At 60.9% G+C, this 449,673-nt stretch carries 449 protein-coding genes, 6 tRNA genes and 2 riboswitches (2 of these 457 running past the window's edge); of the genes, 207 read left to right on the top strand and 248 right to left on the bottom strand.

Translation table 11 applies throughout. The annotated features are described in order from the left end of the window. A protein-coding gene (locus tag ACP15S_RS04565) for a thiamine diphosphokinase (protein ID WP_425038393.1) crosses the window boundary here: on the top strand, positions 1-197 show its end. 490 nt of this gene lie to the left of the window's left edge; 197 of the gene's 687 nt are visible here — the last part of the coding sequence; its start codon lies beyond the left edge, outside the window; the stop codon is at positions 195-197. On the opposite strand, the gene ACP15S_RS04560 is transcribed toward ACP15S_RS04565, so the two are convergent. The 3 genes from ACP15S_RS04560 to ACP15S_RS04550 all read right to left on the bottom strand — a co-directional run bounded on the left by ACP15S_RS04560 (position 151) and on the right by ACP15S_RS04550 (position 2,709). Further along, positions 151-1,056, bottom strand: a complete 906-nt coding sequence (locus tag ACP15S_RS04560; RefSeq protein ID WP_425038392.1) for a DMT family transporter — start codon at positions 1,054-1,056, stop codon at positions 151-153. The two genes, ACP15S_RS04565 and ACP15S_RS04560, sit on opposite strands and share 47 nt — an antisense overlap. 92 nt (positions 1,057-1,148) lie before the next feature. Then, positions 1,149-1,394, bottom strand: a complete 246-nt coding sequence (locus tag ACP15S_RS04555; RefSeq protein ID WP_425038391.1) for a DUF2842 domain-containing protein — start codon at positions 1,392-1,394, stop codon at positions 1,149-1,151. A gap of 19 nt (positions 1,395-1,413) precedes the next feature. Continuing rightward, positions 1,414-2,709: an adenylosuccinate synthase gene (locus tag ACP15S_RS04550; RefSeq protein ID WP_425038390.1), complete on the bottom strand. Its 1,296-nt coding sequence runs from the start codon at positions 2,707-2,709 to the stop codon at positions 1,414-1,416. A 185-nt stretch (positions 2,710-2,894) separates the two neighbouring features. On the opposite strand from ACP15S_RS04550, the gene ACP15S_RS04545 reads away from it, so the two are divergent. From ACP15S_RS04545 to ACP15S_RS04465, 17 genes are all read left to right on the top strand, one after another. After that, complete coding sequence (locus ACP15S_RS04545) at positions 2,895-3,290, top strand: DUF6524 family protein (protein ID WP_425038389.1); 396 nt, start codon at positions 2,895-2,897, stop codon at positions 3,288-3,290. After that, positions 3,287-4,525 (top strand): MFS transporter, encoded by a 1,239-nt coding sequence (locus tag ACP15S_RS04540; protein ID WP_425038388.1) that lies wholly within the window; start codon positions 3,287-3,289, stop codon positions 4,523-4,525. Before ACP15S_RS04545 ends, ACP15S_RS04540 begins: the two co-directional genes overlap by 4 nt. A 75-nt stretch (positions 4,526-4,600) precedes the next feature. Next, positions 4,601-4,963: a preprotein translocase subunit SecG gene (secG, locus tag ACP15S_RS04535; protein WP_425038387.1), complete on the top strand. Its 363-nt coding sequence runs from the start codon at positions 4,601-4,603 to the stop codon at positions 4,961-4,963. Between the two features lie 168 nt (positions 4,964-5,131). Further along, a complete protein-coding gene (locus ACP15S_RS04530) occupies positions 5,132-6,775 on the top strand; it encodes a CTP synthase (protein WP_425038386.1) in 1,644 nt (547 codons plus the stop codon). A 150-nt stretch (positions 6,776-6,925) separates the two neighbouring features. Beyond that, a complete protein-coding gene (locus tag ACP15S_RS04525) occupies positions 6,926-7,498 on the top strand; it encodes a DUF6151 family protein (protein ID WP_425038385.1) in 573 nt (190 codons plus the stop codon). Further along, positions 7,482-8,201, top strand: coding sequence for a hypothetical protein (locus tag ACP15S_RS04520; protein WP_425038384.1), 720 nt, complete (start codon positions 7,482-7,484; stop codon positions 8,199-8,201). Before ACP15S_RS04525 ends, ACP15S_RS04520 begins: the two co-directional genes overlap by 17 nt. A 5-nt stretch (positions 8,202-8,206) precedes the next feature. Further along, positions 8,207-8,668, top strand: a complete 462-nt coding sequence (locus ACP15S_RS04515; RefSeq protein ID WP_425038383.1) for a TerB family tellurite resistance protein — start codon at positions 8,207-8,209, stop codon at positions 8,666-8,668. Positions 8,669-8,706: 38 nt separating this feature from the next. Beyond that, positions 8,707-9,141 (top strand): TerB family tellurite resistance protein, encoded by a 435-nt coding sequence (locus ACP15S_RS04510; protein ID WP_425038382.1) that lies wholly within the window; start codon positions 8,707-8,709, stop codon positions 9,139-9,141. A 14-nt stretch (positions 9,142-9,155) separates the two neighbouring features. Continuing rightward, on the top strand, positions 9,156-9,899 hold the full coding sequence (locus ACP15S_RS04505) for a phosphate/phosphite/phosphonate ABC transporter substrate-binding protein (protein ID WP_425038381.1): 744 nt from the start codon (positions 9,156-9,158) through the stop codon (positions 9,897-9,899). A gap of 107 nt (positions 9,900-10,006) precedes the next feature. After that, positions 10,007-10,777 carry an ABC transporter ATP-binding protein gene (locus tag ACP15S_RS04500; RefSeq protein ID WP_425038380.1) on the top strand — a complete coding sequence of 257 codons (771 nt, stop codon included), beginning with the start codon at positions 10,007-10,009 and terminating at the stop codon, positions 10,775-10,777. Between the two features lie 21 nt (positions 10,778-10,798). Then, positions 10,799-11,527 carry a transporter substrate-binding domain-containing protein gene (locus ACP15S_RS04495; protein WP_425038379.1) on the top strand — a complete coding sequence of 243 codons (729 nt, stop codon included), beginning with the start codon at positions 10,799-10,801 and terminating at the stop codon, positions 11,525-11,527. Positions 11,528-11,621: 94 nt separating this feature from the next. Continuing rightward, on the top strand, positions 11,622-12,509 hold the full coding sequence (locus tag ACP15S_RS04490; RefSeq protein WP_425038378.1) for an ABC transporter permease: 888 nt from the start codon (positions 11,622-11,624) through the stop codon (positions 12,507-12,509). Between the two features lie 67 nt (positions 12,510-12,576). After that, positions 12,577-13,383 carry an ABC transporter permease gene (locus tag ACP15S_RS04485; RefSeq protein WP_425038377.1) on the top strand — a complete coding sequence of 269 codons (807 nt, stop codon included), beginning with the start codon at positions 12,577-12,579 and terminating at the stop codon, positions 13,381-13,383. Between the two features lie 70 nt (positions 13,384-13,453). Further along, complete coding sequence (locus tag ACP15S_RS04480) at positions 13,454-14,800, top strand: glutamine synthetase family protein (RefSeq protein ID WP_425038376.1); 1,347 nt, start codon at positions 13,454-13,456, stop codon at positions 14,798-14,800. Positions 14,801-14,836: 36 nt separating this feature from the next. Beyond that, positions 14,837-15,517: a type 1 glutamine amidotransferase gene (locus ACP15S_RS04475; protein WP_425038375.1), complete on the top strand. Its 681-nt coding sequence runs from the start codon at positions 14,837-14,839 to the stop codon at positions 15,515-15,517. Further along, positions 15,514-16,872, top strand: coding sequence for a glutamine synthetase family protein (locus tag ACP15S_RS04470; RefSeq protein ID WP_425038374.1), 1,359 nt, complete (start codon positions 15,514-15,516; stop codon positions 16,870-16,872). Before ACP15S_RS04475 ends, ACP15S_RS04470 begins: the two co-directional genes overlap by 4 nt. Before the next feature lie 33 nt (positions 16,873-16,905). Continuing rightward, positions 16,906-18,201, top strand: a complete 1,296-nt coding sequence (locus ACP15S_RS04465; RefSeq protein WP_425038373.1) for an NAD(P)/FAD-dependent oxidoreductase — start codon at positions 16,906-16,908, stop codon at positions 18,199-18,201. Here ACP15S_RS04465 and ACP15S_RS04460 read toward each other — a convergent pair. From ACP15S_RS04460 to ACP15S_RS04405, 12 genes are all read right to left on the bottom strand, one after another. Continuing rightward, the gene (locus tag ACP15S_RS04460) at positions 18,198-18,629 is read right to left on the bottom strand and encodes a secondary thiamine-phosphate synthase enzyme YjbQ (protein WP_425038372.1); all 432 of its coding nucleotides are present in this window, start codon (positions 18,627-18,629) and stop codon (positions 18,198-18,200) included. The genes ACP15S_RS04465 and ACP15S_RS04460 overlap by 4 nt on opposite strands. A gap of 42 nt (positions 18,630-18,671) precedes the next feature. After that, positions 18,672-18,908 (bottom strand): hypothetical protein, encoded by a 237-nt coding sequence (locus ACP15S_RS04455; RefSeq protein ID WP_425038371.1) that lies wholly within the window; start codon positions 18,906-18,908, stop codon positions 18,672-18,674. A gap of 144 nt (positions 18,909-19,052) precedes the next feature. Further along, complete coding sequence (locus ACP15S_RS04450) at positions 19,053-19,313, bottom strand: HlyU family transcriptional regulator (protein WP_425038370.1); 261 nt, start codon at positions 19,311-19,313, stop codon at positions 19,053-19,055. Positions 19,314-19,380: 67 nt separating this feature from the next. Continuing rightward, positions 19,381-19,668, bottom strand: coding sequence for a DUF1294 domain-containing protein (locus tag ACP15S_RS04445; RefSeq protein ID WP_425038369.1), 288 nt, complete (start codon positions 19,666-19,668; stop codon positions 19,381-19,383). Further along, the gene (rpoD, locus tag ACP15S_RS04440; protein ID WP_425038368.1) at positions 19,668-21,650 is read right to left on the bottom strand and encodes an RNA polymerase sigma factor RpoD; all 1,983 of its coding nucleotides are present in this window, start codon (positions 21,648-21,650) and stop codon (positions 19,668-19,670) included. The genes ACP15S_RS04445 and rpoD overlap by 1 nt, the downstream gene beginning before the upstream one ends. Before the next feature lie 124 nt (positions 21,651-21,774). Continuing rightward, the gene (gene dnaG, locus ACP15S_RS04435; RefSeq protein ID WP_425038367.1) at positions 21,775-23,736 is read right to left on the bottom strand and encodes a DNA primase; all 1,962 of its coding nucleotides are present in this window, start codon (positions 23,734-23,736) and stop codon (positions 21,775-21,777) included. 56 nt (positions 23,737-23,792) lie between these two features. Beyond that, entirely contained in the window at positions 23,793-24,086 is a 294-nt protein-coding gene (locus ACP15S_RS04430; protein WP_425038366.1) for a hypothetical protein, read from the bottom strand. Positions 24,087-24,138: 52 nt separating this feature from the next. After that, positions 24,139-24,690, bottom strand: coding sequence for a sarcosine oxidase subunit gamma (locus ACP15S_RS04425; RefSeq protein ID WP_425038365.1), 552 nt, complete (start codon positions 24,688-24,690; stop codon positions 24,139-24,141). After that, the gene (locus ACP15S_RS04420) at positions 24,683-27,616 is read right to left on the bottom strand and encodes a sarcosine oxidase subunit alpha family protein (protein WP_425038364.1); all 2,934 of its coding nucleotides are present in this window, start codon (positions 27,614-27,616) and stop codon (positions 24,683-24,685) included. Before ACP15S_RS04420 ends, ACP15S_RS04425 begins: the two co-directional genes overlap by 8 nt. Beyond that, a complete protein-coding gene (locus ACP15S_RS04415) occupies positions 27,613-27,870 on the bottom strand; it encodes a sarcosine oxidase subunit delta (protein ID WP_425038363.1) in 258 nt (85 codons plus the stop codon). Before ACP15S_RS04415 ends, ACP15S_RS04420 begins: the two co-directional genes overlap by 4 nt. A 60-nt stretch (positions 27,871-27,930) precedes the next feature. Then, positions 27,931-29,199 (bottom strand): sarcosine oxidase subunit beta family protein, encoded by a 1,269-nt coding sequence (locus ACP15S_RS04410; protein WP_425038362.1) that lies wholly within the window; start codon positions 29,197-29,199, stop codon positions 27,931-27,933. 174 nt (positions 29,200-29,373) lie between these two features. Further along, positions 29,374-30,804, bottom strand: a complete 1,431-nt coding sequence (locus ACP15S_RS04405) for a Glu/Leu/Phe/Val family dehydrogenase (RefSeq protein WP_425038361.1) — start codon at positions 30,802-30,804, stop codon at positions 29,374-29,376. A gap of 340 nt (positions 30,805-31,144) precedes the next feature. Here ACP15S_RS04405 and ACP15S_RS04400 point away from each other — a divergent pair, with 340 nt between their 5' ends. The 3 genes from ACP15S_RS04400 to ACP15S_RS04390 are packed head-to-tail and all read left to right on the top strand — an operon-like array spanning position 31,145 to position 33,950. Next, positions 31,145-32,824 (top strand): pilus assembly protein TadG-related protein, encoded by a 1,680-nt coding sequence (locus tag ACP15S_RS04400; RefSeq protein WP_425038360.1) that lies wholly within the window; start codon positions 31,145-31,147, stop codon positions 32,822-32,824. Positions 32,825-32,832: 8 nt separating this feature from the next. Continuing rightward, positions 32,833-33,372, top strand: a complete 540-nt coding sequence (locus ACP15S_RS04395; protein WP_425038359.1) for a TadE/TadG family type IV pilus assembly protein — start codon at positions 32,833-32,835, stop codon at positions 33,370-33,372. Between the two features lie 5 nt (positions 33,373-33,377). Then, complete coding sequence (locus ACP15S_RS04390; protein ID WP_425038358.1) at positions 33,378-33,950, top strand: TadE/TadG family type IV pilus assembly protein; 573 nt, start codon at positions 33,378-33,380, stop codon at positions 33,948-33,950. A 146-nt stretch (positions 33,951-34,096) separates the two neighbouring features. Here ACP15S_RS04390 and ACP15S_RS04385 read toward each other — a convergent pair whose 3' ends face one another. Genes ACP15S_RS04385 through ACP15S_RS04355 form a run of 7 tightly spaced genes read right to left on the bottom strand, consistent with a single transcriptional unit; the run spans position 34,097 to position 40,213 of the window. Beyond that, complete coding sequence (locus tag ACP15S_RS04385) at positions 34,097-35,356, bottom strand: ABC transporter substrate-binding protein (protein ID WP_425038357.1); 1,260 nt, start codon at positions 35,354-35,356, stop codon at positions 34,097-34,099. A gap of 31 nt (positions 35,357-35,387) precedes the next feature. Further along, the gene (locus ACP15S_RS04380) at positions 35,388-36,347 is read right to left on the bottom strand and encodes a branched-chain amino acid ABC transporter permease (RefSeq protein ID WP_425038356.1); all 960 of its coding nucleotides are present in this window, start codon (positions 36,345-36,347) and stop codon (positions 35,388-35,390) included. Then, the gene (locus ACP15S_RS04375) at positions 36,344-37,255 is read right to left on the bottom strand and encodes a branched-chain amino acid ABC transporter permease (protein ID WP_425038355.1); all 912 of its coding nucleotides are present in this window, start codon (positions 37,253-37,255) and stop codon (positions 36,344-36,346) included. The genes ACP15S_RS04380 and ACP15S_RS04375 overlap by 4 nt, the downstream gene beginning before the upstream one ends. Beyond that, the gene (locus ACP15S_RS04370; RefSeq protein ID WP_425038354.1) at positions 37,255-38,004 is read right to left on the bottom strand and encodes an ABC transporter ATP-binding protein; all 750 of its coding nucleotides are present in this window, start codon (positions 38,002-38,004) and stop codon (positions 37,255-37,257) included. The genes ACP15S_RS04375 and ACP15S_RS04370 overlap by 1 nt, the downstream gene beginning before the upstream one ends. Continuing rightward, positions 37,997-38,770, bottom strand: coding sequence for an ABC transporter ATP-binding protein (locus ACP15S_RS04365; protein ID WP_425038353.1), 774 nt, complete (start codon positions 38,768-38,770; stop codon positions 37,997-37,999). The genes ACP15S_RS04370 and ACP15S_RS04365 overlap by 8 nt, the downstream gene beginning before the upstream one ends. Beyond that, positions 38,763-39,839 (bottom strand): aldo/keto reductase, encoded by a 1,077-nt coding sequence (locus ACP15S_RS04360; protein WP_425038352.1) that lies wholly within the window; start codon positions 39,837-39,839, stop codon positions 38,763-38,765. Before ACP15S_RS04360 ends, ACP15S_RS04365 begins: the two co-directional genes overlap by 8 nt. Continuing rightward, positions 39,836-40,213: a TIGR04076 family protein gene (locus tag ACP15S_RS04355; protein WP_425038351.1), complete on the bottom strand. Its 378-nt coding sequence runs from the start codon at positions 40,211-40,213 to the stop codon at positions 39,836-39,838. The genes ACP15S_RS04360 and ACP15S_RS04355 overlap by 4 nt, the downstream gene beginning before the upstream one ends. 157 nt (positions 40,214-40,370) lie before the next feature. Here ACP15S_RS04355 and ACP15S_RS04350 point away from each other — a divergent pair, with 157 nt between their 5' ends. Together ACP15S_RS04350 and ACP15S_RS04345 are read left to right on the top strand one after the other, a co-directional pair. Then, on the top strand, positions 40,371-41,834 hold the full coding sequence (locus ACP15S_RS04350) for an aldo/keto reductase (RefSeq protein ID WP_425038350.1): 1,464 nt from the start codon (positions 40,371-40,373) through the stop codon (positions 41,832-41,834). A 103-nt stretch (positions 41,835-41,937) separates the two neighbouring features. Further along, positions 41,938-42,720 carry a DsbA family protein gene (locus tag ACP15S_RS04345; RefSeq protein ID WP_425038349.1) on the top strand — a complete coding sequence of 261 codons (783 nt, stop codon included), beginning with the start codon at positions 41,938-41,940 and terminating at the stop codon, positions 42,718-42,720. Between the two features lie 3 nt (positions 42,721-42,723). Here ACP15S_RS04345 and modC read toward each other — a convergent pair whose 3' ends face one another. The 4 genes from modC to ACP15S_RS04325 form a co-directional block, all read right to left on the bottom strand. Continuing rightward, the gene (gene modC, locus ACP15S_RS04340) at positions 42,724-43,800 is read right to left on the bottom strand and encodes a molybdenum ABC transporter ATP-binding protein (RefSeq protein ID WP_425038348.1); all 1,077 of its coding nucleotides are present in this window, start codon (positions 43,798-43,800) and stop codon (positions 42,724-42,726) included. Further along, entirely contained in the window at positions 43,797-44,486 is a 690-nt protein-coding gene (modB, locus tag ACP15S_RS04335) for a molybdate ABC transporter permease subunit (RefSeq protein WP_425038347.1), read from the bottom strand. The genes modC and modB overlap by 4 nt, the downstream gene beginning before the upstream one ends. Then, the gene (gene modA / locus ACP15S_RS04330) at positions 44,483-45,217 is read right to left on the bottom strand and encodes a molybdate ABC transporter substrate-binding protein (protein WP_425038346.1); all 735 of its coding nucleotides are present in this window, start codon (positions 45,215-45,217) and stop codon (positions 44,483-44,485) included. Before modA ends, modB begins: the two co-directional genes overlap by 4 nt. A gap of 62 nt (positions 45,218-45,279) precedes the next feature. After that, on the bottom strand, positions 45,280-46,527 hold the full coding sequence (locus ACP15S_RS04325) for a glycerate kinase type-2 family protein (RefSeq protein ID WP_425038345.1): 1,248 nt from the start codon (positions 46,525-46,527) through the stop codon (positions 45,280-45,282). Positions 46,528-46,660: 133 nt separating this feature from the next. Here ACP15S_RS04325 and ACP15S_RS04320 point away from each other — a divergent pair, with 133 nt between their 5' ends. Then, on the top strand, positions 46,661-47,554 hold the full coding sequence (locus ACP15S_RS04320) for an NAD(P)-dependent oxidoreductase (protein ID WP_425038344.1): 894 nt from the start codon (positions 46,661-46,663) through the stop codon (positions 47,552-47,554). A 476-nt stretch (positions 47,555-48,030) separates the two neighbouring features. On the opposite strand, the gene ACP15S_RS04315 is transcribed toward ACP15S_RS04320, so the two are convergent. After that, positions 48,031-50,610: an adenosylcobalamin-dependent ribonucleoside-diphosphate reductase gene (locus ACP15S_RS04315; protein ID WP_425038343.1), complete on the bottom strand. Its 2,580-nt coding sequence runs from the start codon at positions 50,608-50,610 to the stop codon at positions 48,031-48,033. 92 nt (positions 50,611-50,702) lie between these two features. Between ACP15S_RS04315 and ACP15S_RS04310 the strand changes: the two genes are divergently transcribed. Then, positions 50,703-51,146, top strand: coding sequence for a DUF1489 family protein (locus ACP15S_RS04310; RefSeq protein ID WP_425038342.1), 444 nt, complete (start codon positions 50,703-50,705; stop codon positions 51,144-51,146). Between the two features lie 96 nt (positions 51,147-51,242). Here ACP15S_RS04310 and hisG read toward each other — a convergent pair whose 3' ends face one another. The 3 genes from hisG to hisS are packed head-to-tail and all read right to left on the bottom strand — an operon-like array spanning position 51,243 to position 54,483. Next, the gene (gene hisG, locus ACP15S_RS04305; protein WP_425038341.1) at positions 51,243-51,929 is read right to left on the bottom strand and encodes an ATP phosphoribosyltransferase; all 687 of its coding nucleotides are present in this window, start codon (positions 51,927-51,929) and stop codon (positions 51,243-51,245) included. Then, entirely contained in the window at positions 51,926-53,014 is a 1,089-nt protein-coding gene (locus tag ACP15S_RS04300; RefSeq protein WP_425038340.1) for an ATP phosphoribosyltransferase regulatory subunit, read from the bottom strand. The genes hisG and ACP15S_RS04300 overlap by 4 nt, the downstream gene beginning before the upstream one ends. Next, the gene (hisS, locus tag ACP15S_RS04295) at positions 53,011-54,483 is read right to left on the bottom strand and encodes a histidine--tRNA ligase (protein WP_425039650.1); all 1,473 of its coding nucleotides are present in this window, start codon (positions 54,481-54,483) and stop codon (positions 53,011-53,013) included. The genes ACP15S_RS04300 and hisS overlap by 4 nt, the downstream gene beginning before the upstream one ends. A 164-nt stretch (positions 54,484-54,647) precedes the next feature. Between hisS and ACP15S_RS04290 the strand changes: the two genes are divergently transcribed. Then, a complete protein-coding gene (locus ACP15S_RS04290; RefSeq protein ID WP_425039649.1) occupies positions 54,648-54,842 on the top strand; it encodes a SlyX family protein in 195 nt (64 codons plus the stop codon). 18 nt (positions 54,843-54,860) lie between these two features. Here ACP15S_RS04290 and ACP15S_RS04285 read toward each other — a convergent pair whose 3' ends face one another. Further along, entirely contained in the window at positions 54,861-56,042 is a 1,182-nt protein-coding gene (locus ACP15S_RS04285) for a hypothetical protein (protein ID WP_425038339.1), read from the bottom strand. A 199-nt stretch (positions 56,043-56,241) separates the two neighbouring features. Here ACP15S_RS04285 and ACP15S_RS04280 point away from each other — a divergent pair, with 199 nt between their 5' ends. Then, complete coding sequence (locus tag ACP15S_RS04280; RefSeq protein WP_425038338.1) at positions 56,242-57,168, top strand: lipid A-modifier LpxR family protein; 927 nt, start codon at positions 56,242-56,244, stop codon at positions 57,166-57,168. A gap of 109 nt (positions 57,169-57,277) precedes the next feature. Further along, positions 57,278-58,357 (top strand): Hint domain-containing protein, encoded by a 1,080-nt coding sequence (locus ACP15S_RS04275; protein ID WP_425038337.1) that lies wholly within the window; start codon positions 57,278-57,280, stop codon positions 58,355-58,357. 343 nt (positions 58,358-58,700) lie between these two features. Here ACP15S_RS04275 and ACP15S_RS04270 read toward each other — a convergent pair whose 3' ends face one another. After that, entirely contained in the window at positions 58,701-60,392 is a 1,692-nt protein-coding gene (locus ACP15S_RS04270) for an acyl-CoA dehydrogenase family protein (protein WP_425038336.1), read from the bottom strand. Between the two features lie 211 nt (positions 60,393-60,603). Here ACP15S_RS04270 and ACP15S_RS04265 point away from each other — a divergent pair, with 211 nt between their 5' ends. Then, positions 60,604-61,311: a sulfite exporter TauE/SafE family protein gene (locus tag ACP15S_RS04265; RefSeq protein ID WP_425038335.1), complete on the top strand. Its 708-nt coding sequence runs from the start codon at positions 60,604-60,606 to the stop codon at positions 61,309-61,311. A 133-nt stretch (positions 61,312-61,444) separates the two neighbouring features. On the opposite strand, the gene ACP15S_RS04260 is transcribed toward ACP15S_RS04265, so the two are convergent. Together ACP15S_RS04260 and rlmB are read right to left on the bottom strand one after the other, a co-directional pair. Next, positions 61,445-61,768 carry a hypothetical protein gene (locus tag ACP15S_RS04260; protein ID WP_425038334.1) on the bottom strand — a complete coding sequence of 108 codons (324 nt, stop codon included), beginning with the start codon at positions 61,766-61,768 and terminating at the stop codon, positions 61,445-61,447. A 57-nt stretch (positions 61,769-61,825) separates the two neighbouring features. Further along, positions 61,826-62,599, bottom strand: coding sequence for a 23S rRNA (guanosine(2251)-2'-O)-methyltransferase RlmB (rlmB, locus tag ACP15S_RS04255; protein ID WP_425038333.1), 774 nt, complete (start codon positions 62,597-62,599; stop codon positions 61,826-61,828). A gap of 120 nt (positions 62,600-62,719) precedes the next feature. On the opposite strand from rlmB, the gene ACP15S_RS04250 reads away from it, so the two are divergent. From ACP15S_RS04250 to ACP15S_RS04240, 3 genes are all read left to right on the top strand, one after another. Then, positions 62,720-62,803, top strand: a tRNA-Tyr gene (locus ACP15S_RS04250). A 144-nt stretch (positions 62,804-62,947) separates the two neighbouring features. Beyond that, the gene (locus ACP15S_RS04245; RefSeq protein WP_425038332.1) at positions 62,948-63,940 is read left to right on the top strand and encodes a hypothetical protein; all 993 of its coding nucleotides are present in this window, start codon (positions 62,948-62,950) and stop codon (positions 63,938-63,940) included. 273 nt (positions 63,941-64,213) lie between these two features. Continuing rightward, on the top strand, positions 64,214-65,503 hold the full coding sequence (locus ACP15S_RS04240; protein ID WP_425038331.1) for an O-acetylhomoserine aminocarboxypropyltransferase/cysteine synthase family protein: 1,290 nt from the start codon (positions 64,214-64,216) through the stop codon (positions 65,501-65,503). A 63-nt stretch (positions 65,504-65,566) separates the two neighbouring features. Here ACP15S_RS04240 and ACP15S_RS04235 read toward each other — a convergent pair whose 3' ends face one another. Next, positions 65,567-66,277, bottom strand: coding sequence for an SIMPL domain-containing protein (locus ACP15S_RS04235; RefSeq protein ID WP_425038330.1), 711 nt, complete (start codon positions 66,275-66,277; stop codon positions 65,567-65,569). A 193-nt stretch (positions 66,278-66,470) separates the two neighbouring features. Between ACP15S_RS04235 and ACP15S_RS04230 the strand changes: the two genes are divergently transcribed. Then, positions 66,471-69,347, top strand: coding sequence for a hypothetical protein (locus ACP15S_RS04230; RefSeq protein ID WP_425038329.1), 2,877 nt, complete (start codon positions 66,471-66,473; stop codon positions 69,345-69,347). 117 nt (positions 69,348-69,464) lie between these two features. On the opposite strand, the gene hppD is transcribed toward ACP15S_RS04230, so the two are convergent. Beyond that, positions 69,465-70,559 carry a 4-hydroxyphenylpyruvate dioxygenase gene (gene hppD / locus ACP15S_RS04225; protein ID WP_425038328.1) on the bottom strand — a complete coding sequence of 365 codons (1,095 nt, stop codon included), beginning with the start codon at positions 70,557-70,559 and terminating at the stop codon, positions 69,465-69,467. Positions 70,560-70,704: 145 nt separating this feature from the next. Here hppD and ACP15S_RS04220 point away from each other — a divergent pair, with 145 nt between their 5' ends. The 3 genes from ACP15S_RS04220 to ACP15S_RS04210 all read left to right on the top strand — a co-directional run bounded on the left by ACP15S_RS04220 (position 70,705) and on the right by ACP15S_RS04210 (position 74,040). After that, the gene (locus tag ACP15S_RS04220) at positions 70,705-71,160 is read left to right on the top strand and encodes an Lrp/AsnC family transcriptional regulator (RefSeq protein ID WP_425038327.1); all 456 of its coding nucleotides are present in this window, start codon (positions 70,705-70,707) and stop codon (positions 71,158-71,160) included. A 15-nt stretch (positions 71,161-71,175) separates the two neighbouring features. Next, on the top strand, positions 71,176-73,056 hold the full coding sequence (locus tag ACP15S_RS04215; RefSeq protein ID WP_425038326.1) for a monovalent cation:proton antiporter-2 (CPA2) family protein: 1,881 nt from the start codon (positions 71,176-71,178) through the stop codon (positions 73,054-73,056). A 144-nt stretch (positions 73,057-73,200) separates the two neighbouring features. Further along, positions 73,201-74,040 carry a hypothetical protein gene (locus ACP15S_RS04210; protein WP_425038325.1) on the top strand — a complete coding sequence of 280 codons (840 nt, stop codon included), beginning with the start codon at positions 73,201-73,203 and terminating at the stop codon, positions 74,038-74,040. A gap of 72 nt (positions 74,041-74,112) precedes the next feature. Here the strand turns inward: ACP15S_RS04210 and ACP15S_RS04205 are convergent, their stop codons facing one another. From ACP15S_RS04205 to ACP15S_RS04185, 5 genes are all read right to left on the bottom strand, one after another. Beyond that, entirely contained in the window at positions 74,113-74,625 is a 513-nt protein-coding gene (locus tag ACP15S_RS04205; protein ID WP_425038324.1) for a CarD family transcriptional regulator, read from the bottom strand. 279 nt (positions 74,626-74,904) lie between these two features. Beyond that, entirely contained in the window at positions 74,905-75,243 is a 339-nt protein-coding gene (fdxA, locus tag ACP15S_RS04200) for a ferredoxin FdxA (RefSeq protein ID WP_425038323.1), read from the bottom strand. A gap of 52 nt (positions 75,244-75,295) precedes the next feature. Further along, positions 75,296-75,703 (bottom strand): RNA-binding S4 domain-containing protein, encoded by a 408-nt coding sequence (locus ACP15S_RS04195; protein WP_425038322.1) that lies wholly within the window; start codon positions 75,701-75,703, stop codon positions 75,296-75,298. Continuing rightward, the gene (locus ACP15S_RS04190; RefSeq protein ID WP_425038321.1) at positions 75,700-78,546 is read right to left on the bottom strand and encodes a helicase-related protein; all 2,847 of its coding nucleotides are present in this window, start codon (positions 78,544-78,546) and stop codon (positions 75,700-75,702) included. The genes ACP15S_RS04195 and ACP15S_RS04190 overlap by 4 nt, the downstream gene beginning before the upstream one ends. 130 nt (positions 78,547-78,676) lie before the next feature. Further along, positions 78,677-79,171: a tetratricopeptide repeat protein gene (locus ACP15S_RS04185; RefSeq protein ID WP_425038320.1), complete on the bottom strand. Its 495-nt coding sequence runs from the start codon at positions 79,169-79,171 to the stop codon at positions 78,677-78,679. A 122-nt stretch (positions 79,172-79,293) separates the two neighbouring features. Here ACP15S_RS04185 and ACP15S_RS04180 point away from each other — a divergent pair, with 122 nt between their 5' ends. Both ACP15S_RS04180 and ACP15S_RS04175 read left to right on the top strand, forming a co-directional pair. Continuing rightward, positions 79,294-79,584: an SCP2 sterol-binding domain-containing protein gene (locus tag ACP15S_RS04180; protein ID WP_425038319.1), complete on the top strand. Its 291-nt coding sequence runs from the start codon at positions 79,294-79,296 to the stop codon at positions 79,582-79,584. Positions 79,585-79,595: 11 nt separating this feature from the next. Beyond that, entirely contained in the window at positions 79,596-80,567 is a 972-nt protein-coding gene (locus ACP15S_RS04175) for an alpha/beta fold hydrolase (RefSeq protein ID WP_425038318.1), read from the top strand. A 2-nt stretch (positions 80,568-80,569) separates the two neighbouring features. Here the strand turns inward: ACP15S_RS04175 and ACP15S_RS04170 are convergent, their stop codons facing one another. Further along, positions 80,570-81,337: an HpcH/HpaI aldolase family protein gene (locus ACP15S_RS04170; protein WP_425038317.1), complete on the bottom strand. Its 768-nt coding sequence runs from the start codon at positions 81,335-81,337 to the stop codon at positions 80,570-80,572. A gap of 89 nt (positions 81,338-81,426) precedes the next feature. Between ACP15S_RS04170 and ACP15S_RS04165 the strand changes: the two genes are divergently transcribed. After that, positions 81,427-82,434 carry a ligase-associated DNA damage response exonuclease gene (locus tag ACP15S_RS04165; RefSeq protein WP_425038316.1) on the top strand — a complete coding sequence of 336 codons (1,008 nt, stop codon included), beginning with the start codon at positions 81,427-81,429 and terminating at the stop codon, positions 82,432-82,434. A gap of 92 nt (positions 82,435-82,526) precedes the next feature. On the opposite strand, the gene ACP15S_RS04160 is transcribed toward ACP15S_RS04165, so the two are convergent. Continuing rightward, the gene (locus ACP15S_RS04160; protein ID WP_425038315.1) at positions 82,527-83,129 is read right to left on the bottom strand and encodes a VPLPA-CTERM sorting domain-containing protein; all 603 of its coding nucleotides are present in this window, start codon (positions 83,127-83,129) and stop codon (positions 82,527-82,529) included. 251 nt (positions 83,130-83,380) lie between these two features. Here ACP15S_RS04160 and ACP15S_RS04155 point away from each other — a divergent pair, with 251 nt between their 5' ends. The 6 genes from ACP15S_RS04155 (at position 83,381) to ACP15S_RS04130 (ending at position 90,579) form a co-directional block, all read left to right on the top strand. Further along, positions 83,381-84,970, top strand: a complete 1,590-nt coding sequence (locus ACP15S_RS04155; RefSeq protein ID WP_425038314.1) for an ATP-dependent DNA ligase — start codon at positions 83,381-83,383, stop codon at positions 84,968-84,970. Between the two features lie 125 nt (positions 84,971-85,095). Next, a complete protein-coding gene (locus ACP15S_RS04150) occupies positions 85,096-85,809 on the top strand; it encodes a VPLPA-CTERM sorting domain-containing protein (RefSeq protein WP_425038313.1) in 714 nt (237 codons plus the stop codon). Positions 85,810-86,005: 196 nt separating this feature from the next. Further along, entirely contained in the window at positions 86,006-86,761 is a 756-nt protein-coding gene (locus ACP15S_RS04145; protein WP_425038312.1) for a VPLPA-CTERM sorting domain-containing protein, read from the top strand. Between the two features lie 148 nt (positions 86,762-86,909). Further along, positions 86,910-88,739 carry a M3 family oligoendopeptidase gene (locus tag ACP15S_RS04140; protein ID WP_425038311.1) on the top strand — a complete coding sequence of 610 codons (1,830 nt, stop codon included), beginning with the start codon at positions 86,910-86,912 and terminating at the stop codon, positions 88,737-88,739. A gap of 67 nt (positions 88,740-88,806) precedes the next feature. Beyond that, complete coding sequence (locus tag ACP15S_RS04135; RefSeq protein ID WP_425038310.1) at positions 88,807-89,856, top strand: hypothetical protein; 1,050 nt, start codon at positions 88,807-88,809, stop codon at positions 89,854-89,856. Positions 89,857-89,940: 84 nt separating this feature from the next. Then, the gene (locus tag ACP15S_RS04130) at positions 89,941-90,579 is read left to right on the top strand and encodes a VPLPA-CTERM sorting domain-containing protein (protein WP_425038309.1); all 639 of its coding nucleotides are present in this window, start codon (positions 89,941-89,943) and stop codon (positions 90,577-90,579) included. Positions 90,580-90,637: 58 nt separating this feature from the next. On the opposite strand, the gene phnE (ACP15S_RS04125) is transcribed toward ACP15S_RS04130, so the two are convergent. From phnE (ACP15S_RS04125) to phnD, 4 genes are all read right to left on the bottom strand, one after another. Then, entirely contained in the window at positions 90,638-91,453 is an 816-nt protein-coding gene (gene phnE, locus ACP15S_RS04125) for a phosphonate ABC transporter, permease protein PhnE (RefSeq protein WP_425038308.1), read from the bottom strand. Further along, positions 91,453-92,274, bottom strand: a complete 822-nt coding sequence (phnE, locus tag ACP15S_RS04120) for a phosphonate ABC transporter, permease protein PhnE (RefSeq protein ID WP_425038307.1) — start codon at positions 92,272-92,274, stop codon at positions 91,453-91,455. The genes phnE (ACP15S_RS04125) and phnE (ACP15S_RS04120) overlap by 1 nt, the downstream gene beginning before the upstream one ends. Beyond that, the gene (phnC, locus tag ACP15S_RS04115; RefSeq protein ID WP_425038306.1) at positions 92,271-93,065 is read right to left on the bottom strand and encodes a phosphonate ABC transporter ATP-binding protein; all 795 of its coding nucleotides are present in this window, start codon (positions 93,063-93,065) and stop codon (positions 92,271-92,273) included. The genes phnE (ACP15S_RS04120) and phnC overlap by 4 nt, the downstream gene beginning before the upstream one ends. 67 nt (positions 93,066-93,132) lie before the next feature. Further along, positions 93,133-94,107, bottom strand: coding sequence for a phosphate/phosphite/phosphonate ABC transporter substrate-binding protein (phnD, locus tag ACP15S_RS04110; protein ID WP_425038305.1), 975 nt, complete (start codon positions 94,105-94,107; stop codon positions 93,133-93,135). A gap of 391 nt (positions 94,108-94,498) precedes the next feature. Between phnD and ACP15S_RS04105 the strand changes: the two genes are divergently transcribed. The 6 genes from ACP15S_RS04105 (at position 94,499) to ACP15S_RS04080 (ending at position 100,433) form a co-directional block, all read left to right on the top strand. Next, entirely contained in the window at positions 94,499-94,981 is a 483-nt protein-coding gene (locus tag ACP15S_RS04105) for an NUDIX hydrolase (RefSeq protein ID WP_425038304.1), read from the top strand. 61 nt (positions 94,982-95,042) lie between these two features. Then, positions 95,043-96,068 (top strand): ABC transporter substrate-binding protein, encoded by a 1,026-nt coding sequence (locus ACP15S_RS04100; protein ID WP_425038303.1) that lies wholly within the window; start codon positions 95,043-95,045, stop codon positions 96,066-96,068. A gap of 13 nt (positions 96,069-96,081) precedes the next feature. Beyond that, entirely contained in the window at positions 96,082-98,295 is a 2,214-nt protein-coding gene (locus tag ACP15S_RS04095) for an ABC transporter permease (protein WP_425038302.1), read from the top strand. Between the two features lie 12 nt (positions 98,296-98,307). Continuing rightward, on the top strand, positions 98,308-99,372 hold the full coding sequence (locus tag ACP15S_RS04090; RefSeq protein WP_425038301.1) for an ABC transporter ATP-binding protein: 1,065 nt from the start codon (positions 98,308-98,310) through the stop codon (positions 99,370-99,372). Between the two features lie 3 nt (positions 99,373-99,375). Next, entirely contained in the window at positions 99,376-99,945 is a 570-nt protein-coding gene (locus ACP15S_RS04085) for a histidine phosphatase family protein (protein ID WP_425038300.1), read from the top strand. Between the two features lie 122 nt (positions 99,946-100,067). Continuing rightward, positions 100,068-100,433, top strand: coding sequence for a YigZ family protein (locus ACP15S_RS04080; RefSeq protein WP_425038299.1), 366 nt, complete (start codon positions 100,068-100,070; stop codon positions 100,431-100,433). An 81-nt stretch (positions 100,434-100,514) separates the two neighbouring features. Here the strand turns inward: ACP15S_RS04080 and ACP15S_RS04075 are convergent, their stop codons facing one another. Then, positions 100,515-101,108, bottom strand: a complete 594-nt coding sequence (locus tag ACP15S_RS04075; protein WP_425038298.1) for an outer membrane protein — start codon at positions 101,106-101,108, stop codon at positions 100,515-100,517. A gap of 104 nt (positions 101,109-101,212) precedes the next feature. Between ACP15S_RS04075 and ACP15S_RS04070 the strand changes: the two genes are divergently transcribed. Next, entirely contained in the window at positions 101,213-101,770 is a 558-nt protein-coding gene (locus tag ACP15S_RS04070) for a DUF2975 domain-containing protein (RefSeq protein WP_425038297.1), read from the top strand. A gap of 18 nt (positions 101,771-101,788) precedes the next feature. Further along, positions 101,789-102,004: a helix-turn-helix domain-containing protein gene (locus tag ACP15S_RS04065; RefSeq protein ID WP_425038296.1), complete on the top strand. Its 216-nt coding sequence runs from the start codon at positions 101,789-101,791 to the stop codon at positions 102,002-102,004. A gap of 3 nt (positions 102,005-102,007) precedes the next feature. Here ACP15S_RS04065 and ACP15S_RS04060 read toward each other — a convergent pair whose 3' ends face one another. Continuing rightward, on the bottom strand, positions 102,008-102,277 hold the full coding sequence (locus ACP15S_RS04060; protein ID WP_425038295.1) for a DksA/TraR family C4-type zinc finger protein: 270 nt from the start codon (positions 102,275-102,277) through the stop codon (positions 102,008-102,010). 109 nt (positions 102,278-102,386) lie between these two features. Here ACP15S_RS04060 and ACP15S_RS04055 point away from each other — a divergent pair, with 109 nt between their 5' ends. Next, positions 102,387-102,920 (top strand): glutathione peroxidase, encoded by a 534-nt coding sequence (locus ACP15S_RS04055; protein WP_425038294.1) that lies wholly within the window; start codon positions 102,387-102,389, stop codon positions 102,918-102,920. Here the strand turns inward: ACP15S_RS04055 and ACP15S_RS04050 are convergent. From ACP15S_RS04050 to xseA, 6 genes are all read right to left on the bottom strand, one after another. Then, entirely contained in the window at positions 102,917-103,630 is a 714-nt protein-coding gene (locus ACP15S_RS04050) for an alpha/beta fold hydrolase (protein WP_425038293.1), read from the bottom strand. The two genes, ACP15S_RS04055 and ACP15S_RS04050, sit on opposite strands and share 4 nt — an antisense overlap. 228 nt (positions 103,631-103,858) lie before the next feature. Continuing rightward, positions 103,859-104,896, bottom strand: coding sequence for an ABC transporter substrate-binding protein (locus ACP15S_RS04045; protein ID WP_425038292.1), 1,038 nt, complete (start codon positions 104,894-104,896; stop codon positions 103,859-103,861). Positions 104,897-104,899: 3 nt separating this feature from the next. Further along, positions 104,900-105,991 (bottom strand): LysM peptidoglycan-binding domain-containing protein, encoded by a 1,092-nt coding sequence (locus ACP15S_RS04040; RefSeq protein ID WP_425038291.1) that lies wholly within the window; start codon positions 105,989-105,991, stop codon positions 104,900-104,902. 167 nt (positions 105,992-106,158) lie between these two features. Further along, positions 106,159-106,767, bottom strand: coding sequence for a hypothetical protein (locus ACP15S_RS04035; protein ID WP_425039648.1), 609 nt, complete (start codon positions 106,765-106,767; stop codon positions 106,159-106,161). 10 nt (positions 106,768-106,777) lie between these two features. After that, positions 106,778-107,206, bottom strand: coding sequence for a VOC family protein (locus ACP15S_RS04030; RefSeq protein WP_425038290.1), 429 nt, complete (start codon positions 107,204-107,206; stop codon positions 106,778-106,780). A gap of 3 nt (positions 107,207-107,209) precedes the next feature. After that, complete coding sequence (gene xseA / locus ACP15S_RS04025; RefSeq protein WP_425038289.1) at positions 107,210-108,751, bottom strand: exodeoxyribonuclease VII large subunit; 1,542 nt, start codon at positions 108,749-108,751, stop codon at positions 107,210-107,212. Between the two features lie 315 nt (positions 108,752-109,066). On the opposite strand from xseA, the gene purD reads away from it, so the two are divergent. Continuing rightward, a complete protein-coding gene (gene purD / locus ACP15S_RS04020) occupies positions 109,067-110,329 on the top strand; it encodes a phosphoribosylamine--glycine ligase (protein WP_425038288.1) in 1,263 nt (420 codons plus the stop codon). Between the two features lie 6 nt (positions 110,330-110,335). Here the strand turns inward: purD and ACP15S_RS04015 are convergent, their stop codons facing one another. From ACP15S_RS04015 to ACP15S_RS03990, 6 genes are all read right to left on the bottom strand, one after another. Further along, on the bottom strand, positions 110,336-110,947 hold the full coding sequence (locus ACP15S_RS04015) for an exonuclease (protein ID WP_425038287.1): 612 nt from the start codon (positions 110,945-110,947) through the stop codon (positions 110,336-110,338). Between the two features lie 3 nt (positions 110,948-110,950). Further along, positions 110,951-111,721: a gamma-glutamyl-gamma-aminobutyrate hydrolase family protein gene (locus ACP15S_RS04010; RefSeq protein WP_425038286.1), complete on the bottom strand. Its 771-nt coding sequence runs from the start codon at positions 111,719-111,721 to the stop codon at positions 110,951-110,953. A gap of 123 nt (positions 111,722-111,844) precedes the next feature. After that, positions 111,845-113,986 (bottom strand): malate synthase G, encoded by a 2,142-nt coding sequence (locus ACP15S_RS04005; protein ID WP_425038285.1) that lies wholly within the window; start codon positions 113,984-113,986, stop codon positions 111,845-111,847. A gap of 153 nt (positions 113,987-114,139) precedes the next feature. Further along, positions 114,140-114,280, bottom strand: a complete 141-nt coding sequence (locus ACP15S_RS04000) for a DUF2256 domain-containing protein (RefSeq protein ID WP_425038284.1) — start codon at positions 114,278-114,280, stop codon at positions 114,140-114,142. 62 nt (positions 114,281-114,342) lie between these two features. Next, positions 114,343-115,854, bottom strand: coding sequence for an FAD-binding domain-containing protein (locus ACP15S_RS03995; RefSeq protein ID WP_425038283.1), 1,512 nt, complete (start codon positions 115,852-115,854; stop codon positions 114,343-114,345). A 38-nt stretch (positions 115,855-115,892) separates the two neighbouring features. Next, on the bottom strand, positions 115,893-116,528 hold the full coding sequence (locus ACP15S_RS03990; RefSeq protein WP_425038282.1) for a VPLPA-CTERM sorting domain-containing protein: 636 nt from the start codon (positions 116,526-116,528) through the stop codon (positions 115,893-115,895). A gap of 278 nt (positions 116,529-116,806) precedes the next feature. Here ACP15S_RS03990 and pepN point away from each other — a divergent pair, with 278 nt between their 5' ends. After that, the gene (gene pepN / locus ACP15S_RS03985) at positions 116,807-119,374 is read left to right on the top strand and encodes an aminopeptidase N (RefSeq protein WP_425038281.1); all 2,568 of its coding nucleotides are present in this window, start codon (positions 116,807-116,809) and stop codon (positions 119,372-119,374) included. A gap of 3 nt (positions 119,375-119,377) precedes the next feature. Further along, complete coding sequence (locus ACP15S_RS03980; RefSeq protein WP_425038280.1) at positions 119,378-119,818, top strand: hypothetical protein; 441 nt, start codon at positions 119,378-119,380, stop codon at positions 119,816-119,818. A 135-nt stretch (positions 119,819-119,953) separates the two neighbouring features. Here the strand turns inward: ACP15S_RS03980 and ACP15S_RS03975 are convergent, their stop codons facing one another. After that, positions 119,954-120,544, bottom strand: a complete 591-nt coding sequence (locus ACP15S_RS03975; protein WP_425038279.1) for a rhodanese-like domain-containing protein — start codon at positions 120,542-120,544, stop codon at positions 119,954-119,956. A gap of 472 nt (positions 120,545-121,016) precedes the next feature. Here ACP15S_RS03975 and yghU point away from each other — a divergent pair, with 472 nt between their 5' ends. Further along, the gene (gene yghU, locus ACP15S_RS03970; protein WP_425038278.1) at positions 121,017-121,901 is read left to right on the top strand and encodes a glutathione-dependent disulfide-bond oxidoreductase; all 885 of its coding nucleotides are present in this window, start codon (positions 121,017-121,019) and stop codon (positions 121,899-121,901) included. A gap of 113 nt (positions 121,902-122,014) precedes the next feature. On the opposite strand, the gene ACP15S_RS03965 is transcribed toward yghU, so the two are convergent. From ACP15S_RS03965 to ACP15S_RS03940, 6 genes are all read right to left on the bottom strand, one after another. Further along, entirely contained in the window at positions 122,015-122,677 is a 663-nt protein-coding gene (locus ACP15S_RS03965; protein WP_425038277.1) for a phosphoribosylanthranilate isomerase, read from the bottom strand. Positions 122,678-122,762: 85 nt separating this feature from the next. Continuing rightward, the gene (locus ACP15S_RS03960; RefSeq protein WP_425038276.1) at positions 122,763-123,122 is read right to left on the bottom strand and encodes a lipopolysaccharide assembly protein LapA domain-containing protein; all 360 of its coding nucleotides are present in this window, start codon (positions 123,120-123,122) and stop codon (positions 122,763-122,765) included. Positions 123,123-123,128: 6 nt separating this feature from the next. Continuing rightward, positions 123,129-123,410 (bottom strand): integration host factor subunit beta, encoded by a 282-nt coding sequence (ihfB, locus tag ACP15S_RS03955; RefSeq protein ID WP_425038275.1) that lies wholly within the window; start codon positions 123,408-123,410, stop codon positions 123,129-123,131. Between the two features lie 290 nt (positions 123,411-123,700). Further along, positions 123,701-124,093: a hypothetical protein gene (locus tag ACP15S_RS03950; RefSeq protein ID WP_425038274.1), complete on the bottom strand. Its 393-nt coding sequence runs from the start codon at positions 124,091-124,093 to the stop codon at positions 123,701-123,703. A 186-nt stretch (positions 124,094-124,279) separates the two neighbouring features. Further along, entirely contained in the window at positions 124,280-125,959 is a 1,680-nt protein-coding gene (rpsA, locus tag ACP15S_RS03945; RefSeq protein WP_425038273.1) for a 30S ribosomal protein S1, read from the bottom strand. A gap of 262 nt (positions 125,960-126,221) precedes the next feature. Next, a complete protein-coding gene (locus ACP15S_RS03940) occupies positions 126,222-126,878 on the bottom strand; it encodes a VPLPA-CTERM sorting domain-containing protein (RefSeq protein WP_425038272.1) in 657 nt (218 codons plus the stop codon). A 226-nt stretch (positions 126,879-127,104) separates the two neighbouring features. Here ACP15S_RS03940 and ACP15S_RS03935 point away from each other — a divergent pair, with 226 nt between their 5' ends. Then, positions 127,105-127,800, top strand: a complete 696-nt coding sequence (locus ACP15S_RS03935; RefSeq protein WP_425038271.1) for a phytanoyl-CoA dioxygenase family protein — start codon at positions 127,105-127,107, stop codon at positions 127,798-127,800. A gap of 92 nt (positions 127,801-127,892) precedes the next feature. Here ACP15S_RS03935 and ACP15S_RS03930 read toward each other — a convergent pair whose 3' ends face one another. After that, the gene (locus ACP15S_RS03930; protein ID WP_425038270.1) at positions 127,893-128,303 is read right to left on the bottom strand and encodes a CopD family protein; all 411 of its coding nucleotides are present in this window, start codon (positions 128,301-128,303) and stop codon (positions 127,893-127,895) included. Here ACP15S_RS03930 and ACP15S_RS03925 point away from each other — a divergent pair. Next, positions 128,302-128,442, top strand: coding sequence for a hypothetical protein (locus ACP15S_RS03925; protein WP_425038269.1), 141 nt, complete (start codon positions 128,302-128,304; stop codon positions 128,440-128,442). The genes ACP15S_RS03930 and ACP15S_RS03925 overlap by 2 nt on opposite strands. A gap of 200 nt (positions 128,443-128,642) precedes the next feature. Here the strand turns inward: ACP15S_RS03925 and ACP15S_RS03920 are convergent, their stop codons facing one another. After that, positions 128,643-128,915, bottom strand: coding sequence for a DUF2312 domain-containing protein (locus ACP15S_RS03920; protein WP_425038268.1), 273 nt, complete (start codon positions 128,913-128,915; stop codon positions 128,643-128,645). A gap of 153 nt (positions 128,916-129,068) precedes the next feature. On the opposite strand from ACP15S_RS03920, the gene ACP15S_RS03915 reads away from it, so the two are divergent. Beyond that, the gene (locus ACP15S_RS03915) at positions 129,069-129,287 is read left to right on the top strand and encodes a hypothetical protein (protein WP_425038267.1); all 219 of its coding nucleotides are present in this window, start codon (positions 129,069-129,071) and stop codon (positions 129,285-129,287) included. Here the strand turns inward: ACP15S_RS03915 and ACP15S_RS03910 are convergent. Further along, positions 129,259-131,109 carry an enoyl-CoA hydratase-related protein gene (locus ACP15S_RS03910; protein ID WP_425038266.1) on the bottom strand — a complete coding sequence of 617 codons (1,851 nt, stop codon included), beginning with the start codon at positions 131,107-131,109 and terminating at the stop codon, positions 129,259-129,261. The genes ACP15S_RS03915 and ACP15S_RS03910 overlap by 29 nt on opposite strands. A gap of 53 nt (positions 131,110-131,162) precedes the next feature. Then, on the bottom strand, positions 131,163-131,369 hold the full coding sequence (locus ACP15S_RS03905) for a hypothetical protein (protein WP_425038265.1): 207 nt from the start codon (positions 131,367-131,369) through the stop codon (positions 131,163-131,165). A gap of 209 nt (positions 131,370-131,578) precedes the next feature. On the opposite strand from ACP15S_RS03905, the gene ACP15S_RS03900 reads away from it, so the two are divergent. The 4 genes from ACP15S_RS03900 to ACP15S_RS03885 are packed head-to-tail and all read left to right on the top strand — an operon-like array spanning position 131,579 to position 133,745. Then, positions 131,579-132,442 (top strand): MBL fold metallo-hydrolase, encoded by an 864-nt coding sequence (locus ACP15S_RS03900; protein WP_425039647.1) that lies wholly within the window; start codon positions 131,579-131,581, stop codon positions 132,440-132,442. Beyond that, positions 132,442-132,861 carry a YeeE/YedE family protein gene (locus ACP15S_RS03895; RefSeq protein WP_425039646.1) on the top strand — a complete coding sequence of 140 codons (420 nt, stop codon included), beginning with the start codon at positions 132,442-132,444 and terminating at the stop codon, positions 132,859-132,861. Before ACP15S_RS03900 ends, ACP15S_RS03895 begins: the two co-directional genes overlap by 1 nt. Beyond that, complete coding sequence (locus tag ACP15S_RS03890) at positions 132,861-133,292, top strand: DUF6691 family protein (RefSeq protein WP_425038264.1); 432 nt, start codon at positions 132,861-132,863, stop codon at positions 133,290-133,292. Before ACP15S_RS03895 ends, ACP15S_RS03890 begins: the two co-directional genes overlap by 1 nt. 9 nt (positions 133,293-133,301) lie before the next feature. Beyond that, positions 133,302-133,745 carry a TIGR01244 family sulfur transferase gene (locus ACP15S_RS03885; RefSeq protein WP_425038263.1) on the top strand — a complete coding sequence of 148 codons (444 nt, stop codon included), beginning with the start codon at positions 133,302-133,304 and terminating at the stop codon, positions 133,743-133,745. An 80-nt stretch (positions 133,746-133,825) separates the two neighbouring features. Here the strand turns inward: ACP15S_RS03885 and ACP15S_RS03880 are convergent, their stop codons facing one another. The 5 genes from ACP15S_RS03880 to ACP15S_RS03860 form a co-directional block, all read right to left on the bottom strand. Further along, on the bottom strand, positions 133,826-134,968 hold the full coding sequence (locus ACP15S_RS03880; RefSeq protein WP_425038262.1) for a FliM/FliN family flagellar motor C-terminal domain-containing protein: 1,143 nt from the start codon (positions 134,966-134,968) through the stop codon (positions 133,826-133,828). An 86-nt stretch (positions 134,969-135,054) separates the two neighbouring features. After that, entirely contained in the window at positions 135,055-137,739 is a 2,685-nt protein-coding gene (locus ACP15S_RS03875) for an ATP-binding protein (protein WP_425038261.1), read from the bottom strand. Beyond that, a complete protein-coding gene (locus tag ACP15S_RS03870) occupies positions 137,736-138,050 on the bottom strand; it encodes a hypothetical protein (protein WP_425038260.1) in 315 nt (104 codons plus the stop codon). Before ACP15S_RS03870 ends, ACP15S_RS03875 begins: the two co-directional genes overlap by 4 nt. Beyond that, a complete protein-coding gene (locus tag ACP15S_RS03865) occupies positions 138,047-138,415 on the bottom strand; it encodes a response regulator transcription factor (protein ID WP_425038259.1) in 369 nt (122 codons plus the stop codon). The genes ACP15S_RS03870 and ACP15S_RS03865 overlap by 4 nt, the downstream gene beginning before the upstream one ends. A 69-nt stretch (positions 138,416-138,484) precedes the next feature. Then, positions 138,485-139,813, bottom strand: a complete 1,329-nt coding sequence (locus ACP15S_RS03860) for a helix-turn-helix domain-containing protein (protein WP_425038258.1) — start codon at positions 139,811-139,813, stop codon at positions 138,485-138,487. A 220-nt stretch (positions 139,814-140,033) separates the two neighbouring features. Here ACP15S_RS03860 and ACP15S_RS03855 point away from each other — a divergent pair, with 220 nt between their 5' ends. The 9 genes from ACP15S_RS03855 to aat all read left to right on the top strand — a co-directional run bounded on the left by ACP15S_RS03855 (position 140,034) and on the right by aat (position 148,677). Next, complete coding sequence (locus ACP15S_RS03855; protein WP_425038257.1) at positions 140,034-141,371, top strand: substrate-binding protein; 1,338 nt, start codon at positions 140,034-140,036, stop codon at positions 141,369-141,371. Between the two features lie 108 nt (positions 141,372-141,479). Then, positions 141,480-142,511 (top strand): branched-chain amino acid ABC transporter permease, encoded by a 1,032-nt coding sequence (locus tag ACP15S_RS03850; protein WP_425038256.1) that lies wholly within the window; start codon positions 141,480-141,482, stop codon positions 142,509-142,511. A gap of 3 nt (positions 142,512-142,514) precedes the next feature. Next, positions 142,515-143,759 carry a branched-chain amino acid ABC transporter permease gene (locus ACP15S_RS03845; RefSeq protein WP_425038255.1) on the top strand — a complete coding sequence of 415 codons (1,245 nt, stop codon included), beginning with the start codon at positions 142,515-142,517 and terminating at the stop codon, positions 143,757-143,759. Positions 143,760-143,771: 12 nt separating this feature from the next. After that, complete coding sequence (locus tag ACP15S_RS03840; protein ID WP_425038254.1) at positions 143,772-144,527, top strand: ABC transporter ATP-binding protein; 756 nt, start codon at positions 143,772-143,774, stop codon at positions 144,525-144,527. A 15-nt stretch (positions 144,528-144,542) separates the two neighbouring features. Then, positions 144,543-145,298 carry an ABC transporter ATP-binding protein gene (locus tag ACP15S_RS03835; RefSeq protein ID WP_425038253.1) on the top strand — a complete coding sequence of 252 codons (756 nt, stop codon included), beginning with the start codon at positions 144,543-144,545 and terminating at the stop codon, positions 145,296-145,298. A gap of 149 nt (positions 145,299-145,447) precedes the next feature. Beyond that, entirely contained in the window at positions 145,448-145,984 is a 537-nt protein-coding gene (locus ACP15S_RS03830) for a hypothetical protein (RefSeq protein ID WP_425038252.1), read from the top strand. 152 nt (positions 145,985-146,136) lie between these two features. Beyond that, positions 146,137-146,625 carry an acetyl-CoA carboxylase biotin carboxyl carrier protein gene (accB, locus tag ACP15S_RS03825; protein ID WP_425038251.1) on the top strand — a complete coding sequence of 163 codons (489 nt, stop codon included), beginning with the start codon at positions 146,137-146,139 and terminating at the stop codon, positions 146,623-146,625. Positions 146,626-146,637: 12 nt separating this feature from the next. After that, entirely contained in the window at positions 146,638-147,987 is a 1,350-nt protein-coding gene (accC, locus tag ACP15S_RS03820; RefSeq protein WP_425038250.1) for an acetyl-CoA carboxylase biotin carboxylase subunit, read from the top strand. 36 nt (positions 147,988-148,023) lie between these two features. Continuing rightward, complete coding sequence (gene aat, locus ACP15S_RS03815; RefSeq protein WP_425038249.1) at positions 148,024-148,677, top strand: leucyl/phenylalanyl-tRNA--protein transferase; 654 nt, start codon at positions 148,024-148,026, stop codon at positions 148,675-148,677. Here the strand turns inward: aat and ACP15S_RS03810 are convergent. The 6 genes from ACP15S_RS03810 to ACP15S_RS03785 form a co-directional block, all read right to left on the bottom strand. Beyond that, positions 148,641-148,997, bottom strand: a complete 357-nt coding sequence (locus tag ACP15S_RS03810) for a DUF2155 domain-containing protein (protein ID WP_425038248.1) — start codon at positions 148,995-148,997, stop codon at positions 148,641-148,643. The genes aat and ACP15S_RS03810 overlap by 37 nt on opposite strands. Next, positions 148,994-149,443 (bottom strand): outer membrane lipid asymmetry maintenance protein MlaD, encoded by a 450-nt coding sequence (gene mlaD / locus ACP15S_RS03805; RefSeq protein WP_425038247.1) that lies wholly within the window; start codon positions 149,441-149,443, stop codon positions 148,994-148,996. Before mlaD ends, ACP15S_RS03810 begins: the two co-directional genes overlap by 4 nt. Before the next feature lie 48 nt (positions 149,444-149,491). Then, positions 149,492-149,875, bottom strand: coding sequence for an NADH:ubiquinone oxidoreductase subunit NDUFA12 (locus ACP15S_RS03800; RefSeq protein WP_425038246.1), 384 nt, complete (start codon positions 149,873-149,875; stop codon positions 149,492-149,494). Positions 149,876-149,984: 109 nt separating this feature from the next. After that, complete coding sequence (locus ACP15S_RS03795) at positions 149,985-150,347, bottom strand: RidA family protein (protein ID WP_425038245.1); 363 nt, start codon at positions 150,345-150,347, stop codon at positions 149,985-149,987. Positions 150,348-150,491: 144 nt separating this feature from the next. Further along, entirely contained in the window at positions 150,492-151,757 is a 1,266-nt protein-coding gene (gene clpX / locus ACP15S_RS03790) for an ATP-dependent Clp protease ATP-binding subunit ClpX (RefSeq protein ID WP_425038244.1), read from the bottom strand. Between the two features lie 130 nt (positions 151,758-151,887). Continuing rightward, positions 151,888-152,517, bottom strand: coding sequence for an ATP-dependent Clp protease proteolytic subunit (locus ACP15S_RS03785; RefSeq protein ID WP_425038243.1), 630 nt, complete (start codon positions 152,515-152,517; stop codon positions 151,888-151,890). Positions 152,518-152,919: 402 nt separating this feature from the next. Between ACP15S_RS03785 and ACP15S_RS03780 the strand changes: the two genes are divergently transcribed. Further along, complete coding sequence (locus ACP15S_RS03780) at positions 152,920-154,137, top strand: FAD-binding domain-containing protein (protein ID WP_425038242.1); 1,218 nt, start codon at positions 152,920-152,922, stop codon at positions 154,135-154,137. Positions 154,138-154,207: 70 nt separating this feature from the next. On the opposite strand, the gene ACP15S_RS03775 is transcribed toward ACP15S_RS03780, so the two are convergent. From ACP15S_RS03775 to ACP15S_RS03765, 3 genes are read right to left on the bottom strand one after another with little or no spacing between them, the layout of a single operon-like run. Beyond that, positions 154,208-155,671, bottom strand: coding sequence for a M81 family metallopeptidase (locus ACP15S_RS03775; protein ID WP_425038241.1), 1,464 nt, complete (start codon positions 155,669-155,671; stop codon positions 154,208-154,210). 40 nt (positions 155,672-155,711) lie between these two features. Next, positions 155,712-156,437, bottom strand: a complete 726-nt coding sequence (trmB, locus tag ACP15S_RS03770) for a tRNA (guanosine(46)-N7)-methyltransferase TrmB (protein ID WP_425038240.1) — start codon at positions 156,435-156,437, stop codon at positions 155,712-155,714. Positions 156,438-156,489: 52 nt separating this feature from the next. Next, the gene (locus ACP15S_RS03765; RefSeq protein WP_425038239.1) at positions 156,490-157,080 is read right to left on the bottom strand and encodes a riboflavin synthase; all 591 of its coding nucleotides are present in this window, start codon (positions 157,078-157,080) and stop codon (positions 156,490-156,492) included. Between the two features lie 94 nt (positions 157,081-157,174). On the opposite strand from ACP15S_RS03765, the gene ACP15S_RS03760 reads away from it, so the two are divergent. From ACP15S_RS03760 to ACP15S_RS03750, 3 genes are all read left to right on the top strand, one after another. Beyond that, positions 157,175-158,467: a capsule biosynthesis protein gene (locus tag ACP15S_RS03760; protein WP_425038238.1), complete on the top strand. Its 1,293-nt coding sequence runs from the start codon at positions 157,175-157,177 to the stop codon at positions 158,465-158,467. Between the two features lie 124 nt (positions 158,468-158,591). Next, positions 158,592-159,758 carry a polysaccharide biosynthesis/export family protein gene (locus ACP15S_RS03755; protein ID WP_425038237.1) on the top strand — a complete coding sequence of 389 codons (1,167 nt, stop codon included), beginning with the start codon at positions 158,592-158,594 and terminating at the stop codon, positions 159,756-159,758. Then, positions 159,755-161,779: a capsular polysaccharide biosynthesis protein gene (locus tag ACP15S_RS03750; RefSeq protein WP_425038236.1), complete on the top strand. Its 2,025-nt coding sequence runs from the start codon at positions 159,755-159,757 to the stop codon at positions 161,777-161,779. Before ACP15S_RS03755 ends, ACP15S_RS03750 begins: the two co-directional genes overlap by 4 nt. Before the next feature lie 133 nt (positions 161,780-161,912). On the opposite strand, the gene lpdA is transcribed toward ACP15S_RS03750, so the two are convergent. From lpdA to ACP15S_RS03720, 6 genes are all read right to left on the bottom strand, one after another. Further along, positions 161,913-163,652, bottom strand: coding sequence for a dihydrolipoyl dehydrogenase (gene lpdA, locus ACP15S_RS03745; RefSeq protein ID WP_425038235.1), 1,740 nt, complete (start codon positions 163,650-163,652; stop codon positions 161,913-161,915). Positions 163,653-163,664: 12 nt separating this feature from the next. Further along, the gene (aceF, locus tag ACP15S_RS03740; protein WP_425038234.1) at positions 163,665-164,939 is read right to left on the bottom strand and encodes a dihydrolipoyllysine-residue acetyltransferase; all 1,275 of its coding nucleotides are present in this window, start codon (positions 164,937-164,939) and stop codon (positions 163,665-163,667) included. Between the two features lie 24 nt (positions 164,940-164,963). After that, positions 164,964-167,618, bottom strand: coding sequence for a pyruvate dehydrogenase (acetyl-transferring), homodimeric type (gene aceE, locus ACP15S_RS03735; RefSeq protein ID WP_425038233.1), 2,655 nt, complete (start codon positions 167,616-167,618; stop codon positions 164,964-164,966). Between the two features lie 285 nt (positions 167,619-167,903). Continuing rightward, the gene (dld, locus tag ACP15S_RS03730; RefSeq protein ID WP_425038232.1) at positions 167,904-169,586 is read right to left on the bottom strand and encodes a D-lactate dehydrogenase; all 1,683 of its coding nucleotides are present in this window, start codon (positions 169,584-169,586) and stop codon (positions 167,904-167,906) included. 63 nt (positions 169,587-169,649) lie between these two features. Next, a complete protein-coding gene (locus ACP15S_RS03725; protein WP_425038231.1) occupies positions 169,650-171,722 on the bottom strand; it encodes a TRAP transporter large permease subunit in 2,073 nt (690 codons plus the stop codon). A 201-nt stretch (positions 171,723-171,923) separates the two neighbouring features. Continuing rightward, positions 171,924-172,976 carry a TRAP transporter substrate-binding protein gene (locus ACP15S_RS03720; protein WP_425038230.1) on the bottom strand — a complete coding sequence of 351 codons (1,053 nt, stop codon included), beginning with the start codon at positions 172,974-172,976 and terminating at the stop codon, positions 171,924-171,926. Positions 172,977-173,314: 338 nt separating this feature from the next. Here ACP15S_RS03720 and ACP15S_RS03715 point away from each other — a divergent pair, with 338 nt between their 5' ends. The 3 genes from ACP15S_RS03715 to ACP15S_RS03705 all read left to right on the top strand — a co-directional run bounded on the left by ACP15S_RS03715 (position 173,315) and on the right by ACP15S_RS03705 (position 176,942). Next, a complete protein-coding gene (locus tag ACP15S_RS03715; protein ID WP_425038229.1) occupies positions 173,315-174,100 on the top strand; it encodes a FadR/GntR family transcriptional regulator in 786 nt (261 codons plus the stop codon). Positions 174,101-174,201: 101 nt separating this feature from the next. Then, positions 174,202-176,160 carry a DNA topoisomerase IV subunit B gene (gene parE, locus ACP15S_RS03710; RefSeq protein ID WP_425038228.1) on the top strand — a complete coding sequence of 653 codons (1,959 nt, stop codon included), beginning with the start codon at positions 174,202-174,204 and terminating at the stop codon, positions 176,158-176,160. Continuing rightward, positions 176,157-176,942, top strand: a complete 786-nt coding sequence (locus tag ACP15S_RS03705) for a hypothetical protein (protein ID WP_425038227.1) — start codon at positions 176,157-176,159, stop codon at positions 176,940-176,942. The genes parE and ACP15S_RS03705 overlap by 4 nt, the downstream gene beginning before the upstream one ends. Positions 176,943-177,311: 369 nt before the next feature. Here ACP15S_RS03705 and rpmB read toward each other — a convergent pair whose 3' ends face one another. Both rpmB and meaB read right to left on the bottom strand, forming a co-directional pair. Then, the gene (gene rpmB, locus ACP15S_RS03700) at positions 177,312-177,599 is read right to left on the bottom strand and encodes a 50S ribosomal protein L28 (protein WP_425038226.1); all 288 of its coding nucleotides are present in this window, start codon (positions 177,597-177,599) and stop codon (positions 177,312-177,314) included. A gap of 103 nt (positions 177,600-177,702) precedes the next feature. Then, on the bottom strand, positions 177,703-178,701 hold the full coding sequence (gene meaB, locus ACP15S_RS03695) for a methylmalonyl Co-A mutase-associated GTPase MeaB (protein WP_425038225.1): 999 nt from the start codon (positions 178,699-178,701) through the stop codon (positions 177,703-177,705). A gap of 161 nt (positions 178,702-178,862) precedes the next feature. Between meaB and ACP15S_RS03690 the strand changes: the two genes are divergently transcribed. After that, a complete protein-coding gene (locus ACP15S_RS03690; protein WP_425038224.1) occupies positions 178,863-179,558 on the top strand; it encodes a DUF3108 domain-containing protein in 696 nt (231 codons plus the stop codon). An 8-nt stretch (positions 179,559-179,566) separates the two neighbouring features. Further along, entirely contained in the window at positions 179,567-182,011 is a 2,445-nt protein-coding gene (hrpB, locus tag ACP15S_RS03685; RefSeq protein ID WP_425038223.1) for an ATP-dependent helicase HrpB, read from the top strand. Positions 182,012-182,014: 3 nt separating this feature from the next. Here the strand turns inward: hrpB and ACP15S_RS03680 are convergent, their stop codons facing one another. Further along, positions 182,015-182,395, bottom strand: coding sequence for a MerR family transcriptional regulator (locus ACP15S_RS03680; protein ID WP_425038222.1), 381 nt, complete (start codon positions 182,393-182,395; stop codon positions 182,015-182,017). 90 nt (positions 182,396-182,485) lie between these two features. Here ACP15S_RS03680 and ACP15S_RS03675 point away from each other — a divergent pair, with 90 nt between their 5' ends. The 3 genes from ACP15S_RS03675 (at position 182,486) to ACP15S_RS03665 (ending at position 184,818) form a co-directional block, all read left to right on the top strand. Next, the gene (locus ACP15S_RS03675) at positions 182,486-182,911 is read left to right on the top strand and encodes a PaaI family thioesterase (RefSeq protein ID WP_425038221.1); all 426 of its coding nucleotides are present in this window, start codon (positions 182,486-182,488) and stop codon (positions 182,909-182,911) included. Beyond that, positions 182,908-183,417: a PaaI family thioesterase gene (locus ACP15S_RS03670; RefSeq protein ID WP_425038220.1), complete on the top strand. Its 510-nt coding sequence runs from the start codon at positions 182,908-182,910 to the stop codon at positions 183,415-183,417. The genes ACP15S_RS03675 and ACP15S_RS03670 overlap by 4 nt, the downstream gene beginning before the upstream one ends. A gap of 81 nt (positions 183,418-183,498) precedes the next feature. Next, positions 183,499-184,818, top strand: a complete 1,320-nt coding sequence (locus ACP15S_RS03665; protein WP_425038219.1) for an MATE family efflux transporter — start codon at positions 183,499-183,501, stop codon at positions 184,816-184,818. On the opposite strand, the gene ACP15S_RS03660 is transcribed toward ACP15S_RS03665, so the two are convergent. The 4 genes from ACP15S_RS03660 to ACP15S_RS03645 all read right to left on the bottom strand — a co-directional run bounded on the left by ACP15S_RS03660 (position 184,815) and on the right by ACP15S_RS03645 (position 188,863). After that, positions 184,815-185,951, bottom strand: coding sequence for a glycosyltransferase (locus tag ACP15S_RS03660; RefSeq protein ID WP_425038218.1), 1,137 nt, complete (start codon positions 185,949-185,951; stop codon positions 184,815-184,817). The genes ACP15S_RS03665 and ACP15S_RS03660 overlap by 4 nt on opposite strands. 61 nt (positions 185,952-186,012) lie before the next feature. Continuing rightward, positions 186,013-187,011: a YcjF family protein gene (locus ACP15S_RS03655; protein WP_425038217.1), complete on the bottom strand. Its 999-nt coding sequence runs from the start codon at positions 187,009-187,011 to the stop codon at positions 186,013-186,015. Next, positions 187,008-187,454, bottom strand: coding sequence for an N-acetyltransferase family protein (locus tag ACP15S_RS03650; protein WP_425038216.1), 447 nt, complete (start codon positions 187,452-187,454; stop codon positions 187,008-187,010). Before ACP15S_RS03650 ends, ACP15S_RS03655 begins: the two co-directional genes overlap by 4 nt. After that, positions 187,451-188,863 carry a YcjX family protein gene (locus ACP15S_RS03645; protein ID WP_425038215.1) on the bottom strand — a complete coding sequence of 471 codons (1,413 nt, stop codon included), beginning with the start codon at positions 188,861-188,863 and terminating at the stop codon, positions 187,451-187,453. The genes ACP15S_RS03650 and ACP15S_RS03645 overlap by 4 nt, the downstream gene beginning before the upstream one ends. Before the next feature lie 109 nt (positions 188,864-188,972). On the opposite strand from ACP15S_RS03645, the gene truA reads away from it, so the two are divergent. Further along, the gene (gene truA, locus ACP15S_RS03640) at positions 188,973-189,749 is read left to right on the top strand and encodes a tRNA pseudouridine(38-40) synthase TruA (RefSeq protein ID WP_425038214.1); all 777 of its coding nucleotides are present in this window, start codon (positions 188,973-188,975) and stop codon (positions 189,747-189,749) included. Here the strand turns inward: truA and ACP15S_RS03635 are convergent. Both ACP15S_RS03635 and ACP15S_RS03630 read right to left on the bottom strand, forming a co-directional pair. Next, positions 189,746-190,126 carry a DUF3726 domain-containing protein gene (locus tag ACP15S_RS03635; RefSeq protein ID WP_425038213.1) on the bottom strand — a complete coding sequence of 127 codons (381 nt, stop codon included), beginning with the start codon at positions 190,124-190,126 and terminating at the stop codon, positions 189,746-189,748. The genes truA and ACP15S_RS03635 overlap by 4 nt on opposite strands. Beyond that, positions 190,123-191,796, bottom strand: a complete 1,674-nt coding sequence (locus tag ACP15S_RS03630) for a hypothetical protein (RefSeq protein WP_425038212.1) — start codon at positions 191,794-191,796, stop codon at positions 190,123-190,125. The genes ACP15S_RS03635 and ACP15S_RS03630 overlap by 4 nt, the downstream gene beginning before the upstream one ends. A 148-nt stretch (positions 191,797-191,944) precedes the next feature. Between ACP15S_RS03630 and ACP15S_RS03625 the strand changes: the two genes are divergently transcribed. Next, positions 191,945-192,178 (top strand): hypothetical protein, encoded by a 234-nt coding sequence (locus ACP15S_RS03625; protein ID WP_425038211.1) that lies wholly within the window; start codon positions 191,945-191,947, stop codon positions 192,176-192,178. Between the two features lie 3 nt (positions 192,179-192,181). Here the strand turns inward: ACP15S_RS03625 and ACP15S_RS03620 are convergent, their stop codons facing one another. From ACP15S_RS03620 to ACP15S_RS03610, 3 genes are all read right to left on the bottom strand, one after another. Next, positions 192,182-193,684, bottom strand: coding sequence for a winged helix-turn-helix domain-containing tetratricopeptide repeat protein (locus ACP15S_RS03620; protein WP_425038210.1), 1,503 nt, complete (start codon positions 193,682-193,684; stop codon positions 192,182-192,184). 258 nt (positions 193,685-193,942) lie between these two features. Next, positions 193,943-194,944, bottom strand: a complete 1,002-nt coding sequence (locus tag ACP15S_RS03615) for a membrane dipeptidase (RefSeq protein ID WP_425038209.1) — start codon at positions 194,942-194,944, stop codon at positions 193,943-193,945. A 39-nt stretch (positions 194,945-194,983) separates the two neighbouring features. Continuing rightward, positions 194,984-195,601, bottom strand: a complete 618-nt coding sequence (locus tag ACP15S_RS03610; protein ID WP_425038208.1) for a GNAT family N-acetyltransferase — start codon at positions 195,599-195,601, stop codon at positions 194,984-194,986. Between the two features lie 100 nt (positions 195,602-195,701). Here ACP15S_RS03610 and ACP15S_RS03605 point away from each other — a divergent pair, with 100 nt between their 5' ends. The 14 genes from ACP15S_RS03605 (at position 195,702) to ACP15S_RS03540 (ending at position 209,490) form a co-directional block, all read left to right on the top strand. After that, positions 195,702-196,583, top strand: a complete 882-nt coding sequence (locus ACP15S_RS03605; protein WP_425038207.1) for a LysR family transcriptional regulator — start codon at positions 195,702-195,704, stop codon at positions 196,581-196,583. Between the two features lie 209 nt (positions 196,584-196,792). After that, positions 196,793-197,968: an aspartate aminotransferase family protein gene (locus ACP15S_RS03600; RefSeq protein WP_425038206.1), complete on the top strand. Its 1,176-nt coding sequence runs from the start codon at positions 196,793-196,795 to the stop codon at positions 197,966-197,968. Between the two features lie 73 nt (positions 197,969-198,041). Next, positions 198,042-198,968, top strand: coding sequence for an ornithine carbamoyltransferase (gene argF / locus ACP15S_RS03595; protein WP_425038205.1), 927 nt, complete (start codon positions 198,042-198,044; stop codon positions 198,966-198,968). A 76-nt stretch (positions 198,969-199,044) separates the two neighbouring features. Next, positions 199,045-199,455 (top strand): GFA family protein, encoded by a 411-nt coding sequence (locus ACP15S_RS03590; RefSeq protein ID WP_425038204.1) that lies wholly within the window; start codon positions 199,045-199,047, stop codon positions 199,453-199,455. A gap of 293 nt (positions 199,456-199,748) precedes the next feature. Then, positions 199,749-200,153, top strand: coding sequence for a MerR family transcriptional regulator (locus ACP15S_RS03585; RefSeq protein ID WP_425039645.1), 405 nt, complete (start codon positions 199,749-199,751; stop codon positions 200,151-200,153). Between the two features lie 32 nt (positions 200,154-200,185). Next, positions 200,186-201,958, top strand: coding sequence for an acyl-CoA dehydrogenase C-terminal domain-containing protein (locus ACP15S_RS03580; RefSeq protein WP_425038203.1), 1,773 nt, complete (start codon positions 200,186-200,188; stop codon positions 201,956-201,958). A 46-nt stretch (positions 201,959-202,004) separates the two neighbouring features. Beyond that, entirely contained in the window at positions 202,005-202,217 is a 213-nt protein-coding gene (locus ACP15S_RS03575; RefSeq protein WP_425038202.1) for a hypothetical protein, read from the top strand. Positions 202,218-202,239: 22 nt separating this feature from the next. Next, positions 202,240-203,379 (top strand): acyl-CoA dehydrogenase family protein, encoded by a 1,140-nt coding sequence (locus tag ACP15S_RS03570; RefSeq protein WP_425038201.1) that lies wholly within the window; start codon positions 202,240-202,242, stop codon positions 203,377-203,379. 291 nt (positions 203,380-203,670) lie between these two features. Then, complete coding sequence (locus ACP15S_RS03565) at positions 203,671-204,309, top strand: glutathione S-transferase family protein (protein WP_425038200.1); 639 nt, start codon at positions 203,671-203,673, stop codon at positions 204,307-204,309. 12 nt (positions 204,310-204,321) lie between these two features. After that, positions 204,322-205,533 carry an acetyl-CoA C-acetyltransferase gene (locus ACP15S_RS03560; protein WP_425038199.1) on the top strand — a complete coding sequence of 404 codons (1,212 nt, stop codon included), beginning with the start codon at positions 204,322-204,324 and terminating at the stop codon, positions 205,531-205,533. Further along, positions 205,533-205,997 carry a hypothetical protein gene (locus ACP15S_RS03555; protein WP_425038198.1) on the top strand — a complete coding sequence of 155 codons (465 nt, stop codon included), beginning with the start codon at positions 205,533-205,535 and terminating at the stop codon, positions 205,995-205,997. Before ACP15S_RS03560 ends, ACP15S_RS03555 begins: the two co-directional genes overlap by 1 nt. Then, a complete protein-coding gene (locus ACP15S_RS03550; RefSeq protein ID WP_425038197.1) occupies positions 205,994-206,884 on the top strand; it encodes a hypothetical protein in 891 nt (296 codons plus the stop codon). The genes ACP15S_RS03555 and ACP15S_RS03550 overlap by 4 nt, the downstream gene beginning before the upstream one ends. Then, the gene (locus tag ACP15S_RS03545; RefSeq protein WP_425038196.1) at positions 206,877-207,308 is read left to right on the top strand and encodes a hypothetical protein; all 432 of its coding nucleotides are present in this window, start codon (positions 206,877-206,879) and stop codon (positions 207,306-207,308) included. The genes ACP15S_RS03550 and ACP15S_RS03545 overlap by 8 nt, the downstream gene beginning before the upstream one ends. Then, positions 207,301-209,490 carry a 3-hydroxyacyl-CoA dehydrogenase NAD-binding domain-containing protein gene (locus ACP15S_RS03540; RefSeq protein ID WP_425038195.1) on the top strand — a complete coding sequence of 730 codons (2,190 nt, stop codon included), beginning with the start codon at positions 207,301-207,303 and terminating at the stop codon, positions 209,488-209,490. Before ACP15S_RS03545 ends, ACP15S_RS03540 begins: the two co-directional genes overlap by 8 nt. Positions 209,491-209,627: 137 nt before the next feature. Here ACP15S_RS03540 and ACP15S_RS03535 read toward each other — a convergent pair whose 3' ends face one another. From ACP15S_RS03535 to acs, 8 genes are all read right to left on the bottom strand, one after another. Next, positions 209,628-211,685: an exonuclease domain-containing protein gene (locus ACP15S_RS03535; RefSeq protein WP_425038194.1), complete on the bottom strand. Its 2,058-nt coding sequence runs from the start codon at positions 211,683-211,685 to the stop codon at positions 209,628-209,630. Beyond that, positions 211,685-212,077 (bottom strand): response regulator transcription factor, encoded by a 393-nt coding sequence (locus ACP15S_RS03530; RefSeq protein ID WP_425038193.1) that lies wholly within the window; start codon positions 212,075-212,077, stop codon positions 211,685-211,687. Before ACP15S_RS03530 ends, ACP15S_RS03535 begins: the two co-directional genes overlap by 1 nt. A 75-nt stretch (positions 212,078-212,152) precedes the next feature. Then, positions 212,153-212,674 carry a hypothetical protein gene (locus ACP15S_RS03525; protein ID WP_425038192.1) on the bottom strand — a complete coding sequence of 174 codons (522 nt, stop codon included), beginning with the start codon at positions 212,672-212,674 and terminating at the stop codon, positions 212,153-212,155. 2 nt (positions 212,675-212,676) lie between these two features. Beyond that, positions 212,677-214,500, bottom strand: coding sequence for a DUF294 nucleotidyltransferase-like domain-containing protein (locus ACP15S_RS03520; protein ID WP_425038191.1), 1,824 nt, complete (start codon positions 214,498-214,500; stop codon positions 212,677-212,679). 146 nt (positions 214,501-214,646) lie between these two features. Then, entirely contained in the window at positions 214,647-216,434 is a 1,788-nt protein-coding gene (locus ACP15S_RS03515; RefSeq protein ID WP_425038190.1) for a sodium:solute symporter family protein, read from the bottom strand. A 17-nt stretch (positions 216,435-216,451) separates the two neighbouring features. Next, the gene (locus ACP15S_RS03510; RefSeq protein WP_425038189.1) at positions 216,452-216,712 is read right to left on the bottom strand and encodes a DUF4212 domain-containing protein; all 261 of its coding nucleotides are present in this window, start codon (positions 216,710-216,712) and stop codon (positions 216,452-216,454) included. Positions 216,713-216,827: 115 nt separating this feature from the next. Next, positions 216,828-217,508 (bottom strand): adenylate kinase, encoded by a 681-nt coding sequence (locus ACP15S_RS03505; protein ID WP_425038188.1) that lies wholly within the window; start codon positions 217,506-217,508, stop codon positions 216,828-216,830. Positions 217,509-217,514: 6 nt separating this feature from the next. Further along, positions 217,515-219,515 carry an acetate--CoA ligase gene (gene acs / locus ACP15S_RS03500; protein ID WP_425038187.1) on the bottom strand — a complete coding sequence of 667 codons (2,001 nt, stop codon included), beginning with the start codon at positions 219,513-219,515 and terminating at the stop codon, positions 217,515-217,517. A 562-nt stretch (positions 219,516-220,077) separates the two neighbouring features. On the opposite strand from acs, the gene ileS reads away from it, so the two are divergent. From ileS to ACP15S_RS03480, 4 genes are all read left to right on the top strand, one after another. Then, positions 220,078-222,999 (top strand): isoleucine--tRNA ligase, encoded by a 2,922-nt coding sequence (ileS, locus tag ACP15S_RS03495; RefSeq protein ID WP_425038186.1) that lies wholly within the window; start codon positions 220,078-220,080, stop codon positions 222,997-222,999. Positions 223,000-223,089: 90 nt separating this feature from the next. After that, positions 223,090-223,926, top strand: coding sequence for an EamA family transporter (locus ACP15S_RS03490; RefSeq protein WP_425038185.1), 837 nt, complete (start codon positions 223,090-223,092; stop codon positions 223,924-223,926). Beyond that, a complete protein-coding gene (locus tag ACP15S_RS03485) occupies positions 223,923-224,180 on the top strand; it encodes a DUF3253 domain-containing protein (RefSeq protein WP_425038184.1) in 258 nt (85 codons plus the stop codon). Before ACP15S_RS03490 ends, ACP15S_RS03485 begins: the two co-directional genes overlap by 4 nt. A 52-nt stretch (positions 224,181-224,232) precedes the next feature. Then, positions 224,233-224,685: a methylated-DNA--[protein]-cysteine S-methyltransferase gene (locus tag ACP15S_RS03480; protein WP_425038183.1), complete on the top strand. Its 453-nt coding sequence runs from the start codon at positions 224,233-224,235 to the stop codon at positions 224,683-224,685. Positions 224,686-224,821: 136 nt separating this feature from the next. Here ACP15S_RS03480 and ACP15S_RS03475 read toward each other — a convergent pair whose 3' ends face one another. After that, entirely contained in the window at positions 224,822-225,655 is an 834-nt protein-coding gene (locus ACP15S_RS03475; protein WP_425038182.1) for a prephenate dehydratase, read from the bottom strand. Positions 225,656-225,767: 112 nt separating this feature from the next. On the opposite strand from ACP15S_RS03475, the gene ACP15S_RS03470 reads away from it, so the two are divergent. Continuing rightward, entirely contained in the window at positions 225,768-226,280 is a 513-nt protein-coding gene (locus ACP15S_RS03470) for a c-type cytochrome (protein ID WP_425038181.1), read from the top strand. Between the two features lie 103 nt (positions 226,281-226,383). Here ACP15S_RS03470 and ACP15S_RS03465 read toward each other — a convergent pair whose 3' ends face one another. The 19 genes from ACP15S_RS03465 to ACP15S_RS03375 all read right to left on the bottom strand — a co-directional run bounded on the left by ACP15S_RS03465 (position 226,384) and on the right by ACP15S_RS03375 (position 245,480). Then, positions 226,384-227,154 (bottom strand): class I SAM-dependent methyltransferase, encoded by a 771-nt coding sequence (locus ACP15S_RS03465; protein ID WP_425038180.1) that lies wholly within the window; start codon positions 227,152-227,154, stop codon positions 226,384-226,386. Positions 227,155-227,220: 66 nt separating this feature from the next. Then, on the bottom strand, positions 227,221-228,339 hold the full coding sequence (locus ACP15S_RS03460; protein ID WP_425038179.1) for a cobalamin-independent methionine synthase II family protein: 1,119 nt from the start codon (positions 228,337-228,339) through the stop codon (positions 227,221-227,223). Between the two features lie 34 nt (positions 228,340-228,373). After that, a complete protein-coding gene (locus tag ACP15S_RS03455) occupies positions 228,374-229,672 on the bottom strand; it encodes a KAP family P-loop NTPase fold protein (protein WP_425038178.1) in 1,299 nt (432 codons plus the stop codon). A gap of 54 nt (positions 229,673-229,726) precedes the next feature. Beyond that, on the bottom strand, positions 229,727-230,335 hold the full coding sequence (locus tag ACP15S_RS03450) for a class I SAM-dependent DNA methyltransferase (RefSeq protein WP_425038177.1): 609 nt from the start codon (positions 230,333-230,335) through the stop codon (positions 229,727-229,729). Continuing rightward, complete coding sequence (locus ACP15S_RS03445) at positions 230,332-230,826, bottom strand: bleomycin resistance protein (RefSeq protein ID WP_425038176.1); 495 nt, start codon at positions 230,824-230,826, stop codon at positions 230,332-230,334. Before ACP15S_RS03445 ends, ACP15S_RS03450 begins: the two co-directional genes overlap by 4 nt. 3 nt (positions 230,827-230,829) lie before the next feature. Continuing rightward, a complete protein-coding gene (locus tag ACP15S_RS03440) occupies positions 230,830-231,795 on the bottom strand; it encodes a cupin domain-containing protein (protein ID WP_425038175.1) in 966 nt (321 codons plus the stop codon). A 132-nt stretch (positions 231,796-231,927) separates the two neighbouring features. Further along, positions 231,928-232,392: an SRPBCC family protein gene (locus tag ACP15S_RS03435; RefSeq protein WP_425038174.1), complete on the bottom strand. Its 465-nt coding sequence runs from the start codon at positions 232,390-232,392 to the stop codon at positions 231,928-231,930. A 3-nt stretch (positions 232,393-232,395) separates the two neighbouring features. After that, entirely contained in the window at positions 232,396-233,379 is a 984-nt protein-coding gene (locus ACP15S_RS03430) for a nuclear transport factor 2 family protein (protein ID WP_425038173.1), read from the bottom strand. Further along, positions 233,376-234,416, bottom strand: coding sequence for a LacI family DNA-binding transcriptional regulator (locus ACP15S_RS03425; RefSeq protein ID WP_425038172.1), 1,041 nt, complete (start codon positions 234,414-234,416; stop codon positions 233,376-233,378). Before ACP15S_RS03425 ends, ACP15S_RS03430 begins: the two co-directional genes overlap by 4 nt. After that, positions 234,416-235,177: an SDR family NAD(P)-dependent oxidoreductase gene (locus ACP15S_RS03420; RefSeq protein ID WP_425038171.1), complete on the bottom strand. Its 762-nt coding sequence runs from the start codon at positions 235,175-235,177 to the stop codon at positions 234,416-234,418. Before ACP15S_RS03420 ends, ACP15S_RS03425 begins: the two co-directional genes overlap by 1 nt. Continuing rightward, positions 235,174-236,199 carry an ester cyclase gene (locus tag ACP15S_RS03415; protein ID WP_425038170.1) on the bottom strand — a complete coding sequence of 342 codons (1,026 nt, stop codon included), beginning with the start codon at positions 236,197-236,199 and terminating at the stop codon, positions 235,174-235,176. Before ACP15S_RS03415 ends, ACP15S_RS03420 begins: the two co-directional genes overlap by 4 nt. Before the next feature lie 54 nt (positions 236,200-236,253). Then, positions 236,254-237,582 (bottom strand): histidinol dehydrogenase, encoded by a 1,329-nt coding sequence (gene hisD, locus ACP15S_RS03410; RefSeq protein ID WP_425038169.1) that lies wholly within the window; start codon positions 237,580-237,582, stop codon positions 236,254-236,256. A gap of 9 nt (positions 237,583-237,591) precedes the next feature. Further along, a complete protein-coding gene (locus ACP15S_RS03405; protein WP_425038168.1) occupies positions 237,592-238,605 on the bottom strand; it encodes a hypothetical protein in 1,014 nt (337 codons plus the stop codon). A gap of 190 nt (positions 238,606-238,795) precedes the next feature. Next, the gene (locus ACP15S_RS03400) at positions 238,796-239,320 is read right to left on the bottom strand and encodes an ester cyclase (RefSeq protein WP_425038167.1); all 525 of its coding nucleotides are present in this window, start codon (positions 239,318-239,320) and stop codon (positions 238,796-238,798) included. Between the two features lie 52 nt (positions 239,321-239,372). Beyond that, positions 239,373-240,863 carry a GMC family oxidoreductase gene (locus tag ACP15S_RS03395; RefSeq protein ID WP_425038166.1) on the bottom strand — a complete coding sequence of 497 codons (1,491 nt, stop codon included), beginning with the start codon at positions 240,861-240,863 and terminating at the stop codon, positions 239,373-239,375. Positions 240,864-241,119: 256 nt separating this feature from the next. Further along, positions 241,120-242,001, bottom strand: coding sequence for a carbohydrate ABC transporter permease (locus ACP15S_RS03390; RefSeq protein WP_425038165.1), 882 nt, complete (start codon positions 241,999-242,001; stop codon positions 241,120-241,122). A gap of 3 nt (positions 242,002-242,004) precedes the next feature. After that, a complete protein-coding gene (locus ACP15S_RS03385; protein ID WP_425038164.1) occupies positions 242,005-243,030 on the bottom strand; it encodes a carbohydrate ABC transporter permease in 1,026 nt (341 codons plus the stop codon). 78 nt (positions 243,031-243,108) lie between these two features. Continuing rightward, on the bottom strand, positions 243,109-244,353 hold the full coding sequence (locus ACP15S_RS03380; RefSeq protein ID WP_425038163.1) for an extracellular solute-binding protein: 1,245 nt from the start codon (positions 244,351-244,353) through the stop codon (positions 243,109-243,111). A gap of 77 nt (positions 244,354-244,430) precedes the next feature. Next, entirely contained in the window at positions 244,431-245,480 is a 1,050-nt protein-coding gene (locus ACP15S_RS03375; RefSeq protein WP_425038162.1) for an ABC transporter ATP-binding protein, read from the bottom strand. A 115-nt stretch (positions 245,481-245,595) separates the two neighbouring features. Between ACP15S_RS03375 and ACP15S_RS03370 the strand changes: the two genes are divergently transcribed. From ACP15S_RS03370 to ACP15S_RS03360, 3 genes are read left to right on the top strand one after another with little or no spacing between them, the layout of a single operon-like run. Further along, entirely contained in the window at positions 245,596-246,606 is a 1,011-nt protein-coding gene (locus tag ACP15S_RS03370) for an ester cyclase (RefSeq protein ID WP_425038161.1), read from the top strand. Further along, on the top strand, positions 246,603-247,484 hold the full coding sequence (locus tag ACP15S_RS03365) for an amidohydrolase family protein (RefSeq protein ID WP_425038160.1): 882 nt from the start codon (positions 246,603-246,605) through the stop codon (positions 247,482-247,484). The genes ACP15S_RS03370 and ACP15S_RS03365 overlap by 4 nt, the downstream gene beginning before the upstream one ends. After that, positions 247,468-247,941, top strand: a complete 474-nt coding sequence (locus ACP15S_RS03360) for a thioesterase family protein (protein ID WP_425038159.1) — start codon at positions 247,468-247,470, stop codon at positions 247,939-247,941. The genes ACP15S_RS03365 and ACP15S_RS03360 overlap by 17 nt, the downstream gene beginning before the upstream one ends. A gap of 234 nt (positions 247,942-248,175) precedes the next feature. Here the strand turns inward: ACP15S_RS03360 and ACP15S_RS03355 are convergent. Continuing rightward, a tRNA-Met gene (locus ACP15S_RS03355) sits at positions 248,176-248,252 on the bottom strand. 142 nt (positions 248,253-248,394) lie between these two features. Between ACP15S_RS03355 and ACP15S_RS03350 the strand changes: the two genes are divergently transcribed. Together ACP15S_RS03350 and ACP15S_RS03345 are read left to right on the top strand one after the other, a co-directional pair. Next, on the top strand, positions 248,395-249,702 hold the full coding sequence (locus tag ACP15S_RS03350) for a mechanosensitive ion channel domain-containing protein (RefSeq protein ID WP_425038158.1): 1,308 nt from the start codon (positions 248,395-248,397) through the stop codon (positions 249,700-249,702). 84 nt (positions 249,703-249,786) lie between these two features. Continuing rightward, positions 249,787-249,861 (top strand) — tRNA-Gln (locus tag ACP15S_RS03345). Here the strand turns inward: ACP15S_RS03345 and ACP15S_RS03340 are convergent. After that, complete coding sequence (locus tag ACP15S_RS03340; RefSeq protein ID WP_425038157.1) at positions 249,847-250,086, bottom strand: hypothetical protein; 240 nt, start codon at positions 250,084-250,086, stop codon at positions 249,847-249,849. The two genes, ACP15S_RS03345 and ACP15S_RS03340, sit on opposite strands and share 15 nt — an antisense overlap. A 337-nt stretch (positions 250,087-250,423) precedes the next feature. On the opposite strand from ACP15S_RS03340, the gene ACP15S_RS03335 reads away from it, so the two are divergent. Continuing rightward, complete coding sequence (locus tag ACP15S_RS03335; protein WP_425038156.1) at positions 250,424-251,863, top strand: aldehyde dehydrogenase family protein; 1,440 nt, start codon at positions 250,424-250,426, stop codon at positions 251,861-251,863. A 91-nt stretch (positions 251,864-251,954) separates the two neighbouring features. Further along, entirely contained in the window at positions 251,955-252,365 is a 411-nt protein-coding gene (locus ACP15S_RS03330) for a GFA family protein (RefSeq protein WP_425038155.1), read from the top strand. A gap of 258 nt (positions 252,366-252,623) precedes the next feature. On the opposite strand, the gene ACP15S_RS03325 is transcribed toward ACP15S_RS03330, so the two are convergent. The 9 genes from ACP15S_RS03325 to ACP15S_RS03285 all read right to left on the bottom strand — a co-directional run bounded on the left by ACP15S_RS03325 (position 252,624) and on the right by ACP15S_RS03285 (position 258,749). Then, positions 252,624-252,821: a CsbD family protein gene (locus ACP15S_RS03325; RefSeq protein ID WP_425038154.1), complete on the bottom strand. Its 198-nt coding sequence runs from the start codon at positions 252,819-252,821 to the stop codon at positions 252,624-252,626. Between the two features lie 61 nt (positions 252,822-252,882). Further along, a complete protein-coding gene (locus ACP15S_RS03320) occupies positions 252,883-253,128 on the bottom strand; it encodes a hypothetical protein (RefSeq protein ID WP_425038153.1) in 246 nt (81 codons plus the stop codon). A gap of 131 nt (positions 253,129-253,259) precedes the next feature. Further along, on the bottom strand, positions 253,260-253,655 hold the full coding sequence (locus ACP15S_RS03315) for a DUF4112 domain-containing protein (RefSeq protein WP_425038152.1): 396 nt from the start codon (positions 253,653-253,655) through the stop codon (positions 253,260-253,262). Then, positions 253,627-253,785: a YqaE/Pmp3 family membrane protein gene (locus tag ACP15S_RS03310; protein WP_425038151.1), complete on the bottom strand. Its 159-nt coding sequence runs from the start codon at positions 253,783-253,785 to the stop codon at positions 253,627-253,629. Before ACP15S_RS03310 ends, ACP15S_RS03315 begins: the two co-directional genes overlap by 29 nt. A gap of 37 nt (positions 253,786-253,822) precedes the next feature. Further along, positions 253,823-254,791, bottom strand: coding sequence for a YihY/virulence factor BrkB family protein (locus tag ACP15S_RS03305; RefSeq protein WP_425038150.1), 969 nt, complete (start codon positions 254,789-254,791; stop codon positions 253,823-253,825). 76 nt (positions 254,792-254,867) lie between these two features. Continuing rightward, positions 254,868-256,337 carry a phospholipase D family protein gene (locus ACP15S_RS03300; RefSeq protein ID WP_425038149.1) on the bottom strand — a complete coding sequence of 490 codons (1,470 nt, stop codon included), beginning with the start codon at positions 256,335-256,337 and terminating at the stop codon, positions 254,868-254,870. Continuing rightward, positions 256,330-258,015 carry a sensor histidine kinase gene (locus ACP15S_RS03295; RefSeq protein WP_425038148.1) on the bottom strand — a complete coding sequence of 562 codons (1,686 nt, stop codon included), beginning with the start codon at positions 258,013-258,015 and terminating at the stop codon, positions 256,330-256,332. The genes ACP15S_RS03300 and ACP15S_RS03295 overlap by 8 nt, the downstream gene beginning before the upstream one ends. A 15-nt stretch (positions 258,016-258,030) precedes the next feature. Further along, complete coding sequence (locus ACP15S_RS03290; RefSeq protein WP_425038147.1) at positions 258,031-258,582, bottom strand: RNA polymerase sigma factor; 552 nt, start codon at positions 258,580-258,582, stop codon at positions 258,031-258,033. After that, entirely contained in the window at positions 258,579-258,749 is a 171-nt protein-coding gene (locus ACP15S_RS03285; protein ID WP_425038146.1) for a NepR family anti-sigma factor, read from the bottom strand. The genes ACP15S_RS03290 and ACP15S_RS03285 overlap by 4 nt, the downstream gene beginning before the upstream one ends. A 91-nt stretch (positions 258,750-258,840) precedes the next feature. Here ACP15S_RS03285 and ACP15S_RS03280 point away from each other — a divergent pair, with 91 nt between their 5' ends. Beyond that, on the top strand, positions 258,841-259,644 hold the full coding sequence (locus ACP15S_RS03280) for a response regulator (protein ID WP_425038145.1): 804 nt from the start codon (positions 258,841-258,843) through the stop codon (positions 259,642-259,644). Between the two features lie 70 nt (positions 259,645-259,714). Here ACP15S_RS03280 and ACP15S_RS03275 read toward each other — a convergent pair whose 3' ends face one another. The 4 genes from ACP15S_RS03275 to ACP15S_RS03260 all read right to left on the bottom strand — a co-directional run bounded on the left by ACP15S_RS03275 (position 259,715) and on the right by ACP15S_RS03260 (position 263,499). Next, positions 259,715-260,212: a Dps family protein gene (locus ACP15S_RS03275; protein ID WP_425038144.1), complete on the bottom strand. Its 498-nt coding sequence runs from the start codon at positions 260,210-260,212 to the stop codon at positions 259,715-259,717. 54 nt (positions 260,213-260,266) lie between these two features. Continuing rightward, on the bottom strand, positions 260,267-261,913 hold the full coding sequence (locus ACP15S_RS03270) for an acetolactate synthase large subunit (protein WP_425038143.1): 1,647 nt from the start codon (positions 261,911-261,913) through the stop codon (positions 260,267-260,269). After that, positions 261,913-263,256 (bottom strand): NADP-specific glutamate dehydrogenase, encoded by a 1,344-nt coding sequence (gene gdhA / locus ACP15S_RS03265; RefSeq protein WP_425038142.1) that lies wholly within the window; start codon positions 263,254-263,256, stop codon positions 261,913-261,915. Before gdhA ends, ACP15S_RS03270 begins: the two co-directional genes overlap by 1 nt. A gap of 75 nt (positions 263,257-263,331) precedes the next feature. Beyond that, the gene (locus tag ACP15S_RS03260; protein WP_425038141.1) at positions 263,332-263,499 is read right to left on the bottom strand and encodes a DUF1328 domain-containing protein; all 168 of its coding nucleotides are present in this window, start codon (positions 263,497-263,499) and stop codon (positions 263,332-263,334) included. Between the two features lie 124 nt (positions 263,500-263,623). Here ACP15S_RS03260 and ACP15S_RS03255 point away from each other — a divergent pair, with 124 nt between their 5' ends. After that, complete coding sequence (locus ACP15S_RS03255) at positions 263,624-263,896, top strand: hypothetical protein (protein ID WP_425038140.1); 273 nt, start codon at positions 263,624-263,626, stop codon at positions 263,894-263,896. Positions 263,897-263,898: 2 nt separating this feature from the next. Here the strand turns inward: ACP15S_RS03255 and ACP15S_RS03250 are convergent, their stop codons facing one another. Next, entirely contained in the window at positions 263,899-264,273 is a 375-nt protein-coding gene (locus tag ACP15S_RS03250; protein ID WP_425038139.1) for a hypothetical protein, read from the bottom strand. A gap of 78 nt (positions 264,274-264,351) precedes the next feature. On the opposite strand from ACP15S_RS03250, the gene ACP15S_RS03245 reads away from it, so the two are divergent. The 7 genes from ACP15S_RS03245 (at position 264,352) to ACP15S_RS03215 (ending at position 268,688) form a co-directional block, all read left to right on the top strand. Next, entirely contained in the window at positions 264,352-265,080 is a 729-nt protein-coding gene (locus ACP15S_RS03245) for a Crp/Fnr family transcriptional regulator (protein WP_425038138.1), read from the top strand. A gap of 197 nt (positions 265,081-265,277) precedes the next feature. Beyond that, positions 265,278-265,751: a DUF2383 domain-containing protein gene (locus tag ACP15S_RS03240; RefSeq protein WP_425038137.1), complete on the top strand. Its 474-nt coding sequence runs from the start codon at positions 265,278-265,280 to the stop codon at positions 265,749-265,751. Between the two features lie 30 nt (positions 265,752-265,781). Continuing rightward, a complete protein-coding gene (locus ACP15S_RS03235; RefSeq protein ID WP_425038136.1) occupies positions 265,782-266,231 on the top strand; it encodes a hypothetical protein in 450 nt (149 codons plus the stop codon). Beyond that, positions 266,231-266,662 (top strand): phage holin family protein, encoded by a 432-nt coding sequence (locus tag ACP15S_RS03230; RefSeq protein ID WP_425038135.1) that lies wholly within the window; start codon positions 266,231-266,233, stop codon positions 266,660-266,662. Before ACP15S_RS03235 ends, ACP15S_RS03230 begins: the two co-directional genes overlap by 1 nt. Further along, positions 266,655-267,398 carry a hypothetical protein gene (locus ACP15S_RS03225; protein WP_425038134.1) on the top strand — a complete coding sequence of 248 codons (744 nt, stop codon included), beginning with the start codon at positions 266,655-266,657 and terminating at the stop codon, positions 267,396-267,398. Before ACP15S_RS03230 ends, ACP15S_RS03225 begins: the two co-directional genes overlap by 8 nt. 3 nt (positions 267,399-267,401) lie before the next feature. Continuing rightward, on the top strand, positions 267,402-268,409 hold the full coding sequence (locus ACP15S_RS03220) for an AI-2E family transporter (RefSeq protein ID WP_425038133.1): 1,008 nt from the start codon (positions 267,402-267,404) through the stop codon (positions 268,407-268,409). Positions 268,410-268,517: 108 nt separating this feature from the next. Further along, a complete protein-coding gene (locus ACP15S_RS03215; protein ID WP_425038132.1) occupies positions 268,518-268,688 on the top strand; it encodes a hypothetical protein in 171 nt (56 codons plus the stop codon). Positions 268,689-268,788: 100 nt separating this feature from the next. Here the strand turns inward: ACP15S_RS03215 and ACP15S_RS03210 are convergent, their stop codons facing one another. Then, positions 268,789-269,235: a PRC-barrel domain-containing protein gene (locus ACP15S_RS03210; protein ID WP_425038131.1), complete on the bottom strand. Its 447-nt coding sequence runs from the start codon at positions 269,233-269,235 to the stop codon at positions 268,789-268,791. 220 nt (positions 269,236-269,455) lie between these two features. Between ACP15S_RS03210 and ACP15S_RS03205 the strand changes: the two genes are divergently transcribed. Continuing rightward, positions 269,456-269,584 (top strand): hypothetical protein, encoded by a 129-nt coding sequence (locus ACP15S_RS03205; RefSeq protein WP_425038130.1) that lies wholly within the window; start codon positions 269,456-269,458, stop codon positions 269,582-269,584. Beyond that, positions 269,584-269,748, top strand: a complete 165-nt coding sequence (locus ACP15S_RS03200; RefSeq protein WP_425038129.1) for a hypothetical protein — start codon at positions 269,584-269,586, stop codon at positions 269,746-269,748. Before ACP15S_RS03205 ends, ACP15S_RS03200 begins: the two co-directional genes overlap by 1 nt. Before the next feature lie 439 nt (positions 269,749-270,187). On the opposite strand, the gene ACP15S_RS03195 is transcribed toward ACP15S_RS03200, so the two are convergent. After that, on the bottom strand, positions 270,188-271,018 hold the full coding sequence (locus tag ACP15S_RS03195) for a formate/nitrite transporter family protein (RefSeq protein WP_425038128.1): 831 nt from the start codon (positions 271,016-271,018) through the stop codon (positions 270,188-270,190). Positions 271,019-271,116: 98 nt separating this feature from the next. Between ACP15S_RS03195 and ACP15S_RS03190 the strand changes: the two genes are divergently transcribed. The 6 genes from ACP15S_RS03190 to ACP15S_RS03165 all read left to right on the top strand — a co-directional run bounded on the left by ACP15S_RS03190 (position 271,117) and on the right by ACP15S_RS03165 (position 275,057). Beyond that, entirely contained in the window at positions 271,117-272,013 is an 897-nt protein-coding gene (locus tag ACP15S_RS03190; RefSeq protein WP_425038127.1) for a mechanosensitive ion channel family protein, read from the top strand. A 1-nt stretch (position 272,014) separates the two neighbouring features. Beyond that, the gene (locus ACP15S_RS03185; RefSeq protein WP_425038126.1) at positions 272,015-273,469 is read left to right on the top strand and encodes a TrkH family potassium uptake protein; all 1,455 of its coding nucleotides are present in this window, start codon (positions 272,015-272,017) and stop codon (positions 273,467-273,469) included. Positions 273,470-273,479: 10 nt separating this feature from the next. Next, complete coding sequence (locus ACP15S_RS03180) at positions 273,480-274,136, top strand: potassium channel family protein (RefSeq protein ID WP_425038125.1); 657 nt, start codon at positions 273,480-273,482, stop codon at positions 274,134-274,136. 39 nt (positions 274,137-274,175) lie between these two features. Continuing rightward, positions 274,176-274,439 (top strand): DUF7218 family protein, encoded by a 264-nt coding sequence (locus tag ACP15S_RS03175; RefSeq protein ID WP_425038124.1) that lies wholly within the window; start codon positions 274,176-274,178, stop codon positions 274,437-274,439. Positions 274,440-274,800: 361 nt separating this feature from the next. Then, entirely contained in the window at positions 274,801-274,932 is a 132-nt protein-coding gene (locus ACP15S_RS03170) for a hypothetical protein (RefSeq protein ID WP_425038123.1), read from the top strand. After that, positions 274,878-275,057 (top strand): hypothetical protein, encoded by a 180-nt coding sequence (locus ACP15S_RS03165; RefSeq protein WP_425038122.1) that lies wholly within the window; start codon positions 274,878-274,880, stop codon positions 275,055-275,057. The genes ACP15S_RS03170 and ACP15S_RS03165 overlap by 55 nt, the downstream gene beginning before the upstream one ends. Positions 275,058-275,282: 225 nt before the next feature. Here ACP15S_RS03165 and ACP15S_RS03160 read toward each other — a convergent pair whose 3' ends face one another. Together ACP15S_RS03160 and ACP15S_RS03155 are read right to left on the bottom strand one after the other, a co-directional pair. Continuing rightward, positions 275,283-277,751 (bottom strand): GcvT family protein, encoded by a 2,469-nt coding sequence (locus ACP15S_RS03160; RefSeq protein ID WP_425038121.1) that lies wholly within the window; start codon positions 277,749-277,751, stop codon positions 275,283-275,285. A 12-nt stretch (positions 277,752-277,763) separates the two neighbouring features. Next, on the bottom strand, positions 277,764-279,284 hold the full coding sequence (locus ACP15S_RS03155; protein WP_425038120.1) for a trimethylamine methyltransferase family protein: 1,521 nt from the start codon (positions 279,282-279,284) through the stop codon (positions 277,764-277,766). A gap of 94 nt (positions 279,285-279,378) precedes the next feature. Here ACP15S_RS03155 and ACP15S_RS03150 point away from each other — a divergent pair, with 94 nt between their 5' ends. The 3 genes from ACP15S_RS03150 to ACP15S_RS03140 are packed head-to-tail and all read left to right on the top strand — an operon-like array spanning position 279,379 to position 280,769. Further along, on the top strand, positions 279,379-280,290 hold the full coding sequence (locus ACP15S_RS03150; protein ID WP_425038119.1) for a LysR substrate-binding domain-containing protein: 912 nt from the start codon (positions 279,379-279,381) through the stop codon (positions 280,288-280,290). A 56-nt stretch (positions 280,291-280,346) separates the two neighbouring features. Continuing rightward, positions 280,347-280,523 carry a DDE-type integrase/transposase/recombinase gene (locus tag ACP15S_RS03145; RefSeq protein ID WP_425039644.1) on the top strand — a complete coding sequence of 59 codons (177 nt, stop codon included), beginning with the start codon at positions 280,347-280,349 and terminating at the stop codon, positions 280,521-280,523. A 12-nt stretch (positions 280,524-280,535) separates the two neighbouring features. Beyond that, positions 280,536-280,769, top strand: coding sequence for an integrase core domain-containing protein (locus ACP15S_RS03140; protein ID WP_425039643.1), 234 nt, complete (start codon positions 280,536-280,538; stop codon positions 280,767-280,769). Between the two features lie 240 nt (positions 280,770-281,009). Here ACP15S_RS03140 and ACP15S_RS03135 read toward each other — a convergent pair whose 3' ends face one another. Continuing rightward, positions 281,010-282,092, bottom strand: a complete 1,083-nt coding sequence (locus ACP15S_RS03135) for a hypothetical protein (protein ID WP_425038118.1) — start codon at positions 282,090-282,092, stop codon at positions 281,010-281,012. After that, positions 282,089-283,345, bottom strand: a complete 1,257-nt coding sequence (locus tag ACP15S_RS03130; RefSeq protein ID WP_425038117.1) for a hypothetical protein — start codon at positions 283,343-283,345, stop codon at positions 282,089-282,091. Before ACP15S_RS03130 ends, ACP15S_RS03135 begins: the two co-directional genes overlap by 4 nt. Positions 283,346-283,426: 81 nt before the next feature. Between ACP15S_RS03130 and ACP15S_RS03125 the strand changes: the two genes are divergently transcribed. Next, positions 283,427-284,359 (top strand): LysR substrate-binding domain-containing protein, encoded by a 933-nt coding sequence (locus ACP15S_RS03125; RefSeq protein WP_425038116.1) that lies wholly within the window; start codon positions 283,427-283,429, stop codon positions 284,357-284,359. Positions 284,360-284,699: 340 nt separating this feature from the next. On the opposite strand, the gene ACP15S_RS03120 is transcribed toward ACP15S_RS03125, so the two are convergent. The 3 genes from ACP15S_RS03120 to ACP15S_RS03110 form a co-directional block, all read right to left on the bottom strand. Continuing rightward, positions 284,700-284,776 (bottom strand) — tRNA-Arg (locus ACP15S_RS03120). Positions 284,777-284,824: 48 nt separating this feature from the next. Then, positions 284,825-285,304 carry a GNAT family N-acetyltransferase gene (locus ACP15S_RS03115; RefSeq protein ID WP_425038115.1) on the bottom strand — a complete coding sequence of 160 codons (480 nt, stop codon included), beginning with the start codon at positions 285,302-285,304 and terminating at the stop codon, positions 284,825-284,827. 4 nt (positions 285,305-285,308) lie between these two features. Continuing rightward, positions 285,309-285,620: an ETC complex I subunit gene (locus ACP15S_RS03110; RefSeq protein ID WP_425038114.1), complete on the bottom strand. Its 312-nt coding sequence runs from the start codon at positions 285,618-285,620 to the stop codon at positions 285,309-285,311. Positions 285,621-286,046: 426 nt separating this feature from the next. Between ACP15S_RS03110 and uvrB the strand changes: the two genes are divergently transcribed. Together uvrB and ACP15S_RS03100 are read left to right on the top strand one after the other, a co-directional pair. Continuing rightward, positions 286,047-288,233, top strand: coding sequence for an excinuclease ABC subunit UvrB (gene uvrB, locus ACP15S_RS03105; protein WP_425038113.1), 2,187 nt, complete (start codon positions 286,047-286,049; stop codon positions 288,231-288,233). Then, entirely contained in the window at positions 288,230-288,718 is a 489-nt protein-coding gene (locus ACP15S_RS03100; RefSeq protein WP_425038112.1) for a hypothetical protein, read from the top strand. The genes uvrB and ACP15S_RS03100 overlap by 4 nt, the downstream gene beginning before the upstream one ends. A gap of 597 nt (positions 288,719-289,315) precedes the next feature. Here the strand turns inward: ACP15S_RS03100 and ACP15S_RS03095 are convergent. Both ACP15S_RS03095 and ettA read right to left on the bottom strand, forming a co-directional pair. Further along, positions 289,316-289,957, bottom strand: coding sequence for a VPLPA-CTERM sorting domain-containing protein (locus ACP15S_RS03095; protein WP_425038111.1), 642 nt, complete (start codon positions 289,955-289,957; stop codon positions 289,316-289,318). A 226-nt stretch (positions 289,958-290,183) separates the two neighbouring features. Next, entirely contained in the window at positions 290,184-291,839 is a 1,656-nt protein-coding gene (ettA, locus tag ACP15S_RS03090; protein WP_425038110.1) for an energy-dependent translational throttle protein EttA, read from the bottom strand. A 276-nt stretch (positions 291,840-292,115) separates the two neighbouring features. Here ettA and ACP15S_RS03085 point away from each other — a divergent pair, with 276 nt between their 5' ends. After that, positions 292,116-292,343, top strand: a complete 228-nt coding sequence (locus tag ACP15S_RS03085; RefSeq protein WP_425038109.1) for a hypothetical protein — start codon at positions 292,116-292,118, stop codon at positions 292,341-292,343. A 114-nt stretch (positions 292,344-292,457) separates the two neighbouring features. On the opposite strand, the gene ACP15S_RS03080 is transcribed toward ACP15S_RS03085, so the two are convergent. Together ACP15S_RS03080 and ACP15S_RS03075 are read right to left on the bottom strand one after the other, a co-directional pair. Then, positions 292,458-292,700, bottom strand: coding sequence for a CDGSH iron-sulfur domain-containing protein (locus tag ACP15S_RS03080; protein ID WP_425038108.1), 243 nt, complete (start codon positions 292,698-292,700; stop codon positions 292,458-292,460). Positions 292,701-292,814: 114 nt separating this feature from the next. Next, positions 292,815-293,552 (bottom strand): VPLPA-CTERM sorting domain-containing protein, encoded by a 738-nt coding sequence (locus ACP15S_RS03075; protein ID WP_425038107.1) that lies wholly within the window; start codon positions 293,550-293,552, stop codon positions 292,815-292,817. A 260-nt stretch (positions 293,553-293,812) separates the two neighbouring features. On the opposite strand from ACP15S_RS03075, the gene ACP15S_RS03070 reads away from it, so the two are divergent. Continuing rightward, entirely contained in the window at positions 293,813-294,397 is a 585-nt protein-coding gene (locus ACP15S_RS03070) for a nicotinate-nucleotide adenylyltransferase (protein WP_425038106.1), read from the top strand. On the opposite strand, the gene ACP15S_RS03065 is transcribed toward ACP15S_RS03070, so the two are convergent. Continuing rightward, a complete protein-coding gene (locus ACP15S_RS03065) occupies positions 294,359-295,213 on the bottom strand; it encodes a DMT family transporter (protein ID WP_425038105.1) in 855 nt (284 codons plus the stop codon). The two genes, ACP15S_RS03070 and ACP15S_RS03065, sit on opposite strands and share 39 nt — an antisense overlap. Positions 295,214-295,299: 86 nt before the next feature. Between ACP15S_RS03065 and dacB the strand changes: the two genes are divergently transcribed. Then, positions 295,300-296,796, top strand: a complete 1,497-nt coding sequence (gene dacB, locus ACP15S_RS03060) for a D-alanyl-D-alanine carboxypeptidase/D-alanyl-D-alanine endopeptidase (RefSeq protein WP_425038104.1) — start codon at positions 295,300-295,302, stop codon at positions 296,794-296,796. Between the two features lie 36 nt (positions 296,797-296,832). Here the strand turns inward: dacB and ACP15S_RS03055 are convergent, their stop codons facing one another. Then, complete coding sequence (locus ACP15S_RS03055; protein WP_425038103.1) at positions 296,833-297,879, bottom strand: rod shape-determining protein; 1,047 nt, start codon at positions 297,877-297,879, stop codon at positions 296,833-296,835. 238 nt (positions 297,880-298,117) lie between these two features. Here ACP15S_RS03055 and ACP15S_RS03050 point away from each other — a divergent pair, with 238 nt between their 5' ends. After that, complete coding sequence (locus ACP15S_RS03050; RefSeq protein WP_425038102.1) at positions 298,118-299,803, top strand: hypothetical protein; 1,686 nt, start codon at positions 298,118-298,120, stop codon at positions 299,801-299,803. 6 nt (positions 299,804-299,809) lie between these two features. On the opposite strand, the gene ACP15S_RS03045 is transcribed toward ACP15S_RS03050, so the two are convergent. From ACP15S_RS03045 to ACP15S_RS03035, 3 genes are all read right to left on the bottom strand, one after another. Continuing rightward, positions 299,810-300,457 (bottom strand): hypothetical protein, encoded by a 648-nt coding sequence (locus ACP15S_RS03045; protein WP_425038101.1) that lies wholly within the window; start codon positions 300,455-300,457, stop codon positions 299,810-299,812. Positions 300,458-300,612: 155 nt separating this feature from the next. Then, positions 300,613-300,984, bottom strand: coding sequence for a L,D-transpeptidase (locus tag ACP15S_RS03040; protein WP_425038100.1), 372 nt, complete (start codon positions 300,982-300,984; stop codon positions 300,613-300,615). Between the two features lie 170 nt (positions 300,985-301,154). Continuing rightward, positions 301,155-301,580: a tellurite resistance TerB family protein gene (locus ACP15S_RS03035; RefSeq protein ID WP_425038099.1), complete on the bottom strand. Its 426-nt coding sequence runs from the start codon at positions 301,578-301,580 to the stop codon at positions 301,155-301,157. A gap of 85 nt (positions 301,581-301,665) precedes the next feature. On the opposite strand from ACP15S_RS03035, the gene ACP15S_RS03030 reads away from it, so the two are divergent. Continuing rightward, entirely contained in the window at positions 301,666-303,312 is a 1,647-nt protein-coding gene (locus ACP15S_RS03030; RefSeq protein WP_425038098.1) for a lysine--tRNA ligase, read from the top strand. Positions 303,313-303,329: 17 nt separating this feature from the next. On the opposite strand, the gene ACP15S_RS03025 is transcribed toward ACP15S_RS03030, so the two are convergent. After that, on the bottom strand, positions 303,330-303,833 hold the full coding sequence (locus ACP15S_RS03025; RefSeq protein ID WP_425038097.1) for a hypothetical protein: 504 nt from the start codon (positions 303,831-303,833) through the stop codon (positions 303,330-303,332). Positions 303,834-303,977: 144 nt separating this feature from the next. On the opposite strand from ACP15S_RS03025, the gene ACP15S_RS03020 reads away from it, so the two are divergent. Further along, positions 303,978-304,400 (top strand): DUF4864 domain-containing protein, encoded by a 423-nt coding sequence (locus tag ACP15S_RS03020; protein ID WP_425038096.1) that lies wholly within the window; start codon positions 303,978-303,980, stop codon positions 304,398-304,400. Between the two features lie 308 nt (positions 304,401-304,708). Here ACP15S_RS03020 and ACP15S_RS03015 read toward each other — a convergent pair whose 3' ends face one another. The 3 genes from ACP15S_RS03015 to ACP15S_RS03005 form a co-directional block, all read right to left on the bottom strand. Beyond that, positions 304,709-306,166 (bottom strand): dihydrolipoyl dehydrogenase, encoded by a 1,458-nt coding sequence (locus ACP15S_RS03015; protein ID WP_425038095.1) that lies wholly within the window; start codon positions 306,164-306,166, stop codon positions 304,709-304,711. Positions 306,167-306,190: 24 nt separating this feature from the next. After that, the gene (gene grxC / locus ACP15S_RS03010; RefSeq protein ID WP_425038094.1) at positions 306,191-306,463 is read right to left on the bottom strand and encodes a glutaredoxin 3; all 273 of its coding nucleotides are present in this window, start codon (positions 306,461-306,463) and stop codon (positions 306,191-306,193) included. 65 nt (positions 306,464-306,528) lie between these two features. After that, a complete protein-coding gene (locus ACP15S_RS03005) occupies positions 306,529-307,035 on the bottom strand; it encodes a YkgB family protein (RefSeq protein WP_425038093.1) in 507 nt (168 codons plus the stop codon). Between the two features lie 137 nt (positions 307,036-307,172). Here ACP15S_RS03005 and ACP15S_RS03000 point away from each other — a divergent pair, with 137 nt between their 5' ends. After that, a complete protein-coding gene (locus tag ACP15S_RS03000; RefSeq protein WP_425038092.1) occupies positions 307,173-307,760 on the top strand; it encodes a TetR/AcrR family transcriptional regulator in 588 nt (195 codons plus the stop codon). 324 nt (positions 307,761-308,084) lie between these two features. Here the strand turns inward: ACP15S_RS03000 and ACP15S_RS02995 are convergent, their stop codons facing one another. Then, positions 308,085-308,354 carry a DnaJ family domain-containing protein gene (locus ACP15S_RS02995; RefSeq protein ID WP_425038091.1) on the bottom strand — a complete coding sequence of 90 codons (270 nt, stop codon included), beginning with the start codon at positions 308,352-308,354 and terminating at the stop codon, positions 308,085-308,087. A gap of 344 nt (positions 308,355-308,698) precedes the next feature. Between ACP15S_RS02995 and ACP15S_RS02990 the strand changes: the two genes are divergently transcribed. Together ACP15S_RS02990 and ACP15S_RS02985 are read left to right on the top strand one after the other, a co-directional pair. Beyond that, positions 308,699-310,981 (top strand): glycosyl hydrolase family 28-related protein, encoded by a 2,283-nt coding sequence (locus tag ACP15S_RS02990; RefSeq protein ID WP_425038090.1) that lies wholly within the window; start codon positions 308,699-308,701, stop codon positions 310,979-310,981. Between the two features lie 93 nt (positions 310,982-311,074). Beyond that, the gene (locus ACP15S_RS02985; RefSeq protein WP_425039642.1) at positions 311,075-311,560 is read left to right on the top strand and encodes a HugZ family protein; all 486 of its coding nucleotides are present in this window, start codon (positions 311,075-311,077) and stop codon (positions 311,558-311,560) included. On the opposite strand, the gene ACP15S_RS02980 is transcribed toward ACP15S_RS02985, so the two are convergent. Next, a complete protein-coding gene (locus ACP15S_RS02980; protein WP_425038089.1) occupies positions 311,557-312,348 on the bottom strand; it encodes a hypothetical protein in 792 nt (263 codons plus the stop codon). The two genes, ACP15S_RS02985 and ACP15S_RS02980, sit on opposite strands and share 4 nt — an antisense overlap. Positions 312,349-312,449: 101 nt before the next feature. Between ACP15S_RS02980 and parA the strand changes: the two genes are divergently transcribed. Together parA and ACP15S_RS02970 are read left to right on the top strand one after the other, a co-directional pair. Beyond that, positions 312,450-313,085, top strand: coding sequence for a ParA family partition ATPase (gene parA, locus ACP15S_RS02975; protein ID WP_425038088.1), 636 nt, complete (start codon positions 312,450-312,452; stop codon positions 313,083-313,085). A gap of 44 nt (positions 313,086-313,129) precedes the next feature. Then, positions 313,130-313,975 (top strand): DUF6206 family protein, encoded by an 846-nt coding sequence (locus ACP15S_RS02970; protein ID WP_425038087.1) that lies wholly within the window; start codon positions 313,130-313,132, stop codon positions 313,973-313,975. A gap of 136 nt (positions 313,976-314,111) precedes the next feature. Here ACP15S_RS02970 and ACP15S_RS02965 read toward each other — a convergent pair whose 3' ends face one another. Next, a complete protein-coding gene (locus ACP15S_RS02965; RefSeq protein ID WP_425038086.1) occupies positions 314,112-314,531 on the bottom strand; it encodes an excinuclease ABC subunit B in 420 nt (139 codons plus the stop codon). Between the two features lie 246 nt (positions 314,532-314,777). On the opposite strand from ACP15S_RS02965, the gene rpoH reads away from it, so the two are divergent. Then, on the top strand, positions 314,778-315,674 hold the full coding sequence (gene rpoH, locus ACP15S_RS02960; protein WP_425038085.1) for an RNA polymerase sigma factor RpoH: 897 nt from the start codon (positions 314,778-314,780) through the stop codon (positions 315,672-315,674). Positions 315,675-315,802: 128 nt separating this feature from the next. On the opposite strand, the gene ACP15S_RS02955 is transcribed toward rpoH, so the two are convergent. Beyond that, entirely contained in the window at positions 315,803-316,669 is an 867-nt protein-coding gene (locus ACP15S_RS02955) for a calcium-binding protein (protein ID WP_425038084.1), read from the bottom strand. 239 nt (positions 316,670-316,908) lie between these two features. On the opposite strand from ACP15S_RS02955, the gene ACP15S_RS02950 reads away from it, so the two are divergent. Together ACP15S_RS02950 and ACP15S_RS02945 are read left to right on the top strand one after the other, a co-directional pair. Further along, positions 316,909-317,241, top strand: a complete 333-nt coding sequence (locus ACP15S_RS02950) for a methyltransferase domain-containing protein (RefSeq protein WP_425038083.1) — start codon at positions 316,909-316,911, stop codon at positions 317,239-317,241. Beyond that, on the top strand, positions 317,196-317,609 hold the full coding sequence (locus ACP15S_RS02945) for a hypothetical protein (protein ID WP_425038082.1): 414 nt from the start codon (positions 317,196-317,198) through the stop codon (positions 317,607-317,609). The genes ACP15S_RS02950 and ACP15S_RS02945 overlap by 46 nt, the downstream gene beginning before the upstream one ends. Before the next feature lie 350 nt (positions 317,610-317,959). Here the strand turns inward: ACP15S_RS02945 and ACP15S_RS02940 are convergent, their stop codons facing one another. Further along, positions 317,960-318,562 carry a hypothetical protein gene (locus ACP15S_RS02940; RefSeq protein ID WP_425038081.1) on the bottom strand — a complete coding sequence of 201 codons (603 nt, stop codon included), beginning with the start codon at positions 318,560-318,562 and terminating at the stop codon, positions 317,960-317,962. A gap of 163 nt (positions 318,563-318,725) precedes the next feature. Between ACP15S_RS02940 and ACP15S_RS02935 the strand changes: the two genes are divergently transcribed. Continuing rightward, a complete protein-coding gene (locus ACP15S_RS02935) occupies positions 318,726-319,697 on the top strand; it encodes a Gfo/Idh/MocA family protein (RefSeq protein WP_425038080.1) in 972 nt (323 codons plus the stop codon). Positions 319,698-320,271: 574 nt separating this feature from the next. Here the strand turns inward: ACP15S_RS02935 and gcvP are convergent. The 4 genes from gcvP to ACP15S_RS02915 form a co-directional block, all read right to left on the bottom strand. Continuing rightward, the gene (gcvP, locus tag ACP15S_RS02930; RefSeq protein ID WP_425038079.1) at positions 320,272-323,121 is read right to left on the bottom strand and encodes an aminomethyl-transferring glycine dehydrogenase; all 2,850 of its coding nucleotides are present in this window, start codon (positions 323,119-323,121) and stop codon (positions 320,272-320,274) included. Positions 323,122-323,299: 178 nt separating this feature from the next. Next, complete coding sequence (gene gcvH, locus ACP15S_RS02925) at positions 323,300-323,659, bottom strand: glycine cleavage system protein GcvH (protein ID WP_425038078.1); 360 nt, start codon at positions 323,657-323,659, stop codon at positions 323,300-323,302. A gap of 8 nt (positions 323,660-323,667) precedes the next feature. Then, entirely contained in the window at positions 323,668-324,816 is a 1,149-nt protein-coding gene (gene gcvT / locus ACP15S_RS02920) for a glycine cleavage system aminomethyltransferase GcvT (RefSeq protein ID WP_425038077.1), read from the bottom strand. A gap of 160 nt (positions 324,817-324,976) precedes the next feature. Next, positions 324,977-325,067: riboswitch (glycine riboswitch) on the bottom strand. A 41-nt stretch (positions 325,068-325,108) separates the two neighbouring features. Continuing rightward, entirely contained in the window at positions 325,109-325,555 is a 447-nt protein-coding gene (locus ACP15S_RS02915) for an RrF2 family transcriptional regulator (RefSeq protein ID WP_425038076.1), read from the bottom strand. 114 nt (positions 325,556-325,669) lie between these two features. Here ACP15S_RS02915 and ACP15S_RS02910 point away from each other — a divergent pair, with 114 nt between their 5' ends. Next, complete coding sequence (locus tag ACP15S_RS02910; protein ID WP_425038075.1) at positions 325,670-326,227, top strand: gamma-glutamylcyclotransferase family protein; 558 nt, start codon at positions 325,670-325,672, stop codon at positions 326,225-326,227. Here the strand turns inward: ACP15S_RS02910 and ACP15S_RS02905 are convergent. The 3 genes from ACP15S_RS02905 to ACP15S_RS02895 all read right to left on the bottom strand — a co-directional run bounded on the left by ACP15S_RS02905 (position 326,224) and on the right by ACP15S_RS02895 (position 329,550). Beyond that, positions 326,224-327,648: an MATE family efflux transporter gene (locus ACP15S_RS02905; RefSeq protein ID WP_425038074.1), complete on the bottom strand. Its 1,425-nt coding sequence runs from the start codon at positions 327,646-327,648 to the stop codon at positions 326,224-326,226. The two genes, ACP15S_RS02910 and ACP15S_RS02905, sit on opposite strands and share 4 nt — an antisense overlap. A gap of 76 nt (positions 327,649-327,724) precedes the next feature. Then, positions 327,725-329,050 carry a glutamate--tRNA ligase gene (gene gltX, locus ACP15S_RS02900; RefSeq protein ID WP_425038073.1) on the bottom strand — a complete coding sequence of 442 codons (1,326 nt, stop codon included), beginning with the start codon at positions 329,048-329,050 and terminating at the stop codon, positions 327,725-327,727. 74 nt (positions 329,051-329,124) lie between these two features. After that, positions 329,125-329,550 (bottom strand): DUF1801 domain-containing protein, encoded by a 426-nt coding sequence (locus ACP15S_RS02895; RefSeq protein ID WP_425038072.1) that lies wholly within the window; start codon positions 329,548-329,550, stop codon positions 329,125-329,127. Between the two features lie 84 nt (positions 329,551-329,634). Between ACP15S_RS02895 and ACP15S_RS02890 the strand changes: the two genes are divergently transcribed. After that, on the top strand, positions 329,635-330,540 hold the full coding sequence (locus ACP15S_RS02890) for an MBL fold metallo-hydrolase (RefSeq protein WP_425038071.1): 906 nt from the start codon (positions 329,635-329,637) through the stop codon (positions 330,538-330,540). A gap of 50 nt (positions 330,541-330,590) precedes the next feature. Here the strand turns inward: ACP15S_RS02890 and ACP15S_RS02885 are convergent, their stop codons facing one another. Further along, entirely contained in the window at positions 330,591-331,922 is a 1,332-nt protein-coding gene (locus tag ACP15S_RS02885; protein ID WP_425038070.1) for an NAD(P)/FAD-dependent oxidoreductase, read from the bottom strand. Positions 331,923-331,996: 74 nt separating this feature from the next. On the opposite strand from ACP15S_RS02885, the gene ACP15S_RS02880 reads away from it, so the two are divergent. Beyond that, positions 331,997-332,389 carry a metallopeptidase family protein gene (locus tag ACP15S_RS02880; protein ID WP_425038069.1) on the top strand — a complete coding sequence of 131 codons (393 nt, stop codon included), beginning with the start codon at positions 331,997-331,999 and terminating at the stop codon, positions 332,387-332,389. Between the two features lie 22 nt (positions 332,390-332,411). Here ACP15S_RS02880 and ACP15S_RS02875 read toward each other — a convergent pair whose 3' ends face one another. Continuing rightward, complete coding sequence (locus tag ACP15S_RS02875) at positions 332,412-333,170, bottom strand: hypothetical protein (RefSeq protein WP_425039641.1); 759 nt, start codon at positions 333,168-333,170, stop codon at positions 332,412-332,414. A 77-nt stretch (positions 333,171-333,247) separates the two neighbouring features. After that, positions 333,248-334,906, bottom strand: a complete 1,659-nt coding sequence (locus ACP15S_RS02870; RefSeq protein ID WP_425039640.1) for an NAD+ synthase — start codon at positions 334,904-334,906, stop codon at positions 333,248-333,250. A gap of 208 nt (positions 334,907-335,114) precedes the next feature. Between ACP15S_RS02870 and ACP15S_RS02865 the strand changes: the two genes are divergently transcribed. Then, positions 335,115-336,533, top strand: a complete 1,419-nt coding sequence (locus tag ACP15S_RS02865; protein ID WP_425038068.1) for an MORN repeat-containing protein — start codon at positions 335,115-335,117, stop codon at positions 336,531-336,533. Positions 336,534-336,617: 84 nt separating this feature from the next. Here the strand turns inward: ACP15S_RS02865 and ACP15S_RS02860 are convergent, their stop codons facing one another. The 4 genes from ACP15S_RS02860 to ACP15S_RS02845 all read right to left on the bottom strand — a co-directional run bounded on the left by ACP15S_RS02860 (position 336,618) and on the right by ACP15S_RS02845 (position 340,644). After that, positions 336,618-337,271: a VPLPA-CTERM sorting domain-containing protein gene (locus ACP15S_RS02860; protein WP_425038067.1), complete on the bottom strand. Its 654-nt coding sequence runs from the start codon at positions 337,269-337,271 to the stop codon at positions 336,618-336,620. Positions 337,272-337,603: 332 nt separating this feature from the next. Then, the gene (locus ACP15S_RS02855) at positions 337,604-338,311 is read right to left on the bottom strand and encodes an SH3 domain-containing protein (protein WP_425038066.1); all 708 of its coding nucleotides are present in this window, start codon (positions 338,309-338,311) and stop codon (positions 337,604-337,606) included. A 144-nt stretch (positions 338,312-338,455) separates the two neighbouring features. Next, positions 338,456-339,982: a cryptochrome/photolyase family protein gene (locus ACP15S_RS02850; protein WP_425038065.1), complete on the bottom strand. Its 1,527-nt coding sequence runs from the start codon at positions 339,980-339,982 to the stop codon at positions 338,456-338,458. After that, positions 339,976-340,644, bottom strand: coding sequence for an SDR family NAD(P)-dependent oxidoreductase (locus tag ACP15S_RS02845; RefSeq protein WP_425038064.1), 669 nt, complete (start codon positions 340,642-340,644; stop codon positions 339,976-339,978). The genes ACP15S_RS02850 and ACP15S_RS02845 overlap by 7 nt, the downstream gene beginning before the upstream one ends. 74 nt (positions 340,645-340,718) lie before the next feature. Between ACP15S_RS02845 and pdeM the strand changes: the two genes are divergently transcribed. Then, a complete protein-coding gene (gene pdeM, locus ACP15S_RS02840; protein ID WP_425038063.1) occupies positions 340,719-341,453 on the top strand; it encodes a ligase-associated DNA damage response endonuclease PdeM in 735 nt (244 codons plus the stop codon). After that, positions 341,450-341,866: a PaaI family thioesterase gene (locus tag ACP15S_RS02835; protein WP_425038062.1), complete on the top strand. Its 417-nt coding sequence runs from the start codon at positions 341,450-341,452 to the stop codon at positions 341,864-341,866. Before pdeM ends, ACP15S_RS02835 begins: the two co-directional genes overlap by 4 nt. A 23-nt stretch (positions 341,867-341,889) precedes the next feature. Here ACP15S_RS02835 and ACP15S_RS02830 read toward each other — a convergent pair whose 3' ends face one another. After that, positions 341,890-342,516 (bottom strand): YqgE/AlgH family protein, encoded by a 627-nt coding sequence (locus tag ACP15S_RS02830; protein ID WP_425038061.1) that lies wholly within the window; start codon positions 342,514-342,516, stop codon positions 341,890-341,892. A gap of 77 nt (positions 342,517-342,593) precedes the next feature. Between ACP15S_RS02830 and ACP15S_RS02825 the strand changes: the two genes are divergently transcribed. Further along, complete coding sequence (locus ACP15S_RS02825) at positions 342,594-343,397, top strand: protein-disulfide reductase DsbD domain-containing protein (protein ID WP_425038060.1); 804 nt, start codon at positions 342,594-342,596, stop codon at positions 343,395-343,397. Here ACP15S_RS02825 and ACP15S_RS02820 read toward each other — a convergent pair. The 4 genes from ACP15S_RS02820 to ACP15S_RS02805 form a co-directional block, all read right to left on the bottom strand. After that, on the bottom strand, positions 343,376-346,780 hold the full coding sequence (locus tag ACP15S_RS02820; protein WP_425038059.1) for an efflux RND transporter permease subunit: 3,405 nt from the start codon (positions 346,778-346,780) through the stop codon (positions 343,376-343,378). The genes ACP15S_RS02825 and ACP15S_RS02820 overlap by 22 nt on opposite strands. A 3-nt stretch (positions 346,781-346,783) precedes the next feature. Then, positions 346,784-348,241, bottom strand: coding sequence for an efflux RND transporter periplasmic adaptor subunit (locus ACP15S_RS02815; protein WP_425038058.1), 1,458 nt, complete (start codon positions 348,239-348,241; stop codon positions 346,784-346,786). Between the two features lie 102 nt (positions 348,242-348,343). Then, entirely contained in the window at positions 348,344-348,886 is a 543-nt protein-coding gene (gene moaB, locus ACP15S_RS02810; RefSeq protein WP_425038057.1) for a molybdenum cofactor biosynthesis protein B, read from the bottom strand. Then, the gene (locus ACP15S_RS02805) at positions 348,883-349,659 is read right to left on the bottom strand and encodes a uracil-DNA glycosylase (RefSeq protein WP_425038056.1); all 777 of its coding nucleotides are present in this window, start codon (positions 349,657-349,659) and stop codon (positions 348,883-348,885) included. The genes moaB and ACP15S_RS02805 overlap by 4 nt, the downstream gene beginning before the upstream one ends. 148 nt (positions 349,660-349,807) lie before the next feature. On the opposite strand from ACP15S_RS02805, the gene ACP15S_RS02800 reads away from it, so the two are divergent. The 6 genes from ACP15S_RS02800 (at position 349,808) to plsY (ending at position 354,486) form a co-directional block, all read left to right on the top strand. Then, positions 349,808-350,770, top strand: a complete 963-nt coding sequence (locus tag ACP15S_RS02800; protein ID WP_425038055.1) for an aspartate carbamoyltransferase catalytic subunit — start codon at positions 349,808-349,810, stop codon at positions 350,768-350,770. Between the two features lie 261 nt (positions 350,771-351,031). Further along, positions 351,032-351,568, top strand: a complete 537-nt coding sequence (locus ACP15S_RS02795; protein ID WP_425038054.1) for a hypothetical protein — start codon at positions 351,032-351,034, stop codon at positions 351,566-351,568. Then, the gene (locus ACP15S_RS02790; RefSeq protein WP_425038053.1) at positions 351,565-351,942 is read left to right on the top strand and encodes a hypothetical protein; all 378 of its coding nucleotides are present in this window, start codon (positions 351,565-351,567) and stop codon (positions 351,940-351,942) included. Before ACP15S_RS02795 ends, ACP15S_RS02790 begins: the two co-directional genes overlap by 4 nt. Then, entirely contained in the window at positions 351,942-352,388 is a 447-nt protein-coding gene (locus tag ACP15S_RS02785; protein WP_425038052.1) for a hypothetical protein, read from the top strand. Before ACP15S_RS02790 ends, ACP15S_RS02785 begins: the two co-directional genes overlap by 1 nt. 191 nt (positions 352,389-352,579) lie before the next feature. Further along, entirely contained in the window at positions 352,580-353,884 is a 1,305-nt protein-coding gene (gene pyrC, locus ACP15S_RS02780; protein ID WP_425038051.1) for a dihydroorotase, read from the top strand. Continuing rightward, a complete protein-coding gene (gene plsY, locus ACP15S_RS02775) occupies positions 353,884-354,486 on the top strand; it encodes a glycerol-3-phosphate 1-O-acyltransferase PlsY (RefSeq protein ID WP_425039639.1) in 603 nt (200 codons plus the stop codon). Before pyrC ends, plsY begins: the two co-directional genes overlap by 1 nt. Before the next feature lie 6 nt (positions 354,487-354,492). Here plsY and ACP15S_RS02770 read toward each other — a convergent pair whose 3' ends face one another. Together ACP15S_RS02770 and ACP15S_RS02765 are read right to left on the bottom strand one after the other, a co-directional pair. Then, positions 354,493-355,305 (bottom strand): alpha/beta fold hydrolase, encoded by an 813-nt coding sequence (locus tag ACP15S_RS02770; protein WP_425038050.1) that lies wholly within the window; start codon positions 355,303-355,305, stop codon positions 354,493-354,495. After that, positions 355,306-355,905, bottom strand: coding sequence for a 2-hydroxychromene-2-carboxylate isomerase (locus ACP15S_RS02765; RefSeq protein WP_425038049.1), 600 nt, complete (start codon positions 355,903-355,905; stop codon positions 355,306-355,308). A gap of 97 nt (positions 355,906-356,002) precedes the next feature. Between ACP15S_RS02765 and ACP15S_RS02760 the strand changes: the two genes are divergently transcribed. After that, entirely contained in the window at positions 356,003-357,019 is a 1,017-nt protein-coding gene (locus ACP15S_RS02760) for a ribose-phosphate pyrophosphokinase (protein WP_425038048.1), read from the top strand. Between the two features lie 193 nt (positions 357,020-357,212). Further along, positions 357,213-358,784: a bifunctional metallophosphatase/5'-nucleotidase gene (locus ACP15S_RS02755; RefSeq protein ID WP_425038047.1), complete on the top strand. Its 1,572-nt coding sequence runs from the start codon at positions 357,213-357,215 to the stop codon at positions 358,782-358,784. Between the two features lie 83 nt (positions 358,785-358,867). On the opposite strand, the gene metK is transcribed toward ACP15S_RS02755, so the two are convergent. From metK to miaB, 8 genes are all read right to left on the bottom strand, one after another. Further along, entirely contained in the window at positions 358,868-360,046 is a 1,179-nt protein-coding gene (metK, locus tag ACP15S_RS02750; RefSeq protein ID WP_425038046.1) for a methionine adenosyltransferase, read from the bottom strand. 4 nt (positions 360,047-360,050) lie between these two features. Next, a riboswitch (SAM-SAH riboswitch) is annotated at positions 360,051-360,100 on the bottom strand. 36 nt (positions 360,101-360,136) lie between these two features. Further along, positions 360,137-361,642 (bottom strand): apolipoprotein N-acyltransferase, encoded by a 1,506-nt coding sequence (gene lnt, locus ACP15S_RS02745; RefSeq protein ID WP_425038045.1) that lies wholly within the window; start codon positions 361,640-361,642, stop codon positions 360,137-360,139. Beyond that, positions 361,635-362,570 carry a hemolysin family protein gene (locus ACP15S_RS02740; protein ID WP_425038044.1) on the bottom strand — a complete coding sequence of 312 codons (936 nt, stop codon included), beginning with the start codon at positions 362,568-362,570 and terminating at the stop codon, positions 361,635-361,637. The genes lnt and ACP15S_RS02740 overlap by 8 nt, the downstream gene beginning before the upstream one ends. A 157-nt stretch (positions 362,571-362,727) precedes the next feature. Then, entirely contained in the window at positions 362,728-363,210 is a 483-nt protein-coding gene (gene ybeY / locus ACP15S_RS02735) for an rRNA maturation RNase YbeY (RefSeq protein WP_425038043.1), read from the bottom strand. Positions 363,211-363,248: 38 nt separating this feature from the next. Beyond that, positions 363,249-364,250, bottom strand: a complete 1,002-nt coding sequence (locus ACP15S_RS02730; protein ID WP_425038042.1) for a PhoH family protein — start codon at positions 364,248-364,250, stop codon at positions 363,249-363,251. Between the two features lie 139 nt (positions 364,251-364,389). Further along, positions 364,390-364,755, bottom strand: a complete 366-nt coding sequence (locus ACP15S_RS02725) for a hypothetical protein (protein WP_425038041.1) — start codon at positions 364,753-364,755, stop codon at positions 364,390-364,392. Positions 364,756-364,766: 11 nt separating this feature from the next. Further along, on the bottom strand, positions 364,767-365,360 hold the full coding sequence (locus ACP15S_RS02720) for an OmpA family protein (protein ID WP_425038040.1): 594 nt from the start codon (positions 365,358-365,360) through the stop codon (positions 364,767-364,769). Between the two features lie 265 nt (positions 365,361-365,625). Beyond that, positions 365,626-366,939: a tRNA (N6-isopentenyl adenosine(37)-C2)-methylthiotransferase MiaB gene (gene miaB, locus ACP15S_RS02715; protein WP_425038039.1), complete on the bottom strand. Its 1,314-nt coding sequence runs from the start codon at positions 366,937-366,939 to the stop codon at positions 365,626-365,628. Between the two features lie 112 nt (positions 366,940-367,051). On the opposite strand from miaB, the gene ACP15S_RS02710 reads away from it, so the two are divergent. Further along, positions 367,052-367,924: a hypothetical protein gene (locus tag ACP15S_RS02710; protein WP_425038038.1), complete on the top strand. Its 873-nt coding sequence runs from the start codon at positions 367,052-367,054 to the stop codon at positions 367,922-367,924. Positions 367,925-368,030: 106 nt separating this feature from the next. Here the strand turns inward: ACP15S_RS02710 and ACP15S_RS02705 are convergent, their stop codons facing one another. The 5 genes from ACP15S_RS02705 to fabA all read right to left on the bottom strand — a co-directional run bounded on the left by ACP15S_RS02705 (position 368,031) and on the right by fabA (position 371,728). Then, positions 368,031-368,456, bottom strand: coding sequence for a hypothetical protein (locus ACP15S_RS02705; RefSeq protein WP_425038037.1), 426 nt, complete (start codon positions 368,454-368,456; stop codon positions 368,031-368,033). Between the two features lie 62 nt (positions 368,457-368,518). Further along, positions 368,519-369,322 carry an enoyl-ACP reductase FabI gene (locus tag ACP15S_RS02700; RefSeq protein WP_425038036.1) on the bottom strand — a complete coding sequence of 268 codons (804 nt, stop codon included), beginning with the start codon at positions 369,320-369,322 and terminating at the stop codon, positions 368,519-368,521. A 77-nt stretch (positions 369,323-369,399) separates the two neighbouring features. Then, positions 369,400-370,629, bottom strand: coding sequence for a beta-ketoacyl synthase N-terminal-like domain-containing protein (locus tag ACP15S_RS02695; RefSeq protein WP_425038035.1), 1,230 nt, complete (start codon positions 370,627-370,629; stop codon positions 369,400-369,402). Positions 370,630-370,725: 96 nt separating this feature from the next. Continuing rightward, a complete protein-coding gene (locus ACP15S_RS02690; RefSeq protein ID WP_425038034.1) occupies positions 370,726-371,217 on the bottom strand; it encodes a GNAT family N-acetyltransferase in 492 nt (163 codons plus the stop codon). 1 nt (position 371,218) lies between these two features. After that, positions 371,219-371,728 (bottom strand): bifunctional 3-hydroxydecanoyl-ACP dehydratase/trans-2-decenoyl-ACP isomerase, encoded by a 510-nt coding sequence (fabA, locus tag ACP15S_RS02685; RefSeq protein WP_425038033.1) that lies wholly within the window; start codon positions 371,726-371,728, stop codon positions 371,219-371,221. Between the two features lie 156 nt (positions 371,729-371,884). Between fabA and irrA the strand changes: the two genes are divergently transcribed. Continuing rightward, positions 371,885-372,301 carry an iron response transcriptional regulator IrrA gene (gene irrA / locus ACP15S_RS02680; protein ID WP_425038032.1) on the top strand — a complete coding sequence of 139 codons (417 nt, stop codon included), beginning with the start codon at positions 371,885-371,887 and terminating at the stop codon, positions 372,299-372,301. 137 nt (positions 372,302-372,438) lie between these two features. On the opposite strand, the gene ACP15S_RS02675 is transcribed toward irrA, so the two are convergent. From ACP15S_RS02675 to ACP15S_RS02665, 3 genes are all read right to left on the bottom strand, one after another. After that, a tRNA-Leu gene (locus ACP15S_RS02675) sits at positions 372,439-372,524 on the bottom strand. Positions 372,525-372,694: 170 nt separating this feature from the next. Further along, positions 372,695-373,246: a tetratricopeptide repeat protein gene (locus ACP15S_RS02670; RefSeq protein WP_425038031.1), complete on the bottom strand. Its 552-nt coding sequence runs from the start codon at positions 373,244-373,246 to the stop codon at positions 372,695-372,697. Positions 373,247-373,277: 31 nt separating this feature from the next. After that, positions 373,278-373,748: an Lrp/AsnC family transcriptional regulator gene (locus ACP15S_RS02665; RefSeq protein WP_425038030.1), complete on the bottom strand. Its 471-nt coding sequence runs from the start codon at positions 373,746-373,748 to the stop codon at positions 373,278-373,280. Positions 373,749-373,862: 114 nt separating this feature from the next. Between ACP15S_RS02665 and putA the strand changes: the two genes are divergently transcribed. Both putA and ACP15S_RS02655 read left to right on the top strand, forming a co-directional pair. Further along, positions 373,863-377,261, top strand: a complete 3,399-nt coding sequence (putA, locus tag ACP15S_RS02660; RefSeq protein ID WP_425038029.1) for a bifunctional proline dehydrogenase/L-glutamate gamma-semialdehyde dehydrogenase PutA — start codon at positions 373,863-373,865, stop codon at positions 377,259-377,261. A gap of 54 nt (positions 377,262-377,315) precedes the next feature. Continuing rightward, a complete protein-coding gene (locus ACP15S_RS02655) occupies positions 377,316-378,062 on the top strand; it encodes a rhomboid family intramembrane serine protease (RefSeq protein ID WP_425038028.1) in 747 nt (248 codons plus the stop codon). On the opposite strand, the gene ACP15S_RS02650 is transcribed toward ACP15S_RS02655, so the two are convergent. From ACP15S_RS02650 to ACP15S_RS02640, 3 genes are read right to left on the bottom strand one after another with little or no spacing between them, the layout of a single operon-like run. Further along, entirely contained in the window at positions 378,059-378,460 is a 402-nt protein-coding gene (locus tag ACP15S_RS02650) for a DUF2177 family protein (protein ID WP_425038027.1), read from the bottom strand. The genes ACP15S_RS02655 and ACP15S_RS02650 overlap by 4 nt on opposite strands. Before the next feature lie 18 nt (positions 378,461-378,478). Further along, entirely contained in the window at positions 378,479-379,459 is a 981-nt protein-coding gene (locus ACP15S_RS02645) for an Ldh family oxidoreductase (RefSeq protein ID WP_425038026.1), read from the bottom strand. Then, positions 379,446-380,564 (bottom strand): pyridoxal phosphate-dependent aminotransferase, encoded by a 1,119-nt coding sequence (locus ACP15S_RS02640; RefSeq protein WP_425038025.1) that lies wholly within the window; start codon positions 380,562-380,564, stop codon positions 379,446-379,448. The genes ACP15S_RS02645 and ACP15S_RS02640 overlap by 14 nt, the downstream gene beginning before the upstream one ends. An 89-nt stretch (positions 380,565-380,653) precedes the next feature. Between ACP15S_RS02640 and ACP15S_RS02635 the strand changes: the two genes are divergently transcribed. The 4 genes from ACP15S_RS02635 to ACP15S_RS02620 all read left to right on the top strand — a co-directional run bounded on the left by ACP15S_RS02635 (position 380,654) and on the right by ACP15S_RS02620 (position 383,513). After that, on the top strand, positions 380,654-380,824 hold the full coding sequence (locus tag ACP15S_RS02635; RefSeq protein WP_425038024.1) for a Tat pathway signal protein: 171 nt from the start codon (positions 380,654-380,656) through the stop codon (positions 380,822-380,824). 392 nt (positions 380,825-381,216) lie between these two features. After that, complete coding sequence (locus tag ACP15S_RS02630; RefSeq protein ID WP_425038023.1) at positions 381,217-382,506, top strand: lipoprotein-releasing ABC transporter permease subunit; 1,290 nt, start codon at positions 381,217-381,219, stop codon at positions 382,504-382,506. Then, a complete protein-coding gene (locus tag ACP15S_RS02625; RefSeq protein ID WP_425038022.1) occupies positions 382,499-383,212 on the top strand; it encodes an ABC transporter ATP-binding protein in 714 nt (237 codons plus the stop codon). The genes ACP15S_RS02630 and ACP15S_RS02625 overlap by 8 nt, the downstream gene beginning before the upstream one ends. A 37-nt stretch (positions 383,213-383,249) precedes the next feature. Beyond that, the gene (locus ACP15S_RS02620; RefSeq protein WP_425038021.1) at positions 383,250-383,513 is read left to right on the top strand and encodes a hypothetical protein; all 264 of its coding nucleotides are present in this window, start codon (positions 383,250-383,252) and stop codon (positions 383,511-383,513) included. Here the strand turns inward: ACP15S_RS02620 and ACP15S_RS02615 are convergent. Further along, complete coding sequence (locus ACP15S_RS02615; protein ID WP_425038020.1) at positions 383,449-384,654, bottom strand: pyridoxal-phosphate-dependent aminotransferase family protein; 1,206 nt, start codon at positions 384,652-384,654, stop codon at positions 383,449-383,451. The two genes, ACP15S_RS02620 and ACP15S_RS02615, sit on opposite strands and share 65 nt — an antisense overlap. Positions 384,655-384,784: 130 nt before the next feature. Here ACP15S_RS02615 and ACP15S_RS02610 point away from each other — a divergent pair, with 130 nt between their 5' ends. Continuing rightward, positions 384,785-385,513 (top strand): fused DSP-PTPase phosphatase/NAD kinase-like protein, encoded by a 729-nt coding sequence (locus ACP15S_RS02610; protein ID WP_425038019.1) that lies wholly within the window; start codon positions 384,785-384,787, stop codon positions 385,511-385,513. Then, complete coding sequence (locus ACP15S_RS02605) at positions 385,510-387,315, top strand: ABC transporter ATP-binding protein (RefSeq protein ID WP_425038018.1); 1,806 nt, start codon at positions 385,510-385,512, stop codon at positions 387,313-387,315. The genes ACP15S_RS02610 and ACP15S_RS02605 overlap by 4 nt, the downstream gene beginning before the upstream one ends. Here the strand turns inward: ACP15S_RS02605 and ACP15S_RS02600 are convergent. Further along, entirely contained in the window at positions 387,257-387,943 is a 687-nt protein-coding gene (locus tag ACP15S_RS02600) for a TIGR04283 family arsenosugar biosynthesis glycosyltransferase (RefSeq protein ID WP_425038017.1), read from the bottom strand. The genes ACP15S_RS02605 and ACP15S_RS02600 overlap by 59 nt on opposite strands. Positions 387,944-388,007: 64 nt before the next feature. Between ACP15S_RS02600 and ACP15S_RS02595 the strand changes: the two genes are divergently transcribed. Next, entirely contained in the window at positions 388,008-388,781 is a 774-nt protein-coding gene (locus ACP15S_RS02595) for a YgfZ/GcvT domain-containing protein (RefSeq protein ID WP_425038016.1), read from the top strand. 119 nt (positions 388,782-388,900) lie between these two features. After that, positions 388,901-390,202, top strand: a complete 1,302-nt coding sequence (locus ACP15S_RS02590) for a DUF3422 family protein (protein ID WP_425038015.1) — start codon at positions 388,901-388,903, stop codon at positions 390,200-390,202. Here the strand turns inward: ACP15S_RS02590 and ACP15S_RS02585 are convergent. From ACP15S_RS02585 to efp, 3 genes are all read right to left on the bottom strand, one after another. Continuing rightward, entirely contained in the window at positions 390,117-391,199 is a 1,083-nt protein-coding gene (locus tag ACP15S_RS02585) for a YeeE/YedE family protein (RefSeq protein WP_425038014.1), read from the bottom strand. The two genes, ACP15S_RS02590 and ACP15S_RS02585, sit on opposite strands and share 86 nt — an antisense overlap. 197 nt (positions 391,200-391,396) lie before the next feature. Continuing rightward, on the bottom strand, positions 391,397-391,846 hold the full coding sequence (locus tag ACP15S_RS02580; protein ID WP_425038013.1) for an N-acetyltransferase family protein: 450 nt from the start codon (positions 391,844-391,846) through the stop codon (positions 391,397-391,399). A 120-nt stretch (positions 391,847-391,966) separates the two neighbouring features. Further along, positions 391,967-392,530 (bottom strand): elongation factor P, encoded by a 564-nt coding sequence (efp, locus tag ACP15S_RS02575; protein WP_425038012.1) that lies wholly within the window; start codon positions 392,528-392,530, stop codon positions 391,967-391,969. A gap of 215 nt (positions 392,531-392,745) precedes the next feature. On the opposite strand from efp, the gene ACP15S_RS02570 reads away from it, so the two are divergent. After that, positions 392,746-393,066, top strand: a complete 321-nt coding sequence (locus ACP15S_RS02570; RefSeq protein WP_425038011.1) for a DUF6280 family protein — start codon at positions 392,746-392,748, stop codon at positions 393,064-393,066. 76 nt (positions 393,067-393,142) lie between these two features. Here ACP15S_RS02570 and ACP15S_RS02565 read toward each other — a convergent pair whose 3' ends face one another. The 4 genes from ACP15S_RS02565 to ACP15S_RS02550 form a co-directional block, all read right to left on the bottom strand. After that, positions 393,143-393,622, bottom strand: coding sequence for a cobalamin biosynthesis protein CobQ (locus ACP15S_RS02565; RefSeq protein WP_425038010.1), 480 nt, complete (start codon positions 393,620-393,622; stop codon positions 393,143-393,145). A 120-nt stretch (positions 393,623-393,742) separates the two neighbouring features. Continuing rightward, positions 393,743-394,909, bottom strand: coding sequence for a hypothetical protein (locus tag ACP15S_RS02560; protein ID WP_425038009.1), 1,167 nt, complete (start codon positions 394,907-394,909; stop codon positions 393,743-393,745). Positions 394,910-394,999: 90 nt separating this feature from the next. Beyond that, a complete protein-coding gene (locus ACP15S_RS02555; RefSeq protein WP_425038008.1) occupies positions 395,000-396,406 on the bottom strand; it encodes a TolC family outer membrane protein in 1,407 nt (468 codons plus the stop codon). A gap of 30 nt (positions 396,407-396,436) precedes the next feature. Beyond that, positions 396,437-397,090 carry a protein-L-isoaspartate O-methyltransferase family protein gene (locus tag ACP15S_RS02550; RefSeq protein WP_425038007.1) on the bottom strand — a complete coding sequence of 218 codons (654 nt, stop codon included), beginning with the start codon at positions 397,088-397,090 and terminating at the stop codon, positions 396,437-396,439. Positions 397,091-397,233: 143 nt separating this feature from the next. Here ACP15S_RS02550 and ACP15S_RS02545 point away from each other — a divergent pair. From ACP15S_RS02545 to ACP15S_RS02515, 7 genes are all read left to right on the top strand, one after another. Further along, positions 397,234-397,307, top strand: a tRNA-Cys gene (locus ACP15S_RS02545). A 512-nt stretch (positions 397,308-397,819) separates the two neighbouring features. Further along, on the top strand, positions 397,820-398,641 hold the full coding sequence (locus ACP15S_RS02540) for a transporter substrate-binding domain-containing protein (protein WP_425038006.1): 822 nt from the start codon (positions 397,820-397,822) through the stop codon (positions 398,639-398,641). 21 nt (positions 398,642-398,662) lie between these two features. Beyond that, entirely contained in the window at positions 398,663-399,469 is an 807-nt protein-coding gene (locus ACP15S_RS02535; protein WP_425038005.1) for an amino acid ABC transporter permease, read from the top strand. Positions 399,470-399,476: 7 nt separating this feature from the next. Next, on the top strand, positions 399,477-400,355 hold the full coding sequence (locus ACP15S_RS02530; protein ID WP_425038004.1) for an amino acid ABC transporter permease: 879 nt from the start codon (positions 399,477-399,479) through the stop codon (positions 400,353-400,355). Continuing rightward, complete coding sequence (locus tag ACP15S_RS02525) at positions 400,352-401,107, top strand: amino acid ABC transporter ATP-binding protein (RefSeq protein ID WP_425038003.1); 756 nt, start codon at positions 400,352-400,354, stop codon at positions 401,105-401,107. The genes ACP15S_RS02530 and ACP15S_RS02525 overlap by 4 nt, the downstream gene beginning before the upstream one ends. A 3-nt stretch (positions 401,108-401,110) precedes the next feature. Continuing rightward, entirely contained in the window at positions 401,111-402,100 is a 990-nt protein-coding gene (locus ACP15S_RS02520) for a hypothetical protein (RefSeq protein ID WP_425038002.1), read from the top strand. A gap of 102 nt (positions 402,101-402,202) precedes the next feature. Then, positions 402,203-403,363, top strand: coding sequence for a hypothetical protein (locus ACP15S_RS02515; RefSeq protein ID WP_425038001.1), 1,161 nt, complete (start codon positions 402,203-402,205; stop codon positions 403,361-403,363). Here ACP15S_RS02515 and ACP15S_RS02510 read toward each other — a convergent pair. Beyond that, positions 403,326-404,213 carry a LysR substrate-binding domain-containing protein gene (locus ACP15S_RS02510; protein ID WP_425038000.1) on the bottom strand — a complete coding sequence of 296 codons (888 nt, stop codon included), beginning with the start codon at positions 404,211-404,213 and terminating at the stop codon, positions 403,326-403,328. The genes ACP15S_RS02515 and ACP15S_RS02510 overlap by 38 nt on opposite strands. A gap of 131 nt (positions 404,214-404,344) precedes the next feature. Between ACP15S_RS02510 and ACP15S_RS02505 the strand changes: the two genes are divergently transcribed. Continuing rightward, positions 404,345-405,391: a Rieske 2Fe-2S domain-containing protein gene (locus ACP15S_RS02505; protein ID WP_425037999.1), complete on the top strand. Its 1,047-nt coding sequence runs from the start codon at positions 404,345-404,347 to the stop codon at positions 405,389-405,391. Positions 405,392-405,410: 19 nt separating this feature from the next. On the opposite strand, the gene ACP15S_RS02500 is transcribed toward ACP15S_RS02505, so the two are convergent. Together ACP15S_RS02500 and ACP15S_RS02495 are read right to left on the bottom strand one after the other, a co-directional pair. After that, positions 405,411-406,430: an amidohydrolase family protein gene (locus ACP15S_RS02500; protein WP_425037998.1), complete on the bottom strand. Its 1,020-nt coding sequence runs from the start codon at positions 406,428-406,430 to the stop codon at positions 405,411-405,413. 29 nt (positions 406,431-406,459) lie between these two features. Continuing rightward, positions 406,460-408,103 carry a sulfatase-like hydrolase/transferase gene (locus tag ACP15S_RS02495; RefSeq protein WP_425039638.1) on the bottom strand — a complete coding sequence of 548 codons (1,644 nt, stop codon included), beginning with the start codon at positions 408,101-408,103 and terminating at the stop codon, positions 406,460-406,462. 201 nt (positions 408,104-408,304) lie between these two features. Between ACP15S_RS02495 and ACP15S_RS02490 the strand changes: the two genes are divergently transcribed. From ACP15S_RS02490 to ACP15S_RS02465, 6 genes are read left to right on the top strand one after another with little or no spacing between them, the layout of a single operon-like run. Continuing rightward, positions 408,305-411,511 (top strand): reductive dehalogenase, encoded by a 3,207-nt coding sequence (locus ACP15S_RS02490; protein WP_425037997.1) that lies wholly within the window; start codon positions 408,305-408,307, stop codon positions 411,509-411,511. A gap of 16 nt (positions 411,512-411,527) precedes the next feature. Continuing rightward, positions 411,528-412,697: a 4-hydroxybenzoate 3-monooxygenase gene (pobA, locus tag ACP15S_RS02485; protein WP_425037996.1), complete on the top strand. Its 1,170-nt coding sequence runs from the start codon at positions 411,528-411,530 to the stop codon at positions 412,695-412,697. Next, positions 412,697-413,077, top strand: coding sequence for a 4-carboxymuconolactone decarboxylase (gene pcaC / locus ACP15S_RS02480; RefSeq protein WP_425037995.1), 381 nt, complete (start codon positions 412,697-412,699; stop codon positions 413,075-413,077). The genes pobA and pcaC overlap by 1 nt, the downstream gene beginning before the upstream one ends. Beyond that, positions 413,074-413,811, top strand: a complete 738-nt coding sequence (gene pcaH / locus ACP15S_RS02475) for a protocatechuate 3,4-dioxygenase subunit beta (RefSeq protein ID WP_425037994.1) — start codon at positions 413,074-413,076, stop codon at positions 413,809-413,811. Before pcaC ends, pcaH begins: the two co-directional genes overlap by 4 nt. 2 nt (positions 413,812-413,813) lie before the next feature. Beyond that, positions 413,814-414,428 carry a protocatechuate 3,4-dioxygenase subunit alpha gene (gene pcaG, locus ACP15S_RS02470; RefSeq protein ID WP_425037993.1) on the top strand — a complete coding sequence of 205 codons (615 nt, stop codon included), beginning with the start codon at positions 413,814-413,816 and terminating at the stop codon, positions 414,426-414,428. 6 nt (positions 414,429-414,434) lie between these two features. Beyond that, the gene (locus ACP15S_RS02465) at positions 414,435-415,271 is read left to right on the top strand and encodes a 3-keto-5-aminohexanoate cleavage protein (RefSeq protein ID WP_425037992.1); all 837 of its coding nucleotides are present in this window, start codon (positions 414,435-414,437) and stop codon (positions 415,269-415,271) included. A 10-nt stretch (positions 415,272-415,281) separates the two neighbouring features. On the opposite strand, the gene ACP15S_RS02460 is transcribed toward ACP15S_RS02465, so the two are convergent. From ACP15S_RS02460 to ACP15S_RS02440, 5 genes are all read right to left on the bottom strand, one after another. After that, positions 415,282-416,160 carry a LysR family transcriptional regulator gene (locus ACP15S_RS02460; protein WP_425037991.1) on the bottom strand — a complete coding sequence of 293 codons (879 nt, stop codon included), beginning with the start codon at positions 416,158-416,160 and terminating at the stop codon, positions 415,282-415,284. A gap of 59 nt (positions 416,161-416,219) precedes the next feature. Then, the gene (gene xylB / locus ACP15S_RS02455) at positions 416,220-417,668 is read right to left on the bottom strand and encodes a xylulokinase (RefSeq protein ID WP_425037990.1); all 1,449 of its coding nucleotides are present in this window, start codon (positions 417,666-417,668) and stop codon (positions 416,220-416,222) included. A 72-nt stretch (positions 417,669-417,740) separates the two neighbouring features. Further along, the gene (locus ACP15S_RS02450) at positions 417,741-418,544 is read right to left on the bottom strand and encodes a metal ABC transporter permease (protein ID WP_425037989.1); all 804 of its coding nucleotides are present in this window, start codon (positions 418,542-418,544) and stop codon (positions 417,741-417,743) included. Then, positions 418,541-419,314 carry a metal ABC transporter ATP-binding protein gene (locus ACP15S_RS02445; RefSeq protein ID WP_425037988.1) on the bottom strand — a complete coding sequence of 258 codons (774 nt, stop codon included), beginning with the start codon at positions 419,312-419,314 and terminating at the stop codon, positions 418,541-418,543. The genes ACP15S_RS02450 and ACP15S_RS02445 overlap by 4 nt, the downstream gene beginning before the upstream one ends. Next, positions 419,314-419,793, bottom strand: a complete 480-nt coding sequence (locus ACP15S_RS02440; protein WP_425037987.1) for a Fur family transcriptional regulator — start codon at positions 419,791-419,793, stop codon at positions 419,314-419,316. The genes ACP15S_RS02445 and ACP15S_RS02440 overlap by 1 nt, the downstream gene beginning before the upstream one ends. Positions 419,794-419,891: 98 nt before the next feature. On the opposite strand from ACP15S_RS02440, the gene ACP15S_RS02435 reads away from it, so the two are divergent. Then, positions 419,892-420,998 (top strand): zinc ABC transporter substrate-binding protein, encoded by a 1,107-nt coding sequence (locus ACP15S_RS02435; RefSeq protein WP_425037986.1) that lies wholly within the window; start codon positions 419,892-419,894, stop codon positions 420,996-420,998. Positions 420,999-421,000: 2 nt separating this feature from the next. Here the strand turns inward: ACP15S_RS02435 and ade are convergent, their stop codons facing one another. The 5 genes from ade to ACP15S_RS02410 all read right to left on the bottom strand — a co-directional run bounded on the left by ade (position 421,001) and on the right by ACP15S_RS02410 (position 426,076). Next, on the bottom strand, positions 421,001-422,695 hold the full coding sequence (ade, locus tag ACP15S_RS02430; protein ID WP_425037985.1) for an adenine deaminase: 1,695 nt from the start codon (positions 422,693-422,695) through the stop codon (positions 421,001-421,003). A 103-nt stretch (positions 422,696-422,798) separates the two neighbouring features. Next, a complete protein-coding gene (locus tag ACP15S_RS02425; RefSeq protein WP_425037984.1) occupies positions 422,799-423,146 on the bottom strand; it encodes a hypothetical protein in 348 nt (115 codons plus the stop codon). After that, positions 423,136-424,182 (bottom strand): hypothetical protein, encoded by a 1,047-nt coding sequence (locus ACP15S_RS02420; RefSeq protein WP_425037983.1) that lies wholly within the window; start codon positions 424,180-424,182, stop codon positions 423,136-423,138. Before ACP15S_RS02420 ends, ACP15S_RS02425 begins: the two co-directional genes overlap by 11 nt. Further along, positions 424,179-424,580, bottom strand: coding sequence for a hypothetical protein (locus tag ACP15S_RS02415; protein ID WP_425037982.1), 402 nt, complete (start codon positions 424,578-424,580; stop codon positions 424,179-424,181). The genes ACP15S_RS02420 and ACP15S_RS02415 overlap by 4 nt, the downstream gene beginning before the upstream one ends. Then, complete coding sequence (locus tag ACP15S_RS02410) at positions 424,577-426,076, bottom strand: FAD-binding oxidoreductase (RefSeq protein WP_425037981.1); 1,500 nt, start codon at positions 426,074-426,076, stop codon at positions 424,577-424,579. The genes ACP15S_RS02415 and ACP15S_RS02410 overlap by 4 nt, the downstream gene beginning before the upstream one ends. Before the next feature lie 168 nt (positions 426,077-426,244). Here ACP15S_RS02410 and prpE point away from each other — a divergent pair, with 168 nt between their 5' ends. The 3 genes from prpE (at position 426,245) to ACP15S_RS02395 (ending at position 429,127) form a co-directional block, all read left to right on the top strand. Beyond that, positions 426,245-428,134 (top strand): propionate-CoA ligase PrpE, encoded by a 1,890-nt coding sequence (gene prpE / locus ACP15S_RS02405; protein WP_425037980.1) that lies wholly within the window; start codon positions 426,245-426,247, stop codon positions 428,132-428,134. A gap of 121 nt (positions 428,135-428,255) precedes the next feature. Beyond that, positions 428,256-428,756, top strand: a complete 501-nt coding sequence (locus ACP15S_RS02400; protein ID WP_425037979.1) for a CIA30 family protein — start codon at positions 428,256-428,258, stop codon at positions 428,754-428,756. A 164-nt stretch (positions 428,757-428,920) separates the two neighbouring features. Beyond that, the gene (locus ACP15S_RS02395; protein ID WP_425037978.1) at positions 428,921-429,127 is read left to right on the top strand and encodes a cold-shock protein; all 207 of its coding nucleotides are present in this window, start codon (positions 428,921-428,923) and stop codon (positions 429,125-429,127) included. 431 nt (positions 429,128-429,558) lie between these two features. Here the strand turns inward: ACP15S_RS02395 and ACP15S_RS02390 are convergent, their stop codons facing one another. Continuing rightward, positions 429,559-430,320, bottom strand: a complete 762-nt coding sequence (locus ACP15S_RS02390; protein WP_425037977.1) for an NAD kinase — start codon at positions 430,318-430,320, stop codon at positions 429,559-429,561. A 177-nt stretch (positions 430,321-430,497) separates the two neighbouring features. Here ACP15S_RS02390 and glyA point away from each other — a divergent pair, with 177 nt between their 5' ends. Continuing rightward, on the top strand, positions 430,498-431,793 hold the full coding sequence (gene glyA, locus ACP15S_RS02385) for a serine hydroxymethyltransferase (RefSeq protein WP_425037976.1): 1,296 nt from the start codon (positions 430,498-430,500) through the stop codon (positions 431,791-431,793). A gap of 322 nt (positions 431,794-432,115) precedes the next feature. Here the strand turns inward: glyA and ACP15S_RS02380 are convergent, their stop codons facing one another. Further along, positions 432,116-432,490 carry a hypothetical protein gene (locus ACP15S_RS02380; protein WP_425037975.1) on the bottom strand — a complete coding sequence of 125 codons (375 nt, stop codon included), beginning with the start codon at positions 432,488-432,490 and terminating at the stop codon, positions 432,116-432,118. A gap of 105 nt (positions 432,491-432,595) precedes the next feature. Here ACP15S_RS02380 and ACP15S_RS02375 point away from each other — a divergent pair, with 105 nt between their 5' ends. Next, complete coding sequence (locus ACP15S_RS02375; RefSeq protein WP_425037974.1) at positions 432,596-433,360, top strand: alpha/beta fold hydrolase; 765 nt, start codon at positions 432,596-432,598, stop codon at positions 433,358-433,360. Between the two features lie 43 nt (positions 433,361-433,403). On the opposite strand, the gene ACP15S_RS02370 is transcribed toward ACP15S_RS02375, so the two are convergent. The 4 genes from ACP15S_RS02370 to ACP15S_RS02355 all read right to left on the bottom strand — a co-directional run bounded on the left by ACP15S_RS02370 (position 433,404) and on the right by ACP15S_RS02355 (position 436,578). Further along, positions 433,404-434,357, bottom strand: a complete 954-nt coding sequence (locus ACP15S_RS02370) for a LysR family transcriptional regulator (protein ID WP_425037973.1) — start codon at positions 434,355-434,357, stop codon at positions 433,404-433,406. A 94-nt stretch (positions 434,358-434,451) separates the two neighbouring features. Then, complete coding sequence (locus ACP15S_RS02365) at positions 434,452-434,763, bottom strand: hypothetical protein (protein ID WP_425037972.1); 312 nt, start codon at positions 434,761-434,763, stop codon at positions 434,452-434,454. Positions 434,764-434,863: 100 nt separating this feature from the next. Then, positions 434,864-435,613, bottom strand: coding sequence for an EcsC family protein (locus tag ACP15S_RS02360; RefSeq protein ID WP_425037971.1), 750 nt, complete (start codon positions 435,611-435,613; stop codon positions 434,864-434,866). 104 nt (positions 435,614-435,717) lie between these two features. Beyond that, positions 435,718-436,578, bottom strand: coding sequence for a LysR family transcriptional regulator (locus ACP15S_RS02355; protein ID WP_425037970.1), 861 nt, complete (start codon positions 436,576-436,578; stop codon positions 435,718-435,720). Positions 436,579-436,687: 109 nt separating this feature from the next. On the opposite strand from ACP15S_RS02355, the gene ACP15S_RS02350 reads away from it, so the two are divergent. From ACP15S_RS02350 to ACP15S_RS02335, 4 genes are all read left to right on the top strand, one after another. Continuing rightward, positions 436,688-436,891, top strand: coding sequence for a DUF1127 domain-containing protein (locus ACP15S_RS02350; protein ID WP_425037969.1), 204 nt, complete (start codon positions 436,688-436,690; stop codon positions 436,889-436,891). Between the two features lie 147 nt (positions 436,892-437,038). After that, entirely contained in the window at positions 437,039-437,782 is a 744-nt protein-coding gene (locus ACP15S_RS02345) for a Bax inhibitor-1/YccA family protein (protein ID WP_425037968.1), read from the top strand. A gap of 271 nt (positions 437,783-438,053) precedes the next feature. After that, the gene (locus ACP15S_RS02340) at positions 438,054-439,874 is read left to right on the top strand and encodes an autotransporter assembly complex protein TamA (RefSeq protein ID WP_425037967.1); all 1,821 of its coding nucleotides are present in this window, start codon (positions 438,054-438,056) and stop codon (positions 439,872-439,874) included. Continuing rightward, positions 439,874-443,584, top strand: a complete 3,711-nt coding sequence (locus ACP15S_RS02335) for a translocation/assembly module TamB domain-containing protein (protein WP_425037966.1) — start codon at positions 439,874-439,876, stop codon at positions 443,582-443,584. Before ACP15S_RS02340 ends, ACP15S_RS02335 begins: the two co-directional genes overlap by 1 nt. Here ACP15S_RS02335 and ACP15S_RS02330 read toward each other — a convergent pair. Next, a complete protein-coding gene (locus ACP15S_RS02330) occupies positions 443,578-444,429 on the bottom strand; it encodes a GNAT family N-acetyltransferase (protein WP_425037965.1) in 852 nt (283 codons plus the stop codon). The two genes, ACP15S_RS02335 and ACP15S_RS02330, sit on opposite strands and share 7 nt — an antisense overlap. 45 nt (positions 444,430-444,474) lie before the next feature. Here ACP15S_RS02330 and ACP15S_RS02325 point away from each other — a divergent pair, with 45 nt between their 5' ends. Then, complete coding sequence (locus tag ACP15S_RS02325) at positions 444,475-444,609, top strand: hypothetical protein (RefSeq protein ID WP_425037964.1); 135 nt, start codon at positions 444,475-444,477, stop codon at positions 444,607-444,609. Between the two features lie 93 nt (positions 444,610-444,702). After that, the gene (locus tag ACP15S_RS02320; RefSeq protein WP_425037963.1) at positions 444,703-445,623 is read left to right on the top strand and encodes a manganese-dependent inorganic pyrophosphatase; all 921 of its coding nucleotides are present in this window, start codon (positions 444,703-444,705) and stop codon (positions 445,621-445,623) included. A 72-nt stretch (positions 445,624-445,695) separates the two neighbouring features. On the opposite strand, the gene ACP15S_RS02315 is transcribed toward ACP15S_RS02320, so the two are convergent. From ACP15S_RS02315 to rpsD, 4 genes are all read right to left on the bottom strand, one after another. Next, positions 445,696-446,565: an extensin family protein gene (locus ACP15S_RS02315; protein WP_425037962.1), complete on the bottom strand. Its 870-nt coding sequence runs from the start codon at positions 446,563-446,565 to the stop codon at positions 445,696-445,698. 4 nt (positions 446,566-446,569) lie between these two features. Next, entirely contained in the window at positions 446,570-447,487 is a 918-nt protein-coding gene (locus ACP15S_RS02310) for a prephenate/arogenate dehydrogenase family protein (protein ID WP_425037961.1), read from the bottom strand. Next, the gene (gene hisC, locus ACP15S_RS02305) at positions 447,484-448,572 is read right to left on the bottom strand and encodes a histidinol-phosphate transaminase (RefSeq protein ID WP_425037960.1); all 1,089 of its coding nucleotides are present in this window, start codon (positions 448,570-448,572) and stop codon (positions 447,484-447,486) included. Before hisC ends, ACP15S_RS02310 begins: the two co-directional genes overlap by 4 nt. A 99-nt stretch (positions 448,573-448,671) precedes the next feature. Next, positions 448,672-449,292 carry a 30S ribosomal protein S4 gene (rpsD, locus tag ACP15S_RS02300; protein WP_425037959.1) on the bottom strand — a complete coding sequence of 207 codons (621 nt, stop codon included), beginning with the start codon at positions 449,290-449,292 and terminating at the stop codon, positions 448,672-448,674. 235 nt (positions 449,293-449,527) lie between these two features. Between rpsD and ACP15S_RS02295 the strand changes: the two genes are divergently transcribed. Continuing rightward, on the top strand, positions 449,528-449,673 hold the 5' portion of the coding sequence (locus tag ACP15S_RS02295) for an EAL domain-containing protein (RefSeq protein ID WP_425037958.1). The gene runs 670 nt beyond the window's last position; only the first 146 of its 816 coding nucleotides appear in the window; it begins with the start codon at positions 449,528-449,530; its stop codon lies off the right edge, out of view.

The raw sequence follows: 449,673 nt of genomic DNA, 5'->3' as shown, positions 1-449,673 counted from the left end.
GCACAGGTTTGAAATGGCCGATTGACGGGATTGGGATGGCGCCCGCCGCGCGTGTGGGCACATCCAATGAGGCCACCGGGCCCGTGTCCCTCGCGATGGATGCGCCTGGCATGCTTGTGATCTTGCCCCGCGCGCTTCTCTCTTTAGCTGTCAGACAGCTGCAGCGCGCCGCGCCATGGCCTGCTCCCGAACAATGATATACAGCCCTGCCGCCATCGTGATCAGGATGCCAATGGCGGCAAGGGCATTGGGCAAATCCTCAAACACCAGATAGCCGATCAATGTCGCGAAGGGGATCTCAAGGTACTGCATTGGCGCGACAGTCGCCGATGGGGCGAACTTGAGCGACCAGCTCATGAGCAAATGGGCGATGGTTCCAATAATGCCAATGCCTAACAAGAGGCTCACTTGCCACGCCCCCAGATCGCGGCCCGGCAGCATCGAGAGATCGGCCATCCAGAAGGCCCCCCCGAGCGGTATCAGCAGTGCCAGCGCCATGAAACCATTTACGGCTTGCAAGGCGATGGGATCAACATCCTTTGCGACAATGCGCGTGCTCAACATGTAAAGCGCGAAAACAAGGGCCACGACCAAAGGCAACAGCGCGGGCCATCCGACATCTTCGAACGCAGGTTGAATGACCATGAGCGTGCCGCAAAAGCCCACCGCACAGGCGGCCAGACGCCGCCAGCCGACGGCCTCGCCGAGGACAGCCCACCCGAGCAGCAACATGATAAACGGCATCACGAAGGCGATGGCGACGGCATCGGCAATGGGCAGATAGCGCAGCGCCGTAAACATGGCGCCAATGCCAATGATATGCAGCGCCGCCCGCACCCAAGCGATCCGCATGACGCGCGGCGTGAGGCGCAGGGACCGGCCAGTGAGCCAACACAACGGCAGCAACAAGACGCCTTGTACGCCAAAGCGGACCACCAGAAGCACGAAAACGGGAATGAACGCGCCCAGATACTTCGCAATGGCATCCCCAAGAGGCGCCAAAACGCAAAAACCCAGCATGAGAGCAATCCCCAGAAGGGGTCTGTCGGCGGTCATGACCTGACGCTAATCCGCGACGCCTCTGCTTTGCAACTCAAAAGCGTCCCACGGCCGATTGTTCACAAAACGCAGCTGAGGGGGGCGCTCAATCAGTAGTGATCTTCAGGCGGCGCGTCCGGATCGGCTTGGCCCACCCCTTTGAAAACAAACTTGAACGGTAGCGCCCAGACAACGCCCAGCGCCACGTAAATCACCAATTCGAGCCAAAACGGCGGGCGATCCAGCAAGTTGATGACGGTGACGCAGGCCACGATGTAGGCGGGTACGCCCAGCAGCAAAATTACCAAAGACCAGCGCCTGCGCGCTTTGTAGGATAATCCGGGGCTATCGGTCATGTGTCGCTCTTTTGGTTGCTCAATCGGCGAACGGATCTGTCACAAGGATTGTGTCGTCGCGTTCCGGTGAGGTGGAAAGTAGAGCCACAGGACACCCGATCAACTCCTCGACGCGGCGCACGTATTTGACGGCATTGCCGGGCAACTCTGCCCATGAGCGCGCGCCTTCCGTGCTTTCCGACCACCCGGGCATCTCCTCGTATACCGGCACACAGCGTGCTTGTTGGTCTGCGGCCGTGGGCAGATAGTCGAGCATCCGACCGTCCAGTTCGTAACCCGTGCAGATCTTGAGCGTCTCGAACCCATCCAGAACGTCGAGCTTTGTCAGGGAAATGCCGTTGACCCCCGAGGTGGCGCACGTCTGGCGCACGAGAGCGGCATCAAACCACCCGCAGCGCCGTTTGCGGCCTGTCGTGGTGCCAAACTCATGGCCGCGTTCGCCCAGCCGCTGGCCATCAGCATCCTCAAGCTCGGTCGGGAAAGGCCCTTCGCCCACCCGCGTGGTGTAGGCTTTCACGATCCCCAGCACGTAATCCACAGAGCCCGGCCCCATGCCAACGCCCGTGGCGGCCTGACCAGCGATCACGTTGGAAGACGTCACAAAGGGATAGGTGCCGAAATCAATATCCAGAAGCGCGCCCTGCGCGCCCTCAAACAGAATGCGTTGCCCGGCTTTGCGACGCTCATTGAGCACCTTCCAAACCGGCGCAGCGAAGGGCAGGATCTGATCTGCAATCTCGGCCAGCTGTTCGATCAAAGCGTCCCGGTCAATGGGCCCCACGCCAAGACCTTTGCGCAGCGGATCGTGGTGTTGCAACGCGCGATCGACCCGGGCCTCCAATGTGGCGCGATCGGCCAGATCGGCCACGCGCACGGCGCGGCGGCCAACCTTGTCTTCGTAAGCGGGCCCGATGCCGCGCCCTGTTGTGCCGATCTTGGTGCCCTTGGAGGCAGCTTCTTCCCGCGCGCGGTCAAGCTCGCCGTGGATCGGCAGGATGAGCGGCGTATTTTCCGCGATCATCAACGTCTCAGCTGTAATCTCAACGCCCTGTGCGCGTACGGTTTCGATCTCGTTGACCAAATGCCAGGGATCAAGCACGACCCCATTGCCAATGACAGAGAGTTTTCCACCCCGCACCACGCCCGAGGGCAGCGCGTGTAGTTTGTAGACCTTGCCGTCGATCACAAGCGTATGGCCTGCATTGTGTCCGCCCTGGAAGCGGCAAATCACATCAGCCCGCTCAGAGAGCCAATCCACGATCTTGCCTTTGCCTTCGTCGCCCCACTGGGCGCCCACGACGACCACATTTGCCATGTGACTTGTCCTCTGTCGGTGTCAAACGGGCGCTCTATAGCGGGGATGCGCGCGGGGGGAAACCGCCCATTTGTCGCGTTTGGCATCGCTGGGATCCACAACCCTTCCGCGCGATTGGGGGTTTGCTGTGGGCTATTGCGTATTTATAGCCAGAAGAAACACAAGACACTGGGAGCAGAGCAGTCATGGCGGGATTTTTGTTGAGGTGGGTTTTTGCGCTTGTTCTGGTGGCAGCGACCTTCAATCCCACGCCCTACAACTACGTGACCTGGGCTGCGGCGCCCGACACACCCGTCTCGTTCATAGCACTCGGCGGGCTAGTCCTTCTGATCGGGTATATCATCTACCTGCGTGCGACCCTGCGCTCCATTGGTGCGTTTGGCATGTTGCTCGTCCTCGCGCTGCTGGGCGCGCTCCTCTGGGTGCTGTACGATCTGGGCTGGCTGTCCCTTGAGAACCGGAATGTGAATACATGGATCGGTATTCTTGCCATGTCGCTCGTCCTTGGGATCGGTCTGAGCTGGTCCATCGTGCGGCGCCGATTGTCAGGTCAGGCGGATGTTGATGATGTCGACGCATGAGCACGCGCCTTAAAGGCAACGCAAACTACCGAAGGCTCTTCTGGTCTACCGGGATCACCAACCTTGGCGATGGGCTCTCGGCCATGGCGCTGCCCTGGCTCGCAACGCTGATCACCCGCGATCCCCTGCTTGTGGCGTTGATCGGATTTGGCCAGCGCGCGCCCTGGCTGCTTTTTTCGCTGCATGTCGGTGTCTTGACCGACCGGGCTGATCGCAAGCGGCTCATACTGATGGCCGATGGGCTGCGCTTTGCCCTGACCAGTCTGATCGTGGCCATGGCGCTCATGCTGGACACCCATGGCGTGTTGGAGAGCTACTGGATTGCGCCGCTTGCCGCATTGGCCTTTCTGCTGGGCACGGCCGAGGTCGTCCGAGACAATGCGGCGCAGACGATCCTGCCCTCCATCGTTCACAATGATGACCTGGAGGAGGCCAACGGGCGATTGTGGAGTGTTGAGCACGTCACCGCGTTGATTGGCCCCCCGCTTGCAGGCGCCCTGATCGCGCTTTGGCTGCCCCTACCCTTTTTGTTCGATGCGCTCAGCTTTCTGATGGCTCTTCTTCTGGTCCGTCTTGTCACCCTCGCCCCGCGCCCTGAACCGGCGCGCACAGCAGTTCTTCAGGAGATGGCGCAAGGCTGGCATTGGATGCGCGGACATCCGGTCATTTTACGGCTGGCGTTGATGCTCGGGTGTCTCAACTTTGCGGGTATGATGGTCATGGCCATTCTCGTCTTGTACGCGCAGGACGTGCTGGGGCTCGGGCCACTGGGCCATGGCATGTTGTTGGCCAGCGGCGCGGCAGGTGGCGTGCTTGCAGGGCTGATCGGTCCACGGATCGTTGCGCGCATAGGCGGACGTGCGGCGGTATTGGCGGCATTGGGCCTGCAGATGAGCGCTCTTTTGGCCTATGCGCTGGTGCCTTTTGCGCTGATGGCCTGCCTCGCCGAAGCAACGCTCCTTTTTGGCGGCGTCTTATGGAACATTGTGACGGTCTCGTACCGGCAACGTCTGATCCCCGACGCTTTATTGGGCCGCGTGAATGCGATCTACCGTTTCTTTGGCTGGGGCCCCCTGCCCCTTGCGGCACTGGCAGGCGGATTGCTCGTCTCGACGCTGGAGCCACTGGGGCGCGAGGTGGCGCTGCGCGCACCATTTGCGGTCTCTGCCGTGTTTGTCTGCTTGCTATTGCTCTACGCCCTACGCCGTTTGCACTTGCCAGAAAGCGCGCGCTGACGTGATTGCCCGCTTGCGCCTGCGGACGCGAGCGCCTAGATACCGCCAAGACCCGAGAGACCCAAAGGCTGACCCATGGAAAACGTTGTCCTCATTGTACACCTGCTGCTTGCGCTGTCGCTTATTGGCGTTGTGCTGATGCAACGGTCCGAGGGTGGCGGTCTGGGCATTGGCGGCGGCGGTGGCGGCGCGGTGTCTGGGCGATCAGCCGCGACGGCGCTCGGCAAGGTGACGTGGATCCTGGCCATTGCCTTTATCTGCACCTCCATGACGCTGACCATCTTTGCCGCGCAGAACGCGTCCGGGACGTCTGTGGTGGATCGGCTCGGTCCGTTGACGCCCCCCGCGGCGGAAGACGCGCCTGTTCTGCCCGACGCAGACACGCTTCTGCCTCCGGGTGAGGGTGACAACGCGCCGTTGGTGCCACGCGCGGACTAAAACACCACAATTTGCGGGACAGTTTCAGACGTTAACAGGATGTTGCGGTCGCCTTGCGCAGCATATGCGAATCCTTTATCCTGAAACCCCGTGAGTGAAGCCATTCAGACCCGGTAGATCCGGGCTCTCGGCCCCAATCAAACTGAATTCACGGGAGGTCTGCCCCTTATGGCGCGTTTTGTTTTTATTACTGGTGGCGTGGTGTCTTCCCTGGGCAAGGGTCTGGCCTCAGCGGCACTGGGTGCGCTGTTACAAGCGCGCGGCTTCTCTGTGCGCCTGCGCAAGCTTGATCCCTACCTCAATGTTGATCCGGGCACGATGTCGCCCTTTGAACATGGGGAAGTCTTTGTCACCGATGATGGGGCGGAGACCGATCTCGATCTGGGGCACTACGAGCGCTTCACCGGTGTGGCTGCGCGCAGCACCGATTCCGTCTCTTCGGGCCGCGTTTACTCGACGGTTCTGGAGAAAGAGCGCCGCGGGGATTACCTCGGCAAAACGATCCAGGTCATCCCTCACGTGACCAATGAGATCAAGGATTTCATTTCCATCGGCGAAGATGAGGTCGATTTCATGCTTTGTGAGATTGGCGGCACAGTGGGCGATATCGAGGGCCTGCCCTTCTTTGAGGCCATCCGGCAATTCAGCCAGGACAAGCCACGCGGTCAATGCCTCTTCATGCACCTGACCCTGCTGCCATGGATCAAGGCATCGGGCGAGCTAAAGACAAAACCGACACAGCACTCCGTCAAGGAGCTGCGCTCCATTGGCATCGCGCCGGATATTCTCGTCTGCCGCTCGGAAGGCCCGATCCCGGCCAAAGAACGCGAGAAGCTGGCGCTCTTTTGCAATGTGCGCCCCGATAGCGTGATTGCAGCGCAAGACCTAAAGTCCATCTACGAAGCGCCCCTGGCCTATCACCGGGAAGGCATGGATCAGGCGGTTCTGGATGCCTTCCAGATCTCCCCTGCGCCCAAGCCCGATCTCAGCCGTTGGGAAGATGTGCATGATCGCATCTTCAACGCGGAAGGCGAGGTCAAGGTGGCCATTGTCGGCAAGTACACGCAGCTCGAGGATGCCTACAAAAGCATCGCGGAAGCGCTCACCCATGGCGGAATGGCCAATCGCGTGAAGGTCAAGATCGAGTGGGTCGATGCCGAGATTTTCGACCGCGAAGACCCCTCGCCGCATCTGCAAGGCTTCCACGCCATTCTCGTCCCCGGCGGCTTCGGTGAACGCGGGACCGAAGGAAAAATTCGCGCGGCGCAATTTGCGCGCGAACACAAGGTGCCCTACCTCGGGATTTGCCTTGGCATGCAGATGGCCGTGATCGAGGCGGCGCGGAATGTGGCGGGCCTGCACACGGCGGGATCCGAGGAATTTGACCACGAGGCCGGCAAGAAGCGCTTTGAGCCCGTGGTCTATCACCTCAAGGAATGGGTGCAGGGCAATGCCAAGGTCACACGGTCGGCGTCGGACGACAAAGGCGGGACCATGCGTCTGGGCGCCTATGATGCGGTTTTGAAAGAGGGCTCCAAGGTCGCTGAAATATACAGCGGCACCGCCATTGATGAGCGTCATCGCCACCGCTACGAGGTCGACATCAAGTATCGCGAAAAGCTGGAAGAGGTCGGGCTCAAATTTACCGGCATGTCGCCCGACGGGCGTTTGCCTGAAATCGTGGAATGGGAGGAGCATCCGTGGTTTGTCGGTGTGCAGTTCCACCCCGAGCTCAAATCCAAACCCTTTGCGCCGCATCCGCTCTTTGCTGATTTCGTGCGCGCGGCCAAGGAAATGTCCCGTTTGGTCTGACCACGATCCCCCTTCGGCTGTTCACCTTCCGCGAAGGTTAACAACCGCCTTCCTTTTGCTAAAAAAATCCTGGGGAGGCGCAAACCTTGTGTTTGCGCCTCGGGCAGAGCCCCACTTGCCTGGCTGGCCAATGCTGCGTAGCATTTTGCCATGACATTGAAACTCTCCTGCCCTTGTGGACGCACTCACTGGATCGTCAGCGCCCCGCGTTCTGGGACGCGCCTGACGTGCTATTGTGCCGATTGTCAGACCGCCGCGCGTCATGTTGAGGCGGATGTTCTAGATGAAGGCGGCGGGTCCGATATCCTGCAGGTGGCGGCCCATCAACTCAGCGTGGAAGGAGCGCCGCTGGCCTTGATGCGGCTCTCTCCCAAAGGCCTCTTTCGCTGGCATACCTCGTGCTGCAACACGCCGGTCGCCAATTCGCTGCCCTTCCCGCATTTGAGTTTTGCAGGCGTGCTTCTGGCCAATGCACAATCGGGGCAGGACACCCTTCCGAAGACAGCCGCCGTGGTGAACACTGTCTACGCCAAGGGGCGGCCCGGGGTGCCTGCGAAAGACCGTGGCATGGGGAGATCCGTGATCGCCTTTTTTCGACGCAGCCTGGCCGCGCGGATGAGTGGCAAGTGGCGCGAGACGCCTTTCTTTACGGGCCCGCCCTGGACGCCCGTGGCCCCACCGCGTGTTTTGAGCAAGGAAGAGCGCAATGCGGCGCGGCCTTAGCGCATGCCTCGCAAGCGCTTTACTGGCGGGGTTTGTCGCGGGCCCGCTGGCCGCTCAAACCAGCCCTGTGGTCCCGGAGAATTACGACACTCTGGCGCGCGAATTGCCCGGTCTTGTCAGCTTTGACACGCTGCCGCCTGTGCCGGAACCCGGCCATTTGATCGACGGGCTCTATCGCGCGCCGGGTGCATTGATTGGCGAGCGCTTTATGGGCCAAACGCTTCTGACGGCCCGTGATGCGCAAAACAACAGGTTCGACGCATTTGGCGGCGACGTTTCAACACCACTTCAGCCCGTGCCCGGCGGGCCGGGCCAGAGCCTTGCCATCGCCCAGCATCGTGGCTTTGGCTCCATGGCGGCATTTCCGCTCGGCCCGCGCGGCTACCCAGATGTCGCCGCCCTTGGCGAAGGGGCTCTGGCCGTGCTGTTTGAGGCGGATCAAGCGGCACTCGGCCTGCGCCTGCACGCTGAGTATGAAGATCCTTTGGGCGCCCGTCCGTTGCCCGGCATCGCGACACTCACGTTCTACGACCGCTCTGGGCAGGTGATCGGCGTGCAGATCATTGGCCTGCACTACGGCCCGCAAGACATCGGCGTGCGTTTTCCTGACAAAAACTGCGCCGCTTTCACCCTGACGACCAAAGATCCCGGTGGTATCGCCGTGGATGACATTCTGTATTCCTTGGCCTATGCATCCAGTTAGGAGAGATGATGGAGCTGATTGACCGCCTGACGGCATGGTTGCACCGCCCGAAAGACCAGCCCGCGCCGGAGCCTTTGCCCGAACTGGATGCGAGGCTGGCCCTTGGCGCATTGCTGGTCCGGTTGGCAAAAGCGGATCATGTATATCTCTTTGAAGAGCTCGAGCAGATCGACCGCATTCTCGCGGAGCGGGAAGGTCTCGGGCCGATCGACGCGGCCAAGATGCGGGCCACCTGCGAGCGCCTCGAACATGCGATGCCTGAAACGGAACACTTCACCGCACTGATCCGCGAAGCTGTCCCTTATGACGAACGCCGCAGCATCGTGGAGGCGCTCTGGCGCGTGATCCTGGCGGATGGCATCGAACAGGATCAGGAATTGATCGTGGCGGAATTGATCGAGGATCAGCTGGGCGTCGAACGCGCGCATAGCAAATCCGCGCGTGAGGCGGCAGAGGTGATCCGCTAGTTCTTGGCCCCCAGCGCTGCACGCCATATATGTGCACCATGATAGCTGATTTTCTCAAAAGGCTGGTCCAGCCTGAGCCCGAAGAACTCTCCCCCACGGATGCGCGCCTCGCACTGGCGGCTTTGCTTGTACGCATTGCACGCTCAGATGGCTCTTATGATGCCGAAGAAGTTGCGCGCATTGATGCCATTTTGACCAAGCGCTACGGTTTGAGCCCCTTTGAGGCCAGCAAGCTGCGCGCCGATGCGGAGGCGCTTGAACAAGCCGCTCCCGATACCGTGCGCTTTACCCGCGCCATCAAGGATGCGGTCGCCTATGACGAGCGGATCGGCGTGATCGAGGCGCTGTGGGACGTGGTGCTGGCCGATGGCGTTCGGGAAGAAGAAGAAAACGCGCTATTGCGCATGGTGGCCCCGATGCTTGGGGTGTCCGACGTCGATTCCGCGATGGCCCGCAAACGGGTTGAGGGGTGATTGCATCACTGCCCATGTACTGGCGTGCGGAAAATGCGGACGCCTGGCGCGAGATGTGGGCAGATGTGCAATCAGCCGGTCATGGCTACGGGCTCGACTTACCCGATCTGACGCCTCCGGAAGAGATTGCCGGGCCTTGGACAGAGCATTGGCTGCGCGACGATCTGATCTTGTCCCAAACCTGCTCGATGCCCCTGCGCACCACACTGCGCCATCAGGTCACTTATGTCGGAACCTTCGACTTTGGCCTCGGCGGACCGCCGGGCCAGTATTGGTCGCATTTCGTGACGCGCGAGGCCGGAGCCCCGATCCAAAACCTCGCGATCAACGGATATGACAGTCAATCCGGCTACGTCGCAGGGCTGGAGCCGCTGGTCGGGCAAGCTGACACGACTGCCTTTGCCCACCATGCCTCTGACATTATGGTGACTGGCAGTCATAGAGCGTCCCTGCGCGCCGTGGCCCGCAATGACGCAGATGGCGCATACATTGATGCCGTTACGCTCAAGCTCTGTGACAGGTTTGATCCGCACCTAAGCCATGTGGAGCGCGCTGGCCGCACGCCGCCGACACCCGGGCTGCCATTGATCACGGCAAAGGGTACGGATCCCGAACCTCTGCGCGCGATTTTGCGCGCCGCTTTTGCTAAAGGCTCCTGGAGAGGCGCTCCGGAACTGGGGGGCTTACAAGACTTTGTTGTGCTCGATGCAGAAGATTACCTGTCCCTGCCGCGTCCTCCTGGACCGACACCGCACTGACCCCGAGCTAACGCAGCGGAAAGCGATACCGAAGCTCGGCCTTGTCTGGACAATCCGCACAGAATCCCTCTCAATGCGCGCCAGCTTGCAAATGTTGGGAACGACGCGTGACCACCCCTCCTGTGATCCAGATCCGCAATCTGCACAAAGCCTATGGCGCTTTGGAAGTGCTGAAGGGCGTGGATGTGATCGCGCAGAAGGGCGAAGTCATTTCGCTTATCGGCTCTTCCGGCTCGGGCAAATCCACGCTGCTGCGGTGTTGCAACCTGCTGGAGGACAGCCAGCAAGGCGACATCCTGTTCAAGGGTGAGCCAGTGACATGGGCGGGCCACGGCCATGGCCGCCGCCCCGGGGACAAGCACCAGATCCTGCGCATCCGGACCAACTTGTCGATGGTCTTTCAACAGTTCAACCTGTGGGCCCATATGACCATTTTGCAAAATGTCATGGAAGCGCCCGTGACAGTGCTGGGACGTGACCGTGCGGAGGTCGAGACTGCCGCGCGTGGCTACCTCGAGAAAGTTGGGATCGGCGACAAATGCGATGTCTATCCTGCGCAGCTTTCTGGCGGCCAGCAGCAACGCGCCGCCATTGCGCGCGGGCTCGCCATGGAGCCGGAGGCGCTGCTGTTTGACGAGCCGACGTCAGCGCTTGATCCGGAACTCGAACAGGAAGTTGTCCGCGTGATCAAGGATCTGGCCTCTGAGGGCCGCACAATGATCATCGTCACCCATGACATGAAACTGGCCCATGATGTGAGCGATCATGTGATCTTTCTCCATCAGGGTCGCATCGAAGAAGAAGGCCCGCCGGAAACACTCTTTGGCGCGCCCAAATCCGCGCGGCTGCAGCAGTTCCTGTCTGCGACCGCGTCCTAATCATCTACGGGAGTACACAAGATGAAAACACTGGTCCTGAGCACCGCTGCTCTTGCATTGACCGCAGGCCTCGCCCTGGCGGGCAGCCATTCTGTTGTCCGCATGGGCACAGAAGGCGCCTACCCCCCCTACAACTTCATCAATGATGCGGGCGAAGTCGATGGCTTCGAACGCGAGCTGGGTGACGAGCTTTGCGCGCGTGCCGAGCTGACCTGCGAGTGGGTCACCAATGAATGGGACAGCATCATTCCCAACCTCGTCTCAGGCAATTACGACACGATCATTGCCGGCATGTCGATCACAGCCGAGCGCGACGAAGTGATTGATTTCACGCAGAACTACACCCAGCCTGACCCCTCGGCCTACCTCGTTGCCGCGGGCAACGAAGGGCTCGACGTCAAAGGCGCGGTCATCGCGGCCCAGACCGGCACAATCCAGGCCGCCTTTGTCTCAGAGATGGGCGCAACGCTCGTCGAGTTTGCAACACCTGACGAAACCGTCGCCGCCGTTCGTTCGGGCGAAGCGGATGCCGTTCTGGCCGATGCTGCGTATCTTGGCCCCATCGCGGGCGAGAATGCCGATGTCGCCTTGCTGGATCAATCCGAGCTGATTGGCGGCGGAGTAGGCATTGGCGTGCGCGAGAGCGATGGCGAGCTGAAAGCCAAGTTTGATGCTGCCATCCAGTCCATGAAAGACGATGGCAGCATCAATGCGCTGATTGCCAAATGGGAAGTTGGCGAGCAGTTCTGATCTGATGCGGGGGCCGATCTCATATCTCTTGCGCAGGTTGGGCCCCCAACCCGCCTCAGGCCTTGCGCCCAGTCTGTTGCAGGTGACCTGAGCGATGTTTTCCTTTTGCACAGACCCCAGCGTTCTGCCTGATTGGCAATGGATGGCCTGCTACCTGACCACAGGCAAGCACATGGGCTTCTATTGGTCGTTCCTGACGGTGCTGACCCTTCTGGCCATCACCGCTCCGGCCTCTCTTGCCATGGGGTTTTTCGGCGCCATTTCCGCGCGGGCACGGGTCGCGCCGCTGCGCTGGTTCGGCAAGGGGTATATCTCTATTGTGCGCGGTGTGCCTGATATCGCGTTTTTCCTGTTCTTCGTGATCGCGCTGGATCAAGGCTTCGAATGGATGCGCCATCAGGTACTTTGCCCAGACTGGACGGATCCGATCCGGCAGGGCAATGATTTCCTTGTCTGTCCGGATGCGAAGCTTCCCCTTGGCAACGCGGCGCAATGGATTCACGAAGTCTACGGCTTCTCACTGGCCGTGATGACCTTTGCCATTGTCTTTGGCGCCTTTGCTGCGAACGTTCTCTTTGGCGCCATGCAGGCCGTACCGCGGGCGCAGCTGGAAACCGCAGAAGCCTACGGCATGTCGGAGCGGCAGACGTTCTGGCGCATTCTTGTGCCCCAGATGTGGGTCTATGCCCTGCCCGGTCTGGGCAACCTCTGGATGGTGCTGATCAAGGCCACGCCGCTGCTCTTTCTGCTTGGCGTTGAGGACATTGTCTATTGGGCCCGGGAATTGGGCGGCGCAAAGACCGCGCGATTTACCGACTATCCCCATGGCGATTGGCGCATGTGGTATTTCTTTGCGCTTCTCGTTTTCTATCTCGCCTTCACGCGCGTCTCGGAAATCGTGCTTGATCGGCTGATGGACAAGCTCACTCATGGCCAGGCCACATCCGGCGGCGAGGCACAACGCAAGGCGGTGGCACCATGAGGCGCGCCGCGGATTTGCGTATTTTTGGCCAGAAGAAACAGATGGGTGATCTCTCAGGGGGCAAACAGTGAGCTGCTGGGAAACGATAGCGGATTATGCGCTGCGATCCGTCGGCATTGGCGAGCGGTTGTTGCCGCGGTCGGACTACACCCTGTGTCAGCAATTTGTCTTGATCGGCTCCGGCATGATCTGGAACATCTATTTTGGCATTGTTGCGCTGATCTCCGGTTTTTTCTTTGCTGTGGCTCTGGCCATGGGCAAGGCCAGCGACAGATGGGCGCTGCGCAAACTCTCGGAATGGGTGGTCTTCGTGTTCCGTGGATCACCACTTTTCATACAGTTCTTTTTTGCCTATTTCGCGTTTCTCTCGCTCAAAAGCGTCTCGCCGCTGTTTGATCCCTTCACCTCTGCGTGGCTCGGGGCGGCGATTGTGCTGTTTTTGAATACGGCCGCATATTCAGGCGAGATCTTCTTTGGCGCGCTGCGCTCCATCCCAAAGGGAGATCTGGAGGCGGCGGACGCCTATGGCTTCTCGGGCTGGTCAAAGTTTCGCAAGATCACCTTTCCGACGATGCTGCGCCTGGCCTGGCCGGCCTACACCAACGAGGGCATTTTCCTCTTTCACGCGACGGCGCTTGTGTTTTTCTCCGGATTTCCCGCCTGGCAGCAGCGCGGCGATGCGCTCTATTACGCGAATTTCTTTGCCGACAAGACGTTCAATCCCTTCGTCCCCTACCCGATCCTCGCAGGCTATTTCATTCTTCTGACCCTGACGGTCATCTGGATCATGGGGCGGATCGGGAAACGTCTCAATCGCCACCTGCCCGCAGAGCAACGCCGCCACAAACGCGGGCGCGCACCGATGTTGCGCTAAGACGCGCGGAGCTCTTGCCAAGGCATTGATCGCGCGGCTAGATGCTTTTGATCAAATTCTTGAGGCTGAGATGTCCGCGCCCACTGCTCAATGGCTCAACGAGAGGCCGCAAATCCGGACCATTCGGGTCGCGGCCTCTGATCTGAATGGACAGGCGCGAGGAAAACGAATGCCTGTCAGCACCGGCGCCAAGGTTCTCACAGAAGGCACGCGCTTTCCCATGTCCGTCCTGAACCTCGATATTTGGGGCGAGGATATCGAGAACAGCCCCCTTGTGTTCGAAACCGGGGATTGCGACGGAGTATTGCATCCGACGGAGCGCGGTTTTGTTCCCATGCCCTGGCTGGAGGCGCCGACAGCGCTCTTGCCGATCTGGATGTATGGCACGGACGGTGCGCCTTTCGCGGGCGATCCCCGCCATGCTCTGGCCCAAATACGCGACCGATACAAGGCGCGCGGCTGGACCCCCGTTGTGGCGGTGGAGCTCGAATTCTTCCTGATCGACGACAGCGGACGGCATCTGCAAGTGCCGCCCTCCCCCCGCTCCGGCAAACGCCGCACCGCAGGCGACATTCTGTCGATCCGGGCGCTCGACGCTTTTGACGGCTTTTTCACCGAGCTCTACGAGTGCTGCGATGCGATGGACATCCCGGCGGATGCCGCAATATCAGAGGCCGGGCTCGGGCAGTTTGAGATCAATCTTCTACACCAGAGCGATCTGATGAAGGCTGCCGATGACGCATGGCTCTTCAAGATGCTGGTCAAGGGCCTCGCCCGGCGGCACGGCTTTGCCGCCTCTTTCATGGCCAAGCCCTACCCGGACGCCTCCGGCAACGGGATGCACGCGCATTTCTCTGTCCTGGACGGAGACGGCCAAAACATCTTTGACGACGGCGGACCCGCGGGCACTGACGCCCTGCAACAGGCGCTTGCGGGCTGTCTTGACGTGATGCAGGACAGCACGCTCCTCTTCGCCCCCCATGCCAATTCCTACGCCCGTCTGATCCCCGGGGCCCATGCGCCCAATGCCCTGAGCTGGGCCTATGACAATCGCACGGCCGCTTTGCGGGTCCCGGCCAGTGCGCCTGCGGCACGACGGATTGAACACCGCGTGGCGGGCGGCGATGTGAACCCCTATCTCGCCCTCGCTGCGATCCTTGGTGCGGCGCTTGATGGCATTGAACGCGGTGCCACGCCGCCGCCCCCGATCACAGGCAACGCCTATGATCAGGACCTCCCGATGCTGCCGGGTACATGGGACGAGGCCATTGACCGTTTTGAGAAAAGTGCCGCCATGCGCCGCCTGTTTAGCGACACGCTCATCGATAACTTCGTGATGTGCAAACGGCAGGAAGCGCAGGGCATGGCACAGCTTTCGGATGACGAACAAACAGCGCTCTATCTGGATACGGTATAAACCGCGAAAGATCGCATCACCTATGGACCAAGACCGATGAAGATTGGAATTCTGCAAGCCGGACATACTCCCGACGAAATGGCCGGGATCGGCGATTATGCGGCGCTGTTTCGGCGCTTGCTCGCGGATCAGGGATTTGAGTTCACGACCTACAGTGTTGTGGATGGTGAATTTCCGGAAAACACGCATGTGCAGGATGGATGGCTGATCACCGGTTCGCGCCATGGTGCCTATGATGATCTGGCCTTTATTGCGCCACTGGAGACGTTCATTCGCGAAGCGTTTGAAGCTCACAGCCCTTTGGTCGGCATCTGTTTTGGTCATCAAATCATCGCGCAGGCCCTCGGTGGCCGTGTCGAGAAGTTTTCCGGTGGTTGGTCCGTTGGGGCGCAGCGCTACGAGATGCTCGGGACGGAGATTACCCAGAATGCCTGGCATCAGGATCAAGTCGTCACGCTTCCGGAGGGCGCAGAGGTCATCGCCAAGAGCGACTTTTGTGCCCATGCCGCGCTGCTTTACAAGGATCGGGCCTTCACTGTGCAATGGCATCCTGAGTTCCAGGCAGATTTCATCGATGGGTTGATCCGGACGCGGGGGCGCGGTGTGGTTCCCGATGAATTGCTTGAAGCAGCCGCCGCCAACCTCGACGCGCCGGTCGACAATGACACTCTCGCCCGCCAGATTGGGCGCTTCTTTCATGAAAGGCGCATCGCATGAGCGATTGGATGGAGGAGCTGCCAGAGGCAGCGCGCAGCTATCTGGACGGGCGGCGCCTTGATGAGGTGGAATGTGTCATTGCGGATTTGCCCGGCATTGCCCGCGGCAAGGCTGTGCCTGCGTCCAAATTCGCGCGGCAAAGCCACTTCTACCTGCCCGATTCCATCTTTTATCAAACGATTACAGGCGATTGGGGCGAGGCCGCAGGCGACGGTGGTTTTGTCGAACGGGATATGACGCTCGTGCCCGACATGAGCACCGCCACGGCCGCGCCGTGGACCGGGGATTGGACATTGCAGGTCATCCATGATGCCCAGGAGCGCGATGGCACGCCCATCCCGTTTGCACCGCGCAATGTCCTCAAGCGCGTGGTGCAGCTCTACCGTGATTTGGGGCTGGAACCTGTTGTCGCGCCTGAGATGGAATTCTTCCTTGTGGCTCGCAATATCGATCCGGCGCAATCCATCAAGCCAATGATGGGCCGCTCGGGCCGCCCGGCGGCAGCGCGTCAGGCCTATTCCATGACCGCGGTCGATGAGTTTGGCCCGGTGATCGATGACATCTACGATTTCGCCGAAGCGCAGGGCTTTGAGATCGATGGTATCACGCAGGAAGGCGGCGCGGGCCAGTTGGAGATCAACCTGCGCCATGGCGATCCTGTCAAACTCGCAGACGAGGTCTTCTATTTCAAACGCCTGATCCGCGAAGCTGCGCTGCGCCACGATTGCTTTGCGACTTTCATGGCCAAACCCATTGAGGACGAACCTGGCTCGGCCATGCATATCCATCATTCCATGATCGATGTGGCCAGCGGACAAAACGCCTTTTCCGGCCCGCAGGGCGGTGAGACGGACATGTTCTACAATTTCATTGCCGGTTTGCAGACCTACATGCCCGCCGCGCTTGCGGTCATGGCGCCTTATGTCAACTCGTATCGTCGCTTCGTGAAGGATCACGCCGCGCCCATCAATCTGGAATGGGGCCGGGACAATCGCACGACGGGCATTCGCGTCCCGCTCTCGTCTCCAGGCAGCAGACGCGTGGAAAACCGGATCGCGGGGATGGATTGCAATCCCTATCTGGCCATTGCCGCTTCCTTGGCCTGTGGTCTTCTGGGCATGAAACACGAGCTTCGCCCCGCCCGGCAGTTCAAGGGCGACGCCTATGAAGGTGAGGGCGATATCCCGCAGGTTCTCGGTCAGGCGCTGGAGTTGTTTGATGGCGCCGATGATCTGCATGACGTGCTGGGCCGCGATTTCTGCCGCGTCTACGGCATTGTCAAACGCGCGGAATATGAGGAATTCCTGCAAGTGATCAGCCCTTGGGAGCGCGAGCACCTGTTGCTGAATGTCTGAAGCCATCCACCTGCAGCACGAGGACGGGATCCCATGGATCTTTTGACGGCCAATGACACACCGGGCCAACATGCCCGCAGTTGGTATGCCGCCACAGCCCTTGATATTGGCAGCTTTCCGGCGCTGCAGAGCGATGTGCGCGCGGATGTCTGCGTCATTGGGGCCGGGTTTACGGGCCTGTCCTGTGCGCTGCATCTGGCGGAGGCCGGACGCCGCGTCGTTGTCCTGGAAGCGTCGCGCGTGGGCAGCGGTGCGTCAGGGCGCAACGGGGGGCAGCTGGGCTCCGGTCAACGCCTGGATCAGGTGCAGCTTGAGAAGATGCTCGGGCGCGAGGACGCGGCCACGTATTGGCATCTGGGAGAGGAGGCCAAGGCCTGTGTCCGGGGTATCATCGCTCGCCACGGTATCGCGTGCTATCTGCGCCCCGGCATCGCATCGGCGGGATCAACGCCGGGCGAAGTTCAGGACCTGCATGATTACGTGGCCTTTTTGCAGGACCGATACGGCTATACCGAGATTGAGGCATTGTCCGAGGACGCTTTCGCGGCGCTTTGTCCGTCTCCGGACTACCGGGGCGGTGCGATCGATCGCGGCGCGGGTCATCTGCATCCCTTGCGTTTTGCTCAGGGCATGGGCGCGGCGGCGGTACAACACGGCGCGGAGGTGTATGAAAACACCCGTGTGACCGCGCTCACACCCGGCCATGTGCAGACGGCCCGGGGCAGCGTCAGAGCGGATCACATCGTGCTGGCTTGCAATGGCTATCTCGGCACTCTCGCGCCGCAGGTTGCCGCGCGCGTGATGCCCATCAACAATTTCGTTGCAGCGACAGAGCCGCTCGGCAGCCGTCAGGCAGACGTGCTGACGCAGGATGCGGCCGTGGCGGATGAGCGCTTTGTGGTGAATTACTTCCGATTGTCCCATGACGGGCGGCTGCTCTTTGGCGGCGGCGAAAGCTATGGCTATCGCTTTCCGAAAGACATCGCAGCCAAGGTTCGCAAGCCGATGCTGCAGATTTTCCCGCATCTCAAGGACGTCAAGATTGACTACGCTTGGGGCGGTACGTTGGCCATTACAATGAAACGCCTGCCCTACCTGACACAATTGGCCCCGGGCGTGCTGTCCGCGTCCGGATATTCCGGTCACGGCGTGGGCACGGCCACCCATGCCGGCGCGCTTATGGCACAGGCCATTCAAGGCGAAAGCGATGGGTTCGACACGATGGCCGCCCTGCCCTCTGCGCCTTTTCCGGGTGGCCCTCGCATGCGTACGCCTCTGCTTGCGCTGGCGATGACCTGGTATGCCTTGCGCGACCGGCTCGGCTGCTAGACGCGGCTCACGGCAAAATGCGCCGCAATCTCACGGCTATGCGGACGATCTCTGTGTTCGAACAGATAAATCCCCTGCCATGTGCCTAGCCGCATCACCCCAGACTGCACCGGAATGCTCAGGGAGACGGGCAATAGCGCTGCCTTGATATGCGCAGGCATATCATCGGGCCCCTCATAGGTATGGGTCAGGTAAGCCATGGAGGGATCGCTCGTGCGCGGCACGAGGCGCTGAAGAAAGGCGTTGAGATCAACTTGTACGTCCGGATCGGCGTTTTCCTGAATGAGAAGCGACGCAGAGGTGTGCCGCACCATCAGCGTCAACAAACCATCATGCCGGGGTGCCTGCGCTTTGAGCCAAGCGGCCAGCTGGGCAGTAAACTCGTAAAGACCGGGCCCGCGGGTTTGGAGGGAGAAGCTCGTTTGCATCGAGCAAATCTATACCCGCGGACCCGGCTGAGGTGAAGCTGATCAATTACCTTGCAGGGGGACAGCGCAGGCAAAAGCCTCACCTGTGGGGGCGGGATCGGTCTGCACAACAGTGATACAGTCGTGATCCGCGATTGAGCGCAGGCCCAGCCATGCGGTTTGCGTGACATGCAAACCGGCTGCTTGCTCTTGAGTGATGACAGGGCCGTAGCTCGCCAGCGCGCTGGCGGGCAGTGTGAGTGGGGCGAATGCCAAAAGGCCCACGAAAATGCGTTTCATGATCTCTCTCCTTGTGATGAGAGAGATGGGGGGCGAAGTTACTTTGTGAACACGTGCGCGCGCAGCCGTGATCCGGCGAGACCGGTGGCGTGACAGCACGTGAGAATGCGTGAACGAAGGCTTGGATCGGACCCTCGCCGCGGCTTAGAACAGCCTGTCACCCATTTGATCGATCATCTGCTTCGCCTTGGCGACAGATGCCTCAACGGCCGTATCGTGATCTGCGATCACATCGGCCCGTATCAGATCATGGCGTTTGCCGTCTTTTTCAATCAAAGCGCCGATGCGGTAGCCGCCATCCGCGCGTTGGGGCGTGGCTGTGATGGAGAACCCTTCATAGATCTCGCCTTTTGGCGCGGCTTCGGGGGATTTCCCACCGCCAAATAATTTCGAAAGCAACGACATGGTCTCCTCCTTCAGATCAGGTCAGGTCAGTCACAAAAGCACATCGTTTCTACCGATGCTCAGGTCATCACAGGAGACGATACACCGCGAACACTGCCACGAGGATATTGAAGCCGAGCGCCCAGTTCAATTGCCGCGCAAAGGGTTGTTTCCGGGTTTTGTGGCGCACCGCGAATTGCGCCGCTTTGCACCCGAGCGCGCCGCCCATGAACGCCATGGTCAGCATGCGCTCCTCGGGCACCCGCCACATCCCGCGTCGGGCGCAGAATTTGTCCCAGATCATCGTGAGATAGCCAATGACGTTGACGGCAAAAATGGCCGCTGCCCACCAAAAAGACGCGGGCAGCGTGGTCATTACTGATCGAGGAAGGACCGCAGTTTGCGCGAACGGCTTGGGTGCTTGAGCTTGCGGAGGGCTTTCGCTTCGATCTGACGGATACGCTCGCGGGTCACGCTGAATTGCTGGCCCACTTCTTCGAGCGTGTGGTCCGTATTCATCCCGATCCCGAAACGCATGCGCAGCACGCGCTCTTCCCGGGGTGTCAGCGACGAGAGAACGCGGGTCGTGGTCTCTTTCAGGTTATCCTGAATGGCGGCATCAAGGGGTAGAACCGCGTTCTTGTCCTCGATGAAATCACCAAGCTGGCTGTCTTCCTCATCACCAATCGGCGTCTCGAGCGAGATGGGCTCCTTGGCGATTTTCATCACCTTGCGGACCTTCTCCAGCGGCATCTGCAGCTTTTCGGCCAATTCCTCCGGCGTAGGTTCCCGACCAATTTCGTGCAACATCTGGCGCCCTGTGCGCACCAGCTTGTTGATCGTCTCGATCATGTGGACCGGGATCCGGATTGTACGCGCCTGATCAGCGATGGAGCGCGTAATCGCCTGACGGATCCACCACGTCGCATAGGTCGAGAATTTATAGCCGCGGCGATACTCGAATTTGTCGACTGCCTTCATCAGACCTATATTGCCTTCCTGAATAAGATCAAGGAATTGCAGGCCACGGTTCGTGTATTTCTTGGCAATCGAAATGACGAGGCGCAAGTTCGCCTCGACCATTTCCTTCTTGGCCTGACGTGCTTCTTTTTCACCCTTTTGCACCTGTTGCACGATGCGGCGGAATTCGGAGATATCGAGACCCACATATTGGCCGACCTGAGCCATCTCGGCCCGCAGTTCCTCGACTTTGCCAGTTGAGCGCTCGATGAACATCTGCCAACCACGACCTGACTTCTCGCCCATCTCGGTCAGCCAGTTGGGATCGAGCTCGCGTCCCCGGTAGGCGTCAATGAATTCGCGGCGATTGATCCGCGCCTGATCGGCCAGCTTAACCATGTTGCTGTCGATCGACATGATCCGGCGGTTGATGCCATAGAGCTGGTCAATCAGCGCCTCAATCCGATTGTTGTGCAGGTGCAACTCGTTGACGAGCTCCACGATCTCAGACCGCACGCGCTGGTATTCATCCTCGTCAGACGAAGAAAAACTGCCATCTTCATTCAGCGTGGCAGAGATCCGGCTGTCCTGAATATCCGATAGCTTGGCGTAATCCTCCGCAATGCTATCCAACATTTCGAGGACCTGCGGCTTGAGTGCCGCTTCCATGGCCGCGAGGGACATGTTGGCCTGATCATCGTCATCATCATCATCGTCTTTGACAATCGGATTGCCATCTGCATCAAGCTCGGGGCTGTCTTCCGTTTTGGCCTCGGTCTGGACACCGGATGTGTCCACGACAGGCTCTTCGACCTCTCCATCCTCGCTCATCTGGTTGCCAAAGGTGGCCTCCAGATCGATCACATCGCGCAGAAGAATGTCTTCTGACAGAAGTTCATCACGCCAGATGGTGATGGCCTGAAACGTCAACGGGCTCTCGCAGAGCCCGGCAATCATCGTATTGCGGCCCGCCTCGATGCGCTTGGCAATTGCAATCTCCCCTTCGCGGGAAAGCAATTCCACAGAGCCCATTTCGCGCAGATACATCCGCACGGGATCATCAGTCCGGTCCAGTTTCTCTGTGGTGCCCGAAGACAGCGCCACATCCTTGCCCTGTGACGCATCAACAAGTTCGGTCGAGCCTTTATTGGCCTCGTCCTCATCGGCCTCTTCATCGTCCTCGGTTACCTGAATACCCATTTCGGACAGCATCGACATCACATCTTCGATCTGGTCCGACGAGACCTGATCCGGCGGCAGGACGGTGTTGAGCTGATCATAGGTGATGTAGCCGCGCTCACGCGCCTCGGCGATCATCTTTTTGACCGCCGTCTGGCTCATATCGAGCGAAACATCGTCCGCATTGTCCGGTTTCTGCTCTTCGGTATCTTTGGCCATTCAGGGCTCCTGGGCTAAAGGGGCGTGGGCACGAATCACGTAGGGCCTGATTCGATTAATGCGAATCAATACTAAATTCCGTTGATTCGCACACCCTTTTGGATGGATATTCGTTTACAATTCGTCATTTGCCAGACCGCTTGGGCGGTTTTGCATAGGTAATGTTTTTCAGCATCGCGGCAAATGCGTCGCGTTCGTCGCGGTTGATACGTGCGCCATTGGGGCCTGTGTCGTACTCGGCCGTGTCTTTTTGCTGACCTGCCAGGGCTCTGTTATGCGCTTCGGCCGCCTGGCTGAGCCGCCAGGTCACGGCTTCATCAACAACGCCTGTCATCTCCTCCTCTGCTTCCGCGATTTCGGCCGACCGGCCTTGTCGCGTGTGCAACTTGGCCAATTCTTCCGCGAGTGTCATGCGCGCGAGTTCCACATCGCCCGGCTTGCGGATACAGGGCGTTATCGCCACATGGGGGTGACCCATCAGTCTTTCAAGGACGTCCGCGCCCACTGCATTGGTTGCCGCAGCCCAAAGCGCTTCCTGACCGTCCTCGGCATGGCGCAGGATCGTATCGCGCAACCGCTCCAGATCCGGTTCCGGGCAAGGCAAATTCTCCAGCTGGGTTTCGAATTCGAGAGCAATCGCAGAAGTGGTGAGGGCAGCGGCCAGGATCACCTGGACCCGCAAGCGCTCCGCTGCCGCATCGCCAGACGCCACAAGCGCTGAACTCTTCGTCACGGGCAGTGGCGCTTGCGGACCTTGATGCCACGCAGACCGGCCCGTTCGAGGCCCGGCCCCGCCCCGGTTTGGCCGGAACAATTGCCAGCGCAATTCCTTGATGGCATCACCGTAATGCCGGCGCACGTTGTCGTCCTTGATCGTCCGAAGTTTGTCGCGCAGCGCCTTGTCCAGCGCCGCTTTTCGCTCCGGGCTATCAAGAACAACCCCTTCCGTTTCACGCCGCCAGAGCAGATCGACCATGGGCATGGCCGCATCAAGCACCTCGCGCACGCCTTCAGGCCCCTTGGCCCGGATCAAATCATCCGGATCCATGCCCTCTGGCATCAAGGCAAACCGCAAGGACTTGCCCGCTTCCAACAGGGGCAACGCGAGATCGATCACTCTGTAGGCCGCGCGCAACCCCGCAGTGTCCCCATCCAGCGCAACAACGGGCTCATCCGTAATCCGCCACAGCAGGGCCAATTGATGCTCCGTCACCGCCGTGCCCAAAGGCGCAACGGAGGCCTCAAACCCCGCCTCGGTCAACGCGATCACATCCATATAGCCTTCGGCGACAATCAGCTTTTGGCCTTTGCCCGCCGCCTCGCGCGCCGGTCCATGATGGTACAGCGTGCGCCCCTTGTCGAAGAGCTCTGTCTCCGGGGAATTGAGGTATTTCGCATTGTCGGCCGGGTCCATCGCACGCCCGCCGAAGGCAATGGCACGCCCTCGCGCATCGCGGATCGGAAACATGATCCTGTTGCGAAACGTGTCATAAGGCGCCTTGCCTTTGTTGGAGGGTTTCGCGAGGCCCGCTCCAAGAATGAGATCGTCCGGAACTGATTTTGACTTCAGATGATCCCACAGGCCTTGCCAGCCTTCGGGCGCAAATCCGATCTCGAAACGCTCCAGAACGGGCTCTGACAAACCCCGTCTGGTCAGGTACTCCCGCGCGCCAGCGCCCGCGCCTGTGCGCAATTGCAGGCGATAGTGCTGCACCGCGAGTTCCATGACGTCGCTCAGCTGCGTGCGCCGGTCTGCCTTCTCCTTGGCTTTTGGATCACGCGCAGGCATCGGCAGCCCCGCCTCGCCCGCCAATATCTCGACCGCCTCCATGAAACCTACATTCTCGGTCTCTTTCACAAACGAGATCGCGTCACCCTTCTGGTGACAGCCAAAGCAATAGTAAAACCCCTTCCGGTCATCGACGTGAAAACTGGCGGTTTTTTCGTGATGAAACGGGCACGGGGCCCAGAGATCGCCCTTGGCCTGATTGCTCTTGCGGTTGTCCCACATGACTTTGCGGCCCACCACGTCGGCGAGGCTCACGCGGGTGCGCAATTCATCCAAAAAACCAGGGGGCAGACTCATGCGCGCATTATCTGACGCTCACGCGTCCGAGTCGAGGGGCCTTCGGTCGGGCCTGCTCACATCGCTTCGCATTGCGCTTGCCAGGCGGCGCCAACATCCGCAGACAGCTGCTCGCCGGGCAGCCCCCAAACGAATTCGACGATCGCAGGCACAGCCGCGCGAAACCTCTCGTCGTTGCCCTCAAACCCTTCCGCGATCTTGACCATCGTCGCCATCATCTCGGCATCAGCCTGACGCTCCGCCACAGCTGTTTCGGCAATCGCGCCAAAGACGGCACAATCGGGATTGGCGGCCACAGGGCTCACAAAGGCGGCAGCGCATAACGCAACGGCGAGGGGCAAACGCAACATGAAACGAACTCCGACGGATTATATGTCCGTCCAGAAATAACCCGTCTGTGGATCAGTTTCCAGCGCGCGCGGCCACATGGGTCATGGCTTGCGCCAGATCATGAACCATCGTGTGAGCCATGGAGCGGAAACCCATGATTTGAAACACATCTTCGCCCGTTAGAGAAATGCTGACATTCACGTGAGCGAGCATGGTTCGGCAGGTATGACCGCGTTTGAAGTTTTTTCCCCGCAGATCGACCGGCACCAGCCGGGAGAGCACGGCTTCTGCGCCCGCGCCACGGATTTCGCAGATCCCCCAGGCATCGGACTGATCCGTCACGGAGGCAAACTCCTCAACACCTTCAGGGGCTTGCAGGCCTATCATCATGTAATCATCCCGGCCGAACCACATGATGCGCGCACCTGCCTTGCCGACCATTCGCCCCGGTGCGGGGCAGGATACACCAAGGCGTGTCTTCAGAAGTTGATCCAGCGCGTCTCGCGTTCCGGCAAAAGGCTGCAGCAGCGTGAGGGGCCCCGCATCCAGCTCCACCAATCGGACATCTCCGATCTCTTTGGGCAACAGGCCCTCGAAGGCCGATTGAGCGATCAAGTCAACCACGCATACGCCCTCCCTCAGGATCAAGGAACACGGGATGGCAAATCTCAACCTGCCCTTCGATCCCTCTCAATCCGTCTACCATTTGCATGATCTCGCCATGACGTTCAGGTCCATTGCTAACGAAACCGAGTGCAATCTCGTGGCCCAGCGTCGGCGAGTGGCCGTTGGATGTTACATAGCCCTGATCATTGGCGCGCCTGGGTTCCGCGCCTTTTTCATACAGCCGTGCGCCGGCCGTGATCCGCAGCGTTTCGCCGACCGGTTTGAGGCCAACGAGCTGTGGCCGCGTTGCGTCCAACAACCCCGGCCGCGCTGCCATCACTTGTCCGACGCAGGCTTTCTTCGCCGACACCATCCGCCCCATACCGATGTCAAACGCCGTTATACGCCCATCGATCTCGGAATGGGTGATGAAGCCTTTCTCGATACGCAGCACGTTGAGCGCTTCCATGCCATAGGCCCCGCCGCCCATCTCTTCGGCGCGCGCCACAAGCGCCTCAAAGAGCGCGGCCCCATACCGCGCCGGCACTGCAATTTCGTAGCCCTGCTCACCGGAGAATGAGATGCGAAACAGCCGCGCCGCGATGCCTCCAATCTGAACAGGGCCGCAGGACATGAACGGCCAGTCCTGCGCACTCAAAGGTACCTCCAGCACGTTTTCAAGCAGCGCCCGCGCCTGAGGTCCCGCCACGGCAAACTGCGCCCATTGTTCTGTCACGGAGGTAAATCGCACATCCCATTCGGGCTTGAGGACCTGCGCAATGAACTCAAGGTGCCGCATCACAAGCCCTGCCGCGGCAGTGGTTGTCGTCATGACATAATGGGTCGGGCCCAACCGGGCTGTTGTCCCATCATCCATGACATGCCCATCTTCGCGCAGCATCAGCCCGTACCGCACACGTCCCTCCTTGAGGGTCGAAAACGTATTGCAATAGGCGAAATCGAGAAGCTTGGCCGCGTCAGGTCCCTGAATATCGATCTTTCCAAGCGTTGAGACATCACAAATCCCAACGCTCTGGCGCACGTAGCCAACTTCCCTGTCGCAGGATTGCTGCCAGCGCGTCTCGCCCGCCTGCGGGAAATAGCTGGGACGATACCAGAGACCAGCCTCCATCACGGGCGCACCCCGGGCGAGGCTCGCCGCATGGGAGGTGGTAAAGCGCTCCGGCGCAAAACCCTTGTCCGGTCCGCTGGCGCCCATGGCACCCAGAGGCACGGGGCTGAACGGGGGACGGAACGTCGTCGTGCCAGTCTCGGGAATGCTGCGGCCTGTCGCATCGGCAAGGACCGCCAGAGCGCCCACGTTGGAGTTCTTGCCCTGATCCGTTGCCATGCCCTGCGTTGTGTAGCGTTTCATGTGTTCGACCGATCGGAAGTTTTCCGCGCCCGCCTGTTTCACATCCTTGACCGTCACATCGTTTTGAAAATCGAGCCAGGCCCGCGACTTTCCGGGCACGGCCCAGAGCGGTTTGATCCGGTATGCCGCATCCTCTGCCTCCGGCAGCGCCACATCGACAGACTTGCGCCCCAGCTCAGAGAGCGCGGCCAAGCCAGCGCGCCGCCCGTCTTCCAGACAGCCAGCCGTCGAAAAGACCCCCGCCGCCGCGCCACAGGCCTCCAAACCCGGCACAGCCCCGGGCGCGGGCACAAAGGCCGACAATGCCTCATTCCACACAGGGCGCGCGCTCAAGTGGCAGGTCAGATGCACAGACGGGTTCCACCCCCCTGACACCGCAAGACAATCGGCGGTAATCCGGTCGGTGCGGCCATCGTCGAACGCCACAGAAATGTCTTCGAGGCCACGGCGCCCGCTGCTGTTGGTGACCACGGCCCCGCGCAGCACAGAGATGCCCTCGAGATCAGGCGCCTCGGGGCGGGCATCAATCAATGCGGTGACGTGAACACCCGCCGCGCGCAAATCACGGGCGGTGCGATGTGCGGAGTCGTTGTTGCCGAAGACCGCCACCCGAGCGCCGGGCGAGACGCCGTAGCGGTGCAAATAGCTGCGCACAGCGCTCGCCATCATGATGCCCGGGCGGTCATTATTCGCAAAAGCAATCGGACGTTCGAGTGCGCCCGCCGCAAGGATCGCGCGCGTCGTCGCGATCCGCCAGAACGCACTTTTGGGCAGGTTGGCCTGCGCAGGCAGGTGATGGCCGACACGCTCCCAAGCGCCATAGGTGCCCTGATCATAGGCCCCGGTGATGGCTGTGCGCGTCATGAGGCGGACGTTGTCCATCTCCTCGAGTTTGGCCGAAATCTCCGCGGCCCAATCCGCCCCAGCGAGGTCTCCGACGCTTTCGTCCTCGCTGAGCAAACGACCGCCCGGCCCCGTATCCTCCGTGGCGAGAATGACATCTGCCCCACCCTGCGCCGCCGTGTAGGCCGCCATCAGACCCGCGGGCCCGGCCCCGATCACCAGCACATCGCAGAAGAGGAATCCGCGCTCATAGACATCGCCATCCGGCTCACCCGACAGCGCGCCAAGACCGGCCGCGCGCCGGATAACGGGCTCATAAAGCTTTTCCCAGAAGGCACGCGGCCACATGAACGTCTTGTAATAAAACCCGGCGCTCAGAAATGGCGCGGCGAAATCATTGATGGCCAAGGCGTCAAAGCCCACGGAAGGCCAGGCATTCTGACTGCGTGCCTCAAGACCCTCGAAAAGCTCCTGCGTGGTTGCCCGCATGTTGGGATCACGCCTGTCGCCTCTGCCGATCGTGACCAAGGCATTTGGCTCCTCAGAGCCCGCCGTCAGGATGCCGCGCGGCCTGTGATATTTGAACGAGCGCGCGACCAGCCGAATGTCGTTGGCGAGGAGCGCCGAGGCCAATGTATCGCCCTGAAAGCCTTCATAGCGGATGCCGTCGAAGCTGAACGAGAGAGTCTTTGACCGATTAATGCGGCCCTTGCCGTCTACTCTCATGGCGTTGCCTCGCGCGCCAGTTCGACCTGATGAATGTGGTGTGAGACGGTATCGCGTGTCACAACCAGCCATGATCCGCAGCCAGATTCATGGGCCCAAAGATCCCGCGTTGTGCCGGCCGGATTGTCCCGCAGATGCACATAATCATGCCAGGCATCAAAGGCTGCATCCTCGGCAGGGCGCGCGAGAAACGCCCCCTGATAGTAGAATTCGCGCAGATCGCGGTCGCCACAGATGGGACAGGTTATGCGCATAGGTCATTCACTTTCGCTACGACGTGCACTGAGAGCCGGGTTGCATGTCTAAAGCTGCCTTTAATGCAAATTGTGTTGTGCACCGGTCGCCTCCTCATCCATCAAACCAACGCCGTCGCGGAAACGCTCAAGCCTGTGATGCCGCGCCACCTCATGGGGTTGGTCCGTTGCCATCAGATGAGCGAAGACATGGCCCGATCCAGGCACGGCCTTGAACCCGCCATAGCACCAGCCGCAGTTGAGATAGAGCCCCTCGATATGCGTCTTGTCGATGACGGGGGATCCATCTGCCGACATGTCCATAATGCCACCCCAGGACCGCAAGAGGCGGGCCTTGCCAATCATCGGCATGAGCGCCATTCCGGCCTCGATCACATGTTCTGCCATCGGCAGGTTGCCGCGCGCGGCATATGATGCATAGAGGTCAAGATCGCCGCCAAACACAAGCCCGCCCTTGTCAGATTGGCTAATGTAGAAATGCCCCATGCCAAAGGTCACGACCTGATCGAGACAGGGCTTGAGGCCCTCTGTGACAAAGGCTTGCAACACATGGCTCTCAATGGGCAGGCGCATGCCCGCCATGGCCGCGACCTGGCTTGAGCGACCCGCCACGACGATACCCACCTTCCGCGCGCGGATGGCACCGCGCGTCGTCTGGACACCGGTCACTTTGCCCTCGGAGACATCAATGCCGGTCACTTCGCAATTCTGTATAAGGTCCACGCCGCGCCGGTCTGCGCCGCGGGCAAATCCCCATGCGACAGCATCATGACGGGCTGTGCCGCCGCGCGGATGGTAGAGCCCGCCGTAAATCGGGAACCGCGTATTGGTGTAGTTCAGCGATGGGACAAGCGCCCGCACACCCTCGCGGTCCAGCAATTGCGCATCATCTCCCTGGCTCAGCATCATGTTGCCGCGCCGGGCATAGGCATCGCGTTGGCCGTCTGAATGGAACAGGTTTATGATGCCACGCTGGGAATGCATGACATTGTAGTTGAGTTCCTGCTCCATGGTTTCCCAGAGTTTCAGGGAATGCGAGTAGAACTGAGAATTGCCCTCCAGGCCGTAATTAGCGCGCACGATGGTCGTGTTGCGTCCGACATTTCCGCCGCCGATGTAGCCTTTTTCCAAGACAGCGACATTGGTGATGCCATGCTCTGCGGCAAGGTAATAGGCGGTTGCAAGGCCATGGCCCCCGCCGCCGATGATAATGAAGTCATAGTCGGTTTTGGGCTGTGGATCGCGCCAATGCGCCTCCCATCCCCTGTTCCCCGTCAGGCCTTCGCGCAACACGCGCCATCCCGAAAACGCCTTCCCAGCTAACCCCATGCGAACTCCTGGCTTCGTTGCTTCGAAGAGAACCAAAATCACCAAGCTCGCGCAATCGCTGTAAGCGACACGTGTCGTCGTTTTTCAAAGTTTCCGCGCGCAGCATCTGGCGCGCGGATTGTTTTAAATGGGTGGCGGAGCGCCGGGTTTTCCCGAGGCCCCTACATCGCGAGCCTAGAGGCCCTTCGCGCGGTAACTGCTGGCGACCTTGTCGATCGATACCAGATACGCCGCGGTGCGCAGGTCTTCAACATCTTCACGCTCGTGCCAGACATTGCGCATGGATTGATAGGCAATCCGCATCGTGTCATCGAGACCGGAGCGCACGAGTTCCAGCTCATCAGCGCCCTTGAGGTACTTCGCCTTGAAGTCCGGCGTCATGGACCAGGCATCTCCAAGATGCTCGGACAGACGTTCCAGCTCGCTCACAATCAACTCGTGGCGGGCCTCTTCCTGACGACGCTGCATACGACCGAAACGAATGTGGCTCAGGTTCTTGACCCACTCGAAATAGGACACAGTCACACCGCCTGCATTGGCGTACATATCGGGGATGATCACAGTCCCTTTCTGGCGCAGGATGTCATCCGCACCCGCAGTAATTGGGCCATTCGCAGCCTCGATGATCAGCGGTGCCTTGATGTTTGCGGCATTGCCCATATGGATCACACCCTCGAGCGCGGCCGGAATGAGAATATCACACTCCTGTTCCAGAACGCTGGAGCCTTCCGCGTGATGCGACGCATCGGGATAACCGGTCACACCGCCATGGCTGTCGATCCAGCTTTTGACTTTTTCGACATCCAACCCGCTTTCATTGTAAAGCGCGCCATCGCGCTCAATGATCCCAGTGATGATGCTGCCATCTTCATTCTGCAGGAATTTGGCCGCGTGATAGCCCACGTTGCCAAGGCCTTGCACGATCACGCGCTTGCCATCCAGCGAACCGCTCATACCGGCTTTTGCCATGTCGCGTGGATCGCGGAAGAATTCGCGCAGCGCATATTGCACTCCACGGCCCGTTGCCTCGACGCGGCCCGAGATGCCGCCCGCGTTCAGCGGCTTGCCCGTGACACAGGCGCGTGCGTTGATGTCGGTGGTGTTCATGCGCGCGTATTGGTCCGCGATCCAGGCCATCTCACGCTCACCCGTTCCCATATCCGGCGCTGGCACGTTCTGGCTGGGGTGGATCAGATCGCGCTTGGCCAGCTCGTAGGCAAAACGGCGGGTGATCTGTTCGAGCTCGTGCACGTCATAATCGCGCGGATCGATGCACAGCCCGCCTTTTGAGCCGCCAAACGGCGCTTCGACAAGGGCGCACTTGTACGTCATCAACGCTGCAAGCGCCTCAACTTCATCCTGGTTGACCGATGGCGCGAAGCGAATGCCGCCTTTGACGGGCTCCATATGCTCTGAATGCACAGAGCGATATCCCACAAACGTCTGGATCTGACCGCGCAAACGCACGCCAAAGCGGACAGTATAGGTGGCGTTACAAACCCGGATCTTCTCCTCCAGCCCGGGCGGCAGATCCATAAGCGCCACCGCGCGGTTGAACATGAGATCCACACTCTCACGGAAAGTCGGTTCGTTCTGGCGTTGCATTGTCCCTCTCCTCCAAAACCGGATCTTGCGCCGCGACTCACCGCGGTCTTGCCGGAATACCTGCAAGGCTATGACGGCTTCGTTAAAAAAGGCGAGGGGAATTCACATTATTCAACTTGTGCGAATGCGCCGCGAAAGAGACGTTTCGCCATCAGAACGCCCCATTGTTGCGCCATAGCGTACAATCGAATGCATGCTCGCCAACATATTGTTTTTCAGAAACAAATCCCTCGGATTTAGCCTTTTTCTGCCCCATTTTGGCCCAGATTGGAGGCGACAAGAAGCATTGACGCGTATTGCGAGTCATGGGGCATCAACCGATCACCTGGAGGGGTCGAGAATGAAATATAATGAGTTTGAAAAAGCTCCCGAACGCTGCCCTCGGCGCACCGGTCTGCTCTCGAGCACTGGCCTGACGTCCCGGATGCGGCGCTTTGTGCGTGAAGAGGATGGCAACCTCACGGTTATGTCCGTCTTCATGTTCGTGGGCATTGTATCGATCTGTGGTATTGGTGTGGATCTCATGATGAATGAGATGAAGCGCACCAATCTGCAACACACGCTGGACCGCGCGATCCTGGCCGCTGCCGACCTGGATCAGAAGCTGGAGCCAGATGCGGTTGTGCAGGATTACTTCTCGACATCCGGACTTGGGACAGCCCTGTCCTCCGTGACCGTTGATGAGGGCCTGAACTACCGGACTGTTTCGGCGACGGCCAGCACAACCAGCGACCCATTGTTCATGAAGGTCATGGGCGTGAACGAGCTCGTGGCTCCCGCTGCCGGGACCGCCGAAGAGCGCGTTGGGAATGTCGAGATTTCGCTTGTTCTCGACATCTCCGGCTCCATGGGCTGGGACGCCTCTGACGGTCGCTCCAAGATTGAAAACCTGCACGAAGCGGCGAATGAGTTTGTCGAAACCGTTATTCGCAACGACGCCGGCGGGCTGACGACAGTCTCGATTGTCCCCTACAACGCGACCGTAAATCTCGGATCCACGCTGGCGCAATACTACACGCTCAGCAACGATCATGATTATTCGCGTTGCGCGACCTTCCCGACGTCGAGCTTCACGCAGCTGGGCATTTCGCGCAACATCGAGTTGCAGCGGATCGGTCACTTTGATCCGTGGTCCACAGATTGGAACTCAACGGAGATTTCCAATTCGTGGTGCCCGACGAGCAACTACGGCTCCATTCTGGTGCACTCGGATAACGAGACCGAACTCAAGAACCACATCAACAGCCTTGGTGCAGGTGGGAACACCGCGATTGACCTTGGCATGAAGTGGGGCGTCGCGCTGCTCGATCCTTCTGCGGAAGATCTGATCGACGACATGATAGACGACGGACATGTAACACCGCTCGCCGAAGCCCGCCCTGCGGCCTACGACGACCGTGAAGCCATGAAGATCATCGTGCTCATGACCGACGGGGAAAACACGACACAGTTTGACCTGCGCCCAGAGTTGCACGGCGAGATGTCGCCTGTCTTCATTGATGATCGTGGCAACAACAATCCGTCAGACGACCGCTTCTCGGTTCTCGTGGATGACGATCCGGGCACGGCCAATGATGAGTATTACTGGCCCCGCTTCCGTCATGACGGCTGGAACGACCGTTACCGGAATTGGCCTGAGGGCGGCTCCAACGCCCGGCGTATGAGCAACCAGGAATTGTTCGCGCGCTTCGGGACACGGCCAGTTTGGGAGAAGTTCTTTCAAAAGCCAAATAACGACGGCCAAATGCCGTGGAGCCAGATCTGGCAATATGGCTACGGCTACACCGGCACAGTGGGTCCCGATAGCGCTGACGACAATCTGTCGGACATCTGTAGCGCGGCCCGCGGCGTAGGAATCACCGTGTTCGCAATCGGATTTGAAGCGCCGCAGCGCGGACTTGACGCCATGGCCGATTGCGCCTCCTCCGACTCGCATTACTTCGACGTCGAAGGTGTTGAAATCACGGATGCATTTGCTGCTATCGCCCGGACCATCAACCAGCTGAGGCTCACACAATGATCAACCGCATGACATCAAAACTCTGCCGGTTTGCCAAAGCGTTTCGCTCTGATGAATCCGGTAACGCCAACACGGTCTCCTTCGCGATCTGGACACCGGCCCTTCTTCTGACGCTGGCAACAGCCATGGAAGTCGGCGTCTACACGGCCCGCGCGACTCTGCTGGAACGTGGCATGGATATGGTGGCACGGGACATCCGTCTCGACACTGGCATCCCGCCGCAGCACAACGAGATCAAGGCGGCCATCTGTGAAAAAGCGTCCATCATTCCCGATTGTGCCGCCAACCTGCGGCTGGAGATGATCCCGCAAGACATGCGCAACTGGCAGAGCATTTCTGCCGTCGCGGATTGCACGGATCGCTCCAAGGAAGTCGCGCCCTTGCGCAGCTTCACGCCAGGCCAGGACAACGAGATGATGATCCTGCGCGCTTGCGCGAAGATCCAGCCGATTTTGCCTATGACATGGCTCGCGGGGGCGATCGAAACGGACGCAGCCGGGGATTACGCCGTCGTCGCAATCTCTGCCTTCGTGCAAGAACCGAGGTAAGACAGATGAAACACACTTCGTTCAAACTCCTGCGCGCCCGCTTCGCGGCCTTCGCCGGAGACACACGCGGCAGCGTCAATATCGAAGGCATGCTCTTCTTTCCGCTGCTGCTGATGTTCATCGCCGCAACCATCGTATTCTACGACGCATTCCGCAGGGACTCGCTGTCGCAAAAGGCGGCCTACACTGTGGGCGATATGCTCTCCCGCGAAACCGCCGCCATCAACGGCACCTATATCGACAACGCCCGCAAACTGCTGGCGCTGATGTCCGATGTGCCGGAAAGCGATGTCTCCATTCGTGTGACGCAGGTTGTCTACAACAAACGCTATGATGAGTACCGCGTGAACTGGTCCAAAGAGCGCGGGAACCACTCCACGCGCCTGCGCACCGTGGATACGCGAAACATGCACGAAGAACTGCCCAACATGGTGGGCGCGGAGCGTTTGATCATCGTGGATACGTTTGTCAACTACGAGTGGCCGATTGATCTGGGCTTTGATGACCATGTCTTCGAAAGCACCGTGTTCACACGGCCGCGCTTCGCTCCAAAACTGGTGTGGTCCAACGGAAGCTGAGCCTCCGCATCAAAAGCACAAAACCCCCCCGGTCCCGCGCCGGGGGGTTTTCCTTTGTCATGGCTCTGCCTGACGCATGAAAAAGGCCGCTCCGTTAAAAAGCGGCCCATTGTGTTTGCGCAGAACTTTGCTTTGCGTGCAGTGGGTTACTGCAATGACGCGATGAACGCGTCCACATCATTGAGCGAGAGGTACTCCACTTCCGCAGTGCCCTCGTCAGAGAAGGACCAGATCACCGCAGGGGCAGAGACATCGCCATTGCCGTCAAACTGGACATTGCCCGTGGCGCCCTGGAACATGACCGTCCCGCCGCCGGCAAGCACCTCTTTTGCCTTGGCAAAACCAGCCGTGTCCGCGCTGACAGCCATGCCGTTCGGATCAGTCACGCGCGGAATGGCTGCGGCCACGTCGGCACCGGAGGCCCCTTTGCCTGCCGCTTCCATGGCCAGCATGGCGAGCATGGCTGCGTCATAGCTGTTGGCCAGGCCCGGACCATTCGGCTCGGATGAGAAGCGCGCTTGATAGGCGGCACGGAACGCATCAGCACTCTCGGAACGAGGCGAGGCTGTATCCGTGCCCAGGGCATTCCCGAGGTATTGCAGCCCCACATTATCGCGGAATTCATCCGATTTCAGCGAGTTGGCCAGGATCATGTTCTGTGTCCCTCCCAGCGAAATCCACTCGCGGACAGCAGAGGTGCCCTCCGCCGGATAGAGCGCGAGGTAGAGCGCTTCAGGCTGTGTGCCCAAGGCCTCGGTGACTTCTGCGCGGTAGCTGGGTTGCGCATCATTGATCGCAACGCTTGCCGTGACCTCAACGCCGACGGCGGCAAAGTCCGCCGCGATCAGGCGCGCCATGTCTTGGCCCCAATCATCATTCTTGTAGAGAATGGCCACAGATTTGTAGCCTTTGTCCGCGGCAACCTTGGCGCCCACAGCAGATTGAACGCCCGTTGTCGCAAAGGTGCGGAACCACAAGCCGTTGGTTTTGCCTTCTTCTGCAAGCCCGGTGAACGCTGTCGAAGACGAGCAACACGACATCTGCATCACGCCGCTGGGCACTGTGACGGAGGTCAGGATCGGCATGGACACGCCGGAGGAAACGGCCCCCAAAAGCACGCTGATCCCTTCAAGATCGACCAGCGCCTTGGCGGCATCTACGCCCACTTTTGGATCGACTTGCGTATCGCGGAGCACCATCTCGATCTGGCATCCCGCAGCGCCACCGGCTGCATTGACCTGATCCACGGCGAATTGTGCGGTCTCGGCAATCGGGCGGCCCCAATCGACGGATGTGGGCAAGACGGCACCGATCTTGGTTGTGCAATCCTGTGCCTGCGCCCCTGTGGCCAGCGCGCTCACGCCGAGCGCCAGTGCCGCACCGGACACTTTGGTCATCTTGTTCATCTGTAGTCTCCCTTTTTGTTCCCTGTTGTCTTCAGGCTTTTGTCGCCGCACGCCCGCGTTGCGAGACGACCAGCTTTTCGGGGAAGAACCCCTGCGGTCGCCACATGAGCATGCCCACGATTACTGTGCCGATCAGTATGAATTGTACGGAGCCGGTGTAAAGCTGTACCTCAACCGGGGCGAAGCGCGAGAGCGCCCAGCCCGACGCTGTCCACGCGCCCCAGATAAGGAACGCACCAAAGATCGCGCCACGGTTGTTTCCTGCGCCGCCAACGATCAACATCGCCCAGATCTGAAACGTGAGCGTCGGCAACACGTCTTGCGGACTGACAAAGGCGTAAAAGGTGCCATAGAGCCCGCCCGAGAGCCCCAGGATGACCGAGCCAGTGATGAAGGCGGCAAGCCGCACCCGCGCAGGGTTCTTGCCCAACGAGCGCGCCGCTTCCTCATCTTCGCGGATCGCGCGCAACAGCCGCCCGTAGGGCGAGGCGACGAGGCGCTCTAGAAACACATAGGTCGCCAGCAGCAACAGCAGCACAAAGGCGAAAAACAGAAGGTTGTAGGTAAATCCGTCGCCCAAATGCGCACGCAGCGGGCGTTCGAAACCGCGAATGCCTTTGGCGCCCCCTGCCAGCCATTCAGCGTTGCGCATCAGGTTTTCAAACGCCACGGCCACGCCGAAGGTCGCAATCGCGAGATAATCGTGCCGCAATCGCAAGGTCAAAAGCCCGACGACCCAGGCCACCAACCCGGCCACAACCATGCCGCCGACAAGCGCCAGAAGATATGGCCAGCCAAACCCACCCAGATGTCCGGCCTGTTCTGTGCCGCCGAGGATCAGCGTGGCGTAAGCGCCCGCGCCGAAGAAAGCGACGATACCGCCGTTGAACAGCCCCGCATTGCCCCATTGCAGGTTGAGTGCCAGCACCGCAATCGCGAGGATCGAGGCGGTCGTGGCAAAAAAGACGAGGTACGAGATGATGCCGATCATGTCCGCTCCTCGCCAAAGAGCCCATGGGGCCGGATCATCAACACGAGCAAAATCAGCAGGAAGGGAACCGAGGGTGTATAGCCGGAGGGCAGAATCAGCAGCGACAGATTGCCGGCAATCCCAACGATAAAGCCGCCCAGCACAGCCCCGTAGACACTCCCGATCCCGCCGACGATGGTCGCTGCAAAGATCGGCAAGACCAAATCGCGCCCCATGACCGGGATGATTTGGTGGCTGATGCCATAAAAGACGCCCGCAACAGCCGCCAGCGCGCCGCCGATGAGCCAGACAGCCATGATCGTGCGTTGCAGATTGACGCCATTGACCTGCGCCAGAGAGGGGTTTTCGGCCACAGCCCGCAAGGCGTAGCCAAAGGTCGTGCGCGACAAGATCAGATGCAGCAGGAACATCAGGACCAGCGCCGCCACCAGCACAAAGACCTGATCAGGTTTGACAAGCAACAAAGGATCGCGGCTTAGGATGACCGCAAAGGCAATGTCGCGCGAATAGAGCTCAGGGCTCAAGCCGAAGACAAGGCCAATGATGTTTCGGATGATCAAGGCCATGCCAAAACTGGCAAAGACCATGGAGAGCTCCTGCCCCTTCTCGCGCACACGTTTGAAGACGAGCTTGTCAATCACGAGCGCAGAGAGCCCCGTCAGGACCATGGAAGCCACAATGGCCAGTATGAGCGATCCCGTCAGTGACAGCGGCGCCAGTTTTACCGCAAGAAACGGCGCCAACGCAGAGACAAAAGCATCACAAACAAGCGCCGCATAAGCGCCGAGAGAGAGCAATTCCGCATGGGAAAAATTGGCGAACCGCAGGATATGCATCACAAGCGTCAGGCCAATCGCGCCCAAAGAGAGGTAAGACCCTGTCAAAATGCCATCGAGCAGATTTTGCATCAGGCCGTGCCCTCCCGCCGTTTGCCAAGATAAATCTCGCCCACGATCTTGTTGTCTCGCAGATCCGCCGCTGGCCCGTCGATCTGGTTGCGCCCTTCCGCCAGAATATAGCAATGATCCGCAAGCCGGAGCGCCTGATTGACGTTCTGCTCCACGAGCAGAATGGAGACATCCCGCGCCGTCAGGCCGCGCGCATGCTCCAACACTTCTTGTGCAGCCTTGGGTGACAGCCCGGCGGAGGGCTCATCCATCAAAACAAGCTTCGGCTTGGACGCGAGCGCCATGGCAATCGCCAGAAACTGCCGTTGCCCGCCAGACAGCGTGCCCGCCTTGTCGCGCTGCTTGGCTGCAAGCGCAGGGAATTGCGCAAAGAGCTGATCCAGCCTCGCAGCCGCCTCCGCCCCGGCCTGTCGCAAGGCCAGATCAAGGTTTTGCCGGATGGTCAGACTGCGGAAGCAATTGTCCGTTTGAGGCACATAGGCAATGCCCTGCGCCTTCAACTGATCGGTGCGAATGTTGGTGATGTCGCGCCCGTCGAGCACGATCTCACCGTTGCTGACAGGCAGCAGACCCGCGATGGCTTTGATCAACGTGGATTTGCCCGCACCATTGGGCCCGATGATCAGCGTCACCTGATTGGGGCGCACATCAAGCGTCACATCGCGCAGGATCGGCAGATCGGGCACATAACCCGCTGTCACGGTTTTGGCCTGCAATACGGGCCTAGCCTGGACAACCGGATCAGCCATCGACCTGCGCTCCCAGATAGGCATCGAGCAAAGTCGGATTGGCCAAGGCCTCCTCCGGGCTGCCCTGAAAGATGACACGCCCCTCCGCCAGCGCAATCACGGGCGCACAATGATGCATGACGAAGTCCATATCATGCTCGATGATCACAAAGGTCGTTCCGCTCCGGTTAAGCTCCTTGATCTTGCCAATCAGCGTTTGTGTCAGCACCGGGTTCACGCCTGCGGCGGGCTCATCCAGCAAGATCACCTCCGGGTCTCCCATCAGGATCCGGGCAAGCTCCAGCAATTTCATTTGTCCGCCCGAGATCTGCCCCGCCGGATGATCGGCCAAGGCGCTCAGGGTGACAAAATCGAGAACCTCCAGTGCTTTATCGCGAATGGCGCGCTCTTGCGCCCGCATCCGCTTGCGGCTCAGAAAAGGCCCGGCAATGCGCTCGCCCACCTGATCCAACGGCGCCAGCATGACGTTTTCCAGAACGCTCATGCGCGCGAAAGGCTTGGGGATCTGAAAGGTCCGCCCGAGGCCTTGCGCAAAAAGCTTGTCTGGCGCGTGACCCGTCACATCCCGTCCCTGCAAGCGCACAGCTCCGCTGTCGGGCCTGAGCGTGCCGGTCAGGAGATTGAACAGGGTCGATTTGCCCGCGCCATTGGGCCCGATCAACCCTGTGATCGCGCCGCGCTCAATCTCCAGCGTCACATCGTCGACCGCCTTCAGCGCGCCAAAGGAAATAGACAGGTCCCGCGTGGCAAGGATGGGCTCAGCCACTCCCGAGCACCTTGTCGTCGGGCTTGGTATTAAGGTTATACTTCATGATCCGACCATGCCGGCCATTGCGATCCCTCTCGAGGCCAAACACCGGCCCCTGCGGCCCCGGCGCCTTCGCCAAAATCGCGTCAATCGTTGCGTAATCCTCCGGATCAAGGCGCACGTCAAAAACCTCGAGCGTCTTGGGCAAATGCCGTGCATAGCGCGCACCAACGATGCCCGCACTGACCTGCGGGCGATCCAGCACCCAACGGGTTGCCACGGAGGCCAAGGACACGGCATGTTTGTCTCCGATGGCTTTCAACGTGGCCAGCAAGGCCTGAAACGTCTCCCAGGAGCCGAACTCGTCAATGATCAGGCGATACTTTACCAAGCTTCTGTTTTCAAAAGCATATCCCGGATCGGGCGCGCCGAGCCAGGTCTCTGTCAAAAAGCCGCCCGCCAGCGTGCCGTAGCACAGAAGATGCACGTCGCGCGCCGCAGCCCAGGGCACAAGCGTTTGCTCCGCGCGGCGATCAAGCAAGGAATACTGCACCTGCGTTGAGACGACATCGAAGCCCGCATCCAGAAAGGGCTGTGTCTCCACCACATCCCAGTTTGTGACACCAAGATGCGCGATCTTGCCCTTCTCCTGACAGGCCTTGAGGGCCGCCATGCCAACGCGTGGATCGCCCAGCGACACATCCCACCAATAAAACTGCACGAGATCGAGCCGATCCACCTGCAACCGTTTGAGCGAGCGATCCACAATGGCCTCTACATCGCTTTCGCGAATGTTCTCAAGCAGGCTCAGATCGGGCACAAGCTTGGTATGAACCTTGACCTTGTCGGCCATGCTGCTCCCGCGTCTAGCGCGCACATCCGCAATGAAGGACCCGATCATCTCCTCAACGCCGACATAGATATCCGCGCAGTCGAACGTGGTAATCCCCGCCTCCAGAAAGGCCTCCATATCTGCAATCGCCGCGGCGCGATCCACCGCGCCATGATCACCGGCCAATTGCCAACCGCCCTTGATGACCCGGGAGATATGATAGCCCGGGCGCAATTCCGCTGTTTCAACTGTCATGGGCTCTCCGACTGCCAATAGGGTGTGCCACGCATGTCCGGTCGGCCCGTGGTGGCGGCATGGCTGAACCAGCGCTTCTCGCCGCGCGTGATGCGGAAGCGACCGCCGCAATGGGGATCCGGGCAGGCAATTTCCGCGTCCGTGCTCATCCAGTCATTGGGATCGGTCATGCGCTGCTTTGCAGGCAACAGGGGCAGAAGCGCGCTCAACGCATACATCGACACGCGGGCACCCGGTTCAAAAACGAGTGTTTCCCCCTCCACGCGAAAGCGGTCCCCCTCAACATGACGGCACACCGGCGTGCGTCCGTCCAGGACCGTCTCGACTTCAAGATCATAGAGCCAGAACCCGTCCCGGTCGTTGTTTGCGTTCATCCACCACTCCGCTCAAGTCCGGCACATCGCGCTGCGCACCGCCCACTGCCCCAAGACATGGTCTTGTCAGCAACAGGTTATCGGATATCGTGCGGGTCTCAAGTGCCAATCGCGCCACAACAGGCCGCACCCTCTTGAAAGATCGGACGATTTCATGATGACCCCCTTGCGCCCGGAGCGGTTCGCGCTCTCAGACAGGCTTGAGATTTCACGTGTCCTGACCGGCCTGTGGCAGGTGGCCGATATCGAGCGGCACGGCACACTCCTTGATCCCGAAACCGGCGCGGATTGGCTCGCAGACTACACCCGCCACGGCTTTGATACCTTCGACATGGCCGACCATTACGGCACGTCCGAGATCATTGCGGGCCGCCTGCTCGCGCGGGGTGGCGCACCACGCCCTCTGGCCTTCACCAAATGGTGTCCTTCGCCCGGCGAGATGAGCCGGGATGTGGTACGCGCGGGCGTTGAAGAGAGGCTGGAGCGGCTGGGCGTTAGCTGTGTCGATCTGCTGCAGTTTCATTGGTGGAGCTTTCAACACCCTGCATGGCTGGATGCGCTGCACGAACTGGCAGCGCTGCGCGACGAAGGGCTGATCGCTGAGATCGGTGTGACGAATTTCGATGCGGCCCATTTGGCGCTCGCGCTGAGCGATGGCATTCCGCTGGTCAGCAATCAGATCTCCTTTTCCCTGATCGATCGCCGTGCAGCCGGTGCCCTATCCGCGCTCTGCACGCAGGGCAATTCAAAGCTTCTGGCCTATGGCACGCTCTGCGGCGGTTTCCTCTCGGAGCGTTGGCTGAACGCGGAAGAACCCGCTGAGATCGGTGATTGGTCCAAGATGAAATACAAGCGCTTCATCGACGTCACGGGAGGCTGGGCGCCGTTTCAAGCTTTGCTGCGTGCCGCCGATGAGATCGCCCGCAAACACGCCGTGTCCATCGCCAATGTCGCAACGCGCTGGGTACTGGAGCACGCCAGCGTCGCCGGTGTGATCGTGGGCGCGCGTCTGGGAGAGCGCAACCATGCCGAGGACAATCTCAAGCTCTTTGGCTTTGCCCTTGACGCGGAGGATCATGCCCGGCTCGAGGAGGCCTTTGCGCTGACAACGCCCGTGCCCGGGGATTGCGGCGATGAGTATCGCAAACCACCGTTCCTGACCGCCTCCGGCGATCTCAGCCACCATCTCGATACCATGCCTTTGCCCCATCAGGCGCAACCGACGATCCATCGGCCCGGTGGCGAACACGTGCTCAGCGGCTCGGAATGGGAAGACGTTGCAGGCTACGCCCGCGCGCAAAAAGTAGGGCCGCGCATTCTCGTGTCCGGCACGACAGCGACCGCCGGTGTGGACCGGATCGTTGCCCCGCAGGACGCGGGCGCGCAGACGACCTATGTGATCGACAAGATCCTCGCCGCGCTTGCGGCTTTCGGGGCCAGCGCGGAAGATGTCGTGCGCACGCGGATCTACATTGTTGACGAAGCCGATGTGGAGGCCATCTCCCGCGCCCATGGACGTATCTTTGGCGAGATCAAACCCGCCAATACGCTTGTGGTCGTGGCGGGGCTCATCGGCGGGTATCGGGTCGAAATCGAGGCCGAGGCGGTATTGCGCGATTGATGCGCCGCCAAATGCGCCCTGCGTCAAAGAAACGTGACTGGACAGGCATCGCCCTGCCCGGGCACATCTGCGCTATGACCCAACGCATTACCTCCGCGCGCGCATGACGCCCAAATCACGCCGCACGATCCTGACGCTGGCAGGCCTTGGTCTGGGCTATGCCGGTCTGCGCGCAGCTGTTTTGAACTGGCCCCAGAGCCTCGTCTACGAACCCCTGGCAGCACCGGCCGGGTTTCGGCGCCTTCAAGGGGGCAGCAGCTCCGGTGCCTTTGATCCGTTGGTCGGGCTCAGCGCGCCCGACGCGCCCTCGACCCGGGCCGCGAAGGACAGGATGCGTGCAGATGTGCTCCGCGCGCCCTGCGCGGCGCTTTACGGCACGTTGACGCTGACGCCTGATCAGGTGCCCATTGCGTCTTTCTCGGATTATTTCTGTCCGTTTTGCCGCGTTCAAACGGAACAGATCGCCGATCTCGTGGCGCGCTCTCCCGACACACTGGCCGTTGCATGGCACGAGATGCCCATTTTGAGCGACATGTCCAATGGCGCGGCCAAACTGGCGCTCGCAGCGAAACGGCAAGACGCCTATGTGGCGGCCCATGCCCGGCTCATGCGGATCCGCTTTCGCGACAGCCCACAGTTTCTGGAAGACTTCAGCCGCGATCTGGGCCTCGATCACAACCGCCTCTTGCGCGACATACAAAGCCCGGGCCTCGCGCGGGAGCTCGCTGTGAGCGCTGCTGTAGCCTCCGCCCTGCGTTTTGTGGGCACACCCGCACTTGTTGTTGGCCACACCATTGTGCAGGGGCAAATCACTGAGAAGACACTCAGACGGATTATTGAAGATGTCCGGGCGTCGGACTGGCATAATGCTTGTATGGGCGGCTAGGCCTTATTGGCCCACGTCCTCCGGCGCGACAGAGACCGATTTCACCACTGCCCAAACCGCATGGCCTTCCGCGAGCCCCATGGCCTGGGCCGAGCGCGCGGTAACACGAGCGAGAAGCCGCCCTGCCGTGCTTTGCAAGCTCACCAAGGCGCCCGGCCCCTGCCCCGTGCGCAGAGACAAAACATGGGCTGGAATGACATTGAGCGCGGAGAGCCCTTCTGGCGGGCGTGAAGACAAAATCACGTCCTGCGCCGCAATCCGGACGCGCAGCTTTGCCCCGGGATTTGCCCGAACGGCGGGCAGGAACAATGCCACGCCGCCTGCCTCAAGTTCGCTCAACCCATCCGCATGGTGCCGCACCAGCCGCGCCTCGATGACAGCCCCTGCCGCCCGCGGGCCCGCGGGCGTCACCATTGGATCAGACAGAACCGCGAGCGCCGGGCCCACTTTTTGAACACGCCCCCCCTCCAGCGCCACGACGGTTGTGGCCAGACGCGCCACTTCCCCCATGGCATGGGTCACATAGAGAACCGGGATATCCACCTCGTCGCGCAGCATTTCGAAATAGGGCAGGATCTCGGCCTTGCGCGCCCCGTCAAGTGAGGCCAGCGGCTCATCGGCGAGGATCATTCGGGGCCGCGCCAGCAAGGCACGCCCGATGGCCACGCGCGCCGCTTCCCCGCCCGATAGAGCACTGGGCCGACGCTCCAAAAGCCCGCCGATCCCCAGCATATCAACCACCTTGTCCTGCGCCATCTCAGGCGCATCCTTGGGGGCATAGCGTGCGCCGAAAGCCAGGTTCTGCGCGACGTTGAGGTGCGGAAACAAGCGGTGATCCTGAAACACGTAGCCCAGTCCGCGTTTGTGCGGTGGCAAAAAACGCTGCGCATCCATCAACACGTGCTCTTGGACGCGGATTTCCCCCTGATCCGGGCGCAAGAGCCCTGCCACAGCCCGGATCACGCTGGTTTTGCCGGAGCCCGAAGGCCCGAAGAGACAGGTCACACCGGGCGGGGCGTCAAAGGCTATGTCAAGCGCGACGCTCTCAAAGCGGTGGGTAAAGCGAACCGAAAGGCTCATGCGCCCTGCCTCCGCGCCACGCGGCGTGCGAGCAGCTCCGAGATGAGCAACGCGCCCAGCGCAATGGCCACAGACAGGATGACCAGACGCAAGGCCTGCGCCTCCCCACCGGGCACCTGAAGAAAGGCGTAGATCGCCGTGGGCACCGTTTGCGTCTGTCCCGGGATATTGGCCACAAAGGTTATGGTTGCACCAAACTCGCCCATCGCTTTGGCGAAGGCGAGGATGCTTCCCGTGAGAATGCCGGGCAGCGCAAGCGGCAGGGTCACGCGTAAAAAGACACGTCCTTTGGACGCCCCCAGTGTCGCGGCGGCTTCCTCGAGGCGCGGATCAATCGCCTCGATCGAAAGCCGGATCGCGCGCACCATGAGCGGAAATGCCATGACGGCCGCCGCCAAGGCCGCGCCGGTCCAGCGAAAGGCAAAGACAATGCCAAACTCGCCAAGAAACGCCCCAATGGGCCCACGCGCCCCAAAGCCCAAGAGAAGCAAATAGCCCGTAACCACGGGCGGCAGGATGAGCGGCAAATGCACCAGCGCATTGAGGACTTGCTTGCCCGGAAAAGACCAGCGCGCCAGGGCATAGCCCGTGAAAATCCCCAACGGGAGCGAGCAGAGCGTTGCCCAGAGCGACACCCGAAGCGACAGCGCAACCGCCTGCCATTCCTCAGGGCCCAGCCAGCTCACGGCGTTGGCACCGCGAAACCATGGTCCTCAAAAACACGCCGGGCCTCGGCGCTGGACAGGTAGTCCAGAAAGCGGGCAGCCTGTTTTCCAGCCCCGTCTGTCAAAGCGGCGGGATAGACGATGGGATCATGGCTGTCGGCCTGAAATTCCGCGAGGATCATAACGCGCGGTTCAGCCTGTGCATCCGACGCGTAGACAATACCCAAAGGCACTTCTCCCAAGGCCACGAGAGCAAGGGCCGCGCGCACGTTGTCTGTCTGCACAATATCATCCCGCACGCTCTCCCAAAGGCCTAAGGACACAAGCGCCTGACGTCCATAGATGCCCGCGGGCACAGCTTCCACGAGACCCATGGCCATTCTATAGCCAGAGAACACGTCACCGCCTTTGAGAAGATCAAACGCGCGCCCGGGCGGCTCTGCGCTATTGGCCACCAGCACCAGACGATTGCCCAGGAGATCGCGCCGTGTCTCCGGCACAATCGCGTTCTGCCCGGCCAGCCAATCCATCCATGTCACATTGGCCAGCATCACCACATCCGCAGGCGCGCCCGCTGCAACCTGACGCGCCAACACCGAAGAGCCCGCAAAGGAAAACGTCACTGCGCCCTCAAAATCGGCGGCGATCTCTTCCAACGCCGTTTTCAAAGACGCCGCTGCAAAGACCGTGACACCCTCCGCGCGCAACAGGCCGGGCAAAAGACACAAGCACATGACAATTCGCAACATCATGGCGCTACACTGACCGCGCTCTGCTGCGCCTGCAAGGCCCTAGCATCCCCGGACGCCGCGCCCTAGCGCAAGACGAAAGCGCGAAAATCGTTCACATTTGTGCCTGTAGGCCCCGGCACAAAGAGATCACCCGCAGCCTCAAAAGCGCCCCAAGCATCATGGCGCGCCAAAGCTCCTGCAGGGTCGACACCCGCCGCCCGCATCCGGGCAGCACTTGTCCCGTCCGCAAAGGCGCCCGCGTTATCCTCTGAGCCATCAATCCCGTCGGTATCCGCCGCCAGCGCCGTCACCCCCGCGACGCCCTCAAGCGCCCGCGCAGCCGAAAGCAGAAACTCCGTGTTGCGCCCGCCGCGCCCGCCCTTTGCGCGCAGTGTGACTGTCGTCTCACCACCCGACAGGATCGCCACAGGTGGGGCGAAAGGCCGCCCCCGGCGCAAGGCCTCGCGCACCATGGCCGCATGCATCAGCCCAATATCGCGCGCTTCGCCCTCAATTGCATCCGAGAGGATGACCGCTGGCACACCCGCCTCCTCGAAAACCGCCGCCGCCGCCTCAAGCGATAAGCCAGCCGACGCGATAACGCGCACGTCGTTGCGCGCAAACACCGGGTCATCCGCCTGAGGTGGCTCCGCCAGTGCCGCCGCAATATGGTCGGGTACATCTATGCCGTAAGCTGTGATCAACGCCTTTGCATCCGCCAAACCGCGCGTGTCGGGCACGGTCGGCCCAGAGGCCACCTGCGCCGGATCATCTCCCGGTACATCCGAGACCACGAGCGAGACAACCTTGGCTGGATAGGCCGCACGCGCCAACCGTCCCCCCTTGATCCGGCTTGCACAATTGCGAATGGCATTCATCGCGCCAATCGGCGCGCCCGACGCCAAAAGCGCCTCGTTCAATGCTTGCTCATCTTCAAACCGGAGCCCTTCCGCAGGAGCAGGCAACAATGCAGACCCCCCACCGCAGACCAGAGCAACCACGAGATCGTCCTCGCTCAGATCAGCCACCGCTTCAAACAGGGCATCACTGGCTTTGAGCCCTGCAGCATCCGGCACAGGATGGGCCGCTTCCATCACGCGGATGTGCTTGCAGGGCGCCGCGTAGCCATAGCGCGTCACAACAACGCCCTCGAGAGGAGCATCCCACAATTCTTCAAAGGCCGCAGCCAGTTGGGCCGCTCCCTTGCCTGCGCCGATGACAATCGTGCGCCCTGCGGGTCGCGCCGGGAGATGCGGCGCCAAGGCCTGGCGGGCATCTGCCGCGCCAACCGCTGCTTCAAAGGCCCGGCGCAAGAGCGCTCTGTCGTCCATGATCGTCCCCCCGGTTTTCTTCTTGGGGGACCATCGCCGCGCTTTGGAGAAAAGGCAAGCCAAGGCCGCGCAACTATACCCTTGCGCTGCCCCCGTCCCCGCCTGCAAATGACATCCAACAGGGGAGAAAGATATGACACAGGACACAATCGGTTTTGTTGGCACCGGCCTCATGGGCGAAGGCATGGCCCGCAACATCCTAAAAGCAGGCTACAATCTGCATGTGATCACGCATAAAAACCGCGCGCCGGTCGATAGGCTCGTTGCCGAAGGCGCCAAAGAGGCGCCCTCTCTGGAGACCATGGCCAAAACCTGCAATGTCATTCACATCTGCGCCCCGGGCTCGCCTCAGGTCGAAGCCATCGTGGCCGCGCTCCTCCCTCATCTCGTGCAAGACAGCGTCATTATTGACTGCTCAACCTCGGACCCTGTGTCCACCATGACCTTGAACGACACGCTTGAGGCGCAGGGCTGTCATATGGTGGACGCGCCCCTCGGCGGAACCCCGGTCCAAGCCGAAGCCGGCGAGCTTGCCGTCATGCTGGGCGCCGGCGCCGATGTTCTGGAGCGCGCCAAGTCGATCATCTCCAGCTGGGCCGGCCCGATCGTGCACATTGGCCCGCCCGGTTCGGGCCACAAGATGAAGCTGCTCAACAACATGTTGGCCATGGGCTATGCCGCGCTCTACTCAGAAGCGCTGGCCCTCTCGGAAAAAGCAGGTATCCCGACCGCAACCTTTGACAGCGTGATCAGCGGCTCACGTATGGATTGCGGGTTTTATCAGACCTTCCGAGGCTACGCGGTCGAGGGCAATCGTGAAAGCCACAAATTCACGCTGACCAACGCGCTCAAGGACATGACCTACCTCGAAAACCTCGCCAATTCCGTGGGTCTCGACAATTCCATGGGCAACGCCATCAAACGCTCCCTGGCTCTGGCCAAGGCAAATGGCGGTGCAGGCCCGGAGGATTACGTGCCGCATTTGGTGGACTTTGTCGCAAATCGCAACGGCGTCACACGCAGCTGACCGTTTCTTTTGCCGCCAAATACCTCGGGGGAGGCCCGCAAGGGCCCGGGGGCAGAGCCCCCACCAGAACAAAGGGGGCAGAGCCCCCGTCTAAACTCTAGAGCGCGGGCGCAGCCCGCTCCTTTAAAGCACTTCGACGGACACCTGATCAACCGAGCAACATGAGAAAGCAGGTGCTTTGCAGTGTTTTCGTAATCCAGGATTTTCGCGAAAAGCTAAAGGCCACGGCCTGCAACTCAACAACGAGCACCGCTTCGCCCGAAATTGCGCCTGTCCACGCCTCAAAAGGTCCACTGGACCTTTTGCCTGACGGCGTCACGACCGGTGCCTTGCCGGGGCTCCGCCCGTTCGCACCTCAAAAGGTCCACCGGACCTTTTGCCTGACGGCGTCACGACCGGTGCCTTGCCGGGGCTCCGCCCGTTCGCACCTCAAAAGGTCCACTGGACCTTTTGCCTGACGGCGTCACGACCGGTGCTCACCCACATTTGCTGTGCCCGCAGGAAGCGCAGGTCATGCAGCCTTCCTGCATATGCATGTCGAACTGACCACAGGACGGGCACGCCTTGCCGCGTGGCGCGTCGAGGTTCACAACCGCAGCCTTGGGATCGGACTTCAGCCCCATCCCCTCGCCCTCCAAGAACCCGGTCGCCACCATATGCTGCTCGATCACCCCGCCAATGGCGGCCAGGATCGAGGGGATATATTTGCCCTGCACCCAAGCCCCGCCACGCGGATCAAACACGGCCTTGAGCTCTTCGACCACAAAGGAGACATCACCCCCGCGCCGGAACACTGCGGAGATCATCCGCGTGAGCGCGACGGTCCAGGCGAAATGCTCCATGTTCTTGGAATTGATGAAGACCTCGAAGGGCCGCCGGTGCCCGCCCACAATGATGTCGTTGATCGTGATGTAGAGCGCATGCTCGCTGTCGGGCCATTTGACCTTGTAGGTATTGCCCTCCAGCGTCTCGGGCCTGTCGAGCGGCTCAGACATATAAATGACATCGCCGTGGGGGCGCAGGGGTTCCGAGCCATCCACCGAGATGACCTCGGGAGCAGAGGACTGCCCCGGACCGCGGGTGGGGGCCATGCCCCCGCCCGGGGGGGCGGTCGGGGGCAGTCCGGCTTCGCCGGACGTTTCTCCGAATAGGAGCCAGCCAGCCGGGACCTTCAGATGGTCCGCAAATTTTGCAGCGTATTCTTTGCTAAGATCACGTTGCCCATTCAAGAAACGGCTCACGTAGGTTCGTTCAATGCCCATTTGATCCGCAAGATCAGACGGTTTTTGTATACCAGCCTTTCCGACCGCCCAAGTCAATCGCTCAGTAGCGCTGTCCAAATTCGGAAGCTCTCTCGTCTCCTCCGACACCGACAACACCGACCCCGTCACATCATTCGGCCGGTAGGTCGTGCAGCCTTTGCACCCTGTGTCATAGGCCTGCATATAGACGTCCTTGAAGGCCTCGAAGGAGATATCCTCCGGGCAGTTGATCGTCTTGGAGATGCTGGAATCGATCCATTTCTGCGCCGCCGATTGCATGCGCACATGGGCTTGGGGCTCCAGCGTCTGGGCATTGGCGAAATACTCAGGCAAAGCCGCGTCGCCTTTGAGATCGCGCCACATCTGCACGGCGTAATCAACCACCTCTTCTTCCGTGCGCGAGCCATCTTTCTGCAGCACCTTGCGGGTGTAGCTATAGGCAAAGACCGGTTCGATCCCGGACGAGACATTGCCCGCATACAGCGAAATCGTGCCCGTGGGCGCGATGGAGGTCAGCAGCGCATTGCGGATGCCATGCTCCCGGACAGCTTCGCGGACATCCTCGTCCATCGCCTGCATCATGCCGGAGGCGAGATAGGGTTCGGCGTCAAAGAGCGGGAAAGCCCCCTTCTCTTTGGCAAGCTCCACCGAGGCCAGATAAGACGCCCGCGCGATGAGCTTCATCCAACGCTCCGTCAGCGCCACCGCCTCGTCCGAACCATAGCGCACGCCGACCATCAGGAGCGCATCCGCCAGCCCGGTCACACCAAGGCCGATCCGGCGCTTGGCCTGTGCCTCAGCGGCCTGCGCCTCCAGCGGGAAACGGGAGGCATCGACCACATTGTCCATCATGCGCACGGCGGTGGCCACCAGATCCGAGAGCTTGTCCTCGTCAATCTGCGCCGCGTCCTCAAAGGGCGCCGCCACCAGCCGCGCAAGGTTGATCGAGCCCAGAAGGCATGCGCCATAGGGCGGCAGGGGTTGCTCGCCGCAGGGGTTCGTGGCCGCAATGGTCTCGGCGTAATGCAGGTTGTTGGTCGCGTTGATCCGGTCGATGAAGATCACACCGGGCTCGGCGTAATCATAGGTCGACTGCATGATCTTGTTCCACAGATCCAGCGCCTGCACGGTCTTGTAGACCTTGCCGTCAAAGACCAGATCCCACGGCGCATCGGCCTTGACGGCCTCCATGAAAGGATCGGTGACCAGCACCGAGACGTTGAACATCCGAAGCCGCGCGGGATCGGATTTGGCGGTGATGAAATCCTCGATATCCGGGTGATCGCAGCGCATCGTGGCCATCATCGCGCCGCGTCGCGAGCCTGCGGACATGATCGTGCGACACATCGCATCCCAGACATCCATGAAGCTCAGCGGGCCGGACGCATCCGCCGCCACACCTTTCACATCCGCGCCCTTGGGGCGGATGGTGGAGAAATCGTAGCCAATGCCGCCACCCTGCTGCATGGTCAGCGCGGCTTCTTTCAACATCTCGAAAATGCCGCCCATATCATCGGGTACAGTGCCCATGACGAAACAGTTGAACAGCGTGACCGAGCGGCCCGTGCCTGCCCCGGCCGTGATCCGGCCTGCGGGAAGGTATTTGAAATCAGACAAAGCCTCGTAGAAGACCTCTTCCCAATGCGCCGGATCCTGCTCGACCCGCGCCAAATCCCGCGCGATCCGTCGCCAGCTGTCTTCCACTGTTGTATCAATGGGTGTGCCATCAGCCGCCTTGAAGCGGTATTTCATATCCCAGATCTGTTCGGCGATAGGGGCGGCAAAAGCGGACATGGACAGAATCTCCAGTGGGCTTATCCACAAGCAAACTGTGGATGAAAACACAAAGCATTGAGGGTCTTGATCAGAGAGCTACAATATACGCCATGAGCGCAAAGAATCAATCTCACATGAACCTGATCAAGCTCTGCGTTGGCGCAGAGAAGGTCGAGGACCTGCTGCATTGGCAGAAACAGCCACGGGCCAAAGGGCCTGACGGGCAGCCCCGCCATGTCACGCGGATGTGGCCGAAACGGGCTGACGAGATTTTGCAGGGCGGCTCGCTCTACTGGGTTTTCAAAGGTTTGGTGCTGTGTCGTCAGAGAATCTTGCGCCTCGATGAAGTGCAAGGGGCGGATGGGATTGTCCGCTGCGGGATTGTCCTCGATACGGACGTGATCCGCGTGCAAAGCATCCAAAAGCGCCCTTTTCAAGGCTGGCGATATCTCAAACCCTCTGATGCACCCGCCGATCTGAACGCGCGCCAGCAACGCGAAGAGCCCCTGCCGCCCAAACTCAATGCGGCCCTCGCGGAAATCGGCGTTTTATAAAGGAGCGCTTGCGCGCGCAGGCTATGCGCGCCTTGTGGGGCGCACAGCTTGGAGCAACTGCCTCCAAAGCTTCGGGGTATTTCTGGCAAGAGGACGTCAGAGACGGGTTTGCAGATCAGTCAGCGTTTTGCGCTCGTCTGGTGTCAGGTCGGTGCTGCGCGAGGCGAAGAGCGTAGCTTGTGATTTCAAGATCAGACCATCTTGCAGGATCTTGAGGTGATTGGCGCTCAGGGTCTCGCCCGTCGAGGTGATGTCAGCGATGGCTTCCGCCGTAAGGTTTTTGACGGTGCCCTCGGTGGCCCCCTGGCTGTCGATCAGTTGGTAATCGGCCACACCTGCATCACGCAGGAAATCTCGCACCAAGCGGTGGTATTTCGTGGCAATGCGCAGGCGGAAGCCATGGGTTGTGCGAAAGGCAGCGGCGGCGGCGTCCAGATCGTCCAGCGTATCCACATCGACCCAGGCTGCGGGCACCGCGAGGATCAGATCGGCGAAGCCAAAGCCCAGCTCTGCGAGAGGTTCGACGCGCTGTTCCCATCCGCTGAGTTTTTCGCGGATCAGATCCGTGCCCGTCACGCCAAGCTGGATATTGCCTGCCGCCAGCTCGCGGGGAATTTCACCGGCAGACAGCAAGACCAGATCGATCCCCTCGATCCCGTCCACCCGGCCGGCATATTCCCGGTCCGTCCCCGTACGGGTCAGCGTAATGCCATGATCTGCGAACCAATCGAACGTCTTCTCCATCAAGCGGCCCTTCGAGGGCACCCCGAGTTTGAGGCTCATTGCGCACCCTCCCTCAGTTGCAGCAGCAGACCGGGGCGCAGGACACCCCCGACGGCGGGAATATTGCGCCCCTCTCCCAGCACAGCCGTGAGCGCATCATAGCGTCCGCCTGAGCCCAGCGGCGGCCACTCAGGCCGCGCCGTGGCGAACAGGCCAAAGACAAACCCATCGTAATATTCCATGGTGCTGCGCCCGTAGGATCCTTCAAAACTGATCTCATCGGGCTTCTGGCCAATCTGGTCCATCGCATCGATGCGCTCTTGCAATCTGGCGACAGCAGGCTCGATGGCGGGCATATCGCGGGCAATCCGGCTCAAGCGTTCGAGCGCTGCGGGAAGTGTGTCACGCACAGACAGGATCGCATCAATCAGGTCCACGTCCCGGGCTGCGATGGGGGCGGCTTGCGCATCTTCATGCAGCGCCGCGATGCGGTCTTCGATCTCTGAGCGGCTGCGCAGGCCGATATGCGGCGCGGCATTGGCAAACGGATCGGCGGCGGCCAGCATCGTCTGGCGCGACAAAGGTGGTTGCATCCGACCTGCGAAGCGCTCGAGCAACGCGCGGAATCGGCGCGGTCGCCAGATGTGGCGCAAGAGCGCGGCCTTGCGGCGGCTCGTGGTCTCCATGCCTTGCACAGCGGCTTTCAGGATCCCGATATCGCCTGTGACGGCGCGCAGGGACACATCGTGCAACGGTTCGGCCAAAGCCGCGAAGACTTCCGCCTCGCGGCGGACGGGATCTTGGCGGTCAAAGACTTCAAAACCAGCCTGAAAATACTCGTTCTCGCGGTGCGGATCGTCTTCCTGCTTGCGAAATACCTCACCGGCATAGGCATAGCGCGCGGGCTCCGCCCCGTGGGCCATGTGCATTTGCACAACCGGCACAGTGAAGTCCGGGCGCAACATCTGCTCGCCCCGCAAGGGATCAGACGTCACATACGCACGCGCGCGGATGTCTTCGCCATACAGATCGAGCAACGTATCGGCTGGCTGCAGGATCGGGGTCTCAATGGGCTGCGCGCCCCGCGCCTCAAACGACGCCCGAAGCGCTGCGGCCTCGGTCATGATCCTTGCGCGTTCCGTCATGCGTAAAGGCTCAGAATTTCACGAATTTTGGAAATCATATCCGCTTGCGGCACCTCGTATTGCGAGGGGCGGTCTTTCCATTCCTCAAGCGAGGCCGTTTCTGCCAGTTTGGCCCCAAGGATCAAATCCTTGATCTGGACCACCCCACGCTCTGCCTCATCGGTGCCCTGGATGATTGCAATCGGGCTCTGGCGTTTATCGGCGTATTTGAGCTGGTTGCCGAAGTTCTTCGGGTTGCCCAGATAGACCTCTGCGCGCAGGCCAGACGCGCGCAACGCGGCCACCATCCTCTGGTAATCCGCCATGCGATCGCGATCCATGACCGTGACCACAATGGGACCCTGGCTTTCTGCGCTGATCCGACCCTTGGCATGCAGCGCGGCGAGAAGCCGATCCACACCGATGGACACACCCACCGCCGGGACCGATTGGCCGGTGAACCGCTTGACCAGATCGTCATACCGACCGCCGCCAGAGACCGAGCCGAACTGCCGCGGGCGGCCTTTCTCGTCTATGATCTCGAAAGTGAGCTCTGCCTCAAAGACAGGGCCCGTGTAATAGCCAAGCCCGCGCACGACAGACGGATCAATGTCGATCCGGTCAGGTCCGTAGCCTGCAGCCTCAAACAGGGCAGACATGGTCTCGAGCTCTGCGACACCTTCCAAGCCGATATCGCTTTCACCCACAGCCTCGCGCAGATTGGCGAGCGTCTCGCGCGCATCGGCTCCTTTGGAGGTCAGAAAATCGAGCACAGGCGCCGCCTGATGATCTTCCAGACCGACCCCGTCAATAAAAGCACCAGACGCATCCAGCCGCCCTTTGCCCAACAATTCACGCACGCCGTCCGCGCCGACTTTGTCGAACTTGTCGATCGTGCGCAGAACGTCATCGCGCTGCGCCTCATCGGCAAGACCCATCTGCTCCAGCACACCGTTCAACACCTTGCGGTCATTGACCCGCACCACGTAATCCCCGCGTGGAATACCCACTTCTTCCAGGCAATCAGCCAGCATCATGCAGATTTCCGCATCTGCGGCCATGGACGCTGTCCCGACGGTATCTGCATCGCATTGATAAAACTGACGAAACCGCCCCGGCCCGGGCTTTTCATTGCGCCACACAGGGCCCATGGCAAAGCGTCGATAAGGCGTGGGCAAATCGTTGCGATGCTGGGCATAGACCCGCGCCAGCGGCGCCGTCAGATCATAGCGCAGCGCCATCCAGGTGTCATCTTCGTCCTGCCAGGCAAAGACCCCGGCATTCGGACGGTCCACATCGGGCAGGAACTTGCCCAGAGCCTCAACCGTCTCGACCGCAGAGCTCTCCAGAGCATCGAAACCATAGGCATGATAGACCCGCGCGATCTTCTCCAGCATCTCGGAGCGCCCGGCAACTTCAACGCCGAAATAATCACGAAAGCCCTTGGGCGTCTGGGCCTTGGGGCGAGGCGTCTTCTTGGGCTTGGCCATGGCTATCGGGTCCACTTGTGGAGGGATCGTGTCGTGCTTGCGCGCACCCATTACCGGGCTCGGGGGCGCGGGGCAAGTCGGCCCATGGGAGGGCGCATGCATCAAGCCGTGTTTCGGGGCTTGGCGGCGGGTCGCGCTTGGGGCAGATTGCGCCCATGGACGATATGCTCATCTTGCAGGAACGCGTGGCCCATCTGGAGAAGCTCGCTGAGGAGCTCTCCGATCAGGTGGCGCGGCAAAACAACCAGATTGACGTGCTGGAACATCGTGTTGCGATGCTCATGCGGCGCGAAGCGGAGCGCGAGGCAGAAGGGTCTGGCGGTGTTGTCATCGGAGACGAACGACCCCCGCATTACTGAACGTTCAGGGCGGGCGCCCTAGGGCATTTGCTTGATATCCGAGGCATAAAGCGCCCCGTCGTGCAGCAAAAGGTTGGACCAATTGCGATTGCCCGTGAAGCTTTGGTACATCGTCACGAAGACAGTATTGGCTTCCAGCTTGTCGATCCGCGCGCCGCAAGGCTGGTTGCGGCGCACGCCGCAGACCTTGGCTTTGAGCGTTTTGTAGGCCTCATCGGTTCGCGAGGCGGGCAAAGTATCCGCAGGCAGGCCGTAGCGCAGACGCTCGTGCATGGAGGGTGCGCCGAAAATCACGTTCGCCGCCGTGACTTGCCGGGCGCAGCCGTCTGAGAAACCTGTGATATAGAAGGCACGCGCCTCGGTGCTGCCCGGTGCGGTATCGTAGAGTGTGTAAGCGCTGCGCTTTTCGGGAAAGCGTTCGACTTCGCGGCCAAGCGCTTTGCCACGTACCTCACACACACGCCCCACGGCTCCAAAACTCAACGGCGCCCCGGGCGTCACATCGGCGGCCTCCGTTGCGCTGGAAGGATCTGATCCGCCGGATCCCGCCCCGCTGCGGCGTCCAAGTCCAAACAGCCGGAAACCGGCTTGGCGCGGCGTCGCTGTTGGTGTCTTGGTCGCGGGCGTTTCAGTGGCAGGCGCGTCCAAGGCGGCTTGTTGCATTTCGGTTGACGGCTCCGAGGGCTCTATCTCATCCGCAGCAGGCTCCGGGGCCGCCTCCGCTTGCTCGGTCTGAGCCTTCGAGGCAGGTGCCGCGGGCGCATCGAACAACCCGCCAAACAATCTGAAACGACCGCGCGGCGCCGCTGCTGCCACCTCTTGCGGAGCTGCTGTGGCTTCGTTCTCGACCTTATCTTCCGTGCTTTGGGATAGCGCTTCGGTCTCGGCTGTTTCCGCGGTGTTTTCCGGCAAGGCCGGAACCTCCTCGGGGGCCAGCGCAGATGTCACGGCCGCATCAATGGCCTCCGTCTGTTCACCTTGCGCCGCACCACCGCCGAACAGCGCGCCCAGCAGGCCCGGACGCAGGATCGGCTCGTCTGGTGATGTGGTGCCGCCCAGTTCGGCACGATCCACATCCTGGGCGAGCTCGACATCATCGAGTGTCTGCACATCCGACATCGGGTCAGCACAGCCCGCCAGAACAGCCGCGCAGACCAGCGCAGAGACCGCTACATGGGTTTTGCCTTTGGGACGGTACATCGCGACCCCCTCCTCACCTCGCCTGTGCATAACTCATGCGAGGCCCCAGTCAAAGCACTCCTGAGCGGGTCGGAAAAATCGTGCCCAGATGCCACACCTGCGCCACCACCCCCGGTTGCAGCGATTTCTCGCTGGCCCCTGTTTGATGACTTGTTTACACGTGGGCCTGCCCGGGGGGGCACAAATCGGATGACCGCTCATGTTGCGTTTGGCTTCCTCGGCTGTTGCAATCGGCCTGACCCTGTCTCTCCTGACACCCTCCGCGCAAGCCGAAGGCCGTGAACGCATCGGCTACGGCCGCCTCATTTCAAACGATCTGATTGGCGATGGCCGGGACCGCTGGCAAACAGGGTCCTATTCCTCATCCTATGTGAATTCCTCGGAAAGCTGGACGGGCCGCCTGCCAACACGGCCCGGTGTCATGCTGGAATACCGGATTGATGCGGCCGTGATGTCCCCCAACAACCTGCGCTGGCCCGATGCCGATGACAGACCGGCGGCGGGGCACTTGCGGTTGGCCCTTGGAACACAATTTGCTCTGGGGCAGTTGGAGACAGACCTTCAAGCCAGCCTGAGCTTTGTTGGCCCGGAGAATGGCCTGATCGATCTGCAAACCGGGCTGCATGATCTTTTGCCGGGCGCCACGACGCCGTCCAAAAGCGTCCGCGATGGGCAGGTTGATCTCGATCCAACCTTGGGCGCGCGCGCCGAAATCGGGCGTACGCTGTCCTATGGCCACGCGCATCTGCGCCCCTTCCTGGCAGCGGAAACCGGGGTCGAAACCCTTGCCCGCGCAGGCTTTGATCTGACTATCGGCACCTTTGGCATGGGCGGGGCCCAAGCGCGGGATATGATTACCGGCCATCGATATCGCGTTGTGGAAGGCGAGGGCCGGGGCTTGAGCTTTGTGTTGGGAGGCGACATGGCCCACGTCGCCGACAGCCAGTTGCTCAGCGATGACGACGACATGGAGTTCGAGAGCACCCGCAACCGCTTGCGCGCCGGGGTGCACTGGCAAACGGAGGGGCGCAATCTGTTTTACGGCTTGACCTATCTCAGCCCTGAATTCGAAGCGCAGGATGAAGGCCAGACCACGGGCTCCGTACGGATTGACTGGCAATTTTGACACAGCTGCGGTGCAGAAATACCTCACGCAAGAAATCCCCGATTCTCAACTTTAGCGACGGCTGTTAAGTTGCGGGTAATAATAAAAGAACCGAGGCAGGACTTTGGCGATGAACACGGGCTTTCGTGGCACGTATGTCATCTCTTGGTCGCAAACTGAGACAGACGGCTTCAAAGGGGCGCCCCCACATTCACTCAACGTGGGATCGACTTGGAGTTGGACGGGAGACACGTTGCGGGTCGATGGGCCCGCCGATGTCGTGCGACTGGAGGGATCACCGAGCGTGGATGCGCTCCGACAGCATGCCGCCCGCAAGGTGCGGCGTTTGATCGGAGCAGCTTTCGATGACCATAAAACACCCGGCCTAGGGGCGCATGCAGCGTCATTCGACGATCCTCTGCTTGAGGATTCCAGCTTTGTTGTCACCGATGGCGCACGCAGCTTCACGGTCACACTGGTGCCCGCAGGGCCGGGACGACGGCCGCTTGCGATGTTCCACAATGATATCCCCCCGCAAAACAAGGACTTCTGGGTCGTACACCACACACTAGATGTGCTGGCCCATTCCTCTGCGGACGACCTCGGCCTTGGCGGCGTGATCTGCTTTACGCCCGGCACACGGATCGCCACGCCCAAGGGGAGCGCGCTTGTGGAAGACCTGCGTGAAGGCGATCTTGTTCAGACCAAAGACAATGGTGCGCAGGAGATTCTCTGGCGCGGGAGCCGCCGCATGACAGGCGCACGCCTCTTTGCCCTGCCCCATCTGCGCCCTGTGCGCATTCAGGCCAGTGCCTTTGGCATTGATCAGCCGGACGAGACGTTTCTCGTCTCGCCCGATCACAAGTTGATCATGCGCGGCGCGGCCGCACAGGAGCTGTTCAACACATCCGAAGTCTTGGTCTCCGCCAAACATCTCATCAATGCGCAGAGCATTGTGACGGATCTGCGGGTCAAGGAGGTGATGTATATTCATCTGCTGCTCCCGCAGCATGAAATCATGTTTGCCAATGGCGTCGAGAGTGAGAGCTTTCATCCCGCGCAAACATCGCTCTCGACCCTATCAGACGAAGACCGCGCGCGCCTGCTGGCAGGCATGCCCGCGCTGTCCAGCGACCCTCATGTCTATGGGGCCAGTGCGCGCAGAACGCTATCGGCCAGCGAAGCCGCGCTGTTGCGCCACGCCGCGTGACAGGCATTTGTCACGGGCGGCAGTCTTGGGGGCCAGCCCCCACACCACCGGGATGTTTTTAGCAAGAGGAAGGCCACACAAGCGGATGGAGAAGCGCGCATTTGGCGCATCCCCGAGGCCCATGTCACGGTCCGAAACGCTCCACTGGAGCGTTTCGCATGTGGGTCAGCCCAGCAAACGGCGCGCAATGACCTGGGCCCGGATCTCCGCGTGCTGCGGCCCGAAACGCTCCACTGGAGCGTTTCGCATTTGGATTAGCCCAGCAAACGGCGCGCAATGACCTGGGCCTGGATCTCCGCGTGCTGCGGCCCGAAACGCTCCACTGGAGCGTTTCGCATGTGGGTCAGCCCAGCAAGCGGCGCGCGATGACCTGGGCCTGGATCTCCGCAGCACCCTCAAAGATGTTGAGGATGCGGGCATCACATAGGATACGGCTGATCTTGTATTCCAGCGCGAACCCGTTGCCGCCATGCACTTGCAGGCCGTTGTCGGCCGCGGCCCAGGCCACGCGTGCGCCCAAGAGCTTGGCCATGCCTGCCTCGAGATCACAACGGCGGCCTTCGTCTTTCTCGCGCGCAGAGAAATACGTCAGCTGACGCGCGATCATGATCTCGACGGCCATCATGGCAAGTTTGCCGGAGACACGCGGGAATTCGATCAGAGACTTGCCGAATTGCTTGCGATCCTCGGCATATTTCATCGCCTCATCAAGCGCCGATTGCGCCACACCGATCGCACGGGCAGCCGTCTGGATGCGCGCGCTTTCGAACGTCTCCATGAGCTGTTTGAAGCCCTTGCCCTCTTCGCCGCCCAGAAGGTTCTCGCCCTTCACTTTGAAGTCGTCAAAGTTGAGCGTGTATTCCTTCATGCCACGATAGCCGAGCACTTCGATCTCACCGCCGGAAATGCCGGGATCCTGCCAAGGCGCTTCATCGGTGCCGGGCGTTTTTTCCGCCAGAAACATCGACAGGCCTTTGTAATTGTCCGTATCCGGGATCGTGCGGGCCAGAACGGTCATGACATGGGTCCGCGCGGCGTGGGTAATCCAGGTTTTGTTGCCGTTGAGCACCCAATCGCCATTGTCATCCTTGACGGCTTTGGTGCGCAGGCTGCCGAGGTCAGACCCTGTGTTTGGCTCGGTGAAAACAGCCGTGGGAAGGATCTCACCGGAGGCGAGGCCCGGGAGCCATTTCTCTTTCTGCGCATCGGTCCCGCCCGCGATGATCAGCTCTGCGGCGATCTCGGAGCGCGTGCCCAAGCTGCCTACGCCGATGTAGCCGCGCGAGAGCTCTTCAGAGACGACGCACATCGACGCCTTGGACAGGCCAAACCCGCCATGCTCCTCCGGGATCGTCAGACCAAAGACACCCATTTCGGCCAACTCATCGATAATCTCCATCGGGATCAGCTCGTCCTTCAGGTGCCACTCGTGGGCATAAGGCTCAACCTTATCAAGGCTGTAGCGACGGAACTGCTCGCGGATCATCTCGAGCTCTTCATCAAGGCCGGAGGCGCCAAACATCGTGGCCGCCTGCCCCTGCTCGCGCATCAACTCGACCAGCCGCGTGCGCGCCGCCTGCGTGTTGCCCTGCTGCGTCAAAGTCATGACGGCGGGCGCCATGAGCGGCGCCATATCCTGCTGGCTCAGGCCAATGTCCTGCAAACGCAGGATCTCGCCCTGGTTCATCGGGATGCCGCCATAGACTTGCCAGAGGTATTCCCCGAACGCGATCTGATGGATCAACTGCTCCATCTCGCCAAAACGGCCTTCACGCTCCAGCGCTTCCGCCCAGCTCTGCATCTGGGCAAGACTGTCAGTATAAGTCGCGAGCCAGGCCAGACCGTGGGCCGCCGTTTGCTCCGCCTCAATGCGCGACGCAGAGATGCGACCATCCACCGTTACCATCTCGCGCAGATTTTCCCGCGCGATTTCAAATATTTGCCGAACCGGGCCAACAGCATCCCCTGTCAGCTTCAGAAGGTCCGGCAGCACAATCGGCGCATCCAGCATGAGGTCTTGTCCGTCGTGGGCCATGGCTCTCTCCGTATAGCTTTCCGCAACTGCATAGTATCTTCGCAGGTGCAGCGCAACATAAATACCCCCAAGCGCAATCTTTTGTTCGAAAATTGCGCGTTGCCTTTTGGCAATGCAGCGCTAACGCCCTCCTGATAAGACGCAATCTGTGGAGAATATACTTGTAGAATTGACGTTGGCCCAGTGGTCGCTTTGTCTCGCTGTCGCCTTTTTGGGCGGAGCTGTCAAAGGCGTCGTGGGCTTTGCCATGCCGACGATCCTGATTTCCCTTCTGGGCGCGTTTTTGCCCCCACAGATCGCCTTGGCGGGGATGATGCTCCCCACGCTCATTACAAACGCCATGCAAAGCCTGCGCGGCGGGCGCGCGGCGGCGATTAAGGCCCTGCGACAGTTCAAGGTTTTCATGATCGCTGGTGCCTGCACGCTCGTCCTTGCGGCGCAGCTCTATGCCTTTTTGCCGCAATGGGTTTTGCTGGCCTCCATCGGCGGGCCCGTGGTTTTGTTCTGCGTCTTGCAGATCATAGGCTGGCGCACGGAAATCCGCGAACAACGCCGCGCCATCGAAGCCGGGTTTGGCGGCGTCGCGGGGTTCATCGGCGGATTGTCGGGCGTCTGGGGCCCGCCCACCGTGGCTTATCTCACGGCGCTCAACACCGACAAGGCCCTGCAAGTGCGCACACAGGGGATCGCGTTTGGGCTGGGCACCTTGCTGCTGATGGCCGCGCACGGGCCCTCAGGCGTTGTGCGCGCAGATACGATGACCTTCTCTGCCGCCCTTTGCATTCCCGGCGTTCTGGGCATGTGGGTGGGGCTGGCGGTGCAGGACCGGATCAATCAACAAACCTTCCGGCGGGTCACGCTCTGGGTGCTGCTTGTGGCGGGGGTCAATTTGTTGCGCAGGGCCTGGCTCGTCTATTGAGCCGCCGCGCAGACCCAGCCGGACAGCAGGGGATCGCGGTTATAGCGCTTTGCGAAAAACATGGATCACGATGACACTGCCAAGCAATTGCTTGCTCGTGATGCTCGATGGATCGGGTGTCCGTCGAAGTGCTTTAATCAAAGATGTCTTCCAGCACGTCAAACGCTTCTGAGAAAATCCTGCGCGCGAAGCTCTTTTTGGACTTCTTCTTTTTCTTGCCGCGTTTGAGTTCGCGCTCCCATAGTGCATTGGGCGTGACACCCTTGCTGCGTTTCTTGGGCTTGGGGTTGCGCTCGATCGGGTGTGATTTCGTGGCCTGCGTGCGCAGCATCTTCATGTCATGGAGCGGGGCGCCACAGGCCGCACAGCTCAGCTCATGCCGCTCAGAGCCTTTGAGAACAAGGGCGGCGCGCGTCCCGCAATAACAACATGTGGCAATCTTTGTATGGTGCGGCATCCGGGCCCTCCTCGATTGCCAAGAGATAGGTGCGCCGAGGCCGCTCTGCCAGAGGCTTCAGGGTCTGGCGGCGTAGAGCGCAACAGCGGCGGCGTTGGAGACATTGAGCGACCCAAAGCCCCCCGCGAAGTCGATCCGCACCAGCCCGTCACAGACCTCGCGCGTGCGTTGCCGCAGCCCCGGGCCTTCCGCGCCAAGCACGAGGGCCACAGCCCGATCCCGTCGCCCTTCCAGCGCGGCCTCGATTGTTTCTTCCGCCTCGCCTGCGAGCCCAAGCACAATCCAACCCATGGCCTGCAACTCGGCAATCGCATCAGCGAGGTTGCGCACGCGCAAGTAGGGCTGTCGCTCCAGCGCGCCGGAGGCTGTTTTCGCCAATGCGCCCGTCTCTGGCGCGGAATGATGGCGCGGGCCGATGACGGCGCGCGCGCCAAAAACTTCGGCAGAGCGCAGGATCGCACCCACATTATGGGGATCCGTGACCCGGTCCAGCAAGACCAGACGTGGCGCACCCTCCCCCAGCGCCACATCGGTCAGACTGCCCCAATCGAGCGGCTTGACCTCGAGCGCGGCGCCCTGATGCACGGAACCTTTGTCCAACGGGGCGTTGAATTTCCGTGGATCGACAAGCTCAGGCTCCAGACCGCCCGCGGCAATGGCATCGGCCAGTTTATCTGCGGCGTTCTTCGTCACGATCAGGCGCAGTTTCTCGCGGCGCGGATTGGACAGGGCATCCCGCACGGCATGCAATCCAAACAGCCAGAGGGTTTCGGCTGCCGCTGCGCGTTTGTCGCGTTCCTTGGCCACGACCCATGTCGGTTTTTTCGCCACGTTTCCGCCTCCAGATGTGATCCCTTCCCTTGCACGTCGCAGATCGCGCTTGGCAAGCGCAAATTCAGGCTAAATCGCTCTTGACCCCTTGGGGTGTGCAGAGTAATCCCACGCCTCAGTGGGCGACAGGCCGCAAGGTGTGGCAGGGGACTGTAACTCCCTCGCGGAGACGCACGCTAGGTTCGATTCCTAGGTCGCCCACCACTTTCCTGACATCGGTTGGTACGAGTCATACGGCTTACGAAGCACCGATAGCGCGCGTCTTGCCGTTTTGGATCAAGAGCGGCTGGAACGCGCCGGGCAGACAAGCTAGTCTTTCCGCAAGATCACCATCACAGGGGCCCGCCCGTGGCGCAGGAGCAGATATTCAACATCGCCTTCGTCGGTCAGGCCGGACGGTTGCAATACGAGGCCCTGATCCTTGCGGCATCCATCAAGGCGAGCATGCCGCGCTTCAAAGGCCAGGTCTTCTGCCTTGAGCCGCAGCCCGGACCATTGTGGGGCCGTGATCCGCGCATCACGGATGAGCCTGTGCGCAATATGCTGATCGAACTCGGCGTAACGTTTCTGCCCTTTGACAACAAGATATTTGGCGACAGCTACGTGCAGGGCAACAAAATCGAAGGGCTCCGCGCGCTGCCCGAGGGCGAGCCGTTTTTGTTTTTGGACACGGATACGCTGATCCTGAGGGACCTGCGCGAGGTTGGGTTTGATTTCGCGCGCCCTTCTGCGTCATTGCGGCGCGAAAACACCTGGCCCAAGACAGAGCTTTATGGGCCCGGATATGGAGCCATATGGAAATCGCTCTACGACAAGTTTGACCTCGATTTCGAAAGTTCGCTCGATCTCAGCCAACCCGATGAATTCTGGCGCCGGTATCTGTATTTCAACGCAGGTTTTTTCTTCGGCAGCTGCCCTCGCGTCTTCGGCGCCCTGTTTGAGGAATATGCAACAGCCATTCGCGATGATCCGCCGCGCGAATTGGTCTGTCAGGTCATGGATCCCTGGCTCGATCAGGTGGCACTTCCCTTGGTGATCCACGCTTTGGGAGGCAGCCGCGACAGCGCACAACATGGCATGATGGATGGTTCGCATCATTGTCACTACCGCACACTGCCCCTGCTCTACGCCCGCGAAAGCGATGCCGCTGTCGCCCAGCTGGAGAGCGTCGTGGCGCCGAACCGGATCAAGAAATTGCTGAAAGCCTATGAGCCGGCGTTGCGCATGATCTATCAAGGCCGCGGGGCCAAGGCGCGCGATCTGTTTGACCGCGATGTCCTGCCCCGCAAGGAACAAGCGATCCGCAACCGCCTCAAACGCGAAGGCTACTGGATGCGCTGACAAACAGGCTTTTTTCAGCGCTTGTTTAGCTTGATTTTAAGGCGCGCGCCACGGGCGCGCTCTCGATGCGCCCCTGTCGGGGCAGATGGGGGCGCTGCCCCCGGCCCTGTGGGCCTCCCCCGAGGTATTTGACGGCAAAAGAAGACTTGGAACGTTTGTTTTGGTTTGCCCATGCAAAATGGGGCGTGTGTTCTGAAATCTGCGCAATCTGGGTCTCGCACCCGATGCGTCTTCCCGGTAGGGTCTGGCTCAAATTCAGACGGAGGAATTCAAATGACCGATGGTCCCACCTACGGTTTCGATACGTTGCAAATTCATGCCGGTGCGCGGCCTGATCCGGCCACTGGCGCACGGCAAACGCCGATTTATCAGACGACGGCTTATGTTTTTCGCGATGCAGAGCACGCGGCCGCCCTCTTCAATCTGCAGGAGGTGGGCTATATCTACTCCCGCCTGACCAATCCCACGATTGCTGTCTTGCAGGAACGCGTTGCAACGCTTGAGGGCGGTGTTGGGGCCGTGGCCTGCTCATCTGGCCATGCGGCGCAGATCATGGCGTTGTTCCCTTTGATGCAGCCGGGCATGAACGTTGTGGTTTCCACGCGGCTATATGGCGGCACGGTCACGCAATTCAGCCAGACGATCAAGCGGTTTGGTTGGGAAGCCAAGTTTGTTGATTTTGACGATATGGACGCGGTCAAAGCTGCCATTGACGACAATACACGCGCGCTTTTTTGCGAATCCGTGGCAAATCCCGGCGGCTATATCACCGATCTGCGTGCTGCGGCTGACGTAGCGGACGGCGCGGGCATTCCGCTCATTGTCGACAACACCTCGGCCACGCCGTATCTGTGCCGCCCGATTGAACATGGCGCGACGCTGGTTGTGCATTCGCTGACGAAGTACCTGACCGGTAATGGCACGGTCACGGGCGGGATCGTCGTCGATTCGGGCAAGTTCGACTGGTCGGCTTCCGACAAGTTTCCCTCGCTCTCGGAGCCCGAGCCGGCCTATCACGGGCTACGCTTCGCGGAGACTTTCGGCCCTCTTGCCTTCACCTTCCACGGCATCGCCATTGGTCTGCGTGATTTGGGGATGACGCTGAACCCGCAGGCTGCGCATTACACCCTGATGGGAATCGAGACGCTATCGCTGCGGATGGAGCGGCATGTCGAGAATGCAGAGAAGATCGCGGCCTGGCTCGAAGGGCACGATGCCATCGACTACGTGACCTATGCAGGATTGCCCTCCTCGCCCTATTATGCGCGCAAATCGGAGATTTGCCCGAAAGGAGCGGGCGCGCTTTTCACCATTGCGTTGAAAGGCGGCTACGAATCTTGCGTGAAGTTCGTGGATAGTCTTGAGGTATTCAGCCATGTGGCCAATCTGGGCGACACGCGGAGCCTCGTTATTCACTCCGCCTCCACAACGCACCGCCAGCTGACGCCGGAGCAACAGGAAGCTGCAGGCGCCGCGCCCAATGTCGTGCGACTTTCAATCGGGATCGAGGATGCGGAGGACCTGATGCACGATTTGGATCAGGCTTTGAAAGCTGCATCCTGACATGGACCTGTGAACCTGACACGAGAGGTCGCCCTTGGGCGGCCTCTTTTTTTGCGCCGGAAGCTAGTTGCCCAATGCGTAGGTGATCGTCACCTGCGCGCGCAAATTGAGCTCCCCTCCCGCGACGGGCATGGCGCTGTCCATCGCCATACGCGCCTCTGCCATCATGGCAGGCCTCGGGGCAGCGGCCCCCGTTTCGACGATCCGCAAGACCTCTCCCAGAGAAACACCTGCGGCCTCGGCGTATAGCTCGGCTTTGGCGCGGGCATCGCGAACGGCTTCACGACGCGCCTCTGCTTGCGCAGGTCCCGGATCGGCCAAAGTGAAGCGAATCGCGGAAAACCGATTGGCGCCTTTGTCCAGCAGGGTTTGCAACGTCCGGCCCAGGGCGCTCATGTCACGCAGGCGGACCGTTACCTGATTGGTCGCCACAAATCCCCGGATTTCGGGAGGCCCCTGCTGATCGCGCAGCCGCTGCTCCCATCGCGGATCAAGGCGCAGAGACGTCGTTTGAATATCGCGCGCGGCGATACCCTCATCGACCATGGCCTCAAACAACGCGCGCACATCCCGCGACACGGCATCCATTGCGGCTTGCGCACGCGGCGCTTGATGGGTCACGCCAAATTGCACCTCGGCCATATCCGGCACAGCCAGGGCACGCCCCTCACCTGTCACAACGATGTGGCGGACCGTCTCTTGCGCCGCGCCAAAAGCGGGCCACATCGCCAAAAACAGAGCCGCCATGGCAAAAGACAAAAAGCGCTGTTTCATGGTGTTCTCCTGCTCAAACGCCTGCGCAGTGTGGCGGTTGGATCCGCGCCCGACAAGGCTGCTCCCTTTTTTCTCGGCAGGATACTGCTATAAAAGAAGAAAGCCCGTGGGCATGGTGTGCGGTTTTGCGTAGAGCTATAGCCCATAGTCTATGCGCTTTCGGGCGCGACCAGGTAGTTTGCAAAGGCCTCGCATGACGCCAGATTTCGCTCTTTCGCTGTCCTATAGCGGCATTGCCCTGCTGCAGCGCGCCGCCTCTTCAGGTGGCCCGGCACAGGGCTGGTACAGTTTGGGCGAAGTTGCGCTTGACGTCGAGGACCTGTCGGGCGCGCTCGCGGTGCTGCGCGAAGAGGCAGTGCCGAATGCCGATATCGACGGGCCCGAGGTCAAGCTGATCCTGCCCAATGAGCAGGTGAAGTACATCAACGTCCCGTTCGAGGGCGGTGATCCGATCGTGGCGGTGGAAAAGGCACTGGTGGGTGCCACGCCTTACCCCGTGTCGGAGCTGGTCTTCGACTGGCGGGTGTCTGACGGACAGTTGCAGATTGCGGCGGTCGCGCAAGAGACGCTGGATGAAGCAGAAGCCTTCGCCAACGACAATCGCTTCCTCCCGCTGGGTTTTGCCGCCATTCCAGATGGCACTGCCTTCGAGGGCGAGCCGTTCTTTGGACCCGCACAAGCCGCAATGACGCATCTTGCGCCGGGTGTGACCGTCGAGGGAGACGCGACAGCCATTTCCGTTCTGACAGGGCCCGCACCGGGCGCTGACACGATTGTGGCCGTTGAAGCGCCGGAGGAACCATCCGAACCCGACGCGGACAGACCAACTCCGGAGATCGATGGCAGCGCAGTGCCGACGGCTGCGGAGTCGCAAGTTGTCCCTGCGGAGGACGACGTCTCAGAGCCAGAGGCACCTGCGGAATTGGCGGCGCCCCAGGCAGATATCCTCGCCGATGGGATTGCCAACGTCGAGGAGGAAGCCGCAACGGTGGCAGACGCTGCGCCACCAGATGACGCAACACCAGAAGACACGCCCAGAACGCCAGACCTTAGCGCGCCCACGGATGTCCCGGACCCCGTGAAGCCGCTGGGCGAACCCATGGCAGAGGCGGAGCCGCCGGTGTCCTTTGCAAGCTTGCGCGCCGAACACGCGGGCGGCGAAGCGGAGATACCAGCGGTTGCAGCGCCAGATCCCAATGCCGAAGGCAAAACGCCCGGCCTGAGCGCGACACGGTCGGCCTCAGCCGAGGACGCTCCCGCAAAGGCCGCCGGTGCACAGGGCAGCATAGCGGCACGTCTTCAGGCTCAGGCGACCGCCAGTTTGCAACAGGACGATCTTGAGCCCGCAACCACCCAGCCAGATGGCGCCTCATCGGATGATACGGGCTCGTCCAGCGTCACAAGTGTGCTGGCGCGCGCGCAATCCGGCCTGGGCCGGGGGATTGGCTTTGTCAGCCGCCGGACAGCCGAGCTGCGCGCTTCTCGCAATGATCCCGGTGAAGCCCCCACCCCGCCGCAAAAACGCGGCGGCGCCGCCGCTGCACTGGCGGGTGGCAACCGGATGGACGAAGCGCAGCGCATGACGATGTTCGGCGCACGCCGGGATGCCAAGAAGGTGGAGGTTGGTGGCAAGCCGCGTTTCCTCGGGCTGATGCTGACGGCGGCACTGCTGGTGGTCTTGCTGGGGGTCGCGGCCTGGGCCTCGATCTTTGTGGACGAAGGGCTGGCGCGTTTCTTCCCCGGACGCAATGCAGAGCAACCTGCGACCGAAACGGCATTGAGCCAGCCTGTCGCCCCCGCCATTGAAGAGACCGCACCTGAGGCCACACCGGACACGCCGACCCTTGCCTTACCGCAGGCGCCCGAGGCAAACCCGGACGATGTTTCGGTGGCCAGCCTGACCCCGGGCCTGCCCGCGCCAGCGCAAGACAGTGAGTTGGGCAATGACACCCTCGGGCTCACCCGACCTCTGGGCTACGAGGCGCTCACGCCGGAAGAGGCCGAGGCGCGCTATGCGGCCACGGGCATTTGGCAGCGCGCTCCAATCCCGCCTGCTGACCTCCGGCCCGGTATTCTGGAAGACTTCTACATTGCCTCCATCGATCCAAACGTGACGCAGCAGGACGCGGTCGCCTTGCCGCCGGCGTCCGACCTCCTCGCGGATCAGGGGATCTCTCCCCAGGAACTGCCCCCGACGGCGGATCAACGGTATGACTTCGACGAACGAGGATTGATCGTTCCAACACCGGAAGGGTTGGAAGCGCCGGGTGGTTATCAATTGTTCAGTGGGCGGCCCAGCATCGAGCCGCCATTGCGTCCGCAGACGCGTCCTGTGGATCCAGAAAGCCCTGTGGTGACGATTGAGCCGCCACAGCTTGTGGCCCCCGATGGCCCGGTTGTCGTTGATCCAAGCCTGCGTGGTCTGCGGCCTGCGGCCCGCCCGGATGATTTGGCTGAGCTGAATGAACGGGCGGTTCTGGGCGGGGTCAGCCTTGCGGAGCTGTCGCGTATGCGGCCCAGGATCCGGCCACTGGTGGTTGAACGACAGGCTGCTCAGCAGCTTGAGCAGGCGGAAGCGGAACGCGTGGCCGCCGCTGTGGCCGCTGCGGTTGCCGCCGAAGAAGTGGCTGCCGCGGAACAGGCGCAACAGGAGGCCGAACAGGCCGCGCTGCCTGCCAGCCGTTTGGCCGTTATCAACTCTGCCGCACCGCGCACACGCCCCAATTCCATTGCCCGGATTGTCCGCCAGGCGGAACGGGATGCCGCCCGCGCAGAAACGCGCGTCGCCTCGATTGCGCCGCGCACAGTGCAACCTCCCGCCCCGTCGCGCTCCAGCGTGGCGCAAGCCGCAACCCAGCGCAACGCCATCAACCTGCGGCGCGTGAACCTGATTGGTGTCTACGGCAAACCCTCTGACCGCCGGGCTCTGGTGCGTCTGAAGAACGGACGGTTCAAGAAGGTCAAGGTCGGCGACCGGGTTGATGGCGGTCGTGTTCTTGCGATTTCCGACACACAGCTGCGCTACCAAAAGGGCGGTCGCAACGTGACGCTCGATCTGCCACAGAGCTAGCCGTTTTTTTCAACGCGCGGGCCCATGGGCCCGCACTGTATCCGTAAATGCGAGAGGGCTCTGCCCTCTTGGCCTATCGGCCAATTCACCCGAGGTATTTGAAGACAAAAGAAGGCATTAGCTTGCTTTGAGTTCGCCATTGGCGATTTGCTCGCGTTCGATGCTTTCGAACAAGGCCTGAAAGTTCCCCTCGCCGAAGCCGTCGTCGCCTTTGCGTTCGATGAACTCGAAGAAGATCGGGCCAATGACGGTTTTCGAGAAGATTTGCAGCAGGATCCGTGTCTCCCCGCCGTCAACGACGCCTTCCCCGTCAATCAGGATGCCATGTTTCATCATCCGGTCGAGGGGCTCGCTATGGCCCACCACACGATCCTTGCTCAGCGCATAATAGGTCTCTGGCGGTGATGGCATGAATTTGAGACCATTGTCGGCGATAGCATCGGTTGCGTCATAGATATCGCGTGCGCCGACGGCGATATGTTGGATGCCTTCGCCCTTGTATTTCTTGAGGTAGCTGACGATCTGGCCCGTTTCGCCGCGATCTTCATTGATCGGGATGCGGATACGCCCGCAGGGCGAGGTCAGCGCACGAGAATAGAGGCCGGAGAATTTGCCTTCGATGTCAAAGAAACGGATTTCGCGGAAATTGAAGAGATCGCCATAGAAGCGGAACCAGACATCCATGTTGCCTTTGAAGACATTGTGGGTCAGGTGATCGAGATAGTAGAAGCCGACCCCTGCGGGTTTGGATTGCGCGATCCATTCGAATTCATCGTTGTAAGGCGAGGTATCCCAGTATTGGTCTGTGAAGTAGATCAGGCTGCCGCCGATGCCTTTGATCGCGGGCCAATCGACGGTTTTGTCTGCTCCGGTGTAGGGCTCTGCGCCTTTTGAGATGGCGTGCTCATACGCCTGTTGCGCATCGCGCACCCGCCACGCCATGGATGGCGCACAGGGCCCGTGTTCCTCAACGAAGCGGGCGGCAAAGCTGTCTGCCTGAGCATTGAGGACGTAGGTGATATCACCTTGTTGCCAGAGCTCGATCTGTTTGGATTTGTGGTTGGCCACATGGGCATAGCCCATACGCGCGAAGAGCGTCCGCAATTCCTGTGGGTCGGGGTGGGCGAATTCGACAAACTCGAACCCATCTGTCCCGGCGGGGTTTTCGGCGGTGATGTCAGAGCGGGGTGCATCGTGTGGGAAGGGGCCCATGGCGCATGTCCTTTTGTCAGGCGTGGTGGAATTATGGGCATCTTACGTGCATCTTTCGGCATAATTCTCGCAAAAGCGCTCAAGTCACGCCGATTATTCACAGAGTTTGTGCATCTATTCGTATTTTCATGCGAGTATTGCGCATATGAATGATTCGACTGATATACGGCTTCTCGAGCTGTTGCAGAAAGACGCGACATTGACTTCGCAGGAATTGGGCGAGGTGTTGGGGCTCAGCCCGTCCCAGGCCGGGCGGCGACGGCAGCGTCTTGAGGCCGCGGGTCTGATCCGGACCTACACAGCGCGGCTCGATCCCGAAGCCCTGGGCCTCGCAGTTCAGGCCTTTGTGCAGGTTCAGCTTGGAGAACATGGCGAAAAGAATGCGCGCGCCTTTGCGAGACTGGTCGCAACGCGACCGGAAATCGTCTCCGCGTTCACCCTGACAGGCGATGCCGATTACCTGTTGAGGGTTTATTGTGCAGATCTCAGCGCATTGAACACCCTGATTCACGAGGTTTTGCTTGCCGAGCCTTGCGTTGCGCGCGTGACCAGTCAGATTGTCATGGATCAGGTCAAAGCCGACGCCCCCCTACCCCTCTGACTGCGGAGCCCATTGATGGAAACCTTCCTGTACCAAGCCTCCATATTTCTGGCTGCAGCAGTCATTGCTGTTCCGATTGCCGCGCGGCTTGGGCTTGGGTCTGTTCTGGGCTATCTCGCGGCGGGTATCGTCATCGGGCCAGTTCTTGGTCTGGTGGGCGGGCATGATGCGGAAGAAATCCTGCATTTTGCGGAGTTTGGCGTCGTTATGATGCTCTTCCTGATAGGTCTGGAGCTGGAGCCGCGGGCGTTGTGGGATATGCGCCACAAGCTCATCGGGTTGGGCGGATTGCAGATCAGTCTGACCATGGGGCTGATCGCAGGCGGGGCGGTCTTGTTGGGGCAAAGCCTGTCTGTTGCCATCGCAATCGGCATGATCTTCGCCCTCTCCTCAACCGCTATTGTGCTGCAAACGCTCTCGGAAAAGGGACTGATGCAAACGGCGGGCGGGCGGTCCACGTTCTCCGTTCTGCTCACACAGGATATTGCCGTGATCCCGATGCTTGTGGTCCTGCCATTGCTGGCTGTGGTCCCCATGGCGGAGTTGACGGCGGATGGCTCCATCCAAAGGGTCAGTGATGCGGCAGAGCACGGCCACGGCGGCATGTCGCTGGTGGAAGGGTTGCCGGGCTGGGGCGTGGCCATGGTCACGCTGGGGGCCATTGCCGCCATTGTCCTGACAGGGATTTACGCCACGCGCCCCGTCTTCCGCTTCATCCATTCCGCGCACCTGCGCGAGATGTATACCGCGCTGGCGCTGCTGATCGTTGTGGGCATTGCGTTTTTGATGAAACTTGTCGGCCTCTCGCCCGCGCTTGGCGCGTTTCTGGCGGGTGTGGTTCTCGCAAACTCGGAGTTTCGACACGAACTTGAGGGCGATATCGAACCCTTCAAAGGCCTTTTGCTGGGCCTCTTTTTCATCACTGTGGGGGCCGGGATCAACTTTGCGCTCCTTTTTGCCGAGCCCCTTCTGATCCTCGCGCTGACGCTCGCTGTCATGCTGGTCAAAGGGCTGGTGCTCTACGGCTTGGCCATCATCTTTGACCTCAAGGGGCGCAATCGTTGGCTCTTTACGCTCGGGCTGGCGCAGGCGGGGGAATTTGGCTTTGTGCTGATTTCCTTCTCGATCCAGCAACGCGTCCTTGATGGGACGCTGGCGCAGAAGCTTCTGCTGATCGTGGCGCTCTCCATGTTGATCACACCCCTGCTGTTTTTGTTCTACGATCAACTGGCCCGACGCCTCGAAGATCTCGTTGAGGCACCGGCGCCCGACGAGATTGATGAGCAAGGCACCGTGATTATCGCGGGCATCGGACGCTTTGGGCAAATCGTGAACCGTCTGGTGCAATCGGTGGGGCACAAAACGGTCGTGATGGATCACGATCTGCAAACCATTGAATTGATGCGCCGTTTTGGATTCAAAGGGTTCTTTGGCGATCCGACACGCCCGGAGTTGCTGCATGCGGCGGGCTTGGGTCAGGCGGATGTTTTGGTGGTGGCCCTTGATGACAAGGCCTCCGCCACGCGGCTTGTGACCTATGCCCGACGTGAACGACCGGACATCCATATCGTGGCGCGGGCGCGTGACAGAACCCATGTTTATGAGCTCTATCAGGCAGGGGCCAATGATATCGTGCGCGAGCTGTTTGACAGTTCGCTGCGCGCAGGGCGCTATGTTCTGGAAAACATTGGCCTCACGGATTACGAGGCGGCTGAGGCGGAGCGGACATTCTATCAGCATGACAGATACGCGGTGCGTGAGCTGGCTGAGGTCTGGAGACCCAATGTGCGCTCAGCGGACAACCCCGATTACGTGGCCCGGGCCAAGGAGTTGGAGAAGGAGCTGGAAGCCTCACTGCTGGCCAATCTGGAGAACCGGGACAATACCGCTGCGTGAGCCAAATCTCGCCAAAACACGCATAGCGCGAAAAACAGCCTTGATCCGACCGACGACTGTCGTACGATCATTGGCATTTCAAACCTGCGCTGGCTGCCATCGCATTGCTTCGAATGAGCCCGCGCTCATTTAGAGAGAGATGTTATGGCCTTCTTTTCGCGAAGCTTTGTCCTCCCCCTGTCGCCGGAAAACTTTGTCGGATCAATCGGCGTTACCGATACACTGGACTACACTGGCCCTTCGACGCGCAACCTCAGCATTGATCTGTCGACCGGATCCTCGCGGATCTTTGACAACGAGGATTCCGTCACCACGATCACCGGAACCACAATCTGGCGGTTACTGGTTGAGGATCAACACAGCTCGATCGAGCAAGTGCTTTGCGCGGGCGGCGGCGACAAGATCGTCGGCAATGCCTCGGGAAACTTGCTCCTTGGTGGCGGCGCGACGGACGATCGGTCTGTCGGCGTGGGCGTTGTGCGCGACGGGAGCCCGAATTTTCAACGCATCGAGGCGGGGCTCAACTCGCTGGCACTGTCACACAACGAAATCCATGGCGGCGGCGGCCGCGACATGATCATCGGGGATTTGAACGTGCAGGAGATTGTGCCCGAGGATGCTGTAGGCACGCAGGGTTTTTTCCGGGATTTCTGGATTGATCAGTTCGGCGCGGCATTTGATCGGCTTTTCGGCGATTCCGGCGAGGACACATTGGCGCCTGGCGCAGGTCTCAATGATGAGCTGACCGGCGGGAGCGGCAGCGATCTGTTTGTTTTTGACCGCTCCAATGGCACCTACAACATCATGGATTTCGAGGATGGCTGGGATGTCATTGTCATCGCGGATGAGAGCGCAGACGCGTTCAGCGCGCTGACAATTAATCAGGACGGCGACGATGCGGTGGTGACATTTGGTGATACGGAGATCACCTTCCATGACACAGAGAGCGCCCTTCTGGGCGCGGGCGATTTTGCCTTCGTCTGACCTGACAAATACAAAAAGCCGCGCGCCCTTGCCGGGCGGCGCGGCTTTCCAAGATTTGCCAGGGCTGCGCGATCAGGCGGCAGCGCGCGAGATCAAAACGTCGCCAATCTCCTTGGCCGCGGCAACCTCATCGCCCCCTGCCACCGCAGCGACCTCGCGCGTCAAACGCTCCAGAGCCGCTTCATAAAGCTGACGTTCCGAGTAGCTTTGCTCACGTTGATCGTCGCTGCGATGCAGATCACGGACCACTTCGGCAATCGCAATCAGATCGCCGGAATTGATCTTTTGCTCATATTCCTGCGCCCGACGGGACCACATGGCCCGCTTGACCTTGGCCTTGCCCCGGAGCGTCGTCATCGCCTTGGAGATCACATCCGGGCTCGACAACGAGCGCATGCCAATCTCCGTCGCCTTGTGGGTCGGAACCCGCAACGTCATCTTGTCCTTCTCAAATGAGATGACAAACAATTCCAGCGCAATGCCCGCGATTTCCTGCTTCTCGATCGACACGATCTGGCCCACACCATGGGCGGGATACACAACAAATTCATTCGGACGGAAATCGAGTTTTTTGGCTTTCGACATGTGCGATAGGCCCTTTCTACTGGACGTTAACTATTTTCGGCTGGCGACAAGAAATCCGGACGGGGATGAGGCATCTCCGTATCCGATCAAGGTCGTTTTATCGAAACTCGTGTATTTTCCTGAGCTTGTCTGCTCTCGCTAAGCCGTGATTTCGATGATTATAGCAGAAAAATGGCCCCAGTGCCAGCGAACGTTGGGTCAGCACGCTAGAAGGCCTTAAAAGTCAGAGCTTTAGCGCGCATCCTTGACCTATTCACAGCCCAGAGCGCGACGAATCGCTTATCCGCCTTCGCCAGCCGCTTCGGAGAAATGCGTCTCAAGTTTGCCCGCTTGACCATCCAGCGCCTCTGCGTCGGGCAGAGGGTCTTTCTTGGTGATGATGACAGGCCACATCTCGGAATACTTGCGGTTGAACTCGACCCATTTCTCCATATCCGGCTCGGTATCGGGCCGAATGGCATCTGCCGGACATTCAGGCTCGCACACCCCGCAATCGATGCATTCGTCGGGATGAATGACGAGCATGTTTTCACCTTCGTAAAAACAATCCACCGGGCAGACTTCTACGCAATCGGTGTATTTGCAGGCGATGCAATTGTCAGTGACGATGTAGGTCATGGGAGGCCGTCTTTAGATGTCAACTTAAGCTGACGTATCCTCTGGAGCAGGATCATTCAAGCCCACGGGCCCGCAACTCTGACAAGGTGCGACGATCTCGCTTGGTTGGCCGCCCTCCGCCGTCAAAGCGCGGCGCGGATGCTGCCTGTTTTTCAGGCACCGGGGGGGACATATCTTCGTAGAGCGCTTGGGCTTCCGGGGCTGGTCCCCGGCGCGTCCCGCAGGCTAGGAGCTTCACGATCCGGACGCGGCGCCCTGCTGTGAAGGTCAGTACATCGCCCGGCGCGATGGTGCGCGCGGCCTTGGTGGTCCGTGTGCTGTTGACGCGGACGCCTTCATTGACGGCTTTGGCCGCCAGTGCGCGCGACTTGAAAAACCGTGCTTGCCAAAGCCATTTGTCCAGCCGGATTTTCTCTGGCCCGGCTGGACCCGACGGCTTCTCTTCAGAAGAGCCCGTCACTTATCCTTGAGCGCCGCGAGGGCTGCGAAGGGATTGTCGGGATCGATGGCTTTTTCCCTTTTGGGCTTGGCCGAGAACGTGCGCGGGCCATCGTTGCGGGGCTTGCCTTTGCCGCCCTTTTGCGGGCCTTTGCCGCGCGGTTTGCCTTTACCCTGCCCCTGACGTTGCTGGCCCTGACGACGTTCGCCTTGCGGGCGCTGCCCACGCGGGCGACCCCAGCGGAACGTGTAGAAGACTTCCATCTCAGGACCCGTCTCACCCGCAGCCTCTGTCGCCGCCTCGGTCGCGGTTTCCGGCGTTTGGGCAGCCTCAGGGGTTTCCGTGGCTTCGGAAGCGGGCGCGGCATCGGCTTCGGTCATATCTGCTGGCGCGGCGGTGTCGGCTGCGGCGGCGTCTTCGACCGGCGCAGCCTTTGGTGCGTCCGCCTCGGCAGCAGGTTGGGTGTCGGGCTGAGTGTCGGGCACAACCGCCCGGACTTTTTCGCGCTCGCCGCGCTCTGCCTGATACCCCAAGCCGCCCATGAGGTCGGCAAATTGTTCCAGCGTCATGCCTGTAATCGAGAGCATGTCAGCCGAGGCCTCAAAGCCGGCCCGTGTGTCCTGCGCCCGGATCAAGTCAGCCAAGCGCTCCAGCATATCGATGCGGATCGCGCGCGCTCCCGCCGTGCGATACCCCGCCATCGTATCCGCGCCATGCTCCATATCCGGCACACTGGGAACCGTCACCAGACCGGGCGGCGGCGCTTCGGGAAAGGTATCGAGCCCCTTTGAGAGCGACCAGAGCACCAGGCGCAACCGGGTCGGCGCGGGCTTGAGCAGGAGCGGCATGAAAATCGTGAACTGACCAAAGCGCACACCATGTTTGCGCAGCGCGCCGCGGGCATCCTGATCCAGTGCCTTGACGTCATCGGCCACATCGGCCCGCGGCAGGACGCCAAAGTTCTCGACCAGACGGAAGGCAAAGCCCTTGGCCAATCCCGAAAGCGTCTCATCGCGGCCCATGGCAATCATCGGCTCGAAGAGCGCGGCCACTTTGCGGTCGATGAAATGGGTCAAACGCCGTTTGACCTTCTCGGCTACATCCGTGCCGGCCTCCTCATCCACGAAAACCTTGATCTCGGGCTTGAAGGGCTCGGAGCCGGGCGCCAGCCGCCCGACGGCTTCGCTGCCCCACATCAACCCACCTTGCTCGGTGAAATCGATCTCGGTATCGGGCGCGTTGTAAAACCGATCCGCGCGCAGGTGGAAATGCGGGGTCAGGGCCTGCATCGCCGCCTGCTGGATCGTCTTGGCCTCTTGGCCGCTCGCGTCTTTGTCTGAGCGGAAACGGAACCCTTCGAGACGGCCGACGAATTCGCCCTCAACCGTCACTTCACCTTTGTCATTCACTTCGGCCAAGAGGGCCTCCTTTTGCTTGAGCCGGCGCAACAGCACTGAGGTGCGCCGGTCCACGAATCGTTGGGTCAGGCGCTCATGCAGCGCATCTGACAGCCTGTCTTCTACAGCGCGCGTCTCTCCGCGCCAATGCCCGGTATCGCTAACCCAGTTTTCCCGCTGAGCGACATAGGTCCAGGTGCGAATAAAGGCGAGACGTTTCGAGAGTGTGTCAATATCGCCATCCACCCGGTCAATCCGCCGGATTTGGCGGGCCAGAAAATCATCGGGCACCTGCGCGCCTTCGTGTAGATAGGCGAAAATCTGCATCAAGAGGTTGGCGTGTTCGGCATGGCTGATCCCGCGGAAATCCGGAATCCGGCAAACCGACCACAGAAGCTTGACCGCCTGCGGCGAGGAGGCCCGCGCGAAGGTCTCGTCATCCTGTGCCAGCATCTTGAGCGCGCGCAGATCGTCGGCCTCGCGCGCTTTTAGCAACCGCTCATCGCCTGACGGGGCCTCCAGCGCGGCAATCAGGCGGTCCACTGTGCCGAATTCCAGCCGCGCATTGCGCCACTGGAGTTTGGAGAGCGGCGTGAAGCGATGATCACAGATGGCGCGCGCCACCTCGTCATGCAATGGCGGCGCTTCGCCCGTGACCCCGAACGTCCCGTCACGCATGCCCCGCCCCGCCCGGCCCGCGATCTGGGCCAGCTCATTGGGCGCCAAAGGCCGCATCCGGCGCCCGTCAAACTTCGTGAGCGAGGAAAACGCCACGTGATGCACGTCGAGATTGAGCCCCATGCCGATGGCATCAGTGGCCACGAGATAATCCACATCGCCATTTTGGTAGAGATCGACCTGCGCATTGCGCGTGCGCGGCGAGAGCGCACCCATGACGACAGCCGCCCCGCCCTTTTGGCGCCTCAGAAGCTCGGCAATGGCATAGACGTTTTCCACGGAGAAGCCGACGATGGCGGAGCGCGGTTGCAGGCGCGAGATCTTCTTGGAGCCAGAATAGGCCAGCTGGCTCATCCGCTCGCGGCCAATAAACTCTACGTCGTCAATGAGTTCCGCAATGGGCCCGCGCATGGTGGCCGCGCCTAGAAAGAGGGTCTCATGGGTGCCGCGCATGCGTAAAAGACGGTCGGTAAAGACATGGCCGCGTTCAGGATCGGCGCAGAGCTGAATTTCATCGACCGCCACAAAGTCCGCGCCCATGCCCTCGGGCATCGCTTCTACAGTGCAAACCCAATATTGCGTGCGCGGCGGAACAATCCGCTCCTCGCCCGTGACCAGTGCCACAACGGACGGGCCACGGATCTCCACGATGCGATCGTAGACCTCGCGGGCAAGCAGCCGTAACGGCAGGCCGATGACGCCGGATTTGTAGCCCAGCATGCGCTCAATCGCATAGGTCGTCTTGCCTGTATTGGTGGGGCCCAGAACCGCTATGGTTCTTCCCTGCATCTGACGTGGCCCCCCGCCGGTCTTCCCGGGCACGCTGGGTGATGTTTGCTGCATCACAGCACATGCGCGCGCCCTGAGGTCTTCTCTGGTCTCGGACCAAGCGCCGGCTGGCCGCCGCTGGCCCCTCGTCTTACAGCTCGCGCCCGAACGCTTCGCCTTCGGTACGTTCCAAGCCTTTTTGAGCCTCTTCGTCATGCGGATGCAAGCGCAGCACCATCTCGTAGGCCTGATGTGCGCGTTTTGCATCACCCAAACCCTCGAAAATGGTCGCCAATCCGCGCATGGCGCCAAAATGGTTGGGGTTCAACGCCAAGGCCTGCTCCAGATCACCCAGCGCAGGCCCTATGAGATCGGCGCGAAAATAAGCGATGGCGCGGGTGTGGTAGGCTTCGGCGAAATCAGGCGCGTGATCGGCCAGCGCCGTGAGGTGCTCTATGGCCAACCCCCAATCCTGCACATCGATGGCATCGCGCCCGCGTTTGAGCAGGAAATCCATCGAGGCTGATCCGGATTTTGACCAAAGGTTAACGATTTCCCGTTCGATCCGCGCGACGGCCTCGGGCTCTGCTTCTTGCAAAGATTGCAAAAGCTCCGCCTCTCCCGCGCTCAAAGGTAAGGAAAACATGACTGTGGCGCAAAGTGCCGCCACGCTACATTTGAGTTGATGCTTAATCGTGCCCATAGTCATGAGCGTAGCGCATCACGCAAGAAATGCCAGATGCGACGGATCAAAGGAGCGTAACAAACATGACAGATATCGTGGCAAGCGCCGTAGCGGCCTTGAACGAAAAAATGGGCGGTGCAGGTTTTGATGGCCTGGCCAAGTTCGAAATCATCGGCGAAGGCGCCGTGATGATCGACGAAGACGGCGCGCGCGCAGGCGATGAAGAGGCCGACGTGACCTTGTCCGCCGATGCGGAGACCTTCCAGGGCATTCTTGAAGGTGATGTTAACCCAACAGGTGCATTCATGACAGGCAAGCTCAAGGTCGATGGCGACATGGGGCTTGCAATGAAACTGGGCACTGTACTGAGCTGATCGAGATGAACATGACCCCTGCTCCCTATTTTGAAGGCATGGCCGATGCGCCTGCGGGCGGCGCCTGTCATTGGCTGGAGACGTCTGATGGCGTGCGCATCCGCGCAGGACATTGGCGCAAGGATGGGGCGCGGGGGAGTGTTCTGATCTTCCCGGGTCGGACGGAATATGTCGAGAAATATGGCCCGATCGCGCGCATGCTGCATGGGATCGGGCTGTCCGCCATGGCGGTGGACTGGCGTGGCCAAGGGATCGCAGCACGTCTGCATGCCGATCCGCGCGCCGGTCACGTGGAGCATTTTTCCGATTATCAGAAGGACGTCGCAGCTTATGTGGCACATGCCCGGGATCTGGGCATGCCCGAGCCCTTCTACCTTCTGGGCCATTCCATGGGCGGCTGCATCGGTCTGCGTGCGCTGCATGAGGGCCTGCCCGTGGCGTCTGCCGCCTTTACCGCGCCCATGTGGGGCATTGGCCTCTCGCCGATTTTGCGCCCGACCGCCTGGGCCGTCAGCTGGGCCACCGAGAAAGTGGGGCTCTCCCATCTATATACACCTTCGACCGGGGCGGCCTCTTATGTGGCCACTGCCGACTTTGACGACAATACGCTCACAACCTGCCCCGACATGTTCGACTTCATGAAGAGGCAGGTGCTCGAGCAAAGTGATTTGCAGCTGGGCGGGCCGTCAATTCGGTGGTTGCGCGAGGCGCTGATCGAATGCCGGACCCTGGCCGCCATGGCGTCACCGGCGACGCGCTGCGTGACGTTTCTGGGCTCCAACGAACGCATCGTGGATCCCCAACGCATCCATGACCGTATGGCCGCCTGGCCCAATGGCGAGCTGGTTGTGATGGACGGGGCAGAGCATGAAGTGCTCATGGAGCGCGCAGACCGCCGCGACGCGATCATTGCGCGCCTCGACGCCCATTTTCAGCCGGAGCACCAAGACGCGTCCAATGGAAGCCATTGCGCGGGCGTGTGAGGCTAGCCTTTGATCGCGTGCACATCCGCCGCATCGGCATTGGCGCCTGCCCGCGCCCAGCCATGCTCGGAACCCACCATGAACCCTGTGACCCCGTATTGCGCCGCGCGCGATTGCGCCTGTGCGCCATTGGCGACAAAGGTCATGTAGTGCTTGCCATGGGCGCGACAGGCCGCGCCGACGCTGGCAAAGGCCCGGGCCAGATCGTCCGATGTCTGATCGCGGTGCCCATAACCCACCGAGAGATCCGCCGGCCCCAGAAAGAGCCCGTCGATCCCTTCCACGGCAGCAATTGCGTCCGCCGCCTCAACGCCCGCAGGCTCCTCGATCTGGGCCAGAACAATTGTCTCGGCGCTGGCATCCAGCAGATCGGGCATCGCGCGCGTGGCGTAATCAGCCCAACGGGTGGACCCGGCATACCCCCGTCCGTGCAGGCCAAAGCGCGCAGAACGGGCCAGCGCCTCGGCCTTCTCGACCGTATCGATATGCGGCGCGATGATCCCCGCCGCACCATAGTCGAGAGCCTGCAAGACCTCGCGGGGTGACCCATCACCGGGCCGCACGAGGATCGGGAAGTCCAACGCCCGACCAATGGCGATACACGCGTCGAGCGCCGCACGATCAAAAGGCGCATGTTCAGCATCCAGACACAGGCAATCCAGATCGGATTGCGCGAGCACTTCCACCAGCTGATAGGCGGGCGTCTTCAAAAACGTGCCCGCAATCGGCGCGCCGGACAACATCTTGCTGCGAAATTCCCTGATTGACATGGCGTCCTCCCGTGATGTCCGATGCCCGTCCCTGCCTGCCATGCCCCCGCGCCATGGACAAGCCCGCTGCGACCGCTACCCTGATTTTCATGGCACTCGAATTTACAGAACGCGGCATCTATTGCCCCGCCGGAGATTTCTACATCGACCCGTGGCGCCCGGTGGACCGGGCATTGATCACCCATGGTCACGCCGATCACGCGCGGCCGGGCCATGGCCGATACCTCTGCACCGCAGCCGCCGCCCCGGTAATCCGCCACAGACTGGGCGAGATCGTTCTGGAGACCATCGCCTATGATGAGGTGCTCCGGATCGGCCGCGCAAATGTCAGCTTTCATCCGGCCGGGCATGTGCCGGGCTCGGCACAAATTCGGGTTGAGGTCAGTGGCGAGGTTTGGGTTGTCTCCGGCGATTACAAGTTGCAGGACGATGGCCTGTCTGAACCGTTCGAGCCCGTGCGCTGCCATCATTTCGTGACGGAATGCACCTTTGGTTTGCCGGTCTTCAAATGGGCGCCGCAAGCGGAGGTCATGCAGGACATCAACGCGTGGTGGGCGCGCAATGCCGCCGCCGGACGCGTCGCAATGATCGGGGCCTATGGTCTGGGCAAGGCGCAACGGGTGCTGGCCAATCTCGACACAGACATTGGCCCGATCCTGACCCATGGCGCCGTTGAGGGCACAAACGCGGTTCTGCGCGCGCAGGGCTACACGCTTCCGGAAACGGTGCATGTCACGGCAGAGACGAACCGCAAGGAATATCCCGGCGCGTTGGTCATCGCGCCGCCATCGGCCCTTGGCTCGGCATGGGCACGCAAGTTTGGGCCTCACGAGACGGGCTTTGCCTCTGGATGGATGCGCATGCGCGGCGTGCGACGCAGGCGCGCGATGGACCGGGGTTTTGTCATGTCAGACCATGTCGACTGGCCCGACCTACTCCGTGCTGTCAAAGAGACCGGCGCAGAAAACATATATCCGACGCATGGTTACACCGATATCTTCGCGCGATACCTCAATGATCAGGGATACAATGCACGCGTTGTGCCAACGGAATTTGGCACCGAGGCCGACCCTGATGAACCCTCCGATGCGGCGTGAACGGGAGCGGCCCCCCATCCAACACCAGGCGAGTATCACCAGACAGGGTCAGAAACATGGCAGCCCGCGCAGGGCGAGCTGCCGTAGCAAGTTCAGGCTTTAGACTTACGACGCGTGAGCGCGACGGCACCCAGCCCTGTCAGGAGCAACATCCCTCCCGCCGGAAGCGGTACAGGCGCAGTCACAGCCATCGTGTTAATGTTGTCCAGCTCAAAGCCAACCTCGCCAAAGGCGCCAGAGGTGGCGGTTGAAAATGTCAGACTCGACAGGCCCACGAAGCCGCTCAGCGTGAAATTCTGATGCGCATTGGTCACCGCCAAATCATCCATGATGGATCCGCCAAGGGCGAAAGCGCCGGACACGTTCAGGATATCCGCCGTGCCACCCGTGCTCTCAGCCGCGGAAAGGGCAGAAACATCAAAAGCACCGCCGTCGATGCGGGTCATTGTCACGGAAACCGGCGAGCCGCCAGACGCGTAGAGCACATTGGTGCCATTGCCCACCTCACCCGGTGTGAGGCCGTCGTCAAGATCGCCTATGAGCCAACCAGAGGCTGTGAAATCAAAACGAAAGTCTCCAACGTCGATCGGGTCCCCGAAGTCGGTCGGCGTGACACCTTCAAAATCAATTATTCCGGCATGTGCACCGCCAGCGGCAAGACCCAGCGCAACGCTTAAAACGATAGGTAGTTTCATGGTATCATCCTTCACAATATACAAATGCAGGCTAGCCATGACATTTGTGCGGGTCAACGAAGTGTTAACCATTACATCCTCGACGGCAAACAATACCCGCCGGTTGTCCTGATTGTATCGACTAAAGACACAACAGCGGGGGCGTGCTTGCGGTCGCGCGGGGTAGGCTTGAGGAAGAAGTGATCTACTTTTCCATGGAGTGTTAACGATCGCCATAAACGTGGGCCAAGAGACCTTGGAGGGGTTGCACCATGAAAGACTTCGCTGCCCTCTTCACTGCGGTCGATCAGACCACCAAAACCACGCGCAAGGTCGATGCTCTGACGCAGTACCTCACGAATGCCCCTGAGCAGGACAGGCTCTGGTGCATCGCACTCTTCACGGGGCGGCGGCCCAAACGGGCCGTCACGACGACCCAATTGCGCGCATGGGCGGCGGAGCGCGCGGGCATCCCGCTGTGGCTCTTTGAGGAGGCCTACCCGATCGTGGGGGATCTGGCGGAAACAATTGCGCTCGTGCTGCCAGAGAACAGCCGCGAGACGGATCTCGGGCTCACCCATTGGATCGAAACCTTGCGGGCGCTGGCGCCACAGGACATTGATGCACGGCGCGCTGTCATCGAGGATGCCTGGGATCAGCTGGGGCCGGTGGAGAGGTTTTTGTTCAACAAGCTGATCACCGGCGGTTTTCGCATCGGGATCAGCCAGAAACTCATGACCCGCGCCCTCGCTCGCGCCCTTGAGCGCGAGGAGGCGGAAATGGCCCATCGTCTGATGGGCCAATGGTCGCCCGAGACCCATAGCTGGCACGATCTGACCGAGGCCGAAACGGGCGCAGACCTGTCGCGCCCCTACCCGTTCTACCTCGCCTATCAGCTCGATGACGCGCCGGAAGACCTCGGCCCTCCCAGTGATTGGCGCGCTGAATGGAAGTGGGACGGCATTCGCGGGCAAGTCATCCTGCGCGGCGGCAAACATTTCGTCTGGTCCCGCGGCGAAGAGCTGATGACGGACCGCTTTCCCGAGCTTGCCCGTCTGACCGATTTCCTGCCCTCGGGCACCGTGCTCGATGGCGAAATCCTGGCCTGGAATGCCGACGGCCCCATGCCCTTCAACGCGCTGCAAAAGCGGATCGGGCGCAAGACCGTTCCCAAGAAACTGCTCGCCGAGGCCCCTGTCGCGCTGGCCGCCTATGATCTTCTGGAACACGACGGGCAAGACCTGCGCGAGACGACTTTCTCCGAGAGGCGCGCGAAACTTGAAACGCTGGTCTCGGGGTTGCCACCCGACGCGCCCATTCATCTGCCCGCCCAGCTGAACTTTGAGACATGGGACGCCCTGCGCGAGACCCGCGCCACAGCCCGCGATCACATGGCCGAAGGTGTGATGCTCAAACGCGCGGACAGCCCCTATCTTTCGGGCCGCAAAAAGGGCGATTGGTGGAAGTGGAAGCTCGATCCGCTGACCATCGACGCGGTGATGATCTACGCGCAGCAAGGCCACGGGCGGCGCGCCAATCTCTTCACCGATTTCACCTTCGCCGTGCGCAAAGGCAATGAATTGGTGCCCTTCACCAAGGCCTACAGTGGGTTAACCGACAAGGAGTTCCGCGAGATCACGGCTTGGGTGAAGAAGAACACGCTGCAACGGTTTGGCCCGGTCCGGCAGGTCACGCCGCACCATGTGTTCGAGATTGCCTTCGAGGGCATCCACGCCTCGCCGCGCCACAAATCCGGCGTCGCCCTGCGCTTTCCCCGCATGTCGCGCTGGCGGCATGACAAGCCGATGGATCAAGCGAATACCTATGAGGATTTGCTGGCGATGCTGGAGACCTATGGGTGAAGTCCCTAAAAGCATGGACCAAACAACTTTCCCGAAGAGCCTTCACTCAAACATGAAAAAAACGTGGGCTCGCGCTATTCATCAAGGAGTTTACGATGACCTGTTCAAAAATCCTATATACTGCCATGTTCATCGTGGCAGGTTCATTTGCGTCCGCTTCGACGCTCATTGTTTCGGGCGATGCCAATATCGCAGATCCGGTCGACGCAGGAATTGCAGCCTTCAACGCAGACAACCAGACGTTTTTAACCAACATCCTCGGCAGTGGCACCAACGTCGCTATCAACGACGAATATACCTTTTTGGGTGCGGGTCGACTGAACGACTTTTACAATGGCCTCGGGGGCGTGACCTCATCCTTAACCGCGAATGCCACAATCGATGCAGGATTGCTGAGCGGACTTGACGTATTCGTTCAAACCGGCGCGAGCAATTCATTTGCGGCTTCTGAAGTCGCAGCACTGAGCACGTTTCTCGACGATGGCGGTACCGTCTTTCTCATGGGCGACAACGACGTTTGCTGTGCTTCTGATAACACGTTCCTCAATGGTCTGCTGACAGGTCTGGGTAGTTCTATCAGCATCGGCAGTGGGTCACTGGATACTGGATATACTGTAACCACGAACATTTCAGCGAATCCGCTGACGGCAGGCATGTCGAGCTTCACCTTGGGCGCGACAGCGAACGTCACCGGTGGTACGGCACTGATCGCGACCACAAACGGCACGACGTTTATCGCCAGTGAAGTGGTCACGGCCCCCGTGCCGCTGCCCGCATCGGCGCTGCTGCTGATTGGTGGCTTGGCCGGTCTGGGCGCAATGCGGCGCAAGCGCGGCTAAGCCAGACCTCCGAAGTTGTGCAAAACGCCCTGCCTCGTGCGGGGCGTTTTTTTATGATCTACCGGTTTGAAAGATCGAGTGGCGGGCTTTGAACGCGGCAATGGTTGCGCACAGAACTGTTCGGAGCCGCGAGTTACTCCTTCACAGTAAAGTTAACTAAGGGTAACCTCAGACAGAGACACGAAAGGATTATCTCATGAAACTCATTAATACTTTATGCGCAGCGGCGCTTTTGGCCGCAGGGTCAATGGCCTCCGCGTCAACGCTTGTCGTCGTCGGCGATACGAATATCGCCAATGCCACGGGTATCGGAGACGCGAACGAAAACGTTGGCAACCAAACGTTTTTTTCAAATCTGCTGGGGGCAGGCACAAATGTTGCCATCATTGGCGACAGTCCAGCCACCACTGGGGCGAGCGCCCTCGACGGTTTTTTTGACTCGCTGGGCGGTGTGACGTCGACGCTGTATTCAAGCGGTACGGCAATCACCGGCGCTCTGCTTGATTCTGTTGATCTCTTCGTCCAGATTTATGCAACCGATGCCTTTGCTGCATCCGAAGCAGCCGCTCTGGAAAGCTACCTTGATGGTGGCGGCACTGCGCTTCTTGCCGGGGAGTTCACGGATTTCAACACCGCCAATATCAACATCAATGGCCTGCTCGGCCAGATCGGCTCGTCATTGTCGATTGATGTCGATACCATCGACACAGGCTACAACACCACGACGAACATCTCGGCCGACCCTTTGATGGCTGGCGTCAGTAGCTTCACCTACGCGGCAACTTCGCGCGTCAGTGGCGGTACGGGCCTTGCCGGCACGGTGACGGGCAACCAGACGTTTATGGCGGTCGAGCGTGGCGTTGTTGTGGCCCCTGTGCCGCTGCCTGCTTCTGCGGTTCTGCTTTTGGCGGGTCTTGCCGGTCTCGGCGCGATGCGGCGCAAGCGCGGCTGATCCAGACATCAGACTGTCTGCAAAACGCCCTGCCTCGCGCGGGGCGTTTTCTTTTGTGCGAGGCCGGTCGCGTTGATTTACCCCATATGGGGGTTGAGGCCCACGGGCCTGCGCCTTACCTCTTGGCACAAGCAACACAGGACATCTCATGCTCAACCTGCCCTTCCCTGCCACTTCCCGCACTTTTGATGCACATGCCGGATCCGGTTCTGACAATCTCGGCGATTTGCCGGAATGGGATCTGACCGATCTCTACACAGGCGAGGATGCGCCCGAGCTCAAGCGCGATCTCGATTGGCTGGAAGAGGCCTGCGCCTCTTTTGCCAGCGACTACGAGGGCAAGCTGGGCGATCTGGATGCGGCAGGCCTGCTGGAATGTGTGCAGCGCAATGAGCGGATCAGCTCGATTGCCGGGCGGATCATGTCTTTCGCGGGTCTGCGCTACTACCAACTGACGACCGATGGCGAGCGGGCCAAGTTCATGTCGGACATGCAGGAGGCGATCACGAATTTCACCACGCCCTTGGTGTTCTTCACGTTGGAGCTCAACCGGCTGGAAGATGATCATCTCGATGGTTTGCTGAACCAGAACGCCGATCTCGCGCGTTACAAGCCCGTGTTTGACCGCATTCGCGCGATGAAGCCCTACCAGCTTTCTGACGAGTTGGAGAAGTTCCTGCACGATCTGGGCGTGGTGGGCGATGCCTGGGAGCGGCTCTTTGACGAGACCATCGCGGGCCTGAGCTTCACCGTCGCGGGCGAGGAGCGCAATATCGAAGGCACGCTGAACCTGCTCACCGAACAGGATCGTGAGACCCGCGAGGCCGCGACGCGCGAACTGGCCCGCGTCTTTGGCGAGAACATCAAGACCTTTGCGCGGGTGCACAATACGCAGGCCAAGGAAAAGGAAATTCTCGATCGCTGGCGCGGCATGCCGACCCCGCAATCGGGGCGGCACCTGTCGAACCATGTGGAACCCGAAGTCGTCGAGGCGCTGCGCAATGCGGTGGTCGAGGCCTATCCGCGCCTGTCGCACCGCTATTACGAGCTCAAGCGCAAGTGGCTGGGGCTCGAGCGCATGCAGGTCTGGGATCGCAACGCGCCCCTGCCCATGGAGGACACCCGCGTCGTCTCCTGGGATGATGCGCAAAAGACAGTGATGGAGGCCTATGCCGGGTTTGACCCCGAGATGGCGCGCATCGCCGAGCCGTTTTTCACCAAGGGCTGGATTGACGCGGGCGTGAAGCCCGGCAAGGCGCCCGGCGCTTTTGCCCATCCCACCGTCACGGATGTGCACCCCTATGTGATGCTCAACTACCTCGGCAAACCGCGCGATGTGATGACGCTGGCCCATGAGCTGGGCCACGGCGTGCACCAGGTGCTGGCCGCCGGCCAGGGCGAGATGCTGTCCTCGACGCCGCTCACGCTGGCCGAAACGGCCTCGGTCTTCGGCGAGATGCTGACCTTCCGCAAGATGCTGGAAGGCGCCAAGGATCAGGCCCAACGCAAGGTCATGCTCGCAGGCAAGGTCGAGGACATGATCAACACGGTCGTACGCCAGATCGCCTTCTATGATTTCGAGTGTAAGCTGCATGACGCCCGCCGGGGTGGCGAGCTCACGCCCGAGGATATCAACGCGCTGTGGATGTCCGTTCAGGCCGAGAGCCTCGGGCCGGCGTTTGACTTTGTGGAAGGATACGAGACCTTCTGGGCCTATATCCCGCATTTCGTGCATTCGCCGTTCTACGTCTATGCCTATGCCTTTGGCGACGGGCTCGTGAACGCGCTTTACGCGGTCTATGAGGAGAACCCCGAGGGCTTTCAGGAGAAGTATTTCGACATGCTCAAGGCGGGCGGATCGAAGCACCACAAGGACCTGCTCGCGCCCTTCGGTCTTGATGCCTCCGACCCGACCTTCTGGCACAAGGGTCTGGCGATGATCGAAGGCTTTATCGACGAATTGGAAGCGATGGACTAATCCCCGCTCCCCCGGCTGCGCGATCTCAGGACTTCGCGCAGCCCGGATATGCGTATAGGCTGGCGTCATGACATTGACGCAAAACACCTTTCCCCCTCGATCACAGCACCATGTGGCGCCGCGCTACTTCCTGATTGTGCTGGTTACCATCGCCATTTTTGCCCTTGAGGCGCTGATCTCTGGCCAGATGATGGACCGGGCGCTTGACGTGCCAGCCGATCTGTTGCGCCCGGGCGATGATTGGCTGGAAGCCGTCGGGCGGATGCGGTTTCTTGCGGCGTTCATGGTCTTTGGCTGCATCACGCTACTAGCCTCTTGCCTTCTCGTGATCCGCCTTGCGCGGCCCATGGCCTCGGCCACACGGCGCTGCGCGATTGCGGTCTGGCTGTTGGTCATCACGCTGGCCTTGATCCCAACCTTGACCAGCGGGCCGCAGGGCACGGGCGCGCTGGCCTATGGCAAGCTTGGTGCGCCACTCTTTGAGGCAGTGCTGGCGCGGGGCGGCGTGACGGGCTGCGTAACGGCCGCTGACAGCTTTCTCCTTGGCGCTTGCGGGGCCAATCCCGGCGTGGCGCTCTTTGGCGGGGTGATGGACATCGTGAACCTTCTTGCGGGGCTTTCCGTGGGCGCGCTGGTGGTGGGCATGATCCTCTGCCTCGATGCGCGCCGGTCTGACACGCCTGACGCCGCCGCGCGGAGGCTGGCGGGGAACCTGCGCGACATGCGTCACCAGCTTTACCTCTCAAGCCTCGTTCTGACCTTTGGGATGTTCTACGCGACCGCTTGGATGAATTGGCCCATGCCTTTGATCGCGGAGGCCGCGCAGGGCGCGTATGGATCGCTTGTGCGTGCCTCTGCGCTCTTCACAGGCGTCTATTTTACCCTGCTGATCCTCAGCTTCTACCTGCCCGTGGCGCTGATCCTGAACCTCCGCGTGCGACGCCTCGCAGAAGGCGCGCGCGGCCAGGACGCGCAGCCAGACGCCTTTGATCCTGAGGCCTGGATGGCGTCGCACAGCCTCAAGGAGGGCATGGGTGATCACCTGCGCGCGGGCTTTGCGCTCATCGCCCCGATCCTGACAGCCTTCGCGGGCGGGATCGTGCCCTTCCCGTTCTAGAACAGGTGCCGGCGGCGCCAGACATTGACACGAATCAGTTAATTGACCCACGATTGGGTGCCTTTTTGGTATGAGGATTGCATTATGAAATTCACAGCGTTGGGCATCTTGCCCCTCCTTTTGGCATCACCCGTCGCTGCCGCGACAGTCGATCTTGTCACGGACGGTGGCTTCGAAAGCGGCACAAGCGACAATTTCGACAGCGACTTTACCGAAGTTGCAAACTCACCTGGCCTTGCACAATTTGCCGTGACAACAGGTGCGTTTGGCGTGACGCCGCGCTCTGGCGATTACTTCATGGTCATCAACGGTGACAACAACCCCAACGTTGATTCAATCGCTTGGGAACAAGAGGTCACCGTTGCCTCCGGGACGGAGTACACGCTCGGTTTTTCAATTGCGGATTGGAGCGGCACATTCCCGGACGCCAATTTGTCCATTCGCATCGGCGGCGTAGAACTGCTTGACTACACAGTTGTTGCTCCTTCGGATACGTGGGTCGATGTCTCAACGACGTGGACGAGCACGTTGAGCGGTGTCTTGGACTTCCAATTCGTTGAGCTTTCTTCCGGCTTCGGCGGCAATGACTATACGTTGGATGATATTTCACTCACCTACGAGACAGACGTGACCGCCCCTATCCCGCTGCCCGCATCCGCCTTGCTTCTTTTCGCAGGGGCCCTCGGCCTGGCGGGATTAAAGAGACGCAGCCTCCGGTCATAAGTGTCACGGACAGCACGTCCGTCTGACAGAGACGAACGCAACCTGAGCGCGGCACGGTTTAGATAATCGCGCCGCGCACTTTTGCGGAGACCCATTCGCTCAGCACGACAGCGGCGAGGATCACGAGCAGGATCAGGCTCACCTGCGGCCAAGCCAAGACGTTGAGCGAGGCGGAGAGCTGCAAGCCAATCCCGCCTGCCCCCACGAGGCCCAATACGGTGCTCTCGCGGATGTTGATATCCCACCGGAAGACGGCAACACCGGCGAAAGCGGGCATGATCTGCGGCACGATCCCGTAGGCCATGACCTGCCACCGGCTGGCGCCCGTCGCTGTGATCGCTTCGACCTGCGTGGTGTCGATCTCCTCAATGGCCTCGTAAAGCAGCTTGGCGCAGAACCCGATGGAGCGGATCGCAATGGCGATGACCCCCGCAAAGACGCCCGGACCGATGATTGCGATGAGCAGCAGCGCCCAGATCAGCGAGTTGATCGAACGTGTCGAGACGATGATCAGAAGCGCGATGGGGCGCACGAACAGCGCAGAGGGCGTCGTGTTACGCGCCGCGAGAAACGCGACAGGTACCGCAAAGAACAACGCGATGATCGTGCCCAGCGTCGCGATGTTGAGCGTGTCCCAGATCGGGCGGCCCAGCTGCGTGATATATTCCCAGCGCGGCGGCGTGGCGCGGGTCCAGATGTCCTCCGCGATGCGCGGCGCGTCCCAGACGAAGAACCATGTGGTCGCGTCCGAGATGCGCTGCCAGCAAAACAGGAAGACCGCGACGCCCAGAAGCCAGCCGAACCAACGCACGAGGCTTTCGCGCGGGGTACGACGGCGCCATTCCTTTGCGCCATTTTGCTCAAGAACCGGCATTATTGAACCCTCGCCCGAATGATGCCCGAGAGATATTCCAGCGCCATGACGATCCCGATAATGAGAATCAAGATGGCCGCAGCGGTATCGTATTCGTAGCGGTCAAAAGCGGTATTGAGCGTGGCCCCAATGCCGCCCGCGCCCACGAGGCCGAGGATGGCGCTCTCGCGAAAATTGATGTCGATCCGGTACATGGACAGGCCCACCAGACGCGGCATGACCTGCGGCTGCACACCGTAGTTGATCCATTGCATCCAGCGCGCTCCAGAGGCCTTGATGGCCTCCGCTTGCACTTTATCCATCGCCTCAATATCTTCCGCCAAGAGCTTGGAAAGAAATCCAATTGTTGCGAAAGACAGCGTCAGGAATCCGGCCAGCGGGCCGAAGCCGAAGATCGCCACAAGCAGGATCGCAACGATGATTTCCTGCAACGCCCGGCTGATCGCGACGATGCCCCGACATACATAATAGACCGGCAGCGGCGCAATGTTGCGCGCCGCACCGAGGCCAATGGGGATCGAGATCAGGATGCCCACAACCGAGGCTGCGACGGTCATGACGATGCTTTCCCAAAGCCCGGCCCAGATATCGCTCGCGCGGGAGGTGAAATCCGGGCTGGTGAACGCCAGCACAAAGGCCGCGCCCCGCTCCAACCCGATATAGACCCGCGCCCAATCAACCTCGATCGTGCTCACGGCAGCGATCAGATAGGCGATGGAGCCAATGATCAGCGCCAGCCGCAGAGAGGCGTTCTTGATGAAAGGAGGCTTGCGCCAGGGCTTGCCCAGCCTGTCTTCGAGACGGATGTCGATGTCGCTCATTCTGCGGCCTCGATCTCTTCTTCGTCATCCACCTTTTCAATCGTGGCTTCCCAATCCTCCTCGCCGTAGATCTCGGTCAGCTTGTCAGGCGTGAGGCCGTTGGGACCGCCATCATAGACGATCTCGCCAAAGCGCAACCCGACGACGCGCGGGACAAACATCTGCGCCAGAGCGACGTCATGGATGTTGATGATCGCGGCCAGGCCACGCTCCTGACAGAGCTCGGTAATCAGGCGCATGATCTGGCGGGAGGTCTTGGGATCGAGCGAGGCTGTGGGCTCATCGACCAAGAGCAGCTTGGGGTTTTGAATAAGCGCGCGGCAGATGCCCACACGTTGGCGCTGGCCACCCGATAGCTCATCGGCGCGCTTGTCCGCCATATGCACGAGCCCCACGCGGTCCAGCAGGCGGAAGGCCTCATCCACATCCGATTGCGGATAGCGGCGCAGGAAAGACCGCCAGAAGCCCACATAACCCAAGCGACCCGAAAGGACGTTTTCCATCACGCTCAGGCGCTCAACAAGGGCGTATTCCTGAAAGATCATCCCCATCTCGCGGCGCGCGCGGCGCAGGGCGCCAGAGCCCAGCGTTGTCAGGTCTGTGTCACCCAGAACCACTGCCCCGCTGGTGGGTTCCACCAGACGGTTGATGCAGCGGATCATCGTGGACTTGCCCGCCCCCGAGGGCCCGATCAGTGCCAGAACCTGGCCTTTGGGCACCTCCAGATCAATCGCCTTGAGGGCTTGATCACCGGTTTTGTAGGTTTTGGTAAGCTTTTGAAGGCGCAGCATGAATAGCCCCTAATACGGCAAAACGGCAGGCCCGGTCCGGGCCTGCCTCAGGTTCAATGGAACAGCTTTATTCGCAGGCGTAGCTGACGCCGTTGGCCGCATCGATCTGACGGATCACAGCCCAGAACTCCTTGTAGTTCATCGGCAGGAACTGGCCCTCGTTGGATTTGGAGAATTCCTCTTCCAGCGATGTGCCTTCCCATGGGAAGTTGATGAACGCGTCCTTGATCTGCGCTTGCAGCTCCGGGGTCAGATTGTGCGCCGTGCCATAGCCCGTGGTCGGGAAGGTTTGCGACTTGTAGATCGAGATGACCTGATCTTCCGAGACCACATCGCGCGATGTCATCCGGTGCAGGACCGAGTTGGCGATGGCGGCGGCCGGATAGTCTTTATTGGCCACGCCCAGGATCGAGTTGTCATGCTTGCCGGAGAAGACGGGCTCGAAGTCCCGCTCGGCTTCCATGCCGTATTCTGCCTTCAGGATCGCGGAGGGCGCCTTGAAGCCGGAGTTGGACGTGGGCGAGGTGAAGGCCATCTGGCCGCCTTTGATGTCCTCGACGCTCTCGATGCCGGAGCCGGGATGGGTGATGATTTCCATCTCATAGCCAAAGCTGCCATCGGTCGCGGCCATCAGCGCGAAGGGGCGGAAGCCCGCGCAGTTCACGGCCAGCGGGTTGGAACCCGTGTTGAAGCCCGCAACATGCAGACGACCCGAGCGCATGGCTTCGATCTGGGCGGCATTGCTCTGGACGGGGAAGAAGACCACATCCTTGCCGGTTTTCTCGGACAAATGATCAATAAAGTCCGACCACGCCGCCGCGTAAACGGCAGGATCTTCCACAGGTGTGTAAGCAAAGATCAGCGTGTCGGGGTCCACCAACTCGCTGGGATCGGTGGGAATATCAGCCACGAGATCGCCATCGGCATCGCAGAAGCGCGCATCGAGATCGCCGCGCGGGCAATCCTCGGCGACCACGCTCGTGCCCACGGACATCATGGCAATAGCGGAGGCTCCGAAAAGCAGTTTGAGTTCGAGTTTCATTCTGGTCTCCCTGACGTTTCGCCCGTTTTCGGGCCGATGTTTTGGTGCATACGTGTGTCGTATGACGTTTTTTTAAAGCTGCGCATCATGCGCCGGGCGGTTGTGGCCAAGGCACAGACGCTGGTCGTTATGTCCCCGGATGATCTCCCACCACCTGAGTCGCTCCCAGCGTCAGGCTGTGGGCTTTCACCGGAAAAGACAATTATTTTGTTGCATAAAATTTCAAGCGGTGTGAGCCTCCGGATCACAGGCCAAGCCTTTGAGGTTTGCATGGAATTTCAACGGGACCGCAGTATTTGACCGCGCAGACATGCTTCAGGACCAAAGTGATTTGCCCTTATCAGCAAGGGTGCGGCACGGGTGTCGCCCTCCAAGCGTGCGAGGGGGCCGCATGAGCAAATCGGACGCGCAAGCCCAGCAGATTGCGGCCCTTCCTGTGCGCTGGGACAAGAAAGGGCGGCTGCGGGTCCTGATGGTGACTTCGCGCGACACGGGCCGCTGGGTCATGCCAAAGGGCTGGCTCATGGATGGCAAGAAGCCATGGCATGCCGCCAAGATCGAAGCGCTGGAAGAAGCCGGCGCCGTGGGGTTTGTCTCTGACCAGCCCATCGGAACCTATCATTACAAGAAACGGCTCAGTGACGGCAGCAAGCTGCGCTGCGAAGTGACCGTTTACCCCATGATCGTCGAAAAGCTCAAAAAACGCTGGAAAGAGCGCAAGCAGCGCAGGCGGCACTGGTTTTCCTTCAGCAAAGCGGCCAAGCTCGTCAATGAACGCGACTTGACAGACCTGCTCACCAAACTTGCCAAGAAGCCGGAAAAGCTCACGGTGTTCGAGGACGACACGCAGACCACATTCAGCCGCGCCTCATGAAGGCCGGACATCACAAGCCCGGACAAACCGGGTTCTTTTTTCAGTATCCAGGGAGGACAATATGAAAAAACTCACAATGACCGCCGCAGGCTCGATGATTGCCTTTGCCGCGTCCATGGGCGCTGCGCAGGCCGACAAGCTGACGTTTTACTGCTCGGCGCAGGAAGACTGGTGCCAGCTCATGGCGCGCAGCTTTGAGGACGCCACAGGCATCGACGTCAACATGACACGCAAATCCTCGGGCGAGACCTTCGCCCAGATCCGCGCCGAGAGCGCCAACCCCAAGGGCGATGTCTGGTGGGGCGGCACGGGCGATCCCCATCTGCAGGCAGCGGAAGAAGGCCTGACGATGGAATATCTCTCGCCCATGCGCGACCAGCTCCATGACTGGGCGATCAGCCAGGCGGAAAGCGCGGGCAACCGCACCATCGGCATCTATTCCGGCGCTTTGGGCTATGGCTACAACACTGAGCTTCTGGCGGCCAATAACCTGCCCGAGCCCAGCTGCTGGAAAGATCTGACGAAGCCCGAATACAAAGGCCACGTCCAGATGGCGAACCCCAATTCTTCGGGCACAGCCTACACCACGCTGGCCTCCATGGTGCAGATCTTTGGCGAGGATGACGGCTTTCAGTTCATGAAAGATCTGCACGCCAACATAAACCAATACACCAAGTCGGGCTCGGCCCCCATCAAGGCGGCGGGTCGTGGCGAGAACACGATCGGCATCGTCTTCATGCATGACGCGGTGAAACAGGCGGTCTCGGGCTTCCCCGTCAAGGTCGTGGCGCCTTGCGAAGGCACAGGCTACGAGATCGGGTCGATGTCGATCATCGATGGCGCGCGCAATGAAGAGGAAGCCAAGAAGTTCTACGATTGGGCCCTGTCCACGGAAGCGCAAAACCTTGCTCTGCAAGTCAACGCCTTCCAGGTGCCCTCCAACAAAGCGGCGGAAACATCGCCCTCTGCGCCTGACATGAGCACGATCAAGCTGATTGATTATGACTTCAAGAAGTACGGCTCCTCGGATGAGCGCAAGCGTCTGCTCCAGAAATGGGACGAAGACGTCTCGGTCCTGCCGCAGTAAGCGCCGCACGTAAGTGAACGATACAACATCAAAAAAGACCCCTCCGGTTTTGATCTTCTGGATCATTGCCGGGTGGGTCGGCTATGCCCTTCTGCCGTGGTATATGGTGGAGGATGGGCTGTGGTCCTTCGAATGGCTGTTTGACGGCTATCCCTTTGACGAAGACTACGCCCCTGCCCTCTTCCTTATCGCACAGGCTGAAAAGCTCTGGCTTGCGCCGCTCCTTGTGCCGCTGGTCTTGCCGCTTCTGGCGCTCAGGCGGCCGAAATCCGATCCGCTCTATGCGCGCCTCCTGATCCTATCGGGCGCGCTTGGCTTTGGCTGGCTCATGGCGCAGGGCTTTGGCATCGGCATTCGAGGCTACAATTTCGAGTGGCTGGAGGCGCTCTTCGGCGATCTGGGCGATCGGCAGTTTGGCATGGGCTACGGCGGGATGATCTGCGCCTCGGCCTTCCTGTTCCTGCTGACCCAAGGGATCGCTGCGCGCGGGGCGATCAATGGCGATATCTTTGTGGTCAGCGCCATCGGCGGGGTCATCGCGATCGTGACGATCTTCGTTTTCTTCCCCATCGCCAAGATGCTCTTTGCCGCCTTCGTCACCGAGGATGGCGCTTATTCGCTCTCCGTCTTTGCCTCGAAGTTTTTCGATGACAGGCTCTGGGGCCTGGGCTGTTTGTGGGGCGCGCGCTGTGGTGCGGCGTGGAATTCGCTGTTCCTCGCAGTGCTCGTGGGCCTGATCACAACTGTGCTGGGCTTGTGTTTCGCCCTCGTCGTGACCCGCTCCGGCTTTCGCTACAAACGCGCGATGCGCGCTCTCACGGTCCTGCCGATCATCACGCCGCCTTTCGTGATTGGCCTCGCGCTGATCCTGCTTTTCGGCCTCTCGGGCTCCGTCACGGTCTTTTTCGCCGAGCTCTTCGGCGTCCAGCCAACGCGCTGGCTCTACGGCATGCCCGGCGTGCTCATCGCGCAGACTCTGGCCTTTACCCCCATCGCCTTCCTCGTGCTCATTGGCGTGGTCGAAGGCGTCTCGCCCTCCATGGAGGAAGCCGCGCAAACCCTGCGCGCCAACAGGTGGCAGACCTTCCGCACGGTCTCCCTGCCGCTGATGCGCCCGGGTCTGGCCAATGCCTTCCTGCTGGGCTTCATCGAGAGCATGGCCGATTTCGGCAATCCGCTCGTGCTGGGCGGGAATTTCGACGTGCTCTCAACGGAGATCTTCTTCGCCATCGTCGGCGCGCAATATGACCAGAGCCGCGCGGCAGTGCTGGCCATGGTGCTGCTGTTTTTCACGCTGTCTGCGTTTTATGCCCAGCGCGCCTGGCTCGGCAAAAAGAGCTACACCACCGTCTCGGGCAAAGGCGATGCGGGCGTGCATCCGCTGATGCCCAACGGGCTGGCGATCCCGGTCCTCGCCATTGCCATCGCATGGGCGATTTTCACCGCCGTGGTTTATGGCATGATCATCTACGGCTCCATGGTCGAGCTCTGGGGCGTCAACAATTCGCTGACCTTCAAGCATTACATCACCGCCTTTTCTGTGCGTTTCGAGGAGGAAGGTATCCGTTGGACGGGTGCTGCATGGGATAGTTTCTGGACCACGATCACCATCGCCGCCATCGCCGCCCCGCTGACCGCCGCCGTGGGCCTCGTGACGGCCTATCTGCTGACGCGTCAGAGCTTTGCGGGTAAGAATTCCTTCGAATTTGGCACGATGCTGTCTTTCGCCATCCCCGGCACGGTCATCGGCGTGAGCTACATCCTCGCCTTCAACGTGCCGCCCATCGAGATCACCGGGACCGGCGCAATCCTTGTGGTGAGCTTTATCTTCCGCAACATGCCCGTAGGCGTGCGCGCGGGCATTGCCTCCATGAGCCAGCTCGACAAATCGCTGGACGAGTCCTCGCTGACGCTGGGCGCAAACTCATGGCAGACCTTCCGGCGCATCATCCTGCCGCTGCTGCGCCCGGCCATCCTCGCCGCTCTGGTCTACAGCTTCGTGCGCGCCATGACGGCGATCTCTGCGGTGATCTTCCTCGTCTCCGCCGAGTACGACATGGCCACGAGCTACATCATCGGACGCGTCGAGAATAACGACTATGGCCTCGCCATCGCTTATTCCACCACGCTGATCTTCGTCATGCTGGCCGTTGTGGGCGCCATGCAGCTTCTGGTCGGGCGCACGAAGATCGGCCGTCGCATGACGCAATCGCGCACCAATGTTTGAGGTAAGCCCAAGATGAGCATCCAATCCAAAGCCGCCCCGGTGCGCTTCGAGCAGGTCTCCAAACGCTTCGGCAAGGATGTCGTGGCAGTGGACACGATTGACCTGCACGTCGAGGCGGGCAAACTCGTGACGCTGCTGGGCCCCTCGGGCTGCGGCAAGACCACGACGCTGCGCATGATTGCCGGGCTGGAGATGGCCACTTCTGGCCGCATCCTGATCGGCGAGCGTGACGTGACCACCCTGCCCGCGACGGATCGTGACGTTTCAATGGTCTTCCAATCCTACGCGCTCTTTCCGCATATGAGCGTTCTGGAAAACGTGATGTATGGGCTGACCTTTTCGGGCTTTGGCAAGGACGAGGCCCGCGCGCGGGCGCTGCAGGGGCTCGATCTCGTGGGTCTCAAAGGATTCGACGCCCGCCTGCCCTCCGAGCTCTCAGGAGGGCAACAGCAACGCGTCGCCGTGGCCCGCGCGCTTGTGCTGGAGCCGCAGGTGTTGCTCTTTGACGAGCCTCTGTCGAACCTCGATGCCAAGCTGCGCCGTCAGGTGCGCGAGGATATCCGCGCCATCCAGCAGGACCTCGGCCTGACCGTTGTCTATGTGACCCACGATCAGGAAGAAGCGCTGGCCGTCTCCGACGAGATCGTCGTGATGCGCAACGCCGCCATCGCCCAGATCGGCACGCCGCGCCAACTCTATGACGCACCGATTGACCGCTTTGTGGCGGATTTCATCGGCGAGGCGAACCTCATCGATTGCCAGATCACGCAAGTCGACGGCGAGACGGCCACCATCGACATAGAAGGCCACACACACCAACTCCCCGCCCGCGATCTGCCCCCCGGGCCGGCGACGCTGGCCGTGCGCCCCTCGCGCGTTCTGATCGGTCAGGAGAGAGGCATTGATGCCGAGATTGCCAAGGCCACCTATGTGGGCGTGCGCATGGAATACACGCTCAAAGGCGCGTTCGGGCAGGTCTTTGCGGTGCAGGATGACGTGGACAATCCGCTGGAGCCGGGCACTGCCGTCAAGATGTCCTTCACTGAGCGCGGCCCGGTGCTCCTGCCCGGCGGCTAGGCCATGGCGTTCCTGATCGTCGTCTCGCATCCCGAGGTAATCGTCGATGCGGGCCTGCCCATCCCGGAGTGGGACCTGCGCCCCGAAGGCCGCGCCCGCGCCGCGCGCTTTGCCGAGAGCCCGGTGATGGCTGACGCGCGCCAGATCTGGTCCAGCGCGGAGCGCAAGGCTCTGACCACTGCCAAGATCCTCGCCGCGCGCCAAGGGCTCGACGTCGCCGTAGATCCGCGTCTCAGCGAGAATGACCGCAGCGCGACGGGCTTTCTTCCGCCTCCCGAGTTCGAAGCCGCTGCCGATCAATTCTTTGCCCGGCCCACCGAGAGCTTGCGCGGCTGGGAAACGGCTGTGGCCGCCCAGTCCCGCATTGTCAGCGCGCTGCACGACATTTTGGCGAGCCACAAAAGCACGGGCGATCTGGTGCTCTCAACCCATGGGGCCGTGGGCACGCTCTTGTGGTGCCACCTCTCAGACAGCCCGATTGACCGCTGCCACGATCAGCCCTCACAGGGCCATTACTGGCGCGCTGACCTCGAAACGCTGCGTCCGGAAAGCGGTTGGCGCAAAATGGCCTGATGCCTTGGAAGAGGCACCGAAGTGATCGCGCGGCAGTGGGTTCCAGGTCCCGGCGGCATACCCCCCGCGCGCGGCACAGCTTGGGTTTGCACCCGCGACCTCGCATGCGTTAAAGCAGAGCCATGGCCCTGCATATCATCGATCATGTGCTGACCGACCGCGGCTCGAAATACGCGGTCTCCGGCGCTCCCTGCGCGTCGGAAGCAGATGCCAAGACGCTTCTCAAGGCGCTCAAACGCAATAAGAAATTCGCCAAGGCCACCCATAACACATGGGGTCTCTTGTTGCCTTCGGGCGGGGTGAAGGCGGATGATGGCGAAAGCGGCGCAGGCAATGTGATTTTGCGCATGCTGGAGCGCGAAGGCGCCCAAAACCATCTCGTCGTCGTGACGCGGTGGTACGGTGGCAAGCATCTGGGCGGAGACCGCTTTCGCCACGTGCAAAGCTGCGTGCGCGCCTATCTCGATGCCGTGCAGCAGGGCGACTGACCCAGAAAAAAGGGGCGCACGTCCGAAAACATGCGCCCTGAGTGGCCAAGCTCCGTGAGGGGGATTGGCGAGGGTAAAGGGTCAGAATTTCCGGGAAATGCCGAAGCTGATCACATCCACATGCGCATCGACACGTTCCTTGCCGGCGCCAAAATCATAGCGCGGCCCGCTGAAGTTGTGTCGCGTCGCATCCAGCCGTACGGACCAATCCTCCGTCACGGCGAATTCAGCACCGAGCCCGATCATCGGCGAAATCGTGATATTGGTGTCGTCCTTGTCATCCATGAGCCCGCCATTGGTCGCCGACAGGCCCAAAGTGCCAAAGACGAAGAGCTGCTCGGTGGCATACCCCAGTCGGCCCTTGGCGCTCAGGATCCCACCGCTTTCATGATCACCACGCTCCCGGCCATCACGTAGCGTGCCTTCACCGGAAAAGCCCGTCAGCCCAAGCTCTGCGCCCCAGGCAAACCCGCCCGGTTGGACCCGTGTCAGACCACCGTAAATCCCCAGTGTGCTGCTGCGCTGCTCCGCATCCAGCCCGCCCGCCTCAGCGGTTGCGCGGGCCGCATTCAACGAGAGCCCGGCGTAATACCCGTCAAATCTTTCCTGCGCCTCACCCCGCGAGACAAATCCCACGGCAATGGCCAAGGCCAAAAGTCCCAATCTGTATTGCATTTTGCATTCCACTTATCGTTTAGTTGCGAAGGGTTGCCCTTACACTTGCATGAGTTATTGTTTTACGATAATTTTTGCAAGAGGTATTATGATTGGAGCTGCACATGCCTGAATCACATGATCATAACCGTCTGGCGCGGATCGCTCGCTGGGGCCGCATCTGCGTCATTGGTGCGCTTTTGATTCTCGTTGGCGTCCTGAGCTACGCCGTGATCTCGCTGGTGGCGCAGCCTGATGCGAGCTGGGCCTACCTCGGAGAGGAATATGAGGTCAGTGACGTGCTGGGGCCGCGCAACAGCGCCAAACTCTGGATCATCGCGGGCATTCACTCCCTGACCGATATCCTGGGCGGCGTGATCTTATGGACGGCGCTGGGGCTTTTTGCCCTGTTCGGGCGAGGCCAGGTTTTCACCGAAGAGACCGTCTCCCGACTGCGGCGCATTGGCTGGTGTCTCTTTGCGATGGCGCCCGTCTCGATCCTGGGCCAAACCATCGCAGTGGCGATTTTCACCTTTGCGAACGAGGCCGGAGCGCGCCGTGTGTCCGTGGGCTTCAGCGATACAGATGCCTATGCGATTGTGGTCGGTTTGATCATCGTGGCGGCGTCTCTGGCCATGGCGGAGGCCTTGCGTCTGGCGCGCGAGAATGAGAGTTTTGTCTGACCCGGAGTCTGAGGCCCCATGCCCATCATAGTTACACTCGATGTCATGCTGGCCCGGCGCAAGATGCGCTCGAAAGAGCTTGCGCAGATCGTCGGCATTACCGAACAGAATGTCTCCCTGCTCAAATCGGGCAAGGTCCGGGGGGTGCGCTTCGAGACGCTGGAGAAAATCTGCGAAGCATTGGACTGCCAGCCGGGTGATATTCTCGAATTTGTGCCCGATGAGACGGGATGACGGCTATTTGAGCTGGCTGTCTTTCGAGCCACGCCGGTTGATGCCGCCGCGCGCCTTGTAGGCCCCGTCGCGTTCCTGCTGACACTCGATGCAGAGCTTCACGCCGGGGATCGCTGTCCGCCGCCGCTCGGGGATTGGCTCCTCGCATTCCGCGCAATGGCTCAGGCTCTCGCCCACCGGCGCGCGCCGCGCTTTCAGCCGTGCCAACTCGTCATTGACCGAGGCCTCGATCTGTTCGTTCACCGCGCCGTCGCGGGCCCATCCTCCGGCCATGGGTATCCTCCTGTGCTCGGTTCAAGCCTAACCCGCCGCGCGCGGCGCGCCAACTGGTCAGATGCAACGGCGGCTCTATCTGACCTCCAAACGCTTATGGAGTTTTGCAATGAAACGGCTCGTAGCCCTTCTGACCCTCATCGCGCTGCCCCTTTGGGCGAGCCCGCCCGCCCCGCTTGAGCGCTTTCAGTTCGACAATATCGATGGCGGCGAGATCGTGCTCAGCGATTATGCAGGCCAGCCGATCTTGATCGTGAACACAGCCTCGCGTTGCGGGTTCACCGGGCAATATGAGGGGTTGCAGGCGCTGTCTGATCGCTATGACGCGCAAGGGCTCGTTGTGCTGACGGTGCCCTCTGACGATTTCAATCAGGAGCTGGCATCAGACGCGGAGGTCAAGGAATTCTGCGAGGTGAATTTCGGCCTCGATCTGCCGATGACGGGGATCACGCCCGTGCTTGGCCGGGAGGCTCATCCCCTCTACGCCTGGCTGCGCGAAACCCATGGCTTCGCCCCGCGCTGGAATTTCAACAAGGTTCTGATTGGCCGCGACGGCACCCTTCTGGCCACCTATGGCTCTGGCACGCGCCCGCTTTCCCGGACCCTGACCCGCGCGGTCGAGAGCGCGCTCGCAGGCTCCTAGCGCAGCACCAGAGGCTGTGATTGCCAGCGCCGCAGCATGGTAATAACGGCCTCGGGCTGTTCCAGCGGCGCCAGATGTCCGGCGCCTTCGATCACCTCAAGCTCCGCATAGGGGATCAGCTCCGCCATGGATTGGTGCCGTTTCACGGGATAGCGCAGATTGCCGCTCCCGCAAGCCACCATGACCGGGCACTTGATCCGGCGCAGTGTCGCCTGTTGGTCTTTGCGGCGCATCAGGCAGCGCATTTGCCGCGCGTAGCAATCCGGCCCGATGTGATCGACCATATCGAGCGCCAAGGCCATAACTTCGGCGGCTTGCGGCACAGGTGCCAGACCCGCCGCGCGCAGCTCTCCCTCGAAACTGGGCATCAGCTGGCCTGTCTTGACCTTGATCACAAGCGCTTCACGATCCGCCGCCTCATCGGGTGTGCCGGCATGGGGCGAGGTGTCCAGCAAGGCCAGCCGCGAGACGCGCTCGGGCGCGCGCCGCATGACTTCCATCGCAACCATCCCGCCAAGACCGGCACCGCAAAGCGCAAATTTCGGCGGCGCAGACGTCACGATCTCGGATGCCATTTCTTCAATCCGGTCGCCCAGATGGACCGGCGCAACCATGACCATACGCTCCATGCCAAGCCCCGTCATCGCAGGGGCCCAGAACCGCGCATCCGCGCCTTCCGGCGGCAGCAATAGCAAAGGATCAAGCGCCATCAGGCTGTCTCTCGATTGGTGGCGTCAGTCCGGTTCACTCAACATTCCTCGATACAACTCATCTCGCCGGTTGCCCAACGCCCACGCGCCATGGGTGCCACGCCAGAGCTGGTCCAGACATGACACGATCCTCTTTGCTTTAGTCATTCGCTCCAGGGGCTGCAAATGCAAAGCCCTTGGATCGGCGAAATGTCCCACTGGAGAAGCGCTGCGCGGCGGCGCACAGGCTTAATTCGTGCGGATCTGATCCCAGAAAATACCCAGATGCCGCGCCACGATCTCATCATAGCGTGCCGAGGCGCGCAGCGCGCGCAGGCCTGCGTTGATGCGGAACAAATGCGTCGTGCCGCGCCAATGGGACTTGGAGATGATGACGTGCAGACCCTCGGACGATACCGGCCGCTCAAGCGGTACAATCTCGCCCCTCAGCCCCAGTTCTTCGATCACCTTGGCGCCCGTGAACACGTTCACACTTGCCGCATCCGCCTCGCCCCGCTGGACCATCTCGAAACAGGCATGCGGGCTTTCCGCGCGGAGCAAAGTGATTTTGCCCTGCGACAACCACTCGCGACCTTTGCGGTCCAGATCATGCGTGAAAAAGCCCGTCGGGCGGCAAATGCGTTTGCCGAAAATGTCAGAATCCTGATCAAAGCGCATATCGCCATCCGCCCGCACGAACAGCATGATCAGCACATCCACAAGCGGGTCGGAGAAGTGAAACTGTGAACAGCGATAATTCTCCGGCGTCTTCTCGCAATCAGGTTTGGCCCAGGGAAAGCCCATATCCGCCTGTTTTCCGTCCAAGATCGGCGTCAGGTGCTGCGCCCAGTCGTTCTCCCACGCAATCGCATAGGGCACCGGACTGGGGCTCATCTCCAACACCGCGTTCACAAGCTCGGTGAACATGCCCTGACCGGGCCAGTCCAGATCCGTGAAGGGCGCGAAGTTGGACCCTGTGACAAGCGTGAGCTCGGCATCCACCTGTTGCAAGGGCGTGGCCTCTGCGGCCACCGGTTCCTGCCCCGGCGCACAGGGAATGACAAGCGTCATGCCGGGCGCCAGACGAAACCCCGATGCGTCCAGCGCGTCCTGATTGGCGTAGTAGATGAGCGCCCATTGTTCCGCATCGCCATAAGCCTCCGTGGCCAGCGAGAGCAAAGTATCGCCCGCGTCCACGCGCTGGGGCTGGCCGCATTGGGCCAATGCCGCGCCGGACGATGCCACGAGGGCGCAGAGCATCAGACAAAAGGACACCAATCCGCGCATGGATCAGAACCCCGACCAGATCGATGTCAGATGCGTGTCCATGACCTGCGCATATTCACCGGAGCGCCGCATCGTCTCCAGACCGTCATTGAAGGCGGCGATGATGCTGTCGGCGCGCGGATTGTCCACATGTGCCACAACATGGAGCGTTTCGATGGAAAGTGGACGCGTCACGATGATTTCCACCTGATCACGCAGCCCCATGTCGGTCAGCGTCAGCCTGCCCGTAAACTCGTTCATGGCGACAAAATCCGTCTCGCCTCTGACAAGCCGCGCAAAGCATTCCTGCACTGTGCGGGGTTGCATCAGCGTCAGACGGTTGTTGCGCAAAAGCTCAGCACTGGCCGAGTTGAGCGCCGACAATTGCAGCCCCAGCGGGCGGCACAGGCGCTTGCCCTCCAGATCGGTGATGGCGTTGAACTGATGGGGGGAAGATTTCGACTTGAAGAGCAGGATGAGCGTTTCGAAAATCGGGTCAGAATAGACAAATTCCGTGCATTCCGCCGCTGTATCCTCCGCCCCGCAATCGGGTTTCACCCACGGGAAAGACACATCCGCCATGCCCTGCGCCAGGATCGGGTCCAGATGTGCCGCGCGGTCATTGATCCAGTGAAATTCGTGGGCCGGTGCATCCGCCGAATTCACGAAGGAGCGGTTGACGACATCCGAGATAATACCGCTGGACAGATGCAAGCGGTCCGCGAAGGGCTGCATGCCGTCGCTGGCCACGATCTTGATCGGCGCGCCGCGCGCCGGGACCTGCCGCCGGGCGGGCGCAGTGGATTGCACCACACGGGGCGCCGCGCTTTGGGTCGATGTCGCGACAACAGTGCCGCCCTCCAGACCCACCGGCAACCCGTCGATGCAGGCCATGTTCAACCTCTGGCCGACGCGGATCTGATCGGCACGGCTGCCGATCGCGCGCGCATTGTTTTGGAAGATCGCGGTCCATTTGCCCGCGTCATCATACAACCTGTTGGCAATTCCGGAGAGCGTATCTCCGCGCTGCACCACGTAGGTGCCCCCGCAGGTTTGCTGTGCTGATGCGGTGCCCGTCAGGCCCACGCATACGGTCGCAGCGAGTGCCGCTGCCATAGATGCAGTTTTAAATGCCATAGTTTCCCCCAGATATAGGTTTAAGAACCATAATTTGAGGCATTGGGTCAACGGCTCACCACCGCGTCTGGCAACCCCTTGTCAATCAGCGATTTTTCGCCCGGCGGTTGCACAGCAGGACCACCACCATGCACTTATCCACAGAATCAAGACGTAAGGGAAAGCCCTCGAAACGCGGGAAAATCCGCATAGCGCGCGGCGCGCCCGGGCTCCGGAGCGCGGCCGTCACGCACCAATGTGCCGCGCGGCACAATGTAGCTGTCAATCCGGCGCTGCGCGGGCGCATCCGGCCGCCACGCGATGTTGAACGCGCAGAGCTTTGGAAAAAACCAGGCCTCGGCAAAAGGCAAATGATCGTAGAGCCACCACGCCAGATCGCGCCAATCCCGACCCGCCTCGAATTGATCCGCAAACCACGGGATCACAATGGACGCACCGGCCACAGGCGTGTCCGGAAGGTCCCAGATATGGCATTCCAGCGGGTAATCATTGCGCGCGCAATTCAACCTGTTGGCATTGCCAAAGGCATTCAATTCCGGCGCGCGATAGCCGGAGCGCACGGCCACCCGGCCAAAGGTCTCCTCCAGCGGATCCAGCAGCGTTTCGCAAAAGGCACGGCCGCGCGCAATGGCCAGATCTGGGTCCTCCGGGATGTTGGGAATGCGGTGAAAACTGCCGATCTCGGAATAGAGAAATTCCCGCATGTAGAAGTATTTCGACAGCCGTATCCGCCCCAGCGTCTCAAGGCTCCACATGCTTTGGGGTTTACGCATACCCGTTCCAGCGAAACGCGCCATCAGGCCCAAGCGGCGAGAAGGGGTTATGGGCGATCTCCCAGAGATGGCCCTCGGGATCGGCGAAATAGCCGTGATACCCGCCCCAAAAGACCTCCTGCGCCTCTTTCACAATCTCCGCCCCCGCGGCCCGGGCCCGCGCCATGACATCGTCAACCCCGCTGCGATCCTGCGCATTGTAGCCCAAGGTCATCGCCCCGCGGCCCAGCCGCTCCACCGGCAGGCCAAGGTCCTCCGCCAATTTCTCCAGCGGGTAAAGGCCCAGGGTCTGGCCGATGAGATCAAAGGCCACCACGCCGTCTTCCGTCTCAACATTCTGCCAGCCCAAGGCGCGGTAAAACGCAGCAGCGCGATCCACATCGCGCATGCCCAGTGTGATCAGAGAAATTCTCTGCTGCATGATCTAAAACAAGCTCCCCTGTTCGGGTGGTTTCGATTTGGACGATTTGCTGCCAGGCTTGCCACCGCCCAGTTTGACGCGGCCATCGGTGAACTCGATCTCAAGGCCGGAGGCGCTCTCGGCGGCCTGTTTCGTGGTCACAACACCGCCCGCCCCATCACGGACAACAGCATAGCCACGCTCCAGCGTCGCCTTGTAGCTCAAGGTCTCCCGCAGCCGGTCCACCGCGTCCAACCTGTCGCGCAGAACACGCATCTGCCGATCCCCGGCCTCGGCAAAGCGCTGCGAGAGCCGTTGCAGATCGCGCCGCTGCCGCGCCGTTTCCTGTGCGAGAGGCCGCGCGCTGAGGCGCAGGCTCGCCAACTTCTGGCGCTTGGTGTCGACAGCCCGCGTCAAAGCGGGTGCCAACCGTGCCGACAAGCTGTCAAGCGCGCGGCTTTCTTGTTGGACGCGTTGCTTCAGCGTCGAGATCTGCGCCCGGCCCGCCTGCCGTTCCAGCACCACGCGCCTGTGGGCCACGCCCGCTTGCAACGCGGCGGGCAAACGATCCGCGACCCGGTCAAGCCGCTGGCGTGGGCTTTCCAGAAGCGCCTCGATCCGTGGCAAGGCGCGCGACAGATCGCGCAGGCGCTCGCCCCGCCGGGAGAGACCCTGCGTGAGCGCCGTCGTCAGACGCGCGCCCTGGCCATCGACCCATCCCAGAAGATCCAGCCGCACAGGCACAGCCATTTCCGCCGCCGCCGTAGGCGTGGGCGCGCGCCTGTCGGAGACAAAATCGATCAGCGTCGTGTCCGTTTCATGCCCCACAGCCGAAATCAGCGGGATCTCGGAGGCCGCCGCCGCCCGCGCGACGCTTTCCTCATTGAACCCCCACAGGTCTTCAATAGAGCCGCCCCCCCGCGCCACGATCAGCAGATCCGGCCGGGGCAGCGCGCCGCCCGGGGTCAGGGCATTGAACCCCGCAATCGCGCGCGTGACCTCCGGCGCACAGGCGCTGCCCTGCACAGCCACAGGCCAGACCAGAACCTTGCGCGGAAAGCGGTCGCGCAGCCGGTGCAAAATATCGCGGATAACAGCGCCCTGAAGCGAGGTCACAACGCCGATAACCTCTGGCAGGTAAGGCAAAGGCTGCTTGCGCGCATCGTCAAAAAGCCCCTCAGCCGCCAGCGCCTTCTTGCGCTTCTCCAGCATTGCCATGAGCGCGCCCTCGCCCGCAACGCGCACGCGCACGGCATTGAGCGAGAACTTGGACTGAAAGCCGCTGGCCGTCATCTTGCCCTCGGCGATGACCTCCATGCCTTCCTCTGGAATGACATCGAGCCCCGCAACCTGCCCCTTCCAGGTCATGGCAGAGAGGACATTGCGTTCATCCTTGAGGTCAAAATACAGATGGCCCGAGCGCGCGCGCACCACACGGCCCACTTCGCCGCGCACCCGGACATAGCCCAACTCGCCTTCAATCAGCCGCTTGACGACCCCCGCAATCTCACCCACCGAAAATTCAGGCACATTGCGGCCCGGGCTGTCCTCATCGAGAATGTCCATCGCTTGGTCTCCTCCGCCCCTGCGCGCACCTGCGGCGCAAACCAATGCGCGCGTTGGGTCCTATAGAACACGCCTCCCCGAGCACCCACAAGCCGTGACGCAACAATCATGGCCAACAGCATCAAGACGCTCCCCTGCATTGTCCGAAGCCCGCCGCCCGCATCGCTTGAACGATTGCGCCAGCCCGCTTGCTCTCACAGCTCCCAAAGCCTAAACCGCGCACAACATGAGCGATACCACGCTTCTTCATCTTGCCAGAAAAACTCCGGGGGTCCGGGGGCAGCGCCCCCGGCCGCCTGCCACAGGAGACAGATCATGAATATTCTCATCTTGGGCAGCGGTGGGCGCGAACACAGCCTCGCCTGGGCCGTGCATCAGAACCCGAAATGCGACAAGCTGATCGTGGCGCCCGGCAATGCGGGGATGACCGCGATCGCGGAATGCGCCGCCATTGACCCCGACAGCAGCGGCGCCGTGCTGCGTCTTTGCGAGGAAGAAGCCATTGATTTCGTGATCATCGGCCCCGAAGCGCCCCTCGCCGCAGGCGTGGCAGATGCGCTGCGCGACACAGGCATCTCCGTCTTTGGTCCCTCGGCTGCCGCAGCGGAGCTCGAAGCCTCCAAGCGCTTCACAAAGGAGATCTGCGACGCCGCAGGCGCGCCCACCGCCGCCTATGCCCATTTTTCTGATGCCCATGCCGCCAGGGCCTATGTCGAAGCGCAGGGCGCGCCCATCGTGATCAAGGCCGATGGTCTGGCAGCGGGCAAAGGCGTGATCGTGGCCATGGATGAGGCGACGGCCCTGGCTGCCATTGACGACATGTTCGGCGGCACCTTTGGCACGGCGGGCGCAGAGGTTGTCATCGAGGAATTCATGTCGGGCGAAGAAGCCTCCTTCTTCGTTCTGTGCGACGGCGAAGAGGCCCTGCCCATGGGCACCGCACAAGACCACAAGCGCGTCGGCGAAGGTGATAGTGGCCCCAACACGGGCGGCATGGGCGCCTATTCCCCCGCGCCCATCCTGACGCAGGCGCTGCAGGATCAGGTCATGGCGGAGATCATTCGCCCGACGCTCGCAGAGATGGCACGGCGCGGCACGCCTTATCAGGGCGTTCTCTACGCGGGGCTCATGATCGAGAACGGCCGCGCGCGGCTGGTTGAGTACAATGTCCGCTTCGGAGATCCCGAATGTCAGGTGCTGATGATGCGGCTCGGCGCGCAGGTCCTCGATGCGCTGCAAGCCGCCGCAGAGGGGCGTCTGGCGGAACACCGGATCTCCTGGGCCGACGATCACGCCATGACCGTTGTCATGGCCGCCAAGGGCTACCCGGGGTCTTACGAAAAAGGCAGTGTGATCAATGGGCTGGACGCGCTCACCGCTGACAGCTTCCATCAGGTGTTTCACGCGGGCACGGGCACCAAAGACGGCAAGGTCATTGCCACTGGTGGCCGCGTTCTCAACGTCACAGCGCGCGGCGCGAGCCTTGCGGATGCCAAGCAGCGATGTGAGGCGATGCTGAGCGAGATCGATTGGCCGGAGGGGTTCTACCGCCGTGACATAGGCTGGCGCGCGCTCTGATGTTGGCTAGTGCAGATCAACCGGCTCCAGCAGGCCTTCTCGCAACAAATGCTGCACAGGCACCGCGACACTGAGCGCATCGCTGACCGCGTCATGGGCGCGGGCACCCTCGACACTCAGACCAAAGAGCTCCGGCAAGGCATTGCTGCGCGTTTTATGAATGACGTCAATCGGTTGCCCCGCCTTTTGCACGAGCGCCGCGGCATTGCCAAACCGCTCCGGCCGCATCGGCGCCGCCACATCCGCCAGCCAACAGGTGATGGCCATGAGGTTCAACTCATCCTTGCCCCATGACCAGACACGGGCGCCTTGGCAAAACGTCTCAAACTGTCTCAAGGCCTCCGCCAAAGGCAATCCGGCGCGCAGATCCGCGTCGCTCAACCCCGTCAGCTGCGTGAATATCGGCTCAGGCGGCACGAATTGGCCTGCCCGATCATGCGGCCTGATGCGCAGATCCAAGCGCTCCCCGATCTCAAAGGGCGGTTCCAGCGAGAGCGCAACGGCCCCGATTTGCACCACCTGTGGATCAGGATCCTCCGGGCCACACCAGAACCGCTGCGGCGCACCGGGGCTGACCAGAAACTCGCAATCGAAGAAAATGGCCTGACGCGCGCTCATGGCTCAGGCGCTCTTTTGCAACGCGGGGCGCGCCGCCCATTGTCGGACCGCATCCCCAAAGGCCGTAAAGAGCGGGCGCGACACCGGGTCATTGGCCGCATTCCACTCCGGGTGCCATTGCACCGAGAGCGTGAACCCCGGCGCATCTGCGATGTAGATCGCCTCCGGCGTACCATCGGGCGCCCACCCGTCGATCTGCACGCGGGTGCCCGGCGTCTTGATGCCCTGCCCGTGCAAGGTGTTGGTCAGGACCTCTTGTGCGCCCATCAACTCATGAAACACGCCGCCCTGCGTGAAGGACACGGTATGGCGCAGCTCAAACTTCTCTTCCAAAGTGCCATCGGGGGGCATGCGGTGGTTCATGCGTCCCGGCAGATCCCGGATTTCGGGATGCAAGGTGCTGCCGAAGGCCACGGCGACCTCCTGAAACCCGCGACACACGCCGAGAAACGGCTGACCCCGCTCAACAAGCGCGCGGATCAGCGGCAGGGTAATCGCATCGCGGGCCCGGTCAAACTCGCCATGGGCCTCGGTTGCATCCTCACCGTATTCCTCCGGGTGCACATTGGGCCGCCCTCCAGTGAACAAAAAGCCATCGCAGGTCTCCAGAAGCTCTTCTACCGAAACAAACCGGGGATCGGAGGGGATCAACAAGGGCATCGCGCCCGAGACCTCGGCCACGGCTTCGGAATTCATCGTCCCGCCCGCATGGGCGGGATATTGGTCATTGATCAGATATGCATTGCCGATAATGCCAACAATCGGGCGCGCCATGGTGCTCTCCTTTGCTTCAGAGATAATCCCATGGCGCCCTAAAGAAAAGCCAAAGGCGAGAAGACCTCTGGTTTCCACATGACCAAAGGGCGGGGTATCCCCCGCCCTCGCCAGCGATGTGGCTTAGCCAGCCGCTTTCAGCTCCAGGCGCCGCGCGTGCAGAACAGGTTCGGTATAGCCCGACGGCTGCTCGGCACCTTTGAAGACCAGATCACACGCGGCCTGATAGGCAATGCCATCAAACCCGGGCGCCATGGGGCGATAGAGCGGATCGCCCGCATTCTGCGCGTCCACGACCTTCGCCATTTTCTCCATCGCGCCGCGCACCTCGTCCGCGCTGACCACCCCGTGATGCAGCCAATTGGCGATATGCTGCGCCGAGATGCGGCAGGTCGCACGGTCTTCCATCAGGCCCACATCATTGATGTCGGGCACTTTGGAACAGCCGACCCCCTGATCGATCCAGCGCACCACATAGCCCAGAATGCCCTGCGCATTGTTCTCGACTTCGCGCAGGACCTGATCCTTTGACCACATCTGATAGGAGGCCAGCGGGATATCGAGCAGCGTCTCCACATGGGCGCGGCGCCCGCCCGCGCGCATCTTTTCCTGCACCGAGATCACATCGACCTTGTGGTAATGCAGGGCGTGCAGCGTTGCCGCCGTCGGGCTGGGCACCCAGGCGCAGTTGGCGCCCGCCTTGGGATGTTCGATCTTTTGCTCCAGCATCGCGGCCATGGCATCGGGCATGGCCCACATGCCTTTGCCAATCTGGGCACGCCCCATCAGGCCGCATTCGAGGCCGATATCGACATTGCGGTTCTCATAGCCGCCGATCCAGGCCTTGCGCTTGATGAAATCCTTGCGGCTGAACGGCCCGGCCTCCATGGAGGTATGAATTTCATCGCCCGTCCGATCCAGAAAGCCTGTGTTGATGAAGGCCACGCGCGATTTGGCGGCGCGGATGCATTCCTTGAGATTGACCGAAGTGCGCCGTTCCTCGTCCATGATGCCAAGCTTGACGGTATTGGCAGGCAGGCCCAGAAAGCCCTCGATCCGGCTGAAACAGGCATCGGTAAAGGCCACTTCGTCGGGCCCGTGCATCTTGGGCTTCACCACATAGACCGAGCCGCGCTCCGAATTGCCGCCCTGAGCTTTCAGATCATGCATCGCAATCAACGTGGTGATGGCGCCGTCCATCAGCCCCTCAAAGACCTCGTTGCCGTCCCGGTCGAGAATGGCGGGATTTGTCATCAAGTGGCCCACATTGCGCACCCACAAAAGCGCGCGGCCCTTTCGCGTGATCTCGGAGCCATCAGGCGCTGTATAGACCCGATCAGGGTTCAGCGCGCGGGTGAGCGTCTGGCCGCCTTTCTCGAATTGCGTGTTCAGATCGCCCTTCATCAGCCCCAGCCAATTGCTGTAGGCCAGCACCTTGTCCTCGGCATCGACGCAGGCGACGCTGTCTTCGCAATCCATGATCGCGGTCAGTGCGCTTTCCATGAAGACATCGGCGAGCCCCGCCTGATCGCGCGCGCCAATCGGATGTGTCCGGTCAAAGACCAGCTCGACATGCAGACCGTTGTTGACCAGAAGCACCGCCTCGGGCGCTTTGGGATGGCCCCGGTAGCCCACGAATTTCGCCGGATCCGCGAGGGGCTGATCATCGATCAGGAGCGCGCCTTCATGCACGTAGTAGCGCTGCGCATCGGCATGGGAGGTGCCGGTGATGGGGAAGGCCTCATCGAGGAAGACCCGCGCACGGGCCACGACCCGCGCCCCATGGCCCCGATCATAGCCGCCTTTGGGCGGGCGCACGCCCATGGCATCGGTGCCGTAGAACGCATCATAGAGCGAGCCCCAGCGCGCGTTTGCGGCGTTGAGCGCGAAGCGGGCATTTGTGATAGGCACAACCAGCTGCGGCCCGGGCACATGGGCGATTTCGGGATCGACATTGGACGTCTCGATCTCAAACGCGTCGCCTTCGGGCAGAAGGTAGCCGATCTCTTCGAGGAAGGATTTGTAGGCCTTGGCATCATGGGGCTGATTGGCGCGGGACTTGTGCCACTGCGCGATCTGGCTTTGCAGCGCGGCGCGATGTTCGAGCAAGGCGGCGTTGCGGGGCCCTTCTTCGTGGATCAGGCCCGAGAAACCCTCCCAGAAGGTTTTGGCCTCAACGCCGGTGCCCGGCAACGCCTGCGTTTCGATGAACTCCGCCAGTTCCTGAGCGACCTGCAGGCCTGCCCTTTCAACGCGTTCGGTCATGGTTTTGTGTCCCCGCTTTGCATACAGTCGTATGCATGTAGCGCGGGAGTTTCCTATCGGCAACAGGCTTGGTTTGAAGATTTGACCAATCAGACAGATGTCTGTTTCAAATTATTCAGAAGAACCGGCAGGGCCTGTCCGGGCGCGGGCCACTCAGCGCGCGCGGCGGCAGCGCTCGGAGCAATAGCGCACCTCGTCCCAGACCTTCGCCCACTTCTTGCGCCAGGTGAACGGCTTGCCACAGGTGGCGCAGGTCTTTTGCGGCAGGTTCTGTTTCTTGATGCCTTTGGGCATGGGGCAGATCGACCCTCCGGGGGGAGTTTATCGGGCAAGATGAAGAGGAATATTCGAGACCTTCAAAGGTCCAGCTTGAGTTGGCGGTCATCGGGCTTTTTGCGCGCCGAGCTCGTGCGTTTGGGCAAGGGATCGCGGACAAACCGGCGGGCGCGGTCCTTGCGGGAGGCGTGTTTTTCAACGATGTGTTCGGCTGTTTCCCGGAAATCCGGTCCCCGGCGCACGCCAAAGATCATCTCGCGTGCGCGCTTCCCAGCCGTTGGCACATCCACGATGGGCGCGGGATAGCGCAGCGTGGCGGCCTGCCCCCAGCTCCAGGGTTCTTGCAGATGGGCATTGGGCACGGCGGCCAATTCAGGCAGCCAGGCCCGCGTGAAGGCGCCGGTGGGGTCCTGATCATGGCCTTGCTTGATCGGATTGTAGATGCGGGGCGTGTTGATCCCCGTTGTATTGGATTGCATCTGGACCTGTGACCAATGGATGCCCGGCTCGTAATCGGTAAACATGCGGGCCAGATGCGGCCCGGTGGCGCGCCAATCCAGCCAAAGGTGATAGGAAGCAAAGGACATCAGCATCGAACGCATGCGAAAGTTGAGCCATCCCGTCGCGATAAGCGAGCGCATGCAGGCATCGATGAACGGTAGCCCCGTTTCGCCGCGCTCCCAGGCCCTGCGTTTGGTGGGGTCATCCTGACGGATATCCTCATAGGCGGGATGCAGGCAATGGGTTTCGATGCGGGGGGCATCTTCGAGCTTTTGCATAAAGTGGTCGCGCCACGCGAGGCGGGATTGGAAGCTCTTGAGGGAGCCTGTCCAGCCATCGCGCGTTCCCTTGACCTCCTGCTGTCGGGCCGCACAGGCTTGCACGGCTTCACGCACCGAGAGCGTGCCGTAGGCCAAATGGGGCGAGAGGCGGGAACAGGCGGAGGCGCCTTGCAGCGGCGAGGACATATCCTTGCGATAGGTCCGACCGCGTGCGCTCAGGAAACCGCCAAGCGTGCTCAGCGCGGCGCGCCGCCCGCCCGGTTGCACGTCTTGCAACCCATCGGGCGCAAGGCCCAGCTCGGCCGCCTCGGGGAGCGGATCACTTGGGGCGCTCAGAGGTGTGAACGTCGGCACCGGAGATAGAGGCTGGCGCATGAAGCCATCCCGGGTGGCCGCCCACCGATCACGCGTAGGCAAGCGCCGCACGACGCCGCATTGAGGCAATTCGCGCCATGTGACCCCTTGCCCCCGCGCCCAGGCCGCGACGCGGCGATCACGGGCAAAGGTCCACAGGTTGCCGGTCTCTTCATGGCTGACCAATTGCGTCACACCAAGCGCGCATCTGAGATCCTCCAAAACCTGCACAGCATCTCCCGTCCGAAAGATCAGACGGCTTTGGAGATCATTGTTCAGGTCTTGAAGGGAGGCCCGCAGAAACAGCCAGTGGCGTGCGGACATGTCGGGCTGCGCCCAAAGCTCGGGTTCGGTGATGTAGACACAGGCAACAGGGCCGCCCAATGCCAGAGCATGGGTCAGGGCCGGATTGTCCGCCAGCCTGAGATCACGTTTGAACCATAGAAGCGTTGCCATGGCGCAGAGCTAATCGGCCCTGCGCCAAGGTCAAAGATTTAGCCTTTACGGCGACGCGCGACGGCCATGCCGCCCAGCGCTGTCAGCAGCAGCATACCGCCCGCAGGCAGCGGAACCGGCGCTGTTGTCGAACCATCAAACGTGACTTCGCTCAGGAAGATCCAGGACGAGCGGCGGAAAATCTCGACAACCAGCTGATCTGTCGGCGCGATGGCATCGAGCATCACTGTAACAGCGAAAGGATCTGTCGTCAGGGGATCGGCAATCGCAAAATCAACACCGTTGATATTCAGGCCAGTCGGCGAATCCACACCGCCGACTTCAGAATCATCGAAGTGGAAGGTGGCCGAGGTGAAATCAACGTCGGAGGCGAAATTGAACGTGATGATCGGATCGATCGTCCAGCCAACATAGGGACCATTCGGACCGAGCGGGCCTTCGACGCTGTTCCAGTTGGCATCCGCGATGATGCCGTCTGTCAGATCGCCGGTCCCACCGGAGAGCAGCGCATTGTCGGTCGTGTTGTCGCCTGTGCCGTCATAGGTGTCATCCCAGTAGTTGAACGAGCCAGTGGTCCCGTTCACCATGTCATAGGTTTCGACACTGACAGGCGCGGCAAGCGCGGCGGAAGACATAAGGGCCAGCGCGGCGGCGGCGCCAAAAAAGGTTTTCATCGGTAACTCCACAGTTAATTCTGTGTGAACATAGCGCATGTTTGCTGCGGTTGCATAGTCACGCCAGCCCAATGCCACAGTATTGCCTTGATACAGAGTATTTCCCCGCTGGCGACAATCACAGGGGAAAATCTCGCAACCCGCCGCATGGCGCCATGCCCCCTGCGCTGCGGCCCTTTGCAGCCGCGCCCCTTGTTCCTGCCGCGCAATGCCGTAACTCTAGGTCAAATCGCCGGGCGCGCGCTGTGCGCTGCGGTGCCACCAGTCAGGAGACCGCCATGGCCCTCGCCCTCAAGGATGCCACCCCCGCCGCCCCGGAGACGATTTATCTCAAGGACTACACGCCCTTCCCCTTCACGGTTGAGAGCGTGCATCTGACATTCCGTCTGGAGCCGCGCGCCACCCGCGTCATCTCCCGCATCGCTTTTGCGCCCAAGGGCCACGGCGCGACGCTGGAGCTGCATGGCGAAGAGCTGGATCTCAAATGGGCCAGGATTGATGGGCAGGAGGTGACGCCTGATGTCACCGACAAGGGCCTGAGCGTCGCCGCCCCCGATCAGCCCTTCATCTGGGAGGCCGAGGTTGAGATCAGCCCCGAAACCAACACCGCGCTGGAGGGGCTCTACATGTCCAACGGCATGTATTGCACGCAATGCGAGGCCGAGGGCTTTCGCAAGATCACCTTTTACCCCGATCGACCGGATGTCATGTCCGTCTTTACCGTGCGCATTGAGAGCGACCTGCCGGTGCTCCTGTCAAACGGCAACAAGGGAGAAGTCGCTGCTGGCTTTGCCGAATGGCATGACCCCTGGCCCAAGCCCGCGTATCTCTTCGCGCTGGTCGCCGGGGAGCTGGTCAACCACCCCGACCGCTTCACAACCGCCTCGGGCCGCGATGTCGAACTCAACATCTGGGTGCGCGACGGCGATCTGCACAAATGCGGTTTTGGCATGGAGGCGCTCAAGGCCTCGATGCGCTGGGATGAGGAGGTCTACGGGCGCGAATACGATCTCGACATCTTCAACATCGTGGCCGTTGATGATTTCAACATGGGCGCGATGGAGAACAAGGGGCTCAATATCTTCAACTCCTCTTGCGTGCTGGCCTCGCCCGATACCTCGACAGACGCCAATTACGAGCGGATCGAGGCGATCATCGCCCATGAATATTTCCACAACTGGACGGGCAACCGGATCACCTGTCGCGACTGGTTCCAGCTGTGTCTGAAGGAGGGGCTCACCGTCTTTCGTGATGCGCAGTTCACCTCTGATATGCGCTCGGCGGCCGTCAAAAGGATCGACGATGCGATGGAGCTGCGTGGGCGGCAATTCCCCGAGGACAACGGCCCGCTGTCGCATCCCGTGCGGCCCGAGAGCTTTCAGGAGATCAACAACTTCTACACTGCCACCGTCTATGAGAAAGGCGCGGAAGTCATTGCCATGCTCAAGCGGCTGGTGGGGGATGCGGCCTATTACAAGGCGCTGGAGCTCTACTTCACACGCCATGACGGGCAGGCCTGCACCATCGAAGACTGGATTGCCGTCTTTGAGGAGAGCACGGGCCGTGATCTCAGCCAATTCAAGCTCTGGTATTCCCAAAGCGGAACGCCCCGCCTCAGTGTCGCCGAGACATTTGCAGAGGGCACCTACACGCTGACCTTCACGCAAGAGACCAAGCCAACGCCCGGGCAGGACAAAAAGGATCCCAAGGTCATTCCCATCGCGGTGGGGCTCTTGTCCCCCAATGGGGATGAGGTCGTGCCCACAACGCTTCTGGAGATGACCGAGGCCACCCAGAGCTTCACCTTTGAGGGGTTGGGGGCCAAACCGGTCCCCTCGATCTTGCGGGATTTCTCAGCGCCTGTGATCCTTGAGCGCGACGTCAGCCCAGCGGAGAACGCCTTCCTTCTGGCCCATGACACAGATCCCTTCGCCCGCTGGGACGCGGGCCGCAGCCTGATGCGCGATGTCTTGATGTCCATGGCACGCGGGGAAAGCACGGAGGATGGCCCGCTGATCGAGGGCATTGTGACGGTGCTCACAGATCGCAGCCTTGATCCAAGCTTTCGCGTGCAGGTCATGTCCCTGCCCGGGGAAAGCGAGCTGGCGGCGGCGCTCTTTGAAGCCGGGCACACGCCTGATCCCGACGCGATCCACGGCGCGTGCGAAACCTTGCGTCAGCGCCTCGCCGAACGGATGCAGGACGAATTGCCACGACTTTACGCGGAAAATCAGGTCTCCGGCCCCTTCTCGCCCGATGCGAAATCCGCGGGCAAACGCGAGATGGCCAATGCGGCGTTGGGGCTGACAACCCGGTTGGATGGCGGCGCCCTCGCGGCCCGGCAATTCGCGGATGCCGACAACATGACACTGCAAATCGCGGCCCTGTCTCGGCTTGTGCAAATTGGCAAGGGCGAGGCGCAGCTGGCGGCGTTTTATGAGCAATGGCAGGATGATCGTCTGGTCATCGACAAATGGTTTGGCCTGCAGGTGGGCATGGCCGCGCCGGAGCGGGCCGTGGATGTGGCCCGGGCGCTCACGGCCCATAAGGACTTCACCATGACCAACCCCAACCGGTTCCGCGCCACGCTGGGCACATTCGGGGGCCACCATGCCGGGTTCCACCGGGCCGATGGCTCAGGCTATCACTTCCTCGCGGATTGGCTCATTCAGCTGGACGCGAAGAACCCACAGACCACCGCCCGGATGTGCACGCTCTTTCAGACATGGCGGCGCTATGATGCGACGCGCCAAGGCGAGGCCCGCGCGGCTCTGGAGCGGATCGCGGGCACCTCTGGCCTCTCGCGCGACACCAATGAGATGGTCACGCGCATTCTGGGCGACTGATCCATGGGCGCGGACAAACCATGGCGTTTTGAGGCCTCCGCGCGGGGCCCGCGCGCCTTTCTGGTGTTGGGTCTGTGGTGGGGGCTTGTGCTTCTGGGGCTCTGGGCCATTGAGCTGAATATCTGGATTGCGCTGGCCTTGCTGACGTTTTCGCTGCCTGCCATCTGGGAGCTTGTGCGCGGCGCCACGGCCTATCTCGAGATCGACAAGACCCATGTGCGCTGGGGGTCTGGGCGACGCAGCGGAGAGGTGGCGCGCAACGAGATTGGCAAGGTGCGCCTCGACACACGGCTCGATTTCTCGCTGCGCATGTCGATTGTTCTGCACAACGGGCGCAAGATCCGCCTGCCCTATGAATGCCTGCCCCGCGCCGCACGCCTGAAGGCTGCGCTGGATCAGGCGGGGCTCGCCCATGAGCATCATCACTTTTCGCTTTTGTCTTAGACAATCGCGAGGCGCGCGCTGCGGATCACGGCAAGGTCGCGCTGCACACTGCGCGGCCCAGTCCGGCAACGCCAGACCGCCCCCACGGGGCGGCACTTGCCAATGCTCCGTCAGTGATACGTAACCTTGACAGTCTTACTCCACGCCAACCGGCACAGGCTCGGCAGGCTCAAGCGTCCAGCCTGCATCCAGCCAGCCGCTGATCCCTTCGCGAAACCAATAGACCGCGCCATAGCCCATCGCGGCGATCCTCTGCGCGGCGTTCCAGCTCATCCAGCAATCCGCGACACAAAAGACGATCACCCCACGCCCGTCGCTCAGATGCGCCTCAAGGTTGCGCGCGAGATAGGCCTGCATCTCCTCCGTCAACCGCCCGCGGCCCACTTCGGGCAGCCACAGCGCGCCGGGCAGGCTCTCGTGAACTTTGGACACGAGCCATGTCCCGTCCAGCTCATCATAGCGCGCGCTTTGTGCGCCAAACACATCGAGCAACAGCGCGCCCTGCCCCTGCAGCGCCACGACCTCATCAATCATGATGCGGGTCACAGGGGCGGGAATGTCCTGCGGTGTCGGCGCGCGTTGCCGTGCGATCCGGTAGCCTGTTTCGGTATCAAAGAGATCCGGGCGGCGTTCCTGCATGGAGACGTAACTCTCCGCTCCCGCGCGCTCTGGCGACGCGAGCAGCGCGACGAGGGTGCAGAGACAAAGGAGGCGCATAGCGAACATGGGGTCAGTCTCTCCCGCTCCAGCGCATGCTGACAACCCATCCAAACGTCACAACCTCGTGCATGCCCCCGGGCTCTCGCTATTGACGGCCTGCTGTGCGATGTCACACCAGTGCCTCACGCGCTTTTTGGGAGGACAGAACACAACAGACATGGCGATGGTTTGGGCCCGATGACAGCATTCCCCGAGCGATATTCGTCAGGCCGGTGCCGACCGGATCGTCACGGCACTCTACCATATCTCGCCGGGCCTGCCTTGGCGGACGACACCATCGCAGCAGGGCTGCGCAAGCCCGCGTGCATGATCTCATACGGGCAGACCACGCGCATCTGACCCGCAATGACGGGATCGATGCCGAGGGGCTGCGGGGCGTGTTGGCTGCGCTCACAACCCGGCGATAATCACCTGTGCTTGCTTGCATCCGGCCCGGCATGCGCCAAATTGCACCAGAGTAAAACACGAAGGACAGAAAATGAGCGACGACACCTTGCCGAACCAGCCTGCGGATTACACGCCGCCCAAGATCTGGACATGGGACGCCGAAAGCGGGGGGCGGTGGTCCAAGATCAACCGCCCGATCTCCGGCGCGACCCATGAGGCAGACTTGCCCCGCGGCACGCATCCGCTGCAGCTTTATTCGCTGGCCACGCCCAACGGGCAGAAGGTCACGATCCTCCTTGAAGAGCTCTTGGAGCTGGGCGAGAGCGGCGCGGAATATGACGCGTGGTTGATCCGGATTGGCGAGGGCGCGCAGTTTTCATCGGGGTTCGTGGAGGTCAATCCCAATTCGAAAATCCCTGCATTGTATGACGCAGACCGCGGTGTCAGGGTTTTTGAGAGCGGCGCGATCCTGCTCTATCTCGCAGAAAAATTCGGGCATTTTTTGCCAACGGAGATCAAACACCGCACCGAGGTGCTCAATTGGCTCTTCTGGCTGCAAGGCTCTGCGCCCTATCTCGGCGGTGGGTTCGGGCATTTTTATGCCTATGCGCCCTTCAAGATGGAATACCCCATCGACCGTTTTGCGATGGAGACCAAGCGCCAGCTCGATGTGCTGGACCGCGAGCTTGCCAACAATCGGTTCCTCGGTGGCGACAGCTACACCATTGCCGATATGGTGACCTGGCCCTGGTACGGCAATCTGGTGCGCGGGACGCAATATGATGCGGGCGAGTTCTTGCAGGTCGAGAGCTACAAGAACGTCTGTCGCTGGTCAGATGAGATCTGGGCGCGTCCTGCGGTGCAGCGAGGGCGGATCGTCAACCGCGTGGCAGGGCCGGACAACGAGCAGTTACACGAGCGCCATGATGCCTCGGATTTTGATCTGCGCACGCAGGATAAGCTGACCAAAGGCTGAAGCGGCGGGTTTGAGCTCGGGGGCTCTGCCCCCGCGCGCGTGCCGCGCGCTCCCCCGAGGTATTTTCAGACAAAAGAAGACATTGGCTGCGATCAAGAGCAGCTGTTGCGCCGCTAGATGCGCGGTACGGCCGGGGCTTTGGTGGCGCGCAGGAAGGCGTGGATTTTCTCGGGATCTTTCACGCCCGGTGCGCTTTCCACGCCGGAACTCACGTCGAGCTGTCTGGCACCGGTGCGTTGGATGGCCTCTGCCACGTTGTCAGGCACCAGACCGCCGGCCAGCATCCACGGGCGCTGCCAATATTTGCGGCGCGCAAGCAGTTGCCAGTCAAAAGCCAGTCCATTACCGCCGGGCAGATCGCCGCCTTTGGGCGGCTTGGCATCGATCAGAAGCTGATCGGCCACCGGCGCGTAGGCATCAATGGTTTGCAGATCTGCCTCTTCGGCGATCCCAATGGCCTTCATGACCGGCAGGCCGTAGCGCGCACGCACCTGTGCGACGCGATCCGGTGTCTCACTGCCGTGGAGTTGCAACATATCGAGCGGGACCTGGGCGGTCAGGTCATCCAGAAAGACGTCATCGGCATTGACCGTGAGCGCGACCTTGGCCACGCCCAACGGCACTTCGATGGCCAGCGCGCGGGCCTGATCAAGGCTCACGTTGCGGGGAGATTTGGGAAAGAAGACAAACCCCGCATAGGCCGCGCCCGCCTCAGCGGTTGCCGCCACATCCTGCAACGTGCTCAGCCCGCAGATTTTCGTCCGTATCTCTGTCATGTTGATGCTCTTAAGTTCAAAACGCCCCACGCGTCTCCGCCGGGGCGCTTTTGCCGGGGCCGTGGGGCCTTCGGTTTCTCAGAGGTCAGCTGGCTTCGTCGAGAATCGCCAGAACCTCATCCTGACCTTCGGAATTCTTCCGCTTCAGGCGGCGCAGTTCGCGCTCCATGGATTTGACCTCAGCCGTTTTACGCGCGGCTTCCGTACGGTGCTTGGCCTCCCGGATCCATTCCCAGACGAAGCCGATGAGCAAGCCCGCGACAACGCCGCCGAGAATGACAAGGAACAGCGGCAATTCCACAGCAACGGCGAAGGGCCCAAGACCGGGCACCCCGGCCAGACCGTCGGGCAGCGAATTCAGCGTCACGGTATTGCGGTTGGCGAGCGCCAGGGTCACCAGAACAATCGCGACGGACGCGAGAAAGGCATATTTGATGTAACGCATAACGTCCTACTTTCCGTTCAGCCGATCCCGCAAGAGCTTGCCTGTCTTGAAGAATGGCACGTGTTTTTCAGAGACATCCACGGTCTCTCCCGTGCGGGGGTTGCGCCCGGTGCGCGCATCGCGCTTCTTGACGGAAAATGCGCCAAAGCCGCGCAATTCCACCCGGTCGCCGCGCGACATCGCGGCGGTGATCTCGTCAAAAATGGTATTCACGATCCGCTCGACATCGCGCTGATACAGATGAGGGTTCTCATCGGCCAGTTTTTGAATCAATTCCGATCGGATCATCGGTTGTCCCCCCTTTTGTGGCCCCGTCGCGCCACTTTCATATCGGGAGACTATAGAAACTCTGAGCCCCGACGGGAATAACCCAACGACTGCCAATTGCCACAGAGCGCCGGAAAAGGCCGTAATTTTGGCGATGTGGATCGGGAAAAAGGCAAATCGAGCGCGCTTGATGTGTGATCACGGCCCCGTGAGCACCTTTGCCGCTCTGCAGCGAAGACGTTGATTCGGAATGGAAAAGGCGCGCATGGCACGCCTTGCCCCCTATCAGGATCAAATCAGGTGCGCAGCCCTCACGCGGCGGCGGCCCCGCTCGGCGTCTTGGCGAAAACGGATCTGAACAGGAAAAACAGGCAATAGAGCGTGAACACGATCTGCGTCAGAAGAGCCAACCCAATGCCGACCATGAACAGGCTTGGCACACCGGAGCCCACGGGGTTGCCCATTTGAATATCCATCAAAAGGACACATGCCATGATTGCCAGCGCTGCGCTCCAGGCCTTGGCAGCATGGCCGAACGTGCGCAACTGATGGCTATGCTCCGCAGCGGCCTCGGCATCACCGTTAGCCCTTGCCCCTCGCCGCCAGAAAAAGGCCAGCGCAGCCCCGATAAAGGGCGTCAGAACAGCCGCAATCCCTGCGGAATAAAGCGCCCAGACGAGCACTGGCTTGGTGTTTGATGACATGGCGGATCTCCGAGGTGTGTCGCTTCGATTAACCCTGAGTGCCACTTGAGCTCGTCAGGATTGCGACGGGAATTGGGCCATGTCTTGCCCCGGGTCATGACCGGGCGCTCGATGCTGGGGTCCAAAATGCAAAACGCCCCGCAGATGTCTCTGCGGGGCGCTTCTCATTGCATTCGGAAGGGAAGATCAGTCGTCGCCGGTCTTCAGAGCCGCGCCGAGGATATCGCCCAGCGATGCGCCGGAATCAGACGAGCCATACTGCTCGACCGCTTCCTTCTCTTCCGCGATCTCACGCGCCTTGATCGACAGGCCCAGACGGCGGGTCTTGCTATCGACATTGGTCACGCGCACATCGATCTTGTCACCGACGTTGAAGCGCTCGGGGCGTTGCTCGGCACGGTCACGGGACAGATCGGAGCGGCGGATGAAGGACTTCATGCCCTCGTATTCCACCTCGATGCCGCCATCCTCGATCGCTGTCACTTCGACGGTGATCACGGAGCCACGCTTCGTGCCACCCACGGCTTCGGCGAACTTGTCACCACCCAGCGCCTTGATGGAGAGCGAGATGCGCTCCTTCTCGACGTCCACTTCGGAGACAACGGCCTGAACCACGTCACCTTTGCGGTATTCCTGAATGGCTTCCTCGCCGCGCTGATCCCAGCTGAGATCGGAGAGGTGCACCATGCCGTCGATCTCGCCCTCGAGACCGATGAACAGGCCGAACTCGGTGATGTTCTTGACTTCGCCTTCGACAGGCGTGCCCTCGGGATGGGTCTCTGCAAAGACTTCCCACGGGTTGCGCTGTGTCTGCTTGAGGCCAAGGGAGACGCGGCGCTTCGCACCGTCGATCTCCAGCACCATGACGTCCACTTCCTGAGAGGTGGAGACGATCTTGCCGGGATGCACGTTTTTCTTCGTCCAGGACATCTCGGAGACGTGAACCAGACCTTCAACACCGGCTTCGAGCTCAACAAAGGCACCGTAATCGGTGATGTTGGTGACGCGGCCCTGGTGCACGGAGCCCAGCGGATATTTCGCGCCAACCAGATCCCAGGGATCTTCCTGCAGCTGCTTCATGCCGAGCGAGATGCGGTGCGTTTCTTTGTTGATCTTGATGACCTGAACCTTGACCGTCTCGCCAATCGTGAGGATCTCGGAGGGGTGGTTCACACGGCGCCAGGCCATGTCTGTCACGTGCAGCAGGCCGTCTACGCCACCAAGGTCCACGAATGCACCATATTCGGTGATGTTCTTGACCACACCATCGACCGCTTGGCCCTCGGCGAGATTGCCGATGACCTCGGCGCGCTGCTCGGCGCGGCTCTCTTCGAGGATCGCACGACGAGAGACAACGATATTGCCCCGGCGACGGTCCATCTTGAGGATCTGGAACGGCTGCTTGAGACCCATGAGCGGGCCTGCGTCGCGCACGGGGCGCACATCGACCTGCGAGCCGGGCAGGAAGGCCACTGCGCCGCCGAGATCGACAGTAAAGCCACCTTTGACGCGGCCGAAGATCGCGCCTTCAACGCGCGCATCATCGCCATATGCTTTCTCGAGACGATCCCACGCTTCTTCGCGGCGGGCCATCTCGCGGGAAATCACGGCTTCGCCACGGGCGTTCTCTGCCGCGCGCAGATAAACCTCAACCTCATCGCCAACAGCGATTTCGGGGGCTTCACCGGGATTTGCGAATTCTTTGAGCTCGACACGGCCTTCCATCTTGTAGCCGACGTCGATGATGGCCTGGCCCGCTTCAATCGCGATGACCTTGCCTTTGACAACTGACCCCTCTTCGGGTGTGTCCATTTCGAAGCTTTCATTCAGGAGGGCTTCGAATTCCTCCATGGTTGCGTTCGCCATGTAGCGTTTAAATCCTATTCATCTGGTTTTGCTGGCCGTGCGGTTGTCTCCGCCGGTCTGATGGGTTGGTCGGTCAGGTGATCCGAGTGTCGGTCCGCAAAACAAAGAGGGCCGGATGACCGACCCTGCTCGCTCCTCGTCTGCGGTGTTTACACCTTGATGACCCGCGCGCTTTAGCGGGTTTGGCCCCGCGCATCAAGTCCCTTAGCGCAACCGGCTCGGTTTGGGCCAGTTGCTGTTTATAAGCTGACGCGCCCCGGCACTAGGCCTTGCGGCGGCGCGCGATGGCAATACCACCCAGTGCCGTAAGCAACAGCATCCCACCCGCCGGAAGCGGCACAGGTGCGGTCACATCCTTGGGCGTGAGCGCAATGCCATCAATCGACAAATAGGAATTCGCCGCATCCGTGAGACCAAAGCTCAGCACATGAGAGGTGCTTGTCGCCATGAAGGTGATGGATTGAGCATACCAGTTTTCATCGAGGCTAAGGACGTCCGACATCCCGACCATCGTTCCATCCAGAGATGCGGTCACGGCATTATCAGCGAGATAGCCGGGGCCGGTTTCCGCGCCAAAATTGCCCGCGAAGAAGGTCAGGTCATAGGATTGCCCAATCACGAAATCATTGATCGTTTGACCAAAGATCTCCTGAAATGCGCCTGTCCCGCTTGCAATACCAACCCAGGTACCGCCGTCATCGGACGGGCCGACAGGGGCCACACCAAAGGGGGTCCCGGCACCAACGTTGTTGTTCTCATCCATGGTATCGGGTGAACCGCCCAAGGTCGTCCACCCGACCGGGACGCCGCCGTTGGAGATTGGTCCCGTCAGCGATCCGTTCACAAGCGTCGCAGCGGAGGCAGCAGCCCCCATGGAGACAGCTGCGACAGCGGCCGCAACAAAAATACGAAATGTCATGTTATATGCCTTTCAAACAAATGTAACACCTCGAGAACTCTGATTTGCAATGCCCATTTCGCAAGTTTTGCAGCACACCAGCGCGCATACCCCGGACCAAAAACTTTCCGGGAGCGTATCGCGCTCGCACAGTTTGGTAAGCACATCCGCGCGCCCGCGCCCCGTGTCGCAATCCGGCCAGCACGCCTCGTTGATGTGCGGAAAGATAAACGCAAAGGAGCTCGCGATGCCCATATCTCCCCTGCCCGACCCCGCTGCCTTCCGGAACACAGGATGGGCGCTGGCAGGCCGAATTCAGGCAACCACTTTGGACAGACTGCGCAACGTATGTGACCGCCTGTTGCACACGCCCCCGGAGGCCGGTCGCAGCCTGTCGCTGGGCGACAATCGCCGCTTTCTCGCCCATGCCCACCTGCACGATGAGGACTTGCGCACCGTGGTGCTTGGGCCCGAACTCAAAGCAGTGGCCACGCATTTTCTGGGCGCCGCCCCCTACCTCTTCAATGAGCAATTCGTGGTGAAAGGCCCAAAGACAGGCGCGCCGTTCGCCTGGCACCAGGACAGCGGCTATGTGGGCTTTGAGCACAAGCCCTATCTCTCCGTCTGGATCGCACTGGATGACACCACGCTGGAGAATGGCCCCATCTATCTCCTGCCCCGCGATCTGGATCGCGAAACCCATGTCGAGCCCCATGTCTGGGATGAGGCCGCAAAGGAACGGGTGGGATACACCGGAGCAGAGCCAGGCCAGCCCGCGCTCATGTCCGCCGGTGGAATCGTGGTCTTCTCCTCACTCACGCTGCACCGCTCCTCGGCCAATACCTCCGATGCCCCGCGCCGCGCCTATCTCGCACAATACTCGACTGAGCCGATCCTTGATCCAACAACCGGCAGACCAAAGAGCTTTGCCACCCCGCTGTGAAAGGCCCCGCTTCTTTTGTCTCAAAATACCTCGGGGGAGACGCACCGCTCAGGTGCGGCGGGGGCTGGCCCCCAAACCCCGCCTGCCAAGTCTCAAAACGGTTTCACGACCACCAACCACAGAATGGCAATCGCGCCAAACACGCTGACTTCATTGAACACGCGCAGCCAACGATCCGAATAGGGGAACTCTCCCCGTTGCGCCGCGCGCACGAGGCGTCCGGTAAAGAGATAATGGGCCAGAAGTGCCAAAACCGCCGCCAGCTTGACCAGAACCCAGACCGGAAAGCCCCAATCCCATGCGAGCCATAGCCCCGTCAAAAAGGCAATAACCGATAATCCCGCCGAGAACCTATAGAGCCGGAAGGTCAGATCTCCCAGCGGTCCGTTCTCGCCCAACCGCTCGTATTCGCGGCGCCAGAAGATGATGGCGCGGGGCACGGCGAAGATCGAGGTCATCCAGCCCATGACGCACAGAATGTGTATGATTTTGATCCAGTCCATGATGCGCACCCTGCGCGGCCCGCATCCGGGATGCAAGACCACGCAGCTGTGGCCGGTCACCGCAGGCGGCACCGGCTTTCACACTCTGGCAGATCTTCAAAAAAGGATGACGGCGCCGTCATTCTGGCAATGGAAGTGACATATGACCCGAGCCGCGCACCCCCGGGAGGTGGGGGCCGCCTGGATGTCAGCCACGCAGGTTGTTCGCGTGGTCCCGTGTGCCGTTGCTTAAGCCTGCGTACCTTAGCAAAAGATGTCTTAACGGTGCGGAACCAGAGCGTGCGCCCGCTGCGCAACGGGCTTTGCTCGGGTACGCTAAGGGGATGAGGTCCTTGGCCCTCAAGACATGCCCAGCGCTTCTTTATACATATCGAGGACCGCTTCTTCCTCGGCGATGTCATCCGGCTCGCGTTTGCGCAGCGCAATCACCTTGCGCATGACCTTCGTGTCATAGCCACGGGCCTTGGCCTCGGCCATGACCTCTTTTTGTTGCTCGGCAATGTCTTTCTTCTCCGCCTCCAGACGTTCGAACCGCTCGATGAACTGGCGCAGCTCATCGGCTGTCACACGGTAGCTGTCGGGCTTGGAATCTTCGAGGTCTGTCACGTCCATGGCGGGGCTCCTTGCGTTGGACCCTCCGCTTAGCTTTTCGCGTCAGAGCCCGCAAGAGGGCCTGGAGCGGTTGCGCGCCTGTGCAAGCCCGGGGTTGCGGGCCGGCGCATGACTTGATAGCGCCACCGCATCACATCAGGGAGAGAGACACAGATGGAGATCATGATCTGGGCTGGCGCCATGCTGTCGCTTCTGGGGCTGTTGGGTCTTGTCTGGTGCATCGTGGCCGTGGCGCGGGCGAAACGCGCAAAACTGCCCGATGATGAGCTGCGCGCTGTGTTGCAACGGGTCATGCCGCGTAACCTGGCGGCGCTCTTTTTGTCTGTCATCGGGCTGATGCTGGTCATCCTTGGTATCTTTTTGGGCGGCTAAGCAGCGCCTCAAATCCGCGCCAACCGGCGCCAGACGTGGCCAGAGCGCTGAGCGCGGGATCCGCAGGAAACAATCCCTCATAAGTCTGGCCAAACCGGGCGATGTCACGCTCCAGCGCAACAAATCCCGCAGCCTCGCTCATATGCATTGGCCCGCCCGACCAGCGCGCATATCCCAAGGCCTGCACCGCCAGCACATCGAGATCCGACGCCCGCGCCAAAACACCCTTGCGCAAAAGCGCCATGCCTTGCGCCGCCATGCCCGACCGCATGGCCCGCAAGATGTCTTCCTCCGGCATCGGCCCTGCGAGCGATGCACTGGCCTCCGGCAGGGCCCATCCCATGCCCGTTTGCTCCACAATCCGGTTGAGCTGGGCCTTGGTGGCTCCCGCGCTCAGCAGGGCCCCGGCCAGGGCATGCTGATAGGCCTTCAGGCGCGGCGCGACCGGGGTCACATCCCGCACGGCCACGCCCACACGCCCCAGCTTTCGCATCAGGGCCATCAATGTGGCGACCCCCTCGGGCGCAGAGGCCTCGGACCACAGAATTTCCGCCAGATCATGCTCTGGCTCCAGATGCAGCCCCACCAGCGGGCTGTCATCCACGAGCGAATGCAAACCCGTGGTCACAAGATAGGTCTGCGCCCCGGCGTAGGGGCCTGCATCAGACAGCATCCGCGCCTCTTCCGGGCCGCAGCCGATGATGATCTCACAGCCCGACAGGACCTCGCCGCGCTTGGACGGGACAAAGCGCGCCAAGCGCGCATCCCGGGCTTTTGGGGACAATCGCCCGGCCTCCACGGCCCGGTCCAGGGCTGTCACCAGAGCATCATTCAAGGTGGCCGCGCTCACGGCACTGGGCGCAAAACAGGCTACAGCCAGCCCCGCCTCGAGCGCAGCCGCCGTGAGCGCCATGGCATGAATGCCGCTTCCCGCGATACCCAGTTGCACAACGGTGCTGCCCGCACCAACCGGCGCCTTGGCGGCGCGGCGATCCGCGAAGAACATATGCTGAAGCGCGCGCGCCTCACGGGTGGTGTTGCACGCTTCAAAAGCTGCGGTCTCGTAGTCCAGCCCCGCCTCCAACGGCAACAAGAGCGCCGCTTCCACAGCATTGACGATTTCCCGCCGTGCGCGCACCGGCGCATCCGCCACCGCCTCTTTTTGACGCGCGATTTCGGCCATGAATTTGCCCGGCTGCGCCAGCCCCACCGTCGCCTCGGCCGTGGGCCGTGGCTTTGCTCCTGCGCGCAGCAGATCTTGCGCGAAATGAATGGCCGCCTGATCCACATCCTGCGCGACCACCAGATCGACGTAGGGTTTGGCCAAAGCGCTCTCCACGGCAATGGATTCGCCGCTTTGCATGAGCGCCAGCGCATTGCCTGCGCCGGCCAGACGGGGCGCGCGCTGCGTGCCCCCGGCCCCCGGCAGAATGCCCAGCTTGATTTCGGGAAAGCCCAACCGCGTCCCACTTTGCGCCACCCGGTAATGCGCGCCCAATGCCAATTCGAACCCGCCGCCCAGAACGGTCCCGTGCAGGGCCGCAACGACGGGTTTGGCGCATTGCTCGAGCCGTGTGCACAAGGCGCTCAATCCAGGCTCCTTGGGGGATTGCGTGAATTCGGAAATATCTGCGCCCGCAGGGAAGGTGCGCCCCTGCGCTGTCAGGACCACTGCCTCGACATGGGGATCGGCATCCGCCGCCTCAATGGCTTGCCAAAGCGCCGCCCGCACCTCCTGCGACAGCGCATTGACCGGCGGATTGGAAATACAGAGGACGACGACCGCCCCCTCACGTCTCAATGAAAGTCTTTTGTCCGACATCGCCCTCGCCCTTCACCGCAACTAGAGCGCAGGGCACGCGGGCGTGCAAGATGTCAGACGGGCATATTGTCGAACTGGTCCTCAATCGCATCATCCGCGAGAGGTGTGACCGGTTTTTGCCTGCGCGCCGTCGCCCCGCGCGATGCCGTGATCAAGACCTGATCCAGTCGTGCGAAAAGCGCCGCGCGCTCGGACTCAGATGCTTGCACCAATCGATCACGCAATACGTTGATCCGCTGTTCTTCGTGGTCCCGTAACATCCCATGATCCTCCCGCTTGATCACATCACACCCATGTTGATGATGTGGGAGTGTAACAGGTTTTTTGCAACCTGTCGTTGCATAGCGACCCAAAATGTCGCATCCGCCAAAAAAAGCGCCAAATTAATATATTCAGATATCTTGCAACGTTTGCCGCGGCCCATGATATTTGCGCCCAACTGGCGCAGGAGACGAAGATGACAGACACGATCAGCCCCAAGATCAAGGCATTCTTTGATACAGCCACGAATACGGTCAGCTATGTCGTGCAGGACCCCGAAGGCCGCGCCGCTGCGATCATCGATTCCGTTCTGGATTTCGACTACGCCTCCGGGCGCACCGACACGGCATCGGCTGATGAGATCATCGCCTATGTGCGAGAAAATGAACTGCGCGTTGCGTGGATTTTGGAGACCCATGTCCATGCCGATCACCTCTCCGCCGCGCCCTATCTGCAAGAGCAGCTTGGCGGCAAGATCGGCATCGGCGATCAGATCACCGTGGTTCAGGACACCTTTGGCAAGGTCTTCAACGAAGGCACAGCATTTCAGCGCGATGGCTCTCAATTCGATCAGCTCTTTGTGGAGGGTGACCAGATTTACGTGGGCCAGATGCGGGTCGATGTATTGCACACGCCTGGGCATACGCCTGCGTGCATGACCTATGTGATCGGGGATGCCGCCTTCGTGGGGGATACGCTCTTCATGCCGGATTTCGGCACTGCACGCTGCGATTTTCCGGGGGGATCCTCGAAAGATCTCTACAACTCGATCCAGAAAATCCTCGATCTGCCAGATGAAACCCGGATTTTCGTGGGCCATGATTACAAGGCACCGGGACGGGAAGACTTTGCGTGGGAGAGCACCGTCGGCGCGCAGAAGGCGGCCAATGTCCATATCGGCGGCGGGCGTGCCGCAGAGGACTTCATCGCGATGCGCGACGCCAGAGATGCGACGCTTGGCATGCCCCGGCTGATTGTGCCATCGCTTCAGGTCAACATGCGCGCGGGTCACATGCCTGAACCCGATGCGGAAGGGGACGTCTTTCTGAAAGTTCCGGTGAACAAGTTATGATCGAAACGGATTGGATCTATGGTCTCGCGGGCGGATTGATGATCGGGCTCGCAGGCGCAATCTACCTTCTGGGCAACGGGCGGATCATGGGCGCATCGGGCCTGCTCGGCGGCATCGTCGATGGGACCGACAGGCGCGGCGAACGCTGGGCATTTCTGGGAGGTCTGATCGGCGTGCCAGCCCTCTGGGCACTAACGCTGGGCCCGTTTGACAGCCATGTGACCACGGCGCCGGGTCTGCTGATTGCCGCCGGGCTGCTCGTGGGGTTTGGGACACGTATCGCCAATGGCTGCACGTCCGGGCACGGGGTGTGCGGGATATCACGGCTGTCCGTACGGGGCATTGTGGCCACGTTGTTCTATCTTGGTGCAGGCTTCATGACGATGTACGCCGCGCGCCATCTCTGGGGATTGATCTGATGCGGTTGATGATTGCGCTGCTTGCAGGCGGCCTTTTCGGCACGGGCCTGCTTGTCTCCGGCATGACAGATACGCGCAAGGTTCAGGGCTGGCTTGATTTCTTTGGCAATTGGGACCCGACGCTCGCCTTTGTTCTGGGCGGCGCCATCCTTCCCATGGTGCTGGCCTGGCGGCTCACGCGTGGCCGCACACCGCTGACCTCAGACGCTTTCCCCGCGCCTGCGCCCGCGCAAATCGACGGGCATCTGGCTCTGGGATCGGTGTCCTTTGGCATGGGCTGGGCGCTGGTCGGGCTTTGCCCCGGCCCGGCTTTGGCTGTTCTGCTGTGGGGCGGTGCGCCGGTTTGGCTCTTTTTTGTGGCCATGGTTGGTGGCATGATCGCAGCACATGCCGTGACGCGCGGGCCTCTCGCACGCCGCATGGCCCAATAGGAGTTTTTCATGACGCCCCGCCATATCGCTGATGCCTATCACGTCTCGCCCCAGATTAGTCTCGATGATGTGGCCCGCGCGCGCGACGCCGGGTTTCGGACGATCATTTGCAACCGGCCGGACGAGGAAATACCGGCCGATCTGCATGCGGACGCCATGCAGGCAGCGGTTGAGGCAGAAGGCATGACGTTTCACCGTTTGCCGTTCAACCATATGACGCTGGACCGTGAGACCGTTGCGGCGCAACGCACTCTCGTCGAGACCTCAGAAGGACCGATCCTGGCCTATTGCGCTTCGGGCAACAGGTGCACCATCGTTTGGGCGTTGGGGCAGGCAGAAACCGGGGCGCGCAGCCCGTCTGAGCTTTTGGCGCTTGCGCGCACGGCGGGCTATGATCTCAGCGGCATGGCGGCGACTTTGGAGGCCCTGTCGGCACAAGCGAGCTCTCAGTAACCCTTGGTCATTGATTAGCATAGAGCTACGCGCGTATCGCTGATGGGAATGACGTTCAGGTAACGGCCACCCACAACTGTCTATTCGAAACTGGCATTCCCCAGATCATCGGGACTGGCCACTTCAAGGCTGGCACCGGGTTGCGCGGCATCGGCGGGCTCAGGCGTCGCAGCCATGGCCTCGTCGAAATCCAGTGGCGGAAGATCGGGCAAATCGGGCACATCAAGGGGCGCGGCGCTGTTCCCGCCCTCTTGCAGCTTCTCGATAACATTGGGCAGAACAGGGACGAATTCATCGTCTCCCCCTCTGGCAGAGGCCATATCGGGCTGAGCGCCACGGGCCTGAATACGCACAGCGCGCGCACCAGAGACCTGTCCCAAACGGCAATGCGCCAACACACGCCCGTCGCCGCTGCGCAGCTCCACTTTAAAGAGGCTTTGTGTGTCCAGCGGGATCGTATCCCCATCTTTCAGGGCGGTAATCTGGGCCACCGACATCTTGATGCGCGGCATGCAGGCCGTGAGATTTGCGCTGACCAGGGCGAGCGAATCCGCATGCGCGCCCGGTGTTGTATTTTTCTCTTCCGGTTCAGGCTTGGGCGCGGGAACGATGTCGGGCATGCACAGGCTCAAAGTGCCCCGCCGCAGACCGGCCGCAACATCAATGTCGAAGATGAGGAAGTGAAACTCCTGCCCCTCCAGCGCCAGAGCCAACGTGCGCCTGTTCTCGACCATCGCGCCAAATCGGTACCCCATCAGCCACGCCGTTGATGTATCGTCATGGGCGGCCACATCGCCAGAGGAGCCGGACAAGGTCAGGTCAAGACGCTCCATCATCATATCGATCAAGGGCGCAAACAAGGCCGCATCCGTGGGCGTCACCGCGCGGGCCGGTGGCTCACGATCCGTGACCTTTCCGATGGTTTGAACTTCCGTCACAGAGGTCCGCAAGGCTCGATCGGCGCTCGCGGCGCTCAACGCACCATCGGGCCCGTCAAGGAGCATCAACATGTCCTCATCAGCAAACCGATCCCGAATGTCCTCGTAGGTGATAATTTCATGGCGGATGGAATTGACCGTCAGCGGCAATTCCCACAAATCCCCTGCAGCGCGCGCCATCGCCAGACGCAACGCCCGCGTCGGAGAGAGACCCTCGGCTTCCCGCGCGCGGTGGCCCACATGGGCTTTCCGGCGCAGCGCATTCTTCTCAGCAGGCTCTCCCATAGGCGCGTTAAAATCCCCTCAATGAAACGTGATACCGGCAGTTATCGGAGGATTTGGTTACCAAGCCCTTTATGGCGGTCAGGAATTCACGCCGCCAGCGCCTGACGCGGCAGGATCAACCGGAAATGCGCGCCGCCATCGCTGGGAATATAAGTGATTTCACCGCCCAGACGCATCATGATCTGCTTGCAGATCGAAAGACCCAGACCGGCCCCGCCTGCGCGTTGCGTATTCATGCGGGCGAACTTCTCGAAAATCAGATCGTGCGCCTCGGGCGCAATGCCGCCACCATTGTCAATGAAGTCGAGGGTGAGCCCTTGGGCGGTGTCTTTAACCTTGATTGTGAGCTCTGGCGTCTCGGCATCACAATATTTGCGCGCATTGGTCACCAGATTGATAAAGACCTGCCCGAGCCGGTCGAAATCCGTGCGCAATCCAATGGCTTCGGAGGCTTCATCGCGGTGCACGATAATGCCCCGCCCGTCCTCACCGGCTGCAGCGGTGGTCACGGCCTGGGTGATCGCCTCCGACAAAAGACCGTCGCGGATATTGAGATTGACCTGACCATTCTCCAGCACGCTGAGATCCAGCAGATCATCGAGCAGCCGTGTGAGCCGGATGGATTCGTCGTGAATGATGGAGGCATATTTCGCCGTGGCCTCGACCCCCAGTTCACCGCCATCGCGCAAGATCTCGGCAAAGGCGCGAATTGAGGTCATCGGCGTGCGCAATTCGTGGCTGATCTGGCTCAGGAAGGCATCTTTTTGCACCGACAACTTCGTCAACTTGGAGTTTGCGCGACGCAGTTCGGCGGCCGTAGCCTCAAGTTCCTGCGATTGTGCCGCCAAACGATCAGAATACTCGATAATTTGCGCCGTTTCATCGGCCACAGCCATCAAATCGCCAACCGAAATGGCCGAGCCGCCGACGATCTGGCCGATCATCGCATGGGCGGTGGCCGCGCCCACAGAGCCGGACAATTCCCGTTCCAAACGATCGAGAAACTCGGGCGTGGGCTCAGGCAGCGCGCCGGGCGCGGCGGGCCTGCCGCTTTGTGCGGCGGCTTCATCGCGAAAGAGCTGAATGGCCTCATTGGGCCCCAGAATACGCTGCGCCATGATCATCAGATCCTCGCTTTGCGCAGTCCCTGCGGACCAAGGCCGGGGGCCTGCCGAATGCTCGAACACATTGACGAATTGTGCGCCTTGCAGCCGCTCCAGCGGCGTCGGGATCGTCACAAGCGAGCCCAGAACGAAGGCCGCCGTATTCAGCAACATCGACCACATGACCGCATGCACCAGTGGATCCAGCCCGGTGATCCCGAAGAGCGCCTGCGGGCGCAGCATCGCGATGCCAAATGGCCCCTCGGCCATCATCTTGGCGGAAAAGACCAGATCGGTTCCCAGGCTTGGCAGAAAGAACGTGTAGCCCCAGATCGCGAACCCCACCGTCAGGCCCAGAAATGCGCCATTGCGGTTGGCGGCGCGCCAGAAGAGGCCGCCAATGAGAACGGGCAAGACCTGCGCGATCCCGGCAAAGGAGACCAGCCCGATCGCCGCCAGCGCCGTGCCGCCTTCGGAGAGCGCGTAGTAGAGATAACCCAGCATCACCACCGCCGCGACAGAGAAGCGCCGCGCCATCAGCACGACATCGCGCACATCTCCTGAGACCGACGGGCCCGAGCCCGTGGCGCGTAGCCAGATGGGCATGACGATGTGGTTGGACACCATGGTAGAGAGTGCGAGCGAGGCAACGATGACCATGGATGTGGCAGACGAAAACCCTCCCAGAAAGGACAAGATCGCCAGACCGTCCTGTCCCTGGCTGAGGGGGAGCGTGAGGACGAAGAGATCGGGGTTGGCCCCGTCCGGCATGATGTCGAGCCCGACCACCGCGATGGGCACGACAAAGAGCGAGATCAGCAGAAGGTAGGCGGGAAAGGCCCAGGAAGCCGTGCGCAGATGCTGCTCATCGGCATTCTCGACGACCATGACCTGAAACATGCGCGGCAGGCAGATAAACGCAGCTGCAGACAGGAAAATCAGCGCAGACCAGCGCCCCCCTTCGACCTCCCATGTTGCGAGTCGCGAGGCATCGATGCGCTCCAGCACATGCCCCACCCCGTGAGACAGCCCCCAAACCACGAACGCACCAACGGCCAGAAGCGCCAACAGTTTGACCACGGCCTCCAGCGCAATCGCGATGACGACACCGTGGTGGCGCTCATTCACATCGAGATTGCGTGTGCCGAACAGGATCGTGAAGACGGCCAGACCGCAGGCGACCCAAAAGGCAGAGGCGCGTCCGCTTTGCGCATCTTGCGCGAGCGTAAAGGCCTCAAAGGACAAGGTCACCGACTGCAATTGCAGCGCGATATACGGCGTTGTGCCGACCACGGCGAGGATCGTGACCCCTACCGCGAGAATGTTGGACTTTCCAAAACGCGCAGAGATCAGATCGGCAATGGAGGTGATGCGCTGCGTGCGCCCGATGCGCACCAGTTTGCGCAAGGTCCACCACCAGCCGACCATGACAAGCGTCGGGCCGAGGTAAATCGTGAGATATTCGAGGCCGGACCGCGCCGCGTATCCCACGGCGCCATAAAAGGTCCAGGCGGTGCAGTAGATCGAGAGCGAGAGCGTGTAGATAAACGAAGAACGCATCCAGCGTTGCTGACCCCGCCGGGCGGCACGTTCTGCGGCAAAGGCCACGCCGAACAGGAAAAGCGCATAGGCCATGCAGGCCAGCACCAGAAGGTTGAGCGCACTCACCTGTCGGTCTCGCTATCTCGCTCCGCACTGGGTCGAAGCGGTGGCCGCGTGTCAGACAGGCGCGTCTCCCGCAACCCGCGGGACAGGCCGAAGGTGATCGCAACCAAGAGCCCCCAGACGCCGAAGATATAGAGCCCGACGCGAGAGGTGCGCGGCGCGGCCTCCGCGGCGCCATCGCCCCCGTTCAGCGTCAAAAGCAGAGGAATGAGCAACAGGATCAACCCGGCCAGAGGCATCAGCCGCGCAGCATCGCCCATCCGGCGACGTCGGTAATTGGCGCGATGCAAAAAACGGTTGGGCAAGGTGCTCATGGCGCGGCAAGCTCGCGCACCGCCTCCAGAATTTCGGCGTTGGAAAACGGTTTGGTCATGAATTTGCTGGCCCCGGCCGCCTCCGCTTCCGCCCGGTCACGGGAATGACCCCGCGCGGTCAGCATCAGGACAGGCAGGTTTTCCCAGCGCGCATCAGAGCGCAGATCGCGCAGGATCTCGACACCGGAGCGCCCCGGCAGCATCAGATCGAGGATCAGCAGATCAGGGTTGCGATGTGTCACCGCATCGAGCGCGTCATGACCGTTGGAATGGGTGAAAACTTCCCAACCATCGCGCGACAGGAAGAAGCTGACGGCTTCAATGATATTCGGCTCGTCTTCGACGACGAGAACGCGCTTCGCCATGTCGTCCCTCCCGGCCCGGCTGGTTTGCTCTTGGCCCTGCCTACGTTATCGGCAAAAGCCTGTCCTTTGTCAAAAGGTTGCCGCGAGAATCGACGGCTCGCGCCGCGCCGCGCAGGCGCCACGGGCACAGATCCGGCACGAGACGCCGATGGGCCTGAGATCCTGCGCTTTCTCAGACGCGATCGGGCGGATCAGCATGGCGGCTTCAAACCGGGGCATGGGCCCCATGTCCACAGGTTCGGCGATGGAGATCGTCTCGAAGCCGCGGGCCTCGCGCGCCGATTGCTCCACGTTGAGAAAAATCGGCTGCGCCGGACGAGAGAGGGCTGCAAAAAGCGGCCACAGCGGACAGGCCGCGCCAAAGCGGGGCAGCGGGAAATGATCGGTCGGACGCCGGAAGAGCAAGGTGCCCGAGGCATCTGAAATCACCAGCCCCACCTGCTCGGCCTTGCTGGCCGCGGGAAGCGTGGCCAGCCGCAGCATGGCATGGGACAACGAGGTGTTGAAGGCTCGGGCCAGCGCGATGACATCGCCTCCATGTGCCGCGATATGCTCGAGCACCGGGGTCAGAGGCAGGCTCTGCGCCATGAGGTCGTACCGCCGCATCTGCGCGCGCGCCATGTCTTGCGCGGATTGGGAGACCAGAAGGGCAGAGTTGGCGATGATGTCGTCAAACACCGCCTCAGCCACAGCGGGCTCGGCATCAGGCCTTGCGGTCCCGGCGCGCTCTTCCAAAGCAGCCAAATGATAGCCCTGAGCAGACAGGAAGCTCTCCACCTCTTCTTGCGGCGTGCCCGGGGCGGCCAGCGTGTCATCGGCCTCCAGATAGCGGACAAGAGAGGTCGAACTATCAGCCAGCCGCGCGGCATCCTCGTTGATATTTCGATGAAACCGGGCGCGCCACTCTGCCTCAATGTCCGGCGATTCCGCGAGGATCCCGGCGGTGGAGCGGATCGCCGTGACCATCGAGAGCATCTCGTGCAGCGAGGTTGCCAGATGCGGATCATGGGTGAGCCGGTCATTCAGGCTCTCAACGGTTTGCTCCAGTGACAAAAGTTGCCCCTGCAACCCCGCCACAACGGCAGCCCAGCCGGGGAAGCGGCCCGCAAATTCGTCAATCCGGTCCAACTCGATCTCGAGATCAGGCATGCGCGCCGCCGCCTCACGCAGAGCGGCAATCAGCGAGCTTTCAGCGCCTTCGGTGAGCAGGGCAGGCTCGACATCCAGCACGCGCGCAATGGAGAGCAAAAGTTTGCCGCCGATTCTGCGGCGGTTGTGCTCGATCAGATTGAGGTAGGAGGCAGAAATACCGGCCCGCTCCGCCAAATCGGATTGCTTCATGTCGCGCGCCGTGCGCCGTTCGCGAATACGCGTGCCTGTCAGAATGTCGCGCCCCAAGCGTTAATCCTTTGCTCATTCAAGGCGATGCCGCATTGCGGCGAGAACTTTTTTACAAATGCCACAAATGCACTGTCTATTTGTTTACAAAATAAGTGAGCAAATCAAGGCGTTTGTTGAATGCTTTTCATATCCTCCGATAATTGACCTGCACCATTGCGTGCAGTGCATAGCCGGTTTGAGGAGACCGCTATCACGTTTCACTTTCGGGAGGTAATCCATGACAAAATCCAACTTCACCCGCCGTGGTGTGCTCAAGACGGGCGCTGTTGCCGGCGCAGGTCTTGCAGTGCCGACATATCTGTCCGCGGCAGGCCATTCCGGCTTCACCAATGCGCCGCAGGGCAGCACGGTCACGCTGGGCTTCAACGTCCCCCAGACCGGCGCTTACGCGGACGAAGGTGCGGACGAGCTGCGCGCCTATGAGCTCGCGGTCGAGCACCTCAACGGTGGTGGCGATGGCGGGATGATGAACACATTCTCGTCCAAGGCGCTCCAGGGGAACGGTATCCTCGGCAAAAAAGTCGAATACGTCACAGGCGACACGCAGACGAAATCGGATGCGGCGCGCGCCTCGGCGAAATCCATGATCGAAAAAGACGGCGCCGTGATGATCACGGGCGGCTCGTCCTCCGGCGTGGCTGTTGCTGTGCAAGCGCTCTGCCAAGAGGCTGGCGTCATCTTCATGGCGGGTCTGACCCACTCCAACGACACCACAGGCAAGGACAAGAAGGCCAACGGTTTCCGTCACTTCTTCAACTCCTACATGACAGGTGCCGCGCTGGCGCCGGTGCTGGCCAACAACTACGGCAAGGACCGCAAGGCCTACCACCTGACAGCGGATTACAACTGGGGTTACACCACAGAAGAAGCCGTGCGGACCTCCACAGAAGCCATGGGCTGGGAAACTGTCGGCACAGTTCTGACGCCGCTGACGCAAACGGACTTCTCGTCCTACATCGCGCCGGTTCTGCAATCGGATGCGGACGTGCTTGTGCTCAACCACTACGGCGGCAACATGGTCAACTCGCTGACCAACGCCGTTCAATTCGGCCTGCGCGACCGTGTCGCCAATGGCAAGAACTTCGAGATCGTTGTTCCGCTCTACTCCCGCCTGATGGCGAAGGGTGCGGGTGCCAACGTGAAGGGCATCTTCGGCTCCACGAACTGGCACTGGTCGCTGCAGGATGAGGGCTCCAAGGCCTTCGTGAAATCCTTCGGCACCAAGTACGGCTTCCCGCCGTCGCAGGCCGCGCACACGTGCTACGTGCAGGCCCTGCTCTATGCCGATGCCGTGGAACGTGCCGGCTCGTTCAACCCCTGTGCGGTTGGCGAAGCGCTCAAGGACTTCCAATTCGACGGCATGGGCAACGGCCCAACGCTCTATCGCGGCGAAGACCACCAGTGCTTCAAGGACGTGCTCGTCGTGAAGGGTAAAGAGAACCCGACATCCGAGTTCGACCTTCTCGAGATCGTTGAAGTGACGCCTGTTGAGCAGGTGACATATGACGCCTCCATCTTCGGTGGCGATCTGGGTGCCTGTAACCCCGGCGCATAAGTTACGCGCGTAGGGCGGGATCTCCCGCCCTACACCTCTCCCCCCCACAGTCCTGAGCCGCGTTGCGCCTTTGCTGCGCCGCTGGCCCATTTTTCCAAAGGTGGCATCATGGAAGCCATTATCCTGCAGATTCTGAATGGTCTCGACAAAGGCTCGGCTTATGCGCTCATCGCGCTTGGCCTGACGCTGATCTTCGGGACATTGGGCGTTGTGAACTTTGCGCATGGTGCGCTGTTCATGATCGGCGCCTTTTGCGCGGTCACGCTGAGCCGTATCCTGACGTGGAGCTACACGTTCGTTGACGATACGCAAAAAGACTTTCTGGGCAATCCGCTCAAGGTCGATGTGCCCTATGTCTACGATATATTCGGCGAGGCGACGGGGGCTGCGATCATCGACTGGTCAGTCCCTCTGGCGATCTTGTTCTCGATCCCGATCATGATTGGCATCGGCTGGATCATGGAGCGCGGGCTGATCAAGCACTTCTACAAACGCCCCCACTCGGACCAGATCCTCGTGACCTTTGGCCTGGCGATCGTCCTGCAGGAGATCATCAAGTATTTCTACGGCGCCAACCCGATTCCGACGCCTGCGCCTGAGGCCTTCATCGGCTCATTCGACTTTGGCGCGCTGATCGGCATGGAAGCCGGGCAGATCATCTACCCCTACTGGCGCATCGTCTACTTCATGTTTGCCGCTCTCATCATCGGGGGGGTCTTTGCCTTCCTGCAATTCACAACCTTCGGCATGGTTGTCCGCGCCGGCATGGCTGACCGCGAGACGGTGGGCCTTTTGGGGATCAATATCGACAAGCGCTTCACCATCATGTTCGGTGTCGCGGCTGCTGTGGCGGGGCTTGCGGGCGTGATGTATGCGCCGATTACCTCGCCAAATTACCACATGGGCATGGACTTTCTTGTCCTGAGCTTCGTCGTGGTCGTTGTGGGCGGCATGGGCTCGCTGCCCGGCGCGATCCTCGCGGGGTTCCTGTTGGGCATTCTGGAGAGCTTCGCATCCATGCGTGAAGTGCTCGAGATCGTGCCCGGTCTGAACCAAATCATCATCTATCTTGTAGCCATCCTCATCCTGCTGACCCGTCCGCGGGGGCTGATGGGCCGCAAAGGCGTAATGGAGGACTAATCGATGTTCGGACTGGACGCCAAAGACACCCGCATTCTCCTGCTGGTCTTCGTACTCACGATGGCCGCTCCCTTCATCCTCAACCCCTTCCCCGAAGGCTCTGCCATGGCGCAATTCAATGCGGGCTATCCCGACTTGATGCAGCGTTTCGTAATCTTCGGGATCTTCGCCATCGGGTTCAACATCCTGTTCGGCCTGACCGGATACCTCTCCTTTGGCCACGCGGCCTTCCTGGGCGTGGGCTCCTATGCGGCGATGTGGATGTTCAAACTTCTGGGTATGAACGTCCTTCCCGCACTGGCGCTCTCGATTGTCATGTCCGGCCTCTTTGCCGTCGTGATCGGCTATGTGAGCCTCAGGCGCTCAGGCATCTACTTCTCGATCCTGACGCTCGCCTTTGCCATGATGTCCTACTCGCTGGCCTATTCCGTGCTCGCCACGGATATGGACGGACCTGACCAACAGGGCCTGTTGCAAAAGGGCCTGACAGGGGGTGAGACGGGCCTTCAGCTGACGCTGGATGACCCGCGCATCATGGGCGCTCAAGCCACCGCGGAAGGCAACATTCCGGTGCCCTCGCTCTTTGGCATGGAAATGCGCAGCGCGACGGATCTGAACGTGGGCGATTGGGTCTTTACCTTCTCCGCAGGCTATTACTTCTGCGCCTTCATCATGCTGATCGCGTTCTACCTGTCGATCCGCATCTTCCGCTCACCCTTCGGGATGATGCTCCGGGCGGTCAAATCCAACCAGCAGCGGCTGACCTATACGGGCCTCAACCCCCGCCCCTACACATTGGCCGCGTTTGTGATCTCGGGCATGTATGCCGGTCTGGCCGGTGGCCTGATGGTGGCGATGGATCCGCTGGCTGGTCCTGAGCGGATGTTCTGGACGGCTTCTGGTGAGGTGGTGCTCATGACCATCCTCGGCGGTGTCGGGACGCTCATCGGCCCAGTGCTGGGCGCCGGCGCGATCAAATACATGGAAAACATCCTTTCCAAGATCAACTCCGACATCCTGCACAGCTGGTTTGCCTTCCTGCCCGACGGGCTCGAGGACCTCGTGGTCACGATGATCTATCCCTTCATCGGCAAGGGCTGGCACTTGACGCTGGGCATTATCTTCATGCTTGTCGTGATCTTCCTGCCCGGTGGGCTTGTGGAAGGCGGCCAACGCATCCGCGCCATGTTCAAAGGCAAGAAGGCGGCTGAAAAACCGTCTGACGCTGCCAAGACACCAGCAGAATAAGGAGCGAGAACGATGGGAATTCTTGAAGTCAAAGACATCGGCAAACGCTTCGGCGGCCTGCAGGCGCTCTCGGATGTGAACCTCTCCGTCAAGGAGAACACATGTCACGCGATCATCGGCCCCAACGGGGCGGGCAAATCCACGCTGCTCAATTGCTTTGTGGGCAAGCTCATCCCCGACACAGGCTCGGTCATGTTCGACGGGCAATCGGTTCTGGGACGCCAGCCACACCAGATCAACCAGATGGGCATCTCACGCGTCTTTCAGACCCCCGAGATCTTCGGCGATCTGTCGGTGTTGGAAAACATGCTGATCCCGATCTTCGCCAAGCGCGACGGGGATTTTGAGCTCAATGCCATTGGCTCCGTGCCCTCCAACACCGATGTGATGGAGAAAGCCGAGCAGATGCTGGAAGACATGAACATGGCCGACAAGCGCCACATGCATGCAGCCTCCATGTCGCGCGGCGACAAGCGACGGCTGGAGATCGGCATGTGTCTGAGCCAGGATCCGCGCCTGCTGCTGCTGGATGAGCCGACAGCGGGCATGGCCCGCGCGGATACGAACAACACGATCGATCTTCTCAAGGAGATCAAGGAGCAGCGTGATATCACCATCGCGATTATCGAACACGACATGCATGTTGTCTTCTCGCTCGCGGATCGGATCACGGTGCTTGCGCAAGGAACGCCGCTCGTCGAAGACGCGCCGGAAAACATCAAGGGCAACCCCAAGGTGCGCGAAGCGTATCTCGGCGAGTCGGCCTAAGGGAGGTCTCGACCCATGAACGTCAAACCCGATTTCAGCAAAAACGCCAATATGGCGACCACCGCCCCGGCCTTTCTCTCGGTCTGGGACATGCACGCCTATTATGGCGAGAGCTATATCGTGCAGGGCATTTCCTTCAACGTGCATGAAGGTGAGATCCTCGCCCTTCTGGGCCGCAACGGCGCGGGCAAGACCACGACCTTGCGCTCGATTGCCCGCCTCGATGATCCCGAAGTGCGTCACGGCGAGATCTGGCTGGATCACAAGCCGCTGCACAAGATGACTTCTTATGAGGCGGCTTCCGTTGGCTTGGGCCTAGTGCCGGAAGATCGGCGGATCATCCCCGGCCTGACGGTCGAGGAAAACCTGCAACTGGCGCAGATTGCCCCGCCCATCGGCTGGTCCATCGAGCGGATCTACGACCTCTTCCCGCGTCTGGGCGAGCGTCGCAAGCAAGAGGGTGTGACACTGTCGGGCGGCGAGCAGCAGATGCTCTCCATCGCCCGCGCGCTGGCGCGGGACATCAAGGTCTTGTTGCTGGATGAGCCCTACGAGGGCCTGGCCCCGGTGATTGTGGACGAGATCGAAAAGACCCTCATCCACATCAAGGAACAGGGCATGACGACCGTGATCGTGGAGCAAAATGCGGTCCGTGCCCTGGAACTGGCCGACCGCGCCGTGATCCTCGACACAGGCGGCATCGTCTTTGACGGCACCGCCGCCGAAGTGCTCGACAACAAGGAATTGCGTGAGGAATATCTGGCGATCTGATGCGGCCGACGCCTTACCAGATCCTTAAAATCTTCGCGGATTTCCGCTGAAAACATCGCTTTGAACGCCGCCTGTTAAGGTGGCGTTCATTTGTTTGAGGATATTCTTAACAGCGGTGGGGGCTTCGTTTCATCCGTCGGAGCCAGACAATGACACTTATAGGACCGCCTTCCGCGATTGCCCCGTTGACATCGGGCCATCCGCTGGGCCTGCCGCAAACCGACACGGCCCGGTCAAGCGACTTCCGTATTGCCTCCGTTTCCAAAAGCGCGGGCAGCCCCAACACGGGTACTCAAAACCTACCTCAGGAACGCCAGCAACAACGGCGCAATACGCCCAATGATGCAGAACCCAAGACCACACCGCCGACCATCCTGCAACTCAAGATCAACGAGATGCTTGAAGAGCAGGCCGAGGCGCTCAAGGATATCCTGTCGCCTCCCAAGGACCCTGATGCGGAACCGATCCGGGAGGATGAGGGCGTGAGCAAGGTCGAGACCACTGACGCAGCTCAAGAGTCTGAGCGACCAGACGGCCCCATGCCTCAGATGCCCGCCGCGGAGCGTATGATCCCTGCTGACCCGCCCTTTGCGGCCCCGGCCCCGGGTGACACGGGTGAGGCGCCACAAACGCCTCCGGCGGCGACAGAGGCCACAGAACCTCAACTGCCACGCGCCGCCTCGTGAGCCGTACTTTCGGCGCATGAGGTTGAGTTGTCCGGAAATCTGGCGCAGCAGGCTGGTCGTTGACACGATCAGCCTTGTCTTCCCCCTTTCCCTCAGGCGTATTGGGTGCGTATAAGCGCCCAACACGACGCAGGGGAAAGGACCGAGGATCGATGACCGAAAAATCGCATGATGCAGATGTGGCTTTTATCTCTGAATTGGCCCGCCTTTTGCGCGAGAATGATCTGACGGAATTGCAGGTCAAACGGGAATACGGCGAGGACAACGCGCTCAACGTCCGCGTCAGCCGCCAGCAGATGGTGGCTCCCGCGCCCGTGGCTGCCGTTGCGGCCCCTGCCGCTGCCGCACCCGTTGCCGCAGCGCCCACCGCTGCCGCACCTGAGGCCAGCAATGATCCCGCCGATCACCCGGGCGCCGTAAGCTCGCCCATGGTCGGCACGGTCTACATGCAGCCTGAACCCGGCGCGCCTTCCTTCATTTCAGTTGGCGATCAGGTCAGCGAAGGGCAAACGCTGCTCATCGTGGAAGCCATGAAAACCATGAACCACATCCCTGCCCCGCGCGCGGGCAAGGTCGCTCGGATCCTCGTCGAGGATGGCGCGGCTGTGGAATTTGGCTCCCCCCTCGTGATCCTCGAGTAAGGGGGCCGGGCCATGTTTGACAAAATCCTCATCGCCAACCGGGGCGAGATCGCCCTGCGTGTGATCCGGGCCTGTCGCGAAATGGGCATTGCCTCTGTCGCCGTGCACTCCACGGCGGATGCCGATGCCATGCATGTGCGCATGGCCGACGAGTCGATCTGCATTGGCCCACCGCCTTCCTCGGAGAGCTACCTCTCCATTCCTGCCATCATCGCGGCCTGCGAAGTCACCGGGGCGCAGGCCATCCATCCGGGCTATGGCTTTCTGTCTGAGAATGCGGGCTTTGTGCAGGTGATCGAAGATCACGGGCTGACCTTCATCGGCCCCACTGCGGAACATATCCGCATCATGGGCGACAAGATCACCGCCAAAGAAACCATGATCGATCTCGGCGTGCCCTGTGTGCCCGGCTCCGAGGGCGGTGTGCCTGATCTCGCGACCGCGCAAAAGCTGGGCGAGGAGATGGGCTATCCGGTCATTATCAAGGCGACCGCCGGCGGCGGCGGGCGTGGCATGAAGGTCGCGCAGACGGCCGCTGATATGGAAAGCGCCTTCATGACCGCGCGGGCCGAGGGCAAGGCCGCCTTCGGCAATGACGAAGTCTATATCGAGAAATACCTCCAGCGCCCGCGCCATATCGAGATCCAGGTTTTTGGCGATGGCAAAGGCAATGCCGTGCATCTGGGCGAGCGGGATTGCTCCTTGCAACGGCGTCACCAGAAAGTCTTCGAAGAAGCGCCGGGCCCGGCCATCAGCGCGGAGGAACGCGCCGAGATCGGCCGCGTCTGTGCGGATGCCGTCGCGCGGATCAACTACATCGGCGCGGGCACGATCGAATTTCTCTACGAGGACGGGCAGTTTTATTTCATCGAGATGAACACGCGCCTGCAGGTCGAGCATCCCGTGACGGAGGCCATTTTTGGGGTCGACCTCGTGCGCGAGCAAATTCGTGTGGCCTCTGGTCTGCCCATGTCCTTTGCTCAGGACGATCTGGAGATCAACGGCCATGCCATCGAAGTGCGCATCAACGCCGAAACCTTCCCCGGCTTTGCGCCGCACCCCGGCAAGATCACGGCCTACCACGCGCCGGGCGGTCTTGGCGTCCGCATGGATAGCGCGCTCTATCAGGGGTATTCGATCCCGCCCTATTACGACAGTTTGATTGGTAAACTCATCGTCCATGGCCGCGATCGCCGTGAGGCCTTGGCGCGCCTGCATCGCTCGTTGGGTGAGTTGATCGTGGATGGTGTCGAGACGACTGTCCCGCTCTTTCACGCGCTGATGGCGGAGAAGGATATTCACACCGGTGAGTACAACATTCACTGGCTTGAGCGCTGGCTTGAACGGGAATTCGAAAGCTGACTTGGCAATTGCGCTGCACATCTTCACCATGCCCGCATGAATGAGTGGGATGACGAGGCGCGCCTGACGCCCGATCTTGTTTTGCACGCCTATCGATCCGGCATTTTTCCAATGGCGGAGCACAGGGACGATCCGTCTGTCTTCTGGGTCGATCCGCGCAAACGCGGCATCCTGCCGCTTGATGGGTTTCACATGTCGCGCTCTCTGGTCAAACGCCTGCGCAGCCTTCCCCATGACGTAACCATCAACACGGATTTCATCGGTGTTCTGGAGGCGTGCGCGGACAGGGACGAAACGTGGATCAACACTGAGATCAAACGCCTGTTTGTGGAGTTGCATTACCTCGGCAAAGCGCATTCGCTGGAGGTCTGGTCACGCGGGCAGTTGATCGGCGGGGTTTACGGCCTGGCCCTTGGCGCGGCGTTTTGTGGGGAGAGCATGTTCTCTCGGGCTGTCGATGGCTCCAAAATTGCCTTGGCCTATCTGGTGGATCGTTTGCGGCAAGGTGGCTTCACGCTTTTCGACACGCAATTCATCACGCCGCATCTGTCTTCGTTGGGGGCGATTGAAATTCCGCGGGGCGCCTATCACAGGGCGCTGCAAGCTGCGCTGGACATGGACGCGGACTTTGCAGGCCCGCCCCTGATCGATGCTCAGGAATTGCTACAGCGCAGAACCCAGACATCGTAACGCGGGTGGTCCATCGCGTTGAGCGCAGGGCTGGAGGCGATCATCCACCCTGAAAACACGCGGTTGCGATCCGGCTCCAACACGTCGATCCAGGCGTATGCCTCGCCTTGCAAATTGCCGGGCGGATAGCGGCACTCGCCAAGCGCCACGGTCAATCTGCCGACCTGCGTCGCGCCCCCATTGGGGACCGTCAGATCCGTCACCTTGCCAGACACCTTGTCCAGCGTGCGCAGCACCGCACCTGTGCCTTTGGTCGTGGGTGTCTGCGCCGCCGCCGCTGTTGCCAGCAAACCGGCACAGATCAGAGCGCAGAGCCTCATTCGTCCCCTCCGCCAGCGACGAATTTCAGCAGAAGCGAAATGAGCGAGACGGCCCCTTGTGTATCGATGATTTCGTCGCCCCCCTCGAAATAGAAGGGTGATCCACCGGGGAGAACTTCCACGAAATTACCGCCGAGCAAGCCTTCAGAGGAGATCACAATCGCGCTGTCGTCCGGGATTTCAACCGCATCGCGGATTGAGAAGGATGTATCAGCGCGGTAGGTTTCCGGGTTCAGCGTCACTTCCGTTACGGTACCGATTTTCACGCCTGCCAAACGCACATCCGTGCCAACCTGCACCCCCTCCAGAGAGCGGAAGGACGCGCTGAGTTCATAACCTGTGGAGCTCTGGCCAAGACCTGTCGCCTGACCTGCATAGATCACAAAGGCCACCGCTGCCGCGAGGACAGCGCCGCCCACCAGAACTTCTGTTGTATTTTCAGACATCGCGCCCCACGCTCCGGTTGTCTGGTCAGGTCCGCTTGTGCGGGTCCGTTATTCGGGGCTCCAGGCCTCGTAATCCGCACGCGGCTCAGGATCCTTGCGGCGCAGCGAACCTGCCGGAGCATAGGCGAGCGCCGTGCCCGTCACATTCTCCAGATGCGGCTTCTCCCACGACTTGCGCGGCAGTGGCGCATCTGTTGGTGCGTCCTGATACGTGTGGTGCAACCAGCCATGCCAGGCTGCGCCGATCCGGCTTGCCTCGGCTTCCCCGTTGTAGATCACCCAACGGCGTTTCCCGTCGCGCGACTGATAGAACATGTTGCCCTGTTCATCCTCGCCCACTTTTTCGCCCTTGCGCCAGGTGTAGAGCTGAGTCCCCAACGTGGAGCCATTCCACCAGGTTACCGCGCGCAGAACTGTGTTGAGAATACCCATGGAGGCCTCCTGATCTCTTACTCTCGATATGCCGTATCGCGGCGCAAAGGTCCAGTGACACCAGCGCGCAGGCTGGCAGACGGGCGTAAAGATGCTCTGAAGATTTGACTCAGCCGCCTGCCAGCGCGGTGATTTCAATTTCGATGCGGTATTTCGGATCGATCAGGCCGCATTCGATCATGGTCGCGGCGGGCGGATGGTCGCCAAAGGTCTCAGCAAGGATGGGAAAGCAGGGTGCGAACTCATGGCGATCAGGCAAGTAGTAGGTCACGCGCACAACATTTTCCCAGGAACTGCCCGCCTTGGCGAGGGCATCGCCAATAATGGAGAGCGCGCTGCGGCATTGCTCAACGACGGTATCGCCCTGCCCGACCGTGCCTGCGATGTGGACAAAGCCGCCTGCCACTACGGCCCGGCAATAGCCAACCTTGGCCTCGAACTCGCCGCCGGAAGAAATACGCTGAATTGTCATGATCTGTCCTTCATAGGGTAAATCGGGAATTTCACGCCGGGCCAAAGGCCTGGGTCGCGTTTCGATAAAAGCAAAAGGCCGTTAAACGACGAAATGGGGCAAGCTGCCCCACTTTCATGCCGTAGCTGATTGTCGCTGACACCGTCAGGCAGACACTTCTTCAGGCTTTTTTGCATCGCCATGGATCATCAATGGCTGCGCCTCGGTCGTCACGGCTTCCTCGTTCACGACAACCTCATCGACGGTATCCATGCCTGGAAGATCAAACATCGTATCGAGCAGGATATCTTCAAGGATTGACCGCAACCCGCGTGCGCCTGTCTTGCGTTCGATGGCGCGTTTGGCAATGGCGGAGAGCGCCTCATCCGTGAAGCTGAGCTTGGTGTCCTCAAGCTCAAACAGACGCTGATATTGCTTGATCAATGCGTTTTTGGGCTGCGTCAGGATCGTGACAAGGGCGTCTTCGTCGAGGTCTTCCAGCGTCGCCAGAACGGGCAAACGCCCCACGAATTCTGGAATCAAACCGAATTTCAGCAGGTCTTCCGGCTCCAGATCCGTGAAAATCTCACCAATGCCGCGCGCATCTTCGTCACGCACATCCGCACCAAAGCCCATGGCCGAGCCTTTGCCGCGTTGCGCGATGATCCGATCAAGCCCCGCGAAGGCTCCACCGCAGATAAAGAGGATGTTGGTCGTATCGACTTGCAGAAACTCCTGCTGCGGATGCTTGCGCCCGCCCTGCGGCGGTACAGAGGCGACGGTGCCTTCCATGAGCTTCAGCAAAGCCTGTTGCACGCCCTCGCCCGACACGTCGCGGGTGATGGAGGGGTTTTCAGACTTGCGGGTAATCTTGTCGACCTCGTCGATATAGACGATGCCGCGCTGTGCCCGCTCGACATTGTATTCCGAGGCCTGCAGCAGCTTCAGAATGATATTCTCCACGTCTTCACCGACATAGCCGGCCTCGGTCAGCGTGGTCGCATCCGCCATAGTAAACGGCACATCGAGGATCCGCGCCAGCGTTTGCGCAAGCAAAGTCTTGCCGCAGCCCGTGGGCCCGATCAGCAGGATATTGGACTTCTGAAGTTCAATCTCGCCGGTCTTGCCGGAATTGTTCAGACGTTTGTAATGGTTGTGCACCGCAACGGAGAGCACCCGCTTCGCGACGGCCTGCCCGATCACATAATCATCCAGCACGCCACAAATTTCCTTGGGCGTGGGAACACCGTCAGAGCTCTTGAGGCCTGCGCCTTTCGTCTCTTCGCGGATAATGTCCATGCACAGCTCGACACATTCATCACAGATAAACACCGTCGGCCCGGCGATCAGCTTGCGCACCTCGTGCTGACTCTTGCCGCAGAAGCTGCAGTACAGAGTGTTTTTGCTGTCGCCGCTGGAATTGCTAGCCATCACGTACCTTTCAGGGGCGCATCAGGTCGCTTGCTCCCCACGACGCCCCTAAGGCCGTGGGGGGGATTTCTCAAGCTTAGGCGAGCGGGCCGGGGTCCACAATCGCAAAATGGACGCGGCCCGCTCACGTTTAATTTTCGTCGTCGCCTTTGGCGCGATTTTCAACGATCTCGTCGATCAGGCCCCAGGACTTGGCTTCTTCGGGATCCATGAAATTGTCGCGCTCCAGCGCGGCTTCCACGTCCTTGAGCTTGTTGCCGGTATGTTTGACGTAGATCTCGTTGAGGCGCTTTTTGAGTTTCAGAGTTTCTTCAGCGTGGATCATGATATCCGTCGCCTGGCCCTGATAGCCGCCTGAGGGCTGGTGCACCATGATGCGGCTGTTGGGCAGCGAGAAGCGCATGCCCGCCTCGCCTGCCGTCAACAACAGCGAGCCCATGGAGGCCGCCTGGCCTATAACGAGCGTAGACACCTTGGGCTTGATGTATTGCATCGTGTCATAGATCGACAGACCGCTCGTCACCACACCGCCAGGCGAGTTGATGTACATCGAGATGTCTTTGGAGGGGTTTTCCGCCTCAAGGTGCAAAAGCTGCGCCACGATCAGGCTCGACATGCCATCATGCACGGGCCCGTTGAGGAAAATGATGCGCTCTTTGAGTAGGCGCGAGAAGATGTCATAGGCTCTCTCGCCGCGGGAGGTCTGTTCGACCACCATCGGCACGAGGGTGTTCATGTAGGTTTCCATGGGATCGCGCATTGCTCGCCTGCCTTATCTGTCAGTGATTTCGGTCTTAGCCCGGACGGGGTTAATAGAGTCTTAGTGTTGGCCCCGGGGGGCTGCAAGGGCAGCAAGCGGAATGACCTGTGTCGCGCGGCTCAAAATGCGCTCAAAGCATGCATCATAAACCTGCGGGACAAATTGTTCTCGGGGCTTCTCGTGCTGGAAACCTGCCTGATGAAGCCATTTCACGCGTTGCTCACAAACGCCGCCGCTGTGATGCGCGTGTTTGGAAAGCTGTCCCGTTGACCAACCCCCTGTCAAACGGCGACTTGCTTTCTGCAAGACTCTCTGGGTGATCCCAGTGACCCGCCCCACACTTTGTATGACCAAGCGCAAGACGATGCTTGATCCCGCACCAAGCCACGTTACCTCCCGGCCATGGACCAATTTGCCCCCTCTCGCACCGCCGCACTCGAGCGGCTGTCTCAGTTCCTGCCAAAGGCGGGAAAGACCTACACCGCCGGGCGAAACTACGATTATGGCCCCGGGCGCCACGACACGGCTGTGTCAACGCTGTCGCCCTACCTGCGTCACAGGTTGATGACGGAGGAAGAGGTTCTGGACGCAGTGCTTGGCAAACACGCGCTCTCCTCGGCCGAAAAATTCGTTCAGGAAGTCTTCTGGCGCACCTACTGGAAAGGGTGGCTTCAGATGCGACCCTCGATCTGGCACGGATATCGGGCCGATCTCAAAGCCCGACTGGATGATGTAGCGACACAAGGCGGGCTGCGGAGAGAATGGGAATCAGCCTGCACGGGCGAGACAGGGATCGATGCCTTTGATCACTGGGCCCATGAGCTTGTGGATACGGGCTACCTGCACAACCACGCGCGCATGTGGTTCGCCTCGATCTGGATTTTCACACTCCGCCTGCCCTGGGAGTTGGGCGCGGATTTCTTCCTCCGCCATCTTCTCGACGGAGACCCTGCCTCCAATACGCTCAGCTGGCGCTGGGTCGCGGGCTTACAGACAAAGGGCAAAACCTATCTGGCCCGGCCTGACAACATTGCCAAATACACCGAAAGACGTTTTCGCCCGCGCGATCTCTCCTCCGTGGCGGTGCCACTACGCGGCCCAGATCACCCGCCCCGCTTACCCGCGCCCGCCTTCCAACCCTGGGACGCCAACCGCCCATCAGCCTTATTGCTCAGCACCGAGGATCTTTCCCCCGGCTGGCTCTTTGAGGCTGGTCTGCGCGTGGCGCACACGGCGCTCTGGTCTGACGCGGATCACCTGTCCCCCTTGCAAACAGCACCGCGGGTTGCTGCATTCAAACGAGGCGCTCTGGAGGATGCCAGCGGCCGCTGGCGAGACCGCTTGGGCACCTGCACCTCCGTTGACAATCTGGATGCCATGGTCGCCTGGGCGGCTCAAACGGGCGCAGATCAGATCGTGACACCCTTCGCGCCGGTCGGTCCAACGGCGAACCTTCTGGACACTTTGGCGGACCGATTGCACGCGCAAGACCAACAGCTGGTCACGCCCCTGCGCAGCTATGACGCCATGTGCTGGCCCCACGCGACCCACGGCTTCTTCCGCTTCAAGGAAAAGATCCCCAAGATGGTGGCCGAGCTCAAAGGCTTGAAAGCCGCATAACCCCTTCATCTTGCCCCTAAACTCCGGGGAGCGCGAGGGGCTGGCCCCTCGCTCCGACGTCTGCAAAAGCTCACATGTCGAATGGATTGTCGACGCGCGGCCAATAGCGCCCGTCGCGCCGCGTATAGCGCAGCGCCTGCATATCCGGGCTGACCCGACCGGGCGTTGCGCAGAAAATCACCTCTGAGGCCAAGGCTGCAAAAGGCGTGAAAAAGTGGAAGGTGGATTTCACCACGACGAGCCGCTTGCGCGCCAGATCGATGCCCAAATGCGTAAAGGCTTCAGGATGATAGACCTGCACCCTGAGATTGTTGAGCACCACATCCACGTTGCCCGCCAGACGCAGCCAGACCGCGGTGCCCATGGGCTCAAGCCCAGGGCCCAAATGCTGGCCGCAGCCCTCTCGGATCGCCATGATACGGCCCTGCACGTCAAGGGGAGCGCCCGAAGCGGGTTCCGTCTTGCCCCCAAGGCGCAACGACAGCGACACGCCCTCGCCCGCATCCCGACAGATCGCAACAGCCATCGGATCGAAATAGAGCCCACTGGCCACATCCGTCAGACCGCGATCCAGTATCTCGCGCAGCACAAACGTGGAATCCCCCGGCGCGCCAGCGCCTGAATTGTCGGACATATCCGCCAGCACAATCGGTTTGCCGGGCGCATCCGTCCCAATGCCGTCGAGCGCCTGGGCCATGTCGGGATAGCGCCGGGTGACGTCGTGGCGCAGCTCAAAAAACGCCCGTCCCAGGCTTTCTGCCTTGGACGCCGCCAATTCTGCATCATCATCCGTGACAACAAGCATCCGCGCGCCCACATCCGCAACATCCGCCCAGACAAATCCATGGCTGAGCGAGACGGACAAGACGCCGCCCCGCCCCTCCTCGGCCTGCATCCGCGCGACAAACGCCGCCATGGCCGGGGTTTTCGTGAGGTAAATCCCGATCATGCGACACTCAAAAAGCGCCATCCGTGGCGTGATCTCGCCCCGATATGTGCGCAGCGCCAGATCCCAGAGTTCGGCGGCGCGCGGCGTCGCGTCATCGTGAGGGTATTCCTTGAACGTGATCACCAGATCTGATGCATCGAGCAAGGCCTGCGTCAGATGACAATGAAGATCGAGCGAAACACCGATTATGGCTTCGGGGCAAAGCTCACGCACAGCCTGCGTCAGGTCGCCTTCGCAATCCTCGACCCCTTCGGCCACCATCGCCCCGTGCAGCGACAGCAAAATGACATCCGCGCCACCTGCCTTGCGCAGATCATTCAGGATGTCCTCCTTGAAGGCGGCGTAGGTCGCCGCAGTGGTCAGACCGGCAGGCTCCGCAATCGCCGTCAGGCTTTCGATCACTTCCCAGCCCAAGGCCTCCGCTTGCACGCGCCACAAGTGCAGGCTCTCTGTCATGAGGTTGGCAGGCTCTTGCGTGGCGGTGCCGTGGCGCAGGAAATAGGCCTCATATCCCGTGCGCCCGGTGGGGATCGGCGAGAAGGTATTCGTCTCGGTCGACAGACAGGCCATGAACAATCGCGTCATGGCGCGACCCTGCGGCGCGTTCTTGCCACGCGTCAAGCGCTCAGGTCTTGCGGAACGTCAAATAATGGGCCGTCCGACCCTCGCGAAACGCTTTTTGTTCATAGCGCGTGGACAGCCAATCGTCCCATGGCGCGCGCCAGTCTTGCGGGCCTTCCGCGCACCATTCGAACCCGTGCCGCGGCACCTGCTCCAACGTCTGGCGCACGTAATCGGGGATATCTGTCGCCACGCGAAACTCCGCACCCGATTTAAGCGCCCGCGCCAGAGGATCCAGATGCTCAGGCGTGACGAACCGCCTCCGGTGATGGCGTTTCTTAGGCCATGGATCAGGATACAGCAGAAACGCCTTCGAGATTGAAGCTTCCGGCAGCACATCCATCAAATCCCGCGCATCGCCGGGATAGATGCGCAGATTGTCCACCCCCGCTTCGCGCACTTTGCCCAAAAGCATCGCGACGCCGTTGATGTAGGGCTCCGCGCCAATGATCCCCACGTCCGGGTTGTTTGCCGCTTGATGCACGAGGTGCTCGCCGCCGCCAAAGCCAATTTCGAGCCAGACATCGCGCGCGCCAAAGAGCGCGTCCAGATCGAGCGGCCTGCGATCGGGGTTCTCTTCCCAGCCCACGGGACCGGGAGAAAACGCGGCCAGATCCTCATCCAGATAGGCCTCCTGGGACTTGCGCAGCCCTTTGCCTTTGAACCGGCCATAAAAATTGCGCCACGGCGCGCCGGAGGGATGGGTCGTTGGAGGGGTCTTGTCACTCATGGGCGCGGCATAATCCGATGGCTGCGCGCGTGCAAGGCGCGGCTGTGATGCCTCAGGCCCAATCCTGCAACCGCGCCACGTAGCGCGCGAGCGTGTCGATCTCGAGATTGACCGGATCGCCCACCTGCGCCTGACCCCAAGTGGTGACAGCTTTGGTGTGCGGGATGAAATTGATCCCGAAATCCGCCCCCTCCACTTCGTTGACGGTCAGTGACGTCCCGTTGAGCGCAACTGAGCCTTTGGGCGCGATGAAACGCGCCAAGCCTTCGGGAGCGCGCAGCGTCACGCGCGTACTGTCGCCCTCATCGCACATCGCTTTGATCTCGGCCACGCCGTCCACGTGACCGGAAACGATATGCCCGCTCAACTCGTCCCCGACCTTGAGCGCGCGTTCCAGATTGATCCGCCGCCCCTCTTGCCAGAGCGCGCCGATATTGGTCTTGGACAAAGTCTCGGCGGAAATCTGCATATCGAACCAATCCGCGCCCAAATCGACAACCGTGAGGCACACCCCATCGCAGGCGATGGAGGCCCCCATATCGATGCGGCTTGTGTCATAGGCGGTTTGAATACGCGCCCGCATGTCGGCCTCGCGGTGAATCTCTTTGATCACACCTATATCGGTAATTATGCCTGTAAACATCGCACTCCCCTGACTTAGCGCCACAATCCCGGCATAGTACTGCCCAGAAGTTCCGGTAACCAATTGTAAGGGACATATGAGGTATTCGCGCCAAATGGGCAACGCTACAGGAGACGCCCGGGTCTTTCTGTTCTTGCAGGGACCGCATGGGCCGTTCTTCCACCGTCTGGGCAAGATGCTCAGGATGACGGGGGCGGAGGTTTGGCGCGTGGGCTTCAACGCGGGCGATCGCGCCTTCTGGTTCCACCCGGGCTCATATCTTCCGTTCACAGGCGCCTTGGACGCCTGGCCAAACCATCTGGAAGAGCTCATCACCGAAAAAGGCGTGACCGACATCGTATTGTATGGCGACACGCGCCCGGTTCACGCCAAGGCTGTCGCAGTTGCGCAAGCGCGAGGTCTGCGTGTTCATGTCTTCGAGGAAGGCTACATGCGGCCCTATTGGGTCACCTATGAGCGCGGCGGTTCCAACGGGCACTCGCGTCTGATGGAGATGACCGTCGAAGACATGCAAAAGGCGCTCGCGCTTTGCGATCCGGAAGCGCCATTGCCGCCAGCCCATTGGGGCGATACGCGCCAGCATGTGTTTTATGGCGCACTCTATCACTGGTTCGTCCTGTTCCGAAACGGCGCATACCGTCAGGTCAATGGGCACCGTGAATTGCCTGTGAGCAAGGAGTTTCAACTCTATCTGCGACGCTTGCTGCTGATGCCATTCCACGCCGTGGAACGACGCGTGGCCACATGGCGCATCCGCCATGGCGGGTTTCCCTATCATCTTTGCCTGCTGCAGCTCGAACATGACAGCTCATTTCAGGAGCACTCCCCCTTCTCGCGCATTTCGGAATTTCTCGAAGTGGTCGTGCGAGGGTTTGCCGAAGGGGCGCCCGGTCATCACCACCTCGTCTTTAAAGCGCATCCGCTGGAAAATGGCCGGACCAACATCCGCCGTGAGCTCAAGCGGTTGGCCCAGCAATACAACGTCGGCAACCGCGTACACTATGCGCGTGGCGGCAAACTGGCCCAACTCCTGAATGACGCGCGCACCGCGGTGACCGTGAATTCGACCGCAGGCCAGCAGGTGCTCTGGCGCGGTATACCTATCAAGACGTTCGGCGCTGCGGTCTACGCCAAACCCGAGTTCGTCTCGACCCAAGCCTTGCCCGACTTTTTCGCCAAACCCGCCCGTCCAGACAACCGCGCCTACAAGGATTACCGCCGTTTCCTGCTCGAAACGAGCCAGATCCCCGGCGGCTATTATTCCTCCCGTGGGCGGCGCAGCTTGCTGCGCCACGTGGTCGATCTCATGCTCATTGATGAAGATCCCTACGACGCGCTCACCGCAGGCACCGCGGCCCCGCGGCAACAGTTGCGCGTCGTGACCTGATATCCACAAGCCGGGGGGCTTGGTTTTTTCGACCGATTCCGATAGTTTGCAGCATAAAGCTGAGGTCATCTCAAAGAATGGCCCGGACTTTGAGGCAGAAAATCAGGTCGAGGAGACCCGTGCAGTGAACTCCAAACCAACCCGCTGGGCCCGGTCCGTGGCCCTAGTGCTGGCCGTGTCGCTCGTGGCGTCGTGCGGCTTGCCGCGCCTTGGCCCGACGAAACGCGAGATCTTCGCAGGCTCCGTGCAGGAACAGGGCGACGCCTTCATCGTGGCCGTGAATGAACGTGTGACAGCCGCGACTTCCGTGGTCCCGGCCCTGGGCTTTGCCCAAGCATTCCAAAACGCCAGCGTTCTGGGCTCGGACACGATCCAGCCGGGCGACACATTGGGCCTGCGCATCTGGGAAAACGTAGATGATCCCCTGCTGGGCACCGCGACCTCTGCGGCCACGGCGCTCGAAGAGGTCCAGGTCGACGGACGCGGTTTCATTTTCGTGCCTTACGCCGGGCGCATCAAAGCCTCCGGCAACTCGCCTGAAGCCGTGCGCCGGATCATCACACAACGCCTCGAAGTGCAAACGCCTGATCCGCAGGTCGAAGTGCGCCGCTTGGCAGGCGACGGTTCAACCGTCAGTCTCGTTGGTGCGGTTGGCGGACAGGGCGTCTATGCAATCGAGCGCCCCACCCGCACGCTCTCAGCGATGTTGGCGCGGGCCGGTGGCCTGACGATTGAGCCGGAAATCGCCCAGATCACAGTTCTGCGCGGCACGCATCGCGGCAAGATCTGGTTTGAGGATCTCTATGAGAACCCTGATTTCGATATCGCCCTGCGCGGCGGGGATCGTATTCTGGTGGAGGAAGATACACGGGCCTTCACTGTTCTGGGCTACGCCGGAACACAAGCGCGCGTTCCCTTTGAAAGTCAGACCCTGTCGGCCGTGGAGGCCATTGCCGCTGTTGGTGGTCTGAGCACCTCCGAGGCAGATCCCACCGGCTTCTTCATATTCCGCAACGAGGTCGAGGAAATTTCAGAGCAGGTGCTGGGCCGTGACGATCTCACCGGCGCGCAGCGGATGGTTTACGTGCTGGATCTGACGCGCCCCAACGGGCTCTTCCTCGCGCGGGATTTCATCATCCGTGACGATGACCTCGTCTACATCACCGAAGCGCCGTTCTCGCAATGGAACAAAACCATCGCCGCGCTGACTGGCTCGCTGGGCGCCGTGACCTCTGTCACCGGATCGCTGGAAAGCATAGCAGCCACAGGCGCGGGCGCAGGCGGCGGGTGAGCGCTTCGCCCACGGGAGACAAACAAAACGCCGGTGCTGAAACGCGCCGGCGTCTTTATGTGTATAACGGCGGCTTTTTGTGGAAAGACAAACAGATACGTCGCATCCTGCACCTCGCAGGTTATGACATTTCGCTGGGCCTTCCCTCCGAGGATGATCTCGTCGGCGTCTGGGGCGCATCGCCAACTTCCCATCGCGGCCAGAATATTTCCCAAACGCGGGGCGCAGGCCTCATACGGGTCGAGGATGCCTTTCTGCGCTCGCTGCACCCGGGCCGCGCCGGGGAGCCGCCGCTGGGCCTGCTCATCGATCCTGACGGCCTGCACTTCGATCCCACAGTCCCCTCGTATCTGGAAAAACTGCTGGCCACTCATCCCCTCGACGACACGGCCCTCCTCCAACGCGCGCGCGATGGCATCGCGCGCATCAAGGCCGCGCACCTGACCAAGTATAGCGCGGTCGACCCATATCAGCCTCCTCCAGCGCCCGGCTATGTTCTGGTGATCGACCAAACCAAGGGCGACGCCTCCGTGACAGCGTCCGGCGGGAGCCGCGCAGACTTCCTCGAAATGCTGGTCTTTGCGCAAGAGGAACACCCCGGCTGCCGCGTTATCATAAAGACCCATCCCGAAAGCCGCGCCGGATTTCGAGAGGGTTACTTTACCGACAGTGACACCAACGACCGCATCTCCTTTCTGAGCGACGACATCTCGCCATGGGCGCTGTTCGAAGGCGCCGTTGGCGTCTACAGCTATTCCTCCCAGATGGGGTTTGAGGCCATCTTCGCAGGCCACAAACCCCGCATCTTTGGCCAGCCCTTTTATGCCGGTTGGGGCCTGACGCAGGATGAGCGCCCCGTTCCCCGCCGCACCCGCCGCCTGACACAGGCGCAACTCTTTGCCGCCGCCATGATTTTAGCACCCACCTGGTACGATCCCTACCGCGACAGGCTCTGCCCCCTGGAGGACGTCCTCAGCGCGTTGGAGGCACGCACACGCGCCTGGCGCGAAGACAGGGCCGGCTGGGTCGCCTCCGGCATGCGATTGTGGAAGCGCAAGGCTTTACAGGATTTCTTCGGACAGCAAGTGCCCATCCAGTTCGCGGACGCCTCCCACCCCCCGCGCCGCCACATGATCTGGGCCAGCAAGGCGACGCCACCGGCCCCGGCTGGAACTTTCCATGTTGAAGACGGGTTCCTGCGCTCCAAAGGTCTGGGCGCTGCGCTCACGCCGCCGCTGTCCCTCGTGCTGGATGATCTGGGGATCTACTATGATCCCCGACACCCCTCCCGCCTTGAAGCCCTGTTGAACAAGGCGGCCTCATTGCCGCCGCACGCGATCCGGCGCGCAGAGGCTTTGCGCCGCAAAATCCTTTATCACGGCCTGTCGAAGTACAACCTGACAGGCACCCGGCCTGATCTGCCCGAAGGGCATCGCGTCCTCGTTGTCGGACAAGTGGAAGACGATGCCTCCATCCTCACCGGCACGCGCCAACAAGGGACGCACACGAACCTCGGATTGCTGCAAGCAGCGCGCAACGCCCATCCCGATGCCATTTTGATCTACAAGCCCCATCCAGATGTCGAGGCCGGCCTGCGCAAGGGCCTCGTACCCCAAGCCCGGTCCCTCGCCGATATCATTGCCGATCAATCCAACGCCGTCGCCCTTCTGAACGACGTAGACGAAGTCTGGACCATGACGTCACTGCTTGGCTTCGAGGCCGTCCTGCGGGGGATCCCGGTCACTACGCTAGGTGTACCATTCTATGCGGGATGGGGCCTCACACATGACCTGGACGCCCCGCCAGAGCGCAGGCGGCAAACACTGACGCTTGATCAATTGGTCCATGCCGCCCTCATTGAATACCCGCGCTACCATGATCCCTTGACCAACACAGCCTGCCCCCCCGAAGTGATCGTCGACAGGCTGGCCAATGATCGCTTGCCCAAACCCGGCTGGGGCAAGCGCAGCCTCTCGAAAATTCAGGGTCTTCTGGCCAGCTATGCACATATGTGGCGCTAATCTGGCCTTCATCTTGCCAGAAAAACTCTGGGGAGGTCCAAACAGCGTTTGGACCGGGGCAAAGCCCCGCACAAAAAAAGAGCGCGAGGGCCCGAAGGCCCTCGCACATCAAAAAATCGCTACAGATCCGGGATCAGTGCTTTTTCTTTTTGGGCGGCATGAGGTCGGTGATTGTGCCTTCAAACATCTCCGCCGCGAAGTTCACGGTTTCCGACAAGGTCGGATGCGCGTGGATCGTATGGCCGAGGTCAATCGCATCAGCGCCCATCTCAATTGCGAGGCAGGCTTCCGCGAGCAGATCGCCTGCATTGGTGCCAACGATACAAGCACCGATCACGCGCTGATCTTCGGGATCAAAGAGCAGCTTCGTAATGCCTTCCGAACGTCCGTTTGACAGCGCCTTGCCGGACGCGGCCCAAGGAAAGACCCCCTTCTCAAACTTGATACCTTTGGCTTTGGCTTCCGTCTCCGTCACGCCGCACCACGCCACTTCCGGGTCGGTATAGGCAACCGAGGGGATCAGACGCGCATCAAAATGGCGGTTCTCACCGGCGCACACCTCTGCGGCGACCTTGCCTTCGTGCACGGCCTTGTGGGCGAGCATCGGCTGACCCACAACATCACCAATAGCGAAGACATGGGGAACACCCGTGCGCTGCTGGCTATCCACCGCGATGAAGCCGCGCTCATCTACAGCCACGCCCGCAGCCTCGGCATTGATCAGCTTGCCATTGGGCTTGCGGCCTACAGCCACGAGGATCTTGTCGAAGGTATCCGTGGTCTGCTCGCCCTTGTCGTCCTCAAAGGTCACCTTGAGACCTTTCTTCTGCGCCTCAACGGCGGTGACTTTTGTCTTCAGAAGAATGTTCTCGTAGCGACCCTTGATGCGGGTGTGCAGCGGTTTGACGATGTCCTTGTCCGCGCCTGGGATGATCTGATCCATCAGCTCAACCACGGTGATGTTGGAGCCAAGCGCATCATAGACGCAGGCCATCTCGAGCCCGATGATGCCACCGCCAAGAATGAGCATCCGTTTCGGAATGTCCTTGAGCTCAAGCGCACCTGTTGAGTCGATGATCCGGTCGTCTTCGGGAATGAACGGCAGGTTCACCGGCTCGGAGCCCGCAGCGATAATGCACTGATCAAACGACACAGTGGTCTTCTTGCCGTCGGCATCGGTCACGTCGATCATGTTGGGGCCGGAGAAGGTTCCCATCCCGCGCACGACCTTGACCTTGCGGCCTTTGGAAAGCCCGTCCAGACCGCCCGTGAGTTGCCCCACAACGCTGTCCTTGAAGCTGCGCAGCTCATCAAGATCGATCTTGGGCTTGCCGAAAGAGACGCCATGGGCACCCATTTCCTCGGCTTCCGTGATGACCTTGGCCACGTGCAGAAGCGCCTTGGAGGGGATACAGCCGACGTTCAGACACACCCCGCCGAGCGTCGGGTTCTTCTCAATGAGGATCACCTTTTTGCCAAGATCCGCCGCACGGAACGCAGCCGTATAGCCCCCCGGGCCGGAGCCCAGTACAACCACTTCGGCATGCTCGTCACCGGCACCAGAGGCGGTGCCCGTGGCAGCCACCGCAGAGGGAGCCGCAGCTTGAGGCGCCTCTGCTGGCGCTGCGGGTGCGTCTGCCGCCCCGGCCCCTTCCAGGACAAGGATCAGCGAGCCTTCGGAGACCTTGTCGCCTTCGGCAACCTTGATCTCCGCCACTTTGCCCGCGGCAGGAGAAGGCACTTCCATCGTGGCCTTGTCGCTCTCCAGCTCGATCAACGGGTCTTCTTCGCTGACCTCATCGCCGACAGAGACAAGGATGGAGACAACGGGGACTTCATCGAAATCGCCAATATCAGGTACTTTAACGTCCATCGATCTGTCTCCTTACCACATCAACTTGCGCATATCGCCCAAGAGCGTCTTGAGCGTCACGGTAAAGCGCGCAGCCAAGGCGCCATCGACGGCACGGTGATCATAGCTGAGCGAGAGCGGCTGCATCAGGCGCGGCACAAACTCTTCGCCGTTCCAGACCGGCGCCATTTTCGAGCGTGTCAGCCCGAGGATGGCCACTTCCGGCGCATTCACGATGGGCGTGAACGAGGTCCCGCCAATGCCGCCCAGCGACGAGATCGTAAAGGTTGCACCCTGCATGTCCTTGGACTTCAGCTCGCCTTCGCGCGCGGCTTTGGAAAGCGTCATGAGTTCCTTGGAAATCTCCACGAGGCCCTTGCGGTCCGCATCCTTGATCACCGGCACCATCAGGCCATTGGGCGTGTCTGCCGCAAAGCCGATGTTGTAGAAATCCTTCTTGATCAGCTTGTCGCCATCGGGATGGATCGAGGAGTTGAATTCCCAATGCTGCTTGAGCGCGGAGACAGAGGCCTTGATCACAAAGCTGAGCAATGTGACGCGGTAGCCCTCTTCCTTGGCCTGGGTGTCCATCTCCTTGCGGTACTTGTCGAGCTCGGTGATGTCCGCCTCGTCATTATGGGTGACGTGGGGGATATTGAGCCAGGAGCGGTGCAGCGCGGGGCCGGAGATCTTCTTGATGCGGGGCATCTCGACATCTTCGACCGGGCCGAACTTGGAGAAATCCACGACCGGGATTGGCGGGATGCCCATGCCACCCGAGGCCGCGCTACCGGAGGCCGCCGCAGGTGCTGTAGTCGCCTTGAGGAAGGCGGTCACGTCTTCGCGCAGGATGCGGCCCTTGCGGCCCGATCCGTTGACTTTGGAGAGGTCAATCTCGAGTTGACGCGCAAAGGCACGCACGGAGGGCGAGGCATGGGCCTTGCCAAATCCCGCATCCGTGACGGGCGCCGGTGCGGCGGCTGGTGCGGCGGCAGCGGGGGCCGGCGCGCTGGCCGGTGCACTGGCCGGTGCGGCTGCGGGAGCGTTTGCTTCGGCAGGGGCGTCTGCTGCGCCATCTGCCTCCAGCATCAAGATCAGCGAACCTTCGGAGACATTGTCCCCTTCAGCCACCTTGATCTCAGCCACCTTGCCTGCCGCGGGGCTGGGCACTTCCATGGTTGCTTTGTCGGACTCCAGCTCAATGAGCGGATCTTCTTCGGCGACCGTATCACCTACGGCGACGAGGATCGACACAACGGGGACATTGTCAAAATCGCCAATGTCAGGAACGGTTACTTCAATTGCCATTGTATTATTCTCCTGTCCCTACGTTCACACGAGACGCGGGTTCGGCTTTTCGCCGTCGATGTCGTATTTGCTGAGCGCTTTTTCGAGCTGCGCCTTGGTGATTGCCCCTTCGCGGAAGAGATCGACCATGGCGGCGGCTGCGATGTGATTGGCATCCACCTCGAAGAACCGGCGCAGGTTCACACGGCTGTCGGAGCGGCCAAAGCCGTCGGTCCCCAGCACGGTGTAGCGGCCAGGCACGCAAGGCCGGATCTGTTCTGCGAAGTTCTTCATGTAATCGGTCGCGGCAATGATCGGGCCTTTCACGCCCTTGAATTGCTGCGACACGAAGCTCACTTTCGGATCGTCCAGCGGATTGAGGCGGTTGTGGCGCGCCACATCCTGACAATCCCGGCCCAGCTCGTTGAAGGACGTGGCCGACCAGATATCCGCACTCACACCGAAATCTTCCTCCAGCATCTCCGCCGCCTTCATCGCCTGGATCAGGATCGTGCCGGAGCCCATGAGATTGACGTGCTTCTTGCCGGGTTTGGCGACCTTCTTGAGGCGGTAGAGCCCTTTGATGATGTCCTCCTCGACGCCCATGGGCATGTCGGGGTGGCTGTAGTTCTCGTTCATCAGCGTGAGATAGAAGAACACGTCTTCGTTCTGCTCATACATCCGCTTGAGCCCGTGATGCACGATCACGGCGACCTCGTGTTGGAAGGTCGGGTCATAGGTGATGCAATTGGGGATGGTGCTGGCCAGGATATGGCTGTGGCCGTCCTCGTGTTGCAGACCTTCGCCGTTGAGCGTCGTGCGCCCGGCAGTGCCGCCCAGCATGAAGCCCCGTGCGCGGCTGTCGCCTGCGGCCCAGGCGAGATCGCCGATCCGCTGGAAGCCGAACATCGAATAGTAGATGAAGAACGGGATCATCCCCACGCCGTGGTTGGAATAGGCCGTTGCGGCAGCAATCCAATCGGCCATGGCGCCGGCCTCGTTGATGCCTTCCTGGAGCACCTGACCGGTCTCGCTCTCCTTGTAATAGGACATCTGATCACGGTCTTCGGGCGTGTATTGCTGGCCCTTGGGATTGTAGATCCCCACCGACCGGAAGAGACCTTCCATCCCGAAGGTGCGGCTTTCATCGGGCACAATCGGCACAATGTTCTTGCCGATTTTCTTGTCGCGCAGAAGCGTCGTCAGGATTCGGACGAAGGCCATTGTGGTGGAAATCTCACGCTCGCCCGTTCCGGTCAGCTGACCTTTGAAGGTCTCGAGCGGCGGGATTTCCAGCGCGGGATAGTCAGAGGTCCGTTTCGGGAATTCTCCCCCCAGCGCCTTGCGACGGTCGGCCAGATAAGCCTTTTGCGCATTGTTGAGCGCGACGAAGGGCGCGTTTGGCAGGTCCTCGTCAGAAACGGGGATCTGGAACCGGTCACGCATGGCGCGCAGCTGGTCTTCGGCCATCTTCTTTTGCTGGTGGGTGGTGTTTTGTCCCTCACCGGCGGTGCCCATGCCATAGCCTTTGACGGTTTTGACCAACAGACAGGTCGGCTGATCCTTGGTCTCCGTAGCCTTCTTGAAGGCCGTGTAGACTTTTTGAGGATCATGGCCACCGCGCCGCAGCGCCCAGATCTGCTCATCACTCCAGTCTTCGACCAGAGCCGCTGTCTCGGGATATTTGCCGAAGAAGTGCTCGCGGATGTAGGCGCCATCTTTCGACTTGAACGTCTGGTAATCGCCGTCGACGGTTTCTTCCATGAGCTGACGCAGCTTGCCGGAGGTGTCTTTCTCCAGCAGATCATCCCAGCCACGGCCCCAGAGCAGCTTGATCACATTCCAGCCCGCGCCGCGGAAGCCGCCTTCGAGCTCTTGCACGATCTTGCCGTTGCCGCGCACCGGACCATCGAGACGCTGGAGGTTGCAGTTGATCACGAAGATCAGGTTGTCGAGGCCTTCGCGCGCTGCAAGATCAATCGCGCCGCGGCTCTCGGGTTCGTCCATCTCGCCATCGCCCAAGAAAACCCAGACCTTGCGGTCCGCCATGTCGATATGGCCGCGGTTGTGCATGTATTTCATGAACCGCGCCTGATAGATCGCCATGAGGGGACCAAGACCCATCGAGACGGTCGGGAATTGCCAGTAGTCCGGCATCAACCAGGGGTGCGGATAGGAGGACAACCCGCCGCCATTCACCTCGGAGCGGAAATTCTCCAGCTGCTCTTCGCTTATGCGGCCTTCCATGAAGGAGCGCGCATAGATGCCGGGGATCACGTGGCCCTGGAAGAACACCAGATCTCCGCCATGGATGGCGGATTTGGAGCGCCAGAAGTGGTTGAGGCCAATGTCATACATCGCGGCTGACGAGGCGAAGGAGGCAATGTGGCCACCGTACTCAGAACTCACTTTGTTACGCCGCACCACGGTGGCCATGGCGTTCCAACGGTTGATCGTGCGGATGCGCCATTCCATCTCCAGATCGCCCGGAAACTCATATTGGTCATCCACGGGGATCGTATTCTGATAGGGCGTCGTTGCCGAAAATGGCAATGTTGCGCCCGCAGCGCGTGCCTTTTGAACCGCCTTGTCGAGCAGGTAATGGGCCCGGTTTGCACCGTCGCGCGCGATCACATCTTCGATCGCGTCTTGCCATTCCTGGGATTCGACAGGGTCGATGTCTTGGAGATGGTCTGTCATCTGTCCTCTTCCCTTCCAGTCCGGAGCCTTGCCACTCCGTAGTCGTTCATTGCTAAACTAGTTATTCCGTGCTCGCTCAACCCGGTGAATTGACGCAGGAGCACTTACCTTGTTTATGGTGCTATCAGCTTCCCTGCCCCTGCGTTAGCCCCGGTTCGGAATACCCCCCATGCAACAGATGCATGCGTTCGTTTAAAGGTGAACTATATAGATACATGGGTTCAAAAACAAAAAAGAGAGAAGAACTAATCCTCTCTCTTTCAGTGCCTTAACCAAATTCACAGATCACGCGTAATGCTTACAGCGCGATGTTTTACCGAGACCTGGGTTAAATGAATTCGTCGGATCGCAGGATTTGTAGTGCTCCACGAGATCCGGTTTGGCCGGATAGAGATGGCCCACGTTGTGCTCGGCGGGATATTCCGCGCCACGCTCATCCAGCAAGGCCAACATGGCCGCTTTCAGAGCCTTGGGATCGGACCCTTTCTTCACGATGTAATCCTGATGCAGAACGTGGCAGAAGAAATGCCCGTAGTAGAGCTTATAAGCGATCTGGTCGTCGATCTCAGGCGGCAGAACTTCCAGCCAGCTCTCCTCATTGCGCTTTAGCGCGATATCGAGGGCCAGAATATCTTCCACTTCAGACGTGTGAATATTCTGATACCTGATGGCCGCGCCTGCGGCGGCAAAACGGTTCAGCCCTGCCAGCTTGGCCTCGCGGCCGTCACATTCAAAGAAATCCCCCGATGTCTTGGCGAAAAAGTCCGACAGGTAACGGCGCGCTTCATCAATGCCGCCATCGCGCATCTTGAGAATGAGATGATGTTCATAGGCATCGCGATAGGCGCGCAGCCGTTTGGGTAGATGATTGGGCATCACCTTGGCGAAGAGCTGCATGACCTTATCCGTCAGCCCACGGGTCAGCCCAAATTTGTTGAGCCGCGCATCCACAGCGCCCTTCATGGCGAAGAACATCGGCAACTTGTCGGTGCCCAGCCAGTCGATCATCAGCACGGTATCTTTGCCGTAGCGATCGGAGATATCAAAGCAATCGCGCTGCATATACTCGCCAGAGACGGGCACGTGATCAAAGTTCTTCAGGATGTGGCGGCGCAGGGCGGTCAGCTCTCCGGGATCATTGGTCCCGATATAGAAGGTCGCCTCGCTGTCATTTATCGGGTAGGTGTCCAGGCGGACCGCAAAGACGGCCAGTTTGCCCGCACATCCCGCGGCTTCATAGAGACGGCGCTTGTCGGCGTTGAAGCGCGCCGGGCTGTCGGCATCCACATCGCGCACGCGCGTCTCGTATTCCGTATCCGACGCACGCTTGTTCGTTGCCTCCAGATCTGCGTCCGTGAAACGGCCTTCCTGCACCCGTGTCAGGATCTCTTCGGGCGTCTCACCAAGGTTGATGCCGAGGTGGTTGACCAGTTCCAGTTGGCCTGCATCATTGATGCGCGCATGCAAGGAAAGCTCGGTATAGGAAGGGCCGCGCTCGATGAGCGAGCCCCCTGAATTGTTGCAGACACCCCCCACGATAGAGGCGCCAATGCAGGAGGACCCGATGACCGAATGCGGTTGACGCCCGAGCGGTTTGAGCCGTTTTTCCAGCGCGAAAAGCGTGGCACCCGGCAAGGAAATGACCTGCTCGCCGCCTTTGATCGTGTGCAGCGCATCCATGCGGCGCGTGTTGATCAAAACGACATCGCGGTCATAGGTGCCTTTGGGGGTAGAGCCTTCGGTGAGCCCAGTATTGGCGGCCTGCATAATGACAATCTTGTCGGCGGCAACACAGGCCTGCAAAACCTTCCACTGCTCGAGAACCGTGGCAGGCTGCACCACACACAGCGCCTCTCCTTCCCCTGAGCGAAAGCCCTTGCGGAAGCGCTCGGTGCGTTTTTCGCCCACGAGACAATGGCGTTTGCCGACGATGCCTCCAAGCTCTGCGATCAAAGCGTCATTGGTCATGGGTCTTGCTCCTCCGTAAAAGATGCCCGGCGCGCATATCGCGCCGGACCGTAGCGATGGGCGCTAGTAGGCGACCGAGGGCAGCCAGGTGGCCAGCGCCGGGATCAGGAAGACCAGGGCCAGACCTGTCAGCTGCAGGATCACAAAGGGGATCACGCCTTTGTAGATATGCATCAGCGAGATTTCCTTCGGCGCCACACCCTTGAGGTAGAAGAGCGCGAAGCCCACAGGCGGCGTCAGGAACGAGGTCTGTAGCGTCACCGCGACCAAGATCACGAACCACAACAGCGCAGGCTCATCGATCGCCCCGAAGCCGGGGATATCCATGCCCAGCCCATTCACGATGGGGCGCATCAGGGGCAGAACGATCAGCGTGATCTCGATCCAGTCGAGCACGAAGCCCAGAAGGAAGACGATGAAGAGGATCACGAGGATCGTACCTGTCGGGCCAAAGCCAGTGGACAGGATCATCTCTTCGATCAGCGCGTCGCCGCCCAGTTCCCGCAGGACATAGGAGAAGACCGTCGCCCCCAGGAAGATCGCAAAGATGTAGGCGGTCGTGTTGAAGGTCGACACGCAGACATTGAAGAGCTTCTTGAGCGAGAGCTTGCGATAGCCGACCGCCAGCGCTGTCGCACCCAGAGCCCCAATACCGGAGGCTTCCGTCGGCGTACAGATGCCCGCAAAGATCGAGCCCAGCACGGCGAAGATCAGGCCCAGTGTGGGCAAAATCGCCAGCATCACTTCCTTGACCACAGCCCAATCGGGGCGCTGCGCGCCTTCGGGTGCAGGCGCCATATCGCGCTTCAGGTAGGAGATCACGAAGATGTAGGTCAGATACAAAACGCCGATCAGGATGCCCGGGAAGAGCGCCGCCATGAACAGATCACCCACAGAGAGGGCCATCTGGTCGGCCATGATCACAAGCATGATCGAGGGCGGGATCAGAATACCCAGGGTTCCGCTCGCGGAGACCACACCGGTCGCGAGCGTCTTGGAATAGTTCTGCTTCATCATCGCGGGCAGCGACAACACACCCAGCAGGACAACGGACGCGCCGATGATGCCGGTGGAGGCGGCGAGGATGATGCCGATCATGGTCACAGTGATGGCAAGACCACCGCGTGTGCGCCCGAAGAGCTTCTGCATGGACGTCATCAAACGCTCGGCCACACCGGATTCGTCCAGCATCAGCCCCATGAAGATAAACATCGGCAGCGCCACGAGGACGGCATTGGACATGGTGGCGTAGACCCGGTTCACGGTCGCGCCCAGTGTCAGATAATCAAGGCCCGTCAGTGTCTCTTCGAGACCGGTCCAGTTCATCATGCCATTGTCGAACAGGAACGCCAGGCCACAGAAGGCCACGCCCACGCCCGCCAGCGTCCAGGCCACGGGATAGCCCGTGAAGAGCAGCGCCACGAAGGTCATGAACATCGCGATCACGAGCTTTTCTTCGGTGGTGTGCACGGTGAAGGTCAACGCTGTCGCAACGACCGCAAAACCGACCAGCGCCCAAAGGATCAGGCGGATGGACTTGCCTTCCCGCTCGGAGGCAGGGCCCGCAAGCAGAGCGTGTCCGTCATGGATCAGGCGCGCCAACGCAGCAAGGGCCAGAAGGATGAAAGACAACGGGATCAGCGCCTTGAAGGCCCAACGTGCCGGCAGGCCTGTCGGGCTGTCAGAGCGTTCATTCACGCGAAAGCTTTCGTAGAAGTAGTCATAGCCCTGGTCCACCATCAGGTAGATGAAGGGAGAGAGCAGCGCGAGAATACCAATGACTTCGATGATCCGCTGCGCCCGCCGGGATACCTGACCATGCAGAATGTCCACACGCACGTGGCTATCTGTCACCAGCGCATAGGAAATCCCGATCATGGTCACCATGCCGTAGAAGTGCCACTGCAACTCGTCGAGCTTGGGATAGTTGATGTTGAACGCATAGCGCATCGAGACCTGCACGACGATGGCCGCAATCAGCAGCACATTCGCCCACATGACCACATGGCCCACGGATTTGACGAATTTGTCGAGGCCAACGGCCACCGCCTGATTATCCGTATCCTCATGTTCGAGGATATGCTCGTAGACGTCGATGGGATCGTCCGTCAGAGCGTTGTCTACTTGATTTGCCATGAATAATTCCCCTCCTCGGAACGGTCTCAATGCCTTGGCGAAAAACCGAAATACCGGCTCTTGGCAAAAGCGTAATCAGGTGGGGCAAAGGCGGGCAGATGAATTGGGAGGTAAAATCTGCCCGACCGATGCGATGGAGATGGAGACCACCCCCACCATCAAAGAGAGAGGCCGGATCGCTCCGGCCTCAAAGCGCTGCGATTACTTGCGCGGCAGGAAGGCGTTTTCCTTCCAGATCGCGTAGCCGTCGCGGAACTCGTTCATGTTGGTCAGGACCTTGGCAAAGAAGGGGTCATTGGCCGCTTCTTCCGCTGCAACGTCTTCCCAGGTCTGACGGAAGGTGGCGAGCATCTCGTCATTCCAGGTTTTGATCTGGACGCCGTTGTTCTCGACATTGTCGATCAGAGCCGCGTGCTGGATGGCTTCGCCTTCGGCAAAGCTGTCCGCCATGGAGGCTTTACAGGCGTTGGTGATGATCGCCTGATGCTGCTCGGAGGCCTCATTCCAGACGTCTTTGTTGATCATCAGCTCAAACACGGTCGCCTGCTGGTGCCAGCCGGGGAAGTAATTGAATTTCACGAGCTTGTGGAAGCCAAGACGGGCATCAATCGCAGGCATGGAGAATTCGGTCGCGTCAATCGCGCCTTTTTCCAGAGCCGGGAAGATCTCACCACCGGGCAGGAGCGATGTGGCCACGCCGAGTTTCTGCATGACTTTGCCGCCCAGACCGAAGAAGCGCATCTTCAGACCCGAGAGGTCTTCAGGTGTGTTGATCTCGGAGGCGAACCAGCCCGATGTTTCTGGCGCGATGACGGCGCAGGGCATGACATGCACGTTATAGCCGGCCTGGTCATACATCTCTTGATACAGATCGAGACCGCCACCGTAGTAGAGCCACGCCATGTATTCACCGGCTTCGGGGCCGAAAGGCACAGCGGAGAAGAGCGGCGCTGCGGGGATTTTGCCTGCCCAGTAGCCTGCTGTCGTGTAGCCGGAATTGATCTTGCCCGAGGAGACCGCATCGAGGATCTCAAACGGGGGAACCAGCTTGCCGGGCTCATAGACTTTCATGCGCAGCGTGCCGCCGGACATCAGGTCCAGTTGCTCTGCAACGCGCGGGATGGGTGATCCCAGACCAGGAAGGGCTGTCGAGAACGCAATCGGCGTTTTCAGCAGGAGTTTGTCCGCCGCCATGGCGGCCGGTGCGGTCAAGATGGCGGCCGCAGCGGCCATGCTCACGAGGGTCTTCTTCATTGGGGGTATCCTCCACAAAATTCCTTGGGCACTGGCCCGGCGTGTCCTCCCTTAGGTCACGCTTGGTAGAGGTTTATTAAGTTGACCTCTGTTACTGGTCAAGTCTCTGAACCTCTTGTCGCATCCTTACCTAACTCCAGAAAACATAATTTGATCTGTGTCAGTTTTGCGCTGAGCGCATAGCGGATATGCGGATTATACTTTTGAAAAATATGTATAATTGACCTTTTGCCGCAGATTATCATTTCCCAAAGAATCGCTTGCTCTTGACGCCGCCGGTGGAGCATTTAATTTACCACTGAGGACCTTTTTGCGACAATCGACCACAGGGACCAGGGATGAAACAGAGTGCCAGCGCCGCTTTTGACCGTGTCGGAAACGAGGGAATCGCCCACACGATTGCGCATCAGATCGAAGAAATGATCGTGACCGGGGCGCTGCGCGAGGGCACACGCCTGCCGCCTGAGCGGGAATTGGCGGCCTCCATGGGGGTTTCCCGGCCCAAAGTACGCGAAGCGCTCAAACAGCTGGAAGACGATGGGCTGATCCATATCCGCCATGGCGAGGGCACCTTTGTCGCCGATCTCATCGGAGCGGCTATGTCGCCCGCGCTGGTCAGCCTCTACTCGAAACACCAAACCGCCTTCCGCGATTATCTCGAGTTTCGTCGCGAACAGGAAAGCTTTGCCGCAGCGCTGGCCGCCGAGCGCGCCACAGCCGAAGACAAAGAGACCATTCGCGAGGCCATCGCGACGCTGGAAGCCACGCAATCCAGCATTGATCGGGCCGCCTCCATGGAAGCGGATGTGCACTTTCATCAGGCCATTGTGGACGCCAGCCACAATTCTCTCATGGTCCACACGATGCGCTCGATCTACGCGCTCATGCGCAGTCACGTGTTCTACAACCGCGATTTCCTGCGCTCCATCGATGGCACCGGCGAAGCCCTTCTCGATCAGCATCGCGCCATTGCAGAGGCCGTGCTCGAGGGCAAACCCGAAGCGGCTGCCGACGCGGCCGCTGAACATATCGAATATGTCGCCGAGAGCTTCGCCGTGCATGCCCTCCGACGCCGGCGCGAAATCGTGGCCCAACGGCGGCGCCAATTGCTGGGTTTGAACTGATCCGGAGAGGCCAGCTGCGCCAGTGATCTGACGGATATCCCCTTCCCCGCCCCCGCGCGCTCTGGCATATTGGCCGCAATCAACAAAGATGAGCAGCTGCCATGGCCAACGATCTTCTCTCTGGCGCGTCAGAGACCAATTATGACGCATCCTCCATCGAAGTGCTGGAAGGGCTGGAGCCTGTCCGCAAGCGCCCCGGCATGTATATCGGCGGCACCGATGAGCGCGCGCTGCATCATATGGTGGCCGAGGTGCTCGACAATTCGATGGACGAGGCCGTCGCAGGCCATGCCAATCGCATCGAAGTTGAGCTGCACGACGATTACGCCATCACAATCCGCGACAATGGCCGCGGCATCCCCATCGATCCGCATCCCAAGTTTCCAGACAAATCTGCGCTGGAGGTGATCCTCTGCACGCTGCACGCAGGCGGCAAGTTTTCCGGTGAGGCCTATGAGACCTCAGGCGGCTTGCACGGCGTTGGCGCATCGGTCGTCAACGCGCTCTCCGACAGCATGGTCGTGCAGGTCGCGCGCAACAAGGAAGTGTTTGAGCAACGCTTTTCGCGTGGCATCCCACTTGGGCCGGTCGAAAAGATCGGCATGGCGCCCAACCGGCGCGGCACGACCGTGACCTTTCACGCCGATGAGGAGATTTTCGGCAAGCACCGCTTCAAGCCCGCGCGCTTGCTCAAGATGGTGCGCTCCAAGGCCTATCTCTTCTCCGGCGTCGAAATCCGCTGGAAGAGTGCGATCTCGGACGGCGAGACACCGCAGGAAGCCACCTTTCACTTCCCCGGCGGTCTCAGCGATTACCTGACCGAGACCCTGGGCAGCGCCTCCACCTATGCCGACAAACCCTTCGCCGGGATCGTGGATTTCAAGGAGAAGTTCAACGTGCCCGGCAAGGTCGAGTGGGCGATCAACTGGACGCCCTCGCGCGATGGTTTCATCCAGAGCTATTGTAACACCGTGCCCACGCCTGAGGGCGGCACCCATGAGGCGGGCTTCTGGGCTGCGATCCTCAAGGGCATCCGCGCCTATGGCGAGCTCACGAATAACAAGAAAGCCGCCCAGGTCACCCGCGATGATCTCATCACCGGGGGCTGCGCGCTGGTTTCCTGCTTTATTCGTGAGCCGGAATTCGTGGGCCAGACCAAGGACCGTCTGGCGACCACGGAGGCGCAGCGGCTCGTCGAAGGCGCCGTGCGCGATCACTTCGACAACTGGCTCGCCGCCGATACCAAAAGCGCGGGCGCGATCCTCGATTTCCTCATCCTGCGCGCCGAAGAACGCCTCCGCCGGAGGCAGGAGAAAGAGACCGCCCGCAAAACCGCAACGAAGAAACTGCGCCTGCCCGGCAAGCTCGTGGATTGCTCGGCCACGAACCGCGAGGGCACGGAGCTCTTCATCGTCGAGGGCGACAGCGCGGGCGGCTCCGCCAAGATGGCGCGGGACCGCAAGACCCAGGCCCTCCTGCCCCTGCGCGGGAAAATCCTCAACGTTCTGGGTGCGGCCAGCTCCAAGCTGGGCTCAAACGCCGAGATCAACGATCTCACCCAAGCGCTCGGCGTCGGTCTGGGCACAAAGTTCAACGTCGACGATCTGCGCTACGACAAGATCATTATCATGACCGATGCGGATGTGGACGGCGCCCACATCGCAGCACTCCTGATGACGTTCTTCTTCACGCAAATGCGCCCGATGATCGATCAGGGTCACCTCTACCTCGCCTGCCCGCCGCTGTTTCGCCTGACCCAAGGGGCCAACCGGGTCTATTGCCTCGATGAGACGGAGCGCGACGACTGGCTCGAAAAAGGCCTCGGCGGCAAAGGCAAGATCGACGTCTCGCGCTTCAAGGGCCTGGGCGAAATGGACGCGAAGGATCTCAAAGACACGACGATGAACCCCGAGACCAGGAAGCTGATCCGTGTGTCCATCGACGAGGACGAGCCCGGCGAGACCGGCGATCTGGTGGAGCGCTTGATGGGCAAGAAACCCGAGAAGCGGTTTGAGTATATTCAGGCGAATGCGAAATTTGTTGAGGAGTTGGATGTTTGAGCAATCATCATCTGTGCATTTCTCTGCGAAGATTTAAGGTCGCGGAATTAAGGCGATCACTTCGGCGCTCGTATGATTTAGTTGATGATTGGGATGAGGTTTATTTGTTACTGGGCAAGCTTGAGCGATTGTCTCGGCTTGCTTTCATAAAGTCTTTTGGGTCTGCACTCACAGCATTGCTTGTTTTTATTAATTTTGAAAACGGGCGTGAAGTGTCGGTTCAGCTTGGCGAATTCGAAGTGTCGATAAGGGCTTCATTCTTACTGACGTTTTCGAGCTTGTGCTTCTTTGTCGGCGCAATGCAGCTCAATAATTGGAGTATTTTTTTTGCGACAAAGAACAGCTATTTTCCGCGCCCGTGGCAGAGAGACTTTTCGTCAAATGCCTTTTCTGCACTGCAAGAAGAAGATGTTATGGGAATGACAGCGCCCATGGTGTTGTCTAGTTTTTGGAAACCGAATCATCCTATCTTCTCTCTCGCGTCCATTGCTGTGACGTTAACAGTTCTGTCTCTTACTCTACCTCCAATCGCGGCCACCATTTGGATGGTAATGCAACACGCTGCAGGAATAAGCATTGGAAGTACGCTGAGCTCTCTCGATATGATAGCGCATGGAATAGGCTTACTGGCATTGTTCACGACTTACCTTCTGATCCTCGCATTTCACTTTCCACTTCCAATTAAGAAAGACAGGCAGGGAATTCGCTGGGGCGTTTTGGCCCCTTTGGCTAAGGACGCTGGCCATCCGATGAAAAAGAAATGGCTCCGCGAGGAAGAATGACCGCTTAAACCCACGGGATGGCGCTGCAGCCTCGGCTTTATCCCCTGTATTCTTTCCAAACCCGTTCTTAAAATCGATAACCCAACCAAAGCACCGGTCTGCAGGCAATGGCTGCTCAAAAAAATCTCACCTCTGCACCCTGAACCATTGTCCCGCGCGACGCCCAGCGTCGTGCCGCGCCGAACTACCCCCCACGGGGCAGCGCTCTCAAACGGCCCGTTTACTGACCATGGGAAGCGTGCCGGTCTCAGACAGGGAACGTCCGACGCAAACACCGAGGCTCAACCCGCATAATTCCTGAGTGCTCAAAAAGAAAAACCCCACCGATTGGCGGGGTTTTCAAACATCGGCTCGTGGCACTATCGCCAATCAGGCTGCGGCTTGTGCTTTGGCGATCTCTTTCTTGACCTTCAGCGCATTGGCGGACAGCTCGCTGTCTTTCGCCTTGGCGAGGTACTTGTCCAGACCACCGCGGTGATCAACAGAGCGCAGCGCGGCCGCGGAGATGCGGAACTTGATGCCGCGACCCAGAACTTCAGACTGCAGCGTCACGTCGTTCAGGTTGGGCAGGAAGCGGCGCTTCGTCTTGTTGTTGGCGTGGCTCACATTGTTGCCCGTCATGGGGCCCTTGCCGGTCAGTTCGCATACGCGGGACATCGGTCTTACCTCTTCATCAGGGCCGCCAGCGCGCTTGGCTGACAGGGCCGCTCCAAATACAAAGGCACCGCTGCGCGGCGCCCGGAATCTCGTCTGCAGGCTATTACGCAGTGCCCGGGGAATCGTCAAGTCCCCGTTCCAATCTGCGCAGCATCTCTTGTGCCGCAACCGACACTGCCCGCCGCCCTGACGCTACGTCTTGGGCCAATGCGGCCATCTGCGCGCGCGCCTCGGGGCGACCCAGCTGCGCCAAAAGCCCCTGCCGGACCTCCTCGACAAACCAGTATTCGGCCTGCGCCGCCCGGCGTGTCGCGAAATGGCCCGCCGCGCGGCGCCACTCCGTCAAGGTGGACATGTCCTGCCAGGCCTGCGCCAGCCCGTCTTCTTCGAGCGCCGAAACCGTAAGCGCTTTTGGGAAGCCATCGGGATCCTGCTCGCGCTTGCGCAAGAGCCGAAGCGCGCCTGCGTAATCGGCGCAGGTGCGCATGGCCGCCGGTTTGAGATCACCGTCCGCTTTGTTGACGAGGATCAGATCCGCCATCTCCATGATACCCCGTTTCACACCTTGCAGCTCGTCGCCCCCCGCAGGGGCCAGAAGCAGGATGAAGAGATCGGACATCTCCGCGACAACGGTCTCCGATTGCCCGACGCCCACGGTTTCGATGAGCACAACATCAAAGCCCGCAGCCTCGCAGAGTGCGACGGCTTCGCGGGTCCGCCGCGCCACGCCGCCCAGATGCGTTTGGGAGGGAGAGGGTCGGATAAAAGCATTGGGATCGCGCGACAGGCGGTCCATTCGGGTCTTGTCGCCCAGAATCGACCCCCCGGAGCGCGCAGAGGAGGGATCGACGGCCAGCACAGCGACACGCAGCCCCTGTCCTGTGAGCATCATCCCGAAGCTCTCGATGAAGGTCGATTTGCCGACACCGGGCGTTCCGGACAGGCCAATGCGCAAGGCCTCGCCCGAACCGCGCACGGCATCAAGAAGGGCCACGGCATCAGCCCTGTGATCCTCGCGGCCACTCTCAATCAGCGTTATCGCGCGCGCCAAGGCGCGGCGCTCTCCTGATCTGACCCGTTCTGCCAGCGCTTTTGTGTCCATTCCCGGCACCTTTCCGCCCATTCCGCCCAATTCATCGGCGGCGCTTCGCACGCGGCCTGCGCGGCGCGTGTGATATTTCGCCTTTCCTGCCCCGAGCATGGCAAAGAAGTCCAGAGAGAGCACGCTTCGCAAACGAAGCAAATAAGCACGGAGGCCGCAGAATGCGCATGAAGTTACGTGTTTTGGGTATTTTGGCGTGTCTGGGTGGACCTGTTGCTGCGGAGACAGCGACCTTTGATGTCTATTTGCTCGGGCTGAAAGCCGGGCAGGTGACTTTGTCGATGAAAGAAGACGGCACGCGCTATGCAGCCAGCGGGCGCGTGCGCACGTCAGGCGTCGTGGGCGCGGTCTCCGATTTCAAGATGGAAGCCGAGGTTGTCGGACGACTGGCCCAAAACGACCGCATTCCGCTGCGCTATGGGGAGCGGACGCATACCGGGCGCAAGACCATCCAGAAATCGCTGACCTATCCAGGCGGTGTGCCACGCTTCGAGACGACGGAACGCGAAAAGCGGTATTGGTTGGACCCCTCGGAGCAAACCGGAGCGCTCGATCCGATGACAACAATCTGGGAACTTCTGCGCAACCGCAGCGCAGCCGAGCTCTGCGATATCGACGTGACCTTCTTTGACGGCGCGCGTCGGGGCCGTGTCACGACAATTCAGGGCGGGCAACGCGGCACACAACAGACCTGCACAGGCACCTACGAACGGCTGGGCGGCTTTTCTCGCAAAGAGCTCAGATCAGGAACGGAATTTCCCTTCACGCTGGTCTATGAACCGGTGCCGAGCGGGTGGAAACTTGCGCGGATGGACCTGCAATCAACCCGTGGACGTGCGCAACTCATTCGGCGATAAGCCGGGATGTGACAGAGCATCTTCCCATCGAGGCGGCGCTGCCGGAGCTTCTGGCGGCGCTCAAGGCCCACAATCGCGCGGTTTTGCAAGCCCCGCCCGGCGCAGGCAAGACAACCCGCGTGCCCTTGGCGATGCTGGAAGCCGGGCTGACATCGGGTAAAATCCTGATGTTGGAGCCGCGCCGCCTGGCCGCGCGCGCCGCCGCAGCGCGCATGGCCGAGACACTGGGCGAGCCTTTGGGCAAGCGCGTGGGGTTCCGCATCCGCGGCGAGGCAAAGGTTTCAAAACAGACACGCATTGAGGTGGTCACGGAAGGCATCCTGACCCGCATGATCCAATCGGATCCTGAGCTGCCGGGCATTGGCGCTGTGATCTTTGACGAATTTCACGAGCGGTCGCTGACCGCCGATCTCGGTCTGGCGCTGTGTCTCGAGGTGGCCGGTGCGCTGCGCGATGATCTGATGCTGCTGGCCATGTCTGCCACGTTGGATGCAGGCCCCGTGGCGCGCCTGATGGGGGACGCACCGCTAGTCACGTCTGCCGGGCGCAGCTTCCCGGTCGACATCTTTTGGAGGGACGCGCCACTTGGGCCGAAAGCGCGTCTGGAAGAAGCCGTCGCTCAAACGGTGAAGAGCGCTCTTGAGGCCCGGACGGGCGGCATATTGGTCTTTCTGCCGGGAGAGCCGGAAATCCGCCGCGTCGCCGCGGCACTTGCGGGCAAATTGCCTGCGGATGTGCACCTGCGCCCCTTGTTTGGCGCGATGCCATTTGCGGAACAGCAAAGAGCCATCCGGCCGGAAAGCACGGGGCGGAAAGTGGTGCTGGCCACGGCAATCGCCGAAACATCGCTCACAATTGAGGATATCCGGGTTGTGGTCGATGCCGGGCGCGCGCGTCGGGCGCGGTTCGATCCAGGTTCGGGCATGTCACGCCTGTTGACAGAACCGGCTTCCCGGGCAGAGAGCACCCAGCGCGCCGGACGCGCGGGCCGGGTTGCGCCCGGCGTGGCCTACAGGCTCTGGACCCGTGGGGAGGACGGCACACGCCCGGCCTATCCCCCCGCTGAGATCGAGGCAGCCGATCTTGCAGGTCTTGCGCTTGAAGTCGCGCTCTGGGGCGCGCCTGTCGCCGAGCTGCCGCTTCTGACGCAGCCGCCCTTTGGACCATGGTCCGAGGCGCAAGCGCTCCTGAAGATGCTCGGTGCGCTGGACCCGGAAGGCCGCATGACCTCCCATGGCCGCGCCTTGGCGGCGCTGCCGCTGCACCCGCGTTTGGCGCATATGTTGGTAACAGCAGGCCCCGATGCCGCACCACTGGCCGCGCTTTTGTCAGATCGCGATCCCCTGCGCGGCGCGCCTGCTGACCTGAGCCTGCGGCTTGAAGCCTTGAAAGACCTCGCGACGTTCCGCGCGCGCAGACCGTATGACGTGCACCGCCCCGCCATTGAGCGGCTCAAGCAAGAGGACAAACGTCTGCGCCAACAAAATCCCGGAGCGACATCCGGGCTCTCTGCCGCCCAGCAAGCCGCACTGGCCTATCCTGATCGCATCGGCCTGCGCCGCCCCGGTGAGGCCCCGCGCTATCTGCTCTCGGGCGGCAAAGGCGCTTTCCTGCGCGAGGACGATCCGCTCTCAGGCGCGCGGCTTCTTGTCGTGACAGATACCGATGGAAATCCCCGCGACGCGCGCATTCGGCAAGCCATTGCGATCAGCGAGACGGAGCTGCGGGCCATATTTGGCGACCAGATCACATGGGTGAACAGCTGCGCCTGGTCGCGGCGTGACAATCGCGTTGTCGCACGTCAACAGGAGAAGCTCGGCGCAATTGCGCTTGATGATCGCATCTGGAAGACCGCTCCCGAAGGAGACGTCGCACAAGCGATGCTTGATGGCGTGCGCCAGCTGGGCCTGCGCCTCTCTGACGCCGCACAGCGCTTTGTCGCGCGTGTCACGACGGCGCGCATGGGCGGGCTCGATCTGCCGGATATGTCTGAGGGCGTCTTGATGGAGACGCTCGATGATTGGCTTCTGCCTTTTCTCAGTGGCGTGCGCAGCGAGGCGGACTGGCGCCGTTTCGACCTCTTGCCCGCGTTGCGCGCGCGGCTGAACTGGGATGAGACACAACAGCTCGACCGGGACGTCCCGGGCGCATTCACGACCCCACTGGGGCGCAAAATCCCGATTGATTACAGCGGCGCGCATCCGGAAATTTCGCTGCGCCTCCAAGAAATGTTTGGCCAAACAACACACCCGACTGTGGCCGGCCAGCCCTTGCGCGTGACGCTGCTCTCTCCCGCAGGGCGGCCCGTGCAGACGACGATGGATATTCCGCGCTTTTGGGACACCAGCTATGCCGATGTGCGTCGGGATATGCGCGGGCGCTATCCCAAACATCCCTGGCCCGAAAACCCGCGGGATGCAGACCCAACGCTGCGGGCCAAACGGCGCGACTAGCTTTTATCCACGCACAGCGCCCAGCTCCTCGGCTGTGATATTGCGCAGATCGCGGAGCTCACGGAGCGCAGCATCCAGCTGATCGCGCTGCTCTTGCAGCGACGCCATCTGCCGGTCGGCCATCTCGAGAAAAGCCTCCATCTGCGCCTGCGTGCCCTCATGGTCATAAATGAGCAGCCATTGACGCGCTTCCTCCAGCGAGAAGCCGAACCGTCGCGCCCGCAGGATCAACTCCATACGCGCCACTTCCCGCGCACCGTAAAACCGCGAACGACCCTCGCGCTCCGGCGCAAGCAGCTCGATGTATTCGTAATACCGCAAGGTGCGTGGCGTCACGTCAAACCGCGCGCACATCTCTTTGAAAGTGAGGCGTATTTCGCTCATGCTCATCTCTCCCCAGCCTATATGCTAAGGCGCGCAAGCGAGCGGCGCAACAGGCTTGCAGGCCCAGCACCACAGGCCCATAACGGAACCATGACAGCAGACAAGATCAAAATCGCCCGTCAGTTCATCGAGGCCATTCCCCATTCCCGCGCTCTGGGCATGGAAATGCTCGATATGACCGAAGGTGTCGCCATCATGCGCTTGCCCTATGACGAACGCTGGGTGGGGGATCCAAAGACAGGTGTGATCCACGGCGGCGCCGTTTCTGCCCTGATGGATACCTGCTGCGGCGCTTCTGTCGTGGCCCATCCCGACAATCCCGGCGCGACAGCCACAATAGATTTGCGCATCGATTACATGCGCCCCGCCACACCCGGTCAGGCGATCACCACGCGCGCAGAATGCCATCACGTGACCCGCTCAGTGGCCTTTGTCCGCGCAACCGCCTGGGACGAAGACACCGAGCGCCCCGTGGCGTCGGCCTCCGGCACCTTCACGGTGGAGGCGCGCCCATGAGCCGCCCCGCGCCCGACCCGGTCCAGATCGTCAAACAACGTCGCGATGCAGCCCTGCATGCGCTGGTCTCCGGCGTTCCTTACGTCCAGTTTCTGGGCATTTCCTTCGAGCGGCGCGGCGACGAACTCACAGCCCTGCTGCCCTACGCGGAGAAGCTGATTGGCAACCCGCTCCTGCCTGCGCTGCATGGCGGCGTCACGGCCGCGTTTCTCGAAACCGCCGGCATCATCGGGCTGAGCTGGTCGCTTCTGTGGGAAGACATTGAGAGCGGCGCCATCGATCCCGAAACGCTGACGCCACAAACCCTGCCCCGCCTGCCCAAGACGGTCAGCTTCACAGTGGATTACCTGCGCTCGGGCCTGCCGCGCGATGCCTATGCCCGCGCCCATATCACCCGCTCCGGGCGGCGCTACGCCAGCGTCGATGTCGAAGCCTGGCAAGACAATCGCGCCCGCCCCATCGCACAGGCCAAAGCGCATTTTGTCATGCCCACGGCCCGGGGATGAGTACGCCCTGCCCCTTCTTCTGGCGCAAAATACGCTGGGGTGAGCCCGGAACGGGCGAGGGGCAACGCCCCTTGTGGTGCCATGGCTGACGCCTTGACCCATGGCCGGGTGCTCAGGATTGCCCTGCCAATCCTGCTGGCCAATGTGACGATCCCAATCCTTGGCGCGGTGGATACAGCCGTGGTCGGCCAGATCCCGCAGGCTGAGCCCATTGCCGCGGTGGGGGTTGGCGCGATTGTGCTCTCAGCGGTCTACTGGATCTTCGGCTTTTTGCGCATGGGCACAACGGGGCTGACCGCACAAGCCGCGGGAGCCAAGCGGAGCGGCGAAGTCGCCGCGCTTTTGACGCGCTCGCTGATGATCGGGCTGGCCGGTGGCGTGGCGCTGATCTTGTTGCACCCGCTGATCTTCTGGGGAGCCTTTCATCTCTCGCCTGCCTCCCATGAGGTCGAAGAACTCGCGCGCGAGTATATGGCGATCCGGATCTGGTCGGCCCCGGCGGCGGTGGCGACCTTCGGCCTCTCCGGCTGGCTCATTGGGCAGGAGCGCTCGGGCGCCGTGATGGCGCAGCAGCTTTGTATCAACGGCGTCAATGTTGCGCTGTCGCTTATCTTTGTGCTGGGCATGGGCTTTGGCGTGGCGGGTGTGGCCTGGGCCACTTTCATTGCCGATTGGCTCGGTCTGGGTTTCGGCCTCTGGCTTTGCCGCGCCGCCTTCTCTCAACCCAGCTGGCGCGATTGGCCACGCATCTTTGATGGCCCCGCGCTGCGCAATATGGCTGTGATCAATACTGACATCCTGCTGCGCTCGCTCATGTTGCAGGTTATCTTCGTGTCCTTTCTGCTGATCGGCGGGCAATTTGGCGATGCGACGCTGGCAGCCAATCAGGTACTGCTGCAGTTTCTGTATTTCACGGGCTATGCCATGGACGGGTTTGCCTTCGCGGCGGAGAGCCTCGTGGGCAAAGCTTTCGGAGCGCGCCGCGCACAGGATTTGCGGCGCTCTGTGGTTTTGACGACGATTTGGTCCACCGCGACGGCGCTTGTCATGTCGCTGGCCTTTTGGCTCCTGGGGCCGTGGATGATCCGCGTGATGAGCAAGGCGCCAGACGTGCAGGACGCAGCCCTGACGTATCTGCCCTGGATGATTGCGGCCCCGCCGATGCAAGTGGGGCTTGTGATGATGGACGGTATTTTCATCGGCGCCACTCGCTCGGGCGATATGCGCAACATGATGGCGCTCTCAGCCGTCATCTATGGCATCGCCCTTTGGCTTTTGCTGCCTTGGGGCAACCATGGTTTGTGGCTTGCCTTGCATGTCTCGTTTCTGGCGCGGGGGCTGACGCTCCTGGCGCGCTATCCTGCTCTGGAACGCGCCATCAAGCTGCCCACAACCGCCTAACGGCCGCACGCTGCGCGGATCTCGTCTTCCAGCTTTTTGAGCAACGCCGCATTGTCAAATCGCGTCTCTGCCACGGCGCGGGCGCGCAGCGCCATATCAGAACGGTTCTCAGCCTGCATCGCCCGCGCAATGGCCGCCTCAAATCCTGCCGCGTCATGTTCATCCACAAGCCAGCCCGTCTCGCCCTCGTCAATGGCTTCGGGAATACCTGCGTGGCGGGTTGAGATGGTCAGACATCCTGCCGCCATGGCTTCCTGAATGGCCGTGGGCAGCCCCTCGGTATTGCCGTTTTTGGCGGTGATGGAATGCTGCAGGAAGAACTCCGTGTCCTGTAATTTGCGGCGCACGAAATCATGCGGCTGCGCGCCATGAAAGCTCACTTGCGCCGTCGCCCCCGCCTTGTCCACGAGCGCGCGCGCAGGCTCCAGCAAAGGCCCGTCACCAACGAAATCGAGATGCGCCCCTGGCTGGTCTCGCGTCGCGCCCAGAAAAGCCTGCAACGTGACCAGCGGCGCTTTTTTCTCCACCATGCGCCCCACCGCAAGACAGGAGAGCGGACGCTTCTCGCCCGGCGTGAAACGGCGCACATCGACACCGGAGGGAATGACATGGGCGTTGGGATGGCGCACGTCATGGGCCGCCAGATTGTCGAGCAGGAACTGGCTGACCGAGAAGACACCGGCCAGATGGGGCATCATGCGCCGATACGCCTCTGGAATATTCTTCTGCCCCAGCGCTTTGGAGGCATCTGTCCCCCGGAAATACGTGAAACACGGCAGACCCATCTCCCGGGCCAACGGGGCGACGGCCAGCGCCTGCGTGCCAAATTCCGCCAGAATGGCCTCGACCCGCTGCGCCTCCAGAAAATCGCGCAAGGCCCGCTTGGCACGCCCATAAGGCAAACGGCCCGTGCCATACCGCATCCGGTTCAGCGGCATCATCACAAGGCCTTGCAGCATGTCCATGGCCCCTTCGCCACCGCGCCGCGCAAACACCGGCACGCCATAGGGATTGTCGCCGTGATCGCGCCCGCAAACCACTGCCGCCGCACCGCCGAAAATATGCTGGATATGGCGATTTATGAACGTCTCGCCGGGCAGATGGTATTCGCCGGTGGCAATGGCAATGCGCATGATAGCTCTCCTTGGCGCTTGCCTTAAAGGAAGAGCGCGCGGGAAAACAAGGGGCCTGACCCTAGCGCTCTCGGCTCACCAGCCCCGTCAGCGCGGATTGCACAATCGAGCGCACCCGCGGCCGCTTGCCTTCCGCGAAGGGCAAAGGCCGGCACACTTCCATGGCAGCAACGCCCACGCGCGCGGTCAGCGCTCCGTTGACCATGCCTTCGCCAAAGCGCCGCGAGAGTTTGCCCAGAAGCGATCCACCGAGGAGCGGCTCCAGCATGTCATCGCCCACGGCCACAGCACCCGTGGCCACCAGATGCGCCATGACCGCACGGGTCAGACGCCAGCTTCCCAAAGCCCCTGACCGCCCGCCGTAAATCTCGGCAATGCGACGGATCATGCGCAAATTGGCCGTCAGGGCCGCGACAACATCGGCAAGTGCGAGTGGCACAAGCGCGGTCACGGTCGCGACTTGCCGGGCCGCAGCTTCAACTTCGCGTTGTGCTGCCTTGTCCAGTGGCCTCACCAGTTCATGATCCGCCAGAGCCAGCACAGCATCGGCGTCAAACAGATCGCCCATGCGCTCGCCCATGGCCTCCCGGCCCCAACGGGTCTCCTCGCGCCCTTTGTAAAAACGGATCAGATCAGACGAGAGCGCCCGCGCGGCCTCCAGATTGCCAGAGGCCAGCGCCTCGTCCGCCTCGCGCTGAAACCGGTCTATGCGCGACAGCCGCCCGAAGGCCGCCATCTCGCGCAGACAGATCACAAGAAGCAGGAGCAGAACCAGCCCAATCATCGCCGCAATGATCGCACCCAGAAGAGGCCGCGAGGCCAAAAGACCGGTGACATAATCCCAAGCGGCGACCGAGACCAACGCGCCCACCAACGCCAAGAGCGCCGACCAGAACCAGCGCGCCAGCCGCGAGGGTTTGCGCGCCGCCAGTGTCGCCACGCTTTGCATCGCAGCCCCCTTGGGCGCAGACAATAGCGGGTCGGGCACGGGGGGCGCTTCCGCAGGGCTGGGGCCTTCTTCGGTCTCGTCCAGATCAATCAGAACGGGTCCCTTGCTCATGACACACTCCTTTGCCAGCGCAGACGGATATCCGGCAAGCCTTCCTCATTGGTCGAACCATCGCCGCGCGAGAGCTCGGCAAACCCGTGTTTGGCATAAAAGCGCCGCGCGGGCGTGTTGAGAACAAAGGTCCACAACTCCAGCGTTTCGCTTGCATCCATGGCGTCTTGCAGGAGCGCGGTGCCCGTGCCCTGCCGCTGGCCCTCCGGCGCGACGTAGAGCGCATTCACTTCCGTTGCGTCCCGCGCGATAAAGCCCGCGAGCCCAACCGCCGTTTCAGCCACGCGTACCCAGCCGCGCTCGATCATGGAGCCTGCAAAGCTGATGTCTTCGGCGCGGCTGTGCAAGCGCGGCATCCATTCCGTTTCATCGATAAAGGCCGACAGGATGGCACCAACGCGGCCGGCATCGGTCGATCTGGCGTCTCGCAGGGTCAAGCTCATAGGCGATCTCCGATCAGGAATTGCGCAGCGCGGTCGAGCCGGATATGCGGCGGGCCTTCACCCGGGCGCAATGTCAGCGGCGCAGGCGCGAAGTTCATCACCTGATAATCGCCATCGAGCCAGGCCTCGGCCCCATCGCGGGCGGGCGCAAGCAGGGCGTTGGGGTCTTCCGGCAATTCGCCAGGGTAGAAGGCGGCCTGCCGCCCCGTGTCAAGCAATTTCCCACGCACCATGTCGAGCACGCGCCCCTCGTGGGTGCCGCTGTGCTCCGTTGTGGCACGCAGGGCTGCCAAGGCCATGGCCTCGGTCGTGGCGCCCGCGAATTGCGCCCGGTCCCGCGCCTCGCGGGTCAGCGCGGCCATGATTGCGGCCAGCCGGTCATGCTGGCTATGGTGCAAATGATCGGCTTTGGTCGCGGCAAACAGGATACGCTCCACGCGTTTGCCCATCAAAAGCCGCGTGAGGAAATCATTCCGCCCCGGACGAAAAGCGCCCAGAATATCGGCCATGGCGCGGCGCATATCCTCAACGGCCTTGGGCCCTTTGTGAATGGCCCCCAGCGCATCCACGAGGACAACCTGCCGGTCAATCCGCGCAAAGTGATCGCGAAAGAAGGGTTTGACCACTTCCGCCTTGTAGGCCTCAAACCGCCGCGCCATCTCCCGCGCAAGGCTCCGGCGGGGCGCATCTCCGGCGGGCAGCGGCGCGAATGTCAAGACAGGCGCACCCTCCAGATCACCGGGCAACAGGAAACGGCCCGGCGTACAATCGTAGTACCCTGCGCCGCGCGCCGCCTTCAGATAGGCCGTGAAGGCGCTCGCCAGATGCTTCGCACGCGTTTCTTCGTGGCGCGACGCCCCGTCGGTGCCGGACAACATCTGGAGAAATGCCGTCGCTTCCGGGCGATCCTCAATCCGCTCCAACACCTCGCGGGACCACTGCACGTAATCCTTGTCTAGAAGCGCGAGATCGAGGAGCCATTCGCCGGGATAGTCCACGATATCGAGATGAATGACGCGCGGCCCCTGCAACCCGGACAGCAACCCCGCTGGCTGCACTTTCAGCGACAGGCGCAGTTCCGAGACCGCGCGGGTGCTGTCCGGCCAATGCGGCTCGGGCGCGGTCAGGGCGTTGAGGTGGGTTTCGAAGTCAAACCTCGGAATCGTGTTGTCTGGTTGGGGCTGCAAGAACGCGCTGGCAAAGCGTCCTTCCTGCGCGGCCACCAAGCCCGGCATGCGTCCGCGATCCATCAGATTGGCCACCAGCGAGGTAATGAAAACCGTCTTGCCCGCCCGCGCCAGCCCTGTGACACCCAGCCGGATCACAGGCTCAAACAGGGTCTCGTTGACCGTATCTGTGACGTTTTCCACCGAGCGCACCAGCGTATCGGCAAGTGTCGTGATGACCATTCACATCCCCTCAAGACTTGCCCTCAAAGGATAGGCACGCGAGCCGGGGGATACCAGAGGCAGACCGGCGGGGATTGTTTTGCAACTTTCCCCGCGCTATGGCCCCGCTATGCCGCGTTACGCCCTCAAAATCGAATATCACGGCGCGCCATTTGCCGGGTGGCAGCGTCAGGCCGATCAGCCTTCGGTGCAAGGCGCAATCGAGGCTGCACTCGCCCGGCTGGAGCCCGGCGCGCATACGATTGCCGCGGCAGGCCGGACCGATGCGGGCGTGCATGCGCGCGGGCAAGTGGCCCATTGCGATCTGGCCAGACCCTGGGACCCGTTCCGCTTGCAAGAGGCCCTCAACCACCACCTCAAGCCCGCGCCCGTGGCAATCACAGAGGCCGCACAGGTCAGCGATGACTGGCACGCGCGTTTCTCCGCTTTGGAGCGGCGCTACCTCTTTCGCTTGCTGGCACGCCGTGCGCCAGCAACCATGGAAGCGGGTCAGGTCTGGCAGGTGAAACAGCGGCTCGATCTGGCGGCGATGCAGCAAGGGGCCGCGCATCTTGTGGGTCATCACGATTTCACGACCTTCCGCTCGACAATCTGTCAGGCGAAGTCTCCCGTAAAAACGATTGATAAAATTGAGATATCAGAGATATCCACAGAGGCTGGGACTGAGTTTCAGTTTCGCCTTGTGGCCCGCTCTTTTCTCCACAACCAAGTGCGATCCATCGTGGGCACGCTAGAACGCGTGGGCGCGGGCAGCTGGGCGCCCGAGGATGTGCGCCGGGCACTTGACGCGAAAGACCGCGCGGCATGCGGGCCCGTGTGTCCCCCCCAAGGGCTCTATCTCATGGGCGTGCGCTATCCGGAGCCTGTGTTCGGGAGCGAAGCCTAGTCGTTGTCGGTCAAGCCTGCGCCCGCTCCGGCGGTGCGTGATGCTTCACTGGCGGGCACGTAGGTCTTGTGCGCCAGAGGCGCCAGCGCATCGAGCAACGCTTTGGACGGGGCCAGACGTGCGGGCATGGCTGCACGCGCCTGCGCCTCCGCGTAGCTTTGGCCCAAAGGGTGCGCCCTATCCGGTCTCAGCGCAAATTGCAGGATTGGCCCGCCGGGCAGGGCTTGCAAGGCATCAATCAGTGCCGCCTCAGCGCGGCTGGCAGCGAGATGCCGGACGGCGGCCTGACCGAACTTTGCCGCTTGCGCGGGCGGAGCCCCTGCCCCACGCGCCGCTTTCGTGGCCAGTGCTTCAATCTCATTGACTGAATGGCTCATGGCGAGACGGCGTGCGGCGCTGTGGGCAACCACCAATGATCCACTAGTTCGGGCGTCAGCTCATCTGGCAGCGGCGCTCCTTGCGCCAGTGTGATCCGGGTCCAGAGATCTGACTTCGGGTCAAACTTCGCAGCGCCAAACATGGCCAGTTTCGCGCGCAGCATGTCAATCGGGCGCGTATCAGCGGCGATCAGATTGTCCTGGATCTCCGCATAGGGGTAATGCGCGGCAACTTGCACGCGCTCTACGGCCATAAGGTGCTCAGGGAATTCCGTGAGGAAGGCTGTCACAGACATGTCCGCCTCGGGCAAAGCGCAATGCAGGGCCGCGATGCGGCGCGCTACATCAAGTGGGCTCTCCCGATCGGCACCGGGCTCCTCGAAGCGCTGGCCCAATCGCGGCTCAAGCTTTTCCTCGGAAACATACCAGAATTGCCCTGCTTGCTCCGGGCTCGTGTAGTCACGCCCCAAAGCCCAGCCACAATGGGTCTCTATAGAAGCGCGCAACGCCTCGGTCGTCTCGATGGGAGGCGCGAGCGGGCCAAGGGGGTCCGCCATGCAGCAGGCCAGCCCATCGACGAGCCCGCCAAAAGGCTCCAAAAGCAAAGCCACGACCAGTTCTTCCAGCGCGGCGGGCGCCTCAGAGGCCGCCTGCATAGCACGATCCAGAGCCCGGGTCTCTTGCAACGCCTCTGGCGACAGATGCCGCGCGGCAAACGCCGGAAACTCACGGCGCAGCATGGCAATCTCGTCTTGCGCCAAGGGATCCGGCACGTTCCATTCCGACAGATGCCCCGTCGCCCGGGACACGAGGCGCTGAATGGCCGCGATGTCCTCCGGGGCCAGCGTTTCAAGAGCGCGCACACGTGCCAGCGCCGTCTCTCGCACCATCATCCAATTGTTGAGCAAGACGGGATGGGAGACGAGAAAAGGTGCCATGCCAAGCCCGGTGGCATTGCCGATGCCCAAATGGCGCTTGATGTCGCGATCCAATGGTGCCCCGCCCACATGCTCGATGAGATCATGCGTAAAGGCGCGGATCATCCAGACCGTCAGCATCTCCACTGCAAACGGCCCATCGAGCCCGGGGCGGTCGGCGATCAAGGCACGATCTGCGATGCCGAACTTGCCATTGCCGTAGACGGCTGTCGTCCGCATCAGGTACCCCACCTCGTTGATACGGGCAGGATCAGGTTGCTGTCCCCGGCGCAATATCTCGGCAATCTCGGACCACAGCCGAACCGATTTGTTCGCCCGGGAAAGCACAAGCTCGCGTTCGCTGAACCGACCGGCTTCCTGCCTGGGCGCATTGGCCTTGATCCGGGCGATTTCTCCCGCATCCGGCACACCGTCATAGAGCACATACGTGCTGTCCCAGGCCGTCGCGATGACGCGGTCGGATCGCAGGTGATCGGGCAGATGCGTCGAGATGGCGACCAGTGAATAGACATGCCCGCCCAACGGAATGGAATAGACCGCGTGGCCGTATCCCTCGGCATCGATATCCCAAACAGGCCGGGTCAGCTCTGCGCCCTCGCTGGCAAGCTGGCGCAGGATCACCCGCAGAAAGCTGAGCCGCGTGGGAAACATCGCCCCCATCTGATGCAGGCGCATGACCCGGGAAGCGGGACGCAATTCGGTTTGGGGCGGTTGATCAGGAAAATCTCGCATGGTGTCACCCTGCCACCCAGCCGTTCTTCTGAGAAGCATTTTTGCGACCTGTTTCGGAGTTTTTTGGACCGATTTAGCCGCGTTTTGGACCGCTTTGGATCCGTTGCAGGACGCTTTGGCACGGGCCGTGGGAGGGTGGTCTCAGAACATGACACACCAAAGCGGAGACATTCCAATGGCCTTTATCAGCTTCGAGAACAGCGCCTATGCCACGCGCCTCACCAAGTTTACTGTCCGTGCCGCAGAGATCGCGCAGCGTATCTGCGGGAGGGCTCTGCCCCGGAGATCACCAGCCGCGCGCAAGGAAGCGGCCGAAACAGCCCTGCGTACACAGACGATACGTGCCGAGGCACGCGCCAGGGTCGACCGTCTGCTGCGCTAAGGCCTACTCCTCGGGAAACCCATTGGCGCGCAGGCCCGCGATGACGCAGGCCGAATAGACCCCGGCAATCTGGGGGCGGGTCCGTTGGAAGACATCGACACTCATATCGGGCACGCGTTCACGAAAAACTGCGGCAATCCGCGCGGACTCCTCTGCGCGCCCCACCACATGGTAGGCGCCCTGCAACCCCAGATGAATTGTCAGAAAGTCAGGCGCCTCAGAAAGCGCGCGCTCGAAATGCGTGATCGCAAGCTCTGTCTTGCCCCGCTCCAATTCAGCTTGACCAATGCCACAGATCGTCACCGCAATCTGAGGATGCAGCGGGCTCAGACGCATCGCGCGCTCAAGGTAGCGCAGGGCCGCGTCCGGATTGCCCTCGTAGTTATGGACCCACCCCAGCAATAGACCGATTGTGGCTGAGTTCGGGTTCAGATGCGCGGCCTGTTCGAGATAGGTGAGCCCCAGGGCGTGATCCCGGCCAATATAGGCCATATAGTGACCCGCCTGCGCAAGCGCGAGCGGATCTTCAGTGCCGCTTCCAAGCACATCACGCGCGAGGGGAATTGCCGCCTCGGCCTGTTCAAAAGTCCATGTCCGACTGGCGAACGCCCAGGTATGCGCCGCACAAATCCCAGCCTTGGCCTGAACGAAATTGGGATCGAGCTCAAGCGCCTCTCGCAAAAAACGCATCGTTTCCTTGTGGTTATCCACCTTCGGCAAGAGATAGTTCAAACGCGAGCCCTGCAGATACAGATCATAAGCGGCGAGGCTATCGGTTGGTTTTGTGCGGATACGCGCGGCCTCGGCCCAGACGAGTTTCGGCTCAAGCGCGGCAGCCGTGCTCTCCGCCACGCGGTCCTGCAGATCGAAGATGTCGTCGGTGGTGCCTTCAAAGCGCTCTTGCCAGATCATCTGGCCGGTTTCAGCCTCCACCAGTTGCGCAAAGATGCGCAGGCGCAGCCCGGCCTGCTGGATCGAGCCTTCGAGGATATAGCGCACGCCCAATTCTCGCCCGACCTGAGCGAGATCGACCGAGCGGCCTTTGTAGGTGAAACTCGAAGTGGAGGAGATCACGAAGAAGCTCTGGATCCGGCCCAGAGCCGAAATGATCTCGCTTACCATCCCATCGACGAGGTAATCCGCCTCCGCCTGCCCCGTAAGATTGGTGAACGGCAGAACCGCGAGCGAGGGTTTGTCGGGCAAGCTCGGCGCATCCACCGGCAAGGCAGGCGCGCTCGCCCCCAGCGTCAAACGATAGCCCACCCCCGGCACGGTCTTGATCGCCTCGCGCCCGAGCGCCTTGCGCAGCGTGCCGATCTGGACCGTGAGGTTGCCCTCCTCGACCATGAGACCCGCCCAGACCGCATCCAGCAATTCCTGCTTGGTCACGGTCCGGTCGGCATGGGCATGCAGATGGACCAGGACGTCAAACGCCCGCGCGCCCAGCTCAAGCTCAGCGCCATCGAGAACGGCGCGCCGCTGGCTGTCGTCGATGACAAGGTTCAATGCTCAGGTTCTCTGGCAAGCCTGCATGGATCAGCCCGCAGGCCGCGGATCGGGGTTTTGGTCAAAATCACGCTCATGGGGGAAACGATAGCGAGAGCAGCGGCACACACAAGAGCAACTGCGAGAGGTGGGGCTCACAAAATGAGCGCGTCTGCGTCGAACCCGCCACTGCCCCAGCGAATAGATAAAGAATCCAAAGCCGGACGCGCCGTCCATATAACCATGGGGCCGCGTGGTATGAACTGCCACAAGACGCGCTCAGCTTGTCTGGGCAGGTCCGAAACTCTCCTCATAAAACCTCAGCCAATTGCCGCCCATGAGCCCCGCAACTTCAAGGTCAGAGAAACCCACCTGAGCGAGCCCTGCGCGGATATTGCCCCAATCGCGGTTGTCCCGGAACCACGCGGGCATCGGCGGGAAACCGGGATTGTCCGCGCTGCCTTCGCCGTAGTCGATCTTCTTTGACCACCGCCCGACACGCATCCATTCGACAATGCTGTCTGGTTGATCCTGGCAAAGGTCTGAGCCAATCCCGAGGTGTTCCGCGCCATATCGGTTGGCCGCCTCAGCAATCATCGCGCAGTAGCTCTCAAGCGTGCAATCCGAGCCATCCTTGAGGTGATGCGGATAAAGCGAAAAGCCGAGCATCCCGTCTCGCGCCGTCAATGCGCGCAGAACCTCGTCCGAGAAATTGCGCAGCGCGGGATGCCACCAATCGGGGTTGGCATGGGTGATGGCGATGGGCCGGGAGGACGCATCGATCGCCTCCAGCGTGGAGCGCTCCCCGGAATGGGACATATCCACCACAAGCCCCACCCTGTTCATCTCTGCCACGGCTTGCCGCCCGAAGCGCGTGAGCCCGCTGTCTTCCTCCTCATAGGCGCCGCAGGCCAATAGAGACTGGTTGTTGTAGGTCAGTTGCATGAAGCGCACACCAAGCTGGTGTACGATTTCGATCAACCCAATGTCATCCTCGATAGGGCTGGGGTTTTGAAACCCGAAGAACACTGCCGTGCGTCCGCTTTCCTGTGCGCGCCTCACGTCTGAGGCCTGCGTCCCACGCAGCAGAAGATCGGGAAAGCGTTCGAACCACCGGTTCCACTGCTCCAGATTGAGAACCATCTCCCGGAAGCTCTCGTGATAGGCGATGGTGACGTGGATCGCATCGACGCCGCCTGCCCGCAATTCCCGAAAAATCTTCTCGGAAAAGTTGCAATATTGCAGGTTGTCGATGAGCGGGGCGGGCAAGGATGTCGTCATGGGGAGACGCTAGGACGGCCTCAGCCCGGTTGCAATGGCTCAGAGCTTGCGACGGAAAAAGCGCAGGTGGTCTATCAATTCCGGCATCACGCCCACAGAGCGGGATTCTGCGCCGGGACTGACCTCCTCAAAACCGAGGCTGGCATAGAGCCTGGGCATGGCGACATTGCCGCGCAGCGTATCTGCAACAAGCGTTGTCAGGCCCTGGGCCTTCGCATCCTGCATCCGACGCTCGACCAGCCAGCGGCCCAAACCGGCACCGCGCGCATCCGGGTGGACGTAGAGATGTTTCATTTCGCCCGTCTTGTCATCGACCTGCCGCATCGCGCCCGTGCCCATGATCTTCCCCTCTGGCGACCACGCGAGATAAAAGCTGCCCTTGGGTGCGAGGTATTCGTCGATATGGCTCCAAAAGGTACGCACATGCGCGGCGGCATCGACCTTCAGACCCGCCACCTCCAGAAGCACCTTTTGCTGCCCATGCACGTAATCCAGCAGGGCGGCGTTGGCGGGCTCGAAAGGAATTTCAGAAGCCTTGGCGTAGGTTCTGACGTCAAACCCTTTCAAAACATGCACCAGTTCGCCTTTCGACGAGGCGTCTCCGGTGGGTTCGGGGGGTCGTGCGCCTGACGCCTCTTTGGGTTGCGCAATCGTCATGTGAGCCTCCTGTCGTGTCTGGTTCGTGTTGATCCAACCATAGCCTGATGCGGCGAAATCAGATACTCAGGAATAATTCAAAAACGATAGTGGAGCTATCATGTCAGTTGATTGGCGGACCCTTCCCTCCCTGACGGCGCTGCGCGCCTTTGAGGCGACCGCCCGCGAGGGCAGCTTCGCGGGCGCTGCGCGGGCGCTCAACGTGACCCATGCCGCCATTGCCCAACAGGTCCGCGCGCTGGAGCGTGATCTGGGCGTTGGGCTGGCCGTCAGGCAGGGTCGCCGGATCACGCTCACCACCGCCGGACACCAGTTGGCGCAGACCTTGACGGCGAGTTTCGCCACGATTGCCGATGAGATTGCCCGCATGCGATCTGGCGCGGAGACGCGCGCGCTGCGTGTGACTTGCTCGCCCTTCATGGCCGAGCGGGTGATCATGCCCAACCTCAAGGACTTCTGGGCGACACATCCCGGCGCAGAGATCTCGCTGTCGCCGCAACGCGCCTATGTCGATCTCGAGGCAGAAGGGTTTGATGCAGGCATCCGCTCGCGCCATCCCGATGTCGACGATGGCTCCGATACCGGCAATCTGATCTGCATTGACCTCAAGCGCGTGATGGGTGTGGGCATTGCGGCGCCGTCCGTGATCTCAAAATACGGCACGGATCCGCATAAGATGCCCTGGCTCTGGCATGATGGCATGGACCTCAAGCTCACCTTGATGCGCACCTCCGGGCTGGATGTGGATCGGCTCACGCAAGTCAGGATTGGCAGCCCCAATCTGCTCCTTGAAGCCGTCCGAAACGGCATTGGTGCCACCTTCTTTACCGAGATACTGGCAGAGGACGAGCTTGCCTCCGGCCGGGTCGTGAAAGTGGCCACGCCACGCGATATCGTCGTGGAATACGTGGGCGTCCTGCCGCGCGGTCCCGTGCATCCGCTCGCCCATCCCTTCCTCGATTGGGTCCGCGCCACGCTTTGAGGGCTGCACAGATTTTTCTTGCAAACGCCGCTAAACTTCGTCAGCAAGCCCACATGACAAACCTGACACATCACCGACGAGATTGATCTCTTCGATCTCCGGCTTTGCTGCCGGAGCGCCACGTTTGTTACATCCCTTACAATCAAATCTTGACGAAGCCGCCCGTGCTTGCGACGCATCAGGCTTCCCAACCGTGAAGGATCACGTTCATGATCTCCTCCATTCTGCCCACCTATTCCCGCGCGCCCCTGAATTTCGTCAAAGGCGAAGGCAGCTGGCTTGTGGAGGCAGATGGGCGACGTTTTCTTGATCTGGGCGCAGGGATCGCGGTGAACGCGCTTGGCCATGCCCATCCTGCCCTGGTGGCCGCCCTCACCGAGCAGGCAAACAAGGTCTGGCACGTGTCCAACCTCTACAACATCGAGCAACAGCAGGCTCTTGCCGACAAGCTCGTCGATGCCACGTTCGCCGATACTGTGTTTTTCACCAATTCCGGCACCGAGAGCTGCGAATTGGCCGTGAAAATGGCGCGCAAATACTGGTTCGACAAAGGTGCGGAAGACCGTGTGGAGATCATCGCGTTTGAGGGCTCCTTTCATGGCCGCTCGTCTGCCGGGATCGCGGCGGCTGGCTCCGAAAAGATGACCAAAGGCTTTGGCCCCCTGCTTGCGGGTTTCACGCATTTGCCTTGGGGCGATCACGAAGCGCTCAAGGCGGCGGTCTCCGAGACCACGGCCGCCATCCTGATTGAACCGGTTCAAGGCGAAGGCGGTATCCGCCCGCTCCCCGATCAGTGCCTCAAAGGCCTGCGGGATCTGTGCGACGAGACGGGCGCTTTGCTCATTCTGGATGAAGTGCAATGCGGCGTCGGCCGGACAGGCAAGCTCTTTGCCCATGAATGGGCCGGGGTCGAGCCTGATATCATGATGGTGGCCAAGGGTATTGGCGGTGGCTTCCCGCTGGGCGCGGTTCTGGCCACGGAAGACGCGGCCTCCGGTATGACCGCGGGCACCCATGGCTCCACCTATGGCGGCAACCCACTGGCCTGCGCCGTTGGATGTGCGGTGATGGATCATGTGGCCGATCCCGCGTTTCTTGATCAGGTCAACGCGCGGGCCGGGCAATTGCGTCAGGGGCTGGAGGGGCTCGTCGCCTCGCATCCGGATGTCTTTGAAGACGTGCGCGGCGCGGGGCTAATGCTGGGTCTCAAGTGCAAGGCCACAAATCTCGACGTCGTGCAAGCGGGCTATGCGCAGGAGGTCATCACCGTGCCTGCGGCCGACAACGTCGTGCGCCTGTTGCCCGCGCTGAACCTCACGGAAGAGGATGTGCGCGAAGCGCTCGCGCGACTGGATGCAGCCGCCTCCTCGATGGCCAGCGCCTGAACCCTTCTTTTCACACATACAGGTGGCGCGGGGTTCCCTCCGCGGCCACTCTGGTCAGACAAAGCGACACCACATGAACCATTTCCTCGATATCCACAAAACCGATCCGGACGCATTGCGGGGCATCATCGATCAAAGCCGCACCATGAAAGATGCCCGCCAGGGCAGGCCTGCGGCGGCGCCGGATGACGAACAACCGCTCGCAGGCCATATGGTGGCGCTCATTTTCGAGAAACCCTCGACGCGGACGCGCGTGTCTTTTGATGTCGGCGTGCGCCAGATGGGCGGGCAAACCATGCTTCTGTCGGGCTCCGACATGCAGCTGGGCCATGGCGAGACCATCGCGGATACCGCGCGCGTGCTCTCGCGTTATGTCGATCTCATCATGATCCGCACCTTTGACGAGAGCGTGCTTGAGGAAATGGCGGACTATGCCACCGTGCCGGTGATCAATGGTCTCACAGATCGCAGCCACCCCTGCCAGATCATGGCCGACGTAATGACCTATGAGGAACATCGCGGCGCGATTGCGGGCAAGAAGGTCGTCTGGTGTGGTGATGGCAATAATGTCTGCGCCTCTTTTCTCCATGCGGCGGCGCAGTTCGGCTTTGATCTGACCTTTACCGGGCCCATGCAGCTTGATCCGGAGCCCGAGTTTGTCGGGCTCGCGCGCAAGGCCGGTCGCACGATCAACATCGAACGCGATCCGGTCAAGGCCGTGCAGGGCGCGGATTTGATTGTTGCGGATACATGGGTCTCGATGCACGACAGCCAAAGCTCCAAGGAGCGGCGTCACAACATGCTGCGCCCCTATCAGGTCAATGCCGAGCTGATGGCCCATGCCAAGCCGGACGCGCTCTTCATGCATTGCTTGCCCGCGCATCGCGAAGAAGAGGTGACAAGTGAAGTCATGGACGGCCCGCAATCGGTGATCTTTGACGAGGCCGAAAACCGTCTGCATGCGCAAAAAGCCATTATGCGGTACTGCCTCGATGTCTGACCTTTGCGTGCCTAAAAGTTTTGTCTGATGCAAAAGACCAGCGCAGGGTAGCGACACGTCTTGAGCGGAGATCCAAATGCACGTCGATGGTGCCTGCCTGTGTGGCGCAGTTTCCTATGAGGCCGTGATTGACCCCGATCGCGTTGCGATTTGCCGTTGCGCCGATTGTCAGGTGAACTCCGGCGCGGCCTTTGGCCTCGTGGCAAGCATAACCGATGGGCAATTTCAGCTGCTGTCGGGCGTTTTGAAGGAATACCAAAAGACCGCGGCCAGCGGGCGCGCGCGTCAGTTGAGCTTTTGCCCCGAATGCGGCACCCGCATCCACGCCCGCACACGTCAGGATCCCTCCGCCTTCTTTGGCCTGCGCGTTGGCACAATTCGGCTGCGCGCGGAGCTGCGCCCAAATAAACAGGTCTGGTGCAGCTCCGCCCTGCCCTGGATCGCGGATCTGGACGAGATTCCATCGCACCAAACTCAGGACACGTGACTTCAAGATACGCGCCATGCCGCAAAGAAGGGCGCGCGAGTCGGTGATCATCGTGGGCGCCAGGCATCAAAGGCAGATTTTAAGGGTAAGGTATTCCAGACCTCTGCTTCCCTGCACTCAAACCGCTTTGAGAAAGAATCTGTCGCTTACCCAAGGGCATTCTTCCTTGATCTTACGTCACCCCCAAAGTGACGCGGCGTCTCGCTTACGTTAACGTCAATTTTGTTTGTATTGTTGGTCCAACCTTCGCACATCTCGCCCAAGGGCTGATGAGACGTGTTGAGGACAAGACGATGAATGATGAAGCAACAATGACAATCCGGGAAATGTGTGACGCCTATGATGTCACACCGCGCACATTGAGATTTTATGAGGCCAAAGAGCTGCTCTTTCCGATCCGCCAGGGTCAAAAGCGCCTCTTCACCAAGCGTGACCGCGCGCGGCTCAAGCTCATTTTGCGTGGCAAGCGTTTTGGCTTTTCCCTCGAAGAAATTCGCCAGCTGCTCGACCTCTATCATGTGGGCGACCAGCAATACACACAGCTGAGCCGCACCTATGAGATCGCCCGCAACAGGCTGGACGATATGGTGCGCCAGCGTGACGAGCTCAACGAGGCCATCGACGAGCTCAATGAGCAATTGCAATGGGGGGAAAAGATGCTGACCTCCATGGCGCCAGAAACCGAAGCTGCCGAATAAGGCACCAGACACGTCCAGCGAGGAACACCATCATGCCGAGCTTTACGCCCCAGACCAAAGACATGCAGTTTGTCCTGCACGAGGTCCTCAATGCCCCGGCCCAGGATATCCCGGGCTATGACGAGTTGGATCGCGATTTTACCGCGGCCGTGCTCGAAGAGGCCGGGAAACTGGCCTCCGAAGTGCTCCAGCCGCTCAATGCGGTTGGCGACACGGAGGGCTGTGTGCTGGAGAATGGTGTCGTGCGCACGCCCAAGGGGTTCAAAGATGCCTTCGACATGATGCGCGAAGGCGGCTGGACGGCTCTGGATTGCGATCCCGATTATGGCGGCCAGGGCCTGCCCTACCTCGTCAACACGGCAGTGGGCGAGATGATGTCCGCCTCCAACATGGCGTTCAACATGTACCCCGGACTGACCCATGGCGCCTATTCAGCGATCCATGCCCATGGGTCCGACGCACAAAAGGCGACGTTCCTGCCCAAGATGGTGACTTGCGAATGGACCGGGACCATGAATCTCACCGAGCCCCATTGCGGCACGGATCTGGGCCTCATGCGGACAAAAGCCGTCCCGCAGGAGGATGGCAGCTACAAGGTCACAGGCCAGAAGATTTTCATCTCTGCCGGTGATCACGACATGAGTGAGAATGTGATCCATCTCGTGTTGGCCAAGATCCCCGGCGGGCCGGAGGGCATCAAAGGTGTGTCGCTCTTCATCGTGCCGAAATTCCTGGTCAAGGAAGACGGAAGCCTCGGCGAGCGCAATGGCGTCTCGGTGGGCAAGATCGAAGAGAAGATGGGCATCCACGGCAATTCGACCTGCGTGATGAATTACGATGAGGCCGAAGGCTATCTCATCGGCGAGATGCACAAGGGCATGCGCGCCATGTTCACCATGATGAACGAGGCCCGGATCGGCGTCGGTCTGCAAGGCTATGCGCAAGCGGTCGTGGCCTATGAAAATGCGCTGGCCTATGCGCAGGATCGCCTGCAAGGGCGCGATATCACCGGCGCCAAGAACCCTGACGGGCCCGCCGATCCGCTGATCGTGCATCCCGATATCCGCCGCAACCTCATGGATCAGAAATCCTTTGTCGAGGGCGCGCGGGCCTTTGCTTTCTGGGGGGCCAACCTCATTGACCGCGCGCATCGCAACAAGGATGCCGACGCAGATGGCCTGATCTCGCTCATGACGCCTGTGATCAAAGGGTTTTTGACCGACAAGGGCTTCGAGATGGCCACCAATGCCCAACAAGTCTACGGCGGGCACGGCTACATTGAGGAATGGGGCATGTCCCAATTTGCGCGTGATGCGCGGATCGCGATGATCTATGAAGGCGCCAACGGCGTGCAGGCGCTTGATCTCGTCGGCCGCAAGCTCTCTCAGGACGGCGGTAAGCATGTCATGGCGTTTTTCGACATGATCAAGGCCTTTTGCAAAGAGCACGACGGCGACGAGATGGCCGCGTTCATCACGCCCGTGAAAGCCGCATCCAAGGATTTGCAGGCCGCAGGCATGTATTTCATGCAAAACGGCATGAAGAACCCAAACCATGCGCTGGCCGGCTCCTATGATTTCATGCACCTCTTTGGGCATGTCTGTCTGGGGTACATGTGGGCGCGCATGGCCAAGGCCGCGCAAGATGCGCTCGCAGGCGGCGCCTCTGACGTGGCGTTCTACGAGACGAAACTGGCCACAGCGCGTTACTATCTCGCGCGACAACTGCCCATGACCGCGACCCATCTGGCCCGCATTCAAAGCGGCGCAGATACAGTCATGTCGCTGGACGCTGCCAATTTCTAAGTGACATCGCGCAAGCAATCGCACGCGATTGATAACAGGAGGAGAGATGCCCAAACGCTTCCGACTGACCCGCCGTTTCCCGGCAGCCATCACTGAGGATGGCTATCGCGGGTTGCGCCGCTTCGCGGATGAAGCAGGTCTGAGCGAAGCCGAGGCGCTCTCCTTCGTGTTCGAAAACCTCGACGGTATCACCGACAATGAGGGCCTTGCGGGACGTTTGAGACTGTTCCTTCGGGACCTCGACGCGCGCAAAGACTAATCACCGGAGCTTGGGAGGCATCATGGGAGCACATTGGCGGACCGAAGAGCACCAGATGCTCGCCGACATGACCGCGCGTTTTATCGCCGAGGAATGGGCGCCGCTTTATGACAAGTGGCGCAAGCAAGGTGAAATGGACCGCGACACCTGGATGCAGGCCGGGGCCTTGGGCTTGCTCTGCCCTTCTGTGCCCGAAGAATACGGCGGCGCGGGCGGTGACTTCGGCCACGAAGCGGTGATCCTTGAGGAAGGATCTCGTGCCAATCTGGCCAGCTGGGGCCATGGCATCCACTCCGGCATCGTGGCCCATTACATCCTCGAATATGGCACGGAAGATCAAAAGACGCGCTGGCTGCCCAAGATGGTAACAGGCGAGCTTGTGGGGGCTCTGGCCATGACCGAACCCTCGGGGGGCTCGGATGTCCAAAACCTCAAAACGCGCGCTGTGCGTGATGGCAATGCCTACCGGTTGTCAGGGCAAAAGACCTTCATCACCAACGGACAACACGCCAACCTGATTATCGTCGCCGCAAAAACGGATCCGGCCGAGGGGGCAAAGGGCATGTCCCTCCTGGTCGTTGAGACCGACAATACCGAGGGCTTTTCGCGCGGCCGCAATCTGGAGAAAATCGGATGCCACGCAGCTGACACCTCCGAGCTTTTCTTCGACAATGTCGAACTGCCCCCTGAGAACCTGCTTGGCACCGAAGAAGGCCAGGGCTTTTATCAGATGATGCAGCAACTGCCCCAAGAGCGGTTGATCATTGGCTGCGGCGCAGTGGGCGCCATGGAAGGTGCCGTCGCCCGCACGATTGACTATTGCAAGGACCGTGAAGCTTTCGGCGGCCCCCTCACTCAGTTTCAGAACACGCGGTTCAAACTGGCCGAATGCCAAACCAAAACCACGGTCGCCCGTGCCTTTCTCGACAGCTGCATTGCAGAGCACCTGAACGGTCAGCTCAGCGTGGAAAAGGCCGCCATGGCCAAATACTGGCTCAGCGATACGCAAGGCGAAGTCCTTGACGAATGCCTCCAATTGCATGGAGGCTATGGCTTTATGCAGGAATACGCCGTGGCTGAGATGTGGACCGATGCCCGCGTGCAACGCATCTACGGCGGCACCAATGAAATCATGAAAGAACTCATCGCGAGGGCGCTTTGATGGGCAGACCAAAGCGCACATGGCAGAGTGCGGGACCCTCCGGGGGGAGTTTTTCCGGCAAGATGAAGGGCCTATGGCTCACCCTGATCTCAGCCCGACCGCCAGGCGGAACGCAGGCAAGAGATCAGGGCTTCACCTTGCACGCCGCTCAACTCTCCAGTCTGCGACGCATTCTTTGCAAAACCACATTAACCTTAACAGCGCGTATACAAGCTTCATCTTGCCCCTAAACTCCACGGGGGTGCGGGGGTGTGAAACCCCCGCGGCATGATAAGACACAAGGACAGACATATGACACTCAAGCTTTATTGCTTCGGAGAAAGCGGAAATGCCTACAAGGCTGCATTGGCGCTGGAACTGTCCGGACTTGACTGGATTCCGGTGAAGGTTGATTTTTTCGGCGGCGAGACCCCTAGCCCGGATTTCCGATCCAAAATCAACGAGATGGGTGAAGTGCCCGTTTTGGAGGATGGGGAAAAGAAGCTGAGCCAGTCGGGCGCCATCCAGATGTATATCAGCGAAAAGAGTGGCAAATTTGCCGGAGCCACACCTGACGAAGCACGCGAAGTGATGCGTTGGATGTTCTGGGACAATCACAAGCTCAGCTCACAGGCTGGCATGACACGTTTTTTGATGAATTTCCTGCCCGAGGACAAACGTCCGGCCGAGGTCATAGGCTTCATGCAAGGGCGGCTCAAAGCGGCGTATGCTGTGCTGGACGCCCATCTGAAAGGGCGCGACTGGATCGTGGGCGCGGGACCGACCAACGCTGACTTCTCCTGCTGCGGCTACCTTTTTTACCCCGAGCCTTTCGGATTTGATCGCGCCGATTGGCCAGAGATTGACCGCTGGCTGGGCCATATCGAAGGCCTGCCTGGCTGGAAGCACCCTTATGATTTGATGCCCGGCTCCCCTGCGGATCGGGCCTGAACGGAGAAGACCATGACCGACGCTTATATCTACGATGCCCTGCGCACGCCGCGCGGCAAAGGCCGCAAGGACGGCTCGTTGCACGAAGTCACGTCCCTGCGGCTCTCGGCGCAGACGCTCAATGCTGTCAAGGACCGCAATGGCCTTGATGGACATGCCGTCGAAGATGTCATCTGGGGCAATGTCACGCAGGTGGGCGAACAAGGCGGATGCCTTGCGCGCTCTGCCGTGCTCGCGTCTGATCTGGATGAGCGTATTCCGGGCCTCGCGATCAATCGTTTCTGCGCCTCCGGCATGGAAGCGGTCAATCTGGCCGCGAACCAGGTCGCCGGTGGTGCCGGTGATGCCTATATCGCGGGCGGTGTTGAGATGATGGGGCGCGTGGCCATGGGCTCAGACGGGGCGGCCATTGCCGTCGACCCATCGCTCGCCATGGAAAGCTACTTCGTCCCGCAAGGTATCTCGGCCGACATCATTGCCACTGAATACGGTTTTTCCCGCGATGACGCCGATGCGCTGGCCATGGCGTCCCAGCAACGTGCAAAAGCCGCTTGGGATGATGGCCGGTTTGACAAATCGATCATCACTGTTCGTGATCAAAACGGCCTGTCCATACTGGATCACGACGAATACATGCGGCCCGAGACAGACATGCAATCGCTCGGCGGTCTTAAGCCTGCGTTCAAGGATATGGGCGAGGTCATGCCCGGGTTCGACAAGGTTGCCTTGATGAAATATCCGCATCTGGAGCGCATTTCGCATATCCACCATGCGGGCAATTCTTCGGGTATCGTCGATGGCGCGGCGGCAGTTCTCATCGGCAACAAGGCATTTGGCGAGAAACATGGACTGAAGCCCCGGGCGCGCATCCGCGCAACCGCCAAGATCGGCACAGACCCGACCATCATGCTCACAGGCCCGGTCCCCGTGACGGAAAAAATCCTGGCCGATAGTGGCATGAGCATCTCCGATATCGATCTGTTTGAGGTCAACGAGGCCTTCGCCAGCGTCGTTCTGCGCTTCATGCAGGCCTTCGACGTCGATCACGACAAGGTCAATGTGAATGGCGGCTCCATTGCCATGGGCCACCCCTTGGGCGCCACTGGCGCGATCATCATTGGCACCTTGCTCGACGAGCTGGAACGCACAGGCAAGAGCACCGGGCTTGCCACGCTCTGCATCGCGTCCGGCATGGGCGCCGCGACGATCATCGAACGGGTGTGATGCACCAAGGCGCAATATCCTGCGACCCGGAATTCGAGACGGCTGAGGCTGTCTCGAACCATCTGCTCGTCGTCACGCGTGACGCTCTCTTTTCAGGAGATATGGAGGCGTATTGCGCGCGCTTTCACATACCGAGCGTCTTGCGCACCTCCGAGACGGTGACGCACATTACCAACAAGGCTCAGCTCGAAGAAATCTTCCAGGGCATGCAACGCTACATTCACGATACCGGCGCAATTGATCTGCACCGCGTTGTGACCAGCGCCCGTTTTCTTTCGGCTGATAAGATTGAATGCCATTTCGAGAGCCGATGGGTAACTGCAAACCATCACCTGAGCCAACCCCGACGAAATTCCGGCATCGCCGAGCTGCGGCACGGACGCTGGACCATCATGTCCAGCGCTTATGACGTGTCAAACAACGCGCTTTTGCACATGGCCCTGTCCCGGAAAGGCGCGTCATGACCCGGACCGACCTGACAGCCAGAGCCATCGCTCAAGACCTACTCGATAAAACCGGGCAAGCGATGCTGAAGGGCGATTTTGACACCTTTCGCCGCTATTTCACTCTGCCCCATCACATCACGACCTATGAGGGCCAACGCACACTGGAAACTATCGATGATTTGCATTCCGTGTTCGAAGGCGTCGTTGCGGCGCATGCCAGTGATGGTGTGACGCGGCTGGAGCGCTGGGTCGAAGCCGCGAACTGGGTTGATCAGACCACAATCCGTCACACCCATGTGGCCAGCCGATATGCAGGCGATAGGTTACTCCGCGGCCCGCATCCGTCCATTTCCATCCTCAAGCTGGAGGACGGCGTCTGGCGCATCTCTGAGTCTCAATACGCGATCCATGATTGGCCAAAGGCCCAATCCGCGTTCATGACCGAAGCGCAGCAGCGGGCCGAAATCGACTGCGCCGCTATACTGCGCACGGGCCTCGATGCGATAACACGCGCCTATATGGAGCGCGATTTCGGTTTGCTATGTGAGCACGTCTCCTTGCCGCTTTACATGCATGGCCCATTCGGGCGCGTCTACCTCACGACGCGCGCTGAACTGAGAAGCGATTTTGATCTCTATGATCAGGAGCTCGCATCGCACGGCGTCACGGAGGTCGTCCGCAAGATAAAATCCGCGGAGTTGATCGCCAAGGACCGGATCATGGGAAGCTATCTGAGCTTTGTGCTGTCGGGCACCGAACTGGTCGTGCCGTCATATAAAAGCTTCATGACGCTTGAACGAGACGCGGATAATCACTGGCGCATGTGTGCGCTCGAAAAAGGGTTGGGGCATTTGTCCCACGCCGCGCAGGCCTCTCCGAGCCCGCAGGAGGTGATCGATGACTGAGCAGGAGTTTCGCGGCTTTCTGGACGATATCTGCGTTGCCTTCATGCGCCCGGACTACGCGCTTTGGCGCACGCGCATCCAATTGCCGTTCACCATCGTGACCGCAACAGGCCCGGTCTCGCTTGCAAATGACGATGAGGTCAAAACCAACTTCGACCAATACATGGAAGCGGTGGAAATCCTGCGCATCACTGACGTTGTCCGCGAGCCTCTCAAACTGGAACACTGCAGCGATGGCACCGTCCTCGCCACATACCGCACCCACCTGCTCAGCTCAGGCACCCGGGTGCACGAGCCTTACACATCCACCGCGCTATTGCATGCCCATCCCGGGCAATGGCGCATGTCCGCCATCCTGAATGCGCTGGGACATCATCACTGGACGGGCAATGCCCCGTTTCTGACAGGAGAAAAAGATGACTGATTTTACCATGGTCAAGCACGCCGACGGTGCCGCGATCATCACTTGGGATGTCGCGTCCAAATCGATGAACGTGATGAGCCGCGAGAGCATGGCGTCGCTCAACGATCTGATCGACGACGCGCTGGCTGATGATGCGGTCAAAGGCATTGTCATCACGTCGGGCAAAGACACGTTTGCAGGCGGGATGGATCTCAACGTCCTGGCCACGATCAAGGGCGAGGCTGGTGACGATCCGGCGCAAGCGCTCTTTGATTTCACGATGAACGGCCATCACATGCTGCGCAAAATCGAACGCGCGGGTATGGACCCTAAGACAAACAAAGGCGGCAAACCCATTGCCACAGCCCTGCCCGGCACTGCCCTTGGCATCGGTCTTGAATTGCCACTGGCGACGCATCGCATCTTCTGCGCGGACAATCCCAAGGCCAAGATCGGCCTGCCCGAAATCCTCGTAGGCATCTTCCCCGGCGCAGGCGGCACCACGCGGCTTGTGCGCAAGATGGGGGCCATGGCCGCTTCGCCTTTTCTGCTCGAGGGCAAGCTGAGCGATCCCAAGAAAGCCAAGATGGCGGGCATCATTGATGAGGTCGTTGACGATCCGGTTCAGGCCGCGCGCGAGTGGGTCCTGTCTGAGCCCAAGATCGTAAAACCGTGGGATGAGAAGGGTTACAAAATGCCCGGTGGCGCGCCTTATCATCCCGCCGGTTTCATGACGTTCGTTGGCGCCTCCGCCATGGTGAACAGCAAGACACAAGGTGTCTATCCTGCGGCGAAGGCTCTGTTGTCCGCTGTCTATGAAGGCGCCATGGTGCCCTTCGACACAGCCCTCAAGATCGAAGCGCGCTACTTCACCCAAATCCTGATGAACCCCTCCTCGAGCGCCATGATCCGCTCGCTCTTCATCAACAAGGAAGCGCTGGAGAAAGGCGCATCAAGGCCGCAGGTAGCCGATGAAAAGGTCCGCAAAGTAGGCGTGTTGGGTGCAGGCATGATGGGCGCGGGCATCGCGCTGGTCTCCGCACAAGCAGGCATCGAGGTCGTCCTGATTGACCAAAAACAAGAGGCCGCCGACCGCGGCAAGGCCTATGTCGCCGACTATACGGCCAAAGGCGTGAGCCGCAAAAAGATCACGCAGGACAAGGCCGACGCCATGCTGGGCCGGATCGAGGCCACGACCGATTACGCCGCGCTGGCGGGCTGCGACCTGATCATCGAAGCAGTGTTTGAAGATCCCAAGATCAAGGCCGAAGTGACCGCCAAGGTCGAAGAGGTCATCTCCGAGGACTGCATCTTCGCCTCCAACACCTCAACCCTGCCGATCTCCGAGCTTGCCAAGGCCTCCAAGCGCCCCGAGCAGTTCATCGGCATTCACTTCTTCTCCCCAGTCGAGAAAATGCTGCTGGTCGAGATCATCAAGGGCAAAGAGACAGGCGACCGGGCGGTGGCCAAATCGCTCGACTACGTGCGCCAGATCCGCAAAACGCCCATCGTCGTGAACGATGCGCGCTTCTTCTACGCCAACCGCTGCATCATCCCCTATATCAACGAGGGCCTGCGCATGGTGGCCGAAGGCGTGGCGCCCGCGCTGATTGAGAACGCCGCCCGTCAGGTCGGCATGCCCTTGGGCCCGCTGCAACTTGTCGATGAAACTTCCATCGATCTCGGCGCCAAGATTGCCCGCGCGACCAAAGCAGCCATGGGCGATGCCTATCCCGATGAGGCCGTCGACGAGGTGATCTTCTGGATGGAAGCGCAGGGCCGTCTGGGCCGCAAATCCAACGCAGGCTTTTACGACTACGACGAGAAGGGCAAACGCCAAGGCCTCTCAGAGGTCGTCATGGCCCAATACCCGCGAGCCGAAAGCCAACCCGATCTGATCGACGTGCAACACCGCCTGCTCTTCGCCCAATCACTGGAAGCGGTGAGGGCACTGGAGGAAGGCGTGTTGGAAGACATCCGCGAAGGCGATGTCGGCGCGATACTCGGCTGGGGCTTTGCCCCATGGTCCGGCGGGCCGTTCTCCTGGCTCGACATGATCGGAACACCCTATGCCGCGGAGCGTTGCGATCAATTGCAACACACCTATGGCGACCGCTTTGCCTGCCCCGCCCTGCTGCGCGACATGGCAGACAAAACACAAAGCTTCTACAGACGCTTCGGCAACGCCGCGCAAGCGGCCTGAAAAAAGCAGGGAAGCGGGAGAGGCCTCTCGCTTCCTTCCTCTTGAGATAAATATCCCAGGGTCCGGGGCAGCGCCCCAAATCGCACGCAAGTGCTGATCCAGCGCGCGCCGTGGCGCGCACAATCTGGCGACAGTGGTCAGAGGTCCCGTCCGCGGTAGAGGCGCATCTGTTTCTTCATCTCTGCATGGACGGCGCCGAAGGTCGTTAATCCGCGGGCTTGCAGCAATCCCAGCATCTTTGCGAAAGACTCCGCAGTGGCCCGTGTGTCCCCCATGGCCGTATGGCGCAATGCCTCAGGGATCTCGATGCCCAGCCGCTCGCACAGCGCATCCAGCGTATGCTGCTCGGTGATCCCGAACAAAACGGCTGACAAGAGCACGGTATCGAGCACCGGATTGTCGAACTCGCGCCCGATCACGTCGGCATGTTTATGGAAAAACGCCATGTCAAAAGGCGCGTTATGCGCCACAAGAACGGCGCCATGGGCGAAGGCATGCAGCTCGGCGCCGGCTTCGGCAATGTCCGGCGCGCCCGCGACCATGTCCTGCGTGATCCCATGCACCTTGGTGGACGCGGCTGGAATGGCGCGCCCGGGATCGACGAAGGTGTTCAACACCTCGCCCTCGACAATCCGCGCCCCCAACAGCCGCATGGCCGCAATCTGGACGATCTCGTCGCCTTGCGTGGGCAAAAGCCCCGTCGTTTCCGTGTCGAAGACCACATAGGCCAGCGCGTCGATGGGCATATCAGCCAGTGAGGCGAGACGGGATTTTTCAAAGAGCGAAAAGTCGTAGACCGCGCCGCGCAAGGCATGATCAGCGCGCGGATCGGCCACGCCAAGCGGCAAACGCAAGACCGCGCGTCCCTCACGGGCTTCCGGCCACATCTCGCTGCCATGTCGTGACAGGATAAAGCGCGCGGGAAACGCCCCTTCGCCCATCTCAAGCGGCACATCCAGCCAGCGCTCCAGCTGGCCAACCTCCAGCACATCTCCCTCCCAGGAGAGAGAGACCATCGCTCCCTCCGTGTCCTCGGAAATATCCAGCAGGACGCTGCCGACATCACATTCATCCCGGAGCTGTTCGCTCAAATGCGCCATCAGAGCTGCAATCATGAACCCGTCGGCAGCAAGCGTCAGGTCGGCAAATGTCGCGTCGCAGTCCAGTCCGGCACCGCGCAGCCGCGCCGAGACACCATCTGCCAGATCGCGCGCCGCAATACGGCGCCCCGTCAGTGCCGCGCTCCGGCTGGCCTCGAAACGCTGGGCAAAGGTCTCGACGGCGCTGGCAAACTGGTGGGTTTCATCCAAGAGGGCTTTGGCCAAAAGCGCGTCTTCCACCCGATCCTGCAGCGCCACGAGCGTCTCGAGCCCCGCCGCGCGCCTGCGCATGTCATCGACCATGTCAGTCAGCAGGCTTTCGCGACCGAGCGCCGCCCCGCTTTGCGCCGTTACATCCTGTAAGGTCAGAACGTAGCTGCCCGCGCGATCATTCCCCTGCGGCACGAGGCGCATGGAGGCGGCAAACATGGTGCTGCCATCTGTGGTCGTGCAGTAGAATTCAGCTTCATCATGGCCCGCTGCAGCATGTGCAATCTGGGCATGGGCCAACAGGAGCGGGCCTTCGCGGAGGCAATTGGTGATGGGTTGATCGAGGCGCGGCGCCGCACAATGCTCCAGTTGCCCACGTGCCAGCGAATTGTAAAAAACGACATTGTGATCCGCACTGCACAGGATCACCCCCACCGAGACATCCGCAAGCAACGTCTCCAGCCGCTCTTTTTCCTCGGCAAGGCTCTGGGTTTCCCGGCGGATGGCCAGCGTCAGGTCACTTTGGGTTTCGGCCAGTCGCTCCGCAATGGCTTTGGCAGCTGGAGCAAGATCACCGAGATATCGCGCATCTTCCTCAGCCAGCGGCGCGCCGCGTTCACCCGCCGCCAGGATGCGCATCCGAGATGCGAGGATCTGCATGGGGCGCGCAAGATTTTCATCAAACAGACGCCAGATCCATGCAACCAGCCCCAGCACGGCAAACCCTGCGGCCAGCCCGCCGAGCATGAACGGCGCCATATCGCTGCGAGGCTCGGACCGTGACCAACCCAGCCAGAGACCCGCGCCGATCAGGACAAGCGCGGCCAGTCCCAGAAAGAGAAAAAACAGAAAGACCCGGAGCCGAAGCGACCAATCCGCAAACATCAGCACATCTCCAGAAGCGCCGCCACCGCATTGGTCAACCGCTTCGTTTCAAACGGTTTTGACATGAAGTCATCTGCGCCCAGCGCCAGCGCTTTGCGCTTTTCGACATCTGTCCCGCGCGCCGTCAGGATAAGAACCCGTGTCGCGGCATGGTCCGGGCTGGCCTTGATGCGCTGGCAGATCTCGTAGCCGGACACCTCCGGCAGCGTCACATCGAGCACCACGAGATCGGGTGCATCGCGCAAGGCCATTTCCAAAGCGCGGCGCCCATTGTCGATATGAGTTACGTCATAGCCCTCACGATCGAGCAGAAAGCTGAGCGCAAGCGCGATATTTGCCTCATCCTCAACAAGCAGCACCCGTGGCTTTACAGCCTCAGTATCAAGTCCCATGGGCTCCCTCCTTCCCATTACGGCATGCGGATCAAATCCGCTCTCGGCGCTCTCCCCAAAGCGCATGTCATCGCGTCAGCCCGTTGGCGGGCAAACTGCGGTCACCAGTGGATCATCGGGAGCAAGCTGCTCCCAGGCCTCTGACACGATTGCGCCGGCGTCATCAAAGCTGCTGGCCTCCAGCGGCGTTTGCGCAGGCCGCGCGCAATCCAGACCAATCTTGAGCGCGCGCGCGGGCTGCCAGCGTTCCAGCAGGTAGATGTCCACAATCCGTTGATGCGGCACGTCTGTGTTGCTTTGCGCAGCGCCTGTGTCCGCGGCGATAAATCGGTTCACGAAGGGCGTGACGTAGGTCCAGGGGCGGAAAGGCGAGCGGCTCTCATTGGTCCGCACGACAACCACCGTCTCGGGCAATTGCTCGACGGAGCGTGGAAACCAGTTCATCTCCGACCAGACCGCAAAGACCAGCATGAAGACGCCCGCCGTCACGGGCATGGCGGATTTTGGCATGGAGCCGCGCGTGATCTTGTTGGCCAGAAGCGCGAGCCCTGCGCCTGCAAAACCCGCAAAAACCGTGGCAAGTAATTCCCAAAACATTCCTAGCCCAAGGCTCCCTTTCCGTGGCCAATGGCCGATTGCATTGTCCGCACCACGACGAAGGCATCCCGCAGATGGCCGCGTTCGAAATCAGACAGCGACGAAGGCGCCATGTAATTGTCCGGTGCGTCGCCATGTTTGATCTGATGGGCCTGATGCTCAAGCCGGGTCGTCGCGATCAGGTCATAGGCGTCGATGAGGTCCTTGGCGCCTGTTGCAGAGATCACGCCTTTGGCTTTTGCCTCCAGCAGGCGCGCGCGTGTGTTGGCGTGGGTCAGTCGGCCTTGCAGCGCGTAGAGCCTGCCCAGATCGACCACGGGCACAACGCCGTTGTGTTTGAGATCAATCGTGTTCTTGTGCTCGCCCGAACGGATCGTCGCAAATCCGCGCAGCAGGCTCAGTGGCGGCTGATGGCCCAACGAATTGGCCACCATATGGCTCACGAAAATGGAATTGCGGGACGCTTTGGCGAGCGTGTCATCCTGCAGACCATCAAACAGCGCTGTGTCCCCGGCGATGGGGCGCAAATCGAACATGACCGAGGCCAGCATCTGCGCCTCACTATCCGGCGTGGCAATCCAGCCCTCGAAATACCGCCGCCAGACGCGCACGGGCTGGCACCAGCGCGGGTTCGTGGCCATCATGTCGCCTGGGCAGTAGAAATACCCGCAGGCATCCAATCCATCGGAGACGAATTTGGCGAGCGCATGGAAATAGGCCATGTCCACCTCAGCCACATCATCGGACAGGATCAGGCAATTGTCCTGATCACTCACGCCTGTCTGCTCGCGCCGCCCCTGAGAGCCGCAGGCAAGCCAGAGATAGGACACCGGTGGCGCGCCCAGTGCATCTTCTCCCAGCTTGAGAAGCCGGCGCGTGACCGCGTCGCCAATATCGGTGATGAGCCGCGTGATCACATCGTGGGGCTTGCCCGCTGCCACAAGCTGGGCCAGCACCTGCGGGATCAGCTTGGTGAACGGCACAAGCGCTTCCACAGAGCTCGCTTGTGCAATGTCAGAGATCACAACGGCGGAGCTGATGGCCTGATGCCGGGTGAGGTCGGTCTGTGTGATGATGCCGCGCAGATCGCCACCTTCGGTGACGGGCACATGGCCAATCCGGCGCTCGAGCATCAATTGCAACACATCCGAGCCCAGATCCTCGGGCGACAGGCTGACAGGATTGCGCGTCATGACATCGGCGACAGGCGTCTCGCTGGGCAATCCTTGGGCGACGATGCGGGAGGCCAGATCACGCACCGTCAGAATACCTTGCAGCCGTCGTCCCTCGGTGACCGCGATAGAGGAAACATGTGCTTCGCGCATGGCCTGAGCGGCGCGTTGCACAGACGTGTCTGCAGAACAACTCAACGGATTGGGCGCCATCAGATCGCGCAGGCGCATCTCCGCGAGATCGCGTGTGCCCGAGCGTGAAGGCCGGGCGCGGTCGAAGTAGCGTGCGAAGGCCCTGTTGTTGCGCACGAGCGTGTGAAACGTGTCCTTCGGCAGGACCAGAAGCTGTGCATCGCTGAGCGCGCGCGCCGCTGTGACAGCTCTGCCCTCGCGCAGCAGACCGCGTTCACCAAAGGAGTTGCGAGGACCCAGAGCCGAGACCTGCACGCCATTGGCGTCAGTCACCTCGATCTCGCCCGTGACGATCAGAAACAAGCCGGGGAGCTCATCGCCCAGCCCGTAAATCGCCTCGCCCGCCGCCACATCAAGCGGCAAGAACGCGCGGTAGATGCCGGAGAACTCTTCCGCGGCGAGGGCGTCATAAGGGTGAACAGAGCGCAGGAAGGCTTCGGTTCCGGTCAGGTTTCGTCCCATGTTTGGCAAGGCTCTTTCGGATTTGGCGCGAGGTCGCGGCGGCTGGAGGTAGCCTGTCTTGGCGCGGCCCCGGGCAAAACCCAATGATTTGGATCAAAGGAAACGGAGGGCCCCCACCCGGGGAGGCCCTCCATCATGTTCAGGTCTTAGTGACCGTCGACCGCTGCACCGGCGCCACGCGGCACACGGACGCTTTCGACAAGGTCCACAATCTCCTGCGGAACATCGTCTGTCGCTTTCGAGACAAAGTAGGCCACAGTGAAGTTCAGAGCCGCACCAATCGCACCGAAGGAGGTGGACTTGATGGTGCCAAGCAGCGGATCAGCATCGGTGAAGCTGTTCGTGCCGGGGATGAAGAACCAGCCCTTGTGCAGGAAGATGTAGATCAGCGTCACACCGAGACCCACGAGCATACCGGCGACCGCACCCTTGTTGTTGATGGTCTTGGAGAAGATACCCATCATCAGTGCAGGGAAGATCGAGGCCGCCGCCAGACCGAAGGCCAGAGCCACGGTTTGCGCTGCGAAGCCCGGAGGGTTGAGGCCAAGATACGTCGCCACGGCAATGGCAACCGCCATCGAGATCCGCGCTGCCATCAGCTCGTTTTTCTCCGACATGTTCGGCGTCAGCTGACCTTTGAGAAGGTCATGGCTCACAGCCGAGGAGATCGCGAGAAGCAGACCAGCGGCTGTCGACAGAGCCGCCGCAAGACCACCCGCAGCCACCAGACCGATCACCCACCCCGGCAGGTTGGCAATCTCGGGATTGGCCAGAACCAGGATATCACGGTTGAACTTGACGAGTTCGTTGCCCTCCCAGCCGTTGGCTTCCGCCTTGGCTTGCAGATCAGCGTTCTTGTCGTTGTAGTACTGGATCTTGCCATCGCCGTTCTTGTCTTCCCAGTTCAGGAGACCGGTTTTCTGCCAGGTCGCCATCCAGGCATAGTTCGGATCGGTGTTGATCTGTTCCACGGAGACCGCTTCACCCGACGTGCCATTGGGCCACATCATCTCGGAGATGTTGAGACGTGCCATCGCACCAACAGCAGGAGCTGTGAGGTAGAGCAGCGCGATGAAGACCAGCGTCCAACCTGCGGACCAACGTGCGTCAGAAACCTTCGGCACGGTGAAGAAGCGCATGATGACGTGGGGCAGACCCGCGGTACCGATCATGAGCGACAGGGTGAAGAGCACCATGTTGAGCGTATCGGCGTGATGCGCGGTATACTCGTTGAAGCCCAGCTCTGTGACGATCGTGTCGAGCGTTTGCAGGAGCGGCTCGCCAGATGCGGCGTGATCACCAAACAGGCCCAGACCCGGGATCGGGTTGCCCGTCAGCTGCAGCGAGATGAACACGGCAGGGATCGTGTAGGCCACGATGAGCACGCAGTACTGCGCCACCTGCGTGTAAGTCACGCCTTTCATGCCACCAAAGACCGCATAGGCAAACACAACACAGGCCCCGATCAGCAGACCGGTTGTGTTGGAGACCTCAAGGAAGCGGCCAAAGGCCACGCCCACGCCGGTCATCTGACCGATCACGTAAGTCGTGGAGGCCACGATCAGACAGATCACCGCTACCATGCGCGCGGTGGGCGAGTAGAACCGGTCGCCGATGAACTCGGAGACGGTGAACTTGCCAAACTTGCGCAGGTAAGGGGCGAGCAGCAGCGCGAGAAGCACATAGCCACCTGTCCAACCCATCAGGAAGGAGGAGTTGTCATAACCGGTGAAGGCGATGAGGCCCGCCATGGAGATGAACGAGGCCGCAGACATCCAGTCCGCGCCTGTGGCCATACCGTTGACGACCGGGTTGACGCCGCGACCGGCGGCGTAAAATTCAGATGTGGACCCCGCACGGGCCCAGATCGCGATGCCGATGTAGAGCGCAAACGACGCGCCCACAAACAGCAGGTTGATTGTAAACTGATCCATTGTCCCTCAGATCCCTTTTACTCTTCCACGCCGTATTCAGCGTCGAGTTTGTTCATGCGCCAGGCGTAGAAAAAGATCAGCGCCAGGAAGACCAGAATTGAGCCTTGCTGGGCGAACCAGAAGCCGAGATCTGTCCCACCAACGGGGATCCCAGACAGCAAAGGCCGCAGCAGGATGCCGAAGCCAAAGGACACGACGGCCCAGATAACCAGGCAAATCTTGACAAGGCGGATATTGGCCGCCCAGTACTTGCCGTCATTTTCAGAAGTGTCGGACATATTGCGTCCCTCCCTCATGTGAATGTGTGGTCCGCACCGCGCGGACGCACTTCTCCCGTGCGCGGCGAGCCGAGGCTCCCGCGCGACACCGGACAAGTCCGGTCAAACCTTCGCCTTAGCGCGTAGCCGAGGCGACGATGTCTCCCAATTGATCTGCGATCGCGCCAATTTCTCCCATGGCGTCGACGTTTTGCAGCACACCCTTCGCATCGTAATATTCAATGAGGGGTGCGGTTTGTGCATGATAGGCCTCGAGCCGTGAGGCCACGGTCTCGGCATTGTCATCCGCGCGGCGCTTCATCTCTGTCGAGCCGCATTTGTCACATGTGTTCAAGACCTTGGGCGCCTTGAACGTGTCGTGATAGCCTTCGCCACAGCCGCCACAGGTAAAGCGCCCGGAAATCCGGGTCACCATGGCGGCGTCATCCACCTCAAGGGAAATAGCGGCGTTGATCTTCTGCCCTGTGGAGGCCAGCAGCGCATCGAGCGCCTCGGCCTGCACTGTGGTGCGCGGAAAGCCGTCAAGGATGACCCCTTTCGCACAATCAGGCTCTGCCAACCGGTCGCGCAGAATGGCGATGACGATCTCGTCGGAGACCAGATCACCCGCTTCCATCACAGCCTTGGCAGCTTTGCCGGCCTCAGTCCCGGCGGCAACCGCCGCGCGGAGCAGATCGCCCGTCGAGAGTTGCACCAGCCCGAATTTCTCTTCGAGCATGCGGGCCTGTGTGCCCTTCCCGGCGCCCGGAGGGCCGAGAAGGATGAGCACGGGGCAATTCATTTGTGCACCGTCCATGTCTGATTACTCCCGGTTCATGCGATTTTCGATGAGATCATCGACCACCGCAGGTTCGGCCAGCGTGGACGTATCGCCGAGCGCGCCGTAATCATTCTCCGCAATCTTGCGCAGGATGCGGCGCATGATCTTGCCCGAGCGTGTCTTCGGCAGGCCCGGCGCCCATTGGATCAGATCCGGGCTGGCAATCGGGCCAATCTCGGTGCGCACCCATGTCCGCAGCTCTTTGGTGAGCTCATCGGAGGGCTCCACACCGTTCATCAAAGTGACATAGCAATAGATGCCCTGCCCCTTGATGGCATGGGGGTAGCCCACCACAGCGGCTTCGGCCACTTTGGCATGGGCCACAAGCGCGGATTCAACTTCCGCCGTGCCCATCCGGTGCCCGGAGACGTTGATCACGTCATCCACACGGCCAGTGATCCAATATTCGCCATCTTCATCGCGCTTACAGCCGTCACCGGTGAAGTAGTAGTTCTTGTAATCCGAGAAATACGTCTTCTCGAAGCGCTCATGATCGCCCCAGACGGTGCGCATCTGACCGGGCCAGCTGTCCTTGATCACCAAAACACCTTCGACATCATCACCCTCGATGATTTCGCCGGATGTCGGATCCAGTACCAGCGGCTCAATGCCAAAGAAAGGATGCTGTGCGGCACCGGGCTTAAGCTTGTGGGCGCCGGGCAGCGGCGTCATCAAATGGCCGCCGGTTTCGGTCTGCCACCAGGTATCGACGATGGGGCAATTTCCTTTGCCGACCACATCATTGTACCAGTTCCAGGCCTCGGGATTGATGGGTTCCCCAACCGTCCCCAACAGCGTCAGCGAGGACAGATCGCACTTCTCGACGAACTCATTGCCCTGCCCCATCAGCGCGCGGATCGCGGTCGGCGCTGTGTAGAACTGGTTCACTTTATGCTTCTCGACCACCTGCCAGAACCGGCTCGCGTCGGGATAGGTCGGGACACCTTCAAACATGATCGTTGTCGCGCCATTGGCGAGCGGACCATAGACGATATAGCTGTGACCCGTGACCCAGCCCACATCGGCGGTACACCAGAAGATATCGCCCTCGTGGTAGTCAAAGACGATTTCCTGCGTCATCGAGGCATAGACAAGGTAGCCGCCCGACGAGTGCACAACGCCCTTGGGCTGGCCTGTCGATCCGGATGTGTAGAGGATAAAGAGCGGGTCTTCCGCGTTCATCTCAGCGGGATGCGACACGTCCGAGGCTTCCATGGCCAGTTCGTTGTAGTCATAGTCACGGCCGTCAATCCATGTGGTCTGACCGCCCGTGCGCTTGACCACGAGGCATTTGACGCTGTCTTTCGTATGCAGCAACGCCGCATCAGCGTTGGATTTCAGCGGGGTGTTCCGACCGCCGCGCGGCGCTTCGTCCGCCGTGATCACAACCTTGGCGTCACAGCCATTGACCCGCGCAGCCAGAGCATCAGGAGAGAAGCCTGCGAACACGATGGAATGGATCGCGCCGATACGAGCACAGGCCAGCATCGCATAAGCCGCCTCAGGGATCATCGGGAGATAGATGATCACCCGGTCGCCCTTGCGCACGCCCAGCCCTTCGAGGACATTGGCCATCTTGCATACTGAGCGATGCAGGTCCTTGTAGGTAATGTGGAGCGTTTCATCCTTGCTGGGATCATCCGGCTCCCAGATGATAGCCGTCTGATCACCGCGCGTTGCCAGATGACGATCCACGCAATTGGTGGCGACATTCAGCGTGCCGTCCTGATACCAGTTGATCCGGATGTCGCCAGGCGCATAGGAGACGTCCTTGACCTGCGTGTAGGGCTTGATCCAGTCGATCCGCTTGCCGTGCTCGTCCCAGAAAGCCACAGGATCTGCGATGGATGCGGCGTACATCTCTTCATACTTGGCTGCATCTACGTGATAAGTGCGCTGAGCGTCTTTGGACATGGATGTCCCCCTCTTTGGTTGCGTCTGTTTGCTCTCCAACGAACGGACGCCTATTTCCTCAGCGCTCATCTTACAGAAACGTGATCGCTTGTCGGGGGGCTGCGGTGTTTTGCCATGGGGGTTTGTAAAGTTTTTGGCGCTGGATGCGTCAATTTTGTAAACTGATTTTTCGATATCCCTAACAATTATTGTTTTTCAGACACTTGAGAGGCACCTTCTCTGATGCCTGATACCACGAAACAACCGCTCTACGTGAAAATACGGGCATGGGCCAAGGTTAGGCCACATGCGACAAATTGGCGGGCCGTCGTTAACTTTTACAATTCTAAGCAGAATCGCGACTTTCGTCGTAAGAGCGCAATCCTTTGTGATCACATTTGGGCAAATTCATGGTAATATCGTCGTCCAAAAGGACGCGCCAATATGAATGTGATCACATAATTTCCTCACGCCGACGCTATGGACGCTCCCGCCCCGCGAGACTATAACGCGCCCAAGATGACCCATCGTGCCCACATACTGCGAATTACGGGCCCGGCGCTCTGAACAGGAGCCGCCGGGAAAAGGTGCTGAGCTTGCTCGCGCCGCTCTCATAGCCTTTCAAGACATCACATCGACGAGGAGCACGCGCATGTGTGCCGATACCCCCACGCAAACACCCGAGTATAAAGATACGCTCAACCTGCCCAAGACAGACTTTCCCATGCGCGCAGGGCTGCCCAAGCGCGAGCCGGAATGGCTCAAGCGCTGGGAAACGCTGGGCATTTATGACCGGCTGCGCGAAAAAGGCGCGGACCGTCCGCCCTTTACGCTGCATGACGGACCGCCCTACGCCAACGGACATCTGCACATCGGGCACGCGCTCAACAAGACAATCAAGGACATCATCGTACGCTCGCACCAGATGATGGGCCACGACAGTAGGTATATCCCCGGCTGGGATTGCCATGGCCTGCCCATCGAATGGAAGATCGAGGAGCAGTATCGCAAGAAGGGCAAGAACAAGGACGCGGTGCCGATCAACGAGTTCCGCGCCGAATGCCGCAAGTTTGCCGAAGGCTGGGTCGATATCCAGCGCGACGAGTTCAAACGCCTCGGCGTGACAGGTGCATGGGACAAGCCGTATCTTACGATGGATTTCCACGCCGAGCGCGTGATCGCCGAGGAATTCATGAAATTCCTGATGAACGGCACGCTCTATCAGGGCTCCAAGCCTGTCATGTGGTCCCCCGTCGAGGAGACCGCGCTGGCCGAGGCCGAGGTCGAGTATCACGACAAGGACAGTTTCACGATCTGGGTGAAGTTTCAGGTGGTGGGCACGGGCGACGCGACGCTCGATAGCGCGCAAGTCGTGATCTGGACCACAACGCCCTGGACCATCCCCTCGAACAAAGCCGTCGTCTATGGCGCAGATTTCTCCTACGGTCTCTATGAGATCACCGGGCGACCAGAGGAATGCTGGGCCAAGATCGGCGACCGCTACATCCTGGCCGACAAGCTGGCGGCGGACGTTCTGGGACGCGCCCGGCTGGACGAGACCATGTATCGCCGCCTCTGCGACGTCACCCAAGAAGACCTCGCCAAGATCACACTCAAACACCCGCTCGCCGGCGCCGACGGGGCCGACGGCGAATGGGACGACATCCGCGATTTCCGCGCCGCAGATTTCGTGACCGACGAGGAAGGCACGGGCTTTGTGCATTGCGCGCCCTCCCACGGGATGGAGGAATATGAGCTCTACCGCGATCTCGGCATGCTGCAACAGGTCATCACCTATAACGTCATGGACAATGGCGGCTTCCGCGAGGAACTGCCCTTCTTTGGCGGCACCTTCATCCTCAACCGCAAGGGCAAGGAGGGCGATGCCAACACCGCCGTGATCAACAAACTCGCCGAAGTGGGCGGGCTGCTCGCGCGCGGCAAGATCAAGCATTCCTACCCCCATTCCTGGCGCTCCAAGGCGCCGGTCATCTATCGCAACACGCCACAATGGTTCGCCGCGATCGACAAACCCGTGGGCGATGGGCAGGACATGCATGGCAAAACGATCCGCGAGCGCGCGCTGACCGAGATCGACAATGTGAAATGGACGCCGCAATCAGGCCGCAACCGCTTGCATTCCATGATGGAGGCGCGGCCCGATTGGGTGCTCTCGCGCCAACGCGCCTGGGGCGTGCCGCTGACGTGCTTTACCAAGAAGGGTGCCCTGCCCAACGATGAGGATTTCCTCCTGCGCAACGAGGCCGTGAACGCCCGTATCGCGGAGGCCTTTGAGGCCGAGGGGGCCGATGCCTGGTATGCCGATGGGGCAAAAGAGCGGTTCCTCGGCGGGATCGTGGACCCCGAGGCCTATGATCAGGTCATGGATATCCTCGATGTGTGGTTCGATTCTGGCTCCACCCATGCCTTCACCCTGCGCGACCGCGAAGACGGCACCGAGGATGGCATCGCTGATGTCTACATGGAAGGCACCGACCAGCATCGCGGCTGGTTCCACTCTTCGCTCCTGCAATCGGTGGGCACCACCGGCCGCGCGCCCTATCGCAATGTGGTGACGCACGGTTTCACGCTCGATGAGAAGGGCATGAAGATGTCCAAGTCTTTGGGCAACACCATCGTGCCCGAGGAGGTTATCAAGCAATACGGCGCCGATATCCTGCGCCTCTGGGTGGCGCAGACCGACTACACGGCAGACCAGCGGATCGGGCCGGAAATCCTCAAGGGCGTCGCCGACAGCTACCGCCGCCTGCGCAATACGATGCGCTTCATGCTGGGCGCCTTGGGTCATTTTACGGAGGCCGACCGGGTTGACGCCTCAGAGATGCCGGAGCTGGAGCGCTGGGTCCTGCATCGCCTCGCGGAGCTCGACGAGGTGGTCCGCGAGGGCTACCGCGCGTTCGATTTTCAGGGCGTGTTCCAGCAGCTCTTCAACTTCGCGACCGTGGAGCTCTCTGCCTTCTACTTCGACATTCGCAAAGACGCGCTCTACTGCGATGGCGATACTCAAAGGCGGCGCGCGGCGCGCACGGTCATGGATCTGTTGTTCCACCGTTTGACCACATGGCTTGCACCGATCCTCGTCTTCACGATGGAAGACGTCTGGCTCGACCGTTTCCCGGGCGAGAAAAATTCGGTGCATCTTCAGGACATCCCCGACACGCCCGCAATTTGGCGGGATGACGCTCTCGCCGCGAAATGGGCAGACGTGCGCCGCGCGCGTCGGGTTGTCACGGCGGCACTTGAAATCCAGCGGACGGACAAGGTCATCGGAGCCTCCCTTGAAGCGGCCCCGGTTGTGCATATCGAGGATGCCGGCACATTGGCTGCGTTGAAATCCGTGGCGTTTGACGATCTTTGCATCACCTCCGGCATCACGCTCACGGCCGATCCTGCGCCTGCCGAGGCGTTTCGTATGCCCGATGTGGCAGGTGTTGCGGTGGTCTTTGAGAAGGCAGAGGGCGAGAAGTGCCAGCGGTGCTGGAAGATCCTGCCTGATGTTGGACAACACGCGCATCCCGCGACCTGTGCGCGTTGCAATGATGCGTTGGGATAGTGGCATCGTCGGGGGATAAAGGGGCTTTGCCCCCGGCCCGTACCGGGCCTCCCCCAAGGTATTTGAAGGCAAAAGAAGTGGCGGCTTGAGATGAGCGCCACCGTCTTTCTTGCCGTTCTGGCGGCTGCGTTTTTGCATGCCAGCTGGAATGCGCTCGTCAAAACGGGTGTGTCCAAGGTCACCTCCATGTTCATCCTGACGCTTGTTCAGGGCGGGGTCGGGCTGGTGATTGCGCTGACGCGGGATTGGCCCACCTGGGAGGTCTTGCCGTGGCTCGCGGCTTCTGGTGTCTTTCATGCGGGCTACAAGCTGTTTTTGTCCTTTGCCTATGAGCAAGGCGATTTGTCCCGCGTGTATCCGATTGCGCGGGGCACGGCGCCGCTGGTTGTGACGCTGGTCTCGGCCGTGCTGTTGATCGATGCAATTGCGCCGGTGGAATATGTGGCCATTGCGGTTTTGTCCTGCGGGATTGCCCTGATGGCGCGGGGTGCGTTTGCCTCTGGCGAGAGCCGCGCGTTGGTGCCGCTGGCCCTGGGCTCGGCCATGATGACGGCGGGCTACTCGCTGGTCGACGGGTTGGGCGCGCGTGTTGCGGGCGATGCTGTCATGTATGTGGCGTGGCTGTTCGTGCTGGATGCGGTGATCTTTACGCCGGTCTTGTTGGCCCTGCGCGGGCGCGGTGTGTTGCGGGCCTCGGCGCGGGACTGGAGCTTGGGGACGGTGGCGGCGGGGGCGTCTTATGGGGCGTATGCGATTGCCGTTTGGGCCATGACACAGGCGCCAATTGCGCTTGTGGCCGCGCTCAGGGAAACCTCGATCCTGTTCGCGGTCCTGATCGGTTGGCTTATCATGGGCGACCGGATGGATCGCACCAAGGCACTCGCTGCAGCGCTCATCATTTTGGGTGTGATGGTATCGCGATTATGACGCCAGAGTTCTGTGATGAAGACATCGCCCGCGTCCTTCTGGACCTTGCCCATGCGCGCGGGCCGGACAAGAGCTTTTGCCCCTCGGAGGGGGCGCGCCGATTGGCGGATGACTGGCGCCCGCTCATGGCGGACGTACGCCGCGTTGCGCGCGACACTGGATTGATGGCCACGCAGAAAGGCGTGGAAGTGGACCCTGTTCTTGCCAAGGGCCCTATCCGCTTGAGGCTGCGGCCCACCGGTTCCAATGTGTGATAAAATCCGTGAATGTATAATCACTTCAATTCGTTAGAGGACGTCTGACCCGATGCTGGAACACTGTCTCCCGTCGCCCATGGGCCCTCTGACTGTCGTGGAGGACGACAAAGCCATCGTCCAACTGGCCTGGCGCGCGGGACGGCAGGACAGCTCCACCCTGCTCGACAGCGCCGTGTCCCAGCTGCGCGCCTATCTCGAGGGGCACAGGACGGCGTTCGATCTCCCCCTCCGGATCACAGGCAGCGCCGCGCAGCAGAAGGCCTGCGCGGCCATGGCGGAAATTGCCTTTGGCGACACAAAGACTTACGGCGCGCTTGCCCGGCAGATCGGTGTCTCAGCCCAAGCCATGGGGCAGCTTTGCGGCGGCAATCCGATCCCGATCTTGATCCCTTGTCACCGAGTGCTCAGCGCCACGGGCCTGGGCGGGTTCTCGGGCGGCATTGGCGTCGAAGACAAGGTCTGGCTTCTGAAGCACGAGGGCGCGGCGGGCTTGCTGATCTGACAAAGCGCGCGCCCCAAGGGGGGTATTTGTGCGAAACACCCCTCAAATCGTACAAATTGGGCGTTGCGCGGCGCGAGATGCGTACGGTCCGTGCGCAACGGCACGGCAAGCACCCCAAACAGGCCTGATCGCAGATCTAATCCCGACGAGGATCGCGCGGATAGGTGCCCAGGATATCGAGCATGTCGGTGAAGTAATCGAGCTCTTCAAGCGCGCGCTGCACGGGCGGATCTTCGGGATGCCCTTCGATATCCGCATAAAACTGCGTCGCCGTGAATTTCCCGCCGACCATGTAGCTTTCCAGCTTGGTCATGTTCACACCATTGGTCGCAAAGCCGCCCATCGCCTTGTAGAGCGCCGCGGGAATGTTGCGGACCTGAAAGACGAAGGTCGTCATCATGCCATGATCGCCGCGCCGCTCCATCTGGGGCTCGGGCGACATGATGAGAAACCGGGTGGTATTGTGGGCGTGGTCCTCGATATGGCGGGCCAGAAGATCAAGCCCGTGGATCTCAGCCGCGAGATCCGAGGCCAGAGCCCCCTCGTCGCGCAGGCCTGCCTCAGCCAGCTCCGCCGCCGCGCCCGCAGAATCAGCGGCCGGAATTCCCTCGATCCCGCGCGCGGCCAGAAAACTCTCGCATTGCGGCAACAAGACCAGATGCGCCCGCACCCGCTTGATCTCATCCAGCGACACGCCGGGATTGGCCATGAGCGAAATATGCACCCGCACAAAAGCCTCATCAATGATCCGCAGGCCGCTTTGCGGCAACAGCCGGTGAATATCGGCGACACGCCCATAGGTGGTGTTTTCAACTGGCAACATCGCCAGATCGGCCCGCCCATCGCGCACCGCCGCGATCACATCTTCAAACGCACGACAGGGCAAAGGCTCCATATCCGGGCGCGCATCCACACAGGCTTCATGGCTGTAGGCGCCGGGCTCTCCCTGAAAGGCAATCTTGGCGGTCATGACTTTTCCACAAATTTCAGCGATATGGTCGTTTCGTCGCGGCTTCTATACCTTGCCGAAACCATTAGGAAGCAATAGATACCCGCGCGACGGATGTAAAAGGGCGCGAGCAATGCTGGATACGATGACGTTTACGAAAGTTCTGGGCTCGGTCTGCGGGGCACTGCTTGTGCTGCTGCTGGGCAAGTGGGTTGCGGAAGAACTCTATCACGTAGGTGGCAAGGGCCACGGGGATCATCATGATCAGGCCTATGTGATCGATACAGGCGAAGATGAAGTGGTCGAAGAGGTCGCGGAATTGACGCTGGAAGAGAAATTTGCCGCGGCGGATGCGGGCAAAGGCGAGCGTGTCTGGGGCAAATGCCGTGCGTGCCACAAGCTGGAGCAAGGCGCCAATGGCACCGGGCCCTACCTCTACGGTGTTGTGAACCGTGCGAAAAACTCTGTGGATGGCTTCGGCTATTCCGGCAATCTGGGCGAAGGCGATTGGACGCCTGAGAACCTCTACGCCTTCCTGGAGAGCCCCCGTGACTATGCGCCGGGCACATCGATGTCCTTCGCAGGCCTCAAGAAGTGGGAAGATCGGGTCAACCTGATCGCCTATCTCGAGACCATCGGCGAATAAGCCAAGCACTTTTTTGGAATTCGAGAGGCCGTCCATCCCGGGCGGCCTTTTGCTTTTGCCGCATTCAGGCCGGTTTTTCAGGCGGGTCTTTCAGGCGGTTCTTTCAGGCGGGTTTTTCGAGATACCAGACCTGTTCAACAGGGTAGCTCTTGGCCCACTCCGCAGGGATCGCTGCGCGCACGCCCTGCGCATCGTCCGGCGCATAGATCTCCCGGTACCGCTCCACGCGAAACCCGATGTCAGAAAAGAGCGCAATCCAGTCTTCCATCGTCAGGTTGAAACAGATGCCGCTGGGCTCGAAGGCCACCTCTGTCCAATCCGCGCCCCACATGCCTTTGTAAGGTCTGTGCAGGTGCCACTCATTGGGCGCGCCATTGGCAGGCGCGCAAATGAGCGACAGCGGGTGGTTGCCCAGAAAGACAAGCCGCCCGCCCGGGCGCAGCAAGCGCCAGGCCTCGCGCAGCCAGATCTCGGGCGGACACCAGATCGACGCGCCGTATTCCGAGATGGCAAAATCAAAGGCGGCATCGGGCAGGCCCGTGGCTTCGGCGTTGCCTTCGATGAAGGTGATCTCAGCGCCATGTTTGGCCGCAAGCGCGCGCGCTGTGGCCAATTGCGCAGGCGAGATATCAATCGCCGTGACCGCGGCACCGCGCCGGGCCATCCAGCCCGAGACGTAAGCCGTTCCGCACCCCAGCTCGATCGCCTGCACGCCCGACATATCCTCCGGCAGCAAAGCCAGCGTCGCGTCGCTTTGGCCCCAATTCCCCCATTCCGGGCGCTCGGCCGCCCACAGGCGCGCGCCCACATCGACCCAATGGGGCGCATCTTCGTTCCAGATATCCCGGTTGATCGCAACGTGATCACGCGACATGGGTCCCTCCCGACCTGTATTTGCCCCGCAGACCAGAGGCCGCGCGATCAGCCCGCGCACCTGCGCTCAGGCGGCGCGGGTGCCTTCGGCCAGCGTTGCGAGTTTTGCATAGGCGATCTCGGGGTCCACAGCGCCGAAGCCTGCAAACGTCCCGAAGCCGCAATCGGAGCCTGCGATGACGCGGTCCCGCCCGACAATCTCAGCAAAACGCTGAACCCGTTGCGTCACGACATCGGGGTGTTCGATGAAATTCGTCGTTGTGTCCACAACGCCGGGGACCAATACCTTGTCGTCAGGGATTTCGGCCTTGCGGTCGCGAAACACGGTCCATTCATGGGCGTGGCGCGGGTTTGACGTCTCGAAGAGGACATAGCGCGATTTCGTGGCCATGAGTGTCGAGAAGACCGTATCCATCGCAATATCGCAGCAATGCGGACCCTCGTAATTGCCCCAGCAGATATGCACGCGCACCTTCTCGGCGGGCACATTCTGCAACGCGTGGTTGAGCGCTTCGACATGGGAGGCCGCGATCTTGAGGAACTCGGCGTCGGAGAGATCGGCAAAGAGCATATGCCGCGAGAGCGCGAGATCGGGGCAATCGAGTTGCAGATCGAGGCCCGCGCCCACGATGGTCTCGTATTCGTCCTTCATCGCATCTGCCAGCGCTGCGAGATACGCTTCCCGGTTGGGATAGTGATCGTTTTGCAAAAAGAGCGAGATGACGCCCGGGGAGGCGGCATTCATGAAGCCGCGTTCGACACCATGGGTGGCCATCGCCGCCTTGAGGTTGTCGATGTCCTTTTGCAGCTCGCCCTGCCCCTTGCTCTTGACCTCGCCGGTGCACATGGGGCGCGCGTATTGCGGCGTGCCGCCATCGTCGGCGAGGCGTTGCAGGAAGCTGGGAAACATCTTGAGGTCCGCCGGTGCATTGCGCGGACTGTCGCCGGAAAAGCCGGTGTAGCGGTCCTTGACGTAGGTCGCGTAGGAGATCTTGGAGGTCTCGCCATCGGAGACGATATCGATCCCCGCCTCCGCCTGTTTGCGCACGGTTTCGGAGACTGCCGCTGTCATGCAGGCGTCAAAGGCCGCCTCGTCATAGGGTTTCTCATGCTCGCGGGCGAAGATGAAATCAACGACCTCCTGCGTGCGGGGCAGCGAGCCTACGTGGGTTGTCAGAATGGTCATGATGTCCTCTCCGTTTTGATCTGTTGTCAGCTGACTAATTTGGGAAACCACCCTCGGCAAGGTTGGCGTAAAGTTCGATAATGTGGGGCGCACTCCTTGGATTCACGCTACCTCTGGCGAAATGAAATGAAGCCCTCACAAGTTCTTTTTTGTGGCTTGTTGATCGAAGATCCACCTCACCAAGCACAACTTGAAGAAGAGTTTTCAATGCATACTGCGATCTGGACACATCAGAGTCGAATTCCTCGATATCGAAGAGCCGATACCAAGTAGCTAAATCTGTTGGAGACGCGCACAGAGCAGGATAGTCGTCGGGCGTGCAAATCCTTGCCCAGGACAACAGCGCGACCAACCCAAACTCAGCTTCCCCAGTTAGTACGTTGTTATTGATCTGTCGCACACCTTGTATCAAACGCTCGATATCGCGCATAGAGGGACTGAATTTAAGACAGCCGCGTTCGAGTGTTCTTAACGCGTAAAGCGCCACGCCATTCTGGTCATTCGAAAGCGTGGCGATGGAGCGATAGTATCGGGCGGTTTCTGCAACCTTCGATGACAAGGGAACACGTACATCGAAGAACCTTTGTAGATACTTCGAGCCAGAGAAGCCTTCCCCGTAGTGGCCTTTGATTACCTCGGACAATTCGGCATGATTCACGCCAAACAAAAACGAGCAATTCGCGCCTTCGAAGAGGTGTTTTGTTCTTTCCAGAGTTTGCACTGCAAATTCGGGGCGACATCGATCAAGTTCATCAACAATGACCAAAAGACGATAGTCAGGCTCAGTCTCCTTCTTGGTTTCAACAAACTCGTTGATGGCTTCGATGAAAGCATCGATGTCTCGTTGCTTCTTTTGGTAGCTCTCAATTTGAGATGCAACGGCCCCCGCTAGTGCGCCAGCTTCACGCTCAATTTCGTCTTCTAGCGCACCATTCCACTCGGCGCTTGCGAGTAACCCACCTGTTGCAAGGCGAATTCCGATCCTTGTCGCAGCCCCCATGATCTTACGACCGATGACTTTGGCGTTCGATGTGCTTTGGCCCTCACCCAGACCCAAATCAGCGACGATAGCTCCGATAAGCGGCAAGAACGCCTCATCATTGTGATCATGCCGAAAAGCATCATAGTAGACCACCTGCCATTTACGTTCCCGTTTCGCATTGCTGACCAATTGTTTCAGAAAGTAGGACTTACCTGCTCCCCAAGGCGCGTCTAAAGCCAACGTCATTCCGCTTGGCTCCGCGGCAACATCCAACAGTGTCTTCGCCAGTTGTTTGCGAACAGGAAAGTCTTCTGAGAGCTCAATACTTGGATCAGGGTCTTTTCTCGGCATGATCTTGCATGGGGCCTTGAGCTGTTTGATTTCGTGTTCGGTTAGGTGAAATACTCATGCCAGTTTACGCGCCATGAGAACGCTGTGGCGGTCGGTCTCGGGGTCTTCGGCGAGAAAACCTGTCAGGCGCATGCCGCATTGCTCAAGCACTGTCGCGTATTCCGCCGGTGACAGCGAGGCGTGGTAGACAGGCGCGCCGCCGACGCTGCCCATGGCCTCGCCCGCATCCGGCCCCACGGTGATCAGCAGCGATCCTCCCGGAACCAGATGGCGCGCCATGCGTGGCAGACAATCCCGCTGCTCGTCGGGTGTGAGATGAAAGAAACTGTCCCAGGCAATCAGACCGTCAAACGTCTCTCCAAGCTCGAAACTGCGCATGTCGCCTGCCCGCCAATCGCCCTCGGGCCACCGCTCCCGCGCAATGCGCAGCATCGCCTCGGCCCAATCCACCCCCGTCACGACAAAGCCTTCGGCCTTGAACCATGACGCGATGGGCTGGCCCGTCCCGCATCCCAGATCGAGGACACGGCCGCCGGGCTTCAGGCAAGCCGCAAAACGCGCCAGCCAGCGCGCCTCGAAGAGCGAGCGGGAGCGCTGTGCGTCATAGGCGGCGGCCTGCGCTTCATAGACATCGCGGTTGGCGTCAGATGCCGTCTCACTCATGGCTGTGCCTCGTTTCGCGCGTCGGCCGCAGGCGCGTCTTTGGCAGGCCCCTCCTTGGCAGAGCTCTGCGTGGTGTCGTCTGGATGTCCGGCCCCTTGCGTTTCTGGCGATGCAGCATAGGACGCGCCGTAGACCAGCAGATTGCCATCGGGATCCACGGTATGGGCCTCGATCATCCCCCAGGGGCGGCGGACCGGCGGCACGTAGCGCGGGATGCCCTCGCGCGGCAGATCGACCCCGGCCCAGGCCTGTCGCAAGACATCGCCATCCACCACCCGCACATAAGCGGAGAGGTCGGAGTTCTCAGGCGCAGGCGCGTGCGCCGCGTCAGCGCGGTGAAAGTGCAGCTCGACCCCGTCGCCCCGCAAGATCAGATAGCCCTCCGCCTCATAGCGTGCCACGGCGCGGTAGCCGAACGACGCATAAAACGCGGTTGTGCGATCAAAATCCCGGGCCCTGAAAATGGGTGCGACGGTGAGGAGCTGTGCCATGTCTCAACCCTGCCAGGTCAGGCCCGGCGCATCATTGGTGGCCACAACGCGGTAGAGCCCGGCATCGCCCGTCATGGAGGGCATCGCACGATGGGCCAGGCCTTCGGGGATCGACATCGTGTCACCCGGCGCAAGAGTGGCGCTGCCGCCGTCCCATGTGACCTTCCAGTGCCCCGTGACAGGCATGAGAACGGAGGGTTTGTCATGGGCGTCCATCGTGTCACTGGCGGAGGCGCGTGTGATGAAATCCACCTCAAAGCCCGGCTTGTCGCGCAAGAGCCCTGTCTCGCCGATGACCTTGCAGGGGCTCTTGTCGGCCAGCGCGTGCATGTCCCAATAACGCGCCACGTGGTTGGGCAGGACCTCCGCCGTGCTGGGCTCTCCGCGTTTGGCCAGCTCTTCGTCAGACATCAGCGGCATGGGGGTCACACCCTCGGGCAAGGCCTCGCCGCGCTTTGTGTCATAGAGTTTGCCAGTCTCTGCGAGGATCAGCCCATGGGCCTGCGCCTCCTCGATCACCTGCGGCGCCCACATCACACCGCCGCCGGCATCATCGCCGCCAAGGATGGCCATGATCATTCCGTAATCCGTCCCGATATTCTCGAAGCCGCGGAAAACGCCCGTGGGGATGTTGAAAATGTCGCCCTTCTCCAGAACAACTTCGCCCGCATCGCCCCAGCGGCCCCAGAAGAAGCGCCAGCGGCCCGAGAGCACGAAGAAGACCTCCGCCGTGCGGTGATCATGCAGGGAGTTGCGGCACTTGGGCGGCTGGCCTGCGGCACCGATGTTGAAGCCGTGGGGCAGCGCGATATGCACGTGCTGGTCGGGGCTTTCAGAGACGCCGCCGCCGATGATCGTGAAGTTTTCCTTCTGGTCCGATCCGGGCGTGTGGGCGTCGATGAAGGCGGTTTTGCAGGGTTGCAAATCGCCGTAGCGAACGATGCGGCTTTCCATGTCTTGCGGTGTCATAATCTGGTCCTCGTGTCTTGAGCTGTCTGAAATCGTTTGGTGTTTCAGATTGATGGCCCGGGCGGATGCGGGTTGAGCCGCTCGGAACGGCGGCTTTGAAAGAGACTGTGCAAGCGCCGCAGCGCTTCTGTGTCACCCATGCTGTACTCCATGGGCCGCAAAATCCGCCGCGAAGGCCGTGAACAGATGCTGCCACCCGCCCTCGTGTTCGGCCTTTACATCACGCCCCGTCGTGTCGATGACCTGCGACGTGCCCGTGATGCGCGTCCCGGTGTCTGTCGCGTCAAAACGCATCGTCACCTGCATGATCATCGTTGTGGCCCCGCCAAACGTACCCGATATCTGGGCCACGCTCAGGTGTGGGCTGTCAAGCACGAGGATGCGTTGGGTCATGTGACCGACGACCGCGCCGTCATGCGTGATTTCGATTTCTTCTACGCCGCCCGCTTCTGGCGCAAAATTCAGGTAGCGCATGCCGCTGCCCTCCGGGGCTTCCCAACGCAGGCGGCTGTTCGGGTCATGCCAATGGGCAAAGACGGCCTCGGGCGGGGCCGGAATGTCGATCTCGGCTGTGATATGGGCGAAGAATGGCGGCATGGATCAGCCCGCCTGCATGAGGATCTGCTTCCAGATCGCGATTTCGTCATAGAGGGCAAATTCACGGCGCAGGCCGACGCCGTTTGGCCCGAAAGGTCCGAACTCGGCGTGGCACATGCCAAAGACATGCACGCGCGCGCCGGTTGGGCGGCCGAATGTGCCCCAGCCGTCATGGACCCCATCAAGTGACCAGCGGATCGCAGCGCGGGGGGAGAGCATGTCGGCATCCATGCCGATCTGATGGTGGATCTTGAACTCCGCATTGGGAAAGGACGAGCGCAGCCCGACCCAGAACGCGGTGACCGCTTCGCGCCCAAACGCGGTCTGGGCCCCGGCATATTCACCGACCACCGCACGGTCGTAGCTGTCGTGGATATGGGTGAAATCCTTGTCCATGATGCGACGCAGCGTGTTGGCATAGCGCTCGCCCCAGGCGTTGTCATTGCCCGTTCCGTGGTAATCGCCCGGGATATCGTTCTCCGGCAGGAAAACGGGCTTTGCAGCCTCCGGCCCGCCTTCACGCATGATCAGCTCTCCGGCGAAATCGCGCGGATCCATACCCATCTGGCGCACGATGCCACCGTAATCGCGCACAAGCCATTCATCGTAGATCGTGTCTTCCTTGGCCGCGCAATCCGCGATCACACGCACCACCCAATGCTTGCCGGAGGCCGGGCCAAACTGGCCATCGCGGGTATGGGTCGCTTTGGTGATCAGGCGATGCGAGGACAGGAGGCCATGCTCGGGGTCATCGGAGAAGATGACGTCTTCGCCATAAAGCTCACGATCCGGGAACTCCGCGATTGTGGCCATGGTCGAGGCGATGACCTCCTGATTGCCACGCTGAATGCCCATGGGGGAGCGGACCGGGATGTCATCGCTGTAGTAGTGGTTGAGCGTGGCCACACCACGATCTTCCCAGATCTCTTTCGTGATCTTGATGATGTAATCGGGAAAATCCTTAAACTGGTTCGAGAAGCCTTTCATGACGTCCATCCTTTGGGAATGCGGGCGGAGCCGCGTATTACGAGAGGGGTATCCAGCGCAACATTGCGCGGCTGTGCACCCGGGGTATCGATCTGTTCAAGCATGATGTCGACGGTCTGTTCGACCATACGATTGGCGCGTTGGCGCAGGGTCGTGAGATCATAGGCGGCCCAGGCCGCAGGCGGGACATCGTCAAACCCAATGACAGAGACATCCTCCGGCACGCGCAAGCCCAGCTCCCCGCGCACCACATCCAATGCGGCAAACGCCATATGATCATTGGCCACAAAAATCGCATCCGGCCCGGGACCGGGCCCTTCGAAAAGCGCGCGGGTGGCCGCCTTGGCCTCTTCCATCCGGAAATTCCCCACGCCGCGCCCATGCAGCGCCAGACCATGGGCGCCAAGCGCCGCCCGCAAACCAGCCTCGCGCCCCACCTGAGTAGAGGCCTTCTCCCAGCCTGCGATATAGGCGATGCGCTGGTGGCCGCCTGCGATCAGAAACTCCCCCGCCAGCCGCCCGCCTTCAAAATTGTCTGACGCCACGGATGAGACCCCCTCCGCCCCATCGGTCCGGTTGAAGAGCACCACAGGCACACCCGCCTCGTGGCAGCGATCCGAGAGCTGGGAGGATAGCGCGACTGAGGCCGCAATGATCCCATCCACTTGATAATCCAGAATTTCCTCGACCACTTCATCAATGCATTCCGCGGTCTGCCGCGCCATGAAAACCAGCACGTGATAGCCCCGCGCCTGCAAGGCATTGGAGAGTTTCTCAAGCGCTTCAGGGTAGAAGTAATTGTCGAGATAAGCGACCACGAGCCCGATGATCTGGCTCCTGCCCGAGACCATGGCGCGCGCCAAAACATTGGGCCGGTAGCCCAACTCCCGCGCGGCATTGCGCACTTTCTCTGCCGTTGCAGGCGAGGCGCTGGCCCCCGGCGTGAAGACACGACTGACCGCGGATTGGGAAACTCCCGCCCGCTTGGCCACTTGCAGAGACGTGACCTTCTCACTGGCATCGCGTCGCATGGCCATCAGTCCGCTGTCCACCCCCCGTCGATGAGGAGGGATGTCCCGGTGACCATGGCGCTGGCATCGGAGGCCAAATACAGCACCGCGCCCATGATATCCTCCACCTCGCCAATGCGCGGCAGCTTGATCTTGGAGAGCACCCACTCGACCATCTCCGGGCGCGAAAAGGTCTGCTCGGTCAGCGGCGTCTTGATGAAGGTGGGGCAGATCGTGTTGATGCGCACATTCTTCTTGCCCCATTCGATGGCCATCGCCTTGACCATCCCCTCGACGCCCCATTTCGAGGCGCAATAGACCGCGCGTTCCAACCCGCCTACATGGCCCATCTGCGACGAGATGTGGATAATCGAGCCGGGCTTGCCCGCCTCCATCAACGCCTTGGCGGCATGCGATGACAGGAAGTAAGCCCCGCGCAGGTTGATCGACATCACAGCGTCAAAATCGCCGGGATCGGTCTGGGTTGCGGGAGAATGCCGCGCCAGCCCGGCGGAATTCACAACGATATCAAAGGGGTCCGAGAAGGTGTCCGCCACGGCATCAAGATCGGTAATATCAAGGGACAGGCCCTGGGCCTCATATCCAGCCGACCGGATCGCCTCCGCCGCCCCTTCAACCACATCAGCACGCCGCGCCGCGATCGTGACGGAGGCACCGGCTTCGGCCAGCGCCACCGATGCACCCAGCCCGATGCCTGTGGCCCCGCCGGTGACAAGCGCACGCTTGCCGCTGAGGTTGAACGTCGGTGTTTTCGGTAATGTCGTCATGCCGCTCTCCCGGTTTCCGGATCAAACCCCGCCCGCGCCTTGTTGAACTCGCGCATACGGGCCAGAACATCGACCCCAAGCTGGCGGTAGAGATCCAGTTGATCCAGCAAAACCCAGTTTTCCCGGATCATCCCGTCTTCCACGCGCCAGAAATCGAGGCTGCACATCGTGACCTCGCGGCCCCCCGGCGCAATCCCCATCCAGCCGTCATGGCTCAGCGTCTGGCGCATATTGGGCCAGCCTGTGACCCCGACGTACTCGCCCTGCGCAAAAAAGTGGTATGTCATCAGAGACTTGTAGCTCCCCCGATCCGGCATGGCCGCAAGGAAGGGGATCTGGTGCCAGTGGCGAAAGCCGCGCACCCCGCGCATCGAACCAATGCCAGCGGGGCCGTACCAGTTGAACCGAGGATGCCAAAAGCGCGCCATTTCCATGACCTCGGGCCCGCCCTCCGCCGGATGCCGCCCCATATGGGCCAGCATATCAAGGACAAGCGTCTTGGCCGCCGCCCCTTCGCCCGTGTGAGGCCCCAGCCCGTCTTGCGTCGCAGGCCCGGGCACAAAGAGCTCACGCCCCAGCGATGGCGCCATGGGCCAGGCCCCCGCCTGCATCATGAGTTCCGGCACATCCCAGATCGCCTGCACCTCCACGACCCGGCCCTCAACAACGCGGTAGAACTCATGAAATCGCATATGGGCCAGATGCCCCGTGGGGGGAATATCGTGGAAAGGCGCGCTGAACGTGCCCAGGTAATGGCCCGCACAACCGACCCACTCATGGCCATGATCATCGCGCCCCGCGATCACAATCCAGTCGCGCCGCTCCAGATCCGGCATCGCAGCAAAGAGCGGCGCGTAGGCCCGATCATATAGCTCCGCTGCCGGTATCTCCCCCATGGGATGGCTCAGATGCACCATCGCATCCGGCGCAAAGGCCCGCGCCAACGCCGACCGCACAGGTCCTTCTTCAAAGGTCCCCATCGCGGCGCGAAACGCGGCGGTGATATCTTCTCTCTGTGCCATCTTCATCTTGCCAGAAAAACTCCGGGGGAGGCCGCAGGCCGGGGGCAGAGCCCCCTATTCCGCCGCCTCCCGATAGGGCGCCGCAGCACCATAGGGGACGTTGATCCCGCCATAGCGGCGGACGCGGACATTGCATTGCTCCGCATGGCCCACGAACCCTTCGAGCATGCACAGCCGCGAGCCGTATTCACCGATCAGCGTCGCCGCCTCATCGGTGGTGACCTTCTGATAGGAATGCGTCTTGAGGAACTTCCCGACCCAGAGCCCGCCCGTGTAGCGCCCGGCCTTCTTAGTGGGCAGCGTGTGGTTCGTGCCGATCACCTTGTCGCCATTGGCCACGTTTGTGCGGGGCCCTAGGAAAAGCGCGCCATAGGAGTGCATCTTCTCCAAATACCAATCATCGCGATCCGTCATGATCTGCACATGCTCATAGGCCATATCATTGGCCACCTGGAGCATCTCCTCATGGGTGTCGCAGAGGATCATGTCGCCATACTCTTCCCAAGAGGTGCGCGCGGTCTCGGCGGTGGGAATGATCTCGAGGAGCCGGTCGATCTCGCGCAGGGTCTCTTCGGCGAGCTTGCGCGAATTGGTGATCATCGCGGCCGGCGAGTTGTAGCCATGTTCGGCCTGCCCCAGCAGGTCTGTCGCGCAGAGCTCCGCGTCCACCGTGTCATCAGCGATGACCATGGTCTCAGTGGGGCCTGCAAAGAGGTCGATGCCCACGCGGCCGTAGAGCTGGCGCTTGGCCTCAGCCACAAAGGCATTGCCGGGGCCTACGAGCATATGCACCGGATCAATCGTCTCGGTGCCCACAGCCATGGCGCCCACGGCCTGAATGCCGCCCAGCACGTAGATCTCATGGGCCCCGCCCATCTTCATCGCGGCCACAATCGCGGGATGGGGCTCGCCGTTCACAGGCGGCGCGGAGGCCACGATGCGCGGCACGCCCGCCACGCTCGCGGTCAGCACCGACATATGCGCCGAGGCCACCATGGGGAACTTGCCGCCGGGCACATAACAGCCCACCGATTGCACGGGGATGTTCTTGTGGCCCAGGATCACGCCCGGCATGGTCTCCACTTCGATGTCGGTCATGGAGGCCCGCTGCGCTTCGGCGAAGTTGCGCACCTGGGTCTGGGCGAAGCGGATGTCCTCCATGTCGCGGGTTGAGACCTTCTGCATCGCCGCTTCGATCTCGCTCTCGCTCAGACGGAAGGAGGGCCGTGTGAAGCCGTCGAACTTCTGGCTCAGATCCGAGATCGCCGCATCGCCGCGTGTCTCGATGTCTTTCAGCGTCGCCTCGACCGTGGCGCGGACCTTGGCATCATCCTCGGCGCGCTCGTCCTGCGGTTTGGACGTCTTGAGATACTCGATTGTCATGTCATCCTCCTAATCTGCCGAGACCTTGCGCGGCCCCGCAGCTACCCCGTGGTAGCCTTCAAAAATATCAACACCCATTTGCAAAAGCACGTCGGGAATGTCGACAAAAACCCAGTTTTCCACCAGAAGATCGCCCTCGCGCCGCCACCAGTCGCAGACGCGCATGAAGAGCCGCTGGCCTTTGGGGTCCTGCCCCAGAAAGCGCCCGATCTGCACACCGGTGAGCGAGGGCCAGCCTGCGGTGCAGATATAGGGACCATCGGCAAAGCGTGTGGCGTGCACGGTCATGCCATTGCCCGAAGCGCCGCCGGACCAGCCGCCGAACGCGCCCTCGAAGGGCACCTGAAAACTGGCGAAGTGTTCGATGCCCACGAAGCTGCCAAAGGCGGCGGGGCCGTACCAGACCATGTTGTCATGCCAGTAGGGCCGCCACGCCTCGTCCTTGGTCGCGAGAGAGCGCAGCATCTCGGTGACCATGGTCACGCTCTTTTCAGTCTCCGCCGGGTCCGCGGCGGGACGGTTGATCCCATCCTGGCTTGCGGGCCCCTGGATGAGGCCAGTATAGCCGCGCGTCAGACCGGGGCTCTCGGCGATAGGCCATTGCCCCGCCGCGATCATGAATTCAGGCAGATCGAGGAAAATGTAGCTCTCAACCGCCCGGCCTGCTTCCATGCGGTGGAACTCGCCAAAGCGAAGATAGGCCAGCCGTTCCGTGGCGCGGATGCCCAGCCAATCCTTGCCAAAATGGCCGGCATAATAGCCTGTGGCGCTGATCCAATCACTGCCTTCGAACTGGCCTTCCATGACGATATCATCGCGACGGAAGAAACCGTCGAGCGCCTCTTGCAGCGGCGCGATGACGGCGTCGTGATAGGCTTCAGCTCCGGTGCAGGTGTTGAACGGATGCACGACATGGATGGCCGCTTCGGGCGCGTAGAACGCGGCGATGGATGGGCGGAAGTCACCGGGGTGACGTTGGGCGGAGCGCAGCGTGGTGAGCGGCGCAAGACGAGATTTGGTCATGACAGACCTCCTTTGCAGATATGTGAGAGACTTGGGCGCGGCACTGCCGCAGGCCCTGCTCTCATCACTGCAAAAGGAATCCGCCCCGCCCGGCGCGACCGGCGCGCCAGCACACGCAACCACCCGGCACGGGCCGTGGCGGTCAGGCTGGCAGCACCTGTGGCGCGCCGGATCTGTGGGCGGAGGTCAGTCATGGGCGCGGCGGGGTTTTCTCGCCACGGTCAAATGCTTCCCAGCCTTCGCCGTTGAACACATCCACGCCAAGCTGGGCCAGCACATGCGGGAAATCGACCATCACGTAATTGTCGGTGATGCGCCCGTCCTCGACCTTCCAGAAATCCATGTAGCGAATCTCGATGCGTTTGCCGGTGGGCGCTATCCCCATGAACGTGCCGGAATGGGTGGCTTCCTGCCGGCCAAAGGCGGCCGCCCATTCACCCATGAAGAGCCGCGCCTCATCCACGCAGACCTTGTCGGAAAAGGCCGCCTGAAAAGGGCGCTGCCAATTGTCCTGGAACTCGGTCAGGCCGGTCTTGGTGCCGCAGCCGGTATTGCCCATCCAGCGGAAACTCTCGGCGAAGAACTGGCCGATGTCATCGATGCGGTGGTCGTTGAGACCATCCACCATGCCTTCGATCACAGCGCGGGTTTCGTCCGTTTTGGACATGTCAGTGTCGCGCGTGAGCACGGCTTGTTCCGGACGGGAGCCCTTCATGGCAAACCTCGTGTTTTGCGTATTTTTGGCCAGAAGAAACAGGAGGGCGCGCTCATGCGGCATCCTCCGCGATAAACTCCGCGCCGCGATAGCCGATCATCATCGAAGGCGCATTGGTATTGGCGGAGGTGACATTTGGCATCACGGAGGCATCCGCAACCCAGAGCCCCTCGGTGTCTTTGACCGCCAAACGATCGGTGACGGGCCCACCCAGGGCAAGCGTGCCCACAGGATGATAGGCTGTGCCTGCGCTTTGGCGGATATGCGACCGCAGCGCCTCACCGGTGATTTCTGCGCCCGGCTGCGCCTCGGCGGCGCGGCGGGGGCCAAAGTCGGCTTGCTCCAGCAGATCGCGCAGCCGCTCGAGCCCGGCGTGCAGTGTGTCGAGGTCGCTCTCATCTTTGAAGAGGCCCAGATCGATCACCGGGGCGGCGCGGCCATGGCTGTTTTTGAGGGTCAACCGGCCGCGCGATTTTGGGCGACAGACCACGACATCGGCGAAGTAGCCGGATTTGAGCGCGTATCTGTTCCCGGTCCAATCAAGATGGAAGGGAATGAAGTGGCTCTGCACATCGGGTTCTGCGCAGTCACCGCGGGCATTGAAAAAGGCTGCGGCCTCCACTGTGGGGGAGGCAAGACGCCCCGTGCCCATGCCGTAATACCGGAAAGGGGCCGCGAGCCAATCGAGCCATTGCGCGGGTTCGAGCCCGTAGCCGGAGCCCGGGGCGCAGAAGTGCAGTCCGCAGCCCGGGTGGTCGTGGAGGTTTTCGCCGACCTGTGGCGCGTCGCGGCGGACATCGATCCCGTGGTCGCGCAAGTGATCCGCCGGGCCAATCCCGGAGCGCATGAGGATGGCCGGGCTGGCCAGAGACCCCGCGCTGAGCACGACGCCCTTGGCCGCGTAGAGCTCTTCGCCACTCACGAGGCGGACACCTGTGGCGCGGTCTCCTTGCCAGAGCAGCCGGTCCACCTGAGCGCCGGTTTTGATCTCGACATCCGGGCGGCGGCGCAGGAAGGCATCAGCTGCGGAATTGCGACGCCCCATGATGAGGTTGTGGGCGCAGACCCCAGCGCTCTCATACTCGGGGGTCGGGATGGCTTGGCCGTTGGAGCCCAGCATTGGCGCCAGCCCCTCGGAGAGCGGATGGGCGCCTGTCATGCGCGTGGGGCGGAGTTTGGCTTCCACCGCTTCAAAGGCCGGCTCGAGGTCGGCGTAGCGCCAGCCAGGCCTGTCCCAGTCATCGAAATCCGCCGCTCTGCCGCGAAACCACACCATGGAATTGATCGAGCCCGAGCCGCCCAGCATCCGGCCCCGTGGCACGGAGATCATGCGGCCACCGGCATGCTCTTGGGGGGAAGTCTTCCAGGCCCAATCGCGGTTTGAGCCCATGAGCCACATGAGCGCCATGGGCATGGAGACCAGCGGATGACGCTCCGAGGGGCCTGCTTCAAGGACCATGACAGAACCTGCCTTACGGCGGGACAATTCAGCCGCCAGAACGCAGCCCGCAGAGCCGCCGCCTATGACGATAAAGTCTGTCATCAGATATGTCGGAATAGGCTGCACGGCCCCGGCCCAGCCTGTCTCAAGACCTGAAGGAGCGCCACCTTGAGGTTTGACCCAGCCAAGCGGTAACGGGGCAAAGGGAAGGCACGCTTTCGCGGAGCCGCCCGTTCGGACCTCAAAACGTCCACTGGACGTTTTGGTTTCTGCGAAACACCGTGCCAACCCCGGGGCTCCGCCCGTTCGGACCTCAAAACGTCCACTGGACGTTTTGGTTTCTGCGAAACACCGGTCCTCACCCCTTAACAGCCCCTGCCGTCAGACCAGAGACGATCTGGCGCTGGAAGAACATGACGAGGAAGAACAACGGCACTGTCGCGGAGACCACAGCAGCCACGGCAAACATCACGTTGCCTTCGGTCTGGGTTGTGCCGAGGAAGGCTGCGATCTCGGGGATCATTGTCCGATTGCTTTCGCTCAGGACCAGCGCTGTGACGGCGAAGTCATTATACGCGAGCAGGAAGGAGAACAGCCCCGTCGTGATCACGCCGGGCCACATGACCGGGATGATCACGAAGCGGAAGGCCTGAAAGCGGGTGCAGCCATCGACCATGGCGCTTTCATCGAGATCCTTGGGGATCTTCATGAAGAACGAATGCAGCATCCACAGCGTGAAGGGCTGGTTGATGGCCACGAGCACGATGATCGCCGTGGGCAGGTAGCCCCAGACGTTCCAGTCAAAGAAGACCGGCAGGTAGCCCGAGACCAGCGTGAGCGGCGGCATGGCACGGAAGATCAGCGCGATGAGAAGCAGCCAGAAGACGTATTTGTGGCCCGAGCGCGAGAGCGCGTAGCCGCCCAACGTGCCCAGCGTGAGCGAGATCGTGACCACGAAGAAACACACGATGAACGTGTTGAGCGTGGCGCGCCAAAATTCATTCTCGATCCATGCTCCGGCATAGCCCGCATCGGTGAAGGGCCCGCCATGGGTCGCTTCCGTGCGCGGCCCGGTAAGCGCGTTGGTCCAATCGGAGATGGAGAAGAAATCAAGCTCGACCTTGAAGCTGCCCCAGAGCGTCCAGAAGAACGGGAACGCCGCCGCCAGAAGCCATGCCGTCAGCAGGACATAGATCGCGATCCGCAGGCCAAGGGGCTGTTCTTGCGCTTTGCTTGCCATGGCTCAGGCCTTTCCGTTGAAGTCACGCCACGTCCGCACCAGCACCGGGCTGAGCAGGATGGCCACGCAGAGGATCGTCAGCACCGAGGTGGTGGCAGCGGCGGATTGCTGAAGCGTCTCGCCGGTCAGATCGTTGTAGATCTTCCAGCTGAGCGAGCGGGCATGGGCCTCGGCGGAAAAGCCAACAATGGGCTCGAAGACGCGGAAATTATCCATCAGCTGGATGAGCGCCACGAAGGTGATGAGCGGCATAAGGTGCGGCACGAGCACGTAGCGGATCTGTTGCCAGCGCGAGGCGCCATCGATCTGCGCGCTCTCCAGCGTATCCTGCGGCACAGTCTGCAGGCCCGCGTAGAAGACCACAAAGGCAAAGGGCGCCGAGGACCAGATCCCGTAAACAATAAGCGAGACCCACATCAGCGGCGTAGACGCCTTGAGCGAGAGGTCGGGATCAGCCGCAAGATAGGAGATCGCATTGCCCAGAATGCCGCGCGCATCGATCATCCAGAAGAGGATCAGCGAGCCCACCAGCGGCGTCACGATCATGGGCAGGAGCGAGAAGAAGATCAGAAAGCCGCGGATTTGGCGCGTCACGGAGTTCACGCCCACGGCGATGAAGAACCCCAGGATGATGAGGAGCGGCGTCACGGTAAACGTATAGGTCAACGTGAAGGCCATCGCGCGGTAGAAGGGCAGATCGTAGAGCTCAGCGCCAAATTCGCCCCAGCTCTCGGAACTGCGCCAGATCTCGCCCACTTCGGAAGCGGCCAGATTGGAGCGGTCGAAGTAGAGCTCAAGCCCGGCAAAACGGCCCAGCGGCGCATCCTCGGCGAGCTTGGCCGTGGCCTCCTGGTCGATTGCGGTTTCGGTGGTGCAGCCGAAGGGGCCACAATTTTCCACCTCCACGATCACGGCTTCATGGGGGAGAAACACCGATTGCATCACCACCGACACGATGGGCGCGAAGATGAAGATCAACATCGCCAGCGCGGTGGGCAGGAAGAACCAGAAGAATGTCTTGTGTTTCATCGCTCAGGCCCCAGACAAGTCTACCGTGAGAAAGGGTGGGATGGGGCGCGGATCATGCGCCCCATCTTTGGCTGCTGCCTATTGCAGGAAGCCGTTTTCCTTGGCCGCTGCGGTATAGGCCGCCTCGACATCCGCCAGCGCGTCTTCCGCGCTCTCATTGCCTTGCATGAAGTCTGTCAGTTCCGCGCCCAGCGCGGTGTGCATCAGACCCATATAGGGCAGCATGGGGTAAGGAATTGTGCCTGATTGCGCGGCCGCAAAGACGCCTGCGGCCTTCTCGGTGGGCTCGTAGCCATCGATCAACCAGACCGCTTGTTCGGCCACCTTGTCCTGATTGAGGATCGACGGGTCGATACCGTTCACCATGGCAAGAAAGGTCGCTTCGGCATCCGCGTCAGAGATGTTCTTGGCCACGGTCCAGCCGTCCCACCAAAGCGTCGAGGCAGGTGTATCACCGCCACCAACGGTCATCGGACCGGCCATTGCCGTATGCTCGACCACGGCAGGCTCCACACCTTCCGCATCGGTCAACACAGCGGCGCGCGAGCCCCACATGTTCATCATCGCGGCATTGCCTGCGCGCCATTCGGCACCGGCGGCGTTGCTGTCATGGGTCAGGAAATCGGGGTTCATGAACTCCGCCAGCGCCTTGAGCATCTCAAGCGTCTTCACGCCCTCGGGGCTGTTGACGTTGGGCTCGGCTGTGCCGTCTTTGAAGAAGGACCCACCCATGCCGAGGTACATGTTGTTGAATTCCTGCGCGAGGTTCCAACCGGCTTTGTAGGCCCCGGTGATGGGATATTGCAGAATGCCTGCGTCGCGGATCTTGCCTGCGACTTCGAGCATGTCCTCATAGGTCTTGGGCGGCTCGGCCCCAACCTGCTCGAGGATATCGGCACGGTAAACAAGGTGCTGGGCGTTGGCCATGAAGGCCACGGCCATCGCCTGACCGTTGATCGTGATGATCTGGTTGGGCTTCAGCGCGGCGCCGTGCTCTGCGATCAGGTCATCGAGCGGGCGGATGACATCGTTGTTCATCAAGGCCACGATGGACGAGTTCGCGATGATCGCGGAGGTATATTCAGCGGGGTTGCCCTGCATGCCGGGCAGGTTGATCGACTGGTGATCCGCCGTGAGATTGGTCGTCACTTCGACACCCTCACCGGCACAAGCCTGCGCATTGGCGCCAACGGTCTGGATCGCGGGGAATTCGTTACCAACGATCGACACGCGACCCTCGGTGATGCCGCAATTGCCCATCGCAAAGGACGCGCCTGCAGACGCGACGAGCGCAACGGCTGCGACTGTGGTTCTCAGAAACATTTATCTCTCCCTGTTTCCTGACGGGTCATTGTTTGACCCTGGTTCGCCCTGCGGCCGCAGGACGTCTTCTTGGGGGCCTAGCCCCCGATCCGCTCACCCGTTTCAGCGCTGAACAGGTGGCAAATCTCGGCGGGGATGTTGAAATGCACGACATCCCCAATCTCTGCACGGTAATCTTTTTGCGCCTTGACGCTGAGATAGGCCTGACCGACGCGGATCGTGGCCATGGTCGCATCGCCCAGAAGCTCCATCGTGTAGACCGGCGCATGGGCCTCGCCGCCGGTCTCGACAATGCTGGCATCTTCTGCGCGAAAGCCCAGCGTGAGCTTGCCGTCCGGGGCGCTGAGCCCCGGGATCGCGATACCTTCCGCATGGAAAGTGCCGCCCTTCATTTCGCCATCCACGAGGTTCATGGCAGGGCTGCCGATGAAGCTGGCCACGAAGGTATTGGCCGGGTTGTCGTAGATATCCGTGGGAGTCCCGACTTGCTGGACCACGCCCTTGTTCATCACGACCACGCGGTCGGCCAGCGTCATGGCTTCAATCTGGTCATGGGTCACGTAAACAGTGGTGACTTGCAGCTCGTGGCTAAGGTTCTTGATCTGCGCCCGCGTCGAGACGCGCAGCTTGGCATCGAGGTTTGAGAGCGGCTCATCCATCAAAAAGACATTGGGTTGGCGCACGATGGCGCGGGCCAGAGCCACACGCTGCCGTTGGCCGCCGGACAGCTCGGCAGGTTTGCGATGCAGGAAATCATCCAGCTCCACCATGGCCGAGGCCCGCATCACCCGCTCATTATGCGTCGCGGGATCCACTTTGCGCACCTTCAGCGGAAAGCGGATGTTCTCGTACACGTTGAGGTTGGGGTATAGACCGTAAGACTGGAACACCATCGAGATGTCGCGGTCCTTGGGTTCCTTGTCATTCATCCGCTCACCGCCGATGATGATGTCACCCTCGGTGGGATCTTCCAGCCCGGCGATCATGCGCATGGTCGTTGTCTTGCCGCAGCCCGATGGCCCGAGCAAAACCAGAAACTCGCGGTCGGCGATCGTCATGTCGAAATTGTCGACACCCACGAAAGAGCCCCACCGCTTGGAGATGTTGCGAAGCTGGATTTCAGCCATGGTCCTGGAGCCCCCCGGTCGGAATCAGGTTTTTTGCATACGCTTGCAAAAAGGCTAGACTTTGGTGCGGCATCTTGGCAAGGATTTTCTTGCAAACGTATGCAAAGTGAGCCAAATGCCTGACTTCCAAACAGAAAAAGATCTCGTACGCGCAGCGCACCGTGCCATCGATTCCGCCGGGGCCGAGGCATGCTCTGCCGCGCTGGCCATACATCTCAGCCCGCAGTGCCACTGGCGCGGCTATGCGCCTTTTTATGAGCAGATCGGGCCGGAGGCCATTGCAGAGAGTTTCTGGGGCCCCTTCAAAAGGGCCTTCAGCGCGCAAACCCGCCGCGAGGATGTCTTCTTTGCCGGGAAAAACGAGATCGACGGGTTCGCGGGCACGTGGGTTGTCTCGATGGGTCATCTCATGGGGCTTTTTGATGCGCCGTGGCTGGGCATCCAGCCCACGGGCAAAATGGCCTTTTTGCGCTACGCCGAGTTCTGCAAGGTCGCGGACGGGCAGATCACCGAGGTCGCCTTCTACATCGATATCCCGCACCTGATGATGCAGGCCGGTTTGCAGCCCTTCCCGCCCCAGACCGCCGCCCATCTTGTCCAGCCGGGCCCCGCGACCCATGATGGCTTGCTCTTTGATCCGCAGGACGCGGCGGAGGGGGAGGCCACGCTGGCGCTGATCAACTCCATGATCTCCGATCTGGGCAGTTGGAACCTCGGGTTGCCGCTGGAGGAAGAGCTGCGCCGAACATGGGCGGAGGATATGATCTGGTGGGGCCCTGCCGGGATCGGGGCGACCTACACGATCGAGCGCTACGCCAAGCAGCATTCCGGCCCTTTCCGCGCCGCATTCGGGGATCGCTCCTCGACCGGCCATGTGGCCCGCCTGGCCGAGGGTCACTACGGCGGCTTTTTTGGCTGGCCCAATTTCACCGCGACACACAAGGGCGGGTTCATGGGGCTGCCCGCGGGGACGCCTGAGCGGCCCGCCGAGTTTCGCGTCATCGACATTTACCGCCGCGAGGGCGACAAGCTCGCGGAGAACTGGATCTTCATCGACATGATCCACTTCCTGCGCACGCAAGGTGTCGATATTCTCGCCCGCATGGCAGAGGTGCCCCGCACATGACACGATATATTGACGCCCACCACCATCTCTGGGATCTGGACGCCGTCCATTATCCCTGGCTCATGGCCAAGGGGACGCCGCGCTTTTTCGGCGATCCCGCCCCGATCCAGCGCAATTACCTGCTGCCTGAGTTCCGCCGCGAGGCCAGCACCCATGGCATTGCAGGCTCTGTGCACATACAGGTCGGAGCCGAAGACGGGATGCGCGAGGCCCGCTGGGTGCAAGAGGTGGCCGAGGCCAGCCCCGACTGGCCGATGGCCCAGGTTGTGTTCTGTGATCTGACAGCGCCCGACCGCGAGGCGCAGCTGGATGCATTCCAGAAGCTCTCGAGCGTGCGCGGGGCGCGGCAGATCGTGGGCCGTGCGCCCGGCGAAGACGCGGCCACCGGCACCAATGCGCTGCTAGACGATCCTGCCTTTCTCAGCGGCTTGCAGAGCCTCGCCGCGCGCGGTCTGTCCTTTGATCTGCAGCTGATCCCGGAGCTCATGGAGAAAACCGCCGCTGTGCTGGCGCAGGTGCCCGACACATCCGTGGCGCTCTGCCATGCAGGCTCCCCCCATGAGCGCAGCGACGCCGGTCTCGCCGCCTGGGCAGACGCGTTGCAGACCCTCTCCCGCCAATCACAGATCACATGCAAACTCTCCGGTCTCGGCATGTTCGAACACGACTGGACCGAAGAAAGCCTGGCCCCCATCGTGGCCGAAGTGCTGGCGCAATTTGGGCCGGACCGGGTGATGTGGGGGTCCAACTTCCCGGTTTGCTCGCTCAGTTCCGACTACACCCGCCTCTTCACGACGATGCAGAAGCTTGTCCCGCAAGACATGCATGCCGCCGTGTTCCATGATACCGCCGCCGCCTTCTATGACCTTCACCTTTGAAACCGAAATCCAGCCCGACTGGATCGATTACAACGGCCACATGCGCGACAGCTACTACGGCCTGGTCTTTTCGCTGGCCGTGGATGCCTTGCAGGATGAGGTTGGATTTGATGCCGTCTACCGCGAGAGCACAGGCTGTACGATCTACCTCCTCGAGGGCCATACGTCCTTTCTCAGAGAGGTAAAGGTGGGCGCTTTGGTCCGGGTCGAGACGCAGGTGCTGGGCGTCGATGCCAAGCGGTTCCATCTCTATTGCGCCATGTATGAGGGTGAGAAACGGGTCTCGGTTGGCGAGTTCATGGAGTTGCATGTCCGCCAAAAGCCAGCCCCGCACGCCGCGCCCATGCCCCCGGAGATTGCAACGCGCCTGCAAGCGGCTCTTGTGACGGACGACGAGGCGCGCGCCCTGCCCCATCGCGCACGGGCTTTGCGCGCCCTCTCAACTGGCGGAGCCTGAGCCGGGCCATCCGCCGCCAGACGCGCATCACTCAACAGGTCACAGGTCACAAAAACAGCTCATCGTCGCAAAGGCGCGGGTCCCGCCGTCGCTTCGTGAGATATTCGCAGTCTTGGGGCCGGTGTTGGTTGGGGAAGAGGGACGTGCCCCCCCGACCCAGAATGCGCCGCAAGGCGTGCGCGTCGGTCGGGCGGCGAGCAGCGCGCTTTGCATGCTGTTTGCGGGAGGGGGTATTGGTAGCGGAGGAGGGACTTGAACCCCCGACACGCGGATTATGATTCCGCTGCTCTAACCAGCTGAGCTACTCCGCCAGAAGTGCGGGCGGATTACGCGGAGAGCGCGCGCGCGTCAAGCGCAAAACTGCACGCAGACCGCTTTTATCGCCGCGTTAACCTCGCTAGGCTTGCTGCACATTTGAAGACTGGAATTCTGCCCATGTTGCGCATTGCTTTGATGCTCCTCCTCCTCGCCGCGGCGCTGCCCGCCCTGGCACAGACCGAGGAACAACCCACCGGTACAATCACCGTAGACGACAGCGCCGAGAAGGACGCCGCCATCGCGGTGCGGATTCGCGAGATCCTGAGCGAGCTCGACGGGTTTGACGATGTGACCGTGACCGTGTCCTCGGGCATCGTCACCTTGCGCGGCACGGCGCTGGATGCGGCATCCGTAGGTCGGCTCAACGAGATTGCGGGCCGCGTCGAAGGCGTGGTGGCCATTGAAAACGAGGTGAGCGAGACCACGGATGTGGTGCGGCGGCTTAACCCGGCCGTCGAGCGGTTCATGGGGCGCATGACGCAGATCGTGGCCTTTCTGCCGCTTGCAGCCGTGGCGCTGACGGCGTTTCTCGCTGTCGTGTTTCTGGGCTATCTGGCGGCGCGCATGCGCTGGCCCTGGAACAAGATCGCGCCCAATGCCTTCATTGCGGATATCCTGCGCACCATCGTGCAGCTTGCCTTTGTCGTGGGCGGGCTTGTTGTGGCGCTCGATATCCTGGGCGCGACGGCGCTTTTGTCGACCATTCTGGGGGCTGCGGGCATCGTGGGTCTGGCCATCGGTTTTGCGGTCAAGGATACGGTGGAGAACTTCATCGCTTCCATCATGCTCTCGATCCGCCAGCCCTTTCGGCCCAATGACACGATCGAGATCGGCGGCGATCTGGGCAAGGTGATCCGGCTGACCTCCCGCGCGACGATCCTGCTCAGCTTTGATGGCAACCACATCCGCATCCCCAACAGCACCGTTTTCAAGAGCCGAATCGTGAATTATTCGACCAATGACGAGCGGCGCTTTCTTTTTGATGTTGGTGTCGCGCCTGACAGTGATTTGGCCCGCGCCGTGCAGATTGCGCGGGAGACGCTGGAGGCCCTGCCCTTCGTGCTTCCCACGCCGGCGCCCAATGTCTGGGTTGAGGCCATTGGCGACAGCACAATTGCCATCAGGCTAACCGCTTGGATCGCTCAACACGAGACGTCATTTGTGGCCGCGCGCGGGGAAGCCATTCGCAAGGTCACGGGCGCTCTGGGTGCCGCGGGCATTGCCATGCCGGAGCCGACCTACAGGCTCCTTACCCCGCTGGCACCACCCGCCGGCGCAGCTGCAAGCGCTCCCGCCCCTGCGCCGCAGCCCGCCGCCGCAGCATCTGGCGAGGCTTTGGATGTCGAGGCGCGGATGGATCAGGAATTGGAGGCCATCGTCGAGGGCGAGCGCGCCGAAACCAGCGCAGATGACCTGCTGACAGAGGCTGCGCCGAAAGAATGACATCCTGCGCTGCAATGAGACGCATTTTTTCGCAGCTCAGCCCTTGAAAGCATGCAACGGGTGAAGTAGATCACCGCTCACAGTTGGGATGTAGCCAAGTGGTAAGGCAACTGTTTTTGGTACAGTGTACCGTAGGTTCGAATCCTACCATCCCAGCCATTTTTCTTTGATCACACAAAAAGACGTCAGTGACGCGACTGGCGTGGCATTGGCCTCGAAGGTGCGAAGGGCCGAGACCACCTGCCCACGTTGCGCCTCGGACGGAAAGGTCACGATCTCGGGATCTTCCATCGCATCTGCATCCCGTGCCAGATCGGAGTTGAACAGGTCGGGCTCAAACGTTGCGGCCTTCGCCGCCGAGTGGAGCGCCTCGAGATGTCCCATCAGAGGTCCGAGCGGATCGAAGCAAGCCAGAAAGTGTCCGACACTTCGTCCGCGCGTTCAGCCCCGCCCACCAGACGCAAACGCCGCCTGAGATTGAGGCCTCGCATTCACCTTGTTTGGGACCGTCCCGGGTCCAAAACCGCGATTGGTGCGGCTCCAGCCAAAACGGGCGCGGCCATAAGGCCGGCTGGCAGGTCGCGCAAGACCGATCTGCTGCCTTATCCGTCGCAAATGCTCTCGCACGCAGTGATCTTTCGCGCTAGCACGGGACCAATCTGGATCTGCCACCGGCGCGGCGTCGTGTGGCAGGCAATAGCAAGGCAACAGGACGGGTCACATGGACAACGCAAATCAATTCTACATCAATGGCGCTTGGGTTGCGCCGCAGGCCGGCACCGATTTCGCGGTGATCGACCCGTCGACAGAGGAGGTCACCGAAACGATCTCTCTGGGCGGGCAAGCTGACACCGATGCCGCCGTCGCCGCCGCCAAGGCTGCTTTTGGCAGTTGGCAGCGCTCCACCAAGGCCGAGCGGCTCGAGCTCATGCAGACCATCCTTGATGTCTATATGAAGCGCTCGGACGATATGGCGGGCGTGATCAGCCGCGAGATGGGCGCGCCCATAGATATGGCGAAGGTGCAGCAATCGGGCACCGGCTCGTACCACCTCAAGGCCTTCATCGATGCGCTCAAGGATTTTGACTTCGAAGGCCCCCTGCGGCCAGGCGAGGAAGACACGCATATCATCAAAGAGCCCATTGGCGTCTGCGCGCTCATCACGCCGTGGAACTGGCCCATGAACCAGATCACACTCAAGGTGATCCCGGCGCTGGCCACGGGCTGCACCATGGTGCTCAAACCCTCCGAGCAATCGCCGCTCTCGGGCCTGCTCTTCTCCGAGATCATGCACGAGGCGGGCGTGCCTGCGGGCGTTTACAACATGCTCAACGGCGATGGGCCGGGCGTGGGCAGCCAGCTCTCCGCCCACAAAGACGTGGACATGGTCAGCTTCACCGGCTCCACCCGCGCGGGCCGCGCCATCACCATCGCCGCCGCCGATACAATCAAGCGCGTGAGCCTTGAGTTGGGCGGCAAGGGCGCCAATATCGTCTTCGCCGATGCCGATCCCAAGGCGATCAAACAGGGCATTATCCGGTGCTTCAACAACACCGGCCAATCCTGCAACGCGCCCACGCGCATGCTCGTCGAGCGGTCGCGCTATGATCAGGCTGTCGAGGAGGCCAAGGCCGCCGCCGAGGCCACGCGTGTCAATGCCGCCGCCGAAGAAGGCCGCCATATCGGCCCGCTCGTCTCGGAGATGCAGTTTACCAAAGTGCAAGACCTCATCCAGCGCGGGATCGACGAGGGCGCGCGTCTCGTCACGGGTGGGACCGGGCGGCCCGAAGGCCTCAACCGGGGCTTCTTCGTACGCCCCACCGTCTTTGCCGATTGCACCAATGACATGGATATCATGCGCGAGGAGATCTTTGGCCCCGTGCTCTCTATGATGCCCTTTGACAGTGAAGAAGAGGCCATCGCCATTGCCAATGACACGGATTACGGCCTGACCAATTACGTCCAGACTACAGATCCCGAAAAGGCCCGGCGTGTCGCGCGCGCGGTACGCTCTGGCATGGTGGACATGAACGGCAAGGGCCGGGGCGCAGGGTCTCCCTTTGGGGGCATGAAGCAATCCGGCAATGGCCGCGAGGGCGGTGTCTGGGGGCTGGATGAGTTCCTGGAAGTCAAAGCCATTGGTGGCTGGCCCGTCGCGTAAATCAACAAAGGCGGGGCGCGCGGATATGCGCCCTGCCCTGACAGTAAAGGCGTTCTGTAGTAGCGTCGCGCTGCGATGCACGGAGGCCGATATGTCAGGAACTGACGCACAAAAACCCATCACCGGCGGCTGCAAATGCGGACGCATACGGTATGCGGGCCTGCGGTCTGACGCGGCCATGTTTCGCTGTCACTGCCGCGACTGTCAGCACCTGACGGGGGCCGGACATGCCGATATGGTGCCACTGCAGCGCGCATCCTTCGAGATCAGCGCGGATTGCACGATCTACGAGATGAGAGGCGGCTCTGGCCAGCCCACGTTCAGCGGCTTTTGTCCCGGATGTGGGTCGCAGATATTCCGCCGCAGCACGCGCATGCCGGATCGCATGTATGTCCATGCCGCGTCGCTGGACGACCCCACGATTTATGCACCTGACATATCGCTTTATCCAGAGGCCGCGCAGCCCTGGGACCGAGACAGCATTATCCAGAAGGTCAGTTGAAAGCATGGCGATCCCGGACGGAAATGAACCTTCCACCTGCTGACCAAACATCATAAAGACAAATTACCATATTATTTCAATATCTTACAAGTCCCACAAAGCCGCTCATCCCCTCGCCTGCATCAGCCATGGCGAGTGATAGCTCCAACCCGTCTGACCCAGGGCTGATCAACGGCACGTGGATTGCCGGAGAGAGAAAAAAGCCCCGCTGCTTTTCAGCAACGGGGCGGCACTCGTACGAACACACACGGGTATCCATCAGACCTTGGCCAGAATTTCATCTACCTTGGCGCGCACTTCATCCTTCGACTGGCCGACTTTCTGTTGCAGCTTGCCGATCAATTGCTCGCGATCTCCGCGCGCTTCTTCGATGTCGTCGTCGGTGAGATCACCATAGGCTTCGCGCACCTGGCCTTTGATTTCCGTCCATTTTCCTTCGATGCGATCTTTGTCCATTGTCCTATCCTTTCCTTGGTGTCGGTTTGGGGTGTCGATTGGGAGCAAGGGTGGGGTCGCGTTAGTTGGACGCGAGTTCCTCGTCTTCCTGCGGCGGGGTCACCTCGAGCTGGGGCACGGTCACGGTGACCTCTTCCTCGGTCATCTCAATACTGCCGACATCAGCGTCGAAGCTGGGCAGCTGGCCTCCGTCAATCGAGATCTCCGGCAGGCGGGTCTCTTCGGTTTGGGTAATGTCGACCATGTAGATGCCAAAGCCGATGGCCGCGGCAACAATGACACTACCAAGTACAACTGCGGTTTTCATATCTAAACCTCCATTGATTTCAGTGGATTAACGCGTCCGGGCGGTCATGGTTCCGTATTTTTCAAAGTATTTTCGCGATGCGCATTGCGGTAGAAAGGGGCAATGGCGCAGAAGCCTATCGCAGCCCTTGATCACGCGAAGAATGCGTCTCGCGGCGCGGGCGCGTTCTGCGACAGGTCCGCCTTGAGGAGCGCGAGGTTGCGGCGGTTGGCCTTGAAGGCCACGTCAAAGAGGTCGCCCAGCACGGGAATGCCTCCTATCGTGAAATCAAGCGCGGCGTTGAGGCCCATACGAGCCAGAGCGCGTTTGCGCGCGCCCATGCGCCACCCTTCCAGGATCAACCAGGCAGCCGGTCCAGCTGTGACGATATCGCCCAGCCCCGGGACGAGGCCAAGCACGGAATCCCATCCGAAGCGGATGTTGGTCCCGGGAAAGCGGAAACGGCTGTCGAGTTGATTTGCCATACGCTCCAGACGATCAAGCCGTCCGTGGCGCAGATCAGCGGCGGGCAATGATGTAGACGGCATGCACGATCCCCGGAATGTAGCCCAGAATGGTCAAGATGATATTGTACCAGAAGTGTTTGGTCAGACCGACCTGCAGGAAGGTTCCGAGAGGCGGCAGCAACACCGCCGCGATGATGCGGAGCAGTTCCATTTTTTTCTCCTTCTTGAGACTGAAGCTTTGTAACAACTCAACGCGGGAGCGTGTCGTTTGGTTCCCCTCGCAGAGCGCCGAGCTTGTCTGCCTTCACCGCGCCGCGCTCTCCGCGCGGCCGGCTTTTGCCAATTGTTGAATCCGCGCCTGTCTGCGCTTCCAACTCCGCGTCGATCAAGGCACCCATCAAAACGATGAACGCGGACAGCCAGAGCCATGTGAGCAGGATGATCACCCCACCCAAAGCGCCGAACGTCTCGTTATAGGTGCCGAACGACTGGACGTATACGCTAAAGCCCAGCGTGCCCAGCACCCACAACACACAGGCCAGACCCGCGCCCGGCGTCAGCCAGCGCCATTTCGCGGCCCGGCGGTCCGGGCCATAGCGATAGAGCAGCGCGATGCCAGCAGCACTGAGGCAAAGCAGCACCGGCCAACGCACCAGCATGACCAGATCGGTGACACCTTGCGCAGCGCCCAACAAACTGACCACAACAGGAATGACAGCCGCCACACTCGCGGCGAGGATAAGCCCCAGCAAAAAGGCACCGGTCAGCGCCAGTGTGGTGGCCTTCAGGGCGAAAAAGCCCCGCGTTTCCTCCTCCTCGTAGATGATGTTCAGACCCGCGATGAAATTGGCCATGGCCCGGGAGGAGGAATAGAGCGCAACGCCCAGACCCGCGAGCGCCGCGAGGCTGAGCGCAGTGTCATCCGCACTGACCACCTCGCGCAGCTGACCCATGATGATCTCGCGCGCCTCGGCAGGCAAAAGAGCCGCAAGCTCGTGGGACTGCTGCACGAGGAGGTCACGGTCAAAGATCAATCCCGCAAGGGCCACGCCCGCTGTGATCCCCGGAAAGAGCGACAGGAGCCCGTAAAAGGCAATGCCCGCGGCGATCAGACTGAGGTTCTGTTTGCCCTGTTGGCGGCAGATCCGCAGCGCAACATCAAGCAGCCCCGCGCGGGGTATTTCCTGTGGCGACGTGGCGGCTCGACCTCGTGACATCTTGTGCGCTCCCTATGGGTGTATTGCGCAACAAACGCCCATGCGGTGCGGCGGGTTCCCCGGCGATACGCCTTGGCTAGACCATGTCTTCGGTCACGCCCGGCAAAGGCTGCGCCATATCCGCATGGTTGTCCGCGTCGAAGGGGACCAGGAAACCGTGCCGCGCTTCGGGGCGCATAACCTTGTTTTCATTGACCTTCTTCATCCACCAGGCCTGCATAGTCTCGGGGTCCGTGCCCTCCTTTGGCGGCTGCGTGAACCACCAGTGTTGCAACAGCGCGGCCCGCCCGCGCGCAACATGGGACGGGTCACAGGATTGGACGGCAACTTCCGTGTCCCAATGCATGGACCGACCGTTCAGATTAGCCGACCCAATCAGCAGTTTTTGGGCATCCACGATCAGAACCTTGTTGTGCACATGGATCACCGGGGAGCCCGCAAGCGTTGCAATGCCCGTCCGCGCCGCCAAAACGGGACGTACGGGACAGGCAACCGTCAAGCGCTCGCCGAAACTCTCTCGCAAGGTCGACAGGGCGCTTTGCTGCCGCGCCATGCCAAATTGCGCATCGAGCCCGTCGGCGCCTTCATAGGCAACCTCTTCCGGCAGGGCGGGAATGATGAGCGTCATCGTCAGATCCGGCGTGCGCTGAGCCGCCTCTGCCAGCGCATCAGAAATGACTTTGGATCGCATGTATTGCGTTTCAATGTGCAGATGGTGCCGGGCTTCGCGAAACGCGGCCAGGTGCGCCTCCTCGATCTCACTCAGGACGCAGCGCGGAGATAAAAAGGGGAACTGAAAACGCCTCGGCGCAGACAGGGTGCGCTTGATGTGTCGCGCGACGCTGGGTTTGGATGTGCCTGCACAGGCCTGGGTGAAGCTCAGGAGATGCGCCCGCGCCTCGCCCGCCTCTGGCCCGGTCATGAGAACCTGAACATCCGACCAGGTTTGAGCGCCCGGTTGGTCATGATCCAGGGTGTCCCAACGACGTTGGTTGAGATCCAGCCCACCCACGTAGAGCACATGGCCATCGATCACGGCGAGCTTTTGGTGATGCGTCACGGGATGCATGTCCGGCAATTCACCGGATGTCAGATGAACCGCATGCCGCTGGCGCTCCGGCGTACGGGCCAGCGCTTTGCGTTTTCGCATGAGCACAGGCGCGAGGAAGGCCAGCCAAGGCACGAGCCCCGGCTTTGCGGGATGCAGCGCCGCCTCGATGCGGATACGCGCGCGCCCGACCCCGCAAACCTCTGCAAGGGCCGCGCCTTGCCGCACGCTGCGCCAGGCTGTTTCGTGAAGCGCGGTGGCCATGACAGGGTCAAAGTCAGACACAATGATATGCAGGCGCACCCCGCGCCGCACAACATGCTCCAGAAGGTCAAACCACGTCTCGCCGATGGCCTGCGCCTCAGGCGAGACCAAGCGGGTCGTCATATCGAAGATCCGAAAACCGGCGATAATCTCGTCGCGCGCGGCCAAAACGGCGCGTTCAAACGCCGGCCAGGCTTGCTCAGCTGTGATCAGGACGTCAAAGCGCTCAGCCATAATCCGCCGCCTCGAAATCGCGGCGCTCAAACGTAAGATCCACGGTAAACAATCCGCCCACACGACCTTGTTTGCAGGTCCCGTCAAGCTGTCGCACAAAGGCGGTCATCAATTGCGCGCCCAGCCCATCGCCCGCTGTGTCATCACTGGTGCCGGTGACTGGATTGGTGATGCGCAGACGCACAACTTGCGCGCTGTGCAATTCAAGAAGAACGCGCACGGGTTCTGACGCAAGCTGATCGGGATCCGCGTATTTGACCGCATTGGTCAGCGCTTCGGCGACCAACATGGACAAGGGCACGGCCTGATCGGGATAGAGCGTGAAGTCTTCAAGCTCAGACCGGATGGCCCCGGGTTGGGTTGCGATGCTGGAGGCCTCCGCAATGACCGTTTCGATCAGATCGCGCGCGTTGATCGTGGTCATGTCGGGCGTGGTATAAAGCGTCCTGTGTAGCATCGCGAGGCCGCGCACACGGCGCTGAAGGCCCGTCAGCATGTTCTTGGCCTCCAACGAGGTTGCCTTGCGGCTTTGCATATTCATGATCGACGCAATCAATTGCAGGTTGTTCTTGACCCGGTGATGCACCTCTTTGAGGAGCACTTCCTTGTCGCGCAGATCGTCTTGCGCACGCACCTCAGCCTCCGTCACCAAAAAGGCCATGCGGTTGAACGCACGCTCCGCCTCCTCGAATTCGATCGATGCGTCCTCCAGATGAAGCTTGGTGCCATCCCGCTCTCCCAGGGCAAAGCGTCGCATCGCGGTGCGAAGCGACCGGACATGGCGCAGAACAAGGCGCTGCAACCCGACGATAGCCACGCCCACACCAGCAATCCACATCAGGACGGGAAAGGTAATGGCGCTCAACCACGCGGGCGACAGTGCTCTTTGCCACGCACTGACAACAACGCTGCTCCCCACGAGATAAAGGGTCTCATCGACCAATTCGGCCACTGCGTAGAGCCGTTCTTCCCCATTGGCGGCCATGGCCTTGAAGGACTGACCTTCGCGTTCGGCAATTTGCGTCATTGTCAATTCACCCGGCAGAAATGCGCGCGCCGCATCAATGCCCGCCGAGGAAGCAATAATCGTGCCATCGGGCGTCAGCGATGCGAGGTCTATGTCGTCCACCCCCGATACCGCATTGCGCAAACGCGCGCGCACGATCTGGTTCGGAACGGAAACAACCATGTGGCCTGCGAGCGTCTCGCCATCAAACACGGGGCGAGAGACGTTGATCGTCATGAACGCGCCCCCGTTTTCCTCCAGACTGACGGCAATAGAAGGCTCGGGGCCCGCATCAATCACGCTCATTTTCCCGGCGATTTCGGTCGAGGACACGCATACGGCAGGCTTGGAGAGGGGCAAAAACCCTACGAAGACAAACTCGCGATTGCGCTCCACAAACTCGCGCATCACAGCGGCACATCGCGCATCGCTCAGCGTCAGGGGTGCAGAGGACAATCCGTTGATCGCGCCCAGACCACGTTCCAGAACCTCGCGTTCATTGGCCGCATAGGAGACTGTTTCGAGCACAAGGCCGCTTTGGATCGCGTTTTCCGCGTCACGCACGACGGAATTGGTCTGCCAGATCGAGATCAGGCCCAGTGGCAGCAGCGCCACAGTCATCAGCGCGACGAGACGAGGCGTCAAACGCTGCAGCGCAGATGCACTTACCATCTTGTTGTTCCGTTCTCAGGCGACGTTTTGTTGTGCGCCGACGATGCCCTCGGTGACCTTGTCTGTCATTTCCATGACGTCATCATCCTCGATATGCATCAGCTCTGCCAGCCGCGCGCGGCCGCGATTGACACGGCTCTTGATGGTGCCCACCGCGACGCCACAGGTATCTGCCGCTTCCTCGTATGAAAAGCCGGCTGCGCCCACAAGTGTCAGAGCCTCGCGCTGTTCATCGGGAAGTTCCGCGAAGGCTACCTGGAAGTCGCGCAGCTGGAGCCGTCCATCGTGGTCGGGCTTTTGTGCGAGCGTTTCCGCGAGAACCCCGTCCACGTCTGCAACTTCCCGTCGCGCCTTGCGATGGTGCGAATAATACGTGTTGCGCACAATGGTGAAGAGCCAGGCCCGCATGTTTGTGCCGCGCTCAAAGGTGTCGATCTTGGTCCAGGCTTTGACGAGCGCATCCTGCACCATGTCGTCGGCGAGTGCCGCATTGCGCGTCAGGCTCATGGCGAAGGCGCGCATGGGACCCAAGTGATCCACCAATTGGTCTCTCGGATCCGTGGTCATTTTTCGCTTCCCTTGGCTGCACTGCTCGCGCCTTCCGCCTCTTTCAACTGAGACAAAAGCTGCGAGAAACGGTCCGGCACGGCTTGAGAGCTGATATCTTCAAACGCGCGGCGCAGGTTTTCGTCAATCTCCTGCTCTACTCTTGATCTGTTTGTTTTCTGGGTCATCTGTCCGTCTGAAAAATTGCACCTGTTCGGGAACCTAACGCACATGTGCGCGTTGGGTTCCCAGAAAATGAAACTTTTTTGGGAAATCCTCATGACGAGCACTGAGACACTGACAAGCCAGATTGGCGCAACGCTGCCGTTTCTGAGACGCTATGCGCGCGCCTTGACCGGGTCGCAAACAAAGGGCGACCAATATGCCGCGGCAACTCTGGAAGCCATTCTGGCGGACATGGACCTCTTTGACGCAGCCGCCGCGCCCAAAGTCGCATTGTTCAAGGTATTCCATGGGATCTGGTCCTCGACGGGCCGCGCGTTGAGCGATACGGACGACCAGCTCGAAGCGGCCGCCCAAAAGCACCTCGCCGCCCTCACACCAGGGACGCGCGAGGTTCTGCTCCTCAACACGATCGAAGACTTTTCCCTTCAGGATATCGCAACGATCACAGGCGATACCCCGGAAGAGGTCTCAAACCTGCGCGATATTGCGTATCAGGAAATGGCCAAATCCATTTCGGGCAATGTGCTTATCATTGAAGATGAGGCCATCATTGCCATGGATCTGGAATCCATCGTGGGCGAGATGGGCCACCGCACAACAGGTGTGGCGCGCACAGCGGATGGGGCCATCAGTCTTTTTGAGAAAGAAAAGCCTGATCTGATCCTCTCTGATATCCAGCTGGCAGATGGGTCCAGTGGCATTGATGCGGTCAACAACATCGTGGGAAAAAGCCCGGAGATCCCCGTTATCTTCATTACCGCGTATCCCGAGCGTTTGCTGACCGGCGAAGGCCCGGAACCTGCGTTTCTCATCTCCAAACCCTACAGTGAAGAGCAAGTCCGCTCGGCCGTTTCGCAGGCCATGTTCTTCTCATCAACCGAAACGCTACGCGCCTGATCTGTCATTGAGATAGACGAAGAAAGACCCGCCAAAGCTGGCGGGTCTTTCATTTTTCAGTCACTGCGTCTTAGCTCTTGGCAAGAGCGCGCAGCATCCACGCGGCTTGCTCGTGAAACGCGCTGCGTTCTGTCGCCAGATCCTCCGTAACCGGGTCTTTCAGCGGCTCCACAAGCTCAATGAGCGCGTGCAGGCGGTGGGCGATCCGTTCGTGATCCGACGCGAGATCCTTCACCATGTCCTCCGCACTCATATCGGTCTCCCGATCTGCGATTTTGGAGCGCGAGACGATACCAGCCATCGTGTCAGGCGCCAGCTGTCCCAGCGCACGGATACGTTCGGCCAGGTCATCTGCGGCCTGAAACATATTCTCGTAATGCTCTTCGGTCAGCTTGTGGATCGAGTAGAAGAGCGGCCCCTCCACGTTCCAGTGATAGGCGTGGCTTTTGAAGACAAGCCTGTAGGTATCTGCCAGAACGTCGCCAATGGCTTCGGCGATTTTCGCGGTGTCGCGGACGCCTGTTGAGACGTCGTCGGTCGTGGGAATAACATGAAGTGCATTGCTCATGATAAGCTCCTTTCTGTTATCCTCCCAACGCATCGCGGCAGGTATCGTTCCGTCTCACGCCACCATTTTTCGCGTGGGAAGGCCACCGGATGCGGCATAATCCACATCGACTGTGAGCAAGGTCGAGCCCTCAGCTGTCAAACCTGCGCGCAGCAGGCCCGGCACATCGGCAACTCCTTCGATATGTGCATGGGTCCAGCCGAACGATTGCGCGAGTTTGGCCCAAAGCGGCGCGTTGAATTTGAAATCGGCATGGCTGTCCCCCTGATGATCGTCGATCAAACCGTAGCCGCCATCGACCCAGACCATGACAGTCAGGCGCAACCCCAATCTGGACGCGGTTTCCATCTCCTGGACGTTCATCATCACGTCCCCATCACCGCAGACCGCCAGCACACGCCCCTGCTCAGAAATCTGGGCCGCCGCAATGGCGCCGGGCAGGGCCAGCCCCATGCCCGCAAGCCCATTGGGCACGATGACCTGCCCGGGGCGCTTGGCCATCACATGGCGTGCGATCCAGAGCTTGTGCAGCCCCACGCCGGACAAGACGATATCCTCCTCGCCAATGGCCCCCGATATGGCCGCACAGAGATCCGCAGGCGCCACCGGACCGCGATCTGACTTTGTCTGCCGACGTCCCAATTCCGAGACAAGCCCCTGACGCGCCGCGTCAAACGTCGGAACCATGGGCCATGTCTGGCCGTCCAGCGCCCGCGACAGGTCCTCCAGCGCGGCAGCGATGTCGCCTGCGGCTTCCGCCGCCAGCTGCCAGCCGCTATCGACCGGCGTGGGGCGCAGACCCAGAGCGGCCAGCCGGGCGCCGTCCTCCGTCAACGTCAGCGCATCAAATTCAACAGGGTCGAAACCAACTGCGAGCACAAGATCAGCGGCGCTCAGCGCGTGATCGGTCACGTCCGGCTCGGGCTGCCCGAGCGTGAAGAGCATTTGGGGGTGATCCTTGGGCAGAATGCCCTTCGCCATAAAGGTTGTGGCGACACTGATGCTGTGACGCTCTGCAAATCGCCTGATTTCGGCCGCGGCATTGGCCCGCAAGACACCAGCTCCGGCCACGATCACGGGCCGCTCCGCCCCGCGCAGCTGTTGCCCGATCGCCTCCAGCGAGGCGTCCGGCACCAAAGGGGCAGGGAGCACAGAAGACGGGCAGATAGGCGCGTCCGTCTCCTTGGCTGCGACATCCTCCGGCAGGCATAAATGCACCGCACCCGGCTTTTCCTCACAGGCCAGACGCCATGCCTCGGCGGTGCTGGCGGGGATGTCATCCGCGTCCAGCACGGTGCGGCTCAGCTTGGCCACCGGCGCAAAGAGCGCCTCAAGATCAATGATTTGATGGCTCTCGCGTGACAACCGGGCCCGCGCGCCCTGCCCCGTGATGGCAATCAGGGGCACATGGTCCAGCTGCGCATCGGCCACGCCTGTGACGAGGTTTGTCGCGCCGGGCCCCAGTGTTGCGAGGCAGACCGCCGGTTTGCCCGTGAGCCTGCCATAAACGGAGGCCATGAAGGCCGCAGATTGTTCGTGACGACACAGAACAAATGTCAGCCCGCTTTCGCCAATCGCCGCCATGAGCGCCGTGGTTTCTTCGCCCGGCACGCCATAGATCGTCGTGACGCCCTGGGCGTCCAGCGCCTCGATCAGGGCCTTGGCACCAGAGCGGGCCGTTGCTTGGTTCGTGTGTGTCATCAGAGAATTCCCTGTGCTGAGATCGCTTTGGCCAATCTGCGATAGCCTGCGAGATTTGCGCCGCGCACGTAGTCAATCTCACCGGTGCCGCGTCCTTCCTCGGACACGCGTGCATGGATGTCCGCCATGATGCTACGCAAGGACGCGTCCACGTCTTCTGCGCTGGCAAAGCGGCGCTGGCTCATCTGGCTCATCTCCAGCCCGGAGACGGCCACGCCCCCGGCATTGGCGGCTTTGCCCGGCAGATGCACCACATGCGCATGGCGCAACACGCGGGCCGCATCGGACGTCAGGGGCATGTTGGCCCCTTCTGCGACCATCTCAACCTGCCCATCAATCAGTGTCCGGGCCATGGATGCATCAAGCTCGTTTTGCGTGGCACACGGCAGCGCGATGTCCGGCTCAAGATCCCATGGCACCTCCCCTTCCCGGAACTGCGCCGCGTCACTTTTCGGCGGATCGCTCAGATCCTCCCCGCGCGCCTTGCGCTCCTGCACCCAACGGATCAGGTCGGGCGACATACCGTCCGGTGCCACCAACGTGCCGCTGGTGTCCGAGAGCGAGATCACTCGGGCCCCTTCCTCAGTGGCTTTCAGTGCGGCATGGGTAGCCACATTGCCTTTGCCGGAGATGGCGACACGTTTCCCTTTGATGTCATGCCCCTGCTCAGCCAGCGCGGCTTGCACGAAATAGACCAGCCCAAAGCCCGTGGCCTCAATGCGCATTTCTGAGCCGCCATAAGACAAGCCCTTGCCCGTCAGGCTGCCCTGATAAAGCCCCCGCCGCTGACGCCACGCGCCGAAGAGATAGCCGATCTCTCTGGCGCCGACATTGATGTCACCGGCGGGCACGTCCTGATCAGGTCCGACAAACGGTTCCAGCTGCGCCATGAACGCCTGACAGAACCGCATGATTTCGCGCTCGGAAAGTCCACGCGGATCAAGGTTAGCCCCGCCTTTGGCCCCACCCAGAGGCAGGCCCGTCAATGCGTTCTTGAAACATTGTTCAAAAGCGAGAAAACGCAGGACATCCTCATTGACCGACGGATGAAACCGCAAGCCGCCCTTGTAGGGGCCGATGGCATTGCTGCCCTGCACGCGCCAGCCCCGGTTGACCCGCACATCGCCGTTGTCGTCTTCCCATGTCACGCGGAAGGACAGAATACGATCCGGGTCACTCAAACGCCGCAGCACACGTGCGGCGGACCATGCGGGATCGTTTTTCTCAACTGTCAGGACGTCGCGCGCGACATCAGAGATGGCGTGGTATGTGTTTGGGTGGCTGTCGTCGGTGACGGAGAGTTCGGCGAGAAACGCCTCCGCGAGCGCATCAGAGCGGTTCATGGGACCTCGTTTTTTCTGTGAAAAAAAGACCGGGGCACAAGATGCCCCGGCCGAAATCAGACGCAAAGCCTGGTGTTAAGAGGCTCTACGCAGGACCCGCATCGCCAGTGCTGCAACGAAAAGCACAAGAAAAATGACAAATAGCACTTGCGCAATGCCTGCGGAGGCAGAAGCAATCCCGCCAAAGCCAAAAACACCGGCAATGATGGCCACGATGAAAAACAGCAATGCCCAATACAACATGGGTTATCTCCTTTTTGGATCGTTCGATTGCATATGAAACGACACTGCGCGGCAAAAAGTTCCCAAGGAACCATTTCCATTTTTCTGCGTTCTCTCCCCAAGCCAATTCGAAAGGAGGCCACTTATGACCACCACAGCTCAGAACATGGACACGCGAAAGGCATCGTCTGATGGAAAAGACACGGGCCGGTTGGAGGCCGTATCGGACAAAGCGAGGGAGACAGCCGAAGACCTCGCGGTGCACAGTCGCGTCGTCATGGCAGAGGCCGAGGATGCGGTACGTGCTGCACACACCAACGTCACGGATGTGATCAAGCGAAACCCAACGACAGCGCTTGTGGGTGCGGTTGGTTTGGGGGTTCTTCTCGGACTTGCGTTGCGCGGCAAATCAAATTGATCTCAAGCGCTTGCAAGCCCAACGGCTGACAAAGCGTGATCCAGAGATTCCGCGTCGAACGGGCGGGCGAGCGTTTGATAGAACGTCTCGCCCGCCCTTGCGTCACCATCGTCGAGGATCAAAATCCGACACCGTCTCTGACTACACTTGGCGGCAAGCAGGACGCGTTGATCATCGTCCAGCGTCACACCCAGCACGACCAACGCGATTGACATCTCGGGGTTGTCGAGGAGATGTGACAGTAAATATGCGCTTCGCAGGCACAACACCGGCGAGACTGACTTTTCGTCAAGCGCCATGGCGAGGTCTGCGGCTTCTACAGTATTGCGGGTGACAACAACTGCGCGGGTATCTTCGATCCAGAAACTCTCGCCCATTACACTCTCCTCCGTAACGGGCTGTATTGCAGACGCGCGCTCTGTCCGCATTAAACTATGACATAGCAGGGGATAAAGATGACTACGAAATGTGACCAATGCCCATTGCGCCAATTGCCTTTCTTTGACGACATCACTCACGATCAAACCGCCTTTATGCAGCGGTTCAAGACGGGCGAGCTACAGGCCGACGCCGGCTCTGAAATTCTGGCGGAGGGCGCCTCTTCCGCGCATCTTTTTACAATCCTGTCCGGCATGGGGCTGAGATATAAATCACTGCCCGGTGGGCAACGCCAGGTCGTGGGGTTTGTTCTTCCGGGTGACTTCATCGGCCTGCAATCGGGGGTGATGGGCGAGATGAAACACAGCGTGGAGGCGACAACGCAAATGAGTTTGTGTGTGTTCAACCGCTCTGAGCTTTGGTCATTGTTCAAACATCAGCCCGAGCGTGCCTTTGATATCACCCACCTGGCCGCATCCGAAGAGCACTTGCTCGGCCAATCGCTCTCGGCCGTTGGGCAACTGGACGGGCTCGCGAAAGTCGCCTGGCTGCTACATCTGTTCTACCACCGTCTGACGGCGCTGGGCCTCTCACTGAACCGTGGTGTCCCCCTGCCCTACCGGCAACAAGATATTGCAGATGCGCTGGGTTTGTCTTTGGTGCACACAAACAAATGCCTGGGCAAGTTGCGCGCCAAGGGTCTGCTCGAATGGTCAGATGGCCGCCTTGACGTCTACCGGCATACGGAATTGGCAGCACTGGCGCAGATCGCAGATGTGGAGATGCCACCCCGGCCGTTGATTTGAGCAAGAACCCCGGGCCCCCAGCTTTGCCCGCAGGCCAGATCAGCCTCCGCCAGCGCTGGTCAGTGACGTCAACAATTTGCGCGACACAGCTGTTCCTTAACCTGCTCAAACCACCGCCCTCGCAACGCTGTTGACTGAAATTTGGAACAATCCCCCCACTTGCGTCGTTTTACTCCCAACCAATCGAGGAGAGACACATGAAGCGCGTGGAGAATGCCAAAGAAGGGCCGCTCACGGTTGCAGACAATCGTTCGGCGCTGCAATCCCTTGTAAATACCTTGATCGATGCGAGCCGTGGATTGGAGAGCCTGCAAGAACGCGGGACGCCGACCCTGACCCGCCACGCTGAAAAATTTGCGTCGCTGCACGCCAAACATCTCACAGAACTCGAGGCCATCATGCGCAACAACAGCGGCAGCCCTGACATGTCCGGCACTCTGTTTGGCCATGTCCAGGAAGCGGTTGTCGCGCTGCGTGATCTCTTTGCGGGACTGGACACAGATGCGTTGCAACCATTGCTGGACGGGGAAGCCCGCATCCTGAGCTATTACGACAGCACTCTCGACGAACTCGACACAGGCCACCCGGCGCGTCCGGCGCTCCGTGACCAGCGCGCAGAGCTGGAGCAGAGGCTCTCAGAGCTCGAACAGCACATTTCTGCCCAAGCCTGATCCCCCATTTTTACTGATGAGATATGCAACATGACCCAGACATCTGGTATCAAAGCTACGTCCCAAATCGAAAAAGCCGTGAAGACGACAGCTGCCGAGGCAGAGCAAGTGGCACGATCCGCCGCAGACACCGCCCGCGACGCAGGACTGGAGGAGGCTGAGCAGACGGCCGACGCCTTGCACCGCGCCGCGGATGCGTTTGACGCAGGCTCGATACAAACGGCCGCTCTCAGTCAACTGGCCCAGACAGTAAATGACATGGCAGATACCCTGCGCGAAAAGCCGTTGGATGCGCTGATTGACGATGTCGCGGTGTTTGCGCGCAAGAACCCGGCCATAGTCTTGGGTGGTGCCGCGCTGGCTGGCTTCGCCGCCGCGCGTTTCCTCAAAGCGCCCGACGTGCGTCCCGCGCAGGATGATCCCTGGAGCGGTCATCTCGATGCAGGCGCTGACACAGGCAATCTGCCGGAGGGTTCGTAATGCAAGGGCCCGACATTGCAGACACTACGACACGCTCCGCTCCAAGCAGCGACGACGATACCGCGCACCTGATTGACGTGCTTGTGTCCCACGGACGCGCGCTGGTGCGCACGGAATGGAGTCTCGCGCAAAGAGAGCTACAGCGCGCAGGCAGATCCATCGTGACATCGGCCATCCTGTTTGCAAGTGCGTTGCTTCTGGTGCTTGTGGCCTTTCATGCGCTGGCGGTGGCCGCCGTGCTGGGGTTGATGGCGCTTGGGCTTCCCGGCTGGTTGGCCGCGTTGGCGACGACTGCGGCCGTGATCGTGCTGGCCTTTGGCTGTGCCCTCATCGGCAAAGCGCGTCTGACGGCCCGGCACCTGAAGCCCAGACGTACACTCTCAAACCTCAAATCCGATTTCGCAACCGTGAAGGAGAGCTTCCGTGCCTGAAGATAGTCATACCCTCGAGCGTCAAGCAGACCATCATCGCAAACACGCGGCCACTGCGCTGGCGTCTCTGGCCGAACGGTTTGCACCCGCGCGCCTTGGCCATGACGCGATGTCAAAAGGCACTCGGGTGGCGGAAGATCTGACCCAATCGGCGCTCAGAGAAGTGAAACGCAATCCGGCGGGCATCGCTCTCATCGGCGCGGGCGCTGCGGTTATTCTCGCCGGAATGGCCCGCAGAACGCCTCAGAAGGACTTGCAAGGCTCAGAAGACGTCCGGATCGCGGCAGCTGACGCCAAGATAAAGGCCAAGGCACGTATTGCCGCTCCAACACCTGACAGTGCATCCACAATGCGCAAAGCCTTGGACAAAGGCCTCGACCGATTGTCGCCAGAAGCGCGCAAACGCGTGGCACAAGCGCGGCTCAAGGCCGTCGATGCACAGGACGCGGTGGAACGTCACGCGCGCCACATCACGGCGCAAGCCAAATCAGCGCATCAGGCGCGCCCGTTTGCGACAGCCTTGATTGCGGCCGGTGTCGGAGGCCTCATTGGCGCCGTATTGCCCAGCACCCGGACGGAAGGGGCATTGCTCAGTGCAAAACGCGACCAGTTGCTTCGCAATGCTGAAGCTGCGCTTCGTGCGGAATTGGCCGACCTCGAGGATCGGGGACACCAAGCAATTGATGCAGGAACACAGGCGGCGCGGCAACACTTCGATACGTCAGCGCGGCGATAACGCATGCCCCGTTCAGCCATTGCCGACCTCGCGCTCGCCACGTTGGCCCTGATCGCCAGCGTGGCCGCCCTCAAATTCGCGCAAAATCTCATTGCACCTATCGTGCTCGGCATCGTCTTCGCAGTCGTTCTGGCGCCCGCGGTTCGTATCCTGACCCGTATTGGCGTCCCCGCGTCGGTCTGCGCTTTCGGCGCGCTGGTGTTGACAGGTCTTGGACTAGCGACGGCCCTGGCCGCAATTAGCCCGGTGATATCCCAATTTCTGGAAGAAATACCGCGCCTGCAATTCCAGGTATTCCAATGGATCAATTCCATCACAGACGCCGTGGGGGCCTCTGGCTCATTGGGCCAAAATATCACTGATCTGGACGGAGACGAGGCAATGGCCGCAGCCATTCCAAGCCTGTTGTCTGCGCTTTGGTATGCACCCAATTTTATGGCGCAATTGTTGATCTTTTCTGGAACATTGTTTTTCTTCCTGCTGACACGCGACGATCTTTATGGCGTAATTCCTTCAAAAGCGGATGATTTGCGCCGCGCGGATCGCGCCGTGTCCCATTATTTCACAACGATCGCCCTCATAAACGCCGGCCTGGGCCTTGCAGTGTTTGCGGCAACGTCGCTTTATAACCTGCCAAATCCAATTCTTTGGGGATTTGCCGCATTCGTGCTCAATTTTATCCTGTACCTCGGGCCGATCTCTCTGATTGCAGCGCTGTTTGTCTCCGGTGGCATCGAGTTTCAGGGCGTTATGATTTTGGCCCCCGCGCTTACCTTTCTCGCCTTCAATCTCATAGAGGCGCAATTTGTGACCCCCGCGCTGGTGGGTCAGCGCATGCACTTGAACCCTCTGGGCGTGTTTTTGGCGATTCTGTTTGGCCTGTGGCTTTGGGGGCCGATTGGCGGCATCGTGGCTCTGCCCGTACTTGTCTGGGTGAGCGCTTTTGCCATCCCGTCCGAGGGAACTGATCGCACCTTGAGCGCCCCGAAAAACCAACCACAGCAGAGCTGAGAACGGGCCTTACGCCCAGGCCAGCCCCAGCGTAGGACCGTTTGCCGGGCACGTCTTGTCGCGATGTCGTTTGAGAGCGCTTGCATCTCTTGGCACTTAAGGATGGGAATGATGTTGTTGATGCGGACGCGGCGTGCTTCCGTGGTGTTGAGTGAACACTCTCCCACTCTGCGCTCTGTCCTTGCTCTGAGCACGTCCTTGAGCGACTATTCCGCCGAAACCCATAGTGATCTGCCGCTTCGAGAGATTGGCTGGTGGGCAACATGCTCGCTCATGTGACAGCATGGACAAGCGCTCCAACCAACACGGCTTCGAGCTCATGTGTCTGACACAAAAGGGCCGCCCAAAGGGCGGCCCACTTGCTCAAAAAGAGAGCTGATTAACTGTCGTAACTCGGCATCGCTTCGAGCTGCTCTTTGCTCACATCGACATAGACGCGACGGTCATCACCGTCTTCATCCGCCTTGATCTTCAGGCTGTCGAAGGAGACGAGAACGTCCTTCTCGCCAATTCCGAGAAATCCGCCAACGCCCAGGACGGCGCCCGAGATCTCACCGGCTTCGGTCACAATGACATCGTCCACCTCGCCGATCCAATTGTCAGCCGTATCATAGAGCGGCATGCCCGTGATCTCTTCAGCGGTCCATTCTGCTTTGAGCTCGCGCCAGCCATCAATTTCAAAGTCTGTCGCGAACTCGGATATGACGGGCTCGTCTGCTTTCAATTTGACGGCGTCGCTGTTGTCGCCTTCTTTCATTTCTTCATAGGCGATCGATTGCGTCGCAATAAGTGCAAGAGCCGTGGTTGTAGCAAAAATCTTGATCATCGCTTTTCCTTTCTCTCATTTGCGTTTATTTTCAATCCAATTAACTGGACCTTGGTTAAAAAACCTTGAGTCCCTCGTTTTGTTCCGGCGATTTTGCAAATTTTATTGGGAACCAAACTCGCTCGGAAGCCGTTTGTGATTATGACGCTAATGGAGGTACACACCAATGTCCGCACGAGATACAAATTTGGATCGCCAAATCAAAAGACACTGGCCTGCATTGGGAGGTATTGGACTGGCTGTCGTGGTCGCGGGCCTGCTCTTGGGCGGCTACCTTTATGCTGTCAGTACGCCAGAGGTGGATGAAGTCGAGACACTGATCGATTCGAATGACCAAGGGGCGGATTAATGGACGCCATTGCTCTCATTGCCGGTTTGTTCCTCGTGACATCTCTCTCGGTCATTGTTTTCGCCTTGGTTTCAAAAAACAGAACCGAGACTCGAATGCGCGATGACAGCGCACCAAAATCCACGCTAGCCAGCGATGCTCCGCACCAAACCGAGCGCAGCTGAGGCAATTTACTGCGCTTACAGTCGAGCCTGACTTTGACCGTCGCTGTTCTGAACAGCGGCGGTCTATTTCTGCCGGTTTTGCAAACAAAAACAAGAATTGGCGGGGGGCGGGTGTTCAGGATATGGCACAAAATCCTTCTCAGCGTTGCGGCGCTCGCCACGGAAGCACCAGCCCTTCCCCTTTCGGAAGAGCTTTCAACTATTTCGTGGCCTATTGTGCGAGGGTTCTCCCCACTGACGCACGCGGGCTGATAACCGACATCCTGAAATCGCGTGATCAGACCCATCAGGAAAAAGCTTTGGCAATCCACACCGTCTTGAACGCGCATGGCTCGTTGCGCCAGAGCTCCGCCGCAGGGATGTTCATCAATCGAAGACACACCGCATTCCTGTCACCGTTGATCCCTGCGAGGCGCGCGACCCGCGCGCGCCATACACATCACTCCGCAAGATCCGCCCTGATCTGAGCCCAGGTCAGCATGGTGAAAATAAATGTGCCGCCAACGACATTGCCCGCAAAAACCGGCAGAAAAAACCCGAAGACGGCTTGGCCAAGAGTGATCAGACCTTGAACCGACAGAAATGCCATTTCGACGGAGCCAGCAACGATATGTGTAAAATCACCCAAGGCAATCAGCCACGTGAAGAGGACAATGATGGCGATTTGCCCCGAATGAAGGCCGGGTAACATCCACACAAGCGCGGCAATCAGGACCCCTGCGGGAATGCCACGCAGGAACCCTTCCAGCGCCGGCATGCCAGTCGCGTGGTAGCTCAGATCTGTAAACGCAGATCGGACCTCCGGCGCCATAACGGGGGCGTAGGCCAGAAAGAGAGCCACGGCAAAAGCGCCGACGACATTGGCGGCCAGGACGACAATCCACAAGCGCGTGGTACGCAAAATCACCTGAGCGGTTGGGGTAATGACAGCGGGAACAACGGTCGTGATGGTGTTCTCCGTGAACAATTGCAGCCGCCCCAGGATAACGAGCAAGAAGCCAAGGGAGTAGCCCGCGTTCTCAATGATGTAGCGCCAACCGGCGTCCGGGAGGTAGGCCCGCAACAAGGCTTCCGCCAGAACTGAAAACGAGATCAGGATCCCCGCCGCCATGCCTGAATACCAAAGCGCACGCATCGGGCGCTCCAGCTCCTCCTCACCACTCCTGCGGATCGCTTCAAAGACCAGACGTGGCGACAATTCGGCCGCATCTTCGACGATCTGCTCTTCTTCTTTTTCCTCAGTCAGCGGTTGGGATGTTTGATCTGTCACGGGCGCCTCCGGCAATTAAATTCCTTGATAAACCGTTCCGGCTGATGATTTGTTCCATGACATAGGGAACAAGAAGCGCGCCGAGGCGTTGAGCGAGCATGGAAAATCTCGCTGACGTCGTCGCCCTGCCCGCTCCCGTTCTGGAACAAGTCCAAGGCTGGAGCGTTGCTGCGCTTCAGGCTTTGCCGCGCCTCGCTGTTGCGCTGGTCATCCTCATTTTGACGGGGCTCGTCGCTTGGATCGCCAAGAAGATCATCGCGAAATTGGGCGGATCAGGCCGCATGCGGCGCAATTTGATCGCAGTGCTGCAATTGTTGAGCAGCACCGCCATTTGGCTAGCGGGAAGTCTGATCGCCCTAACCGTTGTCTTCCCGACAATAACGCCCGGGCGCGCACTCACGACTTTGGGTCTGGGCTCGGTAGCCATTGGTTTCGCTTTCAAGGACACGTTTGAGAACTTTCTGGCGGGTATTCTGATCTTGGTCCGCGAGCCTTTTGCCATTGGCGATCACATTGCCTGTGACAGTGTTGAGGGAGAGGTCGAATCCATCACGATCCGGGACACGCACATCCGGCAAACGGATGGGCAATTGGTTGTCGTGCCCAACGCCCAGCTTTTTCACAACGCCGTCACGGTGCGCACCAATCGCGATTTCCGCCGCACGTCGATCATCTGCGGTGTGGCCTACGGCGAAAATGTGGATGAGGCCCGCGAAGTTATTGCCAAGGCCGTGCGCGCGGTTGACATGGTGCGCGATGATGTCCGCGATATTCAGGTATTTGCAAAAGCCTTTGGCGCGTCATCGATTGATTTTGAGATCACATGGTGGACAGGGTCCAAACCCGTCGATATCCGCGCAAGCCGAGATCAGGTCGTGGCCGCGGTCAAGCGGGCGTTGGATGATGCCGGGATCGAGATCCCCTTCCCCTATCGCACCTTGACGGTCAATGGGCCGATACCGGTTCACAACGTTGATGCGCATGCCGCACAGTAACATGGCCCGTCGTTTCACTGCGCAGCAAGGCTATGACACGCTTCTGCTGACCGCGCGTCCATGGGTCATCGGCCTGACGCTGGCCAAGCATGGCGGATTGAGCCTCTTGCTCTTCGGACCTCCGCTGATCTGGGCAGCGGTGGAAGGTTCTGTGGCCCTGGCAACGGCGCTTGCTCTGTCCAGCCTTGCGGGGGTCATCCCGGCTGTGCTCACCCTGCGCAAGCCGCTTCCCCGCGATCTGCGGCAAGTGGAGGCGATGATCAGCCTTGCGCTGATGTTCTGCCTGGCGGCGGTGTTTTCCATGCCCGCTTTCGCAGCGCTTGGCATGACCCCGATCTCCGGGCTCTTTGAGGGCATGAGCGCGATTACAACCACAGGCCTGTCCGTGGCGACCAACCCCGATGACTGGCCCTTTGCGGGCCATGTGCTGCGCTCGTGGATGCAATGGTGCGGCGGTCTGGCCATGGCCACGGCGGTGCTGGCCCTGATCCTCGGGCCGGGCCCGGCCAGCCGACGCCTGGGACAGGCGGGTATTGATCAGGGCGACCGCATCGCATCGACCCGCAACAAAGCGCGGCAATTGCTTCTGGCCTATGTGTTGCTCACATTGTGCTCCGGGCTCGCGCTGGCGCTAACGACGCCGCGCATCGCAGAGGGGCTTGTCCTTGCTCTCTCGGCAATTTCGACCGGTGGCTTTGCGCCACGCTCCACATCCCTTGCAGAGTACAGCTTGCTGACCCAGAGCCTCGTCATCGCCGTCTCCCTTCTGGGCGCGCTGTCATTGCTTTTCTTTGCGCTGGCCGCGCGCGGCGATGTCAAAGGGGCTTGGAAGCTGGGCTCCGTGCAACGCCTGATCTGGGCCGTCACTGTTTTCGGAGGCCTCTACGCTGTAGGGCTGGCCAGCACGGGGACGGCTGTGTCTGACATCTGGCCCAAGCTGCTCGATCTATGGTCCGGCCTTAGTACGGCGGGCTTTTCAGTGGGTGCCATGCCGCTTGCCGGCCCGGCGTTGGTGCTCTTCCTGGTCGTGATGCTGGCAGGCGGAGATGAGGGGTCTACAGCGGGAGGCTTGAAACTGTCTCGCGTGGCCCTGTTGTTGCGCGCGGCGCGACATGCCCTTGCCACACCACGCCTTCCGGACAGTGCCGTCGCACCGTTGCGACGCAATGGATCACCTGTGAGCCAACGGCGTGTCACAGCATTACTCGCATTGCTGCTGCTCTACACGGCGACGCTGCTCGTCGTCTGGTGTGCATTTCTGGCCTATGGCTATGCGCCGGGGCCGGCCTTGTTCGACACCGTATCGGCGCTCTCAACCGTCGGCCTGTCATCTCTGGTCGGGCCTGAACTACCGCCTGCCCTTCAGCTTCTGCTGACCTTTGCCATGTGGCTGGGCCGATTGGAATTTGTGGCGGTCTTGCTGATCTTTTTGCCACGCAGCTGGCACCACTCCTGAGGAGAATAAAATGCGCATTGTCATTGTCGGTGGATCCAAATTCGGCACGGCCACAGCCCAAACGCTCATCGAGCAGGATCACGAGGTTGTCGTGATTGATCGCGACAGGGGGAAGCTCGAACGGCTTGCCGAAACGCTCGATTGCGGCATGATTGAAGGAGATGGAACGAGCCCGTCCATTCTACGCGAAGCCCATGCCTCTGAAGACGACGTGCTCATCGCGCTCACCAACGCGTCGGATGACAATATCCTGGCCGCTTTGGTTGGCCGCTCCGTCGGATATGGGCGGGTCATCCCACAAATCATATCGCCCGAGCTTCTGGACGTATGTGCTGAACTTGATCTGGCAGATACGATCACACCGCATGTCACCGTTGCCGAGAGCATCTGCCGCGCGCTTGAGGAAAAAAGCGAGATGTCAGAGGTCATGAACCTGAGCAATGCCTTACGCCTGAAAAGGCTGACAGTACCGGAGGGGGTGCAGGACGAAGCGTTAGCCAACCTTGAGCTGCCAGACCACATCTCGCTCATCGCGCGCGTTCGGGGCGATGAAGAAGTCCTGATAACGACTGAGACACATGTGCAATCAGGTGACGAAATCCTGCTGGCCGTCAAAAAGGACGACATAGAAGCTGTGAAAGACGCGGTTGCGTCGTGGAACTCTTGAGGGCGCGAGACGTTCATCCTCTAGCTACAGGAGAGCGACATGCCCAAGGAAAACAGACCAACCATCAAAAATGACGCAGCCTACGAGGCAATGCGCCGGGAAGGCTACGGGAAAGCAAAGGCGGCCAGTATTGCCAATGCGCAGGCAAATGACGCCACTGATCCGTCCCGCAAAGGCGGGAAAGCTCCGCCCTACGAGGAATGGACAAAAGACCAGCTTTACGAACGGGCGCGGGAACTGGACATCGACGGCCGCTCGGAGCTCTCGAAATCCGAACTGATCGAGGCTCTGAGGAGTAAGTGAGATCCAGACCGAAACCGACGAATTTAAAAATCAGATCCGCAGACTCTTGTTATGAATGAGGGCGCCCCGGGGGCAGGTCACTCGCTCAATCTCAAAATCCCGTCCTGAGTTGGATTTGCGCCCCATTGTCGGCGGTTTCTTGAGGGAGCTGGCCCTCTGAGCTTCACAATACGGAGGCCAAATCCCTGCCTGTGCGCGAATCTCTTGTTTGACAATATTTTGACATCGGCGTCATGAAATCGGTGCCATTTGCGACGATCCGCTTCCTGTCAGAACCGTTGCAGCGGTTGGGAGGGCGCTTGATGGCAACGATATATGACGTTGCGCTCAAGGCTGGCGTTTCGCCAAAACCGTTAGTCGGGTGGTCAATGGCAATGCTGCCGTGAAGGCGTCAACCAAGCAAAAAGTCCAGATTGCAATTGCTCAACTGGGATATGTGTGGCCGCAATCGATCCTGACAATCACGGCCTGCGTCTCGTCATCCGCTATGTGATGCTGATGCTGACCGCGCTGATCTTTGTCTTCCCGCTTGTGTTCATGGTCGTGTCGAGTTTCAAGCCCGACCTGCAATTGCTTCGCGGATGCGTCGAGCATTCGGGCCTTCTTTCCGGTGGGTGACATAAGCACCAACAACTACGCGGCGGCGTTTGGCCGCGCCCCGATTACGCTGTTCGTGTTCAATTCGGTCCTCGTGACAGGCGTGACGGTCCTGTTGTCGCTGTTTCTGTCTTCACGGACACACCAGGATGGACAGCAAGCCTGGCAACAACACAAAGAGAAACCGGGGCACTGTCGTGCCCAGCATGTCGGCACCTGTGTTGATTGCGGGATACCCCCCTCTCCTCAGCACCGCATGTTGGCGCCGTTGGCGTCATAGATCGGCCCGCCCAGCACCTTTGCGTCATACATCTCGCCCAGGATTTCCACCTGAAGCGTCGTGTCCGGTGCCGCGTGCTCTGCGGCGACATAGCCCATCGCCATGGAGGCACCTGCGCGGTGGCCGTAACCGCCCGAGGACACGTAACCTACGGCCGCACCGTCTTTCAGGATGGCCTCATCGTTGCTGACGTCTATGCCGTCCACGTCGATGGTCATGGTGACCAGCTTCTGTTTCGGCCCGGCGTCGCGGATGGCCTGTGTGGCCTCCTTGCCGACGAAGTCCTTCTTCCAGTTGATGAAGGCATCCATGCCACTCTCGACCGCGTCGAAATCGGGGCGGAACTCCAGCGTCCAGACGCCCCAGCCCTTCTCCAGCCGCATCGACATCAGCGCCCGCGCGCCATACCAGCGGTAGCCGAGATCAGCGCCAGCGCTTTCAATCGCCTCGGCCAGACGCAGCAGGTATTGCGGCTTGCAGTAGATCTCATAGCCCAACTCGCCGGAAAAGCTGATCCGGTTCAGGATCACCGGCACGCCGCCGACGAAGGTCTGGCGCAGGTCGCGGAACTTGAAAGCCTCCGGGCTGATATCCTCGCGGCAGATGCGCGCCAGCAGCTCGCGCGACTTCGGACCAGAGAGCGCGATCCCGTGCCAGTCGTCAGAGACATTGGCGTAGCTCACGTCCTCGGGCAGGTCTTTCTCAAACCAGCGGCGATGCGCCTCCTGCATGGCACCGGAGCCGAACAGCATGAAGTGCTCCTCGCCGAGGCAGGCCACGGTCAGATCGCCGTAGAGCTTGCCCTTGGGCGTGAGCATCGGCGTGAGCGTCAGGCGACCCGGCTTGGGCACATAGCCCGCCAACGTCCGGTCGAGATAAGCCCGCGCGCCGGGGCCCTTGAATTCGTGCTTGGCGAAATTGGCGATCTCGATGCCGCCGACGGCCTCCTGCACCGCTTTGATCTCGCGGGCCACATAATCGTGGCTGCGGTTGCGCTCGAATGTCGGGTCTTCATGGGCGTCCTCGGGGCTGTCGGCGAACCAAAGCGCGTTTTCGAGGCCAAAGCCCTGCCCCATCAGCGCGCCCTTGGCGACCAGCCGGTCGTAAAGCGCGGTGGTCTTCTGCATCCGACCTTTGGGCAGGGTCTCGTTGGGGAAGGTCATCACGAAGCGGCGTTCGTAATTTTCCGACGATTTGATCGTGCCCCAATCGGGTGTCGCAAATTCCCCAAAACGCGCCACATCCATGGCCCAGACGTCAATCGAAGGCTCTCCGTCGATCATCCACTCGGCCATCGTCAGGCCCACACCGCCGCCCTGACAGAAGCCCGCCATGACGCCCACGGCGACCCAGTAGTTCTTCATCCCCGGCACGGGGCCGATCATCGGGTTGCCATCGGGGCCGAAGGTGAACGGCCCGTTGATCATGTCCTTGATGCCCGCCTCTCCGATGGCGGGGATGCGTTCGAACGACATTTCCAGACGGTCAGCGATCCGGTCCAGATCGGGTTGCAGCAACTCATGGCCAAAGTCCCAGGGCGTGCCGTCCACTTTCCAGGGGGTCGATTTCGGCTCATAGGTGCCCAAGAGCATGCCCTGCCGTTCCTGCCGGAAGTAGATGTTGGCCTCGTAGTCGATCCCCGCAGGCAGGCGGCCTGCCTCGCCCATGCTCTCCATCCGCTCGGCGATCATCGGGATCTTGTCGGTGATCAGATAGTGGTGCTCCATCGGCTGCACGGGCAGATGCACGCCGGACATATAGCCCACCTCGCGCGCCCAGAGACCGCCACAATTGACGATCTGTTCCGCGTTGATGGTGCCTTTGGGTGTGGTCAAATCCCACGACCCGTCGGGACGCTGCGACATGTCCGTCACCCCGCAATGGGTGAAGTATTGCGCCCCATGCACCCGTGCGGCCTTGGCGAAGGCATAGGTGGCGCCGGAGGGATCAAGGTCGCCATCCTGATCATCCCAGAGGGCAGCATGGTAATGTTTGGGGTCAATCAGCGGATGGCGTTCGGCCAGCTCCTTGGGCGAGATGAACTCTTGGTTCAGCCCCATATAGCGCGCCTTGGAGCGTTCCCGCTTGAGGTAGTCATACCATTCCTTGGTCGAGGCGGCGTAGAAGCCGCCGGTGATGTGCAAGCTCACGGAATGACCGGACGTCTCTTCGATCTCCTTGTAGAGGTCGATGGTATAACTTTGCAGGCGGGAGATATTGGGGTCAGAGCTGATCGTGTGGATCTGCCCGGCCGCGTGCCAGCTGGACCCAGACGTCAGCTCGTCGCGCTCCAACAGGACCACGTCTTTCCAGCCGAACTTTGCCAGGTGAAACAGGATCGAACAGCCCACAACGCCTCCGCCAATCACGACGACTTTGGCATGGGAGGGCAACGGTTTGCCGGTGGCTGTTTCGTCTTTTTGGATCTCAGGCATCGTTCTGTCCTCTTAGTACCAGGCGTCGGGGAGGTCTTCTTTGCGCTTGGCCACATAAGCCTCAAGCGCCTCGCGCGTGCTGTCTGCGATGGGCGGTGGCTGATACTCAGCGAGCATCTGCTTGACGCGCGCATTGGCGCGGGCGCGCATGTCGTGTGCTCCGGCCTCTTCCCAGCTTTCGACGTTTTCACTGTCGCTCAGCTTGGGTTCATAGAATGCGGTCTGGTAGTTGCGCATGGTATGGCCGCAGCCAAGGAAATGCCCACCGGGCGCGACTTCGCCGTAAGCATCCCGCGCCAGCGCATCTTCCGATACATCGAGCCCCCGGCTCAGCACCTTTTGGTAGCTGCCCAGACGATCCGCATCCATGATCAGCTTTTCAAAGCCCGCGCAGAGACCGCCCTCAAGCCAGCCCGCCGAATGCAGAACGAAATTCGCGCCCGCCATCATGGTCGAGTGCATCGAATCCGCGCTTTCATAGGCGGCCTGCGCATCCTCGATCTTGGAGGCGGTGAGCGAGCCACCGCAGCGCAGGGGCAGGCCCGCGCGACGCGCCAGCTGGCCGATGGCATAGTTGGAGACCACAGGCTCCGGCATCCCGAAGGTCGGCGCGCCGGATTTGAGCGACATGGACGACAGGAAGTTGCCCAGCACAAAGGGCGCACCTGGCCGCAACAACTGCACATAGGCGCAAACCATCATCGCTTCGGCCATGGCCTGCGCAACAGAGGCGGCGGTGGACACAGGCCCCATTGCCCCGGTCAGGATGAACGGCACCACGATCATCCCCTGCCCGCGTGTCGAATAGACCCGCGCGGCCTCGGTCACCACCTTGTCCACCAGCAAGGGCGAATTGGTGTTCACATTGCCCATGATGACGCAGTTCTCGTCCATGACGTCTTTGCCAAAGACGATCTCGGCCATGTCGACTGAGTCCTGCGCGCGGCTCATCTCGGTGATCGCGCCCAGATGCGGTTTGTCCGACAACGTCATATGCGCCATGAGCATGTCGAGGTGACGCTTGCTGACCGGCACGTCGCAGGGCTCACAGGTGACGAAACCGCCGTGGTGCAGGTTGGGATGCAGATAAGTCAGTCGGACCAGATCGCGGAAGGCGTCCATGTCGCCATAGCGCCGCCCGCCTTCGAGGTCGCGCACGAAGGGGGCGCCGTAGATCGGCGCGAACACCTGATGGGTGCCGCCGATGGTGACAGAGCGGTCGGGATTGCGGGCAAGCTGGGTGAACTCCGAAGGCGCTTTGGCGCAAAGCGACCTGATCCAGTCCGCCGGAGCGCGCACAATGTCGCCCTCAATATTTGCCCCTTCCTTGCGCCACAACTCCAGCGCTTCGGGATCGTCCCGGAAAGCGATGCCCACATCCTGAATGATCCAGTCGACCTGCGCTTCCAACTTCCCGATCTGCTCTTCATCGAGAATATCGAAGAACGGAACGGTGCGGCGGATGTATGGCGATGCCGGAACACCCGATGACGCATTGTCCCTGTTGCGCGATGCGCGTGCCCGACGTGCCATAAACAGCCCTCCCAAAAGCAGTCAAAGGATGGGTACATCTTTCGACAGCATCTGTGACGGTTGAAAATCCCAATGGCTTGGATAGGCTCAGCTTATGCAAAGTGTCTGGTCCCTCCTGTCATCCCCGCGCCATCTCGTCGTTTTCGAGGCCGCCGCCCGCCGTGGCTCTTTCACTCTTGCGGCCAAGGAACTTAATGTCCAACAGCCCTCGGTCAGCGCCTCGATCAAGCAGTTGGAGACGTCGCTTGGCGTACAGCTCTTCACGCGCCGTCATCGAAACATAAGCCTGACACATGCAGGTGAGCGTCTTTTTGCAGATGTGGCGCGCGCGTTTGAGATGCTGGAGCAATCGGCGACGTCCCTTCGGCAAAGGGTCAGCCTGGATCACGTCACGCTGAGCGCGTCGTCAGCCTTCAACAACTACTGGCTGCTGCCGCGCATCAGGTCGTTCCAGCAAAGCCACCCGGACATTGACCTGCGTCTGCAATCAAGTGACCGCGAGCCCGACCTGAACGTGGAGCCGATCAGCCTGGCCATCCGCCTTGGAAATGGGCAGTGGCCCGATTGCGACTGCGCCCTGATTGCGTCTGAGGTGATCTATCCGGTGGCAGCCCCGCGCGTCATGGCCGCGGCCGTGCATCTGCGCAACATCACCGGGCTTTTGCATCAGCGTCTGATCCATCTGGAAGAGCCCATTCGCGAACGCCCCTCCTGGCAAGAATGGTTCAAAGCCTTCAGCATCACCGAAACACCTCCGCCAAGTGGCTTGCGCCTGAATGACTACGCGCTGGTTCTACAAGCGGCCATGGCGGGCGAAGGGTTTGCCTTTGGCTGGCACCACCTTGTCGACCCGCTTGTAAAGCAAGGGATGCTTGCCGCGCGGACAGAATGGGCGTGGACCACGGGCCGCGGATTCTATCTGGTATGGTCCAAGTCCATCCCTCTCATCCCGCAGGCGGAAGTCGTCAAAGAGTGGATATTGACGTCCAGCAACCTCGAAAAATGAATATCCATACACCGGGCCAATACCAATCTCTTTGAGAACGAGAGTGCGTCTTAGCCATCATGGATTGGGCCACGCGCAAGGTGCTGAGCTGGCGACTATCGAACACGATGCATGCCGACTTCTGCGTCGATGCCCTGAACGAGGCCATCGCTAAACACGGTCCGCCAGAGATCATGAATACGGATCAGGGGAGCCAGTTTACGAAATCTGCGTGGATCACAACGCTGACCTAAGCCAGTGTACGCATCTCAATGGACCGGCGCGGTCGTTATCTCGACAACATCTTCATCGAACGACTTTCGAGATCGTTGAAGCAGGAGGCGATCTACCTCGAAGAAATCAGCGATGGCTTCCAGGCCCGGAGGGTCGTCAAAGGTTGGATGTCATTCTACAACGCCGAGCGGCCCCACTCCGCCCTTGATCGTCAAACGCCGGACGAGGCGTGTTGGACCGGCATGGAAGAGCAAAAAGCAGCATGAAACCTAAAACCGATACACCTTAGGAACGTTGCAAAACTGTTCGAAAAGGTGGGACCACTTCAAGGTTCGGTGTAGGTTCCATGACTGATCCTCTGGTCCGCCATGCCCTCCCACAAAGTCAACCAAGCGTTGACCGGGTCACTCTATCAGAGGTCGTTGAGTCGCGCATTGGGCCCCAATAGCCGTATGCAATGTGTTGAACATCAAGGCAGGTGTCGCGATCACATGCGAGAACTCCATTCAATCTGCGCAGTTCTGAATATGAACTCGAAGGTCTGGCATTAGTGCATCTCTTTCTGCCGTACCTGCGACATGGTCGAGCAAATCCACAAAATTGTTCCCGGCAACGTCTTCAAGTGTGAGGTCAGTCAGGAGGTCGAGACTTCCGTTTGGCCAAGGCGCAATTGGTGTGAAACTCCAGTGATGCTCAGCGTCATTTATTTCAATTTCTCCCTGGATTTCATCACCGTCTTGGGTCTCAAGTCGCAGCGCATACATCAACTGATGTCGGTCGAATGGGCGATCAAGGGTGACAGTCAACGTCTCTCGGGTTCCGGCACAGGGTGTGTTCGCGCTCCAGAGCCGGGTATCCGGACGTGTGCGCAAGGCGCCGGAAACCTCAAATGCCTTTGTGAATGCGGGCAATACTGCTGTGCCGTCTGCAGAGGGCCATCCGCTCGCAACTGAAAGAGTGTACCGCTGACCCGCGAGCAACACAGGACCCAGCTCGACATTGGTGGCAACCTCGCGCTTGATACGGCCAGGGTCGATCAAGACGGTCAGGCGTGTCCTGTCTTCATTCCACAGCTCTTGTTTGAACCGCATGAAAGCGGCATCATCGGCCACACCGCTGGCGTCTAGCAGTTTGATGTAATCGAAGGCCACATGCGGCTGCATTGGCACTGAGAAGTGGATGTAGAACCGCAAGGTGTTCTCAGGCAACGTGTCGCCGCTTGGGTAGATGTGCACCACGGAGGGGGCAAGCTGGGCCGTATCGGTCGCAATGCGGAACGACACTGCCGCGTTGTCATGGGGCAGTCGCACCACGTAGTCTCGCCCCGCATCAAAGCCAAAGGCCGGCGTAAAGCGAAGTATCTCACCATCCACTGTGTATCGTCCTGCAATCGGGGTATCTGCCCCGCTAAGTGTTACCTCCAGCATCTCGGGATGGGCTGTTCCTTCTGGAATTTGCAAGATCACAGGGTCAGTCGCAACTTGTGGCAGGGTGAGGTCTTGTGCTTGTGCCATGGGTACCAAAAGGCTGCAAAGTAGGATCGCCAATGCTCTAGCGATCCCGTTTTTCATATGAAAGTTCATGATCATTGCGTCCGTGACGGATCGGGCTGGTACTGCGGGAAGTCAAACTCTGCCAGCAAGTTGTGAATGCGGCTTGGGAACCATGCGGGGTTGGTGTCAAGGTTCAGGCTGCCCGTGTAGGCATCGCGATTGACAGACACAAAGAAGCCGCCACCGACAAGGTCCATGTGCAATGGTACACCTTCAAACATGACGTGCTGTCCAACAGGCCCGAAAGGCATCAGCGGATTGTCATCCAGCTTGGGTCCACGCCCGAAGTCCTCATGCGTGACAGCTTTTGCATCTTGCAATCCAGAGATGGGAATGAGCTGCGGCGACCGGGCGTTGCTTGTGACAAACAACGACGGCTGGGCCTCGCCGCCAAAGGGGCTTTGGTGGTTGTAAGCGATCATGTCGAGCGGCTGGCCGTTGCCATAATCCATGATCGTACGTGCAGAGATCTTCGCGCCGTCTTCAATCTCAGACAGCGGCACCAGGACAATCGGGCTGCAGGTATAGGCCGCGATCAATTGAGGCTCGCCATCAATTTCCTGAATGGACATGGCCCGAATGGGTGCACGGCTTTCGTACTGGTCATGTGCGATATGATACATTTCGACGTTTGAGACACTTTGCGAGCCATCGAACGGATAGGAGATGCGACGCAGGGACGAGAGGAAGTTGTCAGTAGCAACGCCAGCCACGAAAAGCTCGCCCTTGTAGTACTCCATGTCCATGATCGCCAGCGTGCTCAACGGCACTGCGGTTTTGGCGGTATCGCGCGGCATCGCCGGGCCCATACCGCCAGAGCGTCCATTGAAGGTGATCTCGCCATCAGGGAATTCGTTAAGCGCTTGCTTTTGGAACTCAAGCGCAGACAGGTCCAGGAGGCGAAGGCTCTGATCTTGTGAGACGACCACAATCGCGGGCTGAGAGACGAGATTGCCGATCCGGGTTACCGAGATGTAGACGTCGTTGGAAACAGGATGCGCGGCGATGTCGTTGATCTGGATGGCCGCCGGGCCAACACCCAGCAATTCGCCAATCTTCGCATCGATGTTAGCGATTGAGCTCGGCACAATCTGCTCTGCACCACCCGTCGCGGGCATCTCGAATGCGTAGATGGCACCGGTAATACTGTCGCCAACAAAAAGTGTCCCATCATCGGAGAACTCAAGCGCGCCCGCAAACTTGATGTCGAGATCTGTTTCTGCAAGCGCTGCTGTGCCAAGCGTGAGCGCTGCGGCGAGTGAAATCGTGAATTTGCTGTGTCTATGCATGATGCTGTCTCCCATTGTGTATTGCGCCAATGTCGCGCGCTCCATACGATGAATCAAATGAAGGTTTTTCAATTGCACTGAATGGAATTCACCTTGAGCGCTCAATCTTTATCCAAAATTGACCTGAACCTGTTGGTCGTTCTTGACGTCCTGCTTCGAGAAAAAAGTGTGGGGCGGGCGGCAGATCAGTTGAACCTCACGTCTTCCGCAGTCAGCCATGCCTTGAAGCGATTGCGCACGCTGTTTGATAACGAGCTTCTCGTGCGGGATGGGCGCCGCATGGTGCCCACGGCGCGGGGGCAAAGCCTCGCTGAGACGCTTCCGATCCTCTTGGCGCAGGTCGAAAGTACACTTGCAGAACCTCAGCCCTTTGATCCAGCTACTTCAGAACAAACCTTCCGCCTCGCCGCCCCGGACTTCATCTCGCCCTTGTTGCCACTTGTCTTGAAGTCGATCAAAGCCAAAGCGCCGGGTGTCAGTGTTCAGGTTTTTGCGTTTGCTCCGACCGCGACCGTGGACATGCAGACTGGCCGCTATGACGCTCTTATCATGCCAAGCTTCCGACAAACCGATGATCTACGGGGAATCGCGTTGGGCGCATGGCCTTGGGTGACATTTGGTCGGAAAGATCACCCAGCTTTCGCCGATTGGTCACCGGAGAGTTGGGCGCACTTTCCGCACGTTCTGGTCAGTGCGTCCCCGCCATCCGGTCGTGGTCCCATCGACCAGGCGGCCTCCAGGCTTGGCGTGACACGAAAAATCGGAGCGATCGTGCCCCATTTTTCCATGGCCGCGCCCATTCTGGCGGAAACGGACATGCTTTTAGTCGTTCCATCCGTTGCAATGCACGACCTTGCTAAAGTCTACGGCCTTGCGCAACGCGACCTGCCTTTCGAAATTCAGTCACTGAATTTTTCGCTCTTCCATAGCGCGAAGAGCGGCGATGAACCGGCGAGCCGGTGGTTTCGATCACATATAGAAGATGCTGCGCGAGCACTTGTTGGCGCGGATTAACTCGCTGGGTTTCTGGACGCCTTGCACCGAAACACGCTTCGCAGCCGGTTCAAACAAGCAGGCATGTCGGCTTTCACGGCGGATGGCCGCGTTTTTAACGGAACCTACCAGCGCCGAGACCTTGCTTTGCTGCTTCCTGATCTGACGCGCGCCTATGAGGCCAGATCCATCAGAAACGAGCGGTTGGAGGCAAACTGCGCTGGGACTGCCTAGAAAATTAAATCAAAACAAATGCATATCGGGGCATTTTCTGCAGGTCCGAGTTTAACAATGACACGGGTGATGCACGAAACCTCGAAAAATGTGCGCACTTATGCCTCATCGGCAACAGCAGTGAAAATGGCGATCCCTCAAGGACTCGAACCCTGAACCTGCTGATTAGAAGTCAGCTGCTCTATCCAGTTGAGCTAAGGGACCGCTACGCCTGTTTTGACGATATTCGCGCAGGCTGGCAAGAGAGAGCGGTCAGTTTTGGTACGCAGTCAGCGGGCGCGTCATGAAGAGGCTGAGTGGATCTTCCTTGTAGCTGCCGAATGGCGGACAAGGCTCAAACCCCGCACGTGCATAGAGCTTCTGTGCGGGCAGAAACTCGGGCGCCGAACCGGTTTCCAGCCAGAGGGATGTCATGCCCTCAGAACGTGCCGCCGCCATCAGATGCGCAAGCAGCGCACGTCCCGCCCCCTGCCCGCGCAACGCATCATGGCAATGCATGGACTTCAATTCGGCCCGGTTTTCGCCAATATCCAGAAATGCACCAATCGCCCAAGCCCGTCCGTCATTATCGCGCCCCGCAAACACCCGCGCCCCTTCAGCGCGCAACTGATCAGCGCTCATGACGTGACAGCTTTCTTCAGGCGAGCTGGCGCGCATCAGATCGAAATGGCGCTGCAAAAGCGCGTCGAAAGAGGCATCCGTCGAGAGGACTTCTTCAAACCGCAGTTGCACTGGTTCAGTGCGTCCAGGCCCCTTTGCGATCCACGGCGAAATTCTCCGCATAGCCGCGCGGGCGAATGTTGGGTTTGCGTTTGTTGGGCTCGAAGACATCGGCTTCAATCCCATGTTCGCGCGCATATTCGAGTGCCGCTTCCTTGGTGTCGAAGCTCATGCGCACTTGTGTCTGCGTGTCTGAAGACGAGGTCCAACCCATGAGCGGATCGATCTCGCGCGCAGAAGCGGGCGCGAACTCCAGTCTCCATTGCTTCGTTTTGCCCATCCCGGAGGACATGGCGGTCTTTGCTGGCTGATAGATACGCGCTCGCATGGGGGGCTCCGTTTAGCTCGCTTCATATATGCGCCAGCCATGCAGGCACGTGCAAGGGCTGTAGATGTGCAAAATGCGCGCAATCTGAGCGAAGCGCAAAACAGCGCTTGGTCGCCAGAGCCTCCGCGGGGAGCGAGGGGTGGGTGTGTGCGAAAACCCGAGCGACCAAGCGTGCTGCTTGCCTCTCAATTCTACAGACCTTTGGAAGGAATTAACAAATGAATTCGGACTCGCAGTATTTGTTTTTGTTGACAGACCGCCTGTCAACCTGCCGCAACAGGCTGATTGTATTCGCAAATAGGCGCCTCGTCAGACTTTGGTCGCAACCGTCGGCAGGCGCCGCTTTTCAGCGTCAGCCATGGGAATCCACGGCAAGGACCGCTAGATATACTATGATCCTCGCAACCATAGTCAAAGCGCGCCCTCATGACCGATCAGATCCTCAACAGCCCCGCCCCCGATGTGCGCACCCGCGAAAAGCTTGAGGGTGGCAAAGCCTTTGTCATGCAGACCGAATTTGAACCGGCGGGAGACCAGCCAACGGCCATTGCAGAGCTCACCGCGGGCGTGACGAGCGGCGAACGGGATCAGGTTCTGCTTGGTGCCACAGGCACGGGCAAGACGTTTACCATGGCCAAAGTGATTGAGGAGACGCAAAGACCGGCCATCATCCTCGCGCCCAACAAGACGCTGGCCGCGCAGCTTTATGGCGAGTTCAAAGGATTCTTTCCGGACAATGCCGTCGAGTATTTCGTCAGCTACTACGATTACTACCAGCCCGAGGCCTATGTCGCGCGCTCGGACACCTATATCGAGAAAGAGAGCCAGATCAACGAGCAGATCGACCGGATGCGCCATTCGGCAACGCGGGCGCTTCTGGAGCGGGATGACGTCATCATCGTGGCCTCTGTCTCCTGCATCTACGGCATCGGCTCTGTCGAGACCTATGGCGCCATGACGCAAGATCTCAAATCCGGCACGGAATATGACCAGCGCAAGGTCATGGCCGATCTCGTGGCCCAGCAATACCGGCGCAATGATCAGGGCTTTCAGCGCGGGTCGTTCCGGGTGCGTGGCGATGTACTGGAGATCTGGCCTGCCCACCTCGACGACCGCGCCTGGCGGCTCAATTTCTTTGGCGAGGAACTGGAGGATATCACCGAGTTCGATCCGCTGACCGGCAAGAAGACCGACACGTTCGACCAGATCCGGCTCTACGCCAATTCCCACTACGTGACCCCGCGCCCGACGATGCAGCAGGCGGTGATCAAGATCAAGGAGGAGCTCCGCATGCGGCTCGATCAGCTGGTGGGCGAAGGCAAACTGCTGGAGGCACAGCGGTTGGAGCAGCGGACGAATTTCGATATCGAGATGCTGGAGGCCACAGGCGTTTGCAACGGGATTGAGAACTATTCCCGGTACCTCACCGGGCGCGCACCCGGCGAGCCGCCCCCCACGCTCTTTGAGTTCATCCCCGACAATGCCATCGTCTTCGCCGACGAAAGCCATGTCTCCGTGCCACAGATCGGCGGCATGTACCGGGGCGACTATCGGCGCAAGTTCACGCTGGCCGAGCATGGCTTCCGCCTGCCTTCCTGCATGGACAACCGGCCGCTGAAGTTCGAGGAATGGGACGCCATGCGCCCGCAATCGGTCTTTGTCTCGGCCACGCCCGCGACCTGGGAGATCGAACAGACCGGCGGCGTCTTTACCGAACAGGTCATCCGGCCCACTGGCCTTCTGGACCCCGAGGTCGAGATCCGCCCGGTGGAGACGCAGGTGGACGATCTGCTCGACGAGATCCGCCGGGTGACGGCGGACGGCTTCCGCACGCTGGTCACCACGCTGACCAAACGCATGGCCGAGGACCTGACCGAGTACCTGCATGAGCAGGGCATCAAGGTGCGCTACATGCATTCCGATATCGACACGATCGAGCGGATAGAGATCCTGCGCGATTTGCGGCTTGGGGCCTTTGACGTGCTCATCGGGATCAACTTGCTGCGCGAGGGGCTCGATATTCCCGAATGCGGGCTGGTTGCCATCCTCGATGCCGACAAGGAAGGCTTCCTGCGCTCTGAGACCTCGCTCGTGCAGACCATCGGCCGCGCCGCGCGGAACGCCGAGGGCCGCGTCATCATGTATGCCGACCGGATCACCGGCTCCATGGAGCGCGCCATGGCCGAGACGAACCGCCGCCGCGCCAAACAGATCGCCTATAACGAAGAGCACGGCATCACGCCTGCGACCGTGAAGAAGAATGTCGAGGACATTCTGGCCGGGCTTTACAAAGGCGATGTGGACATGAACCGCGTGACTGCGAAGGTCGACCCCAAACTGCAAGGCAGCAACCTGCAAGCCGTGCTGGATGGTCTGCGCGCCGATATGCGCAAGGCGGCGGAGAATCTGGAGTTCGAGGAGGCCGCGCGGTTGCGCGATGAAGTCAAACGGCTGGAAGCGGTGGACTTGGCCGTGGCCGACGACCCGCTGGCGCGTCAATCCGTGGTCGAAGAGGCGGTGTCTGAGGCCACAAAGATGTCAGGACGGTCAACGGCTGGACGTCCGGGGCAACGGGGTGGCGTGAAGCCGAGGAAGCGGCGGGGGGGAGGATGAACGACGATGGCCGACATACTTACTTTCGCGGCGAACATCGTACCCCCCGCGTTTTCATTGACGCAAATGTCCTGGATTTCGTGAGCGCAGAACGGAAGAACGCCGTTTTGAAACTCGTCGTATTGTACGAGAGCGAAGAAGTTGAGGTCATTTTGCCGAAAGGCGTCAGAGAAGAACTTGAACACCCAAACGTTCCCGTGTCTGTCAAGGTTTTATTACCCGACGTTTATACTGTCGAAGTTGAGCTTTCAGTCAGAGAACAACAGCAACGTTCGTTAGTGGTCAGTGCTTTGCAGGGCAATGCCAAGCCCGGCAAGCATTTGGCGGATGCTGACCACGTTTTCGAAGCCATAAAATACCAAGTCGACTATTTCGTTACCTATGACCACAGGATTCTGGATCGCAGCGCAGATATCAAAGAAGTGGTACCTAACGAGATTGAATTTTGCGACTTGGAAATGTTGATCCAAAGGCTATCAAACTAAGCATGTTTAGATTGGAGTAGATCCGGTCAATTATTTCGGACGAATTGCAGCCTTTGATTCCAAATTCACAGGACAATAGTAACTGAGACGGCACCAATGACGGCGTGCCATTAGTTAGACCCACTTCCCAAAGACCGGAACGGGTCTCTAGCAGCAAGAGTGCAAGAAGAACCGCGCGGAACAAGGGCGTCAGCCCGCCGCGCGCGCCGACCCGACCGCACGGGGCGGCGCTTTGGCGGCCGTGGGCACGACAATCGGATCCAGCTCAGACACGGCAGGGATAAAGCACTTTGAACATCCCGTGCAGCGCCGTCCCTCGGGTCGGCGCGCGCGGCTTCGTGTTTGAAACAGGCCGCTGCCGCTCCCGACAAAACCGCTTTCAAGGGGAAAAATTTACGATTCTTACCAAAAACTTAATTCTTGTGTGAACCTGTTCACATAAGCGGCGCGCGGCATGGGCTACACCTGTCCTTGCCAGCCGCAACACATTGGCGGTCACAAACAAACCAGAGACCCTGAGATTAGTTTGGCACCCTTTTTAGAACGCAAAACGCCAGCGCCCCAGCGCTGGCGTTTTTTTAGTCCGTGGGCAAAGGATCACGCGGATTTACGCGCCCGCAACACACCGAGCCCGGCAAGGCCAAGCGCCAGAAGCGGCAAGCCGGCGGGCAAAGGCACAGGGGCTGTCACGCTTCCGCCAAACACGAAGTCATCGATGAAGACGTAATCACCGGACGCGATGGTGGTCTTCAAATCAGTGAGTATGACGCTGGAAATATCCGTGCCGGTCCAACCGAAGTAGTTGCCATCGTTGGAACTGAAAACCGCTCCCATGATTTGCGAACCAATCAGGCTGTTGGAGCTGTCAAACACTTCCATGCGCCAATCGTTGTCGCTGGCGCCCCATGTAAAGGCAAACCCTGAAGTCGAGGTCCCGAAGGCAATCTCAAAGGCGTCCGGGACTTCATCAAACCCGTTTTCAAGGGATTGACCCGTCGTGTTGAAACTGCCCGCAAACGCGTTGCCAATCGTGAGATCCGCGCCGACGCCCGTAAAGGTGACGCCACTTTCCGAATAGCTCGGCGCATCGCCAAGGGTGGCAGATTCAAAATCAATCGTGGTGACTGATCCACCAAGTACGCCGGCCGTCCCGCCAATACCTGAAATTGCAGCCGCCTGCGCTGTTGTGGACAAAAGGGCCAAGCCAAGGGCGCCTGAGATAGTTGCAAAGGTTTTCATGATGTCTTCCCTCTCAAATTTTTGTGGCCTAAATCGTTTCATGTATTCTGATCTCAAAACAAGGTTTGCGCAGCAAATTGCACGCCCCGGTTGCAGCGTATCGTTTGATTGGTGAAACCGTCGAAACAATCGGGCAGAAATTCGCATTTACCCCCGCGCCATCGCGGCGCGGGAGATTTTAAACATTTAGAATCAGTGAGGTATAAATTTACCGTGCGCGCGGAGGCTAACGCGCGAATTTCTTGTGCTTGATCCGCTTGGGCTCCAGCGCGTCTGGTCCGAGGCGGCGTTTCTTGTCCTCCTCGTAATCCTCGAAATTGCCCTCGAACCATTCCACATGCGCCTCGCCTTCAAAGGCCAGAATATGCGTGCAGATCCGGTCGAGGAAGAACCGGTCGTGCGAGATCACGACGGCGCAGCCTGCGAAGTCCACAAGCGCGTCTTCGAGCGCGCGCAGCGTCTCGACATCGAGGTCATTGGTCGGCTCGTCGAGGAGTAGCACATTGCCCCCCTCCTTGAGCAGCCGCGCCATATGGACCCGGTTGCGCTCGCCGCCCGAGAGCAAGTTGACCTTCTTCTGCTGGTCCCCGCCCTTGAAGTTGAAGGACGAGCAATAGGCGCGGGAATTGACCTGGGCGTCGCCCAGCTCGATGATCTCCGCGCCGCCCGAGATCGCCTCCCAGACGGTTTCGCCCTCTTTCAAGTCGTCGCGGGATTGGTCCACATAAGCCAGCTGCACCGTATCGCCGATCTCGATCGAGCCGGCATCAGGCGTCTCCTGACCGGTGATCATCTTGAAGAGCGTGGATTTACCCGCCCCGTTGGGTCCGATGACGCCCACGATCCCACCCGGAGGAATGGCGAAACTCAGGTTTTCGATCAAAAGCTTGTCGCCCATGGCCTTGGACAGCCCCTCGACCTCGATAACCTTGCCGCCGAGCCGTTGCGCGGCGGGGATAACGATCTGCGCGCGCGCGATCTTTTCGCGCTCGGATTGGTTGGCCAGGTCGTTGTAGGCCTGAATCCGCGCCTTGGATTTCGCTTGCCGCGCCTTGGCCCCTTGCCGCATCCATTCGAGCTCGCGCTCCAGGGTTTTCTGCTTGGCCTTGTCCTCGCGCGCTTCCTGCTGAAGCCGCTTGGCTTTCTGTTCGAGCCAAGCCGAGTAATTGCCCTCGTAGGGAATGCCGCGGCCTCGGTCGAGCTCAAGGATCCAGCCGGTGATGTCATCGAGGAAGTAGCGATCGTGAGTCACGACGAGGATCGTGCCCTTGTAGTCGATCAGGTGCTGCTGCAACCAAGCGATGGTCTCAGCGTCGAGGTGGTTGGTGGGCTCGTCGAGCAGCAGCATATCAGGCGCTTCGAGCAGCAGTTTGCACAGCGCCACCCGGCGCTTCTCACCGCCAGAGAGCGTCGTCACATCGGCATCATCAGGCGGGCAGCGCAGCGCCTCCATGGCGACGTCGATCTGGCTGTCGAGATCCCAGAGGTTCTGGGCATCGATCTCGTCTTGCAGCTGGGCCATTTCGTCGGCGGTCTCGTCCGAGTAGTTCATCGCCACTTCGTTGTAGCGATCGAGCTTGGCCTTTTTCTCAGCCACCCCAAGCATCACATTACCGCGCACATCAAGGTTCGGATCCAGCTCCGGCTCCTGCGGCAGGTAGCCCACCTTGGCCCCTTCCGCATGCCAGGCCTCGCCGGAAAACTCCGTATCAAGCCCCGCCATGATCTTGAGCAGCGTCGATTTACCGGCACCGTTGACGCCCACAACACCGATCTTCACACCGGGCAGGAAGTTCAGGTGGATATTTTCAAAACACTTCTTCCCGCCGGGATAGGTCTTGGAGACGCCCGACATATGATACACGTATTGATAAGCGGCCATGGTTTCCTCGAGTGTTTGGTTTGGGGCAGAGATAGCTTGGCAGGCGCGAAGGAGCAATTGGGTATGGAACGGTTGTCGGAGTTGATTGCGCGCATTTCGTTGGGTGCTTGATGTTTTGGATCCAAGCACTTTCTTTTCGAGGGCTACAAAGTCCGCATCCGGTCAGTGTTGCGCTAAATCTGCCTGGGGTGGCTAGAAGAAAACGAAGCGACAGGCTACGGATTGGAGCGAAAACACTGTTTGCCACTTCCCGAAGCCGGTGCGCGAGGATCAAAAATGTGGTACTATACTGCGCTCATTGAGAATGCCGCAAATTTTGCAATCGCAAGACCTTTTGCGGCTTCATTCCGTTTTAGTCTATTCATAACCGTCCTTGGTGTTTCAACGATTGCGGCAACGGACTGGCCATATGCTCGCATGATCCTTGATTTGATCGGCCTGGGTTTCATATTCACCCTCTTTTGTCCGACAGTGCTGCTGATCTTTAAAAAACTCTACATCTAGCATGCAATCAAGCTGCGCATGGATTTGCTCGCTGCGAGCGGCTATGTTGACCTACACGCAACGGCAATCAAACTAGATGAGAGTGAGAAAAGAAACCCGCTTTCAAAGAGGGCTTCACAATTTAGAATGCGACCCATCGCAGAGTGGCGATTTATCGGTCGCCTTGCAGCCGCAAAAGAACACCTTGCCGGTCTTTTCAGCGGTGTACTTCATCGGTGCGAGCCCGGTTTCCTTGTGCGACCCATCGCAAAACGGCTGGCTGGAAGACCGCCCGCAGGTGCACCAGAAGTAGTTTTTGCCTTCTTCCACATCAACGGGATACGGCGCTTTCTGGGCGATGATCGGGGCTTCGGACATGGGGGGCTCCTCCTTGGTGCTGCCTGTGCGAAAGCTAGTCCGCACCATGTCTTTGCCCAACAAAAAACGGCAGCCCGCGCAGGCTGCCGTTCAAGAGTGCGAAGGTAGAAACCCTTAGCCGCGACGGCGACGCAAGGCTGCGACACCGCCCAAACCTGCGAGCAGAAGCGGCAGGCTTGCGGGAAGCGGCACAGGAGCAGTGATCGTGCCGTCATACCGAATGGCGCTGTCCAGCACATCCATCCAGGCTGTCCGCTCGGCAGCAGAGCCGCCACAGCAGTAATCATAGCCGAGGTAGAACAGATCACCCGCGCCATAGGCTGTGCGGAACACGGCATAGTCTCCGTTGGCTTCCTCATAGAAAACGGTCGAGTTCGCGGCAAGCGTGCCCGTGGCGTCGTGGTAGGAGTTCAGACCTCTCAACACAGCGGGGTCGTCGGCAAATGTTGTTCCAACTGCGGCTGCGGTTTGATTGTAGTTCGGACCGGCAGATCCACCCGTGGATGTCAAAGATGTGCCAAGGACTGCGTTGACAAACGAGATCTCATTCGTGCCATAGCCGCCCATAACAATCACGCGGCCCCCTGCGTTGAGAAAGGACTGCACGGCAGCTGTATTTGCGCCGTCAACGCCATTTTCTTCTGTAATGATTACATCAGTCCCGGACGTTGCCGTGCTCCAGCCCGCCGCGTTGTCAGACAAAAGACTGGTCGTGTGTCCATAGGCGCCGATACCGCCTTCGAACGTCAGAATGTTATGTGAGCCATTCATAATTGTGAGGCTGGCTGCGTGAGCCGATGTCGATGCAGCCAGGAAAGTGAAGGTGGCGGCGAGGCAAGCTTTCAGGTTCATGCCAGAATCCCTTTATCCCTTTAAATCGCGCCCCCACGCCATCAGGTGTCGTACCAAGCAGGCATGGCGCAACGAATTTGTTTAAAAATCGCCATTTCACTACGATGATACCGCACGGTTTAGAAAATGTGGCAAAAGTGGTTTCTCACCACAATACGATCCTGCCTCCGCGTCGAGATTGTTCGCGGCATTGCCCTTTCCTTGCTCCGCAATTTGCATCATGGTCGCCGCGCTTTCCCTGCGCCGCGAGCTCAAGACATATGCGAAGATCAAAACCTATTACGGGGCTTTTGGGTGGATCCTTCGATCCGGCCCATCAGGGGCATGTGCATATTACGCGTGAGGCGCTCAAACGGTTTGGTCTGGATCGGGTCTGGTGGCTCGTCTCCCCCGGAAATCCGCTCAAAGCCCATGGCCCTGCCCCCCTGCCCGCGCGCATGGCGCAGGCGCGGTCGATCATGCAGCACCCGCGTGTCGAGGTTTCGGATATCGAAGCCCGGCTGGGCACCCGCTTTACGGCCGAAACCCTCAAGGCGCTGAAATCGCGCAACCCCGGAACTCCCTTTGTCTGGCTCATGGGCGCGGATAATCTCGCGCAGTTTCACAAGTGGGATAATTGGCGCTGGATCATGGAGAATGTGCCCATTGGCGTTTTGGCCCGGCCCGGAGACAGGATTGCCGCGCGGACATCGATGGCCGCCAAGGTTTATTCCGATGCGCGTATCCCAGGCCGTGCAGCGTCCGCCCTGCCGCTTGGGCCTGCGCCGCGGTGGTGTTTCATCAATGTGCCCATGCGGGAGGACAGCTCAACGGCGCTGCGCGCCGCCGGGCGGTGGGGCAAGTAGCGCGGACGCCACGCCCGAGAGCAGGATGAGCGCCAGCCCAATCCATGTCCACTGATCAGGAAGTGTCCCGAAGACAAACCAGCCCAGCCCTGTTGCCGCAATCAACTGAAAATAAATGAGCGGCGCGAGGCTGGTGGCCGGCGCCATGCGGTATGCAAAGAGCAAGATGAAATTGCCCAGCATCGAGAATATGGCAGACAGGCTTGCCAGCCCGGCCACCGGCCAGCTGAAGGCGGGCAAAAAGAAAAGCGCGGCCGGCGTCGTCACAATTGCAGAGATAAAAAGCTGCGAAAACAGAAGCGCGCGCGGGCGGGCCTGAGAGGAAAGCCAGCGCGATGCGGTCAGGAAGGCGCCGTAAAAACATCCCGCCAGCACAGCCCATCCCAGCCCTTCTGACGCACCCGCGCCGCCGGGTTGGACGACAATCAGCATCCCGCAAAACCCCAGCCCCACAAGGCCCGCACGGACAAGCGAGAACGGTTCGCGCAGAAACACAACGGCGAGCAAATAGCTCACCGACGGGCCAATGAAAAACGCGGCAAACACATCTGCCAGAGGGGCTGTTTGCAAAGCGGTCAGGATTGAGCATATCCCGCCCGTCAGCATCAACGCGCGCAAGATCACGCGCCAGTCGGTCAGAATGGCAAATCCGCCCCGTGGCACAAAGGGCAAAACCAGCAGTGCACCGATCCAAAAACGTGTCCAGGCCACGAAAAGCGGCGAGGTGCCTTGGGTTGTGATCAGCAGCTTGCCCGCCGTATCCCCCGCCGGGATCAGCGACATCGCCACAAACATCATCAGGACAGGTTTCCACATGGGGCGGCTCTATCACGCGCACTTGTGAGGGGAAACGCGGCAATGCGGCCTTGTCCCTTCCGCGGGGCTTCGGCAAAGTGTCCCCCATGACCAATCGTATTTCACGCCGCCTATTTCTCACCTCAACCGCAGCCTTTGTGGCGACATCCGCCTGTGCCGGTGCGCCGGAGCGGTCCTTGCGCCCCAACGCGCGTGTCGGCAATGCGGCGCGCCGTGTGGAGCCTGCATCAGAAGCACTTGTGCGCGCATCGGGGCTTTCGGGAACCGTTGGGTTCGCCGTCATCGATCTGCGCAGCGGCAAGGTTCTGGAAGAGCGTGCCTCTGCCGCCTCGCTGCCTCCGGCCTCTGTGACCAAAGCCGTCACAGCGATTTACGCTCTCGAAACACTTGGCGCAGGGCATCGTTTCACGACGCGTGTTCTGGCGACAGGTGGTGTGTCGGGCGGCATTGTGGCGGGTGATCTGATCCTTGCGGGCGGCGGCGATCCCACACTGGATACCGATACGCTGGCGCGCTTGGCCGGTCGATTGAAAGCCGCCGGGATCACGGAGGTCCGCGGGCGCTTTCTGGTCTGGGGCGGCGCAATTCCCTTTGCCAAACAGATTGACCCCAACCAGCCCGATCACGTGGGTTACAACCCTGCGCTGTCCGGCTTGAACCTGAATTTCAACCGCGTGCATTTCGAATGGCGCCGGGCCTCAGGCAAATGGCGCACGACGATGGACGCCCGGTCGGCCAGCCATCGCCCGGATGTGACCATCGCGCGGATGCAGATCGTTCAGCGTTCCTCCCCGATCTACACCTATGAGGACCGCGGCGGGCGCGACAATTGGACCGTGGCATCAGGCGCTCTTGGCAAGGGTGGTGCGCGTTGGCTGCCCGTGCGCAAGCCTGCGCTTTACGCGGGCGAGGTGTTTCAGACATTTGCCCGCGCGCAGGGCATCGTGCTCAAGGCCCCCGTCGAGATCAAGAGCTTGCCCACCGGGCAATCCCTCGCGCAGGTCGATAGCGCGCCGCTGGATGTCATTGCGCGGGACATGCTGAAATTCTCAACCAACCTGACCGCCGAACTGCTGGGGCTCATGGCATCAGCCAAACGTTTGGGACGTCCCCAGCCGCTGTCGGCCTCCGCCAAGGAGATGACCCGCTGGGCGCGCAGCCGGTTGAAGATGGGGTCTGGCGCGAAATTCGTCGATCACTCTGGCCTGGGCGACACCAGCCGCGTGACCGCATCGGACATGGCCGCCGCGCTGGCGGCTGTGCGCGGTAGTGGCCCCTTGCGCAGCTTGATGAAGAATATCCCGATGCGCGATGCCAAAGGCAACGTGCTGAAAGGCTCACCGGTCAAGGTGGATGCCAAAACGGGCACGCTCAATTTCGTCTCTTCGCTCGCCGGCTATGCCACATCGGCCGATGGCCGGGAGCTCTCGTTTGCAATCTTCGCCGCAGACACCCGACGACGCGCCGAAATCCCCCGCGCCCAGAGGGAACGGCCCCAAGGCGCGCGGAGCTACAATCGCGCGGCGAAGCGGTTGCAACAAAAGCTGCTGCAACGCTGGGGCCGCGTCTACGGCGCCAGCTGAGGTCTGAGCTGTTTGCGATAACAGGCTGCGCGCGGCTTAGCTGTCGTAATCGATGGCGTGTTGGAGCTGTTTTTCATACTCCAGCGCCTTGCCTGTCCCGAGGGCCACGCAGTTGAGGCTCTCGTCGGCGATAGAGACAGCAAGGCCCGTCTGCTCGCGCAGTGCCAGATCAAGATCGCCTAGAAGCGCACCGCCACCTGTGAGCATAACGCCCCGGTCAACGATGTCGGCAGCGAGATCCGGCGGCGTTGTCTCAAGCGCCGTCATCACGGCTTCGCAAATCTGTTGCACCGGTTCGGCCAGCGCTTCGGCGACCTGCGCCTGCGTGATCTCGGTTTCCTTGGGCACGCCATTCAAGAGATCGCGTCCGCGGATCTGCATGGACGTGCCGCGCCCGTCATCAGGCATGCGCGCCGTCCCGATGGAGGTCTTGATCCGCTCGGCGGTGCTTTCGCCCACAAGCAGGTTCTGCTGGCGGCGCAGATAGGAGACAATCGCCTCATCCATCCGGTCGCCACCGACTCGGACGGAGCGCGCATAGACAATATCCGAGAGCGACAGGACCGCCACTTCCGTGGTCCCCCCTCCGATATCGACGACCATGTTGCCCGTGGGATCGGTGATCGGCATACCCGCCCCAATCGCCGCTGCGATGGGCTCGGCAATGAGCCCTGCCCGTCGTGCGCCCGCGCTCAGGACCGACTGGCGGATCGCGCGTTTTTCGACCGGTGTGGCGCCATGGGGCACGCAGACGATGACCTTGGGCTTGGAGAAGGTGGAGCGGCGATGCACCTTGCGGATGAAGTGCTTGATCATCTCTTCGGCCGTGTCGAAGTCGGCAATTACACCTTCGCGCATGGGCCGGATGGCCTCAATGCTGCCGGGCGTGCGGCCCAGCATGAGCTTGGCGTCTTCCCCCACGGCCAGCACTTTCTTTGTGCCATCCTTGACGTGATAGGCCACCACAGAAGGCTCGCTCAGGATGACGCCACGGCCTTTGACGTAGACCAGCGTGTTCGCTGTCCCAAGGTCAATCGCCATATCAGCCGAAAACATCCCGGCAAGTTTATCCAGTCCAAACATCGAAAATGGAGCCCCGCACCTCAATAGCTTTATCGGCGCCGATTCTCCCCCGGTCGACGCCACGGCGCCTTATACGGGTAGGCTGGGCCGGGTGAAAGGGGGCACGCGTTTCCGGGGCGACTGGTCGCGGGCGGGAAATCGCCGAGCGGTGTTTGCGCCATCAATCGCGAAAGCGCCGAAGCTCTGCCCCATTTCGGCCTGATTGCTCGCGATGCTGGTAGCGGCAGGAAAGTTTTCAATGAAGCGGGGCAGTACCGTGAAATATCTCGCAACCTTGGGTGTGTTTTTGATCTTTGGCGCCGTTTTGATGGCGGCTGATTTCTACGAACGGGCGAAGGCCAACCCCGACGTCACAAGCTTTACCGCCTACCGCGACGACCTTAGCGGTCGCGTGGAAAAACTGACCGGGGGCATGATAGGCGGCACGGCGCCCACGGCGCAGCGCGGCGGGTATTCAGCGCCCGAAGGCGAAGTGGAGAGCGATGTCGCGCTTTTGGCGGGTGGGATCAAAGACATCATCGCGCCAAATGGGACCGGCGCCAAGCCCTCCTATGAGAGCTATACCTTCAAAGGTAAGATTAAATCCGTACTGCCGGAGGCTCCAGAGGGCTGGACGCGCCGCCTGTTTGACATGGACGACACAAAGCGCCTGCCTGGCTTCGCAGGTATCCTGGAAGAGCGTCAGGCCATGATGGGCCTGCCCACGGATCGCGCCATGATGCGCATACGGCAGAACACCACATGGATGTATGAGAGCGGCGAGAAACTCGTACAAATGACCGCAATCAATCGGCAAAAGGCCAGCGGGCGCGTGATGGAGGCCGGATTGATCGATCAGGTCACAACAGGCCGTGGCCAGAGTCAGGTGTTTTATGCGGCTGTTCAAGGCGTCGTCTGGACCAAACAACGAACGGTTCACTGGACCGAGCGCGCGGAGGACGGCCCAGAGCCTGTCATCCTGACCGGGCGGCTGGGCAGCGCCACGATTTACGTCAAGGGGTTCATGGCCGATGAAGAGTTGCCCGCCTTCCTAGAAGGCATCGATTACGACGCGCTCAACAACATGCTCAAACGCCCTTTCCCGAATGTCGGCAGCAACGCGCCCGAGCTCACCCCGGAGCAGGAGCAGGCGGCGTTTGAAGCCGAGTTGGCGGAACGCAAACGTCTGGACAAGGTCGTGCAGGAAAACGCCGAAGAGCAAAGCAAGAAGTCAAACAAGCGGTTCTGGGCCATGTCCAAAGCGATCGGAGCGACCGATCAGCTCTCACAAATCAGCGCCGACCAGTTCAACGCGATGGGCCTGCCCAATCGTGAGCTCCAAGGGGATTATTCCGTCTTGCCGCCCGAGGAAATCAGCAGGATCGCGAAGACGCTCACGGCGGAAAACCAACGGACCTTCGGTTTCTATTTTGCGCAGGTGATCCTCGAACAGGGGCTCGATTGGGACGACGTGCACATAGCGGTGGATGGCAATACAGCAAATGCCGCCGAGGAAGCTGCGGCCTATGCCGTGGGCACGCTGCCTGAAAGTGCGCCAACCTATCTGATCCGGGTCGAGGAGGCCAAACGCGGCTTGCCGCCCGGCGCCTGTTTGCAAATTCGCGCAGGCGGTATGTTTTGCGGCGATCTGGCCGAAAAGGCGCGCTTTCTGTGGGAGTTCCCAGCGCAGCGCAACGCGGCCAAAGCGCAGAAAGAGGCTGCGCGCAAGATTGAGATCGACCGACGCAAGGCCGAGCGAGAGCAAGAGCGCACACAGCAACGCGAGCAACGCCGCGCCGCGCTGGATCTGAAAAAGCAGCAAAAGGCAGCAGCGGACGCCGACAAGCCTGTAGAGGTCAAGATCAACCGGCATTCGGGCGGTCGCCTGCAAGGCTCACGTGGCGGATGCGGCGGGACCTCTTTTTGCCGCGTCACATCTGACTGAACCCGACTACTTCGGCGGCCACGCCATCGGCACGCGATCCTGAACCTTCTTGGTTTTCAGCAAAGCGCGGTAATGATCGATGCTGTGATCACCGCCGACATTGATCTCATCGGGCGCGAGCCAATACCGGCTGCCCAAGGTCCGAAAGCCCAGAAATTTTGGCGGGACGTGGCAGACGGTATCATCGAGACGGCAGTAGTTGACCACCCACCCTTCATGGGCGAGCCTGTTTGTCGGGCGGCCCCGCAGGGTCTGTGGCGAGGCGAACGCAAGCGTTGGCACGCGCAGCGACGTGCCCACGATCTGGGCGGACGCCGCACCCAACGAATGACCAATGATGAATTTCGGCCGCAGCCCCTTGGCAAACGTGTAGACGATCTGGGCATGTTCCAGAAAACCGGCATGCCACATCGAGCCTGAATCGCCGGGCACCACTTCAAAACCATGCCCATCCGTTGGCTGCCCTGAAATGTTGAGGTTGAAATCAAACCAATCCGCCATTTCGTTGGTTCCCGGAATAACCAGAACGCCGGATTTAAGATATTGCGCCTGAACGCCACGGATATCGATCTGGTGTTCGATATCCGCAGCGTTTGTTTGATCGTAGGCGGCTTCGATCATGTCACAGGCATCAAGCACGTTTAATTGAGCCATCGGAAAAATCCTTTTTGTAGAAATTACATCTTAGCATTGAACCATGGCAGCGGCGCGCGCGTCTACGGAGGAATTCCCGCCCCTTTTGCGTGTCGCGCGCAAAAAAGGCCCGCCCAATAAATTGGCGGGCCTGTCAGGCGATCACCTGCCTAAAATCAGTTTTCGATAACGATCTTGGTGTTTTTCAGTCCGGCTTCCTGTGCCATGCGGAAGAGCTTGGCGGCATTATCCGTGTGCAATCGGATGCAGCCCGCTGAGGCCGGCGAGCCAAGACGATCCACCTGGTTGGTGCCGTGCACGGCGAAATTGCCACGGAAGAAAATTGAGTATGGCATGGGCGCATTATTGTAGAGGCTGGACTTGTGATGCTTGGACAGCCATTTGGCAGAGTAGCTCCCTCGCGGGGTCCATTTCCCCGGACGCGCGGTGGAGACGGGCCACGTATGGATGGCCTCACCGTGGTGGTAAACAGTCATGGTTTGCGTCGAAACGTCCACACGCGCGATCACGGACGCCGCGAATCCCATCGCGGGCACCAACACCAAGCACAGGCAAAATACGCCTAGCTGCAACAACTTGTGCATCATTCTTTCCCCCTAGTAACTATATGTGGGGGAAGTGTGCGGGAGCGTGACCGCTTGAGTCAAAAGGAAATCGCCCATGGTCAGGGATTCCTGACCTCGCGCGTCCTTTGGGTTCAGCTGCGCAGATGCCGCGCGCGCGCGCCGCGCTCGATGGCTGCGGCGTGAAGCCGATCGATGTTGAGCTCGTAGCGAATTTCTTCCAGCAGGCGCAGTTCGGTCTCCTGCAAAGTGCCATCAGCTGCCGCAACATCGCAGGCCAGTGCATAACACGTCTCGAAGAGGCGCTCCGGCAAATTGTTGCGCACCAGACCAAAGAGCGCGTCCAGACCATCCTCTTGCTCAAACAGGTCAAAGACGACTTGCGAGATGGTGCTGATGCGATCGGCATCGTATTCGCCAAACACAGGCAGGTTGTTGACCGCGATTTCGATTTTGACGAGTTCCGCGGTCCGGATGCTTTCATCGGAGGCAGACACGGCAATCATGACGGCCACCAGGCAGTCTTGAGGACTGAGGGAATGGGGGATGTCTTGTGTCATGGTCTTCTCCTGTCTGAGGTCATATTTATTGACGCGCCGTGCCGGGCACAATAGGTGTGCCGCGCTTAGTCTCAGGAGAGTGATAATGTCTGATCTGCGCGACGCTGCGATGCAATCAAAAGCATGGCCTTTTGAGGAGGCGCGCAAGATTGCCAAACGCTATGCCAAAAAGGCGCCTGAGAAAGGGTATGTCCTGTTTGAGACAGGCTATGGCCCCTCCGGCCTGCCCCATATCGGGACGTTCGGCGAAGTGCTGCGTACAACAATGGTCCGCCGCGCGTTCGAGATGATCTCCGACATCCCGACCAAGCTCATCTGTTTCTCGGACGATCTCGATGGCATGCGCAAAGTGCCCTCAAACGTGCCAAACCCGGACGCCTTGCAGGAGCATCTGCAACGCCCGCTGACGCAAGTCCCTGATCCCTTTGGGGAATACGAGAGCTTTGGACATCACAACAACGCGATGCTGCGCCGGTTTCTTGATACCTTTGGTTTTGAGTATGAATTCTATTCTGCCAAGGATTTCTACGCCTCGGGCCAGTTTGACGAGATCCTCAAGCGCGCGGCGGAGCGCTATGACGAACTCATGGCGATCATGCTGAAGTCCCTGCGCGAAGAGCGGGCCCAGACCTATTCGATCTTCCTTCCCATCCATCCCGAGACGGGCCGGGTCCTGTATGTTCCGATGAAGCATGTGGATGGGGAAAAGGGCGAGATCACGTTTGACGATGAGGACGGTCGTGAATGGACGCTCCCCGTGACAGGCGGTCATGTGAAGCTGCAATGGAAGCCTGATTTCGGCGCACGTTGGGCCGCGCTCGACGTGGATTTCGAAATGTACGGCAAAGAGCACGCAACCAACGAGAAGATCTACGATGCGATCTGCCGCGCGCTGGGGGGCCGCGCGCCCAACCATTTCAGCTATGAGCTTTTCCTCGACGAGAACGGTGAGAAGATCTCGAAATCCTCCGGCAATGGCGTGTCGATTGATGAGTGGTTGAGCTATGCCTCCACCGAGAGCCTGAGCTACTTCATGTATCTCAAACCAAAAACGGCCAAGCGGATGCATTTCGACATCATTCCCAAGATGGTCGACGAGTATCACCAACAGCTGCGTGCCTATGCGGGCCAGGATCTCAAGGCGCAGTTGAACAACCCAGTGTTCCATATCAACAATGGCGATGTGCCCCAGAGCGATATGGTCGTGTCATTTGCGATGCTGCTCAATCTTGCGGCTGTCTCCGGTGCGCAGAGCAAGGACGTTTTGTGGGGGTTCATTCGCAAATATGCGCCCGAGGCAAACGCCGAGACGCATCCCGGACTGGACGATGCGGCAGGCTTTGCGGTGCGCTACTTCAACGAACGGATCAAACCCACGCGCGTCTTCCGCGCACCCAGCGCGCAAGAGCGCGCGGCGATGGAAGACCTCGGGCGCGCGCTGCGTGATCCTGCGTTGGCCCGCGAAATGATCATCCGAAAAAACGCGGCCATGGGCAAAGACGACCCTGTCGCAGAGCTTGACTATACCTCCGAGGAAGACCTGCAGTCGGTCTGCTTCGCGGTTGGCAAGAACCACGAATTCGCCAATCTGCGCGATTGGTTCAAGGCGCTCTACGAGGTTCTGATGGGGGCCTCTGAAGGCCCGCGCTTTGGCGGCTTTGCCGCCGTCTACGGGCCTGAAGAAACGGCGCAGTTGATCGATCTTGCCCTGTCAGGTGGTCTGACGGAGTAACCTAACCGCCGACGCGGTCAGCAGACGAGATGCACGGCGTAGCTTGGGTAGACTGCGCTGTCATAGGTTTGGCGCCAGACATGGCCTGACGTGTTACAGCCGGTTTTGCGCGCAGCGGCTGCGCGAGCAGCCTCCGACACATCAGCCGTTTGCGCATTGGCCGGTGTGCCTGACTGGCGGAAGGTGGCAAATCTCAGATCGCCCACCGCCACGAGGTTCATGCTCATCTGGCGGCCCGCGACGCGGACGGGCTGTGCGGAAGCCGTCGCGCCTGCATCAAAGGCCACCTGCGCGGCCGACGTCAGGCGCGCGTCGTCCCCCACGAAGGCTTGTACGGCGCGTTCGGATGCGCGGGAGGCGGGCTCGTAGAAGTTTGCCGGATTAAACGCCGGATACGCGCCGCCGCGCAACGGATAGCTGGGATCCATAACAGAGCGCGGCTCGCCGAAATAGGCTGGCTCCATGTCCATGTTACAGGCGGTCAGTGTCAGTGCTGCGGCAGCAATCATCAATGGTTTCACAGGAGCCCCTCCATCCAGTGTTTGGTGCAACCTGCCCTGCCCCATGCCCGAATGTCAAAGACTCGTTGGGGCCTTGTCTTGGGCCAACTCGACGGGCCGAAGGCGCGGGCTATTTTGCGCAGTATCGAATTGAAAGGGACCAAAATGACTTTCAAGACCACATTGCGTTATCTTTTGGCGGCCACACTCGCGATCTGGGCAAGCCTCAGCCCTGCACAGGACGCGCCGGAGACAGGTATTCAGAACACGATCACCGCACAAATCGAGGCCTTCAAACTCGATGACTTCGCCACTGCCTTCACCTTCGCGAGCCCGTCGATCCAGGGCATGTTTGGCACGCCCGAGCGGTTTGGCGAGATGGTTCAGCGCGGCTATCCCATGGTCTGGCGTCCGGCGGATGTGCGGTATCTGGAACTCCGCGAGATCGCCGGCGCGCTTTGGCAGAAGGTTCAGATCACCGACAGCGCAGGCAACCTGCATTTTCTGGACTACCGCATGAGCCCCAGCGAAAATGGATGGAAAATCAGTGGCGTACAGATCCTGAAAGCGCCGGATGTGAGCGCTTAGCGCACGAGCGCCCAGAGGGCGTGTAGACGATCCTGCCACATGCTGCGCAATGCCTGACGGCCAGTCTTGGTTTGGTTCGCCAAAGACGTTGCGCACTTGGGCATCGCCCGGTGCAAAAGCACGATCATGGCACCCGCCCCTGCGGCGGCGGCCAGAAAGGCGGGAAGCCGAAGGGAATTTCCGTCCAGGATCACTCGACAGACAGTGAGAGCCAAGCCGTTTGACCCGCGCCGGATAGCCTGACCCACCACGTGGGCGCAGGTCTGCTAGAACAGGAGCAGAGGCCACGGCATCAGACTGATCCAGCCTCAGCCACCTGGTCCGCAATCAATACAGCGCAGCGGTGGGTTGGGACCGAACTCCAGCGTTGCCGCTAGATTACGCAGGGCTGTGCGCAGGCCTTCTTCGATCACCGGATGATAGAACGGGCGTTGCAAGACCTCGGTCACGGTCAGCTTGCTCTCGATGCTCCAAGCCAGAAGGTGAGCCAGGTGCTCCGCCGCCGGGCCGATGATCTCTGCCCCCAGAAGCAAGCCGGTGTCGCGTTCGCCATAGACCCGCAAAAGGCCAACATTTTTGCCGATCACACGGGCGCGGCCCTGATCCTCGAAAGAGACTTCGCCATGGGCAAAATCGACGCCCGCCTCGCTCAAAGCCTTGTGGCCCCGGCCGATCACGGCGATCTGCGGATCAGAGAACACCACGCCCAACGGGGTGCGGCGTGCGCGCCGGTAGACGTCAGGGTATCTCGCGGCATTCTCGCCCGCGATGCGGCCCTCGTCGGCGGCCTCATGCAGCAGCGGCAGGTCAATAGCGGCGTCACCGGTCACAAAGATCGAGGATATGCCATCCTTTGAGGACTTTGCGCGTAGGGACATCGGGTCAATCTCGGGCGCGCCACGCTCGTCAAGGATCAGCGAGGTGTTTTCCAGCCCGATCTTGTCGAGGTTTGGCCTACGCCCGGTCGCTGCGAGAAGATAATCAAATCGCTCTTCGCCCGTGTCGGACGGGTCGTTGCGATTGGTCCAGGAGACGACGACCTCATCGCCCTCGCGCGTGATGCGGGTGTCTGCGTCGAAATGCGCGCTGAATTCTCCGCCAAAGGTCTTGCGGGCGTAGGCGACAAGCTCCGGATCGCTCAGCGGGCCAACGCCATTGCCAAGGCCAAAGAGATGCACCCGCACCCCAAGCCGCGACAGCGCCTGACCCAGTTCCAGCCCGATCACACCGGCGCCAAAGACAACTGCTGATCGGGGCAGATCGGTCCAGTCGAACACGTCGTCGTTGATGATCAAACGATCCCCGGCCGCCTCAAACGGGGGCGGGATGATCGGGCGTGATCCCGTGGCCACAATCACGCTGCGCGCTGTCAGCCGGGTGCCATCGGCCAGGGCAAGCGTATTGTCATCGACAAATGTCGCGTTCTGGCGGATCAGGTGGCGTGGGTCAAACCCTTCGACTGCCTCCTTGACGAAGCCGACAAAGCGATCCCGCTCGCTGCGCACCCGGTTCATGACGGCAACACCATCGACCGAGACGTCGCCCACATGTACCCCGAATTGTGCGGTGTGGCGCGCCTCATGCGCGGCATCGGCCGCGGCAATCAGCAGCTTGGACGGCATGCAGCCCACCCGCGCGCAGGTTGTACCCAAGGTGCCGCCATCAATCAGCGCGACACGGTCGGTCTGTTTTGCAGCCTCGCGATAGGCGGCCATGCCTGCCGTCCCCGCGCCCAGGATGGCGACATCTACATCATAGTGTTGCATTGCTTCGTCTTTCCTTGTGGGGGCTTAGGCTGCTGTCGCAGGCCGCAACAACGCATCAAGGCCGCCCGCGCTGTTGAGTACGGCAAGGTCATCGTACCCGCCGACATGGACATCACCGATGAAAATCTGCGGCACGGTCGTCCGGCCTCCAGAGCGCTGGATCATTTCCCTGCGCCGCGCCTCATCCTCAGAAATCTCGAAATTGGTGAAGCGAACGCCTTTGCCGGTCAGGAGCGACTTGGCGGCCTTGCAGAACGGGCAGTAATCCTTGGTGTAAAGTGTGACTTGGGGGCTCATGTCTTTGGCTTTCATTTGAAATTTGGAAATGCGACCCGGCCTCCAGAGACCGGGTCGGCAGCGTATCAGCTATTGCGTGCGATGCGTTTCACGGCATCTCCGGCCAGAAAGACCGCAGCTGCCAGCAGCACAATGTCCTTGAGCAGGAACTGTCCCGGAACAACGGAAAGGGCGGGAAAGCCGCCAAGGCTGGGCTCGGTCACGGGGGCAGTGAACAGGAAGCTGGCTGTCACGAGGAAGGTGGCAACCGCGCCAAGCGCGCCAAGCAGGGCCGCTTTGGGGAACTTTGCGCCTGCGATGATGAGCGCAGCTACGGCGATCTCGGTCGCGCCGATGAGGTTTGACGCGCCTTGCACGCTAAACACGCTATAGAGCCAGTTGGTCAGGGGGCTTGATGCAACCAACCCTTCGATAGCTCCGGCCTCATAGGCGGTGAACTTCATCGCACCGATCCAGCCCAGAACAGTTGCAGTGGTGAAGCGGATGCCCTGGACACCGGCTTTTGTGATGCTATCGCCAAGTGCGATCAAATCGTTCGAAGCATTTGCGGGGGCGTAAGTTGCGTCTGACATTTTGGTTCTCCTTTATTGACCAATCGGTCTTTAATTGGGTATGAGTGCGCTGTGTCGTTACCGATGACGCAGAGGTAGAGATTAAAGACCGTTTGGTCAACAATTGCTTTTTCACAGGTAAGCGAGGTTTATTACAGATGCAGCAACCCGGACGACCGCGCGAATTCGACCCCGATGAAACGCTTTCCAAGATCATGCAGCTGTTTTGGGAAAACGGATATGAAGCGACCGGCCTGAGTGAGATCATGTCGGCCACAGGCCTTGGCAAGGCCAGCCTTTATAAAGCGTTTGGCAATAAGCAGTCGATGTACCTGAAGGCGCTGACGCACTATGAAGGCGTGATGGTCGATGCGGCGGTTGCCTTGCTTCGCTCCAAAGACCTGGCTCCACTTGACCGAATTGATGCCTTTCTGTCATCGCCCATTGCGGCCGTGCGTGATCATCATGACCGACGCGGTTGTTTCCTGTGCAACGCCGCCGCGGACCGCGCCTCGCTTGATGATGAAACACGCGCGCTCGTTCAGAAAGGCTATGACAAGATGCGCAAGAGCCTGATTGCATCACTGTCTGATGCCTTGCCGCAGATGTCGCGCCAAGCCATCGCAGTGCGCGCAGAGAGTGTTCTGACGCTTTACTCAGGTCTGCGCGTTATGTCCCGCGCAGGTCAAACTGCGGAGAGGATGCTGGCGACGAAAGATCAGGTGATCAAGGATCTCAAACAGTAACCCAGCTTCAGGAACACGGAACGCGCCGCTGACCAACGTCCGCGCCCAAATGCAGCCAATGCGGCATGAACAGTCATTTTGACGCTTCTGGTTTGTTCAAAACCAGCCATTGGCGCAGCCTGTGCGAACAACGGCAGGCACCTGTGCTATTGATGTTGATGAGGCGTCAGGGGATTGTTCAGCCTGTCGCATCGCCACGGGTCTGATTGGAGCCCAAACCTTCGATGTTGCGGGCGCGGATCCAAATGGATGGCTCAAGTTATGGTCCCATGAAGCGCCGCTGCGCGTTGACAGCTATGGTGTCGCGCTGTTGCAAGTCCGCGATCAGTGGCATGGCAACATGTTTTGCAGCGTCGCCTTCCGCGTCACGGTAGCTATTTTTGCCGCTTCCAGCAGTTTCTTGATTTTGAAGTCTTCAGGCAGAGCCCCTGCTTCGGTCATGATACGACCTGCCACAGCGGTAGCCATGTCCGTGAGCGCCTCGCCTGTTCGATACGGGAGTGGTTTACCCTCACCTTCCAGACCGCCCACTTTGCCCTCGACAAGCGCCTTTTGAATGTGCCGCTCTACCAAACGGTCAAAGGACTGGACCATGATGCAATCGCAATTGTCTCTTTGCGCCTCCCAAATGTCCCATGGATTGCGACATTTCCCCTGAGTTCTGAAGAACCAGACTTGAGACATTGATCGCCGAAGGACTTCGTCCGGACATCTCGCGTTTTCCCATTCTCTCGGAAGGTCGCCAAATGGCCTCCACGGGTATCGGTACACATGAAACCAGGGCACGCGTTTTTCAGTGCGCCTACTTCCCGTTGCTCACGGTCCGAACGCTCCTCTCAGCCTGCGTTAACTCCCTGTTGATACTTCTGCCCCCTCAGGATTTCGGGCCACGGTCATTGCCGCTGCGCCCCAATGATCAGTTTGGGAAAGGGATCGCGATGAACAAGGCAATCACCGAAGGCGTGATTTTCATGCCACCTGCTTTTGCGGATGGTCTGGCGGTGTGGTCGAGCGAGGATGGCAGGCCGGGCACGGACACTTACGACAACGCGGCCAATGCTGCAGTGGTAACCGCAGATCAGGATTTCGGCGGCTGCATCGAATTGCAGAAGACCGAAGGCACCCAGCGGTTGCGCTACATGGGCGAGACCCCGCTTTTGCCCGGGTGTTACTTGCGGATCAAAGCTCGGGTCAAAGCCATATCGGGCGCTTTGCCGACCCTGCGCATCGCGGGCTTCGCTGCGCGCTCTAACGGCTCGGCTGTTCCCGGCTTGACAACCACTGGCCCGGAGACGGAGCTGACCAGCTATGGCTCCGTGGTTGAGATCGATGCGATCGTTGGCCCCGGCGCCCGTGGCGGTGTTGATCTGGCCTGGGGGACGGAACCGGTCTACGGGCATTTTGGCCTCGATCTGACCGGCCCCAATGGCGGTTTGGTTCGCATTGATGATCTCTCGATTGAAGATGTCACCTCCGTGTTCATCACGGACATGATGGGCAGTGTCGACGTGCGCGACTATGGCGCCATCGGCGATGCCCTGACAGATTCATCGGCCGCTTTTGAAGCCGCAGATACAGCCGCCAATGGGCGCGAAGTTTTTGTACCTGCGGGCGTCTATCGCCTCGACGATGACGTCACGATCAATTCGCGGATCCGCTTTGAAGGCAATGTCGAGATGCCCAGAAGCCGGATTTTGTCTCTGACGAAGAATTTTGACCTTTCGACCTATATCGATGCGTTTGGCGATGAAGAATTGGCTTTCAAGAAAGCCTTTCAGGCGCTCTTGAACAATTCGGATCATGAAGGGCTTGACCTTGGCGGACGTCGTCTGACCATCGATGGTCCGATCGATATGGCCGATGCGGTTGCGAACAAAACCTCCTATGCGCAGCGTCGCCACATCCGGAACGGGCAGTTCTTCATCAATAGCGGCTCCAACTGGGACCCTGATGTCTTCACGTCACCCGCGACCTACACAGCCAGCGATGAATTCACGCTGCGCGATGTCGACAACGTCGCCAATATTCCGATTGGATCGCTTGTTACCGGCGCGGGCGTTGGGCGCGAAATCTATGTCCGAGAGAAGAACGTAGGCGCTGGCGAAATCACACTTTCCCAACCGCTCTACAGTTCGACAGGCCGCCAGACGTTTACCTTCACGCGCTTCAAATACGTTCTGGATTTCAGCGGTTTTGATCGGCTTGATCTGTTCTCGCTCTCCGATATCGAGATCAACTGCCGCGAAGAGGCCAGCGGCGTCATGCTCGCGCGCTCGGGCGTTGCTTGCCAGATGCGCGATTGCATGATCACGCGGCCCGGTCATCGCGGCATCTCTTCGCCGGGATATGGCTGTCAGGGTCTCTTGGTGGATCGCTGCCAGTTCATTTCCAAAGAAGGGGGCGTTCCGACAGGCGACCGGGAAACCATTGCGCTCAACGCCAATGCGAACGACGTCAAGTTGCGCAACAACCGTGCAACCCAATTCCGGCACTTCGCGATCCTGTCCGGCGCGCACAATATCGTCTCGGGCAATCACTTCTTTCAGGGAGGCACGGCAAATGGGCCGCGAACCGCAGGCCTCGTGCTGACCTTACGTTCATGCAACACCACTGTTGTCGGCAATTACATCGACAATTGCATGATTGAATGGACCAATGAGCGCGAGCCGGAGCCGGATTTCACGGGCGGCTTCGGATTTGCGGGCCTGTCGATCACAAACAACATCTTCTTGTGCTCTCAAGTACTTACGTCGTTCTCGCCCATCATCGTGAAGCCGTTTGGCACGGGCCATCGGATCAATGGCATGGCTGTGACGGGCAACCTTTTCCGGGTGGTTCAGGCAACCATTGAGCGCGTCGAACGGGTCGACACGACCTTTGCCGATCTCGATTTCGGGGCCATGCGCTCCGTCGATTTCTCGAACAACACCTACCATAACGTCGAATACGGCACGTCCAATCCCGTGGTGATCACGCATGATCAAAACACCGCTTCGGCGACCTGGACTGTATCCGGCGAGAACTTCCTCGCCTTTGGAGGCCGGGCCCGCGAGGTCGATGCCATTGCTCCGCGCGGCCGTATTCAGGACGGCAATGGAGATACGGTCTATGCGATGCCTTACACGCAGTTGGAGCAAGGGTCTGAGGCGCAGGATGTGCGTTTGAGGTGGCCAGAGGCGGTCCGGGGCGAAATGCGTGTGACGATGCGCATGGACCGGTAGAGGATCCAGCACAAGTGACCCCAGAAGGGCGCTCCAAGTATGGAGCGCCCTTTTGCCATTGGCCTCAAAGCAACCGCGCTTTAACCTGTGACCATGACAAATCCTTTGCGCGAGATGGATGACGAGGCCCGCGGCCTGATCGCGGATCTGCTGACGCGGACCCGGCATGGCGCGCTTGCGGTCACGGACCCGGAGGACAACCTCCCCAATATTTCCCGGATCGCCTTGGCGCGCGCCCCCGATGGTGCGCCACTGTCTCTGATCTCGGACCTGTCGCAACACGCAACCGCACTCAAGGCCAACCCGAATGCGGCGATCTTGCTGGGCGAGCCCGGGTCAAAAGGGGATCCGCTGACCCATCCGCGGCTCAGCCTGCGCGTCACGGCGCGCTTTATTCGCCATGGATCAGACGACCATGCCCCCCTCGCCCGCCACTACCTGTCACAATACCCCAAGGCCAAACTCTACATTGGCTTTGGCGACTTTGCGCTGGTCCATTTCACGGTACGGGACGGTCTGCTAAATGGCGGCTTTGGCAAGGCCTATCCGGTCACATCGGAAGATATCTTGACGGCCTAGAAATCCCGCCACAGCCCAAGCGCGAGTGAGGATTGCTCGGGCGTATCCGCCAGGATCCGCAGCCCGATCGCGACATGGCTATCCTCGAACATGGGGATTACAACGGAGGGCGCGTAGGTCACAAAGGTTTCGTCCTCAATGCGCATCGTGAAGACCTGCATCATAGCTTTCCAACCCCCTTCAAAACTGAGGCCCAGAGTTCCGTCGACCTTGATCTCGGGCGCCGCCACTTCGTGAGACCCCTCCAACGGGCCATGCCACGACGCCTCAAGCGTGGCCCAACCCGACCTGTCACCCAGGGAAAAGCCGCGCCCATAGGCCAGACCAATGCCGAAATGTTGGGTCTCGGCCTCTTCTGCCCGGGTCGTGATGCGCTCCTCATCAGGGTTAAATCCCTCAAAGATCACCTCCTGACCTTCGAACTCCGGCGCAAAGAACCGCCGCGCTGTGACTGTCTCCCGATATTCAAACTGGCGGTGGGTGTAGCTCAATTCCACAGAGAGGGCATGCGGTCCCCGTTGCAGGAGCCCGATGCCGAGATGGACCTGTGCCTCCAACCCTGCCTCTGTGCCTCGGGAAAACTTGCCCCCAAGGCTCAGCTTAGGCGTCAAACCATATTCACCGTAGAGCGACGAGTATTGAGAGAGCTCGCCATCCTCTGCCTCATAGACTTCGGTCGCCGTCGAGACAAAGGCAGTCCCCACGCCGCGCGGCCAAGGCCCCGCCGCGACAAGGCCCGGCACGATGAGCAACCACATGATCCACAGGCGCAGCAGCATAACAGACATTTGCTTCACCTTGGTAAACAGAGGGTTAATACGCGGCGTTTTGCCAAATGGTCGTCAGAGGCAAAACCGCTTATGCCGCGTTGCAGCAATGAGGGCAGAACATGAGTGGACAGGTCATCTGCATCGCGCAGCAAAAGGGGGGCTCCGGCAAGACGACGCTCGCCATCAATCTCGCGCTTGGATTTACGCGTGCGGGAAAGTCTGTGGCGGTCATCGACACAGATCCGCAAGGCTCCATGGGGCGTTGGTTCATGACACGGCTGGAGCGTGGCGGAGAGCCGGGCCTCGAATTTGCCACCTCATCGGCCTGGGGCGTGAGCTATGAAGTGCGCAAATTGTCCGACAGTTACGACATCGTCATCATCGATACGCCCCCCAAGGCCGACAGCGATCTGCGCCCGGCCCTGCGCGCGGCTGACCTTGCGCTCGTGCCATTGGCCACCAGCCATGTGGATCTCTGGGCCACCGAAAGCGTCCTCGATCTCGCGCAGCGCGAAGATGTGCCGACCCTTGTTGTCATGACCCGTGGACGCGCGGGTACGAAACTGTCCAACGAGGTGGCCGCGCAAGTGGTCGATCTGGGATCTGATGTGGCCACACAAGGCCTCGCCAACCGGGTGATCTACGCCCAGACCATCGGCGAGGGCCGCGCCGCTGTCGAGGCAGGCGCCAGCCCGGCCCGCACAGAGGTCGACGCGCTCACCGCAGAGGTGGCGAAGCGCCTCGCGGCAGGCTAAAGGGTCATCCAAGCCTGCTTTTGCGATCACAAAGAGACCGTCCGATGACCGACCTTGCCGCCCTTCGCGCCGCCATCACCGCCGACAGCGCCGCCCGCGGGGCGCCGATCTCGAAGCTGGGCTTTTTCTGCGCGCCCTTCCGGCCCACCTCCGGCCCGCTCTCGGACCGGGTCATCAAGGTCTATCGCGGGCTCACGGATGTGGCCGCGCTGGAGCGCTTGGCCGCCTGCCATGCCGATTACGTGGCCGCCATTCTCGCCACCGGTGTGAGGATGCCCGAGACGGAATTTCACCTGCTGGAGATGGAAGACGGTGTCCGCGTGCCCGTCGTCGTGCAGGAGGCGCTCGATGTCGAGACCCTGATGCGCCCACGCATGATCGCCGATCCGCTCCCCCGCACGCTGGAACACATGGAAGCGGCGGGCCATGTGGTCGCGCGCTTCTGGACCCGGACCGATCTCGACGCCACCCGCATCGGCTTTCACCCGTCGATCCGCAATCTCGCCATAGTGGACGGTGAAGGCGTGTTCTTCGACACCTTCCCGCCGCTCATTCACTATTCCCGAGATGAGATGGGCGCGATGCTGGCCACCTATTCGGACAAACCCTTGATGCGCGTTCTGGCGCCTTTTATGCGGCGCAAGCTGACCGCCGTGCAGGATGAGTGGTATTCGCCGCCCGAGACGCTGGTCGGTTTGGTGGGCTCGGCCTGTCGGTTGCGTCCCGATGATGCGCCCGCCTATCTCGATTGGGGCCGTGATTTCGCGCGTCGCGAGATGACACCATGGCAAGACGAAATTCTGCCGGAGCTGGCCGAACCGCCACGGCTGTCGGGTCTCTGGACGGGCATGCGCAAGGTGCTGGGCCTGCAGGGCGAGCCCAACGTCTGAAGGGCTGCGCCAGCCCCTCCCACGGGCTGGTGCTTTGTCGAAGCAGAGCACAGCAGAATTTCTGCGCCCTGACACGGCCCCCATAAAGCGCGTCGACCATCCGTAGCATGCACCACCCCAGGGGCTGGCCCAGCCCTCACACCGACGGCACAACCGGACAGGCGCGAAACGCCTCAACCGCCGGACCCGCCCCGCTCAGATCAAAGGGCACCGCCGCATCGCCCAAAAGCGCCACGGCCCGCTCATTGTACTGCAACCCGGCAAGCACGTTGCCAAACCCGCTGTCGCGCACCGAGAGCGTCTCGCCCTCCACAACATGCCGGTCCGTCGAGATCATCAAACCGCGCGGCCCTTCAAAGCGCAGTGCAAAGACCGGCCCCTCGGGCCAGCCCCCGGGCCGCGTGATGTGAATGGCATATTCCGGCAGGCGCGCATCATAAGTCACTTCAACCGCAACCGGCCCCTCCAGACGCAGGGTACAGATCGGCTCGGGCGAGAAGTCCCAAGCAGCAGCGGGGCCAGCCATCAGACCGGCGAGAAGAGCCAGATATCGCATGGGCGAAAGATAGCACGGCCCGTCAATTTGCCAGCCCACCGGCCGCAAACGCCAATTGTTACAATCCGCGCATATGCCAGCACATGGCCGTGAGCCCTCTGTCACAAACCTTTCAAACCGGAAAAAAGCCGCAATATTGATTTGCAACGGACGGTGCTTGAACCTTTTGTTAACCGTTCCTAAGTAAATGTTAATCAGATCAACATGCGCCCCAAAAACAGCGCGTTCCAACACACAGGGTAACCGATGGCCAACTACGCAAATCTCCCCGCACCAACGCCGGAAGGCGGTTTGTCGCGCTACATGCAGGAAATCCGCAAATTCCCCCTGCTGGAGCCCGAAGAAGAATACATGCTCGCCAAACGCTGGGTCGAGCAGGAAGATACCGAAGCGGCCCACAAGATGGTCACATCGCATCTGAGGCTCGCGGCCAAGATCGCCATGGGCTATCGCGGCTACGGTCTGCCGCAGGCCGAGGTGATCTCGGAGGCCAACGTGGGCCTCATGCAGGCGGTCAAACGCTTTGATCCCGAGAAGGGCTTCCGCCTCGCGACCTATGCCATGTGGTGGATCCGGGCCTCCATTCAGGAGTATATCCTGCGCTCCTGGAGTCTCGTGAAACTGGGCACCACAAGCGCGCAGAAGAAGCTCTTTTTCAACCTGCGCAAGGCGAAAGCCCGGATTGGCGCTCTGGAGGATGGTGATCTGCGGCCCGAGAATGTGGCGCGCATCGCCAATGATCTGGGTGTGACGGAACAGGAAGTTATCTCGATGAACCGGCGCATGTCGGGCGGCGATGCCTCGCTCAACGCGACTGTCGGCTCCGAGGGCGAAGGCACGATGCAATGGCAGGATTGGCTCGAGGATGAAGATGCCGATCAGGCGAGCGATTATGAAGCCCGCGATGAGCTCGAGGCGCGCCGCGCGCTCCTGGCGAAGTCAATGGACGTTCTCAACGACCGCGAGAAAGACATCCTCGTCAAGCGCCGCCTGTCAGACAATCCGCTGACGCTGGAAGAGCTCTCGGGCGAATATGACGTCAGCCGCGAGCGCATCCGCCAGATCGAGGTCCGCGCTTTTGAAAAGCTGCAAAAGAAGATGCGCGATCTGGCGAAAGAGCAAGGCATGCTGACCTCCGCCTGATCACCGCTCGTAAGGCACGTCAGGCCAAAACCGCCGGGTCCCTCCAGCCCGGCGGTTTTTTGTGTCGCGCAAGACGCGCTCGGCGGCAACCGCCCCTACGAGGCGGTCAAGCGTGCGCCAAACACACGTCAGACAAAGTCAAACTCGAAATCACTCGCAGTCAGGGCGAGATGCCCATCGAGCATGATACTGACCGTGTCATAGCTCAGATCGGTATGAAACACGCGGGCATGCACATTGGTGACCGCGCCATGTGTGCTGTCGGCGTCGTGCGTATAACGCACTTCGTTCAGGAAAAAGGATGAAAACCCGGAGGCTTCACCCAGAAACAGAAAGTCATCGAAAATCGCCTTCTGCTCCGCAAACAAGGCGATGCGATCGTCTCCGTCGCCAAAGTCTGCGATGAAATCAACCGCTTGGCCGCCGCCGGAATCGCCGCGCATGGAAAAAGCAAAGGTGTCAGCGCCTGCCCCGCCGGACAAAAAATCTCCCTCGCCGAAGAGGACATTCCCCCCGCCGACAATGTAATCGTCGCCGTCCATCCCCAGCAAGGTATCGGCGCCGCTGCCGCCGAGGAGCCTGTTGTCGTTATTGTTACCGATGAGGATATCGTCAAAGTTCGAGCCTCTGACGTTCTCGATGCCGGTCAGCACATCGCCTTCGGCAAAACCGCCGCTGCCCGTGCCGCTCATGAGGTTGACCGTAACGGCACCAGACTGGATCAGAGACAAGTCTGGGCCGAAGAACCCGCCCGCGTAAGACACCGTATCACTGCCCGAGCCGCCATCGATGGTATCGGCACCAAGGCCACTCACCAGTGTATCGTCGCCCGATCCGCCATTCAGAAAGGTTCCCGCCTCTTTGGCAACCAACACATCGTCGCCCCCAAGGCCGTGGAGGATACGGATCGTTCCGTTTGCAACAAGAAAATCGTCACTATTCGTGCCATAAAGGATCAACTGATCCCAAATCGGCCTAATTCCTCTGAAAGGCATGATCAGCCCCCTCAAATCTGTTCAGTTGTGAAAAGGCGAGGATACCATAAATCGCCGTCGCAAACCACAGAACCTGCGGAGAGAAGGCGGCCTCACCCCGGAACAGGCCCGAACCGGCCCCAAGCGGGCAACGGTCTGACCGACCGGGTCACGCCAGCACACTGCGGCTTGTCCTGCGCCGCTTCCCGACCTTGTGCCGCAATGGTCGCGTGTTGCTTAGGGACGGGAGGAATGACCAGATGGGCATGCGATACGACGACGCCGCAGCAGAGCGGCTTGAGGCGGTGTATCTCGGGCCCGATGTTGTGGCGCAACGCGACGATACCTTGCGACGGCTCGCGATCCAGACGGACGAGCGCGTTCTCGATATTGGAAGCGGGCCCGGCTTTCTCGCCACACAGCGCATCACGCAGGACTGGCTCAGCTACCGCACCGCCGATGCCGCCGACCTGCCCTTCGAAGACGGCGCTTTCGACGTCGTTGTCAGCACACAGGTGGCTGAGTATGTGCCCGACATCGCGCAGTTTTGCCGGGAGGTGCATCGGGTGTTGAAGCCCGGGGCCGCGCGCTGATCCTGGCCACGGATTGGGACGGCATCTGCTGGCATAGTGCGGATCCCGACCGCATAGACCGGGTTCTGCGAGCCTTTGCCCCCCATTGCGCCGATAGCAGACTGCCGCGCACATTAGGCGCGCGGCTCAGGAGCGCCGGTCTGGTCGTTGATGAGGTGAGCTATTTCCCCATCGTCAATCTTGACCGCTACGAGGGCTGTTACGGCGAGATGGTGGTGCCGTTCATTCTGGCCTATGTGGCCGGACAACAGACCATCCCCGAGGAGGAGCTTCAGGCCTGGGCAGAGGAACAGGCCACGCTGAATGCCCGTGGAGAGCATTTCTTCTCGACAGGACGGTTCAGTTTTGAGGTCAGCAAACCGGCCTGACGCCAATGGCAAAGCTCCGCAAGGCGGCGTCATCCCCACCCGCGCATCACCCCCGCGCCCCAGATGCAAGGACGGCATCCCGGCAAAGGGTGATCACTGTCTCGCAGCGTCCACCCTCAGGGCGGAGGGGCGATTGTCCGGCGAATATGACTTGAGCCGCGAACGCATCGGCCAGATCGAGATCCGCGCGATTGCAAAAGCTGCGAAGAAAGTTGCGCGACATGGCGAAAGAACAAGGCATGCTCGCCTCCGCCTAATCCAAGGTTCCTCCAGATGTTCCCTCGTAAGGCACAACAAAACGAAGGCCCCGGAGATGTCTCCGAGGCCTTCTTTGCATCTGGGTTAGACCCTCACGCGCGCTGTTTGCGACGGTAGCCCAGCCCGAACAACGCCAGCAGCCCACCAGCCGCAAGCGGCAGGGCGGCAGGCAAAGGCACAGGGGCCACGGTCCCGGATATGTCGAATATGAAGGACCCGCCGCCACTAATACCGGAGCCGCTCATGTCAATTGACACGGAATTGGCCGTGAAACTTACCACGGGCGTGCCTGTTGTCTCGGTGCCCGTGACGGCGACGCCTGTGATCGGCATGCCGAAATCCAGCCCGGTGAAGTTGAAACCGTTAAACGTGTCTGTCCCGGTAAACTGAGAGAAGCCAATGCTAGAGTTTGGCGCGCCATCATAGGCCATGATGATCTGCGTTGCGGTCAGATCGACGGAGAAAAGAACACCCCCAGAGCCGAAGCCGCAGGGCTCTGGGACAATATTGCAATCAAATTCGACCGCGCCGCTCACGGTTGCATCCGTCGATACTTCCGAGAGCACACTGCCATCGACTTCGACCAATCGCTGCATGGTGATATCATCACCGGTGAGATCAAACGTGGCCGCATGCGCCCCGGATGCACAGGCAAGCGCGATCACGCTGGCGGCACATGTTTTGGATAAAGACATAGGAATACTCCCCTGTTGGTTTAATACGCATAAAATTACTTACGTTCTGAACCTTACGCTGCATCTGAGAGTCTGGCAATGCCGACCGCTGACCCGCCCAGCCCCTTGAATTCCCCCCCTAAACGCGCTTGGGTAAGCGCACAAAAAAGGGGAGAGGACAGCCATGGATCACGTCAGATGGGGCATTCTGGGCGCCGCGAATTTTGCCAGACAGCATATGGCCCCGGCGCTGCACCGCGCCGCGCGCGGGAGCCTCGCGGCGCTGGCCACCTCCAGTGCTGACAAGGCCAAACCCTTTATTGAGCTCGCCCCCGGGCTGGAGATCTTTGACAGCTATGATGCCCTGCTGGCCTCTGACAGCATCGACGCCGTCTACATCCCCCTGCCCAATCACCTGCATATCGAATGGAGCCTCAAGGCGTTGGAGGCGGGCAAACATGTGCTCGTCGAAAAGCCCCTCGCGATGGAGGCCGCAGGTTTTGACCCGGTCATCGTCAAGCGCGACGCAACCGGGCTGGTGGCCGCAGAGGCCTATATGGTCGTGCATCACCCGCAATGGCACAAGGCGCGCGATCTGTTGCAAGCGGGCGAGGTTGGCGAGCTGGTCCAGATCGACAGCGTCTTCAGCTACAACAATGCCGAAGATGGCGGCAATATCCGCAACCGCCCCGAGACCGGCGGCGGTGCGATCCCTGACATAGGCGTCTATACCTACGGCACCGCGCGCTTTGTCACGGGCGAAGAGCCTGAGGAGATCCTCTCGGCCGAGGTGCGTTGGGAGAATGATGTCGATGTCTGGTCCCAGATCACCGCGCGGTTTCCCTCGTTCCATTTCTCCGCCGTGAACTCCATGCGCATGCTGCCGCGTCAGGAGGTCAATATCCACGGCACCCATGGCCTGATCCGTCTGACCGCGCCCTTCAATGCCGGGGTGTTTGACACCGCGCGCGTCGAGCTGCACCGGCCGGGGCTGGAAGTCACCTCATGGCGCTGGCCGGGCGTGAACCAATATGTGTTGCAAGGTGAGGCGTTCAACGCGTCAGTGTTGGACGGGGTGGCCTACCCCTGCCCCCTGGAATTCTCGCGCGGCACACAGGCGATGATCGATCAGGTCTTCGCCAAGGCCAAGGGCTGAGCGCGGGGCAAAACCAGCCCCTGGGGTGATGCGCGGCACAGTAGCGCTTGAATATCTTGGCGCTTCCGTGCCCATGCCCCCGCGCAGCAAGACACCACGCTGAGCGAGCCAATCCAATCAGGGCAAAGCCAGCCCCTGGGGTGGCGCTTGCAACACTTTTTCCAATGTACCTTATGTAGGCCAAATCCACGCATCAGACGAAGGTTGCGCTTACCGCAACCCAAAAGCCAGCCCGTGGGAGGGGCTGGCTTTGCCCTGCGGCTCCGCCGCGTACCGGGCTGGGTCTTTCAGAACTCCAAGACGGGTTAAGGCAAGTTCGTAACTGGCCTTATACATCGCGCGCGGACCGAGCTGGAGCAATCGACCCTCCAAACAGGGCAAAACCAGCTCCTGGGGTGGTGGTTGCAACACCCCTTCCAAGGCATTTTATGTTGGCCAAATTCGAGCACCAGACATCGGTCGCTCTCACGGCGACCCAAAAACCAGCCCGAGGGACGGGCTGGTTTTGCCCTGCGGCTTCACCGCGTACCGGGCTGGGTTCACAGAATAGGCGTCACGACCCCTGCCGAGCCCCCTACTCCGCTGCCTCCTGATACTCCTCCATCGGCGGACAGATGCAGACCAGATTGCGATCGCCATAGGCATTATCCACCCGGTTCACCGGCGGCCAATACTTGTCCACCCGGAAGGCGCCTGCCGGAAAACAGCCCGCCTCGCGGCTGTAGGGCCTGTCCCACTCGCGCACGAGATCTTCCATCGTATGCGGCGCCATCTTGAGCGGGTTCACCTCCCGGTCAATCCGCCCCTCCTCGATCTCGCGGATCTCCTCGCGAATGGCCAGCATCGCATCGCAGAACCGGTCCAGCTCGGCCTTGGTCTCGCTCTCGGTGGGCTCGATCATCAGCGTCCCCGCCACGGGCCAGGACATGGTCGGCGCGTGAAAGCCCGCATCCATCAAGCGCTTGGCAATATCATCGACCGTGACGCCGGCACTTTCCGCAAAGGGCCGCGTGTCGAGAATGCACTCATGAGCGACCCAGCCATTGCCGCCACGATAGAGCACGTCATAAGCCCCCTCCAAGCGCTTCGCGATGTAGTTCGCATTCAGGATCGCGACCCGCGTCGCCTGCGTCAGCCCCTCGCCGCCCATCATCAGGCAATAGGCCCAGGAGATCGGCAGAAGCGAGGGCGAGCCATAGGGCGCGGCAGAAACCGGCCCCGGCCCCTCGTCTGAGAGCGGATGGCCGGGCAGATGCGCCACCAGATGGGATTTCACTCCAATCGGCCCCATCCCGGGCCCACCCCCGCCATGGGGAATACAGAAGGTCTTGTGCAGGTTGAGATGGCTCACATCGCCGCCCAGATCCCCGGGGCGCGACAGCCCGACCATGGCGTTCATATTGGCCCCGTCGATATAGACCTGCCCGCCATGGGCATGGGTGATCTCGCAGACCTCAACCACCGTCTCCTCAAAAACCCCATGGGTCGACGGATAGGTGATCATCGTGCCCGCCAGCGCATCGCCTGCCGCCTCCGCCTTGGCGCGGAAATCCTCCACATCAATGTCGCCCCGCGCATCGCAGGCCACGGGCACAACCTTCCAGCCGACCATCTGCGCGCTGGCGGGGTTCGTGCCATGGGCGTTCATCGGGATGAGACAGATATTGCGCGCGCCCTCGCCGCGGCTGCGGTGATAGGCGGCGATGGTCAAAAGCCCGGCATATTCGCCCTGTGCGCCGGAATTGGGCTGCATCGAGATCGCATCATAGCCCGTGACCTCGCAAAGCTTGGCCGAGAGATCGCCGATCATCTCCGCATAGCCCTCCGCCTGATCGGCGGGGACGTAAGGGTGCATATGGGCAAACTCGCGCCAGCTGACGGGCATCATCTCGGCGGCAGAATTGAGCTTCATCGTGCAGGACCCCAGCGGGATCATCGCCCGGTCGAGCGCCAGATCCCGGTCCGCCAGCCGCCGCATGTAGCGCATCATCTCCGTCTCGGCCCGGTTCATGTGAAACACCGGATGGGTCAGGTAATCGCTCGTGCGCACCATGGCATCGGGCAGGTGATAGCGCTCGGCGCTGGCATCATAGGATTTCACGAGACCAAAGGCGCGCCAGACTTTCTCGACCGTCTCGGGCCGCGTCACCTCATCAAGCGAAATGCCCACCCGCGTCTCGCCCACGCGCCGCAGGTTGACGCCCTGCTGCACCGCCGCCTGCAAAACGCCTGCCTGCAACAGCCCGACATCGACCGTGATCGTGTCGAAGTAATCCTTGGGATCGACGCGGAACCCTGCCTCCTCCAGCCCTTCGGCCAGCCGCACCGTCTTGCGATGGATGCGCTGCGCAATCGCCTTGAGCCCCTCGGGCCCATGAAAGACCGCATACATCGAGGCCATGACCGCCAACAGAGCCTGCGCGGTGCAGACATTGGAGGTCGCCTTCTCGCGCCGGATATGCTGCTCACGCGTCTGCAAGCTGAGCCGATAGGCCCGGTTGCCATGGCTGTCGACAGACACGCCGACAATCCGCCCCGGCATCGCCCGTTTGAGCGCATCACGACAGGCCATATAAGCCGCATGCGGCCCGCCATAGCCCATGGGCACGCCGAAGCGCTGGGTCGAGCCCACGGCAATATCGGCCCCCATCGCGCCCGGCTCCTTGAGCAGCGTGAGCGCCATCGGATCGGCGGAAACGATCCCAATCGCGCGGGCCCCATGCAAAGCCTCCATCTGCGGCGTGAAATCGCGCACATGGCCGTACGTCCCCGGATACTGGAAAATCGCGCCAAACACCGCCTCCGGCTCCAGATCCTCCGGCTTGCCCACGATCACCTCAATCCCCAAAGGCGCGGCGCGGGTCTGCATCACGGCGATGTTCTGCGGATGGCAATCACGATCGACAAAGAAGCCCCTGGCCTTGGATTTCGAAACCCGCTGCGCCATGGTCATCGCCTCGGCGCAAGCCGTCGCCTCATCGAGAAGCGAGGCATTGGCCACCTCCAGCCCCGTGAGATCGCAGACCATGGTCTGGAAATTCAGCAAGGCCTCCAAGCGCCCCTGCGAAATCTCCGGCTGATAGGGCGTATAGGCCGTATACCAGGCCGGATTCTCAAGGATGTTGCGCTGGATCGCAGGCGGCGTCATCGTCCCGTGATAGCCCTGCCCGATGAGCGAGGAGAGCACCTTGTTCTTGCCCGCCACCTGCCGCAGGTGATGCAACACCCCGCGCTCCGACATGCCGCGCCCAAAACTCAAAAGCGCCTTCGCACGAATGCTCTCAGGCACCGTCTGGGCAATCAGGTCCTCCAGCGAGCCCACCTCTAGCTCGGCCAGCATCGCCTCCATCTCCGCAGGAGAAGGCCCGATATGCCGCCTGTTGGCAAAATCATAAGGCAAATACTCGGTCGGTTGAAACGCCATGATATGTCTCCTCACGCCAGGGATCGCGCAGGTCCCGTGCTTCTTTTGTCCTCAAATACCTCGGGGGGAGGGCCGCGAGGCCCGGGGGGCAGAGCCCCCCGCTAAAAAAACCTGCGGGCAGAGCCCCCCACTAAACAAACCTGCAGGCAGAGCCCCCTACCCCGGCCAATCGCGTCGCTCAGGCGATAAACGCCTTGTAGGCCGCCTCATCCATGTACGCCTCGACCTGAGAAAGATCGGAGGCCTTGATCTTGAAGAACCACGCCTCGCCCTCGGGGTCGTCATTGACTTTGCCGGGTTCATCTTCCAGCGCAGCGTTGACTTCGACGATTTCGCCATCAATCGGCGCGAGGATATCCGAGGCCGCCTTGACGCTTTCGATCACGACGATCTCATCGTCCTTGCTCACGGTCGTGCCTTCTTCGGGCATCTCTACAAAGACCACATCGCCCAGCTGTTCGGCGGCATGGGCCGTGATCCCCACGGTCACAATCTCCCCCTCCACCGCAAGCCATTCATGTTCTTCGGTATATTTCATCTGATCCCTCATCGTTTGAAATTGGCTGCCACGAAGGGCAGGTTGACGATCTCTACAGCGACGCGCTTGCCGCGCAGCTCTGCCCAGATCGGGCGGCCCGGCTGGGCCAGCGCCCGCGCGACATAGCCCATGGCCACAGGCCCCTGAACACTGGGCCCAAAGCCTCCCGAGGTCACATGGCCCACTGGCTCTGACGCAGCCTCACTGGCAAAAAGTGCCACGCCTTCGCGGATGGGCGCCCGTCCGCCGGGGCGCAATCCGACGCGCGCCATGGCTGTGCTCTCGGCCAATTCGCCCGCGATTTGCTCCGCGCCCGGATACCCGCCCGCCCGCGCGCCGCCGGGGCGGCGGACCTTCTGCATGGCCCATGTCAGATTGGCGGCAACCGGACTGGTGGCGCTGTCAATGTCATGGCCATAAAGGCACAGCCCCGCCTCCAGCCGCAGGGAATCCCGCGCGCCCAAACCGATAGCCTCTACCCGCTCATCCGCCAAAAGCGCGCGCGCCACGTCTTCCGCCGCAGCCTCGGGCACGGAAATCTCAAAGCCATCCTCGCCCGTATAGCCTGAGCGTGAGACCCAGCACTCCGCACCGCCCAGCGGCAGGGTCGCCACCTCCATAAACCGCATGGCGGCAAAATCGGGATGATGGGCGGCGAGTACAGCCTCCGCCGCAGGCCCCTGCAACGCAATCAGCGCGCGGGTGGTGATCTCCTTGATTGTCACCTCAGGCTCCAGCGCCGCGCGCAGCCGCGCGATATCGGCCTCCTTGCAGGCCGCATTGACCACGAGGAAGAGATGATCGCCGCGATTGGCAAACATCAGATCATCCTCGATCCCGCCGGCATCGTTGGTGAAAAATCCGTAGCGCTGCCGCCCCTCGGGCAGGCCAAGCACATCTTGCGGGATAAGCCGCTCCAGCGCCAGCTTTGCCACCTCCGGGTCCCGCGCGCGCAGCACGACCTGCCCCATGTGGCTCACGTCAAAAAGCCCGGCCTGCGCGCGGCAATGCAGATGCTCCTTGAGGACACCCAGCGGATAGCTCACCGGCATCTCATAGCCCGCGAAAGGCACCATCTTCGCGCCCAGCTCCACATGCAACCCATGCAGGGGCGTGCGCCTGAGATCACCGCTATTCGCGTTATCTGTCTCCGCCATGCGCGGACCCTCCGTCATCTCCGGAGGTCATTGGAATGAAACCGTCCGGCACCCATGCGCAGCCTGATTTGGCGCGCCTCAGATGCCCCCTCTGTCTTTTCGCCTGAGATCGTTATCCCTTCGGCGGGCGCGAATGTCGCGCCTCTCTCCAGAGTCTGTTGTGTCTCAAATGGTCCGTTGGGCCTGAGAGTTTCCGGGGCGGTTGCTCCTTCGGCACCGGCGCGTCGCACCGATTCTCCCATCTGAGATACACAAGATGTATGCCAGAGCATACCGTTCGGGCAAGCCCCGTTTAGCGCGTGCAGCTCACCGGTGTCAGCAGCGCCTCAAGAGGCGCGTTATCGCACAAGAGCGCATCCAGCGTGATCTCATCGAGATGCGCATAAAAGCTTTCCGCCGCATCCCTGAGCGCCACGCGCAGGCGGCAATGGGCTGTCAGCGGACAGGTATTGTCGACATCCGCAAAGCATTCGGCAATAGGCACAGGGGCTTCAAGTGCCCGGAAAACCTCACCAATTCGGATCGCAGCGGCAGCCCGGCCCAGCTCCAGACCACCATTGCGGCCCCGATGCGTTGCCAGATAGCCCAGCTGCCCCAATTGATTGACGACTTGTGCCAAATGGTTTTCCGACGCATTGCAGCGCTCGGCGATTTCTGACTTGGTGACAAGCCTGTCCTTGTTGGCCGCGCAGTACATCAAGACCCGCATGGCAATGTTCGTTCGCTTCGTGACCCGCATTGAAATACCCTCGCGCTGGTCTGATTTCAGGCACCAATCCTGGACCCTGGGCACAGACCGTAAACCAAAAGGTGACTTAGAAACATGACATATATCAACAGGCCCCTGTAGCAGATGAGCGCACATCATTTCTTTGGATATGGCTCTCTGGTGCATGCCCGGACCCATTCGTTCACCAATGTGCGCCCCGCGACCTTGCAGGGGTGGCGCCGGGCCTGGCGGCATACGCCCCATCGCGACGTGGCTTTTCTGACGGCGGTGCGCGCGCCGGGCAGCGCCATTCGGGGCGTCGTCGCCGATGTGCCTGCCGATGATTGGGCTGCACTTGATGCGCGCGAATGGGCCTATGCGCGTGTCATGGTGACCGAGAGCGTGAGCGGCGCAACGCCCGGCGGAGATATCGCGGTCTATGCCATTGCCGAGGGCGCGCATTTCGCCCCGACCCCGGCGCATCCGGTGCTGCAAAGCTATCTCGACACGGTGCTGACGGGCTATGAACAGGTCTTTGGCGCGGCGGGTCTCACGCATTTTCTGGAGACAACCGACGGATGGCACGCGCCGGTTCTGCAAGACCGGGACAACCCGCGCTACCCCCGCGCCCAACCGCTGAGCCCGCACCAGGCGGCGCATATCGACGGCTTGCTTGATACGGTGGGGATCACGCGGATCTAGCGGCGGGCATTGAAGAGCTGGGTCAACCGCCGGTGGCCTGCAAAGGCGGGTTTGTCGTCCAGAACCAGCGGCTGCGCTGTGATCCGCATGGCCATCCAGACCGCCAAACCCCCGAAGACGACGCCGCCCACGGCCTGCCCGATCAAAACCCCGGGCGCCCCCAGCGCCCAGGCGCCCAGCATGACAAACGGCACCGTGCCGATGGTATGGCGCCCCCAATTGGTCGCGGTGGAATAAAACGGATGGCCCAGATTGTTGAACGCCGCGTTCGAGACAAAGAGCGCGCCGTTGAAAAAGAACACCAGCGCCAGCGGGCCGCAAAACAGAAAGACGAGCTCCCGCGTGACACCTTCCGCTCCGAAGATCGCCACGATCGGTTCGCGCAGCACAAACAGCAAGGCCGACATGAACAGCACGACAAGCGCGGTAAAGAGCAGCGAGGCCCGGAACGCCGCCTGCACACGGTCGGCCCGTTGCGCGCCTGCGTTCTGCCCGATGATCGGCCCCACAGCACCCGAGAGCGCAAAGATCACCCCGAAGGCCAGCGGCGTCAATCGGCCCACTATGGCCATGCCCGCGACGGCCTCCTCGCCATATTCCGCCATGGCGCGTGTGACATAGGCCTGCCCGATGGGTGTGGCCAGCTGAGTGAGAATGGCAGGCACGGCAATCGCGAGGATCACCCGCAGATCGCCGAAAAGCCCCAGAACCCGGGGCGCAATCAGCCCGCCATAGCTCTTGAAAATCGGCCGTAGCGCCGTGGCCGCAATGGTCAGCCGAGCCGCGACCGAGGCCAGAGCCGCGCCCGTCAGCTCAAGGTTCAGCCCAAAGATCAGGATCGGATCGAGCACCGCATTGACAAGCCCGCCGTAAATCGTGGCCATCATCGCCGCGCGCGCCGCGCCATGGGCCCGCAGGATCGCGCCCCCCATCATGCCCACGAGCAAAAACGGCAGGGTGGGCACGATGATCTGCAAATACGAGACCGCCAGCGCCTCCGTCTCACCCTCGGCCCCCAAAAGCCGCACCAATGGGCCCAGATTGACCCAGACCACAGCCGCGAAAATCGCGCCGAAAATCATACCCCAGACAAGCGCATGACTGGCCTTGGCGCGCGCCTCCTCAACTTCGCCCGCGCCCAAAGCCCGGGCGACCAGAGCGCCCGCCGCAATCGCCATACCAATCCCGAAAGACGTGGTGAAAAACAAGATCGCGCCCGCATAGCCTATGGCCGCCGCCAGCTCCGCCTTGCCCAGCATCGAGATGAAAACCATGTCGATAAAATCGACGAGAAAGACCGCCATCAAGCCCACCGAAGCAGTGAGCGACATGACAGACACATGGCGAAACAGATTGCCCGAGAGGAATTTGGCCTGCGCTCCGCCTGCGCCGGAAGGGGCCGTGCCCGCTGGTTTGCTCATGGCACTGCCTCCAAACTGGTGCGTCACTATCCCCGCCGGGCACGGCGAAAATCAAGGTATTTTGCGCGGAACGCTATCAGCCCCGCGCGCGGACCACCTGCAACAAAGGCATCAGATCGCCCATATCCGGGCCGTGGGACATTCCGGTGAGCGCCTTGCGCAGAGGCATGAAAAGTCCGCGCCCCTTGCGCCCGGTCGCGGCCTTGACCTCCGCCGTCCAGGCGCTCCAGGTGCCCGCATCAAAAGGCCCCTCTGGCAGCATCGTCATAGCTTGCGCCACGAAATCCGCGTCTTCGGCGTCAATCACAGGCTCCGCGCCGTTCCGGCACAGATCCCACCAGCCCTCCAGATCCGCCAGCACTGTGATATTCTCCCGCGTCACATCCCAAAACGGCGCGGCCAGCGCATCGGGCACACCCAGGGCTGCGATCTTGTCGGCGACAGCCTCCAGCGGCAGGCCGTGCAGATGCCGGGCCGTCAGCGGGAAGAGATCGTTTTCATCAAACTTCGTGGGCGCTGAGCCGAACTGGTCGAGGCTGAAACCCTCGGCGATCTCGTCAAGCGAGGTGCGCAGCTCCACCGGCTGGGATGAGCCCAGCCGCGCCATGAGCGACAGCAGCGCCTCCGGCGCGACCCCGCGTTCGCGCAGATCGCGCAGCGCCAGCGTGCCCAGCCGCTTGGACAGCGCCTCGCCCTGTGGCCCGGTCAGCAGGGAATGATGCGCGAAGCTGGGGGCTGTTCCGCCCAGAGCCTCGATGATCTGGATTTGCGTCGCCGTGTTGGTCACGTGATCGGAGCCGCGCACCACATGGGTGACCCCCATCTCGGTATCATCCACGACCGAGGCCAGCGTATAGAGCATCTGCCCGTCCTGCCGGATCAAAACCGGATCGGAAACCGATGCCGCATCAATGGACAGCGCGCCAAGGATACCATCCTCCCAGGCGATGCGCGTGTGATCCAGCTTGAAGCGCCAGACCCCTTGCCCGCGCTCGGCCCGCAAGGCCTCCCGTTCGGCATCGCTCATCTCAAGCGCCGCGCGGTCATAGACAGGCGGCTTGCCCATGTTCAACTGCTTCTTGCGCTTCAGATCCAGCTCGACGGGCGTCTCGAAGGCCTCATAGAACCGGCCCTTTTCGCGCAAGGCATCCGCCGCCGCCTCATACCGCTCGAGCCGCTTGGATTGGTATTCCACCTTGTCCCATGTGAGGCCCAGCCATTCGAGGTCCTGCATGATCGCGTCGGTATATTCCTGCTTGGAACGCTCGGCATCGGTATCGTCAATCCGCAGGATGAACGTGCCGCTCGCCTTGCGCGCGATCAGGTAATTGAAGAGCGCCGTGCGCAGGTTGCCGACGTGGATATAGCCAGTGGGGGACGGGGCAAAACGGGTGGTGGTCATGGGTCTCTCCTGTTGCCACGGGCCTTGTCACAGCGCAGAGCGATTGTCCAGAATGGCCAGGCGCGCACACGCCTCTAAGTCGGGCTGACGGGCCATTGCCGTTTGAGCTCAGACAACCCCTGCTTGATGATCCGGCGCAGGACACGCTCGTCGATATCCGCAAGCTTGTTGATGTAAAGACAGGCCGCGCCCGCCTTGTATTTGCCGAGCTTGTCCAGAAGCCCGCCCAAATCGCTGTAGCCGGGCATGATGTAGATCGAATGCCGCGCCTTTCGCGGGCTGAACCCCGTGGCCAGAAAACTGCCTTCCCGCCCGCTGGCATAGCGATACGCGTAGCGCCCGTAGCCGACGATGCTCTCGCCCCACATTTGCGGCTCAAAGCCCGTCACCTCGCGAAAGATCTCATCCAGTTTCAGCCCCTCGTCGCGCCGCCGCTCCGGCGCGACCTGGGCCAGAAAATCAGCCACGGGGATGGGCGTGGGCATGGTTTTATTGGTCATGGCTCACATCCTTGTGCGGACGCTTGTGCAGGACAAGTCTTAAAGTCGCCCTACCTGATCCCATCATATCAAAGGAGGTGACCCATGTCGCAATTGAAAATGTCGCGCCGCGCGGCGCTGGCGGGGGTCGCGGCAACGCCACTCTTGTCCATGTCCGCACAGGCCCAGGCGCCCATGCTGGGCGCAAACCTGCCGGAGTTTCGCCGGGTCAAACTGGGCGAGTTCGAGGTCACGACGCTGCTTGCAGGCTCCGCCGTGCGCGATGAGATGCAGACGATCTTCGGCATGAATGTAAGCGCGGAAGAGTTTCAGGAGGCGTCTGACGCCGCGGGCATTCCCTCAGACAAGGCGCGGTTTTACTTCACGCCCACCGTCGTGAACACCGGCTCCGCGCTCATCCTGTTTGACACAGGGCTGAATGCCGCTGGCACGACTGCTGCGCTCGAGGCCGCAGGCTATAGCACCGATCAGATCACCCATGTTGTCATCACCCACAGCCACGGCGATCACATCGGCGGGCTGATGAATGAAGGCGCGGAGACGTTCGGCAATGCCTCCTACGTCATTGGCGCGGTGGAATTTGACAACAGCAGCGGCGATCGTTTCGACCAGATGGTCAAGCCGCTGGCCGAGAAGTTCTCCATGATCAATCCCGGCGACGCCGTGACCTCCGGCGTGGAAGCCATGGATGCGTTCGGCCATACGCCGGGCCACATGGCCTATCTGCTCGACAGCGGCGGCCAACAGCTCCTGATCGCGGCGGATTTCGCCAATCACTACGTCTGGTCTCTGGCCTATCCGGATTGGGAAGTGCGCTTTGACCGCGACAAGGCGGCAGCAGCAGCGACGCGCAAGCGCCTGCTGGGGATGCTGGCCGCAGAGAAGATGCCGTTTATCGGCTACCACATGCCCTTCCCGGCGGTGGGCTATGTCGCCAATCGCGGCGGCAGCTTTGCCTATGAGCCGATGAGCTACCAGCTTTCTCTCTGAGACATGCGCCCGGCTGCGCCAAAGGTGCGGAGCCGGGCAAAGACACGCGCCTAAAACGCGTCATCCAGGAGCAACGGGCTGCCATCGCTGAAACGGCTGAGGCGAAAGGGCGTCGGGTCCACGACAGGCGCGCGCCCGGTGACGAGATCGGCCATCAAGCGCCCCGCCCCCGGCCCGATGCCAAACCCATGGCCGGAAAAGCCCGTCGCGACGAAGAGGCCGTCATGGCTGTCGACCGGACCGATGACGGGGATCGCATCAGGCGTCACGTCGATCAACCCACCCCAGGATTGCACAATCTGCGCGCGCTCCAGCGCCGGGATTGCCGCTTGCGCCTTGGCCCAGACCTTGCGCATGCGGGCCGCGGCGGGACTTGGATCGAGCGCCCGGTCTTGCTCAAAAACGGTTTGCTCCCGGCCTGACCAGTGTCGGGGCGTGCGCAGCTCGGTGAGAAATCTGTCATCGAGCCGGGGCGTGACATCGCCCGCATTGGCGCGCCATGACGGCAAAAAACGGCGCAGGAGGCGGAAACTGTCTGGCGTAATCCCGTGCAGGTTCGATCCGCCATCTGCCAGAGTATAGCCGCCATCGCGCCGCTTGCGCCAGGCCAGGCCCTTGGCCCAAAGGCTCGTCTCCGGGCCACCGCGCACAGGCGAGGTGCGCAACACCGAATTCAGCACTTTCAGCTGCGGGATGTCGATGCCCAGATTGCCCGCAAAGAGCCGCGACCACGCGCCCGCTGCCAGAACCACCTGGTCACAGGCGACGCGGCCACGCTCTGTGACAACCGCGCTCACCCGGCCCGCGCTGTGCTCGACCACGCGCACAGCGCAGCCCGTAAAGAGCCGCGCGCCCTGCGCACGCGCGCCCTCGGCAATGGCGGGCGCGGCCAGCTGCGGCTCGGCGCGGGCATCCTCCGGCGTGTAGAGCGCGCCGTCCGCGTCCAGCTGCACATCGCCCAGAAGCTCCCGCAGAGCGTGGCGCTCAAGAATGCGCGCGGGCGTCTGGTAGGGTTCGAGATTGCGCAACCAATCCGCATAGCGCGCGCCCGCTTGCTCGTTTTGATAGGAAAACAGGATGCCGCAGCGGTGAAAGCCCGTGGGATGGGCCAACCTCTCAGCGTAGCTTTCCCAGCCGCGCATGGCCTCCATCATCAGGGGCAATTCACGCGGATCGCGCATCGCGATGCGCACCCATCCCCAATTGCGCCCCGATTGCTCGCCTGCGATCACGCCCTTCTCAAAGAGCGCAACGGAGAAGCCGCGTTCGGCCAGCTCCAACGCGGTGGCGCAGCCAATGATCCCGCCACCGATGATGGCGACATCCACACGATCAGGCAATGTGGTGTCGGAGTGAAATTCTGTGGGGGGCGGTCCGGGCATGGGGTGAATTTGAGCCAAGCCACCCGCGCTGTCACCCCCTTTTCATCACACCTACGCTTGGGCAAGGTGGCGCCATGACGGATAGCCCAGATATCGCTGCCTTCTACACCATGGCGGAGAGCGCCCGCGCCGGGCTCCCGGAGGCGTTTGCGCCCGCAGCCGCGCAGGTTGTGTTGCGCATCGAGGACCGGCCCAGCGAGGCGATGCTGGCCGCGATTGGTCTGGACGATCCGATGCTGCTCACGGGCCTCTATGACGGCATTCCGCTGACCGAGAAGTCCGTCTTTGATGTCCCGGAAGGCCCTGACGTGATCTGGCTGTTTCGCGCGCCAATTCTGGCGGAATGGCGCGCGCGGGGGAATGTGTCCCTCAGCACGCTTGTGGCCCATGTCTACGTCCATGAACTGGCGCATCACTTTGGCTGGTCCGACGACGATATTGCCGAAATCGACCGTTGGTGGGAGTGAGCCGCGGCCCGGTCTCCAGAGACTAGCTGCGCCGCCGCGCATCGGGGAACATACGCGTCATCTCGCGGTGGAAATATTCCCAGGAGATCACCGCCTTGTTGCCCGCATAGCCGTGATAATGCGACTTGCCCGTCTCATTGGGCAGCCCGGCCCAGATCTTGGCGATGTTGTTCATGAAGCCCGTCTGATCAAGCTCACCTGTGAGAAACCGGCTGAGCCCTGCATCGGCCAGCAAGAGATCGGCCAGCTGATCCTGCACAGCGGGGCTGAAGCGCGTCGTCGCAGGCAGATGCGCGCGTTTGACCAGACGGCGCAGCGTTGGCGGGATGAACTGGTAACGGCCAATGGCATGGGGCTGGCGCGGGGTGACGTCGATCCAGTGATAAATCTCGGCAATGGTCATGTCCGTCGGTGCTTTGCTGGGTTTGATGCGTGCACCGTATTGCACCGCGTCATAGCCACTCTTGCCCGCCTCCGCCTTGGCAATCAGATCGCGCAGACCAGCCACGCCCATGCCTTTGCCCGGCCCCGTGATCGGCGCGCTCAGACCCGGCACGGAGGACGACCGCCGCTCCACCGGCGCAAAGAGCGAGCCTGCGTTGGAGCCAAAAAAGAGCGACCCCGCAGGCGCGGAGGCCTGCACAAGGCCCGCATTCTGCCCACGTTCCATATCAAACAGCGCCTTGCGCTCCTGTTCCGTCACGAGAAGGGATTGCGGCCCCGCCAACGCCAAACCAATCGCCAATTGCAGCCCAAGCAAGAACCATGCCAGAAATCGCATCTTCGACACCAAACCATCCCTTCTGGAATTTCCAGTTGGGTGGGGTGCTAGGGCTCAAGGCTTTACATTTCGTATCGTCAGGACGGATCGCGCCAGCGGTTCACGATGGGATAGCGGCGGTCCAGCCAGAAGGCGCCTTTGGTCAGCCGCGCCCCCGGCGCAGACTGGAAGCGCTTGTATTCACTGATATAAATCAGATGCTCGACCTTCCGGGCCACCTCCCGCTCGAAGCCTGCTGCAACGCAATCGGCAATCGATCCATCGCGGTCCACGAGAATGTCTAAAATTGCATCGAGTTCAGGATAATCGGGCAGGCTGTCGCTGTCTTTTTGATCCTCGCGCAGCTCGGCGGAGGGCGGTTTGGTGATGATGCGCTCAGGGATCACGACGCCCTCGGGCGCGCGCATCCACGGCCTGTGGTTCGCATTGCGCCAGCGGCAGGTCTCGAAGACGCGGGTCTTGTAGAGATCCTTGATCGGATTGTAACCGCCTGACATATCGCCATAAATCGTGGCATAGCCCACGGCAACCTCGCTCTTGTTACCGGTCGTCAGAAGCATTTCGCCAAATTTGTTGGAGAGCGCCATGAGCAGCAGACCGCGCAGGCGGGACTGGATATTTTCCTCCGTGAGCCCCTCCTCTGTCCCCTCAAAGAGCGGCGCCAAGGCCTCGGTCACGGCCGCGCGCGGACCGGAAATGGGTAGGAAATCATAGCGCACGCCCAAGCTTTCAGCGCAGGCCTTCGCGTCCTCAAGGCTCTCGGGCGAGGTATATTCCGAGGGCAGCATCACGGCGCGCACATTGTCCGCGCCCAGCGCATCTGCCGCAATCGTGCAGACCAGCGCGGAATCGACGCCGCCCGACATGCCCAAGAGCACTTTCCTGAACCCCGTCTTGGCCATGTAATCGCGCAAGGATTGCACCATGACGCGGTAATCCTGCTCCCATTCATCGGGATGGGCGACCACCTCATCAGGCGCAATGCGCCACCCCTCGGGCCCGCGCGTCAGCGTGATCTGATGCACATCCTCGTCAAAGGCAGGTCGTTTGAACGCAAGCTCGCCGCCGGGATTGAGCCCGAAAGAGCCACCGTCAAACACCTGATCATCCTGACCGCCGACCATATTTAGATAGATCAGCGGCAAGCCCGTCTCGACCACGCGGGCCACCATATGGTTGAGCCGGGTGTCGAACTTGTTGCGATAATAGGGCGAGCCATTGGGCACGAGCAGGAATTCAGCGCCGCTCTCCTCCAGCGTTTCAGCCACATCCGGATGCCACGCATCTTCACAAATAGGTGAGCCGATGCGCGTATTGCCCACCGCATAGGGCCCGCCGAGGGGGCCGCTATCGAAGATACGGACCTCGTCGAAGACGGTCTCGTTGGGCAGGTTGTGCTTGAGTTGCCGCGACACGATGCGCCCGCCCTTGCAGATGAAATAGGCGTTGTAGAGCTTGCCGTCTTCCGCGAGCGGCCCGCCAATCGCAAGGGCTGGCCCCTCCGCGCAAGCTGCGGCCAGCGCCTCGACCTCCGCCAGCGCGGCGCGGTGGAAGGCGGGCTTCATGACGAGATCCTGCGCGTTATAGCCGGCAATAAACATCTCGGGCAGCGCGACGAGATCACTGCCCTGCGCCTTGGCCGTCTCCCAGACCGCGCGCGCCTTGGCGGCGTTGCCGGTCAAATCCCCGACGGTGGGGTTGAGTTGCGCCAATGTGATACGGAAGCTGTCCGTCATATGCCCTGAGCCTTGTGTCATGCCGCATCTCGGGCGGCTGTCGTCTCTTCGGAGCACCACTTAGCAGACCTGCGCGCGAGGGGAAGCCCATGCGGCGCGACGGGTGGCAGAGATGCGCAGCCGCCCGCCCCAAGCGCCCGAATCGCATTGTCTGCGCGGGCACAAGGCTTTACCCTCTCTTCCAAAGTGGAAAAGGGCTGATCCGCACATGACATCGTCTCTTCGTATCGCAGGGGCCACGGCCATCCTCGTGGCATTCAGTGCGGCGGGCGCATTCGCGCAGGATGGGCAAGTTCTCACCAAGCAATATGACGATGGCGGCGTCTATGAAGGCACGTTCAAGGACGGCCTGCAGCACGGCACCGGCACGTATCGGCTGCCCAATGGCTATGAATATACCGGCGAGTGGGTCGAGGGCGAAATAAAGGGGCGCGGCGTGGCGCGGTTCCCCAATGGGTCAGTCTATGAGGGCGAGTTTGCCAAGGGCAAGCCCGAGGGCGTCGGCAAGATCATCTTCGCTGATGGCGGCACCTATGAGGGCACATGGGTCGAAGGCCAGATCACCGGGCAAGGCACCGCGCTTTATGCCAATGGCGTGCGCTACGAGGGCGGCTTTCGCAATGCGATGCACCACGGGCGCGGCACGATGACAAGCCCGGGCGGCTACAATTACAACGGTGATTGGGTCAATGGCGTGAAGGACGGCATCGCCACCGTCGCCTATCCCGATGGCTCGGTTTACGAGGGCCGCGTCAAAGAGGGCAAGCGCGAGGGCGAAGGCACGCTGACCATGCCGGACGGGATGGTCTATGAGGGGCTCTGGCGCGAGGGTCAGATCAACGGCGCAGGCAAGCTCACCCAGACCAATGGCGATGTCTACGAAGGGCAATTGGTCGATGGCCGCCGTCAGGGTGAGGGCCGCGTGACCTATGCCAATGGCGATGTCTACGAGGGCCAGTTCGCCAATGACAAACGCCACGGCCGCGGCATCTTCTCAGGGCAGGACGGCTATCGCTACGAGGGCGACTGGCTCGAAGGCAAGATCGAGGGCAACGGCACGGTGACCTACCCGGACGGCTCGATCTATGTCGGCGAATTTCTGGGCGATCTGGCCCATGGCGTGGGCAATATCACCTACCCCGATGGCGCGACCTATGAGGGCCAATGGGAAAACGGCGTAATCCAGGGCCAGGGCCGGGCCACCTACCCCAACGGGATCACCTATGAAGGCGGCTTTCAGAACGCGCGCAACCATGGCTTTGGCGTGATGACCTATGCCGATGGCTACCGCTACGAGGGCGAATGGCAGGACGGCCAGCGCCACGGCAAAGGCACCGCGACTTACCCCGACGGGACGATCTACACCGGAGATTTCCTGAATGGCCAGCGCCACGGACAAGGCGAGATCGCCATGCCCGACGGGTTCAAATACCTCGGCGCCTGGGAAAACGGCGAGATTTCCGGGCAAGGCACCGCGACCTATGCCAATGGCGATGTCTATGAGGGCAATTTCCGCGCCGGACGCAGACAAGGGCCCGGCACGATGCGCTACGCCACGGGCGAAGAAGCGGCGGGCGAATGGGTCAACGGCGCGCTGGCCCGCGAAACAAGCACTGCCACGGAATAGCCCCCTCCGCAGGCAGCAAAAAGCCCGGCCGCGCCATCGCACCGCCGGGCCCATGTGTTTTACCGTCTCGAAAGACCGTTCAGATCAGCGCTTCGACTTGCGCCGCATCGCTGCAACACCGGCCAGGCCGGTCAGAAGCAGCAGGCCGCCCGCAGGCAGCGGGACAGGGGCTGCAAAACCATAAGTTATATTGTCGATGCCAAACGCGTTTTCGGTAATTCCGACGAAATCGATGCGCGTGAATGGCGTGTCAGATTCAACACCGATAAAGGCGAGGGATTGCAAAAAACCAATATTAACCAGCTTTTCGCCATTTATGACTATTGCTGTGCTTTCGCTGTCGACATTAAAGTTGCGAAAATCGGCGCCCCAATAGGTGACCGGATTAGCCATTGTGATCGATGCGCCTTGAGTAGGCGACACAAAGAAGCTTGCAGCATTAGACCCATCGACGTTCACTTCAGGCCGGAAAGGGACCACGTCGACTTGGTTGTATAAGCTGTCTTGCGAGTCCCCACGTAGCGTAACTTCGCCAACGGTTACCGACCCGCCACCAAAGCTGACATCGTCCGTAACATCTTCGAAACCTTCGTAGAACAACTTCACCGGGACCGTGTTTTCAAAAGTGTCGCGCACGGGGAAAATCGTTACAATTGCTGCTTGTGCCGAATTCGCTAAGAGCGCCAAAACCATGGCGGCGGATAAGGTCGTCGAAATCTTCATGATCGAATGTCCCATTCCCTTTGTTTCAATCTGCAGAGTTGTGTCGGTCAATGTCCAGTATATCGAGCCAATAGCTCCATGGCGAATTTCCCCTACGGCAGAGATAGGATTAAACAGTTCTGGGTCGCAAGAAGCGCATCAGGAAATCGGCGCCAGGGCAAGGGCTTCCACTGACAAACATGTCAATTACATGCGCCTCGCGTTGCGCCATGCCCATGTAAAAAAACGTAAAAAATCAAACTGTCTCGATTGCCCTGCGGGTTGGGCTTTATGGCGACACACTGTCTCCAAAATGGAAACACCACATAATTCCAGCATAGGTTGCGCTTTGTACGGGGCAATTCTTCTTAAGGCGCGCCCTCCACCAAGAAATCCCCTGCAGCCCAGCCTTCGAACCCCGGATCGGCCAGTGTCGCCACACGACACCAGCGCCGCGCCTCGGCCATGCGGCAACCGAGGTTGCGCAGGCTGCGACCCTGCTCCAGCACTGTCACCACCTTGGCGCCCGTTGAGGGCTCCGCGCGCAGGTTGAGCGGTCCGCCATTGCGCGTGGCCACCTGCCAGAAATCCGGCCCCCCTTGCAGACCATCAGCCACGTCGCCCTGCACCACCTCCCCCAGCGCGCCGGTCACAGACACGCTCAGCGTATAGTCCGACACATCACCCCGCCGCGCGGCATTGCGCATCTGGTAGACGTGGATCGTGTAGGTGCCCGAGAGCGCAAGCGTGATCTCCGCGCTGTTGATCTCCGGCATGCCGCGCCCGGTGAATTGGCTGTTGAGCAGCGCCTGATCGCCCGGCCCCGTGCCCGGGGCGTAGAGGTTGAAGTAGGTGGCGGTGTTGCTGGCTGTAAGCCGCGCTTGCAGCTCCTGCCCGGCCTCGGCGCCGATCGTGTAGAGCACGCTCTGGCGTCCGGTGATCCGCGCGGTGATGTCTGCCGCGTTGGCCCCGGGCGCAAACCGCACCGGCGCGCTGCGCATGTCCTCCTGCGCCTGGGCCACCGCGGGACAGACCAGCGCAAAGGCCGTCACAAGCTGGGTCATCCATCGGATCATCTGGTCATTCCTCCGCCTGTTTTGGCATGCCGTTAAGTCCGCGCGGCCCATGATTTCCGCCGTTGCGGACCGACCGCGCGCGCCGCGATGCAGCGCAACACCCAATTTGTTCGATTTGGAGCCTAAATCGTACAAATACCCTCGTCAAAGATCGCCTTTATCCAGTTTTTCGAGGGCAAGCTCCGCCTCTTGCAGAACGGTTTCGCGGCGGTCTTTGTCCATCCTGTCCCAGGTGCGGTACATGTTGCCCATGCGCGGATTGCCTTCGAAACGATCTCTGTGACGGTCCAGAAAATGCCAGTAGAGCAGGTTGAACGGGCACGCCTTCTCCCCCGTTTTCTGCGCGACCTTGTAGTGGCAATGCTTGCAATAATCGGACATCCGATTGATGTAAGCCCCTGAAGACACATAAGGTTTTGACGCGATGATGCCGCCGTCGGCAAACTGCGACATGCCCACCGTATTGGGCGCCTCGACCCATTCGTAGGCATCGGCATAGACCTCGAGATACCATTCATGCAGCTCGGTCGGATGCACCCCCGCAATCAACCCGAAATTGCCCGTGACCATCAGGCGCTGAATATGGTGGGCATAGGCCTCTTCCCGCGTTTGCTCTACTGATTTGGCCAGACAATTCATTTTCGTCGCCCCACCCCAGTAGAGGTCAGGCAATTTTCTTTTGTGATTCAGCGTGTTACGCTGTGGGTAGTCAGGGCCTTCAAGGAAATAAATGCCCCGCACATACTCGCGCCAGCCGATGATCTGGCGGATGAACCCTTCCACGGCATTGATCGGCGCATCGCCATTTTCATACGCCTTTTCAGCGGCTTGGCAGATCTCAAGGGGCGTGAGCAAACCGGCGTTCAGGTAAGGCGAGATGATTGCGTGGTAGAGAAAGCGATTGTCGTTGAGCATCGCGTCCTGATAGGCGCCAAACTTGGGCAGCGCCTGCGCGATGAAGTGCTCCAGAGCCTGCAGCGCCTCCTCTCTCGTCGTGGCAAACCAGAAGGGTGTCACGCTGCCAAAATTGGAGCCAAAGCGGGCCTCCACAAGGTCCAGAACCTCTTGGGTGATTGCATCAGGTTCAAAGCGTAAGGGCCCGGAAAAGCTCACATCTTCAGGCGCCGGCTTGCGGTTTTCATGATCGAAATTCCACTTGTCTCCGGCGGGTTTGTCTCCGGCCATCAACAGCCCTGTCTTGCGCCGCATGTCGCGGTAGAAATACTCCATGCGAAGCTGCTTCCGGCCCTCGGCCCAAGCCTCGAATTCCGCATGTGTCGCGATGAACCGGTCGTCCTCGAGGAGACTTATCTTCAGAGGTGCGTCCTGCAACGCTTTGATAAGACGCCACTCTCCCGGTTCTGTGGATAAAACCTCGCGCGCGCCCAGCTCGTCGGAGCGGCGGATCAATTCCCCCACAATGGAGCCTGTGTTTTTTGTGTCATCCAGCTCGGTGTAGAGTACGTTCCAACCGTCCTCACGCAGTGCGTGCGCAAATTTCCGCATGGCGGCAAAGAGATAGGCAATCTTCTTCGGGTGGTGGCGGACATAGCTCGCCTCCGCCATGACCTCGGCCATGACGACCGTGTCTTTTTCTTTGTCAGCCGCTTTCAACGCAGCGACATTCGGGGTCAACTGATCTCCCAGAACCAAAACCAACCGGCTCACCACGCCACCTCCTCGCCCTGCCAGTCAAAGAAGCGGCCGGATTGCGCGGCGTCCAGATTATCCATCACGCTCAACAAGTTACCCGCGGCCTCTTCCGGCGGCACAGAGGGGTGACGGCTAAGGTACTTCTGCGTAAACGGCGTGGCGACAGTGCCTGGATGCAGGCTCACGATGGCCGCTTGTTTGTGGCTGCGGGCCAGTTCAATGGCGGCGCAGCGCACCACCTGATTGACTGCCGCCTTCGCCGCGCGATAGGACGTCCAGCCGCCCAGACGATTATCCCCAATAGAGCCGACCCGCGCAGAGAGCGTGGCCCAGACCGATGGGCTTTTGCGCGGCAACAGCCGGGCCGCATGACGCAAACACAGGGCGGGCCCAATGGTATTGAGGGCAAATTGCGCGGCCATGGCCTGCGCCGTCACCGATTTGATGGACTTCTCGGGCTCCGCGCCCGCGATCTCCAGCGCGCCGGTGGCCACGATCACGCGGTCAAAAGGCCCCTCCAGCGCGCCCAGATGGGCATCCACGGAAACCTGCTCCGTGAGGTCCAAGCCATTGCTTGAGCGGGATAATTCCGTCACGGCGTCCGCGCGCGCGCGATGTGCGGCCACCAAGGCCCGGCCGATCCCGCCGGAGGCGCCGATAATCAGGATGTGTTGTGTCATGCAGGCGGACCTAACGCGCGGGACGCAGCCATCAAGTCCTTGCGTCGCGCCGCGAATTCCGCATAGAACAAAACATGACCACCCATGCCTTCTCCTTTTGCGGCCACCGCTTTGAAGCGCGTCCCAGCGGCGCATTGTTCTGGCCCGCGGAGAGCCTTCTGTGCGTGTCGGATCTGCATCTTGGCAAGTCATCACGGGCGGCACGGCGCTGGGGCGTTCAGCTTCCCCCCTATGACGTGCAGGACACGTTGCAACGGCTGGAGACGGAGGTTGATGCCACGAGGCCCGCGATTGTTCTGTGCCTCGGAGACAGTTTCGATGATCTCCAGGCCTCCACAGATCTCGGCGCCGGCGCGCGCGACTGGATTTTGCGGCTGCAAGCCGGGCGCCGCTGGATCTGGGCGGAGGGCAACCATGATCCAGGCCCCGTTGATCTGGGCGGGGAGCACGTGGCGGAATTGCGCCTGCATGATGTGGTTTTTCGCCATATCGCAGAGCCCGGGGCCACCGGAGAAATCTCGGGGCACTATCATCCCAAAGCGCCGGTGCGCACCCGCGCGCGCACGATCACGCGGCCCTGCTTTCTGCGGGATGACGCGCGCGTGATCCTGCCGGCCTTTGGCACCTATACTGGCGGATTGCGCTCGGATGCTGACGAATTATGCGCCTTGATGCGCGACGATGCGCAGGCAATTGTCACTGGCCAGACGGCCTTTGCCGTGCCCATGCCGCGGAGCAAACCGGGGTTTGGCCCACCCCATGCGCGCGCCGGCACGGCGGCGCGTCTGGCGCAGGGAGGCAAGCGATGACACCGGAGAAAAAACACGCGATCGAAGAGAGTTTTGCGCGCCAGACCCTCATGGACACCCTGGGCGCGCGCCTTGTCTCCATTGAAGATGGGCAAGTTGTCATTGAAGCCGCACTGCAGGGCAGCACAAAACAACAACATGGCTTTGCCCATGCCGGGCTGACCTTCGCCATTGGCGACAGTGCGGCTGGCTATTCCGCGATGTCTCTTTTGCCAGAGGGCAGCGATGTTCTCACAGCGGAGATCAAGATCAATCTGCTGGCCCCGGCCAAGGGACCCATTCTGCGTGCGACGGGCCATGTCATCAAAGCGGGGCGGCGTTTGGTGGTTGTTTCCTCAGTGGTGCAAAACATCGCCGACGACGGCACCGTGACCGATGTGGCTGTCTTGCAAGGCACGATGGTTCCCGCATGACTTCGCTGGGCGACGGCGGTTGATCAGGCGTGGCCCGCCTCCGCCGAGAGCGCGAGAGCGGGCACACCGATACGCTCCAGCGCGGTTTCCCACTTGGCGGTATCAGGCGTGTCAAACACCAGTGCGTGATCCGTCGGGCAGGTCAGCCAGCCGTTTTCGGCAATTTCGCTTTCCAGCTGCCCCGGCCCCCAGCCGCTATAGCCCAGTGCCATGACGAAACGCTCAGGACCCTTGCCCGCGCCCAGTTCCTCAAGAACATCGAGTGTGGCTGTCATGCTCATGGTCTCGGTGACTTCGAGCGTGGCCACCGGGGAGCGGTAATCCGGCGTATGCAGGACAAAGCCGCGACCCGTTTCCACAGGGCCGCCGAAATAGACCGCGCGGGAGGCATGGGTCTCGTTGTGCGCAAGCTCCAGCTGCGCCAGCAGATCACCCAGACGCAGCTCATCGTTGGGTTTGTTGATGATCAACCCCATCGCGCCTTCATCGGAATGTGCGCACATATAGACGACAGCATGGGCGAAGCGCGGATCGCCCATGCCCGGCATGGCAATGAGGCACTGCCCGGTCAGATCACTGTGGGTCGTCTCCAAGGGGATGCTCTGGCCTCCTTCAAACGCGTTTTGCGGGTCACATTTCCGTCTGATCATGGGCTGTGCGCCACGTTCACGCAACCCTCGCTGCCTCGTGACTTGGATTTCAGCGGATGTTGGGCCAAATGGAGGGTATGACGTCACGAGTTCTCCCCTGCGCCGCGCTGGCGCTGTCTATGGCTCTGCCTGCTTTTGCGCAGGTGGATAACGATATGGTGCATGCCGAAGTCCTGCCCGGCTGGCGGGACGCCGACGGCACGCATATGGCGGCCTTGCGCATCACACTTGCGCCGGGTTGGAAGACCTTCTGGCGCGCACCGGGAGATGCCGGGATACCTCCGCGCTTTCGGACCGAGGGCAGTGAGAACCTCAGTACGATGCGGCCCATCTGGCCCACCCCGCATGTCTTCAACGTGAGCGGGATGCGCACGGTCGGCTATCAGCGCGAGTTGATCCTGCCGCTTGAAATCACGCCAGAAGCCGACGGCGACACGGTCTCTCTGGCGGGGACCATCGATATGGGGATCTGCAGCGATGTCTGCGTGCCGGCGTCGCTGACCTTTGAGGCCACCCTGCCCCCGGATGGGGCCTCAGACGCCCGCATAGTCGCGGCCATTCTGGACACGCCCTACAGCGCGTCTGAAGCCGGTGTGGCACAGGTCGATTGCTTCATGGGCCCGGTCCAGTATGGCATGGGGCTGCGGGCGGAGATCACCCTGCCCCAGATGGCCGGGCGCGAGGAAGTCGTTGTTGAAGCCTCTGACCCCTACATCTGGGTGGCTGAGCCGCGCAGCTGGTGGGAAGGCGATGTATTGATCGCGGAGACCGAGCTGTCACATACCGAGCGTCAGGGTTTTACCGTGACGCAGGACGATTTGCGGATCACGGTGATCGCCGACGGCGAGGCCGTCGACATTCAAGGCTGTGCCACAGAGTGAGCCCGGCGCGCGATGGCCAGCGAGAGACCGGCGATCATGTAGACCACCAAACAGATCGCAACCATGCCAGCGGCGTAGAGCGCAAACACTGTGCTGAAGCTGTCCATCGTCAGCGGCAGGTGTGATGTGAGCGCGCGTGGCAGGCTGCCTGTCACAACAAAGCTTCCCAAAGTGGCGCCCAGCCAGCCAAGCATCGCGACACTGGCCGCACCTAGCAGCAGGCGCACACGCCCCGCACGGAAGCCAAGCCCGCGCCGCAACGTTGCGATCAACCGTCCGCAATCGGCCTGAATAGCGACAAGCGCCGGGACGACCAGCAAGACCAGCACCATGCCAAAGCCAAGACCATACACAAGCGTGATGACCGTGGGCTTGAGGAATTGCGCCTGCGAGGATTGCTCGTAAAGCAACGGTGCGAGACCCAGAACCGTTGTCAGCGTGGTCAGAAGGACAGGCCGCAACCGATCCGTTGCCCCGTCTATGATGGCGGGGAAAATGCCTCTGTCGCGGGCTTTTTCATCAATGGTCGTGATCAACACGATGGAATCGTTGATGATGATCCCCGTCATGCCCAAGAGCCCCACGACCGTGAACATCGAGAGCGGCACCTCCCATTGCGCATGGCCGTAGATCGTACCGACAAGACCAAAAGGAATGATCGACATGACCACCAGCGGGCGTGTCCAACTGGCAAAGACCCATGCCAGAACGATGTAGATGCCCAGCAAGACGAGCGTGAGACCGGTACGGGCATCGCTGAGGAACGTGTCTTCCTGCTCAGACAGACCGGCGAGAACATATTCCACCTGCCGCTCCTCGGAAATGCGCGGCAGGATCTCCTCTTCGAGCGATTGCGTGAGCAATGTCGCGCGCGCGGCATCATCTTGCGAGATGTCACCGGTGACCGAGACGATGCGAATGCCATTCTCGCGCCGTATGGTAGAGAAGCCAGTGCGGCGCTCCACGCTGACGATATCGGCCAGCGGCACGTAAGCGCCAGAGGCTGTGCGCATTTGAGTGCGCTCCAGAAAATCGGCGGTCAACTCACCTTGCGGCAGCTCGACCCGAATACTCGCAGAGCGCGGACCATCCGGATAGGTCGCCGCTTCGATCCCCGCCAGTCGGTTGCGCAGCACACGGCCCAGAGCGTCAATTGTAAAGCCAAGGGCCTGCCCCTGCGGGGTCAGCTCGAGGATCAGCTCTTCCTTGTCATAAGCCAGGTTGTCTTCCACAGCTGAGACTTCGGGGAATTGCGCCAAGGCGCGTTTGAGGTCCTCGGATGCGCCTTTGAGGGTCTCGGCAGAGGCACCAAAGAACTGAACATTGAGAGCATCGCCCCCGGGGCCCGAACGCCAGCCGCGGAACGAAATCGTCTCGACGAGCGGATGACGGCGTACCGCATCCTGCAACTCGCCCACAAAGGCAAAGGAGGAATAAGGCCGCAAATCCGCGTCAATCAACTCGATGGAAATTCCGCCAAGCTGATCGGCATCCTTGGTATCGGTACCCGCCAGCCCGCGCCCGGCATTGCCGCCAATCTCGGAGATAACGTAATCCAGCGGGTTGCGCCCGTAGCGTTCCTCATATTGCGCGGCCAGCTCTTCGGTGACGCGCTGCATCTCGCGCATCATCTCCAGCGTGTCGTCGCGCGTGGCACCCGGCGCCATGGCAAAATTGCCCGTCACGGAGGTCCGTTCCGGCGCATTGAAAAAGCGCCATTGCACATCGCCTTGTATGAACAGGGCCGCTTGCGTGGCCAGAAGCACCGTGACCCCCGCAATGACGGCATAGCGCGCCCAGATGACGCCCGCGATAAACGGGCGGAAGATCGACTCGCGGACCCATTCAAACCCCTGGTTCACAACCCGGGAGGGCAGATCAAACCAATGGGCCTTGGCCTGATATTTGAGGGCCTGCGCCATGTGATGCGGCAGGATCAGGAAGCACTCCACCAGGCTCGCCATCAACACAACGATGACCGTGAAAGGAATGTCGCGGATGAGATCGCCAAAGCGACCGCCGATAATGACGAGGCCGAAGAAGGCGATGATCGTGGTCAGCGTCGCGGCAAAGACGGGCATAGACATACGCCGCGCAGCATTGGCGGCGGCCGTGTAGGGGTCCTCGCCCAAAGTGCGATGTCGGAAATCGGCATGCTCGCCCACCACAATCGCATCATCGACCACAATGCCCAGCGTGATGATCAATGCAAACAGCGAGATCATGTTGATCGTAATGCCAAAGGCATACATCAGACCCACAGCCGCCAGCATGGCCACCGGAATGCCCGCGGCGACCCAAAACGCCGTGCGCGCGTTCAGGAACAGAAACAGCAGCGTTACCACAAGGCCAAGGCCCACGAGGCCATTGTCGAGCAGAATATTCAAACGTCCGGTGATATACTCCGCCCGGGTTCTGATAAGCTCAACCTCTGTGCCTTCCGGCAGCGTCGCGCTGAACCGGGCGGCCACCTCTTCCACCTGTCGCTGGATGCCAATGGCATCGCCCTGATCTGCGCGGTCGACGCGGATGGAAATGGCCGGGTTGCTGCCCACGAAATAGCTGCGCTCACGGTCAATCCCCTCGACGCGGATTTGAGCGACATCGCCAATCGTGAGTTTGGAGCCGTCATCATTGGAGCGCAGGACGATGGCCGCAATCTGATCAGCCGAACGTTTTTCAACGCCAGTGCGCACCCGCGCAGACGCCCCCGAAACATCACCTGCGGGATCTGCGCTGACCTCCGCCGCAATGGCCTCCGCTATCTCGGACATGGTGATGTCATGGCGGATCAAGGCAATGGAGGGCACTTCCACGAGAGTCTCCGGCGCGGCAATGCCCCGGATGGTCGTCCGCGTGACGCCTTCCGCAAAGAGCCGCACGACGAATTCGTCGGCAAAGCGCGCCAGCTGGTCAACGCCGACAGGCCCGGTGATCACGACATCCGTGACCCTGTCGCGCCAGGCGCCGCGGCGCACCGTCGGATCTTCTGCGGCATCGGGCAGGGTCGTGATCTGATCCACCGCCGATTGCACATCGTCGGCCGCGCGCGCCATGTCCCAACCGGGATCAAACTCCAGCTCAATGGAAGCACGGCCTTCCCGGCTCGTCGCCGAAGAGCTTTCGACCCCTTCGACCGCCAGAAGCGCAGGTTCCAGCACCTGCACGATCGCCGCATCGACATCTTCAGCCCCCGCGCCCTCCCACGCGACGCTTACGGTCACATCATCAACGATGATATCGGGAAAGAACTGCGCGCGCATGTTGGGCATGGCCATCAGACCCGCGACGACCATGAGCACCATGACGATATTGGCCAGCGTCTTGTGGCGCGTGAAATAGGAAAACAGGTCTGCAGTCTTTGCGCTGGTGGCCCGCATCATGGATCAGCCCCCCATGCGGGATTCGATCCGCGCGACCATCCGCGCCGGGACCTTGGGCTGCTCCAGCTGCCCGAGGATGCGCGCCTTGGCCTCCGATGGCATCCTGTTATTGGCTTCGACAAAGGCGCGGATCTTCGCGCGCCGTTCCTCTGAGAGCTCAAGCAATTCGGGTTCGTCCATCTCAGGGGCCGCCCCGGGATTGAGCGCACGGACCTTGATCCCATCCCCCAGAAGTGGGGTGCGCTCAGCGACAACCGCGCGGCCTGAGAGCCCGCGTGCGCGCACCAGCACATCATTGCCCTGACGACGCAATACGTTGACCCGCATCGTCTCCAGACGCTCATCGGAGCCGATCACCAACACATCGCCCGCTGCATTGACCGCCAAGGACGGCAGCCGGACGACATTGTCCAACGGCGTCTCTTCGATCTCAACCGTGACGAAATCCCCCGGTTTGAGGCCCCGCGGCGTATCAAGACGCGCGAAAATCAGCCGCCCGGTTTGTCCCTCACCAACGGCGGCACTATCGCGCACCAGCGTCGCATCGCTCACCAGATCAACACCCAGCACATCAAGTTTCACGCGCGCCTTGGCCCGGCGCAATTGGCCGGTCTCATCGAGCAATCTCGCATAGGCTTCAATGGAGACCCGAAAGGCTACTTCCAGCGACAGCGGATCCACCAGCCGCGCCAGACGTTCATTGTTGGAGACAAGCCCGCCCTCGACGACCGCTACGTCGCTCAACGTACCGGCAAACCGTGCCCGGATGGTGGTGTCCGCCAATTGCCGCTCTGCTTCTGACAACGTGATGCGCATGCGCTCAAGTTGCGTCGCCGCCTGGCTCAAGCGCGCCTCGGCGGTTGCCAGAGCCTGCCTGCGCGTCAACACAGCCTGACGCGCGCTGGAGGCGGCCAGCTCGGCGGTCTCAACCGCTGTAGCCGTCCCGACGCCCCGCTCCGAGAGGTCGTTTTGGCGGTCAAACGCACGCTGGCGCAAGACAACCTGTTCTTGGGCTGCGGCCAATTCATCCTGCGCGAGGATCAGCGCGGCTGTCGCCTGCGCCTGCTCTGCCTGCGCGTCCTGCAAATCCGTGCGCGCCCGCGCCACGGCATCTTCGGCATTGGCTGGATCGATCCGCGCCAATACCTGCCCAGCCTCAACATGCGCCCCGTCCTCGAAATTCTCAGACAATTCAACAACCTGCCCCGCCGCAGACGCCCGAATTTCCAGCGTGCGCCGGGATTGCACCTCGCCAAAGGCTGTCAAAATCGGCGTTACCGACGTTGGATCGGCCTCAACAACATTGACAGCAAACACCCGTTCGCGCGCCGGTGGCGTGCGCGGCTCTTGCGCCATACGCTCCTGCACCGCGTCCCAAACGATGGTTCCGGCCCATAGAAACAGGCCCAGGGTCAGGGATAGCAGAAACAATCCAGTCAGACTTTGACGTAGAAAACGCATCTTGGGCAGGCCTCGCTCAACTTACCTCAGATGTAACCCGGAACGGCACGATGCCAAGCACCCGGTCACAAAGGTGTCAGAAAGATCTTACGCACAAGCGCACTATTTCCGTCGCACATGTTCGTCGAGGCGCGGTAAAATCTCGACGAAATTGCACGGGCGATGCCGATAATCGAGCTGAAGGCTCAGGATCTCGTCCCAGGCGTCCTTGCACGCTCCGGGACTGCCAGGCAATGCAAACAGATACGTCCCGTTCGCCACGCCACCGGTCGCACGGGACTGGACCGCCGATGTACCGATTTTCTTCATGGAGATAATGGTGAAGATCGTCCCGAAGGCATCAATCTCCTTCTCGTAGACATCGCGATGCGCCTCCACGGTCACGTCGCGGCCCGTGAGGCCCGTGCCGCCCGTCGAGATCACCACGTCAATCTCCGGATCGGCGCACCAGGCGCGCAGCTGATCTGCGATTTCGGCCCGTTCATCGCGCAGGATTTTTCTGTCAGCGACCCTATGGCCCGCCCCCTCGATCCGCTTCACGAGCGTGTCGCCGGAGCGATCCTCGGAGAGATCGCGGGTATCGCTTACTGTCAAAACGGCAATGCGAATGGCAATGAAATCAAGGCTTTCGTCGATGCGGCTCATGATCCGGCCTCCAGATGGTGTTTCAAACTGAGCAAATCCGCCCAGGCGTCCCGCTTGGCCCGCGGGTTGCGCAAGAGGTAGGCGGGGTGAAACATGGGCAAGGCCGGCACGCCGTAGCTTTCCGTCCACTGCCCCCGCAACCTGGTAATGCCACGTTTCATAAGGCCCGCGTCGCAGGAAATATTGCCCATCAAGAGCACAAGATCCGGCTTGGCCAAGGCGACATGCCGGGCCACGAACGGGCGCATCATCGCGATCTCCTCCGCGGTCGGGTCGCGGTTTTGCGGCGGGCGCCACGGCAAGACATTCGTGATGTAAACAGAGCTGTCACGCGACAGATCAATTGCAGCCAGCATCCGGTCCAGCAATTGCCCCGCGCGCCCAACAAAAGGCCGGCCCTCGCGATCTTCGTCGCGTCCGGGCGCTTCGCCAATAATCATGACCCGCGCACCCGCCACACCATCACTGAACACCAAATTGCGCGCTCCCCGTTTGAGCTCGCAATGATCAAAGGCCGCCAGCCGCGCCTGCAAATCCGGCAGATCCTGCGCCGCAGCCGCTGCAGCCACGGCCTCCGCCACAGCATCTACCTCCGCGACAGGTGCGGCGGCCGGAGGAACCACTGCAGGACCCGCCGCCTTATTCGCCGACGCAGGTTTCACAGGTGGCTCAGCATAGCGATCCACAGGCGTCTCGCCCACAGCATCCACTACGCCCAGCTCCACTTGCCACTCCAGCGCCGCGCGCAACGCGATATGTTCGTGCCAATCCATCACCAGCACCATAGCGCGCCCGCGCCGGGAGGAAAACGGCCCCTGTTTCTTCTGGCCCCAAATACGCAGATCCCGCCTAAAGCCTCCCGCACCAAACGTTGAAGAACCCGGACCTCCGGCCTATAACCGCGCCCAAAGGGAGCCGCCCATGACCTTCACCCAACGCCACCTTCTGGGGATCGAGCATCTGCACCCCACAGAGATCACCACGCTGCTTGATCTGGCGGAAGACTACGTGCGGCTCAATCGCTCCGCCGCCAAACATTCGGACGCGCTCGCGGGGCTGACCCAAATCAATATGTTTTTTGAGAACTCCACGCGCACGCAGGCCAGTTTCGAGCTCGCGGGCATGCGGTTGGGTGCGGATGTGATGAACATGGGCATGGCATCATCCAGTGTGAAAAAGGGGGAGACGCTCATTGATACAGCGCTCACTCTGAATGCCATGCAGCCCGATCTGCTCGTCGTGCGGCATCCGAGCTCTGGCGCTGCGGATCTTCTGGCCCAAAAGGTCAAATGCGCCGTTCTCAACGCGGGCGATGGCAAACACGAACACCCCACACAGGCGCTGCTCGATGCGTTGACGATCCGCCGCGCCAAGGGGCGGTTGCACCGCTTGAGCATCGCGATCTGCGGCGACATTGCCCATTCCCGTGTCGCGCGGTCCAATATGCTGCTGTTGGGCAAAATGGAAAACCGGGTCCGGTTGATTGGCCCGCCGACGCTTCTGCCGTCCGGCATCAGCGAATTCGGCGTCGAGGTGTTCCACGACATGCACGAAGGGCTCAAGGATGTGGACGTGGTGATGATGCTGCGGCTTCAGAAAGAGCGCATGGATGGTGGCTTCATCCCCTCCGAGCGCGAGTATTATCACCGCTACGGGCTGGACGCCGAGAAGCTGGCGCAGGCCAAGGAGGACGCCATCGTCATGCATCCCGGCCCCATGAACCGGGGCGTCGAGATTGACGGCGATATCGCAGATGACATCAACCGCTCTGTCATTCAGGAACAGGTCGAAATGGGGGTCGCCGTGCGCATGGCCGCAATGGATCTGCTGGCCCGCAACCTCAAAGCGCATCGCTCCGCCCAGCCTGCGAGCGTGCTGGTATGAGCGCGCGAGATCCATGGGCAGAGCTTCTGGATCCAGACATGAGCATCCTGAGGCAAGTCGCCCCGGAGGCAAAGCTATGCCTGCAATAGCACAGCCCGTTTGTTCGCCGCTTTTTTCTGTTTTTCACAGGGGTCTCCGCATTCTGGAAGATCACAGGCGCGTTCCACCGCGCCCGCGTTCGCGACTGCAACGCAATCACGCGGCGCAGCGTCATGACGTCTCACGCCAACTCCCGGCCGACAATGACCTCGAGCACGCCCTATGACGCCTATGCACATCCGTGAAAGCGAAGCAGGTCGCGTGCGTATCTTCGCCATTGATCTCCCTATGACGGAGGCGCAGCGCCTGACACAGACCCCGGGCGCACTGGCCGCGATGTTAGGGCTGTCCGAGATCGACACGGGCCAGTTGGAAATCTTCGATACGTCCGATCTCGCAGGCATGGGGCTGGAGACTTATTTGCTGGAGGGCCATGCCATCCCGCAAGACGAGTTGACGCCCATGCGCTGGCAACTCGACGCGCTGGAAGGGCCGGTCATGATCCTGCGTTCCGCGGCGATTTTGCAGCGCCCCGTAGACATGCGCCCCGCAGCCCCCCTGCGCTGGATCGCGACCTTCGGGGAGGCACAAGCCACCACGCCCGTCGTGCCACTCAAAGCCGAAACCGCGCGCGGCAGCCTTGGCGGCGCGCCTGCGCCCCGGCGACAGAAGAGCAGCTTGTGGTCCCTGCTTGTGGCCGCCATGTTGGTTGCGGCCCTTGGGGGAACGCTCTGGTTCGTTTTTGGAGGTGCGCAATGATCATCAAGGCTGACCGGCAGACCTATCTGCGCGATCATCTCGTCATGGCGGCTATCGGCGCAGGCGGTGCGACGTTGGCGCTGGTCTATCTCCAAACTGGCGATGTCTGGGTTGGCATGGTCGGGGCTTTGGCGGCCATTGGCCTGCGCGGCTGGTATATGGCCTCAGAAGAACTCAACGTCATTTGGGAGATCAGCGATGGCGCATTGCGCGCCCCGAGCCGGGTTTTGCCGCTGAGCAAGATCGCGGAGGTGCGCACAATCCTGAGCGCAGTGCAGGTCATTGCACAGGACGGGAACAAATACCTCATCAAGTATCAGGCGGACCCAAAATCAACAGCTGCGGAGATCCGCGCAATGCTGCCCCACGCGTGATGCTGTACCCTGAGGAAACTCTGGTTCTGGCGATGACGGAGAGCCGCGAGGTCCGGTTTCTGGCAGAAGCGCTCGCCGCGATCATTGCCACGGGGTCTGGCATTGTCGTCGCGCTCCTGTTCGGGTGGTCCGATGACAATGACAACTCGTGGAAAGTCCTGATCCAGATCGCTTTTGTGGCGCTGCCCGTCCTGTTTTTTGCCGCCATTCGCGGCCGTGCGCGGGTCGTGCTGACAGAACAGCGTCTCATCTTGATCCCGAGCGGGGCGGCGCCACAATCGCTGGACTTGTCGCACATTCGCAGAGTATCGGTCTGGTTCAACAACCTGCGCATCCACGATGCCAAGGGCGTGGCCTTGGTGTTGCCCAACCTGCGCGAAAGCGCTCTCTTGTGTGACCTGTTGCGGCAAAACCAAAATCTGGCTGGCTCTAAAAAGGATCTGTAATGTCTGACCCGTCTGACCCGAAAATGTCCGGCCGTGTGGCCACGATTGCATTGCTGGTTCTGTTTGTCCTTGTGGTCGTGATGGTTTGGGTGGCGTCCTGACCGCTGACCGCCCTTGACGCTGCGCAAGAGACCTTGCCCCGCGCGCCGTTTCCCGGCATCACACAGGCGACACGACTGACAGGACAGCCTATGACCGCGTCCCCCGCAACCTTGATTGTGACCAATCTCCATCTGGTGGACCCGGTGGCGGACCACGTGCGGCCTGGTTGGATCAGGATCGAGGACGGGGTGATCGCGGCAACGGGGCAAGGACCTGTGTCGGCCGCGCCGTCGGATGAAGGGAACACGATCGACGGGCGCGGCTGGCATGTCGCGCCGGGGATTGTCGATCTGGGGGTGAAGGTCTGCGAGCCGGGAGAGCGGCACAAGGAAAGCTACGCCTCCGCCGGGCGCGCAGCTGCTGCGGGCGGTGTGACCACAATCATCACCCGCCCCGACACCGATCCCCCCATCGACACACCTGAGACCCTCGAGTTCGTGGCTCGCCGCGCGCAATCTGATGCACGGGTGCGCGTGCACCACATGGCAGCGTTGACCAAGGAACGCGCGGGCCGGGAGATGACCGAGATCGGCTTTCTCAAGGATGCAGGCGCCGTGGCCTTCACCGATTGTGACCACGTCGTCGCAAACACCAAAGTGCTGAGCCGCGCCTTGACCTATGCCCAGGCCCATGGCGCACTGGTCATGGCGCATCCACAAGAACCCATGCTCTCCAAAGGCGCCGTGACGACCTCGGGCAAGTTTGCCTCACTCAGAGGGTTGCCCGCGGTCTCCCCCATGGCAGAGCGCATGGAGCTCGACAGGCTGGTTGCGCTGGTCGAGATGACCGGCGTTGCGCTGCATCTCGATCAGGTCACGACCGCACGCGCCCTGCCCGCTTTGGCCCGCGCCAAGGCCAATGGCCTCGATATCAGCGCGGGTACGTCGATCCACCATCTGACGCTGAACGCGCTCGACGTGGCGGATTACCGGACCTTCTTCAAGGTCAAGCCACCGCTACGCGATGAGGAGGACCGTCAGGCCATTGTCGAGGCCTTGCGCGAGGGCGCGATTGACGTCCTCTCCTCCATGCATACGCCGCAGGACGAAGAGAGCAAACGACGCCCCTATGAGGAAGCGGCTGCGGGCGCTGTGGCGCTGGAGACAATGCTTCCGGCGGCGCTCAGGCTCTATCATGCCGATGCGCTGAGCCTGCCGCAATTGTTCCGCGCCATGTCGACAAATCCGGCCAAACGTCTGGGGCTTCCCGGGGGGACACTTGCCGAAGGCGCTCCGGCTGATCTGGTTTTCTTTGATCCGGATGCACCGGTGATCATTGATCGTTTCAAGTTGCAATCGAAGTCCAAGAACACACCGTTTGACACGGCCCGCATGCAGGGCCGCGTGCGCGCAACGCTTGTCGGCGGGGACATTGTGCATGGGAGTTTGGGATGATGCCCGAGCTACTCTCCGCACTGCCCACGTTAGCGCTCTTTGCCCTTCTCGGATACGGGCTGGGCTCTATCCCATTCGGCATCGTGATTGCCCGATTGATGGGCCTCGGAGATTTGCGCCAGATTGGCTCCGGCAATATTGGCGCGACGAATGTCTTGCGCACAGGCAACAAACCCGCCGCCGCCGCGACCTTGATCCTCGACAGCGGCAAAGGCGCGATTGCCGTGCTGTTGGCCCGGCTCATGGCGCCGGAGGATGCCGTGCAGTTGGCTGGTCTGGCTGCGTTTCTGGGGCATTGCTTCCCGGTTTGGCTGGCCTTCAAGGGCGGCAAAGGCGTCGCAACCTTCCTTGGCCTGCTTCTGGCGTTGGCCTGGCCCGTTGGGATTGCGGCTTGTTTGTCGTGGTTGGCGGGCGCGGCCCTGACGCGGATTTCGTCCGCAGCGGCGCTGGTGGCGGCGGCCTCATCCATCCTCTGGGCATGGCTCTTTGCGCCTGCGGCGATTGTGCTCTGCGCAGCACTTGCGGCCATCGTCTATTGGCGTCACGCCGCCAATATCCAGCGCATTCTCAAGGGTACCGAACCCAAGATCGGCAAGAAATAAAGCGGTTCAGCTGCGCGCGAACAATGCGCGGACCGGCGCGGCCACCTCTGCGGGATGGGTGATGGGGAGCATATGGCCCGCACCCACAATCCGCGCACGGGTCACATCCGGCAAACGGCGCTCCAGACCGTCCTGAATGATGGCAATGACCCTGGGGCTCTGCGCCCCCTCGATGAGCAAGCTGGGCACATCCAACGCGTCGATCTGACCCGGCTGCAGTAACCCGCCTGCGTCATCGTGCAACGCCCCCTCGGCCGCCTGAATCAGAGGCATCTGCGACGCCCTAAGCGTTTGTTGCGCAGGAGGGATATCCTCCCAGGCCGTGGCACCACCCCAAATCCCAGTAAATGCGCGCGCTGCGGCCTCAAGTTCCCCGCGCGACATGGCCTGTTCGAAACCCGCGTGTTCTGCCTGAAAGCCTGCCTTGCACTCCGGCACATCGCGGAACGCTACGGCGAAGAACACGGGTTCGATCAATGTCAGGCTGCGAATGCGCGCCGGGTGGCTCAAGGCAAGACGCAAGGCAACCGTTGCACCAAAGGAATGGCCAACCAGATCGACCCGGCCCTCCTCCGGCAAAAGCGCTGCGGCCATGCGCGTCGACACGTCCTGAATATCACCGGGCCCGACCCACGGGCCCGACCGACCGTGGCCGGGCAGATCAAAGCCCGTACAGGATACAACATCTGAAAGGTGAGCGGCGAGGCCCCGCCACACGCCGGCATGGGCCAGCGAGCAATGAATCAGAAGGGCTTCTCTCGGCCCTTCACCAAAGCGCCGCCAATGGGCGGGATGCCCCGCCAAATGGCCTTGCGGCATTCAAAGCTTGCCAGACAGGATCAAATCCAGATCCTCGATACGGTCCTGCCCCCAGAGGCGCTGATCATCGTCTGTGATGTAGAAAGGCGCCCCGAAGACCCCACGATTGGCGGCCTCTTCGAGGTTGGCCGCATATTCATCTGCGCCCGCCAGCATGCCAGTGTCTGCCAGATCCGGATCAAAGCCTGCCTCCTCGAGGCACGCGCGGATCACGTCATCCTGCGCAATATCTTTCTCAACGGCCCAGCAAGAGCGGGTGAAGGCAAAGACCAATTTGCCCAGATCACCGCCGCCCGCCTTTTGCGCTGCAATCAGGGCATAAGAGGATGGCGCCATGTTGGTGGGCCAATGGGCGGGTTTCAGATTGAAGGGCATGCCCAGCTTCTTGGCCTGACGCACAAGCTCCTGCGCGCGCCATTCCTGGCGGCTGATATGGCGATCTTTGGGGGGTGTGCCGCCTGTGCGCCCGAAAAGCGTGATCAGATCAACAGGCTTGTAGGTGATCGTCGCGCCATGTTTGGCCGCGACCTCTTCCATCCGCATCCCTGCCAGATAGGTGTAGGGCGAGATCGTCGCGAAATAATAATCGATATGGGCCATTCTGGCACGCTCCTTCACGGGAATGTTTGCGGCACCGTAACCACGTGCTAAGCGGTGTCAACGTCACGATTCTGTCATACTGCCAAGGACGCGCTCCATGCCCCAAATCATCGAACCCAAGCTGATGGCTGGAAACTCCAACCTCAGCCTGAGCAATTCCATTGCCCGCCGCATGTCGATGCATCGCGGCATGAACGTGGGGCTCGTGGATGCCCGCGTCGAGCGCTTTAACGATGGCGAGATTTTCGTCGAGGTGTTCGAGAATGTGCGTGGCGAGGATATGTTCATCCTGCAATCGACCTCCAAGCCCGCGAATGACCACTTGATGGAGCTGTGCATCATGTCGGATGCGCTGCGGCGCTCCTCTGCGGCGCGGATTACCGCTGTGATCCCTTACTTCGGCTATGCCCGGCAGGATCGCCGCTCCAAGGCACGTACGCCGATTTCGGCCAAACTTGTGGCCAATATGCTGGTGCAGGCGGGCATTGAGCGGGTCCTGACGATGGATCTGCACGCCGCGCAGATCCAGGGCTTTTTCGATATTCCCGTGGACAACCTTTATGCCTCGCCGGTCTTTGCCCTCGATATTCTCGATCAGTTCAAGGGCAACACGAAAGATGTCATGGTCGTCTCGCCGGATGTGGGCGGCGTGGCGCGGGCGCGCGAGTTGGCCAAGCGGATCAATGCGCCGCTCTCGATTGTGGACAAACGGCGCGAAAAGCCCGGTGAGATCGCGGAGATGACTGTTATCGGCGATGTGAAAGGCAAGAAATGCATCATCGTTGATGACATTTGCGACACTGCGGGCACGCTTTGCAAAGCAGCAGAAGTTCTGATGGAGCACGGTGCGACAGAGGTCCATGCCTATATCTCGCACGGGGTCATGTCCGGTCCCGCGGTCGAGCGTGTGACAAAATCCGTCATGAAGTCGCTGGTGATCACCGATTCAATTGAGCCCACCGATGCCATCACTGCGGCGAAGAACATCCGCGTTGTGCCCACGGCGCCTATTTTCGCGCAAGCCATTCTCAATATCTGGAATGGAACGTCGGTCTCGTCGCTTTTTGAGCATCAGTCTCTGGAGCCGCTCTATGAGGGCGTCTACGGCGGCTGATCCCACCAGACCGCACAATTTTTGAGCCCCGGTGTGCGCAAGCCCGCCGGGGCTTTTCGTTTCGCATCAAGTGCGAAGCTGACGCTGCGACAGCACGGTTGTCTTTGTCGCGATTCTGGCATCTGATACCGGTATGAAAGATCCGTGCCACACACGGACGCGCTGCCATGCGAACATCCAACAGGAGGACGTTATGATCCGTCTTTTCACCACAACTGCGACTGCAGCCCTTTTGGCGAGCACGGCGCAGGCCGAATTCACGCTGCATATCCTGCATACCAATGACATCCACAGCCGTATCGAATCCATCAACCGCTTCGACAGCACCTGCAACGCAGAGGGCGAAGCGGAAGGGAAATGCTTCGGTGGCGTCGCGCGGATCAAGACCCTGGTCGATCAAAAGCGCGGCGAGCTGGGCGAGAATGTCGTTGTGCTGGATGCGGGAGACCCTTTCCAAGGATCACTTTTCTACACGACCTACAAAGGCGCGGCGGAAGCCGAGTTCATGGACGCCATCGGCTATGACGTCATGGCCGTGGGTAATCACGAATTTGACGACGGTCCCGAAGGGCTCGCGAGCTTCATCGACAAGGTGAATTTCCCCGTCATCTCGGGCAACCTCGATCTGTCTGCCTCCAACGTGCTCAAAGGCAAGGTCGAGAACCACGTGGTTCTGGAGGTTGGCGGTCAGAAGATCGGCATCATCTCGGCTTTGGCCACCAACACGGTTGAGACCTCGTCGCCAGGCCCCAATGTCATCTTCCAGGATGAGATCGAAGCGCTGCGTGCCGATGTGGAAGCGCTGCAAGCCGAGGGCGTCGACAAGATCATCGCGCTCAACCATGTCGGGCTGCGCAAGGATCTGGCCATCGCGGAAGCGGTCCCGGGCATTGATGTCGTGATCGGCGGCCACAGCCACACGCTGATGTCCAATGACGACGAAGGCACGCCCGCCTACCCGACGATGGTCGGCGATGTGCCGGTGGCGCAGGCTTATGCCTTCTCCAAATATGTGGGCCATCTTGCGGTGACGTTTGACGATGCCGGCAATGTGACGGCGGCCGCGGGCGATCCGATTATTCTGGATGCCTCTGTCGAGCCCGATGCGGCGATCCTCGCCCGCGTGGCCGAGATGGGCGCGCCCATTGAGGAGCTGAAAGCGAAGGTCGTCTCTGAGAGCGCTGATGTGATCGAAGGATCCCGCGACGTCTGCCGCGCGATGGAATGCGCCATGGGAAATCTCGTGGCTGATGCCATGCTGGATCGGACCAAGGATCAGGGCATCCAGATTGCCATCCAGAACGGCGGCGGTTTGCGCGCCTCCATTGATGCCGGTGAAGTGACCATGGGAGAAGTCCTGACGGTCCTGCCCTTCCAGAACACCCTGGCCACGTTCCAGCTCAAAGGCGCGGATGTGGTTGCGGCTCTGGAAAATGGCGTCAGCGAAATCGAGGACGGCGCGGGCCGGTTCCCGCAGGTCTCGGGCATGAAATACACCTTCGATGCCTCGGCTGAGCCAGGGTCACGCGTGTCTGATGTGATGGTCATGGACGGGGGGGCCTTCGTGCCGATCGACCCCGACAAGGTCTATGGGGTTGTGTCCAACAACTATATGCGCGGGGGCGGTGACGGATACTCGATGTTTGAGACCAACGGCATGAATGCCTATGATTTCGGGCCCGGTCTTGAGCTTGTCGTGGCGGATTACCTCGCGGAGAACCTGCCATACCAACCCTACACAGACGGCCGCATCACTGCGAAATAAGCAGTGGCGCGCCTGAAACGTCAAAGGCCCCGCAATTGCGGGGCCTTTTTGTCTGGCATTAGAGACGCTCTCTCAGATCACGATCAAAGGGCGCTTTTGAGCGCCTCCACAAGATCGGTGCGTTCCCAGCTGAAGCCCCCGTCAGCTTCCGGGGCACGCCCGAAGTGGCCATAGGCGGCGGTGCGCTGGTAGATCGGCTTGTTCAACTCCAGATGCGTTCGGATGCCGCGCGGTGTGAGATCGATGACCTGCGGGATCGCGGCTTCGATGGCATCTTCGGCAGCCTTTCCCGTGCCATGGGTGTCGACATAGATCGACAGGGGTTTGGCCACGCCGATGGCGTAAGACAGCTGAATGGTGCAACGATCCGCAAGCCCTGCGGCCACGACGTTCTTGGCCAGATAGCGCGAGACGTAGGCTGCTGAACGGTCCACCTTGGTGGGATCCTTGCCGGAGAAGGCGCCGCCCCCATGCGGCGCAGCACCGCCATAGGTATCCACGATGATCTTGCGCCCGGTCAGCCCCGCATCACCATCAGGCCCACCAATGACAAACTTGCCCGTGGGGTTCACATGCCATTCCGTGGCATCAGAAACCCAGCCATCGGGCAGTGTGCCGCGGATATAGGGCTCCACGACGGCGCGGACATCGTCCGACGTCATGCTGGCATCAAGATGCTGCGTCGAGAGCACAATCGAGGACACCCCCACGGGCTCACCGCCCTCATAGACAACAGATAGCTGGGATTTCGCATCCGGGCCAAGCGTTGGCTCTGTGCCATTTTTGCGGACCTCGGCCAAACGCCGCAGGATTTCATGGGCATAGTAGATCGGCGCGGGCATCAAGGCGTCTGTTTCCTTGGTGGCATAGCCGAACATGATGCCCTGATCGCCCGCCCCTTCGTCGCCCTGCTCTCCGGTGACGCCCTGCGCGATATGGGCGGATTGCTCATGGAGCAGGTTCGTCACTTCGCAGGTCGCGTGGTGGAACTTGTCCTGCTCATAGCCAATGTCTTTGATACAGGCGCGCGCGATCTCGTCGATGCGGCCCATATATTCATGCAATTTTGCCTGATCCGTCAGGCCAACTTCGCCCCCGATGACCACACGGTTGGTCGTCGCAAATGTCTCACAGGCAACGCGCGCCAAAGGATCTTCTGCCAAGAATGCATCAAGAACGGCATCCGAGATACGATCACACACCTTGTCAGGGTGACCTTCGGACACGGATTCCGAGGTAAAAACATAATTCTGTCTGGTCATGGATTGCTCCGTTGGGGTGACGCCCGCCACGTCAGGAAGCCGTTGTGGGGGCCAATGAATGCTTTGTGCTACGCCGCTCTTGCTTAAAGGTCAATGCAAGCGGCGCCGCACCGGTCCAATTGCCACAAGGGCAAGAACCAAAAAGGCGATACCGGCAGGAATGTTGCCAAACCGCGCATAGATGGTCGGCGCGCCGCGCGCGGGCAGCGGATGATCGAGATAGCCCGAGGTGTTCAGAGCGATCTGCCCCAGGATACGGCCCTTGTGATCCATCACAGCCGACACACCGGTATTGGCGACACGCACAAGGGGCAATCCTTGCTCAATGGCCCGCATGCGCGCCTGCTCTAGATGCTGCCAGGGGCCCACCGCCGCGCCGAACCATGCGTCATTGGTCACTTGCAACAAAAAGTCGGGACGCTCCCCCGAGACACGTCCATAGCGGGGAAAGACAGCCTCATAGCAAATAAGCGGCAAGGCCAGGCCAACGCCCTCAATGTCCATCACGCGCGGCCCCGGCCCCGGCGCGTAGCCAAATTCCGTACGCGCCGCCAGCGTCGCGATCCCCAACGCGCGCCAGAACCCGGGCAGCGGCATGTATTCCCCGAAGGGCACCAGATGGTGCTTGTCATAGACATCGCGGACGCTGCCGGTTGTATCCGAGATCACGAGAGAGTTGAAAAAGAGCGTCGGATGATCGCCGCGACGTTGCACCCCGATGGCGGCCTGCGTGCCCGATTGCTCCGCTATGAAGGCCAGCGCCTCCTCGGCATCCTCCAGAAGCATCGGCAAGGCGCTCTCGGGCCAGATAACCAGATCAGGCGTGGGGGTTTGCGCGGAAAACCCCACCATACGGTTGAAGAAAACGGGCATCATCTCGGGATCCCATTTCTCATGCTGCGCGGCATTGGGCTGCACGAGGCGCAGAACAGGGGCGTCAGTTGGGATCTCGGTCTGTCCCTGCCCCAACCAGACGCCACCGCCGTATAGCACGAAAAGCGCGCAGAGGCCCACGGCCAGAGGTACAGGCGTCGTGCGCCATGCCGACCACGCGGCAAGCGGGGCCGCCGCGCAGACCAGCGTTACGAGGGTGAGACCGTAGGGGCCAAAGATACTCCCCCAGTGAAGGACAGCCCCCCCTGACCAGATGTGAGACACCAGCGCCCAAGGGAAACCCGTCAGGACAAAACCACGCAAGGTTTCGATCAAAGCCCAGCTGAGCGCCAGCCCCAAGACACCGCAGCGCATCCTGTGCGCAACCCAGAAGGCCAGCGCCCAGAACAAGGCCAAACCGCCTGCAAGACCGATGAGCCCAAAAGGGGCCAACCAACCCGTGACAGCAGGCTCGACTAGAAAAGGCTCGACGATCCAGTGCAGACCCGCGCCGAAATAGCCTAAGCCTGTGAGCCACCCCAAGAGCGCCGCACGGCGTGCATTTTCCGGCTTGCTGCCCAGCCAAATCGCCGCAATCAACGCGAGAAAGGCCAGCGGGCCGAGCCCAAATGGCGCAAGCCCGAGCGCCATGACAGCCCCGAAGCCAAAGGCACACAGACGATCAGCGCGGACGAGAAACCGGCCGGCAGTCGTTTCAGGCATCGTCGTCTTTTGGCTCTTCTGAGGCGTCTGCCTTTGGCTGTTGTTGCACGCTGGGGGCGCTCGGAGTGCTCAGACGCACGCGCAAGCGCTTGATGCGGCGGGGATCTGCATCAATCACCTCGAATTCCGGACCATCTGGATGCGGAACGATCTCACCGCGCGCGGGCACATGGCCAGCCAGCATGAACACCAAGCCGCCAAGCGTATCGATTTCTTCTTCGTCGACCTCATCGTGCGCTGTGAGGTTCATGCCAATCTCGGCCTGAAATTCATCCAGCGGCGTCTTTGCGCGCGCAAGATAGCAACCCGGTTTCTCGAGACTGAACATCTTGTCTTCTTCAAGATCATGTTCATCCTCGATCTCGCCAATGACCTGCTCGATCAAATCCTCGATCGTCACAAGCCCATCGACGCCGCCATACTCATCAATCACCAGGGCCATATGCCGCCGCTCGGTCTGCATCTTGGCAAGCAGCACTCCGATGGGCATTGAGGGGGGCACAAAGAGCAAGGGGCGCAACATGGCTTTCGTCGAAAAGCGTCCGCCCTTGCCGTTGAACCCATGTTTGAGGGCGAAATCCTTGAGGTGCAAAAACCCAACCGGCGTGTCCAAGGTGCCATCGAACACAGGGATACGGGTCAGCCCGGAATCGCGGAAGACATCCACCAGATCATCCCGCGTGATCGTGTTGGGCACAGCTGTGATATCTGCCTTGGGGATCATGACGTCTTCCACCCGCAGGCGCCGCAGGTTGGCCATGCCAATGCTCTGCGCCACCGGAGCGGTTGTGCGTACGCTGTCGGGGGGCGTATCTTCCCCCGGGCTCAAGGCACCAAAAATGCGTTGGAAAAATCCAGCCTTGTCAGTGGTGGCCATTTCGGCGCGCGCGCTCTGCGCCGCCTTAGAAGATCCGTCGAGGTCGTCCATCGTTCCGTCAATAAGTGGGGCAAAGGCCCGGTAAGTTGGTTACTATGTGGTGTTTCTGAAGATTTTGCCAAGCTTTTCTGCTGCGATCGATAGGATACGTGCCCTCGCGGCCACGCACAGCCCCTCTATGACGCCAAAATCCAAAGGAAACCTTGCCTCAGGCATAGGGATCAGGCTCGCCCATGCGTGTCAGGATCTGGCTTTCGAGCTCTTCCATCAATGCGGCATCGGCTTCTTCCACATGATCGTAGCCCAGCAAATGCAACGTCGCATGCACGAGGAGATGAGTGGCATGGGCGGCCAGAGGCTTGCCCGCAGCTTCTGCTTCGCGCGCGCAGGTCTCGTAGGCAATGGCAATATCGCCCAGCTCGTCCATGCGGGGCATCGCAGGAGCGCCGCCCGCGGTTGCGCAGGCCAGCTCTTCCGCGGGCCAGGACAACACATTGGTTGCGCTTGGCTTGTTCCTGAAATCCGCATTCAGCGCAGCGATCCGCGCATCGTCGCAGCCCAAAACAGCAATTTCTCGGGCCTGGGTATCAACCTGTAGAAACGACAGGCTGGCGCGCGCCGCACGTTCCGCCAGATCCGCGAGTCCGGCCGCTTCCCAACGCGGATCTTCAATCACCGTATCCGTGAGCATGGTCTGGCATCCAACCTTTGAGCCACTGGCAGGCCCGGTCAAGGCGTCTCGGCATCCGCCTCGTAGGCTTCGATGATCGCCGCCACCAATGGATGGCGCACAACGTCCTTTGCAGTGAAGTAGTTGAACGAGATGTCCGGGATCGTCTTCAAGAGCCGCTCGGCATCCCGAAGCCCTGATTGCACGCCACGCGGCAAATCGATCTGCGTGCGGTCTCCTGTAATGACCATGCGAGACCCCTCGCCAAGCCGCGTCAGAAACATTTTCATCTGCATCGAGGTTGCATTCTGCGCCTCATCGAGCACCACAAAGGCATTGGACAGCGTACGCCCACGCATGAAGGCCAAAGGCGCAATTTCTATGCGCTTCTCCTCAATCAGTTTGGCCAGCTGTTTGCCCGGCAAAAAGTCATTCAGCGCATCATAGAGCGGCTGCATGTAGGGGTCGACCTTGTCCTTCATGTCGCCCGGCAGATAGCCCAGTTTCTCACCCGCCTCGACTGCGGGGCGCGACAGGATAATCCGATCCACCGCGCCATTGATGAACATGTTCACACCGACAGCCACCGCGAGATAGGTCTTGCCAGTGCCTGCAGGACCAATGCCAAACGCGAGACTGTTTTCAAACAACCCCGTGACATAGGATTTTTGAGCGTCCGTGCGGGGCTCCACAAGCTTCTTGCGTGTCTTGATCTCGACATGGCCGCCCTTGAACATCTCCAGCTGCGCCTCGGGCGCGGTGTCGGTGTTCATGCGCAGCTCACGGTCGATGTCCCCCGGCTCAACGGGCCGTCCGGCCTCCAGCCGTTCGTAGAGTGCAGTGAGCACGTGTTCGGCATCCGCCTGGCTGCTGGCCTCCCCCATGATGGAGAGCTGATTGCCCCGGCGCAGGATCTGCACGCCCAGGCGCGATTCAAGCTCCGCAAGATTCTTGTCGAACTCGCCGCATAAATCGATGAGCAGCATGTTGTCGGGAAACTCGAGAACGGTTTCCGTTGCAGGGCCGGCGGCAGCATCCGGTGGCAGCGTAGTCAGACTCAATCACTTCTCCTCGTCGTTGGAATGAGTGTTCTACATGTCGTGGCTTCAAGCAAGGCTTGCACGGGCATTGTCTCGATTTGGCAACAAAAAACGCCGGCGCAGCCTCCTGCACCGGCGCGATGGCATGAAGCCGCTCCGATCAGAGCGTATCGTCGATTGTCTCGTCGCCGCGGAACGGGCCGGTCACAACGGTTGGCGGTGCGGTGCCCGAGCACACGGGCTTGCCGTATTTGTCCAGACGTTGCGAGAGATAGCCCTCGATCCCGTCATCGATGATCCAGTGGTCACATCCATTAGGATCGACCCAGATGCCCGCCACGAGATTGGAGAGCGACTCATCTTCATCCGCCCCCTGGCCGTAATCCCGGGTCTTGTCGGTATCAACGCGGCCATAGCCGCCCTCAGCCGCGACCGCGAGCGCAGCAAGAGGACCACCGCCCTCTCCCACACATCCCGAGAGCGCGCCGATGGCCGCCACAAGGACGATCTTTTTCATATCCAGCATCATCGTCCCCTTTACTTGATACACAGGATTTCGACGCGGCGGTTGCGCGCCTTGCCGTCACGGGTCTTGTTGGAGGCAATCGGCATCCGCTCCCCGTAGCCACGCACATCCACGACACGCGCGCCAACCGAGCGGGCCACGCGAGCGACAGACACCGCACGATTGTAGCTCAGCTTCATGTTGTAATCGTCAGACGCCCGGCTGTCGGTATGGCCTGCGATGACAAACGCCGTGGCCGTCGAATTCTTGAAGAAATCCTGCAGGCCAGCCTGACCTTCGCGGCCGATGTGATAGCTGTCTGTGGCGAAGAACTGATCAGAGTTCATGACACCGCAGACATTGCCCCGGCGACAGACCGGAATGCCCTGACGGTTCACATGTGGCGTCATGTAGCCCTCGAACCCGTCGTCCATGACCCAATGCTCGCAGCCATCGGGATCAACCCAAATCGTCGGCACATAACGCTCACCGATCACCACGCGTTGGTTTTGTGTTGAAATGAAGGGTGTGTCCCCTGCAACCGTGTCGGCCATTGCCGACGAAGTAAAAGCTACACCCGCCACAAGCACGGCGCCGGCGACGACCCCGCGCAAGACGTCGGTCATTCTGTTTGCCACAGCCTGTCGTCCTTATCCAAATTTCCCCCAGAAGCCGTCACAGCAGAATCATCGTGAACGGCTCAAACTCACTGTAATCAACAGTTTACCAAACCTGAGAGGTCTGTGAAGCCTTTCAGCACAATATCTAGTGGAACATCTGGAAAGGCCTGCAATACTCAGCCGGATCAATCGAACAATCGGGGCATCATTCGCTCATTGTTTCAGGGCATTACAGGAGAATACTAAAGTATCCACAGGTCAAAAAACCGGTTCAGACAAGTTTCGCAGCAAGCGAGTTCGTGCTGCTATCTATGACCTCAACACGGACCAGATCGCCAATTGCGGCACCAGCATCAGCCACATGCACGGCATGGAGGTACTCTGATTTTCCAACCATTTGCCCGGGCAACCTGCCCTCACGCTCGAAGAGCACAGAGACCTGCTTGCCGACCATGGCGCGCTGGATCTCCTGTTGCTGTTCGGACAAAAGCGCCTGCAAACGGTAAAGCCGGTCCGTCTTCACGCTCTCCTCGACCTGATCGCGCTCAGCGGCGGGTGTCCCGGGGCGCGTCGAGTATTTGAAGGAATACGCCGTGCCGTAGCGGACTTCGCGGATCAGATCCAAGGTAGCCTGAAAGTCCTCTTCAGTCTCCTCGGGAAATCCCACGATGAAATCGCCCGAGATCAGAATATCCGGGCGCGCCGCGCGCAGTTTTTCGATGCACCGCAGGTAGCTCTCGGCGGTATGCGAGCGGTTCATCCGCTTGAGGATCTTGTCAGACCCCGCCTGCACGGGAAGATGCAGATAAGGCATGAGCTTCTCGCAACGACCATGGGCATCGTAAAGGTCATCGGTCATGTCATTGGGATGTGAGGTTGTGAACCGAATGCGCTCCAGACCGTCAACGTCATTGAGCGCCCAGATGAGCCTCGCCAGTGACCATTCCCCATCGGTCCCCGCCCCGTGATAGGCATTAACGTTCTGGCCCAGCAAGGTGATTTCGCGCACACCGCGCTCCACCAGATCTCGCGCCTCCGTCAGGATTTGATCCACCGGCCGCGAGACTTCGGCCCCTCGCGTATACGGGACCACGCAGAAGGCGCAGAACTTGTCACAGCCTTCCTGGACCGTCAGAAACGCCGTCGGGCCGCGCTTGGCCTTGGGGCGGTTCTTCAGACGCTCAAACTTGTCTTCTTCGGGAAATTCCGTATCGAGCGCTTTTTTTCCGGTGCGGGCCTTGGCTTCCAGCTCCGGCAAACGGTGGTAGCTTTGCGGTCCGACGACCAGATCAACCATGGGCTGGCGCCGCATGATCTCTTCGCCTTCAGCCTGCGCCACGCAGCCCGCAACGCCAATCTTGAGGTCCGGCTTTTCGGCCTTGAGGCCCTTGTACCGCCCCAATTCAGAATAGACCTTCTCGGCCGCCTTCTCGCGGATATGGCAGGTATTGAGCAGGATCATGTCCGCATCATCAGGCGTCTCGGTCTGCTCATAGCCCTCCAGCGCTTCCGCCATACGCTCACTGTCGTAGACATTCATCTGGCACCCGTAGGTCTTGATGTAGAGCTTCCTGGCCATGGGCATTCCTCAAGGACAAAGATGTTGGAGAATGCGCGGCTGATACCGCAAAAGGCAGGGCTCTTGCAATGGGGCAGCAATTGACCGATTCTTAAGGAAAACAAGGCAAGGCAACTTCATGCGGATCGCATCACTGGGCCAGTTCCTCAAGGAAAACGCGCATGCTCTGGCAAAGGGGCCTGTGGCGATTGTTTTCGTGGAGGACGATGTTGAGATCGACACCACGCTGCGCCACCACATGCAATCCGGCTTTGCACAGGTTGTGGCCTTCATGCCTGCCCGCTTTGAGCTGGCCCCAGATCTTGTGGATGTGGTCCTGCGGGTGGATCACGACGTGGCGTTGCAGGAGCCTTTCCACGAGGTGATCAACGCGCTTATTGCCGTGATGCCCGCGGGGACCTGGATCTATTACTGCTTCAATGCAGAATACCTGTTCTACCCGTTTTGCGAATATCGCACTGTCGGCGAAATGCTGACCTTTCACGGGGAAGAGCGGCGCCATGCCATGCTTTCCTACGTGGTCGATCTCTACGCCGACAATCTGGATGCGCATCCTGATGCAGTCTCGCTGGATGCCGCCCATATTGATCGCACCGGGTATTACGCCTTGGCCCGCCCCGACCCCGCCAATCACAACCATCCCAAAGACCGACAGCTCGATTTCTATGGTGGCTTGCGGTGGCGCTTTGAAGAACACGTACCGCCCGAGCGCCGCAAGATCGACAGGGTTTCCCTGTTTCGCGCAAAAGATGGCCTCATCCTGCGCCCTGATCACACCTTTTCGGACGAAGAATACAACACCTATGCCTGCCCTTGGCATCACAACCTGACCGCCGCGATCGCATCGTTCCGAACGGCCAAGGCGTTGAAATCAAATCCGGGCAGCACCTATGACATTCACTCGTTCCAGTGGCACAATTCCGTGCCCTTCGAATGGCATTCGCGTCAATTGCTTGATCTGGGGTTGATGGAGCCCGGGCAATGGTTTTGAGCGCAAATGCGCTTGGACCCATCGCAGGTGGTTGCGCGTTTTGGCGCGCGTCAGACTAGCAATGCAGAGACTATTTCATCGCTTCGAAGCCCAACTGCGCCAGGCGTTAATCTGTCCCGCGACGGATAATCACAGTGCTCTCGTCTGCTCCGGCAGTGTCCTGAGCCTGTAGGCGAATACGCTTTGCGCCGGGTGCCGCAGCTGGCGGCTCATCTCCCGACGCCCGGACCTCCGGCTGCCGAGGGGCCGCACCTGCCTCAGCCCGAGCAGCCAATTCCGCCACAACGACACGGGCTATGGCCTCTTGGGTCTTGAGATAAAACGCTTGGCCCTCTTCGGTTCCCAACACGTATCGCGTCGCGCCAAGGCTTACCGTCAGCAGAAGAACTTTGATGACCAGCCCCTTGAGCAAAGTCGCCCCAAAGCCCGGACGCGCGCGCGCCTTAGGTTTGCGCGCCCACTTTGTTCGGGGCGTTCTGGTGCTTGGATTGTCTTGCAGAATGCTCTGCCGGAGGGCTTGGTCGGGTGTCATGGGGCAAGTCTGCTGCGCCAGTTTGGCACAATCGTGGCGCAGGCTCGCAGAATTTACGACGCTTATAGGTTGTCGTACTGAGGCATGCCCAGAACGTGGAACCCTCCATCCACACGGATCACTTCGCCCGTTGTGCAAGCACCCGCATCTGATGCCAGATATACAGCCGTTCCACCAACAGCCTCCAACGTGGCATTCGAGCGTAGCGGTGCGTTGGTATCAGTATGTTTGTAGGTTTTACGCGCCCCGCCGATGGCTGCGCCCGCAAGCGTTTTCATTGGTCCCGGGCTGATCGCATTGACGCGAATACCTTCGGGGCCCAGATCATTGGCAAGATATTTGACCGACGCCTCCAGGGCCGCCTTGGCCACGCCCATGACGTTGTAGTTCGGCGTCACCCGCGTCGAGCCCATATAGGTCAACGTAAGCAGCGTGCCGCCATGCGCGACCATCAAAGGATGCGCCCGTCGTGCCACCTCGATGAAACTATAGGCGGAGATATCCAAGGAGGTTTTGAAATTCTCGCGCGACGTATTCAGGATCCGCCCCGTCAGCTCATTCTTGTCAGAGAACGCGATCGCATGGACCAGAAAGTCGAGGCTGTCCCATCGCGCGGCCAGTTGAGCAAAGGCGGTGTCGAGCGAGGCGTCATCGGTGACATCCACATCAACCATGAAATCAGAGCCGACGCTGGCCGCCAGCGGCTCGAGCCGTTTTCCAAACGCCTCCCCTTGATAAGTAAAGGCGAGCTCAGCACCCGCTTCCGCACAGGCCTTCGCGATGCCCCACGCGATCGAGCGCTCGTTGGCCACGCCCATCACCAGACCCCGTTTGCCCGCCAGCGCGCCTCTCGCTGTCTCATTCATGTCAACCGACCCCCGTCCTTCATCTTGCCCGTAAACTCCGGGGGTGCGGGGGCAGCGCCCCGCCTGACCCCGCATGATCAATCCCGCAGCTTCGACAGCAGCATCGAGCCGTTCGTGCCGCCAAAGCCAAAGGAGTTTGTCATCACCGTATCAAGCCCGGCATTGTCGACCCGGGCTGTTGCAATCTCTTGGGGCTTGAGCGCAGGGTCCAGCGTCTCGACATTGATCGACGGGATGATGAAATCATGCTCTAGCGCGAGCAGGCAGTAGATCGCCTCCTGAGCCCCCGTGGCGCCTTGGCTGTGGCCTGTCATCGACTTGGTCGAGCTGACAGGCGGCGTGCTCCCCTCGCCGAAGACGCGGCGGACCGCTTCGATCTCGCCCACATCGCCCACCGGCGTCGAGGTCCCATGCGCGTTGATGTAGCTGACCTTTCGGTCTTCCGGCAGCGTGCGCAGCGCGCCGCGCATCGCGCGCTCACCGCCCTCGCCCGAGGGCGCGACCATATCGGCGCCGTCCGAGGTCGCCGAGAACCCGGTCACTTCCGCATAGATCTTGGCCCCCCGCGCTTTGGCCCGCTCATATTCCTCCAGCACGACCATCGCGCCACCACCGCCGATGACAAACCCGTCACGGTCCGCATCAAAGGCGCGGGAGGCGCGCTCGGGCGTGTCGTTGTATTTGGAGCTCATGGCTCCCATCGCATCAAAGAGGCAGGATAGCGTCCAATCGAGCTCCTCGCCACCGCCGCCAAACATGACGTCTTGGGTGCCAAGAGCGATCTGCTGGGCGGCCATGCCGATGCAATGCAGCGAGGTCGAGCAGGCGCTGGTGATCGAGAAATTCATGCCCTTGATCTGATAGGCCGTCGCTAGGTTCGCGCTGACGGTGGAGGACATGGTCTTGGGCACGGCAAAGGGCCCGATGCGCTTCGTCGCACCGGTCTTGAGCACAACCTGATGCGCGGCCAGCATGGCCGAGGTTGACGGCCCGCCGGAGCCCGCGATCACGCCCGTCATCGGGTTGACCACATCGGCCTCTGTCAGCCCCGCATCCGCAATGGCCTGACCCATGGCGATATGGGCGTAAGCCGCCCCCGGCCCCATGAAGCGCAGCGTGCGCTTGTCCACATGGTCGGCCACGTCAAGGTTGACCGCGCCTGCGATCTGGCTGCGAAACCCATGCTCTTTCATCGCCTCATTGGCGGTGATGCCTGAACGGCCTGCCTTAAGCGATGCCAGAACCTCTTCGGCATTGTTCCCGATCGAGGAGACGATCCCCAGTCCCGTAACGACAACACGGCGCATGCAGCTTCCCTTTCGTTTACTAGGGCTTGTCTAGGGCATCCCGGGGGGCAGGCGCAAGATGGCGACTGGAGCGGCACCGACAGGATGCCCGCTGTTTCACGGATCAAATCGCCGGATCAGTTCGATCTCATCATGGAGGCGGCGCCCTGTGGGCTGAAAGCCAAGGCCCTCATAGAAAATCAGCGCGTTGCCAGGCTTTTTGTCCGCCGTCGTGAGGGACACTCCTTTAAGCCCTATCAGGCGCGCATAGCCTTCCGCAAAGGCGAGCGCTGCCCTGCCGATGCCTTGACCACGCGCCGCACTGTCAACCATCACCCGCCAAACATAGAGACAGCCACTTTGAAAGTCGTCTTGCTCGTCCTGCGCGATCAACCGGGGATCCACGACCGATATCAAGCCCACGGCCTTGCCTGCCTGCCCCAACCCGAAGGTCAGCGCACAGGGCTCGTATGCGGCCTCTGCCAGCCATTCCGGGACGGGCGCAATGAGCGCAGCCTCGTTGTCGCGCAGCTTGAGGCCCACAAAATCATCCAGCGTGTCACCGGTAATTTTGATGACCTCAAGCTTTGGGGTGTCTTGTCCCGTCACGTCAACTCTCGCTGAGCGCGACCTTCATGTCCTTGACCTGATAGATAACCTCGCCATCCGCCTCGACAATGCCGTCTGCGACACCCATGGTCAGGCGGCGGGTCTGGATCGCTTTGGTGAAATCGATCTTGTAGGTCAGCATCTTGCGGTCGGGCCGCACCATGCCGGTGAGCTTCACCTCACCCACGCCAAGCGCGTAGCCGCGCCCCTGCCAGCCGCGCCAGCCAAGATTGAAGCCCGTCAATTGCCACAGGCCATCGAGGCCCAGGCAGCCCGGCATGATCGGGTTGCCCGGGAAGTGACATCCGAAGAACCAGGCCTCGGGTGTGATGTCGAATTCCGCCAACACATGGCCCTTGCCATGCGCCCCGCCATCTGCGGAGATGTCTGTGATGCGGTCCATCATCAGCATGGGCGGCTCGGGAAGCTGCGCATTGCCGGGCCCGAAAAGCTCGCCACGGGCGCATTTCAGAAGGTCGTCGCGATCGAAACTGTTTGGAAAGTCAGTCATTCCTCGGATGGCTCCTTGGCTAGAGGTCGCTCTGTTATGATCCCTCTAGCACCCCCTCCGCCATAGGGAAAGGGCACCGTGCCGCACTGGTTTTCGATTGAAAATCATTCGCAAGCACCCTACCTTTGGCCTCAGTCAGGATAACCGAGTAAACGTATGACCCCTCAGGCAATACAACGTGGAACCGATTGGCTCGCCGGCGCAGGCCTGCGCCCAACCCGTCAGCGCCTCACACTTGCGGCGCTTTTGGTTGGTGACGGACGGGACCGCCATGTGACCGCTGAGAGCCTGTTTGCCTCCGTGCAATCGGGTGGTGAGCGGGTGTCTTTGGCCACGGTCTACAACACGTTGCGCGCCTTCTGTGACGCAGGCCTGATGCAGGAAGTCACGGTGGATGGTGCGCGGAGTTACTTCGACACGAACACGCATGATCACCCGCACTTCTTCTGGGAAGATGAGGGCAAGCTGACAGATGCGCCCGCTGATCAGCTCGAAATCGTGCGTCTGCCCGATGCGCCCGACGGGGCCGAGATTGCGTCCGTGGATGTTGTGATCCGGCTGCGCAAGAAATAGTCTCGCTCTTGCCATAACGACCAAAGCCGCCCTCGCAGGCGGCTTTTTTCTTTGTGGGATCCGTCGATCCGGGGAATATCGACGTGGGCGGTCTACGCGAGACTGCGCGTCGCAAAGCAACCTTTGCTGTCTCAAAGTGGTACCCGCGGCCGGACTCGAACCGGCACGGCCTTTCGGCCTGGAGATTTTAAGTCTCCTGTGTCTACCATTCCACCACGCGGGCCACGGAGTATTAGCTAGCTCAAGGTCAAGGAGCGGTCTAGTGCCTCTCTTCGCCAAAACGATTGAACGCCAAAACGCCCGGACAGAGACCGACAGCATCAAGCGGCGATAGGCGCTCGGGACAACATTGGAAGAGCAACGTGGGTCAGATCTGGCGCGACACCAAAGACGTCAGATTTCTTCTTCATCGGCTTCGAGCGCAGGCAACATATGCCGCTCGCCCAGCCACGGGTTGAGCGCGAGCGCTTGGCGTAACACCAAGATCGCCTCCGCCTTTCGATCAAGCGCAACCAATGTGAGGGCTTTGCCCGTCAGAGCCCCAAGGTGACGCGGGCGAATGTCCAGAGCGCGGTCAATATCCGGCAGTGCCAGCTCGAACTGGCCGCCGAGGTAGCGCGTGAAGGCCCGTTGGTTCCAACCTTCGGCATAATCGGGGCAATAGTCGATCAGCCGGTCGAGCGTCTGCAATGACCCCAGAAGATCATATTGCGCGCGCTGCGACATGCCCTGATCCAGCAATTCCTGCGCAGTGTCGTCGGGTGCATCTGTCCAATAGCCCCAAAGCGCGTTGGAGTATTCCCGCGCTTCGGTCTCCGTTTCCGCGATCAACATCTGCGCGTAAAGCGCGTCGATTTCCTCGGAATGTGATGTGACGGGTGGGCAGGTCGATGAGATTGCGGGCGTGGCCAGCAGCGCGAAGGCAAAAGGAAGCACGTGTTTCATGCCCACAAGCATGCCCCACCGCCAGCCGCCGTCAAGTCACGTCCCCGAGACCAACTTCCTTGACAGCCTGCATGGCCACGAAAGTGGAGGTTGCGGAGAGATAGGGCAACGTCGAGATTTTCTCAGCCAGAACGTGGCGGTAGGCCCGCATGGACCCGGTGCGCACTTTCATGAGGTAATCGTAGCTACCGGCAATCAAATGCACCTGTTCAATCTCCGGAATGGCCACAACCGCCGCATTGAACTTGGCCAGGGCGGCCTCGCGCGTATCCGTCAGCTTCACCTCGACAAAGGCCACATGATCGAGCCCCAAACGAATGGGATCCAGCATGGCGCGGTAGCCGCGAATGAAGCCATCCGCCTCCAAGCGCCGCAGCCGCGCTTGCGTGGGCGATTTGGACAAGCCGATCCGACCCGCAAGATCCGTGATCGAGATCCGCCCCTCTTGCGCCATGACCTGCAGGATTGCATGATCGAATTTATCCAGCTCCAGACTATCCATTTGGCCTGCCTTATCAGGTTATTTCGATCCAATCCGCTCGCCAATGCGGAAACAAAAGGAATTCTGCCTCACGATCACAGCATAACTTAGGGCATCTGAAAAGGATATGCCAGTATGACCAGTGACACTGCCCTTCGCGACCGCATCGACATGATGACCTACACCGATGAGGCCGCTTGTATCGCCGATCTCGTGACGGTGTCCCGGCTCAGCCTGCAAGATCGCAGCGCCATCTCGAAGGACGCCGAAGGTCTGGTCACGGCCATTCGGACCAGCGCTGATCCCGGCTTGATGGAGGTCTTTCTGGCAGAGTACGGCCTTTCAACCGATGAAGGCGTGGCCCTCATGTGTCTGGCAGAGGCGCTCCTGCGTGTGCCAGATGCCGAGACCATTGATGCCTTGATCGAAGACAAGATCGCACCGTCTGACTGGGGCAAGCATCTGGGCAGCTCGACCTCGTCTCTCGTGAATGCCTCGACATGGGCCCTGATGCTGACAGGCCGTGTTCTGTCCGAGGAACAGCCCGGGCCGGTGGGCCATCTCCGCGCCGCTATCCGGCGGCTGGGCGAGCCTGTGATCCGCACGGCAGTGGCGCGCGCCATGAAGGAAATGGGGCGGCAGTTTGTTTTGGGGGAGACAATCGGCTCGGCCATGTCGCGCGGCGCGGCGATGGAGGCCAAGGGCTATACTTATTCCTACGACATGTTGGGCGAGGCCGCCCGGACAGATCGGGATGCGAAACGGTATTTCGAGGCCTACCGCCGCGCAATCGCGGCCATCGGCGCAAAAGCCCAAGGCGATGGCATTGCAGACCGGCCCGGGATTTCCGTCAAGCTCTCTGCCCTGCATCCGCGATATGAGGAGGCGCAAAGAGACCGTGTCATGCAAGAGGCCCTGCCGCGCCTGATTGCGCTGTGCGAAGATGCTGCGCGTCTTGGTATTGGCCTGAACATCGATGCCGAAGAGGCCGACCGTCTGTCGCTCTCCCTCGATCTCATTGCCGCATTGCTCACAACGCCGTCGCTCGCCCAATGGCCCGGTCTGGGTGTCGTCGTTCAGGCCTATGGGCCTCGTGCCAGCGCCGTCATCGATTGGCTTTATGCCGCGGCGCAGGGGCGTCGCATCATGGTGCGCCTCGTTAAGGGCGCCTATTGGGACACCGAAATCAAACGCGCGCAGGTCGAAGGGCTCGATGCCTTCCCTGTCTTTACCTCCAAGGCTGCGACGGATGTCAGCTATATTGCCAATGCGCGCAAATTGCTGGACATGCGCGATCGCCTCTATCCGCAATTCGCCACCCATAACGCCCATACGGTCGCCGCGATCCTGCACATGGCGCAAGGAACGGAGGGGTATGAGTTCCAACGGCTGCATGGCATGGGCGAGGCACTGCACGCGCAGGTCAAAGCCTCCCACAACACGCGCTGCCGGATTTATGCGCCTGTGGGGGCGCATCGTGATCTCCTGGCCTATCTTGTGCGCAGGCTCCTGGAGAACGGGGCGAATTCCTCATTCGTCAATCAGATCGTGGATGAAGACGTCCCGCCCAGCGAGGTCGCCCGCGACCCGTTCTTGGCACTGGATCCTGAACGGAGCCTGCCCAAGGGCACCGAGATCTACCAGCCTGAGCGGCGGAACTCTGGCGGAGCCGATCTGGCCCATCGCCCGACCCTCGCCGCCATCAATGCCGCGCGCGCGCCCTATCGGTCCCATGTCTGGGGCAGCGCCGGGCCGCAGATCACCGACCCGGCCGATGGCTCCCATGTGGGCCACTGCCCGGAGGCCACGGACGCCGAGATCGATGCCGCATTGCATATCGCGCAACCATGGTCCGCCGAGGCTACGGCTCGCGCGGAGATCTTGAACAAGGCCGCCGACCTCTACGAAACCCATCAGGGGGAGCTCTTTGCCCTTCTCGCCCGCGAAGCTGGCAAGACGCTGCCTGATGCATTGGCAGAGCTGCGCGAAGCCGTGGACTTTCTGCGCTACTACGCGGCCCATGCGCCGCAAACCACGCCCGTGGGCCGATTTACCTGCATCAGCCCATGGAACTTCCCGCTGGCCATTTTCACAGGGCAGATCGCCGCCGCACTGGCCACTGGCAATGCGGTCCTCGCCAAACCGGCACCGCAGACACCGCTTGTGGCCGAACGCGCTGTTGCGCTGCTGCATGAGGCTGGCGTTCCGGGCCCTGCGCTGCAAATCCTGCCAGGCGGGGTACATGTGGGGCGAGCGCTGACGTCTGATCCTCGCGTCGATGGCGTGGCCTTCACCGGCTCCACGGCCACGGCGCGCGCCATTCGGCGCAGCATGGCGGATCATCTCGCGCCCGGCGCGCCGCTCATCGCCGAGACAGGTGGCCTCAATGCCATGATCGTCGACAGTACGGCCCTGCCGGAGCAGGCCGTGGCCAGCATCGTGGAGAGCGCGTTTCAATCCGCAGGCCAGCGTTGCTCGGCGCTCAGGTGTCTCTATGTGCAAGAAGATATTGCCGAGAACTTCACCGCGATGCTGACGGGGGCCATGGCGGAGCTGCGCATGGGCCATCCCTGGGAGATCTCGACCGATGTCGGGCCCGTGATAGATGTCGAGGCGCGGGAAAAAATCACAAAACATATCGAGCAGGCCCGCAACGAAGGGCGCCTGATTGCGGAAGGCACAGTGCCGCCTGACGGAAATTCAGGCGGGACTTTTGTCGCACCCACGCTCCTGCGCGTGTCTGGAATCGAGGAGATGCAAGAGGAGATTTTTGGCCCTGTCCTGCATTTGGCGACGTTCCGCTCGGATGAAATTGACAGCGTCATTTCCCGGATCAACGCCACAGGCTACGGACTGACCTTCGGTTTGCACACCCGCATCGATGACCGGGTCCAACACGTCACCGAACGCGTGCACGCAGGCAATATCTACGTCAATCGCAACCAGATCGGCGCTGTTGTCGGCTCGCAACCCTTCGGTGGCGAGGGCTTGTCGGGGACCGGCCCCAAAGCCGGCGGGCCGCTCTATCTCGCGCGCTTCTGCGCCGCGCCGCACAGCCTGCCATCAGAACCCTGTTCCAAAGAAGTCTCGGCCCAGGAGGTTCAGACGCTGATCGACGCAGACAACGGACACCCTGCCACGATTCCCGAGGCGCACCTGTTGCCGGGTCCAACGGGCGAGTCCAACCGGTACATGCAAAGCCCGCGCCCGCCGCTGCTTTGCCTCGGGCCCGGGCCCATCGGCGCACAACGGCAGGCCGAAGCGATACGTGATCTGGGCGGGCGCGCCATCACTCTGGACGGCGCGCTGGCGCCCGAGGCCCTGAGCACCTTGCAGGGGTTTTCCGGAGCGCTCTGGTGGGGTGATGCGCTTGACGGGCGGCGGTATGCCCAAGCCCTCGCCAAACGTGACGGCCCGATCCTGCCCCTGATTACCGGCCTTCCCGATCGCGCCCATGCCTGCCATGAACGCCACGTATGCGTGGACACGACCGCATCGGGAGGAAATGCCGAGCTTTTGGCGGGGGAAAGCTGACCCACGCGCGCCTGCCCCCTTGACCCCGCCCACGCTATGGGAAAGCGTGCGGACATGTTTCCAATCCGAGATCACAACCCGTCCGGCCGCATCCCTTACGTGACCTATGCCTTGATCGGTATCAACGTGGTGGTCTTTCTGTCCTACGTGGGCTTGTTTCAAAACGATCGCGCCTTGGTCGCGTTCTTTTTCGACTATGCCTTCATCCCGGCGCGCTTCTCGGAAGGTGAGGGCATTCTGGGATTGTTCACCTCGATGTTCTTGCACGGCGGATGGGCGCATCTTCTGGGCAATATGCTGTTTTTGTGGATCTTTGGCGACAATATCGAAGATGAGCTGGGCCATGGCCCTTTCCTGGGCTTCTACATCGCAGGCGGCGTGGCGGCGGCGATGGCGCAATACCTGGGCGAGCCGGGAAGCCCGGTACCCATGGTCGGCGCGTCAGGTGCGATTGCCGCTGTGATGGGAGCCTATCTCTTGATGTATCCCAAGGCCAAGGTCGATATTCTGATCATCCTCGTCATCATTTTCCGCATTATCCCGATCCCTGCGTGGATCATGCTGGGGCTTTGGTTTGCCATGCAACTGATTGGCGGCGTAGGCTCCATCGCAGGCACCGGCGGTGTCGCCTATTGGGCCCATGCGGGTGGTTTCATCGCCGGGATCATTTTGATCTTTCCACTGTGGACCAAGCGCGGCGGACCCGCGTTCTGGCGCAGCACTGACGGCCATCCGCCCCATCCCGAGGCCCGCTACCCCTTCGTGCCCAGTTCCATCCCAAACGCGGGTCGGCGGCGCTAGCTCAACGCCCGTGTGATCGACACGCCAGCCCAGGCGGCCACGCCCGTCAGCAGGCTGCCCCAGACCAGATCGACGGCCACCATGTGCCAATGCCATGCCTTGATCGTCGCGTAATTGGTAAACTCATAGGTGCCATAGGCCAATGCGCCCAGGAGCATCCCCATGAGCAACGCTTGTCCGGGGGCATCCGCTTTCAGAGCGGGCCAGGAGACAAAGACCAACAATCCGCCAATGTAGAAGAGATAAAAGACGAGCGCCGGGCCAAACCGGAAACTCTCGGTCAGTAGGTCGCTGATGTGACGCTCAAAGAGAGGCCGGAGCAGATAGGTCAGCCCAAAGAAGTCGATCCCCAGAAACACCACAACAGTGGTCAGGTAGAGGATTATGATCTGCGTCATGTGGCTTGGCCCTTTTGGCTAGGTCTCCGCCAAAGCTAGCGTGGCATTCCACAAAGTCTCTGGCACCTCCGCGAAAAGCGCAGGCGTCTTGCCCTGCCCCGGCATTCTGCAGCCGTCGTCTTGCGCGACAGCCGCGCCAAGCGCCGTTATGGCTGCCGCAAACCCTGGCTGAACGGAGGGGTCAATAAGAATGAAATACTGCCCCAGATCATGCGGCGCGCCCTTCGGCGCCTTGAGTGGTTTGACATCGCGGGAGGGTGTCGAGCCCGTCATGGCGGAGGCGAGGATTTCCGCCATGAGCCCGAATCCCCAGCCTTTATAGCCTCCTGCCGAGACCAGCGAGCCCTTGAGGGCGGCGGCGGGATCTTCGGTCGGCGCGCCGTCGGCATCTATTGCCCAACCTTCCGGGATCGCCTCTCCGGCGGCATTGGCCATCGTAATGCGGCCCAAAGCCACGGCCGTCGTTGATTGATCGAATTGCATCGCGACACCGCCCTGGCCATCAGGAACGGCAAAGGCCATGGGGTTGGTGCCGATCACGCGGGTCTTGCCGCCGGGCGGGGCGACAATGGGCGAGGCGTTGGTCATCCCAAAGCCAATCAAGCCATGAAGCGCAATCTGTTCGGTAAAATATCCCACGGCCGTGCAGGTATGGGCATGGGAAATAGCTATGGTCGCAATCCCGCAGGTACGGGCGGCCTCCAGCCCCTTGGGCAAGGCGCGCAAGAAAGCCGTTTGCGCAAAGCCGAAACCTGCATCGACGGCCACGAGACCGGCGCGGGGCTGCGTGATCTCAGGCTCGACATCCCCTTTGACCCGCCCGCTGCGCAATTGCTGGCAATAGCTTTCGAGATAGTAGAGACCGCATATCCGGTTGCCATAGCTCTCGGCCACGCGGATCGTCTTTGCCATTTCATCCGCGACCCAATCAGCCGCGCCATGTGCGCGCAGAGCATCGCGTGAGACACGTTCGATTTCAGCGATATCAACTTGCGGCATTCGAGGCCTCCTCAAGGGCTTGCGGCAGAACATCATCGAGCACGTCCATCATCTCCGGCGTGCCCGCACTGATCCGAATACACCGATCCTCCGGCGCGACAAAAGGCATCCGGACGAACACACCACGCGCGACCAGTCCCGCCAGAACATTGCGCGCAAAATCGCCATCGTGCCCGCAATCGAGGGTCACGAAATTCGTGGCCGATGGCAGGGGCGTCAGGCCGTTGGCCCGTGCAATGGCAGCAATCCGTACCCGCGCCTCAGACACGTTCTCGACGACCTCCGCCAGATAGGTCTGATCGGCCAAGGCAGCGCGCGCGCCAATGACCGCTGTGCGGTTCATGCCAAAGTGATTGCGCACCTTGTCATAGGCGCGGATCAAGTCCGCATGGCCCATCGCGTAGCCCACCCGCGCCCCGGCCATGCCGTAGGCTTTTGAGAAGGTGCGCATGCGGATCACACGCGGATCCTGCATATCCAGCGGTGGCAGCGCATCGTCCGGCGCGAAATCGGCATAGGCTTCATCCAACACCAGCACTGTGCCTTCCGGCATCCCCTCAATGAGCGCACGGACACGCTCGGCACTATGCCATGTGCCCATCGGGTTATCGGGGTTCGAGAAATAGACGAGCTTGGGCCGCAAAGCGTGGGCCTGCGCGATCAGCGCGTCAATGTCCTCGTGATCATCGCGATAGGCCACTTTGTGCAGCGTGCCTCCGTATCCCGCAACATGGTAGTTGAACGTGGGATAAGCCCCATCGGACGTGAGAACGGGATCACCGCCGCTCACCATCAGCCGCACGGTGCTGTCAAGCAGCCCATCAATGCCCGCGCCAACAACGATATTGTCCGGGGCAATCTGATGATGCGCAGCAAGATCGTTTTTGAGATCAAACGCAGTTGGATCGCCATACATCCATGTCTCAGGTGTCGCATCGCGCATGGCCTCTATGGCTTTTGGTGAGGGGCCAAAGACGCTTTCATTGGCACCAAGCCGCGCGCGAAATACGGCACCGCGCTGGCGTTCGAGTGTCTCCGGACCAACGAATGGAACCGTGGCAGGCAGAGACGCGACGAGGGGGGTAAATCTTGGTCCATGGGTCATGGGCGCGACTATGCTGCGCCGATCGGGGGCTTGCAAGATGGGCTGCACGGCCCCACATGAGAATCGTTCGCAACAATAGAAGAGATCACATGTCCAAATCCCCAGCCCTCTCCCGACGCGGGTTTATCGCAGCGACGCTTGCGGCAGGTAGCATGCGTGCGCTCCCCGGATTGCAACGCGCCGGGGGCAAGCGCGTGTTGACGCTGGTCTATGACAAATCCATCGGCGCCATGCGCGCGATTGACAGGATTGTGCGCTAGAGCAGTGATCAACCCGTGCAGTCGCGGCGGGACGTTTTGTACTGTGACGGCACAGCACTGCCGTTTGCTGCACTTCGCTCTCTGATGGTCCAGACACCACTATCGCGACCTATGTGCAATCCGCTCGGTACTGGGAGCTTCGCGCCCCAAAGCGCCATGATCTGATGTCCGGTGAGGTGGCGTGCAGCACCCCTGCCCTGCGCTCGGCAAGCTACAGAATTGGGGCGCTGTCGACGAAGGTGCGGCTTGGACGATCTGTGGCGCGCATCTTTCGCCCTTCAATGCCAAGGGATGCGCAAAGTTAAGCACAGTCTTGCGAATTACGCTCTGCGGCTGTTGACGCCGCTGGGCCCGGCACGCAATGTCGCGCCCAATCCAGAGCAGGACCATAAATGGCCAAATCACCCGCCCCCTTTGCCCCTTTCGAATGGATGATCGCCTGGCGGTATCTGCGCGCGAAACGCGCTGAGGGCGGCGTATCTGTCATGACGTGGATCAGCCTGATCGGCATCACGCTGGCAGTCTTTGCGCTGATTGCCACGCTGGCCGTGCGCTCAGGCTTCCGGGCCGAATTCGTGGACACGATCCTGGGCGCCAACGCCCATGTCACGGTCTATTATTCCGCCGAAACGGATGAATTCGGCAGGCTTGATCGCACCATCCCGGACTACACCGAGCTGGCCGAGCGCATTCGGGGCGTCGAAGGCGTGACCCGGGCCGCACCGCTGGTCAAAGGGCAGGTCATGGCGTCTGCCAACCAACGCAACGCTGGTGTGCAGGTCTTTGGCATCAGCCCACAGGACCTTGCGGGCATTCCCCGCGTCGCCCAAACACCCGAGGCCGCTCTGGGCGACATTGGGCGCTTTGAGCACGGCATTGCGATCGGTTCCGGCGTGGCGCGCGAATTGGGGCTTTCCGTGGGGGACAGGTTGCGCCTGATCTCCCCTGATGGGGTCAAAACAGCCTTCGGGACCTCTCCCAGGGTTCAAGCCTTCGAGATCGTCTATGTCTTTACCGCCGGGCGCTATGACATTGATCGGACGCGCATTTATATGCCGTTTGGGGATGCCCAGAGCTACTTCAATCGCGAAGATGCGGCCGACGAGATCGAGGTCATGGTACGCGATCCTGACAGCGTGGACCGGCTCAACCTGGCTTTGCTGGAGGCCGGTGGCCCGCGCACGCTGCTGTGGACGTGGCGCGATGCCTCTGGCGGGTTTCTGCGCGCCCTGGAGATCGAGGACAATGTGATGTTTGTCATCCTGTCGATCCTCGTTCTCATTGCCGCAATGAACATCGTGTCCGGACTCATCATGCTGGTCAAAAACAAGGGCCGCGACATTGGCATCCTGCGCACGATGGGCCTCTCGGAAGGTTCCGTCCTGCGCGTTTTCTTCATTTGCGGAGCCTTCACCGGCATGATCGGTACGGCTCTCGGCGTCCTCTTCGGGTGCCTCTTTGCGATCTACATCGATCAGGTCTTCTCTGTCGTGAATTACATTGCGGGTGGCGGCGTCTGGGATCCGGCGATTCGGGGCATCTATGCGGTTCCGGCGCAATTGCGCGCATCGGATGTGATGTCTGCTGTGGGGCTCTCTCTGGGCCTGTCCTTTATCGTCACGATCTTTCCCGCCCGGCGCGCCGCGCGCATGAACCCGGTGGAGGCGCTGCGCTATGAGTAAACCCGTGCTGTCGCTCTCAGGCGTGACCAAGGCCTACAACAAAGGCCGCCAGAACGAGGTCACGGTCCTGCGCGGGGTTGATCTGGAGATATCTGCGGGTGAGGTTGTGGCGCTGGTTGCGCCTTCAGGTGCGGGAAAGTCTACCCTTTTACATATTGCGGGGCTTCTCGATCTGGCCGATGAAGGCCTGGTCAAAATCTCTGACATCGCCACCAATGGTCTCTCGGATCGCAAACGCACGCGCATGCGGCGCGAAGACATCGGGTTCATCTATCAGTTCCACCACCTGCTGCCAGAGTTCACAGCGGCAGAAAACATCGTGCTGCCGCAGTTGGCCAATGGCGCAAGCCGCACGACCGCAGATGCACGTGCGCAAGAGTTGCTGACGTCTGTGGGCCTCGAAGACCGCCTGGACCACCGCCCATCAGCGCTCTCTGGCGGCGAGCAACAGCGCGTGGCTTTTTGCAGAGCTCTCGCGAATGCGCCCAGACTACTGCTGGCCGATGAGCCCACTGGCAATCTGGATCCCGACACATCTGATACCGTGTTCGAAGCCCTTTTATCGCTGGTCCGCAGCACAGGCATGTCCGCGCTAATCGCGACCCACAACCTCGACCTGGCCGCGCGCATGGATCGCCAAATGCGCCTGACATCCGGCCATTTGGAGAATTTTTTCCCTCAAAGCGCCGTAGACACGAAAAATTAAACTGACTTTCGCACCATGGGCGCTAACCTGTGTCAAGATGACGCAGTTTTTAGCGAGGGTGCCGTCGATGGACGACTGGAACATGTCCCGTCAAGACAAGATGCGCGAAGCGCCGAACTATCTGAATGCCAATATCGCCATGTTCGGCGTAAACCTGACCTGGATGCTTTTTGTCATCTGGGCGACGATGGGTTTTGTATACGTTGTGATCGCGGGCGTGATCATCAACACGGGCATCACGATCCTGCATGCGCGCCTGACGCAAGAACCGCGGTCGCCGCGCTGGCGCCTCCCGGACTGAACGGTGCGCCAATGGCATGCAGGCCCGCTTCAACGGAGCCCAACATGCCCATGACCATTTGCGCGTTCACATGCCCCATATGGCCGAACCGGAAAAAGCCGTGCCGCGCGGGATCGTCCGGCGCGGTCATGCCCAGACCGATGCCAAGCGTCACACCGGCCTGATCTTCGCACCATTGCCGCAAGTCGCGCCCTAAGGGTGCATCGATGCGCAAAGCCGTCACGGCATGGCTGCGGAACCCTTCATCCGCCACATTCATTTCCAACGAGCCGCCCTGCCCCCAATGGGTCACGGCCGTCCAGATGCCGCGGGCCAAAAGCGCGTGCCGGGCCCAGATTGCATCCATCCCCTCAGCTCTCATCAAATCCAGCGCCGCGCGCAACGCCCAAAGATGATGGGTCGGTGCTGTTCCGCCGAAGTATTGATAATAGAGCTCAGGCTGCGCCCGCGCGGACCAATCCCAATAGGACGACACACGCGCGGGGCGATGCGCCTTGGCGTTGTCGTTGAACCAAACAAAGCCCATTCCCGGCGGCACCATCAGCCCTTTTTGCGAGCCAGCCACGGTCACGTCGACGCCCCATGCGTCCATTTCAAAACGATCACAGCCCAGCGACGCGATGCAATCCGCCATCAGGAGCGCCGGGTGGCCCGCCGCATCCATTGCGCTTCGCAGGCCCGGTACATCGTTCTTGATCGATGTTGATGTATCCACGTGAACCGCCAGCACCGCCTTGATGCGATGCTCTGTATCTGCGCGCAGCCGGTCCTCGATCGCGTCCAGATCCCAAGGCGCGCGCAGGCCATGATCCATCACTTCAAACGAGATACCCAAGCCCCGCGCCATCTCGGCCCAGCCATGGCCAAACCGACCCGTTGCCGGAACCAGAACCAGATCATCCGGGCCTACGACATTGGCCAGCGCCGCCTCCCACGCGCCATGGCCGTTTGCGATATACATCGCGACGTGGCCCTCGGTCTGCGCCACATATTTGAGATCGGGAACGAGACTTGCCGTCAGATCGATCAACTCGCCTTCATAGATATTGGAGCCTGCGCGCATCATCGCACGCAAAACTGCCTCCGGCATCACGGAAGGCCCGGGGATCGCGAGATAAGGGCGTCCTTGTGCAAGCGACATGTCACATCTCCTGTTCGTTGAGCGCGTGCTAAAAGCCTATCATTGCGCGTCGTCAAAGGACCGCCTCTCTTGCCAGCGGTCCTTGGGATAGATACATCCCGCGCAAGAAGGACAAGGGCTTACGTGACCCATGAGTGAGAAATCCAACTCAAGTCTGAGCCGATTTGAGCGTCGGGTGCGCAAGTCCTTTGGCCGGGGCGACCGCAGCACCTGGCATGGCCGGCTTCTGGCACAGCTGAACTATCTCTTTATGGATCACGCAATCCTGCGGATCTTCTGGACCAATTTCTACGAAGTGTCCCCGGGCGTGTATCGCTCCAACCAGCCGACACACAGCCGCTTTCGGCGGTACCGCGACATGGGTGTGAAATCTGTACTGAACTTGCGCGGTGAGGAGAATTATCCGCATTTCCATCTGGCGCGCGAAAGCTGCGAACAGCTCGGCATGGACATGCAAATCTCCAAGCTCTGGGCCCGCAATGCGCCCAAGCGCGAGCGTATTCTGGCCGTTCTGGACAAACTCCGCACTATGGAGCGCCCCCTGCTGTTCCATTGCAAATCGGGCGCGGACCGCGCGGGTTTCGTGGCGGCGATGTATATGATGGTCTTTGATGGCAAATCAGTGGCCGAGGCGCGCAAGATGCTCTCGTTGCGCTTTGTGCACCTGAAGTGGACAAAGACGGGCGTGCAGGATTACATCCTTGATGTTTTTGAAGCGCGCCAGAGCCTTGGCGAGATTTCGTTTGAGAACTGGCTGCGGCAGGAATACCGCGGCTCCTGGCTTCAGTCCGGCTGGAATGACAAAACGCCGCCGCGCGAGCAAGCCACGCGATTGCTGGAAAAGGCGCAGAGCCTATGACCCGGAACACGCTGTCCGAACAGCCCAATTCCAGAGGCCTGCTGCGCTGGATCTGGACGCGCTACATGGCGAAGCACTGGGCATTGCTTCTGGCTGCGATGGCCTTCATGACCATTGAAGGCGCCATGTTCGGCGCGCTGTCTTACATGATGAAACCCATGTTCGATGAGGTTTTCATCGGGGGGCGCAACGATCTTCTGATCTGGGTCGGCGTGGCTTTTTTCGCGATCTTCACGACGCGGGCGGTGGCCTCCGTTATTCAGAGCCAGCTTCTGACCCGCCTGTCGCAAAAGACCGTGGCGGAAATCCGGATCGATCTCGTCACACATCTGATGACGCTCGAGGGCCAGTTTCACCAGACCTACACCCCGGGCTACATCGCGCAGCGGGTCAATGGGGATGTGAATTCCGTCAACAAGGTCTGGTCTGCGATCATCACAGGCGCCGGACGCGACGTGATCGCCTTGCTGGCGCTGTTTGGCGTGGCGCTGAGTATTGACTGGGTCTGGACGTTGATTGCGCTGATTGGCGTGCCGTTGCTCGTCCTGCCAGCTGTCGTTGTGCAGCGCTTCGTGCGCCAGACCTCGCGGGAGGCGCGGGATTTGTCGGCGGCCATGTCCGTGCGGCTCAACGAGATTTTCCAAGGTATAACGCCGGTCAAGCTTAACCAACTCGAAGGCTATCAGATCGGGCATTACACGCGGCTGACCAAGGAGCGCATTCGCCTGGCGATCCGGGCATCCTTCGGCTCAGCGGCGATCCCGGGCATGATTGATATCATGTCCGGTTTGGGCTTTTTCGCGGTCCTGCTCTATGGCGGTGAGGCGATCTTGTCGGGCGAGAAGACGGTTGGCGATTTCATGGCCTTCTTCACTGCGCTTGGCTTGGCCTTCGAGCCTCTGAGGCGCTTGGGCAAGCTCTCAGGCGTCTGGCAGGTTGCCGCCGCAGGTCTGGAGCGGTTGCGCGAGCTACTCGAGCTGGTGCCCGCGCAACGCGATCCGGCACATCCCGTGCCGCCGCCCGCAGGCCGACCTGACATCGTTTTTGACGCAGTCGACATGCAATATGACGACGCCCCGGTACTGCGCGGGCTCACCTTTACGGCGGAGGCCGGAAAAACAACGGCCCTCGTTGGGGCGTCGGGCGCGGGCAAGTCGACTGTTTTCAGCGTGTTGACGCGCCTTGTGGACGCGCAGAAAGGGCACGTGAAAATCGGCGGTGTCAATCACGACCAGATCACGCTGAAAGACCTGCGCGGGATGTTCTCCGTTGTCAGTCAGGAAGCATTGCTTTTTGATGACACGCTGCGCGAAAACATTACGCTTGATCAGCCTGGGGTCTCAGAAGAGGCGCTGGCCCAAGCGGTGGAAGCTGCGCGCGTCAGCGAGTTTCTGGATCAATTGCCCAAGGGTCTGGACAGCCGTACAGGGCCACGCGGCTCAAACCTCTCCGGCGGCCAGCGCCAGCGCGTCTCGATTGCACGCGCCATTTTGCGCAATCGCCCGATCCTGCTTCTTGATGAGGCGACATCTGCGTTGGACATGCGCTCAGAAGCTCTTGTTCAGGAGGCTCTGGAGCAAGCGTCCGAGGGGCGCACAACCCTCGTGATTGCGCACCGCCTCTCAACGATCCGCAACGCCGACAAAATCGTTGTGATGGAGGCCGGCCGCGTGCTCGAAGAAGGCACGCATGATGCGCTTCTGGAAAAAGGCGGGGCGTATGCCGAGCTTTATGCCATGCAGTTCAACCGCGATAGCGATCCGAAAGATCCTGCGGAGATGCCCCGGCAAGATAGCGCATAAGCAGCCCAAGATTGCGCCCACCCCGGTTGAGCACGCCTGCGCGCTCGTAGCGTACAAAAGAGGTCGCTGCTTCTACGGGCAGGGGTTTCAACTTGCCACGGAGCGCGCGCGCCAGAGCCACATCTTCCATGAGCGGCAGATCCGGCACACCGCCCAGATGATCGAGCAACGCGCGAGGGACCAAAAGCCCCTGATCTCCATAAGGCAGCCCGAACACACGGGAGCGCAAATTGGCCCAACCTGCCACCAGCGCCGCCGCGCGCCGGGCCGAGCGAAAGCGCAGCTTGAAATAGCCCGCCTGATCTTTAGCCCCTGCTTCTATCATACTGCCCACCGCCACGGTCCAACCGGGCGAAAGATGCGTGTCTGCATGCAGCAAAAGAAGCCAATCGCCCCCCGAGGCCTCCACGCCCCGTCGAAGCTGCCCTCCCCGCGACGCCGCACCTGTGACGAGCGTTGCGCCAGCGGCTTCAGCAATAGCCCCGGTGCCGTCGTGTGAGCCGCCATCCGAGATCACCAATTCCCGCACCAAACCCGCCGCCAGCCCCTCCATGAGCGCCGCCAGCGTCTCTGGCAGGTCTTCCTCAGCATTCAGCGTTGGAATAACGATGGAAAGCGGTGCGCGCATGACTGGCCCTGTTGTCGATCCGTATCGCCTCTATATGAAAGGGACAGCGCGGAGGAAACTGCACATGAGCACCTATCACACAACACGCAAAGTCATTGCCGTCAGCGGTGCCGAGGCGCGTGACTTCTTGCAAGGGCTGATCACCAATGACGTCGCCGCGTTGGACCACGGGTTGGTCTATGCCGCTCTACTGACCCCGCAGGGCAAGTTTCTCGCAGATTTCTTTTTGGAACAGCGCGGCGCGACAATACTGATCGACGTGGCGGCAGAGCGCGCGCCCGATCTCCTGAAACGCCTGACGATGTACCGCCTGCGCAGTCCCATCGGGCTGGAGATGACAGAGCTCAAAGTCTCGCGCGGCACGGGCACGCGGCCCGACGGGGCCAAAGCCGATCCGCGTCACAGGGATATGGGCTGGCGCCTCATCGCCGAGGAGGCCCTGCCCGAGGACGGCACTGTTTGGCCCGCATTGCACGTGGCCCTCGCCATTCCTCAGACCGATATTGAACTGACCCCGGACAGCTACATCCTCGAGATGGGCTTTGAGCGGCTCTCGGGGGTAGATTTCCGCAAGGGATGTTTTGTCGGGCAGGAGATCGTCGCGCGGATGAAACACAAGACGGAATTGCGCAAGGGCCTGGCCCGAGTGCGCATCCAAGGTGAGGCCACGCCCGGCACGGAGATCACCGCGCAAGGCAAACCGGCGGGTATCCTGCATTCGCGCGCAGGCGATGAGGCACTGGCCTATCTGCGCTTTGACCGGAGCAAAGGCCCGCTTGAGGCCGGTGATGCAGATGTCGAATTGATCGAGCAGGCCATCACAGCGTCATCGCCCTAAGAGCCACACCCGCCACAGTATACAATTGTACGCTCTTAAATATTTGAATTTGCTTACTTTTTATATAGACTTTTTGAGCTACTTCGCTCATCAGGGCAGCGCAAACAGGGACTAGTCGCATGAGTGGGCTCACAGATCACACGTTACGATATCAGCTGGCCAATGAGCTGCATGCCCGGCCGTTTCCGCGCGCCAGCGCGCCGGGCCGCGCCGTTTACCTCGTTCTGAAGTCACCCGGCAAAGCCTCCCAGAGAGACCGTGACGCCGACCGCCAGCATCTGACAGACCTTTTGGATCGCTTCGGTGCGCCGCATCCGCAGCCCGGGGCCACGCATTATTCCAACCAACTGGGTCAGCACTACCTGAAGTGGGAGAGCCACACCGAAGTTGTAACCTACACCGTCATCATGGAGGGCGCAGGCGAGCGTCCCTTTGATCCGGCAGATTTCGATGTGTTTCCCGGTGACTGGTTGGCGCAAGCACCGGGAGAGCGGATTTCGTCAGCCCTTGTACGCATTGAGCCCGACGCGAACACCGAGAGCATTCGGGAGCGCGTGACTGAATGGTTCGTCTCGGAAAGTGTCGCCGTGAGCCAGGTCCTTGCCGAAGCCGCCGTGATCGCAGGTGATTTTCGGATCGATCCTGCGGGGCACATGCGTTTTGCCATTTTCCCGCGCACGGGCTGCGGCCCCAGCAGGACGGGTCGTATCCTCCAACGTCTCGCAGAGATCGAAACATACAAGGCGCTTTCCATGCTCGGATTTGCCGAAGCCCGCCGCCTGAGCCCTGAGATCAGCCAGCTTGACGCGCGCCTCTCCCAGCTCATGTCAGACATGACCGACCGTGATGGCGATACGGAAGCAACGCTACGCGCCCTGCTCGAAATCTCGACTGAGCTGGAAGCGCTCTCTGCGGCCGCCTCGTTTCGATTTGCCGCGACAAAGGCCTATGAGGCCATCGTAGAGCAACGCATCGAGGTTCTCAGAGAGAGCCAATTCAACGGGCGCCAGACCTTCCGCGAATTCATGACCCGGCGCTATGACCCAGCCATGCGGACCGTGGCCTCCACCGAGACCCGGATCAAATCCATGGCTGACCGGGCCATGCGCGCAGGAGAATTGCTGCGAACTTCCGTTGAAGTGACCCGCTCGGCACAGAACCAGCAGCTGCTCGAAAGCATGAACAAGCGCGCTGACATGCAGCTGCGCTTGCAAAAGACAGTGGAAGGCCTCTCGGTCGTGGCGATCAGCTACTACGCCGTGAGCCTCGCAGGCTACCTGCTCTACCCCGTGGCGGACGCCATAGACGTCAGCCGGGGTTTGCTCTTGGCAGCGGTTACTCTGCCGGTTGTAGGACTGGTGTGGCTGGCTGTGCGTCGGATCCGGCATTTGGTTGAGCACCAGGGGCCAGGGCTCGATTAGCGAGCAAAGCGCCCGCCGCAATCGAGGCCAGCGCCAGCAATGCCGCGACAGACAGCGTTGGGACACCTGCGAGGCCAGCCCCAACAGTGCAACCGCCTGCCAGCACACCACCAACGCCCATCATGGCAGCGCCCGCAAAATAGCGGCCCGTTTCGCGAGGCGCACCGAAGCTCTGCCACTTGAAGGCTCCGAAGAGCACCGAGGCCAAGGCAGCACCCGCAATGACACCGCCCAGAAGCCCAACGCCAAAGCCCGCTGGGATGGATGTGCTGGCAACGACCCAGAACAGGCTGTCAGCCGCAGGCGAGGTGAACGACAGGCTTTCCATGGCAATCGGATCGAAATCGTCGAACAGGACGAAACCCGTCCCGACCCACGCCGCTGGGACCAGCAGGCCGATCAATGCCGCCATGACCAACGTTCCCCACCGATTGCCCGAGCGCAGGGCAAAGGCCACAGCGCCCAAGGCGATCACAGAGGTCCAGACCAGCGCACCGCCGGGCAGCGCCGCGAGGGACGTGACCTCACCCAAGGACGTCGTCACCGAACCCAACGTCGTCCGCACCGGCGCCAGAACGCCCTTCAGCGTCGCATGGGCCACAATGGCAAAGACGATCAGAACAGTCAGTGCGCGCAGATTGCCCGACCCCGTCAACACGCTGAGGCGCGAAACGCAGCCACGTGTCAGAACCATGCCCGCACCAAACAGCGCGCCGCCCGCAATGATCGCGAGCCAAGGCAATTCCGCCGCCATGAAACGGTGATCTGCAAAGGAAATGAGCCCGGCCGCCACAGCGGCCTGCGTCCCGATCAGCGCCGTCGCCAGCGCCAACAACCAAACCCCTGCGGCCTGCCGACGATCTTCACCCACAAGCGACCGGCGCAAACAGAATTTCGTGCGTTCTGCCAAAAATCCGAACGCGACGCCCAACATCAGCGCCAGCACAACGCTGGCCTGCTTGGCGGTCGTCTCTTCAAATCCAAAACTCTCGAACATGGAAAAATCTCCTATCCAGAACGCTCGTTCTCATTTGAAGATTCTGCCGCGGGTATCAAGTGCAACCCATGGCAGTGTGGGGCCTATGTTTGGAACAGACATTCCAACCCAGGCCATTTCTTAGAACAATCTCACGCGACAGCGGCACAAGCCACCTGCCCTATTCCAAGCCCGCGCGCTTCCAAACACGATGAGACTTATTTATCAGCGCTCTCGTTTGGCATCTCTTTACTGACGGCCATCACACCGGGGCGAGCGCCCGCCTTTAGCAATAAAGCTGCCGAGGCCTGATTGAAGACCCAATGCGACGCCCGCCAACGCGCGAGCCCCAAGGCCGATACGCGGGTCTCGAACGCTTCAATGAGAGCCGTTGCGACGCCCTGCCGGTGCGCGTTGCAATCCACGCAGATCTGATCCAGCACCATCTCTTCCCGCGCGCAGCAAAAAGCGTCTTCCTCCGCCGCGTCGAGGACAGCAAACAAGTACCCAACGTCTTGGCCCGCCGTGCTCGCACACAGGACAAAGCCACTGCGCTCTTCGATGCCATGACGAAAATGCGCGAGATAAGCCTCATCGGTTCCGTTCTTGTGAAACCGGTGCGGCACATGACGCGCGTGCAAGGCCTGCACTTGTTTGAGAAGCGGCAAGACGCGCGGCAACTCAGCTACTCTCAATTCAGTAATCAACAAATAACACCTCCGACGATGCCGCCGGAGGTGTGTCACTCTCATCCCCGGCTCTTCCAGGGAACAAACGCTGGCCCCGGATCAGGCGCGTTCGGCGTATTCCATGGTTTCCGTGTTCACGACGATATCTTCATCCTGGCCCACAAAAGGCGGCACCATGACCTTTACGCCATTGTCGAGAATAGCCGGTTTGAAGCTGTTTGCCGCCGTTTGGCCCTTCACAACTGGCTCGGTCTCGACAACCTTGCAGGTCACCTTTTGGGGCAATGACGCATTGAGCGCTTCGCTGTCGTAGAACTCGACCACGATCGTCATCCCATCTTGAAGGAAGGGCCGGCGCTCGCCCAGAAGCTCGGCGGGCAACTCAACCTGTTCATAGGTCTCCGCATCCATGAAGACGAGCATGCCATCGTTCTCGTATAGGAACTGCTGGTCCTTCTGCTCAAGGCGCACGCGTTCGACCTTGTCGGCCGAGCGAAAGCGCTCGTTCAGCTTGGAGCCGTTGCGCAGATTGCGCATCTCAACCTGAGCAAACGCGCCGCCTTTGCCGGGCTTGACGTGATCGACTTTGACTGCAGCCCACAGGCCATCGTTGTGTTCCAGCACGTTGCCGGGCCGGATTTCATTTCCATTGATCTTGGGCATGTGACGAAACCATGTCGAAAAGTTGAAGAAAAGTTGCGCGATCCTATATATGGGCGGTCACCGCCTGGCAAGGACCCCATATCTCGTAGGTCAAACGCCTACAGATATTCGCAAATTGCAAGGCTGGTATGCGATTTAGGACTATCCGAATCGTAGAAAAACCGTCATAAGGGCCATCACGCCCGAAACACAAGAGCAAGAATAAGGACGCCTTCATGAAAGACTTCGTTGACGGATCGGCCTTCAACGCCGAGCAAGGCTCGCGCGCCCGGAAACTATTTGCCGCCGTCGTACTCGCAGCGTTGGATGATGCCATCGCTGACGACAAGAAATACGGAAACGGCCCCGAGCAGATCGCCCGCTGGGCCCGCTCGCGCGACGGGCGCGAGGTCCTGAGCTGCGCTGGCATTGATCCCAACGAGCGCGTTGTGGCCGGGCTCATGGAATTTGTCTCCAAAGGTGTGCGGACATCCGTGGCGCTCTCCCGCGAGGAAAGCGAGCGTAGAAACGCCGCACAGCAGGCCGAAGCCGCCTGATCGAACATCAAACCTAAGGGTTTTGGAAACGCGCTCTTTTACGGGCGCGTTTTTTTTGAGCGCGAGTGAGATTTTCTCAGAAAAACAAAATCCACTGACGGGCGACCCAAATTTCGAGGCCCAGCAGAACCAGAACGCCCAGCCGTCCGACGAGCCCGGGGAACCTCCGCCAAAGCACTATAGCGCTGGTGATAGACAGCAGCAGCGTTGCAGGGGCAACCCAGGCGGCGTGATGGGCGCTGTCCCAATAGGACAAGGGGCTGGCAAATATCCAATCGGACAGCGGCCAGAAATGAGCGCGTCCGTCATCATGATGGAGCGGGAAATCCGTCGCAATGTGCAGTAGCGCGGCCCCAGACAGAGCCAGACACAACCGCCATTTCCTGAAAAAAGACAGGGCAAAAAGGCCGCCCCAGAGCACCGCTGAATTGTCGACGGCGAAAATGCCCTGCCAGAGAGGCGAATAATAGAGTTCACCAAAGACACGCTGCGGCGAGATTTGAAGGAAAAACAACGAAACCCCCGCAAGCACGTAAAGCGAGAGGTCAGGGAGCATCGCGCCTACGAGAGCGGCCCGCGTTGTATCAGAATCAGATTTTCGCGCAAAGACTGCCGCACCCAACAGGAGATGGGCCGGGGTATTCAAACCCCGTCACGCATCTGGGGCAACCGCGCGTCAATCGAGCTCATGGCTCGCAAGGGCGCGTTGGATCTCACGCCGCACCAATTTGCGTACGTTGCGCGTAATCCGCTCGCCAAGCACGCCACGCAGCTCTTCACGGACAATCGATGTCACGATCCCGCGCAGCATATCTTCATCCACAAGCAGGTCATTCGGATCGACCAACTCGGCGTCTTCAGACGACGCGTGGTGGGGCTGGTCCGCATCATGGAGCATCTCGCCTTCCAGCACGGCCGTCACCTCCGACGGTGCCTCGTCCAGTTCACCATGCGTCATCTCACGTGCAAGCGCATCTTCCCAATCGGCAACACGCTGTTCTGGCGCCTCTTCTTCCGCTGCGTCTTGCCAATCAGTGGCGAGGGCGATCGGCTCGGATTCAACTTCCCAGTTCTCGTCCTGTCCATCGATCATCGTTTCCAGCTGAGCGATCTTCGCCTCAAGTGCTGCACGGTCGTCTTGCGGCGTCGGCGCCTCTGGCGACATAAGGTGCAGCACGTCGCTCATCTCTGGTAGTGTCTCAGCCACTGTCTCTGTTTCTGCCCCAGCGATCTGAGCCGGTTCCCCGTCGTGGCCCAGCATGGCCCCATGCTCGTCAGCTTGCGGTTCGGCAATGGGCTTGCTCTTTGCGTCGGGCGACCCAGATTGCGGCTCAGATGGTGCGAGGAAGGGCAAGGTCAGGACACCGGTGTCCGCCTCTTCGATCTCGTCATCTTCCTGCGCGTCTTCCGGTTGCGCGGATGTGGCATCCTCTGCCCGTTTGGCCACTGAAGCAACCTGATCCGCCACGGCTTGCAGCATGGCCGTCTGCGAAAGAGCCAAAGCACTTTGCGCATCATCGGTTGGATCAACTTCTTCCTGGGCTTCCGGTTCTTCAAGTGACGGCTGCAAAACCTCTTCATCGCTCTCAGCGCCTGGGTCTTCCAGCATGTCCTGCTCACCAGCGGCGTCATGCGCGACGTCTGTCCCCTCATCCTCCGGGGTTTCATGCACGCGCAATGAGGGGGTCAGGATAAGCGCAGAAGGTCTGGGATAGGCGGGCGGCTCCGGCGCAGGGTCCGCAAAGGTTTCTGCGTCCAATTCCCGTGTGACTTCGTCTGACACGAGCCGCCTGATCGAGGCAAGAACGTCTTCGATTTCCACGTTTTTCGCGGCGTCTGACATGGCTGCTCACCCATTAACTCTTGGGTAGACCTTAACCTAGGAAACGCCTCGCACACAACCGATAGAGCAAATTGTGCAGATTTCCGTAAGCTATTGTTTGCCCAGCTTTTTGAGAACACGGTCCAGCTTGTCGCCCTGCTTGCTGATGGCTGGCGCGTTTTTAATCAAGTTGTAGTATTCCGTCGGGTCGTACTTCTGCACCGGAAGGCGCAGGTGCTCCGCGGTCATCAAGCCCTGCGCCGCGAGAAGCCCAAATACGGCAGCGTTGCGATCGGCAATGGCATTGGTGAGCTGGGTGCGCGCGTCCAGAAGGTCCTGCTCTGCGGTCAGGACGTCCAGCGTGGTTCTTTGACCAAGCTGCGCCTCCTCTCTGACACCGCGGAAGGCCACCTGCGCGGCTCTGATCTGTTGGCGCGTCGCGCCGATGGAGGCATCTGCGATGTTGAGCTGTGCGAGTGCGGCGCCTACGTTTTGCTGGATGGCATGTCGGGTCGTGTGCAACTGGCCCATGACCGCATCCCTGCGCGCCATCGCTTGACGCACGCCAGAGCTGATCGCGCCGCCCTGATAGATCGGGCCACGGGCGACGATCCCGATATCGCCAGATTCGGTGAAATCCTCGGACTCAAAGCGTTGCCGGACAGACAGGTTGCCTTCCAGCGTGACACGAGGCTTCCGGCCCGCCTCAGCGCGCCGAATGTTCAATTCTGCGGCGTTGGCTGAAAACTGCACGGATTTCAGGGCAGGATGGGTCCGTACTGCCAAGGTCTTGGCCTTGCTCTCGTTGCGCACAAGCTTGGGCAGTGTCGAAATGCCAGCCAATTGCCCGGGTTTGCGCCCCACTACTGCTGCGTATTCCTCGCGCGAGATGTCGAGCTGACCTCTTGCAGCCGCCAGATTGGCCTGCGCCGCAGAACGGCGCGCTTCCGCAAGCGCCACATCGGTCCGGGTGACTTCGCCAACCTCGAATCGGTTGCGTGCGGCGCGCAGTTCTTCGTCCAGAAGCTTCAGGTTGTTGCGCCGCAGCGACACGGTTTCCGCATCGCGAATAACGGAAATATAGGCCTGCGCGGCTCGCAACAACACGTCCTGTTCGACGCCAATCAGATCCTGCCGCGCCGCGAGCACCGTTTCCTTGGCCGCCTCCACCGCCAATCGAGAGGCGCCGCCGTCGTAGATCAGCAATTCAGCGGCGATCCCCGCCGTCGCGTCGGTATTGCCGAAGTTCACACCGCGCCCCAATTGCGCGCTGAATCTGGATCCGAATTGACGACGTACCGAGACTGTGTAGTTGATAATCGGACGCAACTCGGCCACCGCACCCGCAACATCCTCGTCAGCGGCGCGCAACAACGCCCGGTTCTGATCGAGAAGCCCGGAGTGCATATAGGCCGCTGTCAGCGCATCAGCCAATGTCTCAGCCTTGGCGGCAATCGCCGTTACGCTGAGCGCAGCGACCATGCAAAGTGACGTCAAACCTTGGCGAATGGGGGTCATAGCGCGATGCTCCGGATCGGCGTTGGCACGCTACAGCGTGAAAACGTCTTGTTTTTCAAAGCCTGACAGTACTGGCGCAGCGGCATTGAACGCAAACCGCCAAGACACCGCGCCGTTCTGTTTGTGGCCCATGCGCACCACACCGAGGCTGCCTTCCATGAAGAGACAGATGATCCGGCCTTCATCCTTGAGCTGATCCAACAGCGCGTCCGGCACCACCTCAACCCCGCCCTGAATGCAAATGGCGTCATAGGGGCCAAACTCTGCGGCCCCCTCCGATAGCGCGCCTTGATGCAATGCAACGCCGTCAGCGCCGTGCTCCATCAGCAACTGCTGCGCTTCCTCGGCCATGGCCTCGTCGCTCTCGACAGCCACCACCGCCTGCGCGATATGACCGATCACGGCTGAGGAATACCCAAGGCCCGAGCCTATATCGAGCACGAGGTCTTCGCGCTGTATATCAATTGCGTCCAGCATCTTGGCCAGAGTGCGCGGCTCCAGAAGGACACGGCCGGGTGCCAATTCCAGGTTTTCCCCGACATAGGCCGCCTCCAGCTTATCCGCTGGCACAAAGGCTTCGCGCGGCACGCTCAACATGGCATCAATGATTGGAAATTTGGTCACATCAGAAGGTCGGACCTGCGTGTCTACCATCATCGTACGGCGCGCGGAATAGTCGGGCATCATCTAAACTCATTCGTTCAGGAACGTTCATTGGCGTTTTGCCACAATCACATGCGCACGGCAACGGCTCAGCGCGCGCATTTCAGCGCATGCCCTCTTGGCAAGGCCGATCAGATCGGATAATCGCGCTATACCCACTTGGCGGCGAGTTGGCGGAGTGGTGACGCAGCGGATTGCAAATCCGTGTACACCGGTTCGATTCCGGTACTCGCCTCCATTTAATTCCAAACACTTAGCTATCTCCTTCTTGTGCCCCAACGCGGCGCGGCCTCCTTCAATGCTTGCTGAGCCACAGCGCAAACCGCGTGAGCTGGGTGCGGCACACATCATTGAGATGACGGAAGAGCCCGTCGCGGCTTCGGTGACAGCCCCAACTCACGATGGAATGCCGCGTTGATGGCGGCACCCGACGCGCCTCGGCCAAGAGCTGGTGGCCATGCCAATCAGGCCTGTTCGTCTCCTCTCAGACGCGTCGCGAGGGCTATGGGCAGCACACCAGCTTTTTGTTTGTCGCCGCCTGCGGGCCCGCGGCACATCCACGTCAGTCTTTGCGCGCACCAGGATCGTGTTGCGCGCAGGGCACGGTTAAACGCGTTGCACGCGCGGGCTGCGACCTTCGGCACCAAGGTCGCAAGACGGCATGTCGCACAACTTTAGCTGGCGTTTTTGAGAGAACACCCTAGCCTTCTCATCAGTGGTTAACGCAAGAAAACCTGACGGGAGAGAAATATGACGTTATTCAAGACCTGCGCCGTAGCCTTGGCGGCGGCGCTGAGCCTGACGTTTGCTGGCGCGCCTGAAGCCCAGGCCCAAGAAGAAACGGTGCTCGAACGCGTCGTGGATCGCGGGTCGCTGCGCGTGGGCGTGGGGTCCTTCGTTCCTTGGGCCTTCCGGTCCAAATCCGGCGAATACATCGGCTATGAAGTTGATGTGGCAACGAAACTTGCCGAAGATATGGGCGTCGAGCTGGAGCTTGTCCCCACGGCGTGGGACGGGATTATCCCTGCGCTGCTCACCGACAAGTTCGATCTTATCATCGGCGGCATGACGGTCACGCCGGCGCGCAACCTGCGCATCAACTTCACACAATCCTATCACAGCGGGCTGGGACAGGACGTTGTGGCCAATCGCGAGCTCATTTCGGAAGGATCCTCGGTTGATGATCTCAACAACCCCGGAACGGTCATCGGTGTGCGCCGTGGTGCGGTCTCTGTGCAAGCGGCCCAGCAGTTCTTCCCGCTGGCCACCTTGCGCCAGTATGACGATGAAGCCGTGATCGAGCAGGAGCTGATGGCGGGCAATGTCGCCATGTGGATCACGTCGGCCCCCAAGCCTGCCTTTGCCGCGACCAACAACCCCGACACGCTGTTTCGCCCCTTCGACGCGCCTTTGACGCTGGCCACAGTTGGCATGGGTATCAAGAAAGGCGACCACGATACGCTGAACTTCCTGAACAACTGGATCAGCACCAGCATGCGCAGTGGCTTCCTGCAAGAGCGCAGCGATTACTGGTACGGCAGCCAGGATTGGCGCGATCAGGTTCCTGAATAAGCGCTCAATCGGTAACGACCTATGGCCACGTCCTCCCTGCATACCGCGCTCAAGCGCAATGCCAAGGACGTGGCCATTTTCTTGGGCATCTTCGGGCTTCTGGCCTACGGAATGCTCTGGGTGCTCGAACAGCAAAGCTATGACTGGCAGTGGCACAGGCTGTGGCGCTACGTCTATATCGAGCACAATGGGCAATACTTTGCGGGCCCGCTTTTGCGAGGGCTTTTCACCACGCTTGAGATTTCCGCCTATGCGATCGTGATCAGCGCGATTGGCGGATTTCTGGTAGCCATGATGCGCGCCTCAAAGCTTGTCACGGCACGGGCCATTGCGCGGATCTACATCGAGGTTGTGCGCAACATCCCGATCCTCGTTTTGCTCTTTCTGATCTATTTCGTGTTGGCGCCGGTCTTTGGGCTCAACCGCTTCTGGGCCGGTGTGGCGACGCTGGCGATTTATGAAGCAGCATTCGCGGCCGAGATCTATCGATCCGGCATTGAGGCCGTACCGCGCGGCCAGAAAGAGGCGGCCAAAGCCATCGGTCTGCGGCCGCTTCAGGTCATGTTTCATGTGGTCATCCCGCAATCGGTGCCCTTCATCCTGCCTGCGATGACGAACCTGATGATCAACCTCGTCAAACATTCCGCCATTGTCTCAGTCATTGCGATCTTCGATCTGACGAACGAAGGCCGCAATGTCATTGCCGAGACGTTCATGGTTTTCGAGGTCTGGTTCGCTGTCGCAGGTATCTACCTCGTCGTGACGACGCTGCTCTCCATTCTGGCCTCGATCATCGAGACCCGGACCAAACGCTTCTACGCTCGCTGAGGAATCGATGCGCTATTTCAAGGACCTCAAGACCGGCGATTATATCATTCTCGCGCTCGCCGCAGGGTTTCTGGGCGCCGTGTGGTATCAGCTCGCCTTTGAGATCAACTATGATTGGGATTGGAGCGGCATTCCCTCCTTCTTCGTCTACCATGATCCCGAGACGGGGTATCAGCAAAACGTCCTTCTGATCGGGTTCTTCAATCTGATCCGCATCGCGGTCTATTCGGCCATCCTGTCGATCATCCTCGGCATGGGGCTGGCTCTGATGCGGGTCTCAGAGCGGCGCTGGATGAACTGGACGGCGCGGCTCATTGTGGAATTCGTCCGCAACATCCCGCCGCTCGTCTTTCTGTTCATCTTCTACTTTTTCGTCTCCGACATGATCTTCCCTGTGCTGGGCATCCGCAGCTTCGCGCAATGGCTGGGCCAGTCGGACAGTGCGGTGGTGGGATTTTTCTTTGGCGACAGGATCTTTATCGAAAACCTGATTGCGGGCGTCATCTGTCTGTCGCTTTTTGAGGCGGCCTATGTCTCGGAAATCTTCCGGGCGGGTATCGAGTCCGTGGGCCGCGATCAGCGCGAGGGCGCGCGCTCGGTCGGCGTGACCCGGTTCCAGGAAATGCGCTACATCGTTCTGCCGCAGGCCTTGCAGAAAACCGTCCCGCCGCTGGTTGGGCAGTTGATCACCCTGATCAAGGACACGTCCATCATGTCGGTCATCTCCATTCAGGAATTCACTTTCGCAGGCAGTGAGATGGTCGTCTCCAGCGGGCGAATCTTCGAGGTCTGGATCACCGTTGCCATCGTCTACTTTATCATCTGCTACGCGCTCTCTGCCTATTCGCGCCGGCTTGAGATCACACAACAGGGTCGAAAAACATGAAAGACACACGTTTGAGCCCGCCCCTGATCGCCCTGACAGACGTCAATAAATGGTACGATGATTTCCACGTGCTGAAGGACATCAACCTGACGGTGCAACAGGGCGAAAAGATCGTAATCTGCGGGCCGTCAGGGTCTGGCAAATCGACGCTCATTCGCTGCGTGAATGCGCTGGAGGCCTATCAGGGCGGTGACATCCACGTGGGCGGCGCGCGCGTCGATGCCGATGACAAGCACGTCCACAAGCTGCGCCAGCGCGTGGGCATGGTCTTTCAGCAATTCAATCTCTTCGCCCATATGAGTGTTCTGGACAACCTGTGTTTTGGCCCGCTCAAGGCGCTCAAACTTTCCAAGCCCGAGGCAGAAGAGCGCGCGCGGCATTTCCTCGCCAAAGTCCGCATCCCTGAGCAGGCGGACAAGTATCCAAGCCAGCTTTCGGGCGGGCAACAACAGCGCGTGGCCATTGCGCGAGCACTTTGCATGAACCCCGATGTGATGCTCTTTGATGAGCCGACCTCGGCGCTGGATCCGGAGATGATCAACGAAGTGCTCGACACGATGATCGATCTGGCGCGGGACGGGATGACCATGCTGGTCGTGACCCATGAGATGGGCTTTGCCAAATCCGTGGCCGATCAGGTTGTTTTCATGGATCACGGATCCATCGTCGAACAAGCCACGCCGGAGCGGTTCTTCAGCAACCCCGAGCACGCCCGCACGCAAGACTTCCTGACCAAGATCATTCAGCACTAGCCCATGGTCACACCGCGCGACATTTCCCTCGACATTGACCTGACAGCGCCGGGGCGCCACGCGGGCTCTTACCACGTGGCCCATTCAAGCGACGCGCATCCTTTCGGGTTTCGCGGGCCCATTGGCGTTTTGAACGGAGCGCCCGGCCCGACGCTGACACTCATCGGCGGCGTGCACGGGGATGAATACCAAGGGCCCACGGTCATTTCGCGCCTGTTTCATGAACTGAACCCCGGGCAGCTGACGGGCCGCATCATCGCCCTGCCCGCCCTCAACACGCCCGCTTTTGATGCCGCGGCGCGATGCTCGCCACTGGACGGCGGCAATATGAACCGCGCCTTCGACACGCCCCGCCAGGCCCTGCCGACCCAGGCCATCGCAGGCTGGCTTGAGGAGGTTATTCTGCCGCAAAGCGATGCGGTGATTGATTTTCATGCAGGCGGCAAGGCCTCCCTCTTCGCGCCTGTCGCGATGATCAACGTGGGCCCTGATGAAGCGGAGGTCAACCGGGCCTTGGCCCGGGCCTTTGGCCTGCCGCTCATTTGGCAGATGGGGGCGATGAACAGCTCCACCTCCGTCAATGCCGCCGCCTCCCGCGCGGGCGTTGCGATGATGGCTTGCGAACTGGGCGGCGCAGGCGGGACGGACCGGCGGACAAATCAACTGGCCCACAAAGGCACCCATGGAGTGCTGCGCCACCTCGGCATGTTGTCAGGCGACACAGACGCCCCCTCGGCCTCGGCCAATTTTGCCACCCTGCCCGGCCCGGACCATATCCTCACAGCGCCCAAAACGGGCCTCTTTGAACCCCGCATGGAGCCTGAAGACCATGTCAATGTGGGCGATATCGTCGGTGTCCTGCATGACCTCGCGGATCTGTCGCAGCCCCCCATGCCGATCGCCTCCGCAGTAAAGGGTATCCTTGTCATGCGGGTCTGGCGTGGTCAGGTGGGCTTTGCAGAGCGCGTGGCGATGGTCCTCAAAACATCATAAGTCAAGCTAATACATATCATAATATCAAACTAATATGCGGCCCTGCCTTGACGTGGTATCGATTTGACCTAGCGGGTCGTTGTGCCCGCAAGGGGACCACATATGATGCTTGATGCGAGCTTTGCGCGCAGCGCGCGAAACCTTTTTGAAAACTGCGCCGAATGTCGGCCGGGTGACCGCGTTTTGTTGGTCTACGAGACGGAGCAAGACGGGTATTACGATCCCCAGCTGTCGGCCGATCTGTTCACCTATGCCGCTCAAGCAGGCTACCGCGTCGAGAACCATGGCGTCCCCCTGAGCTGCGATGTCCGCGATCCGGACGCAGTCCTGCGCGCCAAGATGGCCCGCGCGGATTGCACGATCTTTCTCGCCCGCCTAGGCGATCAAATCCGCTACAGAACTCAGGACGCCAGCAAGACCCAGATCATCTGCTACGCGCTTGATCGCGCAATGTTCGCCTCCCCGTTCGGACAGGTGTCCTACGGCGCGTTTGACAGGTTGCGCGGGCTCATCAACGCCGCCATGGCCCGCGCCGCACGCATCGAGATCACCTGCCCGCTGGGCACTCATATGATCGGCACCCGCCCGCGCTTTCCCAGTGAGGGCGCAGACACAACGCGCAAGCGCTTTCCCGTCTCGATTGCTGCACCTGTCCCCGCACAAGGCTTTTCGGGCCGCATCGTGCAGTCAGGTTTTCTGACGGGCACCGGCTCGCATTACTACACGCCTTATGCCTGCGGTTTTGACACGCCGGTCACGATCACTTTCGAGGGCAATCGGATCACAGGATTTGACGGCGCCGCGCGGGATGTGGAGGCCGCCAGGGCCCATTACCGCCGTGTCTCCGAGTCCTACGGGATCGATGGCAACCACGTGCATTCCTGGCACGCCGGAATTCACCCTGGCCTGCGCTACGGGGCGTTTGCGGGCGCCAGTACGGAACGTTGGAGCGGCGGGGCCTTTGGCAACCCGCGCATCCTGCATATCCACACCTGCGGGGATTACCCGCCTGGCGAGATCTCACTGAATGTGATTGATCCAACAATTACGCTGGACGGCATCCCCGTCTGGGATAGCGGCCGTCTTTATCCTGAGCGCCTTGCCGGCGGGGCCGCCCTTCTGGACAGCGCCCCGGATATGGCGGCGATCTTCGCCAATCCGGCCCGGGACATTGGCCTCGCGCACGACGGTCGGTTGCGCCTGCATGGGCCTGCGCCGGCGTCCCCTACGCCTCGCTGCGAAGCCACTCTAGAAACTGCGTGACCGTGCTTTGATGCAAACTCTCGGGACGGCACAACAGCCAATAGCCCAGAGGCGCATCCACCATGCAGCCAAAAGGCTGCACCAGCTTGCCCGAAGCGAGCGCATCCTGCACCAGCGGCGCGCGCCCCATGGCCCAGCCATGGCCGTCAATCGCAGCCTGGATGACAAGATTGGCCTGACCAAAGGTGCGCGTCGTGTGAAATCGGGGCAGGTTGACGCCCGCGCCTTGCGCCCAGATCTCCCAGTTTGTCCGCGTCGAGCCATCGTCCAACCGGTCCAACAGGATCACCTCCTGCGCCAGATCCGCCACGGCGCTCACGCGGGCAGCCAGATCGGGGGCGCAAACCGGCGCCATGCGCTCGGCCATCAGATGCTCGACATGCAGGTCCTGCGGGCCGCCGGTGCCATAGTGGATCACGATATCTGCCTCCCCCCGATGCACATTACGCGATTGCGGATCAGTCGAGAGGTTCACCACGTCATCGGGATGTTGCTCGGCAAAACGCAGCAGACGCGGCAGAAGCCACAGGAAGGCAAAACCCGGCGGAGAGGCCACAAGGATGCTCGAGGGGGCCGTGGCATTCTGGCGGCGCAGATCATCGCAGAGCTGCGACAACGCCTCGAAGTTTTCACGCACGGCCTGACCCAACAGAACGCCAGCCTCCGTGGGCGCAACGCTCCGGCCCCGGCGCGTCAGGAGCGGCAGCCCAAGCCAGTCCTCCAGCTGCTTCACATGCTGGCTGACCGCGCTTTGTGTGACATTCAACTCTTCCGCCGCGCGGCTGAAGCCCCGCAAGCGCACCACGGCCTCAAGCGTTCGCAAGGCACCGAAGGGAAGAGTTCTGAGCATCACCATGATCCTTGGCCATTGCGCGCCGACCCCGATCGCTCCGCGATTTTTTGGCCGCGCCGCACTGGTAGAAGCGCGCCCGCTCACTAGGATAGGAACAAGACCTCATTTGCAAGAAAAGGGTGCACCGGATGTATCTGAGAAATTGCTGGTACGTTGCAGGCTGGAGCAAGGATTATACCAACACGCTCAAGCCCCAGACACTTTTGGGCGAAAACATCGTGTTCTACCGCAAATCCGACGGCACCGCTGTCGCGCTGGAGGACGCGTGCCCACATCGCAAATTGCCGCTCTCCATGGGGCAGATCGAGAAAGACCATGTCGTGTGCGGCTACCACGGGCTGACCTTTGACGGCTCAGGCCGCTGCATCGACAGCCCCACGCAGCGCGGCATGACGCCCCGGCGCGCAGTGGTGAAATCCTATCCGGTGGTTGATCGCTATCGCCTGCTCTGGATCTGGATGGGCGATCCCGCGCGCGCCAATCCCGATGAGATCTATGAGATCGAGAATTTCGACAATCCCGCATGGGGCTACACCGATGGCGGCATGTTGCCGATTGCGTGCAACTACCTCTGGGTGGCCGACAATCTTCTCGATCCCAGCCATGTGGCCTGGGTGCATGTGTCGTCCTTTGGCGGCTCGGGCACCGATGATCAGCCGCTTGAGATGGCGAAGACCGATGCAGGCGTGATTGTGTCCCGCTGGATTTATGGCCAGCCACCCTCGCCCTATTACGCGTCACTGGTGCGGTTTGAGGGCCTGTGCGACCGGTTGCAGCATTATGAGATGTCCGTCCCGGCCATTGCGCTCAACAAATCGGTTTATACGCCTGCGGGCACGGGCGGGCCGGGCAAACCGGCCGTTGAGAAGACCTACGTCAATATTTCGTACAACTTCATGACGCCCATCGACGAAAACAATACGCAATATATCTGGTTCCAGCACCGCAACACCGATCCGCAGGATCAGGCCATATCAGAACAGATGAACGCGGGCGCACTCATGGCATTCAACGAAGACAAAGTGGTTCTGGAGGCGGTGCACAAAGGCATGGCGGCAAAGGCCACGCCCAATATCGATCTTGGGCTTGATCTGGGCGCGAAGACCTTCCGGCGCACATTGCAGATGATGATCGATGCGGAGGTTCATGAGAACCAAGCCGCAGCGCCGTCCTGACCCTGCGCCGGGACGCGCGTCAGATCTTAGCGGCGCGCAGCCGCTCCAACCTCTCAAAGAGGGCGCGCGCCGTGCCTGAGGCAACGAGCGCTTTCTCCTCCAGGGTGAGGTCGGCGGGCTCCAACGCATGGGTCACGGGATCATCCTTGAAGATGGGGTAGTCCGACCCCAGCATGATCCGGTCCGCGCCCAGAAGCTTTACGGCCGCTTCAAGGGCGCGCGGGCCCAGCGAGGCACAATCATACCAAAGCCGCCGCAGCCGCTCGGTCGGGAAAGGCGCATCGGGATTGCGGTGCCGCGCGATGCTTTCCAGCCGCTCGAAGATGAACGGCAAGGTCCCGCCAAGGTTGACGATCTGAAAGCTCACATCGGGGTAGAGCTCCAACATGTCCGACAGGATCACCGTCAGCGCGACCTGCGAGGCGCTGGATTGCAGATCCACTGCCGAGAGCCGGTATTGCACATAATCGGCGGGACGTGGCGGCGGCTCAGCGCCCACCTTGAGACCGGGATGCAGCATGATATGGCAGCCGTATTCCTGCGCGGCCTCCAGAAGCGGGCGCATCTCTTCGAGGTCTTCCAGGGTGTTGAAATAATCCGACGGCAGGATCACCCCCGGCAAGCCCAGATCGCGTCGGATGCGGCGCAGCTCGGCGCAGGCCAGGGCCATGTTGGCCAGTGGCACGCCCGCCAGCCCGATCAACGCGCCGTCTGTCTGCGCGTGCAATTGGGCCAGATGATCGTTGAAGGCCGATATGTCGGCCGCGATCTCGTCCGCAGGCAACAGATCAACCCCCAGCGCGCCGGGAAAGGTCAACAGGCGATGGGTCAGGCGCCCCGCCCGCATCTCCGCCAAGCCGACCTCGGGATCAAAGTAGGCCTCCGTGAAGGGAAAGGCGCCGTTCATCGCCACCATCTGCCGCCCGCCGCCGGGCGCGGGCTCCAGAAAAGGCCGGGCCTTGCGCGCCTCCAACGCCTCCACAATGCCACCACCGTAGTAATGCGCATGCATGTCGATGAATTCGGTGATCTGATCCATGTCTGCCCCCGCCTCTGCTCCTGCGCGCCTCAATCAGACGTATATCTCGCCCGGGCGGGGCCACGATACGCTTCTGTCAGCTCTGCGGGCACCTCCGAGCCATCCACGAGAAACGGCAGAACACCCTTGCGCGCGGACTTGCCCCGCGCCGCGATGATCTCCGCCTCCGATTTCGTAACCCGCTGGCTCATGCGACGGCCCCAGGAGGCGAGACAGCCGTAGAGCCGTTCGATCTCTGCGCCATGCGCGTCCCCTTTGGCCAGATCGTGAAACTCATCGGGATCAGCCTCAAGATCAAAGAGCATCGGCCGCAAGCCGCCTTCTGCATGCATGAGCTTGTAGCGCCCATCATAGACCATGAAGAGCCTGCAATCGCGCGGCGCAAGCCCAAGCTTGGCGCCCTGCGGTGTGGCGGAATAATCGTATTCGCTGATTACAAAATCGCGCCAGTCCGGCACCTCGCCGCGCAGCCACGGCAGCAGCGAGCGCCCCTCAATTATGTGATCCGGCACAGCGCCGCCTGCGACCTCCACAAAAGTCGCCGCAAGATCGATGCTTTCCACAAGCGCATCACAAGTCGTCCCGCGCGTGGCATCCGCCTCGGAGCGCGGATCATAGATGATCATGGGCACCTTGACCGATTGGGCATGGAAGAGATCCTTCTCGCCCAACCAATGATCGCCCAGATAATCCCCGTGATCGGAGGTCAGCACAATCATGGTCTGCGCCATCTGGCCGCTTTGCTCCAGGTAATCGAGCAACACGCCCAGCTGATCGTCGCATTGCTTGATCAGCCCCATATACGCCGGGATCACCTTCTCGCGCACCTCGTCACGTCCGAAAGCGGCGGCGATCTTGTTCTCCATATAGGCCCCGTAAACCGGATGGGGATCCTCCCGTTCGACAGCATGGCGCTTGGCGGGTGGCACGTGTTGGGGGCCAAACATGTCGTGATAGGGCGCGGGCACGATATAGGGCCAATGGGGTTTGATGTAGCTCAGATGGGCGCACCACGGGCCCTCGGCCTGCTCCATGAACGCAATGGCCTCACGGGTCAGCCAGGGTGTCTCGCTGTCTTCCTCGCGAATATTGGCGGGCTTGTCGGCATTCTTGAACATCCAGCCCGAGGCAATGTTGTCGTCCCCATCGACACCGGCATTGGCAAAAGCCGCCCATGGATTGTCGGAGGGATAGCCTTTGTCCTTGAGGTATTCGTTGTAAGGCGAGCGGCGCGCGTCATAAAAACCGTCTGGTCCTTGCGCCCAAAGTCCATCGTCGCGGATCCAGGCATCAAAGCCGCACTCAACCTGACGCGCGCCGATGACCGTATCCGCGCTGAGGCCCAGCCGCGCCATGCCTTCTGAATCCGCCGCCATATGCGTCTTGCCGATGAGCCAGCAGCCCATGCCGTTGTGGCGCAGGTGATCGCCCAGCGTCATCTCCCCCACGCGCAGGGGAAAGCCGTTCCAATGGGCGCCATGGCTCGATGCGTAGCGGCCTGTGTAAAAACACATCCGCGAGCCGCCGCAGATGGGCGATTGCACATAGCTCTCGGTAAACCGCACACCCATGGCCGCGACCTTGTCGAAATTGGGCGTGTGCAGGTGGGGATGGCCCGCGCAGGACAGATAGTCAAAGCGCAGCTGGTCATACATGACAAAGAGGATGTTGATGCCCACCTCGGCCTCCCGTTTTCACAGCGTCGCGCCGTGCGTCGAATCTCGTTCAAGCGTGGCCGATCTGGCGAGGCAATGCCATGGCTTTGTCCAGAACCCTGCCTCCAGGTTTGTGCCCCGTGCCACGCAAGAAGCCTCTGTTCACCCGGGCCTTGTCCCGCCAATATGCGCGCACCACGAATTGCGGGACCAACAGGCATGGGCATGCGCTTTTTCTCTACCAAGGATCGGGGGATCCATCTGGGCCCTTATCCGCTGGAGCGGCTGAAACGGCGCACAACGATGCCTGATCTGGCGCAGGTGCCGCCGATGGTGCCGCTCGATTTCGCGGATATCAAAACGCCTCATTCGCTCGTCAATGCCATGGGCGAATATCAGGCGATGATGGATGCGATCCGCGACGGTCTCGTCAACCCCACCCCCTCCAGCGCACCCAAAGATGCCACAGAACGCGCCCGGCATATGAAGGCCTTTGGCTATTTTCAGGACAGCGCGATGATTGGTATCTGCGCGCTGCCCGCCACGGCCCATCTGGAGACCCCCATCCGCAACGCGGGCATTGACCGGTTGGCCCATGACATCCGCACCAAGCAGACCAAAACACTGGCCTCGGGTATTGACGAGATCATGGCCAGCCTGCGCGAGTCCATTGAAGCCCCTTTGGGGCCGATAGATCATCATAGCCACGCCATCGTTTTGCTTGTCGAGCATCATCGCCCCCCGGGCGAGAGCGAGGCGGGGACAGAATGGATCATGGACATTCAGGATCACCGCGCCGCATTGCGGGCCACGGAAACCGCCGTGGTGCTGGCCGAATACCTGCATCTTCTGGGCTTCAGCGCGCGCGCCCATTCTGCCAGCGCCTCCGATGTGGATCTGGGCAAACTGGCCGTTGCCGCCGGGGTGGCCTGCGTGGATCAGGGCCGTCTGCTTGCGCCTTTCGTCCATGAGCGGTTCAGCCTCGCCGTCGTGACGACCAATATGGACATGGCCTGCGACACGCCTTTGGCCGACTGGGCCACCCAGCCCAACGATCTGGCCTGGTGGATCGGCAAAGGCAGCCAGAAAAGCGCGTTCAATCGCGATCCCTATCGCAAGCGTCGCTACATGGACGGGGCCCATGCTTTCGAGACGCTCAAACGCGTGGACACACCCACGACTTATATCGACGAGGCCCGGGTGGCCCGCGTGCCCAAACGGGCCGACATGTTCGCGCGGGCGCAATTTGGCGATCTGGGCAAGAAACAGCAACGCGCCGCATCGGGGGGCTGGTATGCCCGCAAAAGCGCCCATGCCTTTGCTCAACGCCGCATGCTGGGCGCCTTTGTCTTGTTGCAGGATGGCGAGAGCGCCACGGGGTTTGAGCGCCCCTCAGACCCTGAGCGCAATGCCGCCAATGTGAAAGCTGCCAGCTATTTTCTGGGCGTTGATGCGGTTGGGATTTCGCGCTGCCCGGACTGGGCGTGGTACAGCCATGATGCGACTGGCGCGCCCATCGATCCGCCCCATGACAATGCCATTTCGATGATCATCGATCAGGGCTACGAAACGATGGAGGGCGCGTCCGGGGATGATTGGATCGGCGTGGCCCAAAGCATGCGCGCCTATCTGCGCTTCTCGCTTCTGGGCGGAATCATAGCCAAACACATCCGCAATCTGGGCTATAAGGCCAAGGCCCATTCGGTCATGGATGGCGAGGTCTTGCAGCCGCCGCTCCTGCTGCTCTCGGGGCTGGGCGAGGTCAGCCGGATTGGGGAGGTCATCCTCAACCCGCTTTTAGGCCCGCGGCTCAAATCCGGCGCAGTCACAACCGACATGCCGCTGGCCCATGACAAGCCCATCGACTTTGGCCTGCAATCCTTTTGCGAGAGCTGCAACAAATGCGCGCGCGAATGCCCCGCAGGCGCGATCACGGCGGGCCCCAAACGCATGTTCAATGGCTACGAGATCTGGAAATCGGACAGCCAGAAATGCACGACCTACCGCATCACAACCGAAGGCGGTGCGATGTGCGGGCGCTGCATGAAGACCTGTCCTTGGAACCTCGAGGGCATCTTCAAGGAAAAACCCTTCCGCTGGGCCGCAATGCATGTGCCGCAGGCCGCGCCGTGGCTGGCCAAGCTTGACGATCGGCTGGGCAACGGCGGCGTGAATGACGCCAAGAAATGGTGGTGGGATCTCGAACTGAAGGACGACGGCGGCTACAAAGAGCCCGCAGCGCCCGTCAACAGGCGGGACATCCAGCCCGATTTGCAGGTTCGGCACGAAGACCAGACCCTCGCGGTTTATCCCGCCAACCTGACGCCCTGGCCCTGGCCCTATCCCTTCCCGATGGATCGCGAGGCCGGGATCCGGGCCTACCGCGAGATGATCTCCGCGGCAGAGTACCGCGCGCGTCTGGCCCGGGGCGAGACCCGCGGGCTGGCCCATGAAACGCCGGACTTCAAGGACGCCCCTGTCCTCATGGCGCGTGTCAGCAAGGTTGAACCCATGACCGCGGACATCACCAAATTCGAATTTGAAGCGTGGGACGGCAGCCCCCTGCCTCCCTGGACCGCAGGCGGGCATCTTGACGTCGTCGTGACGCCTGAGTTTCTGCGGCAATATTCGATGTCCGGGGACCCCGCCGACAGAAGCACCTATCAGATCGGGGTTTTGCGCGAGGATGACGGGCGCGGCGGCTCGCGCATGATGCACCGTATCTTCAATGAAGGCCGCCGGGTGTTCCTGTCCAAACCGATCAACCATTTCGAACTGGTGGAAGAGGCCTCCAAGAGCTTCCTGATGGGGGGCGGGATTGGCATTACACCCATGATCGCCTTCGCCCACAGGCTGCACAGCCTCGGCAAACCCTTTGAGCTGCATTACTCCGCAAGCCGCCGCGACAGCGCCGCCTATCTCGATGATCTGGCCGCCGCGCCCTGGGCAGATCATGTGACCTATCATATCTCTGATGAAGGCACGCGCGCTGATCTTGATGGCATCTTACAAGGCTACCAACCCGGCTGGCATGTCTATACCTGCGGGCCGGAACGCTTCATGAGCGCGGTGATGGATGCCGCCGGACGACAGGGCTTTCCCGAGGACGCGCGGCATCTGGAGTATTTCTCCGTGCCTGAGCAGCCCGATTTCGTGAACCATCCCTTCAGTGTTGAGCTTGCGAAGTCGGGCAAGGTCCTCAACGTTGGGGCGGATGAGGAGCTCAGCGATGTTCTTCTGGCCAATGGCGTGCATGTCGATGTCAAATGCGCCGACGGGATTTGCGGTGTATGCAAATGCGGGGTCATCGCGGGCGAGGTGGAACATCGCGATTTCGTCTTGTCGCAGGCCCAACGCGAGACACAGTTGATCACTTGCCAATCCCGCGCCGCGGCCAGGGATGGCCGGTTGGTGCTTGATCTATGAGCGGGGGAGGAAAGGGTTGAAAACGCAAGTCGCCATCATCGGAGGCGGGCCGTCCGGCCTGCTCCTGTCGCAGCTTTTGCACAAAAGCGGGATCGACAGCGTCGTGCTGGAACGCCAGACGAAGGATTACGTGCTGGGCCGCATCCGCGCGGGCGTTCTGGAGCAGGGGCTGGTCGGGCTGATGGAGGCTGCGGGCTGCGCGGACCGTCTGCACGCGGAGGGATACGCCCATGACGGCACATTAATCTCCTACGGCGACGAAATGTTTCGCATTGATTTCAAAGCCCATACCGGCACGCCGGTGATAGTTTATGGCCAGACGGAGGTGACCCGCGATCTCTATGACGCGCGCGACGCGGCGGGCGGGATCATTCACCATGAGGTGTCCGATGTCCGTATCGAGGGGGCCAGGACGAACAGCCCGGTCATACACTACCAGATGGAAGGCGCTGAGCAGGCGCTACGCTGCGATTTCATCGCGGGATGCGACGGGTTTCACGGGGTCAGCCGCAAGACAATCCCCGAGGATGTGCGGCGCGAATACGAGAAGGTCTATCCCTTTGGCTGGCTTGGCATTCTGAGCGAGACGCCGCCCGTCAATCACGAGTTGATCTACGCCAATTCGCCGCGCGGCTTTGCCCTGTGCTCGATGCGCAATGCCAATCTTTCGCGTTACTATATCCAATGCCGCCTCGATGATCGCCCGGAGGATTGGAGCGACGCGGCCTTTTGGGAAGAGCTGCAACGCAGGCTGCCCGCAGAGATTGCCGCAGCCCTTGTCACCGGGCCCTCCATCGAGAAATCCATCGCGCCGCTGCGCTCTTTCGTGACGGAGCCCATGCAATGGGGGCGGCTGTTTTTGTGCGGCGATGCGGCCCACATCGTCCCGCCCACGGGCGCCAAGGGCCTCAATACCGCAGCCTCCGATGTGCACTACCTCTGGCAAGCGCTCACGCAATTCTACCAGACAGGATCAGACACAGGGCTGGATGCGTATTCGAGCAAGGCCTTGGCGCGGGTCTGGAAGGCGGAGCGGTTTTCGTGGTGGTTCTCCACCATGATGCACCGCTTCCCCGATCAAACCGCATTTGACCTCAAGATGCAGATCGCGGATCTTGATTTTCTGCGCTCCAACACGGCGGCGCAAAGGGCGATGGCGGAAAACTACGTGGGGCTTCCATATTGATGACAGACAAACACGCCAAAGGCATGCAGGTCCGCCGTGCGGTTTTGGGTGAGGCCCATGTGGCGCAGGCCGAAGCCGCGCGCACGGCTTTCGATACGCCCTTCCAGAACCTGATCACCGAGAGCGCCTGGGGCACGCTTTGGGCCGATGAGACGATCTCGCACCGAGACCGCTCGCTGCTGACCCTCGCCCTGCTCGCAGCCACTGGCAGTGTCTCCGAAATCCCCATGCACATCCGCGCCACGCAAAGCACCGGGGCCCGCCCCGAGGAGGTTATGCAGGCCCTGATGCATGTGGCGGTCTATGCGGGTGTGCCCAAGGCCAATCATGCCATCAAACTGGCGAAAGAGACCTACCGCGAGATGGGAGTAGAGCTGTGAGCGACGTGCCCAAACCCGGCGGCTATATCCCGCGCGACAGGAGCTGGCAGCCCGATGCCCTGACGCCCCCCTACAAGACCTCCATCAAGCGCAGCCCACAGGCTGCCCTGCTCTCCTTTCCCTCCACACTCAGCGAAGAGACCGCGCCGGTCTTCGGACACGACCTGATCGGCCCGCTCGACAATGACCTGACGCTGAATTTCGCGGCCCGGGATCAAACCGCTATTGGCCCGCGCATCATCGTGCATGGGCGTGTGTGTGACGAGACGGGTCGGGCTGTTCCGGGCGCGCTGATCGAGATCTGGCAGGCCAACGCGGGCGGGCGCTATCGCCACAAGAACGAAAGCTACCTCGCGCCGCTCGATCCAAATTTCGGCGGCTGCGGGCGCACGATAACCGATGCTGAGGGGCGCTACGCGTTCCGCACGATCCAGCCCGGACCCTACCCCTGGCCCAATGGCATGAATGACTGGCGCCCGGCGCATATTCACTTCTCGCTCTTTGGCCACGGCTTTGCCCAGCGACTGATCACGCAGATGTATTTCGAAGGCGACCCTTTGATCGCGCGCTGCCCCATCGTCGGCGCGCTGGGGAGCCAGGAGGCGATTGAAGCGCTGACTGCACCGCTCGACATGAACCATACGCTACCCATGGATGCGCTGGCCTATAAGTTCGACATTGTGCTGCGCGGACGGCGGCAAAGCTATTTCGAAAACCGCCCGGAGGGTCTCTAGCCATGGTGCAAAAGCTTGATGATCTGCGCGAAACGCCCTCGCAAACCGCAGGGCCCTACGTCCATATCGGCTGCACGCCTGATGTCGCAGGTCTCGGGATCTATGGCAGCGATCTGGGTGCCACGATGAAACGCGGCCCCGTTCAGGGGGAGGAAATCACGATCAACGGCACGATCTTTGACGGCATGGGCGCACCGCTGCGCGATGCGATGATCGAGATCTGGCAAGCCGATCACGCAGGCCTCTTTGCCTCCGCCAATGAGACGCGCGGGCAGGCCGACCCGAACTTTACGGGATGGGGCCGCTGCGCCAGCGATCTTGAGACCGGCGCTTTCCGCTTCGAGACGGTCAAGCCCGGGCGCGTGCCCTTTCCAGACGGGCGTCTGCAAGCCCCGCATATCACGGCGTGGATCGTGGCGCGCGGGATCAATATTGGTCTGCACACGCGCCTCTATTTCGCAGATGAGCCCGAGGCCAATGCCACCGACCCCTTGCTGGCGCGGATCGAGCATCGCTCCCGCGTGGCCACGTTGCTGGCCCAGCCTGAGGGCCCCGGGGCTTACCGGTTTGACATTCACCTGCAAGGTCCCTCCGAGACCGTTTTCTTTGATATCTGAGGCCCCATGACCCAACCCTGTATCATCTGCGTCGCCATCACAGGCTCGGTGCCCCGCAAGGCGGACAACCCGGCGGTGCCCATCACGGTCACAGAGCAGATCGAGAGCACCCATGCCGCCTTTGAGGCAGGTGCCACCATCGCCCATTGTCATGTGCGCAATGATGATGAAACGCCGACCTCCGACCCTGACCGCTTTGCCGCGCTCAAGGAGGGGATTGAGGCCCATTGCCCCGGCATGATCATCCAGCTGTCCACTGGCGGGCGCTCCGGCGCAGGTGCGGAGCGCGGCGGCATGCTGCCCCTGCGCCCTGACATGGCCTCGCTCGCCGTGGGCTCCAACAATTTCCCAACCCGCGTCTATGAGAACCCGCCCGATCTGGTCGATTGGCTGGCCCGCGAGATGATCACCTATGATGTCAAACCCGAGATTGAGGCTTTCGATCTCAGCCATATCTTCCGCGCGCGTGAAATGGCGGATGCAGGCCAGCTCGTTGGCACGCCCTATGTGCAGTTTGTCATGGGCGTCAAAAACGCGATGCCCGTGGACCGGCAGGTGTTTGATTTCTATGTCGAGACCACCCGGCGGCTCTTTGGCGCGGATGCGCCCTGGTGCGCTGCCGGGATCGGGCGCAATCAGATTGTCCTGAACGAATGGGCCATCTCCGCCGGAGGGCATGCCCGCACCGGCCTTGAAGACAACGTCCGGCTGGATCGTGAAACGCTGGCGCCGTCCAACGCCGCCCTTGTTGGGCGCGCGGTCGACCTCTGCGCACGTCATGAGCGCCCCGTGGCCAGCTGCGCTCAGGCGCGGGACATTCTGGGGCTGGCGCCAGCGGCCTAGGATCAGGACCTCAGATTACGCGCCCATCCAGCAAATCCGCCAGAATAGGATTCGGGAAGCGCCGTGAAATCGTGACCGCGTAGAACGTCTCACCGATATTGGGCATGCGGTCGACCTCGATGAGGCGCCCGTTGCTCAACTCGTCCTGCACGACAATGGGCGGCAGCACCGCAAGCCCCACCCCCTCACGCGCCAGCAGACGCATCATCGCCATGTCATCCACTTCCGCCGCAATCTGTGGCCTGAGCCCGAGGCTATGGGTCCAGGCATCAAAGCCGATCCGGATCCCGGTATCCGCCACAGGCAGGATCACCGGCTGGCTGGACAAAAGCGCCACCACGTCACGCGTCTCCGCCACGCGCTCTGGCGTGCCCACAAGGCTGACAGGTTGTTCGAAGAGCCTGTGCGAGACAAAAGCCGTAACCGCGTCGCGCGCGGGCGGCTGGTTGATCAGCACGACGTCGAGGTTGAGCGATTGCAAAGCCGTGAGCAGGTCCGCGCTTGTGCCCGAACGCATGACAATCTCAACGTCCTGCCGTCCGAGGATCGGGCGCAGAAATTCCATCTGAAAATTGCGTGACAGCGTCGCCAACGATCCAATGCGAATGGCCTGCCGGGTGCGCCCCTTGTCCTGCAACGTGCTGAGCAGCTCCTGCCCCGTCGAGAAGATCGCATCCGCATGATCAAGCGCAATGCGCCCCGCCTCGGTCAAAACAAGTTGCCGCCCCCGGCGCTCAAAAAGCGCGTGCCCCAGATAGGCTTCCAGCTGTTTGATCTGGGTGGAGACCGCCGATTGCGACAGGTTCAACCGCTCCGCCGTGCGCGTCAGGTTGCCTTCATGGGCCACAGCCCAGAAGTACCTCAGGTGATGGTAGTTGAACTCGCTCATTAATCCATCAAACAGATGGGTCGAGAAATAACAATCTTATTTTCGAAAGAATTGCTCGATCACCCGTCTGCGAAAAGCGGGGCCAGAGCCCTGTAGCTTGCGCGGAAGCGCTCCTGGCGGCGCAGCGATGTCTCCGAGCGGGCCGCAGGCTCAAACCAGGTCGTCACGTCGGGCATGGTGGCCAATCGGGTGTCATCCACCGCGCCTGCCCCGCGCGCGGCCAGCAGCGCCGCTCCCAGCGCCGGCCCGGCTTCCGCCCCATCTGCGCGGCCGAGTCGCCGCCCTGTGGCATCGGCAATCATCTGGAGAAGCGCGTCGCTCCGCGTACCGCCGCCGACGGCCAGCAGGTAGGGCGCGGCATCCAGGCTGCCGCCGAAACTGTCTGTGGCATCTGCCATGGAAAAGGCTACGGCTTCCATGACCGCATAGGCCATCTCCGCCCGCCCGGTGCTGTCCTCCAGGCCGATGAAGGCGCCGCGGATCGTCGGATCACCATGGGGGCTGCGCTCGCCGGTGAGATAGGGCAGACAGGTGGGTGCGCGGGCAATATTGGCCTCTTGCGCCGCTGTGACGACATCTCCGGCTTCACACCCCAGAACCTCCGCCATCCAGGCCAAGGGCCGCGCGCCATTGAGCAGGCAGGACATCTGGTAATGCCCGCCGGGCAGTGTATGGGCAAAGGCATGGACCATTTGCGCCGGGTTCGGGCGATGCGCGTCCGTACATAGGAAGGCCTGCCCCGATGTGCCCAACGAGATGAAGCCGCGCCCGGGCGCCACCGCACCAACCGAAACAGCGCCCGTGGCCGCATCACCTCCGCCCGCATAGATGGGAATGCCCGCAGGCAGACCAATCTGCGCCGCAGCCTCCGCGCGCAATTGGCCGACCTCGTCGGTTCCCGCATAGACCTTGGGCAACCAATCCATATCGGTGTCGCTGGCCGCACAGAGCGACGGATCCCAGTCGCCGGTCTGTGCATCAAGCCAGAGCGTGCCAGACCCGTCTGAGCGATCCGTCGCCAAGGCGCCGTGCAGCCACAGGCCGACGTAATCCTTGGGCAGAAGGATATGGCGCAACGCGGCATAGGTCTCGGGCTGGGCGCGTTTCAGCCACATGATCTTGGGCGCCGTGAAGCCGGGCATGGGCGGCACACCGGCGACCTGCGCGATCTGCGGTGCCCGCTCGCTCAGCGTGGCGCAATCGGCAGCAGAGCGGCTGTCATTCCACAAGATGCAAGGCCGTAGGATCTGGTGATCCGCGCCCAGAAGCGTGGCCCCGTGCATCTGGCCGGACAGGCCAATGCCTTTGATACCTGCAGGATCAATCTGCTGGGCCACATCGGCCACGGCCTGCGCTGTGGCGGTGATCCAGCTGCCGGGGTCCTGTTCCGACCAACCGGGATGGGGCGAGCTCACGGTCAGGCCGACACTGGCCTGTGCGCGTATATCCTCGCCGTCCCATGCAATGACCTTGACCGCCGATGTGCCCAAATCGATGCCTAGAAACATCTCATTCCTCCCGCTCCTGCGCCCCTAATTGAGCGCAAGCGCGCGCGCATCACAAGCCGATTGCGCGCGGGCCTATCGTACGAGGGTCTTGAGCAGGCCCCCCAGCGATGTCACGGCAAAGAGGGTCGCCGCCACACAGACGATCGTCGGGCCCGATGGCGTGTCAAACATCGCAGACAGCTGGATGCCGCCCACGGCGGACACGCCACCCAGACCAGCGGCAAGGAGGGCCATTTGTTCGGGCGTATTGGACAAGGACCGCGCCGCCGCCGCAGGGATCAGGAGCATGGCGCCAATCAACAGCGCCCCCACGACCTTGATCGCCACAGCCACGACCACCGCCAGCGCCAGCGTCAGGATCTGCGTCTCGCGGCGGGGATCGAGATCAGCTGCCATGGCCAGCTCTGGCGAGAGCGTTGCCGTCAAAAGCGCCTGCCAGCGCCACCACATCAGCCCCAGGACAATCAAGACCCCGCCCCAGATCACCGCGAGATCAAAACGGCCCACGGCCAGAATGTCGCCAAAGAGATAGGCCGAGAGATCCACCCGCACGCCCGAGAGAAGCGAGACCGCCACAAGCCCCACCGCGAGGGCCGCATGGGCCAGCACGCCCAGCACTGTATCCAGCGCAAACCGACGCTCGCTCAGCGATCCCACCATCAGCCCCATGGCCAAGGCCACGGCCAGCACGCCCACAAAGAGGTTCATCGACAGCGCCAGCGAGAGCGCCACGCCCAGGATCGCGGCATGGGCGGTGGCATCACCGAAATAAGCCATCCGGCGCCAGACCACGAGGCACCCCAGCGGCGCCGCCGCAATGGCCACGCCCAGCCCCGCGAGGGCCGCGCGCACCATGAAATCATCGAGCCAGCTCATTCCGCGGGCTCCTTGAGCGCGGCGGGTTTGGCGTGAAGATGGTCATGGTCGTGATCGCAGGCATCGTGGTTGTGATCATGCTCGTGGCGGTAAAGCGCCAGCGCGCCGCCCGTGCCCGTCCCGAAGAGCGCACGGTATTCGTCCGCTTGCGCCACCTGCTCCGGCGCGCCCTCACAGCAGACATGGCCGTTGAGGCAGATCACACGATCCGAGGCCGCCATCACCACATGCAATTCATGGCTTACCATCAAAACCGCGCAGCCAAGGCGCTGGCGGAGATCTTCGATCAGGCGGTAAAAGGCAGCAGAGCCGGGCTGATCGAGCCCCTGTGTGGCCTCATCCAGAATGAGCAAGTCGGGATCAGACAACAGCGCGCGGGCCAGAAGCACCCGCTGGAACTGCCCGCCCGAGAGCGCGGACATCTGCTGACGCGCAAGCCCTGTCGCGCCGGCCTGACGCAAGGCGACTTCCGCGTCTTCTGCGCTGACGCGGCGCGGCAGATCGAGAAAGCGGCGCACCGTCATGGGCAGGGTCGGGTCAATCGAGAGCTTCTGCGGCACATAGCCGATGCGGAGCCCCTGCGCGCGCGAAACCTGCCCGCGAGACGGCACGAGCGCCCCGATCACGGCGCGCAGAAAGGTCGATTTTCCGGAGCCATTGGGCCCGACGATCGTAACGATCTCACCCCGCTCTATGGCGAAATTCACATCGCGCAGGACCGCGACGGCGCCGTGGCTCACTGTCATGTTCTGCAACTCGACAAGGCTCATCACTGCGCCTCACCCTGACAATTGGGACAGGTGCCCGTGGCCTCAACAACCGTCCGGTCTATCGCAAATCCCGCGGCATCCGCCATCGACCTGAGCGCACCGGGCGGCACATCGGCACTGGCTTCAGCCACATGCTCGCATTGGGTGCAGATCAAAAAGGCTGGCAAGTGGTCCTCGCCGGGATGCGCGCAGGCTACGAAGGCCGACAACCGTTCGATCTTGTGCGCAAAGCCTTGCGCCACAAGGAAATCCAGGGCGCGGTAGGCGACAGGCGGCTGCGCAGAGAGGCCATCTGCGCGCAGGATATCGAGGATCTCATAGGCCCCCATGGCGCGATGTTGTTCGAGCAAGATCTCCAACACCCGACGGCGCGTGGGCGTCAGCTGCACCCCGGCCTCCGCGCAATGGCGCGTTGCCTTGTCAATCGCATCGGAAATGCAGGTTGAATGGTCGTGTGGGGAAAATCCCAGGCTGTCCATGGGCCCTCCGCCTTGGTTCAGGTCTCTTTTGGGGTTGATATGATATAAAGTAACACTCTACAAGAGGCGAAAATGTTACAACATAACAAGGATACCCGATGCGCCTCCCTTTGTTTGCTTCGCTGATCGCCACTGGTCAGATCGTCACAGGTCAAATTGCGTATGCAGAACCGCCGCGCGTGGTGGCGGATATCCTGCCGCTACACTCCATGGCCGCGGCCGTAACCAAGGGCGTGTCCACGCCGGAGTTTCTGCTGCCGCCGGGGGCGGATCCCCATGGCTATGCCTTGCGGCCGTCAGAAGCGCGCGCGTTGAGCAATGCGGATGTTGTGCTGTGGGTCGGGCCTGTATTGACGCCATGGCTGGAGCAACCCCTCGATAATCTGGCGACAAACGCCGCGCGCCTGACCGCACAGGAGATGGCCGGTATCGAGCTGTTGCCTATGCGTGCGCTGGAAGATTTCGGCACTGGCGACGGGCATGATCACGACGCGCACGACCATGCCAAACACGATGAGCATGACCACGACGATCATGACCATGCCAAGCACGATGAGCATGACCACGACGACCACGATCATGCCAAACATGAAGAGCATGACCACGACGACCACGATCACGCCAAGCATGAAGAACATGACCATGACGAGCACGATCACGCCAAGCATGACGCGCATCACGGCCACAACCACGGCCCCGAAGATGCGCATCTCTGGCTCGATCCGGCCAATGCCGTCATCATCGCCACTGCGCTCGCGGATCATCTCGCAAAAATTGATCCGGACAATGCGGCCACGTACCAATCCAACGCTGAAGCGTTTGCGGCCACGCTTGCGACCAAATCAGAGATGCTACGTGACGCCGCAGAGCCTCTGAGGGACGTGGCCTTCCTCGTGGACCACGACAGCTACCGCTATATCGAAGACGCCTTCGGGCTGACCCCGGCAGGCACGCTCAGCCTTGCCACGGGCGCGCCTGCCAGCCCCTCGCATCTGCAAGAATTGACGGTGGTTCTGGCGGAGACATCGATCACCTGCCTGTTCCTCGATCCCGCCAGCAATACGCAGCGCGCAGATACATTCCTGCCCGCAACGCTGACCCGGGTTTCACTGGATCCGCTGGGCAGCACGCTCACCCCGGGTCCGGAGCTTTATGGCGACCTGCTCACATCCGTGGCGGAGGCCTACGCGGGCTGCGCTTCCTGAGGCTAGGGAATGATCTCGAACCGGGTGACATCAACCATGCCCCGGTCCGTGATCTTCAGCGCCGGGATGACCGGCAAAGCCACGAAGGCCAGTTGCAAAAACGGCTCTTCCAGCGTGACACCCAGATCGCGGGCCGCCTTTCGGAGCGCAAGAAGGCGCAGGCGCACGGCCTCAAAAGGTTCGTCAGACATCAGCCCCGCCAAGGGCAGCGGCAGCTCTGCGCGCACCTGCCCGCCCTGCGCCACGACAAAGCCCCCCTCGATCTCGCTCAACCGGTTTACCGCAGCAGCCAGATCTTCGTACTCCGCACCGATGGCCACGATGTTGTGGTGATCATGGGCGACCGTGGCGGCGATGGCGCCTCTTTGCAGGCCAAAACCGCGTACGAACCCGGTCGCGATATTGCCGTTCTTTCCGTGCCGCTCGATGACAGCGACGCGCGCGAGATCCCGGGACGGATCGGGCCGCTTGTCTCCGGCCTCGGGCATGACCTGTTCGCGCAGGTGTTCGGTGATGATCTTGCCCGGAAGGATACCGATGACATCGGTCTCCGCCCGGTTGGCCGCATGGCGGAAACTGTCGGCGCGAACCCTCGGGGCCTTGACCGATGCGCGTCCCACCGGAGGCACATGGGCCCGCGCGGCAAACGCCTCGGCATCGGCCAGACGCCCTGCGGTGAGGACCAATTGCGCGCGCGCGCTCTCCAAACTGTCCAGCGCCACGACATCGGCGCGTTTGCCCGGCGCGATCTGGCCCCGATCCTTGAGCCCGAAGGCTTCCGCGGCCGAGAGCGAGGCGGCGCGATAGACCGCCAGAGGCGTAACGCCCTTGGCGATCAGCCGTCGGATCATGGAATCGAGATGGCCCTCCTCGGCAATGTCGAGCGGATTGCGATCATCGGTACACAGGCACATGTAGGCGCTGGTGGTCTCACTCAAAAGCGGCGCAAGCGCGTCGAGGTCCTTGGAGACAGAGCCCTCACGGATCAGGACACGCATGCCTTTTTGCAGCTTCTCGCGCGCCTCATCAGCGGTGGTCGCTTCATGCTCGGTGCGGATGCCAGCAGTCACATAGGCGTTGAGATCCTTGCCGGACAGGAGCGGGCAATGCCCGTCGATATGCCCCCCCTCGAACAGGCGCAGCTTGGCCATGGCGTCCGGGTCTCGGTGGATCACACCGGGGTAATTCATGAATTCCGCAAGGCCAATGGCGGACGGATGGCCCATCAGGGCGGCGATGTCCTGTGCGTTCAGCGTGGCGCCGGAGGTTTCCATATCAGTCGAGGGCACGCAGGAGGAAAGCTGGACGCGAATGTCCATCAACGTATGCTCCGAGGCCTGCTGAAAGTAGCGGATGCCCGCCGCCCCGATGACATTGGCAATCTCATGGGGATCGCAGATCGCGGTCGTGACGCCCAGCGGTGTGACGCAGCGGTCAAATTCAAAAGGCGTGATGCAGGAGCTCTCGATATGCAGATGCGTGTCGATAAAGCCTGGCACCAGCGTCAGCCCCGAGACGTCGATGACGCGCTGCGCCTCATATGTCGCGCCAATGCCAACGATCGTATCGCCGCAGATCGCGACATCGCCGGGGATCAGCGCGCCAGTGACAACGCAGAAGACCTGCCCCCCACGCAGCACAAGATCCGCCGATACATCGCCCCGGGCCTGCGCAATTCGGGTTTCCAGATCAGCCATGGCCTCGCCTCCTGTGACGCCCTGTTCTCCGGCCCATGTCACGCGATGGCGCGGGCCAGGTCAACACGGGGGGTGTAAAACTGCGCAGCACACCAAACAGGCGTCAGCTCTGGGCACTGGCATCCTTGGTAAAGGGCACGCAGCCCGGCAGGCCTGCGGGCAAGACCAGGAGCGCTCCCGCCGCATAGAGGCGCGCGGCAAATCCCGGCTCCTCGCTCTGTAATGTGATGCCATGGGGGCGATAATACGCGATACGCGCATCCTCGGGCAGCGCGCGGACAAACTCCCGACTCGGATAGAGCACGACATAAGCCGGCGCCACGTCGGAGAACCGCGCCACAAGGCTCAACACCGCAAGCCAGCCCACAAGCACAAAAGGCACGGCAATCGCCACGGTTCGCAGCAGCCTGCCCGCGCTCGGATCGTCGCGCCCTTTGGTTTCAGTAGTCATGCACATGCTCCAATGTGAGCCCTTGAGCGGCCATATTGCGCAGCGTCTCCCCCAGATCGGACACTTTGAGCAGGATCAGATGCCTGTAGTCTCCGTACCCCTGCCGCGCGAAGCTGGCCAGCGCGCCGGGGTGCGTGGGTGATGAAGACGTTGCGGTCAAAAGGATATCGTCATTGCCCGCAATGTCCACAAATGCGGCCCCGGCGGAGGCCCAATCCGCCAGATAGCCCGTCAACTGGCGATAGCGCGGGGTCTCGATCTCGAGGCCGTCGGCGCGCGCGGCAATGATTTGCACATCGTCTTGCGCCGTCAGCACCTCCTGAGTGACGCCCGAGACAATCATCCGCAGGCGCAGCGCATCCGCGCCCGTGGCCGCGACGGCGGAGGCGATCACCTCGGCATAGGCGGCCTTGGCGCCGTATTCGAGCCCCAGAGCGATGCGGCGCTCCCGGTCCCGCAGAGCATTTGTGGCCGCCGCATCCAGCGCGGCGCGGTCGGCGCGGAAGTCCCATCTGTACCAGGGGATCTGCTGCAGGAAGGCCGCATAGCCCCGCGCCTGCTCTGCGGAAAGCGCATCCAGGGGCGCGCGCGTGGCCCCCCGCATCATCGCAAAGAGACGGCCAATAGTTTCCTCATAAGCGGCTTTGGCGAGAAGCTCTGCTGTGAAAGAGACGCCAATGACATAGACCATCTGTTTGGTTTGCCCGTCGACACCACCGTGGGAGGCAGACGCCTCGGTCAGCGCGCAGGTGGTCGTCCAGAAGCTGGCAATGGCTTGCAGGAAGCCAAAGTGATGAGGATCCCCGTTGGAAATGACCTCTGCGTAGTCGTCATAGGCATGCACGATGTGCCATTCCGGATAGGTCATCAACGTGCGGGCCTCGGACCGCCGATGCTCGGCAGGCAAAGGCGATGTGTAGGCCCGGCCTGCGTCGGCCCCACGGCACGCGAGCTCCACGTAGCCCACGGGCGCCAACAGCCCGAGGACCAGCACAAGCAGCCCCAGCAGGCCGCGCTTGAACCACCGCCAGATCATGTCCGCGCGCGCAGACCCGCCACAAGCGCGATCCCGCCCAGACCCAGATGCGGGACATTGGCCAGAATGCGCGGCAGCGACAGATCAAACCCGAGACTGTCATGGGTGAAGATGCCCAGATCGAGAAAACCGTAGCCTGTGAAAATACCAAACACGCCATCAGCCAGATAGGCCGCGCCAAACAGGATCAGAAAGGTCCGCGCCGCGCGGTGCGAGACCAGCGCGGCGCCCAGCGCCCAAAGCGCCGAGGCCACATGCAGCGCATCGTCATAGAGGTCGAGCGCAAAGATGCCAAAGGCCAGCCCGTTCTCATTGGTCAGACCCGGGATATAGTTCAGCGAGGCGGCGATCATAAGCGCCACGAAATAGCCAATGCAGAGTTTTTGAAGTCCGGTCATAGCGCGCTCATATACATGTCCCAAAGGTGGTTGCGGAAGAGAAGGCCGGGATCGACCTCGCGTTTTTGCTGCGCGAAGGCGCTGGCGCGCGTGTATGTGCGCAGAAACTGGCCGCGCGTAGCATGCGGGCGATAGGGCAGATAATAGGCCCCGCCAATCGCCGAGATGCGCGCGATGAGGGCCTGCGTCATGCGTGCCATATCCGCCTCGGCCCGGGCGGTTTTTTCCTGACTGAAGCTCATGACAGCGGCAATGCGCGGCGTTGTGGCGTAAGACAGAAGGCTCTCCGCGTCACGGTCCACAAAGCGCAGCGTGACATTGAGAAAGCTCTGGTAGCTCGCAGGGATCACCTCGCGGCAGGCCTCGAGGAAGTCCGCGAACCGGTCAAATGGCACGAAGTATTCATGCAGGATATCCGTGCGGCCCGGGTCATTGTCCGCCAGCGTCACCACAGGCTCATTGATCAGCGAATTGCGCGTTGTGGCGCCGCCAGCGATGCGCGGCGCGAGATCGGCTTCAAACCACCAGCGCGCGCGCTTGATCCGTTCGCGGCCAAGCTGCGCGCGGTAGATGTGGCGCGCCATATGCGACATGCTGCCCGATCCTTGCGCGGCGGGCAGATCCTCCTGATCCTGCGTCGCGCGGTAGGTCACGAGAAGGGCATCCTGCAGGAAGTTCGCGCGGTCCACGTTGAGCCGCCCGTAGGCCATATTGACTTCGCTGTCGCGGACCGCCTGCGCGAAGGCCCGGGCGAAGGCTTCGGCCGGCATGGTCTCGAAAGTGGGCACGAGGCGCTGGTTGGGCACGGCATCGACCACCATGTCGATGATGGCGCCCGTCAGACCGTAGCCGCCCTGTGTCAGGTTGAAGAGATCGACATTCTCGGACCGCGAGCAATTGACCACGTCTCCCGAGGGCAGGAGCAGCCGGAACGCGCGCACCGTCGCGCCCATTGGCCCATAGGGGACGGGCCAGCCATGGGCGTTGACACAGAACGTCGCCGCGACGCCAAAATCGTTGTTGGATTGCATCACGGCTGGTGACAGACCTGCGGGATCCAGCGCATCAATCACCTGTGACCAGCGCGCGCCCGCGTGGCAGCGATAGGTCCCGGCATCGGCATCAATCTCGACCAGACCATTGTCGAATGTAATGGCGTGGCCCTCCCGTGGAATGGCCTGCGCGCCCATGGAGTGCCGCGCGGCACCGACATTCACAGGACGCCCCTCCGCCGCGGCCTCCTTCATCTCCGCGCGCAACCGGGTGATGAGCGTGGTGTCGGGGTTTTCCGACAGGATCACATGGCGGTGAACCGGCGTGGCGGACAGCTCGGAGGCATCATTGAGGATCTGCTCGCCCGTAGTCTCGCCCGTGCTTTGCGCCAATGCGCGCGTGCCATCGGTGGATGGCAGGTTCTGGTCCCACCTGTTGGCCGCCAGCGCCCCGATCCAGGCCCCGCCTCCAAGCAAAGCTGCCCTGCGCGTCAGTTTCAGCATCGTTCTTTCCTGCCTCTCGCGTCGTATCACAGAGCTATGCACCATAAGTGCGCCCCACGAGTAGGGAAAACCTGACCTTGTTTGCGCAAACGGGACCTTTTGGCCGCATTGCATGCAACAGCACTTCGCGCTTTACCTCGCGCAACAAGTGTCGAGGAGGGACGTGATATGGGGTTTTCGGAGGTTTACGCATCGTGGAAAGCTGATCCGGAGCAGTTCTGGATGGACGCGGCTGAGGCCATTGACTGGGAGCAAAAGCCATCGCGCGCTCTGTTTGACAAGGGAGAGCATCTCTACGAGTGGTTTGCCGATGGCAGGGTCAACACCTGTTGGAACGCGGTGGACCGTCATGTGGAGGCCGGGCGCGGCGATCAGATTGCCATCATCCACGACAGCCCCATCACACATTCCAAACATGAGCTGAGCTACGCCGAGCTGCGCGACCGTGTCGCCTCACTTGCGGGCGCGCTGCGCGCCAAAGGCGTCGAGAAAGGGGACAGGGTCATCATCTATATGCCCATGGTGCCCGAAGCGCTGGAGGCGATGCTGGCCTGTGCGCGTCTGGGCGCAATCCACTCGGTTGTCTTTGGCGGCTTTGCTTCCAATGAGCTGGCCGTGCGGATCGATGATGCCAAGCCAAAGGCCATTATCGCGGCCTCTTGCGGGCTCGAACCGGGCCGGACCGTGCATTACAAACCGCTGATCGATGGCGCGATTGAGCTGGCCACTCACAAGCCCGACTTCTGCGTTATCTTCCAGCGCGAACAGGAAGTGGCCCAGCTCATCGATGGGCGCGACTATGACTGGCATGGCTTTCAGGCAGGCGTTGCACCGGCAGACTGTGTGCCCGTGGAGGGCAACCACCCGGCCTACATCCTCTACACCTCCGGCACCACAGGCGCGCCCAAGGGCGTTGTGCGCCATACAGCCGGGCATCTCGTGGCGCTCAACTGGACGATGAAGAACATCTACAACGTCGATCCCGGAGAGGTCTTCTGGGCGGCCTCCGATGTGGGCTGGGTCGTGGGGCACAGCTACATCTGTTACGCCCCGCTGATCACGGGCAACACGACGATTGTCTTTGAGGGCAAGCCCGTGGGCACGCCGGATGCAGGCACGTTCTGGCGCGTCATCGCGGAGCATGATGTGAAGTCTTTCTTCACCGCACCCACTGCATTCCGCGCTGTCAAACGCGAAGATCCGAAGGGCGAGTTCGTCAAGAAATATGATCTCAGCGGGCTGCGCGCGGTCTTTCTCGCGGGCGAGCGCGCCGATCCGGACACGATCGAATGGGCGCAGGATCAACTCGGCGTGCCGGTGATCGACCACTGGTGGCAAACCGAGACCGGCTATGCCATCGCCGCCAACCCGCTGGGGATCGAGGCGCTGCCCGTCAAGATCGGCTCGCCCTCTGTGGCCATGCCCGGTTATGACGTGCAGATCCTCGATGAAGGCGGGCACCCCATGCCCCCCGGCGAGCTGGGCGCGATTGCCGTCAAACTCCCCCTGCCCCCCGGCACGCTGCCAACGTTGTGGAACGCGGAGGAGCGCTTCAAAAAGAGCTATCTGACGACCTTCCCCGGCTATTACGAGACCGGCGATGCGGGCATGATCGATGAGGACGGGTATCTCTACATCATGGCGCGCACCGATGACGTCATCAATGTTGCGGGGCACAGGCTGTCCACGGGCGGCATGGAAGAGGTCCTCGCGGGGCATCCGGACGTTGCCGAATGCGCGGTCATCGGCGTCACGGATCAGTTGAAAGGCCAGCTGCCCGTGGGCTTTTTGTGCCTCAATGCGGGCTGCAACAAACCCCATGCGGAGGTCGTCTCCGAGGTGGTCAAACTGGTGCGCGAAAAGATCGGGCCCGTCGCCGCGTTCAAACTCGCGGTCGTTGTGGACCGCCTGCCCAAGACACGCTCCGGCAAAATTCTGCGCGGGACCATGGTCTCCATTGCCGACAGCACGCCTTACAAGATGCCCGCGACGATTGATGATCCCGTGATCCTCGACGAGATCAAGCAGGCCCTGCAGAGCATCGGCTACGCAAAATAAACGCACCTGAACGACCTTTGTGAAATAGACATGCCCCGCAGCTCTTCTGCGGGGTTTTGTCATCCCCGGTCTCTGAGAACTGCGGCTGTCGATCCCGGGCCGGCGCGCTAAGTCGATCCCCATGAGACTTCTTTTTTGCCTCGCGCTGAGCACAGGTGCCGCCATGGCCGACCCGATTACCCAATTCGATTGGCGCTATTTTTCCGATCAAGTCATGGGCGGCGTCTCTGAAGGACAAGCCGAGATCACGAACGATGCGCTGCGTCTGACGGGTCGCGTCAGTACGGCCAACAATGGCGGCTTCATTCAGGCGCGCGCTGACACCGGGCCGTTTTCCGAAAGCAGCACCGGATTGCGCCTGCAAGTCCGCGGGGACGGTCAGCAGTACTTCATTCACCTGCGCACCCGCGCAACGCGCCTGCCCTGGCAATATTATCAAGCCACATTTGCAAGCACCCGTGAATGGCAGGAGATCACGCTTCTCTGGAGCGATTTTACCGCCTCCGGGCCACTTTTGCCGCGCCTGCCTGCGCCCGAGAGCATCCGATCTGTGGCGCTTGTGGCGTATGGGCGGGACCATGATGCAAATGTCTCTCTGCGCGCCTTTGCCGCAATTCCCTGAGTTTTCCACTTTACAATCAACGCGCCACCCCATAGCGCTAGGGGCGCACGACGTGCCAAGCTATCGATACCTGTCTTCCCTTACCGGCGACTGATGCTCTCGATTATGCACCACTGCCGATACGGTCGCATTTTGCGGACCGAAAATAATGAAGGAGATACGGGATGGCCGAAGGCACCGTAAAATGGTTCAACACCGATAAAGGTTATGGCTTCATCGCACCGGAAGGTGGCGGCAAGGACGTGTTTGTTCACATCCGTGCGCTGCAGCGGTCCGGGCTGGAGAGCCTCGCGGACAATCAAAAAGTGACCTACGAGCTGGAAACCGGCCGTGACGGTCGCGAAAGCGCGGGCAATATCGAGCTCGCGTAAGTCACTGGGACAGTGATACTTTTGAAGGCGCCTGCAGCTTGCTGTGGGCGCTTTTTTCTTGTGCCACAGGGATTTTTGGCGAAGCGGCCCTCCGGGGGGAGTTTTTCGGGCAAGATGAAGGGGATGTGTTGCGCTTGCTCTGTCTGATCGGGCGCATTGGTGACGTGGTGGTGAGGGTTTTCATGCGAAAGCCTTGCGCGATCGATCCGCCGGGCAGACAACCGCCCGGTGCTGGCAAGACAGGAGATTTGCGACCCCATATGTCGCGCGGGCAGATGTTCGCGGGGGTTTCGCAGCCAAGGCAGCACACGCAGGCCCAGCGCCCGCGTGGCACTCTCCGCAGTTCGGCGGCGCCGCTTCTTGCTTCACATGACACGCGAAAGAGCCCACCCCGCCCGTGCCCCACACGTGGCGGGCCACTGGGCGTGGCGTTAGACGAATTGTTCGCGGATCAAGCGCTCTTCCAGCCCGTGTTCGGGATCGAAGAGGATGCGATGGGCGATACTGGGTTCGGACTGGATGTCCACAGTGAGCACATTGGTGACGGAGCGCGAATCCGCCTCCGCCATGACAGGGCGCTTCTCCGGATCGAGCACCTCAAAACGAACCCGGGCGGTATTTGGCAGCAGCGCGCCGCGCCATCGGCGCGGACGGAAGGCCGCCATGGCGGTCAGCGCAAGAACGTCCGAGCCGATGGGCAAGATGGGACCGTGCGCGGAGAAGTTATAGGCCGTTGATCCCGCCGGCGTCGCCACAAGCGCGCCGTCACAGACAAGCTCGGCCATGCGGACCTTGCCGTCGACCGAAATCCTCAGTCGGGCGGCCTGAGGCCCCGCGCGCAGCAGCGACACCTCGTTGATCGCCAAGGCATGATGCGCCCCGCCTTCTGCCGTTTTGGCATGCATGGACAACGGGTTGATCACTTCTTCCACCGCAGCTTCGAGCCGCTCAGGCAGGTTGGCCTCGGAATACTCGTTCATCAAGAAGCCAACGGTCCCGCGGTTCATCCCGTAGACAGGCGCCGGATTGGACTGCGTGCCATGCAAGGTCTGGAGCATGAAACCATCTCCGCCCAGGGCCACGATCACATCCGCCCCCTCCGCCGCATGATCGCCATAGCGGGCCGACAGGGCCGCCTTGGCGGATTGCGCCAGAGGCGTCTGGGAGGCCGCAAATGCGATGCGTAGGGTCATGTTGGCGGGACGTTTCCGAAGGGCTACAAGGTTGGATTGAAACAATCACAAACCGCCGATGAGCACCAGCCGTGACGCGCGTAATTCGGCAATCGTCGCTTTCAAGTCTTTTCGATACGCTCAAAACTGGATAATCACGCGCAATATTGTTCCACGCTGCCCGAGGGAGACCGCCTTATGAATGCCCCACATCGTGATACTGGCTTCTTCACGAAGTCACTCGCCGAGACCGATCCGGAAATTGCCAAGGCAATGGATCTCGAGCTGGGCCGCCAGCGCGACGAGATTGAGCTGATCGCGTCGGAAAACATCGTCTCCACTGCCGTCATGGAAGCCCAGGGCGGTGTGATGACCAACAAATACGCCGAAGGCTATCCCGGGCGGCGCTACTACGGTGGCTGCCAGTTTGTGGATATCGCCGAGAACCTCGCCATTGAACGGGCCTGCAAGCTCTTCGGATGCGATTTTGCCAATGTGCAGCCAAATTCCGGCAGCCAGGCCAACCAGGGTGTCTTTACAGCGTTGCTGCAACCCGGCGACACGATCCTTGGCATGAGCCTTGATGCCGGCGGGCACCTGACCCATGGCGCCAGGCCAAATCAGTCGGGCAAGTGGTTCAATGCCATCCAGTACGGGGTGCGCAAAGAAGACAATCTGCTCGATTATGATCAGGTGCAGGCTCTGGCCACAGAACACCAGCCGAAGCTGATCATCGCAGGCGGCTCCGCCATCCCGCGTCAGATCGACTTTGCCAAGATGCGTGAGATTGCCGACAGCGTTGGCGCCTACCTGCACGTGGATATGGCCCACTTCGCGGGCCTCGTGGCCGCGGGTGAGCATCCCTCGCCCTTCCCCCATGCCCATGTCGCGACAACCACGACGCACAAGACCTTGCGCGGTCCGCGGGGTGGCATGATCCTGACCAATGACGAGGCGCTGGCCAAGAAGTTCAACTCCGCCATCTTCCCCGGCATTCAAGGCGGGCCCCTGATGCATGTCATCGCGGGCAAGGCCGTGGCCTTTGGCGAAGCATTGCAGCCCGATTTCAAGACCTACATCCAGAACGTCATCAAGAATGCGCAGGCCCTCTCGGATCAGCTCATCAAAGGCGGGCTGGACACGATCACCCATGGCACAGATACCCATGTCGTCCTTGTGGATCTGCGCCCCAAAGGGGTGAAGGGCAATGCAACCGAAAAAGCGCTCGGCCGCGCGCATATCACCTGCAACAAGAACGGCGTGCCGTTTGATCCCGAGAAACCGATGGTCACCTCGGGTATCCGCCTGGGCTCGCCCGCGGGCACAACGCGTGGCTTTGGCGAACAGGAATTCCGCCAGATCGCGGACTGGATTCTCGAAGTCGTCGATGGTCTGGCGGCCAATGGCGAGGAAGGTAATGCGGCCGTTGAGGCCAAGGTGAAAGCGGAAGTCGAGGCACTCTGCGCACGTTTCCCGATTTATCCGAACCTCTGAACCCACTCCAGAAACCTGCAAATGGGCGTCCCACCGGGGCGCCCATTTACATTTTGGCGACGGAAAATGTCTGCGGCTGCGTTCTATTCTCAGGATGCAACGCGGAGAGTTTTGATGACACGCACCTTCAATCCCCCGATCTGGGTAACAGCCTTGGTTATTGCTCTGGGTGTTTTCGGACAGGCCACAACACCTGCGCACAGCCTCACCATTTGCGCGCTATAGCGCTTCACGAAAAACCTGGATCACGAAAACACTGCCAATCACCTGCCTGCTCGTGATTTTCCTGATGCGCGATGTATCAGGCTTCCATCGAAGTGCTTCAGAGATACCCTCGCGCGCGTAGCACGAAGACGGTCAGGCCGAAAAGCACCAGCAAGTTGAAGGCATTGCTGCCCAACCAGCCCAAGATGGCGTCCCGGCGGCGGTCTTTGGGGTCGATGGGGGCAAGGTAGGCCACAATCCGATCTTCGGCCTGTGACAGCGTCTCGAGGTTGACTTGCCGGGAAAGCTTCGGATGGCCCACGAAATCCACCGCATGCGCCAGAACCTGAATGTCATTGCGCACCGCGCGCGGCACGCGGCGCCCCAGCTTCGTGACCTGCCGCTTGAGATCAGGCCCACGAACGCCCAGTTTCTCCTCGATCAAAGCCGACACCCGCGCCGCCTTGGCCTCTATCACCTGACTTTCGTTCATAGCGCTCTCTTACGCGGCAGCGGCAGCAGGCTCAAGACAACCCGCCGCATCCGCGAGCCCGGGCCGGGTCTGGCCCCGCGTGGCGCACTGCGCTAAGCAGCGGTCATGTTGAACATCATCGAACATGGCAGCGCAAGCGGCGTGCCGCTTCTCATCGTGCACGGGCTCTATGGCTCGGCCCGTAATTGGGGGGTGATCGCAAAGCGGCTCGCGGACCAACGGCATGTCATCGCCGTGGATCTGCGCAATCATGGCGAGAGCGATTGGGCCGCGCCGCACACCTACCCCGCCATGGCGGAGGATCTGCGCGCGGTTGTCCAGCATTTCGGCGGCCGCGCCGACATGATCGGGCATTCCATGGGCGGCAAAGCGGCCATGGTCCTGGCCTTGCAGACCCCACAGATGCTGCGCCGCCTCGTCGTCGCCGATATTGCGCCAGTGGCGTACAGCCATAGCCAGATGCAATACATCGACGCGATGCGCGCGGTAGACCTCGCCCGCGTCACGAAACGCGCCGATGCAATGGCCCAACTCGCAGATCACGTCGACGACCCCGTCCTTCAGAGCTTTTTCACGCAGTCTCTGGACGTCGCGGGCAAGCGCTGGCGGCTCAATCTGGATCAACTGGCGCAGAACATGGCCGATATCCTGTCTTTTCCGGAGGTTTCGGGCCAGTTCGCCAATCCGACCCTGTTTCTCACCGGCGCGCAATCGGAGTATGTTCTGCCCGAACATCGCCCCACCATCCGCGCGCTGTTCCCAAAAGCCCGGTTCGCCAAACTGCAAGGGGCGGGGCACTGGCTGCACGCGGAAAAACCGCGTGAATTCGAGGCATCGGTGCGCGCCTTCCTTGCGGCAAGCGACGATTGATTTCAAAATCTCAAAAGTGAAGGCAGGCTGCGCAATCGCCGATTCAATCCAGTACGCGCAATGCGCCTTTCAGCCAGGGCATGGCCGTTTCACCGGGAATAATGACCTGCTCCTGCATCAATTGCCGCACAGCTGAGCCCACATCGCGCGGCACATCGTCAGACCAGTCTTCTGCCGCGAAGAGCGACAGCGTGCGCGAGAACGGTGCTGTAGGCAGAGGATGCGCCGCAAGCGTGTCATGCATGCGCGCCGCCCGCATGTAGCCTGCCGCTGTCGTCAACGCCCAGCCCGCGCCGCGTGCCACCAGCGCCATGAGGGCCAGATGCGCGCCGATCTCGAAGCGTGATGGCGGCATCAACTGCTCTCTGGCAAAATGCGCAGCGATCTGGCGCGCGATCAATTGCTCTGCGTCATAGCGGATAAACGGCAGATCTTCGGTGATCCGCCCTGTATCCGCGCCCGCATCGCGCGGCGCCACAAGCACAAAGGGATCCGACATGAGGGGATATTCCCGCACGTTTTCAATGTGATCTCCCGTGCTGGCCGCGACGCCCGCGTGCAGGTTGCGCGCCGAGACAGCGTCAAGAATGCCGTAGCTGGAGCCCGTGATCAGCTTGACGGTACACCGCGTGAGGCTTTCCGCGAGCAGCGTGGCCAGCCGCGGGGTGACGTCATTGTCGAAATCATCAATCATGCCCAGATTGAGCAAGCTGATGTCACTGAGATCCATCACCACCAGCTCTGATTGCGCCAGCCGCAACTCTCGCAGGACCGCCTGTGTGCGCTCGTGATAGGAGCGGCCCGCCGGTGTCAGCTGCATGGGGCGGCGGGTGTGATCCAGCAGATCGGTGCCCAGCGCGCTTTCAAGGTTTTTCATCTGTTGGCTGACGGCCGGTTGGCTGAGCCCGGTCATGCGCGCGGCTTGGGCGACCGAGCCCGTTTGGGCCAGCGCATCAAAGACCTCCAGCCCGCGCAATGTCACACCTTTGGGCAGCATGCCCGCCTCCCTGACGTTTCACCTGTCATGAAACGCGGACGGCGCGAATACAATCTCTTTTTGGATTTACTTAATTGAGCAACCCGCGATGGGATCAGCCGCACATGGCCTGCGCGCGCGCGCCAAACCGCTTGTAGCGCTCCCAGAAGCGCTCATGCGAGGGCCTGTCGGATTGTCGGATTTCCTGCGCCCGATGGGGGTCACGGAAAAATCCGGCGGCCAGACGCTGATCCGCGCGCGACAGATCGCGGTCAGCGGCTGCCTGAATGCAGCGACACAGCCGCGCATTGGCCGCCGGTCTGTCCGCTTTGAGGCAGGCCCGCGAGATCGGCCCGGCATGGAGATCACCGGGGAAGATCGAAATCATCAACCCTGCGCACAGGGCCATCGTCATAGGTCGGATCATAGCTGCCTCGCCACTTTGCGCGGTCTTTGGGCTTGAGCCTCTGATTACACCGCACAGCTTCCTCGCCCTCAAAATGGGACAAGTGCCCGCGCTTTTCAATTCACGACTTGGACAAAGCCAGTTTGAGGCGCTCCAGAAGGATATCTTCGCTCACCCCATGATCCCGGGCGAGGCGCTTCAGGCCAAAGTGCACAGCCGCCATTTCCTGATAATAGGAGGTATAGGCGTAGTTTGTGGCCGCACCCGCGGCGGCCCCCAAAACGGGCACAGCCTGCGCGGCGAGTTTTTGCCCAAAGACAGTCGCAAGGCGCGGCGCGATCCGGGCGATCAGGCCCTGAACGGTCGAGCCTGTGAGCGTTACCCGTGCCGCGAGAAACGCCATATTGGCCCCGTCATCCTGCTCCAGCGGACCGGCGGCTGCGAACACATGCAAGCATTCCAGACGCACCGCTTCCTCTGCCGGGTCAAACCCGTTTTCCTCTGCAATGCCCTGGATCGTGCGCAGCAGGATCGTCGTGGTCACCGGCAACTCGGTCAGCGCCGAGGGCAAGCCGCCAAAGCCGCCGGCAGCGCCCATGGCCGTCGTAACCGCGCGGTTCAGCCAAGGCGCGGCATCGGGAATGCGGGTGCGGGAGTGTTGGGCTGTCTCCAGGGCCACATGCAACGCGCGCTCGGTTGCGCCCTCCAGCCCGGATTTGACAGGATCCGGCAGGCGCTCGAGCAGGTTTTCCGCCTGCCCGCCCAGCATATTGAGAACTTGCAGACCGACCCCGCCCGCCTTCGCATACCGCGCGGCCAGGCTCTGCAGCTCCGCGTCAGCCTCCTTCGAGATCAGGTCAGTTGGTGTCATGGTCAACGCAATTCCTCGGCTGCACTAAATGTTATGCAGATTTACATTTGTGTGCAGGACCGTTTTTTCAAGCCCGCAGGCAGCGCATGCCCCCAGGTAGGCCGCTAAAGCGTGCCGTAGCCTTCCTGGATCATCTCCGCCAGACGCGCCACTGGAGTGTCCGGTGAGCGGCCGAGGCCATAGAGGTTGATCTTATGAAGATCGAGCTCGGGTAAATCTGAGGCCGTGATCTCCGCCAATTGCGGTGGCGCTGTGCCATCAAGCAAGGCCGTCACCCCCAGATCAGCGCTGGTTGTGGCCTCAATCGTGCGGTCACTGTCCGTGTCTACGGCGTTTTCCCAAGGGATGCCCGCCGCCTCAAGCCGCGCGATCACGCCGGGGCGAAAACCGCAGACCCGGCCCATGGCCAGTTGCAGGGGTCTGTGCTTGTGGGCTTGCCCCTGCGGCGCGCCAAACCAGCGCAAGGGAATTTCCGTCAGCGTCTGAACCTGCGCATCAAGGCTGGCCTCGGCCCCGGTCTCTGTGGTCAGCATCAGGGCGAGCTGGCCGGCGGCGAATTGTCTCTTGAGTTTCGTCGTGTAGGTCGTGCTCATTTGAACCCTTACACGCGGCATCTCTGCGCTGAACCGTTGCAAAACGCGCGGGATCACAGGGTAGACGATATCATGGGGCACACCGAGCGTGATTTCGCCCGCATAATCCTGATGTGTCAGCCGCGCAAACGCCTCGTCATTGAGACTGACCATGCGTCGCGCATACCCAAGAAGCTGTTCGCCCGCACTTGTCAGAGCGACGCCCCGACCGGTTCTGTCGAGCAGTTCCAGCCCCATCAGCTCCTCAAGCCGCTTGAGCTGCATCGACACAGCTGATTGCGTGAGGTTCAGAAACCCCGCCGCGCGGGTCACGCCTCCGCATTGCGCCACGGCCACGAAGGAGCGGAGTACGGTCACGTCCAGATTTCTCATCACATTTCCTGATATATAATTTCAAAAACATTCGTTTTCAAAATATCCCGCCACGATGCATATATCAAGCATCGAAATACAAACCCGCGCTTTCATCAGGATTGCACCAATGACCTTCGTTCTTGAACAGACCCGCCCCGCCTCGATCCGCCGCTTCCCGCGTTTGAGCGACATGTTGGCGCTCGCCCGCCAGCGCCGCGACCTCAGCCGTCTGGATGACGCGCAATTGCGCGATATGGGCCTGTCTCGCAGCGATGCGGCCTCGGAAGCAAATCGCCCTGCGTGGGACGTCCCGTCCCATTGGACGCGCTGATCCCTGTAGAGTTTGGCAGCAGTTCCTGACAATTTGCGTCAAAATCTACATCTGCCGCACCGGTTTTCCTTGAAAACGGGGCCATGACTGCCAATATCTCATCCAAACCCTCTGTGGTGGGGGTGAGATTGCAGCTTGGAGGACCTGATGGCTGAGTATAATTCGATCAGATCGGCAACGGGCGCGCGCGCTGGCGCCGCTCAGATTGATGAGGGCCTGCGCGCCCACATGAACAAAGTCTATGCAACCATGTCGATTGGCATGTTGCTGACGTTCGCCGTGGCTTGGGCGGTGGGCACAAGCCCCGCTCTGCTGAGCGTCTTCCGTGACCCGGTCACGCTTTCGCCAAACATTCTGGGCTGGATCGTGATGTTTGCCCCCTTGGCCATGGTGTTTGGCTTTGGTGCCGCGATCAACCGGCTTTCCGCCGCGGGAGCGCAGACGTTCTTTTATGTCTTCGCATCCGTGATGGGCCTGTCCCTCGCGTGGATTTTCGTCGCGTTCACTGGCTTCTCGATTGCGCAAGTCTTCCTCGTGACGTCGATCGCCTTCGCAGGTCTGTCCCTCTGGGGCTACACAACCAAGAAGGACATCTCCGGCTGGGGTTCTTTCCTGATCATGGGTGTGATCGGTCTGGTCGTTGCGTCGATCATCAACATTTTCCTGGGGTCACCCGCGATCATGTTTGCGATCTCCGTGCTGGGTGTGCTGATCTTTGCAGGCCTCACAGCGTATGACACGCAGAACATCAAGAACACCTACCTGGCCCATGCCCATCATGGGGATCAGGAGTGGATGGCGAAATCCGGGATCATGGGCGCCCTGTCGCTCTACCTGAACTTCATCAACATGTTCATGATGCTCCTGCAACTTTTTGGCCAACGCGAGTAATCCCGCGTCACAGCCTTGAGACACGGCCCCGTCGCGACCTTCGCGGCGGGGTTTTTCTTTTGGGCGCGGCAGGACCTCTGCATGGAACTCTTCCTCCTGCTCACGCATTATCGACTTGGGAAATGTGGCGAATGATCCTACACTGAACGTGGGGGAAGATGACACATGCGCACCTGCGCGCCGGGACACACGGCACACAGGGCGCGAGTAAAAACAGTCACTCTCCCACAAGCGCCGCTTCGCGGTGCGCAGGCGGTGGTGCGAGAGACACATGAGCATAAAATACCTGGTACATGGCGGCCTTGCAGCGCTGTTAATGATGTCCGCCCCGGCTTGGACCGAGGAAGAGGCGTCTGTCCTGTCACTGGAGCTGACAGGCATTGACGCAGAGGACCCCGATGTCTTGCGCGCGGAACTGCGTGCCGCATCCCTGATCGCGCAATTGGAAGAGGGCGAGGACGTCAACGGCCGCGATCTGCTGTCCGCGGCACAAGCGGATTACGCCACTTTTGTCGAAGTGCTCTATGCAAATGGCTATTACGCAAATGTGGTCCGGATCGCTGTAGATGGCACCGAAGCGGCGCGCATCAATCCGCTGGCGGCTCCGGATGTCGTCTCATCGATTGACGTTCGCATCGAGACCGGTCGCGCCTTCCGCTTTGGTGAGACCCGCATTGCACCCTTGGCGCCCGGCGACAGCCTGCCCCCCTCTTTCGCCAAAGACGAGCCCGCCCGCGCGGAGACTGTCCGCGATGCCACCCGGGGCGCAGTCCTGCGTTGGCGCGAGGCGGGCCACCCCAAGGTGGATGTCGCAGGCCAGAACATCTCAGCGCAGCATCGCTCCGCGCGTCTCGATGTGGATATTTCGCTTGTACCCGGGCCCTTTGCCCGCTTCGGCGATACCGAGGTCCGTGGCGAAAGCGCGGTACGGGCCAATCGCATTCGTCAGATCGCGGGCCTGCCGAAAGGGGAGCCCTACACGCCCGATGCGGTCAAGAAGGCGGCGAGCCGTTTGCGCAAGACCGGCGCGTTCCGCTCTGTTCAGCTCAGCGAGGGCGAAGCCGTCCAACCCGACGGCACGCTTGATATGAGCATCGAGGTCGTGGACCAGCTGCCCCGACGCTTCGGCGGCGGCGTCGAGATTTCCAATCTCAATGGCCTGACGTTGTCGGGCTTCTGGCTGCATCGCAACATTCTGGGCGGTGCAGAACGCCTGCGCATCGAAGGAGAGGCGGCACAGATCGGCAGCCAGGAGAGCGGCGCGGACTTCCGTCTCAGCGCGAGATTTGAAAAGCCTGCCGTATTCGGGCCGGACACGTTGTTTTTCCTCGAAGGCAAACTCGCCTCGCTGGACGAGCCGGATTACCTCGAAGACACCGCCTCGATCAGCACGGGTTATTCCACGGAAGTCTCTGAAACCCTGACTGGTGAGCTCGGCGTCAAGCTCTCTTACTCGCGCGTCACCGATCTGTTTGATGCCGATGAGCCCACCCGCGAATTGGTCTTGCTCTCTCTGCCCGGCGCGCTGACCTGGGATCGCCGTAACGATGCGCTGGACCCGACAGATGGGACATTTCTACGCCTCGAGGCCGAACCCTTCGTCGAAACCCGCGAAAGCGATGCCGGGCTACGCTTCAAGATGGATGCCCGCGCCTACCAGCAACTGGGCAGCACCGACAGGGTGACCCTCGCCGGCCGGCTTCAGCTGGGCTCACTTCTCGGGCCTGAGGCACAATCGGCGCCACCGGGGTTCCTCTATTATTCGGGCGGCGGTGGCACGGTCCGGGGCCAACCTTACCAATCCCTTGATGTGGACTACGGCAGCGAAACGCTGGGCGGGCGGGCCTTAGGCGTTCTTTCGGGCGAACTGCGGGTCGGCATTACCGATACCTTGGGGGCGGTGCTCTTTTCCGATGCGGGCTACCTGAGCGGCGAGAGCGATTTCAGCGGCGGTGAGTGGCACGCGGGCGCAGGGGTCGGCGTGCGCTACAAGACGCCCGTGGGGCCCTTGCGTTTTGATATTGCGGGCCCTGTCGCGGGTGAGACCGGCGAGGGCGTGCAGGTCTATATCGGGATAGGACAATCGTTCTGATGCGGTATTTGGTTCTGTGTATCGCAATGCTCTGGCCTGCCTCGCTTGCGGCGCAAAGCGATGATCGCGGCTTTATCCAAGGCTTGCTGGAGGATGCGCTGTCGAGCGACGGGCGCAGCGTCGAGCTTCGCGGATTTGCCGGAGCGCTGAGCGCGCGGGCGACTATTGAGGAAATCATCGTCTCCGACCCCGATGGCGTCTGGCTGCGGATTGCAGATGTTGCCATGGTCTGGAACCGGCGCGCTTTGCTCAGCGGCGCCATTGATATTGAAGAGATTTCTGTCGGCGTCTTGGATCTGGCGCGTCTTCCGGTGAGCGAGGCATCCGGCCCGGAGCCCACGGCGCGCGCGCCTTTCGCCTTGCCAGACCTGCCGGTCTCGGTGGTGCTCAAGGAGCTGGCCATTGCACAGGCAGACATCGGTGCACCGATACTGGGGCAAGCGGTCCGGTTTCAGCTCAATGGCTCCGCGGAGCTTGCGGGCGGAGAAGGCTCCGTCGCGCTGACCGTGGATCGCCTCGACGCAGGCGGGCGCTTTGCTCTCAGCGGCAGGTATGCCAACGCCACCCGCGAGGTCGTCCTCGATCTCGACGTTGCCGAGCCGGAAGGCGGGCTTGCCGCGACGCTGCTTGCCCTGCCCGGTGCGCCCTCCGTAGCGCTGACGGTCAACGGTGCAGGCCCGCTCAGCGATCTGACAACGGACATTGCGCTGGCAACCGATGGTGAGGATCGCCTCACGGGCCAGGTCGGTCTGCGGGATGAAGCCAGTGCGGATGGGACCACGCGGCGCTTCTCTGCGCGTTTGGAGGGGGATATTTCTCCGCTGGTGGCCCCGCAGTTCCGGGAGTTCCTGGGCTCGTCCGTAGAGCTCGTCGCAGATGGATCGCAATCGCCTCAGGGCGCCGTCTCGCTCTCGGCGCTCGATCTGCGCGCGCAGGCCTTCAGCTTGGCCGGCACGGCGGAGATCTCCGCAGGAGGTTGGCCAGATGCCTTTGATCTGGATGTCATCATTGCCCCGCCTGATGGAGAGAGCGTCTTGCTGCCGCTGCCCGGCGATCCCGTCTTTCTGGGCGGTGCAGACCTGCGCGCGGCCTTCGACGCCAGACGCGGCGATGCCTGGACCCTCAAAGGTACCATCGCGGAGCTGAGGCAACCCGATGTGCGGATCGACGCCATCGCATTGGACGGAAGCGGCCGCATTGCGCGCGATGACGGAGCCGTGGACGGGGCCGTTCAAGTCGAGACGACAGGCATGGCCTTTGGCGATCCTGCTCTACAAGACGCCGTTGGTGCAGCCATCAAAAGCGCGCTGGAATTTTTCTGGGCGCAGGGACAGCCGTTGCAACTGCGCGCGCTTGAGCTCTCAGGCGCGGATTACGGAATCACTGGCAATGTTACGATCACGGGCCTCCTCGACGAACGCCCCCTGACCCTCACGCCAGACATGCGCCTGACGGCTCGGGATATTTCACGATTTTCCGGTCTGGCGGGCCGCGCGCTTGGCGGGGCGGCTGACCTCGACATCAAGGGCCGCGCCGAACCTGTGACAACGGCTCTGGATCTACAATTTGAGGGCACCACGCGCGACATCACAAGCGGGATCGCTCAGTTGGACCCGCTCCTTGAAGGCACTGGGAGACTGCAAGCCCAGCTTGTGCGGGACACAGCGGGCACGCGTATCGAGAACCTTGTGGTCAACACGGAGCACGCCGAGATTGCCGGACGTGCGGCGATTGACGCCGAGACCAGCCGCGTCGATATCACCGCGCGGCTGCCGGATATTTCGCGCGCCCTGCCCCAGCTTTCCGGCACCGCGAATGCCGATATCGACGCCACACGAGCTGGCAACACCTGGCAATTTGCAACCGAGCTGGCCCTACCCGGAAGCGCGGCCTTGGCCGTGACGGGCGCGGTTGAGAACCTTGAAGAGATCACTGCCAATATCCGCGGGCGGATTGGCGATCTGACGGCCTACCGGCGGCTGGCGGGCCGCGCCATTGGCGGCGCGGTGGCTCTTGAGGCGCAGGCCAGCGGGAACTTGAAGACGCTGGCAGGCAATGTGACTGCACGGCTTGATGGACAATCACTCTCGGCGGGCATTCCGGCCATTGCCCCCTTGCTCCGCGGCGCCTCCAGCATTGATCTGGTGGCCGCGCGCGCAGACGACGGCACGCTTCGCATCGACCGTTTTGCGGTTGATACACGCGGGGCGGAAGCCACGGCATCGGGAACACTTTCGGGCAGCGGCGGCGATCTGCAATATGCCGCGACGCTGACTGATCTGGGGCTTTTGGTGCGCGAATTGTCGGGGCCCGCGCGTGTGAGTGGCACGGCGCGTGGAGCGGGCGGGCCCTGGCAGATCAATGCGAGCGGGACGGGCCCCGGCGGGATCACCCTGAGCGCCGAAGGCTCTGTCGCACCCTCGGGCCGTGTCGATCTTGGCATTGACGGCGCAGCGCCGCTGGCGCTGGCCAATGCCTTTCTTAGCGGTCAAACCGTCGCCGGCCAGGCGCGCTTTGATCTGCGCCTCGCAGGCCGGCCGGGTCTTGATGCCCTCTCCGGGCAAATCGCGCTGGAGCGCGGACGCGTGGCGCTGCCTGCGCAGCGCCTTGCCGTTGAAAACATTGATGGAACAGTGCGGCTCGCCAGCGGGCAGGCCCAATTGGCCATCGATGGAGATCTTGCCTCGGGCGGAGACATCCGCGTTGCAGGGCCTATTGGCCTCTCCGCGCCCTTCCCCGCTGATCTGAGCATCACACTGGATGACACAATCCTGCGCGATCCGGACCTCTATGAGGCAGATGCCGACGGGACGATCCGGGTACAGGGACCTCTGACAGGCGGCGCGCAAATTGGAGGGGCCATTACGCTGGATGTCGTCGAACTACGCATTCCCAACATCGGCCCCAGCTACAGCATTCTGGAGGGGCTGGAGCATCAGGGCATGCCGGCGGATGTGCGCCAAACCCTCGCATTTGCAGGACTTCTTGGCCAAAAGAGCGCAGCGCCTGCCCCGTCTTTTCCCATCGATCTCCTCATCCGTGCGCCCGCCAAGATGTTTGTCCGCGGGCGGGGGCTGGATGCAGAGCTCGGGGGCCAGCTGCGCTTGACAGGAACAACCAATGACATTGTGCCTGTGGGACAGTTTGATCTGCTGCGCGGCCGTATCGATCTACTGGGCAGGCGTCTGACGCTGACCGAGGGGGCCGTCTCTCTTCAGGGCAGCTTTGATCCGATCATCCGGTTTGTGGCGGAAACCGAAGTAGATGGCACAGCGATCTTGATCAGCATCGAAGGGCCGGCTTCGGAGCCGGAACCGATCATCAGCTCGGTTCCTGAATTGCCGGAAGATGAGGTGCTGTCGCTCTATCTCTTTGGCCGCAGCGTAGAGCAAATCTCGCCCCTGCAGGCCGTGCGGCTGGCGGCCGCACTGCGCACGCTCTCCGGCCGTGGGGGGCTTGGGCTCACGGATGAGCTGAGAAGCGGGCTTGGCGTCGATGATTTGAGCATCGGGACAGATGCCGAAGGCAATGCCACCGCCGAGGTGGGCGCCTATATCACAGAGGATCTCTACACGGATGTCACGGTCAACTCACGCGGGGACAGTGAGATCAAGCTGAACCTCGATCTGACCGATGATGTGACGGTACGGGGGCGCGTCACGTCACAAGGCGAGACGGGCCTCGGCATCTTCTTCGAGCGGGATTACTGACCGCGCACAAGTGCGGGCAACGCAAGCCATGAGCCGCCGAGCGTCTTGAGCCGAGCGCCTGTGCCCAGCTTGAAGCGCGCAAGTCCGGGGGCCGCGTCGGTGGCCACTTGTCCCAGATCGAGACGGGCGATGCCGCGCGCGCGCAGGCGTTCCATCGCGTGCCAGATCAGCGCGTGATGCGCCCCTGCGGCACGCCCTTCCGGACCAGACCACCCAATGTGATAGGTCGCCACTTCGCCGTGACACAAAAAAAGCATCGCGGAGATCACCTCGCCGGTGCGGCGCGCCTCAAAGAGCCGCGCCTGACCTTTGTTGGCACGCGCATAGGCGAGTGTGAGAGCTGCGGGCCAATTGGTGTAGCCCTTCTGGCGGGCCTGACGCGCATCCATTTCCAAGAGCCAATGGCCTTCCGTAGGAAAAAGCGTCGTCTCTGTCAGCTTGAGCTTTTGATCCTGCGCCCGGTTGAGCCTGTTGCGCCACTTCTGTTTCAAACATGCGCGCAGTACGTCGGTGGGCTGCGAAAGGCTGAGCTCCGCCACGGCCGCGGGCGTCCGCAGGCACATGCCATGGCCCGCCTCTTCGGTTTCAGGGTTGAGCAACAAAGCGCGGGCCTGTGTTTGCGCGCTCAGCCAGCGCAGGTCTGAGCGCTCGAGATCCAGACGCGAAACAAGTCCCACGGTCATGGGTCCAAAGCGGCGCCGCACAACCTGCACTTCACCGCGCCCTCCGGGCAGGGATAGGCGCAGCGGGGGACGACCCATATGGGTTAGGGCTGCTCCAAATTCACGGGATTGCGCGAGCGGGGCGGCGAGCGAGGCGGAGAGAAGGGGGCTGTGAATCGACATGACGCATTAAGAGCTGATTCAGGTGAATCAGATTTTAATGGCGGCATGAAACAAAAGATGATTTTTGGCCAAAGCGCCCCCGCACCTCGTACGACCATCCTGTCCGCCGCGCTCATTGCACTGGCCTGCGCCCTGCCCGTCGGCGTGCTGCTTTGGATCGTGGAATGGCTGTGGCTCTGACAGGCTGCGGCCACCTGCCCTAACCTGGGCCCGTGACAAGGCCTGTGCCGGACGTTAGAAGGCGCTCAAATTCCGAAATCAAGGATCACACGCATGACCATTCAGGTATTTGGCCACAAATCCCCCGATACCGATAGCACGGGCAGCCCGATTATCTGGGCCTGGTATCTCAACCAGATCAAAGGAAAGGCTGCAAAGCCCGTTTTGCTGGGTGAGCCCAATACAGAGGCCGCTTTTGTGCTCAAGCACTGGGGTCTGGACAAGCCCGAGATCATCTCCGATGTGGCCGAAGATGCGCCCGTCGTGATCGTGGACACCAACAACCCGGCCGAGTTGCCGGAAGCCATCAATGGCGCCGATATCCGCGCGATCATTGACCACCACAAACTCGTGGGCGGGTTGGAGACAAAAGGCCCGATCGACATTCGGATCGAACCCGTGGCCTGCACGGCAACGATCATGTGGAAGATGATTGGCGACGATCTGGCCCAGGCGCCGCGCGGCATCAAAGGGGCTATGCTGTCATGCATCCTCTCGGACACTTTGGAATTCCGCTCGCCCACCACGACTCAGGAAGACAAGGCCATTGCCCATGCGCTGGCCAAGGATCTGGAGGTCGACCTGACGGAGCTGGCCACGGCCATGTTCGAGGCGAAATCCGATGTGTCCGCCTTTTCCGATGCCGAATTGCTGCGCATGGATTCGAAGGAATATGAGGTCGAGGGCACCAAGTTCCGCGTCTCTGTCCTTGAGACGACGGCCCCCGGCATCGTGTTGGACCGCAAGGATAGCCTGATGGCTTCCATGGCGGATGTCGCCAAGGAAGATGGCGTTGATCAGGTGCTGCTCTTTGTCGTGGATATTCTCAACGAGGAATCAACGCTTCTGGTCCCCAATGATCTCGTGAAAACGCTGGCGGCGAAAAGTTTTGATGCGCAAGCCACGGGCGATAGCGTTGTTCTGCCCGGTGTCGTGAGCCGCAAAAAGCAGATCATTCCCAATCTCAAGCTCTGAGGTTTCGGATATCCAAACGTCAAACGCCGCGCTCCAAGAGGGCGCGGCGTTTTTTTTGCGATGCGGCGTGCGCTACCGGCAGTAGCTGCCGGAGCGATAACGGGCCGTATCGAAGTGAAAATGGTCCTTGTGGAACCTGTCGGCGTTTGGGCCCAGCACTGTCCCGAAAGGCCCACAGGCCGCGCGGTGCATCTTCTGGAGGGCGCGGCCCTTGGCGCCGCCGCCCCAATGCTGGAGCACGGAGATCTTGTCACCGTTGCGCAGATTGATGGCCGAGATGTCGATCGCGCGGCCCCGGCCATGCTCTGAGAGTTTCGCGCCGGGACGATTGTTGCGCGTGCGACAGGCGTAATGCGCTGCCACGCGGATGGACGCGACGCCGCCCCCCATATTGCCAACTGCAGGTTTGAGGCCCTTATCCACCCATGTCTTGAGCGCCTTGGCCGTGGTTTTGTCCATCAACGCCGCCTGCGTCAGGCGGATCCCGGAGACATGGGTCACCCGCAGGGCATTGCGAATACCGCAGGCCCCGTTGCCCGGGATATTGCCCGCCTGCTCGCCCTGAATGCCCCTGATCCCCGCAAGGCGCCCTTTGCGTTCTTCGCGTTGGCGCGCCATGGCTTTCTGGGCGATGCTCTTGGGCCGCGTGGTCGGGCGCAGCGAGCGGACAGCGAGGTTGGCCTCGACCACACCCGGCGTATTGGCGGCGAGATCATCAGACGTGGGCGCTCCCGGCGCGCCAATGCGTCGGGTGATCGGCGCGGCCTTGAGAACCGCCTGTTCCAGACGCGCGGGCCGCAAACGAGGGCGTGGCTGGAGCACGGCAGGCAGGATGGTTGCCTCCTGACCACGGGCCAGAGGCCGGATCGTACTGTCCGGCGGCAGGGCGAAGCTTGGCAGGGCAAGCAGGAATGTCAGGCTGGCAGCCAGCGCAATGCGCATGAGTTTACCCTTTCGAGATACGACCGAAGTCAGGCGCGTCTGTGTCCTGACCGGCTTCGATAATGCCACGGCGGATCTCACGCGTGCGGGTGAAATAGTCAAACAGGTGATCCCCATCACCCTTGCGAATGGCCCGTTGCAGCGCAAAGAGCTCTTCGGTGAACCGGCCCAGAATTTCCAGCGTCGCATCCTTGTTAGTCAGAAAGACATCGCGCCACATCGTCGGATCGGACGCGGCGATGCGGGTGAAATCCCGAAAACCCGTCGCCGAGAATTTGATGACTTCCTCGTCGGTGACACGGCCCAGATCATCGGCCACGCCCACCATCGTATAGGCGATGAGATGCGGGATATGACTGACCACAGCACAGACTTGATCATGGTGATCCACTTCCATCGTCTCTGTCATAGACCCCAGCGCTTCCCAGTAGCGCGCCACCTTTGCCACAGCCTCGGGCCTCGCGCCCTGCACGGGCACGATGAGACACCAGCGATTGTCAAACAGCTCCGCAAAGCCCGATTCGGGCCCCGAATGTTCTGTCCCGGCCATGGGGTGGCACGGGACAAAATGGCAATTGTCCGGCATGTGCGGCATCACAGCCTCAATCACGGCCGCCTTCACTGAGCCCACATCAATCACAGTCGCCCCCGGCGCGAGGTGCGGCGCGATCCCAGCCATGACCTGCGCCATCGCGCCCACAGGCACCGCCAGCACGACAAGGTCAGCGCCTTTGACAGCCTCTTCGAGGCTACCCGCCACGCTGTCGCAGAGCCCAATCTCCCGCGCGGTCTGGCGCGTCTCGGCGGAGCGCGCGTAGCCCGTCACATGGCCTGCGACCCGGCGGCGTTTCATGGCCCAGAACATGGAGGAGGCAATAAGCCCCAGCCCAATGAGCGCCACGCGATTGTACATCACACTCATGCCGCCTGCGCTTTCTTGAACGTCGTAATGGCCTCTGCCACCCGCTGACACGCCGTCTCATCGCCGACCGTGATCCTCAGACAGGCCGGCAGTTTGTACCCGCCCACTTGCCGGACGATCAGGCCAAGGCTTTGCAGATGCGCATTGGCTGCGTCCGCCTCGTCAGATGTCTCGAAGCGGGCCAGGACGAAATTGGCATGGCTCTCGTCGCAGGCGACGCCCGCTTGCAGCAAGGCCTCGCGCAACCAGCGGCGCAACCGCGCGTTTTCCGCAAGGCAATGCTCTGTGAACGCGTGATCCAACACAGCCGCCTCTGCCGCAGCCAGTGCGGGGCCAGAGAGGTTGAACGGGCCACGGATCCGGTTGAGCACATCGATGATCGCGCGGTCTGCATAGCCATAGCCAACCCGGAGGCCGCCAAGGCCGTAGAGCTTGGAGAAGGTCCGCGTCATGACCACATTGGCGCGTGTCTCCGCCAGCTGCGCGCCGCCGTCATACCCCGGCTCGAACTCTGCATAGGCGCCGTCGAGCACCAAAATGACGTGATCGGGAAGCGCCTCGGCCAGCCGCGTGATCTCATCCATCGGCACAAAGGTTGCCGTGGGATTGGCCGGGTTCGCGATGAAGACAAGGCGCGTGGCGGGGGTCACGGCCGCAAGAATCCTGTCGACATCAACCCGGCGATCGCATTCGGCCACCTCGACAGGTGTGCCGCCCGCGGCCAGCGTCGAGATGCGGTACATGGCAAAGCCATGCTCGGTATGGATCACCTCATCGCCCGCGCCCACATAGGCCTGGCACAGGAAGTGAATGATCTCGTCAGAGCCCACGCCGCAGATGATATTTTCGGCCTGCAAACCATGCACTTGCGCAATCGCGCTGCGCAGACTGGCGTGATCTGTGGACGGATAGCGATGCAGGTCCCTTGCAGCAGCCACGAGCGCGTCTTGCGCCTTTGGCGATGGGCCAAAGGGGTTTTCATTGGAGCTCAGCTTGATCACATCGGAGACACCCTCCAGCGTCGACTTTCCGCCAACGTAGAGTGCAATATCCATGATCCCGGGCTGGGGTTTGATCCCTGTCATGTGGACCTCCGTTTCCAATCTCTTAACGTCCCTGCGGACATACGAAAAGGGCCGTGGCAGTTTCCCGCCACGGCCCATAATCCATCAGCGAGAACCGGCTTAGTTCTGCGCGTAGTATTCGATGACGAGGTTGGGTTCCATCACCACCGGGTAGGGCACATCCGAGAGACCGGGTGTGCGCACAAACCGCGCAGTCATCTTGGAATGATCCGCCTCGATGTAATCGGGCACGTCGCGTTCGGGCAGCTGAACCGCTTCGAGCAGCGCTGTCATCTGGCGGGACTTCTCACGCACCTCAACCACGTCGCCTTCTTTGACGCGGTAGGAGGGGATGTTGACACGCTTGCCGTTGACGAGCACGTGGCCGTGGTTGACGAACTGGCGCGCGGCAAAAACGGTTGCTACGAATTTCGCGCGGTAGACCACGGCATCGAGACGGCGCTCGAGCAGACCGATGAGGTTTTCACCGGTATCACCTTTCACCCGGGCGGCTTCGCCGAAGATGCGTTTGAATTGCTTTTCGGTCAGGTCGCCGTAGTAGCCCTTGAGCTTCTGCTTGGCGCGCAACTGCAGACCGAAGTCAGACATCTTGGCCTTGCGGCGCTGGCCGTGTTGGCCGGGGCCATACTCGCGGCGGTTCACCGGGGATTTCGGACGGCCCCAGATGTTCTCGCCCATGCGGCGGTCAATTTTGTACTTGGCAGACGTGCGTTTTGTCACGGCTGATCTCCTTCTTAAGTGCCATTACCGGCTGTGAAGGGCGTTGTCCTCTGGGGTATCCCCGACAGGCATCCCCTTGCGGGGGCCACCAACACCAATGAAACCGCGCGTATAAAGGAACACGCAGGCGTGTCAACAGCGGGCAAGATCGTTGCAGCTTTTAGTCAAATGTTCTCGTTAAGTTCCCGTTAAGCGCTTCGCCGCCATAAATACGTTGGGAATCGGAGATGTAGATATGGCGCGCAAACCGAAGGGCGATAAAAACGCATTGGCACAAGCAATCGCGATGCGCGATCGCAGCACAATCGAGATGGTCGAGGCGGCCGTGCGCCACGGGGATGTGATGCTGGCATTTCAACCCGTGGTGCAAACGCAACGGCA

This window comes from Primorskyibacter sp. S187A, assembly GCF_049800955.1.
Lineage (GTDB): Bacteria > Pseudomonadota > Alphaproteobacteria > Rhodobacterales > Rhodobacteraceae > JAKVBH01.
The sequence above is the reverse complement of the archived record's forward strand: the minus strand, read 5'-3'. Positions and strand labels throughout refer to the sequence as shown.

Coding starts and splice junctions, on each gene's coding strand:
- ACP15S_RS04560 (WP_425038392.1), bottom strand. CDS start 1,056: ATGACCGCCGACAGACCCCTTCTGGGGATTGCTCTCATGCTGGGTTTT.
- ACP15S_RS04555 (WP_425038391.1), bottom strand. CDS start 1,394: ATGACCGATAGCCCCGGATTATCCTACAAAGCGCGCAGGCGCTGGTCT.
- ACP15S_RS04550 (WP_425038390.1), bottom strand. CDS start 2,709: ATGGCAAATGTGGTCGTCGTGGGCGCCCAGTGGGGCGACGAAGGCAAA.
- ACP15S_RS04545 (WP_425038389.1), top strand. CDS start 2,895: ATGGCGGGATTTTTGTTGAGGTGGGTTTTTGCGCTTGTTCTGGTGGCA.
- ACP15S_RS04540 (WP_425038388.1), top strand. CDS start 3,287: ATGAGCACGCGCCTTAAAGGCAACGCAAACTACCGAAGGCTCTTCTGG.
- secG (WP_425038387.1), top strand. CDS start 4,601: ATGGAAAACGTTGTCCTCATTGTACACCTGCTGCTTGCGCTGTCGCTT.
- ACP15S_RS04530 (WP_425038386.1), top strand. CDS start 5,132: ATGGCGCGTTTTGTTTTTATTACTGGTGGCGTGGTGTCTTCCCTGGGC.
- ACP15S_RS04525 (WP_425038385.1), top strand. CDS start 6,926: ATGACATTGAAACTCTCCTGCCCTTGTGGACGCACTCACTGGATCGTC.
- ACP15S_RS04520 (WP_425038384.1), top strand. CDS start 7,482: ATGCGGCGCGGCCTTAGCGCATGCCTCGCAAGCGCTTTACTGGCGGGG.
- ACP15S_RS04515 (WP_425038383.1), top strand. CDS start 8,207: ATGATGGAGCTGATTGACCGCCTGACGGCATGGTTGCACCGCCCGAAA.
- ACP15S_RS04510 (WP_425038382.1), top strand. CDS start 8,707: ATGATAGCTGATTTTCTCAAAAGGCTGGTCCAGCCTGAGCCCGAAGAA.
- ACP15S_RS04505 (WP_425038381.1), top strand. CDS start 9,156: ATGTACTGGCGTGCGGAAAATGCGGACGCCTGGCGCGAGATGTGGGCA.
- ACP15S_RS04495 (WP_425038379.1), top strand. CDS start 10,799: ATGAAAACACTGGTCCTGAGCACCGCTGCTCTTGCATTGACCGCAGGC.
- ACP15S_RS04490 (WP_425038378.1), top strand. CDS start 11,622: ATGTTTTCCTTTTGCACAGACCCCAGCGTTCTGCCTGATTGGCAATGG.
- ACP15S_RS04480 (WP_425038376.1), top strand. CDS start 13,454: ATGTCCGCGCCCACTGCTCAATGGCTCAACGAGAGGCCGCAAATCCGG.
- ACP15S_RS04475 (WP_425038375.1), top strand. CDS start 14,837: ATGAAGATTGGAATTCTGCAAGCCGGACATACTCCCGACGAAATGGCC.
- ACP15S_RS04470 (WP_425038374.1), top strand. CDS start 15,514: ATGAGCGATTGGATGGAGGAGCTGCCAGAGGCAGCGCGCAGCTATCTG.
- ACP15S_RS04465 (WP_425038373.1), top strand. CDS start 16,906: ATGGATCTTTTGACGGCCAATGACACACCGGGCCAACATGCCCGCAGT.
- ACP15S_RS04460 (WP_425038372.1), bottom strand. CDS start 18,629: ATGCAAACGAGCTTCTCCCTCCAAACCCGCGGGCCCGGTCTTTACGAG.
- ACP15S_RS04455 (WP_425038371.1), bottom strand. CDS start 18,908: ATGAAACGCATTTTCGTGGGCCTTTTGGCATTCGCCCCACTCACACTG.
- ACP15S_RS04450 (WP_425038370.1), bottom strand. CDS start 19,313: ATGTCGTTGCTTTCGAAATTATTTGGCGGTGGGAAATCCCCCGAAGCC.
- ACP15S_RS04445 (WP_425038369.1), bottom strand. CDS start 19,668: ATGACCACGCTGCCCGCGTCTTTTTGGTGGGCAGCGGCCATTTTTGCC.
- rpoD (WP_425038368.1), bottom strand. CDS start 21,650: ATGGCCAAAGATACCGAAGAGCAGAAACCGGACAATGCGGACGATGTT.
- dnaG (WP_425038367.1), bottom strand. CDS start 23,736: ATGAGTCTGCCCCCTGGTTTTTTGGATGAATTGCGCACCCGCGTGAGC.
- ACP15S_RS04430 (WP_425038366.1), bottom strand. CDS start 24,086: ATGTTGCGTTTGCCCCTCGCCGTTGCGTTATGCGCTGCCGCCTTTGTG.
- ACP15S_RS04420 (WP_425038364.1), bottom strand. CDS start 27,616: ATGAGAGTAGACGGCAAGGGCCGCATTAATCGGTCAAAGACTCTCTCG.
- ACP15S_RS04415 (WP_425038363.1), bottom strand. CDS start 27,870: ATGCGCATAACCTGTCCCATCTGTGGCGACCGCGATCTGCGCGAATTC.
- ACP15S_RS04410 (WP_425038362.1), bottom strand. CDS start 29,199: ATGGGGTTAGCTGGGAAGGCGTTTTCGGGATGGCGCGTGTTGCGCGAA.
- ACP15S_RS04405 (WP_425038361.1), bottom strand. CDS start 30,804: ATGCAACGCCAGAACGAACCGACTTTCCGTGAGAGTGTGGATCTCATG.
- ACP15S_RS04400 (WP_425038360.1), top strand. CDS start 31,145: ATGAAATATAATGAGTTTGAAAAAGCTCCCGAACGCTGCCCTCGGCGC.
- ACP15S_RS04395 (WP_425038359.1), top strand. CDS start 32,833: ATGACATCAAAACTCTGCCGGTTTGCCAAAGCGTTTCGCTCTGATGAA.
- ACP15S_RS04390 (WP_425038358.1), top strand. CDS start 33,378: ATGAAACACACTTCGTTCAAACTCCTGCGCGCCCGCTTCGCGGCCTTC.
- ACP15S_RS04385 (WP_425038357.1), bottom strand. CDS start 35,356: ATGAACAAGATGACCAAAGTGTCCGGTGCGGCACTGGCGCTCGGCGTG.
- ACP15S_RS04380 (WP_425038356.1), bottom strand. CDS start 36,347: ATGATCGGCATCATCTCGTACCTCGTCTTTTTTGCCACGACCGCCTCG.
- ACP15S_RS04375 (WP_425038355.1), bottom strand. CDS start 37,255: ATGCAAAATCTGCTCGATGGCATTTTGACAGGGTCTTACCTCTCTTTG.
- ACP15S_RS04370 (WP_425038354.1), bottom strand. CDS start 38,004: ATGGCTGATCCGGTTGTCCAGGCTAGGCCCGTATTGCAGGCCAAAACC.
- ACP15S_RS04360 (WP_425038352.1), bottom strand. CDS start 39,839: ATGACAGTTGAAACAGCGGAATTGCGCCCGGGCTATCATATCTCCCGG.
- ACP15S_RS04355 (WP_425038351.1), bottom strand. CDS start 40,213: ATGAACGCAAACAACGACCGGGACGGGTTCTGGCTCTATGATCTTGAA.
- ACP15S_RS04350 (WP_425038350.1), top strand. CDS start 40,371: ATGACCCCCTTGCGCCCGGAGCGGTTCGCGCTCTCAGACAGGCTTGAG.
- ACP15S_RS04345 (WP_425038349.1), top strand. CDS start 41,938: ATGACGCCCAAATCACGCCGCACGATCCTGACGCTGGCAGGCCTTGGT.
- modC (WP_425038348.1), bottom strand. CDS start 43,800: ATGAGCCTTTCGGTTCGCTTTACCCACCGCTTTGAGAGCGTCGCGCTT.
- modA (WP_425038346.1), bottom strand. CDS start 45,217: ATGATGTTGCGAATTGTCATGTGCTTGTGTCTTTTGCCCGGCCTGTTG.
- ACP15S_RS04325 (WP_425038345.1), bottom strand. CDS start 46,527: ATGGACGACAGAGCGCTCTTGCGCCGGGCCTTTGAAGCAGCGGTTGGC.
- ACP15S_RS04320 (WP_425038344.1), top strand. CDS start 46,661: ATGACACAGGACACAATCGGTTTTGTTGGCACCGGCCTCATGGGCGAA.
- ACP15S_RS04315 (WP_425038343.1), bottom strand. CDS start 50,610: ATGTCCGCTTTTGCCGCCCCTATCGCCGAACAGATCTGGGATATGAAA.
- ACP15S_RS04310 (WP_425038342.1), top strand. CDS start 50,703: ATGAGCGCAAAGAATCAATCTCACATGAACCTGATCAAGCTCTGCGTT.
- hisG (WP_425038341.1), bottom strand. CDS start 51,929: ATGAGCCTCAAACTCGGGGTGCCCTCGAAGGGCCGCTTGATGGAGAAG.
- ACP15S_RS04300 (WP_425038340.1), bottom strand. CDS start 53,014: ATGACGGAACGCGCAAGGATCATGACCGAGGCCGCAGCGCTTCGGGCG.
- hisS (WP_425039650.1), bottom strand. CDS start 54,483: ATGGCCAAGCCCAAGAAGACGCCTCGCCCCAAGGCCCAGACGCCCAAG.
- ACP15S_RS04290 (WP_425039649.1), top strand. CDS start 54,648: ATGCTCATCTTGCAGGAACGCGTGGCCCATCTGGAGAAGCTCGCTGAG.
- ACP15S_RS04285 (WP_425038339.1), bottom strand. CDS start 56,042: ATGTACCGTCCCAAAGGCAAAACCCATGTAGCGGTCTCTGCGCTGGTC.
- ACP15S_RS04280 (WP_425038338.1), top strand. CDS start 56,242: ATGTTGCGTTTGGCTTCCTCGGCTGTTGCAATCGGCCTGACCCTGTCT.
- ACP15S_RS04275 (WP_425038337.1), top strand. CDS start 57,278: ATGAACACGGGCTTTCGTGGCACGTATGTCATCTCTTGGTCGCAAACT.
- ACP15S_RS04270 (WP_425038336.1), bottom strand. CDS start 60,392: ATGGCCCACGACGGACAAGACCTCATGCTGGATGCGCCGATTGTGCTG.
- ACP15S_RS04260 (WP_425038334.1), bottom strand. CDS start 61,768: ATGCCGCACCATACAAAGATTGCCACATGTTGTTATTGCGGGACGCGC.
- ACP15S_RS04240 (WP_425038331.1), top strand. CDS start 64,214: ATGACCGATGGTCCCACCTACGGTTTCGATACGTTGCAAATTCATGCC.
- ACP15S_RS04235 (WP_425038330.1), bottom strand. CDS start 66,277: ATGAAACAGCGCTTTTTGTCTTTTGCCATGGCGGCTCTGTTTTTGGCG.
- ACP15S_RS04230 (WP_425038329.1), top strand. CDS start 66,471: ATGACGCCAGATTTCGCTCTTTCGCTGTCCTATAGCGGCATTGCCCTG.
- hppD (WP_425038328.1), bottom strand. CDS start 70,559: ATGGGCCCCTTCCCACACGATGCACCCCGCTCTGACATCACCGCCGAA.
- ACP15S_RS04220 (WP_425038327.1), top strand. CDS start 70,705: ATGAATGATTCGACTGATATACGGCTTCTCGAGCTGTTGCAGAAAGAC.
- ACP15S_RS04215 (WP_425038326.1), top strand. CDS start 71,176: ATGGAAACCTTCCTGTACCAAGCCTCCATATTTCTGGCTGCAGCAGTC.
- ACP15S_RS04210 (WP_425038325.1), top strand. CDS start 73,201: ATGGCCTTCTTTTCGCGAAGCTTTGTCCTCCCCCTGTCGCCGGAAAAC.
- ACP15S_RS04205 (WP_425038324.1), bottom strand. CDS start 74,625: ATGTCGAAAGCCAAAAAACTCGATTTCCGTCCGAATGAATTTGTTGTG.
- fdxA (WP_425038323.1), bottom strand. CDS start 75,243: ATGACCTACATCGTCACTGACAATTGCATCGCCTGCAAATACACCGAT.
- ACP15S_RS04190 (WP_425038321.1), bottom strand. CDS start 78,546: ATGCAGGGAAGAACCATAGCGGTTCTGGGCCCCACCAATACAGGCAAG.
- ACP15S_RS04185 (WP_425038320.1), bottom strand. CDS start 79,171: ATGTTTTCCTTACCTTTGAGCGCGGGAGAGGCGGAGCTTTTGCAATCT.
- ACP15S_RS04180 (WP_425038319.1), top strand. CDS start 79,294: ATGACAGATATCGTGGCAAGCGCCGTAGCGGCCTTGAACGAAAAAATG.
- ACP15S_RS04175 (WP_425038318.1), top strand. CDS start 79,596: ATGACCCCTGCTCCCTATTTTGAAGGCATGGCCGATGCGCCTGCGGGC.
- ACP15S_RS04170 (WP_425038317.1), bottom strand. CDS start 81,337: ATGTCAATCAGGGAATTTCGCAGCAAGATGTTGTCCGGCGCGCCGATT.
- ACP15S_RS04165 (WP_425038316.1), top strand. CDS start 81,427: ATGGCACTCGAATTTACAGAACGCGGCATCTATTGCCCCGCCGGAGAT.
- ACP15S_RS04160 (WP_425038315.1), bottom strand. CDS start 83,129: ATGAAACTACCTATCGTTTTAAGCGTTGCGCTGGGTCTTGCCGCTGGC.
- ACP15S_RS04155 (WP_425038314.1), top strand. CDS start 83,381: ATGAAAGACTTCGCTGCCCTCTTCACTGCGGTCGATCAGACCACCAAA.
- ACP15S_RS04150 (WP_425038313.1), top strand. CDS start 85,096: ATGTTCATCGTGGCAGGTTCATTTGCGTCCGCTTCGACGCTCATTGTT.
- ACP15S_RS04145 (WP_425038312.1), top strand. CDS start 86,006: ATGAAACTCATTAATACTTTATGCGCAGCGGCGCTTTTGGCCGCAGGG.
- ACP15S_RS04140 (WP_425038311.1), top strand. CDS start 86,910: ATGCTCAACCTGCCCTTCCCTGCCACTTCCCGCACTTTTGATGCACAT.
- ACP15S_RS04135 (WP_425038310.1), top strand. CDS start 88,807: ATGACATTGACGCAAAACACCTTTCCCCCTCGATCACAGCACCATGTG.
- ACP15S_RS04130 (WP_425038309.1), top strand. CDS start 89,941: ATGAAATTCACAGCGTTGGGCATCTTGCCCCTCCTTTTGGCATCACCC.
- phnE (WP_425038308.1), bottom strand. CDS start 91,453: ATGCCGGTTCTTGAGCAAAATGGCGCAAAGGAATGGCGCCGTCGTACC.
- phnE (WP_425038307.1), bottom strand. CDS start 92,274: ATGAGCGACATCGACATCCGTCTCGAAGACAGGCTGGGCAAGCCCTGG.
- phnC (WP_425038306.1), bottom strand. CDS start 93,065: ATGCTGCGCCTTCAAAAGCTTACCAAAACCTACAAAACCGGTGATCAA.
- phnD (WP_425038305.1), bottom strand. CDS start 94,107: ATGAAACTCGAACTCAAACTGCTTTTCGGAGCCTCCGCTATTGCCATG.
- ACP15S_RS04105 (WP_425038304.1), top strand. CDS start 94,499: ATGAGCAAATCGGACGCGCAAGCCCAGCAGATTGCGGCCCTTCCTGTG.
- ACP15S_RS04100 (WP_425038303.1), top strand. CDS start 95,043: ATGAAAAAACTCACAATGACCGCCGCAGGCTCGATGATTGCCTTTGCC.
- ACP15S_RS04090 (WP_425038301.1), top strand. CDS start 98,308: ATGAGCATCCAATCCAAAGCCGCCCCGGTGCGCTTCGAGCAGGTCTCC.
- ACP15S_RS04085 (WP_425038300.1), top strand. CDS start 99,376: ATGGCGTTCCTGATCGTCGTCTCGCATCCCGAGGTAATCGTCGATGCG.
- ACP15S_RS04080 (WP_425038299.1), top strand. CDS start 100,068: ATGGCCCTGCATATCATCGATCATGTGCTGACCGACCGCGGCTCGAAA.
- ACP15S_RS04075 (WP_425038298.1), bottom strand. CDS start 101,108: ATGCAATACAGATTGGGACTTTTGGCCTTGGCCATTGCCGTGGGATTT.
- ACP15S_RS04070 (WP_425038297.1), top strand. CDS start 101,213: ATGCCTGAATCACATGATCATAACCGTCTGGCGCGGATCGCTCGCTGG.
- ACP15S_RS04065 (WP_425038296.1), top strand. CDS start 101,789: ATGCCCATCATAGTTACACTCGATGTCATGCTGGCCCGGCGCAAGATG.
- ACP15S_RS04060 (WP_425038295.1), bottom strand. CDS start 102,277: ATGGCCGGAGGATGGGCCCGCGACGGCGCGGTGAACGAACAGATCGAG.
- ACP15S_RS04055 (WP_425038294.1), top strand. CDS start 102,387: ATGAAACGGCTCGTAGCCCTTCTGACCCTCATCGCGCTGCCCCTTTGG.
- ACP15S_RS04050 (WP_425038293.1), bottom strand. CDS start 103,630: ATGGCGCTTGATCCTTTGCTATTGCTGCCGCCGGAAGGCGCGGATGCG.
- ACP15S_RS04045 (WP_425038292.1), bottom strand. CDS start 104,896: ATGCGCGGATTGGTGTCCTTTTGTCTGATGCTCTGCGCCCTCGTGGCA.
- ACP15S_RS04040 (WP_425038291.1), bottom strand. CDS start 105,991: ATGGCAGCGGCACTCGCTGCGACCGTATGCGTGGGCCTGACGGGCACC.
- ACP15S_RS04035 (WP_425039648.1), bottom strand. CDS start 106,767: ATGTGGAGCCTTGAGACGCTGGGGCGGATACGGCTGTCGAAATACTTC.
- ACP15S_RS04030 (WP_425038290.1), bottom strand. CDS start 107,206: ATGCAGCAGAGAATTTCTCTGATCACACTGGGCATGCGCGATGTGGAT.
- xseA (WP_425038289.1), bottom strand. CDS start 108,751: ATGGACATTCTCGATGAGGACAGCCCGGGCCGCAATGTGCCTGAATTT.
- purD (WP_425038288.1), top strand. CDS start 109,067: ATGAATATTCTCATCTTGGGCAGCGGTGGGCGCGAACACAGCCTCGCC.
- ACP15S_RS04015 (WP_425038287.1), bottom strand. CDS start 110,947: ATGAGCGCGCGTCAGGCCATTTTCTTCGATTGCGAGTTTCTGGTCAGC.
- ACP15S_RS04010 (WP_425038286.1), bottom strand. CDS start 111,721: ATGGCGCGCCCGATTGTTGGCATTATCGGCAATGCATATCTGATCAAT.
- ACP15S_RS04005 (WP_425038285.1), bottom strand. CDS start 113,986: ATGACCGAACGCGTTGAAAGGGCAGGCCTGCAGGTCGCTCAGGAACTG.
- ACP15S_RS04000 (WP_425038284.1), bottom strand. CDS start 114,280: ATGCCCAAAGGCATCAAGAAACAGAACCTGCCGCAAAAGACCTGCGCC.
- ACP15S_RS03995 (WP_425038283.1), bottom strand. CDS start 115,854: ATGGCAACGCTTCTATGGTTCAAACGTGATCTCAGGCTGGCGGACAAT.
- ACP15S_RS03990 (WP_425038282.1), bottom strand. CDS start 116,528: ATGAAAACCTTTTTTGGCGCCGCCGCCGCGCTGGCCCTTATGTCTTCC.
- pepN (WP_425038281.1), top strand. CDS start 116,807: ATGGCCCTCGCCCTCAAGGATGCCACCCCCGCCGCCCCGGAGACGATT.
- ACP15S_RS03980 (WP_425038280.1), top strand. CDS start 119,378: ATGGGCGCGGACAAACCATGGCGTTTTGAGGCCTCCGCGCGGGGCCCG.
- ACP15S_RS03975 (WP_425038279.1), bottom strand. CDS start 120,544: ATGTTCGCTATGCGCCTCCTTTGTCTCTGCACCCTCGTCGCGCTGCTC.
- yghU (WP_425038278.1), top strand. CDS start 121,017: ATGAGCGACGACACCTTGCCGAACCAGCCTGCGGATTACACGCCGCCC.
- ACP15S_RS03965 (WP_425038277.1), bottom strand. CDS start 122,677: ATGACAGAGATACGGACGAAAATCTGCGGGCTGAGCACGTTGCAGGAT.
- ACP15S_RS03960 (WP_425038276.1), bottom strand. CDS start 123,122: ATGCGTTACATCAAATATGCCTTTCTCGCGTCCGTCGCGATTGTTCTG.
- ihfB (WP_425038275.1), bottom strand. CDS start 123,410: ATGATCCGATCGGAATTGATTCAAAAACTGGCCGATGAGAACCCTCAT.
- ACP15S_RS03950 (WP_425038274.1), bottom strand. CDS start 124,093: ATGTCATCAAACACCAAGCCAGTGCTCGTCTGGGCGCTTTATTCCGCA.
- rpsA (WP_425038273.1), bottom strand. CDS start 125,959: ATGGCGAACGCAACCATGGAGGAATTCGAAGCCCTCCTGAATGAAAGC.
- ACP15S_RS03940 (WP_425038272.1), bottom strand. CDS start 126,878: ATGACATTTCGTATTTTTGTTGCGGCCGCTGTCGCAGCTGTCTCCATG.
- ACP15S_RS03935 (WP_425038271.1), top strand. CDS start 127,105: ATGCCCATATCTCCCCTGCCCGACCCCGCTGCCTTCCGGAACACAGGA.
- ACP15S_RS03925 (WP_425038269.1), top strand. CDS start 128,302: ATGATGCGCACCCTGCGCGGCCCGCATCCGGGATGCAAGACCACGCAG.
- ACP15S_RS03930 (WP_425038270.1), bottom strand. CDS start 128,303: ATGGACTGGATCAAAATCATACACATTCTGTGCGTCATGGGCTGGATG.
- ACP15S_RS03920 (WP_425038268.1), bottom strand. CDS start 128,915: ATGGACGTGACAGACCTCGAAGATTCCAAGCCCGACAGCTACCGTGTG.
- ACP15S_RS03915 (WP_425038267.1), top strand. CDS start 129,069: ATGGAGATCATGATCTGGGCTGGCGCCATGCTGTCGCTTCTGGGGCTG.
- ACP15S_RS03910 (WP_425038266.1), bottom strand. CDS start 131,109: ATGTCGGACAAAAGACTTTCATTGAGACGTGAGGGGGCGGTCGTCGTC.
- ACP15S_RS03905 (WP_425038265.1), bottom strand. CDS start 131,369: ATGTTACGGGACCACGAAGAACAGCGGATCAACGTATTGCGTGATCGA.
- ACP15S_RS03890 (WP_425038264.1), top strand. CDS start 132,861: ATGCGGTTGATGATTGCGCTGCTTGCAGGCGGCCTTTTCGGCACGGGC.
- ACP15S_RS03885 (WP_425038263.1), top strand. CDS start 133,302: ATGACGCCCCGCCATATCGCTGATGCCTATCACGTCTCGCCCCAGATT.
- ACP15S_RS03880 (WP_425038262.1), bottom strand. CDS start 134,968: ATGGGAGAGCCTGCTGAGAAGAATGCGCTGCGCCGGAAAGCCCATGTG.
- ACP15S_RS03870 (WP_425038260.1), bottom strand. CDS start 138,050: ATGAGCACCTTGCCCAACCGTTTTTTGCATCGCGCCAATTACCGACGT.
- ACP15S_RS03865 (WP_425038259.1), bottom strand. CDS start 138,415: ATGGCGAAGCGCGTTCTCGTCGTCGAAGACGAGCCGAATATCATTGAA.
- ACP15S_RS03855 (WP_425038257.1), top strand. CDS start 140,034: ATGACAAAATCCAACTTCACCCGCCGTGGTGTGCTCAAGACGGGCGCT.
- ACP15S_RS03850 (WP_425038256.1), top strand. CDS start 141,480: ATGGAAGCCATTATCCTGCAGATTCTGAATGGTCTCGACAAAGGCTCG.
- ACP15S_RS03845 (WP_425038255.1), top strand. CDS start 142,515: ATGTTCGGACTGGACGCCAAAGACACCCGCATTCTCCTGCTGGTCTTC.
- ACP15S_RS03840 (WP_425038254.1), top strand. CDS start 143,772: ATGGGAATTCTTGAAGTCAAAGACATCGGCAAACGCTTCGGCGGCCTG.
- ACP15S_RS03835 (WP_425038253.1), top strand. CDS start 144,543: ATGAACGTCAAACCCGATTTCAGCAAAAACGCCAATATGGCGACCACC.
- ACP15S_RS03830 (WP_425038252.1), top strand. CDS start 145,448: ATGACACTTATAGGACCGCCTTCCGCGATTGCCCCGTTGACATCGGGC.
- accB (WP_425038251.1), top strand. CDS start 146,137: ATGACCGAAAAATCGCATGATGCAGATGTGGCTTTTATCTCTGAATTG.
- accC (WP_425038250.1), top strand. CDS start 146,638: ATGTTTGACAAAATCCTCATCGCCAACCGGGGCGAGATCGCCCTGCGT.
- aat (WP_425038249.1), top strand. CDS start 148,024: ATGAATGAGTGGGATGACGAGGCGCGCCTGACGCCCGATCTTGTTTTG.
- ACP15S_RS03810 (WP_425038248.1), bottom strand. CDS start 148,997: ATGAGGCTCTGCGCTCTGATCTGTGCCGGTTTGCTGGCAACAGCGGCG.
- mlaD (WP_425038247.1), bottom strand. CDS start 149,443: ATGTCTGAAAATACAACAGAAGTTCTGGTGGGCGGCGCTGTCCTCGCG.
- ACP15S_RS03800 (WP_425038246.1), bottom strand. CDS start 149,875: ATGGGTATTCTCAACACAGTTCTGCGCGCGGTAACCTGGTGGAATGGC.
- ACP15S_RS03795 (WP_425038245.1), bottom strand. CDS start 150,347: ATGACAATTCAGCGTATTTCTTCCGGCGGCGAGTTCGAGGCCAAGGTT.
- clpX (WP_425038244.1), bottom strand. CDS start 151,757: ATGGCTAGCAATTCCAGCGGCGACAGCAAAAACACTCTGTACTGCAGC.
- ACP15S_RS03785 (WP_425038243.1), bottom strand. CDS start 152,517: ATGCGCGATCCCATGGAAACCTACATGAACACCCTCGTGCCGATGGTG.
- ACP15S_RS03780 (WP_425038242.1), top strand. CDS start 152,920: ATGGACCAATTTGCCCCCTCTCGCACCGCCGCACTCGAGCGGCTGTCT.
- ACP15S_RS03775 (WP_425038241.1), bottom strand. CDS start 155,671: ATGACGCGATTGTTCATGGCCTGTCTGTCGACCGAGACGAATACCTTC.
- trmB (WP_425038240.1), bottom strand. CDS start 156,437: ATGAGTGACAAGACCCCTCCAACGACCCATCCCTCCGGCGCGCCGTGG.
- ACP15S_RS03765 (WP_425038239.1), bottom strand. CDS start 157,080: ATGTTTACAGGCATAATTACCGATATAGGTGTGATCAAAGAGATTCAC.
- ACP15S_RS03760 (WP_425038238.1), top strand. CDS start 157,175: ATGGGCAACGCTACAGGAGACGCCCGGGTCTTTCTGTTCTTGCAGGGA.
- lpdA (WP_425038235.1), bottom strand. CDS start 163,652: ATGGACGTTAAAGTACCTGATATTGGCGATTTCGATGAAGTCCCCGTT.
- aceF (WP_425038234.1), bottom strand. CDS start 164,939: ATGGCAATTGAAGTAACCGTTCCTGACATTGGCGATTTTGACAATGTC.
- aceE (WP_425038233.1), bottom strand. CDS start 167,618: ATGACAGACCATCTCCAAGACATCGACCCTGTCGAATCCCAGGAATGG.
- dld (WP_425038232.1), bottom strand. CDS start 169,586: ATGACCAATGACGCTTTGATCGCAGAGCTTGGAGGCATCGTCGGCAAA.
- ACP15S_RS03725 (WP_425038231.1), bottom strand. CDS start 171,722: ATGGCAAATCAAGTAGACAACGCTCTGACGGACGATCCCATCGACGTC.
- ACP15S_RS03720 (WP_425038230.1), bottom strand. CDS start 172,976: ATGAAGAAGACCCTCGTGAGCATGGCCGCTGCGGCCGCCATCTTGACC.
- ACP15S_RS03715 (WP_425038229.1), top strand. CDS start 173,315: ATGAAACAGAGTGCCAGCGCCGCTTTTGACCGTGTCGGAAACGAGGGA.
- parE (WP_425038228.1), top strand. CDS start 174,202: ATGGCCAACGATCTTCTCTCTGGCGCGTCAGAGACCAATTATGACGCA.
- rpmB (WP_425038226.1), bottom strand. CDS start 177,599: ATGTCCCGCGTATGCGAACTGACCGGCAAGGGCCCCATGACGGGCAAC.
- meaB (WP_425038225.1), bottom strand. CDS start 178,701: ATGGACACAAAAGCGCTGGCAGAACGGGTCAGATCAGGAGAGCGCCGC.
- ACP15S_RS03690 (WP_425038224.1), top strand. CDS start 178,863: ATGCGCATGAAGTTACGTGTTTTGGGTATTTTGGCGTGTCTGGGTGGA.
- ACP15S_RS03680 (WP_425038222.1), bottom strand. CDS start 182,395: ATGAGCGAAATACGCCTCACTTTCAAAGAGATGTGCGCGCGGTTTGAC.
- ACP15S_RS03675 (WP_425038221.1), top strand. CDS start 182,486: ATGACAGCAGACAAGATCAAAATCGCCCGTCAGTTCATCGAGGCCATT.
- ACP15S_RS03670 (WP_425038220.1), top strand. CDS start 182,908: ATGAGCCGCCCCGCGCCCGACCCGGTCCAGATCGTCAAACAACGTCGC.
- ACP15S_RS03665 (WP_425038219.1), top strand. CDS start 183,499: ATGGCTGACGCCTTGACCCATGGCCGGGTGCTCAGGATTGCCCTGCCA.
- ACP15S_RS03660 (WP_425038218.1), bottom strand. CDS start 185,951: ATGCGCATTGCCATTGCCACCGGCGAATACCATCTGCCCGGCGAGACG.
- ACP15S_RS03655 (WP_425038217.1), bottom strand. CDS start 187,011: ATGAGCAAGGGACCCGTTCTGATTGATCTGGACGAGACCGAAGAAGGC.
- ACP15S_RS03650 (WP_425038216.1), bottom strand. CDS start 187,454: ATGAGCTTGACCCTGCGAGACGCCAGATCGACCGATGCCGGCCGCGTT.
- ACP15S_RS03645 (WP_425038215.1), bottom strand. CDS start 188,863: ATGGTCATCACGACACTTGCCGATACGCTGGTGCGCTCGGTGGAAAAC.
- truA (WP_425038214.1), top strand. CDS start 188,973: ATGCCGCGTTACGCCCTCAAAATCGAATATCACGGCGCGCCATTTGCC.
- ACP15S_RS03635 (WP_425038213.1), bottom strand. CDS start 190,126: ATGAGCCATTCAGTCAATGAGATTGAAGCACTGGCCACGAAAGCGGCG.
- ACP15S_RS03630 (WP_425038212.1), bottom strand. CDS start 191,796: ATGCGAGATTTTCCTGATCAACCGCCCCAAACCGAATTGCGTCCCGCT.
- ACP15S_RS03625 (WP_425038211.1), top strand. CDS start 191,945: ATGACACACCAAAGCGGAGACATTCCAATGGCCTTTATCAGCTTCGAG.
- ACP15S_RS03615 (WP_425038209.1), bottom strand. CDS start 194,944: ATGACGACATCCTTGCCCGCCCCGCTCATCGACAACCTGCAATATTGC.
- ACP15S_RS03610 (WP_425038208.1), bottom strand. CDS start 195,601: ATGACGATTGCGCAACCCAAAGAGGCGTCAGGCGCACGACCCCCCGAA.
- ACP15S_RS03605 (WP_425038207.1), top strand. CDS start 195,702: ATGTCAGTTGATTGGCGGACCCTTCCCTCCCTGACGGCGCTGCGCGCC.
- ACP15S_RS03600 (WP_425038206.1), top strand. CDS start 196,793: ATGATCTCCTCCATTCTGCCCACCTATTCCCGCGCGCCCCTGAATTTC.
- argF (WP_425038205.1), top strand. CDS start 198,042: ATGAACCATTTCCTCGATATCCACAAAACCGATCCGGACGCATTGCGG.
- ACP15S_RS03590 (WP_425038204.1), top strand. CDS start 199,045: ATGCACGTCGATGGTGCCTGCCTGTGTGGCGCAGTTTCCTATGAGGCC.
- ACP15S_RS03585 (WP_425039645.1), top strand. CDS start 199,749: ATGAATGATGAAGCAACAATGACAATCCGGGAAATGTGTGACGCCTAT.
- ACP15S_RS03580 (WP_425038203.1), top strand. CDS start 200,186: ATGCCGAGCTTTACGCCCCAGACCAAAGACATGCAGTTTGTCCTGCAC.
- ACP15S_RS03575 (WP_425038202.1), top strand. CDS start 202,005: ATGCCCAAACGCTTCCGACTGACCCGCCGTTTCCCGGCAGCCATCACT.
- ACP15S_RS03570 (WP_425038201.1), top strand. CDS start 202,240: ATGGGAGCACATTGGCGGACCGAAGAGCACCAGATGCTCGCCGACATG.
- ACP15S_RS03565 (WP_425038200.1), top strand. CDS start 203,671: ATGACACTCAAGCTTTATTGCTTCGGAGAAAGCGGAAATGCCTACAAG.
- ACP15S_RS03560 (WP_425038199.1), top strand. CDS start 204,322: ATGACCGACGCTTATATCTACGATGCCCTGCGCACGCCGCGCGGCAAA.
- ACP15S_RS03555 (WP_425038198.1), top strand. CDS start 205,533: ATGCACCAAGGCGCAATATCCTGCGACCCGGAATTCGAGACGGCTGAG.
- ACP15S_RS03550 (WP_425038197.1), top strand. CDS start 205,994: ATGACCCGGACCGACCTGACAGCCAGAGCCATCGCTCAAGACCTACTC.
- ACP15S_RS03545 (WP_425038196.1), top strand. CDS start 206,877: ATGACTGAGCAGGAGTTTCGCGGCTTTCTGGACGATATCTGCGTTGCC.
- ACP15S_RS03540 (WP_425038195.1), top strand. CDS start 207,301: ATGACTGATTTTACCATGGTCAAGCACGCCGACGGTGCCGCGATCATC.
- ACP15S_RS03535 (WP_425038194.1), bottom strand. CDS start 211,685: ATGTTTGCGGATTGGTCGCTTCGGCTCCGGGTCTTTCTGTTTTTTCTC.
- ACP15S_RS03530 (WP_425038193.1), bottom strand. CDS start 212,077: ATGGGACTTGATACTGAGGCTGTAAAGCCACGGGTGCTGCTTGTTGAG.
- ACP15S_RS03525 (WP_425038192.1), bottom strand. CDS start 212,674: ATGTTTTGGGAATTACTTGCCACGGTTTTTGCGGGTTTTGCAGGCGCA.
- ACP15S_RS03520 (WP_425038191.1), bottom strand. CDS start 214,500: ATGGGACGAAACCTGACCGGAACCGAAGCCTTCCTGCGCTCTGTTCAC.
- ACP15S_RS03515 (WP_425038190.1), bottom strand. CDS start 216,434: ATGGATCAGTTTACAATCAACCTGCTGTTTGTGGGCGCGTCGTTTGCG.
- ACP15S_RS03510 (WP_425038189.1), bottom strand. CDS start 216,712: ATGTCCGACACTTCTGAAAATGACGGCAAGTACTGGGCGGCCAATATC.
- ACP15S_RS03505 (WP_425038188.1), bottom strand. CDS start 217,508: ATGGACGGTGCACAAATGAATTGCCCCGTGCTCATCCTTCTCGGCCCT.
- acs (WP_425038187.1), bottom strand. CDS start 219,515: ATGAGCGCTGAGGAAATAGGCGTCCGTTCGTTGGAGAGCAAACAGACG.
- ileS (WP_425038186.1), top strand. CDS start 220,078: ATGTGTGCCGATACCCCCACGCAAACACCCGAGTATAAAGATACGCTC.
- ACP15S_RS03490 (WP_425038185.1), top strand. CDS start 223,090: ATGAGCGCCACCGTCTTTCTTGCCGTTCTGGCGGCTGCGTTTTTGCAT.
- ACP15S_RS03485 (WP_425038184.1), top strand. CDS start 223,923: ATGACGCCAGAGTTCTGTGATGAAGACATCGCCCGCGTCCTTCTGGAC.
- ACP15S_RS03480 (WP_425038183.1), top strand. CDS start 224,233: ATGCTGGAACACTGTCTCCCGTCGCCCATGGGCCCTCTGACTGTCGTG.
- ACP15S_RS03475 (WP_425038182.1), bottom strand. CDS start 225,655: ATGACCGCCAAGATTGCCTTTCAGGGAGAGCCCGGCGCCTACAGCCAT.
- ACP15S_RS03470 (WP_425038181.1), top strand. CDS start 225,768: ATGCTGGATACGATGACGTTTACGAAAGTTCTGGGCTCGGTCTGCGGG.
- ACP15S_RS03465 (WP_425038180.1), bottom strand. CDS start 227,154: ATGTCGCGTGATCACGTTGCGATCAACCGGGATATCTGGAACGAAGAT.
- ACP15S_RS03460 (WP_425038179.1), bottom strand. CDS start 228,339: ATGACCATTCTGACAACCCACGTAGGCTCGCTGCCCCGCACGCAGGAG.
- ACP15S_RS03455 (WP_425038178.1), bottom strand. CDS start 229,672: ATGCCGAGAAAAGACCCTGATCCAAGTATTGAGCTCTCAGAAGACTTT.
- ACP15S_RS03450 (WP_425038177.1), bottom strand. CDS start 230,335: ATGAGTGAGACGGCATCTGACGCCAACCGCGATGTCTATGAAGCGCAG.
- ACP15S_RS03445 (WP_425038176.1), bottom strand. CDS start 230,826: ATGGCACAGCTCCTCACCGTCGCACCCATTTTCAGGGCCCGGGATTTT.
- ACP15S_RS03440 (WP_425038175.1), bottom strand. CDS start 231,795: ATGACACCGCAAGACATGGAAAGCCGCATCGTTCGCTACGGCGATTTG.
- ACP15S_RS03435 (WP_425038174.1), bottom strand. CDS start 232,392: ATGCCGCCATTCTTCGCCCATATCACAGCCGAGATCGACATTCCGGCC.
- ACP15S_RS03430 (WP_425038173.1), bottom strand. CDS start 233,379: ATGAAAGGCTTCTCGAACCAGTTTAAGGATTTTCCCGATTACATCATC.
- ACP15S_RS03425 (WP_425038172.1), bottom strand. CDS start 234,416: ATGGCCATGCGACGCGATGCCAGTGAGAAGGTCACGTCTCTGCAAGTG.
- ACP15S_RS03420 (WP_425038171.1), bottom strand. CDS start 235,177: ATGACGACATTACCGAAAACACCGACGTTCAACCTCAGCGGCAAGCGT.
- ACP15S_RS03415 (WP_425038170.1), bottom strand. CDS start 236,199: ATGGCACAGAGAGAAGATATCACCGCCGCGTTTCGCGCCGCGATGGGG.
- hisD (WP_425038169.1), bottom strand. CDS start 237,582: ATGACAATCGAGTATCTCAAGACGTCCAAACCGCAGGACGAGCGCGCC.
- ACP15S_RS03405 (WP_425038168.1), bottom strand. CDS start 238,605: ATGACCAAATCTCGTCTTGCGCCGCTCACCACGCTGCGCTCCGCCCAA.
- ACP15S_RS03400 (WP_425038167.1), bottom strand. CDS start 239,320: ATGAAGGGCTCCCGTCCGGAACAAGCCGTGCTCACGCGCGACACTGAC.
- ACP15S_RS03395 (WP_425038166.1), bottom strand. CDS start 240,863: ATGACAGACTTTATCGTCATAGGCGGCGGCTCTGCGGGCTGCGTTCTG.
- ACP15S_RS03390 (WP_425038165.1), bottom strand. CDS start 242,001: ATGGCAAGCAAAGCGCAAGAACAGCCCCTTGGCCTGCGGATCGCGATC.
- ACP15S_RS03385 (WP_425038164.1), bottom strand. CDS start 243,030: ATGAAACACAAGACATTCTTCTGGTTCTTCCTGCCCACCGCGCTGGCG.
- ACP15S_RS03380 (WP_425038163.1), bottom strand. CDS start 244,353: ATGTTTCTGAGAACCACAGTCGCAGCCGTTGCGCTCGTCGCGTCTGCA.
- ACP15S_RS03375 (WP_425038162.1), bottom strand. CDS start 245,480: ATGGCTGAAATCCAGCTTCGCAACATCTCCAAGCGGTGGGGCTCTTTC.
- ACP15S_RS03370 (WP_425038161.1), top strand. CDS start 245,596: ATGCCTGACTTCCAAACAGAAAAAGATCTCGTACGCGCAGCGCACCGT.
- ACP15S_RS03365 (WP_425038160.1), top strand. CDS start 246,603: ATGACACGATATATTGACGCCCACCACCATCTCTGGGATCTGGACGCC.
- ACP15S_RS03360 (WP_425038159.1), top strand. CDS start 247,468: ATGACCTTCACCTTTGAAACCGAAATCCAGCCCGACTGGATCGATTAC.
- ACP15S_RS03350 (WP_425038158.1), top strand. CDS start 248,395: ATGCTCCTCCTCCTCGCCGCGGCGCTGCCCGCCCTGGCACAGACCGAG.
- ACP15S_RS03340 (WP_425038157.1), bottom strand. CDS start 250,086: ATGGGACATCTCGAGGCGCTCCACTCGGCGGCGAAGGCCGCAACGTTT.
- ACP15S_RS03335 (WP_425038156.1), top strand. CDS start 250,424: ATGGACAACGCAAATCAATTCTACATCAATGGCGCTTGGGTTGCGCCG.
- ACP15S_RS03330 (WP_425038155.1), top strand. CDS start 251,955: ATGTCAGGAACTGACGCACAAAAACCCATCACCGGCGGCTGCAAATGC.
- ACP15S_RS03325 (WP_425038154.1), bottom strand. CDS start 252,821: ATGGACAAAGATCGCATCGAAGGAAAATGGACGGAAATCAAAGGCCAG.
- ACP15S_RS03320 (WP_425038153.1), bottom strand. CDS start 253,128: ATGAAAACCGCAGTTGTACTTGGTAGTGTCATTGTTGCCGCGGCCATC.
- ACP15S_RS03315 (WP_425038152.1), bottom strand. CDS start 253,655: ATGCCGTCTACATCATTGCCCGCCGCTGATCTGCGCCACGGACGGCTT.
- ACP15S_RS03310 (WP_425038151.1), bottom strand. CDS start 253,785: ATGGAACTGCTCCGCATCATCGCGGCGGTGTTGCTGCCGCCTCTCGGA.
- ACP15S_RS03305 (WP_425038150.1), bottom strand. CDS start 254,791: ATGTCACGAGGTCGAGCCGCCACGTCGCCACAGGAAATACCCCGCGCG.
- ACP15S_RS03300 (WP_425038149.1), bottom strand. CDS start 256,337: ATGGCTGAGCGCTTTGACGTCCTGATCACAGCTGAGCAAGCCTGGCCG.
- ACP15S_RS03295 (WP_425038148.1), bottom strand. CDS start 258,015: ATGGTAAGTGCATCTGCGCTGCAGCGTTTGACGCCTCGTCTCGTCGCG.
- ACP15S_RS03290 (WP_425038147.1), bottom strand. CDS start 258,582: ATGACCACGGATCCGAGAGACCAATTGGTGGATCACTTGGGTCCCATG.
- ACP15S_RS03285 (WP_425038146.1), bottom strand. CDS start 258,749: ATGACCCAGAAAACAAACAGATCAAGAGTAGAGCAGGAGATTGACGAA.
- ACP15S_RS03280 (WP_425038145.1), top strand. CDS start 258,841: ATGACGAGCACTGAGACACTGACAAGCCAGATTGGCGCAACGCTGCCG.
- ACP15S_RS03275 (WP_425038144.1), bottom strand. CDS start 260,212: ATGAGCAATGCACTTCATGTTATTCCCACGACCGACGACGTCTCAACA.
- ACP15S_RS03270 (WP_425038143.1), bottom strand. CDS start 261,913: ATGACACACACGAACCAAGCAACGGCCCGCTCTGGTGCCAAGGCCCTG.
- gdhA (WP_425038142.1), bottom strand. CDS start 263,256: ATGAACCGCTCTGATGCGCTCGCGGAGGCGTTTCTCGCCGAACTCTCC.
- ACP15S_RS03260 (WP_425038141.1), bottom strand. CDS start 263,499: ATGTTGTATTGGGCATTGCTGTTTTTCATCGTGGCCATCATTGCCGGT.
- ACP15S_RS03255 (WP_425038140.1), top strand. CDS start 263,624: ATGACCACCACAGCTCAGAACATGGACACGCGAAAGGCATCGTCTGAT.
- ACP15S_RS03250 (WP_425038139.1), bottom strand. CDS start 264,273: ATGGGCGAGAGTTTCTGGATCGAAGATACCCGCGCAGTTGTTGTCACC.
- ACP15S_RS03245 (WP_425038138.1), top strand. CDS start 264,352: ATGACTACGAAATGTGACCAATGCCCATTGCGCCAATTGCCTTTCTTT.
- ACP15S_RS03240 (WP_425038137.1), top strand. CDS start 265,278: ATGAAGCGCGTGGAGAATGCCAAAGAAGGGCCGCTCACGGTTGCAGAC.
- ACP15S_RS03235 (WP_425038136.1), top strand. CDS start 265,782: ATGACCCAGACATCTGGTATCAAAGCTACGTCCCAAATCGAAAAAGCC.
- ACP15S_RS03230 (WP_425038135.1), top strand. CDS start 266,231: ATGCAAGGGCCCGACATTGCAGACACTACGACACGCTCCGCTCCAAGC.
- ACP15S_RS03220 (WP_425038133.1), top strand. CDS start 267,402: ATGCCCCGTTCAGCCATTGCCGACCTCGCGCTCGCCACGTTGGCCCTG.
- ACP15S_RS03215 (WP_425038132.1), top strand. CDS start 268,518: ATGATGTTGTTGATGCGGACGCGGCGTGCTTCCGTGGTGTTGAGTGAA.
- ACP15S_RS03210 (WP_425038131.1), bottom strand. CDS start 269,235: ATGATCAAGATTTTTGCTACAACCACGGCTCTTGCACTTATTGCGACG.
- ACP15S_RS03200 (WP_425038129.1), top strand. CDS start 269,584: ATGGACGCCATTGCTCTCATTGCCGGTTTGTTCCTCGTGACATCTCTC.
- ACP15S_RS03190 (WP_425038127.1), top strand. CDS start 271,117: ATGGAAAATCTCGCTGACGTCGTCGCCCTGCCCGCTCCCGTTCTGGAA.
- ACP15S_RS03185 (WP_425038126.1), top strand. CDS start 272,015: ATGGCCCGTCGTTTCACTGCGCAGCAAGGCTATGACACGCTTCTGCTG.
- ACP15S_RS03180 (WP_425038125.1), top strand. CDS start 273,480: ATGCGCATTGTCATTGTCGGTGGATCCAAATTCGGCACGGCCACAGCC.
- ACP15S_RS03175 (WP_425038124.1), top strand. CDS start 274,176: ATGCCCAAGGAAAACAGACCAACCATCAAAAATGACGCAGCCTACGAG.
- ACP15S_RS03160 (WP_425038121.1), bottom strand. CDS start 277,751: ATGCCTGAGATCCAAAAAGACGAAACAGCCACCGGCAAACCGTTGCCC.
- ACP15S_RS03155 (WP_425038120.1), bottom strand. CDS start 279,284: ATGGCACGTCGGGCACGCGCATCGCGCAACAGGGACAATGCGTCATCG.
- ACP15S_RS03150 (WP_425038119.1), top strand. CDS start 279,379: ATGCAAAGTGTCTGGTCCCTCCTGTCATCCCCGCGCCATCTCGTCGTT.
- ACP15S_RS03135 (WP_425038118.1), bottom strand. CDS start 282,092: ATGATCATGAACTTTCATATGAAAAACGGGATCGCTAGAGCATTGGCG.
- ACP15S_RS03130 (WP_425038117.1), bottom strand. CDS start 283,345: ATGCATAGACACAGCAAATTCACGATTTCACTCGCCGCAGCGCTCACG.
- ACP15S_RS03125 (WP_425038116.1), top strand. CDS start 283,427: ATGGAATTCACCTTGAGCGCTCAATCTTTATCCAAAATTGACCTGAAC.
- ACP15S_RS03110 (WP_425038114.1), bottom strand. CDS start 285,620: ATGCGAGCGCGTATCTATCAGCCAGCAAAGACCGCCATGTCCTCCGGG.
- uvrB (WP_425038113.1), top strand. CDS start 286,047: ATGACCGATCAGATCCTCAACAGCCCCGCCCCCGATGTGCGCACCCGC.
- ACP15S_RS03100 (WP_425038112.1), top strand. CDS start 288,230: ATGAACGACGATGGCCGACATACTTACTTTCGCGGCGAACATCGTACC.
- ACP15S_RS03095 (WP_425038111.1), bottom strand. CDS start 289,957: ATGAAAACCTTTGCAACTATCTCAGGCGCCCTTGGCTTGGCCCTTTTG.
- ettA (WP_425038110.1), bottom strand. CDS start 291,839: ATGGCCGCTTATCAATACGTGTATCATATGTCGGGCGTCTCCAAGACC.
- ACP15S_RS03085 (WP_425038109.1), top strand. CDS start 292,116: ATGTGGTACTATACTGCGCTCATTGAGAATGCCGCAAATTTTGCAATC.
- ACP15S_RS03080 (WP_425038108.1), bottom strand. CDS start 292,700: ATGTCCGAAGCCCCGATCATCGCCCAGAAAGCGCCGTATCCCGTTGAT.
- ACP15S_RS03075 (WP_425038107.1), bottom strand. CDS start 293,552: ATGAACCTGAAAGCTTGCCTCGCCGCCACCTTCACTTTCCTGGCTGCA.
- ACP15S_RS03070 (WP_425038106.1), top strand. CDS start 293,813: ATGCGAAGATCAAAACCTATTACGGGGCTTTTGGGTGGATCCTTCGAT.
- ACP15S_RS03065 (WP_425038105.1), bottom strand. CDS start 295,213: ATGTGGAAACCTGTCCTGATGATGTTTGTGGCGATGTCGCTGATCCCG.
- dacB (WP_425038104.1), top strand. CDS start 295,300: ATGACCAATCGTATTTCACGCCGCCTATTTCTCACCTCAACCGCAGCC.
- ACP15S_RS03055 (WP_425038103.1), bottom strand. CDS start 297,879: ATGTTTGGACTGGATAAACTTGCCGGGATGTTTTCGGCTGATATGGCG.
- ACP15S_RS03050 (WP_425038102.1), top strand. CDS start 298,118: ATGAAGCGGGGCAGTACCGTGAAATATCTCGCAACCTTGGGTGTGTTT.
- ACP15S_RS03045 (WP_425038101.1), bottom strand. CDS start 300,457: ATGGCTCAATTAAACGTGCTTGATGCCTGTGACATGATCGAAGCCGCC.
- ACP15S_RS03040 (WP_425038100.1), bottom strand. CDS start 300,984: ATGGGATTCGCGGCGTCCGTGATCGCGCGTGTGGACGTTTCGACGCAA.
- ACP15S_RS03035 (WP_425038099.1), bottom strand. CDS start 301,580: ATGACACAAGACATCCCCCATTCCCTCAGTCCTCAAGACTGCCTGGTG.
- ACP15S_RS03030 (WP_425038098.1), top strand. CDS start 301,666: ATGTCTGATCTGCGCGACGCTGCGATGCAATCAAAAGCATGGCCTTTT.
- ACP15S_RS03020 (WP_425038096.1), top strand. CDS start 303,978: ATGACTTTCAAGACCACATTGCGTTATCTTTTGGCGGCCACACTCGCG.
- ACP15S_RS03015 (WP_425038095.1), bottom strand. CDS start 306,166: ATGCAACACTATGATGTAGATGTCGCCATCCTGGGCGCGGGGACGGCA.
- grxC (WP_425038094.1), bottom strand. CDS start 306,463: ATGAGCCCCCAAGTCACACTTTACACCAAGGATTACTGCCCGTTCTGC.
- ACP15S_RS03005 (WP_425038093.1), bottom strand. CDS start 307,035: ATGTCAGACGCAACTTACGCCCCCGCAAATGCTTCGAACGATTTGATC.
- ACP15S_RS03000 (WP_425038092.1), top strand. CDS start 307,173: ATGCAGCAACCCGGACGACCGCGCGAATTCGACCCCGATGAAACGCTT.
- ACP15S_RS02995 (WP_425038091.1), bottom strand. CDS start 308,354: ATGGTCCAGTCCTTTGACCGTTTGGTAGAGCGGCACATTCAAAAGGCG.
- ACP15S_RS02990 (WP_425038090.1), top strand. CDS start 308,699: ATGAACAAGGCAATCACCGAAGGCGTGATTTTCATGCCACCTGCTTTT.
- ACP15S_RS02985 (WP_425039642.1), top strand. CDS start 311,075: ATGACAAATCCTTTGCGCGAGATGGATGACGAGGCCCGCGGCCTGATC.
- ACP15S_RS02980 (WP_425038089.1), bottom strand. CDS start 312,348: ATGTCTGTTATGCTGCTGCGCCTGTGGATCATGTGGTTGCTCATCGTG.
- parA (WP_425038088.1), top strand. CDS start 312,450: ATGAGTGGACAGGTCATCTGCATCGCGCAGCAAAAGGGGGGCTCCGGC.
- ACP15S_RS02970 (WP_425038087.1), top strand. CDS start 313,130: ATGACCGACCTTGCCGCCCTTCGCGCCGCCATCACCGCCGACAGCGCC.
- ACP15S_RS02965 (WP_425038086.1), bottom strand. CDS start 314,531: ATGCGATATCTGGCTCTTCTCGCCGGTCTGATGGCTGGCCCCGCTGCT.
- rpoH (WP_425038085.1), top strand. CDS start 314,778: ATGGCCAACTACGCAAATCTCCCCGCACCAACGCCGGAAGGCGGTTTG.
- ACP15S_RS02955 (WP_425038084.1), bottom strand. CDS start 316,669: ATGCCTTTCAGAGGAATTAGGCCGATTTGGGATCAGTTGATCCTTTAT.
- ACP15S_RS02950 (WP_425038083.1), top strand. CDS start 316,909: ATGGGCATGCGATACGACGACGCCGCAGCAGAGCGGCTTGAGGCGGTG.
- ACP15S_RS02940 (WP_425038081.1), bottom strand. CDS start 318,562: ATGTCTTTATCCAAAACATGTGCCGCCAGCGTGATCGCGCTTGCCTGT.
- ACP15S_RS02935 (WP_425038080.1), top strand. CDS start 318,726: ATGGATCACGTCAGATGGGGCATTCTGGGCGCCGCGAATTTTGCCAGA.
- gcvP (WP_425038079.1), bottom strand. CDS start 323,121: ATGGCGTTTCAACCGACCGAGTATTTGCCTTATGATTTTGCCAACAGG.
- gcvH (WP_425038078.1), bottom strand. CDS start 323,659: ATGAAATATACCGAAGAACATGAATGGCTTGCGGTGGAGGGGGAGATT.
- gcvT (WP_425038077.1), bottom strand. CDS start 324,816: ATGGCGGAGACAGATAACGCGAATAGCGGTGATCTCAGGCGCACGCCC.
- ACP15S_RS02915 (WP_425038076.1), bottom strand. CDS start 325,555: ATGCGGGTCACGAAGCGAACGAACATTGCCATGCGGGTCTTGATGTAC.
- ACP15S_RS02910 (WP_425038075.1), top strand. CDS start 325,670: ATGAGCGCACATCATTTCTTTGGATATGGCTCTCTGGTGCATGCCCGG.
- ACP15S_RS02905 (WP_425038074.1), bottom strand. CDS start 327,648: ATGAGCAAACCAGCGGGCACGGCCCCTTCCGGCGCAGGCGGAGCGCAG.
- gltX (WP_425038073.1), bottom strand. CDS start 329,050: ATGACCACCACCCGTTTTGCCCCGTCCCCCACTGGCTATATCCACGTC.
- ACP15S_RS02895 (WP_425038072.1), bottom strand. CDS start 329,550: ATGACCAATAAAACCATGCCCACGCCCATCCCCGTGGCTGATTTTCTG.
- ACP15S_RS02890 (WP_425038071.1), top strand. CDS start 329,635: ATGTCGCAATTGAAAATGTCGCGCCGCGCGGCGCTGGCGGGGGTCGCG.
- ACP15S_RS02885 (WP_425038070.1), bottom strand. CDS start 331,922: ATGCCCGGACCGCCCCCCACAGAATTTCACTCCGACACCACATTGCCT.
- ACP15S_RS02880 (WP_425038069.1), top strand. CDS start 331,997: ATGACGGATAGCCCAGATATCGCTGCCTTCTACACCATGGCGGAGAGC.
- ACP15S_RS02875 (WP_425039641.1), bottom strand. CDS start 333,170: ATGCGATTTCTGGCATGGTTCTTGCTTGGGCTGCAATTGGCGATTGGT.
- ACP15S_RS02870 (WP_425039640.1), bottom strand. CDS start 334,906: ATGACGGACAGCTTCCGTATCACATTGGCGCAACTCAACCCCACCGTC.
- ACP15S_RS02865 (WP_425038068.1), top strand. CDS start 335,115: ATGACATCGTCTCTTCGTATCGCAGGGGCCACGGCCATCCTCGTGGCA.
- ACP15S_RS02860 (WP_425038067.1), bottom strand. CDS start 337,271: ATGGGACATTCGATCATGAAGATTTCGACGACCTTATCCGCCGCCATG.
- ACP15S_RS02855 (WP_425038066.1), bottom strand. CDS start 338,311: ATGATCCGATGGATGACCCAGCTTGTGACGGCCTTTGCGCTGGTCTGT.
- ACP15S_RS02845 (WP_425038064.1), bottom strand. CDS start 340,644: ATGACACAACACATCCTGATTATCGGCGCCTCCGGCGGGATCGGCCGG.
- pdeM (WP_425038063.1), top strand. CDS start 340,719: ATGACCACCCATGCCTTCTCCTTTTGCGGCCACCGCTTTGAAGCGCGT.
- ACP15S_RS02835 (WP_425038062.1), top strand. CDS start 341,450: ATGACACCGGAGAAAAAACACGCGATCGAAGAGAGTTTTGCGCGCCAG.
- ACP15S_RS02830 (WP_425038061.1), bottom strand. CDS start 342,516: ATGATCAGACGGAAATGTGACCCGCAAAACGCGTTTGAAGGAGGCCAG.
- ACP15S_RS02825 (WP_425038060.1), top strand. CDS start 342,594: ATGACGTCACGAGTTCTCCCCTGCGCCGCGCTGGCGCTGTCTATGGCT.
- ACP15S_RS02820 (WP_425038059.1), bottom strand. CDS start 346,780: ATGATGCGGGCCACCAGCGCAAAGACTGCAGACCTGTTTTCCTATTTC.
- ACP15S_RS02815 (WP_425038058.1), bottom strand. CDS start 348,241: ATGCGTTTTCTACGTCAAAGTCTGACTGGATTGTTTCTGCTATCCCTG.
- moaB (WP_425038057.1), bottom strand. CDS start 348,886: ATGAGCCGCATCGACGAAAGCCTTGATTTCATTGCCATTCGCATTGCC.
- ACP15S_RS02805 (WP_425038056.1), bottom strand. CDS start 349,659: ATGGATTGGCACGAACATATCGCGTTGCGCGCGGCGCTGGAGTGGCAA.
- ACP15S_RS02800 (WP_425038055.1), top strand. CDS start 349,808: ATGACCTTCACCCAACGCCACCTTCTGGGGATCGAGCATCTGCACCCC.
- ACP15S_RS02795 (WP_425038054.1), top strand. CDS start 351,032: ATGACGCCTATGCACATCCGTGAAAGCGAAGCAGGTCGCGTGCGTATC.
- ACP15S_RS02790 (WP_425038053.1), top strand. CDS start 351,565: ATGATCATCAAGGCTGACCGGCAGACCTATCTGCGCGATCATCTCGTC.
- ACP15S_RS02785 (WP_425038052.1), top strand. CDS start 351,942: ATGCTGTACCCTGAGGAAACTCTGGTTCTGGCGATGACGGAGAGCCGC.
- pyrC (WP_425038051.1), top strand. CDS start 352,580: ATGACCGCGTCCCCCGCAACCTTGATTGTGACCAATCTCCATCTGGTG.
- plsY (WP_425039639.1), top strand. CDS start 353,884: ATGCCCGAGCTACTCTCCGCACTGCCCACGTTAGCGCTCTTTGCCCTT.
- ACP15S_RS02770 (WP_425038050.1), bottom strand. CDS start 355,305: ATGCCGCAAGGCCATTTGGCGGGGCATCCCGCCCATTGGCGGCGCTTT.
- ACP15S_RS02765 (WP_425038049.1), bottom strand. CDS start 355,905: ATGGCCCATATCGATTATTATTTCGCGACGATCTCGCCCTACACCTAT.
- ACP15S_RS02760 (WP_425038048.1), top strand. CDS start 356,003: ATGCCCCAAATCATCGAACCCAAGCTGATGGCTGGAAACTCCAACCTC.
- ACP15S_RS02755 (WP_425038047.1), top strand. CDS start 357,213: ATGATCCGTCTTTTCACCACAACTGCGACTGCAGCCCTTTTGGCGAGC.
- metK (WP_425038046.1), bottom strand. CDS start 360,046: ATGACCAGACAGAATTATGTTTTTACCTCGGAATCCGTGTCCGAAGGT.
- lnt (WP_425038045.1), bottom strand. CDS start 361,642: ATGCCTGAAACGACTGCCGGCCGGTTTCTCGTCCGCGCTGATCGTCTG.
- ACP15S_RS02740 (WP_425038044.1), bottom strand. CDS start 362,570: ATGGACGACCTCGACGGATCTTCTAAGGCGGCGCAGAGCGCGCGCGCC.
- ybeY (WP_425038043.1), bottom strand. CDS start 363,210: ATGCTCACGGATACGGTGATTGAAGATCCGCGTTGGGAAGCGGCCGGA.
- ACP15S_RS02725 (WP_425038041.1), bottom strand. CDS start 364,755: ATGCTGGATATGAAAAAGATCGTCCTTGTGGCGGCCATCGGCGCGCTC.
- ACP15S_RS02720 (WP_425038040.1), bottom strand. CDS start 365,360: ATGACCGACGTCTTGCGCGGGGTCGTCGCCGGCGCCGTGCTTGTGGCG.
- miaB (WP_425038039.1), bottom strand. CDS start 366,939: ATGCCCATGGCCAGGAAGCTCTACATCAAGACCTACGGGTGCCAGATG.
- ACP15S_RS02710 (WP_425038038.1), top strand. CDS start 367,052: ATGCGGATCGCATCACTGGGCCAGTTCCTCAAGGAAAACGCGCATGCT.
- ACP15S_RS02705 (WP_425038037.1), bottom strand. CDS start 368,456: ATGACACCCGACCAAGCCCTCCGGCAGAGCATTCTGCAAGACAATCCA.
- ACP15S_RS02700 (WP_425038036.1), bottom strand. CDS start 369,322: ATGAATGAGACAGCGAGAGGCGCGCTGGCGGGCAAACGGGGTCTGGTG.
- ACP15S_RS02695 (WP_425038035.1), bottom strand. CDS start 370,629: ATGCGCCGTGTTGTCGTTACGGGACTGGGGATCGTCTCCTCGATCGGG.
- fabA (WP_425038033.1), bottom strand. CDS start 371,728: ATGACTGACTTTCCAAACAGTTTCGATCGCGACGACCTTCTGAAATGC.
- irrA (WP_425038032.1), top strand. CDS start 371,885: ATGACCCCTCAGGCAATACAACGTGGAACCGATTGGCTCGCCGGCGCA.
- ACP15S_RS02670 (WP_425038031.1), bottom strand. CDS start 373,246: ATGAAACACGTGCTTCCTTTTGCCTTCGCGCTGCTGGCCACGCCCGCA.
- ACP15S_RS02665 (WP_425038030.1), bottom strand. CDS start 373,748: ATGGATAGTCTGGAGCTGGATAAATTCGATCATGCAATCCTGCAGGTC.
- putA (WP_425038029.1), top strand. CDS start 373,863: ATGACCAGTGACACTGCCCTTCGCGACCGCATCGACATGATGACCTAC.
- ACP15S_RS02655 (WP_425038028.1), top strand. CDS start 377,316: ATGTTTCCAATCCGAGATCACAACCCGTCCGGCCGCATCCCTTACGTG.
- ACP15S_RS02650 (WP_425038027.1), bottom strand. CDS start 378,460: ATGACGCAGATCATAATCCTCTACCTGACCACTGTTGTGGTGTTTCTG.
- ACP15S_RS02645 (WP_425038026.1), bottom strand. CDS start 379,459: ATGCCGCAAGTTGATATCGCTGAAATCGAACGTGTCTCACGCGATGCT.
- ACP15S_RS02640 (WP_425038025.1), bottom strand. CDS start 380,564: ATGACCCATGGACCAAGATTTACCCCCCTCGTCGCGTCTCTGCCTGCC.
- ACP15S_RS02635 (WP_425038024.1), top strand. CDS start 380,654: ATGTCCAAATCCCCAGCCCTCTCCCGACGCGGGTTTATCGCAGCGACG.
- ACP15S_RS02630 (WP_425038023.1), top strand. CDS start 381,217: ATGGCCAAATCACCCGCCCCCTTTGCCCCTTTCGAATGGATGATCGCC.
- ACP15S_RS02625 (WP_425038022.1), top strand. CDS start 382,499: ATGAGTAAACCCGTGCTGTCGCTCTCAGGCGTGACCAAGGCCTACAAC.
- ACP15S_RS02620 (WP_425038021.1), top strand. CDS start 383,250: ATGACGCAGTTTTTAGCGAGGGTGCCGTCGATGGACGACTGGAACATG.
- ACP15S_RS02615 (WP_425038020.1), bottom strand. CDS start 384,654: ATGTCGCTTGCACAAGGACGCCCTTATCTCGCGATCCCCGGGCCTTCC.
- ACP15S_RS02610 (WP_425038019.1), top strand. CDS start 384,785: ATGAGTGAGAAATCCAACTCAAGTCTGAGCCGATTTGAGCGTCGGGTG.
- ACP15S_RS02605 (WP_425038018.1), top strand. CDS start 385,510: ATGACCCGGAACACGCTGTCCGAACAGCCCAATTCCAGAGGCCTGCTG.
- ACP15S_RS02600 (WP_425038017.1), bottom strand. CDS start 387,943: ATGCGCGCACCGCTTTCCATCGTTATTCCAACGCTGAATGCTGAGGAA.
- ACP15S_RS02595 (WP_425038016.1), top strand. CDS start 388,008: ATGAGCACCTATCACACAACACGCAAAGTCATTGCCGTCAGCGGTGCC.
- ACP15S_RS02590 (WP_425038015.1), top strand. CDS start 388,901: ATGAGTGGGCTCACAGATCACACGTTACGATATCAGCTGGCCAATGAG.
- ACP15S_RS02585 (WP_425038014.1), bottom strand. CDS start 391,199: ATGTTCGAGAGTTTTGGATTTGAAGAGACGACCGCCAAGCAGGCCAGC.
- efp (WP_425038012.1), bottom strand. CDS start 392,530: ATGCCCAAGATCAATGGAAATGAAATCCGGCCCGGCAACGTGCTGGAA.
- ACP15S_RS02570 (WP_425038011.1), top strand. CDS start 392,746: ATGAAAGACTTCGTTGACGGATCGGCCTTCAACGCCGAGCAAGGCTCG.
- ACP15S_RS02565 (WP_425038010.1), bottom strand. CDS start 393,622: ATGCTCCCTGACCTCTCGCTTTACGTGCTTGCGGGGGTTTCGTTGTTT.
- ACP15S_RS02560 (WP_425038009.1), bottom strand. CDS start 394,909: ATGTCAGACGCCGCGAAAAACGTGGAAATCGAAGACGTTCTTGCCTCG.
- ACP15S_RS02555 (WP_425038008.1), bottom strand. CDS start 396,406: ATGACCCCCATTCGCCAAGGTTTGACGTCACTTTGCATGGTCGCTGCG.
- ACP15S_RS02550 (WP_425038007.1), bottom strand. CDS start 397,090: ATGCCCGACTATTCCGCGCGCCGTACGATGATGGTAGACACGCAGGTC.
- ACP15S_RS02540 (WP_425038006.1), top strand. CDS start 397,820: ATGACGTTATTCAAGACCTGCGCCGTAGCCTTGGCGGCGGCGCTGAGC.
- ACP15S_RS02535 (WP_425038005.1), top strand. CDS start 398,663: ATGGCCACGTCCTCCCTGCATACCGCGCTCAAGCGCAATGCCAAGGAC.
- ACP15S_RS02530 (WP_425038004.1), top strand. CDS start 399,477: ATGCGCTATTTCAAGGACCTCAAGACCGGCGATTATATCATTCTCGCG.
- ACP15S_RS02525 (WP_425038003.1), top strand. CDS start 400,352: ATGAAAGACACACGTTTGAGCCCGCCCCTGATCGCCCTGACAGACGTC.
- ACP15S_RS02520 (WP_425038002.1), top strand. CDS start 401,111: ATGGTCACACCGCGCGACATTTCCCTCGACATTGACCTGACAGCGCCG.
- ACP15S_RS02515 (WP_425038001.1), top strand. CDS start 402,203: ATGATGCTTGATGCGAGCTTTGCGCGCAGCGCGCGAAACCTTTTTGAA.
- ACP15S_RS02510 (WP_425038000.1), bottom strand. CDS start 404,213: ATGCTCAGAACTCTTCCCTTCGGTGCCTTGCGAACGCTTGAGGCCGTG.
- ACP15S_RS02505 (WP_425037999.1), top strand. CDS start 404,345: ATGTATCTGAGAAATTGCTGGTACGTTGCAGGCTGGAGCAAGGATTAT.
- ACP15S_RS02500 (WP_425037998.1), bottom strand. CDS start 406,430: ATGGATCAGATCACCGAATTCATCGACATGCATGCGCATTACTACGGT.
- ACP15S_RS02490 (WP_425037997.1), top strand. CDS start 408,305: ATGGGCATGCGCTTTTTCTCTACCAAGGATCGGGGGATCCATCTGGGC.
- pcaC (WP_425037995.1), top strand. CDS start 412,697: ATGACAGACAAACACGCCAAAGGCATGCAGGTCCGCCGTGCGGTTTTG.
- pcaG (WP_425037993.1), top strand. CDS start 413,814: ATGGTGCAAAAGCTTGATGATCTGCGCGAAACGCCCTCGCAAACCGCA.
- ACP15S_RS02465 (WP_425037992.1), top strand. CDS start 414,435: ATGACCCAACCCTGTATCATCTGCGTCGCCATCACAGGCTCGGTGCCC.
- ACP15S_RS02460 (WP_425037991.1), bottom strand. CDS start 416,160: ATGAGCGAGTTCAACTACCATCACCTGAGGTACTTCTGGGCTGTGGCC.
- xylB (WP_425037990.1), bottom strand. CDS start 417,668: ATGTTTCTAGGCATCGATTTGGGCACATCGGCGGTCAAGGTCATTGCA.
- ACP15S_RS02450 (WP_425037989.1), bottom strand. CDS start 418,544: ATGAGCTGGCTCGATGATTTCATGGTGCGCGCGGCCCTCGCGGGGCTG.
- ACP15S_RS02445 (WP_425037988.1), bottom strand. CDS start 419,314: ATGAGCCTTGTCGAGTTGCAGAACATGACAGTGAGCCACGGCGCCGTC.
- ACP15S_RS02440 (WP_425037987.1), bottom strand. CDS start 419,793: ATGGACAGCCTGGGATTTTCCCCACACGACCATTCAACCTGCATTTCC.
- ACP15S_RS02435 (WP_425037986.1), top strand. CDS start 419,892: ATGCGCCTCCCTTTGTTTGCTTCGCTGATCGCCACTGGTCAGATCGTC.
- ade (WP_425037985.1), bottom strand. CDS start 422,695: ATGGCTGATCTGGAAACCCGAATTGCGCAGGCCCGGGGCGATGTATCG.
- ACP15S_RS02425 (WP_425037984.1), bottom strand. CDS start 423,146: ATGACTACTGAAACCAAAGGGCGCGACGATCCGAGCGCGGGCAGGCTG.
- ACP15S_RS02420 (WP_425037983.1), bottom strand. CDS start 424,182: ATGATCTGGCGGTGGTTCAAGCGCGGCCTGCTGGGGCTGCTTGTGCTG.
- ACP15S_RS02415 (WP_425037982.1), bottom strand. CDS start 424,580: ATGACCGGACTTCAAAAACTCTGCATTGGCTATTTCGTGGCGCTTATG.
- ACP15S_RS02410 (WP_425037981.1), bottom strand. CDS start 426,076: ATGCTGAAACTGACGCGCAGGGCAGCTTTGCTTGGAGGCGGGGCCTGG.
- prpE (WP_425037980.1), top strand. CDS start 426,245: ATGGGGTTTTCGGAGGTTTACGCATCGTGGAAAGCTGATCCGGAGCAG.
- ACP15S_RS02400 (WP_425037979.1), top strand. CDS start 428,256: ATGAGACTTCTTTTTTGCCTCGCGCTGAGCACAGGTGCCGCCATGGCC.
- ACP15S_RS02395 (WP_425037978.1), top strand. CDS start 428,921: ATGGCCGAAGGCACCGTAAAATGGTTCAACACCGATAAAGGTTATGGC.
- ACP15S_RS02390 (WP_425037977.1), bottom strand. CDS start 430,320: ATGACCCTACGCATCGCATTTGCGGCCTCCCAGACGCCTCTGGCGCAA.
- glyA (WP_425037976.1), top strand. CDS start 430,498: ATGAATGCCCCACATCGTGATACTGGCTTCTTCACGAAGTCACTCGCC.
- ACP15S_RS02380 (WP_425037975.1), bottom strand. CDS start 432,490: ATGAACGAAAGTCAGGTGATAGAGGCCAAGGCGGCGCGGGTGTCGGCT.
- ACP15S_RS02375 (WP_425037974.1), top strand. CDS start 432,596: ATGTTGAACATCATCGAACATGGCAGCGCAAGCGGCGTGCCGCTTCTC.
- ACP15S_RS02370 (WP_425037973.1), bottom strand. CDS start 434,357: ATGCTGCCCAAAGGTGTGACATTGCGCGGGCTGGAGGTCTTTGATGCG.
- ACP15S_RS02365 (WP_425037972.1), bottom strand. CDS start 434,763: ATGATCCGACCTATGACGATGGCCCTGTGCGCAGGGTTGATGATTTCG.
- ACP15S_RS02360 (WP_425037971.1), bottom strand. CDS start 435,613: ATGACACCAACTGACCTGATCTCGAAGGAGGCTGACGCGGAGCTGCAG.
- ACP15S_RS02355 (WP_425037970.1), bottom strand. CDS start 436,578: ATGAGAAATCTGGACGTGACCGTACTCCGCTCCTTCGTGGCCGTGGCG.
- ACP15S_RS02350 (WP_425037969.1), top strand. CDS start 436,688: ATGACCTTCGTTCTTGAACAGACCCGCCCCGCCTCGATCCGCCGCTTC.
- ACP15S_RS02345 (WP_425037968.1), top strand. CDS start 437,039: ATGGCTGAGTATAATTCGATCAGATCGGCAACGGGCGCGCGCGCTGGC.
- ACP15S_RS02340 (WP_425037967.1), top strand. CDS start 438,054: ATGAGCATAAAATACCTGGTACATGGCGGCCTTGCAGCGCTGTTAATG.
- ACP15S_RS02335 (WP_425037966.1), top strand. CDS start 439,874: ATGCGGTATTTGGTTCTGTGTATCGCAATGCTCTGGCCTGCCTCGCTT.
- ACP15S_RS02330 (WP_425037965.1), bottom strand. CDS start 444,429: ATGTCGATTCACAGCCCCCTTCTCTCCGCCTCGCTCGCCGCCCCGCTC.
- ACP15S_RS02325 (WP_425037964.1), top strand. CDS start 444,475: ATGAAACAAAAGATGATTTTTGGCCAAAGCGCCCCCGCACCTCGTACG.
- ACP15S_RS02320 (WP_425037963.1), top strand. CDS start 444,703: ATGACCATTCAGGTATTTGGCCACAAATCCCCCGATACCGATAGCACG.
- ACP15S_RS02315 (WP_425037962.1), bottom strand. CDS start 446,565: ATGCGCATTGCGCTGGCTGCCAGCCTGACATTCCTGCTTGCCCTGCCA.
- ACP15S_RS02310 (WP_425037961.1), bottom strand. CDS start 447,487: ATGAGTGTGATGTACAATCGCGTGGCGCTCATTGGGCTGGGGCTTATT.
- hisC (WP_425037960.1), bottom strand. CDS start 448,572: ATGACAGGGATCAAACCCCAGCCCGGGATCATGGATATTGCACTCTAC.